The organism is Rhodococcus sp. IEGM 1306, assembly GCF_036541985.1.
Classification (GTDB): Bacteria; Actinomycetota; Actinomycetes; order Mycobacteriales; family Mycobacteriaceae; genus Rhodococcus_F; species Rhodococcus_F qingshengii.
The window spans coordinates 1-461,373 of the sequence record NZ_JAZHFF010000003.1; the positions used below are offsets into that span (position 1 = coordinate 1).

407 protein-coding genes, 1 tRNA gene, 4 pseudogenes and 2 riboswitches (1 of these 414 only partly in view) are annotated in these 461,373 nt (G+C 62.6%); of the genes and pseudogenes, 211 read left to right on the forward strand and 201 right to left on the reverse strand.

Annotated features, from left to right (window positions below):
- A partial coding sequence (locus V3587_RS09635; RefSeq protein WP_317829744.1) for an HNH endonuclease family protein occupies window positions 1-504 on the forward strand: 504 nt, incomplete at its 5' end.
- Window positions 505-531: 27 nt separating this feature from the next.
- Here V3587_RS09635 and V3587_RS09640 read toward each other — a convergent pair.
- The 4 genes from V3587_RS09640 to V3587_RS09655 all read right to left on the reverse strand — a co-directional run bounded on the left by V3587_RS09640 (window position 532) and on the right by V3587_RS09655 (window position 4,091).
- Entirely contained in the window at window positions 532-702 is a 171-nt protein-coding gene (locus tag V3587_RS09640; protein ID WP_166811684.1) for a hypothetical protein, read from the reverse strand.
- A 343-nt stretch (window positions 703-1,045) separates the two neighbouring features.
- Window positions 1,046-1,414: a hypothetical protein gene (locus V3587_RS09645; RefSeq protein ID WP_234036660.1), complete on the reverse strand. Its 369-nt coding sequence runs from the start codon at window positions 1,412-1,414 to the stop codon at window positions 1,046-1,048.
- A gap of 288 nt (window positions 1,415-1,702) precedes the next feature.
- Window positions 1,703-2,821, reverse strand: coding sequence for an Ig-like domain-containing protein (locus V3587_RS09650; protein ID WP_283376669.1), 1,119 nt, complete (start codon window positions 2,819-2,821; stop codon window positions 1,703-1,705).
- Between the two features lie 55 nt (window positions 2,822-2,876).
- The gene (locus V3587_RS09655; protein ID WP_283376668.1) at window positions 2,877-4,091 is read right to left on the reverse strand and encodes an Ig-like domain-containing protein; all 1,215 of its coding nucleotides are present in this window, start codon (window positions 4,089-4,091) and stop codon (window positions 2,877-2,879) included.
- A 297-nt stretch (window positions 4,092-4,388) separates the two neighbouring features.
- Between V3587_RS09655 and V3587_RS09660 the strand changes: the two genes are divergently transcribed.
- From V3587_RS09660 to V3587_RS09670, 3 genes are read left to right on the forward strand one after another with little or no spacing between them, the layout of a single operon-like run.
- Window positions 4,389-5,888 (forward strand): SulP family inorganic anion transporter, encoded by a 1,500-nt coding sequence (locus V3587_RS09660; protein ID WP_283376681.1) that lies wholly within the window; start codon window positions 4,389-4,391, stop codon window positions 5,886-5,888.
- A gap of 35 nt (window positions 5,889-5,923) precedes the next feature.
- Entirely contained in the window at window positions 5,924-6,349 is a 426-nt protein-coding gene (locus tag V3587_RS09665; protein WP_283376667.1) for a MerR family transcriptional regulator, read from the forward strand.
- A 26-nt stretch (window positions 6,350-6,375) separates the two neighbouring features.
- On the forward strand, window positions 6,376-6,996 hold the full coding sequence (locus V3587_RS09670) for an L-threonylcarbamoyladenylate synthase (protein WP_003945756.1): 621 nt from the start codon (window positions 6,376-6,378) through the stop codon (window positions 6,994-6,996).
- 8 nt (window positions 6,997-7,004) lie between these two features.
- Here V3587_RS09670 and V3587_RS09675 read toward each other — a convergent pair whose 3' ends face one another.
- On the reverse strand, window positions 7,005-7,964 hold the full coding sequence (locus V3587_RS09675) for a helix-turn-helix domain-containing protein (protein WP_235171422.1): 960 nt from the start codon (window positions 7,962-7,964) through the stop codon (window positions 7,005-7,007).
- A gap of 163 nt (window positions 7,965-8,127) precedes the next feature.
- On the opposite strand from V3587_RS09675, the gene V3587_RS09680 reads away from it, so the two are divergent.
- The gene (locus V3587_RS09680; RefSeq protein WP_095971470.1) at window positions 8,128-9,240 is read left to right on the forward strand and encodes an NDMA-dependent alcohol dehydrogenase; all 1,113 of its coding nucleotides are present in this window, start codon (window positions 8,128-8,130) and stop codon (window positions 9,238-9,240) included.
- 43 nt (window positions 9,241-9,283) lie between these two features.
- On the opposite strand, the gene V3587_RS09685 is transcribed toward V3587_RS09680, so the two are convergent.
- The 3 genes from V3587_RS09685 to V3587_RS09695 all read right to left on the reverse strand — a co-directional run bounded on the left by V3587_RS09685 (window position 9,284) and on the right by V3587_RS09695 (window position 13,092).
- Window positions 9,284-11,197, reverse strand: a complete 1,914-nt coding sequence (locus V3587_RS09685) for an alkyl/aryl-sulfatase (RefSeq protein WP_124568717.1) — start codon at window positions 11,195-11,197, stop codon at window positions 9,284-9,286.
- A 99-nt stretch (window positions 11,198-11,296) separates the two neighbouring features.
- On the reverse strand, window positions 11,297-11,860 hold the full coding sequence (locus V3587_RS09690; protein ID WP_283376666.1) for a TetR/AcrR family transcriptional regulator: 564 nt from the start codon (window positions 11,858-11,860) through the stop codon (window positions 11,297-11,299).
- A complete protein-coding gene (locus tag V3587_RS09695) occupies window positions 11,857-13,092 on the reverse strand; it encodes a cytochrome P450 (RefSeq protein ID WP_095971471.1) in 1,236 nt (411 codons plus the stop codon). Before V3587_RS09695 ends, V3587_RS09690 begins: the two co-directional genes overlap by 4 nt.
- A gap of 113 nt (window positions 13,093-13,205) precedes the next feature.
- On the opposite strand from V3587_RS09695, the gene V3587_RS09700 reads away from it, so the two are divergent.
- Window positions 13,206-14,045 carry a glycosyltransferase family 92 protein gene (locus V3587_RS09700; protein ID WP_283376680.1) on the forward strand — a complete coding sequence of 280 codons (840 nt, stop codon included), beginning with the start codon at window positions 13,206-13,208 and terminating at the stop codon, window positions 14,043-14,045.
- A 109-nt stretch (window positions 14,046-14,154) separates the two neighbouring features.
- On the opposite strand, the gene V3587_RS09705 is transcribed toward V3587_RS09700, so the two are convergent.
- The gene (locus V3587_RS09705) at window positions 14,155-14,283 is read right to left on the reverse strand and encodes a hypothetical protein (RefSeq protein WP_003945944.1); all 129 of its coding nucleotides are present in this window, start codon (window positions 14,281-14,283) and stop codon (window positions 14,155-14,157) included.
- Between the two features lie 205 nt (window positions 14,284-14,488).
- Here V3587_RS09705 and V3587_RS09710 point away from each other — a divergent pair, with 205 nt between their 5' ends.
- Window positions 14,489-15,250: an SDR family NAD(P)-dependent oxidoreductase gene (locus V3587_RS09710; RefSeq protein ID WP_283376665.1), complete on the forward strand. Its 762-nt coding sequence runs from the start codon at window positions 14,489-14,491 to the stop codon at window positions 15,248-15,250.
- Here V3587_RS09710 and V3587_RS09715 read toward each other — a convergent pair.
- Window positions 15,232-15,369, reverse strand: a complete 138-nt coding sequence (locus V3587_RS09715) for a hypothetical protein (protein WP_185564881.1) — start codon at window positions 15,367-15,369, stop codon at window positions 15,232-15,234. The two genes, V3587_RS09710 and V3587_RS09715, sit on opposite strands and share 19 nt — an antisense overlap.
- Window positions 15,370-15,590: 221 nt before the next feature.
- On the opposite strand from V3587_RS09715, the gene V3587_RS09720 reads away from it, so the two are divergent.
- Window positions 15,591-16,535, forward strand: a complete 945-nt coding sequence (locus tag V3587_RS09720; RefSeq protein WP_095971357.1) for an alpha/beta fold hydrolase — start codon at window positions 15,591-15,593, stop codon at window positions 16,533-16,535.
- Here the strand turns inward: V3587_RS09720 and V3587_RS09725 are convergent.
- A complete protein-coding gene (locus V3587_RS09725; protein ID WP_283376664.1) occupies window positions 16,525-17,529 on the reverse strand; it encodes an AsnC family transcriptional regulator in 1,005 nt (334 codons plus the stop codon). The two genes, V3587_RS09720 and V3587_RS09725, sit on opposite strands and share 11 nt — an antisense overlap.
- Before the next feature lie 70 nt (window positions 17,530-17,599).
- Between V3587_RS09725 and V3587_RS09730 the strand changes: the two genes are divergently transcribed.
- From V3587_RS09730 to V3587_RS09740, 3 genes are all read left to right on the forward strand, one after another.
- Window positions 17,600-18,757 carry an amidohydrolase gene (locus tag V3587_RS09730; RefSeq protein ID WP_283376663.1) on the forward strand — a complete coding sequence of 386 codons (1,158 nt, stop codon included), beginning with the start codon at window positions 17,600-17,602 and terminating at the stop codon, window positions 18,755-18,757.
- Window positions 18,758-18,900: 143 nt separating this feature from the next.
- Window positions 18,901-19,674 (forward strand): VOC family protein, encoded by a 774-nt coding sequence (locus V3587_RS09735; protein ID WP_283376662.1) that lies wholly within the window; start codon window positions 18,901-18,903, stop codon window positions 19,672-19,674.
- A 135-nt stretch (window positions 19,675-19,809) separates the two neighbouring features.
- Window positions 19,810-20,964 (forward strand): alkaline phosphatase family protein, encoded by a 1,155-nt coding sequence (locus V3587_RS09740; RefSeq protein WP_283376661.1) that lies wholly within the window; start codon window positions 19,810-19,812, stop codon window positions 20,962-20,964.
- Here the strand turns inward: V3587_RS09740 and murJ are convergent.
- The 4 genes from murJ to V3587_RS09760 all read right to left on the reverse strand — a co-directional run bounded on the left by murJ (window position 20,950) and on the right by V3587_RS09760 (window position 25,738).
- Window positions 20,950-22,566, reverse strand: a complete 1,617-nt coding sequence (gene murJ / locus V3587_RS09745) for a murein biosynthesis integral membrane protein MurJ (RefSeq protein ID WP_283376660.1) — start codon at window positions 22,564-22,566, stop codon at window positions 20,950-20,952. The two genes, V3587_RS09740 and murJ, sit on opposite strands and share 15 nt — an antisense overlap.
- Before the next feature lie 114 nt (window positions 22,567-22,680).
- Window positions 22,681-23,709 (reverse strand): beta-ketoacyl-ACP synthase III, encoded by a 1,029-nt coding sequence (locus V3587_RS09750; protein WP_003945837.1) that lies wholly within the window; start codon window positions 23,707-23,709, stop codon window positions 22,681-22,683.
- Window positions 23,710-23,870: 161 nt separating this feature from the next.
- Complete coding sequence (locus V3587_RS09755) at window positions 23,871-24,512, reverse strand: response regulator transcription factor (RefSeq protein WP_050655523.1); 642 nt, start codon at window positions 24,510-24,512, stop codon at window positions 23,871-23,873.
- Window positions 24,500-25,738, reverse strand: coding sequence for a sensor histidine kinase (locus tag V3587_RS09760; protein ID WP_283376659.1), 1,239 nt, complete (start codon window positions 25,736-25,738; stop codon window positions 24,500-24,502). The genes V3587_RS09755 and V3587_RS09760 overlap by 13 nt, the downstream gene beginning before the upstream one ends.
- Before the next feature lie 109 nt (window positions 25,739-25,847).
- Here V3587_RS09760 and V3587_RS09765 point away from each other — a divergent pair, with 109 nt between their 5' ends.
- From V3587_RS09765 to V3587_RS09780, 4 genes are all read left to right on the forward strand, one after another.
- The gene (locus tag V3587_RS09765; protein WP_050794083.1) at window positions 25,848-26,630 is read left to right on the forward strand and encodes an ABC transporter ATP-binding protein; all 783 of its coding nucleotides are present in this window, start codon (window positions 25,848-25,850) and stop codon (window positions 26,628-26,630) included.
- A complete protein-coding gene (locus tag V3587_RS09770) occupies window positions 26,630-29,113 on the forward strand; it encodes an FtsX-like permease family protein (RefSeq protein ID WP_283376658.1) in 2,484 nt (827 codons plus the stop codon). The genes V3587_RS09765 and V3587_RS09770 overlap by 1 nt, the downstream gene beginning before the upstream one ends.
- A gap of 21 nt (window positions 29,114-29,134) precedes the next feature.
- Window positions 29,135-29,767, forward strand: a complete 633-nt coding sequence (locus V3587_RS09775; RefSeq protein ID WP_283376657.1) for a class I SAM-dependent methyltransferase — start codon at window positions 29,135-29,137, stop codon at window positions 29,765-29,767.
- Between the two features lie 89 nt (window positions 29,768-29,856).
- On the forward strand, window positions 29,857-31,692 hold the full coding sequence (locus V3587_RS09780) for an acyl-CoA dehydrogenase (protein ID WP_007734578.1): 1,836 nt from the start codon (window positions 29,857-29,859) through the stop codon (window positions 31,690-31,692).
- Between the two features lie 86 nt (window positions 31,693-31,778).
- On the opposite strand, the gene V3587_RS09785 is transcribed toward V3587_RS09780, so the two are convergent.
- A complete protein-coding gene (locus V3587_RS09785; RefSeq protein WP_223304492.1) occupies window positions 31,779-32,411 on the reverse strand; it encodes a hypothetical protein in 633 nt (210 codons plus the stop codon).
- 179 nt (window positions 32,412-32,590) lie between these two features.
- Here V3587_RS09785 and V3587_RS09790 point away from each other — a divergent pair, with 179 nt between their 5' ends.
- On the forward strand, window positions 32,591-33,313 hold the full coding sequence (locus V3587_RS09790) for an ATP-binding cassette domain-containing protein (protein WP_054826521.1): 723 nt from the start codon (window positions 32,591-32,593) through the stop codon (window positions 33,311-33,313).
- Between the two features lie 5 nt (window positions 33,314-33,318).
- The gene (locus V3587_RS09795; protein WP_058039138.1) at window positions 33,319-35,331 is read left to right on the forward strand and encodes a YhgE/Pip domain-containing protein; all 2,013 of its coding nucleotides are present in this window, start codon (window positions 33,319-33,321) and stop codon (window positions 35,329-35,331) included.
- A gap of 2 nt (window positions 35,332-35,333) precedes the next feature.
- Here V3587_RS09795 and V3587_RS09800 read toward each other — a convergent pair whose 3' ends face one another.
- Complete coding sequence (locus tag V3587_RS09800; protein ID WP_283376656.1) at window positions 35,334-35,912, reverse strand: nucleotidyltransferase family protein; 579 nt, start codon at window positions 35,910-35,912, stop codon at window positions 35,334-35,336.
- A 65-nt stretch (window positions 35,913-35,977) separates the two neighbouring features.
- On the opposite strand from V3587_RS09800, the gene V3587_RS09805 reads away from it, so the two are divergent.
- From V3587_RS09805 to V3587_RS09815, 3 genes are all read left to right on the forward strand, one after another.
- Entirely contained in the window at window positions 35,978-36,223 is a 246-nt protein-coding gene (locus V3587_RS09805) for a helix-turn-helix transcriptional regulator (RefSeq protein ID WP_007734566.1), read from the forward strand.
- Window positions 36,220-36,708, forward strand: a complete 489-nt coding sequence (locus tag V3587_RS09810; protein WP_283376655.1) for a hypothetical protein — start codon at window positions 36,220-36,222, stop codon at window positions 36,706-36,708. Before V3587_RS09805 ends, V3587_RS09810 begins: the two co-directional genes overlap by 4 nt.
- An 85-nt stretch (window positions 36,709-36,793) precedes the next feature.
- Window positions 36,794-37,777, forward strand: coding sequence for an LLM class F420-dependent oxidoreductase (locus V3587_RS09815; RefSeq protein WP_235171409.1), 984 nt, complete (start codon window positions 36,794-36,796; stop codon window positions 37,775-37,777).
- 4 nt (window positions 37,778-37,781) lie between these two features.
- On the opposite strand, the gene V3587_RS09820 is transcribed toward V3587_RS09815, so the two are convergent.
- A complete protein-coding gene (locus V3587_RS09820; protein WP_283376654.1) occupies window positions 37,782-40,025 on the reverse strand; it encodes a VanW family protein in 2,244 nt (747 codons plus the stop codon).
- A 294-nt stretch (window positions 40,026-40,319) separates the two neighbouring features.
- A complete protein-coding gene (locus V3587_RS09825) occupies window positions 40,320-41,675 on the reverse strand; it encodes an acetyl-CoA C-acetyltransferase (RefSeq protein ID WP_095971367.1) in 1,356 nt (451 codons plus the stop codon).
- Window positions 41,676-41,805: 130 nt separating this feature from the next.
- Between V3587_RS09825 and V3587_RS09830 the strand changes: the two genes are divergently transcribed.
- Together V3587_RS09830 and V3587_RS09835 are read left to right on the forward strand one after the other, a co-directional pair.
- Complete coding sequence (locus V3587_RS09830; protein ID WP_003945596.1) at window positions 41,806-43,152, forward strand: 3-oxoacyl-ACP reductase; 1,347 nt, start codon at window positions 41,806-41,808, stop codon at window positions 43,150-43,152.
- Window positions 43,152-44,015: a MaoC/PaaZ C-terminal domain-containing protein gene (locus tag V3587_RS09835; RefSeq protein WP_007734551.1), complete on the forward strand. Its 864-nt coding sequence runs from the start codon at window positions 43,152-43,154 to the stop codon at window positions 44,013-44,015. The genes V3587_RS09830 and V3587_RS09835 overlap by 1 nt, the downstream gene beginning before the upstream one ends.
- Window positions 44,016-44,116: 101 nt before the next feature.
- On the opposite strand, the gene V3587_RS09840 is transcribed toward V3587_RS09835, so the two are convergent.
- Together V3587_RS09840 and V3587_RS09845 are read right to left on the reverse strand one after the other, a co-directional pair.
- Window positions 44,117-44,716, reverse strand: coding sequence for a TetR/AcrR family transcriptional regulator (locus tag V3587_RS09840; RefSeq protein WP_003945885.1), 600 nt, complete (start codon window positions 44,714-44,716; stop codon window positions 44,117-44,119).
- A gap of 72 nt (window positions 44,717-44,788) precedes the next feature.
- Window positions 44,789-45,964: a glycoside hydrolase family 3 N-terminal domain-containing protein gene (locus tag V3587_RS09845; protein ID WP_283376653.1), complete on the reverse strand. Its 1,176-nt coding sequence runs from the start codon at window positions 45,962-45,964 to the stop codon at window positions 44,789-44,791.
- A gap of 101 nt (window positions 45,965-46,065) precedes the next feature.
- Here V3587_RS09845 and V3587_RS09850 point away from each other — a divergent pair, with 101 nt between their 5' ends.
- The 4 genes from V3587_RS09850 to V3587_RS09865 all read left to right on the forward strand — a co-directional run bounded on the left by V3587_RS09850 (window position 46,066) and on the right by V3587_RS09865 (window position 52,348).
- Window positions 46,066-46,533 carry a universal stress protein gene (locus V3587_RS09850; RefSeq protein WP_003945900.1) on the forward strand — a complete coding sequence of 156 codons (468 nt, stop codon included), beginning with the start codon at window positions 46,066-46,068 and terminating at the stop codon, window positions 46,531-46,533.
- A 45-nt stretch (window positions 46,534-46,578) separates the two neighbouring features.
- The gene (locus V3587_RS09855) at window positions 46,579-47,667 is read left to right on the forward strand and encodes an isochorismate synthase (RefSeq protein WP_283376652.1); all 1,089 of its coding nucleotides are present in this window, start codon (window positions 46,579-46,581) and stop codon (window positions 47,665-47,667) included.
- A gap of 129 nt (window positions 47,668-47,796) precedes the next feature.
- Window positions 47,797-47,970, forward strand: a complete 174-nt coding sequence (locus V3587_RS09860; protein ID WP_003945488.1) for a DUF2613 domain-containing protein — start codon at window positions 47,797-47,799, stop codon at window positions 47,968-47,970.
- A gap of 43 nt (window positions 47,971-48,013) precedes the next feature.
- A complete protein-coding gene (locus V3587_RS09865) occupies window positions 48,014-52,348 on the forward strand; it encodes an alpha-(1->3)-arabinofuranosyltransferase (RefSeq protein ID WP_317829745.1) in 4,335 nt (1,444 codons plus the stop codon).
- Window positions 52,349-52,371: 23 nt separating this feature from the next.
- On the opposite strand, the pseudogene V3587_RS09870 reads toward V3587_RS09865, so the two are convergent.
- Window positions 52,372-53,421 (reverse strand): annotated as a pseudogene (locus tag V3587_RS09870) (acyltransferase family protein); the annotation flags it as partial.
- A 216-nt stretch (window positions 53,422-53,637) separates the two neighbouring features.
- Here V3587_RS09870 and V3587_RS09875 point away from each other — a divergent pair.
- Together V3587_RS09875 and V3587_RS09880 are read left to right on the forward strand one after the other, a co-directional pair.
- Window positions 53,638-54,771: a DUF3068 domain-containing protein gene (locus tag V3587_RS09875; protein ID WP_283376650.1), complete on the forward strand. Its 1,134-nt coding sequence runs from the start codon at window positions 53,638-53,640 to the stop codon at window positions 54,769-54,771.
- A 170-nt stretch (window positions 54,772-54,941) separates the two neighbouring features.
- On the forward strand, window positions 54,942-55,898 hold the full coding sequence (locus V3587_RS09880) for an ABC transporter substrate-binding protein (protein ID WP_054827952.1): 957 nt from the start codon (window positions 54,942-54,944) through the stop codon (window positions 55,896-55,898).
- Here the strand turns inward: V3587_RS09880 and V3587_RS09885 are convergent.
- Window positions 55,879-57,105, reverse strand: coding sequence for a lipopolysaccharide biosynthesis protein (locus tag V3587_RS09885; RefSeq protein ID WP_283376649.1), 1,227 nt, complete (start codon window positions 57,103-57,105; stop codon window positions 55,879-55,881). The two genes, V3587_RS09880 and V3587_RS09885, sit on opposite strands and share 20 nt — an antisense overlap.
- A 33-nt stretch (window positions 57,106-57,138) precedes the next feature.
- Between V3587_RS09885 and V3587_RS09890 the strand changes: the two genes are divergently transcribed.
- On the forward strand, window positions 57,139-58,878 hold the full coding sequence (locus tag V3587_RS09890; RefSeq protein WP_283376648.1) for a hypothetical protein: 1,740 nt from the start codon (window positions 57,139-57,141) through the stop codon (window positions 58,876-58,878).
- Here V3587_RS09890 and V3587_RS09895 read toward each other — a convergent pair.
- Window positions 58,825-60,039, reverse strand: coding sequence for a glycosyltransferase family 4 protein (locus tag V3587_RS09895; protein ID WP_200313598.1), 1,215 nt, complete (start codon window positions 60,037-60,039; stop codon window positions 58,825-58,827). The genes V3587_RS09890 and V3587_RS09895 overlap by 54 nt on opposite strands.
- Before the next feature lie 173 nt (window positions 60,040-60,212).
- Here V3587_RS09895 and V3587_RS09900 point away from each other — a divergent pair, with 173 nt between their 5' ends.
- The 5 genes and pseudogenes from V3587_RS09900 (at window position 60,213) to V3587_RS09920 (ending at window position 65,828) form a co-directional block, all read left to right on the forward strand.
- The gene (locus tag V3587_RS09900; RefSeq protein ID WP_003945692.1) at window positions 60,213-60,983 is read left to right on the forward strand and encodes a class I SAM-dependent methyltransferase; all 771 of its coding nucleotides are present in this window, start codon (window positions 60,213-60,215) and stop codon (window positions 60,981-60,983) included.
- Window positions 60,984-60,987: 4 nt separating this feature from the next.
- Window positions 60,988-61,875 carry an ROK family protein gene (locus V3587_RS09905; RefSeq protein ID WP_283376647.1) on the forward strand — a complete coding sequence of 296 codons (888 nt, stop codon included), beginning with the start codon at window positions 60,988-60,990 and terminating at the stop codon, window positions 61,873-61,875.
- A gap of 139 nt (window positions 61,876-62,014) precedes the next feature.
- Window positions 62,015-63,202: a phosphotransferase family protein gene (locus V3587_RS09910; RefSeq protein WP_235171401.1), complete on the forward strand. Its 1,188-nt coding sequence runs from the start codon at window positions 62,015-62,017 to the stop codon at window positions 63,200-63,202.
- A gap of 1 nt (window position 63,203) precedes the next feature.
- Window positions 63,204-64,378 (forward strand): annotated as a pseudogene (locus tag V3587_RS09915) (hypothetical protein).
- 4 nt (window positions 64,379-64,382) lie between these two features.
- Window positions 64,383-65,828 carry an aldehyde dehydrogenase gene (locus V3587_RS09920; protein WP_003945530.1) on the forward strand — a complete coding sequence of 482 codons (1,446 nt, stop codon included), beginning with the start codon at window positions 64,383-64,385 and terminating at the stop codon, window positions 65,826-65,828.
- A 1,141-nt stretch (window positions 65,829-66,969) separates the two neighbouring features.
- Here the strand turns inward: V3587_RS09920 and V3587_RS09925 are convergent.
- The 5 genes from V3587_RS09925 to V3587_RS09945 form a co-directional block, all read right to left on the reverse strand.
- A complete protein-coding gene (locus V3587_RS09925) occupies window positions 66,970-67,671 on the reverse strand; it encodes a (2Fe-2S) ferredoxin domain-containing protein (RefSeq protein WP_283376646.1) in 702 nt (233 codons plus the stop codon).
- A complete protein-coding gene (locus tag V3587_RS09930; RefSeq protein WP_283376645.1) occupies window positions 67,668-68,729 on the reverse strand; it encodes an ABC transporter substrate-binding protein in 1,062 nt (353 codons plus the stop codon). The genes V3587_RS09925 and V3587_RS09930 overlap by 4 nt, the downstream gene beginning before the upstream one ends.
- Entirely contained in the window at window positions 68,726-69,544 is an 819-nt protein-coding gene (locus V3587_RS09935; protein ID WP_166811630.1) for an ABC transporter ATP-binding protein, read from the reverse strand. Before V3587_RS09935 ends, V3587_RS09930 begins: the two co-directional genes overlap by 4 nt.
- Window positions 69,541-70,548 carry a FecCD family ABC transporter permease gene (locus tag V3587_RS09940; protein ID WP_235172258.1) on the reverse strand — a complete coding sequence of 336 codons (1,008 nt, stop codon included), beginning with the start codon at window positions 70,546-70,548 and terminating at the stop codon, window positions 69,541-69,543. Before V3587_RS09940 ends, V3587_RS09935 begins: the two co-directional genes overlap by 4 nt.
- A 117-nt stretch (window positions 70,549-70,665) precedes the next feature.
- A riboswitch (cobalamin riboswitch) is annotated at window positions 70,666-70,801 on the reverse strand.
- Window positions 70,802-70,817: 16 nt separating this feature from the next.
- Window positions 70,818-71,426, reverse strand: a complete 609-nt coding sequence (locus tag V3587_RS09945) for a TetR/AcrR family transcriptional regulator (protein WP_283376644.1) — start codon at window positions 71,424-71,426, stop codon at window positions 70,818-70,820.
- 52 nt (window positions 71,427-71,478) lie between these two features.
- Between V3587_RS09945 and V3587_RS09950 the strand changes: the two genes are divergently transcribed.
- The 3 genes from V3587_RS09950 to V3587_RS09960 are packed head-to-tail and all read left to right on the forward strand — an operon-like array spanning window position 71,479 to window position 73,718.
- Entirely contained in the window at window positions 71,479-72,417 is a 939-nt protein-coding gene (locus V3587_RS09950; RefSeq protein WP_283376643.1) for an alpha/beta hydrolase, read from the forward strand.
- A 10-nt stretch (window positions 72,418-72,427) separates the two neighbouring features.
- Window positions 72,428-73,387, forward strand: coding sequence for a cation diffusion facilitator family transporter (locus tag V3587_RS09955; RefSeq protein ID WP_283376642.1), 960 nt, complete (start codon window positions 72,428-72,430; stop codon window positions 73,385-73,387).
- A gap of 28 nt (window positions 73,388-73,415) precedes the next feature.
- Window positions 73,416-73,718, forward strand: coding sequence for a hypothetical protein (locus V3587_RS09960; protein WP_095971387.1), 303 nt, complete (start codon window positions 73,416-73,418; stop codon window positions 73,716-73,718).
- A gap of 59 nt (window positions 73,719-73,777) precedes the next feature.
- Here the strand turns inward: V3587_RS09960 and epsC are convergent, their stop codons facing one another.
- From epsC to V3587_RS09990, 6 genes are all read right to left on the reverse strand, one after another.
- Window positions 73,778-74,356, reverse strand: coding sequence for a serine O-acetyltransferase EpsC (epsC, locus tag V3587_RS09965; RefSeq protein WP_003945907.1), 579 nt, complete (start codon window positions 74,354-74,356; stop codon window positions 73,778-73,780).
- Window positions 74,357-74,361: 5 nt separating this feature from the next.
- Window positions 74,362-75,297, reverse strand: coding sequence for a cysteine synthase A (gene cysK, locus V3587_RS09970; RefSeq protein ID WP_003945916.1), 936 nt, complete (start codon window positions 75,295-75,297; stop codon window positions 74,362-74,364).
- Between the two features lie 181 nt (window positions 75,298-75,478).
- Window positions 75,479-77,308 carry a phosphoenolpyruvate carboxykinase (GTP) gene (locus V3587_RS09975; protein ID WP_003945806.1) on the reverse strand — a complete coding sequence of 610 codons (1,830 nt, stop codon included), beginning with the start codon at window positions 77,306-77,308 and terminating at the stop codon, window positions 75,479-75,481.
- Between the two features lie 277 nt (window positions 77,309-77,585).
- Entirely contained in the window at window positions 77,586-77,924 is a 339-nt protein-coding gene (locus tag V3587_RS09980; RefSeq protein WP_283376641.1) for a DUF6802 family protein, read from the reverse strand.
- Window positions 77,925-78,057: 133 nt separating this feature from the next.
- Window positions 78,058-79,398, reverse strand: coding sequence for a hypothetical protein (locus V3587_RS09985; RefSeq protein ID WP_283376640.1), 1,341 nt, complete (start codon window positions 79,396-79,398; stop codon window positions 78,058-78,060).
- Window positions 79,391-80,287 carry a GTPase domain-containing protein gene (locus V3587_RS09990; RefSeq protein ID WP_200317997.1) on the reverse strand — a complete coding sequence of 299 codons (897 nt, stop codon included), beginning with the start codon at window positions 80,285-80,287 and terminating at the stop codon, window positions 79,391-79,393. Before V3587_RS09990 ends, V3587_RS09985 begins: the two co-directional genes overlap by 8 nt.
- A gap of 199 nt (window positions 80,288-80,486) precedes the next feature.
- Here V3587_RS09990 and trmB point away from each other — a divergent pair, with 199 nt between their 5' ends.
- From trmB to V3587_RS10005, 3 genes are read left to right on the forward strand one after another with little or no spacing between them, the layout of a single operon-like run.
- Window positions 80,487-81,245, forward strand: a complete 759-nt coding sequence (gene trmB / locus V3587_RS09995; RefSeq protein WP_037132323.1) for a tRNA (guanosine(46)-N7)-methyltransferase TrmB — start codon at window positions 80,487-80,489, stop codon at window positions 81,243-81,245.
- Window positions 81,242-81,949 carry an NYN domain-containing protein gene (locus V3587_RS10000; protein ID WP_003945733.1) on the forward strand — a complete coding sequence of 236 codons (708 nt, stop codon included), beginning with the start codon at window positions 81,242-81,244 and terminating at the stop codon, window positions 81,947-81,949. Before trmB ends, V3587_RS10000 begins: the two co-directional genes overlap by 4 nt.
- A 10-nt stretch (window positions 81,950-81,959) precedes the next feature.
- Entirely contained in the window at window positions 81,960-84,899 is a 2,940-nt protein-coding gene (locus tag V3587_RS10005) for an MMPL family transporter (RefSeq protein WP_283376639.1), read from the forward strand.
- Here V3587_RS10005 and V3587_RS10010 read toward each other — a convergent pair.
- Together V3587_RS10010 and V3587_RS10015 are read right to left on the reverse strand one after the other, a co-directional pair.
- Complete coding sequence (locus V3587_RS10010; RefSeq protein ID WP_283376638.1) at window positions 84,874-86,730, reverse strand: DUF2339 domain-containing protein; 1,857 nt, start codon at window positions 86,728-86,730, stop codon at window positions 84,874-84,876. The two genes, V3587_RS10005 and V3587_RS10010, sit on opposite strands and share 26 nt — an antisense overlap.
- 82 nt (window positions 86,731-86,812) lie before the next feature.
- Entirely contained in the window at window positions 86,813-87,385 is a 573-nt protein-coding gene (locus V3587_RS10015) for a TetR/AcrR family transcriptional regulator (protein WP_283376637.1), read from the reverse strand.
- Between the two features lie 152 nt (window positions 87,386-87,537).
- Between V3587_RS10015 and V3587_RS10020 the strand changes: the two genes are divergently transcribed.
- Complete coding sequence (locus V3587_RS10020; protein WP_095971392.1) at window positions 87,538-88,065, forward strand: cupin domain-containing protein; 528 nt, start codon at window positions 87,538-87,540, stop codon at window positions 88,063-88,065.
- A gap of 34 nt (window positions 88,066-88,099) precedes the next feature.
- Window positions 88,100-88,552: a MaoC family dehydratase gene (locus V3587_RS10025; protein WP_050655484.1), complete on the forward strand. Its 453-nt coding sequence runs from the start codon at window positions 88,100-88,102 to the stop codon at window positions 88,550-88,552.
- Between the two features lie 4 nt (window positions 88,553-88,556).
- Here V3587_RS10025 and V3587_RS10030 read toward each other — a convergent pair whose 3' ends face one another.
- From V3587_RS10030 to V3587_RS10045, 4 genes are read right to left on the reverse strand one after another with little or no spacing between them, the layout of a single operon-like run.
- Entirely contained in the window at window positions 88,557-89,276 is a 720-nt protein-coding gene (locus V3587_RS10030; RefSeq protein ID WP_007734485.1) for a DUF1707 SHOCT-like domain-containing protein, read from the reverse strand.
- A gap of 17 nt (window positions 89,277-89,293) precedes the next feature.
- Entirely contained in the window at window positions 89,294-89,926 is a 633-nt protein-coding gene (locus V3587_RS10035) for a response regulator (RefSeq protein ID WP_152965808.1), read from the reverse strand.
- Between the two features lie 28 nt (window positions 89,927-89,954).
- Complete coding sequence (gene macS / locus V3587_RS10040; RefSeq protein ID WP_166811608.1) at window positions 89,955-91,178, reverse strand: MacS family sensor histidine kinase; 1,224 nt, start codon at window positions 91,176-91,178, stop codon at window positions 89,955-89,957.
- The gene (locus V3587_RS10045) at window positions 91,171-92,349 is read right to left on the reverse strand and encodes an AI-2E family transporter (RefSeq protein WP_124569042.1); all 1,179 of its coding nucleotides are present in this window, start codon (window positions 92,347-92,349) and stop codon (window positions 91,171-91,173) included. Before V3587_RS10045 ends, macS begins: the two co-directional genes overlap by 8 nt.
- Window positions 92,350-92,541: 192 nt before the next feature.
- Here V3587_RS10045 and V3587_RS10050 point away from each other — a divergent pair, with 192 nt between their 5' ends.
- Window positions 92,542-94,020, forward strand: a complete 1,479-nt coding sequence (locus V3587_RS10050; protein WP_003945952.1) for an adenylate/guanylate cyclase domain-containing protein — start codon at window positions 92,542-92,544, stop codon at window positions 94,018-94,020.
- 9 nt (window positions 94,021-94,029) lie between these two features.
- The gene (locus V3587_RS10055) at window positions 94,030-95,136 is read left to right on the forward strand and encodes a lysylphosphatidylglycerol synthase transmembrane domain-containing protein (RefSeq protein WP_124568756.1); all 1,107 of its coding nucleotides are present in this window, start codon (window positions 94,030-94,032) and stop codon (window positions 95,134-95,136) included.
- Here the strand turns inward: V3587_RS10055 and V3587_RS10060 are convergent.
- Entirely contained in the window at window positions 95,133-95,813 is a 681-nt protein-coding gene (locus tag V3587_RS10060; protein WP_007734477.1) for a FadR/GntR family transcriptional regulator, read from the reverse strand. The two genes, V3587_RS10055 and V3587_RS10060, sit on opposite strands and share 4 nt — an antisense overlap.
- Window positions 95,814-95,976: 163 nt before the next feature.
- Here V3587_RS10060 and V3587_RS10065 point away from each other — a divergent pair, with 163 nt between their 5' ends.
- The 4 genes from V3587_RS10065 to V3587_RS10080 all read left to right on the forward strand — a co-directional run bounded on the left by V3587_RS10065 (window position 95,977) and on the right by V3587_RS10080 (window position 100,312).
- Window positions 95,977-97,713, forward strand: a complete 1,737-nt coding sequence (locus tag V3587_RS10065) for a 2-isopropylmalate synthase (RefSeq protein ID WP_283376636.1) — start codon at window positions 95,977-95,979, stop codon at window positions 97,711-97,713.
- 78 nt (window positions 97,714-97,791) lie between these two features.
- Window positions 97,792-98,340 (forward strand): YceI family protein, encoded by a 549-nt coding sequence (locus V3587_RS10070; protein WP_050655476.1) that lies wholly within the window; start codon window positions 97,792-97,794, stop codon window positions 98,338-98,340.
- Between the two features lie 64 nt (window positions 98,341-98,404).
- Window positions 98,405-98,782, forward strand: coding sequence for a DUF3054 domain-containing protein (locus V3587_RS10075; RefSeq protein WP_095971478.1), 378 nt, complete (start codon window positions 98,405-98,407; stop codon window positions 98,780-98,782).
- A gap of 57 nt (window positions 98,783-98,839) precedes the next feature.
- Complete coding sequence (locus V3587_RS10080; protein ID WP_047889122.1) at window positions 98,840-100,312, forward strand: peptide MFS transporter; 1,473 nt, start codon at window positions 98,840-98,842, stop codon at window positions 100,310-100,312.
- Between the two features lie 6 nt (window positions 100,313-100,318).
- Here the strand turns inward: V3587_RS10080 and V3587_RS10085 are convergent, their stop codons facing one another.
- From V3587_RS10085 to V3587_RS10095, 3 genes are all read right to left on the reverse strand, one after another.
- Window positions 100,319-101,056, reverse strand: a complete 738-nt coding sequence (locus V3587_RS10085) for a sulfite exporter TauE/SafE family protein (RefSeq protein ID WP_047889121.1) — start codon at window positions 101,054-101,056, stop codon at window positions 100,319-100,321.
- 30 nt (window positions 101,057-101,086) lie between these two features.
- A complete protein-coding gene (locus tag V3587_RS10090) occupies window positions 101,087-102,766 on the reverse strand; it encodes an NTF2-like N-terminal transpeptidase domain-containing protein (RefSeq protein ID WP_283376635.1) in 1,680 nt (559 codons plus the stop codon).
- A gap of 107 nt (window positions 102,767-102,873) precedes the next feature.
- Entirely contained in the window at window positions 102,874-104,631 is a 1,758-nt protein-coding gene (locus V3587_RS10095; RefSeq protein ID WP_166811694.1) for a penicillin-binding transpeptidase domain-containing protein, read from the reverse strand.
- 157 nt (window positions 104,632-104,788) lie between these two features.
- On the opposite strand from V3587_RS10095, the gene V3587_RS10100 reads away from it, so the two are divergent.
- The 4 genes from V3587_RS10100 to V3587_RS10115 all read left to right on the forward strand — a co-directional run bounded on the left by V3587_RS10100 (window position 104,789) and on the right by V3587_RS10115 (window position 108,669).
- Entirely contained in the window at window positions 104,789-105,343 is a 555-nt protein-coding gene (locus V3587_RS10100; RefSeq protein ID WP_095971400.1) for a hypothetical protein, read from the forward strand.
- A gap of 219 nt (window positions 105,344-105,562) precedes the next feature.
- Entirely contained in the window at window positions 105,563-107,164 is a 1,602-nt protein-coding gene (locus V3587_RS10105; protein ID WP_283376634.1) for an ABC-F family ATP-binding cassette domain-containing protein, read from the forward strand.
- Between the two features lie 51 nt (window positions 107,165-107,215).
- On the forward strand, window positions 107,216-107,755 hold the full coding sequence (locus V3587_RS10110; protein ID WP_095971402.1) for a hypothetical protein: 540 nt from the start codon (window positions 107,216-107,218) through the stop codon (window positions 107,753-107,755).
- Between the two features lie 143 nt (window positions 107,756-107,898).
- The gene (locus V3587_RS10115) at window positions 107,899-108,669 is read left to right on the forward strand and encodes an alpha/beta fold hydrolase (RefSeq protein WP_283376679.1); all 771 of its coding nucleotides are present in this window, start codon (window positions 107,899-107,901) and stop codon (window positions 108,667-108,669) included.
- 18 nt (window positions 108,670-108,687) lie between these two features.
- Here V3587_RS10115 and V3587_RS10120 read toward each other — a convergent pair whose 3' ends face one another.
- Complete coding sequence (locus tag V3587_RS10120) at window positions 108,688-110,736, reverse strand: heavy metal translocating P-type ATPase (protein ID WP_283376633.1); 2,049 nt, start codon at window positions 110,734-110,736, stop codon at window positions 108,688-108,690.
- A 142-nt stretch (window positions 110,737-110,878) separates the two neighbouring features.
- Window positions 110,879-111,529 carry a DUF305 domain-containing protein gene (locus tag V3587_RS10125; RefSeq protein ID WP_124568767.1) on the reverse strand — a complete coding sequence of 217 codons (651 nt, stop codon included), beginning with the start codon at window positions 111,527-111,529 and terminating at the stop codon, window positions 110,879-110,881.
- A 216-nt stretch (window positions 111,530-111,745) separates the two neighbouring features.
- Here V3587_RS10125 and V3587_RS10130 point away from each other — a divergent pair, with 216 nt between their 5' ends.
- Window positions 111,746-112,459 carry a response regulator transcription factor gene (locus V3587_RS10130; protein WP_283376632.1) on the forward strand — a complete coding sequence of 238 codons (714 nt, stop codon included), beginning with the start codon at window positions 111,746-111,748 and terminating at the stop codon, window positions 112,457-112,459.
- Entirely contained in the window at window positions 112,456-113,562 is a 1,107-nt protein-coding gene (locus V3587_RS10135) for a HAMP domain-containing sensor histidine kinase (protein WP_283376631.1), read from the forward strand. Before V3587_RS10130 ends, V3587_RS10135 begins: the two co-directional genes overlap by 4 nt.
- Here the strand turns inward: V3587_RS10135 and V3587_RS10140 are convergent.
- Window positions 113,546-113,836 (reverse strand): YiaA/YiaB family inner membrane protein, encoded by a 291-nt coding sequence (locus V3587_RS10140; RefSeq protein ID WP_003945505.1) that lies wholly within the window; start codon window positions 113,834-113,836, stop codon window positions 113,546-113,548. The two genes, V3587_RS10135 and V3587_RS10140, sit on opposite strands and share 17 nt — an antisense overlap.
- Before the next feature lie 181 nt (window positions 113,837-114,017).
- Between V3587_RS10140 and V3587_RS10145 the strand changes: the two genes are divergently transcribed.
- Window positions 114,018-115,226, forward strand: coding sequence for a macrolide family glycosyltransferase (locus tag V3587_RS10145; RefSeq protein WP_283376630.1), 1,209 nt, complete (start codon window positions 114,018-114,020; stop codon window positions 115,224-115,226).
- Window positions 115,227-115,232: 6 nt separating this feature from the next.
- Here V3587_RS10145 and V3587_RS10150 read toward each other — a convergent pair whose 3' ends face one another.
- Window positions 115,233-115,679 (reverse strand): MarR family winged helix-turn-helix transcriptional regulator, encoded by a 447-nt coding sequence (locus tag V3587_RS10150; protein WP_283376629.1) that lies wholly within the window; start codon window positions 115,677-115,679, stop codon window positions 115,233-115,235.
- 57 nt (window positions 115,680-115,736) lie between these two features.
- A complete protein-coding gene (locus V3587_RS10155) occupies window positions 115,737-117,143 on the reverse strand; it encodes an aminotransferase-like domain-containing protein (RefSeq protein ID WP_283376628.1) in 1,407 nt (468 codons plus the stop codon).
- 140 nt (window positions 117,144-117,283) lie between these two features.
- On the opposite strand from V3587_RS10155, the gene V3587_RS10160 reads away from it, so the two are divergent.
- Window positions 117,284-118,504, forward strand: a complete 1,221-nt coding sequence (locus V3587_RS10160; RefSeq protein ID WP_283376627.1) for a pyridoxal phosphate-dependent aminotransferase — start codon at window positions 117,284-117,286, stop codon at window positions 118,502-118,504.
- Between the two features lie 79 nt (window positions 118,505-118,583).
- Here the strand turns inward: V3587_RS10160 and purQ are convergent, their stop codons facing one another.
- Window positions 118,584-119,261 carry a phosphoribosylformylglycinamidine synthase subunit PurQ gene (gene purQ / locus V3587_RS10165; protein ID WP_050655460.1) on the reverse strand — a complete coding sequence of 226 codons (678 nt, stop codon included), beginning with the start codon at window positions 119,259-119,261 and terminating at the stop codon, window positions 118,584-118,586.
- Window positions 119,258-119,497, reverse strand: a complete 240-nt coding sequence (gene purS, locus V3587_RS10170) for a phosphoribosylformylglycinamidine synthase subunit PurS (RefSeq protein ID WP_003945817.1) — start codon at window positions 119,495-119,497, stop codon at window positions 119,258-119,260. The genes purQ and purS overlap by 4 nt, the downstream gene beginning before the upstream one ends.
- 165 nt (window positions 119,498-119,662) lie before the next feature.
- Here purS and V3587_RS10175 point away from each other — a divergent pair, with 165 nt between their 5' ends.
- Complete coding sequence (locus V3587_RS10175) at window positions 119,663-120,310, forward strand: MBL fold metallo-hydrolase (RefSeq protein WP_095971412.1); 648 nt, start codon at window positions 119,663-119,665, stop codon at window positions 120,308-120,310.
- An 8-nt stretch (window positions 120,311-120,318) separates the two neighbouring features.
- Here the strand turns inward: V3587_RS10175 and V3587_RS10180 are convergent, their stop codons facing one another.
- The 4 genes from V3587_RS10180 to V3587_RS10195 form a co-directional block, all read right to left on the reverse strand.
- Window positions 120,319-121,689, reverse strand: a complete 1,371-nt coding sequence (locus V3587_RS10180) for an Ig-like domain-containing protein (RefSeq protein WP_283376626.1) — start codon at window positions 121,687-121,689, stop codon at window positions 120,319-120,321.
- Window positions 121,690-121,915: 226 nt separating this feature from the next.
- Complete coding sequence (locus V3587_RS10185) at window positions 121,916-122,620, reverse strand: DUF2334 domain-containing protein (protein ID WP_019747074.1); 705 nt, start codon at window positions 122,618-122,620, stop codon at window positions 121,916-121,918.
- A 123-nt stretch (window positions 122,621-122,743) separates the two neighbouring features.
- Complete coding sequence (locus V3587_RS10190; protein ID WP_095971414.1) at window positions 122,744-123,241, reverse strand: glutathione peroxidase; 498 nt, start codon at window positions 123,239-123,241, stop codon at window positions 122,744-122,746.
- Window positions 123,242-123,271: 30 nt separating this feature from the next.
- Complete coding sequence (locus V3587_RS10195; RefSeq protein ID WP_124568775.1) at window positions 123,272-124,210, reverse strand: ABC transporter substrate-binding protein; 939 nt, start codon at window positions 124,208-124,210, stop codon at window positions 123,272-123,274.
- A gap of 260 nt (window positions 124,211-124,470) precedes the next feature.
- Here V3587_RS10195 and V3587_RS10200 point away from each other — a divergent pair, with 260 nt between their 5' ends.
- The 3 genes from V3587_RS10200 (at window position 124,471) to V3587_RS10210 (ending at window position 127,936) form a co-directional block, all read left to right on the forward strand.
- Entirely contained in the window at window positions 124,471-125,313 is an 843-nt protein-coding gene (locus V3587_RS10200) for a sucrase ferredoxin (RefSeq protein WP_283376625.1), read from the forward strand.
- 125 nt (window positions 125,314-125,438) lie between these two features.
- Complete coding sequence (locus V3587_RS10205; RefSeq protein WP_283376624.1) at window positions 125,439-126,716, forward strand: acyl-CoA dehydrogenase family protein; 1,278 nt, start codon at window positions 125,439-125,441, stop codon at window positions 126,714-126,716.
- Window positions 126,713-127,936 carry an acyl-CoA dehydrogenase family protein gene (locus tag V3587_RS10210; RefSeq protein WP_283376623.1) on the forward strand — a complete coding sequence of 408 codons (1,224 nt, stop codon included), beginning with the start codon at window positions 126,713-126,715 and terminating at the stop codon, window positions 127,934-127,936. The genes V3587_RS10205 and V3587_RS10210 overlap by 4 nt, the downstream gene beginning before the upstream one ends.
- Window positions 127,937-128,067: 131 nt before the next feature.
- Here V3587_RS10210 and V3587_RS10215 read toward each other — a convergent pair whose 3' ends face one another.
- A complete protein-coding gene (locus V3587_RS10215) occupies window positions 128,068-129,480 on the reverse strand; it encodes a C4-dicarboxylate transporter DctA (protein WP_007734438.1) in 1,413 nt (470 codons plus the stop codon).
- 119 nt (window positions 129,481-129,599) lie between these two features.
- Here V3587_RS10215 and V3587_RS10220 point away from each other — a divergent pair, with 119 nt between their 5' ends.
- Together V3587_RS10220 and V3587_RS10225 are read left to right on the forward strand one after the other, a co-directional pair.
- On the forward strand, window positions 129,600-131,186 hold the full coding sequence (locus tag V3587_RS10220) for a sensor histidine kinase (protein WP_166811578.1): 1,587 nt from the start codon (window positions 129,600-129,602) through the stop codon (window positions 131,184-131,186).
- Window positions 131,183-131,872 (forward strand): response regulator, encoded by a 690-nt coding sequence (locus tag V3587_RS10225; protein WP_003945570.1) that lies wholly within the window; start codon window positions 131,183-131,185, stop codon window positions 131,870-131,872. The genes V3587_RS10220 and V3587_RS10225 overlap by 4 nt, the downstream gene beginning before the upstream one ends.
- Before the next feature lie 45 nt (window positions 131,873-131,917).
- Here V3587_RS10225 and V3587_RS10230 read toward each other — a convergent pair whose 3' ends face one another.
- The 3 genes from V3587_RS10230 to V3587_RS10240 form a co-directional block, all read right to left on the reverse strand.
- A complete protein-coding gene (locus tag V3587_RS10230; protein ID WP_095971420.1) occupies window positions 131,918-134,032 on the reverse strand; it encodes a S9 family peptidase in 2,115 nt (704 codons plus the stop codon).
- Window positions 134,029-134,922: a phosphoribosylaminoimidazolesuccinocarboxamide synthase gene (locus V3587_RS10235; protein WP_019747067.1), complete on the reverse strand. Its 894-nt coding sequence runs from the start codon at window positions 134,920-134,922 to the stop codon at window positions 134,029-134,031. The genes V3587_RS10230 and V3587_RS10235 overlap by 4 nt, the downstream gene beginning before the upstream one ends.
- A 155-nt stretch (window positions 134,923-135,077) precedes the next feature.
- The gene (locus tag V3587_RS10240; protein ID WP_124568777.1) at window positions 135,078-136,112 is read right to left on the reverse strand and encodes an ABC transporter substrate-binding protein; all 1,035 of its coding nucleotides are present in this window, start codon (window positions 136,110-136,112) and stop codon (window positions 135,078-135,080) included.
- 250 nt (window positions 136,113-136,362) lie between these two features.
- Here V3587_RS10240 and V3587_RS10245 point away from each other — a divergent pair, with 250 nt between their 5' ends.
- Window positions 136,363-137,295: a tyrosine-protein phosphatase gene (locus tag V3587_RS10245; RefSeq protein WP_095971422.1), complete on the forward strand. Its 933-nt coding sequence runs from the start codon at window positions 136,363-136,365 to the stop codon at window positions 137,293-137,295.
- A gap of 96 nt (window positions 137,296-137,391) precedes the next feature.
- Here the strand turns inward: V3587_RS10245 and V3587_RS10250 are convergent, their stop codons facing one another.
- The 3 genes from V3587_RS10250 to fepB all read right to left on the reverse strand — a co-directional run bounded on the left by V3587_RS10250 (window position 137,392) and on the right by fepB (window position 140,471).
- Window positions 137,392-138,054 carry a response regulator transcription factor gene (locus V3587_RS10250; RefSeq protein ID WP_050655447.1) on the reverse strand — a complete coding sequence of 221 codons (663 nt, stop codon included), beginning with the start codon at window positions 138,052-138,054 and terminating at the stop codon, window positions 137,392-137,394.
- The gene (locus V3587_RS10255; RefSeq protein WP_234036671.1) at window positions 138,051-139,364 is read right to left on the reverse strand and encodes a sensor histidine kinase; all 1,314 of its coding nucleotides are present in this window, start codon (window positions 139,362-139,364) and stop codon (window positions 138,051-138,053) included. Before V3587_RS10255 ends, V3587_RS10250 begins: the two co-directional genes overlap by 4 nt.
- A gap of 111 nt (window positions 139,365-139,475) precedes the next feature.
- Window positions 139,476-140,471, reverse strand: a complete 996-nt coding sequence (gene fepB, locus V3587_RS10260; protein WP_166811572.1) for a Fe2+-enterobactin ABC transporter substrate-binding protein — start codon at window positions 140,469-140,471, stop codon at window positions 139,476-139,478.
- 66 nt (window positions 140,472-140,537) lie between these two features.
- Here fepB and fes point away from each other — a divergent pair, with 66 nt between their 5' ends.
- Window positions 140,538-141,773, forward strand: coding sequence for an enterochelin esterase (gene fes / locus V3587_RS10265; RefSeq protein WP_235171372.1), 1,236 nt, complete (start codon window positions 140,538-140,540; stop codon window positions 141,771-141,773).
- 13 nt (window positions 141,774-141,786) lie between these two features.
- Here the strand turns inward: fes and V3587_RS10270 are convergent, their stop codons facing one another.
- The 5 genes from V3587_RS10270 to V3587_RS10290 all read right to left on the reverse strand — a co-directional run bounded on the left by V3587_RS10270 (window position 141,787) and on the right by V3587_RS10290 (window position 147,056).
- Window positions 141,787-143,175 (reverse strand): DUF1254 domain-containing protein, encoded by a 1,389-nt coding sequence (locus V3587_RS10270; protein WP_124568781.1) that lies wholly within the window; start codon window positions 143,173-143,175, stop codon window positions 141,787-141,789.
- Between the two features lie 55 nt (window positions 143,176-143,230).
- Window positions 143,231-143,644 (reverse strand): HIT family protein, encoded by a 414-nt coding sequence (locus V3587_RS10275; RefSeq protein WP_124568782.1) that lies wholly within the window; start codon window positions 143,642-143,644, stop codon window positions 143,231-143,233.
- A 65-nt stretch (window positions 143,645-143,709) separates the two neighbouring features.
- The gene (gene purB, locus V3587_RS10280) at window positions 143,710-145,131 is read right to left on the reverse strand and encodes an adenylosuccinate lyase (protein ID WP_095971426.1); all 1,422 of its coding nucleotides are present in this window, start codon (window positions 145,129-145,131) and stop codon (window positions 143,710-143,712) included.
- A 91-nt stretch (window positions 145,132-145,222) separates the two neighbouring features.
- The gene (locus V3587_RS10285; protein WP_166811564.1) at window positions 145,223-145,831 is read right to left on the reverse strand and encodes a TetR/AcrR family transcriptional regulator; all 609 of its coding nucleotides are present in this window, start codon (window positions 145,829-145,831) and stop codon (window positions 145,223-145,225) included.
- 64 nt (window positions 145,832-145,895) lie between these two features.
- A complete protein-coding gene (locus V3587_RS10290) occupies window positions 145,896-147,056 on the reverse strand; it encodes a pyridoxal phosphate-dependent aminotransferase (protein WP_283376622.1) in 1,161 nt (386 codons plus the stop codon).
- 162 nt (window positions 147,057-147,218) lie between these two features.
- Here V3587_RS10290 and V3587_RS10295 point away from each other — a divergent pair, with 162 nt between their 5' ends.
- From V3587_RS10295 to V3587_RS10310, 4 genes are all read left to right on the forward strand, one after another.
- Window positions 147,219-148,829, forward strand: coding sequence for an ABC transporter substrate-binding protein (locus V3587_RS10295; protein WP_283376621.1), 1,611 nt, complete (start codon window positions 147,219-147,221; stop codon window positions 148,827-148,829).
- A 54-nt stretch (window positions 148,830-148,883) separates the two neighbouring features.
- The gene (locus V3587_RS10300; protein ID WP_283376620.1) at window positions 148,884-152,252 is read left to right on the forward strand and encodes a serine hydrolase; all 3,369 of its coding nucleotides are present in this window, start codon (window positions 148,884-148,886) and stop codon (window positions 152,250-152,252) included.
- Between the two features lie 20 nt (window positions 152,253-152,272).
- On the forward strand, window positions 152,273-153,670 hold the full coding sequence (locus V3587_RS10305) for a serine hydrolase domain-containing protein (RefSeq protein ID WP_283376619.1): 1,398 nt from the start codon (window positions 152,273-152,275) through the stop codon (window positions 153,668-153,670).
- 121 nt (window positions 153,671-153,791) lie between these two features.
- Window positions 153,792-155,180: a sensor histidine kinase gene (locus V3587_RS10310; RefSeq protein WP_235171364.1), complete on the forward strand. Its 1,389-nt coding sequence runs from the start codon at window positions 153,792-153,794 to the stop codon at window positions 155,178-155,180.
- A 3-nt stretch (window positions 155,181-155,183) separates the two neighbouring features.
- Here V3587_RS10310 and V3587_RS10315 read toward each other — a convergent pair whose 3' ends face one another.
- Window positions 155,184-155,858, reverse strand: coding sequence for a response regulator transcription factor (locus V3587_RS10315; RefSeq protein WP_166811690.1), 675 nt, complete (start codon window positions 155,856-155,858; stop codon window positions 155,184-155,186).
- Between the two features lie 117 nt (window positions 155,859-155,975).
- On the opposite strand from V3587_RS10315, the gene V3587_RS10320 reads away from it, so the two are divergent.
- A complete protein-coding gene (locus V3587_RS10320) occupies window positions 155,976-156,809 on the forward strand; it encodes a phosphatase PAP2 family protein (protein WP_234036674.1) in 834 nt (277 codons plus the stop codon).
- Here V3587_RS10320 and V3587_RS10325 read toward each other — a convergent pair.
- Window positions 156,745-157,827, reverse strand: coding sequence for an ABC transporter substrate-binding protein (locus V3587_RS10325; RefSeq protein WP_283376618.1), 1,083 nt, complete (start codon window positions 157,825-157,827; stop codon window positions 156,745-156,747). The two genes, V3587_RS10320 and V3587_RS10325, sit on opposite strands and share 65 nt — an antisense overlap.
- A 99-nt stretch (window positions 157,828-157,926) precedes the next feature.
- On the opposite strand from V3587_RS10325, the gene V3587_RS10330 reads away from it, so the two are divergent.
- Window positions 157,927-158,382: a MarR family winged helix-turn-helix transcriptional regulator gene (locus V3587_RS10330; protein WP_283376617.1), complete on the forward strand. Its 456-nt coding sequence runs from the start codon at window positions 157,927-157,929 to the stop codon at window positions 158,380-158,382.
- A 6-nt stretch (window positions 158,383-158,388) separates the two neighbouring features.
- Here the strand turns inward: V3587_RS10330 and V3587_RS10335 are convergent, their stop codons facing one another.
- The 4 genes from V3587_RS10335 to purD form a co-directional block, all read right to left on the reverse strand.
- Window positions 158,389-159,351 carry an ABC transporter substrate-binding protein gene (locus V3587_RS10335; protein ID WP_283376616.1) on the reverse strand — a complete coding sequence of 321 codons (963 nt, stop codon included), beginning with the start codon at window positions 159,349-159,351 and terminating at the stop codon, window positions 158,389-158,391.
- A 191-nt stretch (window positions 159,352-159,542) separates the two neighbouring features.
- A complete protein-coding gene (locus V3587_RS10340; RefSeq protein WP_283376615.1) occupies window positions 159,543-160,376 on the reverse strand; it encodes a helix-turn-helix domain-containing protein in 834 nt (277 codons plus the stop codon).
- A gap of 110 nt (window positions 160,377-160,486) precedes the next feature.
- Window positions 160,487-162,055 (reverse strand): GMC oxidoreductase, encoded by a 1,569-nt coding sequence (locus V3587_RS10345; RefSeq protein ID WP_200318017.1) that lies wholly within the window; start codon window positions 162,053-162,055, stop codon window positions 160,487-160,489.
- A gap of 242 nt (window positions 162,056-162,297) precedes the next feature.
- Window positions 162,298-163,554 (reverse strand): phosphoribosylamine--glycine ligase, encoded by a 1,257-nt coding sequence (gene purD, locus V3587_RS10350; RefSeq protein WP_166811550.1) that lies wholly within the window; start codon window positions 163,552-163,554, stop codon window positions 162,298-162,300.
- A gap of 171 nt (window positions 163,555-163,725) precedes the next feature.
- Here purD and V3587_RS10355 point away from each other — a divergent pair, with 171 nt between their 5' ends.
- The 6 genes from V3587_RS10355 to V3587_RS30690 all read left to right on the forward strand — a co-directional run bounded on the left by V3587_RS10355 (window position 163,726) and on the right by V3587_RS30690 (window position 169,065).
- Window positions 163,726-165,348: an ABC transporter substrate-binding protein gene (locus V3587_RS10355; protein WP_283376614.1), complete on the forward strand. Its 1,623-nt coding sequence runs from the start codon at window positions 163,726-163,728 to the stop codon at window positions 165,346-165,348.
- Entirely contained in the window at window positions 165,345-166,379 is a 1,035-nt protein-coding gene (locus tag V3587_RS10360) for an ABC transporter permease (RefSeq protein ID WP_283376613.1), read from the forward strand. Before V3587_RS10355 ends, V3587_RS10360 begins: the two co-directional genes overlap by 4 nt.
- Window positions 166,372-167,193, forward strand: a complete 822-nt coding sequence (locus tag V3587_RS10365; protein WP_283376612.1) for an ABC transporter permease — start codon at window positions 166,372-166,374, stop codon at window positions 167,191-167,193. Before V3587_RS10360 ends, V3587_RS10365 begins: the two co-directional genes overlap by 8 nt.
- Complete coding sequence (locus tag V3587_RS10370; protein WP_283376611.1) at window positions 167,190-168,107, forward strand: oligopeptide/dipeptide ABC transporter ATP-binding protein; 918 nt, start codon at window positions 167,190-167,192, stop codon at window positions 168,105-168,107. Before V3587_RS10365 ends, V3587_RS10370 begins: the two co-directional genes overlap by 4 nt.
- A gap of 1 nt (window position 168,108) precedes the next feature.
- Window positions 168,109-168,756, forward strand: coding sequence for an ABC transporter ATP-binding protein (locus V3587_RS10375; RefSeq protein ID WP_283376610.1), 648 nt, complete (start codon window positions 168,109-168,111; stop codon window positions 168,754-168,756).
- A gap of 75 nt (window positions 168,757-168,831) precedes the next feature.
- Window positions 168,832-169,065 (forward strand): transposase, encoded by a 234-nt coding sequence (locus V3587_RS30690; RefSeq protein ID WP_411742235.1) that lies wholly within the window; start codon window positions 168,832-168,834, stop codon window positions 169,063-169,065.
- Here the strand turns inward: V3587_RS30690 and V3587_RS10380 are convergent.
- Complete coding sequence (locus V3587_RS10380; RefSeq protein WP_283376609.1) at window positions 169,043-169,285, reverse strand: hypothetical protein; 243 nt, start codon at window positions 169,283-169,285, stop codon at window positions 169,043-169,045. The two genes, V3587_RS30690 and V3587_RS10380, sit on opposite strands and share 23 nt — an antisense overlap.
- A gap of 174 nt (window positions 169,286-169,459) precedes the next feature.
- Here V3587_RS10380 and V3587_RS10385 point away from each other — a divergent pair, with 174 nt between their 5' ends.
- Complete coding sequence (locus V3587_RS10385; RefSeq protein WP_283376608.1) at window positions 169,460-170,782, forward strand: HNH endonuclease signature motif containing protein; 1,323 nt, start codon at window positions 169,460-169,462, stop codon at window positions 170,780-170,782.
- Between the two features lie 83 nt (window positions 170,783-170,865).
- Here V3587_RS10385 and V3587_RS10390 read toward each other — a convergent pair whose 3' ends face one another.
- Together V3587_RS10390 and V3587_RS10395 are read right to left on the reverse strand one after the other, a co-directional pair.
- Window positions 170,866-173,019: a glycosyltransferase family 39 protein gene (locus tag V3587_RS10390; protein WP_283376607.1), complete on the reverse strand. Its 2,154-nt coding sequence runs from the start codon at window positions 173,017-173,019 to the stop codon at window positions 170,866-170,868.
- The gene (locus V3587_RS10395) at window positions 173,016-174,257 is read right to left on the reverse strand and encodes a glycosyltransferase (RefSeq protein ID WP_124568799.1); all 1,242 of its coding nucleotides are present in this window, start codon (window positions 174,255-174,257) and stop codon (window positions 173,016-173,018) included. The genes V3587_RS10390 and V3587_RS10395 overlap by 4 nt, the downstream gene beginning before the upstream one ends.
- A gap of 87 nt (window positions 174,258-174,344) precedes the next feature.
- On the opposite strand from V3587_RS10395, the gene V3587_RS10400 reads away from it, so the two are divergent.
- The 3 genes from V3587_RS10400 (at window position 174,345) to V3587_RS10410 (ending at window position 176,695) form a co-directional block, all read left to right on the forward strand.
- A complete protein-coding gene (locus V3587_RS10400; protein WP_095971444.1) occupies window positions 174,345-174,773 on the forward strand; it encodes an HIT family protein in 429 nt (142 codons plus the stop codon).
- A 238-nt stretch (window positions 174,774-175,011) separates the two neighbouring features.
- Window positions 175,012-175,647: a ScbR family autoregulator-binding transcription factor gene (locus V3587_RS10405; RefSeq protein ID WP_166811533.1), complete on the forward strand. Its 636-nt coding sequence runs from the start codon at window positions 175,012-175,014 to the stop codon at window positions 175,645-175,647.
- 154 nt (window positions 175,648-175,801) lie between these two features.
- Window positions 175,802-176,695, forward strand: a complete 894-nt coding sequence (locus V3587_RS10410; RefSeq protein ID WP_124568800.1) for a serine hydrolase — start codon at window positions 175,802-175,804, stop codon at window positions 176,693-176,695.
- A gap of 70 nt (window positions 176,696-176,765) precedes the next feature.
- On the opposite strand, the gene V3587_RS10415 is transcribed toward V3587_RS10410, so the two are convergent.
- The 7 genes from V3587_RS10415 to V3587_RS10445 form a co-directional block, all read right to left on the reverse strand.
- Window positions 176,766-178,385, reverse strand: a complete 1,620-nt coding sequence (locus V3587_RS10415; RefSeq protein WP_095971487.1) for a PucR family transcriptional regulator — start codon at window positions 178,383-178,385, stop codon at window positions 176,766-176,768.
- Between the two features lie 47 nt (window positions 178,386-178,432).
- Window positions 178,433-179,548: an o-succinylbenzoate synthase gene (gene menC / locus V3587_RS10420; RefSeq protein WP_095971447.1), complete on the reverse strand. Its 1,116-nt coding sequence runs from the start codon at window positions 179,546-179,548 to the stop codon at window positions 178,433-178,435.
- The gene (locus tag V3587_RS10425) at window positions 179,545-180,483 is read right to left on the reverse strand and encodes a GNAT family N-acetyltransferase (RefSeq protein ID WP_206029604.1); all 939 of its coding nucleotides are present in this window, start codon (window positions 180,481-180,483) and stop codon (window positions 179,545-179,547) included. The genes menC and V3587_RS10425 overlap by 4 nt, the downstream gene beginning before the upstream one ends.
- A gap of 2 nt (window positions 180,484-180,485) precedes the next feature.
- Window positions 180,486-181,580 carry a M20 family metallopeptidase gene (locus tag V3587_RS10430; RefSeq protein ID WP_124568803.1) on the reverse strand — a complete coding sequence of 365 codons (1,095 nt, stop codon included), beginning with the start codon at window positions 181,578-181,580 and terminating at the stop codon, window positions 180,486-180,488.
- A gap of 142 nt (window positions 181,581-181,722) precedes the next feature.
- The gene (locus V3587_RS10435) at window positions 181,723-182,580 is read right to left on the reverse strand and encodes a tryptophan 2,3-dioxygenase (protein ID WP_283376606.1); all 858 of its coding nucleotides are present in this window, start codon (window positions 182,578-182,580) and stop codon (window positions 181,723-181,725) included.
- Window positions 182,581-182,594: 14 nt separating this feature from the next.
- Window positions 182,595-183,875 (reverse strand): MFS transporter, encoded by a 1,281-nt coding sequence (locus V3587_RS10440; protein ID WP_214886974.1) that lies wholly within the window; start codon window positions 183,873-183,875, stop codon window positions 182,595-182,597.
- 207 nt (window positions 183,876-184,082) lie between these two features.
- Window positions 184,083-184,928 carry a M55 family metallopeptidase gene (locus V3587_RS10445; protein WP_050655401.1) on the reverse strand — a complete coding sequence of 282 codons (846 nt, stop codon included), beginning with the start codon at window positions 184,926-184,928 and terminating at the stop codon, window positions 184,083-184,085.
- A 204-nt stretch (window positions 184,929-185,132) separates the two neighbouring features.
- On the opposite strand from V3587_RS10445, the gene V3587_RS10450 reads away from it, so the two are divergent.
- Window positions 185,133-186,608, forward strand: a complete 1,476-nt coding sequence (locus V3587_RS10450; protein ID WP_124568805.1) for an amidohydrolase family protein — start codon at window positions 185,133-185,135, stop codon at window positions 186,606-186,608.
- A 47-nt stretch (window positions 186,609-186,655) separates the two neighbouring features.
- Complete coding sequence (locus tag V3587_RS10455; RefSeq protein ID WP_283376605.1) at window positions 186,656-187,966, forward strand: alanine racemase; 1,311 nt, start codon at window positions 186,656-186,658, stop codon at window positions 187,964-187,966.
- A 23-nt stretch (window positions 187,967-187,989) separates the two neighbouring features.
- Here the strand turns inward: V3587_RS10455 and V3587_RS10460 are convergent, their stop codons facing one another.
- Together V3587_RS10460 and V3587_RS10465 are read right to left on the reverse strand one after the other, a co-directional pair.
- Window positions 187,990-189,441 (reverse strand): sensor histidine kinase, encoded by a 1,452-nt coding sequence (locus V3587_RS10460; RefSeq protein WP_283376604.1) that lies wholly within the window; start codon window positions 189,439-189,441, stop codon window positions 187,990-187,992.
- A complete protein-coding gene (locus V3587_RS10465) occupies window positions 189,438-190,154 on the reverse strand; it encodes a response regulator transcription factor (RefSeq protein ID WP_007734368.1) in 717 nt (238 codons plus the stop codon). Before V3587_RS10465 ends, V3587_RS10460 begins: the two co-directional genes overlap by 4 nt.
- Window positions 190,155-190,283: 129 nt before the next feature.
- On the opposite strand from V3587_RS10465, the gene V3587_RS10470 reads away from it, so the two are divergent.
- From V3587_RS10470 to V3587_RS10490, 5 genes are all read left to right on the forward strand, one after another.
- Window positions 190,284-190,820: a hypothetical protein gene (locus V3587_RS10470; protein ID WP_283376603.1), complete on the forward strand. Its 537-nt coding sequence runs from the start codon at window positions 190,284-190,286 to the stop codon at window positions 190,818-190,820.
- A gap of 31 nt (window positions 190,821-190,851) precedes the next feature.
- Complete coding sequence (locus V3587_RS10475) at window positions 190,852-192,081, forward strand: hypothetical protein (RefSeq protein ID WP_283376602.1); 1,230 nt, start codon at window positions 190,852-190,854, stop codon at window positions 192,079-192,081.
- Between the two features lie 46 nt (window positions 192,082-192,127).
- A riboswitch (guanidine-III (ykkC-III) riboswitch) is annotated at window positions 192,128-192,190 on the forward strand.
- Between the two features lie 14 nt (window positions 192,191-192,204).
- Entirely contained in the window at window positions 192,205-192,519 is a 315-nt protein-coding gene (locus tag V3587_RS10480; RefSeq protein ID WP_095971489.1) for a DMT family transporter, read from the forward strand.
- Window positions 192,520-192,566: 47 nt separating this feature from the next.
- Window positions 192,567-193,382 (forward strand): ABC transporter, encoded by an 816-nt coding sequence (locus V3587_RS10485; protein ID WP_095971455.1) that lies wholly within the window; start codon window positions 192,567-192,569, stop codon window positions 193,380-193,382.
- Window positions 193,383-193,860: 478 nt separating this feature from the next.
- A complete protein-coding gene (locus tag V3587_RS10490; RefSeq protein ID WP_095971456.1) occupies window positions 193,861-194,658 on the forward strand; it encodes a GAF and ANTAR domain-containing protein in 798 nt (265 codons plus the stop codon).
- A gap of 107 nt (window positions 194,659-194,765) precedes the next feature.
- On the opposite strand, the gene V3587_RS10495 is transcribed toward V3587_RS10490, so the two are convergent.
- Window positions 194,766-194,840: transfer RNA gene (locus V3587_RS10495), tRNA-Thr, on the reverse strand.
- Window positions 194,841-194,962: 122 nt separating this feature from the next.
- Between V3587_RS10495 and V3587_RS10500 the strand changes: the two genes are divergently transcribed.
- Window positions 194,963-196,390: a threonine/serine ThrE exporter family protein gene (locus V3587_RS10500; RefSeq protein ID WP_007734361.1), complete on the forward strand. Its 1,428-nt coding sequence runs from the start codon at window positions 194,963-194,965 to the stop codon at window positions 196,388-196,390.
- 80 nt (window positions 196,391-196,470) lie between these two features.
- On the opposite strand, the gene V3587_RS10505 is transcribed toward V3587_RS10500, so the two are convergent.
- From V3587_RS10505 to V3587_RS10520, 4 genes are all read right to left on the reverse strand, one after another.
- Window positions 196,471-196,719, reverse strand: coding sequence for an MbtH family protein (locus tag V3587_RS10505; protein ID WP_003945538.1), 249 nt, complete (start codon window positions 196,717-196,719; stop codon window positions 196,471-196,473).
- The gene (locus V3587_RS10510; RefSeq protein ID WP_095971457.1) at window positions 196,716-198,062 is read right to left on the reverse strand and encodes a lysine N(6)-hydroxylase/L-ornithine N(5)-oxygenase family protein; all 1,347 of its coding nucleotides are present in this window, start codon (window positions 198,060-198,062) and stop codon (window positions 196,716-196,718) included. Before V3587_RS10510 ends, V3587_RS10505 begins: the two co-directional genes overlap by 4 nt.
- Window positions 198,063-198,212: 150 nt before the next feature.
- On the reverse strand, window positions 198,213-214,904 hold the full coding sequence (locus tag V3587_RS10515; protein ID WP_442973146.1) for an amino acid adenylation domain-containing protein: 16,692 nt from the start codon (window positions 214,902-214,904) through the stop codon (window positions 198,213-198,215).
- A gap of 85 nt (window positions 214,905-214,989) precedes the next feature.
- Complete coding sequence (locus tag V3587_RS10520) at window positions 214,990-215,574, reverse strand: class I SAM-dependent methyltransferase (RefSeq protein WP_283376600.1); 585 nt, start codon at window positions 215,572-215,574, stop codon at window positions 214,990-214,992.
- Between the two features lie 147 nt (window positions 215,575-215,721).
- On the opposite strand from V3587_RS10520, the gene V3587_RS10525 reads away from it, so the two are divergent.
- The 3 genes from V3587_RS10525 to V3587_RS10535 all read left to right on the forward strand — a co-directional run bounded on the left by V3587_RS10525 (window position 215,722) and on the right by V3587_RS10535 (window position 218,755).
- Window positions 215,722-217,869, forward strand: a complete 2,148-nt coding sequence (locus tag V3587_RS10525) for an MMPL family transporter (protein WP_283376599.1) — start codon at window positions 215,722-215,724, stop codon at window positions 217,867-217,869.
- A gap of 116 nt (window positions 217,870-217,985) precedes the next feature.
- A complete protein-coding gene (locus V3587_RS10530; RefSeq protein ID WP_283376598.1) occupies window positions 217,986-218,396 on the forward strand; it encodes a DUF302 domain-containing protein in 411 nt (136 codons plus the stop codon).
- Between the two features lie 89 nt (window positions 218,397-218,485).
- A complete protein-coding gene (locus V3587_RS10535) occupies window positions 218,486-218,755 on the forward strand; it encodes a metal-sensitive transcriptional regulator (RefSeq protein ID WP_095971462.1) in 270 nt (89 codons plus the stop codon).
- A 59-nt stretch (window positions 218,756-218,814) separates the two neighbouring features.
- Here V3587_RS10535 and V3587_RS10540 read toward each other — a convergent pair whose 3' ends face one another.
- Window positions 218,815-219,618, reverse strand: a complete 804-nt coding sequence (locus V3587_RS10540; protein ID WP_095971463.1) for an alpha/beta fold hydrolase — start codon at window positions 219,616-219,618, stop codon at window positions 218,815-218,817.
- Between the two features lie 110 nt (window positions 219,619-219,728).
- Here V3587_RS10540 and V3587_RS10545 point away from each other — a divergent pair, with 110 nt between their 5' ends.
- Window positions 219,729-220,664 carry a methionyl-tRNA formyltransferase gene (locus V3587_RS10545; RefSeq protein WP_095971464.1) on the forward strand — a complete coding sequence of 312 codons (936 nt, stop codon included), beginning with the start codon at window positions 219,729-219,731 and terminating at the stop codon, window positions 220,662-220,664.
- Window positions 220,665-220,678: 14 nt separating this feature from the next.
- On the opposite strand, the gene V3587_RS10550 is transcribed toward V3587_RS10545, so the two are convergent.
- Window positions 220,679-222,466 carry an ABC transporter ATP-binding protein gene (locus tag V3587_RS10550; RefSeq protein ID WP_372581081.1) on the reverse strand — a complete coding sequence of 596 codons (1,788 nt, stop codon included), beginning with the start codon at window positions 222,464-222,466 and terminating at the stop codon, window positions 220,679-220,681.
- An 11-nt stretch (window positions 222,467-222,477) separates the two neighbouring features.
- The gene (locus tag V3587_RS10555; RefSeq protein WP_283376597.1) at window positions 222,478-224,232 is read right to left on the reverse strand and encodes an ABC transporter ATP-binding protein; all 1,755 of its coding nucleotides are present in this window, start codon (window positions 224,230-224,232) and stop codon (window positions 222,478-222,480) included.
- Between the two features lie 156 nt (window positions 224,233-224,388).
- Between V3587_RS10555 and V3587_RS10560 the strand changes: the two genes are divergently transcribed.
- Entirely contained in the window at window positions 224,389-224,562 is a 174-nt protein-coding gene (locus tag V3587_RS10560; protein WP_164490548.1) for a hypothetical protein, read from the forward strand.
- Window positions 224,563-224,665: 103 nt separating this feature from the next.
- Complete coding sequence (locus V3587_RS10565; RefSeq protein WP_124568816.1) at window positions 224,666-226,129, forward strand: alpha,alpha-trehalose-phosphate synthase (UDP-forming); 1,464 nt, start codon at window positions 224,666-224,668, stop codon at window positions 226,127-226,129.
- A 109-nt stretch (window positions 226,130-226,238) separates the two neighbouring features.
- Here V3587_RS10565 and V3587_RS10570 read toward each other — a convergent pair whose 3' ends face one another.
- The 12 genes from V3587_RS10570 to V3587_RS10625 all read right to left on the reverse strand — a co-directional run bounded on the left by V3587_RS10570 (window position 226,239) and on the right by V3587_RS10625 (window position 238,183).
- The gene (locus V3587_RS10570; RefSeq protein WP_095973520.1) at window positions 226,239-226,772 is read right to left on the reverse strand and encodes a twin-arginine translocation pathway signal; all 534 of its coding nucleotides are present in this window, start codon (window positions 226,770-226,772) and stop codon (window positions 226,239-226,241) included.
- Window positions 226,769-227,587: a hypothetical protein gene (locus tag V3587_RS10575; protein WP_283376596.1), complete on the reverse strand. Its 819-nt coding sequence runs from the start codon at window positions 227,585-227,587 to the stop codon at window positions 226,769-226,771. Before V3587_RS10575 ends, V3587_RS10570 begins: the two co-directional genes overlap by 4 nt.
- Complete coding sequence (locus V3587_RS10580; RefSeq protein ID WP_095973522.1) at window positions 227,587-228,981, reverse strand: MCE family protein; 1,395 nt, start codon at window positions 228,979-228,981, stop codon at window positions 227,587-227,589. Before V3587_RS10580 ends, V3587_RS10575 begins: the two co-directional genes overlap by 1 nt.
- Window positions 228,978-230,225, reverse strand: a complete 1,248-nt coding sequence (locus V3587_RS10585) for an MCE family protein (RefSeq protein WP_235171339.1) — start codon at window positions 230,223-230,225, stop codon at window positions 228,978-228,980. Before V3587_RS10585 ends, V3587_RS10580 begins: the two co-directional genes overlap by 4 nt.
- The gene (locus V3587_RS10590) at window positions 230,225-231,529 is read right to left on the reverse strand and encodes an MCE family protein (protein ID WP_166813751.1); all 1,305 of its coding nucleotides are present in this window, start codon (window positions 231,527-231,529) and stop codon (window positions 230,225-230,227) included. Before V3587_RS10590 ends, V3587_RS10585 begins: the two co-directional genes overlap by 1 nt.
- A complete protein-coding gene (locus V3587_RS10595) occupies window positions 231,526-232,584 on the reverse strand; it encodes an MCE family protein (protein ID WP_020906317.1) in 1,059 nt (352 codons plus the stop codon). The genes V3587_RS10590 and V3587_RS10595 overlap by 4 nt, the downstream gene beginning before the upstream one ends.
- A complete protein-coding gene (locus V3587_RS10600) occupies window positions 232,581-233,600 on the reverse strand; it encodes an MCE family protein (RefSeq protein ID WP_007734337.1) in 1,020 nt (339 codons plus the stop codon). Before V3587_RS10600 ends, V3587_RS10595 begins: the two co-directional genes overlap by 4 nt.
- Window positions 233,600-234,784, reverse strand: a complete 1,185-nt coding sequence (locus V3587_RS10605) for an MCE family protein (protein ID WP_003945815.1) — start codon at window positions 234,782-234,784, stop codon at window positions 233,600-233,602. The genes V3587_RS10600 and V3587_RS10605 overlap by 1 nt, the downstream gene beginning before the upstream one ends.
- 11 nt (window positions 234,785-234,795) lie before the next feature.
- Window positions 234,796-235,647 carry an MlaE family ABC transporter permease gene (locus V3587_RS10610; protein WP_003945759.1) on the reverse strand — a complete coding sequence of 284 codons (852 nt, stop codon included), beginning with the start codon at window positions 235,645-235,647 and terminating at the stop codon, window positions 234,796-234,798.
- 64 nt (window positions 235,648-235,711) lie between these two features.
- Window positions 235,712-236,476, reverse strand: coding sequence for an MlaE family ABC transporter permease (locus V3587_RS10615; RefSeq protein ID WP_003945687.1), 765 nt, complete (start codon window positions 236,474-236,476; stop codon window positions 235,712-235,714).
- Window positions 236,477-236,964: 488 nt separating this feature from the next.
- Window positions 236,965-237,882 (reverse strand): 3-oxoacyl-ACP reductase, encoded by a 918-nt coding sequence (locus V3587_RS10620; RefSeq protein ID WP_124568820.1) that lies wholly within the window; start codon window positions 237,880-237,882, stop codon window positions 236,965-236,967.
- A gap of 109 nt (window positions 237,883-237,991) precedes the next feature.
- Window positions 237,992-238,183 (reverse strand): ferredoxin, encoded by a 192-nt coding sequence (locus V3587_RS10625; RefSeq protein WP_033232296.1) that lies wholly within the window; start codon window positions 238,181-238,183, stop codon window positions 237,992-237,994.
- 265 nt (window positions 238,184-238,448) lie between these two features.
- Here V3587_RS10625 and V3587_RS10630 point away from each other — a divergent pair, with 265 nt between their 5' ends.
- The 3 genes from V3587_RS10630 to V3587_RS10640 all read left to right on the forward strand — a co-directional run bounded on the left by V3587_RS10630 (window position 238,449) and on the right by V3587_RS10640 (window position 242,457).
- A complete protein-coding gene (locus tag V3587_RS10630) occupies window positions 238,449-239,630 on the forward strand; it encodes an acyl-CoA dehydrogenase family protein (protein ID WP_003945878.1) in 1,182 nt (393 codons plus the stop codon).
- Window positions 239,631-239,642: 12 nt separating this feature from the next.
- The gene (locus V3587_RS10635; protein WP_283376594.1) at window positions 239,643-240,764 is read left to right on the forward strand and encodes an acyl-CoA dehydrogenase family protein; all 1,122 of its coding nucleotides are present in this window, start codon (window positions 239,643-239,645) and stop codon (window positions 240,762-240,764) included.
- A gap of 61 nt (window positions 240,765-240,825) precedes the next feature.
- Complete coding sequence (locus V3587_RS10640) at window positions 240,826-242,457, forward strand: long-chain-fatty-acid--CoA ligase (protein ID WP_283376593.1); 1,632 nt, start codon at window positions 240,826-240,828, stop codon at window positions 242,455-242,457.
- A gap of 9 nt (window positions 242,458-242,466) precedes the next feature.
- Here V3587_RS10640 and nagB read toward each other — a convergent pair whose 3' ends face one another.
- From nagB to V3587_RS10685, 9 genes are read right to left on the reverse strand one after another with little or no spacing between them, the layout of a single operon-like run.
- A complete protein-coding gene (nagB, locus tag V3587_RS10645) occupies window positions 242,467-243,246 on the reverse strand; it encodes a glucosamine-6-phosphate deaminase (protein WP_166813759.1) in 780 nt (259 codons plus the stop codon).
- A gap of 28 nt (window positions 243,247-243,274) precedes the next feature.
- Window positions 243,275-244,456 carry an N-acetylglucosamine-6-phosphate deacetylase gene (locus tag V3587_RS10650; RefSeq protein ID WP_283376592.1) on the reverse strand — a complete coding sequence of 394 codons (1,182 nt, stop codon included), beginning with the start codon at window positions 244,454-244,456 and terminating at the stop codon, window positions 243,275-243,277.
- Window positions 244,453-245,145 (reverse strand): SGNH/GDSL hydrolase family protein, encoded by a 693-nt coding sequence (locus tag V3587_RS10655; protein WP_283376591.1) that lies wholly within the window; start codon window positions 245,143-245,145, stop codon window positions 244,453-244,455. Before V3587_RS10655 ends, V3587_RS10650 begins: the two co-directional genes overlap by 4 nt.
- Window positions 245,142-245,849 (reverse strand): N-acetylmannosamine-6-phosphate 2-epimerase, encoded by a 708-nt coding sequence (locus V3587_RS10660; RefSeq protein WP_095973530.1) that lies wholly within the window; start codon window positions 245,847-245,849, stop codon window positions 245,142-245,144. Before V3587_RS10660 ends, V3587_RS10655 begins: the two co-directional genes overlap by 4 nt.
- Complete coding sequence (locus V3587_RS10665) at window positions 245,846-246,775, reverse strand: ROK family protein (protein WP_095973531.1); 930 nt, start codon at window positions 246,773-246,775, stop codon at window positions 245,846-245,848. The genes V3587_RS10660 and V3587_RS10665 overlap by 4 nt, the downstream gene beginning before the upstream one ends.
- Before the next feature lies 1 nt (window position 246,776).
- The gene (locus V3587_RS10670) at window positions 246,777-247,706 is read right to left on the reverse strand and encodes a dihydrodipicolinate synthase family protein (protein WP_095973532.1); all 930 of its coding nucleotides are present in this window, start codon (window positions 247,704-247,706) and stop codon (window positions 246,777-246,779) included.
- 59 nt (window positions 247,707-247,765) lie between these two features.
- The gene (locus V3587_RS10675; protein WP_235171335.1) at window positions 247,766-248,824 is read right to left on the reverse strand and encodes a Gfo/Idh/MocA family protein; all 1,059 of its coding nucleotides are present in this window, start codon (window positions 248,822-248,824) and stop codon (window positions 247,766-247,768) included.
- On the reverse strand, window positions 248,821-249,816 hold the full coding sequence (locus tag V3587_RS10680; RefSeq protein ID WP_283376590.1) for a Gfo/Idh/MocA family protein: 996 nt from the start codon (window positions 249,814-249,816) through the stop codon (window positions 248,821-248,823). The genes V3587_RS10675 and V3587_RS10680 overlap by 4 nt, the downstream gene beginning before the upstream one ends.
- Window positions 249,813-250,871, reverse strand: a complete 1,059-nt coding sequence (locus tag V3587_RS10685) for a Gfo/Idh/MocA family protein (protein WP_283376589.1) — start codon at window positions 250,869-250,871, stop codon at window positions 249,813-249,815. Before V3587_RS10685 ends, V3587_RS10680 begins: the two co-directional genes overlap by 4 nt.
- A gap of 274 nt (window positions 250,872-251,145) precedes the next feature.
- On the opposite strand from V3587_RS10685, the gene V3587_RS10690 reads away from it, so the two are divergent.
- The 6 genes from V3587_RS10690 to V3587_RS10715 all read left to right on the forward strand — a co-directional run bounded on the left by V3587_RS10690 (window position 251,146) and on the right by V3587_RS10715 (window position 257,685).
- Window positions 251,146-252,771: an ABC transporter substrate-binding protein gene (locus tag V3587_RS10690; RefSeq protein WP_235171332.1), complete on the forward strand. Its 1,626-nt coding sequence runs from the start codon at window positions 251,146-251,148 to the stop codon at window positions 252,769-252,771.
- A gap of 43 nt (window positions 252,772-252,814) precedes the next feature.
- The gene (locus V3587_RS10695; protein ID WP_029254514.1) at window positions 252,815-253,774 is read left to right on the forward strand and encodes an ABC transporter permease; all 960 of its coding nucleotides are present in this window, start codon (window positions 252,815-252,817) and stop codon (window positions 253,772-253,774) included.
- On the forward strand, window positions 253,774-255,849 hold the full coding sequence (locus tag V3587_RS10700) for a dipeptide/oligopeptide/nickel ABC transporter permease/ATP-binding protein (protein ID WP_283376678.1): 2,076 nt from the start codon (window positions 253,774-253,776) through the stop codon (window positions 255,847-255,849). The genes V3587_RS10695 and V3587_RS10700 overlap by 1 nt, the downstream gene beginning before the upstream one ends.
- Window positions 255,846-256,664, forward strand: coding sequence for an ABC transporter ATP-binding protein (locus V3587_RS10705; protein ID WP_124568831.1), 819 nt, complete (start codon window positions 255,846-255,848; stop codon window positions 256,662-256,664). The genes V3587_RS10700 and V3587_RS10705 overlap by 4 nt, the downstream gene beginning before the upstream one ends.
- 60 nt (window positions 256,665-256,724) lie before the next feature.
- Entirely contained in the window at window positions 256,725-257,462 is a 738-nt protein-coding gene (locus V3587_RS10710) for a FadR/GntR family transcriptional regulator (RefSeq protein WP_007734278.1), read from the forward strand.
- 67 nt (window positions 257,463-257,529) lie between these two features.
- Complete coding sequence (locus tag V3587_RS10715; RefSeq protein ID WP_019746984.1) at window positions 257,530-257,685, forward strand: hypothetical protein; 156 nt, start codon at window positions 257,530-257,532, stop codon at window positions 257,683-257,685.
- Window positions 257,686-257,740: 55 nt separating this feature from the next.
- Here V3587_RS10715 and V3587_RS10720 read toward each other — a convergent pair whose 3' ends face one another.
- Entirely contained in the window at window positions 257,741-258,856 is a 1,116-nt protein-coding gene (locus V3587_RS10720; protein ID WP_003945863.1) for an NAD(P)H-dependent flavin oxidoreductase, read from the reverse strand.
- A complete protein-coding gene (locus V3587_RS10725; RefSeq protein ID WP_283376588.1) occupies window positions 258,856-260,529 on the reverse strand; it encodes an acyl-CoA synthetase in 1,674 nt (557 codons plus the stop codon). Before V3587_RS10725 ends, V3587_RS10720 begins: the two co-directional genes overlap by 1 nt.
- Window positions 260,530-260,608: 79 nt before the next feature.
- Here V3587_RS10725 and V3587_RS10730 point away from each other — a divergent pair, with 79 nt between their 5' ends.
- A complete protein-coding gene (locus tag V3587_RS10730) occupies window positions 260,609-261,433 on the forward strand; it encodes a crotonase/enoyl-CoA hydratase family protein (protein WP_070796348.1) in 825 nt (274 codons plus the stop codon).
- A gap of 148 nt (window positions 261,434-261,581) precedes the next feature.
- Here V3587_RS10730 and V3587_RS10735 read toward each other — a convergent pair whose 3' ends face one another.
- Together V3587_RS10735 and V3587_RS10740 are read right to left on the reverse strand one after the other, a co-directional pair.
- Entirely contained in the window at window positions 261,582-262,556 is a 975-nt protein-coding gene (locus V3587_RS10735) for a hypothetical protein (protein WP_095971002.1), read from the reverse strand.
- Between the two features lie 175 nt (window positions 262,557-262,731).
- Window positions 262,732-263,769, reverse strand: coding sequence for an LLM class F420-dependent oxidoreductase (locus tag V3587_RS10740; protein WP_283376587.1), 1,038 nt, complete (start codon window positions 263,767-263,769; stop codon window positions 262,732-262,734).
- Window positions 263,770-263,842: 73 nt separating this feature from the next.
- On the opposite strand from V3587_RS10740, the gene V3587_RS10745 reads away from it, so the two are divergent.
- The 6 genes from V3587_RS10745 (at window position 263,843) to V3587_RS10770 (ending at window position 268,957) form a co-directional block, all read left to right on the forward strand.
- Window positions 263,843-264,820, forward strand: a complete 978-nt coding sequence (locus V3587_RS10745; RefSeq protein ID WP_172436585.1) for a Zn-ribbon domain-containing OB-fold protein — start codon at window positions 263,843-263,845, stop codon at window positions 264,818-264,820.
- A 10-nt stretch (window positions 264,821-264,830) separates the two neighbouring features.
- Window positions 264,831-265,901: a thiolase domain-containing protein gene (locus V3587_RS10750; protein WP_124568833.1), complete on the forward strand. Its 1,071-nt coding sequence runs from the start codon at window positions 264,831-264,833 to the stop codon at window positions 265,899-265,901.
- The gene (locus V3587_RS10755; protein WP_095970999.1) at window positions 265,901-267,082 is read left to right on the forward strand and encodes a thiolase domain-containing protein; all 1,182 of its coding nucleotides are present in this window, start codon (window positions 265,901-265,903) and stop codon (window positions 267,080-267,082) included. Before V3587_RS10750 ends, V3587_RS10755 begins: the two co-directional genes overlap by 1 nt.
- Before the next feature lie 36 nt (window positions 267,083-267,118).
- Window positions 267,119-267,982 (forward strand): TIGR03619 family F420-dependent LLM class oxidoreductase, encoded by an 864-nt coding sequence (locus V3587_RS10760; protein WP_095970998.1) that lies wholly within the window; start codon window positions 267,119-267,121, stop codon window positions 267,980-267,982.
- A gap of 9 nt (window positions 267,983-267,991) precedes the next feature.
- The gene (locus tag V3587_RS10765; RefSeq protein ID WP_007734269.1) at window positions 267,992-268,402 is read left to right on the forward strand and encodes a nuclear transport factor 2 family protein; all 411 of its coding nucleotides are present in this window, start codon (window positions 267,992-267,994) and stop codon (window positions 268,400-268,402) included.
- 174 nt (window positions 268,403-268,576) lie between these two features.
- Complete coding sequence (locus tag V3587_RS10770) at window positions 268,577-268,957, forward strand: VOC family protein (protein WP_020906296.1); 381 nt, start codon at window positions 268,577-268,579, stop codon at window positions 268,955-268,957.
- Between the two features lie 194 nt (window positions 268,958-269,151).
- On the opposite strand, the gene V3587_RS10775 is transcribed toward V3587_RS10770, so the two are convergent.
- A complete protein-coding gene (locus V3587_RS10775) occupies window positions 269,152-270,402 on the reverse strand; it encodes a cytochrome P450 (RefSeq protein ID WP_283376586.1) in 1,251 nt (416 codons plus the stop codon).
- A gap of 174 nt (window positions 270,403-270,576) precedes the next feature.
- Here V3587_RS10775 and V3587_RS10780 point away from each other — a divergent pair, with 174 nt between their 5' ends.
- The 4 genes from V3587_RS10780 (at window position 270,577) to V3587_RS10795 (ending at window position 273,467) form a co-directional block, all read left to right on the forward strand.
- Window positions 270,577-271,740: a steroid 3-ketoacyl-CoA thiolase gene (locus tag V3587_RS10780; protein ID WP_095970996.1), complete on the forward strand. Its 1,164-nt coding sequence runs from the start codon at window positions 270,577-270,579 to the stop codon at window positions 271,738-271,740.
- Between the two features lies 1 nt (window position 271,741).
- Window positions 271,742-272,230 (forward strand): nitroreductase family deazaflavin-dependent oxidoreductase, encoded by a 489-nt coding sequence (locus V3587_RS10785; RefSeq protein ID WP_283376585.1) that lies wholly within the window; start codon window positions 271,742-271,744, stop codon window positions 272,228-272,230.
- Between the two features lie 57 nt (window positions 272,231-272,287).
- The gene (locus tag V3587_RS10790) at window positions 272,288-272,701 is read left to right on the forward strand and encodes a hypothetical protein (protein WP_021342917.1); all 414 of its coding nucleotides are present in this window, start codon (window positions 272,288-272,290) and stop codon (window positions 272,699-272,701) included.
- Window positions 272,702-272,795: 94 nt separating this feature from the next.
- Window positions 272,796-273,467 carry a GNAT family N-acetyltransferase gene (locus V3587_RS10795; RefSeq protein WP_283376584.1) on the forward strand — a complete coding sequence of 224 codons (672 nt, stop codon included), beginning with the start codon at window positions 272,796-272,798 and terminating at the stop codon, window positions 273,465-273,467.
- A 64-nt stretch (window positions 273,468-273,531) separates the two neighbouring features.
- Here V3587_RS10795 and V3587_RS10800 read toward each other — a convergent pair whose 3' ends face one another.
- A complete protein-coding gene (locus V3587_RS10800) occupies window positions 273,532-274,446 on the reverse strand; it encodes an SDR family oxidoreductase (RefSeq protein ID WP_095970993.1) in 915 nt (304 codons plus the stop codon).
- 102 nt (window positions 274,447-274,548) lie between these two features.
- Between V3587_RS10800 and echA20 the strand changes: the two genes are divergently transcribed.
- From echA20 to V3587_RS10820, 4 genes are read left to right on the forward strand one after another with little or no spacing between them, the layout of a single operon-like run.
- Window positions 274,549-275,325 (forward strand): (7aS)-7a-methyl-1,5-dioxo-2,3,5,6,7,7a-hexahydro-1H-indene-carboxyl-CoA hydrolase, encoded by a 777-nt coding sequence (echA20, locus tag V3587_RS10805; RefSeq protein ID WP_003945611.1) that lies wholly within the window; start codon window positions 274,549-274,551, stop codon window positions 275,323-275,325.
- Window positions 275,326-275,332: 7 nt separating this feature from the next.
- Window positions 275,333-276,241 (forward strand): cholesterol ring-cleaving hydrolase subunit IpdA, encoded by a 909-nt coding sequence (gene ipdA, locus V3587_RS10810; RefSeq protein ID WP_003945662.1) that lies wholly within the window; start codon window positions 275,333-275,335, stop codon window positions 276,239-276,241.
- Window positions 276,238-276,993, forward strand: coding sequence for a CoA-transferase subunit beta (locus V3587_RS10815; protein WP_003945796.1), 756 nt, complete (start codon window positions 276,238-276,240; stop codon window positions 276,991-276,993). The genes ipdA and V3587_RS10815 overlap by 4 nt, the downstream gene beginning before the upstream one ends.
- Window positions 276,990-278,051, forward strand: coding sequence for an NAD(P)H-dependent flavin oxidoreductase (locus V3587_RS10820; protein WP_283376583.1), 1,062 nt, complete (start codon window positions 276,990-276,992; stop codon window positions 278,049-278,051). The genes V3587_RS10815 and V3587_RS10820 overlap by 4 nt, the downstream gene beginning before the upstream one ends.
- Window positions 278,052-278,130: 79 nt before the next feature.
- Here V3587_RS10820 and V3587_RS10825 read toward each other — a convergent pair whose 3' ends face one another.
- The gene (locus V3587_RS10825; protein WP_317829748.1) at window positions 278,131-278,676 is read right to left on the reverse strand and encodes an IclR family transcriptional regulator domain-containing protein; all 546 of its coding nucleotides are present in this window, start codon (window positions 278,674-278,676) and stop codon (window positions 278,131-278,133) included.
- Window positions 278,677-278,715: 39 nt separating this feature from the next.
- Window positions 278,716-278,787, reverse strand: a pseudogene (locus V3587_RS10830) (helix-turn-helix domain-containing protein); the annotation flags it as partial.
- Between V3587_RS10830 and V3587_RS10835 the strand changes: the two are divergent.
- Both V3587_RS10835 and V3587_RS10840 read left to right on the forward strand, forming a co-directional pair.
- Window positions 278,762-279,028, forward strand: a complete 267-nt coding sequence (locus V3587_RS10835) for a hypothetical protein (RefSeq protein ID WP_172436575.1) — start codon at window positions 278,762-278,764, stop codon at window positions 279,026-279,028. The pseudogene V3587_RS10830 and the gene V3587_RS10835 sit on opposite strands and share 26 nt — an antisense overlap.
- A gap of 59 nt (window positions 279,029-279,087) precedes the next feature.
- Window positions 279,088-280,242, forward strand: coding sequence for a Rieske 2Fe-2S domain-containing protein (locus tag V3587_RS10840; protein ID WP_166810686.1), 1,155 nt, complete (start codon window positions 279,088-279,090; stop codon window positions 280,240-280,242).
- A 246-nt stretch (window positions 280,243-280,488) separates the two neighbouring features.
- Here V3587_RS10840 and V3587_RS10845 read toward each other — a convergent pair whose 3' ends face one another.
- Window positions 280,489-281,694: a winged helix-turn-helix domain-containing protein gene (locus V3587_RS10845; RefSeq protein ID WP_283376581.1), complete on the reverse strand. Its 1,206-nt coding sequence runs from the start codon at window positions 281,692-281,694 to the stop codon at window positions 280,489-280,491.
- Window positions 281,695-281,728: 34 nt separating this feature from the next.
- On the reverse strand, window positions 281,729-283,018 hold the full coding sequence (locus V3587_RS10850; protein WP_283376580.1) for a TetR/AcrR family transcriptional regulator: 1,290 nt from the start codon (window positions 283,016-283,018) through the stop codon (window positions 281,729-281,731).
- Window positions 283,019-283,559: 541 nt separating this feature from the next.
- Here V3587_RS10850 and V3587_RS10855 point away from each other — a divergent pair.
- The 11 genes and pseudogenes from V3587_RS10855 to V3587_RS10905 form a co-directional block, all read left to right on the forward strand.
- Window positions 283,560-284,369 carry an MlaE family ABC transporter permease gene (locus tag V3587_RS10855; RefSeq protein WP_095970986.1) on the forward strand — a complete coding sequence of 270 codons (810 nt, stop codon included), beginning with the start codon at window positions 283,560-283,562 and terminating at the stop codon, window positions 284,367-284,369.
- Window positions 284,369-285,226 carry an ABC transporter permease gene (locus tag V3587_RS10860; protein WP_095970985.1) on the forward strand — a complete coding sequence of 286 codons (858 nt, stop codon included), beginning with the start codon at window positions 284,369-284,371 and terminating at the stop codon, window positions 285,224-285,226. The genes V3587_RS10855 and V3587_RS10860 overlap by 1 nt, the downstream gene beginning before the upstream one ends.
- Window positions 285,227-285,229: 3 nt before the next feature.
- Complete coding sequence (locus V3587_RS10865; RefSeq protein WP_283376579.1) at window positions 285,230-286,453, forward strand: MCE family protein; 1,224 nt, start codon at window positions 285,230-285,232, stop codon at window positions 286,451-286,453.
- Window positions 286,450-287,481 carry an MCE family protein gene (locus V3587_RS10870; protein ID WP_283376578.1) on the forward strand — a complete coding sequence of 344 codons (1,032 nt, stop codon included), beginning with the start codon at window positions 286,450-286,452 and terminating at the stop codon, window positions 287,479-287,481. The genes V3587_RS10865 and V3587_RS10870 overlap by 4 nt, the downstream gene beginning before the upstream one ends.
- Window positions 287,481-288,536, forward strand: coding sequence for an MCE family protein (locus V3587_RS10875; protein ID WP_124569050.1), 1,056 nt, complete (start codon window positions 287,481-287,483; stop codon window positions 288,534-288,536). Before V3587_RS10870 ends, V3587_RS10875 begins: the two co-directional genes overlap by 1 nt.
- Window positions 288,533-289,630: an MCE family protein gene (locus V3587_RS10880; RefSeq protein WP_124568839.1), complete on the forward strand. Its 1,098-nt coding sequence runs from the start codon at window positions 288,533-288,535 to the stop codon at window positions 289,628-289,630. The genes V3587_RS10875 and V3587_RS10880 overlap by 4 nt, the downstream gene beginning before the upstream one ends.
- On the forward strand, window positions 289,627-290,691 hold the full coding sequence (locus tag V3587_RS10885) for an MCE family protein (protein ID WP_283376577.1): 1,065 nt from the start codon (window positions 289,627-289,629) through the stop codon (window positions 290,689-290,691). The genes V3587_RS10880 and V3587_RS10885 overlap by 4 nt, the downstream gene beginning before the upstream one ends.
- Window positions 290,688-291,908: an MlaD family protein gene (locus tag V3587_RS10890; RefSeq protein WP_283376576.1), complete on the forward strand. Its 1,221-nt coding sequence runs from the start codon at window positions 290,688-290,690 to the stop codon at window positions 291,906-291,908. Before V3587_RS10885 ends, V3587_RS10890 begins: the two co-directional genes overlap by 4 nt.
- Window positions 291,895-292,452, forward strand: a complete 558-nt coding sequence (locus V3587_RS10895; RefSeq protein WP_235171323.1) for a mce associated protein mas1a — start codon at window positions 291,895-291,897, stop codon at window positions 292,450-292,452. Before V3587_RS10890 ends, V3587_RS10895 begins: the two co-directional genes overlap by 14 nt.
- A 24-nt stretch (window positions 292,453-292,476) precedes the next feature.
- Entirely contained in the window at window positions 292,477-293,382 is a 906-nt protein-coding gene (locus V3587_RS10900; RefSeq protein ID WP_283376575.1) for an oxygenase MpaB family protein, read from the forward strand.
- A gap of 489 nt (window positions 293,383-293,871) precedes the next feature.
- Window positions 293,872-294,198: pseudogene (locus V3587_RS10905) on the forward strand (transglycosylase family protein); the annotation flags it as partial.
- Window positions 294,199-294,567: 369 nt separating this feature from the next.
- Here V3587_RS10905 and V3587_RS10910 read toward each other — a convergent pair.
- Genes V3587_RS10910 through V3587_RS10920 form a run of 3 tightly spaced genes read right to left on the reverse strand, consistent with a single transcriptional unit; the run spans window position 294,568 to window position 296,782 of the window.
- Entirely contained in the window at window positions 294,568-295,059 is a 492-nt protein-coding gene (locus V3587_RS10910; RefSeq protein WP_200313768.1) for an NUDIX domain-containing protein, read from the reverse strand.
- 23 nt (window positions 295,060-295,082) lie between these two features.
- On the reverse strand, window positions 295,083-296,504 hold the full coding sequence (locus V3587_RS10915) for an alpha/beta hydrolase (protein WP_331700272.1): 1,422 nt from the start codon (window positions 296,502-296,504) through the stop codon (window positions 295,083-295,085).
- Window positions 296,505-296,509: 5 nt separating this feature from the next.
- Window positions 296,510-296,782 carry a DUF2277 domain-containing protein gene (locus tag V3587_RS10920; protein ID WP_003945457.1) on the reverse strand — a complete coding sequence of 91 codons (273 nt, stop codon included), beginning with the start codon at window positions 296,780-296,782 and terminating at the stop codon, window positions 296,510-296,512.
- 132 nt (window positions 296,783-296,914) lie between these two features.
- Here V3587_RS10920 and V3587_RS10925 point away from each other — a divergent pair, with 132 nt between their 5' ends.
- Together V3587_RS10925 and V3587_RS10930 are read left to right on the forward strand one after the other, a co-directional pair.
- Window positions 296,915-297,793: a bile acid:sodium symporter family protein gene (locus tag V3587_RS10925; RefSeq protein ID WP_283376573.1), complete on the forward strand. Its 879-nt coding sequence runs from the start codon at window positions 296,915-296,917 to the stop codon at window positions 297,791-297,793.
- 81 nt (window positions 297,794-297,874) lie between these two features.
- Window positions 297,875-298,885: an ABC transporter substrate-binding protein gene (locus tag V3587_RS10930; protein ID WP_283376572.1), complete on the forward strand. Its 1,011-nt coding sequence runs from the start codon at window positions 297,875-297,877 to the stop codon at window positions 298,883-298,885.
- Window positions 298,886-298,932: 47 nt separating this feature from the next.
- Here the strand turns inward: V3587_RS10930 and V3587_RS10935 are convergent, their stop codons facing one another.
- Window positions 298,933-299,520 (reverse strand): TetR/AcrR family transcriptional regulator, encoded by a 588-nt coding sequence (locus V3587_RS10935; RefSeq protein ID WP_124568848.1) that lies wholly within the window; start codon window positions 299,518-299,520, stop codon window positions 298,933-298,935.
- Between the two features lie 95 nt (window positions 299,521-299,615).
- Here V3587_RS10935 and V3587_RS10940 point away from each other — a divergent pair, with 95 nt between their 5' ends.
- Together V3587_RS10940 and V3587_RS10945 are read left to right on the forward strand one after the other, a co-directional pair.
- Window positions 299,616-301,016, forward strand: coding sequence for a cytochrome P450 (locus V3587_RS10940; RefSeq protein ID WP_283376571.1), 1,401 nt, complete (start codon window positions 299,616-299,618; stop codon window positions 301,014-301,016).
- A 95-nt stretch (window positions 301,017-301,111) separates the two neighbouring features.
- Complete coding sequence (locus V3587_RS10945) at window positions 301,112-301,429, forward strand: DUF4333 domain-containing protein (RefSeq protein ID WP_124568850.1); 318 nt, start codon at window positions 301,112-301,114, stop codon at window positions 301,427-301,429.
- A gap of 54 nt (window positions 301,430-301,483) precedes the next feature.
- On the opposite strand, the gene V3587_RS10950 is transcribed toward V3587_RS10945, so the two are convergent.
- The 4 genes from V3587_RS10950 to V3587_RS10965 form a co-directional block, all read right to left on the reverse strand.
- Window positions 301,484-302,632, reverse strand: coding sequence for an acetyl-CoA C-acetyltransferase (locus tag V3587_RS10950; RefSeq protein WP_283376570.1), 1,149 nt, complete (start codon window positions 302,630-302,632; stop codon window positions 301,484-301,486).
- An 11-nt stretch (window positions 302,633-302,643) separates the two neighbouring features.
- Window positions 302,644-303,315 (reverse strand): TetR/AcrR family transcriptional regulator, encoded by a 672-nt coding sequence (locus tag V3587_RS10955; protein ID WP_095970970.1) that lies wholly within the window; start codon window positions 303,313-303,315, stop codon window positions 302,644-302,646.
- 76 nt (window positions 303,316-303,391) lie between these two features.
- Window positions 303,392-304,204 (reverse strand): SDR family oxidoreductase, encoded by an 813-nt coding sequence (locus V3587_RS10960; protein ID WP_003945582.1) that lies wholly within the window; start codon window positions 304,202-304,204, stop codon window positions 303,392-303,394.
- Window positions 304,204-305,433, reverse strand: coding sequence for an acyl-CoA dehydrogenase family protein (locus V3587_RS10965; protein WP_200313777.1), 1,230 nt, complete (start codon window positions 305,431-305,433; stop codon window positions 304,204-304,206). The genes V3587_RS10960 and V3587_RS10965 overlap by 1 nt, the downstream gene beginning before the upstream one ends.
- Window positions 305,434-305,488: 55 nt before the next feature.
- Between V3587_RS10965 and V3587_RS10970 the strand changes: the two genes are divergently transcribed.
- The 8 genes from V3587_RS10970 to V3587_RS11005 all read left to right on the forward strand — a co-directional run bounded on the left by V3587_RS10970 (window position 305,489) and on the right by V3587_RS11005 (window position 313,882).
- Entirely contained in the window at window positions 305,489-307,030 is a 1,542-nt protein-coding gene (locus tag V3587_RS10970) for a FadD3 family acyl-CoA ligase (protein WP_095970969.1), read from the forward strand.
- On the forward strand, window positions 307,027-307,899 hold the full coding sequence (locus V3587_RS10975) for an enoyl-CoA hydratase (RefSeq protein ID WP_019746945.1): 873 nt from the start codon (window positions 307,027-307,029) through the stop codon (window positions 307,897-307,899). Before V3587_RS10970 ends, V3587_RS10975 begins: the two co-directional genes overlap by 4 nt.
- The gene (locus V3587_RS10980; protein WP_007734181.1) at window positions 307,899-309,059 is read left to right on the forward strand and encodes an acyl-CoA dehydrogenase family protein; all 1,161 of its coding nucleotides are present in this window, start codon (window positions 307,899-307,901) and stop codon (window positions 309,057-309,059) included. The genes V3587_RS10975 and V3587_RS10980 overlap by 1 nt, the downstream gene beginning before the upstream one ends.
- On the forward strand, window positions 309,056-310,021 hold the full coding sequence (locus V3587_RS10985; RefSeq protein WP_124568853.1) for an acyl-CoA dehydrogenase family protein: 966 nt from the start codon (window positions 309,056-309,058) through the stop codon (window positions 310,019-310,021). The genes V3587_RS10980 and V3587_RS10985 overlap by 4 nt, the downstream gene beginning before the upstream one ends.
- Window positions 310,018-311,070 (forward strand): acyl-CoA dehydrogenase family protein, encoded by a 1,053-nt coding sequence (locus tag V3587_RS10990; RefSeq protein WP_095970967.1) that lies wholly within the window; start codon window positions 310,018-310,020, stop codon window positions 311,068-311,070. The genes V3587_RS10985 and V3587_RS10990 overlap by 4 nt, the downstream gene beginning before the upstream one ends.
- Window positions 311,071-311,216: 146 nt before the next feature.
- Window positions 311,217-311,981: an SDR family NAD(P)-dependent oxidoreductase gene (locus V3587_RS10995; protein WP_283376569.1), complete on the forward strand. Its 765-nt coding sequence runs from the start codon at window positions 311,217-311,219 to the stop codon at window positions 311,979-311,981.
- 122 nt (window positions 311,982-312,103) lie between these two features.
- On the forward strand, window positions 312,104-312,769 hold the full coding sequence (locus V3587_RS11000) for a hypothetical protein (RefSeq protein ID WP_283376568.1): 666 nt from the start codon (window positions 312,104-312,106) through the stop codon (window positions 312,767-312,769).
- A gap of 225 nt (window positions 312,770-312,994) precedes the next feature.
- Window positions 312,995-313,882, forward strand: coding sequence for an alpha/beta fold hydrolase (locus V3587_RS11005; protein WP_003945464.1), 888 nt, complete (start codon window positions 312,995-312,997; stop codon window positions 313,880-313,882).
- 1 nt (window position 313,883) lies between these two features.
- Here the strand turns inward: V3587_RS11005 and V3587_RS11010 are convergent, their stop codons facing one another.
- A complete protein-coding gene (locus tag V3587_RS11010) occupies window positions 313,884-314,702 on the reverse strand; it encodes an HAD family hydrolase (RefSeq protein WP_283376567.1) in 819 nt (272 codons plus the stop codon).
- Window positions 314,703-314,764: 62 nt separating this feature from the next.
- Window positions 314,765-315,235, reverse strand: a complete 471-nt coding sequence (locus tag V3587_RS11015) for a MarR family winged helix-turn-helix transcriptional regulator (RefSeq protein ID WP_095970964.1) — start codon at window positions 315,233-315,235, stop codon at window positions 314,765-314,767.
- 111 nt (window positions 315,236-315,346) lie between these two features.
- Here V3587_RS11015 and V3587_RS11020 point away from each other — a divergent pair, with 111 nt between their 5' ends.
- From V3587_RS11020 to V3587_RS11030, 3 genes are read left to right on the forward strand one after another with little or no spacing between them, the layout of a single operon-like run.
- Entirely contained in the window at window positions 315,347-315,862 is a 516-nt protein-coding gene (locus V3587_RS11020) for a VOC family protein (RefSeq protein WP_283376566.1), read from the forward strand.
- A gap of 36 nt (window positions 315,863-315,898) precedes the next feature.
- Window positions 315,899-316,687, forward strand: coding sequence for a pirin family protein (locus tag V3587_RS11025; protein ID WP_283376565.1), 789 nt, complete (start codon window positions 315,899-315,901; stop codon window positions 316,685-316,687).
- Between the two features lies 1 nt (window position 316,688).
- Window positions 316,689-317,753 (forward strand): maleylacetate reductase, encoded by a 1,065-nt coding sequence (locus V3587_RS11030; RefSeq protein ID WP_283376564.1) that lies wholly within the window; start codon window positions 316,689-316,691, stop codon window positions 317,751-317,753.
- Between the two features lie 7 nt (window positions 317,754-317,760).
- Here the strand turns inward: V3587_RS11030 and V3587_RS11035 are convergent, their stop codons facing one another.
- Entirely contained in the window at window positions 317,761-318,282 is a 522-nt protein-coding gene (locus V3587_RS11035) for an Lrp/AsnC family transcriptional regulator (RefSeq protein WP_019746936.1), read from the reverse strand.
- Between the two features lie 109 nt (window positions 318,283-318,391).
- Between V3587_RS11035 and ald the strand changes: the two genes are divergently transcribed.
- Both ald and V3587_RS11045 read left to right on the forward strand, forming a co-directional pair.
- A complete protein-coding gene (gene ald / locus V3587_RS11040) occupies window positions 318,392-319,492 on the forward strand; it encodes an alanine dehydrogenase (protein ID WP_019746935.1) in 1,101 nt (366 codons plus the stop codon).
- Between the two features lie 53 nt (window positions 319,493-319,545).
- On the forward strand, window positions 319,546-320,421 hold the full coding sequence (locus tag V3587_RS11045) for an aldo/keto reductase (protein ID WP_095970959.1): 876 nt from the start codon (window positions 319,546-319,548) through the stop codon (window positions 320,419-320,421).
- On the opposite strand, the gene V3587_RS11050 is transcribed toward V3587_RS11045, so the two are convergent.
- From V3587_RS11050 to V3587_RS11060, 3 genes are all read right to left on the reverse strand, one after another.
- The gene (locus V3587_RS11050) at window positions 320,422-321,672 is read right to left on the reverse strand and encodes an NADH:flavin oxidoreductase/NADH oxidase family protein (RefSeq protein ID WP_166810708.1); all 1,251 of its coding nucleotides are present in this window, start codon (window positions 321,670-321,672) and stop codon (window positions 320,422-320,424) included. It abuts the gene before it with no gap.
- 32 nt (window positions 321,673-321,704) lie between these two features.
- Window positions 321,705-322,208, reverse strand: coding sequence for an SRPBCC family protein (locus tag V3587_RS11055; RefSeq protein WP_095970957.1), 504 nt, complete (start codon window positions 322,206-322,208; stop codon window positions 321,705-321,707).
- 72 nt (window positions 322,209-322,280) lie between these two features.
- Window positions 322,281-322,856, reverse strand: coding sequence for a TetR/AcrR family transcriptional regulator (locus V3587_RS11060; protein ID WP_095970956.1), 576 nt, complete (start codon window positions 322,854-322,856; stop codon window positions 322,281-322,283).
- Window positions 322,857-322,941: 85 nt separating this feature from the next.
- Between V3587_RS11060 and V3587_RS11065 the strand changes: the two genes are divergently transcribed.
- From V3587_RS11065 to V3587_RS11075, 3 genes are all read left to right on the forward strand, one after another.
- Window positions 322,942-323,400: a PaaI family thioesterase gene (locus tag V3587_RS11065; RefSeq protein ID WP_003945940.1), complete on the forward strand. Its 459-nt coding sequence runs from the start codon at window positions 322,942-322,944 to the stop codon at window positions 323,398-323,400.
- Between the two features lie 228 nt (window positions 323,401-323,628).
- Window positions 323,629-324,930 (forward strand): TrpB-like pyridoxal phosphate-dependent enzyme, encoded by a 1,302-nt coding sequence (locus V3587_RS11070; protein WP_003945451.1) that lies wholly within the window; start codon window positions 323,629-323,631, stop codon window positions 324,928-324,930.
- A 216-nt stretch (window positions 324,931-325,146) separates the two neighbouring features.
- Window positions 325,147-326,565, forward strand: a complete 1,419-nt coding sequence (locus tag V3587_RS11075; RefSeq protein WP_283376563.1) for an outer membrane protein assembly factor BamB family protein — start codon at window positions 325,147-325,149, stop codon at window positions 326,563-326,565.
- A gap of 642 nt (window positions 326,566-327,207) precedes the next feature.
- Here the strand turns inward: V3587_RS11075 and V3587_RS11080 are convergent.
- Window positions 327,208-328,740: a PucR family transcriptional regulator gene (locus tag V3587_RS11080; RefSeq protein WP_283376562.1), complete on the reverse strand. Its 1,533-nt coding sequence runs from the start codon at window positions 328,738-328,740 to the stop codon at window positions 327,208-327,210.
- Window positions 328,741-328,845: 105 nt separating this feature from the next.
- Here V3587_RS11080 and V3587_RS11085 point away from each other — a divergent pair, with 105 nt between their 5' ends.
- The gene (locus tag V3587_RS11085) at window positions 328,846-330,180 is read left to right on the forward strand and encodes an MFS transporter (protein ID WP_235171304.1); all 1,335 of its coding nucleotides are present in this window, start codon (window positions 328,846-328,848) and stop codon (window positions 330,178-330,180) included.
- Between the two features lie 258 nt (window positions 330,181-330,438).
- Window positions 330,439-331,749: an NAD(P)/FAD-dependent oxidoreductase gene (locus V3587_RS11090; protein WP_283376561.1), complete on the forward strand. Its 1,311-nt coding sequence runs from the start codon at window positions 330,439-330,441 to the stop codon at window positions 331,747-331,749.
- Window positions 331,750-331,914: 165 nt separating this feature from the next.
- On the opposite strand, the gene V3587_RS11095 is transcribed toward V3587_RS11090, so the two are convergent.
- Together V3587_RS11095 and V3587_RS11100 are read right to left on the reverse strand one after the other, a co-directional pair.
- Window positions 331,915-332,787, reverse strand: a complete 873-nt coding sequence (locus tag V3587_RS11095; protein WP_283376560.1) for an alpha/beta hydrolase — start codon at window positions 332,785-332,787, stop codon at window positions 331,915-331,917.
- On the reverse strand, window positions 332,784-334,010 hold the full coding sequence (locus tag V3587_RS11100; protein WP_283376559.1) for a metal-dependent hydrolase family protein: 1,227 nt from the start codon (window positions 334,008-334,010) through the stop codon (window positions 332,784-332,786). Before V3587_RS11100 ends, V3587_RS11095 begins: the two co-directional genes overlap by 4 nt.
- Window positions 334,011-334,109: 99 nt before the next feature.
- On the opposite strand from V3587_RS11100, the gene V3587_RS11105 reads away from it, so the two are divergent.
- On the forward strand, window positions 334,110-334,673 hold the full coding sequence (locus V3587_RS11105; RefSeq protein WP_166810715.1) for a TetR/AcrR family transcriptional regulator: 564 nt from the start codon (window positions 334,110-334,112) through the stop codon (window positions 334,671-334,673).
- A 245-nt stretch (window positions 334,674-334,918) separates the two neighbouring features.
- Window positions 334,919-335,287: a cupin domain-containing protein gene (locus tag V3587_RS11110; protein WP_166810716.1), complete on the forward strand. Its 369-nt coding sequence runs from the start codon at window positions 334,919-334,921 to the stop codon at window positions 335,285-335,287.
- Window positions 335,288-335,313: 26 nt separating this feature from the next.
- Here the strand turns inward: V3587_RS11110 and recD are convergent, their stop codons facing one another.
- Genes recD through recC form a run of 3 tightly spaced genes read right to left on the reverse strand, consistent with a single transcriptional unit; the run spans window position 335,314 to window position 343,781 of the window.
- Window positions 335,314-337,182, reverse strand: coding sequence for an exodeoxyribonuclease V subunit alpha (gene recD / locus V3587_RS11115; RefSeq protein ID WP_283376558.1), 1,869 nt, complete (start codon window positions 337,180-337,182; stop codon window positions 335,314-335,316).
- Window positions 337,179-340,496 (reverse strand): UvrD-helicase domain-containing protein, encoded by a 3,318-nt coding sequence (locus tag V3587_RS11120; RefSeq protein WP_283376557.1) that lies wholly within the window; start codon window positions 340,494-340,496, stop codon window positions 337,179-337,181. Before V3587_RS11120 ends, recD begins: the two co-directional genes overlap by 4 nt.
- Window positions 340,497-340,499: 3 nt before the next feature.
- The gene (gene recC, locus V3587_RS11125) at window positions 340,500-343,781 is read right to left on the reverse strand and encodes an exodeoxyribonuclease V subunit gamma (protein ID WP_283376556.1); all 3,282 of its coding nucleotides are present in this window, start codon (window positions 343,779-343,781) and stop codon (window positions 340,500-340,502) included.
- A gap of 97 nt (window positions 343,782-343,878) precedes the next feature.
- On the opposite strand from recC, the gene V3587_RS11130 reads away from it, so the two are divergent.
- From V3587_RS11130 to V3587_RS11145, 4 genes are all read left to right on the forward strand, one after another.
- The gene (locus tag V3587_RS11130; protein WP_283376555.1) at window positions 343,879-344,712 is read left to right on the forward strand and encodes an ABC transporter ATP-binding protein; all 834 of its coding nucleotides are present in this window, start codon (window positions 343,879-343,881) and stop codon (window positions 344,710-344,712) included.
- The gene (locus V3587_RS11135) at window positions 344,709-345,539 is read left to right on the forward strand and encodes an ABC transporter permease (RefSeq protein ID WP_283376554.1); all 831 of its coding nucleotides are present in this window, start codon (window positions 344,709-344,711) and stop codon (window positions 345,537-345,539) included. The genes V3587_RS11130 and V3587_RS11135 overlap by 4 nt, the downstream gene beginning before the upstream one ends.
- Window positions 345,536-346,333 carry an ABC transporter permease gene (locus V3587_RS11140; protein ID WP_283376553.1) on the forward strand — a complete coding sequence of 266 codons (798 nt, stop codon included), beginning with the start codon at window positions 345,536-345,538 and terminating at the stop codon, window positions 346,331-346,333. Before V3587_RS11135 ends, V3587_RS11140 begins: the two co-directional genes overlap by 4 nt.
- A gap of 78 nt (window positions 346,334-346,411) precedes the next feature.
- The gene (locus V3587_RS11145) at window positions 346,412-347,494 is read left to right on the forward strand and encodes an ABC transporter substrate-binding protein (RefSeq protein WP_283376552.1); all 1,083 of its coding nucleotides are present in this window, start codon (window positions 346,412-346,414) and stop codon (window positions 347,492-347,494) included.
- Window positions 347,495-347,593: 99 nt separating this feature from the next.
- On the opposite strand, the gene V3587_RS11150 is transcribed toward V3587_RS11145, so the two are convergent.
- The 3 genes from V3587_RS11150 to V3587_RS11160 all read right to left on the reverse strand — a co-directional run bounded on the left by V3587_RS11150 (window position 347,594) and on the right by V3587_RS11160 (window position 351,431).
- On the reverse strand, window positions 347,594-348,343 hold the full coding sequence (locus tag V3587_RS11150) for a YoaK family protein (RefSeq protein WP_283376551.1): 750 nt from the start codon (window positions 348,341-348,343) through the stop codon (window positions 347,594-347,596).
- Window positions 348,340-349,929 (reverse strand): gamma-glutamyltransferase family protein, encoded by a 1,590-nt coding sequence (locus V3587_RS11155; RefSeq protein ID WP_283376550.1) that lies wholly within the window; start codon window positions 349,927-349,929, stop codon window positions 348,340-348,342. The genes V3587_RS11150 and V3587_RS11155 overlap by 4 nt, the downstream gene beginning before the upstream one ends.
- 92 nt (window positions 349,930-350,021) lie before the next feature.
- Window positions 350,022-351,431, reverse strand: a complete 1,410-nt coding sequence (locus V3587_RS11160) for a peptide MFS transporter (RefSeq protein ID WP_283376549.1) — start codon at window positions 351,429-351,431, stop codon at window positions 350,022-350,024.
- 305 nt (window positions 351,432-351,736) lie between these two features.
- Here V3587_RS11160 and V3587_RS11165 point away from each other — a divergent pair, with 305 nt between their 5' ends.
- Window positions 351,737-352,456, forward strand: a complete 720-nt coding sequence (locus tag V3587_RS11165) for a FadR/GntR family transcriptional regulator (RefSeq protein ID WP_283376548.1) — start codon at window positions 351,737-351,739, stop codon at window positions 352,454-352,456.
- A gap of 507 nt (window positions 352,457-352,963) precedes the next feature.
- Window positions 352,964-353,398: a cupin gene (locus V3587_RS11170; RefSeq protein WP_283376547.1), complete on the forward strand. Its 435-nt coding sequence runs from the start codon at window positions 352,964-352,966 to the stop codon at window positions 353,396-353,398.
- On the opposite strand, the gene V3587_RS11175 is transcribed toward V3587_RS11170, so the two are convergent.
- Window positions 353,387-354,592 carry a cytochrome P450 gene (locus V3587_RS11175; protein ID WP_283376546.1) on the reverse strand — a complete coding sequence of 402 codons (1,206 nt, stop codon included), beginning with the start codon at window positions 354,590-354,592 and terminating at the stop codon, window positions 353,387-353,389. The two genes, V3587_RS11170 and V3587_RS11175, sit on opposite strands and share 12 nt — an antisense overlap.
- A gap of 139 nt (window positions 354,593-354,731) precedes the next feature.
- Between V3587_RS11175 and V3587_RS11180 the strand changes: the two genes are divergently transcribed.
- The 3 genes from V3587_RS11180 (at window position 354,732) to V3587_RS11190 (ending at window position 358,467) form a co-directional block, all read left to right on the forward strand.
- Window positions 354,732-355,592 (forward strand): SDR family oxidoreductase, encoded by an 861-nt coding sequence (locus V3587_RS11180; protein ID WP_283376545.1) that lies wholly within the window; start codon window positions 354,732-354,734, stop codon window positions 355,590-355,592.
- Entirely contained in the window at window positions 355,589-356,317 is a 729-nt protein-coding gene (locus tag V3587_RS11185) for an acetoacetate decarboxylase family protein (protein WP_283376544.1), read from the forward strand. Before V3587_RS11180 ends, V3587_RS11185 begins: the two co-directional genes overlap by 4 nt.
- Before the next feature lie 95 nt (window positions 356,318-356,412).
- Window positions 356,413-358,467 (forward strand): neutral/alkaline ceramidase, encoded by a 2,055-nt coding sequence (locus V3587_RS11190; protein ID WP_283376543.1) that lies wholly within the window; start codon window positions 356,413-356,415, stop codon window positions 358,465-358,467.
- 18 nt (window positions 358,468-358,485) lie between these two features.
- Here V3587_RS11190 and V3587_RS11195 read toward each other — a convergent pair whose 3' ends face one another.
- Window positions 358,486-359,682, reverse strand: a complete 1,197-nt coding sequence (locus V3587_RS11195; protein WP_095970939.1) for an MFS transporter — start codon at window positions 359,680-359,682, stop codon at window positions 358,486-358,488.
- A 143-nt stretch (window positions 359,683-359,825) separates the two neighbouring features.
- Here V3587_RS11195 and V3587_RS11200 point away from each other — a divergent pair, with 143 nt between their 5' ends.
- Window positions 359,826-360,272 (forward strand): MarR family winged helix-turn-helix transcriptional regulator, encoded by a 447-nt coding sequence (locus V3587_RS11200; protein ID WP_003945852.1) that lies wholly within the window; start codon window positions 359,826-359,828, stop codon window positions 360,270-360,272.
- Here V3587_RS11200 and thrS read toward each other — a convergent pair.
- Window positions 360,269-361,489, reverse strand: a complete 1,221-nt coding sequence (gene thrS / locus V3587_RS11205) for a threonine--tRNA ligase (protein ID WP_283376542.1) — start codon at window positions 361,487-361,489, stop codon at window positions 360,269-360,271. The two genes, V3587_RS11200 and thrS, sit on opposite strands and share 4 nt — an antisense overlap.
- Before the next feature lie 330 nt (window positions 361,490-361,819).
- On the opposite strand from thrS, the gene V3587_RS11210 reads away from it, so the two are divergent.
- Together V3587_RS11210 and V3587_RS11215 are read left to right on the forward strand one after the other, a co-directional pair.
- Window positions 361,820-363,094 carry a DUF445 domain-containing protein gene (locus tag V3587_RS11210; protein ID WP_019746908.1) on the forward strand — a complete coding sequence of 425 codons (1,275 nt, stop codon included), beginning with the start codon at window positions 361,820-361,822 and terminating at the stop codon, window positions 363,092-363,094.
- Between the two features lie 14 nt (window positions 363,095-363,108).
- Complete coding sequence (locus V3587_RS11215; protein WP_095970937.1) at window positions 363,109-363,933, forward strand: Abi-alpha family protein; 825 nt, start codon at window positions 363,109-363,111, stop codon at window positions 363,931-363,933.
- Window positions 363,934-363,998: 65 nt separating this feature from the next.
- Here the strand turns inward: V3587_RS11215 and hsaB are convergent, their stop codons facing one another.
- Genes hsaB through hsaA form a run of 4 tightly spaced genes read right to left on the reverse strand, consistent with a single transcriptional unit; the run spans window position 363,999 to window position 367,546 of the window.
- Entirely contained in the window at window positions 363,999-364,583 is a 585-nt protein-coding gene (gene hsaB / locus V3587_RS11220; RefSeq protein ID WP_003945677.1) for a 3-hydroxy-9,10-secoandrosta-1,3,5(10)-triene-9,17-dione monooxygenase reductase subunit, read from the reverse strand.
- Window positions 364,580-365,482, reverse strand: a complete 903-nt coding sequence (gene hsaC, locus V3587_RS11225; protein ID WP_003945585.1) for an iron-dependent extradiol dioxygenase HsaC — start codon at window positions 365,480-365,482, stop codon at window positions 364,580-364,582. Before hsaC ends, hsaB begins: the two co-directional genes overlap by 4 nt.
- Window positions 365,482-366,360, reverse strand: coding sequence for a 4,5:9,10-diseco-3-hydroxy-5,9,17-trioxoandrosta-1(10),2-diene-4-oate hydrolase (gene hsaD, locus V3587_RS11230; RefSeq protein WP_283376541.1), 879 nt, complete (start codon window positions 366,358-366,360; stop codon window positions 365,482-365,484). Before hsaD ends, hsaC begins: the two co-directional genes overlap by 1 nt.
- A gap of 10 nt (window positions 366,361-366,370) precedes the next feature.
- Entirely contained in the window at window positions 366,371-367,546 is a 1,176-nt protein-coding gene (hsaA, locus tag V3587_RS11235) for a 3-hydroxy-9,10-secoandrosta-1,3,5(10)-triene-9,17-dione monooxygenase oxygenase subunit (RefSeq protein WP_031332838.1), read from the reverse strand.
- 195 nt (window positions 367,547-367,741) lie between these two features.
- Here hsaA and V3587_RS11240 point away from each other — a divergent pair, with 195 nt between their 5' ends.
- The gene (locus tag V3587_RS11240) at window positions 367,742-368,902 is read left to right on the forward strand and encodes a Rieske 2Fe-2S domain-containing protein (RefSeq protein WP_003945847.1); all 1,161 of its coding nucleotides are present in this window, start codon (window positions 367,742-367,744) and stop codon (window positions 368,900-368,902) included.
- 2 nt (window positions 368,903-368,904) lie between these two features.
- Window positions 368,905-369,276, forward strand: coding sequence for a hypothetical protein (locus V3587_RS11245; RefSeq protein ID WP_007734099.1), 372 nt, complete (start codon window positions 368,905-368,907; stop codon window positions 369,274-369,276).
- A gap of 73 nt (window positions 369,277-369,349) precedes the next feature.
- Here the strand turns inward: V3587_RS11245 and V3587_RS11250 are convergent, their stop codons facing one another.
- From V3587_RS11250 to V3587_RS11280, 7 genes are all read right to left on the reverse strand, one after another.
- Window positions 369,350-370,183, reverse strand: coding sequence for a hypothetical protein (locus V3587_RS11250; RefSeq protein ID WP_283376540.1), 834 nt, complete (start codon window positions 370,181-370,183; stop codon window positions 369,350-369,352).
- A 196-nt stretch (window positions 370,184-370,379) separates the two neighbouring features.
- Window positions 370,380-371,006 (reverse strand): TetR/AcrR family transcriptional regulator, encoded by a 627-nt coding sequence (locus tag V3587_RS11255; RefSeq protein ID WP_095970934.1) that lies wholly within the window; start codon window positions 371,004-371,006, stop codon window positions 370,380-370,382.
- Between the two features lie 74 nt (window positions 371,007-371,080).
- On the reverse strand, window positions 371,081-372,337 hold the full coding sequence (locus V3587_RS11260; RefSeq protein ID WP_283376539.1) for an NAD(P)/FAD-dependent oxidoreductase: 1,257 nt from the start codon (window positions 372,335-372,337) through the stop codon (window positions 371,081-371,083).
- On the reverse strand, window positions 372,337-372,528 hold the full coding sequence (locus V3587_RS11265; protein ID WP_007734094.1) for a rubredoxin: 192 nt from the start codon (window positions 372,526-372,528) through the stop codon (window positions 372,337-372,339). Before V3587_RS11265 ends, V3587_RS11260 begins: the two co-directional genes overlap by 1 nt.
- A 30-nt stretch (window positions 372,529-372,558) precedes the next feature.
- A complete protein-coding gene (locus tag V3587_RS11270; protein WP_020906150.1) occupies window positions 372,559-372,729 on the reverse strand; it encodes a rubredoxin in 171 nt (56 codons plus the stop codon).
- Complete coding sequence (locus V3587_RS11275; RefSeq protein ID WP_283376538.1) at window positions 372,726-373,901, reverse strand: alkane 1-monooxygenase; 1,176 nt, start codon at window positions 373,899-373,901, stop codon at window positions 372,726-372,728. The genes V3587_RS11270 and V3587_RS11275 overlap by 4 nt, the downstream gene beginning before the upstream one ends.
- Before the next feature lie 171 nt (window positions 373,902-374,072).
- Complete coding sequence (locus tag V3587_RS11280; protein WP_235171284.1) at window positions 374,073-374,549, reverse strand: HIT family protein; 477 nt, start codon at window positions 374,547-374,549, stop codon at window positions 374,073-374,075.
- A gap of 140 nt (window positions 374,550-374,689) precedes the next feature.
- Here V3587_RS11280 and V3587_RS11285 point away from each other — a divergent pair, with 140 nt between their 5' ends.
- On the forward strand, window positions 374,690-376,297 hold the full coding sequence (locus tag V3587_RS11285; RefSeq protein WP_283376677.1) for an FAD-dependent monooxygenase: 1,608 nt from the start codon (window positions 374,690-374,692) through the stop codon (window positions 376,295-376,297).
- Here V3587_RS11285 and V3587_RS11290 read toward each other — a convergent pair.
- Genes V3587_RS11290 through V3587_RS11315 form a run of 6 tightly spaced genes read right to left on the reverse strand, consistent with a single transcriptional unit; the run spans window position 376,284 to window position 381,863 of the window.
- Window positions 376,284-376,772, reverse strand: coding sequence for a VOC family protein (locus V3587_RS11290; RefSeq protein ID WP_283376537.1), 489 nt, complete (start codon window positions 376,770-376,772; stop codon window positions 376,284-376,286). The genes V3587_RS11285 and V3587_RS11290 overlap by 14 nt on opposite strands.
- Window positions 376,769-377,521 (reverse strand): SDR family NAD(P)-dependent oxidoreductase, encoded by a 753-nt coding sequence (locus V3587_RS11295; protein ID WP_283376536.1) that lies wholly within the window; start codon window positions 377,519-377,521, stop codon window positions 376,769-376,771. The genes V3587_RS11290 and V3587_RS11295 overlap by 4 nt, the downstream gene beginning before the upstream one ends.
- 3 nt (window positions 377,522-377,524) lie before the next feature.
- Window positions 377,525-378,568 (reverse strand): 4-hydroxy-2-oxovalerate aldolase, encoded by a 1,044-nt coding sequence (gene dmpG, locus V3587_RS11300; protein ID WP_020906144.1) that lies wholly within the window; start codon window positions 378,566-378,568, stop codon window positions 377,525-377,527.
- On the reverse strand, window positions 378,565-379,467 hold the full coding sequence (locus tag V3587_RS11305; protein WP_124568885.1) for an acetaldehyde dehydrogenase (acetylating): 903 nt from the start codon (window positions 379,465-379,467) through the stop codon (window positions 378,565-378,567). The genes dmpG and V3587_RS11305 overlap by 4 nt, the downstream gene beginning before the upstream one ends.
- A gap of 8 nt (window positions 379,468-379,475) precedes the next feature.
- Window positions 379,476-380,261 carry a 2-keto-4-pentenoate hydratase gene (locus V3587_RS11310; protein WP_124568886.1) on the reverse strand — a complete coding sequence of 262 codons (786 nt, stop codon included), beginning with the start codon at window positions 380,259-380,261 and terminating at the stop codon, window positions 379,476-379,478.
- 3 nt (window positions 380,262-380,264) lie between these two features.
- Window positions 380,265-381,863, reverse strand: coding sequence for an FAD-binding protein (locus tag V3587_RS11315; protein ID WP_283376535.1), 1,599 nt, complete (start codon window positions 381,861-381,863; stop codon window positions 380,265-380,267).
- Between the two features lie 115 nt (window positions 381,864-381,978).
- On the opposite strand from V3587_RS11315, the gene kstD reads away from it, so the two are divergent.
- The 7 genes from kstD to V3587_RS11350 all read left to right on the forward strand — a co-directional run bounded on the left by kstD (window position 381,979) and on the right by V3587_RS11350 (window position 390,792).
- Window positions 381,979-383,712, forward strand: coding sequence for a 3-oxosteroid 1-dehydrogenase (gene kstD / locus V3587_RS11320; RefSeq protein WP_185564823.1), 1,734 nt, complete (start codon window positions 381,979-381,981; stop codon window positions 383,710-383,712).
- Entirely contained in the window at window positions 383,702-384,559 is an 858-nt protein-coding gene (locus V3587_RS11325; RefSeq protein WP_124568889.1) for a MaoC/PaaZ C-terminal domain-containing protein, read from the forward strand. Before kstD ends, V3587_RS11325 begins: the two co-directional genes overlap by 11 nt.
- Window positions 384,560-384,628: 69 nt before the next feature.
- Complete coding sequence (locus V3587_RS11330) at window positions 384,629-386,392, forward strand: cholesterol oxidase substrate-binding domain-containing protein (protein WP_095970925.1); 1,764 nt, start codon at window positions 384,629-384,631, stop codon at window positions 386,390-386,392.
- Window positions 386,393-387,246: 854 nt separating this feature from the next.
- Window positions 387,247-387,534, forward strand: coding sequence for a MerR family transcriptional regulator (locus tag V3587_RS11335; RefSeq protein ID WP_020906139.1), 288 nt, complete (start codon window positions 387,247-387,249; stop codon window positions 387,532-387,534).
- A 142-nt stretch (window positions 387,535-387,676) separates the two neighbouring features.
- The gene (locus V3587_RS11340; RefSeq protein WP_283376534.1) at window positions 387,677-388,864 is read left to right on the forward strand and encodes a serine hydrolase domain-containing protein; all 1,188 of its coding nucleotides are present in this window, start codon (window positions 387,677-387,679) and stop codon (window positions 388,862-388,864) included.
- A gap of 188 nt (window positions 388,865-389,052) precedes the next feature.
- On the forward strand, window positions 389,053-389,862 hold the full coding sequence (locus V3587_RS11345) for a PE-PPE domain-containing protein (RefSeq protein WP_095970923.1): 810 nt from the start codon (window positions 389,053-389,055) through the stop codon (window positions 389,860-389,862).
- 81 nt (window positions 389,863-389,943) lie between these two features.
- On the forward strand, window positions 389,944-390,792 hold the full coding sequence (locus tag V3587_RS11350) for a sterol desaturase family protein (RefSeq protein WP_283376533.1): 849 nt from the start codon (window positions 389,944-389,946) through the stop codon (window positions 390,790-390,792).
- 18 nt (window positions 390,793-390,810) lie between these two features.
- Here V3587_RS11350 and V3587_RS11355 read toward each other — a convergent pair whose 3' ends face one another.
- Together V3587_RS11355 and V3587_RS11360 are read right to left on the reverse strand one after the other, a co-directional pair.
- A complete protein-coding gene (locus tag V3587_RS11355; RefSeq protein ID WP_283376532.1) occupies window positions 390,811-392,118 on the reverse strand; it encodes an FtsX-like permease family protein in 1,308 nt (435 codons plus the stop codon).
- Complete coding sequence (locus V3587_RS11360) at window positions 392,115-392,960, reverse strand: ABC transporter ATP-binding protein (RefSeq protein WP_235171274.1); 846 nt, start codon at window positions 392,958-392,960, stop codon at window positions 392,115-392,117. Before V3587_RS11360 ends, V3587_RS11355 begins: the two co-directional genes overlap by 4 nt.
- On the opposite strand from V3587_RS11360, the gene V3587_RS11365 reads away from it, so the two are divergent.
- Window positions 392,935-393,684 carry a helix-turn-helix domain-containing protein gene (locus V3587_RS11365; RefSeq protein ID WP_283376531.1) on the forward strand — a complete coding sequence of 250 codons (750 nt, stop codon included), beginning with the start codon at window positions 392,935-392,937 and terminating at the stop codon, window positions 393,682-393,684. The two genes, V3587_RS11360 and V3587_RS11365, sit on opposite strands and share 26 nt — an antisense overlap.
- Here the strand turns inward: V3587_RS11365 and zapE are convergent.
- Window positions 393,671-394,642 (reverse strand): cell division protein ZapE, encoded by a 972-nt coding sequence (gene zapE / locus V3587_RS11370; RefSeq protein ID WP_124568896.1) that lies wholly within the window; start codon window positions 394,640-394,642, stop codon window positions 393,671-393,673. The two genes, V3587_RS11365 and zapE, sit on opposite strands and share 14 nt — an antisense overlap.
- A gap of 95 nt (window positions 394,643-394,737) precedes the next feature.
- Here zapE and V3587_RS11375 point away from each other — a divergent pair, with 95 nt between their 5' ends.
- Window positions 394,738-395,304: a TetR/AcrR family transcriptional regulator gene (locus tag V3587_RS11375; protein WP_095970919.1), complete on the forward strand. Its 567-nt coding sequence runs from the start codon at window positions 394,738-394,740 to the stop codon at window positions 395,302-395,304.
- Between the two features lie 10 nt (window positions 395,305-395,314).
- Here V3587_RS11375 and V3587_RS11380 read toward each other — a convergent pair whose 3' ends face one another.
- A complete protein-coding gene (locus V3587_RS11380; protein WP_283376530.1) occupies window positions 395,315-396,475 on the reverse strand; it encodes a lipase family protein in 1,161 nt (386 codons plus the stop codon).
- A 215-nt stretch (window positions 396,476-396,690) separates the two neighbouring features.
- Between V3587_RS11380 and V3587_RS11385 the strand changes: the two genes are divergently transcribed.
- Window positions 396,691-397,485 carry a putative protein N(5)-glutamine methyltransferase gene (locus V3587_RS11385; protein WP_283376529.1) on the forward strand — a complete coding sequence of 265 codons (795 nt, stop codon included), beginning with the start codon at window positions 396,691-396,693 and terminating at the stop codon, window positions 397,483-397,485.
- Between the two features lie 11 nt (window positions 397,486-397,496).
- On the opposite strand, the gene V3587_RS11390 is transcribed toward V3587_RS11385, so the two are convergent.
- Genes V3587_RS11390 through V3587_RS11400 form a run of 3 tightly spaced genes read right to left on the reverse strand, consistent with a single transcriptional unit; the run spans window position 397,497 to window position 399,892 of the window.
- Entirely contained in the window at window positions 397,497-398,108 is a 612-nt protein-coding gene (locus tag V3587_RS11390; protein WP_283376528.1) for a TetR/AcrR family transcriptional regulator, read from the reverse strand.
- A gap of 30 nt (window positions 398,109-398,138) precedes the next feature.
- The gene (locus tag V3587_RS11395; protein ID WP_003945537.1) at window positions 398,139-398,939 is read right to left on the reverse strand and encodes an ABC transporter permease; all 801 of its coding nucleotides are present in this window, start codon (window positions 398,937-398,939) and stop codon (window positions 398,139-398,141) included.
- A complete protein-coding gene (locus V3587_RS11400) occupies window positions 398,936-399,892 on the reverse strand; it encodes an ATP-binding cassette domain-containing protein (RefSeq protein ID WP_095970915.1) in 957 nt (318 codons plus the stop codon). Before V3587_RS11400 ends, V3587_RS11395 begins: the two co-directional genes overlap by 4 nt.
- Before the next feature lie 440 nt (window positions 399,893-400,332).
- Between V3587_RS11400 and V3587_RS11405 the strand changes: the two genes are divergently transcribed.
- Window positions 400,333-401,895, forward strand: coding sequence for a glycoside hydrolase family 71 protein (locus V3587_RS11405; protein WP_095970914.1), 1,563 nt, complete (start codon window positions 400,333-400,335; stop codon window positions 401,893-401,895).
- A gap of 30 nt (window positions 401,896-401,925) precedes the next feature.
- Here V3587_RS11405 and V3587_RS11410 read toward each other — a convergent pair whose 3' ends face one another.
- The 6 genes from V3587_RS11410 to V3587_RS11435 form a co-directional block, all read right to left on the reverse strand.
- Window positions 401,926-403,386, reverse strand: a complete 1,461-nt coding sequence (locus V3587_RS11410) for an MFS transporter (RefSeq protein ID WP_283376527.1) — start codon at window positions 403,384-403,386, stop codon at window positions 401,926-401,928.
- Window positions 403,383-404,231, reverse strand: coding sequence for a mycofactocin-coupled SDR family oxidoreductase (locus V3587_RS11415; RefSeq protein WP_166810754.1), 849 nt, complete (start codon window positions 404,229-404,231; stop codon window positions 403,383-403,385). The genes V3587_RS11410 and V3587_RS11415 overlap by 4 nt, the downstream gene beginning before the upstream one ends.
- Window positions 404,232-404,334: 103 nt before the next feature.
- The gene (locus tag V3587_RS11420) at window positions 404,335-405,474 is read right to left on the reverse strand and encodes a serine hydrolase domain-containing protein (RefSeq protein WP_235172251.1); all 1,140 of its coding nucleotides are present in this window, start codon (window positions 405,472-405,474) and stop codon (window positions 404,335-404,337) included.
- A gap of 180 nt (window positions 405,475-405,654) precedes the next feature.
- A complete protein-coding gene (locus V3587_RS11425) occupies window positions 405,655-406,065 on the reverse strand; it encodes a VOC family protein (RefSeq protein ID WP_021332374.1) in 411 nt (136 codons plus the stop codon).
- A gap of 110 nt (window positions 406,066-406,175) precedes the next feature.
- Window positions 406,176-407,201: an AraC family transcriptional regulator gene (locus V3587_RS11430; protein ID WP_283376526.1), complete on the reverse strand. Its 1,026-nt coding sequence runs from the start codon at window positions 407,199-407,201 to the stop codon at window positions 406,176-406,178.
- Between the two features lie 31 nt (window positions 407,202-407,232).
- Complete coding sequence (locus V3587_RS11435) at window positions 407,233-407,784, reverse strand: GNAT family N-acetyltransferase (protein ID WP_124568904.1); 552 nt, start codon at window positions 407,782-407,784, stop codon at window positions 407,233-407,235.
- Between the two features lie 84 nt (window positions 407,785-407,868).
- Here V3587_RS11435 and V3587_RS11440 point away from each other — a divergent pair, with 84 nt between their 5' ends.
- Window positions 407,869-409,167 (forward strand): HNH endonuclease signature motif containing protein, encoded by a 1,299-nt coding sequence (locus V3587_RS11440; RefSeq protein WP_283376525.1) that lies wholly within the window; start codon window positions 407,869-407,871, stop codon window positions 409,165-409,167.
- Between the two features lie 105 nt (window positions 409,168-409,272).
- Here the strand turns inward: V3587_RS11440 and V3587_RS11445 are convergent, their stop codons facing one another.
- From V3587_RS11445 to V3587_RS11470, 6 genes are all read right to left on the reverse strand, one after another.
- On the reverse strand, window positions 409,273-410,442 hold the full coding sequence (locus V3587_RS11445; protein ID WP_283376524.1) for a lipid-transfer protein: 1,170 nt from the start codon (window positions 410,440-410,442) through the stop codon (window positions 409,273-409,275).
- The gene (locus V3587_RS11450; RefSeq protein ID WP_095970907.1) at window positions 410,439-410,879 is read right to left on the reverse strand and encodes a MaoC family dehydratase; all 441 of its coding nucleotides are present in this window, start codon (window positions 410,877-410,879) and stop codon (window positions 410,439-410,441) included. The genes V3587_RS11445 and V3587_RS11450 overlap by 4 nt, the downstream gene beginning before the upstream one ends.
- Before the next feature lie 2 nt (window positions 410,880-410,881).
- Window positions 410,882-411,910: a bifunctional MaoC family dehydratase N-terminal/OB-fold nucleic acid binding domain-containing protein gene (locus V3587_RS11455; protein WP_283376676.1), complete on the reverse strand. Its 1,029-nt coding sequence runs from the start codon at window positions 411,908-411,910 to the stop codon at window positions 410,882-410,884.
- 7 nt (window positions 411,911-411,917) lie between these two features.
- On the reverse strand, window positions 411,918-413,069 hold the full coding sequence (locus V3587_RS11460) for an acyl-CoA dehydrogenase family protein (protein ID WP_166810759.1): 1,152 nt from the start codon (window positions 413,067-413,069) through the stop codon (window positions 411,918-411,920).
- Complete coding sequence (locus tag V3587_RS11465) at window positions 413,054-414,094, reverse strand: acyl-CoA dehydrogenase family protein (RefSeq protein WP_283376523.1); 1,041 nt, start codon at window positions 414,092-414,094, stop codon at window positions 413,054-413,056. The genes V3587_RS11460 and V3587_RS11465 overlap by 16 nt, the downstream gene beginning before the upstream one ends.
- 83 nt (window positions 414,095-414,177) lie before the next feature.
- On the reverse strand, window positions 414,178-416,340 hold the full coding sequence (locus V3587_RS11470; protein WP_283376522.1) for an acyl-CoA dehydrogenase: 2,163 nt from the start codon (window positions 416,338-416,340) through the stop codon (window positions 414,178-414,180).
- 94 nt (window positions 416,341-416,434) lie between these two features.
- Between V3587_RS11470 and kstR the strand changes: the two genes are divergently transcribed.
- Window positions 416,435-417,073, forward strand: coding sequence for a cholesterol catabolism transcriptional regulator KstR (gene kstR / locus V3587_RS11475; protein WP_003945752.1), 639 nt, complete (start codon window positions 416,435-416,437; stop codon window positions 417,071-417,073).
- A gap of 87 nt (window positions 417,074-417,160) precedes the next feature.
- Window positions 417,161-419,701, forward strand: a complete 2,541-nt coding sequence (otsB, locus tag V3587_RS11480) for a trehalose-phosphatase (RefSeq protein ID WP_095970902.1) — start codon at window positions 417,161-417,163, stop codon at window positions 419,699-419,701.
- Window positions 419,702-419,718: 17 nt separating this feature from the next.
- Here otsB and V3587_RS11485 read toward each other — a convergent pair whose 3' ends face one another.
- Window positions 419,719-420,807 carry a LacI family DNA-binding transcriptional regulator gene (locus tag V3587_RS11485; protein ID WP_095970901.1) on the reverse strand — a complete coding sequence of 363 codons (1,089 nt, stop codon included), beginning with the start codon at window positions 420,805-420,807 and terminating at the stop codon, window positions 419,719-419,721.
- A 139-nt stretch (window positions 420,808-420,946) separates the two neighbouring features.
- On the opposite strand from V3587_RS11485, the gene V3587_RS11490 reads away from it, so the two are divergent.
- The 7 genes from V3587_RS11490 (at window position 420,947) to V3587_RS11520 (ending at window position 426,842) form a co-directional block, all read left to right on the forward strand.
- On the forward strand, window positions 420,947-421,897 hold the full coding sequence (locus tag V3587_RS11490) for a metal ABC transporter solute-binding protein, Zn/Mn family (protein WP_042920537.1): 951 nt from the start codon (window positions 420,947-420,949) through the stop codon (window positions 421,895-421,897).
- Between the two features lie 102 nt (window positions 421,898-421,999).
- Complete coding sequence (locus tag V3587_RS11495; RefSeq protein ID WP_214879760.1) at window positions 422,000-422,842, forward strand: metal ABC transporter ATP-binding protein; 843 nt, start codon at window positions 422,000-422,002, stop codon at window positions 422,840-422,842.
- Window positions 422,839-423,720 (forward strand): metal ABC transporter permease, encoded by an 882-nt coding sequence (locus V3587_RS11500; RefSeq protein ID WP_003945811.1) that lies wholly within the window; start codon window positions 422,839-422,841, stop codon window positions 423,718-423,720. Before V3587_RS11495 ends, V3587_RS11500 begins: the two co-directional genes overlap by 4 nt.
- 49 nt (window positions 423,721-423,769) lie before the next feature.
- Window positions 423,770-424,531, forward strand: coding sequence for a LamB/YcsF family protein (locus tag V3587_RS11505; protein ID WP_283376521.1), 762 nt, complete (start codon window positions 423,770-423,772; stop codon window positions 424,529-424,531).
- Window positions 424,528-425,142 (forward strand): 5-oxoprolinase subunit PxpB, encoded by a 615-nt coding sequence (gene pxpB, locus V3587_RS11510; protein ID WP_124568912.1) that lies wholly within the window; start codon window positions 424,528-424,530, stop codon window positions 425,140-425,142. The genes V3587_RS11505 and pxpB overlap by 4 nt, the downstream gene beginning before the upstream one ends.
- A 57-nt stretch (window positions 425,143-425,199) precedes the next feature.
- Window positions 425,200-426,072 (forward strand): biotin-dependent carboxyltransferase family protein, encoded by an 873-nt coding sequence (locus V3587_RS11515; protein ID WP_095970897.1) that lies wholly within the window; start codon window positions 425,200-425,202, stop codon window positions 426,070-426,072.
- A gap of 77 nt (window positions 426,073-426,149) precedes the next feature.
- Window positions 426,150-426,842, forward strand: a complete 693-nt coding sequence (locus V3587_RS11520) for an LpqN/LpqT family lipoprotein (protein WP_058039314.1) — start codon at window positions 426,150-426,152, stop codon at window positions 426,840-426,842.
- 88 nt (window positions 426,843-426,930) lie between these two features.
- On the opposite strand, the gene V3587_RS11525 is transcribed toward V3587_RS11520, so the two are convergent.
- On the reverse strand, window positions 426,931-427,647 hold the full coding sequence (locus V3587_RS11525) for a hypothetical protein (protein WP_283376520.1): 717 nt from the start codon (window positions 427,645-427,647) through the stop codon (window positions 426,931-426,933).
- A 308-nt stretch (window positions 427,648-427,955) separates the two neighbouring features.
- Between V3587_RS11525 and V3587_RS11530 the strand changes: the two genes are divergently transcribed.
- Both V3587_RS11530 and V3587_RS11535 read left to right on the forward strand, forming a co-directional pair.
- Window positions 427,956-428,675 (forward strand): hypothetical protein, encoded by a 720-nt coding sequence (locus V3587_RS11530; protein ID WP_003945935.1) that lies wholly within the window; start codon window positions 427,956-427,958, stop codon window positions 428,673-428,675.
- A gap of 180 nt (window positions 428,676-428,855) precedes the next feature.
- On the forward strand, window positions 428,856-429,653 hold the full coding sequence (locus V3587_RS11535; RefSeq protein ID WP_020968391.1) for a helix-turn-helix domain-containing protein: 798 nt from the start codon (window positions 428,856-428,858) through the stop codon (window positions 429,651-429,653).
- A gap of 72 nt (window positions 429,654-429,725) precedes the next feature.
- Here the strand turns inward: V3587_RS11535 and V3587_RS11540 are convergent, their stop codons facing one another.
- Entirely contained in the window at window positions 429,726-430,715 is a 990-nt protein-coding gene (locus V3587_RS11540) for an iron-siderophore ABC transporter substrate-binding protein (protein ID WP_283376519.1), read from the reverse strand.
- Window positions 430,716-430,915: 200 nt separating this feature from the next.
- On the opposite strand from V3587_RS11540, the gene V3587_RS11545 reads away from it, so the two are divergent.
- Together V3587_RS11545 and V3587_RS11550 are read left to right on the forward strand one after the other, a co-directional pair.
- On the forward strand, window positions 430,916-432,544 hold the full coding sequence (locus V3587_RS11545) for an ABC transporter transmembrane domain-containing protein (RefSeq protein ID WP_283376518.1): 1,629 nt from the start codon (window positions 430,916-430,918) through the stop codon (window positions 432,542-432,544).
- On the forward strand, window positions 432,541-434,322 hold the full coding sequence (locus V3587_RS11550) for an ABC transporter ATP-binding protein (protein ID WP_283376517.1): 1,782 nt from the start codon (window positions 432,541-432,543) through the stop codon (window positions 434,320-434,322). Before V3587_RS11545 ends, V3587_RS11550 begins: the two co-directional genes overlap by 4 nt.
- Window positions 434,323-434,356: 34 nt before the next feature.
- Here the strand turns inward: V3587_RS11550 and rlmB are convergent, their stop codons facing one another.
- Genes rlmB through carD form a run of 5 tightly spaced genes read right to left on the reverse strand, consistent with a single transcriptional unit; the run spans window position 434,357 to window position 438,423 of the window.
- A complete protein-coding gene (gene rlmB, locus V3587_RS11555; protein ID WP_003945749.1) occupies window positions 434,357-435,328 on the reverse strand; it encodes a 23S rRNA (guanosine(2251)-2'-O)-methyltransferase RlmB in 972 nt (323 codons plus the stop codon).
- Window positions 435,329-435,330: 2 nt separating this feature from the next.
- The gene (gene cysS, locus V3587_RS11560; RefSeq protein ID WP_283376516.1) at window positions 435,331-436,725 is read right to left on the reverse strand and encodes a cysteine--tRNA ligase; all 1,395 of its coding nucleotides are present in this window, start codon (window positions 436,723-436,725) and stop codon (window positions 435,331-435,333) included.
- A gap of 11 nt (window positions 436,726-436,736) precedes the next feature.
- Complete coding sequence (ispF, locus tag V3587_RS11565) at window positions 436,737-437,213, reverse strand: 2-C-methyl-D-erythritol 2,4-cyclodiphosphate synthase (RefSeq protein WP_095970889.1); 477 nt, start codon at window positions 437,211-437,213, stop codon at window positions 436,737-436,739.
- Window positions 437,214-437,912, reverse strand: coding sequence for a 2-C-methyl-D-erythritol 4-phosphate cytidylyltransferase (gene ispD, locus V3587_RS11570; RefSeq protein WP_166810764.1), 699 nt, complete (start codon window positions 437,910-437,912; stop codon window positions 437,214-437,216).
- Between the two features lie 22 nt (window positions 437,913-437,934).
- On the reverse strand, window positions 437,935-438,423 hold the full coding sequence (gene carD, locus V3587_RS11575) for an RNA polymerase-binding transcription factor CarD (protein ID WP_003945666.1): 489 nt from the start codon (window positions 438,421-438,423) through the stop codon (window positions 437,935-437,937).
- A gap of 265 nt (window positions 438,424-438,688) precedes the next feature.
- Between carD and V3587_RS11580 the strand changes: the two genes are divergently transcribed.
- A complete protein-coding gene (locus V3587_RS11580) occupies window positions 438,689-439,324 on the forward strand; it encodes a copper chaperone PCu(A)C (protein WP_095970887.1) in 636 nt (211 codons plus the stop codon).
- A 98-nt stretch (window positions 439,325-439,422) separates the two neighbouring features.
- Window positions 439,423-440,856 (forward strand): DNA repair protein RadA, encoded by a 1,434-nt coding sequence (radA, locus tag V3587_RS11585; protein ID WP_003945739.1) that lies wholly within the window; start codon window positions 439,423-439,425, stop codon window positions 440,854-440,856.
- 23 nt (window positions 440,857-440,879) lie between these two features.
- Here radA and V3587_RS11590 read toward each other — a convergent pair whose 3' ends face one another.
- Entirely contained in the window at window positions 440,880-441,440 is a 561-nt protein-coding gene (locus V3587_RS11590; RefSeq protein WP_095970886.1) for a PaaI family thioesterase, read from the reverse strand.
- Window positions 441,441-441,536: 96 nt separating this feature from the next.
- On the opposite strand from V3587_RS11590, the gene disA reads away from it, so the two are divergent.
- Window positions 441,537-442,622 carry a DNA integrity scanning diadenylate cyclase DisA gene (disA, locus tag V3587_RS11595; RefSeq protein ID WP_024487741.1) on the forward strand — a complete coding sequence of 362 codons (1,086 nt, stop codon included), beginning with the start codon at window positions 441,537-441,539 and terminating at the stop codon, window positions 442,620-442,622.
- 21 nt (window positions 442,623-442,643) lie between these two features.
- Here the strand turns inward: disA and V3587_RS11600 are convergent, their stop codons facing one another.
- Both V3587_RS11600 and V3587_RS11605 read right to left on the reverse strand, forming a co-directional pair.
- Window positions 442,644-443,390, reverse strand: coding sequence for a DUF4232 domain-containing protein (locus tag V3587_RS11600; protein ID WP_095970885.1), 747 nt, complete (start codon window positions 443,388-443,390; stop codon window positions 442,644-442,646).
- Window positions 443,391-443,487: 97 nt separating this feature from the next.
- Window positions 443,488-444,117 (reverse strand): carbonic anhydrase, encoded by a 630-nt coding sequence (locus V3587_RS11605; RefSeq protein ID WP_095970884.1) that lies wholly within the window; start codon window positions 444,115-444,117, stop codon window positions 443,488-443,490.
- Window positions 444,118-444,345: 228 nt separating this feature from the next.
- On the opposite strand from V3587_RS11605, the gene V3587_RS11610 reads away from it, so the two are divergent.
- The 10 genes from V3587_RS11610 to V3587_RS11655 are packed head-to-tail and all read left to right on the forward strand — an operon-like array spanning window position 444,346 to window position 453,841.
- Window positions 444,346-445,185, forward strand: coding sequence for an MlaE family ABC transporter permease (locus V3587_RS11610; protein WP_283376515.1), 840 nt, complete (start codon window positions 444,346-444,348; stop codon window positions 445,183-445,185).
- On the forward strand, window positions 445,185-446,030 hold the full coding sequence (locus tag V3587_RS11615; protein ID WP_095970882.1) for an MlaE family ABC transporter permease: 846 nt from the start codon (window positions 445,185-445,187) through the stop codon (window positions 446,028-446,030). The genes V3587_RS11610 and V3587_RS11615 overlap by 1 nt, the downstream gene beginning before the upstream one ends.
- Window positions 446,027-447,211 (forward strand): MCE family protein, encoded by a 1,185-nt coding sequence (locus V3587_RS11620; RefSeq protein ID WP_283376514.1) that lies wholly within the window; start codon window positions 446,027-446,029, stop codon window positions 447,209-447,211. Before V3587_RS11615 ends, V3587_RS11620 begins: the two co-directional genes overlap by 4 nt.
- A complete protein-coding gene (locus V3587_RS11625; protein ID WP_283376513.1) occupies window positions 447,208-448,218 on the forward strand; it encodes an MCE family protein in 1,011 nt (336 codons plus the stop codon). The genes V3587_RS11620 and V3587_RS11625 overlap by 4 nt, the downstream gene beginning before the upstream one ends.
- The gene (locus V3587_RS11630) at window positions 448,215-449,207 is read left to right on the forward strand and encodes an MCE family protein (protein ID WP_283376512.1); all 993 of its coding nucleotides are present in this window, start codon (window positions 448,215-448,217) and stop codon (window positions 449,205-449,207) included. The genes V3587_RS11625 and V3587_RS11630 overlap by 4 nt, the downstream gene beginning before the upstream one ends.
- Complete coding sequence (locus V3587_RS11635; protein ID WP_283376511.1) at window positions 449,204-450,283, forward strand: MCE family protein; 1,080 nt, start codon at window positions 449,204-449,206, stop codon at window positions 450,281-450,283. The genes V3587_RS11630 and V3587_RS11635 overlap by 4 nt, the downstream gene beginning before the upstream one ends.
- Complete coding sequence (locus tag V3587_RS11640) at window positions 450,283-451,356, forward strand: MCE family protein (RefSeq protein WP_124568925.1); 1,074 nt, start codon at window positions 450,283-450,285, stop codon at window positions 451,354-451,356. The genes V3587_RS11635 and V3587_RS11640 overlap by 1 nt, the downstream gene beginning before the upstream one ends.
- On the forward strand, window positions 451,353-452,591 hold the full coding sequence (locus tag V3587_RS11645) for an MlaD family protein (protein WP_283376510.1): 1,239 nt from the start codon (window positions 451,353-451,355) through the stop codon (window positions 452,589-452,591). The genes V3587_RS11640 and V3587_RS11645 overlap by 4 nt, the downstream gene beginning before the upstream one ends.
- Window positions 452,588-453,142 (forward strand): hypothetical protein, encoded by a 555-nt coding sequence (locus V3587_RS11650; protein ID WP_283376509.1) that lies wholly within the window; start codon window positions 452,588-452,590, stop codon window positions 453,140-453,142. The genes V3587_RS11645 and V3587_RS11650 overlap by 4 nt, the downstream gene beginning before the upstream one ends.
- A 57-nt stretch (window positions 453,143-453,199) precedes the next feature.
- Window positions 453,200-453,841 (forward strand): TetR/AcrR family transcriptional regulator, encoded by a 642-nt coding sequence (locus V3587_RS11655; protein ID WP_200314592.1) that lies wholly within the window; start codon window positions 453,200-453,202, stop codon window positions 453,839-453,841.
- 3 nt (window positions 453,842-453,844) lie between these two features.
- Here V3587_RS11655 and V3587_RS11660 read toward each other — a convergent pair whose 3' ends face one another.
- From V3587_RS11660 to V3587_RS11670, 3 genes are all read right to left on the reverse strand, one after another.
- A complete protein-coding gene (locus V3587_RS11660) occupies window positions 453,845-455,383 on the reverse strand; it encodes a long-chain-fatty-acid--CoA ligase (RefSeq protein WP_124568929.1) in 1,539 nt (512 codons plus the stop codon).
- A 91-nt stretch (window positions 455,384-455,474) separates the two neighbouring features.
- Entirely contained in the window at window positions 455,475-456,254 is a 780-nt protein-coding gene (locus V3587_RS11665; RefSeq protein WP_234036729.1) for an SDR family NAD(P)-dependent oxidoreductase, read from the reverse strand.
- On the reverse strand, window positions 456,254-457,966 hold the full coding sequence (locus V3587_RS11670) for a thiamine pyrophosphate-binding protein (RefSeq protein ID WP_283376508.1): 1,713 nt from the start codon (window positions 457,964-457,966) through the stop codon (window positions 456,254-456,256). The genes V3587_RS11665 and V3587_RS11670 overlap by 1 nt, the downstream gene beginning before the upstream one ends.
- Before the next feature lie 99 nt (window positions 457,967-458,065).
- Here V3587_RS11670 and V3587_RS11675 point away from each other — a divergent pair, with 99 nt between their 5' ends.
- The 3 genes from V3587_RS11675 to V3587_RS11685 form a co-directional block, all read left to right on the forward strand.
- A complete protein-coding gene (locus V3587_RS11675; protein WP_200314586.1) occupies window positions 458,066-459,001 on the forward strand; it encodes a helix-turn-helix domain-containing protein in 936 nt (311 codons plus the stop codon).
- A 112-nt stretch (window positions 459,002-459,113) separates the two neighbouring features.
- A complete protein-coding gene (locus V3587_RS11680; protein ID WP_283376507.1) occupies window positions 459,114-460,553 on the forward strand; it encodes an aldehyde dehydrogenase in 1,440 nt (479 codons plus the stop codon).
- A 121-nt stretch (window positions 460,554-460,674) separates the two neighbouring features.
- Window positions 460,675-461,373 carry the 5' end (the start) of a 4-hydroxyphenylacetate 3-hydroxylase N-terminal domain-containing protein gene (locus tag V3587_RS11685; RefSeq protein ID WP_124568933.1) on the forward strand. The gene runs 708 nt beyond the window's last position, so the window shows 699 of its 1,407 coding nt (coding positions 1-699); the start codon lies at window positions 460,675-460,677; its stop codon lies beyond the right edge, outside the window.

Consider the following 461,373-nt stretch of genomic DNA (forward strand, 5'->3'; position numbering starts at 1 on the left):
ACCATGAGGGACAGGGCGACCGACACGCCGTGCCTACCGTGCCTTCATCCTGATGCGGCGCTAGAGATAACACGCAATGACATTCTTCGCCGCGACCTCACCGACCTGACATTCAAGGACGGCTCCAAAAGCTGCTCGGTCCAAACCGGTACGCTCCGTGACCCGTACACGAACAAGACCATCGCCTTCACCCGCGGCCAGGACACGTCTTCGGCAGTGCAGATCGACCATGTAGTCGCACTCTCGGATGCCTGGCAGAAGGGCGCGCAGCAGCTGGACACCCAGACGCGAACAAATCTCGCGAACGACCCGCGAAACCTACGCGCTGTCGACGGACCCACCAACCAGAAGAAGTCGGATTCCGACGCAGCGTCGTGGCTGCCACCCAACAAGGCCTACCGCTGCCAGTACGTGACTGCTCAAGTGGAAGTGAAAGCCGCATACGGTTTGTGGGTCACCCAAGCCGAACACGACACCATCGCAGACATTCTCGCGACCTGCTGAACTCTTGCTTTGATCAGCGAACTCTGATCAGCGACCTTTGATCAGATACCGCACAATCGCCATTCCGAGCGCGAGGCCCACCACGGTGGCCAGCGCTGCAACCAGACCGTGACCGGTCAGTGCGACGAACGCGCCGGTGGTGACTGCGACGACCGCAATGATCCCCGCGTCCACTCTGCTTTGACCACGTTCAGGCATGGCACTCTCTCTTGCCGTCAGGTCCGTCCGCTCCCCTCGTAGCGGACGGACCCAGCGGCAATCTGTCGAAATATGCGAACTCCGGTGGCCTCACCGGGCTGACTTTGCGGGCGGTCCTGCGAGGCCGGCACGTCCCCCGGAGCCAACTCACATCGGTTCACGAAGTCCGTACCTTCGCAGAATATACCGATTGGTAGGTAATTACCGAGGGCTGAAGTCCCTGGTCATGGACTCATGCGACGAGTGGTCGGAAACTCGAGACGAACGAGCGTATCCACGAGCCGAGCGTTTATCGAGATAGCGAGAACAGCCATAAGGCCGCCCGGACATGGAGCGGAGACGTCTAGGACCCGAAAAGTGATCCGAGATCCAATGATCCGATTGACGACACTCTTTTCCAATCAGCGCAATATGCGGTGGTGAAGCGAGAATCCGTCAAGAGAATCGTGACCGTCGCCGGTCCGAGGGTGCTTTCGAACTCGAGGACATTCACTTCACCGTCGCCGTCAACTTTTGCTCGGCCATAAATGCATGGCATGTCAGCCGATTCAGGTCCGGAGGTCGTGTAGGTCCCGGGCAACACCTCCCACGGCACGTCGAACAGCCCGTGACCGGGAATGTTTCCCGGCGCTGCTGAGGCCGTAGATGTCCCGATCATTGCCACACTGACAGCTACTACCGCAGCGGACGCGAGCAAACCAACCTTGCGCATTTTCCCTACCTTGTTCATACCTGAACCGCAGCGGCGAGTTCGAAGGCTTGTTGATGTAAGAACCCGCGGTTCGCGCAGTTCTTCAACTAACGGTAGTAAAAGGACACAAGTTTTGGTGAGCTACCTTTTGTGGTTCTGGCCCGGTTTCCGTGGCGGAGACTCCCCTCGAGAAAAACAGGGAACGCCGGCGTTGCGGCTCTCGGCATGATTCGAACCTGTCATTCCAGCATTCGATCACACACCCGTATTCGAGCCGAAACGTCGACGCTCCCCTGCTGTTTGAGTGACTCAGCCCCCGAGTGAACCTGTCGGAAGCTTCGAGAAGATGTCCCCGAGGCTTCCGGTTCCGCCCGGTGTTTCCGGATCCGTCGGATCCACCGGCTCCACGACGACGACACCAGGCACGGTGACGGTCACGGTCTTGTCCACGGACTCCGAGGCGCTGAACTTCTTGGTACCCAGAAACTTTGCGGTGATGCGATGTTCACCCTGGTCGCGGAACGGCCAGACCAGTTCTGCGTGACCATTCGAATCGACTGCGGCGCTGCCGATCTTCGTTTCACCGTCGAAGAACTCGACTGTTCCCTCACCCGGATTCGGGTCGATACTCGCCGCGATCTTGACGTCTTCGCCGGTCAGTGCCTCGAGTGCAACGTCGACCGTCGTTTCGGTCTGGTTGGTCGAGAAGACCTCGGTAGTGGAAAGGGCGCCACGTCCGTCACCGGAAGCAACACAATACCCAGCTGCATTGGTCCACCGAGACTCACCGAAACTCATGCTCGTGTCTTTGATCTTGATAACCGGGCTCGCCGCCCCGGCGCGCAGGTGCGTCGTCGCGTTGCCCTCATCCAACCGAGCCGTGAGTGTCAATTCGACTGCCGGCAGGCGGAAGTCGGTGTTGGCCTTGACCTGCAGCCCTTCCTTGGGCTTGTTGTCGCTCGCGCTCGGCCCGTCGTTGACGGTCTTGTTGCCGGTGCCGGTAATTCGCAAATACTCACCGGCGGGGTTCACATTTCCATCTGCGCCGACACGGAGCAGCACCGCCGTTTCGCCGGTCAAGTTGGACGACGAATCACCGACGAGTGAGTACGAAATCAGTTCTGCGCCTTGAGGAAGCGCGATGTCGTACTTGATACGACCGGTGTCCGAATCCGAACTACGCATGACGCCCGGATGGAGTTTCACGGTGAACTTTTCGCCGGGACGCACGGACCGGGGCGCCGTGACCTCCAGGTTGTCGGAGAACGACCAGTCCCAATCGGTGAAGCCGTCGACCCGGCACTTGTGTTCGACGGAAACTGTTCGCGTCACGGCATCTGAGGCCGCTGCCACCGGCGCGAACACAGCGAGGAGTCCGGCGGCGAGAGCTGGTACGACTGCGCAGGCAGCCAGGGTACGGGGGTTCATGTGTTGCCTTTCAGAAGAACTCGGGCATCGAGGGTGCGGTGAAGTAGGACCGTGATCACTTGCCGCCGAGCGAACCTGTCGGCAACTGAGGCAGAACGGACTCGAGGCTGCCGAAACCACCCGGGGTGCCCGGATCGGTCGGGTTGGGATCGACCGGACCTGTTGTATCGCCGGTCACCGTGAGAATGTGCGCCGCCGAGGTGTACGTCGCCTCGGCGCCGGCGGCGGTGAACACCGCAGTGACGGACTTGGTTCCAGCCTTACTGAAGGTCAGATCCAGGCGGGCAATTCCGCGAACCACCGGTCGCGGCTCACCGACGGGCTTGCCGTCGACGATGAACTGCACTGTTCCCGTTGCGTTTTCCGGCGCGACGTGAGCGGCAAAGGACACCTTGGTGCCGGTAGCGGCGGTAGTCGGTCCTTCGAGCGTGGTCACGATGTCGGCTCCGGGTCCTGGATCAACAGGTCCCAGATCCCCGTCGATTCTCGTAGACGCCAATGCACCGGCGCCGGTGTTGAGGGGGCCGGTCTCACTGTCACGAGGTGAGCAGGACGTGGGCGCCCAGATGGTTCCTGCGAGCCAGTGACTGACCTGAGGGAGGAAGGTCAAGAACGACTCCGGTCCACCGAACGTACCTGCAGCACCAGAAGTCCGGACGTTGGTTTCGACAACGCCGGAAGGCCCGGCCTTCACGGTGATTCTGATCTTCGGGAAAGCGATGTTGGTCTCGGCCCCGGACTGAGCATTGATCGCAAGCCCGCCGTGCGCACCCGACGACGATGACGGGCTGTTGCCGATCGCTTCGTTTGCGCCGGACAACCGGAGTATCGGACCGTCGAGGGCGGGAGTGCCGTCTTCGTTGACACGAATCACCGAAGCGGGTTTCCCGGCAACGACATTGCCCGGATCGGTGACTGTCGCGGAGACGAACTCCGCGTTGGTCGGAATCGGCAGATCGATCTTCAGACGCGAGATCTTCTTGACACTTGCGCCGCTCACATCGTTCGGGATCTGGACGCTACCCGGGTCCACGTCGATGTCGAAGACTTGACCTGGCGCCACGACCGAAGGGGCCGAAACCCGTACCGTGGCAGGCTTTCCGTCTGACGACGGCCCGGAGAACGCACTCGGAACTGCGCGGCACGTTACCTGAAAGGTTGTCGACGTGGTTTCTGCAACGGGCGCCGCGGTCGCCGGAATCACGGCCACCGCAGTTCCGCAGGCAAGGAGACCGGCGAGCAGCGCAGCGTTCAGTAAGCGTTTTGACATGATGTCCTCTCGGAACAACCTGGTTGACGTTTGCCGCCGAACTGTAACGGAGTCACCGGCCGAATTAGTCAGTTTTCGATCAACAAAACCCACACAGTAGGTAAACAATTGGTAAGAGTTACCGGCCGTCACAGCTGACCGCCAACATGAGCGTTTCCCATTCCGGGCATATATACGGCTCGAAAGGCCTTGTAGCGTAGTCGAATTCAATGACGTGTCGCATCGCGGCCGCACCTTCGTTCATACTCTACCCTTACAGGAGGGTAGAGTATGAGCACCTCGTCAGGACGGAATCTCATGGCAGTAACCATCACTTCATCCACCAACGACAATTCGGTACGTGCCGCTCTCCGGTCACCTCGCCGTCTCAAAACCGAAGTCTTGGCCGGACTTGTCGTTGCACTGGCGCTGATTCCCGAGGCGATATCATTCTCGATCATCGCCGGTGTCGACCCCCGTGTGGGCTTGTTCGCGTCATTCACGATGGCAGTGACCATCGCCCTCGTCGGCGGACGACCCGCCATGATCTCGGCGGCCACGGGCGCAGTCGCACTGGTCGTCGCTCCACTCACTCGCGAATACGGAATCGACTATCTGATTGCGACCGTCCTCCTGGCCGGCCTTCTACAGATCGTGTTGAGCCTCCTCGGAGTCGCGAAGTTGATGCGCTTCATTCCGCGCAGCGTCATGGTGGGATTCGTCAACGCACTGGCAATCTTGATCTTCATCGCTCAACTCCCCCACCTGATCGATGTTCCGTGGCTCGTCTACCCACTTCTGGCCGTCGCCCTCCTGATCCTCGTATTCCTGCCGAAACTCACGAACGCCGTCCCGGCTCCACTGGTGGCGATCGTGCTACTGACCACCGCCACAGTCGTTTTCGCTTTCGACGTTCCCGACGTCGGCGACGAGGGCGAACTTCCGTCGAGCCTGCCGACGCTACTGTTTCCCGATGTCCCTCTGAATACACACACACTGTCGATCATTGCTCCGTACGCATTGGCCATGGCGCTCGTCGGCCTTCTCGAATCGTTGATGACGGCCAAACTCGTCGACGACGTCACCGATACCCACTCGAACAAGACCCGCGAAGGGTGGGGTCAAGGCGTCGCCAACATCGTCACCGGTTTCTTCGGAGGCATGGGAGGGTGCGCGATGATCGGCCAGACCATGATCAACGTCAAGGTCTCCGGCGCTCGCACTCGGATCTCGACCTTCCTGGCGGGTGTGTTCCTGCTGATACTCGTGGTCGGCCTGGGTGACGTCGTGGCATTGATTCCCATGGCCGCATTGGTAGCCGTCATGATCATGGTCTCGGTCGGCACTTTCGATTGGCACAGCATCAATCCGAAGACCCTGCGCCGCATGCCGATCGGTGAGACAGTGGTCATGCTGGTCACCGTGGCCGTCACCGTCGCGACCCACAATCTCGCCTACGGCGTGATCGTCGGAGTGATCACCGCGATGGTGATCTTCGCGCGCCGCGTCGCGCACCTCACCGAAGTAATCGACGTCGCGCACCCGGACGCGGACACCCGCGTCTATGCGGTTCGAGGCGAGCTTTTCTTCGCGTCGAGCAACGATCTGATCTACCAGTTCGACTATGCCGGCGACCCGAAGAACGTTGTCATCGATTTGTCCGAGTCTCATATCTGGGACGCGTCGACTGTGGCAACTCTGGACGCCATCACCACCAAGTACGCGACCAGAGGCAAGAATGTCGAGATCGTGGGCCTCGACGGCGCCTCGGCCGAGCGCCATCTGCGCCTGTCCGGCTGCTTGGGTGACGGTCACTGAGAGGATGGAAGCCCAGCGCGACGAAAGTGGGAGTGATGTCTGAGGCGGAACCCGCGGGCCAGGAGCAGAACATGCAGATCGGCCAGGTTGCCGAACGCACCGAACTGTCGATCAAGACGATCCGTCATTACGACGACGTCGGTCTGGTCACTCCGTCGGAGCGGAGCGCCGGAGGATTCCGCCTCTACACCGAGGCCGATGTCCAACGGCTACTGGTAATCCGACGAATGAAGCCGCTCGGATTCAGTCTCGAAGAAATGAGACAACTTCTCGATTCTCTGGCCGTGCTCGGCGACGCAGCTTCGGACGCGCCAACACGAACCGCCGCAACCGAATTCGTCACCGCCTGCCATAGTCGAGCGGAAGAAAGCTGCATACATTTACGCAAGCAACTCGCCTACGCCGAAGAGCTGACGGGATTGCTCGCCGACCACAGCCTGAACGGTGAACGGCGTTCGTGAACTGCGGTCTGAACTAAGCTGGGTTGATGGCCCGATACTTCGACGTTCACCCCGAAAACCCGCAGCCGCGCGCGATCAGCCAGATCGTCGAAATGCTGCGCAACGACGCGGTCATCGCCTATCCCACTGATTCCTGCTACGCCCTCGGCGCCCGAATGGACAATCACTCGGGCACCGATCGGATCCGCGAGATCCGTCACCTGCGGTCGGATCACCACTTCACGCTGGTCTGTGCCGACTTCGCGCAGCTGGGGCACTTCGTCCACGTCACCAACTCGGCGTTCCGCGCGGTGAAAGCGGCTACCCCGGGGCAATACACGTTCATCCTTCCCGCCACGAAGGAAGTTCCGCGACGGCTGGCACATGCCAAGAAGAAGACCGTCGGGGTGCGCATTCCCAGCCACCCGGTGGTGCGTGCACTTCTGCAGGAGTTGGGTGAACCGATACTCTCCAGCACTCTTCTGCTACCCGGAGCCGAGGAACCGATGACGGACGGCTGGCAGATCAAGGAAGAACTCGACCACCAACTCGACGCCGTCATCGACTCGGGTGACTGCGGTACCGAACCGACCACGGTTGTCGACTATTCGTCCGGTGTTCCCGAGATCGTGCGCGTCGGCGCGGGAGATCCTTCCCGTTTCGAGTAGCCGCGACGTCAGCTCTGCATTTTCCGAGAGCGGAAGGCTGCCGGAGAAGTCCCGAACCGTTCTTTGAACAGTCGCGAGAAGTGGCTCGCGTCGGAGAAACACCATCGGGTTGCGATCGAGGTGATCGAGCCGTTCGTTCGGCGCAATTCCTCACGCGCCCTGGCCAAGCGCCGCGCCCGTACCGTCCCGTTGAACGTCTCGCCAGTTCGGCCGAAGACTCGCTGGACCGTCCGGGCCGAGACCGCGTGGGCGGCAGCAACAGCGGTCAACGACAACGACGGATCACTCAGGTGCCCGTCGATCCAGGCATCGATCGACAAGCGCAGCGCGACGGAACCGACAGCGTCGCCGGTTCCGATGGTTTGGCTCACCGCCCCGTCGAACAGTTCGAGGGTGGCATTTCTTGCCGCTGATATCGCAGATTCAGGAAGTTCGGCCAACGAATCGTCCAGCATCGACAGATAGGAAACCAACAACCGTACCGACGGTGAGTCCCGATTCAGTGCGCCGCCGAAAGCCGGCCACGCTCGACCGGAGACCTCTGCCAGAGCTGGGCGAGGAATCAGCAAATTGATCGAACGAATCGCCTCCAGCACCTCGAACTCGGCCTCATTGCGCGTATCCCACAGAACTACGTCACCAGCGCCCACGAGAATCGTTTCGCCTGCCCGTGTCAGCGCTTCGCGTCCTGAACGGATTGCGATCAGCACCACCCAGTCTTCCCTGGCGTCGGATACCTGAGTTGCTGTTCGCTTTCCTGAGCACGGATCACAACTGAGGTCGACGAGACCGAAGTCGTCCAGCGAGCGTCGCCCCACCGATGCGGTAAATCCCCCGCATAGATCCGACCGGGATACCTGCACGTCGAGGGGAATGAATTCCTCCCGCAGACGGGACTCCCACCAGTGGCCACCCCCACCGAAAGGAATGCCGTCGGCAGCCTGCTGTTCCGACTCGACGGTGACCATACCTCAGGTTATCGCATATTCACTTCAAGGGTCGGTGACACGGCGCGAAAACACCAGACCATGGCGCGCAGATGCATGACCGAGGCCCTCGACGGGAGACAGCATGTGTCCAGGAGCAGACGAGAAGACCCTGCGCCGCGAAGCACGCTCGAAGGGAATGTCGATGAAGGCGAAGGCCGCAGTGCTGTGGGATCACAACACACCGTGGAGTGTCGAGGAGATCGAGCTCGCAGATCCGAAAGAACGAGAAGTCCTGATCAAAGTGGTTGCCAGCGGCATGTGCCACTCCGACGATCATGCTGTGACCGGTGATCTGGCAGTGCCACTCCCCGTGATCGGTGGCCACGAAGGCGCGGGCATAGTCGAGAAAGTCGGCCCCGGCGTGCGAGACGTCGAGGTAGGCGATCACGTCGTCCTCTCGTTCATTCCCTCGTGTGGACGCTGCCGTTGGTGTGCAGTCGGGCAGAGCAACCTCTGCGACCTCGGCGCCATTCTGATGGCCGGCGCGCAGGTCGACGGAACATATCGCGCGGCAGCACGCGGGCACGATGTCGGAACCTTCTCGCTTCTGGGCACTTTCGGCAACTACACGGTTGTACCGGAAGCGTCGGTGGTGAAGATCAACAAATGGATTCCCCTGGAGAAGGCCTGCCTCGTCGGCTGCGGAGTCACCACCGGTTGGGGATCTGCCGTCAATACCGGAGAGGTCTCGCCCGGCGACTCCGTGGTCGTCGTCGGAATCGGCGGGATCGGCGGAAGTGCCATCCAGGGGGCGAAGATCGCGGGCGCGAGGCACATCGTGGCAGTCGACATCTCGCCGGACAAGAAGGCCATGGCCGAAACTCTCGGAGCGACACACTTTGCTTCGTCGATCGACGAAGCCATGACGCTGGTCAACGAATTGACCTGGGGCGTCATGGCTGACGTCGCGATCCTGACCGTCGGGGTGGCGAGCGGCGACATGATCCAGCCGATGGTCGGGCTGATCCGCAAGGGTGGCCGCGTAGTTCTGACAGCGGTCTCACCGATGGGTGCCACTGACACACAGTTGCACCTCGCCGAAATGACCCTGTTCCAAAAACAGCTCCGCGGAAGCCTGTTCGGCGAATGTAATCCTCGCGCCGACATCCCCCGCCTACTCAACCTCTACGAAGCCGGCCTCTTGAAGCTCGACGAGATGGTCACCACCGAGTACCGCCTCGAAGACATCAACCAGGGCTACGACGACATGAAGTCGGGAAAGATCATGCGCGGAGTCATCATTCACGAACACTGATCATCGATCGGCGCACCTGTCACGGCGTGACTCTGCACACCTGTCACGGCGTGACGATATCGAACCACAGATCGAAGTCCTCCAGCAGCGAGATGAACGTCTCCAGTTCAGACTGATCTCCCACAGCTTTTGCCGTTCCGGCCTTGATGGATTCGGTGAGCGAGGTCGTTCCGAGATACACCTCGTTGAACACGGCACGGGTCAAGGTCAGAGTCAGGGCGGCCGAAGCATCTGCCTTGTCCGTGTCGTAGTTCAGCACGCCGTTGCGCACTGTGACCAGGACGTTGTCCGCAGTGTCCGACAACACGAATCGCAACGACAGGTCGACGTCGGCAGCTTTGGGACCGTCGAGGCGAACTGCCCAGAAGTCCAGCATCTGCTCGAGTGGCATCACCGCGACAACGGCCGGGCCGGTGGGGTTGTTGGACGGCATCGGCGCCAGCGGATGCCGCAGTTCCATCGCTCCGACCAGGTAGAAGTTGCGCCACGTACCGTTCTCGGCTTGGTAGCCGAGTTGTTCGTACGTGTCCGCCAACAACTCTCGCGCGTTCTGGTTACTCGGATCGGCGAACACCAGATGGTTCACCAGCTCCGCTGCCCAGCGGTAGTCGCCGTCGTCGAACGCCTGCTTACCCTTGGTCAGAAGTGCATCCGGCCCGCCGACTGCTTCGACGTAGCGTTTGCCGTTCTCCACCGGCGGATGAGGATTCAGGTGAGCGGGAACGCCGTCGAACCAACCGAGATAGAAGGTGTAGATCGCTTTGACGTTGTGACTGAGCGAGCCGTAGTACCCGCGGTTGTACCACTGCTTTCCGATGGCGTCGGGAACCTCGATCTGGTCGGCAATCTCTACCGGTGTCAGCCCCTTGTTGGCAAGGCGCAACGTCTGGTCGTGGAGATACTTGTACAGGTCTGCCTGATCCGACATGAGCTTCAATATCTTGTCGTTGCCCCACGTAGGCCAATGATGCTGCGCGAAAATGATTTCGACGTCGGGGAACAGCTCCATCGCCAGGCGGACGTAGTGCGACCAGGCCTTGGCATCGCGAGTCTTGGCGCCTCGCAACGTGTACAGATTGTGCATCGTGTGCGTGACGTCCTCAGCCGAACCGAGCGCTTTGAAATCAGGCAGGTAGAACAGCATTTCGGACGGAGCTTCGGTTCCCGGAGCAAGCATGAAGGTCACTCGCACGCCGTCGATCACTTCTTCGTGTACCGGTTCGGTAATGATGTCGGTCGGCACGGCGAACGTCGACGTGCCGTGCGAGGTGGACAATCCCAGACCACCGGATACCTGCCCCTGTGGACCCGGGCGCAGGAACGATCCGTACATGTACATTCCGCGACGGGTCATCGCCGTGCCGGCAAGTACGTTCTCGGAAATCGCTTCCTCGGTGAAACTGTCCGGTGCATAAACTTTTACGGCACCGGACTCGATCTCTTCGTCGGTGACAAATCCTTTGACTCCGCCGAAGTGATCGCCGTGGGAGTGCGTGAAGATGATTGCCTTGACCGGGACCTTGGGGCGGTGCTGGTAGTACAACTCCAACGCAAGAGCGGCTGTTTCCGCGGACATCAGGGTGTCACCGATGATCAACCCGGTATCACCCTCGATGATCGTGGTGTTCGACAAGTCCTGTCCGATCACCTGGTACAGACGATCGGCGAGCTTGAAGAGACCGCCGCCCTTTCCCATCAAGGTGGCTTGGCGCCACAGACTCGGGTTGACGGTGTCCGGAGCGTCGCCGTCGGCGAATCCGTAAGCGTCGTACGAGAAGATGAACTGCCCTTTGTCGCCCTTGACCAACCCACCGTCGATGAGCGGCGCCACCAGACCCCGTGAAATCAACTCGAAGTCGAAAGTGTCGTCGAATGGGAGGTCACGGAGAACCTGGGCATTTGCCAGGCGAGTCGCTTCGGTTGCGGGCTTGGGGTCGAGTTCGGACGGTGTAGTCATCTTCTCTTACGCTCCTCGGGAACTCGCGGTGACCTGTGTCGGGATACCGGTTCATCCTCGATCCCCACGCAGGTCTCGCGCATCACCCGGAAGGGATGATCAGGTGGTCCGCCCAGCGATCAACAACGCAGCGACGAACTCACGGACCAACGTCCGCTCGTCGTTCGCGTCCGCCCCCGGCACCATGAGCAGCGAGAGGATTACTCGCACGATCCAGCGTGCCCGCGACGCTGTGTCTGCGCCGATTTCACCGAGCATCGCGACGCCCAGTCCGTTGATGACGTCGGATGAATTGGCAAGTTCACCGGCAAGACTCGCATCGCCCGGGGTGAACCATGCAGCCAGCGTCGGAGTGTTGCGCACCGCGGATACTGCAGTGAGCATCGCCGTTTCGAGACGTTCGCTCGGATCATCGATGGTCGCCACCGATTCCGCGATCGCAGTTCCCAACCTGCGCGCTTCGCGGTGAACGAACGCGATGTGAAGAGCCTGGCGATTCTCGAAATACCGATACAGGGTGGCCCGGGAACATCCTGCAGCAGAGGCTATCTCCGCCATACCGACAGCGTTGACGCCTTTCTCGACGAACAATTGTGCCGCGCTGTCGAGGATCTTCTCGGCGGCCGCCAAGGCGCGACCCTCACCGAGCCAGTCGTTGCTCACGGCCGAGTCACCGACATCGGAGCCGTGAGGGGACGGCGCACGTAGTTGCCCGGCGCGTACTGCATCGCGTCGATGTCGACATGGAAGTCGGGGATCCGGGAAAGCAACTCTTCCAACGCAACTCGTGCCTGCATTCGAGCTGCCGATGCTCCCAGACAATGGTGGGCGCCATGACTGAACGTGAGAATTTTCTGCGGTCGACGCACGACGTTCAACTCCGCCGCGTCAGGTCCGTACTTGTCAGGATCACGATTGGCCGCACCGTACATGAGCAGAACTTTACGTCCCGCCGGAATCACTTTGCCACCCAAGGCCACATCTCGCGTCGTCGTTCGCGCCAAACCTTGGACAGGCGAGGTGAGTCGAAGCAGTTCTTCGACCGCGTCGGTAATCAATGCAGGATCATCCAGCAGGATCTGACGCTGGTCGAGCCGCTCGGTCAACATAGCCACCGATCCGCCCAACATTCCTGTTGTCGTGTCGTTTCCCCCGGCCACCATGGTGAAGGCGAAGCCGAGAATCGACAACAGGCCGGACATGTCGCCGTCTTCACCGAGCCCAGCGGCGAGTAGATGGGAAATCGTGTCGTCGCCCGGTTCAACCTTGCGGCGTTCGATCAGCGAAGCGAAGTACATCATCAACTCGCCGGTGGCGGCCTGCGCCGTCGTCGCTGCTGCGGCCACACCACCGGCCGAGTTGGCAGCAACAATGGCCTCGGTCCAGCCGTCGAACTGATCCCGGTCCGCTTCCGGCACGCCCAGATAGTGCGCGACAACCATCGACGGCAACGGCTTGAAGAGCTCGACGACGATATCGCCGCTGCCTCGCGCTTTCAACGCCTCGATACGTTCGACGACAAAGTCGCGGACCATCGGCTCGACCGCCGAGACCTGACGCGGCGTGAAGCCCTTCGACACCATGCGCCGGAACTCCGACTGCACGGGCGGATCCTGCATCACGAACGGCGGATTGTCCTGCATCCCGATCTGCTCGAGCTCACCGTAGACAGTGGTCAATCCCTTTGCCGACGAGTACGTCTCGTAATCACGAGCGGCGTTGTAGACGTCTTCGTGACGGGTGAGCACCCAGTAGTCGTCCTGCGGCGAGGCTTCCGGCACCACGTTGTGCACCGGGTCGTTCTCGCGCAATGCGTCGTACATGGCCCACGGTGAACGCCAGGACTCCCCGGTGGAAGGAACGAACCGTGGCGAATGTGACACAGAGGTTGTCATGACTCGACTATGAGACATATTGATAGATGTGTCAACGTTCGACGATGAATATTTCTGCGATCAATATCGAGTAACCCACTTCCACGCAGAGCACTATCGTGTGTCGAGTGATCATGGATCCGAAGAACCACCCGAACAGTTCTGACACCGGACGCCGCGCCGTGGTTGCGGTCCTACTCCCCCGCGAGCACCTCCCTTTCATCAGGGACTGGTGCCTGCACCACATCGAGCAGGGCTGGGAGGTCGTTCTCTACGACAACACCGGTTCCGTCGGGTCCACCCGCAAGACAAGCGCATTCAGTCTCAATCGCTGGCACGGCCGCAGCGAGGACAAAAGAGGCAACTCCTACGGCGCCTTCACACGATCGATGTCGGACACCGAAGTTCAGGTCGCATTCCGCAAAGAACTGCACGACCTTCCGGTGACGATCGTCGACTGGCAACCGCGCGACGCGGACGGCCGGATCGTGCACGGGCAGGTAGAGGCCTACGTCGACTACGTAGGTCGATACCGCGACACTGTCGAGTGGGCAGCATTCATCGACGCCGACGAATACCTCGAGCACGCACCAGGATTGAACTGGGAGGTTCTACTTGGCGGCGTTACTCGGGCGGGTTCGCACCGCGTCGTTCTCGATGCCCTGGTCTACGAATCCAGGTGGACGCGCGACGGGCAACTGCGAGACGTCGAGACATTGAAATGCCTTGGCCTGCAAAGCCACGGCTGCAAGAACATCGTGAGATTGTCGGAGATTCTGCGAGCGGACGTCCACTGGGCCTGGAAGACAACCGAACCCGACACCTTCGTGCGGCCGGACAGATCGCTCTACTACTTCCGCCACTATCGCGGCTCGGAAGCGACACTCGACTTCACGCTGGCGCCGAACTTCGGGCCTCAGGTCCACGAAGAAGGCGTGGATGTTCCGGCAACAATCGACGTATCACAAAAATGAATGTGCCTGCAAGGCACAGGTATTCGTGTTCGGATAAACCTCCGGCCCGCGTCCACGAAGGCTATGCCTTCGGGTCGCGGGCCGGAGTGCTACCTATCCGAAAAACGGATCAGGAAAGCGACTGTGCAGCGGTGACTGCAGAAATGATTGCGATAACACCAGCGAAGAGACCGGCAACTCCGCCGATGCCCTTGCCGATTGCTTCCCAAGCCTTGAGGTCGTCTGCTGTGGAACCCATGTCTATCTCCTCATCATGGAATGTGTGCGCGTGCCTCGCGCCAGGTGTGTAACGGCGCTCACATTATCTGTAAGACACCCGATTTTAAAAGTCGTACCACTAAGTGGGATGTAGATCACATCTCGCCCAGCAGGACGCCGAGACAAATATTGCACGGAGCGGACAACTATTCGACAACCGCTAAATGACGAGCAGGAGAACAGCAGTGGGCAAGTTGGATGGAAAAGTGGCCCTGATCACCGGCGCAGGGCAAGGCGTCGGTCAGGGAGTCGCGTTGGCACTCGCCAAGGAAGGCGCTCACATCGCGGTCGCGGGTCGCACCGAGTCGAAACTCGTCGTCACATGTAACGAGATCACCGAACGCGGCGGTCGTGCTGAGTCGGTGCTCATGGACATCGCCGACGCAGATTCCATCACTGCTGCCGTGGCGCGGACGGTGGAACTGTTCGGCGGCGTCGACATCCTGATCAACAACGCCAGCCTCAACCCACTCGGCAACATCCTCGACATCACTCCGGAGCTCCTTGCCGACGGATTGACTTCCGGTCCAGTCGCGACGCTGCGAACAATGCAAGCCTGCTACCCGTTCATGAAGGAGCGCGGCGGCGGGGCGATCATCAACATGGTCAGTTCCGTGGCCGTCCGCTGGGATGCTGCCGGCTACGGCGGATACGCGGCGGTGAAGGAGTCCGTCCGAGCCCTCAGTCGCGCGGCAGCGTGCGAATGGGGCGTCGACGGGATCCGCGTCAACGCGGTCGCTCCACACGCATCGTCACCGGGGTTACAGCGTTGGGCAGATGCACGTCCGGAAGAGGCTGCCGCTTTTGTTGCCGGGATTCCGCTCCGCAGGATCGGGGACTGCGAGACGGACATCGGCACCGCGGTGGCTTTCCTGGTCGGCCCGGATGCCGCGTATCTGACGGGAGCAACAATTCCGCTCGACGGCGGTCAGTCGCGCTGGGGCTGAGATGTGTCGTCGTCGAAGGCAAGCACCGCCGACTTGTCTTCGGCGATCGGGCGGCCGAAAACGAAACCGACCAGAACGGATGCCAAAACCAACGCGGTCAGCACTATGAGCCCGACCATCCACCACATGGTTTTCAGTATGCCCGAACGGTCGTCGGCCGGGCATGCCACGGGTCCCTTGAAAAATCGCAAACCTTCCGCGAAAAGTGTTTGACATCAGTCGAATTCCGTTTCGACCGTTTTGCGAACTTCGCGAAATTCCGTGATCGAGCGCACAGTTTCGAATCTCGAACTGCGACGAGAGCGTGACTGGAACCGCGCCTCGGTGCATCCTGACAGGTATGGAATCCGCTGTTTCGACCCAACTCGCCACCGGTAGCACCCTCACGCACCCGTGGGGCGGGACGAGCAACATCACCGATCTCGGTGGAGATGTTCACTGGATCGACTTCGGTGGCCCCAGCGGAGCGCCGCCCATCGTGCTCGTCCACGGGCTTGGCGGCTCGCACCTGAACTGGGTGCGGGTGGCACCGGCGCTGGCGGCGCGCACGCGCGTGTACGCACTGGACCTCGCCGGATTCGGACTCACCTCTGCCCGGGGGCGGCACACCGGCGTCGACGCCAACGCTGCACTCCTGAATCGATTTCTCGACACAGTGGTCGGTGAACCCGCCGTCCTGTTCGGCAATTCCATGGGCGGAATGGTCTCGGCAATGTCGACTCATGCCAGTCCCGAATCGGTCGCCGGTCTGGTCCTGGTAGATCCGGCACTCCCCCTGCCCGTCCAACTTCCCGACCTGACCGTCGCCGCACAATTCGCGCTCTACTCGATGCCGTACGTCGGAGAGCAGGTTCTCGGCTTCGGACGTCGGAAGATGTCAGACCGGCAGTTGGCCGCTCAGATGACCAGATTGTGTTTTGCCGATCCGACGCGAGCCGATCCCGCAGTCCTCGACGCGGGCGCCGCCTTGACGGCGATTCGCCGCAACGAACCCACCCAGGATGCGGAATTCCTCCAGGCAGCACGGTCATTGTTGATGACTCTCGCCCGTCCGGCTTCGTATCGAAAGACCCTGCGAGAGATCACGACTCCGACGCTCCTGATGCACGGCGATCGCGATCGGTTGGTCCCGGTCGAGGCTGCACGGGCAGCTGCTACCGCACATCCGCACTGGACCACCATCATTCTCGGCGACACCGGCCACACCCCACAGTTGGAGATTCCGGACGAGTTCACCCGTCATGCGCTTGCGTGGCTCGATCGCACGGGGCTGATCACGAGCTGACCCGTACCGGCACCACGCCCGTTGAACGGCCTTGCCGATCGAGCAAGTGCCCCATCAACTTCGGCGTATCGAGGACGATTCGGCGATCGACTATCTCCAATGACGGCGTACGTGCTGCGATGTCTGCTTCCACCGCGGCGGCACTCGACAGCGTCGGGAACCATCCGGCGAAGATGACGTTGGCCGGCCCGGCCACGGTCGCCACCAATCTGATGTCCGAGAGATTTCGAAGTATGCGGGCGGAGTTCTCCGCGACGGAACTACGCGCGAAGTAGAGGGCATGAACCGGCCGACCACTCGCGAATCGTGCGACCTCGCAACGCAGAAGAGTGTGATGCGACAGCGCGGTATTCAGGCGTCGACGAGCGGATGTCGCGCTGATTCCCAAGGCAGCGGCCAACTCGGTGATGGAAATACGAGGCTGCGCACTCAAGACGTCGACGACTTCGGCGGTGCTCGCTTCGAGTGTGTACCGGCGTCCCAATTGCGGTGGCGTGATCCCGGATTCACGCAAACGTCGTACTCCGTCGGGTTCGAGAGCGCCGAGACGCCACCGACTCCCCTCGGTGAAAACGCGTGTCACAGGCAGGACGATGACGTCTGTGATGCCGGCCAGAGAGTGGAGGTCGTCGAGCACGTAGTGGGCCAGCGAATCGTGACCGACGAAGAGAGCTTCCAGCATCACGTTGCATCTGCCCGAATGCACGTTGACGCTCAGGACGTGTGCGTGGGTGATCACCTCCGAGACGATCGCGGATAGCCGCCCCGGTTCACACCGAAGTTCGACGAACGCAAGTACCGAGCTGGGATCGGCCGCCGGATAAGCCGCTATCCACGCTGTGCCCGATTCGGTCAGTGCAGTCCATCGCCTCGCTGCCGTCACAGGGTCTATGCCGACCACCGACCCGATCAACGCCCACGGTGCCCGAGGTTGAACCTGCATGGCATGAATGATTCGCAGATCAATTTCGTCCAAGAGCGTCAAATCGTGCATGAGATAGCACGATAGTTGACTGATCCTGCAAACGAGGCTGCAATTCCCAGTGCCGCCGCAGTCTCGAAAAATGACGACGAGCACACCTCTCAAAGAGCGTGCAGCCAAGCACCTCGACACCATCACAGACGCGGCGCTGGGCCTCAGCCACGTGATTCACGACGATCCCGAGCTTGCCTTCGCCGAGTACAACGCGTCGGCGGCCGTGGCAACGATCCTCGAGGATGCCGGTTTCACCGTCGAACGCGGTCCGGCCGGACTGCCGACGGCAGTGTCCTCCACCTACGGAAGCGGTGAGCTGGTGATCGGACTCTTCGCCGAGTACGACGCCTTGCCGGGCATCGGGCATGCCTGTGGGCACAACATCATCGCATCGTCCGCGGTGGCCGCGGGATTGTTGCTCGCGCCTCTGGCTGATGAACTGGGCATCACCGTGGCAGTATTCGGAACCCCGGCCGAAGAGGGCGGCGGCGGAAAAGTAGTGATGCTCGAGCATGGAACTTTCGATTTCCTGCACTGCGCGATGATGGTTCACCCCGGTGCCGCAGATCTGCGAGCACCGAACATGCTTGCCATCTCCCACCTGGACGTCACCTACACCGGGATCTCCGCTCACGCGTCGTTCGCAGTGGGCGCCGTCAACGCCGCCGACGCGTTCACGGTCGCCCAGGTCGGGATCGGCCTACTGCGGCAACATCTTCCGAAGGACGTGCAGGTACACGGATATGTCAGCGACGCGGGCGTAGCACCCAACGTCATCCCGGGCAGTTCACACGGGGCCTACGCGGTTCGAGCCGACACACTCGACGGCGTAGTCGCCGTCAAGCCCAAGGTGGAACGCTGCTTCACCGCCGGAGCGACCGCAACCGGCTGCGAAGTGACCATCACGGAACCTTCACCGGCGTACGGCGAATCCCGGTGGGACGCGGACATGAGCGCGCTCTACCAGAGGAACAGCGAAGCACTCGGACGCGTTTTCTTCGAGTACGACGGTCCCGCAGCGGGATCCACCGACATGGGCAACGTCTCGCATCGTATTCCGACGATCCACCCGATCATCGGGATCGAATGCAACGGCGCAAGCAACCATCAGGCAGAGTTCACCCCCTACTGCCGCGCGGAAACCGGAGACAAGGCAGTGCTGGACGGCGCCCTCGCGCTCGCGTGGACTGCAATCGACTGCGCGAGCGATCCCGCGCTCCGCGCACGGTTGCTGAACCACAGGTGAACGCGAAACGGTCACATACTCCAAAGCTCTCGAGCCCTGGGAATGTGTCGGGGTACACGCGTAGCGTGAGATTCGTGCCTTCCTCGGCCAAGCATTTCCGCGTCCCTTGCTTGTGTATCCGTTTCGGTTAAGGAGAGTTTCAGATGCCCGCACGCACAGCGCTCGACGGAACACCCTGTTGGATCGACCTCACCAGTTCCGACACCGAGATTGCCAAATCCTTCTACACCAACGTGTTCGGTTGGCAGGCCGACTCCAACGACGACCCGCAGTACGGCGGTTACGCGATCTTCAGCAAAGACGGGCAGCCCATCGCCGGGCTCGGACCCCAGCAGGAGGGAAACCCGTACGGCAACGTCTGGACCACCTACATCTCCTCTACTGATGCGGCGGCGTCGGCGTCCAAAGCCGAAGCTGCCGGCGGAAGGATCATGATGCCGTCGATGCAGGTCGGCCCCCAGGGCAGCATGGCGATCGTGGGCGATCCGGCCGGTGCCGTCGTCGGTATCTGGCAGGCAGATCAGCACAATGGCTTCGGTCTGGTGGGCGAGGCCGGAGCGCCGGTCTGGCACGAGACCTTGTCCAAGAACTACGCCGCGGTCCTGCCGTTCTACACCGACGTGTTCGGCTGGACTTACGAGTCCATCGGCGACAGCGACGAGTTCCGGTATTCACAAGCCAAGCAGGGCGACACCGTCGTCGCCGGTCTGATGGATGCCAGCTCATTCCTCCCGGCAGAAGTCCCGTCGTTCTGGCAGGTGTACTTCGGGGCGGACGACACCGATGCTGCCGTCGCCAAGGTCGTCGAATTCGGCGGCAGCGTATTGCGTGATCCCGAGGACACGCCCTTCGGCCGTCTCGCGTCGGTTGCCGATCCACTCGGTGCCAAGTTCCAGATCTCCACGATCATGGAATGAATCTCCGCGCAGAGGCCGCCCCGGTCCGCGGTCTCTGCGCGCCGATCATCTGGAATGTCCGGATCTGACCGCACAGATTTGAACACTCGCCCAGAAGGTATGCAGTTTTCTCTGTCCAACGCCTAATCTCATGGGATGCCCGCCCACGCACCTCTCCTCGATGTGTACTCCCAGCCGACTCTGTCGACGCTTGCGCCGTCGGTACTCGCTTCTCTCGGAGTAAGCGGCGAAGCAAACCGTCTCGATCTGCATCCCAGCAAGAAGACCGTAATTCTGCTGGTAGACGGGATGGGCGCGAACTTGCTCGCCCGCAACGCCGAACACGCACCATTCCTGAACTCACTCGTCGGAACGCCGATACGGGCAGGTTTCCCCACGACGACGGCCACCAGCATCGTCTCGCTGGGGACCGGGCTGCCCTCGGGAGCGCACGGAATCACCGGCTACCAGTCCTACGTCGAAGAAGCCGATTCGGTGTTCAACTGGCTGGGTTGGCACAGCGCCGGCAAGAAGGAATCTCAGACCGACTCCATCGTTCCGGAGACCCTGCAGCCGCAGGCCACGACCTTCGATCGCGCCGCGGCCGCCGGAATCACCGTCACCACCGTCGTTCCGTCCAAGTTCGACGGCAGCGGCCTCACTCGGGCGGGGATGCGCGGTGCCCAGTTTGCCGGAATCCAGGCATACGGAGACCTCCTCGCTCGCACCGTGGCGGCGTCGAAATCTGCCGAACGAACGTTCACGTACTGCTACATCAGCGAGATCGACGCACTCGGCCACGTCTACGGACCCGAGTCCGAGCCGTGGATCTTCCAACTGATGCTTGTCGATCGACTGGTCGAACAACTCGCCGCCGCTCTCGGTCCGGACGTGAGATTGCTGGTGACGGCAGACCACGGAATGGTCGACGTGCTGGACGAGAACAAGATCGACTTCGACAACACCCCGATGCTGTCCAAAGACGTACTCGCCCTTGCCGGCGAGCCCCGGTGCCGGCACATCCACACCCGAGAAGGCGCTGCACAAGATGTTGCGGACCGCTGGCGCGCCGAACTGGGTGACCGCATGTGGATCGGGACCAGATCCGAGGGCATCGTCGCGGGATTGTTCGGGCCCGCAGTACATTCCGAGTATCACGGCCGGATCGGCGATGTCATCGCCATTGCTTCCGGAGACGTGGCGGTCGTTCGTCGATCGGTCGAATCGGGACTGTCCGGTCTCCGTGGACAGCACGGCGCCCTGACTCCGGACGAACTGCTGGTACCGCTCCTGTCCTCAGGACAGCAGTAGGGCTCGCGCCCGGCGAATCTCGGGAACGCCGACGACCTTGCATGCGCCCAACAAGACGACGACACCTACGACCGCACCCGCCGACAATGAAATAGCAGCAGCAAGCCTGGGCTCGGGGATTCGGTTCTGAACCGCCACCACCAAAGCGAGCGCACAACCTCCTGCCAGAACTGCCGCTGTCGAAATTCTCCCGACGGTCGCCTGCACCCGACGGAATCCCAACAGCCCGTATCGCTTTCGAAGCAGGACGTGACCGAGCACCGCTCCGCACACGTAGGAGAACGAGCCGGCCGCACAGACGGCCAGGATCAGCGTTTCGTCACTCGCCGACAATGACGCAAGAAGAACGAGCGCCGTCTTTCCAACTACCATCACCACGGCTATCACCGCGGGAGTGCGGGTATTGTTGTCGGCGTAGAACACTCGTAGCTGAAGCATGACCATCGCAAAGGGCACCAACCCGAATGCACTGACTGCCACGGCCGTCCCGATCAACCGGGCGCTACTGCCGTCGACCCGGCCGAAGAAGATCAGGGTGGTCAACGAGGGGCCGAACACCATGAGAGCCACCGTGACCGGAATCAACGCCACCACCGAATACCTGGCTCCCCGGCCGAGATCGGATACGACACCGACGTCGTCACCCGCAGCGACCGACCTGGCGATTCGCGGCATCAGCACCGTCAACAGCGACACTCCGAGGATGCCGTACGCCACTTGAAACAGCAGATCCGCATGCGTGTACATCGAGTACACGTGACGGGAGAGAGTGACCTTCATCGTCACCCACACACCGACCTGACCGGCTACGACGTACACCAGTACCCAACCGAGCAACGGCGCCCCGACGCGCACCGGGCGCCACGTGTGCGGCACGACCCGCACGCGAAGGCGCCACCGAAAACCGTTGCGGTGCAGCGCTCGAGCAACGACAGCGGTTTGCGCCACTATCCCGAGCAAAGTGCCGATACCGATCACCAGAACCTGCGCGGTGGTCATCGACTCGGGAGTCAGAGCCACCGGCCCCGGAATGCACAGGAAGACCGCGACCGTCACCAGAAGGACGACGTTGTTGATCACCGGCGCCCAGGCCGGCGCGCCGAACACCGATCGAACACTGAGCACAGCCGTCATCATCGCCGTGACGCCGTAGAAGAAGATCTCCGGCAGAAGCAAGTACGCGAAGAGCGTCGTCAACTCTCGTTGAGCCGGATCATCGATCACGATCGAGACCAGGGGCGGCGCGCACAGCACCGCCACTACCGTCACCAGCGCGAGAGCAAGCGCTCCCACAGTGAGAACGCGCTGCGTCTGCTCTCGTTCGAGCGTCCGCCCACGGCTTCGCTGCCGTGTCAGATACGGAAGCAGGACACTGGCGAGAATCCCGCCGAGAAGGAGTTGATAGACCATGTTCGGAAAGCTGTTGGCCGCGTTGTACGCATCACTGACCAGGGCGATCCCGAGGACTGCGGCAAGCGCAAGGGTGCGGACGAAACCGGTGATCCGGCTGACCGTGCTGGCGAGCGCCACGTGCCCGCCCATCTTCGCCAAGCTGCCGCCCGTCTCACCCGTACGTTCGGACTCCCCCACACTCTCGACCATCTCGCCAGAGTGCCACATCGCAGAGGTTCGACGAGCCGGACCGGAAACGACTGCCTCCTGGAAACGACCGAGCGCCCCGAACCGTGGGTTCGAGGCGCTCGGCGCAAGAGAAGATCAGGCTGATTCCGCTCCAGCCAACGGCGGCATGACGACAACCTGACCGGCGAAGGACAGACCTGCACCGAAGGCGAGAAGCAGTGCCTTGTCGCCCGGCTTGCACTGGCCGTCGCGCAGCATCTGCTCCATGGCGAGCGGGATCGAGGCCGCGGACGTGTTGCCCGTCTCGGCGATGTCGTTGGAGACGGGGAAGCCCTCGGGCAGCTTCATGCTGCGAGCGATTACCTCGTTGATGCGCTGGTTTGCCTGGTGCGGCACAAAAGCGTCGATGTCCTCGATACCGAGCCCCGACTTCTCCAGGGTGCGAGTGGCGACCTTGCCCATCTCGAAGGCAGCCCAGCGGAACACCGCGGTACCGGCCATCTTGATCCACGGCCGAGGTCCGGTCGGGTTCTTGGTGTAGTCGAGCCAGCTGGGCTCCTGAACGATGGCGTCGGACTGGCTGCCGTCCGAACCCCACTCGACCGGGCCGATTCCGACGGTATCGCTCGGGCCGACGACAACTGCGCCTGCGCCGTCACCGAAGATGAAGCGAACGCTGCGATCGGTGGGCTCGGTGGCCTCGCTCATCAACTCGACGCCGACGACGAGTACGTGATCAACCGTTCCGCCGCGAACGAGGTCGCTGGCCACCGCAAGGGCGGTACAGAAACCGGCGCAGCCTGCCGCGACGTCGAACGCCGCCGGGCCCTTGATACCGAGTTCGTGGGCGACGATGGATGCGGCTTGGGGAGTCTGCAGGTCCCACGTCGACGTCGCGATGATCACGGCGCCGATCTGCTCGGGTGCAATGCCGCTGACGTCCAGTGCTTTACGGGCCGCGCTGATCGACATCGCGAGGATGCCTTCACCCTCGCCGGAGAACCGGCGCGACTTGATACCCGATCGCGTCTGGATCCACTCGTCGGTGGAATCGATCAGCTCGCAGATCTCGTCGTTGGTCACGACTCGCTCCGGGCGGTGAACGCCGAGCCCGAGAAGGACGGACTGCCGACCTCCGGCCACACTGGCAATCGGCTTACCCATTGATCGATCTCCTCGTTGGTTTCTGGTGATGACGCGCGTTCGACATCACACGTTACGTACAGGACATAAGCCCCTGCCTCTCAGGTCACCGTTCGATCACGGCAACAACATGAGGCTGGCTCACATTACGCTTCGGTCAGGTATGTAGTCCAGATCCACGATCAGGCGCGCAAATGAGCTAGAACTGCCAAAACACGACGATGCCCGCTTTCGGAAGCCGACAGGCCGAGTTTTGCGAAGATATTTCCTATGTGCTTGCTCACAGCAGTGTCGCTGACGACCAGTTTCCTGGCGATTTCCTGATTTCCCAGCCCCTCCGCCATCAATCCGAGAACCTCGGACTCGCGTGGGGTCAGTGATCTGATCGGATCGTCGGCACGTCGACGGCTCATCAGTTGGGATACGACCTCGGGATCCATCACGGTTCCGCCGTCGACGACCCGGTTCAAGGCGTCGACGAACTCGGCCACCTTGCCGACCCGTTCCTTGAGCAGGTAACCGACCCCGCCGGCGCCGCCTGCCAACAATTCACCGGCGTAGCGATCCTCGACATACGCGGAAAGGACCAGGACGGGAAAGCCCGGGCGAAGCTTGCGCACCTCGATCGCCGCTCGAAGTCCCTCGTTGGTGAAAGTAGGAGGCATCCGGACGTCGAGCACCGCGGCGTCAGGAGCGGTCTCCTCGAACACCGTGAGGAACTGTTCGGCGTCGGAGACGGCAGACACCTCGAAGCCCTCTCCGCGGAGCAGCAGTGCCAGCCCCTCTCGCAGGAGAGCGTCGTCCTCGGCAATCAGAATCCGCACGGTAGTTCCACCCTCATCGTTGTCGGTCCACCCTCCGGGCTCTCCAATACTGCGGTTCCTTCGAAAGCCTCGACCCGGCGTCGAATACCCGCCACGCCGCCGCCCGGCCGTTCGTTCGCGCCGCCCTGACCGTCGTCGATCACGTCGATGAGCATCGTCTCACCCAACGAGTCGGTGGACGCCTCCGTCCTTGCCGTGACGGTGACGCTGCGCGCTCCACTGTGCTTTGCGACGTTGGTCAAAGCCTCGGCGACGACGAAGTACGCAGCAGCCTCGACGGCGGCCGGGGCACGGCGGAGCTCCTCGATCTCGAGTACGCAGGGCACGGTGGAGCGCCCAGCAAGCGCCGAGATCGCACCCTCGAGGCCGAGTTCGTCGAGGATCGGCGGATAGATGTCGTGCACCAACGTCCGCAGTTCGCTCAACGCCTCGGTGGCCGCATCTTGGGCCCGATGCAGTTGTGGCAGAGCCTGGTCCGGGTTGATCTGCAACGAGCGCTCGGCCATACCCAGCATCATCACCACGGCGACCAGTCGGTTCTGCGCGCCGTCGTGCAGATCGCGCTCGATCCGCTTGAGTTCGGCCGAATGCGCGTCGAGGGCCGCAGCGCGGCTGGCAGTCAGGGCGGTGACGCGCTTCGAGAGGTCCGAACGTGTGTCCGGTGCAAGCAAAGTCGTGGTCGACCAGCTGATCCACTTCGCCATCGCGGGGATCAACCACCACGCGATCAGGAAGTACAGGATGCCGATCAACGGCATTCCGGCAGCGCCCAGCCACGACGTCACGGGGTACGGATTGTTGACGGGTTCGCCCGCGGGCATCTGCTGCCAGTACAGCGGGACGGCAATCGCATTGAGTGCACCGAGTGGCAGAGCAATGGTCAGCATCGCCGCGACGAAAGCCCCGAGACCGTGAATCGACAACCAGGCCGCGTCGCGCCTCGTCGACTGATCGGTGAGGAATCGGCGCCAGTCCCCGAATGTCGGATTGCTTGGCATCGGTGGGTATCGCTGCAGAACAGGGCGTCCGGTGTACGCAGCCGTTCTCTTGCGGGCCAGACCCGCCCACCACCGGAGTACCCGCACGTACGACGGCAACAGCAACCAGCCGACGATCAGAATCGAGAGCGACAGCAGAATGAGACCGACCATCAGCAAGAACAGGGAGACCACGGCTGCCACACCCTCGACGAGCACGTACACCGCAGCCCTGGTTCTCTTCTTCACTGCCCCAGCATGCCGCACCTGATGCCGCGATCCACTACAGCTGGCTACACCATTGATTCGGGACCCTGCTGGATGTCGACGAATGCCGAATCTCCATAGCGTTCTTCCCATGAAGAATCGACACTCGGTCCTCGCCCCGCCGGCCCCTGGTGCCCCGGCCGCCCGAACATCCGCCGTGCGACTCGAAGGCGTCAGCAAGGTCTACGGCAACGGCCGCGGCGCCGTGACCGCCCTCGACAACATCAGCCTCACCTTGCCGCGCAGCACCTTCACCGCCGTGATGGGCCCGTCCGGATCGGGCAAGAGCACTTTCCTGCACTGCGCGGCGGGCCTGGACCGGCCGAGCAGCGGATCGGTGTGGCTGGGTGACACCGAGATCTCACAGCTGAAGCCGAAGGCCCGCAGCATCTTCCGTCGCGATCACATAGGTTTCGTCTTCCAGGCATACAACCTGCTCGGCGCTCTCGACGTCGAGCAGAACGTCACGCTCCCGCTACTGCTCGCCGGACGACGAGCCGACAAGCAGTACCTGACCTTCGTCCTCGAATCCGTCGGACTCGGATCGCACCGCAAGCGCAAACCCTCCGAACTGTCCGGTGGTCAGCAGCAACGCGTCGCCATCGCGCGCGCCCTCGTCACCCACCCCGACGCACTCTTTGCCGACGAGCCGACGGGCGCCCTCGACTCCCGCAGCGCCAAGCAGGTTCTGGAGTTGTTGCGCCGGACAGCCGCCGAGTTCGATCAGACCATCGTCATGGTCACGCACGACCCGGTGGCCGCGTCGTACGCCGATCGTGTGCTGTTCCTCGCCGACGGGAAACTGGTCGGGCACATCGACCGCCCGACGCCGCAGCAGATTGCCGAGCGCATGACACACCTCGGGGACTGGTGATGATGAAGGCGCACACTTTTGCGCATCTCAAAGCGCATCGCTCCGGATTCATCGCCGTGTTCGTCTCCGTATTCTGCGCGGCTCTCCTCACGTGCGGTTTGGGTGTCCTGCTGGAATCAGGAGTGCGAGGCGGAGTCTCACCACATCTCTACGCCGGTGCCGACGCCGTGGTCAGCGCGCCTCAGGCACTCGAGGTCAAGGAGGACGCCGATCAGCCTTTTGCCGAGCGAGTTCTCCTCGACGGCGATACGGTCCGCAAACTCGATGCCCTCGATGTCACGGTGGTTCCCGACATCTCTGTCCCCGTCAGCACCGCCGAGGGCGTCGTACTCGACGCACATCCTTGGAACACAGCACAATTGGCGCCGTATTCGCTGACCGATGGTCGCGCTCCGCAAAGCCGAGACGAGGTGGTCTCGACCTCGGGCGCCGCGCTCGGCGAGCGAATCACGCTGGCTCACGGCGCGATAGCGGACGAGTACACCGTCGTCGGCACAGCTGATTCGGCTTCGGTGCCGTCACCCGACCGTCCGGCGCTCGTCTTCCTCGACGACGCAGAGGCCGAACGGTTGTGGCCGCACCAGAACTCTGTCACCGCAGTCGGATTGATCACTCCCGAAGGCGTGGATGCTGCCGCTCTCGCCCACGACGCACTCGCCGGAACCGGTGCGGAGGTCTCGACCGGCACCGCACGCGGAGGCATCGAGTTCCTCGACGCCGGAGCTGCGCGGACTCAGTTGATCGTGCTCTGTGCCACGTTTGCAGGTCTTGCATTGATGGTCAGCATGTTCGTCGTTTCCAGCACGCTGTCGCTCTCGATCAACGCCAGGCGCCGAGAGTTCGCTCTGTTGCGGGCAATCGGGGCCACCACGCGACAAGTCCACGTCATGATCGGGCGTGAAGTGTTGCTCGTCGCGGCGGCTGCGGCTGCGATCGGCGCGGTGCCCGGATTCCTACTCGCCCGATTCCTGGGTGCACAGTTTGCCGATGCAGGGGTCATGCCCACCGATTTCGCGCTGGCGTACAGCCCGCTTCCGGCGATCGCGGCTTTCCTGATCTGCGTACTCACTGCCCGCGCGGCAGCGGCGATCGCGGCACGACGACCGGCAAAGCTCGACCCCGTCGAAGCGCTTCGCGAATCCGAAAGCGGCCCGGCGAAACTGAGCCGCGGACGCATCGTCACCGGGCTGGTCTTCGGTGCCGCCGGTCTCGGCGCGTGCATCCTCCCCGCTTTCCTGCCCGGCAGCGTGGCAGCCGCTGGAGCCGGTTCGAGCGCACTGTTGTTGATCTTCTCGGTCGCGCTGCTCGGCCCGTTGTTGGTGCGCGGCATCATCAAGGTGATCGGCAGTCCACTGCGCCGTAGTGGGTCGGCGTCCAAAGTTCTCGCTGCCGCCAACGCCGAATCCAATTCGAGGCGGCTCTCGTCGGCGGTTGTTCCGTTGGCTCTCGCCATCGCCCTGGGCTCGGTGCAGTTCTTCAGCCAGAGCACCGTCGCCGCCGAGGCGACCAACCAGTCGATCAAGGGCGTCACCGCCGACCTGATCGTCGGCGCGCCGGCCGGTATCGCTCCATCGCTCCTCGACTCGATCGCATCGGTGCCCGGAGTGAGTGCGGCAAACCCGGTAGTCCGCAGTCAAGTCCTGCCGGTACCCAGCGGTGAGAAAGGCGGCTCAGCCGACAGCGCGATCGCGGCCCAGGGCATCGACGCCGCCGGCGCCGACGCAACCCTCGATCTCGCGGTGACCGAGGGCGACCTCAGCGCTCTGACCGGCGATACCGTTGCCGTCAGCGAAGACGGGGCCTTCACACTCGGAGCCGAGGTCGGCCAGCGCGTCGACCTCTATCTGGGAGACGGAACACTGGTACATCCGATGGTCGTAGCGAAATATGGTCGCGGCCTCGGATTCGGGGACGTGACCATGCCGATCGAGACTTTGCGTCAGCACTCCACCGACGCTCTGATCGACACCGTTCTGGTTGCTGCCGAACCCGGACGGTCGGCCGAAGTCCAGCAGTCGTTGCTTTCGTTCCCCTCGATCGCCGCGCTGAACCAGGACCAGTTCGGGGCCGCAGGCGAAGATCAGCGTCGCATGCAGTCGTGGGTCAGCATCCTCGCCGTCCTGGTCCTGCTCGGTTATCTGGCAGTCGCCGTCGTGAATACCTTGGTCGCCGCCACTGCGGAGCGTTCCCGCGAGTTCGCGCTCCTTCAACTGGTGGGCTCGCGGACGAGGCAGGTCCGAGCGATGATGCGTATCGAGTCGTTGATGGTGGTGGGAATCGCCGTCGTGGTCGGATCACTGATCGCCCTGCCGCCTCTGATGGGTATCGCCGTAGCGGTGTCCGGGCAGCCGATCCCGGCGATTTCACCGGCGATCTACGGTGCCATCGTCGCCGTGACCGCTGTTCTGGGATTCGTCTCCATCGCGATCCCGACGCGCGCCGCCCTGCGCAAGAACCCGATGGACGGCGTCCGTAACAACTGAGTGGCACTACCGTCGTCATCTATGGATGCGGCCGCCTGGGACAAGAAGTACGAAGAAACCGAGCTCGTCTGGGGCGCTCCACCCAACGAGCTGCTGGTGGAATACGCGACGGCCCTCCCCCACGGCCAGGCACTGGACCTGGCGTGCGGGGAGGGCCGTAACGCGTTGTGGCTCGCGACCCGCGGTTGGGAGGTCACCGGGATCGACTACTCGGCCGTCGCGATCGAGAAAGCCCGCACGATCGCGGCCCGCTCGCCCCGATCGGTTCTCGACCGGCTCGACTACCGGTGCGGCGACGTCACCGTCGCGGAGTACGCCTCCAGGAACGGGCAGGGATACGACTTGGCCCTGCTTCTTTACCTTCATCTGCCCGCACCACAACGCACCCTGGTTGTGAACCGTGCCATAAATTCTCTGAAACCTGACGGAATCCTCATGATTTTGGGTCACGACCGAAGCAACATCGACTACGGCGTCGGCGGACCGAAAGATCCCGAAATCCTTTACACACCAGAAGAATTGATGCGGGAGTTCCAAGGAAGGCTCGAGTTCGAGATCGCCGGAAATCCGCACAGACACACCGAAACGGGAATCGCGGTCGACGCGCTTGTCATCGGACGCAAATCCGGTGTTGGCAATGCAAAGAACGGCTAGTAACATGTATTAAGTTACCGACGAGTAATAAACTTCGGGCGGTACTAGGAGTGCTGGACCGCACCACCTCACTGGGAGAAGCAGAAGACATGGGCCATTACAAGAGCAACGTTCGGGACCTGGAGTTCAACCTCTTCGAGGTTCTCGGACTGGAGAAGCCACTGAGCGAAGGCGCTTGGGGCGACCTGGATGCCGACACTGTCCGCAACATGCTGGCAGAGGTCGCACGCCTGGCCGAGGGACCGCTTGGCGAATCTTTCGCCGATGCGGACCGCAACCCCCCTGTCTTCGATCCCGAGACGCACACCGTTGCACTTCCGGAATCCTTCAAGAAGTCGTTCAAGGCTCTGTGGGATGCCGAGTGGTACCGCATGGGACTGAGCGAAGAGGTCGGCGGCGTGCCGGTCCCCCGCTCCGTCGTGTGGGCCATCGGTGAGCTGATCCTGGGCGCACAGCCTGCAGCACACATGTACCAGGCCGGACCCGCCTTCGCGGACGTGCTGTTCAACAACGGCACCGAAGAGCAGAAGAAGTGGGCAGCCACCATCGTCGAACGCGGATGGGGCGCCACCATGGTCCTCACCGAGCCCGACGCCGGCTCCGACGTCGGTGCCGGACGCACCAAGGCAATCAAGCAGGACGACGGCTCCTGGCACATCGAGGGCGTCAAGCGCTTCATCACCTCGGCAGACTCGGACGACCTATTCGAGAACATCTTCCACCTCGTTCTCGCTCGCCCCGAAGGCGCCGGACCCGGCACCAAGGGCCTGAGCCTGTTCTTCGTCCCGAAGACGCACTTCAACTTCGAGACCGAAGAGTTCGGCGAGCGTAACGGCGTCTTCGTCACCAACGTCGAACACAAGATGGGCCTGAAGGTCTCCGCCACGTGTGAGGTCACCTTCGGCGGCCACGGCATCCCCGCACAGGGCTGGCTGGTCGGCGAGGTCCACAACGGCATCGCCCAGATGTTCGACGTCATCGAGCACGCTCGAATGATGGTCGGCACCAAGGCAATCGCCACCCTCTCGACCGGTTACCTCAACGCTCTCGATTACGCCAAGCAGCGTGTTCAGGGCGCAGACCTGACCCAGATGACCAACAAGGCAGCACCGCGCGTGACCATCACGCACCACCCCGACGTGCGTCGTAGCCTGGCAATGCAGAAGGCGTACGCCGAGGGCCTGCGCGCGGTGTACCTCTACACCGCAGCACACCAGGACGAGGTTGTCGCCCAGCTCGTCTCGGGCGCAGACAAGGACACCGCGTTCCGCGTCAACGACCTGCTGCTCCCGATCGTCAAGGGCGTCGGCTCCGAGCGTGCGTACCAGTACCTGACGGACAGCCTGCAGACCCTCGGTGGCTCCGGCTTCCTCCAGGACTACCCGATCGAGCAGTACATCCGCGACTCCAAGATCGACTCGCTGTACGAAGGCACGACGGCCATCCAGGCTCAGGACTTCTTCTTCCGCAAGATCGCTCGTGACCGCGGCGTCGCGCTCGCTCACGTTGCGGGACAGATCAAGACCTTCATCGACAGCGAAGCCGGCAACGGTCGTCTGAAGGCGGAGCGCGCACTGCTCGCCACCGCACTCGAAGATGTCCAGGCCATGGCTGCCACGCTCACCGGCTTCCTCATGGGAGCTCAGGAGCAGCCCACCGAGCTGTACAAGGTCGGCCTCGGCTCCGTCCGCTTCCTGATGTCCGTCGGCGACCTGCTCATCGGCTGGCAGCTGCTCCGCCAGTCCGAGATTGCTCTCGCAGCACTCGACAACGGCGCTTCCGACAAGGACAAGGGCTTCTACGAGGGCAAGGTCGCCATCGCGTCCTTCTTCGCCAAGAACGTCCTGCCCGAGCTCACCGCTTCACGCGAGATCATCGCGAACACCGAGAACGACATCATGGAGATCGACGAAGCAGCATTCTGATTCGTTCCTGATTCATGAAAAGTGCCGGTCCCGAGAACGTTTCGGGGCCGGCATTTTCGGTTGTCGGCACTCGGTGGTGACCGGTGTCATCTGCGCTCGATGGTCGGGCAACTGATCTGCGCGGACAGTACCGACGTCGTCGGTTGCTCGCCCGGTCGTGCCGCCGTACCCGCCAGGGAAAGCGCCACGCGCCTGCGGTCCGGAGAACTGACTATTTCGACGGACTTGTCGTCGCCACCGCCGAAGGACACGAACTGTCCGCTCTGATCCGAGAACTTCATGATCGCGGACCCGTGCTGACCTGGTTCGGGTTTCTCGTTCACGTAGACCTGCAACTGGAAATCACGTCCCGGATATTCGCCGCCGCCGTCGTACTCGTAGAAGGAACTCGTGTGCACCTCGTAGGCCCACTGACGGTGACCGGCGGGAAGCGAATCCGCCCAGTTGTGCTCGAAACACGTGACGGATCCAGGCAGCGAGACATTGGCTGCGCCGCTCCACCCACCGGACAGGGTGATGGCTCCGTATGGCGCTGCTTCGGACTCGTGCCGATCGGAGGGCAAGGGCGGCACCGTCAAGGGTCCGACATTGCGACCGGTGAACTCGAAAAGCCTTTCGCTCGACACGAACGGGGGCGACTCGCGCTCACCGGCACAGGAGACAACCGACAGGGTGGCCATGACCAGCACCGCGCACATCCCGCGTCTACGAACCGGCACCTCGACTCCCCCGTTCCGTTTCCAACAGAATACATACCGTTCGGTCTCCAAGTTGCCGGACGTGTCCGACACATCCCATTCATGGGACGGCTCGCCCGCTACCGATGTGATTGGGTGAGCACGAACGTCCACTGAACCAGCACTCGGTTCCTTCGAAGGCCGAGTAGATCAACAGACAGGTGATCATCGTGGTCGCACCAGAGCACGCACAACCCGATTACGCCCCTGACCTGGCATTGACCGCCACGGACTTGGCGCTCGACGGCCCATGGGGGCCGGTGTTCGGACCCGTCAATCTCGAGATTCGTGCGGGCGGTGTGACCATCCTCGAAGGCTCGGCCGGTTCAGGACGTACGTCCTTACTTCTGACACTCAGCGGGCGAATGAAAGCCAGTTCCGGATCACTGTCCGTCTTCGGTCGAACGCGTCCCCGAGAGATCTTCGAGATCGCCGGGATCGCCGGGTTCGAGGACATCGACGAGCTTGCCGAGTCCGTCACCGTCCGCGATCTGATCACCGAACAAATTCGCTGGGATGCTCCCTGGTACAAACTCGTCGGACGCGCCGGAGACCGCGAACTCGAAGCGGTGTGCGCTCCCGTCTTCGGCGATCATCCGTTGCCTGCGCTCGGCCGATACGTCAGCGATCTCGGGGAACTCGAGGCGACCCTGCTGCGTATCGCCGTCGCGAACACGAAGAAGCCGGCCTTGCTGGTCGTCGACGATCTCGAACAGGTGCGGCGTGACTCCGAGCGCGCTTATCTCGTCGAGCGACTGGTCGAGATGGGGAGCTACCAGACCATCATCGCGTCGACCGTCAACCCGCTGCCCGACGGATCACCCATCGATGCCGTCACCCTGCTCCAAGAAGTCACCAATCCCGACCAAGAAGGGGCGAGGTAACCGCGATGCTCGCTGGAATGTCTCTCGGAACCGAACTCAAGCGGTTCTCCCGCGGCGCGATGCCCAGGATCGCACTCGTCACCATCATCTTGATGCCACTGCTGTACGGCGCGATGTACCTGTGGGCCTTCTGGAATCCGTTCGGTGAGGTCAACAAGGTCCCCGTCGCGCTGGTCAACACAGACCGCGGTGCGATGGTGCAGGGTCAGGAACTCAACGCGGGCGACGAGGTAAGTCAAGCGCTGCTCGATTCCGGTGAGCTCGATCTCCACCTGGTCTCACAGCAGGAAGCCGCTCAGGGAGTCTCGGACGGCACGTACTACTTCTCTCTCACCTTGCCTGAGAATTTCAGCGAGGCCGTGGCCTCCCCGACGACCAAGGACCCCCACAAAGCTCAGTTGCAGTTCACCTTCAACGACGTCAACAACTACCTCGGCACCATCATCGGCCAAAACGCCGCCCAGCAGGTCCTCAGTCAAGTCAGCGACAAGATCGGCGCGCAGTCCGTCGAGACGGTCCTGGTCGGATTGACCGACGCGGGTGCAGGTTTGAAGCAGGCCGCCGACGGAGCACTCCAGCTCTCGGCCGGAGTGAACACTGCCAACGCCGGAGCCGGCGAATTGGCGTCGGGCTCGAAAACGCTGGCCGACAACATGGTTACCGCACGTGACGGCGCAGCCACTCTTGCCGGCGGTACAGCGCAACTCTCGACCGGTATCAATACCGCCACGGACGGTGTCCTCGCACTGACCGACGGTTTGGGGCAGCTCGATCTCGGGGCCGTCCAACTGGGCGACGGCGCAAGCCAACTCAGTGGTGGCGTCACCCAGGTCGTCGACCAGCTGAGCGTCCTCGGGAACACACAAGCAGACGTCGCACAGCTGGTCGGTCAGGCAGTGGCCAGCCTTCGACTGAACCCGGATCCCGTCAGCCAACAGATCGCCAACGCCCTCGCGCCTGCCCAGGACATGCTGCGCACTCAGGGCTTCGGCGAAGCGACCATGGGTCAACTGGGCGAACTCAAGAGCGGCGCACAACAACTCGCTTACCAACTCGACGATCCCTCGAGCACCTTCCGCGCCGGGCTCAGCGCCGCGGCCAACGGCGGCGGTGAACTCCGCAACGGCCTGGTACAGCTGCGTGACGGCGGTCAGCAAGTCAACGACGGCGCTCAAACCCTCAGCAGTGGACTGGTTCAACTCACCGACGGCAGCGTCCAACTCTCCGACGGTGCAGCCAAACTCGCCGACGGAACCGAGCAACTCCGTGCCGGGTCTGCCGAACTCGCAACCAAACTCACCGAGGGCGCCGGCCAGGTTCCCAGTTGGACCGATCAGCAGCGAACAGCAACCGCTCAAACCCTCTCCAGTCCGGTCGAGCTGCAGGAGACCTACGAGAACCGGGCAAGCACCTTCGGTACCGGTTTTGCTCCGTTCTTCCTGCCCCTCGCACTGTTCGTGGGCGGCATCATCACCTGGATGCTGCTCAAGCCGCTCCAGAACCGGCCTATCGCAAACGGACTCGGCGCGCTGCGAGTGGTCCTCGCCTCGTACTGGCCGGCCTTGCTCATCGGCATCTGCCAGGTGATCGTGATGTACCTGGTCGTGCACTTCGCCGTTGGCCTGCACCCCACGCACGCCCTCGGCACCGTCGGATTCCTGATGCTCATCACTGCCACGTATATGGCGTTGATCCAGGCGTTCAACGCCATCTTCGGAGTCTCCGTCGGACGCGTGATCACCCTGGCGTTCCTGATGCTGCAACTGGTTTCGGCCGGCGGCATCTATCCCGTGGAAACCACCGCGAAACCGTTCCAGATCATCCACCCGTTCGACCCCATGACCTACGCGGTGAACGGGCTTCGACAACTCACCGTCGGCGGCATCGACTCGAGGCTGTGGGTCTCGATCGCCGTCCTCGGCGGCCTTCTCGTCGCCTCACTCGGGGCCAGTTCACTTGCTGCACGCCGAAATCGGCAGTGGACCATGGACAGATTGCATCCGCCGATCGAGGTCTAGGTCTAGGTCGAGCTCTCCGGCCAAGGCTCCACGGTCAGCGCAGGCCATTCCCTGCGCCACCGTGCTGCCTTGGCCTCGTAAACCCCTCTCGGTGCCAGCACTGGGTTGGGGCGGACGATCATGTCGAAAAGATCGTCGTAGCCATGCGGGGCATACACGTCCACAGTGCCGTCCGCAGACTTGGTGATCCCGAAACAGCAAGTTGTGGAAGCGAAGTGGTCGATAGCGTCACGGCAACTGGTGAACGGAACGCCGGGAATCCCGAAATGCTGCTCGTACCACAGGTGCACGCGGGCTTCGTTGCGTACTTCGACCTCGGGATCCACATCGGCGAACAGTTCTGCCGCCGAACGAATCACACGGTCCTCCGCGTCGTAGCTCAGATCGCCGGCGTCGAAATAGAAGAGGTCGTAGTCCTTGATTCCGGCGCCGAGGTCACGGCCGTCGATGTGATTCCAGACGGTTTGGAAGAGCCCACCCGCCGTCAGGTACCACTCCGGCAATCCCAGCTTCGGTGCCCGATCCACGATCGTTGCGACCACCGGATTGGCCAGGGCGATCTCGAGAAATCGTTCACGCATGCTCTTCAGCCTCTCATATGACAAGCAAACTTGACATCTAGTGACAAGTATTCTTTACTTTTTGCATGACTGGAAAGGCCGGCGACAACAACGTGCGGGAGCACCGACGCCTCGCCGGCCTCACCCAGGCGCAACTGGCCACGGCAGGTCAGGTGAGCAGACAGAGCATCGTCTCCGTCGAACGCGGCGACTATGCACCGAGTGTCTACCTGGCACTACGCCTGGCACTGGCACTGGGGACCACCGTCGAAGCGCTCTTTCCCCTACCCGAATCGGAACTCACCACAGAAATTCCAGAGGAGACGGCATGAGCACCATGATGAAGGCAATGCGGTTCGTCGGCGATCTGGACGACGACTTCTACAAGGACGAGCGTCAGCGCGACGTCTGGAACGAAGCCTCGGCGGTGGGGTTCCAATTCGCCTACTGGATCACGTTGATCGCAGCGGCACTTCTGCCGTGGGTTGCCGGACGCACCGGCGCATGGATTTCATTGGGTCTGGTCATCGGATGGTTTGTCTGTTCGATGGTGGTGCTCCGCTACGCGCAGGCCCATGACGTCGACGTCTACGCAAGCATGAAGGGTCTCCAACCCCGATCTCTCGTGGCTGGGTCCGTCTATCTGATCGCATTGATCGGCGTCGTCGCCCAACTCGTAACTCAACCGGGCGACGGAATCGCGACTTGGGCCGGCGCTGGGGTCGGTGCACTCCTCGGCGCCACGGCAGCCGCCCTAGGCGTAAAGCTTCACCAGCAGCGCGCCAAGCGACGCGAAGCGGCCGAAGAACTTCTCTGAATTCCGGAAGTCTGCCCAGCACAACGGAATCCATAGAGTTGGTAAAATCGTGCCAGGTCAACCGATCGCGAGTAACGTCGAAACGGTGAGCACTCGCCTCGGATACCAGATGCCCAACTTCAGCTACGGCGGTCCGGTCAAGGACCTCTTCCCCACCGTCATAGCGCAGGCCCGCGAAGCCGAAGCCGCAGGCTTCGACACTGCATTCGTGATGGATCACTTCTACCAACTCCCCGGAATCGGAGCGCCGGACGCCCCGATGCTCGAGGCCTACTCCGCGCTCTCCGCGCTGGCGACGGCCACCGAGACCATCCAGCTGTCTGCACTGGTCACGGGAAACACCTACCGCAATCCGCCCATGCTCGCCAAGACCGTCACCACCCTCGACGTGGTGAGCGGCGGTCGGGCCATCCTGGGTATCGGCGCCGGTTGGTTCGAACTCGAACACAATTCGTTCGGGTACGAGTTCGGAACGTTCACCGAGCGCTTCCAGAAACTCGACGAAGCACTGCAGATCATCGCCCCGATGCTCCGCGGTGAGCGCCCCACTTTCGACGGCAAGTGGTATCACGTCAAGGACGCCATCAACGAGCCTCGCGTCCGCGACGACCTGCCGATCCTACTCGGCGGTGGCGGTGAGAAGAAGACGTTCGGCCTCGCCGCTCGCTTCGCGGATCACCTCAACATCATCTGCGACCCGTCGGAACTGCCCCGCAAGATGGAAGCACTTGCGGCGCGATGCGACGAAGCCGATCGTGATCCCGCAACCCTCGAAACCAGCTTCCTGACGTTCATGATGATCGACGAGGACGGCGACAAGGCTCGCGCGCATCAGCGAACGTTTCTCGCGGAGCGTGGTCTCGACATCACCACGGCGCCGGAAGACGTGGTCGCCAAGGCCACCGAACGTCACTTCGTCGGCAGCCCGGACGACGTAGCCGAGCAGGTCCAGACGCGCATCCTCGACCACGGCATCGACGGCGTCGTGATCAACCTGATCACCAACGGCGAAGAGCCGGGCATCGTCGACCTCGCGGGCCGCACCCTCGGTCCACTCGTCGGGAAGTAGTCCCCTACTCGCACTTCACGATCGGCACCGGGTCGTACTTGACGGTCCGGGTGTTCGAGGAAATCTCGGCGCCACTCGCGTGGTCGGTGATCACGCGAGTGTCGCTGACCGTGAACCCGGGCGCACCGCTCGAAGCAACACAGCCAGGCCCCTCCGGCAACGTCACGGTGTTCGGCGACGTCGGCGACGTACGCGGGCCTGTCGTCGACGTGACATCGACGGTTTTGGTTCCCCAGATCCGAACGGTGATGTTCGACGAGGTCGCAATCGTCTCGATCATCACGCCGGTCTTCGCCGGATTACGGAACTGCAGGTCGATCGCACCGTCGAAGATGGTCGCCTCACGCGCCTCGGGGTACCGCGAGATGTAGTAGCTGTGCTCGGTGTGCGCGACGTCGTCCATGCCGGCGAAGTACGTCGCGTTGTAGAGCGTCGTCGCGAGCTGGCTGATTCCACCGCCGACAGCTTTGTCCGGGCGACCGTTGTTGATGATTCCGGACTCGACGTATCCCTGAGCCGCACCGCGCGGGCCCGTGTACTCGTTGAGCGAGAACGTGTCCCCGGGCTTGATCACGGCCCCGTCGATCTCCGACGCGGCCAGGCCGATATTCACACCAGACGCGTATTCGAAACCACCGGTGGTGAATTCGCCGATCACCTCGTTGATGCCGAGGGCCTCCGCGGCTTCGGTGGTCAACGCCGGCGGGACCGGACCGTACACGGCGGGTGTTGCCCGAGAAGCCGTGCTGCCCAACAGAACCGGAAGTTCCTTGACCGTGTCCGGCCAGTTGATCAGATCACCGACAACACCCGGCACAACCGACGGCTTGCCACCGGCGAAGGTGAACGACGCGTCCTTGGGTTGCACTTCCGTCGACACCAACTGCGGAGTCAGAATCTTGATCGCCGCATCCGTGTTGTACTGCGGAGTCAGCCCACCCGAGCCGTCCGGTGTGAAGGTCAGAACCTCACCGATCTGATCGACGCCGAGTGTCGCGACCTTGCCGTCACGGCCGTTGACCACGACGTCACCCGAGACAGCCGGAATGGCGACCTCTTGCAGTGCGCGATCGACACCAGCCTGAGTGACCGTCACCGGCACCTCGTCGACCGGAAGATCGACGACGCCACCATCGGACCATTCGGCGGCGAAGGTCGAACCCGCCTTCTGCGTTTCGAGGGCCTGGCCGGCGGCAGGTGAAACACCCGTCGCCTTCCCGTTCTCGAATACAACTGCGCCTTCGACGGGCGCACGATCACTGTTCGCCGCAAGCTGCGCCATGGAGGTGTCCAACGCTTGCTGGTCGACAGTCGACACCACGGGCACCTCGCGGGAGCCGAAGAACGACGTGATGCGGGTGATCGGGTTGATGGGCTGAGCGTTCACTCCGGAAAGCGTCGCCGACCAGTCGACGTCCACACCCGCAGATGCGGGAACGATCTCGGAGTCGACGCCGCCGGCATGTACCGCTACCGGTTCGACGAGCCTCGGGCCGAGTTGGGCGCGCAGCGTGGCCTCCGCGTCGGCGGGCGTGAGATCACCGATGTCCACCCCGGCGACCTGGGTGCCGCGTGGTGTCTTCCCGGACGAGGTGAAGATGTCCACTCCGTAGGCAATCGCTGCGACGGCAAAGATGGCGCCGACTGCTATCGCCGGTTTGACCCACTTGCGGGAAGACGTCGAAGCAGGCGCTTCCGGTTGTTGTTGTGGCACTGGTGGTGCAACTACCGCTGGTTCGCGGACAACGGGCTCGTACTGCTGCTGGATGGGTTCGAACTTCTGGGTGTCGTACTGCTGCACGAACTCGGGGCGCGGCGGCTTCGGGGGAACCACCACCGCCGGAGGCTCGAACTGCTCTGTCTGCTCATCGATGGCTTCTGTCGCCGGAACCTCGTCGACTACTTCCGTCGGCGGGGCGTCGTCCGCTGGGACGACCGGGATGACGGTGGTGACCTCGTTTGCCGATTCGTCGTCTGTCAGCTCGTCTACCGCTTCGTCTTCGTCTTCGTCCGCTACTGCTGCGTCTGCCGCCTCTGCGGAATCGACTACGTCTGCGTCGACAGGCCGGGGAGATTCGAGTGATTCGGCCTCGACAACCGCTTCGGTGTCCTCAGGGGTCTGGGGTTCCTCGACCGACTCGGTCTCTTCGACCGCCTGAGGTTCCTCGACCGACTCGAGTTCCTGTTCCGGGAGGGACGAGTCCTCGCTGTTCGTCTTCTCGACGGACGGACCCTCTTCGTCACTCACCTGTTGGCTCCTCGCTGCATCAACCGTCGCTGCGGCGCTCACCGACAACTCAATACAGGATATCCGGACATACGAGAGCCCCGCGCTGCTGCCAGGTCGGGGGTCAGGCAGCAACACGGGGCTGTCATGAATATCGGTAGCTATTCTGCAGCGTTACACGCCTGCGCGAAAAAGTTTGCAAAGAGTTCGGGGATCCGGCCACCCCTCGTGGCCGGATCCCCGATTACGCATCCCCTCGCGACGATCACTGCAGGTGAGCGCAGTTTTCACTCGCGTGGGGAGATTGTGGAGCGGTTACCGCTCGATGATCGCCGTGACACCCTGGCCACCGGCCGCACAGATCGAGATCAGGCCGCGGCCCGAACCCTTTTCGGCGAGCATCTTTGCGAGGGAAGCGACGATACGTCCGCCGGTCGCCGCGAACGGGTGACCTGCAGCCAAGGACGATCCGTTGACATTGAGCTTGCTTCGGTCGATCGATCCCAATGCGCCGTCGAGGCCGAGGCGTTCCTTGCAGTACTCGTCGGACTCGAAGGCCTGCAGGGTTGCCAGAACCACCGAAGCGAAGGCTTCGTGGATTTCGTAGTAATCGAAGTCCTGCAAGGTCAGACCGTTGCGGGCCAGCAAACGCGGGATCGCGTACGTGGGAGCCATGAGCAGCCCGTCCTTGCCGTGGACGTAGTCGACGGCAGCGGTTTCGGAATCGACGAGGTGCGCCAGAACCGGAAGATTGCGCTCGGCTGCCCACTCGTCGGTGGAGAGGAGCACTGCAGAAGCACCGTCGGTGAGCGGCGTCGAGTTGCCTGCCGTCATAGTCGCGTCGCCGAGCTTGGTACCGAAGACCGGCTTGAGCGTCGACAGCTTCTCGACGGTCGAACCGGGACGGAGGTTGTCGTCGCGGGTCAGGCCGAGGAACGGGGTGACGAGGTCGTCGAAGAAACCGCGGTCGTAGGCAGCCGCCATGTTCTTGTGGCTGGCAGCGGCAAGTTCGTCCTGGTCCTCGCGCTTGACGCCGAATTCCTTGGCGGTGATCGCAGCGTGGTCACCCATCGACTTGCCGGTGCGAGGCTCGCCGTTGCGCGGAATCTCGAGGCCGAGCATGCCCGCACGCACATTGCCGAGCAGCTTGATGCGGTCGCCCGTGGACTTCGCGCGGTTGAGGGAAAGCAGGAACTCGCGTGCCTGATCGTTGACGCCGATCGGAGCGTCGGACGTGGTGTCCGTACCGCCGCCGATGCCGGAATCGATGCGGCCGGCCGAAATGGCGTCGCCGACGGCGATGATCGACTGCAGTCCCGTGCCACACGCCTGCTGAAGGTCGTAGGCCGACGTGTAAGGGCTCAGCGCGCTGCCGAGAACGGACTCGCGAATGAGATTGAAATCACGGCTGTGCTTGAGCACCGCACCGCCGACGACCATGCCGAGCTTCTCGCCCTGCAGATTGAATCGGCTCACCAGACCGTCGAGCGTCGCAGTGAACATGTCCTGGTTGGACGCCTGTGCGTACGCCTTGTCCGAGCGTGCGAACGGAATGCGATTTCCGCCGACGATCGCAACCGGACGGCGCTGACCTGCAGAATTTGCAGCGGCTGCGGCCGGTGCAGTGCGAGGTGCGGCGGGCTTTGCATTTGAACGGGCTTTGCTTGTCACTTGCGTCTCCAAGGATGGTGCGATTACCTGTTGAAGACTATTCTTACTCAGTAGTAAGTTACTTGTCTATCGCCGCATTCTTCCGATTGCCCGGTGAGAGACAACCCGAAACACAACAGAAGGTAGGACCGTGGCAGCCAGCAAGGGAGCTCCCGACCTCTATTCACAGTTCCTCTCGTCCGCCCCCGGCGCATTCATCGCGTCGAAGGCCGGCCTGCCCAGGCCCGAGAACCTGCGTCGCTACAAAGCAGGGGAACCCGCACTCGCCGGACCTGTCCTCATCGGCGGCAAGGGTCGGCTCGCAGAACCGCTTCGCGTGCTGCTCTCCGACTACCCAGCAGCTCAGGCACACGACAGCAGCTTCGGCGGGCTCGTGTTCGACGCAACCGGAATCACTCAGGTCAGTGAGCTCGAGCAGCTGTTCGAGTTCTTCCAGCCCGTGATCCGCAACCTCGCACCGTCGGCTCGCGTCGTGGTTCTCGGCACGACGCCGGAAGAAACGTCGAGCGTCGACGAGCATGTCGCGCAGCGCGCGCTCGAAGGCTTCACCCGCAGCGTCGGCAAGGAGATCAAGCGCGGCTCCACCGCTCAGCTGGTCTACGTCTCCCCCAAGGCGTCCACCGGACTCTCCGGCGTGGAATCGACTCTGCGCTTCCTTCTTTCGGCCAAGTCCGCCTTCGTCGACGGCCAGGTCATCGTCGTCGGTGCTGAAGATTCCGTCGCTCCCGCAAGCTGGGACAAGCCGCTCGAAGGCAAGGTTGCCGTCGTCACCGGCGCAGCCCGCGGAATCGGCGCCACCATCGCCGAGGTGCTGGCCCGCGACGGCGCTCACGTCGTCTGCGCTGACATCCCGGCCGCCGGCGAAGCACTGTCCGAGACCGCGAACAAGGTCGGCGGCACGTCCCTCGCCCTCGACGTCACGGCAGCCGACGCAGCCGAGGTCCTCGCAGCTCATCTCCTCGAGCGTCACGGCGGAGCGGACATCATCGTCCACAACGCCGGCATCACCCGCGACAAGACCCTCGCCAACATGGACGAGGGCCGCTGGAACATGGTCATGAACGTCAATCTTCTTGCACCGCAGAAGATCACCGAGCACCTCGTCGAGAAGGGCGCCCTCAAGGAAGGCGGCCGCGTCGTCGACGTCTCCTCCATCGCCGGCATCGCGGGCAACCGCGGCCAGACCAACTACGGCACCTCCAAGGCCGGCGTCATCGGCCTCGTACACGCCGAAGCTCCCGTCCTGGCGAAGAAGAACATCACCATCAACGCCGTCGCACCGGGCTTCATCGAGACCGCCATGACCGCAGCCATCCCCTTCGCCACCCGCGAAGCCGGCCGCCGCATGAGCTCGCTCCTGCAGGGCGGCGAGACCGTCGACGTCGCCGAGACCGTCGCATACTTCGCCAGCCCGGCCTCCAATGCCGTTACGGGACAGGTCGTTCGCGTCTGCGGCCAGAGCCTCCTGGGCGCATGATGGCAACAAAGACCGTCGCGCTCACCGAGCAGCCGAAGACCCTCGACATCTACTCCCGCGCGGTACTGGGATTGTTGCCGTGGAACAAGTCCAACTCGCGCTCGGTGCCACAGCAGACCTTCACCCTCACCGGATTGAAGGTCGACACCGACAATCTGGCGGCGTACTGCCGCGTGACCGGACTGCGGTTCGGCGACACTCTGCCGATCACGTACCCCTTCACCTTGGCCTTCCCGACCGTGATGAAGCTGATGGTGTCGAAGGACTTCCCCTTCGCCGCCGTCGGCTCCGTTCACGCCGAGAACGTCATCGAATCGCTGCGGCCCATCTCCGTCAGCGAACCGCTGGACCTCTCGGTGCATGCCGAGAACCTGCGTGAGCACCGCAAGGGCCTGCTGATCGACGTGATCACCGAAATTCGGGTGGGACGGGAACTGGTCTGGCGACAGACCTCGAGCTTCCTGAACCAGCAGAAGACCTCCCTGTCCGGCCAGCCCGGTCCGGAGCCCAAGGCCGACGAGGTCCCCCCGATGCCGATGAGCACCATCCGCGTCGACCAGACCACGATCAGCAAGTACGCCGCTGTCTCCGGCGACCGTAATCCGATTCACGTCTCGTCTCTGGGCGCGAAGGCTTTCGGTTTCCCGAAGACCATTGCTCACGGAATGTGGAGTGCCGCGGCAGTTCTGCGGACCGTCGAGGGGTCCGTCGCGGACAAGGTCACCTACAGCGTGCGTTTCGGTAAGCCGATTCTGCTGCCGGCGACGCTGAATGCCTACGCCGACCGCACCGACGACGGCTGGGATCTGTCGCTGCGTCACCCGAAGAAGGGTTACCCGCACGTCACGGCGACGCTGCGCTGACCTTAGTTTTGTCGGGTTTCCCACCCACCCCAATTGAGCGAACGTACCTTTCGGCGCCTTGGATGCGCTGAAAGGTACGTTCGCTCAGATTGGTTTGGGGGCTATTCGGACTTCTTCTTGCCCGAGAGACCGCGCCACGCGAGGGATTCGAGTAGGTCCGCGGCGGCGTCCACTTCGATTTCCCCGCCCGCGACCCGGTCGGCTACCGCCTCACCGGCGCCGACGAGCGCGATGGCGATGATCCCGTAATCGTGCGCGGCATCAGGATCCTTGGTGCTGGACTCGAGCAGATGCGCGGTCAACTCGATCAACCGATCGCGACTGGACTGCACGGTTCCCGCAAAAGCCTGCTGCCCGACGGCCTGACGGTAGAGCACCATCCACGACTTGCGGTTTGCGCCCACGAACCCGAGGAAGCCCTCGAGAGCGGCGCGCAATTGTTCACGCGGAGTCAGGTTCGGCGCGCCCGCGGGGGCGAGAGCTTCGAGGAAGCGGAGCCCTTCACGATGAATGCACGCCGCGAACAGTTCTTCCTTCGAGCCGTAGTACAGGTACAGCATCGGCTTCGAGATCTCGGCTTTGGCCGCGATGGTATCCATCGAAGTTTCGTGAAACCCCCTGTCGGAGAACACGTCCACAGCCGCGTCGAGCATCTGCTGCTCACGCACTGCGCGTGGCAGTCGCTTGGTACCGCCGGCCATGCTTCCTCCAACCACAGGGTAAATGTCGATCTTACTCTACGGTAAGATTGTGCGTCGAATCCTGACTTCGACTCAGCAGGTCACGGCACCTTTGGCGGTGGCAACTGTGACGACGGCCTGATCGACCCGTGCCTGCGGAAGCTCACCCGACGCGACGGCCTGCTCGAGATGGTCGAGCACCCGCGGAACGTCATCAGTGGTCAGCCACAGTGCCTGATCGACTCCTGCCACCAGCGCAGCCTGAACCGCGTCGGCAATATCGTATCGGTCGGTGATCGCCTGCATACCGCTGAGGTCGTCGGTGAATACCGGGCCGGTGAACGGCGCTGCGCCGTAACCCACTCCGTCGCGAAGCAACGCAACGGCGGCGGGGCTGATGCTGGCAGGAGTACCGGGCTCGGTCAGACCGGGAACCTCAAGGTGACCCATCATGACGCCGACTCCGGTTCCCGACAGCTCGCGAAAGGGAATCAAGTCCGACGCGATCAGATCCTGCAAGGGCGGCGTTGTCACTTCACCCCGGTGCGAGTCACCCGACGCGCTGCCATGCCCGGGAAAGTGCTTGATCACCGGGAAGATTCCGGCGTCGCGCATACCCTGCGCGTACGCACCGGCGTACGCAACCACGGTCTGGGGGTCGTCGGAGTACGAGCGGTCACCGATCACGGAGTCGTCGGGTTGGCTGCTGACGTCGACGTCGGGGGCGTAGTTGACGGTGATTCCGAGATCCTTCAACCCGCGTCCACGCTCGAGAGCCATCTGGTACGTCTGTTCCACTGTCATGGTCTGCGCTGTTTCCCTGGCCGACGGATCGGGCCCGAGGATGTCCGCGACGCGGGAAACTCGTCCACCTTCTTCGTCGATCGTCACCATCAACGGCAACTTCGACGCCGAAGCAACCTGCGGCACTTCGCGATTGGTGAGCATCGACTGATCGGTCCAACTTCCGACGAAGATGCCGCCGATCTCCTCGTTCTGCACTATCGACAACGCGTCGTCGGTCCCGGTGACGCCCACGTTGAGCAGCTGGGCAAGTTTCTGACGCAGGGACAGTGAAGCCAGAAGGTCACTACCGCACGACGCGGCGACGGGTGCGGAGCTGGATGCCGCAGGCGTCGACGTGATCTCGGAGGTGCTGGTCGGGGCGCTCGAAACCGGATCGGCGGTCCCGTTTTCGCCCGAGCATCCCGCAACCAACCCTCCGCACAATGCAATGGTCGTCGCAGCCTTCAGAAACTTGATCCGCATACCTCGACCGTAACGGACCCGGTACCCATACACTCCCTCACGGGCACATCGGGACGGTAGCCTGGAAGAGAACCGATTCCCCCGCTGACGAGGAGGTCGTGATGCCACAAGGTCTGATGCTCATCGCGTACGACGGTTCCGACAACGCCAAGCGTGCAGTCGACTACGCGGGGCGTTTCCTCTCCGCCAATCGCGCTGTTCTCGTCACTGCCTGGGAGCCGATGGTTCGCCAGGCCGCTCGCATGTCCGGCCTGTCCGGGGTGATGCAACCGGAGTGGGTTCCCGACGACGACGTCGAGGACATCGCGTACACCGACGCCAAAGTCACCCTCGCCGAGGGTGTCGCACTGGCCGAGGCCGCGGGCCTGACCGTCGAAGGTAGAAGCGCCGAGTGCCGCTCCGCGATCTGGTCTGCAATCTGCGAAACCGCAGACGAATTGGACGTCGACATCATCGTGACCGGCACCCGAGGCACTACGGGTTTGCGGTCGCTACTGCAGAGCAGTGTCGCGGATCATGTTCTGCGTCACAGTCATCGGCCGGTGTTGATCGTCCCTCCGGGGAAGTGACCTTCGCGCATTCCTGATCCGGGGCCGACTAGTGTCGAAAGCACCATGGACGGTTTTGTTCTCTCTCGCCCCGATCACAGCGTGGTCACCCGCGGCGTACGACGCAGCTTCGGTAGCTCCGACGCGGCCACCCACGCTTTGTCGGCAGGTACGACAAAGCTGATCGTCGGAGCGCTGCCCTTCGACCCCGCTGCCCCAACGGCGTTGTACGAACCTGCCGAGGCGACGATCGCGTCGCGGCCGTGGCAACCGGTCGATCCCCCGGCGCTGCCCACGACCAAGGTGGGCCGGGAGATCCCGTCGGCGTCGGAGCATCTTCGTCGAGTGGAAAAGTTGATCGGACGCCTCCGCAGCGGAGAAATCGACAAGGTTGTCGCGGCTCGCACTGTGGAACTTCGGACGCAGACTCCGATCTCCCCGACCGCGCTCGCCGCTCGCATGACGGCGCTCAATCCCGTCGCCAACACCTTTGCCGTCGACCTATCTGCTGCGGGAGCCGAATTCGAGGGCCACAGCCTGGTCGGCGCAACGCCCGAGGTATTGGTCAGTCGACGCGGGCGCGTCGTGACGTGTCGCCCGTTGGCCGGGACCACAAAGCGATCCGCCGACTCCGAACAAGACCGCGAGGCCGGCGAGAGCCTTCTGCGTTCGACGAAGAATCTGGCCGAGCACGCCTTCGTGACGGCGTGGATCCGCGAGGTCCTGCAACCGATGTGCAGTGATCTGTCGGTGCCGGCAACTCCCGAACTGACCAATACTCACGAGGTCTGGCACTTGGCCAGCCCGATCCGCGGCACGCTGCGAAACGACACCACTGCGCTCGACCTCGCCATGGCTCTGCATCCGACGCCCGCGCTGTGCGGAACACCCACCGATGCAGCACTGAAGGTCATCCGCGAGACCGAGGAACCGCGGCGTTTCTACGGCGGCGCCGTGGGATGGTGCGACGACGCCGGCGACGGTGATTGGGTGGTTGCCATCCGCTGCGCCGAGATCAGTGCAGACGGCCTCAGTGCCTGGGCCAGCGCGGGTGGCGGAATTGTCGCCGAATCGGATCCGCAGGACGAACTCGACGAGACGTCTACGAAACTGCGCACTCTGTTGACCGCGCTCGGTGCCGAAACCCTCGACTGACCAGCACGTCACGAGGGTAATCGTCCGGATTCTCGAGTGCGGGTGATACCTTGACCCGAGCAGTTCGTACGGGCCGGTAAGTCCGTCCGACCGCGAACGACCGACTAACGACCAATTGGGAGATCCGCGATGACGAAGTTCCTTGTCCCCGGTGTGGCCAGCGCTGTCATCGGTGCCGTTCTGGGTGCCGGCGTCATCTTCGGTGTCACGGCCGCCGCGTCGGACAACACTCGTCCCGAGATCGACCGCAGCGGAAACGCAGATTCTTCCGTGCTGAACCAGGTTGAGTACGGCAGCCGCTGAGAGCGCAGGCCTCGCGAGTTCCCGTTCTTCCGCCGACGCAGCGGTGTCTTCGGTAGACACCGCCCCGTCGGCAGAGCCCCTGTCGAAGCGGTGGCTGTTCGGCGCCTCCGTCGTAGCGTTTCTTCTCACTTTTCTGCAATCGCCGGGTCTGATCACCGCTGACACCAAGTACGACCTGACGCAGAATCCGTTCGGTTTTCTCGAACGCGCGTCGCATCAGTGGAGTAGTCAGGCCCCGCTCGGCCAGGTTCAGAACCAGGCCTATGGATATTTCTTTCCGCACGGGCCGTTCTTCGCGCTCGGCGAGTTGGCGAACGTTCCGCCGTGGATCACTCAGCGCGTCTGGTGGGCGCTGCTTCTGATCGCAGGTTTCTGGGGCATCATCCGAGTTGCAGAGGCTCTCGGTATCGGCAGCCGTAGTTCGCGCGTCATCGCAGCGGTTGCCTTTGTTCTTTCTCCCCGCGTGCTGACCACTCTCGGTTCGATTTCCTCGGAAACCCTGCCGATGATGTTGGCGCCGTGGGTGTTGTTGCCGGTGGTTCTGGCCTTCGGCCCTGTGCGTGGAAAAGGAGTCCCTGGACTCCCTAACCGCTCACGGGGGTTGAGGCGGTTGGCCGCGCAATCCGCGCTTGCCGTCGCCCTCATGGGTTCGATCAATGCCGTCGCCACCGCCGCAGCCTGCCTGGTCGCGATCAGCTGGTGGCTCTCGCACAAACCCAACCGAACGTGGCTGACGTTCACCGCATGGTGGGCGCTGTTCGTCGCACTCGGCACTCTCTGGTGGATCGTGCCGCTACTGCTGCTCGGCAAGATCAGCCCACCGTTCCTGGACTACATCGAGTCCGCCGGTGTCACCACTCAATGGGCGTCGCTCGCCGAGATACTGCGCGGCACGGACAGTTGGACCCCGTTCGTCTCCCCCGAACGCATTGCCGGCGCCGTTCTGGTCACCCAGCCCGCAGCAGTTGTCGCCACCGGTCTGGTTGCCGCTGCCGGCCTCGCCGGACTCTGCATGCGGTCCATGCCCGCTCGCGGCCGGCTGACGCTCATCCTGTTCGTCGGTATCACCGGTCTGGCCGCGGGGTACGTAGGTGAACTCAGCTCGCCGGTATCGGAGTCAGTGCGTCTGTTCCTCGACTCGGCGGGCGCGCCGCTGCGCAACGTCCACAAGCTCGAGCCGTTGGTCCGTCTACCGCTGGTGCTGGGACTCGCACACCTGCTGGCCAAAGTGCCGCTGCCGGGATCGGTTCCACTCGCCCGATGGCGGCGTGCGTTCGCCCATCCCGAGCGCGAACCGATGGTCGCACTGACCAGCCTGATCCTCGTCGCCCTCACCCTCTCGACGGCCTTGGCCTGGACGGGAAAGCTCGCTCCCCGCGGAGCGTATCCGGACGTCCCCTCGTACTGGAACGAAGCAGCACAGTGGCTCGAGGACAACACCTCCCCCGGATCGGAAGCCGAACGTGCCCTGGTCGTCCCGGGAGCGCCCTTCGGCAGCCAGGTCTGGGGCCTGACGCGTGACGAACCGCTTCAGGCGTTGGCGAGTACGCCGTGGGCGGTGCGTGACTCGGTCCCGCTGACCCCTCCCGGCGCCATCCGAGCGCTCGATTCGGTGCAACGTCTGATCGCCGACGGACGTCCGTCGGACGGCCTCGCGCAGACCTTGCTGGGGCAGGGCATCCACTATCTGGTGATGCGCAACGACCTCGACGGCGAAACGTCGCGCTCGGCCAGGCCGATACTCGTGCACCAGGCGGTCGAAGGCTCGCCGGGGATCGAGCGCGTCGCGCATTTCGGTGAAGACGACAGCCCCGAACCGATCGAAGGGCTGGTCGCGGACAGCGACCTGCGTCCCGGTTACCCGGCCATCGAGATCTTCGAGGTCACCGCGCCTGACGGCACCCCGGCGGTCAGTGGACCGTACTCCGTCGATCTGAACCAGGTTCCGCGCGTTCAAGGCGGTCCGGAATCTGCTGTGCGCCTTCACGAAAGCGGGCTGATCCCGGGGACCGGCCCGATGATTCTCGCCGCCGACGCCGAAGCTGCCGGACTGCCGGTCGATTCGGTCACCGTCACCGACACCCCACGCGATCGGGAAACCGATTTCGGTCAGGTCGACAACCACAGTTCCGCCCTGCGCACGCCCGACGACGCTCGTCGTACTTACAATCTGGTGCCCGACTACCCGGTTGCGAACACGCCTCTCGTGGAAGGCCGCTGGAGTGGCGCTTCGATCACCGTTTCCAGCGCAGCCTCCGACGCCACCCAGCTGGGCGGCACTTCACCGTCGAGCAGTCCGGCATCGACGGTCGACGGCGATCCGGCCACCGGCTGGTTCAGCAACGGAATCGAGCGTGCACTGGGCCAGTGGTTGCAGATCGACTTCGACACACCGATTTCCAGTGGCCTGCTCCATCTGACCACCAGCGCCGCGGCGATCGGCGCTCCGGTCAAATGGCTCGAGGTCTCGACACCGAACGGCAGCACGGCGGTGAAGGTGGAGCGTCCCGGTGAGCCCATCACCGTCTCGATCCCGGGCGGCAACACTCCGTGGGTACGCGTCACGGCGACTCACACCGAAAATGGATCGCCTGGAACACAGTTCGGCATCAGCGAACTCTCCGTCGAAGACTTCTCCGATCGCAGCGCGCCGAAGTCCGTCCCGATCCGTTTCGACACAGTCCTGCCGAGTACGCCGACGGGCGCATCCGTGAACGCCTGGGATTTGAGCCAGGAGTTCCCCGGCCGCAACGCGTGCGCCGACTCGACGGACCGCGTGCGGTGCAGCAATGCATTCATGGCGATACCCGAAGAGCCGAGCCGTTTCCAGCGCACGCTCACGGTGCCCGAAAACACAGTCGTTGCACCGACACTGACTGTCCGAGCGCGTCAGGGCAACGCCCTCGAAGACCTGCTTTCCGCCCCAGGCCGAATCACGGCTTCGGGTTCCAGCGACATCGGCGACACACGCGGATCTGCCTTCGCTGCCACCGACGGCGACGCACGCACCACGTGGTCGGCGCCGCAGAGCACCACCGAACCGGGCGGCCCGAAACCGACTCTGACTCTCAACCTTCCCGAACCCACCCTGGTCACCGGCCTGGACATCACACGGGGACTTGGCACCCTGCCCTCGCTGCCGACCAGCGTCGCGGTGAACCTCGGCAACGGACCGCAGGTTCGAGCGCTGCCCGACCTAGAAGACGAAACGCCTCGAACCAGTCGAGTTACCCTCTCCCCCTACGTCACCGACAAGATCGTCCTCAGCGTCACCGATTGGGAACCGGTCCTCGATCAGACGGCACTCGGCTTCGCCCAGGCGCAGCCCACCGGCCTCGCCGAGGTCGGCGTCGTCGGCGCAGACGGGACACCGATCGCCGGTTCCGGCGTGCAGGGCACAGACTCATTCGACAACCGCACCGTCACCGTCCCCTGTGGTGACGGTGCGACCATTTCGGTTGCCGGACAGCAGTTCCCTACCTCGATCACAGCGACGGCGGCCCAACTTCGCACCGGCGCACCGGTCGAGGCACGTGTGTGCGACCTGGACGCGTCGGCAACTTTGCCGGCGGGACAGCCTGAAGTAGTCGTCGAACCGGGCCCCGCATTCTCGGTCGACAATCTGAACTTGACGGCTGTCGGTCCTTCAGCCGCGCAACGGAATACACCGCTCGAATCGACCGCGTGGACGGCGAATCACCGGGAACTCACCGTCACGAACTCGTCCACCGATCAGTTGATCGTCAATCCCGAGAGCACCAGCATCGGCTGGATCGCCACGGCGCCGGACGGTTCCGAGCTGACGCCGGTGGTCGTGAACGGTTGGCAGCAGGGCTGGATCGCGCCGGCAGGCACCGCGGGAACCGTCACCATCGACTTCCCCAGCGACCGTTGGTACCGCCTCGGCATCTTCGGCGGGCTCGTGTTGCTGATCCCGCTGCTGTTCGCAGCTCTTGTCCCCACCCGCCGAGAACCCAAGCCGCTCATACCGCCCCGCCCGTGGCGCAGCGTCGCGGCAGGATGGGTGGGCGTGCTCGCGGCGGCCACCGTCATCGGCGGCGGAGTGGGAGCGGCGATCGCGGTCGTGTGCTCGATCCTCGGACTTGCCGCGCTGCGAATCTTCGGCCCGGCTCGGACCGCACGCATTCTGGTCGGCACTGCCGGCGTGGCCGCGATGATCGGCATCACGCTGCTCTCGACCGGACCGTGGCGGGCACCGGGCGGATACGTGGGCGACTCGTTCGCGATTCAGTTCTCGATGTTGGTGGCCTTGGTCGTGACCGGGTTGGCCGCGTTGCCCTTTGCCGGTTCACCGATGTGGCGACGCTTCTCCCACCGCGTCACCGCGACGCGCGCCGGTTCCTCCACCAAGGCGTAACTGGCCGAGGCCACAGCGACGCTCAGGACGACCGTGAGGGCCAGGACGTAGAAGAAGCTGCCCGAGAACGGAACTATGCCGAATACGGGGAACACAGCGTTCAATACGGCCAGGTGCCAGATGAACAGGCCGTAGGACCAGCGTCCGATTGCCAGCGCCAAAGGACTGGCCAGGAACCGATGCTGCGATTGATCGCGCAGAACCAGTGGCGCGATCAACGAGAAGCTGATGATCGCACCGAGTGCAATCTTGATCGCGTACTGCCACGGCTCCGGCCGCACCAGACCTTCGGGCCCGGCCAGATCGGTGCACGAGAGAACGAAGGCGACAAAGGCAATGAGGGTCAGGAGTACCCGACGGTGCGCGAGGCGATGCACCCATGTCGACGGGCCCACTGCCAGCTCGGCCAGCACCATGCCGGCGCCGAACCACGGCAGGTAGCCCGGCAACCAGTTGTCGTGGTGGATGGCGTCCGGCGTCGGAATCGGAATGAATGCCCACGCCAGGGCCAGCACCGACACTCCGAGCAGAAGCGGTAGCCGGTACCGGGCAGTGCCGCCGCGCAACCGCACCATCAGATACGCGAACAGTGGCAACAGAACGTAGAACGCCACCTCGACCGACAGGCTCCACATCTGCGTGAGCCCCTCGGTGAGCGTCAACGGCACGAAGACCTGTGCCAACCCGAGATTCGCGAGCCACACCTGGTAGCCCCCACCGGCGCCGGGCAGGAACAGCAGGATCAGGACCACCGCCACCCAGTACGCCGGCAGGATGCGCGTCGCGCGGGAGATCCAGTACCGGACCGTCGGCTGCGGCTGCCCGATTCCACGGGCCTTTGCCGCGTGCGGACGCCACAGCAGAAATCCGGACAAAGCAAAGAACACCGCTACGGCGAGGTCGAGTCGGCCGAACGCTCGCCCGATCGCGCCGGACTGCGCTTCTCCGGTCTGGAACGCGACATGGGTGACGAGGACGCCGAGCGCGGCCAATCCACGCATACCGTCCAAAGCCGGAACAAAGCCCCGAGCCTGTGGCGGGACCGTCTGAGAGGAATTCGTGGAACTGATCATCACGGATAAGTGTGCACCCCAGGCCGATTGAGGGAAACCACCAGGGACTCACAACAAAATGCCTGGCCAATTCATGCCCTCATGCGACAAACCGGGCCGGTGGACTGTTAGTGTTCTGCCACACATGGTGTCCATCGGGGGCCCCATGCGATCTGCGCAGCTCATATTGTGCCGGTTGGGGAACCTCGAAAGACTTAACGGGTTAGGAGTCACAGCATGGCGGAACGCTCAGGGCCGAGCCGGATACTTCCTTGCATTCTGGTGGGCCTCGGTGCCTTCCTTTTGGCCATCGCCATCCTCATTCCTACCTACACGGTAGGCAAGCTGGAGAAGACGCCACTCGACCTCGAGGTGACCACCGTCGCCACAGGCACCGGTAGCGTCCTCAACTCGGCGGCCCTCCTCGCCGGTAAGGCACAGGTCGACAACAACGTGCCGATCGTCGCTCAGCGCTACGTCACCACGCAGGACCCGTCCGACGCCGACATCATCACCGTCGAAGCCGGCCAGACGGTCCGTCGTACCGACAAGCAGGGCGATACCGGGCTGCTGACCGCAACCCTGGACCGCGTCACGCTCGATCGCGTCAGCTCGATGCCGACCAACGATCCGGTCGGAACCGTCCAGACCTCCAGCGACCAGCCCGCCGAAGAAGTTTCCCGCGACGGTCTGCAGTACAAGTTCCCGTTCAACACGGAACAGAAGAGCTACCCCTACTTCGACCTGAACGCTCGCGCCACGAAGGACATCGACTTCGTCGAAGAGACCGAGATCAACGGTCTGAAGGTGTACCACTTCCAGCAGACGATCGATCCCGTCGACCTGTCGAAGGTCGTCAACTCCCCCACCAACAAGCTGAGCCTGCCCGCCGACACCTGGGGCGTTCCCGGTGGCGCTACTCCGATCACGATGACGCGTTGGTACACCAACGTCCGTGACCTGTGGGTCGAGCCCAAGACCGGCGTTGTCGTCAAGGGCCAGGAGCAGTTGCACCAGTACTACGGACGCAACAAGGATGCCGTCGACGTCGAGGTTCTCAAGGTCACGCTGCCCTTCGACGAAGCCACCATCGAGTACCAGGTCCAGCAGGCCCGTGACGGCATGGACAAGCTCTCGCTGTTCGGCCGCACCGTCCCGATCGTGGCAGGTGTCCTCGGTGTCATCGCACTGATCGCCGGTATCTTCCTCGGGATTCGCAGCGGCAAGGGCGGAACCCCGGCCCGCGCTGCACACGGCGGAACGAACCAGAATCCCAGCGGCCAGGGCTCGCTCGAGCCGGCTCCGGGTGAGCACGACTGGACCTCGGACGACACCCAGGTGATCCCGCGTCCGGATCTGCGCAAGGACTGATTCAGGCAGTAAGCAGAGCGCCCCTTCCACACGGAAGGGGCGCTCTGCTTCGTTTCGGGACTTTGTTGCCGGATCGGCGTACGGATTGGCGCAACGGGTCGTTCCCTCCGCGTGGTCGCGGGCCTACCGTTTTCTGGAAGTCCAGACCACCCCCGAACACGAGGAGCCACATGCCCGCATCAACAGTTCTGGGTTCGCACATCTGTGTCAGCGATCTGACGCGACGGAGATTTGTTGTCGGCAGTGCTGCATTCTCCGGGCTGTTCGCCGCCGGTTGCGCACGATCTGCCGGTACCGAGGGCGATGCAGCCGGGATGCGCACGGTCACGACCTCGCTCGGAACCTACGACATTCCGGTGACCCCGAAGCGCGTCGTCGCCATCGACTCCCGACTCGACCTCGAACCGGCCGTCGCGATGGGCCTGCCGGTCATCGCGTACAGCTTCGACGCCGCCGAACCGTGGGTTCCGGCCGATCCCACGGCGCAGGTGTTCGAGGCACCGGTCAACGTCGAGGCAATTCTCGCGCTGGAACCGGACCTGATCATCTGCACCGACATCGGTGAGGCCTCCGACATGTGGCCGCTGCAGCAGTTGAGCCAGACGGCTCCTGTGCTTCCGATGGACTTCACCCGTCCGTGGCGCGAGAATATCGACCAGTTGGCGAGTTGGCTGAATCGCACCGAGAACCCCGAGGTCCGTCAGGTCATCGGAGCGTACGAGGACAAGGCAGCCGGACTGAAGGAACGCCACGCCCAGAGTTTGGCGAGCAAGCAGATCGTGCTGCTGAACTACGTGAATCAGAAGGTCAACGGCGTCAACCGTAAGGGCATCTCCACGCAGGTGGCCGAGGACCTCGGCGTGCGACTCCAGTGGCCGGTCGAGGGACAGAAGGAGATCTCCACCGAAAACCTCGTGACTGCCCTCGACTCTGCCGACGGAATGATCGTCACCACCGCGCCCGGTGTGGATCCCGTCAGTGACGACCGTGCGATGTGGAACCGTATCCGCGCAGTACAAGGCGACAACGTCGTCTACACGGGTGGAAACATCAACTACGGATCCGTCTACACCGCGATGCGTACGCTCGACTACTTCGACGATTTGTTCACGCGTCTGGAGAACTGACGCCGCTGTGAGGTGCCGGCCCGGCGCGGTCGGCACTTCGCACCGCGGCGACGGACACCGCCAACGCCGTCGTCGACGCAACCACGACGGCGACGCCGATCAACTCTCCCGGCGTCTTCGCCCACACGAGCATGACCGTCGCCTCCACGGCCAGTCCTGCCCACGCCAGAAGGGCCACTCGCGTGCGTTCTGACGCGATTGCGGACAGCAAGGCACCCTGGAGTACCGCCAGCGCTGCACCGTGCAGGGCGAAGGCCCACAGCATCGGAGCCACGGCGGCGTATGCCTCGCCCACGAGCATCGGCACCAGCGGGCCGGCAACCGCCGCTCCCAGAACCAACACGGCGCCGATACCGACGAGCACTGCCAACGCCGAGCGAACCGCCTGCGCCGAGTGCGCCGGATTCGCCATCTTCGGGTACAGCACGACGCCCACCGCCTGTGGTAGCCAGAACGCCACCTTCGTCGCGACGGCGCCGAGTGCGTATACACCGGCGTCGTATTCGCTGAGGACGACGCGGACGATCAGCAGGTCCAGCGAAGACAACGCGATCAGCGCGAGCTGAACCTGCGACGCCGCGAGCACGGAGACAACCCCGATCCGCACCGGACGGTCCTCGCTCGCCGAGACGGTTCGGTCGACCACTCGAACTATCGCCACCAGCAACGCAGTTCCGGCCGCGCCCGCGACCAAGGCGGCGCCTGCTCCGCCGCCGAATGCCAGAACGATCACTGCCGGAAGGACTTTCATCACCCCGGCCCCGGCCAGTACGGCGCTGAGAGTGCCGAATCGACCGTGCCCCTGCAACAAACCCTGCTCCGTGGCCAGCAGAACCAACATGGGCGCGGTCACCAAGGCCGAGAACGCCGCCACGATTCCGGTGTCGAGTAGCCATGCCATCGCCGGAGCGAGCGCCACCGCGAGAACGGCGACGATCGCGGTGCATCGATACCCCAACGACCGCAACGCATCTGTGCTCTTGCCACGCACCGCCTCGCGGGCGACCACCGTCTGCAACGCCAAAGCCGGAACCGCAAGTACCAACTGGGCGGCAAGCAGACTCGCGAACTCTCCGTAGCCGACCGGACCCAACCATCGGCTGGCCAACCATGCCAACAGGTACGACGCGACGTTAGCGGTCATCGATCCCACCAAAACCATGCCGACCCCGGCCGCGGCGGCGCGATCGAGTGGTTGGCGAGGCATGGCAGTAATGATGCACCACGTATCGTGCGCGTCATGACAGTGCAAGCCGGATACCGCCGACGCCTGCCTGCGGCGTACAGCCTGGCGCTGGCACTGTTGATCCTCGGACCGCTGCTCGGCCCCGGCTACCTCCTGCTGCGCGACGCCGTCAGCACGCCGCGCTCGTACCTGACCGACTCCGCCCTCGGACTCACCGACGCCGCAGCCCGCGCTGTTCCCCAGGACGCGCTGATCGCAGCGTTGAGCACCGTGATCGACGGCGGACTGGTGGTCAAGTTCATCCTGCTCGTGGCGCTCTGGCTCGCCGGCTGGGGTGCGGCGCGCATGGTCGCCGTCCTGCTGCCGACGGCCGGTGTCGGTCCACAACTGGTCGCGTCGACGGTAATGCTCTGGAACCCCTACGTGGCCGAGCGCCTGTTGCAAGGACATTGGAGCCTGCTGACCGGATATGCCGCACTGCCGTGGATCGTGTGTGCCGGGATCGGAGTTCGCCGAGCCACGCCCGGGTCCTGGTGGGCGTTGGCCGCGTCACTTGCATTCGCGGGCCTGACACCTACCGGCGCTCTGCTCGCTCTGACGGCCGCGCTGGTGGTGGTTGCCACCCCAGGAGGCCGAACCTCGGCCATGCGGCGTGTCGGCGGCGCTATCGGGCTGTTCCTCGTCGCCGCCTCGCCGTGGTTGGTCGCCACCTTCGTATCCGGAGCAGCCGGCGACGGTTCCGATCCGGCGGGAGTCGCCGCCTTTGCCGCCCGAGCGGAACCGGGCCTCGCGACACTCGGCAGCCTCGCCGGTCTCGGCGGTATCTGGAATTCGGCAGCGATACCGTCCACGCGCACAACACTCTTCGCGTTGGCCGGAACAGTTCTTCTACTTGTCGTGGTGTTTACCGGTGTGCCCGCTCTATGGCGCCGACGCCGGAACCCCGTTGTCAGTGGACTCGGCGCGCTGGCCCTGTGTGCGGTGCTCGCTCCGACCCTGGGCGCCACTCCGTGGGGGCTCGACGTCGGCCGATGGTCGGTCGAGGTTTTCACCGGGGCCGGGCTGCTGCGTGACGCGCAGAAGTGGGTCGCGCTGGCCGTACCGTTCTACGCACTCGCTGCCGCCGCCGCGGTGATGTGGGCGGGCAATCGGTTCTCCCTTCCCCGCCCGACATTCTCGATCGCCGCCGTCGTGGTGACGATCGTGGCGCTACCGGATCTGGTGTGGGGCGTCGGCGGCGCGTTGAAGCCCGTGCACTATCCCGGGTCCTGGACCGTGGTGGCCGAGCAACTACGAGACGAAACCGGTGACGTTGCAGTGCTTCCCGCCGGGATGTTCCGTGCCTTCCCCTACAGCGGTGATGCGCCGGTACTCGACCCAGCACCACGCTTCCTGCCCCTCGACGTGCTGCAGACCGGCCAACTGGTGGTTGCCGGTGGTGCTGTCGGCGGTGAAGGAACCCGGGCCACCCAGGTCGAGGATCTGCTGCTTGCCGGCGGGAGTCCTACGCAGTTGGCCGATCTCGGAGTCGGATGGGTACTGATCGAGCGTGAGACACCAGGCCAACTCGGCAAGGCGGCAGCGACACTCGACGGCTTGGAACAGGTCTTCGCCGACAACGATCTCGAGCTCTACCGGGTACCGGGAGATGTTGCCGCGCAGGAAGCGTCGACCGATGCCCGAACGGCCGTCATAGTTGCGCATCTCGCCTGGATACTGATGGGCGTGATCGCGCTGATCTCAGTCGGACTGAACCAGAACCGAATTCGACTCGCGCGGCGCGGCCAATCCTGAGACCCACCGACCGTCCTTGTGTGCGGTCAGCACCTCGAGCACTCCGGTGCCGGTCTGCTCCCAGGAGAACTCGCCGGACCACACGCGAGCTTTCTCACCGAGCACCGTGCGGAGTTCGTGGTCGCGGAGCAGGGTGCCTGCAGCCTGCGTCAGATCGGCGATGTCACCGTCGCCGGCGTGCTCACCGCCGACCAACAGCCCGGTCACTCCGTCGACGATAGAGTCGGTCAGACCTTTGGAACTGCGGTAGCCGATCGTCGGAACACCGTGCTGCGCAGCCTCGATGACCGCCAGGCCCCATCCTTCCTTCCGTGAAGGCATGAGGTGAATCCACGACTGCGCAAGGAGTTCATGTTTACGGGCCTCGTCGACGTGACCGTAGAACGAGACGGCGTCACCGATTCCCAACTCTGCGGCGCGATCTCGCAGGTTCTGCTCCCACCAACCGCCACCGATGACGTCGAGATGGATGTCCGGAAGCGTCGGACGCAGAGCTGCGACTGCCTCGAGTGCGTCCTCGATCTGCTTGTGCGGCACCAGTCGTGAGAGAACCGAGATGGTGGGACGCTCGGCCCTGGTGATCGATCCGCCCGCGTCGACGCCGACGGGGAGTCGATCGGCACCGTTGCGCACCACGGCAATTCGTTCGCGCTCGACACCGAGGTCCACCAATTCTTCGGCCGAAGGAAGCGACACCGTCAGATACTGGCTACGTCGATGGGTGCGCGGTGACAATCGCGATTCGACCCACCAGCCGATCCGACCGACGAGCTTGCCTGCCACCGGCCATTGTTCACGATGGCAGTGATGGACCAGAAGCGTGACCGGCGCACCCGCCACGGTCTTCGAGAAGAAGGGGATGCCGTTCTGGGTGTCGATCACCGCGTCGGGGTGAATGCCCTTGAGCGATCCGAAACCCAGACGTCCGGCAGCAATGGCAGCCAGAGCGCGGGGGTACACGCTGAAGCGACCACCGGCCCGGCTGATGGTGATGCCGTCGCGAACCTCCGACGCCGGCGCCCCGGGATACGACGCCGTCCGCAGCGTCACCTTGATGCCGCGCTCGGCCAACTGGGATCCGACCTGCTCGAGGTAACGCTCGCTTCCACCGCCCTGGGGATGCCCGGTATCGCGCCAGCAGAGCAACAGAACCTCGCGCACGTGCGTTACTCCCTGAGTTGGTCGGTGGCCACCCCGGTTCGGGCGATCCTGCGGGATGCCCCGCCTGACCGGCCGGTAACCCTGCCGAACACCCTAACTGTTCGAGCGTCCGTATTGCCGCGCTCCTGACGGTGTTCGTGGACCGGGCGGCCCAGTGGCTAAAGTTGCTACCCGTGACCAAGCCCGCAGTGACCCGCATTTTCGGCCGACGGGCAACCCTGAAACGCTCGTTCGGCCTGCTCAGCGACTTCCGCCACGAGCAGTCCGCGCCCGATATCTTCTACGGCGCGCTCGCGCGCGACTCCGTCGAATTAATCTCGGACCTGCACGAAGGTCACACCGGACGATCCCTCGACGGTCTCACCGTCCTCGACGTGGGCGGCGGTCCGGGCTATTTCGCGGAGGTCTTTCAAGCCGCAGGTGCCCGCTACATTCCCGTCGAACCCGATCCTTCGGAGATGCACGCCGCGGGTCTGACGGTGGGCGGCGCGGTGCGTGGATCGGGTTTGGCACTGCCGTTCCTGGACTCGTCCGTGGACATCTGCTTCTCCTCCAACGTGGCCGAACACGTCAGTGAACCCTGGCTGATGGCCGAGGAAATGCTGCGGGTGACCAAGCCCGGCGGCTTGATGGTTCTCTCGTACACCCTGTGGTGGGGTCCGTTCGGCGGCCACGAAACCGGACCGTGGCATGCCCTGGGCGGCGAGTACGCGGCCAAGCGGTACCTCCGCAAGACCGGACGCGAACCGAAGAACAGATTCGGGGTGTCGTTGTTCAAAGTCGGCGCCACCGACGGCTTACGCTGGGCCCGTGGAACCAGCCAGGGCACATTGCTCGCCGCGATCCCCCGCTACCACCCGTCGTGGGCGTGGTGGATGGTCCGAGTCCCCGGCCTGCGGGAGTTCCTGGTGAGCAACCTCGTCGTGGTTCTCGAAAAGCGATAGCGACATGCGCCTCGCACTCGACATCGGTGGCACCAAGATGGCTGCCGGCGTCGTGTCCGAGGACGGCCGTGTTCCCGTAGTCGACAGCGTTCCGACGCCGCAGACCGACCCGTGGGGAGCGTGTGCGGCGCTGCTCGAGCGAGTCGCCGACGGCCGAGACGTCGACGGTGTGGGCATCGCGTGCGCCGGGCCGGTGGACACCGTCGCCGGCGTCGTCGCTCCCATCAACATCTCCGAGTGGGCACAGGGATTCGAGCTGGTCGCGGGCGTCCGCAGCGTCTTTCCCGACGCCGGAACCGCCCTCGCCATGGACGGAGCCGCAGCGGCTTTGGCGGAGTTCCACCACGGCGCCGGACGCGGGACCCCGAACCTCCTGAGCCTGGTCGTCTCGACGGGAATCGGCGGCGGAATCGTTCTCGGCGGCGAGATTGCTCGGGGTCGCACGGGGAACGCCGGTCACATCGGCCACCTCGTCGTTCGAGGCTCTGCCGAACCGTGCAGCTGCGGGGGCGTCGGTTGCCTCGAGACGGTGGCCAGTGGGCCCGCCGCGGTGCGATGGGCTCGTAGCCAGGGATGGACGGGCACCACCGGCCGTCAGCTCGCCGAGAGCGCACACAGCGGGGACACGATCGCCGTGGACGCACTTCGCCGCGCCGGCACGGCACTCGGTGGTGCCATCGCCTCGGCGGCCGCCCTCCTGGATGTGGACCTCGCGGTGATCGGCGGCGGTTTCGCCCAGTCGGGTACATCGCTGTGGGAACCGATGCTCGACGCGGCTGCCCGACATGCCCGTTTGTCGTTCATCGAAGGGCTCCGGATCGTTCTCGCCGAGCTGGGTGGCACCGGAACTCTGACCGGCGCGGGCTTGCTCTCGCTCACCGCCGTTATCTGACACGCGTTCTTCCCCGATAAATCCGCAGGGAGTCCCACTAAACGGGTGCCACCTGTTCCCAATTTCTGTAACGTGTTTTAGTGTTCTGACTCACACCGTTACGGGCATTGCACGTGACGCCTACGGGAAGGAGGTGACCGTGAGCCCAGACGCTTCCTCATCTGACGTTGCCTCGACCGCTTCTTCGACAGATGAAGCCGAGCATCACGCCCAGGTCGCCCGACCGAGCGATTCCCTCCGCGACACCGAAGACCTCCGTGAGCGACTGGAACGGTGGATGGCCGGGAAGGTGCCGAGCGGATCTTCCGTGACCGTCGCCGACGTCACCTTGCCCGCAGCCAACGGCATGTCCAGTGAAACCATTCTTTTCGACGCCACCTGGGACGGCGATCATCATCCCTTGGTCGCCCGGGTGGCGCCGACGGAATCGACCATGCCGGTGTTTCCGACGTACGACCTCGAATCCCAGTTCCGCACCATGGCTCAGGTGCGAGAGCATTCGGCGGTGCCCGTGCCTGCGGTGTACTGGTCAGAGTCCGATCCGGACGCGTTGGGTGCCCCGTTCTTCGTGATGGAACGAATCTCCGGCGACGTGCCGCCCGACGTCATGCCGTACAACTTCGGATCTTGGGTCACCGAAGCGTCCCCCGAGCAGCGAAATAGCCTCCAGCGCAGCTCGGTCGGCGTCCTGGCTCAATTGCACGCCATCGACAAGCCTTGTGAGCGTTTCGACTTCCTCCGACTCCCGAATTCGGGAACGACTGCACGAGAAGCATTCACGGCGCACATCGCCGAGCAGCGCGCGTACTACGAGTGGGTGGTTTCCGACGGCGTCAGATCACCGCTCATCGAACGTGCCCTCGACTGGATCGAGGAGAACAATCCCGCGGACGATTCTCCGGCGGTGCTCTGTTGGGGCGACTCGCGCATCGGCAACGTCATGTACCAGGACTTCGCGCCGGTAGCCGTACTCGACTGGGAAATGGCAACTCTCGGCCCACGAGAGATGGATCTGGGCTGGATGGCATTTCTGCACAGGTTTTTCGAGGACATCGCCGGACTGGCCAACCTACCCGGCCTTCCCGACTTCCTTCGACTGCCGGATCTCGCGCAGACCTACGCCGAGATCACCGGCCACACCCCACACGATCTGGAGTTCTACGTTACCTACGCCGCACTGCGCCAGGCGGTGATCATGTGGCGAATCCAGGCCCGCGCCATAGCTTTCGGGCAGTCGCAGCGCCCCGAAGACCCTGACGACATGATCATGCACCGCGCTTCGCTCGCCGCGATGCTCGACGGTACCTACTGGGAGAGGTTGGCCTGAGATGCTGTCACCGATGGACGACTATCCCGTTCACCAGATCGCCGAACCGATCCGTCACGTAGCCACCTCGGATCGAAACTTCTACGACCGCTACTACTTCAACTGCTACCCCACCGAATCCCCCGACGTGTTCCTCATCGTCGGACTCGGCCAGTACCCCAACCTCGGCGTCATGGACGCATTCGCAGTGCTTCGCCGCGGCGACGACCACATCGTTGCTCGCATGTCGAAGGCTCTGGGCGCCGACCGTACCGACACCACCGTCGGACCTTTGCGCATCGAAGTGCTCGAAGGACTGCAGAAGCTCCGCGTCGTCCTCGAGCCGGGCAGCGACTACGATCTCTCCTTCGACATCACCTTCGATGCCACCATCCCGGCAGCGCTCGAGCCCAAGCACTTTCGCCGCCAACTCGAACGAGTCACGTTCGACACCTCACGCTTCCTGCAGACCGGAACCTGGACCGGATCGCTCACCGTCGACGGGGAGGACCTCGCGATCGATCCCACGACATGGCGGGGAAACCGCGACCGCTCGTGGGGCGTGCGCCCGGTCGGAGAAGCCGAACCGCAAGGCAGACGCGCCGTCGACGGAATCCAGAACTTCTTCTGGATCTATGCGGTCATGCAGTTCGACGAGTTCACGATTTCGGTGATCATGCAGGAAGACGAACAGGGCAGGCGCATCGTCGAAGAAGCCATGCGGGTGTGGCCGGACGAAGCCAGGGACAACGAATGGCTCGGCCGGCCCGAACACGAGTTGACGTTCTGCCCCGACACCCGCGACGTCACCGGAGCGATCGTCACCTTCCACCGGCCGGGCGGTGCGGTGAAGTCCTCACCGTCACCTGCGAACTGTTGCTGGCCAACTACATCGGAATCGGCACCGGCTACGGACTCGAACAGGACTGGCGTCACGGAATGTGGCAGGGCGAACTCGTCGTACAGGGACTGCGCCACAAGGTCCACGAGATCGAACCGTTCCAACGCATGTTCTCCCCCGTCGACAATCTCGCGTCCTTCACGCTCACCGAAGGCGCGAACACCCATACCGGCACCGGTCTCTTCGAGGTAGCCGCCATCGGACCGCACGAGAAATACGGATTCACCAGTTTCACCGACACCGCACAGGCAGACGACGCGTATGCCCTCGCGGCGACCGACAACACCGAGGAATGAATTGATGACTGACTACGACAAGCTCTACATCGGTGGAGCATGGGTGGCCCCGGCCACCGACCAGGTACTCGAAGTGTTCTCTCCCGCAACGGAGGAGCGCGTCGGCAGCTGTCCCATCGCAGCACCGGCAGACATCGACGCGGCCGTGTCCGCAGCCCGCGCGGCGTTCGAGGGACCGTGGTCACGCACCACCCCCGCTGAGCGCGGCGCAATCCTCGCCAAGGCCGCCAAGCTGATCGAAGAGCGCAGCGCGGAAATCAACCAGCTCATCTCCAACGAGATGGGTCAGCCGCCCGCCATGGTCGGCATGATGCAGCAGACCCCGTCGATGGCGACGCTGGGCTACTACGCCGAACTGGCCGACAAGTTCGCGTGGGAAGAGAAGCGCACCGGGGCATTCGGGCAGACCAAGGTGACCCGTGAGCCCGTCGGCGTCGTCGCCGCCGTGCTGGCCTGGAACGTCCCGCTGTTCCTGGCGATCAACAAGCTGGCACCCGCACTGCTCGCCGGCTGCACCGTACTGCTCAAGCCCGCACCCGAATCCCCTCTCTCCGTCCACGTGATCGCCGAGATCTTCACCGAGGCAGGTGTTCCCGAAGGCGTCATCTCGGTACTCCCCGGCGGAGCCGAGACCGGCGAATACCTGGTCTCTCATGCGGGCATCGACAAGATCACCTTCACCGGATCCAGTGCCGTCGGCCGCAAGATCGGTGCCATCGCCGCGCAGAACCTCAAGCGCTGCTCCCTCGAACTGGGTGGCAAGTCCGCCGCGATCATCCTCGAGGACGCCGACATCGCCGCCGGAATGCCGATGCTCGTCATGTCCGGCCTGATGAACACCGGTCAGGCCTGTGTCGCTCAGACCCGAATCCTCGCTCCCCGTTCGCGTTACGACGAGGTCATCGAGGGAATGAAGACCGCGGCAGGCTTCATGACCGTCGGCGATCCGTCCGATCCCGCAGCACAACTCGGCCCGCTGATCTCCGAGAAGCAGCGCGAGCGCGTCGAGGGATACATCGCCAAGGGCAAGGAAGAAGGCGCACGCGTCGTACTCGGTGGTGGACGTCCCGCCGGCCTGGACAAGGGCTGGTACGTCGAGCCGACGATTTTCGCCGACGTGGACAACTCGATGACCATCGCACGTGAGGAGATCTTCGGACCCGTTCTCTCGGTGATTCCGTACGACTCCGAGGACGAGGCCATCAAGATCGCCAACGATTCCGATTACGGCCTCGCCGGATCGGTGTGGACCACCGACATCGATCACGGACTCGAAGTTGCCGCGCAGATCCGCACGGGTACCTACGCGATCAACTGGTACGCCTTCGATCCCGGCTCACCGTTCGGTGGTTACAAGAACTCCGGTATCGGTCGCGAGAACGGACCTGAGGGCCTCGAAGCCTTCTGCGAGACCAAGTCCGTACTCATGCCGCCCGGCTACGTGGGCTGACCCACCCGAGGCCAGCACCCTTTGCTGACAGTTGGCACCCGTTCCGACCTGCCGGAACGGGTGCCAGCCCCGTGAAATGGGTGCCAACTCCCAGCGAATCCACAGATCCACCCGGTACCGTCGAAAACGAATCAGTCATCTCACAAAGGACATTCATATGCTCACCAACGCCATCAACGCTTTCCTCGCACTCTGGGGCAGCGCCTCCGTCGGCAGCAGTGGATACCAGATCCCGCCGGGAACCCTTCCCTTCGGTTCCTGAGACATGAATGTTTGAAGCCCGCCGATTGGTCAATCGGCGGGCTTCAAACGTAATCGAGGCACTATTCAGGCCAGTCCACGCTCCCGACGAAGCGCATCCTCCATCTGCTCATACTCGCGACGCGCAGAATCCCGTTCCAGGATATGACTGCCGTGCGTGCAAAGCTCGGGCGCTCGAACTGCAGGGATGAATATGGAAACGGGCCACGTGAGACCAACTGCTAGAAATCCGAACATTCCTGTAAATATCGCCTCTGTCGAGAAAAAGGAGCGATACACTCCGTGTTTCCTTCTCCAGTAAGACGTCCCTATTGCCCGACCGATTACAGCATAGGAGATGAATGCAATGAATCCGACTACTACCATGTCCATTGAATATCCTCTCGACCGATTGATAACGAATATTTTTCGCCGGATTCAGGCACTCGGCAGCCAACTCTCATAGCGTTGACATCGACGTTCACCGAACCTACTGCGCTAGCCTGAGCAGCATTGACTCATCGGTGCTGCGCGCATGGGCTACCGCCTTGCCCGTGGCACCTCGTGCAATTTCCAAAGGTTCCCCACACCTTCCCCTCCCCGTTGCAGACCGAACATTTGCCGTGCTGGCAATCCCGGCACCTATTGTCGTATCCCATGGTTCACTCCTCGAATTCGCATTGGTCTGAATATTTCTACCCAATCTAGATACTCATGGCAGTCGTCTGATTGACGGACAATCGCCACAGGGTCCTGGTTGCATTCAAGAGAAATCAATTCAGGCTGACCGGGTCCGCAAGAAATATTCGACCACTTGAATCGAATTGACCGTCTCACTGATGGACAGAACCCGCTGAGCGCACTTCGCGCCCAACGGGTTCTCTGTTTCGCCGACCTATATCTATCGGTCCAGAACGTGATCCACCAAGTGATCCTCGTGACCGGACACCAACGCGTCGGCATCTCCGGCGTTCACATGACCGAACCACGTACCACCAGGGTTCGCGATCACCAACGGCCCAAGGTTGCACGGGCTCAGACAACCCGTTCCCGTCACCTTTGCCGACGTTCCTTTGGCCGCGGCGCTCATGGCCCGGTGCAACGGTCCCGCTCCGTACGCCATACAGCGCGGGCCCTTGCACACCAACAGATGAGTCTCATGCGGTTCGATCACGGACCAGGCCGGACTGCGATACGACGCCGGACTGGCAGAGATCGGCTTTCCCGCCGAGTCGAGTTCGTCGATCACCTGCGCGGCCACTGCACCTTCCAAAGATTCCGATTCGTGTAGCGACACTTCCAGTTCGGCGTCGATCCGGGTTTCACGCCAGTTCGCGACCGCCTTGCTGGTCCACGTGAGCAGGTACCGATCCCTCGGAACCGCAACGGGAATCAACACGACCTTGTCCACGTCATCGGTACGCGCTCGATCGAGTTCCTCGTGAAGGCTCGGCGACGCGACATCGAGGTACGCAACGCAAACGTCGACGTCTGTGCCCGCCTGAACAGCGTCGAGCATCCGCCGTGCAGCCGACTCGTCCAGGCCACTGACAGTCGGCCGTAATACGACGATCACCCGACGCGAGGACCGATTGTCGCTCATGCCGACGGCGCGGTTGTCCAGTCGATGCTGCTCGACGGAGCCAGCCCGAACTCTTCGATCTTCGCGCGCAACTGTTCCGCGCCGTAGATGTTGGGGAATCCGCTGGTGAACATGGCGAGCGGAAGTACGACGAAGCGGTTCTGCTTGACGGCGTCGAGGTCGCGTAGGCCTTCTCGGCTCTTGATCGCGTCGATCTTCCCCTGTACTTCGTCAGCGCTCTTCTTGTAGTCCATGATCACGATGACGTCGGGTTCGGACTTCGCTACGGTCTCCCAGCTCGCTTTGAACCAGGTGTTGTCGACATCGGCGAACACGTTGGTTCCTCCGGCCGCGTCGATGATTCCGTTGGGGGCTCCGTTGCCTCCACTGGTGTACAGATCTTCTTCACCGCTGTCGTAGATCAGTACCTTCGGCTTGTCGGCGGCATCCGGGGCCGACTCCAGACGCGCCAAACGCGAATCCAATTCGGTCTGAGCCTGGGCGGCGGTGTCCTCGGTTCCGAACAGCTTTCCGTAATTGGTCACGTCCGCACGGAGAGCATCCCACGGCCCCATCGTTCCGAGCGCGGAATCCGCGGCGGCGCTCTGCCGACAACTGTCGGAGATGACATATGCATCGATATTGTTGCTCTGCAGTGATTCCGGCGTCACGCCGGAGGCGCCCTTGAACAAGCCGCTGTAGGACCCGACCACCAGGTCCGCCTGCTTACCCAGAATCGTCTCCATCGTGATCGTTCCGTCCAGGTGTGGAACGTCGGCGATACCGGGACCGAACATCGAGTCCATGACCGCGTCGTTGTTCGTGTTCAACACGACGGCAGCGAGGCGATCCAGACCGCCGACTCGGAGAATGGTGCCGATATTGGCCGCATTGCTTGTCGCAACAACTTTTTCGATCGGACGTTGGAAAGTGCTTTCCGTTCCACAGTTCTCCAGCGTGACCGAAGTCTTGTCCGCGGATTCGTCGACGGGCGCGGTTGCCGAGCATCCGGACACGGCCAACAACGCTGTTGCGGCTGCGACCGCACCGAACGACGCTCGGGTCTTGACGTGTATCAAAGTGCACTCTCCGAAAATGTGTGTTGTGGTTGAGGATTTCGTGATTCGAATACGAGGTGTGAACGGCCGGTAACCGGGTTCACGAGCGCGAATGTCTCGACGCCGAAAACAGTTGCCACGACCGAGGTCGTGAGAACGTCGGAGGGATGGCCGAACGCATGGCCCACGCCATCCGCGAGAACGAGCACCCGATCACACACTGCTGCAGCCAAATCGAGGTCGTGCAGTGCCATGATCACCGTCCGGTCCAGCGACCGGACCAGATCGAGCAGTTCGAGTTGGTGCCGGATGTCGAGATGATTGGTCGGCTCGTCGAGGATGAGCACGCCGGCGTCCTGCGCGAGTCCCCGGGCGAGAAACACCCGCCGACGCTCCCCACCGGACAGCGTGTCCATGGAAGAGAACCGGTGCTCGATCATTCCGACCTCGCCCAGAGCACGATCAACGACGGCCTTCTCGTCCTTGCCGCCGACACTCCAGGGCTTTGCATGTGGTGTGCGGCCCAGAGTCACGTACTCGTGCACCAACAAATCGGCGGGACTCTGCTCTTCCTGCGCCACAAAGGAAATGGCTTTGGCCCGCGAACGCGCGGACATCGTGTGGACCGACTCGTCGCCGACGCGAACGTCACCGTCGGCGATCGGCCCGAGACCGGCAAGAGCCCGCAAGAACGTCGACTTGCCCGAACCGTTCGGACCAACCACGCCGACCACTGCGCCGGCGTCAGCCGCGATGTCGACGCCTTTGACGATGGTTCGACGGTCGATGCGGACAACGACTCCGGACGCTGTCAGCGGCAGCGCTCGGGCGCTCACGAACTACCCCCGAATCGGTAGCGCCGACGGCCGAGAAGCAGAAGAAACAGCGGGGCGCCGATCACCCCGGTCACCACGCTCAGCGGGATCTCCGTCGGTCGCAACGAGGTCCGCGCCACGACGTCGACCCATACCAGGAACGACGCGCCGATCAGTGCTGCCGCCGGCAATACCACTCGATGTCTGGCTCCGACGATCATGCGTGTGACGTGCGGAATAACCAAGCCTACGAAGGCAATCGCGCCGGACACTGCAACCATCGTGCCGACCAACGCTGCCAGCACTCCGAACAACACGTTTCGCAGGGTTCGGATGGGAATACCGAGCGAAGCGGCGACGTCCGGCCCGGCCGCCAGTGCGTCGAGCCAACCGTGCAGGGCGAACACCGCTGCCGTCAGCAGGACCACAACGATGACCGGCACCCACAACTTGTCCCAGGAGGCCCCGGCCAAACTTCCCAGGAGCCAGAACAATACGGACTGTGCGGCCTGTGAGTCGTTGGTGCGCAGCACCAGAAAACTCGCGATCGCCGACAGGGCGGATGCGGTGACTGTCCCGGTCAGAACCAATCGCAGCGGGGTGATGCCGCCTTGCAGTGTCGCGATGGTGAAGACGAGAATCGCAGCACCCAATGCCCCGATCATCGCACCGAAGCTGAGCGCCCATACTCCGGCGCCGGCGAACAGTCCGGTGGTGATGACGGCGGTGGCACCGACACTCGCGCCGGATGACACTCCGAGCAGGTGGGGATCGGCGAGAGCGTTACGGACGAGGGTTTGCACCACCGCACCGGCGACGGCAAGACCAGCGCCGACAGCCAGACCGAGCAGTACCCGCGGTGCTCTGATTCCCCACACGATCGCAAGTTCGGAACGCGTGACGGGTGGGCCTCCGAAGCGCGAGTGCACCACGTCCACCACAGTGGACACGGGGAGCATCTCGGATCCGAATGCCAACGCGCACACAGCAGAGAGCACGGTGACGACCAGCAGAGCGGGCAGCACGATACCCGGACTGAGCCGTCCTCGAGGCGCACCGGCCTTCGGCGAAGACAGGTGGGTAGGTGGAGACAGAGCTCCGCCAACAGCATTCATGGTGTGACCGATCCATCCTCGTGGCATGACACAACGTCAACGAGGGTGGTATCTGGCTACGGTCGACGCGTGGACGACCTCACAGTGGCGGGACCGCGCCGGAATTGCACCGACTTCCCATTACCTCGATGATGACGTCAGAACCATAACGGACCGCAGTCACCATTCGATACACCGGATCAGGATTCCGACGCGATCATCGATCTCGCCTGCCGCACGACGGCTTCGGTGCGCACGCAAAGTTCTTCGGGTGAATCCGATTCCAGCACAACCCGATGCACCTGGCCGTCCACGGCAGTCACAGTCAACCGCGACGTCAACAACGCATCGTCCGCACTGAAACCGCGGCTCTGCAAGTACTCCGAAAAACCTAGTACCAGTTGCCGATTCATTCCTTCGACCTGTTCGATGAGCTCAGGGGTCCGAGGAACCTGATCGTAGAGCAGGTGAAAGAACTGTCGCGGATTACTGTTCACTTCGATCGCGCACTCCACCAACAACCTGACAGCCTCGTCCGGAGTGAGTTCACGCTCGGCGATGTCGGCAAGGCAGACCGCAAAACGTTCCCGCGCGGCACTCACGTGACGGCTCGCCAACTCCGAGAGGATCTCGTACTTGTCGCCGAAATACTGGTAGAGCGAGCCCACCGAGACGCCTGCCTCGTCAGCGATCCGGTTGGTGGTCGCCGCCATGCCCTCCGACGCGAAAACGCGAGTAGCTGCCTCCAGGATCGCGTCGTAGGTAGTCCTCGAGCGCTGCTGGGAGGGCCTTTTCCGCCGAGTCGACACGGTCCTCCGATGCGAGTTGTCAGCCGCGACGCCGGTACCGAGAATTGTGTAGGTGACCAGCGCCGATTACTCGAAGTTTATGCCCGACCGGTACACCGCCCACATGCCGGCGCCGACCACGACGTGGTGGGAGTGGAACGGCAACACCGTCCACGTCGCACGGGCAGTGGCTCCAGACGCGCCGGTTCGGGTTCTCGGCATCCACGGCGCCGGCGGGTACTCGGGCGCTTTGTGGCCCTTTGCCGGGATCGGCGTGAAGCTCGGCGCCGAAGTCCTCTTCCCTGACCTTCCGCTGTACGGCGACACCGTCGTAGGCGATCCCGCCGGCGTCCGGTACGAGCAGTGGGTCGAACTCCTCTGTGACCTCGTCCGGGCCGAGAAAGCAGCCGACGATAGGCCGCTGGTGCTTCTGGGAGCCAGCATCGGCGGTCTGCTGGCCTACGAGGTAGCCGCGCGAACCGGTCTGGCCGACGCCGTCGTCGCCACCTGTCTGCTCGATCCCTCGAATCCGTCGGCCAGAGCTGCCGCGGCGCGGTTCGGCCCGATGGGTGTCTATGGCGCTCCCCTGATGCGCCGCACCGAAAGTCTGGTGGGCCGTATCCGCGTGCCCATCCGTTGGGTCGCCGACGTCGCGAACATGAGCAGCAACCGTGAACTCGCGACGCTGTGCGCAACCGATCCGCGCGGTGGCGGTGTTCGGGTGCCACTCGGATTCCTCAGCAGCTACTTCTCGTTCGAGCACACCGCACCCGAAGCATTTCGGACGACGCCCGTCCTGCTCACGCACCCGGCCGACGACCGATGGACGCCACCCGAACTGAGCCTGCAGTTCCTCCGCCGCATCAACGCACCCACCGAATTCGTGATGCTGGACGGGTGCGGGCACTTTCCCGTCGAAGAGCCGGGCCTGACGCAGTTCCACGACGCCGTCGACACACTGCTGCGCTCCGTCGCCGAACGTCACCGCACGAAACCGTCGCCACCCGCCTAGCCTGAAGTTCGTGAGCATCGAACCCAAGGCCGAGCCGACGGGAAACGGCAACGAGAGCACCACGACAGTCGTACTGGCGTTTGCGGCTAACGCGCTGATCGCCGGGGCCAAGACGGCGGCCGCCATCGTCACCGGATCTGCGTCGATGGTCGCCGAGGCCACCCACTCCTGGGCCGATACCGGCAACGAAGTGCTGCTGCTGATCGCGAACCGCCGCTCGAAAAGGGTTCCCGACCGAGACCAGCCACTCGGGTACGGCCGGGAGGCCTACATCTGGTCGATGTTCGCCGCCCTCGGACTCTTCGCGCTCGGCGCAGGTGTGTCGATCACCCACGGCATCCAGGAACTGTTCCATTCCGAACCGGCCACCGACTTCGGTGTCGCCTACGCAGTCCTCGGCGTCTCGTTCATCCTCGAAGGCATCTCGTTCCGGCAGGCGTACAAGCAACTCCGAACCGAAGCGTCCGCCGTGAACCGCGACGTCATGGCCCAGGCGCTCAACACATCCGACCCGACGACCCGGGCCGTGTTCGCCGAAGATGCTGCAGCACTGATCGGTTTGGTCATCGCATTCGTCAGCGTCCTACTGCACCAGATCACCGGTTCACCGATCCCCGACGCCCTCGGCTCCATCTTCGTCGGCATACTTCTCGGAGTCATCGCGATCATCCTGATCGACCGCAACCGCCGATTCCTGGTCGGCGAAGAGGCCTCACCGACGCTGCGGGCAGCAGCCGTCGAAGCTCTCACCCAACTACCCGAGATCAACCGAATCACGTTCCTACGCATGGAATACCTCGGGCCGCGGCAGGTCTACCTGGTGGCCAGCGTCGATCTGGTCGGTGACTACGCGGAATCCCGAGTGGCCCACACGTTGCGCGAACTCGAACGCTCACTCGAGCAGAGTCCACGCGTCGTGCGAGCGATCCTGACCCTCTCGACGCCCGAAGAACCGTCGATCGCAGTCTGAACTTCCGGCCGGGCGATAGGCTCGTTCGATGCGCGCACTGATCGTGATTCTGGCGGTTCTGGGATTTGTCGTCGGGGGAATTCCCCTGGTGGGCAGTCTGATCGACGTGATGACCAGTCCCGACGAGACAATCGTCTATCAGGGTTCCTACGTACCATTTCGGGACATGCAGATGGCTCGGGACAACGAATCGACGATAGCCACCGCCTACGAACCCTTAGACGGACCGCGCTGGCTCGTCCTTGCCTGCTATCCCCTGATCGGAGCAGCGCTGGGCGTTTTGACGGCCTCCGTACTGGGACGTCTCGGGTGGCGCCTGACGCGACCCTGAGCAGACGCCGATGGCCACCCGTCGTCTGCACGAGGGGTGGCCATCGAAGAAGGACAGCTTCAGATGTACATCGCAGGATCGATGTAACTGTTCGGGTCCACCAGTTTCTCCTTGGTAGTCCGTGGCCGCGCCACCGCCGGGATACCCGTCGCGATGGATTCGGCCGGAACATCTCTGGTGACAACGGCATTGGCGCCGATAGCGCTACCTTCACCGATAACGACAGGTCCGAGGATCTTGGCACCAGCGCCGACGGTGACCCGGTCACCCAGCGTCGGGTGACGCTTGACCTGTTCGAGCGAGCGACCACCGAGAGTGACACCGTGATAGAGCATCACGTCGTTACCGACTTCGGCCGTCTCCCCGATCACGACGCCCATGCCGTGGTCGATGAAGAACCGTCGACCGATGGTGGCACCCGGATGGATCTCGATGCCGGTGACGAAGCGCGTCAGCTGCGAGAGCACTCGCGCCGGGCCACGTAAGGCGGGGACGGCCCACATGCGATGCGCAACCCGATGCGCCCAAATGGCATGCAGCCCTGAATAAACGAGCGCGTTCTCCACATTGCTGCGCGCGGCAGGATCCTGACCGCGCGCAGCCTGCAGGTCCTCGCGAATTGTCCCGAGGATACTCACAAGTCTCAGTCCCGGATGTGTTCGAACAGCGGGGTGGAGATGTAACGCTCGCCGAAGTCGCACACGACAGCCACGATCAGCTTGCCGGCATTTTCCGGACGCTTCGCCAACTCGAGTGCGGCCCAGACGATGGCACCGGACGAGATGCCGCCCAGGATGCCTTCCTTGGTGCCGAGTGCGCGAGCGACCTCGATGGAATCGGGGAACGAAACGTCGATGATCTCGTCGTAGATCTCACGATCGAGGACGTCGGGCACGAAGTTCGCGCCGATTCCCTGGATCTTGTGAGGGCCGGGCTGGCCACCGTTGAGGATCGGCGAGTCGATGGGCTCGACACCGACGATCTTGACCTCGGGCTTGTACTTGCGAAGGGTGCGTCCGACGCCGGTGATGGTGCCGCCGGTGCCGATGCCGGACACGAAGATGTCGACGGCGCCGTCGGTGTCGGCCCAGACCTCTTCGCCCGTCGTGGCCTCGTGGATGGCCGGGTTGGCCGGGTTCGCGAACTGGCTGGCCGAGACTGCGTTCTCGGTCTGCTCGACGATTTCCTTGGCCTTGGCGACTGCACCGGCCATGCCCTCGGAGCCCGGAGTCAGGACGATCTCGGCGCCGTAAGCACGCAGCATCACGCGACGCTCGGTGGACATGGTCTCGGGCATGGTCAGGATGACCTTGTAGCCGCGAGCAGCACCGACCATGGCGAGTGCGATACCGGTGTTACCACTGGTGCCCTCGACGATCGTGCCACCGGGCTTGAGTGCACCGGACTTCTCGGCGGCGTCGATGATCGCCACGCCGATCCGGTCCTTGACGCTGTTGGCCGGGTTGTAGAACTCGAGCTTGACGGCGACCTGTGCGTCCAGGCCCTCGGTCAGACGGTTGAGCCGCACGATCGGGGTGCGCCCGACCAATTCGGTCACGTTGTTGTAGATCCCGCTCATATCTGGTCCTCCTGAGGATCGAGTGTGTCGACCCGCTCGCTGATCACTGCTTTACGGCTGAACTGCATAACGGCTGAACTGCTTAACGGCTACAGGCAAGGGCATACAGACGACCGATGCCGCATCGGTTCATCAAATTGAACCAATGCGGCATCAGGCCACTACATACGGGGGCGGTTTATCAGGCCAACCGCTGCTTCAGAGCTTCGAACTCGTCACGAATGCCGGTCGGCAGCTTCTCGCCGACGAAGTCGAACCACTCTTCGATGAGCGGGATCTCGGCCTTCCACTCGTCGATGTTGACCGCGAGGGCCTCGGTGATGTCGGCGTCCGACACGTCCAGTCCTTCGATGTCGAGTGCCGATCCGGTGGGAACGACGCCGATCGGGGTGTCGATGCCGGCAGCCTTGTGCTCGATGCGCTCGACGATCCACTTCAGGACGCGAGAGTTCTCGCCGAAGCCTGGCCACAGGAAGCGTCCGTCGTCGCCGCGGCGGAACCAGTTGACGTAGAAGACCTTGGGGAGCTTGGACGCGTCCGCGGACTTGCCGAGGTCGATCCAGTGCTGGAAGTAGTCACCGACGTTGTAGCCGAGGAACGGCAGCATCGCCATCGGATCGCGGCGAACCGTACCGACCTGGCCTTCGGCTGCTGCGGTCTGCTCGGAGCCGACCGTTGCACCCATGAAGACGCCGTGCTGCCAGTCGCGAGCCTCGGTGACCAGCGGAACCGTCGTCTTGCGGCGTCCACCGAACAGGATTGCCGAGATCGGCACGCCCTTCGGGTCGTCCCACTCGGGAGCCATGATCGGGCACTGCGACATCGGGGTGCAGTAACGCGAGTTGGGATGAGCCGCATGGGTGCCCGACTCGGGCGTCCACTCGTTGCCCTTCCAGTCGATCAGGTGCTGCGGGTCGCCTTCGAGGCCTTCCCACCAGACGTCACCGTCGTCGGTCAGAGCGACGTTGGTGAAGACCGTGTTGCCCTGGTCGATGGTGCGCATGGCGTTGGGGTTCGACGACCAGTTGGTGCCGGGAGCCACGCCGAAGAAACCGAATTCCGGGTTGACGGCGTAGAGCTGTCCGTCCTCACCGAAACGCATCCAGGCAATGTCGTCACCGAGGGTCTCGGCGCGCCATCCGGGGATGGTCGGCTGGATCATCGCGAGGTTGGTCTTGCCACAAGCGGAGGGGAATGCCGCCGCGATGTAGTAGGCCTTGTCCTCGGGCGAGATGAGCTTGAGGATGAGCATGTGCTCGGCCAGCCAGCCCTCGTCGTGCGCCATTGCCGAAGCGATACGCAGCGAGTAGCACTTCTTGCCCAGGAGAGCGTTTCCGCCGTAGCCGGAACCGAAGCTCCAGATCTCACGATCCTCGGGGAAGTGGGTGATGTACTTGGTGTCGTTGCACGGCCACGCGACGTCTTCCTGGCCTTCGGCCAGCGGAGCGCCCAGCGAGTGCAGCGCCTTGACGAAGAATCCGTCGGTGCCGAGCTTGTCGAGAACCTTGCTGCCCATGCGGGTCATGACGCGCATGGAGACGACGACGTACTCGGAATCGGTCAGTTCGACGCCCAGCTTCGGGTCCTCGGCGTCGAGGGGGCCCATGCAGAACGGCACGACGTACATGGTGCGTCCACGCATGCAACCGCGGTACAGGTCACCCATGAGGGTGCGCATCTCCGCGGGGTCCATCCAGTTGTTGGTGGGGCCTGCGTCGATTTCTTCCTTCGAGCAGATGTACGTACGCGATTCGACTCGCGCGACATCGGACGGATCGGAGTTGCCGAGGAAAGAGTTCGGCTTCTTCTCGTCGTTGAGGCGGGTGAAGGTTCCTGCCTCGACCAACTTCGTTGTCAGTCGGTCCCATTCTTCGTCCGAGCCGTCTGCGAAGACGACGCGATCAGGCTGGGTGAGTTCGGCAACCTCTTGCACCCATGCAAGCAGTTCCTTGTGCTGCGTGGGGGGCGTGCCGTCAGTTCCATTGAGACCGGGAATGGTCGCTGAGGTCATCAAACTCTCCTGGGGTGAGCCGGAACCGGGTTCTCGTGACACCGGATGCGAACTGCAGCGCCCCGATACCAGTCGATCCCGGTGTCCCCCTCTCGACGGGGTCCAGCCGCGTCATCCACTCACGTGGATTTCACGGACGCCGGGTGTCCTATGTATTGAGGTTAACGCTGGCTGTTCACCTGCAGGTAATCGGGTGCGGTCAGAAATGTCACAGAAACGATTCAGTTGGTGTGTTCAGGTGCCTACCCGGCGCTCAGAGCACATAAACGGAAGCTTTTCAGAGCGCTCCGGCATCGATTTTCTGCCACACGAGGGCGCCTTCGTCGTCTCGACTGCATTCCCAGGCCGAGTAATCCCCGTCCGACTCGATCATCGTGAGGCGATCGGCGCTACCGTCACGATCGAAATCGGACACGATCACGACGTCGTCGTCGGAGTGGACGACACGGCTGTCGACCGTTCCGTCACCGTCCAAGTCGAAGGCGTCGAAGTTCAGGTCGCCGGCGTCGACCGGTCCCGACGAGGGCCCGAACGTCTCGGGCTCGATACGCCCCGCATCGAGCGCTTCGGCTTCGTGCCCGTCGATGTGTCCGGGCGTGATCAGAAATGCGTCCATTACTCCCCCTACTGGATGGTGACCTACTGCTTCGGCAACCCCTACCGAAACCGTCCGCTCAGTATTACCAGACCCCGTCGATCAGTCGTGGCCGAAATTGCGGCGCTGTGGAGAACTCCGCACTCGCGAAACGTCAGTAGGCGGCGTTCAAAACGGCGAGGTCGCGCTCGCACGACGCCAGTTGACCCGATCTGGCCGCGGCAAGCTCACGAAGTTCACCGTCGATCTCCGCGATTCGGGCCTGCGCCGACGCCAACTGCTCGCGGCTCTCCGCCATGATCGCCGCTCCCAGATCTGCCTCGGCCTCGAGCAGCACGCTCTGCACTCGCTGCTCCCACTGTGCGCGAACGGTCGACATCGATTCGACGATCCACGACCTGGAGTGGGCACGATCAGCCATCAGCCCGCGAGTTCGCGCCAACCACCAGGCCGCGGCGCCACCCAGAACCAACGTCACGGGGATGCTCACGAACTCCAGGGCCGGAATCATCTCCAGCGGAGTCACCGCGATCCGGCCGAGGCCGAGGCCCGCGGACGCGCCGACAAGAATTGTCACGCGTTCCTCGTTTCCGCGCTGACGGCCCGGCGGGTTCTCCGGAATCCGTGGGGAAGGCATGAACCCGGTCGTGCCCGCCACTTCCACCGCTGCCGTCATCGCGGCATCGAAGACCCGGGTGTGATGGTCGACCTCGTGCTGCAACCGCACCGGCATACTGCCCAATTCGGCTCGCGGGGCCGCGTCGACCCAGCCACGTGCCCCCGCGACCGTCGCCCGGGTTGCGTCGGCGATCTGTTGCAACAGATCCCCGCGCGCTCGCTGCAGTCTGCTTCGGACCTGCACCAGGCGTTCGCCTCGCCGGCCGTCACGGTCTGCGAGCAGCTGTGATCGCTCGGCACGCAGTTCGGCACCAGGAACACTGTCACGCAGATTCCGGATCTCCATCTCGATCATCCGGCGCGTCTGTGCGATGACACCGGAATCCGAACCGCCTGCTTCCCTCTCCCGTGCCGCCCGGCTCACGACCTCGACGAGCGACTGCTCTTGACCAGGCGCAATCGGGACCACCGGGGCCTGAGCAAAAGCAGTGCAGTGCGAAGTGAGAATCTCGGCATCACGCCGGCGCACAGCCTGCCAGTCTCGGTAGACGTCGACGCGGGTCAGCGCCACCACCACCGGGGTTCCGCTCTCGGCGGCATCGTCGAGGAGATGAAGATCCTCGCGCCCGATCACACTGGCGGCGTCGACGACCAGAAGTACGACGTCGGCGTCCACCTCGCGTGTCACTGTCGAACAATTATCCGAAGCACTGAACATCTGCGCGACGTCTTCCCGTCCACCCCTCGACGGGCCGACGACGTAAATGCGAGTGCCACTGGATGTTTCGGCGGCGACCTGGCGACCCGGATCGGATGCCGGATTCCATCGCTGCACCACGCGCAGCACCGAATCCGGAAGTACCGAAACGCTATTCATCGGTCGCTACCGGAGCGGAGCGATCGCCCCCGAGCTGCGCCCACCGACGCACATACCCGCGGCGAATCAGTGAGACCCTTTGTTGCGGAGCCTGTTCCGACTCGTCCACGAGCCGGCCCCACCATCGACAGCACGTGCCCGCGTCGTCAGCGGTACGAGGATCGGGAGGCTCGCCTTGACGAAGGGCTCGAATTTCGGGGCTCGTCATCGCCGCCGCGGCACCGAACAACACCGCGGAGTCCGACCTCAGATACATCTCGATCTCGTCTCTACCGGCGGTGTTGCGCGAGGCAGATTGCGTCAGCTCCGGGCCGATCCGCTCGACCCGGCGCCACCACTGCGTCTCCAGGACCGGGCCGAGGGCCGCGAACAACTCTTCGACGCCGCGCCCGGTCAACGTCTCCACCGGAACCGTGTGCACGCCGACGGTCTCCGAGATTTCCGCCGCCCGTCCCAGTGCCTCGTCCCAGCGCGGCCCGAACAGGTCGGCCTTGTTCGCAGCGACGACCACACGATCGGAAACTCGGGCAATGGCTCGGCGGTCGACGTCGCGGACCGCGTCTACCACTACGTAGACAACGCAACGACGACCCAGATCGGGGTTCGACGTTCCGGGGACGTCGAATGCCCGCGACTCGGTCACCACAACCGGTGCGCCGACGACTCTGCGCGAGAACCGGTCGTCGCGCCCCAGGATCCGCGCCAACGACGACCGCCCCACCCCTGCCCGTCCGGCGACCACCAGCTCGAGCGGCGCAGTCAGCGATCCGAGCACGGAGTGAACCGTCTCCGCGGCTCCCGAATCGATCGACGTCAGCCGATATGCCAGAGCGCGCAACTGGTCGATCGGCTCCGCGCAGGCGTCGTCGATCGATTCTGCGGGCAACATTCGTGACCAATCACGGCATGCAAATCCTGTGTTCATCCCCACCCCACGTCCCCATCGTGTCGGTGAGATTCTGTCAGGTTCTCGGCAAGGACGGCAGGTGACACCACCCTTTCGTCGACTGTCCGAAGTCGGCGGATTCAGGACTTTCCGCGGAAAGTCTCAACTCAAACTTCAGACCCGTCTGCGCTAAACGGGGGTCATGCGTGACAATGGGTTCGTGAACGAAGCCGATCAGCATGCACCGCAGACCCCTGACACGGGGCAGACGGACCACACCAAGGGGTCCCGTCTCCATCCGAGAGTGACCAGCTTTCGCTCTCGCCGGGGTGCTCTGACCGACGCACAGCAGCAGGCTTGGGACCGTCAGTGGCCGCTCATCGGCGCCGACGTCTCGGACACACCGCTCGACGCGAACGCCTGGTTCGGACGCGAAGCACCCCTGATCATCGAGATCGGTTCGGGTACCGGCACCGCGACGGCCGCAATGGCCAAGGCGGAGCCGCACGTGAACCTGATCGCGATCGAGGTGTACCGCCCGGGGCTCGCGCAGCTTCTGCAGCAGGTCGAACGTGAAGAGATTCCCAACGTCCGCGTACTGCGCGGTGACGCGATGGACGTACTGGAGAACATGGTCGCCCCCGAGTCGCTGACGGGTGTCCGGGTGTTCTTCCCGGATCCGTGGCCCAAGGCCCGCCATCACAAGCGTCGCCTGCTGCAGGGGCCGACGTTCGCGCTGATCGCGAACCGCCTCAAGCCTGGCGGAGTGCTGCACGTGGCAACCGATCACGCCGAGTACGCCGAATGGATCGAAGAAGCCGGCAATGCCGAGCCGCTGCTGACCGCGCTCGACTGGGAGTCTCCGATGACCCACGAGCGTCCGGTCACCAAGTTCGAGGACAAAGCCCATAAGGTCGGAAGTGCAATCACCGAGCTTATATGGGGGAAGATCAGAGCATGAGCGTCAGCGAACAGCTATCCGACGACGTGACGTCGTCGGAATCTCCTCTCGACTTCGGTCGTGACTCCCGCCACCCCAAGCGGGTGCTTCTGGTCTGGGACGCCCCTAACCTCGACATGGGCCTCGGCGCCATCCTCGGTGGCCGGCCTACCGCCGCCTACCGGCCACGATTCGACGCGTTGGGTCGCTGGCTGCTCTCTCGCACCGCCGAACTGTCCGCACAGAACAGCGGCACGCTCGAGCCCGAAGCGACCGTCTTCACCAACATCGCCTCCGGCAGCGCCGACGTCGTTCGTCCTTGGGTCGAAGCCTTGCGTAACGTGGGTTTCGCGGTGTTCGCCAAGCCGAAGGTCGATGAAGACAGTGATGTCGATTCGGACATGCTCGAGCACATCGCGCTCAGGTACGGCGAGGGCCTCGCCGGAATCATGGTCGCGTCCGCCGACGGCCAAGCGTTCCGCGAACCTCTCGAGGACATCGCAGCAACCGGTATCCCGGTCCAGGTTCTCGGGTTCCGTGAACACGCCAGCTGGGCTGTGTCGTCCGATATCTTGGACTTCGTCGATCTCGAGGACATCCCAGGTGTCTTCCGTGAGCCTCTGCCACGGGTAAGCCTGGACACCCTGCCCGACGAGGGCGCCTGGTTGCAGCCGTTCCGACCGCTTTCTGCCCTGCTCATCGGGCGAAAAAGTGTTGCCGAGTAGGAGTTGATCAGTGTTCGCCAGCTGGGGAAGCATCGTCTATCGAGCCCGCTTCACCGTCATCGCTGTCATGGTGGCGGGGCTCCTCGGGCTCGCTGCGTACGGCCTGAGCCTGCAGGATCATCTCAGCCAGAGCGGCTGGGACGATCCGGGGTCGGAATCGGTAGAGGCTGCAAAACTCGCTGACGGCACGTTCGGACGCAGCACGACGGGTGACGTTCTGGCGCTGTACACGGCGCCGGAGGGCAAAACCGTCGACGACCCCGAGTTCCAAGCGAAGGTCATCGACAATCTGCAGCGGCTCGTCGCCGACAACCCCGACCAGATCATGAAGATCAACGGCTCGTACTTCAAGGTCGACAACGGTCTCTCGGTGGCTGCCCTGGCGGACAAGACCAAGCAACACGCGGTCACCAGCATCGCGATCGCCGGCGACAACGACACCGCGGTGTCCAACAACTTCCGCGACGTCGAGTCGCAGTTCTACATCGACGGCGTCGACGTGCAACTCGCCGGCCTGCAACCTGTCGCGAATTCACTCAACGACACGATGGCCAACGACATCAAGCGCATGGAAATGCTCGCGATTCCCGCTGTCGGTGTCCTGCTGTTCTTCGTCTTCGGTGGCGTCGTCGCCGCTGCCCTCCCTCTGATCGTCGGCGGTCTCACTGTCATCGGCGCCAACGGCATCATTCGACTGATCACCAACTTCACCGAGGTCAACGCGTTTGTTGCGCCAGTGGTTTCTCTGGTCGGCCTGGGTCTGGCGATCGACTACGGACTGTTCATCGTCAGCCGTTTCCGAGAAGAGATAGCCGAGGGGTACGACACCCCGACCGCAGTACGCCGAACGGTCATGACGGCGGGCAGAACGGTCATGTTCTCGGCGACCATGGTTGCCGTCAGCCTCGGCGGTCTGCTGTTGTTCCCGCAGGGCTTCCTCAAATCGGTGGCTTACGGCGCCATTGCTGCCGTCATGCTTGCCGCGATCTCGTCCATCACGATTCTTCCCGCGATTCTCGGCATTCTCGGTAAGCGGATCGACGCGCTGACCTTCAAGAAGCTGCGCCAGACCAAGACCAACGAGGAAATCGAGAACGGTTTCTGGGGCAAGCTCACCCGCTGGGTCATGCAGCATCCGCTCAAGGTCGCGGTCCCGATCGTCGCGGCTCTCCTGCTGATGATCATTCCGCTGACGGGCATCAAGTTCGGCGGGATCAACGAGACGTACCTGCCCCCGGACAGCCCCACGCGTGTCGCGCAGGCGCAGTTCGACGAACTCTTCCCGGGCAATCGCACCGAGCCCGTTCGACTCGTCATCGAGGGAGCCGACAACACCACTCTCGGGCAGATTTCCAAGACCGCAAACGCTGCGCCGGGTCTGGTCGAGAAGTTCACCCCGGAGGTTGCGACCAAGGACGGTGTCAACGTCCTCAAAGCCGGTCTGACGGAGCGCAACGAGGCGCGTCCCACCATCGACTATCTGCGATCCGCGGATTGGCCCGAGGGCACAACTGTTCTCGTCGGCGGTACTCCGGCCATCGAGCAGGACAGCGTCGACGCGTTGCTCGACCGTCTGCCGCTGATGGTCGTGTCGGTCATCCTGCTGACGACGCTGCTGATGTTCTTGACGTTCGGTTCGCTCGTCCTACCCATCAAGGCCGCGTTGATGAGCGCGCTCGGACTGGGTTCGACACTCGGAATCTTGACCTGGATCTTCATCGACGGGCACGGTTCGGGTCTGCTGAACTTCACGCCGGGACCGATCATGTCTCCCGTCCTGGTGTTGATCATCGCTATCGTCTACGGCCTGTCGACCGACTACGAAGTGTTCCTGCTCTCTCGCATGGTCGAAGCGCGAGCGCAGGGCGCAAGTACTACCGAATCCATCCGAATCGGCACGGCACATACCGGCCGGATCATCACCGCTGCCGCACTGATCCTGATCGTGGTCACCGGTGCATTCGGCCTGTCCGATCTGGTGATGATGAAGTACATCTCCTACGGCATGATCTCCGCGCTGATCATCGATGCCACGCTGATCCGAATGTTCCTGGTCCCGGCGACCATGAAACTGCTCGGGGACGACTGCTGGTGGGCTCCGGCCTGGATGAAGCGGATCCAGCAGAAGATCGGGCTCGGTGAGCCGATTCTCGACAACGAGCTGGTACTCGCGAACGTCCCACAGATCGCGCCCGTCGGTGCGATCGCCGGACCGGGTCAGCCGCGCAAGATCGAAGCGGCCTCGCGCGTCATGCCGCCGCCTGCCCCGGCCGCACAGCCGGAAAGTGGACCTCGCGTTCCCGATCCCCTCACCGAGCCCATTCCGCTCAGCGAAATGGCGGTGAAGGCACCCACCACGGAGGCTCCCGCCGCAGAGAAGCCCGCACCGCGGCGCCGTCTCGATATCGGGAGTGCAGCCAGCGCCCCCCAGAACCTGATCGAGGCACCGGTGCCCAATCCCTCGTACCGGCCGCAACCGAACGCCAGCGACAAGCGCAGAAACCCCACGCCTGCGGCGCCGGCCGAGCGTCCCATCGAGAGCTGGTTGTCGGACCTGCGGGCTCGGGAACAGACTCCCCCGGCCTCACGGCCGCTACCGGTGGTCCGGACGCCCTCGCGTACAAACGGTTCGGCGGCAAATGGAACTGTGACCAACGGTTCAAGTACCAACGGTTCGAGCGCTAACGGTGCGAGCGCTAACGGTGCGAGCGCTAACGGTGCGGGCCGGAACGGTGCCTCCAACGGCTCGGCTACCAACGGCTCTACCCCGACCTCGGTGGAGGCGACCCCCCAGTCGCCGCCTCCACCGATCGCTCCGGAGCGTCGTCCCACCGAGCCCCGAGTCTCGGATGCCTCTGACGGCGACGACAACGCCACCGGCAGGCACCGACCTGACGACGCGGGCGCCATCAGTGTCAGCGAGCTCATCGCTCGCCAGAAGCGGAGCTGACCTGCTCCTGCTTGGCGAAGGCTCGTGCATAACGAGTCCCGACCAGCAGGAGCAGCAAGCCGACCACCAGGAAGGCAGCGCTGCGCACCAGCCCACTGAGCGTGGCCAGGTCGAAGAGGAACAGCTTGGCCACTGCCGCGCTGGTGAGAGCAAGACCAGCTCCGAGCAAAACGCGAGCGTGCTGACGGTTGTTCAGGCCGAGCACCAGCGCTGACGTGGCGGCAAGCATCCAAACGATGGTGGCAACGCTGTGTCCGACAACGAATCCGGTTGCGCTGTCGAAAATTTCGACGCCTGATGAGACGAGCGCACACGTCACCGCGTAGAGGACACCGAACCCTGCGGCCGCCCATAGAACCGCCGCATTGGTATCGGCGACCAACTTCAGTCGGTGAATCGCCCACACCAGCATCACCAGTGCGCCTATCGCCGTCAGGCTCGAGAGTGCCGTGATCGCACCGAGTTGCATGGATGCGGCACGGGCGGTCGTCAACGCTTCCGGCGGAACCGTCGTGAGGTATCCGATCGATCCGATGGCCGCAAAGGCGGTTCCGAGAGCGAAGACGAAGCGCGAACCCGCGTGGAGCGAGACTCCGAGGAAGATCATGCCGACGGTGAGGACCAGCGGTACGACCAGAGATTCCGACGCCCCGGACAAGCAGCACAGCAACAATGCAAGAGCGCCGGTTGCGCCCAGTCCGAATCGCAGTTGCGTCGGCAAAGGCTTGGCCGCCGCTGCAGCGGAAAGAAGTAGTGCCGCAGCAATTCCGTACAGCACTGCGGATTCGGTGTTTCCGAGCACGGCCCCGACGCTCATCAGCGGAAGGGTCGAGACAACAAAGGTCGCGGTGGACCACGCCCCTGCAACACCGTCACGCGAAGGCGAACCCGTCCACTGCAGGGCCATCGCGCAGCCGACTCCCACACCCGCAACCACGACGGCACTGATCACCAATTGCAGTGAGCTGTTACCGGATTCGTTGAATATGGACTCCGACGCTGTCGCTACGAGCAGTGCGAGAACCACCGGTACGGTGCGCGCCATTCCCAGGTACTTCCAGTCACGACCGAGCTGGGCGGAGAACGTCGCCGACTGGATCGCGAACAGGAAACCGATGAGGGTCAACGATATTCCCGAAGTCAGTACTGGAGCCAGCACCGCTGCGCCCAGAACGATCATGAGCGCCAGTGACTCGGAATCCCATTTCACCGCCAGAGCAACGCCGGCCGCAGCAATTCCGAAGGCGATCACCACCGCGAGCGGCGTCGCCACCCAACCGTAGAGAACAGACGCCGCGACGATGTCGAGGTACATTCCCGCAAAACCGGTGGCAGCCAGAGCAATCGCCCCCACTTTGCCGCCTGGGCGTCCGTGGACCCGCACACCGGCAAACACCAAGGCGCCGGAAAGGAGTGCGCCACCGAGTACCCGCAGCGGCGGTCCGAAGAATCCGGCCTGCGCGGCAAGTACCAGCAGCATCACGACGCCGATCAGGGTGACGGCAACACCGGCCGCGGCCAGGAGCCGACTGATGACGCCGTCGCGTTGCCACCAGGGCTGCCGAGGCGCAGCCACCGGATACGCCGGTGGCTGCCAGGCGGGCACGCTCTGCTGAGGACGGACCGGCTGCATCGGGTGCACCGGAACGACGGGAGCTGGAGCTACCGGTGCCGGAGCTACCGGCGCGGGCACGGCGGTCGAGGCCAGCTGAGCCTGCAGTATCGACAGGTTCTGGCCCATGTGACGCAACTGTCGGCCGATGCTGTCGCACTCGGCCGACAGAGCTGTCACCAGTCGCGGATCGACAGCGGAAGAGCTCGGTGTGGTCATGGATACGAGCTTGCTGCCTGGCCGAACCGATCAGATGAGTAGTACTACTCGATCAGCGTGGGGGCTTCTCGTATCCGACGCGCTATCGCCGAGGCGCTGCGTTCCGCAATCGTTCGGAGAGCAGCCGACCCGAGGTGTGAAGCGGAGCGGGATTCTGACGCGCGCGAGCGAGCACAAGCGCGCCCTCGAGTGCGGACAGAGCGAGAATTGCCTCCGACTCTGCGTCTTCGGGGGACCAGCCGTCTGCTTCGAGCCGCTGGGCCAGCAGTGCGAGCCACGAGTTGTATCCGTCCGCGCAAGCCCCACGGATGACCTCGGATTCGGTTGCGGCGTCGAGTGTTGCCGTGGCCAATGCGCATCCGCGCTCGTAGTCCGAATCCGACAACCGAGCAGCCAATGCTGCGGCGAAGGCCGAGATCGCGGTGGCTGCATCGGGTGAGCTCTCCAGCAGATGTCGGATGAAATCGGCCATTGCCTCGCCGCGTCGCCTCAGAGCCTCGCCTGCGAGTTCTTCCTTGCCGCCGGGAAAGTGAAAGTACAAGGAACCCTTGGTAGTCGCGCTCGCCGAGAGTACTTCCGACACACCCGTTCCCGCGTAGCCCTTCCGCTGCAACAAGTCAGCGGCGGCATCGACCAACAAATCCCTTGTAGACATAAGCCCAATATACCGATCAGTACACATATGGACAACACATGAAGTGCGGAAATAAACAAAACCTTGCATCACTAGACCGATTGGTACATGATTCGAGAATCGACAAACCGGAGCGCGGCCAACGACGCTCACGACGACGAAGGACCGAATCGATGTCCCCGAATTCCACAAACCACACCACGACGACCGTCCTCGGACCGGACGAAGACCTCGCCGGGACCCTCGCGGCCACCGGCGTCCGGATGATGGTCCGAAGCAAACAAACCGAGGGAGGATTCTCGCTTGTGCAGCACCGCATCGCCGCGCATTCGATGACGTCACCGGTCCATCGCCACAGCCGGGAAGACGAGTACACGGTGGTTCAAAGTGGCCGCGTCGCAGCGATGGTCGGAGACGAGATCGTCTACGCGGAGGCCGGCGCCATGATCTTCAAACCGCGTGGCCAGTGGCATGCCGTGTGGAATCCCGACGACGTTCCAGCCCGGATTCTCGAAATCATCACGCCTGGAGGGATGGAAGGCCTGTTCGAACTGATGCCGAAGTTACTGGCCGAAGCAGGTTCCGCCGCGGAAACGGTTGCAGCGCGGGTAGAAGCCGACTTCGGGATCGAATTCGATCTCGTTGCCACCGCCGAGATCGCACAGACACACGGTGTGGGATTCGGCATCGAAAGTCACTGACCGCTGTCAGCACCTACCGATCAAAGGAAGATTCATGCTTGTACTCACCGGAGCAGAAGACCTCAGCGCCAACCTGAACCAAGAGTTGGGCGTCAGCGACTGGCACGAGGTCACGCAGGAGTCCATCGACGAGTTCGCCCGCGTCACCGGCGACGATCAGTGGATTCACGTCGACGTGGATCGCGCGAAGGAGTCACCGTTCGGCGGAACGATCGCGCACGGCAACTACACGCTGTCGCTGGGACCCAAGTTCTCCTATGCGATGTTCTCGCTCGAAGGTTTTGCGTTTGCCCTCAACTGCGGATTCGACAAAGTCAGGTTGCCTGCCCCGCTACCGGTGGGCTCTCGTGTCCGCATGCGTGCGACGTTGAGCAAAGTCGAACCGATCAATGGCGGTGTCCAGATCACGGTGACGCAGACATTCGAACGAGAACACGGCGACAAACCTGTGTGCGTCGCCGAGATGTTGACCCGCGCCTATCACTGAAAGGTCAGGAGCCGAACATCTTTCGGATCGTGGTACCGAAGGGATGCTTTGCTGTGACACTGCCGAATCGCACCTTGCCGTGCACCACCAGGTGCAGCGGGCCCATCTGCGGGCCGGAACGAACCTTGTTCGACGCGCTTCCTCCGACTGCCTCGACACCGTTCATATCCACTGTCGCCTCTTCGGGAACGATCAGTGAAATCGAACTGGCGTAGTCGTCGATCGAGATGTTCACGACCTGCGTCTGCATCACCGCGCGCGTGAAATCGATGGTCACACTGGACATTCTGGTGTCGACCACGACGGCTGGCGGAACGATCCATGCTCCGTTCCGTGTCACCGTCGCCATTCGTCCACGGATCACGGCAGCGTTGGCGGCTCCGTAAGTACCGACAACCGGAGCCCCGACGGGAGCGCGGTAAGGCGGGCTCGGGTGAACCGGCGGCGGCTGGGGTTGGTACGTCGGCGCCGGATACGGCTGGCCTTGGTACATCGGCTGACCCGCATTCGGATACGCGGGTGGGTCGTAGTCGGAGATCAGCGTGATGCCCGGCAGATCGGCGAGAACCGAGTTGAGCTCACCTCGCGTCTTTGCGGCCAAGGCAGTGTCCATGCGCTCGGTGAACTCACCGAGCGAGAGCATTCCTTGACCGACGGCTTTCTGCAGCAGCTCGCCGACGTGCTCTCGTTCGGCATCGGATACGCGTAGATTCCTGGCCTCCATGATTTCCAGGATAAACGTTATTCGAGACCTTGTTCTATTGCGTATCGCGTGAGCTCGACGCGATTGGCCAACTGAAGCTTCCGAAGCGTTGCCTGTACGTGGTTCTCGACGGTCCGGTGGCTGAGCGAGAGCCTAGTGGCGATCTGTTTCGCGCTCAGCCCCTTGGCGACAAGGCGGAGCACTTCGGTCTCACGGTCGGTGAGCCGAGGCAGCTCTGGTGCGCGATCGTCGGCCGGTGCCGTCGACATCCGGCGGTACTCGCCGAGCACCAATCCGGCGAGGCCGGGTGTGAAGACGGCTTGTCCGTCGAAAGTCGCACGCACGGCCTCGAGCAGTTCCGCCACCGAAGCACTCTTGACCAGGTAACCCGACGCTCCGGCTTTGACCGCGTCGAGGACGTCGTCACGCTCGGCGGACGCCGAAAGCACCAGGACCTTGCTTTTCGGCGAAACCTCGAGCACTGCGATGGTGGCGTCGGCACCGTTTCCGTCCGGCAGGTTCATGTCCATCAGAACCACGGCCGGTTGCACGGCGGCGGCTCGTCGGCGTGCGCTCTCGACACCCTCCGCCGTGGCGCTCACGGTGAAGCCTGCGGCCTCGAGGTCCCGGGAGACGCCGTCGCGCCACATCGGGTGATCGTCGACGACCATCACCGTCACCGGATTCTCGCCCTGTTCGTCAGTCACGCTCACTCTTCCCCTTCGGAACGTTGATCTCCCATTCGGTGCCCTCCCCCGGCCCGGTTTGCAGGACCGCCGTTCCGCCGAGCGCCTGCACTCGACCGAGAATGGACTTCGATACTCCCATGCGGCCTTCGGCCTCGGCCTGCGCCAAGCGACCTTCGGGGATTCCGACGCCGTCGTCGCGGACACTGACGATCACCTCGTCCGGCAGATCTTCGAGCAATACGTACGCCTTCGCCGCAGGACCGGCGTGCAGCCCGACATTGGACAGGGCATTGTCGACGATGGCTGCCAGTTCGATGGCTCGATCGCGCTCGATCACGACCGGGTGCGCGGGCGTCGACACCGACACCGACGTGCTGGCCTGCGTAGTCAGCAGCGGACACAGATCCACTGTCTGTCCGCCGACATCTGCCGCGGCACCCGAAACCTGCTCGGAAATCAGCATTCTCAACGCGACCTCCTGCTCGCCTGCCAGAGCGGCCAGCTCAGCTGCCTCGCCGCCGAGTGCGGCTCCGCGCCGGCGCACCATCGCCAGCACCTGCAGAACGCCGTCGTGTACTTCGCGTGCCAAGCGTTCACGCTCTTCCGTTGCCGCGGCCAGACGTACGGCTTGTTCGAGTTGCCGATGCGAGCGCCGAGCAGTGGTGGTGGCCAAGCCCAACGCCAGACCAACCGATACGAGAACGGGAGCCGTCGCATCGCGCCAGAGATCCAGGTTGACCTGATCGCGGATGATCGCGCTGGCCGCCGAAATGACAACTCCGGACGCCATACCGAGCCACGGCCCGCCGAGAATTGCCGCGGAGATGACCGCGTTGGTAGCCCACAGCGTGGTGGGGAGCGTCTGGTGATTCTGATACCACTCGTGGTCGGAGACCAGCCTCGTCGACGCCATCAGCAAGATGACGACCACCTGATCGGCGATCACCACCTGGTACCGCGGCAGCGTCTTCCCGAACACGGCACCGGAGGTCCCGAGCAGCAGTGCCGACACCCCGGACCACACGGCCATCAGAGCTACGAAGAACCAGCTGAGCCGAGAGTTGGTGTAGTCGGAGGCCGAAGCGAACTGGTAACTGATCGCGTACACGAGCGTGACGAGGCGAAACGCCTGCGCCGCCCGCCACAGCGGCGCATCCGGGTCGGTGTCGACGCCCGACGCCTCGCGAACGGTCGGCTGGTAGTGCAGCCGGCGACGGCGCGTGGGCTCAGTCATCGGGAGGCGTGGGGTTCACGACGCGAGGCTCGGCGCGCGGCTCGTCGGGTTCGGCGGGGAACAGCGGAGTCTCCGGGTCCTCGACGTGTAGCTCCGCGTATGCGACATCCGGGTCGTCGGCGAGGAGGGAACGAATCGCCGTGTTGAGGACGGCGACGATCGGAACAGCCAAGAGCCCGCCGACGATTCCGGCGAGGACGATGCCCGTGGTAATGGCGAGAACGACTGCCAGCGGATGCAGGCGAACTGCGCGACCCAACAACAGCGGTTGCATCACGTGCGCTTCGAGCTGCATGACGCCGATGATGATCCCGAGAACGATCAAGGCGGTCAGAAAACCCTTCGTGACCAGAGCGACAAGCACTGCGAGAAAACCGGTCAGAAATGCACCGACGATAGGGATGAACGCGCCGATGAACACCAACGACGCCAGCGGCAGGGCGAGCGGCACCCCGAGGATCGCCAGGCCGGCACCGATTCCGATCGCGTCGGCGGCGGCAACCGCGACCGTGGCGCGCACGTAGCCGATCAGCGACCCGAAACCTGCAGAACCGGCGATCCGCACGCGACGTCGAGCGTCGGTGGGAACGATCCGGGTGACGAACTGCCAGATCTGGTCGCCGCCGTAGAGAAAGAAGATAAGGGTGAACAGCGTCAGCAACGCCCCGGTGAAGATCTCGCCGATGACTGTCGCCGTGGTCAAGGCGCCGCTGGTCAGGGACTCACGATTGGATTGGACCGACTTGACGACCGAATCACCCGCCTGGCGGATCTGATCCTCGCTGAAGTGAAGCGGACCGCTGGTGAGCCAGTTCTGAATCTGTGTGACGCTGGCCGTGAACTGGTCGGTGAGCTGCGGCAACCCGTCGATGAACTGCTCGACGACAAACGTCATGATTCCCGCGACCAGTCCGATCGAGGCAAGCAGAACGACGATCACCGCTGCCGAGCGAGGAACACCCCACACTTGTAGCCGATCGACCACCGGAATCAGCAGAGCCGATGCCAGCAGAGCCAGCCCCACCGGGATGAGCACGGTTTCGAGACGTAGAACCACGTATCCGAGAACCAACAGTCCGGCGAAGATCACAATGAGGCGCCACGACCATTCCGCCGCGATGCGCACGCCGGGATGCACCGCCCGAGCGTCGGCGGAGATGGGTTTGTTCATCCTCGAAGCTCGCTCCGCACGCCCCCTGTTTGCGTTCACCTCGCGAGCCTAACCGGACCGGCCGACACAGGTGAGCGGACGAATAATCGGACGCGCGTACCAACACTTCGACCTCTGCCAGCTAAATTGAACCCTGTGCGGGCCTCATACAGAGCAATAGCGGTGACCATCCGCAGCCGGTGGCCCCTCTATATGCTCTCCATGCTCGCAGCCAACCTGATCGGCGCGGTACTGGTTTTTGCCTTCGTCCGGTACGGCGTGCCGATCCAGGAGTCCGACGCGATAGTCGCCGACCGGGTCCGTAACTTCGCGATCTTCGGCGTGTACCTGGCCTTCGCCGGTGCGGTCAGCCTCACCGCGGCGGCCATGATGTTGAAGTCGGTCATTCGCTGGCGGCTGCGCGGTGGTCCACCGACGAGGTCCGAGCAGATGGCGGCACTTCACGCGCCGCTTCGCCAGGCCATCGTTCACCTGGTGCTGTGGATTCTGGGCGGCATCATCTTCGTGTTCCTGACCATCACCGAGATGCCCGGACTCGCGATCGCCGTGATCGTGACGGTCTGCATGGCCGCGACCACGACCTTCGGGTTCACCTACATGCTCGGGGAGCGCATCTTGCGTCCGGTCGCCGCCCAGGCGTTGAGCGAGGGCGAATTCGATCGGACCATGGCGCCGGGCGTCGGAACCCGGCTGGCGATGACCTGGGGACTCGGCACGCTGATGCCCGTCGCAGGCATCATCTTGCTGTGCTCGACGCAGCTCACGACCGATCTCGAGTTCTCCCCCGACTCGCTCGCGTGGGCGATCCTGCTCATCTCGATCATGGCGATCGTGCAGGCGTTTGCACTGTCGATGCTGACGGCTACCCAGATCTCCGATCCGATCCGCCAACTGCGACGCGCCATCGAGCGAGTGCAGCGCGGCGCCACCGACGTACGCGTCGAGGTGTTCGACGGCAGTGAGATCGGCCGGCTCCAGGTCGGCTTCAACCGCATGATGAAAGAGTCCGACGAGCGTCGTCTGCTGCGTGAGCTGTTCGGTCAGCACGTCGGCGAGGACGTGGCCCGGCGCGCGCTGAAGTTCGGTACCGAACTGGGCGGCGAAACTCGATTCGTGGCAGTTCTCTTCGTCGACATGGTCGGATCCACCGGCGCCGCTGCCGAGCGCCCGCCGGGTGAAGTGGTCGAGCTGCTCAACGAGTTCTTCCGTGTGGTCGTCGACGTCATCGATCGCCACCACGGTTTTGTCAACAAGTTCATGGGTGATGCGGCGCTCGCAATTTTCGGTGCACCACTCGATCGACCCGACGCTCCGACGGCAGCCCTCGCGGCGGCCCGCGAGCTGCGGTTCAAGCTCAACGACATCACCGGCCTCGACGTCGGAATCGGCGTGAGCGCGGGGCTCGCGGTCGCCGGCAACATCGGTGCTGCCGAACGTTTCGAGTACACCGTGATCGGCGATCCGGTCAACGAAGCGTCGCGACTCACCGAGCTCGCGAAGCTTCGGCCCAGCCGGGTCCTGGCGTCGACGAGCGCGCTGTATTTCGCCGACGAAGAGGAACAGGCCGAGTGGGAACTCGGCGAGCAAGTCCAACTGCGTGGACGCCGACGACTGACGCATCTGGCGTGGCCCGAAAAGTATCCAGAGGTCGATCCGGATCAAATTGGTTAGGGTGAGTCGATGGCTCAGCCTGGAAACACCCCACGGCGACTGAGACGACCACGCCCGCCCGTGGCCGAGACCAGTCGGGCCAGAGGGCGCTTCTGGTGGCTGAAGTGGCTGCTCGGGGTGGCGCTGATCGCTCTTCTGATCGTCGAGGGAATCATCCTGTGGCCTCGTCTCAACGAGTACTGGCAAGCTCTCACCGAAATCCATTGGGGTTGGGTGGCTGCCTGTGTAGCCGCCCAGGCGGTGTCCCTCAGTGGTTACGCGTCGGTTCAGCAGCGCCTTCTCAACGCGGCCGGTGTTGTCGCCGGTCACCTCAAGAACCTCTCGGTCATCTACGCCAGCACGGCGATGGCGTTGACGTTGCCTGCCGGCCAGGTCTTCTCGACAGCGTTCACGTACAAGCAGACTCGAAAGTGGGGGGCGACGCCGGTAGTCGCGTCCTGGCAGTTGGCAATGTGCGGTGTCATCGCCGCCGCGACTCTGGCACTACTCGGTGCCACTGGCGCAGTGGCGTTCGGCACCAAGGTCAGCCCGGTGACGCTGACGATTTCGCTCGTCGGCATGGCAGCACTGTTTCTGGCGTTGCGATACGTAGCCCAGAATCCCGGCAGCATCGAACGCATCGGGCACCGAGTTCTGGCGCTGTACAACCGTTCCCGCAAAAACCCGACCGGGCGCGGTATGCACCGTTGGTCCGAAATCCTCAAGCAACTGGACTCGGTTGAACTCAGTCGGACCGACACTGCGGTTGCCTTCGGATGGTCGGCAGTTCACCGAGTTGCCGACGTCCTCTGTCTCGGTTTCGCTTGTTGGGCAGTAGGAGCCGATCCGTCATTCGCCGGCCTGCTGATCGCGTTCACAGCGGCGAAAGCGGTGGGCAGTATTCCCCTCATGCCGGGAGGTCTCGGCTATGTCGAGCCCGTGCTCATCACAGCACTGACCATGGCGGGCTCTACCTGGGCGCAAGCCGCAGCAGCGGTATTCGTTTATCGGATAATCAGTTTCGTACTTGTCGCTCTGGTGGGATGGCTCGTCTTCCTCGTGTCATTCCGTGCAACCCACCACGAGGACCTCGAGATGGACCTCGAATTCGAACGCCGAGAACAACCCGGCGTCTAGCGTCGCAACGCTGCCGCCATATCGTCGAGGTGTGCCCGGCTGATCCGTACCGCTGCCTCCGCGTCACCGGCTTCGATGGCGTCCACCAACATTCGATGCTCGTCCGCGTCGGGCTGACTGTGGGGATGCAGGTCGAGAACCGCGATCAACTCGATCAACGCGGCCCGCAGACGCGGCACAAATGTCTCGAAGAGTTCCGACAGCACGGGATTGTGGGCCGCATCCACCACTGCCCGGTGGACGGCGATGTCGGCGTCGACGAAGGCCGCGTCACCAGAGTGCGCAGCGGCAGTTCTACCGTCCAACGCTTGCCGCAGAGCCGCGACGTCCACGGCGTCGCGGCGCTGTGCCGCCAGCCGAGCCGCTTCGATCTCGACCGCGTTCCGCACCTCGACGACGTGAAGGATCGCCTCGGCTTCGAGCACGCGCGGCCACTGATCCGGAGGCGTCGTACTCCGCAGGAAGACACCGGCGCCCTGTCTCGATTCGAGCATGCCGAGGCCCGCGAGAGTCCGCACCGCTTCCCTGATGGTGGACCGCCCGATTCCCAGCTGCGCCGCCAGCGTGGTTTCACCTGGAAGTTTGGCGCCGACTTCCCATTCACCGCTCACGATCCGCGCTCGCAGCAACTCCGCGGCCTGGTCGGTGAGCAGCCGACGCTCGACGATCGGTGACACGTGAACTCCTCAGGTTGTCTGATAAGTGATTTCGTTCTAGTGTAGCCCGCATGGCTACAGGAGCACTCCTTCTCGACTGCCGCGGCGGGGCCTGACAGACCGGCACCCCTCCGCGGGGTTTCGCCATGCCGGTCTCTCTACTCGACCGCAGGAGAAACCGAAGATGAGCACTACCCGCGCCAACCACTGGAACAACCAGAAGCCGTCACCCATGCCGTCCGAGCGCTATCGCGCCGCGTGGGATCGCGTCGACATTCCGGCATTCGAACGGACCTGGCCGTCCAATCGCACCACCGCGGCACCGCTGTGGGTACCCGTCGATCTGCGTGACGGCAACCAAGCCCTCGCGGAACCGATGGACCCCGAACGCAAGCGTCGGATGTTCGAACTGATGGTGGCGATCGGCTACAAGGAAATCGAGGTCGGCTACCCCTCCGCAAGCCAGACCGACTTCGATTTCGTGCGAGATCTGGTGCGATTCGATCTCGTTCCCGAAGACGTCACTATCGTCGTATTCACCGCCGCGCGTACGGATTTGATCGAGCGGACATACCAGTCGATCGAAGGACTGCCGAACGCGGTCGTCCACATGTACACGGCGACGGCGCCGACGTGGCGAAACGTCGTTCTCGGCAAGGAGCGAGAAGAGCTGCACGACATGATTTTCCGCGCCGCGCAAGACGTGGCCCGAGGAGGCGAAGGCCACGACGGATGGCGATTCGAGTTCTCGCCCGAGGTCTTCAACCTCACTGAACCCGATTACATCCTGCAGGTGTGCAACAGTCTCACCGAACTCTGGGACGCCAGTCCCGATCGCCCGGTCATCCACAACCTGCCTGCCACAGTCGAAATCGCGACCCCCAACATCTATGCCGATCAAATCGAATACATGCACCAGAATCTGGCTCGACGTGATTCGGTGATCCTCTCGGTCCACCCGCACAACGACCGCGGCACCGGGGTTGCGTGCGCCGAACTGGCAGTCTTGGCCGGTGCCCAACGCGTCGAGGGGTGCTTGTTCGGTAACGGCGAGCGCACGGGCAACGTCGACCTGGTCACACTGGGGCTGAATCTGCATGCACAGGGCGTCGATCCGGAAATCGACTTCTCCGACATCGACAAGATCCGTCGAACAGTGGAGTACTGCAACCGAATCCCCGTCCACGAGCGCCACCCGTACGGCGGCGATCTCGTGTACACGGCATTTTCCGGAACCCACCAGGATGCAATCAAGAAAGGTCTCGCGCATCACTACGAGAGTGCGGCGGCCGCCGGCGTCGATCCGGGGTCGACGTCGTGGGCAGTCCCCTACCTGCCGATCGACCCCGCCGACGTCGGCCGCGACTACCAGGCGGTCATTCGCGTGAACAGCCAGTCGGGCAAGGGCGGAATCGCATATCTGCTGCAGACCGAATACGGGGTCGAACTCCCCCGCCGCCTGCAGATCGACTTCGCCTCACGGGTGCAGCTCGAGACCGACGACTCGGGCACCGAAATGACCGCCGACCAGCTGTGGAAACTGCTGCTGCGCGAGTACGGGTACAACGGAGGAGTGCGTCGGTACTCACTGGAACACACCGCCGACGGTGATCAGTTGTTCGTCGCCATCGATCGCGACGGGCGCGAGGTCACCGCTGCAGCCAGCGCGTCCGGACCTGTCGAGGCATTGGGCAAAATCCTGACCGAGCAGGGCTCGGCGGTCGAGGTCGTCTCGCTCACCCAGCATTCACTGCCCCGCAACCCGGAATCTTCCGGCAGTGCAAATTCGGCAGTCACCATCGCAGAGTGTGTGGTGAACGGCGAAGGACGCTGGGGCATTGCGGTGCATCAGTCGGTGACAGCGTCGGCGCTTCACGCGGTCTATGCCGCAAGCACGCCGAATGTGATGCAGCTCACATGATCTTGCGGAAGGATTTCTCGGGGTCCATAGTTGAAGCTACAAGAACTTGAACATTCAACTACTTATTCAGGAGCTTCCATGACCACCGCAACCTTGCCCGCATTGACCGCCGGAACCTGGGTCATCGACACCGTCCACTCCACCGTCGGATTCTCGGTTCGCCACCTCATGGTCTCCAAGGTCCGTGGAACGTTCGACGAGTTCTCCGGAACGATCACCGTTGCCGAGGACGGCACCCCGGCCGTCGAGGCCGAGATCTCCGTGGACTCCATCAACACCAAGAACGAGCAGCGCGACGGCCATATCAAGTCCGCTGACTTCTTCGACGTGGAGAAGTTCCCGAAGGCCACCTTCAAGTCCACCGCAGTGCGCGCCAAGGGCAGCGACTTCGTCCTCGCCGGCGACTTCACGCTCCACGGCGTCACCCGCGAGGTCGAGCTGAACCTCGAGTTCAACGGCGTCAACCCGGGCATGGGCCAGGGCCCCGTCGCCGGATTCGAAGCCACCACCGTCATCAACCGCAAGGACTTCGACATCTCCATCGAGATGCCCCTCGAAGGCGGCGGAGCAGTTGTCGGCGACAAGATCACGATCACCCTCGAGATCGAAGCCGGCCTGCAGGCCTAACAGCACTGTGCGCCTTTATTAACCGCCCGCGGTTAATAAAGGCGCACAGTCGTATGGTGTGAGCGTGAAGAAGTACGCACCATTCCTGCTGATCGACGCCATTCTTGTCATAATCTTCTGCGCGATAGGGCGCCGTACCCACGAAGAAGCCAACGCGCTCGCCGGTCTGGCGAAGACATCCTGGCCCTTCCTGACCGGCCTGGTGATCGGATGGGCTGCCACGTTCGCGCTGTACCGCGACAAGTTCAACGCCGTTCTCCTTCTTCCCACCGGCATTGTCGTTTGGCTCTCCACCGTCGTCATCGGCATGATCCTGCGAGTGTTGAGTGGCCAGGGCACCCAGTTCAGCTTCATCGTGGTCGCGACGCTGGTCCTCGGCGCGTTCCTTCTCGGTTGGCGCGCACTCGCTCCGCTGGTATCGAAAATCCGCACCAAGTCGTAACCAAACTCCACGGCTCGGAACTACCCGAAATGCTCGAGCACGTAGGACACTTTTCGGATGAGCAACACTACGGAGCCCGTCGAACGTAGCGAGAAAGAAGACCGGGGGTTCTTCGGCCAACCCTTTGCGCTGGCGAACCTGTTCGGCGTCGAGATGTGGGAGAGATTCTCCTTCTACGGGATGCAAGGCATCCTCATCTACTACCTGTACTACAGCGTCAGCGACGGCGGCCTCGGCATCAGTCAGGCGGCAGCGACCAGCATCGTCGGCGCGTACGGCGGCACCGTCTATCTGTCGACGATTCTCGGCGCGTGGGTGGCCGACCGACTTCTCGGCTCCGAGCGCACGCTCTTCTACAGTGCTTCGCTGGTGATGGCCGGCCACATCGCCTTGTCGGTTCTTCCCGGCATGTGGGGTGTCGGCGTCGGCCTGGTCATGGTCGCCTTCGGCAGTGGCGGCCTGAAGGCCAATGCGACCTCTCTGGTCGGAGATCTCTATTCCGAACAGGATGTTCGCCGCGACGCCGGATTCTCCATCTTCTACATGGGAATCAACATCGGCGGTCTTGTCGGCCCACTGCTCACCGGAGCCGTCCAGGACGCCTGGGGATTCCACGCCGGTTTTGCTCTCGCCGCGGTCGGCATGGCTCTCGGCCTGATCCAGTACACGCTGGGCCGCAAGCATCTTCACGGAATCGGTGCCGAGCCCGGCAACCCGTTGCCCGCAGACAAGCGCGCGCTCTACATCGGGATCGGCATTGCCGCGATCGTCGTCGTCGCGGTCGCCTCGATCACCGGTTTGATCACGGCCGACAACATGTCCGACGTCGTTGTCGGACTCACGATCGTCGCGTCCGTCGGTTACTTCCTCCTCATGCTCACCAGCAAGAAGGTGACCAAGGTCGAACGCAGTCGAGTCTTTGCGTTCATCCCGATGTTCATCGCGAGCGCGGCCTTCTGGTCGCTGTTTCAGCAGCAGTTCACTACCGTGCCGGTGATCTCCGACAAACTCCTGGACCGCAATCTCTTCGGTTGGGACTTCCCGCCGACGTGGGTGCAGTCGATCAACCCGGTGTTCATCATCATCTTTGCCGGCGTGTTTGCAGCGATGTGGACAAAACTCGGTGACCGTCAGCCGTCGTCGCCGATCAAGTTCGCGCTCGGTACCGGCACCATGGGTCTGGCGTTCCTGGCGTTCATCCCGATCACCGGTGGCGGACCGAACAGTGCACCGCTCCTCGGCCTGGCCGGCGTGCTTCTGCTCTTCACCTTCGCGGAACTCTTCCTGTCCCCCGTCGGCCTTTCCCTTGCAACCAAACTCGCGCCCGAGCATTTCCACACTCAGATGGTGGCGTTGTTCTTCTTGTCCGTTGCGTTGGGTTCTTCGATGGCGGGAACCTTGGCCGGTTACTTCGACATCGACGACAGTCGCCCGTTCTTCCTGATCATCGGTTTCTCGTCGATCGGAATCGGAGTGATTCTTGCTCTTGCCTCGCCGTGGATCAAGAAGCTGATGCAGGGCGTGAAGTAGACGGTCTCACTTCACCCACAACCACAGAGCCAACACGAATCCCGCTGTCGCCACTGCCACACGCAGTACCGATGGCGGGATTTTCTTGACGACGGGCGGGCCACACCACCCTCCGGCCAAAGCGCCGAGTGCCATCGCCAACGCGGCCACCCAATGCACCTGTCCGGAGAAGGCGAAGATGAGTGCAGCCACAAGATTGGCAATGCCGAGAAAGAAGCTCTTCAGGATCGTTGCACGCCACACCGTTTCGGAAGTGAGGATGAGCGTCGCGGCCAGGAAGATGACGCCGGCACCGGCACCGAAATAGCCGCCGTAGACCGCGACGGCAAACAGTGCTGCCGAGTAGATTCCGGGACGGTCACCGCCGCCGGACAACTCACGAATCTTCGGTTGCAGTAACAGCGCGAGCGAGGCGAACACGACCATCGCCGGCACAACGGATTCGAACGAACCTTCCGGTGCCAACCACAGAATCAGGGCACCGACGATGCCACCGGCAGCCGAATAGAGAGACCAGCGAACAAGTTTCGGACCGGTATCGGCAACTTCACGGGACGAGTTCGCCAATGCGCCGACGCCGACGGCCACCAACGCGACGGTATTGGTCATGTTCGCGCTGACCGGCGAGAGCCCGACGCTCAGCAGCGCCGGGTACGAGACGATCGATGCAAGACCGGTGACAAAACCGACTAGACCGCTGAAGAATCCCGCTACGACGAGGAAAAGGAAATCGAGCAGGTTCACGAACCAGGAATCTACTCGCGGTGCTTGGTACTACTTGTCGGCAGGCTTGCCGAGTTCCTGGAAGAGCTTGTCCGTCATCTGCATTGCTCGATCACCGCCGTCAGCGTCTGCGACGAACACTGCAAACGCGAAGTCTCCGCGTGATCCGTAGAACCAGCGATCGTCACCGCTCGCTGCGCCGGCCGCCATCATGTCCGGGTAACCAGCCAGTCCGCCGGCGCCTCGCATGGCGTCACGCAGACGATTGTTCACGTCGCCGGGCAATGCCGTCGGCGCGACGTCGGCGGTTGCCGGTTGTCCGAAGACCATCATCGGCAGCGGGGCACTGCCGCGGGCGATCGATGCCGCGAGCATCGCCATTCCGAACGGAGTCACTGTCGGCGCGCTCGCGTCGTTGGACGTCTTGTTGGCCATGACGTTGTTCATCGCCTGGTCCACGCCGGGACGGTTCGCGGCAAGCACTGCTGTCTGCTGTTCGAGTCCCTGAATGTGGAAGCCGTTGCCGAGTCCGAGTTGCTGCCCGGTGTCGGCCAACTGCTCGGCTGACACGCTGCCGGGGTCGACGCCGTTCTGCACCGACGATGCGAGACGGACCAGATCGAGTGCGCCGCCGGCCGGGCGCAACCCGGTGAAGGCGATCGGGCCCTGTTCGATGGCCTGATTGTTCTGTGCTGCAGCCAGAATGGCACCGTCCGACGGGCGGATAGCCACGATGGCCGCGGGAGTACCTGCACTGACGACAGCTTCGATCGCGGCGAGTTGAGCGTGCGAGTCGAGAGTCGCGGCGACATCGGGGCCGGGAGGTCCCTGGAAGCCGGCTTGCTTGATCGGGAATCCGTTGGGCTCGACCAGGTTGACCGCCCAGCCGGCGGTGGCGTCGCGATTGGCCTGCCACACGGTCCGCAGCGGGTCCAGCAACGGCGAGTTGATGCGACGGTCGGAGGCGATCAGCTTGGGTGTCTTGACCACGACGACGCCGGGGATCGCAAAATCGCTTTCCAGGTAGGCGTAGTCGGGATCGCGGAGCAGTACGGCGGTGACGGGCTTGCCGGGGTTGGCGGCGAGGTCGGCCAACATCGACTCCGAAGTGACCAACGGTGCGACAGGTTCGAGCACCGTGGCGAGGCGACGAGTGGTGTCCACGGGGTCCGGCATGGTGGCCGGGTCGAGAGTGATCGCGTTGATGGTCTGCTCGTTCATGAGCAGGGTGCCGGTGCTGTCGACGACCTTCGGCGGCGCTGCGTCCGTGCGGGTGTACGAGACGGTGCGACCGTTGCCGAGGTCGGGAACGAGGACCGACGGGTCCCAGGACACACGCCAGCCGACCGACAGATCGCGAACCTCACCCTGCGACTGGTAGCTCCAGTCCTTGCCCTCACCGAAGTTCCAGGACGCGTCGAGAGTGAAGAGTCCGGAGTCGCTACCCAGGTCCATGACCTGAGCGACGTCGAAGTCGGTGGACTTGGCGGCAAGTCCGTCGAACATCTGCTGGATCGACGGCCGCGCGGCGTTGGGGTACGACGTGAGCGCCGCGGCAGCTTCGGCGTCGTGGTTGTTGAGGGCGGTGACGAAGTCCTCCACCACCGAGGCGGCGTCGGATTTCTTCTCGCCACCGATGACACACGACGCGAGCGCCACTGTCAGAACGACAGCAGTTATCGACGCAACGACATATTTTCCACGACGGTTGTGCTGTCCTCCGGGCCCCATGCATGTAACTCTTTACTTCTGTCACACGAGTAACAAGCACGGGATACCTACGAACGTGTCACGGTTGAGCTACGACGGTGTGATCCAACTGCAACGGAAAACAGGTTTCAGCGCAGAAAAGTACCCGCTACCTGCACTGCAGGCGAAGAGCTGTCCGCACCCGCGATGAATACCGCAAATGCGAGATCTCCCTTGATTCCGACAAACCACCCGTGTGCTGGACCACCTTCGGTTTCGGCCGTACCGGTCTTGCCCAGAAGCCCCGGAATGTCCTGCAACGACGTTGCAGTACCGCCTGTGACGGTCTCGCGCATCATCACCCGCAACTGTTCGGTCACCTCCGCGGGAGCAGGGGCCACCGTCTGATCCGCGACACCGGCCTGTCCCTTGACCAACATCGGCGCGGGTGTCGTTCCGTTGGCGATCGAGGCCGCCACCAGAGCCATCCCGAAAGGCGTGGCGGTCACGGTGCCCTGTCCGATCGCACTCTCGACACGTTCGGCGGGCGTGTTCGCGTCAGGGACGTTGCCCGTCACCGTCGTGAGGCCGGGGGTGACGTAGTCGACGCCGAGCCCGAACTGCAGCGCCGCTTTGTGCAGAGCATCGGCAGGCAGACCGACGGCCATCCTGGCCATGGTGGTGTTGCACGACTTCGCGAACGCGGTATGCAGCGGAACCGATCCGAGGTCGAACTCGTCGTCATTGGGGATCTGACGGCCCTCGATGTTCTCGGTACCCGGGCACGCCAGAACGGTGTCCGGTGTAGCGACGCCGGCTTGCAGGGCCGCGGACGTCGTCACCGTCTTGAACGTCGAACCCGGCGGGTACAGGCCGGTCAACGCGATCGGGCCCTGTGCGTCGGCGGGGGCGTTCTGGGCCACCGCCAACACCGCTCCGGTCGACGGCTGCAGCGCAACGATCGCCGCCTGTTGCGTAACCCCGGCGAGCGCGTTCTCGGCCGCGAGTTGCAGCGGTCGGTCGATGGTTGTCGCGATGTTCGGAGCAACCGGCCCGTCTTGGCCGGCGACGGTGGTGACGGTTCCGTTCTGCTTCACCTGCTGCACCGCCCAGCCTGCGGACTTGTCCTGCCCCTCCTGCCACAGATCGGACAACCCACTGAATGTCGGCGACGCCAAAGTCTTGTCCACCGAGAGCAACCGAGCCTGCGGCGCCAAGCTCACTCCAGGAATTGCCGCCAACCGCTCCTCGATCGGTGCAAGATCCTCGGCACGCAAAGTGATTGCGGTGACCGGCTTCCCGCTTGCCGACGCAAGATCGCCGCTCAGTGATGCCGCCGTGATCGTCGGAGCGACAGGCGAGAGCAGGGCCGCCACCGCTGCCGTGTCCACCGGTGGAACCGCAGCGGAATCGAGATTGACCAGCGTCACCACCTGCTGCTCCATGATCGGCTGGCCCGCCGCGTCCAGCACCGACGGCGGAGCACCTGTCGTGGGCGTGTAGCGCAGCGTCGTCGAGGAGGTCAGGTCCGGGGCGAGCAGCGCCGGATCCCACTGGATCAGCCAGTTGTCGCCGCTTTTCGACGCGTTTCCCTGCGTCGAGTAGTTCCAGTCCTGCCCCTCACCGAACTTCCACGCCGCGTCGAGCGTGAACGTCCCCGCAGAATCGCCGGACTCGGCGGCGTCGGAAACGGTGAATGTTCCCTCGTCCTTGCCCAGCCCCTCGATCAGAGCCGAAATCGCAGTCGACGCCGCCGCCGGATCGGTGGTCAGGGCTGCCGCCGCTTGCACGTCATCCGACGTGAGCGCGGAGGCGAACTCCTCTGCCACTGATTTCGGCTGGTCAGGGCCAGAACTGCAGGAAACCACCGATCCTGCGGCCAATGCCCCCAGTGCCACGGCAGCCATGGGACGACGGAAAGTTCGGAAGCTCTGACGAGCGTGTGGAAGGCGCACGACTCCGATCATGCCCGAATTTGTGGCGCCGGTTCGACTATCGGTGTAATCATGTAATCAGTGCAATAAACGCACATCAGGGCTCCACCAGCTTTCCGAGGAGAACGCCATGAAGAACTCACAAGGCTCCGGCGACCGCAGGTTCGGCCGACCCGGAGGTTGGCAACAGGCATCGGTTCCCGACGCGAGTGATGCGTCCGACTGGTTTGCCGGTCGACTTCCAGATGACTGGTTCACCGGCAGCGCCGACGTCCAGGTCGACCGCGAAGAAATCGTCGTGATCGGTGAACTCCCCGCAGTCGACGGTGGCGAGGCCGCCGCGGACGGAAGGATCTCACGCTTTCGCGAAACCACGCGCGCCGATCGGATGCGCATAGCTGACGAGGCCGAGGCTCGCTACGGACGCAAGGTCGCCTGGGGTGTACGCCTGGACGAAAAGACCGTCCTGTTCACACATCTCGCAGTTCCGGTGATGACACGACTACGTCAGCCCGAACGCAAGGTTCTCGACACCTTGGTGGACGCGGGAGTTGCTCGCTCGCGAGCGGATGCACTCATGTGGACAGTCCGGTTGGCGGGCAAGCACAGCGAACAGTGGCTCACCGAGCTACGAGAAGCGATGTCGAAGGTCGACGATCTGAGATCCGAGGGTCCGAAAATCTGAAGGCCCGAAGAATCTGAGCACCGAACACCGACGAGACCGACAGCACAGAATAATTCGATTGCGCGGGATCGTTCGAGTGCTCTAACCTGAAACACGAATCATTCCCGACAGAACAGGAAACGGGCCGTTGCTCCTCTAGAGGTTCATTACGCGAAGGCACTCGCACCCATCAGCAGTTGCTGAGCCGGGCGCACAGTCCAAGCACCCTCTGGAGTACTCATGACCCAATCCCATTCTTCTCTGTCGCTCTCGGATCTCACTTTCACCTGGCCGGACGGCGAATCAGTCTTTTCCCGCACCAACTTTGTATTCCCCAGTGGCCGTGTCGGTCTCGTGGGACTCAATGGATCGGGAAAATCGACTCTGCTGCGATTGATCGCAGGAGAGCTCTCACCGGAATCCGGATCCGTGACCGCTTCCGGCGAGGTCGGCTACCTCCGTCAGGACATCACACTCGATCCGAGTGTTCGGGTGGATGACATCCTCGATATCCACGAACTACGAAACGCATTGCACCGCATCGAAACCGGTGACGGATCCGAGTCCGATTTTGCACTCGTGGACAACAACTGGGATATCGAGGAGAGCGCTCTCTCCACCTTGCATCGACTCGGCCTCGCGAAGGTAGTTCCGGATACGGCGGCACTGAGCCGAACCGTCGGCACCCTCTCCGGCGGAGAGACCGTCCTACTCGGCCTGACCGCAACGCTGCTGAAGAATCCGCAGGTGCTGCTCCTCGACGAGCCGACCAACAACCTGGACCGCGACGCTCGATCACGAGTTCATGCTGCAGTCCAACAGTTTCCGGGAACCGTACTGATCGTCAGTCACGACCGGGAACTGCTCGACACCGCGGAGTACACGGTCGAACTACGTCGGGGGGATCTACGCGTGTTCGGCGGCAACTACTCGCACTACCAGGAGGTCGTGACCGCTGAGCAGGAAAACGCACTCGCCACCGTTCGCGACGCCAAGGCCGATCTGGCGAAGCAGAGCCGCGAGCTGATCGACGCTCGAACAAAACTGGACCGACGTAAGCGCTATGGGCAGAAGATGTTCGAGAACAAGCGGGTGCCACTGATTATCGCGCAGGAACGAAAACGCCAAGCCCAAGTTTCGGCCGGAAAGCTGGCCCTCAACCATATCGGGAAGGTGGACGAGGCCAAGTCTGCCCTGTCGGAGGCAGAGGAACTCCTTCGAGACGATCGCGAGATCCGCCTGGACCTTCCTGCTACAGAGGTTCATCCGGGGCAGCAGGTTGCGCGGCTCGACGAGGTGACGTTGCGGAGCGGCCAAGTGGTATCGCTCCAGATCACCGGGCCGGAGCGGATTGCAATAATGGGACGCAACGGAATCGGCAAGACGACGTTGCTCGATGCACTCGCTGCGTCGACTCCGTTCGTAGCCTCTCGTGCGCTCCCCCAACGTCTCGACGTGTTCGACGAGGATCTCTCGGTGGCGGACAACGTCGCATTGGCTGCGCCACACGCAACGGCCGAGGAAATTCGTGGGCAGTTGGCACGGTTCCTTTTCCGGGGAACGGATTCCGACGTCTTGGCATCGGCGCTCTCCGGCGGTGAACGATTGCGCGCCGCGTTGGCGACGATCCTTCTGGCCGAACCCGCGCCTCAGCTGCTTCTTCTCGACGAGCCGACCAACAATCTGGACCTACCGAGTCTCGCCCATCTCACGCAGGCACTTTCCGATTTCCACGGTGCCATGGTGGTGGTGAGTCACGATCTGCCGTTCCTGCGCGACATCGGCATAACGCGGTGGATCAGCATGGACGAGAATGGTATTCAGGACGTCGATCCCGAGTAGGCCGACGGTTGACGCTAGCGGCGCAAGACGGTCCGGCCTTACTGTGGGGCGATGTGCCTTCACCTCGACGCAACCGCCGCCCTGTCGATTGCAGGTTGGGTTCGCGAAGAACCTACTCGATCGGCCTCTGCCCCAGTTCCGCAACCTCTGGTCGGCGTTTGTGATCAACTCGTCGTGTGGGCGAGCTCGTTCTCCGTACTTGCCAGTTCAGACGACCAGGTGTGGTTTCTCTCGGCGGAGAACTATGCCGGTGGAGTTGGTATCAGCGATGAGGCGTTTCCCTGGAATGCGTTCCGGCACGAGAGCCTGGCGGTCGCTTCCGGGCCGGCTGAGCGCGCGGCGATCAACGCCTTCTGGTCCGCTCACCTCCCGGTTCTGCTGTCTGTACGCAATGGGTACGAGTACTTGGCGCTCGCTCCGGACGGTCAGGTCGTCCGTGGGGGAGAGCCGGAGTTCGAGGAGGTCACCGTCGTTGCCGCTGATTTCGAGGCTCTGCTTCGGGGCATAGCCGCAGGCGTCAGCACGGCAGACCCCGTCACCGATGCACTGCTTGGCACAGTGGGTGCTGACCGGCCGGGCGGTGACCGGTAGCTCTGAGGGAAGCCGAGTTGATTGCTCGACTGTTCGTGAAAGTTCCCGGCATCCGTCGAAATGGCTCCGGTCGGCTACTCGAGTTCACGTGCGTAGTAACTGGCACCCATACTGGACGGGTGTTGCACGATGTGAGAAATCCGGTGGACGGTGCGCGGATCACCTATCAGATCGTGGGCGACGGCCCACCCCTGTTGATGGTGCACGGCACTGCGTTGTCTCGCTCCATCTGGCGTGGCTTCGGGTACGTCAAGGCGCTCCAGGAACAGTATCGTCTGATTCTCGTCGACATGCGGGGTCACGGACGCAGCGACAAACCACACGACTTCGATTCGTATGCAATGGATCTGGTGGTCGGCGATCTCCTGGAGATCCTCGACACGGAGTCTCCGTTCGAACCGGCTCACGTCCTCGGATACTCGTTCGGCGGGCGCTCGGTGATGTCGCTGACTGTCGAGCACTCCGAACGGGTGCGATCGCTGACCGTCGGGGGCGGTAGTAGCCGAGCGATGACGGGCGCGTTCGACGCATTGTTCTTCCCAGGCTGCATCGACGCACTCGAAAGCGGCGGTATCGAAGGATTTCTGACCGGTTGGGGCGCGAGACGCGGCAAACCGGTGGATCCTCAGACCGCGACTGCCTTTCGAATCAACGATCCCCTCGCACTCGCGGCTTACATGCGGCGTGCGGAGAAGGAGCAGGGCATCGACGACGCCGTGCTTCGCCGGATCGCCACGCCGACTTTGTTGTTCGTCGGATCGAGAGATCGCGAGCGCCTGCCGGATACCGAGCATCTGGAGTCCATGATTCCGGACAGTGCTTTGGCCGTGATCGAGGGGGCTGATCACGCGAGCGCGGTCGCGGACTCCGAAGCTGTGCTGCGTGCGCTCATTCCGTTCCTGAGCCGACAGTAGTCCGCCTTCATCCGCTCACTACTGCGGTGTGAGCACTCTCGACTCGAGCGCGGTCACCGGTGGTTGCCGCAAGTCCAAGCGGCGCAGCAACTGAGCATTCGCGGCAACGACCACAGTGGACACCGACATCAGGATTGCTCCGACCTCCATCGGCAGCACGAACCCGACGGGCGCCAGTACTCCCGCAGCGAGGGGAACCGAGATCGCGTTGTATCCCGCTGCCCACCAGAGGTTCTGAACCATCTTCCGGTAGGTGGCGCGGGACAGCTCGATGACCGAGCTCACCGAACGCGGATCATCGCTGGCCAGAACAACTCCCGCCGACGCTATCGCCACGTCGGTTCCGGCACCGATCGCGATACCCACATCCGCCTGGGCAAGTGCCGGCGCATCGTTGACCCCGTCACCGACCATCGCCACGCGGTGGCCCGCAGCCTGAAGGCGAGATACCTGTGCTCCCTTGTCCTGCGGAAGCACCTCGGCGAAAACTTCGTCGATCCCGAGCCTGCGAGCCACCGAATGGGCCACGGCCTCCGCGTCTCCGGTGACCATGGCCACGCGCACACCGCGAGCGTGGAGGGCGTCGACGGCCAATGCAGATTCCGGGCGAATCTCGTCGGCCAATGCCAATGCACCGATCACCTTCTCGTCACGCACTACATGCAGGACGGTCGACCCGTCACTCAGCCACTCTTCGGTCCCCGGGATCGCTGTGGCCCCGACCGATCTCAACATCCCCGGTCCGCCGACACCGACGCGTGCACCGGCGACGTTCGCAGCAACCCCGATCCCGTTGTGCGCCTGAAAGTCGGAACCCGAAGTGAAGTCGAGCGACAACTCCCGCGCCGCTGCGACGACGGCGCGGCCGAGTGGATGTTCGCTGTCGAACTCGACGGCAGCTGCCGCGCTGAGCACGTCATCATCGGAATACCCGTCGACACCGCGTACGCCGACCACTGCGGGCTCCCCCTTGGTGAGAGTGCCGGTCTTGTCGAAGAGAACGGTGTCTACGTTGCGCATCGCCTCGAGGGCCATGCGGTCGGTGATCAGAATCCCAGCCCGAGCTGCCCGTTCCGTCGCGATGGAGACGACCAGCGGAATCGCCAACCCGAGCGCGTGCGGGCAGGCGATCACCAGAACGGTGATCGTCCGGGTGACTGCGCTCTCGGGTGTGCCCCAGATACTCCAGGCGATCGCGGTCAGCACTGCCGCGCCCAGTGCGTACCAGAACAGCAGAGCAGCGGCCTTGTCCGCCAACACCTGAGCACGACTCGACGAGTTCTGGGCCTGTTCGACCAGGCGCCGGATACCGGCGAGCGCGGTGTCTTCTCCCACAGCGGTGACTCGAAGCCGAAGTGCCGAGTCGGTGGCTACGGTGCCGGCCACCACCTGATCTCCGACAGTCCGGCGGACGGTCTTCGACTCGCCCGTGATCATGGATTCGTCCATGTCGGCGCTTCCCTCGACGACCGTTCCGTCCGAGGGAACTCGGGCGCCGGGACGAACTATCACCAGGTCGCCGGTAGCCAGAGCTGCGGTGGGCACGGTTTCCACCGACTCCCCCACCACCCGTTCGGCCTCGTCGGGAAGCAAAGCGGCAAGAGAGTCCAAGGCGCTCGAAGTCTGACTGAGCGAACGCATCTCGATCCAGTGACCCAACAACATGATCACGATCAGGAGCGCGAGCTCCCACCAGAAATCAAGAGTGTGATCCACCCAGTGCAGACTTGCAGCCCAAGACGCGAAGAAGGCAACGGTGATGGCAAGTGCGATCAGAAGCATCATTCCGGGTTGCCGAGAACGTATTTCGGCGACAGCGCCGGTGAGGAACGGCTTGCCGCCCCAGAAGTACATCACCGTGCCGAGTACCGGCGAGATCCATTCCACCAGAGAGTTTTCCGGAAGGGTGTACCCGACCAGATCAGCGAACATCGCATCTGCCGCAACAACCGGAACTGCGATTACCAGCATGACTGCGAACAACGTCCGGAACTGTGCGACGTGATCCCCGTGACCACCGTGGGCCCCATGCTCCATCTGACTGTGGTTCATCTGGCTGTGGTCCATCTCGCTATGGTCCATCTGACTGTGATCCATGTGGCGGTCATCCCCTCGCGTGTGATTCCGGCACTGCAGCGGTCAAGCCATCAGCCTCGAACGTATGCCCGGCTCAGCCACCGAGCAAGGTCACGCGGCCAACGTCAATCGCTCAACTCCCCTTCAACATCGCTTCCATCTGAGTGATTTCCGCCTGCTGACCGGCGATGATAGCTTCTGCCATCTTCTCCGCCGATGGATCGAGCCCGTTGTCGAGCTCGGTCTGGGACATGGTGATGGCACCCTTGTGGTGCTCGATCATCATCGTCAACCACAACTTGTCGAACTCCGCGCCACTGGCGTCGGTGAGGGCGGCCATGTCGTCGGCCGACATCATGCCCGGCATCTCGGCCATCCCGACGCCGTGTCCCGCATGCGCCGAATCATCCATGCCCTCCATCGAACTCGACGAAGGATCGGGGCGTCCCCACTTCGTCAGGAATTCGGTCATCTGAGCCATTTCCGGGCCTTGCGCTGCCTCTATCTGCGCTGCAAGCGAGAGAAGTTCCGGATTGTCGGTTCGACCGTCGACCATTCTGGCCATGTCCAATGCCTGCGCGTGATGCGGGTACATCCCTTCGAGAAACTCGATGTCGGCGGCATTGACACCCGCGGGAATCTCCGACTGTGCTGCGACGCTGGTTGTTTCGGAAGAATGGTTGACACTCTCCCCGGAGTTGTCCGAGCATCCGGCAATCAACAGTGCTGCCGCTGCCACAACCGGAACGAACCGCGTGGCGCTCTTCCTGACCGTCAAAGACATGTTTTCACTCCCGAGAGTTGATTCTGTTCGATATGCACTGCACCACAATTGATTTGACGACAGTGCTGCAAATGCACAGTTGCCACGTTACCGGCGGAAATCCGCCTCGAAGCCCGATAACCGGCCCAAACAGGCTTCCTTCATCGAATCTTCACAGTCGAACGGAAATCACCTCGCGACAGAAATGCAGACACGCAGTCGACTAACCTCGGTTCGATGAGCGCCGAACTACGACCTGGTGAGGAACCGGGGCGTGTTCTTGTCGTCGACGACGAGACTGCCCTTGCGAAGGTTGTCGCCAATTATCTGACACGCGAGGGATTCACCGTGCGCCTCGCCCACGACGGGCCGAGCGCAGTACGTTCGGTGCGCGACTTCGAGCCCGCACTGATCGTGCTCGACCTGATGCTTCCGGGCTTCGACGGTCTGGAAGTCTGCCGGCGGATCCGCACGTTTTCCGACGTGTATGTCCTGATGCTCTCCGCCCGCGGTGACGAGTCGGACAAGGTAACCGGGCTGGCAGCCGGCGCAGACGACTACGTGGTCAAACCCTTCGGCCCCCGCGAGTTGGTTGCGCGAGTGAAAGCACTGCTCAGACGGCCACGCGCGTCGAGCTTGCTGCCGAAAGTACTGCCAACGCCTCCCGGACTCGACATCGACGTCCTGTCCCGCACGGTTCGTGTGGACGACGCCCTGGTCGATCTCACTCCCACCGAGTTCACTCTGTTGTCCGCACTCGCATCCCGACCCGACGCTGTCTGGAGTCGGGCCGAGATCATCACCTCGGTGTGGGGGTCGTCCTGGTTCGGGGACCAGCACATCGTCGACGTCCATGTCCGTGCGTTACGCCGCAAACTCGGCGACGACGCGACCGATCCTCGGTTCATCAGGACCGTCAGGGGCGTCGGATACTCCCTGAGGTCGTCATGAACGCGGTCGTCATGAACAAACTCGGGTTACGCGGAAAACTGCTGCTCGCGCAGCTTGTCGTTCTGTTCGTCTCCTGCCTCGCCATCGCCGCAGTCGCCATTGCCGTCGCTGCCCCGCTCTTTCACAACCACCTCATGATGGCCGGCATCGAAGACTCGAACGTCCGTACCCACACCGAAGAAGCTTTCGCTCAGACGATGACCATCGCTCTGTTGTGCGGGATTGCAGTCGCACTGGTGGGCGCCGGCATCGCCGCGGTCTACATCGTCCGACGCATCACCGCCCCGATCTCAACGCTGGCGGAGGCGGCGCAAAGCGTCGCCGACGGGAACTTCGACGTGACTATCGGCCGGTCCGGCGTAGATGCCGATTTCACGCGTCTCGAAACTGCCTTTGCCGACATGGCGGCACGCCTTGATCATTCGGATCGGGTCCGCAAACGCCTGCTTGCCGATCTTGCCCACGAATTACGCACTCCGGTATCGACTTTGGCTGCGTACGTGGACGGCATCGAGGATGGCGTCCTACCCGCGGACTCCTCTTCGTGGTCGGTCATGCGCGATCAACTCGAAAGACTGCGTCGGCTCTCTTGTGATCTGGCGGACGTCTCCGCTGCCGACGAACACGCTCTCGAACTCGATCGCCGGGATGAGAATATCGACGACATCGTTTGCAGCGCAACGGCAGCAGCGGCGCCGCGTTACGCCGATCGTGGAGTCGAATTGACGACCGCGCTACCTCCGCAACCGATCACGGCCGAGGTCGATCGCCAACGAATCGACCAGATCCTCGCCAACCTGCTCGAAAACGCGTTGCGGCACACTCCCAGCGGAGGTTCGGTGACGGTGACACTCGCGCGGGAAGGCGAGCACCTCTCGGTGTCCGTCACCGACACCGGTGACGGAATTCCCACAGACGAACTCGAATCAGTCTTCGACCGTTTCCATCGCGGTGATCGATCCGACGGTTCCGGTTTGGGGCTCACGATTGCGCGTAGCCTCGCGCTCGCACACGGTGGCGATCTGGTGGCGCTCCGAAACGAACAACCTCCCGGCAGCACGCTGATCCTCACCTTGCCGACAGGTTTCAGGCTGCCGCTTTGAACGGATCGTGCTCGGCGATCAACTTCTCGAGTCGAGCTTCGTCCACTCGAACCCTGACTGTCGACGCTTCCTGCTGATCACGAATCACCTTGGCCAACGTGAACGTACTGGTGACCAGGAACAGCAAGGACATTCCGAGAAATCCGCGTTGCCACGCATCGATCGGAAGATACGCAATTCCGAGGAGGGTGCCGACAAAACTGACGGCAAAGGCTATTCCGGCCTGAAGATAGAAGGCTGCAGTGGTCTTCGAAGGTGTTGTCGGTGTGCTCATGCTTCGAAGTCTGCTCGCCCATCCCGGCACTCGGATGCGTAGTCCTACTCGAGAGTGCACGGTACTTCCCCGACAATAAATCAGATGCCGTTACCTATCCTGGTGGATAGTCTCGGTCCGGTATCCGGAGTTGTTCCAGAACAGTTGTCGTTCGACAACAGTCAGACGGCAGGAGTGATCGATGACCCGCAGACATATCGCCATGGTGAGCATTCCGGCACCTGGCCACGTCAATCCGAGCCTGGCGATCATCGCGCGTCTCGTCGCCGCCGGTCACCGCGTCACCTACGCCAACGACGAGTCGATGCGTGAGGTCATCGAGGCGACCGGGGCCGTATTCGCACCGTACGTCTCCACATTGCCCAGCCTCGTTCCTTCTCCTGACGGCGCCGAACCGGAGAAGAGTTGGGACGGGGATCTGATCGATCAGTTGACGATTTTCCAGGACGACTACGAGTCGATGCTGCCGCAGCTGCGCCGAATCTACGACGACGACCGTCCCGACCTCTTCCTCTACGACATCGCGGGAGTTCCAGCGCGAATACTGGCTCAGCAGTGGAACGTTCCCATCATCCAGCTGTCGCCGACGTACGTTGCCTGGGACGGTTACGAAGCCGACGCCGCACCGATGTACGACGAGATTCGCTCCGACCCGAGAGGCGTCGACCTGCTCGATCGGGAGGCCCGGTTCTTCCGCAGCGAAGGCGTCGAGGTCGACCCGCGCGAGTTCACCGGACGCCCACCGCGTGCGATCGTTCTGATCGCAGAATCGATGCAGCCCAACGCCGATCGCGTGAACCGTGACGTGTACACGTTTGTCGGCCCAGCACTCGAACCGAGCAGTCAACCCTGGGTGAACCCGGATCCGGACCGCAAACTTCTGTTGATTTCGTTGGGTTCAGCCTTCACCGATCATCCGGATTTCTACCGCACCTGCGTCGAGGCTTTCGGCGAGCTGGACGGCTGGCACGTCGTCCTCCAGATCGGAAAGCAGGTGCAGATCTCAGATCTCGGACCAGTGCCCGACAACGTCGAAATACACCGATGGGTACCGCAGTTCGCGATTCTGCAGCAGGCCGACGCGTTCGTGACCCACGCGGGTATGGGCGGATCCAGCGAGGGGCTCGTGACCGGCACACCCATGATCGCGGTGCCGCAAGCCGTCGATCAGTTCGGCAACGCCGACTCGCTGGTCGACGCCGGTGTCGCAGTACGCGTCGACAGCGCTACCGTCACGGCAGCAGAGCTTCGTGAGGCGTTGGCTCGGGTGAGCTCGGACGAGTTCCGACGACGCAGTACAGAGTTGGCAAAAGAGCTCGCAGCGGCGGGCGGTGTGTCCCGTGCCGTCGAGTTGATCGAAGCCGTCCTACCCGGCAGCGGGCGGCGGTAGTGGCGGCTACCAGTGCCAGGCGTCGCCGCCCACGTTCTTGATGGTTCGCTGCAGAACCGTGATGGTGGTGACGAACTCTTCTTCGCTGATTCCCTGCATCCGCTCTTCCTGCAGCATCTGCTGTACCCGCGAGGCGCGTTCGAACTGCTGGGAGCCCGCATCAGTGGGGAGAAGGACAGCCCCGTCTTCACGCGCCCACCCCAGATCGAGGGCAGAGTCGACGGCCGCGTCGACCACGTCAGTTGATTCGTTGGGACCGATCGTGCGGAGGAGGGCAGCTCGCTTCATCCCTTCAGGGTGCAGCGAAAGTTGGTGCAGGACCCACCATTGCGGCTGGGTGACGCCGACCGCTTCCAGCGCTCCCCTCGTGCGCGCACGAATCGCCTCACCGGCACGCGCGGTCCAGAATCCGATCGGCTGATTGGCCGGTGGCTGCATCGCTTGTTCGTTCATGGATACGACGATAAAACCTCAACGGAAGTTCAGGTCAACCACCAGCGAGGTGAAGTTCTACATATGTTGTGTGATTGCTCGGCCGATGATGCGGGCAGCGTCGGGGAACTCACCCGGGTTCGGTCCGGCGTAGTTGAGCCGCAAGAACTTTCCGGTCGGTTCCGCCGGGAACCAATCGTCGCCGGCCCCGACGATGACGCCGGCCGACCGGCAGTCCTGCACCACGCGTTCGAGATTCGTGGTGTCCGGGAGCCGCAGCCAGAGGTTGAGTCCGCCTTGCGGTACGGCGTCGAGGTGAGCGTCCGGCGCATGTTCGCGCAAACTCGACACGAGGAGATCGCGTCTGGCCTCGAGTTGGTGACGAAGCCTGCGCAAGTGCGTGCGCCAGGCCGGCTGGGTCACGACGTCGAGTGCTACCGCTTGCAGCATCCCACTGACATACATCGAATCTGCCTGTGTATCAGCAAGAATTCGCTCGTAGGCCGGGCCTCGGGCGATCAATCCGGCAACTCGCACCGACGGCGAGACGCTCTTGGTCAGTGCACGAAGGTAGACGACGTGTCCACTGTCGTCGCGAGCAGCGATGGGGCTGGGATCTGCGGTGATTCCGAAGTCGAGCGCCGAACTGTCCTCGATGAGGAACGCGCCGTGCCGACGGACGGTATCGAGAACCTTGTCAGCCAACGACGGCGACCACAGCGCTCCCGTCGGACTCGCGAAGCTCGGTTGTGCATAGAACGCACGGGCACCGGTCTGTTCGAATGCACGCGAAAGCTCTTCAGGATCAGGACCGTTGGCGCCGCTGGAGATCGGAATGACCGTGACTCCAGCCTGCGCGGCAGCCAGGATCGCACCCCAGTAGGTCGGCGATTCCATGAGCAACGGCCGCCCCTCCCCCACCAACGCACGGAAGGACGTCGCAAGCCCACCCTGACTGCCGGGAAGTACAACCACGTCGTTCGGCCCCGGCGGAGTGATCCCGGCAGGAGTGGCGGAACCCAATTCGGAGGCAAACCAGGACTGCAGTTCTGGAAGCCCGGCAGCGAGGGGTCGATTGAACACGGCGTCGGTTCGCGTCGCCCTGGTGAAGGCTGCACGAACCAGACCTTCCGGCAACAGCTCTCGGGCCGGATAGCCGGAATGCAGCGCGATCACGTCGTTGGAGGTGGACTGCAGCGCAATAGGCAGTTGCAGCCGATGATTCGGCGATCCGAGCGCCGCTGTCTGCCACCCGTAATCGTTGGGTCGCACGACGCGCGCAGCGCGTACGAAGGTTCCCACTCCGGGTCGAGCCTCTACGACTCCCTGAGATACCAGCGTTCGCAGCGCCTTCTGCACGGTGACGGGACTGGCCCCGTGCAGGCTCACGAGCGACCGAGTGGACGGAAGCTTCGCGCCGGGAGGAGCCGTCGCGATCCATTCACGCAAGGCTGCGACGATCCTCGAACTGCTATCATTGGACATGTCGAAACATAGTAGCGCTACTCTCCCGCCGACGCTAGCGCTATCGCGAATCAATGTCCATTTCCAGAGCTGAACACTGAGGCGCCCTTCTCATCTGAAACACAACTCGCCCAACCGAACCGGAAGAGGTACGTAACCGCGTGAACACACCCATCGATCAGGCCCGCAAGCTCGAGAATGTCAGGTACGACATCAGAGGGCGAATTCTCGACAAGACCGAAGAACTCGAGGATCAAGGACACACGATCCTGCGACTCAACGTCGGCAATCCGGCCCCCTTCGGATTCGAAGCTCCGGACGAAATCATGATGGCCATGATCCGCAATCTCCCTACCGCGCAGGGATATTGCGATTCTCGCGGACTGTATTCGGCGCGCACCGCGGTGGTGCAGTACTACCAGACGCGGGGTATCACCGATGTCACCGTCGACGAGATCTATCTCGGAAACGGCGTCTCCGAACTGATCACGCTGACGATGCAGGCGCTCTGCAATCCCGAGGACGAGATCCTGATTCCCGCTCCCGATTACCCCTTGTGGACGGCTTCGGTTTCACTTGCCGGCGGCACGCCGGTCCACTACCTCACCGATGAAAGCCAGGGCTGGGCACCGGACTTCGACGATCTGGAGGCTCGGATCTCTCCCCGTACCCGAGGGATTGTCGTCATCAATCCCAACAATCCGACGGGCGCCGTCTACTCGACGGAGGTGCTGCAACGCTTCGTGGACATCGCGCGCAGACACGATCTGATGCTCTTCGCCGACGAAATCTACGAAAAGATCGTCTACGACGGCCGATCCATGACAAACCTTGCGTCGATGACAGGGCGAGACGTCCTGTGTCTGACGTACTCGGGGCTGTCCAAGGCCTACCGCGTCTGCGGGTTCCGAGCAGGATGGCTGGCAATCACCGGACCACTGGAGCGGGCGTCGAGTTTCATCGAAGGCATCAAACTGCTGGCCAACATGCGAATGTGTGCCAACGTTCCGGCGCAGCACGCGATCCAGACCGCACTCGGCGGGCGCCAGTCCATCGAGGACCTGTTGCTTCCACAAGGCCGGCTGACAGCGCAGCGCGATCTCGCGCACAGCACGCTCAACAGCATCGACGGAATCAGTTGCCAACAGGCCGACGGGGCGCTGTACCTGTTCCCCAAGCTCGACGTCGACAAGTTCGGCATCGTCGACGACGAGAGGTTCGTTCTCGATCTACTGGAGTCGGAGAAGATCCTGGTCAGCCACGGTCGCGCATTCAATTGGATCGAACCCGATCACTTCCGGTTGGTGACTCTACCCAACACCGACGATCTCTCGACCGCTCTCGAGCGACTCGGCAACTTCCTCAGTTCCTACAGCCAGTAGCCCTGGTTACCGGGCCCACGTACGACTGAACGCCGACCGGATTTCCGGTCGGCGTTCAGTGGTGAAAATCAGCAGGCGATCAGGCAGTGACGATCGCGTCGAGTGCCGAGTAGAACAAGCCCAATCCGTCGTCACTGGGACCGGTGAGAGCCTCGGTGGCGTGCTCGGGGTGCGGCATCAAACCGACGACGCGGCCGTTGGCCGAAGAGATGCCGGCGATGCGACGCTGCGAACCGTTGGGGTTCTCCTCCGAGTAACGGAAGACGACGCGGCCTTCGCCCTCGAGTTCGTCGAGAACCTTCTCGGACGCCTGGAAGCGACCTTCACCCGACTTGAGGGGGATGAGGATCTGGGCGCCGGCCTCGTAGCGTGAGGACCACGCCGTGTTGTTGGCTTCGACCGTCAACCACTCGTCGCGGCAGATGAAGTGCAGACCCTGGTTACGGGTCAGGGCACCGGGGAGCAAACCTGCCTCGCAGAGGATCTGGAAACCGTTGCAGATGCCCAGGACCGGCATGCCGCCCTTGGCTGCTTCGACAACCTTGCCCATCGCGGGAGCAAAACGTGCGATTGCGCCGCAGCGAAGGTAGTCGCCGTAGGAGAATCCACCGGGAACGACAACCGCGTCGACACCCTTGAGGTCTGCGTCGCCGTGCCAGAGTTCGACAGCTTCACCGCCGGCCAGGTTCACAGCCCGGGCTGCGTCGATGTCGTCGAGCGTGCCCGGGAACGTGATTACCCCGATACGTGCGCTCATGCCTCGACTCGCCTGACGGTCCAATCCTCGATCACCGTGTTGGCCAGCAGGCCTTCGGCGATCTTCTCGAGTTCGGCGTCTTCGACACTGCCGTCGATCTCCAACTCGAACCGCTTGCCCTGACGGACATCGGATACTCCTGCAAAGCCCAGGCGAGACAGTGCCCCGACAATTGCCTGTCCCTGGGGGTCGAGAATCTCGGCCTTGGGCATGACTTCGACGACGACACGGGCCACGTGCTGCTCCTCGGTACTAGTGCGCGAACCCGGAGTGAAACGCTCGGGTGATGGCCAGTTTACCGGGCGTACCCGAGATGGTTCGCATCGAGTGATCGGGGCGTGACGGCCAACACCCGCGAGAGCCGCCTGCGAGTCCCTTCAGGGCGGCGCATACTCGAAATCATGCGACTGACACATTTTGGCCATTCCTGTGTTCTCGTGGAGTTGAACGGATCGAAGATCCTCTTCGATCCCGGCAACTTCTCGCACGGGTTCGAAGGCATCACCGGCCTCGACGCCATCCTCGTGACACATCAACACCCCGATCATGCCGACCCCGCGCGCCTGCCCGAACTGGCCGAAGCCAACCCCGACGCCGTGCTCTACAGCGATCCGCAGACGGCGGAAAAGCTCGGTGGACGCTGGACCGGAGTCCGCCCGGGCGACCGGTTCAGCATCGGTGACGTCGAGGTGACCGGAGCGGGCGGAGAGCACGCGATCATCCATCCGGACCTACCGATGATCGACAACACCGCGTTCCTCCTCGGCGACGCGAGCAACCCGGCGCAGTTCATGCACCCCGGCGATTCCCTCTTCGTCCCCGAACAGACGGTCGACGTTCTTGCCCTCCCCGCCGCCGCACCGTGGCTCAAGATCTCGGAGGCCATCGACTACCTCCGTGCGGTAGCGCCGCGCGTCGCGGTTCCCATCCATCAAGCGATCATCCGCGACGAAGCCACAGGTATTTTCTACGGTCGCTATTCGGAAATGGCTGCCGACGGCACCGAGTTCCGAGTTCTCGGCGAGGAGTCGAGCGTCGAAGTCGCCTGATTCAGTTCTCACGCACTCACGTCGACGATGATCCAGCCGGTGCTCGTCCCGCCGGCTGCGTCGGTGAGTGTGTAGAGAATCCTGTCGGTGCCTGTCTTCGCTCCGGCCTCGAACACAACTTCACCGTTTTCGAGCTTTACCGTGCCACCGAGAAGTGATGTCGCCTCGACGCCGGTCACCTTGATCGAATCTCCGTTGCTGTCATGATCATTCGCGACGGCGTCGACGGTGACCGCGCCACCTGAGCGGACCCGCGCGGTGTCGAGTGCGGCGTACGGCGGGATCGGACTTGCCGTGTACCGACCGACATCGTCGAGTCGAGCCGAGGCAACATCCGCAGCATCGACGATGGCAGCAAATTCGGTGCCGTCGAAGCGCGAGAGGTCGTTGCCGTTCATGATGGTCGATCCCTCGGCGCCACCGCCGTGATAGTCGTCGGCATAGAAGTTGTGGCCCAACTCGTGGCGGAGGACGCGACTGAAGGTGCCATCGGGCTCGGCACCGACGTGCGCGTAGCTGTGATCGAGTTCGAACTTCGAGTAATAGGCATTTCCGCCACCGGATTTGCACACGACAGTCGCCTGATCGACGCTGGTCCCGACTTGATCGGACCACAGTTCTTCCAACTGCTCGAGGTTTTCACAACTGCTCGAATACGGATCGTCGGCGGCATCTGCCCGAAGGACGACCCGACCGAGGATCGGCCGGATTCCGACGTCTCTGATCCAGATCGCAGCGGTTCTGGCCATGGATTCCTCGGCCCGGTCCAGGGCGACGGCGGGACTGCCTTCACCGTGCGCGGAGTACCATTCGCCGCTCAGGTCCAACCCCACCACGAACTGCTTCACCGTCTTGCCGACGTTTGCTGCCGAGGCCGTCGCGATGGAGGCGGTCGGCCACTGCGGCTTCGCATCGATCGGCGCTGTGCTGCGACCGACCACGTCCGATCCGACGAACTCGATCGAAGCGCCCCGATCGAAAATCACCTGTCCGCGCAGTGTTCCAGCGGAGTCGACGATGGCCGAGACGATTGCGTCCGGATGCCCTTCCACGCTGCCGATGTACGAACGGGGCGCCGGGATCACCACGTGGGAAAGCTGGCCGCCGCTTTCTTGCACAGCCATCGAGAAGTCGGGTCCCCGCAGATTCATCTTGTGGAGTCGCAACGTGAGTTGCTCGCCTTCGTCGTCGACGGTCGCGGTGCGGACGCCGTCACTCGATCCACTCGATCCGCCGTCGATACTTCCCGTCGGCAGAGTGTGGACCACGCCGGTCGGAGCGGCAGACGCGAGCGTCGGGACGACCGCACCGCAGACGACCACGCCCACAGTCACAGCGACAAGACCTTTGGCCGACTTGGTGAGCACTCGTGCGTGCATGGTGAAACCCCAACCCATCTACTAGCGGCAGATTAACTGCACGCACTCTAGCAGCGAAGAAGTTGGGTGACCCCACACTTGAATTCAACGTCCATTTTGTGCAAATTTGACCCACTCTGCACTACTGCCAGCAAGAAACGTGAGAAACGCGAAGAGTTATCCCGCTCGGACAACCCGGACAGACGACACCATTTCGTAGCTATCGAATAGTTGCCAACTACCGAATTCAGGCAGCGCCGAGCTCCTGAGACGGGGAGTTCCACCGATACACCTGCGAGGTGGCTTCGTGAAAGAGTGCAAGGTCGACGGCGTCGAGAACTGCCTGCCTCGGGCCCTCGTTTCCCAACTGCTTGGCCGTGATCGACAATCTGACCAGTCCCCCACGCTTGGCGGCGCGCCCGGCTCCGAGAACCAATGCGCGACACCACCACGGCTCGGCCTTGAAGCCCTCGCCGATACCGAAAACCCGTCCCCGCTGCAAGGTGCCTCGGGTCAGATCGTGCACTGCCCCGAGGCCTGCCATCGTGCGAAAACCCGTCTCCGGCAACACCGACATGGCACCGGGCGACGCCACCCAGCGCGGCGGCGCGAACACCCGGGTCCGAAGGCCGGCATGCTCGAGAACTCGATCCGCAGCGAGTAGTCGCAGCTTTGCTTCGTGCTTCGACAGAGTGGCGAACTCGGCCCGACGACGCTTGGTCGCGGCCTGGTCGTAGCCGTGCAGAACGATGGCGTCGCCGTGCTCACGACGCTCGCGCAGCCAAGCCGTCGTCACCGCGTCGTCGGCCAGTCGATATTTGTCCTTCAGTCGCGGCGCCACCAGGAGCGACAGGCGGACACCTCGAGCGTCCATCTCGTCAGCGAATCCGGCAGCGAGATAACATGTCTCGTCTCTGATTCCGGATACCGACACGATCAGTTCTGCGGACATACTCCGATAGTGGCAGCTGTGGGTGAACAGCACACTGCCGCCGGATGATCATCCGGCGGCAGTTTTCAGCGCAGCTACCAGTTCTCGGGAAGCGCAGCTACCAATTCTTCGGAAGCGCAGCTACTAATTCTTCGGAAGCGCAGCTTCGATCGCGGCGACGACCTCGGGTGCGTCAGGCTCGGTCCGCGGACGGAAGCGGTTGACGACGGTGCCGTCCGGTCCGATCAGGAACTTCTCGAAGTTCCACTGAACGTCTCCCGCAGTGCCTTCGGCGTCGGCCGCCTTGGTGAGCTCGGCATACAGCGGATGCTGGTTTTCGCCGTTCACCTCGATCTTCTCGAGAAGCGGGAACGTGACGCCGTAAGTGGTGGAGCAGAACGTCTCGATCTCTTCGGCGGTACCCGGTTCCTGCCCCATGAACTGGTTGCACGGGATGCCGATCACGGTCAGACCGCGATCCGCGTACTCGCCGGCCAGCTTCTCGAGCGCCGAGTACTGCGGGGTCAGCCCACACTTGGATGCCACGTTGACGACGAGGACGGCGCGGCCGTCGTATTCACCCAACGAGGTGGGCACGCCACCGAGGGTGTTGATCGCGATGTTCTGTACTGGAGTTGTCATAGGCTCCAACTTAGCGACTCTTGTCCGCTGCTACGTCGACGCTCCGAGAATGCGATCGAGGTCGTCGAGGACGGTGAGGCCGCCGAGCGGTCCGACGCCGGTGATCCAGTAGGACATGTCGACCAGATGCGGGTTCGGGAAGAGTCCGGCGTTGTCCGCCACGGCCTTCGGCATCGTGCTTGCATCGGCCGGTTTCGCGGAGGTCACCAGGATGAGGTCGGCGTTGGCTCCGGAGACGAATTCCGGGGAGAGGTCGACGGAGATCGAGTTCTCCCAGTCGCGTGCCGGAATCGTGAGTCCCGCGCATTCGAGAGTGCTTCCGGCAAACGAGGTGGGCCCGTACAGCGTCAGAACGTCGTCGCGTGGGCGGATGAGCTGAGCGGTCTTGCCCTCGGTGCTGTGCTTGCCGGCCACTTCCTCGCAGCGTGCCGTGTAGTCGCCGAGCAGTTCGCCTGCCTGATCGGTCTTGTTCAACGCCTCTGCGACGAACTGGACGTTGTCCTGCCACGGATCGGTCTGGGTTGCCATGTAGACGGTCGGCGCGATGGCAGCGAGCTGCTCGTACAGATCACCGTGCCGTGTTTCCGTTCCGATGATCAGGTCCGGGCTCAGGGCGACGATCTTCTCGAGGTTCGGTGCCGCGACGGTGCCGACCATCTCGATCTCCGCGGCCTCCTCACCGAGGTACGCGGGAACACCGGTCGTCTCGCTCAGTACCGCGGTGCCCACGGGGATCACGCCCAGCGCTACCGACGTGTCGAGCTGAACCGGCTCGAGCACGACAACTCGCTGCGGATCCATCGGGACGTCGGTGGTTCCGCGGGCGTGGGTGACCGCGTGCACGGTGTCGGCAGACTGACTGCCGGTATCCGTCGTGTCGTCACTTCCACACGCCGTTGTCGTTGCCACGACGGCGGCGAGAACAAAACCACCCAGCACGTACTTCGTCCGCGAGTTACTGCGTTTCATTCCCAACACTCCTGTTACCGACTGCTTCCGACCGTCACAGCCACGGGCATTCACCACGGCTGAGCAAAGGATTCACCATCCAATAGTCTGGTGAGCCTAACCTACGAGACTGGAGCCTCATCATGTCTTCCCTTCCCTGCCACGGCGACGGTGTCCTGGGGAAGGCATCAATGCAGTGCCTTTCGGAATTTGTCGCCAATCCACAAACCAGTCGACGCCCTCACGCCTGTACACGGCAGTCGTCAACTGCAGGCGAACCGATGATCGGTCGCGCCGGAACGACACATCTGTGGGTGTTGATCGAGCACCCCGGCCCCTGGCCGGCGTCCGCCCCCGACGACGTTCTCCCCGTCGCGCTCACCGAAAAGATCTACGCAGCGCAGGGCCGTATCCGCCTCGTGGTGATCCGGCGGACCCGCAACCGCCGGGTTCTCACGCCGACGTGTGTACTCGCGTGGACGGACGGCACCCGCCAGTGGATGCGCGAAGGGTCGGTGGACCGATACGAGGATCTGTCGGTACTGCCGTTCGAATCGATGGCCGCGGGAGTGGAACCCGACTTCGGCCGCTCCCGCACGGAACCACTCTTCGCAGTGTGCACACATGGAAAAAAGGATGCGTGCTGCGCGGAACTCGGCCGTCCGGTGGTGTCGGCACTGGACGTTGCCGGGATCGCGGACGTGTGGGAATGCAGTCACATCGGCGGAGACCGTTTCGCGGCCAACATGATTGCGTGGCCCGCCGCAGTCTATTTCAGTCGGCTGGACGGCGACTCCGCCACGGACGCAGTCGAGAAGTACTTGAACGGAGAACTGGCGGTGACTCACCTGCGCGGCCGGGCGGCACTGTCGCAGGCCGCTCAGGCCGCCGAGCACGCCGTCCGACGCGCCACCGACATCGTCGCAACGGATGCACTCGAGAGCATCACCGAGAGCGTCGACGGAGAACGCACGACCGTCGATCTTCGGTTGGAGGAGAGAGACTTTCGCGTGGTCGTCCGGCCCGGTCCTCCCGGGCAGCCGTTCCGACATGATTGTGGTTCCGGGGGAACGGTCGAATGGAGTGGATGGACCGTCGAGCACCTTCTCGAGCAACCGCACTGACCACTCGATTCCGCTGCGACTGCCCGGCAGGCCATCGAACCGAGATTTGCGCGGACTGACAACACTTCGAATCAGGTCGCGATGAAGGATCGACGCCCCTGGTGATTACAGCTTGCATTCTTCCCATGACCACCGCACTGACGCCGAATGCCGTTTCCCGGTCTGCAGATCCGATCAAGAGTGAGGTCGACTACGAAACGTTGGCAGAGAAATTCCGTCCGATCTTCGCGGACATCGCACAAAGCGTCGTGGAACGCGAACGCGATCATGTCCTTCCCTTTCAACAGATCGATGCACTCAAGAAAGCAGGCTTCGGCGCCGTTCGGGTGCCGACGACACACGGTGGGTCCGGCGCGAGCATCCCTCAGCTGATCCGCTTGTTGGTCGAACTGTCGAGTGCCGATTCCAACATCACGCAGGCACTACGCGGACACTTCGCATTTGTCGAAGACCGACTGGTCGCCGATCCCGGACCGGAACGTGACACCTGGCTCCGACGCTTTGCAGAGGGACAGTTGGTCGGAAACGCGTGGACCGAGATCGGCGACGTTGCACTGGGTGAAGCCAACACCAAGGTCTCACCGGCGCCCGACGCCGATCACTTCCTGGCGAACGGGGCAAAGTTCTACAGCACGGGTTCCATTTTCGCCGATTGGATCGACCTGTACTCACAACGCACCGACACCGGCGCATTCGTGATCGCCGCAGTGGAAGCGAGACAACCCGGAGTCACGCACAGCGACGACTGGAACGGGTTCGGCCAGCAGACGACGGGCTCCGGTTCGTCGATCTACGAGAATGCGATTGTCCAGCCGGAGAACATCTTCGACTTCTCGACGCGTTTCAAATATCAGACCGCGTTCTACCAACTGTTCCATCTCGCCACCCTCGCCGGCATTGCCAAGGCCGCGACGACCGAGATCTCTCGCCGAGTTGCCGCTCGTACTCGAACCTTCAGTCACGGCAACGCACCGAGATACGCGCAGGATTCGCAGATTCAGCAAGTGGTCGGCGAGGTCTCCTCAGCTGCCTATGCCGCCGAGGCCGTTGCAGTGCACGCAGCGCAGACGTCCCAATGGGCTTACGAAGCCGCATTCTCGGGGTCGCCCGAGGAAGAGAAGGCGGCCAACATTGCGGCCGAAATCGATTCGGGGCGAGGACAAGTCGCCTCGATCGGACTCGTCGTGCCGGCCACCGCCAAGATCTTCGACGCGCTCGGCGCTTCCGGAGTGAGCCGCGACCTCGATCTCGATCGATTCTGGCGCAATGCCCGCACCGTCGCCAGCCACAACCCGGTCGTCTTCAAATCCAAAGTTGTCGGCGACTACGAAATCAACGGAACCGAACCGATTTACGTGTGGGCCATCGGGACTGCACCGACCGAAAAGGATGAACAGGCATGACCGTGACCAGTGAAACCGAAGTCTTCGTCGGCGTCCCCGACACATCCGAGGGTTGGATCGAGCGCGCACGCGAGGTGAGCAACATCCTTGCCGCCGACGCACTCGCCCGCGACCGAGCCGGCGAACCACCGTTCCGAGAAGTCCAGCTGCTCAAGGACAGTGGTCTGGTGACGCTCCTGGGCCCGGTCGAGTTCGGCGGCGGTGGGCAGCGATGGGAGACCGCCTACAAGGTGATTCGGGAGATCGCGCGCGCCGACGGCTCCATCGGACAACTGCTCGGGTATCACTACCTGTGGGCGTGGGCAGCCAGATTGGTCGGTACCGATCCGCAGATCTCCGCTGTCGAGGAGCTGTACACGAGCAACCGATTCTTCTTCGGTGGCGCGGTGAATCCTCGAGACACCGACCTCACCGTCGTGGACCGCGGAGACAACCTGGTGTTCAACGGTGTGAAGTCGTTTTCCACCGGAGGACGAGTCACCGACCTCACGGTGCTCGAGGGAATCATCGACGGAACTGCGACGCATGTGTTCGCGATCGTGCCGACCGCTCAGGACGGCATAGTCTTCCGCGGAGACTGGGACAACCTCGGGCAGCGCCTCACCGATTCCGGCAGTGTCGAGATCAACGACGTCGAGGTCGACTGGGCAAGCGCGGCAGGCTTTGTCGACAAGGAATTCCAACCGCTGGTCTACAACACCCTGAACTTCCCGGCCATCGAGATCGTGTTCGCGAACTTCTACCTCGGGATCGCCCGTGGCGCACTGGACACTGCGGCCGAGTACACCCGAACCCGTACGCGTCCATGGCCGTACGGCGGTGACAACCGCGAAATCGCAACGGACGAGTGGTACCTCCGTGAGGGCTACGGTGACTTGCAATCCAAGCTGTGGGCAGCGGAGGCCTTCGTGGATCAGGTCAGCCGTGAGGCCGACACCGTGCTCCACGACGCTCGCGAAAACCTCACCGAGCAGGCTCGCGGCGATCTTGCCGTACGGATCGCGGCCGCAAAACTTCGCGCCGCCGACGTGTCCTTGGAGATCAGCAACAAGATCTTCGAACTGACGGGTGCCAGAGCCACGTCCAACGACGTGGGCTTGGACATCTACTGGCGCAACATCCGGACGCATACCCTTCACGATCCGCTCGCGTACAAGCGCCGTGAAGTCGGTAGCCGCTATCTGACCGGCGAGATTCCCGAACCGACCTGGTACACATAGCACCCACGAACAGAAAGAGACCGTCGCACGGTTGGTGCGGCGGTCTCTTTCATCGTTACGACCAGGATCACTGATCGTAGATCGGGTTCCGCGCCTGCTGTGCGGTCAAACGTTCAGCAGAGCGGACGGATCTAGTGATGGCTCACAAACGACTGCTTGGTGCCGGTCGGAGCCGTTTCGAGTTTGTGCTGCTCTTCTTCGTCCTCGTCGTCGAGCATCGTGGCCTCGTTGAACGGGATCTTGCCGTCGAGCACCTCGACGACGCGTTCCTTGTCGATCGTCTTGGTCCACGCGCCGACCAGGAGAGTCGCGACAGCGTTGCCCGAGAAGTTGGTGATTGCTCGCGCTTCCGACATGAAGCGGTCGATTCCGACGATGAGCCCGACGCCGTCGAGAAGCTCGGGGCGGTGGCTCTGCAGACCACCGGCCAGCGTGGCCAGGCCGGCGCCGCTGACTCCGGCAGCGCCCTTGGAGGCGATGATCATGAACACCAGCAGCGAGAGCTGCTCACCGAAACCGAGCGGCTGTCCCATGGCGTCGGCAATGAAGATCGACGCCATCGTCAGGTAGATCGCGGTGCCGTCGAGGTTGAACGAGTAGCCGGTGGGAACGACGATGCCTACCGTGGTGCGCTCGACGCCCACGTGCTCCATCTTAGCGATCAGACGCGGCAGTGCCGATTCGGAGGACGAGGTGGCGAAGATGAGCAGGTACTCACGGGCCAAGTACTTGACCAGCTTGAAGATGTTGAATCCGGTGACGGCGCGCAGCAGGGTTCCGAGAACACCGAAGACGAAGATCAGGCAGGTCAGGTAGAAGCCGATCATCAGGGTTCCGAGCTGAACGACGGCGTTCAAACCGGTCTGGCCGACGACGCTGGCGATGGCACCGAAAGCACCGATCGGGGCAAGCCAGAGGATCATCGTCAGGATCTTGAACACGAGCTTCTGAATGTATCCGACGGCCTTGAGAATCGGTTCACCCGACTTGCCGAGCGACTGGATCGCGAAGCCGACCAGAAGGGCGACGAACAGAGTCTGCAGCACGCTGCCGGCTGTGAGGGAGGACAGCATCGACGTCGGAATGATGGACGCGATGAAGTCCCAGGTACCGCCCGCGCTGTGGGCCTGATCTGCAAGCTTGGCCACGGAGGCCGCGTTGGGCGTGATGTTCAGGCCACTGCCCGGGTTGAGCAGGTTGCCGACGCCCAGGCCGATCGCGAGTGCGATGGTGGACATCCCGATGAAGTAGGCGAGTGCGAGGCCGCCGACCTTGCCGACCTTGGCCGCAGCTCGAACCGAGCCGATGCCGAGCACGATGGTGCAGAAGATGACCGGGCTGATCATCATCTTGATCAGGCTGACGAACAACGTGCCGAGTACACCGACGGACTTACCGAACTCGGGTGCGAGCCAACCGACGAGGATGCCGCCGATGACCGCGACGATGACGCTCATGTAGAGCCAATGCGTCTTGTCGCGCTTTGCCTTGGTGCCCTCGGGCTGTGGGGAACCGTCTACTGTCCCTGTTGCCGTGCTGCTCATGGGGTGTCCTTTGGATCGGATATCTGTGAAGTGATCGGGATCACTTCGAGTCGTGGAGAATTCTTGTTGCAAACAGGTGGGCCCGGAAGTTTGTGTTCATTACGTTCAGGAGGCGCTCGATGGTCGAACGAAAGACCGGCCGACGTATGAGCGTCGCCAGGCAGATCCTGATCCTGCAATTGGCGTTGTTGGCGCTGGTCATCGGCGTGGGGGCTGCGCTCGCGGTTGTCGACGAACGCCGCGACAGCGATGACGCGATCCGCAGGCAGGTGAGCTCGATAGCGCAGACTCTCGCCCTGTCGGATTCGACAGCGGCGGCCCTGAAGAGTCCGGACCCGACTGCGATTCTGCAACCACAGACCGAGAAAATCCGACAGGCAACCGGCGTCGATTTCATCGTGGTGATGGCGCCGGATCGCACTCGGTTCACACACACGAGCCCGGAACTGATCGGCCAACTGTTCACCGGGAACATCGACCGCGCACTCGCCGGCGCGACCTTCACGGAGACGTACGCCGGGTCGCTGGGGCCGTCGATCCGCGCAGTCACTCCGGTTTACGATTCCGGTGGAACCCTGGTCGGTCTGGTTTCCGCCGGTGTCACGCGCGAGCAGATCAGCAAGCAGTTCGCCCAAAGTGTTCCGGTCATCCTGTTCGTTGCCGGCGGCGGTCTACTTGCCGCCCTCCTGAGTTCACTTCTGGTGAGTCGGCGTATCAGGCGACAGACCCTGGGGATGGCGCCGGACGAACTCCGCACCATGTACGAACACCACGACGCCGTCCTGCACAGCATCGGTGAGGGCTTGGTGGTGATCGGGCGAGGCCGAAGCAACGATGCGCGAGTGGATATCGTCAACGACGAAGCACGTCGCCTCCTCGATCTACCGGAAGGGCCCGTGCCACTTTCATCCATCCCCGAGACCATGCGGGTCGACGATGCCTCTCCCGCAAAAGATCAAGTGCACCTCACCGACAAGCGTGTGCTGGTGGTCAACCAACACCCGGTTGAGTGGGAGGGCAACAGAATTGGCACTGTGCTGACAATTCGCGATCACACCGAACTGCAGAACGTACTCGGGGAATTGGATTCGGTACGTAGTTTTGCCGAGTCGCTTCGATCGCAAGCCCACGAGAGTGCAAATCGTCTGCACACGATCATCACGATGGTCGAGTTGGGGCGAAACGACGACGCAGTGGCCTTCGCCACCAATGAATTGCGGGTGTCTCAACAGCTGATAGATCGTCTGATGAATGCGGTCCACGAGCCGGCACTGGCCGCACTACTGCTCGGCAAGATGAGCGAAGCGACCGAACGCGGTGTCGACCTGACCATCACGGAAGACACTGCGCTCGGTCCGGTTCCTTCGCTCAATGCACGCGAGTTGGTCACGCTGGTCGGCAATCTCGTGGACAATGCTATTGACGCATCGCGCGCGAGCGAGTCTCCGTGGGTGGAAGTGACGGTAATGGAAGAGGATTCGATGATGGTTGTTGCCGTCGCCGACAGCGGCCCGGGAATGACACCCGAAGCACTCGAAAAGGCCAAGGGCCGTGGCTACTCCACAAAATCCGGCTCTCGCGGACTCGGTCTCGCGCTCGTCTCGCAAGTGGTGAAACGGCACGGCGGCACGCTCACCAGTGAACCGGCGATGGGCTCGATGCTGGTAGTCCGCATACCTCTGCGCGAGGCGGAAACACCGCGATGATTCGTGTACTGATAGTCGACGACGAACCGTTGATCGCGCAGGCGCACCGTTCGTACGTCGAGCGTGTGCCGGAGTTCGTGGTCCACGGCGTGGTTCATTCCGGGAACGCCGCCGTGCGTGCAGTTACGGCGGCCAACGCCACCGACCAGCCCATCGACCTGGTCCTGCTCGACATCGGTTTGCCCGACGCCAGCGGTCTCGACGTGGCTTCCGCCCTCGGCGGGTTGCGCCCGAGTCCGGACATCATCGCGGTCACCTCGGCGCGCGATCTCGAGGTGGTTCGAAGCGCCGTGGCTCGCGGGATCGTCCTCTATCTCCTCAAGCCGTTCACCTTCGCAGCGTTCCGCGACAAGCTCGAGCGCTACCTCGAATATCGTGCTGCCCTGCCCGCTGGAGAGTCTGCGGTCAGCCAACACGACATCGACCGAGCGATGTCCGCACTACGAACGTCCGACGATCGAGCAGCGGCGCCGAAAGGCTTTGCATCTCAAACGCTCGGACTTGTCGCTGCATCTGTTCGGGATTCGGAAGGTCCCGTGACTGCGGCCGAGGTGGCAGCGTCGGTCGGAGTGTCCCGGGTGACAGCCTGGCGCTACCTGGAAAAGCTGGCAGACGACGGCATGCTCACCCGGGAGACCGAGTACGGGCGGGCTGGACGCCCTCAGGTTCGTTACCGCAGAACCTGACTTGTCACCGAACCTGAGGGTCACCGAACCTGATTGGTGCAGAAGCTAGTTCGCGCCCACGGTATCCAGAACCCAGGCGAACTCGAACGCGACCTCTTTCCACTTCTCGTAGCGACCGCTGACACCGCCGTGTCCGGCGCTCATCTCGGTCTTGAGAAGTAGCGGAGCGTCACCGGTCTTCGTGGCGCGCAGTTTTGCAACCCACTTGGCCGGCTCCACGTACAGAACGCGGGTGTCGTTGATGCTCGTGATCGCAAGAATGGCGGGATAGTCCTTGGCTTCCACGTTCTCGTACGGGCTGTACGAGCGCATGTAGTCGTAGACATCCTTGTTGTGCAGCGGATCTCCCCATTCGTCCCACTCGATGACCGTCAACGGCAGCGACGGGTCGAGAATCGACGTCAGCGGGTCGACAAACGGAACGTTGGCGAGGATGCCGGCGAACAGTTCCGGAGCGAGGTTGGCGACGGCGCCCATCAGCAGTCCACCCGCACTACCACCGTCGGCGACCATTCGATCGGCCGACGTGACACCGGTGTCGATCAAATGCTGTGCGCAGGAAACGAAATCGGTGAAGGTGTTCTTCTTGGTGAGCGTCTTGCCGTTTTCGTACCAGTGACGGCCCATCTCGCCGCCGCCGCGCACGTGTGCGACGACGAAGACGACACCGCGATCGAGCAAGGACAAGCGGGCAACCGAGAACGACGGGTCGATGCTCGCCTCGTAGGAACCGTAGCCGTACAACAACAGCGGCGCGGGACCTTCGGGCGCACCGACGCGCCTGACGATCGAGAGCGGAATGCGGGTGCCGTCGTCGGCCACTGCCCAGTCGCGACGCTGCTCGTAGTTGCTCGCGTCGAAGTCACCGAGAACGGGCTGCGACTTACGCAGTGCCAGTTCACCACTGGCGACGTAGTAGTCGTACACCTGCCCGGGAGTGATGAACGACGTGAATCCGAGCCGGATGGTGGGCTGCGCCCATTCCGGGTTGGACCCCATACCGATGCTGAAGAGTTCTTCGTCGAAGTCGATCTCGTGACGCTCACCGTAGCCGTCGGCGGTCAACGGCCACACGGCAACCCGAGTGAGCGCCTCGCGACGGTAGCTCAGCACGAGGTGTCCGGCAAAGGCTTCGGCTTCTTCCAGACGAACGTCCGCGCTGTGCTCGATCAGCGTCGTCATGTTCGTCGGATCCGACACGGGAGCTTCCACCAACACGAAGTTCTCGGCCTTGACGCCGTCGACGACGTCGTTGTGGAGAATGAGAAAGCGATCCTCTCCCCCGATCACCGCGTGTTCGGCCCCGTACTCGACGCCCTCGCGGCGCGGGATGATGACGCGGAAGTCGCCTTCCGGGTTCGCCGATTCCAGCATCCAGCCTTCGCTGGTCACCTTGGAACCGACCCAGATCATCAGGTACTTCTCGCTGCGGGTCGACCCCACCGAAACCCAGTACCGTTCGTCGGGCTCGTGGAACACCGAAACATCTTGGCTCTGCGGCGTTCCCAGCTTGTGACGCCACACGGTGTCCGGGCGCCAGGAGTCGTCGACGGTCATGTAGAAGACGTGACTGTGATCGATCGCCCAGGTGGCACCAGGTGCGGTGTCGGGAATCTCGTCGGCGAGCATCTCTCCGGTCTCGAGGTTCTTGAACCGCAAGGTGTACCGCTCGTCTCCGACGATGTCCACCGAGTACGCGAGCAACGTGCCGTCCTCGCTGATGGAGAACGCCCCGAGCGAAAAGAACTCGTGCCCTTCGGCTTCGACGTTGCCGTCCATGAGGATCTGCTCACCGGCCAACTCGACGCCAGGCGTCAGGTTGGGCGGAGTCCAGTCGTCTTCACCGGCAATGGGACACCGGCACTGGACGGTGTACGACTTACCTTCCACACTGCGCGAGTAGTACCACCACTTACCCATGCGAGTGGGCACCGACATGTCGGTTTCCTGCGTCCGCGACTTGATCTCCTGGAAGATCTTCTCGCGCAACGGCTCGAGAGCGGCCGTCTGCTCGTCGGTGTACGCGTTCTCGGCTTCGAGGTACGCGACTACCTCGGCGTTGTCCTTGTCCCGCAGCCACTCGTAGTCATCGACGAACGTGTGTCCGTGATGGGTACGTTCGACGGGGACCTTCTTTGCGACCGGCGGGATCAGACTCATGCGCTGGGACCGACCCAATCGTCGAAGGACAACCCGGAAATGCGTTCGTACGCCTCGATGTAGCGGGCACGAGTCGCGTCGACGATCTCCTGCGGCAACGGCGGAGGTGTCGTGTCCGAGCTTCGATCCCAACCCGATTCGGGGCTCGTGAGCCAGTCGCGAACGAACTGCTTGTCGAAACTGGGCTGCACCTTGCCCGCTTCGTAGCCTTCGAGAGGCCAGTAGCGCGAGGAGTCCGGGGTGAGCACCTCGTCGGCGAGTACCAGGTTTCCACCGGAGTCGAGGCCGAATTCGAGCTTGGTGTCCGCCAGGATGATTCCGCGATCGGCCGCGAAGTTGGAGGCGCGGGCGTAGACGTCGAGGGTGTCCTCACGAAGCTGGACTGCCAGCTTCTGACCCACCTTCTCCACTACCTGATCGAAGCTGATGTTCTCGTCGTGATCGCCGAGGGCAGCCTTGGACGCCGGGGTGAAGATGGGATCGGGCAGCCGCGACGCCTCGACGAGGCCCTCGGGCAACGCGACGCCGCACACTGCTCCGGTGTTGTTGTAGTCGACCAGGCCGGAGCCGGTGAGGAAGCCACGGACGACGCATTCGACGGGAACCATGTCGAGGGAGCGCACGACGAGGGCGCGGCCGAGAACCTCTTCCGGGATGCGATCGTCGTCGGGCTCGCCGGCCAGGTGGTTGGTGCCACCGAGGACGTTGAAGAAGAACACGCTCATCGCTGTGAGAACGCGGCCTTTGTCCGGGATCGGTGTGCTGAGCACGTGGTCGTAGGCCGAGATCCGATCACTCGCGACAAGCAGCAGATGCTCGTCGTCGATCGTGTAAAGGTCACGGACCTTGCCACCGGCCAGATGAGTGTAGGAATCAAGTGTAGGACGCACCCGGTCACCCTATCGGGCGTTCGCAGTTCGTACAGAACCCCGGTAGCCGGGACGGGTAAGCGTCCTCGCCGTTCGGAGAGCTGTCCGCCCTGCTCATCCGGATATGCAGGTGGCCCCTCGCCGGCAGGCGAGAGGCCACCGTCACAGTCGATGAACTACTGGTTTGCGGGCAACTTCGACAGGCCCTCGTCGATCGAATCCAGCGTCAGAAGGGCCGTCTGATAGGTCGCGGCCAACGAATGCCGGACCTGGACGACGTTGCCCGCCTTCACTGCGGGCAATTCCTTCCACAGCTCGGAATTGACCAGCTCCTGCAACTGGGGCGACATCGAGCCGTCGGCGTTGAGGCCGTAGACGATCACGTCGACATTTCCGAGATTCTCGCCGATCTTCTCGATGGATACCTGTTCGACGTGGATGTCGGCCGGGTCTGCGGGGGTGCCGGGGAACTGCAGCCCCAGTCCGTCGAAGAGATTCGTCGTGTACGAAGACGCGTACTCGCGTGAGAAGGTGCCTGCCTCCGGCTTGCAGACGTTGCACACGCCGCCGAAGCTCAGCGCGCCGAGCTTGTCCTTGTACTTCGCGGCCAGCTCGGCAGTTTTGGCGTCGTAGTCGTCCTTGAACTCTCCGTAGGTGTCGGAGACGTTCGCGGCGTCGGCGAACTGCTCGCCCAGCACTCGCCAGTCCGCTGGAACCGTCGGTCCCAGGAAGACGACGGGAGCGGCAGCCTTGAGCTGAGCCATGTCCAGCTGACTTTCGACACGAGCGGGAACGCCCATGATGATCAGATCGGGCTCGGCAGCGACGATCCCCTCGTAATTGAGCTGGGAGACGTTGCCGTCGGGCGCGACCTTCGGCAAAGCTTCGTAAGCGGCCTTGGTCTTGTCGTCCATGTTGCCGAGTTCACGGGTCCACTCACATACCGCAGCCAGGTTCGCTCCCGCCTGAATCAGCGGCAGGACCGCATATCCGCAGGCCACGATCCGCTGCGGGTCGCTCGGGATCTCGATGGATCCGTTCTGCGCCTCGAAGACACGGGTCTGCGAGCTCGCGGCTGTCGTCGACGATTCGGACGATGCCTCCTCGGAGTTGCTGCATCCGGCGACGCCGACCGCCAGCGCAGCTGCTGCACCGATCACCACTGCGCGGCGAAACCGCGACAGACCTTGAACCCGCATGTTGAACTCCATCTGAACGCACCGGACTGCTCCGGAATTGATTTGGTGAGGCTAACCAATATCAGGGCGGCGGGAGTTTGCACAAACACAGGTCTCGAGGAATGAACTGCGCCTCCCGAGCCGCTCACGCTCACAGCAGCACGCCTCCCACTGAGAGGGAGCAAAGCAAGATTCCTCTCGAATCGGACACGCGAACTCGCTACCTTGCCTTCGCGATACCTCATCGACTCGCCACTCTCTCCGCTCGACGAAGGGCTCACACATGTCCCGATCCACGCGTACCTGCTCACTACGGTCTGCCGCGGCCATTGCGTTGACCAGTAGCTTCCTCATCACCGGCTTCGGCGCCTCGATCGCACAGGCCGAACCTGCCCCCTCGGCTCCACAGTTCGGCTCGCTGGATTTCGGATCCAGCGACTTCGGCAGTGCCGAGCAGACCCCAGATGCCCCGCGGCTGACCGGGATCGACAATTTCCGCGATGTCGCAGGCACCGGCGCCGGATACTCGGGAACTTTCGGTCTGCCCGTCAACAAGGGGGTCTTCTACCGCGCGAACGCGATCACGCCCAAGGGCGATGACATGAGCATTCTCGAAAAGCTTGGGCTGACAAAGGTTTACGATCTGCGCACCGAACCCGAGATCGCCAGTAAGCCGGATGTCCTGCCCGACGGGGTTGCGTACGAGAACATTCCGATCCTGTCCGGGAACATTGCCGAGATGGTCGCGAAGATCAAGTCCCCCGAGGACTCTCGATCGATGATGCAGGACATGAACCGCGCCTTCGTCACCGGAGCGACGGAACGAGCCGGATTCGCGCAGTTGCTCACAGGCCTCGCCGAAACCGAAGGCGCACAGGTCTTCCACTGCACCGCAGGCAAAGACCGCACCGGCTGGACATCGTTTCTCCTACTGAGCATCGCCGGCGTCGACCGCTCGGTGATCATGAACGACTACCTCCTGACCAACGAGTACACGGCCGAAGGCATGAAGGCCACGCGCGCGGGCATTGCGGCGAGCTTGGGCGAGCAGATGGCCGTCAACATGGAGCCCCTATTGGGTGTCGAGGCAAGCTATCTCGATGCCGGCCTCGCACAGTTGGACCAGACCTACGGGTCGGTCGATCGCTACCTGACCGAGGGCTTGGGCCTGAGTGCGGCAACTGTCATGGCACTCAAAGCCAAACTGCTGGGCTGAGCCGAACAGATGCCCCGGGTTCGACGTGGGGTCGAACCCGGGGCACGTGCACTTCTCTGCCCGTGCCGTGCCGGATGCGCCGCAGCGCCCCGTGCGTCAGCGCGATACGGCGATCACGTTGTTTCGGTACGCCCAGATGACGATCTGCACACGGGTACGCACCTGCAGCTTCTTGCAGATGTTGCTGATGTGCGACTTCACCGTGCTCTGCTCGAGGCTGAGGGAATCGGCGATGTCGTTGTTTCCCAAGCCTTGTGACAGCAACTGCACCACATCCATTTCACGTGCACTGAGACCGTGATCCGATCCGGAGCGCGCTGTGGACATGGGTGCAGGCTTGCGCCTCGCGAACTCCACGATCAGTCTCGAGGTCAATCTCGGCGAGAGCACCGAGCCACCCTCGGCCACGGTCAACACTGCGGACGAGAGTTCCTCGGGATCGGCGTCTTTGAGCAAGAACCCGGCGGCGCCGCTGTCGAGTGCCTCGAATACGTACTCGTCGAGATCGAACGTGGTGATCACGATGACGCGGGTTGCCGGAAACTCGGCAAGAACTTCCCGGGTCGCAGTCAATCCGTCGCCGTGCGGCATGCGGATGTCCATCAGCACGACATCCGGACGCAGTGCACGCACCTGCTCGTACGCCTCGACTCCCGTCTTGGCGTGCCCGACGACGCGAATTTCGGGGTGACCGGAGAGAAACAGTTCGAAACCCTGCCGTACCACCTGCTGGTCGTCCGCAATAAGGACATCGATCATGCGTTGATCCTCCCGTTCACCGGCACCAGTGCCTGCACAGCCCACTCACCTTCCGAATTCGGTCCGGCGTCCAGTTGACCACCCATGAGCGTCGCGCGTTCGCGCATTCCCACAATTCCGAGGTTTTGCCCGTCGGAGGCCGGGCGAGAATTACCGAGAGTATTGATCACCCGTACCCTCACCGCGCCCGCTTCTCGGCTCAGGCACACCTTGGACTCACTGCCCGGCGCATGACGAAGGACGTTCGACAACGCTTCCTGCACGATGCGGTAGCAGGTCAACTGAACTCCGCTGTCCAGGTCGTCGAAGCGGCCGACCTTCTCCAGCGAGATCGACGAGATGGTGCGCCTGCAGTCGTCCACCAACTCGTCGATGTCGGAGACCATGGGCGTCGGGAAATCGGGGTCTTCCTCACCCAGGCGAAGTATCCCCACGATCTGCCGCAAGCTGTTGAGGGCTCGCTGCCCCTGCTCGATGACGCCGCCCAGGAGGGCTTGCGCTTGTTCGGGATTGCTCGAGAAGAACTTGTCGGCGGCACGGGCCTGGATGATCATGCCGGTCATGTGGTGAGCCGCGACGTCGTGCAACTCACGTGCCATGTCCTGACGTTCGGCGACAACGGCATTCGCGATCTTGCGTTCGCGGTCCCGGTGCAGATCCGCTACTGCCTGACTGTTCTCCACAGCTTGCTTTCGCAGGCGCGCGACGATCTTTCCCATGGCGGCGACAACCAGAAAACTGGTGACGGTGTTTGCCGCCGGTTCGAGGAACAGGTGGGGCAACTCCCCCACCTGAACCTCGGCGACCGTCAGCCCGTCCCGTTCGGTGAGATACATCGCCAAGATCACGTCCATCGCCATTCCGAGGACCAACAGTCCGGCCAAGCGCATGCCTGTCACCCGGATGGACACTGCCATGATCGCGAACCAGAAAAGCGGCGTTGCCCCGAGCGATCGACTGCCGAGGAAGAGCATCAACCCGCCGGATCCTGCCAGCGTCAGTAGGTAGTACGCGATCGGGTATCGACGGCGCGCACACGCCACCACGGTCAGCGCCGTCAGGAAACCCATGATGCCGACGACGGTCGCCGGATCGCTCAGCACTCGATTGCTCGTCTCGGGTTCAGTCTTGAGACTGGCGAGGCCGAATACCCAGGGCACGCTCAGCAGTCCGACGATCACGGCCGCCGTAGCCGGGTTGCTCAGGTTGAAACGTCCCCACCCTCGCGATGTCAGGGCTTGCCCCGGGGCATTCTGACCAGCCGAGTCGAACATCCACTCCCCATTCCGCATCCAGTGATTGACGTTCATGGTGGCATGCGCGCACCACTTGGTCCCACATTCGACGAACGTGAAGGGAATGTTCGATTCTCGGTTACGACCAAAGGACTAGTTCGGGGTGAAAGTACTAGTACTTATGGATCAGCTGAACTGTTCGACCAACCGGTTCACCATATTGGTGGCGCTGTAGTAGTCGAGACGGAAGGTGTCCAGCCCCACGGCGTAGACGTGGTGATCACGAATTGCCGGATGCTGGGCCAACAGGGGAAGTGCCTCGACCGCCTTCACCGCACCGTCGTCGGCGCTGACCAAGATCAGGGTGTTGCCCGCGATACCGTCGTAGAGGTTCTCGGCCGAGACCTGAATGATGTCCTTACGCTTGCCCATGGACTCACTGCTCTTCGCGGACTCGGGAATGTCGGCGACAGTGAAACCCATCGCCGTGAGCAACTTCGCCTGCCCGGACTCGTGCGTCCAGATATTGGCACCGCTGCCGTCCTCGTAGTAGACCAGCGCGGTGGTCGGCTGCGGTGGAAGCGTGATCTCGGCTTTGGCAGCCTCTACTGCGTTGTCGAATTTCGCGACCGTAGCCGCGGCATTGTCTTCGAGACCTGTCGCCTTACCCAGCACAGAGGCAACTTCCTGCCAACTGCTTCCGCCGTAGTCCACCACGATCGTCGGAGCGATGGCCGTGAACTGCTCGTACAGGTCGACGACGGAGTCACCGCCTGTCGCCGAGACGACGATCAGATCCGGGTTCTGAGCCAGAACGGATTCTGCGTTCGCGCCGCCCATCGGCAACACGGCAAGTCCGCGTTCTCGCGCGATGTCGCCCCACTGTGTGAACAATCCCTGCGCATCGGACACATCGGTGTTCGGTCCTGTCGATGCGGTAGCCACCACCGGAGCGTCGATCGACAACAGTGTGCCCGTCAGCGTCACACTGGTCGAGACGATTCTCTCCGGCTTCGACGTGATCTCCACCGGCCCTTTCGGCGTTTCCACGGTGCGCGGCCAATTACCCTGCGATACAGCTGAGTCAGCATCGGAATCGGCATCCGCAGAACTACATCCGGCGAGGGCGAACCCTGCGACCAAGACTGCGGAGAGCACCTTCAGGGTGCGTGATTTTTTCATTGTGACGCCCACTGGCGGACCACTCCTCGAATTCAAAAGCCCATCAAATTAGGTTAGGCTGTGCTCATGCTAACCCAGCCGGCGACTGATCTGTCCGCTTCCCTCGCGGCCTCGCCCGACATCGACACGTTCTGGAACCGGATAGTGCAACAGGGCACGCCGATCATCGAAAGTGTTGATCCACAGACAGTTCGGGTCACATTCCTCTGGCGGCAGCCCGAAGAGATGGAGGTCGAGCGCGTCTACCTGGATGCAAACTCGCTGACCGACCACCACGCGGAACAGCTCAGCGTGATGCACAGGATCGGCGATAGTCCGGTGTGGTTCTACGCCACCGAAGTCTCGAACACCTGGCGTAGTAGTTACAGCTTCATCCCGGTACCGAAGTCCGTAGTCGACGAACTCGACTATCCCGGAGCAGGCAAGGAAGACACGACTCGCCGCACCCGATGGCTGGGGTTGCTCGAACACCGAATCGCCGACCCGCTCAATCCGCTCTCCGCGGGCGTGGACACAAGACGCTCCGTCGCCGAGATGCCCTCGGCGCCGGTCCAGTTCGGCTGGGATGCTCCGGTTTTCAGAAAGTCGGTGCAGCTCGCCTGGGACAGTTCGGCTCTAGGCGTCGAACGACCGGTGTGGATCTACGAGACCGTGGACGACGGGCTGACACCGCTCGAAGAACGCCCACTCGTGATTCTTCTCGACGGGCGCCACTGGGCCGAGGTCATGCCCGCGGGTGCCGCTTTCGATCGTGCAGTCCAGACCGGCAAACTGAAATCCTGCGTTCTGCTGGCGATCGACTCCGTTGACAATCAACGTCGTTCGAAGGAATTGCCGTGCAACCGCGAATACTGGAGTGCAGTCGTCAACGAACTGCTTCCGCAGGTACGCGCCGTCGCACCCTTTTCATCTGATCGAACGCGAACCGTCGTCTCGGGGCAGAGCTTCGGCGGTCTGTCCTCGATGTTCGCAGCACTCGAATTTCCCGAACACTTCGCTCTGGTCGCCAGTGGGTCCGGATCATTCTGGTGGCCAACGGGTTTGAAGCGCGGCGAGGACGGCCCGGCGGGTGGAGACATAGCCGCACGCATCGAGCGCGACGGCGTGCCGGACGGTTTACGCGTTGTCCTCGAAGTAGGTAAGCACGAGTCCGACATGGTCGGGCACAGCGCAGCGGTCGCCCAGGCGTTGGAGGCCGCCGGAGCCCAAGTGTCGTATCGGATCTTCGACGGCGGCCACGACTGGTTGTGCTGGCGCAGTGCCCTTCTGGACTCCGTTGTCGAACTGATCGGCAGTCCGTGAGACGGACAACGCTCTAGGCCGGCTCGATGTCACCAAGCTTCCATGTCCGGTCGAAATAGGGCTCGAGAGGTCCGTAGAAGCGGAAGTACGAGAACCAGTGCCGGCCCGGAATGGTCTGAACCCAATTGGATTCCTTCCCTTCCGGGGCAGTAGGACCGTAGTAGAGATCCACTGAACCATCTTCGTTGACAACAAGATCGGGATCTCGCGAACCACGGTCGCCTCTGCCCTGCTCGTTGTCGATCAGGCACCGGGTGTCGATCGAGTACACCGTCGCGGACCAGAAGAGCTTTGCCGGGACATCGGCGGGCACGTGGAGTGTGTAACTCTTTCCTCCGTCCAACCAGTGGCCGTCGGTATCGGAGTAACTACCCAAATACGCCTGGCCGAGCCCCGGCGTCGTACTCTTCATCGCCTCCGAGAAACTGACTGCCTCGTAGAACCACGACGCGCGTTCGTAGAACTCGTCGTAGTTGTCCGCCCGCTGAGCAGAGTTGTCCAGAACAATCGCCAAGTCCCACTGACGATCGGGCCAGTAGCGCGAACCGGGGAACCGCTTGACGAATGCATTCGCTTGCGCGAACACCTCCCCCACCTCGACGGCCCGCTGCAAGATCTTCCGCAAGCGATCGTCCGGGGCAAACGGTTTGCCCTTCTCTATCCCCAACTGCCGAAGCCACGCCATCGGGAAGCGGTCGCGCTCTTCGACGGGTTCGTCCTGCACGATGTCGTGTAGGAGCTCCCAGTAGCGAAGACCTCGCGGCTGAATTCCGCTCCAGGGCTTGCCGTCCGGTGAGACGAGCCGAGTGGGAGTCGGATTCGCGCGATCGGCGTAGGGGTAGACGCGCACTGCCTCGACCAACGCACTCGAACGCGCCGGGTCGGGATCGAGCGTGCGGAAGCCGAACATGATGTGCATCATCGGGGAGTGGACGACGGTGTATTCACCTGTGTCTTCAGCACTCTGGCCTGGGCCGACCACCACTGTCTTGCCACCCTTGCCGGCGTCGGGGCCCATCTCACCGAGCACTGCGACTTCCCGTTGCCAGAAATCCGCGATACCCCCGGCTGTCGGACCCGGCGGCAGTTCGATCACCAACGGCCCCGATACACCGAGATCGAAGAAGTTCAAGATGTACGGCGTCGTCGCGTTGGCGGTGATCAGCCCCAGCCGGTCGCGATACGATCGATAGACGACGATATCCGACGCGGTTGCTCCGAAGATGTTGGTATGCACGTCCATCCACTGCGCCCAGGAGACGATGGGGATGGCCCACAGGTACGCCTGGACCGCAGTCTGGAAGTCGAACTCGTCGAACACCGTTGCGATGTTCTCGCGAGCGGGAAGCTCTGCGTCCCTGGGGACCACTCCGGAGGAATACGTCAGTTCGATGTCGGCCATACCCAGATGGTGCTGAAAGAAACCTCGGCGCGAATCACCCGCACCGGGTGAACCTCTAGTTCAGCGCGCCGCGAATGACAGCAGCCGTGCTGTCGAGTATTGCCCGATTGGGTGTGCGAGGAAGCGCGCGCAGACCGAACCCGTCGCCGCGATTGCGCGGAATGACGTGCAGATGAACGTGGAAGACTTCCTGCCCCGCAACAGCTCCGTCGGAGAGATGCAGGTTGACCCCGTCGATGGGGAGGGGGCCGGTACGCATCGCTGCGGCAATCTTCTGCGCGACGGCAAAGATCCTGGCGCCGTCGTCGGGGTCGAGCGTGGACAATCCACTGGCGTGGCGCTTCGGCACGACCAGGAGATGGCCGGAGGTGAACGGCCGAATATCCATGAAGGCAAGAACATTCGCGTCGTCGTAGACGACACTGGCCTCGGCCTCACCGGCAATGATGGAACAGAAGATGCAGTTCATGCTTTTCGACCCGGTGCGCCTTTTCGGTGGTGACGGCCACCGAAAAGGCGCACGGGGCGTAGCCCTTACAGAATCGGCGACGGCGCGTACGCCGCAGCTTCGGGATTGGCGTCGACAAGTTTCTGCACCTCGGCGACAACGGCATCGACCTGAGCCGAAGCGGCGCCGACAAAAGCGGCCTTGTCGGCCAGAGCCTCGTCGAGTGCAGCGCGGTCGAGCGGCAAACGGTCGTCGGCGGCGAGGCGATCGAGCAGATCGGGCTCCTTGCCCTCTTCACGCATCGCCAGTGCAACTGCGACTGCGTTCTCCTTGATCGCCTCGTGTGCGGTCTCTCGTCCGACGCCCGCGCGGACGGCAGCCATGAGGACTCGCGTCGTCGCGAGGAACGGCAGGTACCGCGTCAGTTCCTTCTCGATCACGGCCGGGTACGCACCCATCTCGATCAGCACGGTCAGGAAGGTCTCGAACATGCCGTCGATCGCGAAGAACGCGTCCGGCAGCGCGACACGGCGCACGACGGAGCAGAAGACGTCGCCCTCGTTCCACTGTGCACCCGCAAGCTCGGCTGCCATGGAGCCGTAGCCGCGCAGGATCACCTGAAGGCCGTTGACGCGCTCGCACGAGCGGGTGTTCATCTTGTGCGGCATCGCCGAGCTGCCGACCTGACCGGGCTGGAAGCCTTCGGTGACCAGCTCGTGGCCGGCCATCAAGCGGATCGTGTGTGCGAACGACGACGGGCCGGCGCCGACCTGGACGAGCGCCGAGATGACGTCGTGATCGAGGGAACGCGGGTACACCTGGCCGACGCTGGTCAGTACGTGAGCGAATCCGAGGTGCTCCGCGACCTTCGCTTCGAGCTGCTCGAGCTTGGCCGCATCGCCGTCGAGAAGGTCGAGCATGTCCTGAGCGGTACCCATCGGACCCTTGATCCCGCGCAGCGGGTAGCGGTCGATGAGCTGGCGCAGACGCGTCAGTGCAACGAGAAGCTCGTCGGCCGCGGAAGCGAAACGCTTACCCAAGGTGGTGGCCTGAGCTGCGACGTTGTGCGAGCGGCCGGCCATCACGATGGACGAGTACTCGGCAGCGCGCTCACCCAGGCGGGCTGCAACGGCGATGCCGTGGTTGTAGACGTGCTCGAGCGAACGCACGATCTGCAACTGCTCGACGTTCTCGGTGAGGTCGCGGCTGGTCATGCCCTTGTGGACCTGTTCGTGTCCGGCGAGTGCGTTGAATTCCTCGATGCGTGCCTTCACGTCATGACGGGTGACCCGCTCGCGGTCCGCGATGGACTCCAAGTCGACGTTGTCGATGACTCGCTCGTAGTCGGCGATCGCGTCGGCCGGAATGTCGATGCCCAGCTCTGCCTGCGCACGCAACACCGCCACCCACAATTGACGCTCGAGCACGATCTTGTACTCGGGAGACCACAGAGCAACAAGCTCCGGGCTGGCGTAACGGTTGGCAAGGACATTCGGGATGCGGCTCACGAGGCCTCAGTCTAACGGTGGCCGAGCAGTGCTGTTACCCCCGAGCTGGAGCAGCTGTCTACCCCCGAGCTGGAGCAGCTGTCACCCCCAGCTAGACGACCGGCGGCGCCATCACGTCGATCGATTCCAACAGCATTCCACGGGCCAACCCCCGCGGGTCCGGGTCGTACTCCCCCAGCGCCGTGATCATCGCGCCGTCGACCATCGCGACGAGACGACGCAGTTGCCCCTCGGGAGCCGACCGGCCCGAGCGCCGGAGCGCATCGGTCAACAGTTCGTCGAGCTGGGCGCGAAGGCGCAGCTGCACGTCACGAAGTGCGGGATGCCGGGCACACGCCACAAATCGTTCGTAGCGCGAGATCAATCGTTCGCGACTCTCCGGCCGCTTCTCTTCGTCGCCGAGCAGCAACTCGACCAATAGTTCGACCGTCGATTCCGCGCCCCGCCGACGTTGGGTCACCGCAGCCACTCTGGCGCGCATCGCTTCCATGTCGGCGTTGCCGTTGAGCTCGACAGCACACGCGATCAGATCGTCGAGTGAATCGAAGTAATAGGTCGTCGACGCCAGCGGAAGATCGGCTCTGGTGGCTACGGCGCGGTGACGAACTGCGTCGAACCCACCCTCCAGCAAAAGTTCAGCAGCGGACGCCACCAGAGCCTGGCGACGTCGTTCACCCTTGGGCGTAGCTGCGGAAGACACCACGACATCGTGCCAGCATGGGGCACCTCCGCATGGCGAAACAGCTCGAAGACCCTGCTGTTTGTTACCCGAGCCACTTCTGGAGGCGGATCAGTGCCTCCTGGATGTCGGCAGTTGCGCCTGCAAACGAGAGTCTGACCATCCGGTTTCCGTGGACGGTGTCGAAATCGATTCCCGGCGCCAGCGCGACCCCGGTATCTGTCAGCAACCGGGCACACCACGCGGTGGCGCCCTCGTCGCCGCACAGATGGCCGATGTCCGCGTAGACGTAGAACGCACCGTCGGCCGGGGCCAACTCGGTGATGCCAAGTTTCGGCAGGCCGGTCAACAGCAGTTCACGATTGACGGCGTACCGCTGAACGTGCCCGTCCAACTCGATCTTCGCCTCGTCCGAGAACGCCTCGATCGCGGCGTACTGCGAGATCGCGGGCGGGCACACCGTCATGTTCGACGCGAGTCTCTGAAGCGGGCGTCGCAGATACGTCGGCACCAACATCCACCCGAGCCGCCAACCGGTCATCGAGAAGTACTTGGACACCGAGCCGATCACAACAGATTCGCGTGAGGTCTCCCAGGCACTCGACGTGTGCTGATCGCCGTATCCGATGCCGTGGTAGATCTCGTCCGAGATCAGAAGAGTTCCGTGCTCGTCGCACCACGTCGCCAAGGCGGCCAACTCGTCGGGCGAGATCACCGTGCCCGTCGGATTTGCGGGGCTGGCGACGATCAGACCGGCAGGCGGCGACGGCAAAGCCTCCAGCATGTCCACGGTCGGCTGGTACCGGGTTGTCGGCCCGCAGTCGAGTTCGACGACGTTGCAGCCGAGAGCGGCAAGGGTATTGCGGTACGCGGGATAGCCGGGCCGAGCAACCACAACGGTGTCCCCCTCGTCGAACGCGGCGAGGAAGAGCAAGGTGAACGCCCCGGACGAACCCGTCGTCACCACCACGTCTTCGGCGTCGACCACAATTCCCGATCGCTCGCTGTGGTAGCGCGCAATAGCTTCGCGTAGCGGCAGGATCCCGAAAGTTTCGGTGTATCCGAGTAGTTCGGTGCCCAGGATCTCTCGCGTCGCACGTAGCACCGGTGCCGGCGCGGGAGTCGACGGTTGACCGGCAGCCAACGTCAGAACGTCGCCGTGTGTCCGCTGACGTTCGGTCGCGGCCTTCCATACATCCATGACATGGAAGGTCTGAATATCTGATCGACGAGATTCTGAGCGCACACCCCGACGGTAGCCGAACTGTGGTTCCGCATAAAACGACGACTGCCGATAGTGACGATCCGACAGATTCAGGCGCTCAGTGTGAGTCGATCGAACGAGACCTGGGCCACGTCTCTCGCGCAACATTGATCAACGACTTCCTTCGATCAAAAGGTGCATCAGATGAAAGTTCGCTCAGTGCCCACCGCGGCTCTGGTCACGATCGGCGTGCTCACCGTTGCCTCGTGCGGAAGTTCGTCTGATCCTGGAGGGGAGTCCTCCGGAAATTACGCCAAGGACGGCAGTTTCACGACGATCGTGAACACCGACCCCGGCAACCTTCATCCTCTGATCACCAACTTGACTGCCACGCAGGCAATCAACAGCTATACCAACGACTCGCTGTTGGCCATCGACCCCAAAACCCGTGCAGCGGGCTCGTATCTGGCCGAAAAATGGAGCGAGAACGGAACTTCGCTGAACTTCACCCTCAAAAAGGGGATCACGTGTGAAGACGGCACGACGTTCACTGCCCAAACAGCGGCGAACAACATCAACTGGGTCGTCGACAAGACGAACGGCTCGCCGTGGCTGGGAGCGTCGGTACCCGAAACTGCGGTAGCAACCGCTGACGGCGACGAGCTCACGATCAAGACAGCGGAACCTGCGCCCTTCCTGCTCGAGCGCATCGGTGCTCTCAAACTGGCATGCCAGGCAGCACTCGACGACCCCGCCAGTGTTCGCAGCAGCAGCAACGGAACCGGCCTGTTCAAGGTCACCGAGGTAGTGGCCAACGATCACGTCACGCTCGAGCGCCGCGACGGATACAACTGGGGACCGAACGGCGAAACCACGTCGGACACCCTCGGAGTGCCCAAGACCGTCACGATCAAGATCGTGACCGACGCGGCGACGACGGCGAACCTGGTCCTCACCGGAACGGTGAACGCAGCACCGGTGGCCGGTGCGGATATCGAACGTGTGGAAGCGTCCGGCCTGGAATCGATGACGTCGAACACCTTGAGCGGGCAGTTCATCTTCAACCACAATGCTGCTCTTCCCACCAAGGACGAAGCGGTGCGCAGCGCGCTCGTGCAGGCAATCGATCTCGACGACTACACGGACATCAACACCGGTGGCAAGGGTTCGCGCGCTACGGCATTGGCCGTTGTCGATCCGCGAGCATGTGATTACGACAGTGTGACCGGCGTAGTTCCGAAGTTCGACATGACCGCGGCGAAGAAGACCCTCGCCGACGCCGGCTGGAAGCCCGGATCGGACGGCGTTCTGACCAAGGACGGTCAACCGCTGCAGTTGACCGTCATCTTTGCCAACTACCGCGATACCACCTCTGCAGCAGCAGAATACGCGCTGAAGCAGTGGCAGGAACTCGGCGCGAAAGTAGAACTTCGTGGTGGTGACAACAACTTCATCATCTCCAACACGTTCGCGGCAAAGGACCTCACGTCCTGGTCGATCTCGATCGGTCTCACCGTCCAGAGTGACACTCCCAGCATCTTCGTTCCGTACTTCTCCGGCCCTGTCCCGCCTGCGGGAGTCAACTTCGCATCGATCGACAATCCCGAGTACACCGAACTGGCTGCGAAGGCCTCGGTTCTGCCCGGCCAGGAATCCTGCTCGGTATGGAAGGAAGCGGAACAGGCGCTGTTCACCTCTTCTGACGTCGTTCCGGTGTCCACGTCGCCGAACTTCATGTTCTTCAACGGTGCGACGTCCCTGTACGCGCCGATTGGTGGCACCCTGGCGGGCCCAGGCATCCGAGTTCTGAAATAAGCCGGAAGACAAAGCTTTACGTCTGCATCTATTTCTCCGATTCGAAGGATCTACATGACTGACCGTCCATTTGTTCTCGACGACCTCCACCGTGTGGTCACGCCCACCGAAACCGCACTCTCTCCCGACGGCACCGTGGTCGTCTTCGTTCGCTCGGAAATCGTTGCCGGAAAGGCAACTACATCGCTCTGGGCGGTCTCCCGCGATTCCCAGGCTCGCCGTCTCACTACGGGGCCCGCCGATTCTGCCCCTCGGTTCTCTCCGGACGGAACCTCGATCGCTTTCCTCCGTAAGGTCGGCGACTCCGCGCAGCTGCACCTGATCCCACTCACCGGCGGCGAGGCCGAAACCCTCACCACAGCAGCATCACTCCCCCTCGGCGCCGGAGCAGCGGCCTGGAGCCCGGACGGCAAAGCCATTGCATTCGCCGCCGTGGTCTCACGTTCGGACTCCACCGATCCGAATGCACCCATCGTGACCGACCGGCTCGGATACAAGGTGGACGGCGCCGGTTGGCTCGGCACCTTCCGGCGCCACCTGCACACTGTCGATCTGGAGACGAAGGCGGTTCGGCGGCTCACCGACGGTGATTGGAATGCAGACGTACCGTCCTGGTCACCCGACGGCACGGCGCTTGCCTTCACCGCCAATCTCGAACCGGACAGCGATCTGAACCTCACCTTCAGCGCTTACCGCGTCCTCGTCGACGATCTGTCGGTTCCGCCGCAGCGACTCGGTCACGCCACCGGAGTGCAGGGTTCAACACTGTGGCACCCGAACGGAGATTCTGTTGTCGCCATCGGCACCCCCGAGGTCCGTGTCGGAACTGCAGACCTGATCCGTCTGTCCGTCCCCGGCCCTACCGAAACACCGGTCGACGTCACCCTCACCGCTCATCTCGATCGAAACGTGATGCCCGGTGCGCCTGGTTACCCCGGTGGCACACCGGCACTGTCGAATACTCGCGACGAGATCGTGTTCTGCCTCCGCGATCGCGGATGGACGCATCTGTATGCAGCGGACATCGAAACCGGTACCTCCCGCTCCCTCGTCGCCAATCCCAACGAGGTCGTCTCGGCGCTCTCCGTTGCCCGTGACGCCCGCGTCGCCTCCGTCATCATCACCACACAGCAGTCCTTCGGCGAGGTCGCGCTCGTCGACCTCGACAGCGGCGATGTCACCACGCTGACAGAATTCACCGCAGAAGCGCTCCCCGAGGTGACCCTGTTTGCCGCCGAGGAACGCGAATTCACCATCTCCGACGGCCGTACCGTGCATGGTTGGTTGCTGTCCGCTCCCGAAACCAGTGGCGCCGCACCCCTTCTGCTCGACATTCACGGCGGACCGCACAACGCGTGGACCGGCGTTGCCGATACCTATCACCCCGCCCACCAGGTTCTCGCCGCGCAGGGTTGGCGCATCCTCACCCTCAATCCACGTGGATCGGACGGGTACGGTGCAGACTTCATGTACGCCGTCAACGGCGCCTGGGGTACCTCGGACCAAGCCGACTTCCTCGAGCCGATCGACGCGCTCGTCGCCGAGGGACTTGTCGACGGGGACCGACTGGCGATCACCGGGTACAGCTACGGCGGATACAGCACGTGTCACCTGACGTCGGCAACAGATCGTTTTGCCGCCGCGGTTGCCGGCGGCCTGATCTGCGATTTCAACGCCATGGCCGGGGTCTGCGATTTCGGTCCGCACCTCGCATCGCTCGCGACCGGCACCACTGTTCCCGAGAACTCCGCGGGGCTCCTGGCCGCCTCACCGCTTGCCGCCGTGAAGAACGTGGTGACCCCGACGCTGATCCTGCACGGAAAGTCGGACGAGCGGTGCCCGCTGGGCCAGGCCGAGGCCTGGTTCGCCGCACTGCGCCAGCAGCATGTACCCACCCGACTGGTGGCGTATCCCGGTGCAAGCCACGGGTTCCTCGTCAACGGCTCGATCTCGCACCGAATCGACTACAGCACACGGCTCATCGAGTGGGTCAAGCGATACACCTCCGCGAAGCTGCCCAAGACCGGCCTGGCCAACGCCTCTGCCGGAGCCGATGCCTGGAAGCGTTCACTGGACGTACTGTGTGAGCGTTACGGCGTCACCGGTGCTCAATTCGGTATTCTCACACTCGATTCCAGCGGCAAGGAAATCACCCGTACGACGGTGGCTTCCGGCGTGATCAATGCAGACACCGGGGTCGAGGTCTCCACCGACTCCCTGTTCCAGATCGGATCCATCACCAAGGTGTGGACCGCAATGCTGGTCATGCAACTGGTCGACGAAGGTTTGCTCGACCTCGACGCAACCGTCCGGTCGATCCTGCCCGACTTCGCACTGCAGGACGAGGAAACAGCTGCCCGCATCACGGTTCGGGCACTTCTGAACCATCGCAACGGAATCGACGGTGACCTGTTCATCGACAAGGGGCGCGGAGACGACGTCGTCGAACGCTACGTCGAGGGCCTGCGCGACTTCCGCCAGGTTCATCCACTCGAGGACGGCTTCGCGTACTCGAACTCCGCGTACGTCCTGGCAGCTCGTATCGTCGAGGTTCTTCGCGGCGGCATCTGGGACGACATCCTCAAGGAGCGGATCATCGACCCGCTCGGTCTCGAACACACACTCACGTTGACCGGAGATGCTCCGAGATACTCTGTGGCCGCTGGTCATACGGGGAACTCCGTCGTGATGCCCGTCTGGCCGATCACGCGCTCGATGGGGCCGGCCGGCTGCATCACCGCCAGCATCGGAGACCTGCTCACGTTCGCCGAACTCGGTCTTCTCGAAGGTCGGAGCGTCGACGGCGTACGAATCGTGTCGGAGAAATCAGCCGCCGCGATGCGTACACCCGAAATCGACATCAGCGATCTGTTCCCGGACAAGTCGGGTTGGGGCTTGGGCTGGTTCCATGAAACCTGGTCGGGCGAAGAGATTTTCGGCCACGACGGCAGCACCATAGGACAGCATGCGTATCTGCGCATCTTCCCCCGCCACAATGTCGCGATCGCGTTGCTGACCAGCGGCGGGAAGGCCGACGGCCTCTATCGTGATCTCTTCACCGAAGCCGCAGCCGCATTGGTCGGACTCGAACCTCCGCAAGCCCTCGCCCCGAACCCCGCGAGTGTGGAGTCGATTCCGGATTCGGTTCTGGGCAAGTACAGCTCGGGCGGAATAGCAATCGAGTTCCGCCGTGGAGAGTCCGCTGACGAAGCCGTGATCACCGTCATCGGTGACGTCATCCCGAATCCCGAGGAAGACGAAACAGCTCCGAAGAAGCCTGCAACGGTAGCCACTCTCGTGCCGTCCCAGATTCCGGGGACCTGGACCACCCGTCAACCCGGGGCCGCCGGTTGGACGACGGTACGGCCGCACCGCGACGGCGTGTACGTCGGATTCCGCTTCCTACCACGGGTCAACGCGTGACGACGACCGATACACATACGATGACGGAAACACAGAACGCCGAAACACAGAACGCCAGCGAACTCGAGGAATCAAAGATGCAAGAACAGCTTCAAGAACTCGTCGATCAGTGGAGGGTCGAGGCAAACATCCCCGGCGTCTCGGTCGGCATCGTTCACGGCGACAAGGACATCGTCGTCACCAGTGGCATCGAGAGCGTCGAAACCCAACTCCCGGTCACCGACAAGACGATGTTCATGATCGGCTCCACCACAAAGGTTTTTGCTGCAACTGCCGCGATGGCACTGGTCGAGGACGGCCTACTCGATCTCGACACCCCGCTGATCGAGTACGTCCCCGAACTGACCTTCGCCGACGAAACAGCCACGCGCACAGTCACGATGCGTCACCTCCTCACCCACACCGGCGGATTCACCGGCGACGCGGGCCTCTCGGCAGGCTGGGGCGAAGACGCCCTGGGACGCTCGGTTTCACGGCTGAACGAACTGCGACAAGAATTTCCCGTCGGAGAAGTCTTCTCCTACAGCAACTCCGGATTCGTTCTCGCCGGACATGTCGTGGCCAAGATCAGCGGATTGACCTTCGAAGAGCTGGTCAAGCAGCGCGTGCTCGACCCCCTCGAAATGAAGAACTCGGCCTTCCTGCCCTGGGACGTGATGACCCACCGGTTCGCACTCGGTCACTACATCCGCGACGGTGTGCCGTTCGTGTCCAACGAAACCGGGCTGGACCGCGGCATGATCCCTTGCGGCGGAATGTGGTCCTCGGTGCGAGACCAACTCGTCTGGGCACGTTACGCACTGTCTGGCGAACACCCCGGCGAAGGACAGCCGCTCGACGAGTCCACCCGGTTGTTGATGCAGAAGCCGCAGCGTCCCGCCGCGATGATGTTCGAAGAAGTCGGCCTGGGATGGCTGTTGACTCGATACGGAACCACACAGGTAGTGCGGCACGGCGGAAACGTGAGCAACCTCCAGGTCTCCGAGTTCATGACAGTGCCCGAGAAGAACTTCGCCGTCACCGTGCTGACCAACGCCCTCGGCGGCGGAATCGGAAAGAAGATCGTCGACTGGTGCATGGCCAACCTCACTGAACTACCCACGCCGGCATCCCTCGACGTGGTCGAGCCCGAACCCGCTGCCGTCGACGCAGTCCTGGGCAAGTATCAGGCCGGCTCACTGACGATGACCGTCGCCCCCGGTGACGAGGGAATCGGCATCCGGATGGGCAGCGCGCAGGATCTCGGTGAATACGAGGACATCGTCTGGCCGCCGGCAATCCCGATCGCCTTCCTCAACGACCGTGACTTCGCTGCGCGCGCCGACACCACCCGGGCGTTGGGGCGCTTCGTCACCGACGACACGGGACGCGCCGTGATGCTCGAATTCGGCGGCCGAACCGCCAAGCGAGTGGCTTGATCCTCTAGACGGGTGACGCGGTCCGATCACGAGGCCGCGTCACCCGTCCTTGTATATGCACAGCCTTTGCATATGCACAGCCTTTGCATTTACACAGCCGCGAAGGTACAGACTGGACGCCATGAACGTCATCGGCGAGTCGATTCTGCACCCGTCCCGGTGGAGCGTGCGTGCCCGGACAACCGTGGCATCGACGCTCGTGATCGCCTTCTGCTTGGTGATCGCCGGGCTTGCACTGGTTTTCGTTCTGGCGAACTCCCTCCATCTGTCCGCACTGAACAGCTCCGAAGCTCGCGCCACGCAGTTGGTCCAGCAACTCAGCGGAAAGAGCCCAGCCGATCTCGACCCGTCACTCCTGTCCACCGACAGTCAGGTCGGAATCGTTCAGATCGTCGACGCCGATCATCGAATAGCGGCCCAGTCTCCCGGAACCGAGAGCGGCCTGCTGTCGGAACAGCTTCTCGGCCCCGACGAGTCGGACGCCTACGGGAGGGTCAAGAAGTCCGACGACGAAGACTACTGGCTGATCGGACGCGGCGCGCAGACGCCGACCGGACCGGTCACCGTGTTCGTCGGCGCCGACCGCGAACCCGTTGAAACCGTGGTGACCACTGTTGCCGTTCTGCTGGCCATAGCCGGGCCCCTGGTTCTGGGACTTGCCGCGTTCGCCACGTACCGCCTGGTGGGTTCGGCTCTCGCTCCCGTCGAACGCATCCGCGCTCGGGTTGCCTCGATTTCGAGTGGGCGCCAGGGTGAACGAGTTCCCGTTCCGTCCGGGAACGACGAGATAGCCCGGCTGGCAACAACAATGAACGACATGCTCGCGCGCCTCGACGAGGGTGCACTTGCTCAACAACGATTTGTCAGCGACGCCTCACACGAGTTGCGCAGTCCGCTGTCCACGATCACGACGGCTCTGGAACTGGCACACCGACGCCCGGATCTCCTCGACGACGCGTTGATCGAAGACGCACTACTCCCCGAGGCGCGCCGGATGCGGCAATTAATCGAGGATCTTTTGATTCTCGCGCGCTCGGACGAAAGCGAACTCGAATCCGTTGGTACCGTCGTGGACGTCGACCTCGACGACATTCTGTTCGCCGAGCAGAAGCGGATCGACGGTATCTCGGAGATCGCGGTCACCGCCCGTGTTGCTCCGGTTCGCGTCTCCGGGGACCCGAGAGCGTTGGCGCGTATGGTGCGCAACCTGGTCGACAATGCAGTGCGGCACGCCGAGACCATGGTGCATCTCGAATGCTCCGAAGACGGCCACGACGCCCAGATCGTGATCGAGGACGACGGGCCCGGAATCCCTGCAGCAGAACGCGAACGAATCTTCGGACGCTTCGTCCGCCTCGACCAGCCGCGGTCGAGGCAGGGAGGTGGCTCCGGACTCGGACTCGCCATCGCGTCGGAAATCGTTGTGGCGCATCACGGAACCATCACCGTCGGCGAGAGCGCGGGCGGTGGCAGTCGATTCGAGGTGACGATTCCGCTACCGACCGACTGACGATCAGGCAGTGCCGACAAAGCGGTACCCGACGCCTCGAATGGTTTCGATGCTGCGGGTTCCGAATGGGAGGTCGACCTTCTTCCGTAGATATCCGATGTAGACCTCGACGATGTTCTCGTCACCTTCGTAGTTGGTGTCCCAGACGGAGCGAACGATCTCGCTCTTGGTGACCACCACTCCGTTGTTGCGCATGAGGAACTCGAGAACGCTGTACTCGCGTGGCGTCAGCGTCAACTCGATTCCCGCTCTGATCACTTGATGTTTCGCGGGGTCGAGGGACAGGTCTCCCACAGTGAGTATCGATGGACGCTGGGGAGCGCCGCGCCGGACCAGTGCGCGGAGCCTCGCCAGGAGTACGACAAACGAGAAGGGTTTGACCAGGTAATCGTCGGCACCGAGGTCGAAAGCATCAGCGAGGTCGTATTCGCCGTCCTTCGCCGAGAGCATGAGGATCGGCGTCCAGACCTCCCGGGCGCGTAGGTCCCGCACGATGTCGTATCCGTGTTTGCCCGGCAACATGATGTCGAGAACGATCACGTCGAATTCGTCGCTGCAGGCAGTCGCGAAGCCGTCGTCCCCGTTGAGTTCCACTGCGGTCACGAATCCCTCGGCTACCAATCCCCGCCGGATCGTCTCGGCCAGGCGCACTTCGTCTTCGACTACCAGTACTCGCACCACCGGCCCCGTTTCGTCGACACGCAGTTGTTCGGATGCACCCAGTAGAGCAGACGGTAGGCCCATGACCGAGTTCCGTTCAGCATTTCTTCAGCTTCGGATCGTCACACTGCATTCATGCCAGCAACTGTGTCGACCGTGCGAAACGTGGTCACCGAAGTCTTGACCGAGAGCACCACTGCAGAAATTGCGGTTGCCGCAATCGTGGTTGCCGCCGCGCTGTTCGCCTTCGGTTCGATCTACCGGGCGTCCAGCGTTCGGTCAACAGCGCTCCGCGCCTGCGGACTCGTGCTCGCACTCGTGACGCTCTCGATCCAGGTGTATCGAAACGGATGGTTGACGAGCTTCGACGAACCGCTGACCAACTGGATGGTCGATCATCGGAGCGGCACCCTGGACCAGATCGCAGTCGCAGTCACAGATCTCGGCAGCCCGGTAGCCACCGCGCTGCTCGGGATCACGTGCGGAGTGCTCATCTCGTGGCGAGCGCGTTCGGTAGTTCCAGGCTTGATCGTGATCGGAACCGTCGGCGGTGCAGCAGTCGCCTGCACAGTCGTCAAAGCACTGGTCGGCCGCGAACGTCCGCCGACCAGTATCCAAGTACTTCTCGAGACCGGCCACTCGTTCCCGTCCGGTCACGTGACCGGCACAGCAGCGCTTTTCGGCATTGCGGTTCTCGTTGTGAGCGTCGACCGAACGCCGGCCGTCAAACGCCTTCTGATGCTTCTCGCCGTGACGGTCACCGTTGTCGTCGCGCTCACTCGCCTCTACTTGGGAGCTCACTGGCTCACCGACGTCGTTGCCGGAGCCGTTCTCGCTACGCTTGCGGTCACTGTGGGAGGAGCAGTCTTCCGGTTCGTCGGCACGCACAAACAAGCCGAATCAACTACTGCTGCAGCGTGCTCTGAAGAACCTTCAGTACTTCACGAGCCGCAGTCGGCCCGGTATTGAGGTAGAAGACGTCGTCGTCGACAGCAACGGCATGATTGGCAGCCAACCCACGTAACTGCGCCCACAACGGCGCGTTGGTCAATGTCGCCGGGTCCCCGCCCTGCACCCCGTAGAAGATCCAATCAGCGTCCGCCACGTTCAGCTCTTCCTCACTGATGTCTCTCGAAGTGTCGTCGAATTGCTGCGACTCCGGACGTGCCAGACCGGCATCCTGGGCGATACTTCCGGTGAATGAAGGAATACCGAAGATGCGCAGGCGATTTCCGTTCTGTCGGGTGAACGACACCGTGGGCGGCGATGACAGGGAAGCACCGAGCGCCGCCGCGTCGGCGTTGAACGTATCCAGTAGCGCCGTCGCCTGTTGCGTCTTTCCGACTCCGTCGGCTACCAGCAGGAAGTCCTGCTTCCAGTAGACACCGGTCCCCTGCGTTGCCACCGTGGGTGCGATAGCCGAAAGCTGGTCGTAGAGCGAATCAGCGTCCTTTCCTGCAACATTCATCAAGATCAGGTCAGGATCGAGCGTGACGATCGCTTCGAAATTCGGGGTGAAGCGACCACCAGCGTCAACGACATCACCTAGCTGAGTACGGAATTCCGGGTAGGCAGCCGACAAGTACGGCGGAACCAGGTCCGCACCGTCACCACGCGTCGAACCTGCGGGCACGACACCGAGCGACAGCAGTGCGTCGGCCTGTCCGGTCGAGATCACCACCACCTTCTGCGGCTGCGATTCGATCGTGGTGTCTCCTTTGAAGTGAGAGACGGTGCGAGGAAACTCGCCGTCCGACTTTCCGCTCCCCATTCCGGCCGGGACTGCTCGCGGAGCGACGAACGCAGAGTCCGTCGGCGCCGACGCACTGGTCCCTGAATCTGTGGTCGAGGCGTCCTCGCTCGAGCAGCCACTGAGAGTTGCCGCCAATGCCAGCGCGCCGATCAGCATTGCACTGCGTGACTTCTTTCGAAAATTCATGATCATGTCCCGTACGTCGTGAAGCATGACAGCTTTTACTTCCGCCATGGTTAGGTGACCCTATCCTTCGAAGAACTGTAAACTATATCTGTGTCAGATACAGTTTCAGGGCGTGGATCACACGAGATCGATCACTACTCTGATCGCGTGCCCACTGCAGAAGAAACGTCGAGATCACTCATCGCTGCAGCATTCGAATTACGTCGAGCGCTGCGCGAATACATGGATGCGTCGGGCACCGACGCGACTTTGCCGGAGGCACAATCCGAAGTACTTCACGATGTAGCACGTCATCCGGGCACTCGGATCGGGGCTGTGGCCGATCGACTCTCCCGGCGCCCGAACACCATCAGCACACTGGTGCGCACCCTCTCCGACAAGGACCTGATAGAGCGGCGACCCGACACCACGGACGGCCGAGTGAGCACACTTTTCGTGAAGGACGAGCGAAGCGCGCGTCGGGACCGTCGGTCCGAACTTCGCATCGGCGTCCTGGCCCAAGAACTGGCAGGTCTCGACGAGGGTGACCTCGACACACTGACCGCTGCTATCGGCATCCTCGACCGAGTCAATCGATCATTGAGAGTTCATGCGCCGCGGTAATGCGCCTCAGGTGACGTTCCCGCTCTTCTCGTAGACGTCGGCAAAACGCTTCATCTGCTCCGTGATGCCCGTCAGGCTGTACCCCGTACGCAGTTCCACCGACGCGATCTGGCCCGAAACCACGGCCGGAAGCCTCGTGAACGTCGGCGAATCGAGTTCTGACGCATCCGACCACGTCGGCGGAATCAGAACGAGATCGGCCGGAAAGATGCCTGGCTCTTCCCAACTCGCCGATGCCCAGAAACCGTCCTCGCTGTCGAGCTTGGCGAATTCGACGCCCATCGTTTCGAGAATACTTCCGAGTGGAGTCCATCCCGGCACGGCGTAGTCCAGGCTCGATTCCAACGGAATCACGTATGCAACAGAGATATTCGTCCGCGCTGCAGCCAATTCGCGCACCCGAGCGCCGAGCGCACTCAGCTCTTCCCGTTTCGCCGCGTAGACCGGCGAGGTGTCGGTGCCGCCGATGCCCTGGACCAACGAACTGAAGCTGTCCAGCGCCGCTTGCGCCCCATCGGTGATCTTGACGCCTGCAATGGGAGCAACCTCTTCGACGCGAGCGATGTCGTCACCCCAGATGCTGCCGAAGTTGCCACCGTTGTACGAACTCCAGATGTCGATGACAAGATCCGGGTCCACGGCCAGAAGTACCTCGGCGCTGATGTCCGTGTCAGTCTCGCTGACATGGGCAATTCCGCTGAAGTCGAATGCATTCAACGTTGATTCGTCCAGCCTGGAGAAGCCGATGATGCCGACCGGAACGACGCCGTATTCGAGCAGCACCGGCGCGGTGTCCGCCGTCGCCACGATGCGTTCGGGGATCTTGTCGAGCGAAATCTGCTCACCACGCACATCGACGTACGTCCACGCTTCACTGTCGTACGTCCACGCTTCACCGTCGGACGTCGTGTCGGTCGTCGAGGTGCCACACGCAGCCAGCACCGTCGAAAGCGCCACTGCCACAGCCATGAAGATGGTCCTGCTACCGCGTTTCGAACGCGGCGCAACAAAATCGATCACTTCTGCCCCATGCTGTCGAGCGGGTTTCGGGAGAACTCCGAACCCGGAAAGTAAAGTAAGCCTCGCCTACATGGGTAACGGTAGAGTGGATGAGCAGTTGACGCAATCGCGGAGTTTTGTCAAAGAATGTCGAAATCGGATCAATGATCCGCGTTCTTTCGAAAAACCATCGGCGTGACACCGGTGGACTGTTTGAAGGCGGCGACGAAACTGCTGGGCGTCGAGTATCCGATGCGTTCTGCCACGTCGGCGACCGCCGCACCTTGGCCGAGCAGGGACATCGCCACGTTCATCCGAAGCAGCACTCGCCACTGGCCGAAACTGACGCCGGTGTCCACCTTGAATCGACGAGCCAAAGTGCTGGTGCTGACACCGATCTCGTTCGCCCAGTCTTCGAAACTGCGCGGGTCCTCCGGTCGAGCCAACAGGTCGCGCGCAATCCGGCCGACCGGGCCCGCATCGGGGATCTTGATCGCCCCGCGCGCGTCGCTGGGAACAACGAGGTCGAAGAACACTCGCTCGGCGCGGCCCCTCGCATCGTCCGACATCTCGCGAGCACTCAGATGCAGAAACAGTTCGTACAGAAGTGGCGTGCCATGTACCGCAACCGGATGATCGCCGAGCGAAGGCCCTTGTCCGACAGCACAATACACGGTCAAGAATTGCGCACCCGCGGCAACGCGAACCGAGTGTCGAAGCAGTGCCGGTATCCACAGACCGCGCCCCGGGAGCAACGTCCACATCTGAGCGCCTGAGCGCACAACCACAATGCCGGAACGAGGGAACAAGATCTCGTTCGATCGGTGTGAGTGGGTTTCCCACGTCACCGGTTGATCAGCACTCGATGCACCACCCCACAGAACCAAATCTTCAGGCTCGTCGTCCAGTTCGTGTTCGGATACCACCAACTCGTCGTTCGACGGCACGCCCCACCGGAGCCAATCACCGTCGATCTCGGACTTTGTCCGCCTCACGTCTACATCCCTGGGTCGAGCGTCGCCTGTCCACGTGACTCTAACGCCTGGGCATACCGAACAGGTGCGGCAGAAACCGATCCCACCGCACCTGTCAGCGAGTTACCCCGCTAGTTCATGTCGTTCGCGATGATGTTCTCGATATTCCGTTCGGCAAGCGCGGTGATGGTGACAAACGGATTGACGCCGACATTGCCCGGAACGAGGGATCCGTCCATGACGTACAGACCCGGGTACTCCGGCAGACGACCATAGCCGTCGGTCGCCTTGCCCAGCACACAACCGCCGAGGGGGTGGTACGTCAACTGGTCGCCCCACGTCTGCGTCGGCCCGAAGAGGTCGGTCCGGTAGATCGTGCCTTCCTTCTTGTTGATCTTGTCGAAGAGTTTCTTCGCCATGTCGATCGACGGCTGGTTTTGCGAGCGTTGCCAATTCAATCCGACTTTGCCGGTTGCCGAGTTGAATTGGAATTGAGCGCGTTGCGGATTCTTTGCAATCGCCAAGTACAGACTCACCCACAGTTCGGTACCCGCCGGGAAGGGCGCGATTTCCGCGAAGACGGGAGCGGATGTGTCGGCCCAGTTGTCGATGCCCATCACGGGGATCGCCGACTGCTTCGCGCCGGTCGCGTCCCACATGTGATTGGCGCGGCCCACCATCACGTTACCGTTGTGACCCCACTCCTGCCCCACAGCACCCGGCAAATTCGCCAGTTGCCCTTGCGCTTTCATCGAGACCAGGAGCTTGCTGGTACCGATACTGCCGGCCGCGAAGAAGACCTTGTCGGCTGTCACCGTCTTGGTGCCGACGGTGTTGCCCTGCTCGTTGATCTGATTCATCACCACTTGATAGCCACCGCCGGTCGCGGCCGGCGCAACCGAGGTCACGACGTGCAGTGCCGAGATCGTGAGCTTGCCGGTGGCGGATGCCGCAGCGAGGTACGTCTTGTCCAGCGACTTCTTTCCCGCGTTGTTGCCGTAGATGACCTCACTCACCAGGGCAGACTTGGTGACCTGACCAGCAGCTTCTTGCTTCATGTAGTTGAAGTCGTAGACATTCGGCACGAACGTTGTCGTGTAACCGGATCTCTCAGCGGTCTTTCGCCCGGTCCGTGCGAACTTGTAGTACTCGGTCGACTCGAACCAAGCCGGGTCGATGTTGTTGACTCCGAGCGCAGCGTTGGCCCGCGGGAAGTACGTCGAGTACATCTCATTGGAATCGACTCCGGGCAGGATCTCTTCGAAATAGTTGCGCTTGGGTGTGACGGCCATGCCGCCGTTCACCAACGATCCGCCGCCGACCCCTCGACCTTGGTAGACCTTGATCCCGCCGAAGTCCTCGGCGTCGAGAACACCGACGTAGCGACTGATGTTCTTGTCCACCGAGCCGCCGGAGAAGTGTGAAACCGGTTGAACTGTACGGTCTCTGAGCCAGAAGGAACGGCCGTCAGGTGAGAGCATCGGGCAGAAGACCTTGCCGTCGGACCCTGGCGTGGTCCACGACTTCCCCATTTCGACCATGTGTGTGTCGATTCCGGCCTGCGTCAACCGAAGAGCCGCAACGGCCCCGCCGTATCCGCTGCCGATCACGAGCGCGGGGACACGGTCTCCGTCGTTCAATGCTCGCCTGGGCGCCGCGGCCGCCGTGGTCCACGAGGACGAGAGCGCGGCGGCCCCCACAGCTAATCCTGTTGCTGCCAAGAAGTTTCTACGCGAGAGCGTGGAATTGGTACGTGCGTGCCGTTCGTTGGATCCAGCGCGAATGCTCAAGTGTGCCCTTCTCTTTCCGTGACCCCCGCGCTGAGATATACCGGGAGAAACCGAACGAGAAGTCCATACTCGTGGGTAACTTGAAGGAACCGTTGATTTTCCGTGAAAAGGGCCGATGAACAGAAAGTTCACCGGCCCTCCGAAAGAACGAGTCAGGGAAGAGAGATGCGACCTTCGACGGCGCCGAGTCCGATGTCCTTGCGGAAATGACCGCCGGGAAGCTTCACGTCGGCGATCTTTGCGTAGGCGTCGTCGCGAGCCTCGGTCAGATCCTTACCCACTCCGACAACACTCAGCACACGTCCACCGGCAGAGACGACGGCTCCGTCTTCACGCTTCTTGGTACCGGCGTGCAGGACTCCGTCGGCGTCGGCTCCGGTGATCACGTCGCCGGTGCGCGGAGTCGCCGGGTAGTTCTCGGCAGCAATCACGACCGTGACAGCGGAACCGTCGCGCCACTGCAACGGACCGACCGAATCGAGTGTTCCGGTCGAGGCCGCATTGAGTAGGCCACCCAGCGGTGTTTCGAGGAGAGCGAGCACGGCCTGCGTTTCGGGGTCACCGAACCGGCAGTTGAATTCCACCACGGCCGGGCCGTCGACTCCGATCGCCAGACCCGCATAGAGAAGACCGGAGAAGCTGCTACCGCGTGCCACCAACTCGGCAGCGACAGGCTTGACGACGTCGTCGACAATCTGCGTGACCATCTCGTCGGGCAGCCACGGCAAGGGGGTGTACGCGCCCATGCCGCCGGTGTTGGGTCCGGAGTCTCCGTCACCGACGCGCTTGTGGTCCTGAGCCGGAAGCAACGGGATCACGGTTTCGCCGTCGACGAGGCAGAAGAGCGAAACTTCCGGGCCGTCGAGGAAGGATTCAAGGAGAACCGGATGTCCGGTCTCGAGCAGTTCCGCGGCATGGTCGCGTGCGGCGAGACGATCCGTCGTGACGACAACGCCCTTGCCTGCGGCAAGTCCGTCGTCCTTGACCACCCAGTTCGGCCCGAAGCGGTCGAGCGCTTCGTCGAGCTTGGCCGGATTGTCGACGATCTCGCTGTGTGCGGTCTTGACGCCGGCAACAGCCATCACATCCTTGGCGAAAGCCTTGGAGCCCTCGATGCGGGCGGCGTCGGCCGACGGCCCGAAGCAGGCGATACCTGCTGCGCGCACCGCGTCGGCGACACCGAGGACCAGCGGAACCTCGGGCCCGATGACGACGAGGTCGGCGTCGACCTTCTGGGCCAGCGCGGTAACCGCGTCACCCGAGGCGACGTCGACGGGGTGCTGCTCGGCGATTTTTGCGATCCCGGCATTGCCAGGCGCGCAGATCAGGGCCGTGACACCTGGATCGCGAGCAAGAGAGAGAAGGAGGGCATGTTCACGGGCTCCGGAGCCGATTACTAGTACGCGCACGGGGAACAGACTACGGCCTGCGATAACAGCGCTCTCGGAGTGCCACTGACGGGGCCAAGGTCCCAGCGTTCGACCTTTGTGCGAAATATCCGTTTCGAGATGAGATCATATGAATACCTGAATAGGTGAACAGATGTTTTCGGACACCTGTCCACCAAGGAAAGGACACCCGTGAAACTCCACAAACCAGGCGTTCTGACGCTCACCGCAACCGCCGCAATCGGCGCACTTCTGATCACGTCGTGCAGTAGCCCGACTGGCACCGACTCCTCGGGCAACGACAACGGCCTGGTCCTGGCCGACGGCTACGAGCTGGGCGGCTACAACCCGGTAGCGGGCTTCGGCGCCGCCGGTGAAGCCAAGATGTACGACGGTCTCGTCCGGCTCACCGGAGGCACCGGCATGCCCGGATTCGAGCCGTCTCTGGCGGCGGAGATGCCCACCGCCAACACCGACGCAACAGTCTGGACGGTCAAACTCCGCGACGGGGTCACCTTCTCCGACGGATCGACCTTCGACGCCGCCGACGTGGTTGCCACGTACAAGGCGATCCTCGATCCCGCTTCCGCCTCCGAAGCGCGGTCGTCGTACGACATGATCAGCGACGTCGTGGCCGTCGACGACAGCACAGTCGAGTTCCGCCTCGCCTACTCGTATGCGCCACTGCTGACGAAAATGCTGATCGGCATGGTTCCGTCGGAATCCCTCGCGACACCCGGGCTTGCCGCCGAGTCGCCGTTGAACACCGCGCCCGTCGGTACCGGTCCCTACACACTCGTCGACCTCTCACCGGATCGAGCGGTCTTCGAGGCGAACGAGAACTACTGGGACGGTGCACCGGAGATCAAGAAACTCACTCTCCTCTACGTTCCTGACGACAACACCCGAGCCCAGCGCATGGTGTCCGGCGAGATCGACGGCACCAATCTCCCTCCACTGCTTGCCAATACGTTTTCTGGCAAAGACAATATGTCCGTGACGGCCCACCAGTCAGCAGACTGGCGCGGCCTCTCACTCCCGACGAACAATCCAGTGGCAGGCGACAAAGCCGTGCGGATGGCACTCAATCTCGCCGCCAACCGCCAGTCGATGATCGACAACGTCCTGGGCGGACACGGCCGCGTTGCCGCCACTCCGATCCCCGAGGTGTACGGCGACTCGTACAACCCGAACGCAACCTTCGCCTACGACCCGACCGAGGCCGAGCGAATTCTGACCGAAGCGGGCTGGATCGAAGGCGCCGACGGAATCCGTTCGAAAAACGGTCAGCGGGCGCAGTTCACGATCATGTACAACTCCGTCGACACCGTTCGACGTGATCTTGCTCAGGCATTTGCCTCCGACGCCCTTGCGGTCGGCATCGAGGTGGATCTCGAGGCGCTCTCCTGGGACCGCATAGACCCTCGAATCAACCAGGATTCGACACTTCTCGGTGGCGGAGACGAACCTTTCGACCCCGACACGCAGGCGTACGACGCGCTGAACTCGAAGTACATCGCCCCCGGGGTCGGCAGCATCTACGACAACGCCAGCGACTACTCCAATCCAGCAGTCGACGCAGGCTTGGAAGTAGGACGCCGCAGCCTCGACCAGGCAACGCGTGACGCCGCGTATCGCGACGTTCAGCAGGCGTACGTCGAGGATCCCGGATTTGTCATCCTCGTGTTTCTCGACCATACGTACGTTTCGAAGGATTCCGACTGGCAGATGTCCGGGCCGGTACTCGAACCACACTCACACGGTGTGACCTGGGGTCCGTGGTGGTCACTGCAGACGTGGGCCAGAGGGCAATGACAGCGGTCGACGTTCGGGCAGACACGCGGCCGACGCAGGGCCACCGTGACAACTCCCGCCGAAAGGCCATCCTCACGATGGTCGGTCGGCGGGTGTTGTTCATCGTGCCGGTGATCGTCGTGGTGTCCGCGGGACTCTTTGCTGCCGCTGCGATTTCACCGTTCGATCCGTTGGTCGGCTATCTCGGCACGCGATACATGACGACCAGCGACGCGGACAAAGCGCTGATCGCCGACCAGATGGGTTTCGACAACCCCTGGTACAGCACGTATTGGAATTGGCTCCAGGGAGTATTCACCGGCGATCTCGGGAATTCCAGATCGTTCAATCAACCTGTTTCCCAAGTCATCTCCGAACGTCTGCCATGGACCCTGCTGCTGGTAGGCATCTCACTTCTCATTGCGATTCTCGCCTCGCTTGCCCTGGGTGTTCTCGCCGGAATCCGCAGTGGAGGAATCCTGGACAAGACCGTGTCAGGGCTGAGCGTCGTAATCCAAGGACTTCCGCCGTTCGTCTTGTCTCTGGGGGCAATCGCCCTCTTCGCGTTGAGTCTCGGCTGGCTCCCCGTCGCCGGACTGACCGACGGGGGCACCGATCCCACACCGGGACAGGTGATCCGGCACTTGGTGCTGCCGGTGACGGTCCTCGCCATCTCGCAGATGCCGTGGCTCCTACTCGCGGTCCGAGAATCCGTCGTGGGTTCGAAAAGCGAGGGGTTTGTCGCGGGCGCGGTAGCGCGCGGAATCCCGACGCCGACCATCACGAAACGCCACATACTGCCCACATCGCTGGCACCGTTCGTCAACATCGTCGGCGTGCGGTTGCCCGAACTGATAGTCGGAGCAATTCTGGTGGAAGAAGTCTTCAGTTGGCCAGGGATTGCCGGGGCCATCGTGTCGTCTGCGCGTGACCTCGACATGGCCCTTCTCGCGTTCCTCACCGTCGGTACGACATTGACGGTCATGCTCGGCTCATTACTTGCCGACGTCCTGGTTGCAGTACTCGACCCGAGAGTGAGTACCGATGGCTGAGCGACGCTTCAAGATCGCCCTCGGCGTGCTGATCTTCGTTGCGCTGTACGCGGCGCTGGTCCCATGGTTAGCCGACGTCGACGACCGAGTCACAGACTTCTCGGCGGCTCGCCTGGCCCCGTCCTTCGATCACCCGTTCGGAACGGACTCGGCAGGACGAGACCTTTTCGTGCGCATAGCTGCAGGGATTCGAACCTCACTTCTCATCGCGCTCGCATGCGCGCTGCTCGCCACGGTGATCGGCGTCGCCGTCGGTACCACGGCCGGACTGGTCGGAGGCTGGGTCGACAGGTTCGTCATGCGCGGCACCGACGCCGTCAACGCTCTCCCCCACCTACTGCTCGGCATCGTCATCGTCGCGATGTTCCGTGGAAGCATTGCCGCCATCGTGCTTTCGATCGCACTGACCCACTGGACCCAAGTGGCCAGGATCATCCGCTCCGAGATCTTGAGTCTGCGCGAGCGTCCCTACATCGACGCCGCCATTCTCGCGGGAGCAAGTCGACGTCACGTGATCATGCGCCACCTCGTGCCGGCGACGGCGCCGCAGGCTTTGATCGCAGTCGTTCTCCTGCTGCCCCACGCCGTCTGGCACGAATCGACGTTGTCCTTCCTGGGATTCGGCCTACCCCCGCACAAGCCCAGTCTCGGAACGCTTCTCGAAGAGGCACGCAGTTCTCTGCTCCTCGGCGGTTGGTGGACGCTGGTATTCCCCGCCGCAGTCCTCGTGATCGCCACCGTCGCAGTTGCAGTCGCCGGTTCGGCCCTGCGGTCGATGCTCACGCCCCCTCGACCTTCGGAGCTACGACTGTGAACCCCGGCCTACGCATCGAATCCCTCACCGTCAGGATCCCGCTGCCCGGCGGATCCGTAGTCCACGCTGCGAGCGACATCGACCTCGACGTTCCAGCCGGCACGGTGACCGCGCTGGTCGGCGAATCCGGGTGCGGCAAGTCGATCATCGCCACCGCAGTCATGAACATGTTGCCGCCGAACGCTTCTCGAACCGGAACGGTCACCGTCGGTACCCCGGACGTCGAGATCGACGTCTTCTCCGGCACCCCCTTCCGCGGACGGTACGTGGCTCTCGTTCCACAATCCGCCGCAACACATCTCACCCCCGTCCGGACTGCGAGATCGCAGCTACAGGAGACGATCGACGCACTCGGCGGCGATCACACTTGCGACGCCTTGGCACTTCGCGTCGGACTCGACCCCTCGGCCCTGAACTGCTACCCGCACGAACTGTCGGGCGGCATGGCACAACGCGTTGCCATTGCCGGTGCGCTGGCCGGGAATCCGTCGGTAATCTTGGCAGACGAACCCACCGCCAACCTCGACCGGGAACTCACCGACCACGTCATGCGACTACTTCGAGAATGCGCGGACGCCGGGGCGGCGGTCCTGCTCATCACCCATGACCTTGCATCACTTACCCGCAGCGGAGTCGCGGATCGACTTGCCGTCATGTACGCATCACGCATCATGGAAACCGGACCGGCTGCCCTGGTGTTTCAGGATCCACTCCACGACTACACCCGAGACCTTCTCGGCGCCTTACCTTCCCGCGGCTTGCATCCGATACCGGGCTCGCCGCCGCAACTCACCGACCTCCCCGACGACTGCGTCTATCACCTACGACGCCCGGAGTCGAAACAGTCCGGCGGCCCGACCGAGTTGGTAACCCTCGGCGAACGCACATACCGAACATTGCGGAGAGTGGGCTGACATGAGTCTGCAAGCTCTGGGAATCACCAGCGGTTACCATCGCAACCGGCCAGTTCTCGAGAACGTCTCGCTCGAGATTCCGCCTGGGAAACTGATCGGCCTGACCGGTCCTTCGGGCACCGGAAAATCAACACTTGCAAGGATTCTCGCCTCACTGGACGCGCCGTGGTCAGGCGAAGTGCGGATCGACGGATCGCCCGTTGTGGGTACCAAATTCTCGGTACCCACAGCACTGCGCGGCACGGTGTCCATGCTGTTTCAGTCACCTCGCGCATCAACCGACCCTCGGCAGACGCTCGCCTCGATCATCGGCCAACCCGGTGATATTGCCGGTAGGACAATCGATGTGGCCGAACTGGCAGCAGAAGTGGGCCTCACTCCCGATCTCTTGTCGCGCAGACCGCACCAGGTCAGCGACGGCCAACTGCAGCGAGCCTGCCTGGCGAGATCGCTGGCGCAACAACCGAAATACCTCATCTGCGACGAGGCGACGGCGATGCTCGACGCTGCCACGACGGCCGCGCTCGTTCGGCTGATCGAGAGTCGCGCCACCGAAATCGGCGTCGGCGTACTACTTATCAGCCATGATCGAGAATTACTCGACGCCTGCTGCGACCTGGTCCACGACCTCGACAGTATTAGCGCTTAGAGTGTGTTGCCAATCCTGATCGGGTAGTTCGCGGGCGAGTGTCAATGCACGTCGCGTTATGCGATTTCGGATGAGGTGTGGGTTGCGATCGGTCCGTTGTTCACGAAGGCGAAGGCGACCGGTGAACCGCCGGGAGATCGGCGCACGGTGGTCGAGGCGACTGCGTGGCTGTTGCGGACGGGAGGCCCGTGGCGCGACGTGCCGGAGCGGTTCGGAACTGGACCACGCTCTACAAGAATTTCAACTCGGACTGAGATCGTCATTGCCGCCTGCACCAAAGAGGCGCTTACTGATCACACGGCGCCGTGAACGACACCGGTTTGCCGGTGGCGCGCGCATACGCGATCTCGCGGCGTGTGGACTCGCCGATGTATCCGCGTGGGTTGACGACCAGCACCCGATCAGCCAGGTCGATTTTGCGCAGGTGGAGCGCGTCAAGCAGGGCCTTCTGCTCAACAGAGATCGCCTCGTCTGCTTCACCCGGCGCGACGACGATCACGCCCGCGAACGTCAGGTCGCGGTTCGCCACCCGCATCTCTTCAGCGAACCGCGCAGAGCCGCAAATACAGACAACCTCAGGTCGATCAGGCACGGTTCAGTCTCTCATCTGCCACCTCGAGCAACAGACCCCAGCCCGAACGAAATTGACCCTTGACTCGAACGAATGTTCGAGTATTCTTCATGTAGGGGATCGGGGGATTCAATGAGTGTCTATCTGTCGGACGTGGTTTCGGGTTCTGCGGTGGGGTTGCGCAAACGCCTGTGGCAGTTGACGGCTGCGGAATTGCGTGCTGCTGCTATCGAGGCGAGTGCGGAGATTCTGCGTCTGGAAGCTGTTCGGGTGGCGGTGGTCGACGAGTTGTCGTTGCGCCCGGATGATCAGGTGATCGCCAGCCGCGGGGTCGGTGCGTGGTTGGCGGCGAACACGATGCTGCAGGTGCGGGACGGGAAGAAGATCGCCGCCCTCGGTGCTGCGCTGCGGCCGTTTCCGGCAGTGGCGGCTCGGTTCGATTGCGGGGATTGTTCGTTCGAGCACGCCGTGTTGATCGTGGCGTTCTGCGAGTCACCGCCGAAGGGGATGCCGGAGGAAGCGCTACCGAAGTGCATCGACTTGTTGTTGGCTGCCGCCTCCGGTGTGGAGGCCACGACGACGAAGGTGCGGAACGTGATCGCGACGTTGGAGCGAATCTTCGAATCCGATGAGATTCCACCAGCCGAAGACGTCGACCGCAACGAACTCCGCATCGCCTCGACCTTGAATGGTCGAGTGGTAGTGCGTGGCGATTTCGACGCCCTCACCGGCGAAATGCTGCTGTCGGCCCTGTCGAACCTGACAATGCCCACCCCGGCACCCGATGGAACCCCGGACGCAAGGTCGGCGGCGAAGCGGACCGCGGACGGGTTCACCGAACTGATCCGCCGCTACCTGGACTGCGCCAAGACCGGCATGGATGGTGGTCAGCGGCCGCACGTGAACGTGCACATCGACGCCCGGGATCTCGCCGAGCACCGCGACTGCGCAGCATCTTCCGCTGCCACTGATGCCGACGAGGAAGACTCACTTGATCTAGATCTGTCGGATCTCGATGTCGGGCACATGCCCTGGCTCGGACCACTCTCGATCTCGCAAACCAGGCTTCTCGGGTGCGACTGCTTCCTGTCCACTGTCCTACTCGATGATCACGGCGCACCGCTCGATGCGAAACCAGGGAAACGATTGGTCACCGCCGAACAACGCGTCGCCCTGATCGCCCGCGACAAAGGCTGCGCGTTCCCCGGCTGCACGTGTGTGCCCGCCTGGACCGATGCGCACCATATTCGGCACTGGGCCAATGGCGGCCCGACCGTGATGAACAACCTGGTCCTGCTGTGCCGTTCACATCACCGGCTGATGCACCGCAAATCCGGGTTCGTCGGCAAGTGGGAGATCCGGATCGGGGTCGACAACAAACCCTGGTTCATCCCACCACCCTCGATCGACCCGCAGCGGCACCCGCGGCCGGCGAACACCACCTTCAAAACCTGAGAATAACTCGGGCATACAACTTCACGCCAGGTCCGCATCGGAGGGAGCACCTCCGATGCGGACCTGGCGTGCGTTCATGTTGGTCAGCCTGCAACCGTCAAGTCGTAGAGGGTCACTCCGTCCACCGTTGTGGCGGTGAAGTTTTCGGTCACCCACGTCGAGATGGCGGTAGCGGTGCCTTCGGCGTTCATACCGCCACCCATCCCCCCGCCGGCGATGAAGAAGTGAATCTTGCCCTCTGCCACGTACTGCTGGAACTGCGCGAGCGTCGGGGACGGATCGCTCCCGTTGAAGCCTCCGATAGCCATGACCGGTGACTGCGTCGCAAGCTGATAGCCCGAGGCGCTGTTGGATCCTATTGCCGCGGCGACCCACGTGAACTGGTCGGAGTTCTCTTCGAGTGTGGACACGACCGCAGCTCCCGGTGTGCTGCCCTGAAGCAAACCACCGGCCGCCCCGCCGCCCATTGCGCCGCGTGTTCCGTCAGTGGTCGATGTGGTGCCGCCCGGAACCGTTGCACCCCCTGGTATCTGACCCATTCCCGCAGGCGGCACCCCCAGTGTCCCTGTCCCTGCCCCGGTACCGTCCGTCCGGCGGTTGCCGCCATCAGCCATGCCACCGAATCCGCCGAATCCTCCACGACCACCGCCGGGCCCGCCCATTCCACCTTCGACGCTCGGTCCGGCCGAAACTATGGAACCTGTGTGCGGGGTGTTGATCGTGTCGATCGCGTACGCAGTCGGACCCGCCAGACCGGTGAAGATCGCCGTGAGAATCACTGCCACAGCCAATCGACCTCGCGTCACTGCCGGGATCAGCACTGCTACAGCAGCGACGATGCCGACGACCAGAATCGCCCAGCGAAGCCACGGTACGAACGAAGGCGAGCGTCCGAGCAGAACCCACGCCATCGCAATGGTTGCGGCCAACGACACTGCCAGAACGAGGCGAACCCAGAGAACGTCACGATGACGCCAAGCGAATACGGATCCTGAACCGATCAGTGCGGCGATCGCCGGCGCCAACGCAACCGTGTAGTACGCGTGGAAGATTCCCGCCATGAAACTGAAGGTCAGTCCGGTCACCAACAGCCACAGTCCCCAGACGATGAATGAAGCGCGCTGTGTGTCGACGCGCGGCGCCTTGCCCCGCAGCACGATTCCAGCCACCAGAAGAATCAGTGCGGCAGGAATCAGCCAGGCAATCTGGCCGCCCTGGGCAGATTCGAACAATCGGGTGATGCCGGTACTCCCCCACATACCACCGCCTGCCCCGCCCCCTGGTGCCATACCTCCCGCTGCCATACCACCTGCGGCCTCGCCCATTCCGGGGAAACCACCGACAGCACCGGTCGCAGCGTCACCAGCACCGCGCATTCCGCCGCCGCCGACGCTTCCGGTCTCGTTGCCGCTCAGGCGTCCGAGTCCGTTGTAGCCGAGCGTCAGTTCGAGAATCGAGTTGTTCTGCGAACCACCGATCCACGGACGTGAGTCGGCCGGCCACAGTTCGACGATTGCCAACCACCATCCGGCGGAGACGATCAGCCCGCCCAGTGCAGCGAACAGTTGAAGTACCCGCTTACCCAGTTTCGGCGGACCGGCGATCAGGTAGGTGAGCGCCAGTGGCGGTACCACCAACATGACCTGTAATTGCTTTGTCAGGAAACCGAATCCACAAAAGACACCGACCAACACGAGCCAGCGGGTGCGACCATCCTGAACCGCGCGCATCATCGCCCACACCGCCGCGATCATCAGGAGCACCAGCAGGGCATCCGGGTTGTTGAACCGGAACATCAGCGCCGCGACGGGAGTGAGAGCAAGAACCAAACCGGCGAGGAGGCCGGCGGCCGCACCGAAGTACCGTCGCACCGTTCCCCACAACAACGCTACCGACCCGACACCGAGCAGCGCCTGCGGCACCAACATCGCCCAGGAATTGAGTCCGAAGATGCGAACCGACAGCGACATCAACCACAGGGACATCGGGGGTTTGTCGACGGTGATCGAGTTGGCGGCGTCCGAGGATCCGAAGAAGAAGGCCTTCCAGGACACCGAACCTGCCTGTACCGCAGCGGCATAGAACGAGTTGGCCCAACCGGATGCGCCGAGACCCCAGATGTAGGCGACTCCGGTGCCCACCAACAGCACTCCGAGCGCCCACGGTTCCCAGCGCGCCTGACGTGGCGGTTCCGGCGCCGGGACGGGTGCGGCCAATCTCTCTGCAGTGGCGGTCATCGATTAGCTCCTACGGGTTGTGCGGTGCGAAACACCCAGCGCAGTGCGATGAATCGACTCACTGTGGCAACAAGATTGGCAATGACGAGTACTGCAAGTTCGACGTGCTTCGACGCGTCAGGCGCCACAACGTCGAGGACGAACAACGATCCGCTGGTGAGCAGTAGACCGAACCCGAACACGAGCAGGCCCTGCATCTGGTGACGGGCGGATCCCTCCGACCCGCGAATCCCGAAGGTGAAGGCTCGATTGGCGGCGGTATTGAACACTGCCGTCACCAGCAATGCGACGGCGTTGGCCCACTGCGCACCCATCACCGAGTGCAGTGCGAGGTAAAGCAGCGCATACGCGAGCGTCGAAATGACGCCCACCACGGCAAAGCGTGAGAGCTGCCCGACCATTCCGCGAGGAACTCCGGGAACCAGTGGTTCACGTCCGAAACTCGCCCTGAGCTCGGCCAGTGGGAGCGAGCCGGTCGACAGTGCTCGCCCGACTCGGACCACACCTTTCAGGTCGGCGACTGCCGTGGCGACGATGTCTACCCGACTGTCCGGGTCGTCCACCCAGTCGACGGGCACCTCGTGAATCCGCATGCCCGCTCGCTCGGCCAACACGAGCAGTTCGGTGTCGAAGAACCACCCGGTGTCCTCCACCAGCGGAAGTAGTTGCCGCGCAACATCGACGCGCATGGCTTTGAATCCGCACTGGGCGTCGGAGAAGCGAGCGTGCAGTGCACTTCGGAGAATGAGGTTGTAGCTACGCGAGATGAACTCACGCTTGGGGCCGCGCACCACGCGCGACGATCGTGCCAGCCGGGAACCGATGGCGATGTCCGAGTGCCCGGAGAGCAACGGAGCAATCAACGGCATCAGGGCGTTGAGGTCGGTGGAGAGGTCGACGTCCATGTATGCGACCACATCCGCGTCGGAGTCGCTCCACACCTGCCGCAATGCTCGGCCGCGACCCTTCGCGTCCAGGTGGACGACCCGGACGTCGTCGAATTCTTCGGCGAGGGAACGTGCGAGCGCCAACGTGCCGTCGACACTGGCGTTGTCCGCGATGGTAATTCGTGCAGAAAATGGCACCTGTGTGCGTAAATGCCGGCGCAGGCGCCGCACGCACGTCTCGAGGCCTGCCTCTTCGTTGTATACCGGGACGACCACGTCCAGCACTACAGTCGTCGCGGAAAGCTCCCCTGCGTCCGTGCTGCCCGCGGTCTGCATGGCTTCTGTCGTCATGCGTCCTAGATTTGTCGGGCCGGCTCCGACGAACCTGCGTCCAGCCTGGGAGTTTCCTGGCAACCGGACGCGGGCTAATCTCGGGGTATGCCTTCAGTCTTCAGCGCCATCATCAACGGAGATCTACCAGGACGTTTCGTATGGGAGGACGACGACGTTGTCGCGTTCTTGACCATCGCACCGGTCACGCAAGGTCACGTGCTTGTCGTACCGCGCGCCGAGGTCGATCAGTGGCAGGACGTAGATCCTGACCTCTTTGCCAAGGTCACCGCGGTTGCACGCAACCTGGGTCAGGCCGTGAGGAAGGCGTTCGACGCACCTCGGGCCGGTCTCCTCATCGCAGGTCTGGAAGTTCCGCATCTTCACGTTCACGTCTTCCCCGCGTACGACATGGGCAACTTCGACATCAGCGGCGCCGACACTTCGCCGTCACCCGAATCTCTCGACGAGGCACAGACCAAACTCAAGTCGGCACTGCGCGACCTCGGCTTCGAGGCAACCGTCTCGACTCGATGATCGCGTACCTTCGACCGAATTTCGCTGGCCGATAACTGGACTCCCCGCCGCAGCCTCCCCCGGAGGTTGCGGCGGTCGCATTTGTCGCTCCTACCGACCGTGACCTGCGATTGCACACCGAACAGTCCGTTTCGCGCTGTCGCGCGAGCACGAGTTTCGCTGCTACCGTGGGGCGCCGGTCCGGGACCTAGGGCCCTAAAACTAGTTCACGTGTTAACAGTCGGAGGACAAGGGAGCAATGCAGGAACGTGCCAAGATCAGTCGCCGACAGATTCTTCAAGGCGCTGCTGATCGGTTCGAAGTCACGGGGTACGGCAGCACGAGCATGAACGACATCGTGTCCGCGGCACGGATGACCAAGGGTGCGGTCTATTTTCACTTCTCGTCCAAAGACGAATTGGCCCAAGCCGTCATGGAAGAGCAACACCAGATCTCGATCTCGGCTTTCTCCGCGGTAGCAGCCACGGGCGCACCGGCACTGGAACAGCTCGTGATGGTGTGCCACGAGATGGGCCGCCAACTCGTCGCGGACTCGATTGTTCGTGCGGGAGTCCGGCTTAACCTCGAATTGGCCTCCGTCGACGGTTCGCAAGGCCCGTACCTCGCGTGGATCCGCGACCTTCGAAAACTGGCCGAGACCGCGAAGCTCGAAGGCGATATCCGCGAAGACGTGGAGCCGGAATCGGTGGGTCGCGTGGTGATCTCGGCGTTCACCGGCGTTCAGCTGGTATCGAACGTACTCACCCGACGAAGCGATTTGAACGATCGTATCGACGAGTTGTTCTCGTTGCTCTTGGCCGGTGTGGTCTCGGACAAGCGCCGCACCGAGGTCGCCGACCTGGTCGGATGCCGCCTCGAAACCTATGCGTCCTGACCCCGGAACACCCTGACAATCGATTGATTCGGCGTATCGGCACCGAACCGTGCGCCAACCTTCGTCGATTCGTACAAGACCCCCCGTCGTCGACTCACTATCGTCAGATCCACGAATAACCCAGATAGACGGATACCGACGAAAGGCTTCTCGAATGACCGAAACCGCCACGTACGTTGAGAGCGCACAGCAGGAGATCGCTGCTGTACTGGCCGAAGCGAAGACCGATGCGTTCGTCCACGCACGCGACATCGATTCGGGCGAAGAGTTCGGCTACGGCGCTGACGAGGGTGTCATCCTCGCCTCCGTTTTCAAGATTCCTGTCGTGCTGCAGTACGCCCGCGAAGTTGCGGCCGGCACCCTTGATCCGACCGAGCACGCCACCGTGACCGCCGAGTTCCGCTCCGGCGGCATCGGTATCGGCGGTTGCGCCGACGACGTCACGGCCAGTTGGCGAGATCTCGCTCTGCTCATGATGAGCTTCAGCGACAACGCCGCCACCGATTTCCTGTACGAGCGTCTCGGACTCGACAACATCGTCGCGACGCTGCGTGGGCTCGGTTTGGAGAAGACCAACTTGGTTCGTGACTGCCGCGGTCTGTTCAAATCGGTCTACGACGACCTCGGCGTCGACAAGGGCACCTTGCTGGAAATGCCCCCGATCGAAATTCTCCGGACAATTTCCGTCATGGATCCGGCTCGCTCCAACTCCAGCACTCCTCGTGAGATCACAATGTTGCTGGCTGCAATCTGGAAGGACGAAGCAGGGCCCGCCTCAGCCTGTGAAGAAGTCCGAACGATCATGAGCAAGCAGGTCTGGCCACACCGACTTTCGTCCGGGTTCCCCGACGAGGTCACCGTCGCCGCCAAGACCGGAACGCTGGGATTGGTACGAAACGAAGCCGGTGTCGTGGCGTACCCCGACGGCAAGCGTTACGCCGTCGGCGTCTTCACCAAGTCCCACGAACTCACGCATCGCGCCCCGAAGATCGACGCCTCGATCGGAACCGTCGGCCGCATCGCCGTCGAAGCACTCCGCAACAGCTGAGCAGTACCCGCTGACAGAAGTGCGGGTCGCGCTGAGAAATCAGCACGACCCGCACTTTTCGGCTTTCGAGCTAGCGCGGACCGCGCAGACGAAGGTGCACCATCAAGCGGAACCGGACGTTGGGATCGTCGAGATCCAACGCGGCCATACCCTTGAGCTTACTTAGACGATACCGAAAGGTATTGGGGTGCACGTGCAATGACGCTGCAGCGTCACCGACATCGCCGAAGGCATTGAGCCACGCATCGAGAGTGTCGACGAACGAGGTCGCATGAGCAGCATCGTGGCTGGCGATCGCCTCGATGGGCCCCAGGTCCGAAAACCCTTCGGCTGCGGCTTCCGACGCAATCTCGAGCAGAATGGCGTCGACGTGGACGCTGCTGAAAGTGGCGACGCTGCCCGACGCTCGTCCCGCCAACAACACTTCGAGGGCATGTTCGGCGTCACGCTTCGATCGGCTCAACTGTGCCGGCCTGGTCACGACCCGACCGATTCCGATGATCGTGTCGCCGGACGCTCCGGTACGGTCCAGGAAATCCGAAGCCACACGGAACGCCTGCAGTTCGGCTTCGGCCGGGGAATGCCCGCGAACGGACAGCACTGCGTAGCCGGTCCCGTTGACCAAGGCAGCCGCCGACTGTGAGTGGACGGCGCCGAGGTGCATGGCCAGAGCGTCGGTCAGTCGCACCACGTGGGCAGCGTCATCGGGTTTCGACGAACCTTCGAAAGACCTTCGGCCCAAAGCCATTACGAGTGCCGGGCCGGTTCCGAGGCCGAGGCGGTTCATCGCGTCGACCGCACCGGTCCCACCGTCGAGAAGGGTTGCGATCAGGTCTGCGCGCAGTCGACGTTCGGCGTCCGCGCCGCCGCGCAAACGCAACATCTGCAGCGCGATCAACCCTGCCGAATCGCGCAAGGCTCGCATCCGGTCCTCGGACATCGGCTCACCGGTTGCCACCCACATGGAGCCGAGGAACTCGTCGCCGGCCCGGATGGACACGGCGATACGACCCATTTTCGTACCGAGGGTCTCGGCCGAGACCCACACCGGATCGTCGCTGCGATAGAGCCGGTCGAAAACCCCTGCTTCTTCGAGCACCCGAATGTACTGGTCAGGAACTTGCCGCTCCAGAACGGTCGCGATACGTGGACCGTCTCCTTCTTCCTGGCGGCCTGAGAAGGCGATGACCCGCGAGCTTCGGTCCTCGATCGTGATCGGCGCGTCCAGCAGCGCACTGACGGCGTTGGCGAAGGCGAACAGATCGCCCGCCGGACCACCCCCGCGTGAATGGATGTGCCCGACTTCGTTCCGGGCCGAGAGCACCGAATGAAGCAGGCTTGTCAGCTGAACCCACGAGACTCCGCGGGCCAACGTCAATACGACGACGCCCGAGGACATGATGGATTCGCGGTCTGCGTCGCTGACCTCGGTGGTCACTCGCGCAACCACCACTCGCACTCCGCGCTCGGCCAGTCCTGCGACGGACTCCGCGATGCGTTCGCCGCCGGTGATGCCGACCAGCAGCACCATGGAGTCGGGCGTCGAGGGTGAGTCGTCGTCGGGGTCGTGAATGACCACCGAAGCGATCTCCTCGACCGCCTCCGGGTCACCGACAACCGGATTCAGCACCGTAGTTCCCACGTCTTCGAGAAGCCGCACCAAACTGATGCGAGGTCGTACGGTGCCCACGTCTATCACTCCTTCGTCCTGTGAACGAAGTGTGTCATAGTGATTCGTCAAAACCGATCCATGCCGATCCATTCGACCGACGTGGTAATCGCTTCGAGCAGGTCAGGGATCGGTTCGACGCCGATACCCGGTCCTTCCGGGACCTTCACGTAACCGTTGTCGAGAACGAACGGCTCGGTGATGTCTTCGGCGAAGTACCGGTCGGAAGCCGACGTATCGCCTGGTAGGACAAATCCGGGGAGCGCGGCAAGAGCAACGTTGGCGGCTCGACCGATTCCGGTCTCGAGCATTCCGCCGCACCACACGGCAATTCCGTTGGCCTTGCAGACGTCGTGGATACGGCGCGATTCGAGATAGCCGCCGACACGTCCCGGTTTGATGTTCACCACGCTGCACGCACCGATGGCCAATGCGTCGGCGGTGACCTTGGCGGAGGTGATCGACTCGTCGAGGCAGACCGGCGTCCGCATCATCTCGGCCAGCCTGGCATGGCCGCGTAGTTCCTCTTCGGGAAGCGGCTGCTCGATCAGCAGGAGGTCGAAGTCGTCGAGCCGCTGGAGATGGCGCGCGTCAGCCAGGGTGTACGCGGTGTTCGCGTCGACTTGGAGGAGTACGTTTTCGCCGAACTGCTCGCGGACCGCGCGAACCGGCTCGATGTCCCAGCCCGGTTCGATCTTCAGTTTGATCCGAAGGTATCCGGCGTCGAGGAAGCCGCCTACCTCCTCGAGCAGTTCGTCGATCGAGTTCTTGATACCCACCGAGACACCGGCCGGTACGCGATCGACTACTGCGCCGAGGTACGAAGACATGCTCGTCCCGCAGGCGCGCAACTCGGCGTCGAGGAAAGCGGTTTCCAAGGCCGCTTTGGCCATCGGGTGTCCGGCGAACTGTTCCATCGCGGCGCTCAGTGCGTGCACGTCGGGATCGGTGAGTTCGCCCAGAGACGGGATCAGGAACTTGCGAAGTACTTCGGCGGCGCCGTCCGTGTATTCGGAGCAGTAGCGAGGCTCGGACATCGCTACGCACTCGCCCCAGCCCTCCGACTCGGAGGTGACGACCTTGACGAACAGCACGTCCTTGGTGGTCTCCGTGCCGAACGAGGTCCGGAACGGCGCCTTCAACGGCAGTGCTGCCCGGCGTAATTCAACTCCGTCGATCTTCACGAGGTAACCTCCGCTGTTGTCCTGCCTGCCTGCGTTCCCGGCGCACGGTCCAGGACATACTTTCCGGTCCTGGTGACAGCGAGAACCACCCCGTTCTCGGCGAGCACACCGCCGAGAGTCTCGCGGACTGCCAGACGCCAGTCGTTCGCTGCCGCCGGATCCGACTTACGTAGTGCGTACACGTCATTCGGTGTAGCCACCGTGACGAAACGATTCTTCGTCGACTTCAACACGGGCAGGCCGGCTTCGGAGATGGACAACAGTTCGCTGGCTCCCAACGACTCGGGAGTCGGGACCTCTCCCGAACCGGCGACGACGTCGGAAACCTTGCTGCTACCGATTTCCCAGTCGATCAGCAACCGGTCGCTGTCTGCGCCGCCGTTGAGACTGTCGTTCATCGGCGCGTAGAAACGCGGCAGATACTGGATCGGGAACGCACCGAGTTTCGAGACGTTGAAGTAGGCATTGCGCGCGACGAGCGGGTCGAAAGTCCACCGCACGTGGAGAATTCCCCGTTCCAGTGCCCACGCTCGCTGGAACAGTTTCAACGCGAGGCCGATGTGCCCGTTCTGCACGTTCGGGAGGATCCCCGTGATGTGTGAATGCAACGAACGATGTTGCGGTTCCTCGAAGAATGCGACCGAGCCGCCGATCAGATCTCCGCCACGAAAAGCGCCGGCGACGTAGTTACCGGAGTGCGCGAGCGCTTTCATCATGTCCCGATGGACGGGAGGGTTACCGCTCTCCGGCTGCCATACCTTCTCGAACAGACCGAATACCTGTTCCAACTCGGCATGTCCGGTGACGGTTTCGATAGTCACACATGCAAGCAGAGCGGCCTGCTCGGCCTGGCTGATAGCTTGCCGCATCCGTGAAGGCGATACACCTCCGAATGGTTGAACGGTCTTGCGTTGGACATTGTTCGGCGACGTCATCGTCACAGTCCTCCCTCCAGGATTCGAGTCACCAGACCGGCCAACAAGGTGGCGCGCGGGATCATCTGATCTATCTCTACGTGTTCTGTCGCTGCGTGGGCACCACCGCCGACGGCGCCGAGGCCGTCCAACGTGGGAGTTCCGACTGCGGCAGTGAAGTTTCCGTCCGAGGCGCCGCCCACAGCGCAGTCGCGAAGCATTCCCAGCCCGTTCTCGCTGCTGACCTGGTGAGCGAGAAAGTACAGCTTCTCCGACGACACGGACTCCAAGGGCCCACGGTTGGGTCCTCCGGACACCGAAATTCGACTCTCGGCCAGCACCGGCGTCAGTGCGCGGATCGAACGATCGATGCGTTCCTGTTCCTTCGCCGACCACATGCGAACGTCGCACCACAGTTTCGCCTGCGCTGCAACGGTATTGGTGGTGGTACCGCCACTGATCACGGACGGCACCACCGACGTTCCCGCCGACGGGTCCGCGAGCTCCACCACAGCCTGAATCTGATGTGCGAGTTCCACGACAGCGTTCACGCCTCGCTCCGGTTCCAGGCCGGCGTGTGCTGCGCGTCCTTCGATGTCGACGCAGTACAGCGACATTCCCTTGCGCGCTGTCTTCACCGCGCCGTCGGCCGCGGCTTCGAGGACCAGCACCGCGTCGACCTGACGTGCTTGGTCCTCGATCAGTGCGCGCGAGGTCGGGGAGCCGATTTCCTCGTCGGAATTGAGGAGCACGACCACCCCGTCCAGCGACGGAAGAGACGCCAACGCATGGAAGAGCTGGACGATGCCGGCCTTCATGTCGAAGACTCCGGGTCCGGTGGCGATGTTGTCGGTGACCGACCACGGCAACTCCGCGAGCGTTCCGAGCGGCCAGACGGTGTCGAAATGGCCCAGAAGCATCACCTTCGGCTCCGCGCCGAACGACCAGCGCAAGTGCTGGCGACCGTCGATGCGGATACGTTCGGGAGCGCTTCCAAGATGACGTTCGCCGATTTCGGCCACCACGTCCGCACATGCATCGACTGCGCCGAGATCGGAACTGGGCGACTCGGCGGTTACCAACGCCGCCAGGTCCGCCACCATTGATTTCTTGTCCACTCCGACGCTCTCCTGTCACCGACTTGCAACTTCGCAGTCAAGCTTGGTCGAAGCGGCCCTGTCGGATCTTGTCCAAGACTCCTGTCCTTCGGGCTCGGATTCGTCGTGTGTCACCAACAGCTGGGTGCAACAAGCAGGTGCGTCAGGTTCCGATCTCGGTTCGGGCGGCAAACAGTTCGGGGAAGAAGCTCAACTCCAGCGCACGTTGCAAGAACCCGGCACCACCACTCGAACCGCCGGTCCCCTTCTTCATGCCGATCACTCGCAGCACGGTCCGAAGGTGCCGGAACCGCCACAGCTGAAAGCTCTCCTCCAGGTCGACCAACTCCTCGAACGCCTCGTACGCGGTCCAGTGCTGCTCGACGTTCTCGTAGATTGCTTTGACCAGCGGAATCAGTTCGTAGTTTCGCACGTAGGGCGCGCTGACGTCTCGCTCGAGAGCCGACGCCGGAACGTCGTAACCCTGCCTGGACAAGTACCGCCAGAACTCGTCGTACAGTGTCGGCTCCCCGAGCAGGGTCTCCAACAATCGATGGGCGGACGGATCCGATTCGAACACCTTCAGCATGCCCGCGTTCTTGTTTCCGAGCACGAATTCCACGGCGCGGTACTGGTACGACTGGAACCCCGAGGAGTTACCGAGAACGCCCCTGAACTCCGCATACTCCGCCGGTGTCAGTGTCGCCAGCACGGACCACTGTTCGGTGAGAGTGGCCTGGATGTGTTTGACGCGTGCGATCCGCTTGAATGCGACGCGAATGTCGTCGGCAGCGATCGCTGCTCTGGCCGCCCGTATCTCGTGGAGAAACAGCTTGAGCCACAACTCGCTGGTCTGGTGCTGAATGATGAACAGAAGTTCGTCATGGTGTTCGGGCTCGCTCACCGGGTGCTGCGAATCCAGAAGGGTGTCGAGTCCGAGGTAGGCCCCGTAACTCATCTTCTCGGAAAAATCGGTGACGACGTCGTCTTCGATCTTTCGTGTGCCGTCCGTTGCCGACATCTTCGGTCTCCTTCTCAGAATTTCGCCGGGGTCTGCGGAACGATCATGGCCACCAATGCGGCAGCGCTCGTCGCTCCGACCAGGACTCCGAATGCAGCCATGTACGAGAACTGGTCCACCATCCATCCCATCACGAGCGGAGTGATGAAACCGGCGAACTGACCACACCCGTTGATCAAACCCATTCCGGAACCGAGGAATTCGGAGGGAAGTGCCCGCAACGGCATCGCGAAGATCGACATCGAGCACAGACCGCTGATGCCGAGAGCCAAGGTCTCGTAGAACGTGAACATCGCGACGGTGTCAGCAGTCGTCATCAGGAACAACAGGACGGCCGACGTGGCCATACACGGAACCAGAAGAATCCGAGCCCGGTCGTGGAAGTACTTGTCCACCAACCGCCCGCCCACAATCGTGGCCAGCGCCGTGACGATGAAGGGGATCGCGGCAAAGATTCCCGTATCGATCAGCGATAGTCCCTTGTCGTTGAGCAGATAACTCGGCACCCAGGTCATCAGCCCGTACGCGGACATGTTGGCCAGACAGAACAGAATCGCGAACTTCCACACCGACGCGGACTTGAACACCGCGGCGCGGGAGTGCTCGCTCGCGAGGGGTTGCAGCGCAGCCTCCGGATCTTCCGAGATTTCGGTGTCCAACGGCGCCGGCAGCACCAACCACACCACCGTGCCGATCACGGCGCCGACGATCGCCACCAGCCAGAACGCGTCACGCCACCCCACGGCCATGAGGACCGGCGCGATGATCAGCGGTGCGATGCCGGGGCCGAGGTTGTTGGCGCCGAGCATGAAACCCATCGCGGTCGCTCTGGTTTTCGGACGCGTCCGCTCAGCCAAAGCCTTGAACGACGCCGCCGGAAAGAGCCCCTGGCTGATGCCGAACATCGCACGCATGACCATCAACGAGATGAGCCCCCACGCGAACCCTGTCAATGCTGTGAACACCGACCACAGGATCAAAGCAACGATCAACAGCGGCCTGGGTCCGAAGCGGTCGGCCAACATTCCGCCGGGAACCTGCCCGAGCATGTAGAAGATCGCGAAGACCGAGACCACGCCACCCAACTGCGTACTGCTGAGCGAGAATTCGTCGCCGATCATCGGAAGCGCAAGCCCGATCATGACGCGATCCACCATGTCGATCAACCAGATAGTACTGAGCAGCCCCACTGTAACGGTGGTCGTGCGACGAATCGACTTGTTGTCCATCATGTTTCGAACCGAACCGTCGACCCTCCGCGATGATTCTTCCACTGTGACGCGTTCTGCCTTCATCAAGCCTCCCGAATTGTCTTGTGCCGCATGGACTGGAACATTGAAAGACTGATGAAGTGTGACAGCGAACACGTCTACCGCATTGGTCCGTTTCACCAATACCCGAAGCAACGTTTGGTTGTTCGGAACATGTTCTGCCCCAATAGATGACAAATGCCGCCGACGCACACGGCGTCGGCGGCATTTCGCGATAGAGTCGCTACTTCATTACGTGCGATTGGCGACTGCGATAATCGTCGAGACACCTGCGGCTGCAAGCCGAGCATTGACAGTGATCAGACCGAGAATGTCGTCGACGCTACCGAGCGTGTGCGAAATCGTGCGGTCCGAAATCCGTCGCGAGCCGGGAACGGCCTCGGCGAGTTCGGCTCCCGTCGTGGTGGGGTGAACGATCTCGAGGGTCCATTCGTCACGCAGCTCGACCGGCTTCAGTGTGTCGGCCTTGCGCACTGCACGCTCGGCGCCTGCTCGGATCTGCTCGCACGCCAGCGAAGGCGGCAGCGAATTGGTTGCCGACCATCCGTGCGCCTTCTTGACCTCGACGGTCTCGGTTGTCGGCGAGGCCGCATCCACCAGGCCACAGATGATGTCGTCACCCGTCACCAACCCGACGGGAACGCCCTGCGTGGCGGCATAGAGGGTGTTGACGTCGGTCTCGGAGACGGACTTACCGTCGAGGCGGACGTCGGCGAACAAACTCGAGAACGTGTGCGCCAGAACGCCGGGGCCGCCGGCAGGTGCGTGGTAGCCGACGAACAGTGCGACGTCGTGATCGGACGTCAGCCCCTCCGCCATGCACTGCATCTTCGGTGTTCCGAAGATCAGACGCGCCCGCGGATCCAGGTCTGCGTGAAGCAGGTTGTCCATCGTTCCGTGGCTGTCGTTGACCAGGACGCTCGTCGCACCGGCGTCGAACGCACCCGCGATCGCAGCGTTGGTCTCGGCGGTCATGAGCATCTGCGCACGGTGGTAGCCGCCACCGCCACGGATCGTCTGATCGAGCGTCGCGATACCCGCGATACCCTCCATGTCCACCGAAATATAGACGTGCATTTCCTGTCCTCCATCGATCTCAATCGGCCGAATTGATAACTTCGCTTTCACCTTCACACTCGGCTGCATTCGTTTCTTGTCCGGTCGAACGGTGAGTCGGCCTCCATTTGGGACGTTCACACCAGATTCCGCTACCCGAGCCGTGAAACCATCGGGACATTCGCCGGGCCAGGCGGTTCGACCAACGACAGGAGTGCAGCGCTGATGCAGGTCCACGACATCGTGTTCACCGGCGGCCGCGTCGTCGATCCCGCATCGGGGACCGACGAGGTTCGGGGTATCGCGATCACCGGCGGCAAGGTCTCCGCGTGGGGTCACGACGCGATCGAAGCCCGGCAGACGATCGACGTGACCGGTCAGGTGATCTGCCCCGGATTCATCGACCTGCACAGCCACGGGCAGGAAATCGCCGAGCAGCGACTTCAAGCGTTGGACGGAGTCACGACGGCCCTCGAACTGGAGGCCGGCGTCATTCCCGTCGCGAAAGCATATGCGCGAGCCGGTGCCGAGGGACGCCCGATCAACTACGGCTACGCGACGTCGTGGGCGCACGCCCGAATGATCGAGCTCTCGGGAGCCGATCCCGACGGCGACATCAGGACTCTCCTGCACCATCTCGGTTCCCCGAGCTGGCAGGGCGAGCCCACCGCCTCCCAGCGTGCACACATTCTCGAACTCCTCGAAAACGATCTGGCCGCAGGCGCTCTCGGCATCGGCGTCGTCGTCGGGTACGCCCCGAAATCCGATCCGGTGGAGTACTTGCAGGTGGCGGATCTCGCGGCCCGAGCCGGTGTCCCCACCTACACCCATGCGCGCCCGCTCATCTCGGCCGATCCGTCGAGCCCGGTGGACGGCGCCGTCGAAATCGCCCGTGCAGCAGCCGAAACCGGTGCACACATGCACTACTGCCACGTCAACAGCACCTCGGGGATGCACGTCGACCACGCGCTGTCGGTGGTGGCGCAGGTCCAAGCAGCCGGATCACGCGTCACGACGGAGGCGTATCCGTACGGTTCCGGGTCGACGGCCGTCGGAGCTGCGTTTCTCGATCCGGACAAGCTGCACCTGATGAATCTGACACCACGGTCGCTGACATTCGTGCCCACCGGTGAACGTATCGCGGACCGCAAACAGCTCGAACACCTTCGGGCCACCGACCCCGGTGGGCTGGTACTGGTGGAGTTCCTCGACGAAAACGACACCGTGCAGCGCGAATTCCTCGAACGGGCGATGACTTTCGACCGCGCCGCCATCGCGAGCGACGCGATGCCACTGACCTGGCCCGGCCGTACACCCGCCGATGCTTTGCAGTGGCCATTGCCCGAAAAAGCACTCGGTCATCCCCGCGGCGCCGGCACCTACGCACGCGCGATTCGTACGCTGTATCGCGAGCGTCAACTGCTGTCGTTGTCGGAGATCATCGCGCGCTGCTCGTTGATCCCCGCGCAGATCCTCGAGGAGTCGGTTCCCTCGATGGCGACGAAAGGTCGGATCAGCCCCGGTAGCGACGCCGACATCCTCGTTTTCGATCCCGAGCGGATCACCGACAACGCCACCTACATCGACGGCACCCGTCCCTCCAGCGGAATCAGCCGCGTGCTGGTCGGCGGAGTACCCGTCGTCGAAGGCGGTGTCGTGGTCGAGGACGCGCTGCCCGGTCGCCCGGTACGCCGCTCGTAGCCGAATCACGTTCTGACCTGCATAGTTCTGACAGAAAGTCACCACACATGAACACATCGTCTGCAATCAACGGCACAATCGATGCCATGACGGATTTCGCGAACCCCCCGATCGGTTGGCAGCACAAGGCCTTCGGCACCGACCTCGAAGGTCGCGACGGTTCAGACCTCGAGCCGCTGGGGATCTCGGCACTCGACGGCAACCTCCTGCTGCCGGTGATGACACTCAACCGTGCAGCGATCGCGCACAACATCGACCTCATGGCGCAGTTCTGCTCCGATCACGATGTGGACCTGGCGCCCCACGCGAAGACCACGATGAGCCCCGAACTGGTTCGTCGGCAACTCGACGCCGGGGCATGGGCTATGACGGCGGCAACCGTTGCGCAGGCACGCATCCTGCGTGAGTTCGGTGTGGACACCATCGTCATCGCCAGCCAGGTTCTCGATCCCGCCGGCATTCGGTGGATCTGCGACGCCCAGGCCACCGATCCCGATTTCTTCGTCACCACCCTCGTCGACTCCGTCGAGAGCGTCCGGTTGATGGAACAGTTGATCGCGAAAGTCTCACCGGCCAGCCGTATCCGGGTTCTCGTCGAGTTGGGCTACGACAGCGGGCGCGCCGGCGCTCGCACGGTCGAGCAGGCACTCGATGTTGCACGCGCAGCGTCGCAGGCTCCTTCGTTGATTCTCACCGGAGTCGAGGGGTTCGAGGGCATGATGCCAGGAGCCTCGGTAGCCGCCCGCCGTATCTCCGTCGATTCGTATCTCAAATCCGCGCGGGTGTTCACGGAAATCTGTGTGGCCGAGAACCTGTTCGAGAACAACTCCGCGAAGGCTCCCCGGCCGCTGGTCACTTTCGGCGGCAGTGCATTTCACGATCTAGTGGTGCGCGAACTGGCCGGGCGGTGGGCACTCGACAACGGCGTACGCGTCGTACTGCGCAGTGGTTGTTACATCACCCATGATCACGGTCTCTATGCCGAGACTTCGCCGTGGGCGGACGGTCCGCGAACTCTGCAGGGAGCCGCAGAAGTCTGGGGTGTCGTGCTGTCGATTCCGGAACCCGGCCGCGCGATCCTGGGTTTCGGGCGTCGCGATGTCGGTTCCGACGCAGGCTTTCCCATCGTCCTGTGGCACCGACGCGACGGATCCAACCGCTCGGCGCGAGAACTGACCATCACCGCGCTCAACGACCAGCACGCGTACGTCGACGTTCCGGCTGACTTCGACGTGACCGTCGGCGATCTGCTCGGTTGCGGAATCTCGCATCCGTGCACCACTTTCGACAAGTGGTCACTGATTCCCGAGGTCGACTCGGAATACCGCGTCGTCGGCACGGTGCACACCTACTTCTGAGAAACAGCTCCCTTAAGTCCTCGTCAGTCGTCCTTCGGGTCACGCGGCAATTCGACGCGGAACGTCGTTCCCAGCCCGAGGGCCGTCTCGACGCCGACGGTTCCGTCGTGCGCTGCAACCAAAGCCGAGACGATGGACAGGCCGAGACCGGCGCCCCCGGTCTCGCGGGTGCGAGAGGTGTCCGCGCGATAGAAACGCTCGAAGATACGCGCGGCATCCTCGTCACTCAAACCCTGACCGGTATCCGAAACTTCGACCACCGCGGAGTTCTCGGTCGTACCGACACGAACGGTGACCTGCGCATCGGGCGGCGTGTGTTTGATCGCGTTGCCCACCAGATTGGCGACGACCTGACGCAGTCTGGCCTCGTCACCGTGCACCTCGGGCAGCCCTGGGCCGCCGGTCATCTGAAGTTTGACAGTTCGATCCGGTGCAATCGCACGCGCCGCCTGCACCGAATCAGCCGCAACTGCAAGCAGATCCACCGGCTTGTTCTCGAGCGGTCGCTGTTCGTCGAGCCTGGCCAACATGAGCAGATCCTCGACCAGAAGTCCCATCCTCGACGCCTCGCCCTCGATCCGGTTCATCAGCGTTTCCGTATCGGTCATGGCCCCTTGGCGATACAACTCGGCGAATCCACGAATAGTCGTCAAGGGTGTGCGCAACTCGTGGCTCGCGTCGCCGACAAATCTACGCATCTTCTCCTCGGAACGCCGTGCTGATTCCTCCGAAGCCTCGGTCGCCGCAAATGCGTGTTGAATCTGCGCGAGCATTCCGTTGAGCGCCACGGACAGTCGGCCGACCTCGGTGCGGTCGTCACGCTCCGGAACGCGGCGATGAAGGTCGCCGGCGGCAATGGCAGCGGCAGTTTCCTCCACCTCGACCAGCGGACGAAGGCTCCGACGAACCACGAAATACGCTCCGCCGCCCAGGATCAGCAGGACAACCAGGCCGATGCCGAGTTGCAGACCGACCAAGTCGTCGACGGTCTGCTCGTTATCCGTCAGTCGCACACCGATAGTCGTGGTCGTGCCGTCGCGGACCGTCGTGAGAACTCGCCAGTTCACGTCCGAACCGTCACTCGATCCGACGGTGATCGGGCCGTTGGTGGAATCTTTCGACAGGTCGGGTTCCGTGGTCGTCGACCTGTCGTTCAGAATGATCACCCGTCCGTCCGGGGTCACTGTCCGGACGAAGAAGGGGCTGGGTGGGCGGGTGCCCGGGCCGACGTCACTGGGCGGCTGTAGATCTCTGGTGTGCGGCTTCGCCCAACCGTCGACCGCCTCGTACAGCGTTTTGTCGGTCCGCTGGGTCAGCGAATTCTCGAGAGCAGAAGTGACCGCCACGCCCGACGCCAACAAACCCAGCGCGGCCAACACCAGCAAAGCTGCAACCAGTGTGAAGCGCAGCGGCAGTGAATGGAGACGGAAACGACCCCGCTTCGGAAGCTGATCGTTTTCCGCGGCGGCGATCATTGCCGCGGTTCACGCATCACGTAGCCGACCCCACGCAATGTGTGAATCAGCGGTGTCTCCCCCGTATCCACCTTGCGACGCAGGTAGGACACGTAGGACTCGACAACTCCGACCTCCCCGCCGAAGTCGTAGTTCCAGACGTGGTCGAGAATCCGCGGCTTGCTGAGGACCGTCCCGGCGTTGACCATGAAGTAACGAAGCAGTGTGAACTCGGTGGGTGAGAGTGCGACCAGTTCGCCCTTCTTCCAGACCTCACGGGTGTCGTCGTCGAGTTCGATGTCGGCGAACTTCACGCGCGGCGACTGCTCCGGCGCGACACCGCGACCGGCACGGCGCAGGATGACCCGCAACCTCGTCACGACCTCTTCGAGGCTGAACGGCTTGGTGACGTAGTCGTCCGCGCCGAGGGTCAGACCACTGATCTTGTCGTCAAGCGAATCCTTCGCCGTCAGAAACAGGACCGGCGCGTCCACGCCGTCGGCGCGGAGGCGTCGAAGCAGACCGAAGCCGTCCATCCCGGGCATCATGACGTCGAGAACAATCGCGTCGGGACGGAAAGTACGTGCGACGTCCAGGCCTTGGGCGCCGCTCGAAGCAGTTGCCACCTCGAAACCCTGGAACCGGAGGCTCACGGAGAGCAACTCCACGATGGTGGGTTCGTCGTCTACGACGAGGATGCGGGCTTCAGGGGTCTTGTCGGTCACGAGAACCATCTTCTCCCTTGGCACTGGAATCCCGCTGTATGTTCCCTGGGAGCTTCCTGTGAACGGCCGAGTGCAGGTGAAAAGCTGAGTGCAGGTGAAAAGCTGGGGCGCAGGGCCCACGAACCGGAAGGACGCGGCATGTCACTGCCTCCACTGTGGAACAGAGACTGCTTGACCTGGCGCATTCCTCTGTTCACCAACAACACCGATCCCGGCGAGGATCCCGGCTTCGCGCCACCGGAGTCTTGGGCACAAGCCCTTGCTGCTGTTGCCCAAGATCTGCGTTGTCTGCGATTCGGGCCTGAAGTGGTTGTCGATCGTCTGATCTGGGAATTTTCGATCAACAGCGACTACAACGTCACGATCGGCTGGCAAGGCGCACGCGACATCGGCGGATTCAGCCACTTCGACGCAATGCCGATGGACGACGCAATGCCGATGGACGACGCAATATCGATGGACACTGCATTCGCGGACGCTGCGGTGTGGGTCGCCGATATCGTTCAGACCAAATTGGCCGGCTACGACTTCGTCCAGTGGCCGAGCCGAGGGCGCCATCTGCTTGTTCCTCGACGTCGAGACGGGGAACCGGTGTGGATGGATCCGCACGGTGACGTGACGGTCGGTCGCATCGGAGAGTTGTGCAAAAATGCGACCAACTATGCAGCAACCTAGCTCAGTTCAAATCGCTCAGCTCTATGGTCCGGTGGCGTCTGCGTTGGTCGGCGGCGTGGTGGCCGCATACGCAGTGGCCGAGTCGCGAGTGGACGACTTCTCGTTCTCCGACGACGGCGTTACCTCGGTGGTGATCACGCCGCAGTGGGCGGGAGCAACCGCCGCGGTAGTTGCCGCGGTCGGCGTTGCGCTACTGCATCGCTGGGGACGTGGCGGATTCGCGAGTGTCTTCGCTGCGGCCGGCGCCCTCGCCATCGCGCTACCGACCTTCGTTTCGATCTCCGCCCAAATGTCGGTGACTCTGAATGCAGTCGGGGCCGGCGCTTTCCTCGCGGCGGCGGCATTTCCGGCGAAGGGGCACCGCGGAGCACAAATCGCTCTCGCACTCGGGGTGATCACGACGACCCTGTACTTCGGCGCCGCGGACTTGTGGCGCGATCGCGTCGCGCGATGGTCACTCACACTTCCAGGTGATACCTATCCCGTGCCGTCCACGGTTCCCGTCTGGATTCTGCTCGCTGCAACTCTTCTCGTGGGCGGGGTCGCTTCAGTCGCACGCTCAGAGCAGGCACCGGACGACGTCGACACACGCCTGGTGACGCTGGGAGTTGTTCTGCCTCTGGCATTCACGGCTCTCTATGTGTGGTTGGGCTCGCCGTCGACATCACATGGGTTCTGGTTGACTGCAGTGGGGATCGCGGTTGCCGCAACCGTCGCACTGGCTTGGCAGTTGCCCCCACTCGACGGTCGTTTCATACTCGTCGGACTGGCAGTCAGCGCGGTTTCGGTCGGCACGATCCGCTTTTCGTCCGACTGGACTTGGGCGATACCCGCGAGCGCTGCTGCCCTGGCGCTGGGCGTCGTCGTCGGCTGGAAAAGGCCGATGCCCCAACTCGGGCTGGGACTACTTGCCGTGACCACACTCTCGGGACTGCTGGGTGCCGCCCCGACCATGGTTGCCCACATCCTCGTCCTCCCGCTTGCGCTGGGACTGGCCGTCGCGTCATGCGTGCCTGTTGCGGTCGGAGCAGTTTCGAGCGGGGCCGTACTGCCCTTCGCTCTTACGTTGTTCTCGGTTTCAGCGACCTTCTTGGACCCGGCCGCGCAGGAATTCGGGTGGTCGAACGGTCCGTTCGCCGAACACGGCCCTGCCACGGTGAACACGTCGATTCCACTGGCCGTTCTCGCCGCGACGGCGACGATCGTGGTGGCCATGACGACCATCCATCTGAAGAGAGTTCGAACGGCGGTGGTGACCTAAATCGCCAGCTGATCGGGTCGGAACGCAGAATTCTGTTGCTATGGTTGGTTGGTCAACGACGACATCCGGACGAGCGCACCGTACCCGGCCAGCGAAAAGACGGTGCCTTGGGAGTTGTTCACCATGGCATGGATCGTGCTCGTCATTTCCGGACTTTTCGAAGCTGTCTGGGCTACCGCACTCGGTAAGTCCGACGGATTCAGCAAGATGTCACCCACCGTCGTCTTCGTCCTCGGCCTGATCGTCAGTATGGCTGGTCTGGCCTACGCAATGCGCACCCTTCCTATCGGGACTGCGTACGCGGTCTGGGTGGGCATCGGCGCTGCCCTCACCGTCGGATATGCGATGGTCACCGGCGCGGAGTCCACGTCGGTCGTCAAGATACTGCTGATCCTTGGCATCGTCGGTTGTGTCGTCGGTCTGAAGGTCCTTCACTGACCGGCGATCCTGGTGAGTGTTTGTGTGTTACCGGTTACAGTTAATGCATGAAACTGCTGGAGATGCTCACGCTTCCCCTACGCGCGGGCATTGCAGCCGCAGAGATCAGTTTGGGAATCGCGGAGCTGACGGTCACGACAGTTCGTATCGCCGTCGGTAATACCGGCGCCGTGACGGCGGGTGCTGCCGGCCTGGCAAGCCCCCGCGGACCCATGCAGATGATTCAGCAGTTGTCATCGCTTACTGCAGACGATCGGCCCATCGGGCAGGCCTTGGCCCCCGGTGGGCCGCTCGATCGACTTCTCTCACCCGGCGGTCCGGTGGATAAACTGACTGCACCCGACGGCACTCTCGAACGACTACTCGCTCCCGGCGGACCACTCGAAAGACTTCTGGCCCCGGGCGGCCCGTTGGATCGAGTGCTCGCCGAGAACGGCGCTTTGGAGCGGCTACTCGCCCCGGACGGATTGCTCGATCGAATGATGGCCGAGGACGGTCCGCTGGAACGCCTGACGGCACAGGACGGTGCCGTCGAACGCCTGACGGCCAAGGACGGCGTCATCGATCGCGCACTGGCCGAGAACGGCATCCTCGAAACACTCCTGGCAGAGAACGGCGCCTTCGAGCGGCTCATCGCCGAAGGCGGCCCGCTTGACCAGATCGTTGCACTGTCCGACACCTTGACTTCCCTCGCCCCCAACCTCGAGCGAATGAGTGCAAGCATCGAGGTACTTCAAGAAACCGTCGGAATCCTCAGTGCTGCAGTCGGTCCACTCGGAGAACTGGCCGGCAAACTTCCCAATCGGTGGCTCAAGAGCAAGAGCGAGCGCCCAGGGCCGGACCTTCCGATCGAGTCGGCATAACGAAGGGTTACTCGCCGATTACGCGGTCAGTTGTTGATCACGATATTGAGATTGATGATGATTCCGCCGAAAGTCAGGATCGTGTTGGCCAAGCCAACTGTCATTCCGCTGTTCAGAGCCGCGATCAGTCCGTTCATCGTCGTATCCCCTTCACTGTCTACGGGTTACGCGTACAAGATTGTGCGCTGGCGCTGACAATAGGCCAAGTTCGCGACCTGCGCGCCATTGCGGAGAAAACTTGTACCCCGGTCGCAGTTTTCACGTTAACTGTTGCAGGACAACATAATTCCAAGATCGGCGCACTACCCGCTAACGGCCGAATCAAACATCACGATTGGGCATACGGAGCCCACTCCGCATAACCGTCCGTCTCATCAGACACTTGTCCACCCAAACAGAGTGCACAACAGTTAGTCCGGTGCAACAATAAGACGAATCGGACATGCCTGCGACGTGATGGGGAAGGGTGGTTGAAACAATGACGGCGCCGCGCATTGCCAGGGAACACCGCGGCCCCACCGGGGGCCGAAATTCCGCGTCGCAGGACAGCCTGGACGCCGCCTCGGACGCCTTGCAATCGCTCTATGCGCACCTCGATCCACACGCTCAGGCAGAGCAGTTCCTCGAACAGGTCTGCAAACACGCCGTCGACCTCATCGCCGACGCGGACATGGCCGGAATTACCATCGGCGGTTCGGATTCGACGTTCCGAACCGTAGCCGCCACCCACCAACTTGTTCGCACCGTCGACTCGATTCAATTCCGACTGGACTACGGACCGAGTGTGACGTCGTCACGCACAGGAACGGTTGTCCGCGCACATGCCAGCGAAGCTCACAGCCGGTGGCCTCAATTCGCAAGCGCGGCAAAGGCAGTCGGCGCCGTCAGTTTCTTGTCGATGCCGTTGCCCGGTAGAGATCGCCCGCTGGGGACCCTCAATCTCTACAGCCACGACCTCCGAGGTTTCACCGGAGCCGACGTCGCACTGCTTCAACTGTTCGCCGTGACCTCGGCCTACGCACTGCACAGCTCGCAGCGCCTCGACATCGCCAGAAAGCACGCGATGGACCTCGAGCGAGCACTCGAATCGAGAGGCGTCATCGAACAGGCCAAGGGCATCATCATGGGCACTCATCGCGTCGACGCCGACCGAGCCTTCCGCATCCTCATCCAGGACTCGCAGCGCAGCAACGTCAAACTGCGAGTGATCGCCCAGCAGTACATCGACGGCGCGATCGACCCGCGTCAGGCTACGAACAAGCCTGAGACCAACTGATCCGGGCCTGCTGAACCGGGCCGGCAAACACAGCAGCATCTCGGCAAACACCGCATCTTGGAAAACACAGAGGCACCCACCAAATTCTCGGTGGGTGCCCTCTTCGATGGAGCCTCCTGTCGGGATTGAACCGACGACCTTTCGCTTACAAGGCGAGTGCTCTACCACTGAGCTAAGGAGGCGAAGACCGACGCGTTCCCGCGACTGACTTTGCGGAGCCATCATATCCAAGCCGTCACGGTGGCCGCGCCCGGGTCACGTTAGATAGCGTGGGCCCCATGCGCAACTCCCACTCCGCCCCCTGATGGCGAAATTCACCGAAGTACTCACACGCCTGACGGGTAACCGCCAAGCCACCGTCGACACGGTCACGTCGGCTCCCGCACCGCTTCAACCGATCGACCTCACCGACGACGCCGTCGTCGCAGAAGTCCTGGACCTGGCGGTTCGGGTCGGCGAAGTCCTCCTCGCATCCGGGACCGCGGCTATGGACACGGCGGAGCAGGTGCAGTTCATCGCCGCTACCTACGGCCTTGCCCAGTGTGACGTCGACGTCACCTACAACTCGATTGTGCTCTCTGCCTATCGCGGCCCGACGCGACCGCCGGCGAGCACGATGCGCATCGTCCACTACCGCTCGATGGACTTCACACGATTGGCGGCTGTCGACCGACTGACGCGTCGTATCCGTCGTGAGGCGATCACCCCGGACCAAGCGCACGACGCGCTCACAGCCATCACGACAGCGCCCCACCCGTACAACCGATGGACCGCGACCATGGCCTGGGCTGCGATGGCGGCTTCGGTCTCCGTCCTGCTCGGCGGCGGGTTTCTCGTTGCCACAGTCGCGTTTCTGACGACGATGGTGATCGACCGCGTCAACCGCGTACTGAACCGTTTCGGGTTGCCGTTCTTCTTCCAGCAGGTTGTCGGTGGTCTCATCGCGGCTGCGCCCGCAGCGACGCTCTATACCTTTCAGGACCAGCTGGGGATCAGTATCCGGCCGTCGTTGGTGATCGCGGCCGGAGTGGTCGTCCTGCTGTCCGGGCTGTCGTTGGTGGGCTCGGTCCAGGACGCGATCATGGGTGCGCCGATCACGGCTGTCGCGCGATTCTTCGAAGTGGTGATGATGACGGGCGGCATCATCGCGGGCGTCGCGATCTCGTTGCGGATGACCGGAATGCTGGGTTCGACGCTTCCGCCGATCAACGTGGAAGTCTCCACCATCACCCAGTTGCCGATCCTCATGCTCTCCGGTGCATGTGCGTCAGTCTTCTACGCGCTTGCCTGCTATGCCGAGCGCCGTGCACTGACCGCGGCGTTCCTGGGCGGCGCGGCCGGCAGTGGTGTGTCGATCTTCGTGCAGACACTCGACGTCGGCCCTGTGATCGCCGCCGCGATCGCCGCAACCGTGGTCGGTCTTGCCGGTGGCCTGATGGCACGCCGCGCCCTGACGCCTCCGCTGGTTGTCGCGGTCGCCGGCATCACTCCCCTGCTCCCCGGTCTGTCGCTGTATCGAGGCCTGTACGCATTGCTCAACGACCAGGTACTGATCGGCCTGACTGCCTTGCTGTCGGCCTTCGGCATCGGCTGCGCCCTGGCCGCGGGCGTGACGCTCGGCGAATGGGGAGCGCGCACGCTGCGTCGTCCCCGAATCCTGATGCGCGTCGACTCGCTACGCCGGCCGATGGTCCGCAAGCGCAGACGCCGGGTTCCCGTCACCGAGAAGTAGAGAGATACGAGCAGAAAGAGCTGGGCACCTGACGGTGCCCAGCTCTTTCGGTTCACTCGGCGGTTTCCGAGCGGTGAGAATCAGCTCTCGACTGCATGCTTTCCGCCGGCAGCCTGATCGGCTTCCATGGCCTCGCGCAGGCTCTTCGGACGCATGTCGGTCCAGTTCGCCTCGACGTATTCGAGGCACGCCTTGCGGCTGTCTTCGCCGAACACCACGCGCCAGCCGGCGGGGACCTCGGAAAACGTGGGCCACAGCGAGTGCTGGTCCTCGTCGTTCACCAGCACGTAGAAGCGGCCGTCTTCGTCATCGAAAGGGTTAGTGCTCATCTCGCCTCACTCGTTACGTACGTGTCTTGTGCGCCCAGACTAGCAAGCGCACCAGTTCGGTTCTGGTGGCTCAGTACCGACGCCAGAATCTCCCCCGCCCGCACTGCCACGTTCGACAGCAGCGACGACGTCAATCCGTGAGTCTGTTCTGTCCCACCCTGCAGATAGATACCGCCTGTCACGTCCTCCGTTACAGCCAGTCGATAATCCCGACTGACGTTACGCGGAACGGACGAATCCGGCACGAGTTCACCCAACAAATTGTCCAGCGGTGCCGGGGTGAAACCCGTGGCCAGAATGAGTGCGTCGCACGACAGCGTGTCGGTCAAGCCGTCGAGGTTGCTACGGACGGCCAGTTCGATGCCGGATTCGGTCTCGACGGCGCTCGTGATCTCCGAGGCCCGACGCATGAACAGTCGCCGCGGCCCACGAACCATCTCCTGATACTCGGTGGCATACAGCTTGTTGATCAGTTCGATGTCGACGACCGAGTAATTGGTACTGCGGTGCAAATCGAGCAGTCGACGTCGTTCCGCGGCGTCGGCGCCGTGCAGCTGATCGACGGCTTCGGGATCGAAGATGCGGTTCGCGTACGGGCTGTCGTCTGCCGGGCTGTAGCCGTAGCGGGCGAAAACACTGTGCACTTCGGCGGTCGGGTAGTTCGTGTGCAGGTAGTCGACGATCTCCGCGGCACTCTGGCCGGCGCCGAGAACGACAAACCGGTTGTGTACGGGCTCCGGCATGGCTTCGAGGTGGAAGAGGAACTGGTGATTGTGGAAGCACCGGGACGACGGCGTTGCCCACTCCGGGATCCGCTCTTTCAGACCGGCTCCGACGACGATGTTGCGCGCGATCACCGTGTCACCGTCGGCTGTGCGAACCGCAAAGCGATCGACCACGCCGTCGGAGTTCTTGATGCCCTCGACCCCGTCGACGGTTGTCCCGAACTGCACGTCCGCGTCGACTCGCCGAGCTGCCCAGCACAGGTAGTCGTTGAATTCGTGGCGTGTGGGGAAGAAGGTCTGGTGGTTGACGAAGTCGACCAGTCGACCCTGCTCGAACAGATACGAGAAGAAGCTGTATCCGCTCTGCGGGTTGCGGAAGGTCACCAGGTCCTTCGGAAACGCGATCTGCATCGTGGCACCGTCGAGCAGCATCCCGGGATGCCACGCGAACTGAGACTGCTTTTCGAAGAACCGCGCGTTCACCCGATCAACGGCTGCACAATTTGCATTGTGTTCTTCGACAGCGATGGCCAACGCGAGGTTGGCCGGCCCGAACCCGACGCCGACGATGTCGACAATGGCAGGTTCGGCGCTGGAGTCTCTCGGTGATTCACTCATTACAGGTAGTCCATCCCCGACGGGACGACCTGATACGGTCGCCAATCGATGTCCCGAAGTAAGTAGCAAAGGCTACCCTTAATGAGGTGAGGGTATCAATACTGCGAGCCCTCGTATAGCGGTCGACCCCGCGGAGCGATGCGACGTATGTCATAGTTTCGCCGCCTCCCTCACGTCGTCCCCGTCGACGATGGCCGCGGCCTCGATCACGTCGACCAGCTGACCTGCCCATTCACGGACTGCGACCGCGTCGACGCGGTCGGCACGGAACCCGAGAGTTGCAAAAACAGGCCCTTCGCCAACCGGCTCGTAAAAACTCAACGTCACATCCGCATCGGGTACTCCCACCGGAATCGGTACGAGAGAACCGAAGTCGCCGAGCCCGTCCAAATCCGCCTGTTGGTGATGGATCACCATCACCTGAGGTCTCATGGACGCCGGATTACCCAGAGCCTGCTCGACATACACATATGAGACGTCCTGATTGCTCAGCGCTTCCAGATTTCCCTCCCTCACCCGAGCCAGCAATTCTGCGAACGTCGGACTACCGGACGTATCCGTGCGCAGGAGAACAACATTGAAGAAGGATCCGATCATCGGTTCGAGACGGGGATCCGACCTGCCCGCAACCAGCGAACCGATCGGAAGATCGGTACCGGCCCCAGCCTTCGTGAGAACGGCGGCCAGCGCGGCTTGCAGGACCATGAACATGCTCGTGCCGGTGCGCGCGGCCAGAGCATCGATCCTGGCGTGCAGATCCGCGTCGATGTCGACAGAGACCACGTCGCCCCGAGGTTCCGAGTCATCTTCCGGCAACGGAAGATTCACACTGGTCGGTATTCCGTCGAGCGCATCCTGCCAGTACGCGAGTTGCTTCGACGCGCGGCTGCCCACGTCCAGGGGGTCTCCCAAGAGCTCGTCCGACCACACGGTGTAGTCGGCGTACGTCAACGCAAGCTCGTCCCAGACCGGTTGATCTCCCTGCGACCTGGCTGCATAAGCAGAGACCAGATCTCCCAACAGCGGCACTACGGACCACTCGTCGACGGCGATGTAGTGCATGACGAGAAGCATTGTCCGAGAACCGTCTTCACCGAGCACGAGGTGCACTCGCAACGGCGGTTGCTCACGCAGATCCATCGGAAGTTGAGCCAGCTCGAACACCGCTCGGCCCAGGTCGCCGGCACCGACATCGACGACATCGACAGTCGGCCGAACCGATTCCCTCGCCACGACGATGCCGTCGACCTCGACGAATGTGGTCCGCAGGGGTTCGTGCCGCGATGTCACATCGTCCAATGCATGCCCGAGAATCTCCGGATCGATCTTCGATTTCAGGGTCAGTGCCAGAGCATGGCTCGCTTGCGGATGTGCGCCGGCAGAACGGAACAACTCCCACTGACGACGTTGCGGCGCAGACAGACCCATGGTCTCCGGACGCCTCACCGCCGGTGCCAGGACCGCGCGTCCACCTTCCGAACGCGCAACGACTGCCGCCAACTCGGCCACGCTCGGTGCGTCGAACACGTCTCGAATACTGATGTCCACTCCGAATGCTTCACGAATGCGACCGACCAGTTTCATCGACGCCATCGAGTGCCCACCGAGTTCGAAGAAACTGTCGTGGACTCCGACGCTCGGGAGTTGCAGTATGTCCGCGAAGGCAGCCGCAACGGTGGACTCCACGACAGTGCGAGGAGCAACATCACCTGCCAGCTCCGACCAGTCCGGAGCGGGCAACGCCTTGCGGTCGAGCTTTCCGTTCGGTGTCAACGGCAGCGGGCCGTCGAGGGCGACGACCATCGTCGGAACCATGTAGTCGGGCAACGACACTGCAGCGAAATTACGCACTGCCGTCGTGTCCACCACCACACCGGGTTCCGGCGACACGAATCCGACCAGGCGCGTGATCTCGCCCTGTCGATCCGCGACGACCGTCGCCTGCTTCACCGATGGATGGGCGCTGAGGGCTCCGATGATTTCGCCCAATTCGATTCGGAAACCACGGATCTTGACCTGATCGTCCACACGGCCGAGGAAGTCGATGTTCCCGTCAGCCCGCCACCGCGCTCGGTCGCCGGTGCGATACATGCGATCGCCCGCGGTGAAGGGGTCAGCAATGAATCTCTGGGCCGTCAGATCGAATCGGCCCAGGTAGCCTCTCGCCAGGCCGCGGCCCGCGATGTACAGCTCGCCGGATACTCCCGGCGGAACCGGACGCAGTTGATCGTCGAGCACGTACGCCTGTTCGTTGGGGTCGGGGATTCCGATGGGCACGGCGCCGTTCCAACCTGGCTCCGCCTGCCACAGTGTGTTGTTCACCGTGGCTTCGGTGAGTCCGTACGCGGCAAGCAAATTCAGCCGCTCTGCCCATCGCCCGATCAGCTCCGGCGGCACCGTCTCGGTTCCGACCAACACGGTGCAGCCTTGCGGTACTTCACATCCTGCCGGCAGGGCTGCCAGCAACGAGGGCGGGATGATCGCGTGGGTGACACGATTGTTCGTCATGAAATCGGTCAGCGCCGGGCCGGCAACCCGGGCGCTCTGCGGCACGATCACCAGGGTGCTGCTCGTGCACAGAGCCATCGCCAGTTCGAATACCGCGACGTCGAAGCCGACCGAAGCGAACTGCATCACCACCGAACCCGGTACCAGTCGCATCCGAACCTCGGCTGTGGCAACAAGACTCGGAATACCGTCGTGGGACAGCACGGCTCCCTTCGGCTTGCCGGTCGAACCCGAGGTGTAGATGACGTAGGCAGCGTGGCTGACGCCAACTGGTGGCCGGGGAGTTTCCACGATCGCTGCCTCGTCCAGTTCTGCACGGATCAGCGGATCGTCCAGGAGGATTCGCTCGACGCCGACCACATCCTCGATTCGAGAACTCTCCTCGGAGGTGGACAGCAGTACCGAGGCGCGAGAATCGGTGAGCATGTACGTGATGCGCTCGCTCGGGTGACTCAAGTCCAGGGGCAGATACGCTGCCCCCAGCTTGAGCACGGCGAGGACCGACGCGACCATCTCCACCGAGCGCGGGACGGCAAGTCCCACCACGTCTTCGACCGAGACCCCGCGCCGATACAGCACGCCGGCTATCCGATCACAGTGCTCGGAGAGTTCGCGGTACGTGGCCTGCCCCGCTTCGTCGCGCACCGCAATCGCCTCGGGCGTAGCAGCGACTCCACGCGCGAAAGCGTCGTAGAACGTCTCTTCCGGCACATCGATGGCGGTGTCGTTGAACGCGGTGACAACCTGTTCGAGTTCGCCTGGCAAGAAGATGTCGATGTCACCGATCTCGATGTCGGCCGATTCCACGACTGCAGAGATCACCGATTCCAATCGGTTCGAAATTCGCTGTGCGGTTTCGCGATCGAAGAGGTCACTGCCGTATTCGAGACGGACGTCAATGCAGCCTTCGTCGCCCAGGTACTCGGTGAAGTTGAACACCAGATCGAACTTGGCCGTGTACTCCTCGAGTTCGAACGGATCCCCGCCCGTCTCCTCGCGGCTGTGATAGCCGACCATGACCTGGAACAGCGGGTTGCGTGCCAGGGTGCGCGACGGATTGAGGCGTTCCACCACAGTTTCGAACGGAACGTCGGCGTTGGCGAAGGCCTCGAGATCTCCCTCCCGAACGCGATCCACCAACTCCCGGAACGTCGGGTTACCCGACGTATCCGTGCGCAGCACAATGGTATTGACGAAGAAGCCGACCAAGTCGTCGAGCCCCTGTTCGCTGCGTCCGGCTACCGGAGCGCCGAGGGGAAGGTCCTCACCCGCTCCGAGCGCAGTCAGCAACGCCGCCGACGCCGCGTGCAGGACCATGAACATCGAACTCTGGCTCTCGCGCGCCAGATTCCGCAATGCAGCAGTTGTCTCCATGCCCAACCGTGTCACCACTGCCCCACCGGAGAAACTCGGTCTGGCTGGTCGACTCCGATCGGCGGGAAGCAACAGTTCTTCGGGGGCTCCGTCCAAACTCTTCGCCCAGAAGTCCAACTGCGTGCTCAGGACGCTCGACGGATCGTCGGCGCTGCCGAGTAATTCCCTTTGCCACAGGGTGTAATCCGCGTACTGCACCGGAAGCGGTTCGAAAGCTGGCTCCTCGCCCTGAATCCGAGAGGAGTAGGCAGACATCAGATCCCGAAGGAACGGTCGATCGGACCATTCGTCCGTTGTGATGTGATGCAGAACGATCACGACGACTACTGCATCGTCCACCCGGATCAGACGTGCACGAATCGGAATCTCGTTCGCAAGGTCGAACGGACGGCCCACCGCCGCTGCAACCTCACCAGCGACGCCGGCTTCTCCTGAATGAATTGTCTCGACCGGAACCGTCGCCGATTCGAGAATTATCTGTTCCGGCGTTCCGTCGACCAACCGGAGCACCGTACGCAAGGATTCGTGTCGTTCGACCACATCGTCCAGCGCCGCGGCGAAGACATCCGCGTCCAGTGCACCGTCCAAGCGGAGCACGATCGGGAAGTTGTAGGCCGCGGAGTTCTCCTCCATCTGTCCGATCAGCCACAATCGCTGTTGAGCGGCGGAAAGAGGGAGGTGGTCCGGTCGCGGCTTCGCGACCAGCACCGGTCGCGTCGATCCCTGCTCGGCCGCAATACGTTCCGCGAGTTCCGCGACCGTCGGTGCTTCGAAGAGATCACGCATGGTCAGAGCGTTGGGAATGGCGATCCGAGTTCGGCTGATCAGTTTGGTGGCCAGAAGCGAGTGACCACCGAGGTCGAAGAAGTTGTCGTCGACACCGATACCGTCGACGTCCAGCACGTCGGAGAAGAGTTCGCAGAGGACCTCTTCCGTACGGTTTCGGGGAGCGATCGCTACCCCACTGCGCTCCCCCAGCACCGAATCGGCCGTGGGCAGCGCCTTGACGTCGAGCTTTCCGTTGACGGTCATCGGCAATGTCTCCACCTCGACGACCACGGCCGGAACCATGTAGTCGGGCAGGAGAACGCGCGCCCGCGCGCGGTAGTCGTGCGCGACGCCGAGGCGCACCGGTGTCACGTAGCCGACGAGTCTCTTGACTCCACCCGCCCCGACGTCGACCACCACCGCTGCTTGCCGCACGTGTTCGTCGGATTCGAGAACGGAGACGATTTCGCTCGGCTCGACCCGGTGACCTCTGATCTTCACCTGATCGTCGGTGCGGCCGAGGAAGTCAAGGTTGCCGTCACCGCGTCGCCGCACCAAGTCACCGGTGCGGTACATACGTTCTCCGGTCCCAGCCGGATCGGCGACGAAGCGCTCGGACGTGAGCGCGAAGCGTCCGAGGTAGCCGCGAGCCAAACCAGCTCCGGCAATGTACAGTTCGCCGGCAACTCCGTCGGGGACCGGTCGCAGCCAGCTGTCGAGAATGTGCGCCGTGGTGTTCCAGATCGGCTTACCGACGGTCGGGGTGTCACTGTCGGCAGTTCCGCCACCGAGGGTGTTGATCGTGTATTCCGTCGGACCGTAGAGGTTGTAGCCCACGGTTCCCTCGGTGTCGCGCAGCCGGTTCCACACCGAATCCGGAACGGCTTCACCACCGAGCAGGACCAGTGGCGGGCGGTGGTGCCCCACACCGTCGTCGAGAAGTCCGCTGTCGATCAGGTGCGTCGCGTAGGTCGGTGTCACGTTGACGACGTCGATGTCCTGTGCGTCGCAGTATGCGACGAGCGCCTCGGCATCACGACGCAGATCCTCGTCGCAGATGTGCACCTCGTGGCCTTCCACGAGCCACAGAAGTTCCTCCCACGACATGTCGAAGGCGAAGGACACGGTGTGCGCGATCCGCAGGCGCCGGCCCGCCGCGGCGATGACCGGTTCGAAGATCGCCTCGCGGTGGTTGAACTGCATGTTCGTCAAGCCGCGGTATCCGGTGACCACGCCCTTGGGCTTGCCGGTCGAGCCGGAGGTGTAGATGACGTACGCGGGGTGGTCGAGTCGATGCGGTGCCCCCGGGGCGAATGCTCCGAGTTCCGACGCGGAGAGCGCCCGTGCCGAGATCGTCAGTCTCCTTGCCGCAGTGTCCGGCTCGTCGATCACGATAGTGCGGACGTCCGCGCCGTCGAACTTCGGTGAGGCGGCAACGGTGGTCAGCAACACGACGGGCCGCGCGTCGTCGATCATCACGGCCAACCGTTCGGCTGGATGGTCGAGTTCGAGTGGTAGGTAGGCCGCGCCGGTACGCAATACGGCGAAGAGCGCGACAACCATGTCCACCGATCGTGGTAGACCAAGGGCCACAATTCTTTCCGGACCGGCCCCGTAGTTGATCAGCAACCGCGCCATCCGGTTGATCTCGCCGTCGAGATCGGCATAGGTCATCCGACGCTTCCCGAACACGAGTGCCGTGTCGTTCGGTTGCACCGACGCCACCTCTTCGAACAAGTCGGCAATGGTGCGCTCCGGCAACTCTCGGATCTGCGTCTGCTGCGCCACTACAGGCACCGGAGTCGCAACAACCGTACCTGTCATGTCCTGCGACCAACTCTGCAGCAGGTCGACGAAGTGACCGAGCAGATCCTCGGCTCGACGCGCGGTCACCAGATGCGGATGGAACTCGAACTTGACGTTGACGGTGGTACCCGGTGTGACCACGACGGTCAGCGGATAGTGCGTGTGATCGATACTGTCGCTGCCGCTCACGTCGTGAGCGGCATTGAGTGCGTCGACTTGTTTCTCGTCCACGAAGTTCTGCAGGACTATCAGCACGTCGAACAGTTGACGATGTTCGGACAGACGTTGAATCGAGGCCAAGCCGAGGTAGTCGAACGGCATCAGCGAGAGACGATCCGCCTGCGTGCGGCGAAGAAGTTCGTCGACGCTCTCGTTCGGATCCAGTTCCAGCCGAACGGGAACGGTGTTGAGGAACATTCCCACCACGGTGTCGATTCCCGGCACCTCGGGAGGCCTTCCGGCAACGGTGGAGCCGAAGACGACATCCTGTCGACCGGTGGCCGACGCCAGCACCAGGGCCAGCGCTGCGTTCAGTACCGTGTTGAACGTGACGCCGGACGCGGCGGCACGCTCACGCAGGGCGCGCGAAAGCGATTCCGGCAGAACCACATCTCGGCGATCCGGAAGCTGACGTTCGGCGTCCGGCGCCGGCACGGCGACAAGCGTCGGCTCCTCGAGGCCTGCCAGCGCTCCGCGCCACGCCTCGTCGGCGGCAGCACCGTCGCGATCGGCCAACCAGGCGAGGTACGTCTCGAACGACCCCTCGGGTTCACCGAAGGCGCTGTCGTCGCCACCGGTATCGTAGAGCGCCAGAAGCTGGCTGACGACAAGGCCGTTGGACCAGCCGTCCCACAGCAGGAACTGCCGGTTGATCACCAGACGATCGTGCCCGCCGGGCAGATGCAGCACGCTCATACGCCACAGCGGCGGTGCTGTCAGATCGAATGGAGTAACTCTGTCCAGGGCAGCGATCCCCTCGGCGCGCTCACGAGCCGCCGAGTCGTCGAGTTCACGGAGATCATGGACGGCAACGGGAACGTCGAGTCCCGCGCTGAAGAACTGCACGGGCTCGTTCAGTCCTTCGCTCACGAACCCCGCTCGCAAGGTGGGATTTCGTCGTTGAAGTGTCCGAGCAGCCTCAGCCAACCTGTCCACGTCGAGCGTGTGCCCGAAGTCCATCGAGAACTGTGCCGTGTAGATGTCCCCGCCAGTGCTTGCACTGCTGTCCGAATATCCGGCCTGGAAGTACAGGCCTTCCTGCAACGGTGACAGCGGCAGGATACGGCTCACACCTGCCGGGCTCGCATCGGCTATCGCGTCGATCTCGGCCTGACTCAGGTCGAGCAAGGTCACATCGGACGGAGTCAGGAAGGGCGGACCGTCGTGACGTGCGGCCGCAGCCGCCAGATCGCCGAGTGCCGAAACCCAGCCCTCGGAGAGTGCCAGCGCGTCAGTATCGGACAAATCTTCACTTGCCCAGGCGAAGTCGGCGCGAAGCTCCGAATCGACACTCACGACATTGACGATCAGCCGGTACGGGCCTCCCATGTCCGCGTCGGGATCGGTGGACATGGCGTCGGATTCCGCCGCCAGAGACCATGCTGTCGATCCAGGAGCCGTCGCACGTCCGAGATAATTGAACAGCACCTGAGATTCGGAACGCCCCGCCAATATCGTTGCCGTGCGGGCATTCACGTACCGCAGCATCCCGTATCCGATGCCGCCGTCCGGTGCACTTCGCAGGCTCTCCTTCACCTCACGCAAGGTATCCACCGGATCGGTTCCGCTGTGCAGTCGCATGGGCGCGATGGTGGTGAACCAGCCGACTGTTCGCGACAGATCGGTTCCCGGCGCCAACTCCTCCCGGCCGTGCCGTTCGAGATCGACCAGCAATTCGTACTCACTGCGGCCGGTGGAGCGACGCCAGCGATCGACGGACATCGTCAGCGCTGCCAACAGAACATCCGTTCCCTCGGCACCCACCATTGCTGCAACCGATCCAAGTGCTGCCTCGGAGATTGCTCCGTCCACCGTGACCGTGCGCCTCGAGCCTCCGGATACGACGGCATCGCCCGCGGCATCGGGGATCAACTGTGCGCCCGGAGCGGTCACGGTCAGCCAGTGATCGAGTTCGGCGAATCGATGTGCACTGTATGCGTGTTCGGCCACCGTGCGGGAGAAGGTACGCAGCGAAGTTCCGACGGCATCCAGTGCGGCGGGCTCTCCGGCTTCGACTGCCACCCAGGCCATCGCGAGATCCTCGAGCAGGGTTCCCCAGGAAACCCCGTCCACGACCAGGTGGTGCGCGACTATTGCGAGTCGGCCCAGATTCTCCGCGCCACAATCGAACCAGACCACCGAGACCATCCGCCCTGCAGACGGATCCAATCGACTGGTCGCTGCTTCGGAGTGCTCCGCAATGAGCGTTCGCAAATCGCCGTCGTTCAGTCCTTGCGCGTCGACTCGGGCGACCACGTCCGCTGCCCGGACACTGCCGGGTTCCTCGACCCGCGCCGACCACATGCCGCGGTCATGTCGGATCAAGGTTTGGCGAAGCCCGTCGTGGTGATCGAGCACCGCCTGCAACGCACCGGTGATCGAACCGAGAGATGTTGCCGGAGAGTGGATCAGAACTGCCTGGTTGAAGCGATCGGTACCACCCGTCCATTCGGACAAGCGGTGAACCACCGGCAGCGGTACCAGCTCACCCACACCGATGTCGGCCGTGGCGGTGGCAACCGAGGTGGCGACATCACCCACCGTTGCGGCGATCGCGGCGGGAGTGCGCAATTCGAAGATCTGACGCGGGGTCAGCACTACCGAATCACGACGAGCCAGGTTGACCAGTCGGATCGCCAGGATACTGTCGCCGCCGAGAGTGAAGAAATCGTCGCGCATCCCGACACGGGGCAGTCCGAGAACCGTCGCGAAATGCCCGGCGAGAAGGTCTGCAACGCCCGAGGAAACTACTCCCGTCGAGTCGCCCACCTGTGCCGCGAAATCCGGTGCAGGTAGTGCTTTTCGGTCGAGCTTGCCGCTCGGGCTCAGCGGCAGTGACTCGAGTCGCACAAAGGCGCTGGGCACCATGAATTCCGGTAGCACCGACAGCAACTGAGCGCGAACCGCAGCATCATCAACATCGCCGACCAGATAGGCAACCACCTGTGCGCGGTTGCCAGGACCGTCTGTTCGGACGATCACGGCACTGGCCGTGACTCCGGGGCACAGCGCCAACTGTGCTTCGATTTCACCGAGCTCGATGCGGAATCCACGAACCTTCACCTGCTCGTCCACGCGGCCGAGGTACTCGAGGACGCCGTCGGCATTCCACCGCACGATGTCACCGGTCCGGTACATCCGCGAACCGCCGTCGCTGTACGGATTCGCCACAAATCTTTCGGAGGTGAGTCCCCCACGTCCGTGGTAACCACGCGCCAGTTGTGGTCCCGCCAAATACAGCTCACCGGTGGCACCGGCCGGGACGTTCTGCAGGTAGGGATCGAGAACGAACAGGCCGGTGTCGGCTGCGGGTACGCCGATCGGGACACTGACGGCGTCTGCCGGAGTTTCCTGCACGGACGGCTGCCAACTGACGTCGACGGCGGCTTCGGTGGGGCCGTAGAGGTTGTCCACCAGAACGTTCGGCAGGATCTCGGCGACCTTGCGTGCAACGTGAACGGGCAGTGCCTCACCGCTGCAGTTGACGGTCTCGAGGGAAGAGCACAGTGCTGCTTTCGGCTCTGCAAGAAACACTTCGAGCATCGACGGAACAAAATGCACTCGGGTCACGGACTGTTCGACGATGACGTCGGCCAGGTAACCCGGGTCCTTGTGCCCGTCCGGCTCGGCCATCACCAGGGTTGCCCCCACCAGGAACGGCCAGAAGAATTCGGGAACGGAGACGTCGAAACTGGACGGGGTCTTCTGCAGCATCCGGTCGGAAACGTCCATCGGACGTATCTGCTGTGCCCAGAGCAATCGGTTGACCACACCCTCGTGGGTGACGACGACACCTTTGGGACGACCGGTCGAACCCGAGGTGTAGATCATGTACGCGGCATCCGCGGGTGATCCTGGGGCACTCAGCGGATCGGCTGGGAACTGCGCCGACTCCGATACGGTCACCCGCGGAACCGAACCCGAATCGAGTGAAGAGCCTTCTGACACCACGACGCACACCGGATCGGCGTCACCGAGCATGTACGTCAGCCGCTCCGCCGGGTAACCGGTGTCGAGGGGCACGTAGGCGCCCCCGGCCTTTCCGATGCCGAGTATCGCGACCATCAGTTCGATGGAGCGCGGCAGGGCAACGGCCACCAACGATTCGCGTCTGACGCCACGTTCGCGCAGCAAGTGCGCGAAACGATCAGCGCGAGAGTGAAGTTCGGCGTAGGTCAACGACTCTTCACGGAAGATCACTGCGGTGGCTTCGGGCGTACGCCCGGCTTGATCACGCAGCAGCTCGGTCAGCGTTGCGCGCGGCCGATCCAAGGCCGTGCCGACGCTCCCCGGCGGTGCGGGTGCCAGCGCGATCCGGCCGATGACCTGGTCGAGATCGCGAGAGAGCTCGGCGAGTACGACTGCGAGAGCTTCGGCGAGCGACGCAGCGGCATCGCCGTCCACCTGAGCGGCGTCGTACTTGAGCTCCAATGCCAACCGATCGCCGGGGACGACGATCAGCGTCAGCGGGTAGGCCGGACGCTCGTCGAATCGAATTCCCGTCAGTCGCACCGAGTTCGTCGGATCGGCGATAGCGGTGTCACCGAGTGGATAGTTCTCGAACACGACCAGTGATTCGAAGTTCTGCTCCAGTCCGCCGGTCCGCCGCAGTTCGGGTAGCCCCAGGTACTGATGGTCGAGTAGTTCCGATTGTTCCCTCTGCCAACGAGAAAGTGCTTGCGAGGCTGTCTCTGCCGGATCGAAACGCAATCGCGCCGGCACAGTGTTGATGAACAGGCCCACCATGGTCTCGATGCCCGGCAGGTCTCCACCGCGTCCCGATACTGTTGATCCGAACAGCACGTCGGTTCGGCCGGCCATTCGGCCGAGCACCAGTCCCCAGGCGCCGTGCACGAGCGTGCTCAGTGTCAGTCCGTGTGAGCGTCCGTTGGTCACCAGTGCGCGCGTGTCTAGGTCGGTCAGTTCGAATCGGGTAGCGTGGATCCCGCTGCTGCCCGCACTCGGCGCGGGAAGTTCGACCGCGGGCCCGGGAGAGTTCAGAGCTTTCCGCCACACCGCCGCCGAAGCGTCGTGATCGTGACCGGCCAACCATTCGAGATAGCTACGGTACGGCGCCGGGTTCGCGAGCACGACGCCGGAATCGGCAACGCTGTACGACGCCATCAGCTCCCGCAGCATCACCGGGACCGACCATCCGTCTGCGACCGCGTGGTGAATCGACTGCAGCAGAAGGAACTTCTCCGAGGAGGCACGGACCAGCGTGTAGCGGACGAGCGGCGGTTGCGCGAGGTCGAACCCGCGCGCGCGGTCGACTGAGAGCAGTTCGTCCACGTCGGCGCCGGCATCCGTGACTACTGTCATCTCCACGACGACGCTCGGGTGCACCACCTGCACCACTCGACCGTCACCCAGGACCGAGAATCCGGTGCGCAGCGCCTCGTGCAGATCCACGACGGACTGCAGCGCACGGCGCAGCGATGCGCTGTCCACGGCACCAGTCAGTTCCACAACCTGTTGCACGACATACTGATCCGATCCCGGATCGGCAAATGCCGAATGGAAGTAGATCCCTTCCTGCAACGGAGTGAGCGGGAGAATCTCGTCCGCCTTCGGCAACCCGTCCACGTCGGTCTGAGTGAGCGCCACCAGAGGGTAGTCGGACGGTGTGGCTCCGCCGAAAGCAGCGAGCCCGGCCACGGCCTTGAGCGAGTCCAGCCACAGCCGCGCAAACCTGTCGATGTCGCTACGCAGGAAGATGTTCGACGCCCAGGTCAAGGTGGCTCGCAGTCGTGGACCACCCGCAGCGTCCTCGGCTACGACGTCGACCGACAGTGCGTGGCCCAACGGCATGGACGGATCGGCAGCACCGTCCATCGACACCGGGAACCAGTCCCCCTCCGCAACTGCAGTGCGCCCCAGATAGTTGAGCACCACCTCGGGCGCTGCGACGCTACGCAACTGATCCGAGCCGCCGAGGTATCGCAATGCTCCATATCCGAAGCCGGCGTTCGGGACGCGTCGAAGTTGCTCCTTGACGTTCTTGAGAACCCCCGCCAACTCGCCGCTCGCTTCGAGATCCGGAGCGGCTGCACCGATCTCGAGTGCCACCGGGAACACTGTGGTGAACCATCCGACAGTTCGTGTCAGGTCGACGTGGGCAGCGCCGTCGCCGCGAACGACGTCCTCGTCGCGTCCGTGACCTTCCAAGTCGATCGTCACCGATCCGGCACCGCTCCACTTGGTCAGCGCAACGGCCAGCGCGGTGACCAGTACTTCGCTCACGTCGGCCCCGAATGCCTTTGGAACACTGCCTAACAACCGATCGGCGAATTCCGGAGACAGGGTGATCGATCGCGCCGCAGCGGTGCGCGCGGGGTCAATTGCCGGGTCGAGTGCCCGACGGCCGAGGGGTGACTGTGGTGCCGACGTGACCGAGTCCCAGAACTCGATTTCCGAGTCCAGTCGCCCGGCTCCGACCGCCTCCGAAACGAGTTCGGCATAGCGTCTCACGGAGGTACCGACCGGAGCGAGTGAGGGTTCGTCGCCATTCATCGCTGCGATACCGGCACGCGCGAGGTCTTCGAGGATGATGCGCCAGGAGACACCGTCGACCACCGCGTGGTGGATGGCAAGCAACAGTCGCCCGGGACCTGTCGCAGTAGTGAAAAGGACAGCACTGACCATCGTTCCGTCAACCGGATTCAGACGCCTGACGGCTCGCTCGGTCTCGGCGACTATCAGCGGCCCGCATTCTTCGAGCGGCACCGGTAGCGCCCGGGTCTCGAAAACCACAGCCGCTTCGTTGTTGGCCGGAACAAGCAGCGTTCCGTCGGAAGTCAACTTCGCACGAAGTGCATCGTGGCGTGCCACCAGGGTCTCGAGCGCCGACTTGACGTGTTCGGACGTCAAAGCCGACGGGGTCTGAATCAGCGCTCGCTGATGGAAGGTTCGTACTGCGTCCGGTGTCCCGAGGACCCTGGCAGCGATGGGCGTCGTGGCTACGTGACCGATCGGTTCGTCCGCATGATCGACGATCTCAGCCGTTCGGCCGGATTGGGCACGCGCCATGGCCTCGGCGGTGCGCAGTTGGAACACCTCGCGTGGACTGATCGACAAACCGGCTGCACGAGCCGCGGTCACGAGCGAGATCGCGACGATGCTGTCCCCGCCCAGTGCAAAGAAATCGTCGGTCACGCCAACCGAATCGAGACCGACTGCCGACGCGATCAACGTGCAGAACTGTTGTTCGACTTCGTTTCTCGCAGCGACATGCGCGCTCAGTTCGGCTAGATCGGGCTCGGGAAGCGCTCGACGGTCGAGTTTGCCGTTGGCCGTGAGCGGAAACTCGTCGAGGACGGTGACGGTGGTCGGGATCATGTAGTCGGGCAGCTTGCTCGCCGCCCACTCGCGAATGTCCCGCGAGTCGATCGCACGGTCAGTCCCCGACGCTGCGCTCACGTAAGCGGCGAGATACTTTGCACCTGTGGGCGCTTGACGCACCAGAACTGCCACATGCCGTACTCCGGGGTGCGAGATCACCGCGGCTTCGACATCTTCGAGTTCGAGGCGCATGCCACGAATCTTCACCTGATTGTCCGTGCGTCCGAGGAAGTCGAGGGTGCCGTCCGGGGCCCATCGGGCCAAGTCACCGGTGCGATACATCCGGGATCCGGCGAGATCACCCGTGACAAAGGGATCCGCGACAAAGCGAGATGCGGTCAGCGCCGACGCGCCGACGTATCCGCGTCCCAGCAGGAAGCCCGCGGCGTAGAGTTCGCCGCCGGTGCCGACCGGAACCGGCTGCAGGTCGCCGTCCAACACGTACAGGCGAGTGTTGGGGTTCGGCCGACCGATGGAGGTCGCGATTCGTTCCGCGTCCTCTCGGTAGATCACATGGGAGACACCGATGGTCGCTTCCGCCGGCCCGTAGCCGTGATACAGCGTCGTGGACAGTTGGGCACGGAACCGGTCGAAGAGTTCAGGCGTGAGAACCTCACCGCCGCACCACACGTGCTTCAACGAATCGAGCTGATCGGTCTCGTTCGCCAGGTCCAGCAGTATGTCGAGCATGGACGAAACCAGGTAGACGAAGGTGACCGATTCTCCGGCGATCAGGTCTAGAAGGTATTGCGGATCGCGTTCCCCCTCGGGCTTCGCGATCACCAGTCGACCGCCGGACACGAGCGGGAGCAGGATCTCGTTGATCGAGATGTCGAACGAGAGTGGGGCTTTGAACAGCGAGGCATCGCTCGATCCGAACCCGAGAACCCGCTTCCGCTGCCACAGCAACCGTGCGCAGATCGCCTCGTGGCGGATCATCGCGCCCTTCGGGCGTCCGGTCGAACCGGACGTGAAGATGACGTACGCCAATTGGGCACCGTGAATACGAACGTCGGGCGTCATGACATCGGACAGGACCGACGGCCCGTCCTCGTATGCCCACGCGGTCAGATCGACCGGAACGGAGTCGTCTACACCGTCCGAGGTGAGCACCAGTGTGGCGCCCGCGTCGGCGAGTACCGATTCGCGGCGTTCCGCAGGCCATGACGGATCCAGCGGAACGAAGGCACCACCGGCACACATGACGGCCAACAACCCCACCACCATCTCGGCGGATCTCGGAAGCCCGATCGCCACAACGGTTTCGGTCGCAACACCGCGAGAGATCAAGTGCGCGGCGAGCTGTGATACCCGACTTTCGAGTTCGCCGTAGGTCAGCCGGACGTCCCCGTCGACCACGGCGACAGCGCCCCGATCGGCAGAGAAGCTGCTGCGCAACAAATCCGGCACCGTCTCGACGGGCTGCGGTTCAGCGGTGTCGTTCCACCCGCGGAGCACGAGTTCTCTCTCCGCGAGCGACATGGGGTCGAGTGCCGAGATCGGAAGCTGCGGCTCGGCTACGAATCGATCGAGGAACTGTTCGATTCTCGCGGTGTGATCGGCCAACTCCCTGTCGAATCCGGCCGGGGCGCGGACGTCGATCTCGATCGGCTCCCCGTCCTGACCACCGCGCACACTCAGATCCAGGTCACTGACTCGACCGGTTACCGAATTACGCACGCGCACCGGGCATCCGCCGAAGGTGAGTGTGTGTTCGAACATCATCGAGTTGATGCCGGCACCGAAGACCTGACGGTCGGGATCGATCGCCCGAATGTCGCGAGCGAGATCCTCTCCCCGGTAGCGCCCGTGCTTGAGTATCGAGATCAGGGCGGTGTCGAGTCGAGTTGCCAACTGGCCGATGGTTTCCGAGCGTTCTACTCGAATACTCAGCGGAAGAATCGTCGACGCCATCGAGGGAATGCGACGCATGTTGCGCCCCACCCGAGCCGCCATCGGCACCGAGACGACAACGTCGTGCTGTCCCGTGGTTCGTGCGATGTACGCGATCAGCGCGGCCATGGGCAGGCGAGTTCGCCGAATCCCGGCGTCGGCCGCATAGCGATAGAGCTGTGCCGCACGATCGGCATCGAGCGTGAGCACTGCCGAGATCGGGGGCAGCGAATCATCGACCTGCCCATGCAGAATCCGCGTCGCTTCCGGTCCTGATTCGACTCGCTGCACCCAGTACTGACGGTCGAGCTCGAACCGCGGAGAGTTCCGGTAGTCCTGATCGGCTGCAACCACCGCATCGAGTGACCATCGCGGTGCGTCAGTCCCCAGATTCGGGTCGTCGTATCTTTCTGCGACGTCGGCGACGATGAGCGAGATGCCGTAGCCGTCGACCACACTGTGGTGATAGCGCTGATACCAGATGACTCGGTCGTCGGCCGTCAGCAGAAGTGTCTGACGGAAGAGCAGATCGTCCGCACCGAAGACCCGGGCCATGTCGGTGTCCATCCACGACTGCGCTGCCGAATCGGGATTCGCCTCGGCCCGAAGGTCGAGAATTTCCACGTCCCAGCGTGCATCCGGAATCGGCACCTGGATCAGCTGGTTGTCGGCATCGACCTCGAAGTTCACGAACAGTGCTTCGACGCGTCCGACGGCGGCCCTGATCGCCGCTGCGGCGCGCTCGACGTCGATGGTGCCGTCGACCTCGACGACAAGTCCGATGTTGTACACCGGGCTACTCGGATCGACGTTCTGAGCAACCCACACCTCACGCTGAGCGGCCGTCGCCGGGAGCGCTGCGTCCAGATGGCCACCGCCCGATACAGCCGGGTGAGCTACCTGAGAGTGGTCAGACATCGAGAATCCGATCATCGTCGTTCATGCTCATCGAACGACGAACACCCTCGCAAGTTTAGGGTAGGCTACCCAGGAACGTGAAGGTACGCTCCCACCCTGGTCAGACCTGTTCCCACGGACCGAATTCGAGCAAAACGTCGATCGCCGTCTTACCGTCCTGTGGCCGAACGACATGTTCGAGGGCATAGACCCTCGATCCCTCCGCTGCGCGAGCGAGATCGGAAATACCGGGCAGAATGGTCGGTTCGGGTGGACCGCCCACACCACGGTGGAAGTTCTCGATCGAATGCCCCAGATAGAGGACGCGCCCGCCTGGAGTCAGCCACTCACCGATGCGCTTCAGGGTTTCGGCCAGCTCGTCGACCTCGAGGTGAAGAAAGCTGACCAACACCAGGTCGACCGCCCCTTCCGGTTGCCACGTAGTCGCGTCTCCGACCCGCCAGTCGACAACGTTGTCCCGGTCACTCGCCCGTGCCAGATCGATCGCCACGAACGAGTAGTCGACCGCGGTCACCGACCAACCCTGTCCGGCCATCCACCGCGCATGACGGCCGTCGCCGCAGGCCAGATCGATCGCAGTGCCCGGCGTCAGGTCGGCAATGCGTGTTGCGACGGTTCCCGCCGGGTCGACTCCCCATGGCTCCGTCACCGCTCGGTATCGCTCGTCCCAGTCGTGTGCGTCCAAGATCTCTGCTCCTCGTAGTCCGAATCACCATCACTGATCAAGACGGTGCCCCGAGCAGCATAGAGAACCCGCGAACGTGACAGACACATACCCCTGGGGGTATACAAGTGGAGATCAGAAATACCCCCACCCGTATCAGGAGCGAAGATGTCAGCGACCAGAACAGTCACCGCGGGCCCACCCACCCGAACCGGCGGCATACTCGCGCGCCTCGGTCGATCGATGGCGGAGCACACCCGCCTCGTTCTCGGTGTCTGGTTGATCGCGCTGGTTGCCCTCGGCGCCGCAGCACCCAGCGTCTTCACCTCCCTGGCCGGCGCAGGTTGGCAGGCGAACGGATCCGAATCAGTGCAGGTACGCGAGTTGGCCGAGCAGCATTTCGGTGGAAACTCCTCCGCCGCAGTGCAGGTGGTCGTTCACTCGGACTCGCTGCGCATCACGGATCCGTCGATGCAGCAAACGCTGGCCGCGGCAACTGAAATCTTTTCCGCGGACCCACGTTTCGGTGAAGTCGTCACTCCGCAGCCCGGAATGACCATCAGCCCGGACGGACATACCGGCATCATGATCGCGGGCGCAAACGCAAGTGCCGACGAGATGGTCAGTGCGGTAGACGAACTCGGCAAGGAACTCACTGCATTGTCCACGGACACCATCGAGGTGTACCCCACCGGCGCGTCGGCTTTGTGGAGCGATTTCAACAAGGCCAATCACGAAGCGATGATCAAGGCCGAAATGATGTCATGGCCCGTCACTCTCGCGATCATGGTGTTGGCCTTCGGTTCCCTTGTTGCCGCGGGACTCCCACTGCTGCTGACGCTCGCGGGGCTGGTCGCATCCGCGGGTGGGCTCGTGATCCTCAACGAGATCACGCCGATTTCCGTGTGGGCCATGAACTTCGCGATGATGTTCGCTCTCGCACTCGGCATCGACTACGCGCTCTTTCTCGTCGCCAGGTTCCGGGACGCATTGCGAACCAATGCGGATCCGCGGACGGCCGTGGCTCAAACCATGGACACCGCCGGCAAAGCTGTGGTCCTCTCCGGCCTGACAGTTCTGGTCAGCTTGTCTGCGGTGCTCATCGTTCCAGCCCCGGCCGTACGCACGATGGCTGTCGGAATCATGCTCGCTGTGATCTTCGTCCTCGCCGCAACACTCACCCTGCTACCGGCCGTGCTCGGCAGGATCGGCGCCAAGGTCAACGGCGGTTCACTACCGTACGCAAAGCGCCAGCAGCACCGCTCCCCGATGTTCGCAGCTTGGGCATCACTGCTGCACAAGCACCCGTGGCCTTTCGGCATCGGCGCTTTCATCGTCCTGATCGCACTCGTTGTTCCGGTCTTCGGCCTGAAGGTGGCAATGCCCTCCATCGCCGTGGTTCCCGAGGACGCCCCAGTTCGACAGGGCTATGAACTGGTCCAGCAGCAATTCGGTGACGGAGCGCCCGGAATGCTGCAGATCGTCACGTCCGCCGACGATGCAGCCGACACCTCGCGTGTTGCCATGAGCATTGACGGCGTCGCCATGGTCACCCCGGCGCAAGAAGCGGCCGACGGATCCGATCTGGTTATGCTGCAAGCAGTTCCCACTGTCGATCCGTCGGATCCTGCGATGGACACCATCCTTGCCGACCTTCGGTCACAACTGCCGGAATCGGCGCTCGTCGGCGGCGCTCCGGCCGAAAATCTCGACCTCCAGCAGGCACTCGACGACTACCTTCCCATCGTCGTGGTCGTGATTCTGACGCTCGGATTCCTGTTGTTGCTGATCGCCCTCCAGGCCCCTCTGATCGCCTTGATCGGCACGCTGGTCAGCCTGCTGTCCACTGGGGCCGCATTCGGAATCGCGAAGCTGATCTTCCAGGATGGTCACGGCGCAGGCCTACTCGGCTTCGATCCCCAGGGTTTCCTCAACGGGTGGGGTCCGGTCTTCTTCTTCGCCATGATCTTTGCCATCGCGATGGACTACACGGTATTTCTGCTCTCGAGCGCCAAGGAGCACTACGAACGCACAGGTGACCCCGCGATCGCACACATCGACGGCCTGGCACATTCAGGTCGGGTCATTGCGGCGGCAGCGGCGGTGATGGTTGCGGTCTTCTTCACTTTTGCGCTCGCAGATCCCTTGCCACCCAAGGAAATGGGCATCATTCTCGGTGTAGCCGTCCTCCTGGACGCAGTGCTCGTCCGCTTGGTGCTGCTGCCCGTTCTCCTGCGTCTCACCGGCCGGGCAGCCTGGTGGGCGCCGGTATGGCTACGTAGCGTCCTGCCGAACATCAGCTTCTCGCATGGCTGATCGTGTACCCGACATCACTGTTTTCTTGATACCCCCAGGGGTATGGTGGAAGCAAGAGAAATCGAAGCCAACGGCATCGAAGACAACGACATCGAAACAACGGCAAGGAGCGGGCAATGACAACACCCACAGAACCGATCGCGATCGCAACCAAGGTCGCCGGAACTTTCGACGACGTCGTCACCCGAACGCGTGCTGCTCTCGCCGAGCAGGGCTTCGGCATCCTGACCGAGATCGACATGCAGGCAACGCTCAAGGCGAAGCTGGACGAGGACATGGAGAAATACCTGATCCTGGGCGCCTGTAATCCACCCCTTGCCCATCGGGCAGTCTCGGTGGATCGCCAGATCGGTCTCCTGTTGCCGTGCAACGTCGTCGTCCGAGAGGATACGACCACGGAGAATTCGTTCTTCGTCGAAGCAATGAATCCCGCTCTCCTGGTGCAGGTTTCCGGCGAACCCGGCCTGGAGTCCGTGGCAGCCGACGCAGCCGTCAAGTTGCGGGCGGCCGTCGACTCGCTGATCTGACACCGCACCCGGATCAAATACTGAATCAACACTGACATGCCCCCAGGGGTACCCTCGGTCGCAGCACGAACACTCGAGAAGGGGCCACCATGACCGGCGACGAAGAGAGCATTGCGCTCGTATTGAACAGGCTTCGGCGTGCCCACGGCCAACTTGCCGGGGTCATCTCGATGATCGAGAACGGCCGCGACTGCAAGGACGTCGTCACGCAGCTCGCAGCCGTGTCCAAGGCGCTGGACCGAGCAGGGTTCAAGATCGTCGCTTCCGGGCTGCGTGAATGCCTGAGCGGTGACAGCGCCGACGGTCGAGAACCGATGACCGAGGCCGAACTCGAGAAGCTGTTCCTGGCCCTGGCCTGAAATACGAGAAGGGCCTGACCCGCAGTGAGCAGGTCAGGCCCTTTTTCGCGTGCGAGGAACTACTTCGCCAGGAAGTCGATCAGCACCTTGTTCACGGCCTCCGGACGCTCGAGGTAGCCGTAGTGCCCGGCGTCGGGAATCTCTTCGTACGACGCCGTCGCGATGCAATCCGCCACCTCGCGGGAGAGGTAAGGCGGGATCATGCGGTCGTCGGCGAAAGCGACGGACAGGCACGGGCGCATGATCGACTTGTATGCTCCCCGTCGATCGAAGGCGCGGTCCATGCCGAGCTGTGCGCGAACACCGGGTGAGGTTGCGCCGCCGGTGAACTCGAAGATGTCCATCCAGTCGCGTGCGGAGTGATCGTCGGCGAGCGTGGCCGGCGAGAGGTTCATCACCGCGGTCACTGCGGCACGGTACTTGGCCGGCAGGGCGACGCCACTGTCGAACAACTGGCGCTCACCCTCGGTCAGGACCTGCTGGAAATGATCCATCCGGGCATGGCCGGCGAGGAACACGGCTTTGCGAACCAGATCGGGCCTGGCGAGCGTCAGTTCCTGCGCTACCCGGGCGCCCATCGAGGTGCCGATGACGTGGGCCGGGCCGCCGCCGAGGTGCTCGATCAACCCGGCGGTGTCCGCAACCATGTCGGGCATCGTGATGCCGCCGAGGCTCTCGCCGGACGGGGCGATTCCGCGGTTGTCGAAGGTGGCGACGCGATAGCCGGCGGCCACCAGAGCCGGCGTCTGGTGCAGATCCCAGACGCGACCGGGGCTACCGGTCCCCATGATCAGCACCACCAGATCTCCATCACCCTTGACCTGGTAATTGATGGGGATTCCGTTGATTGTGGCGACCGTCATGTCAGCCTTCCTCCTCGTACGTGTGATCAACAATTTTGGTTGGATAGCCTAAGCTGATGGGCGGTCGTGTGACCGCAACCCCAGCCCATGCTCGTCCAGGAGGACCCCCGTTGAGAGTCGCTACGCTCGGATACCAAACCTGGGGCCACCGTACCCTGCAGGCCTTGATCGACTCCGATCACGAGGTCGTGCTGGCGATCACACACCCGAAGAGTGAACACGTCTACGAACAGATGTGGGCGGACTCGGTTGCAGATCTGGCGGCCGAGAACGGTGTACCCGTTCACGTGGCGAACAAGCCTGACGACGCCTTCAAGGCCGCGCTGGCCGAAGCTGCTCCCGACATCATCGTCGCCAACAATTGGCGCACCTGGCTGCCGGCGGAGGTCTTCGACGCACCCAAGTACGGCACCCTCAACATCCACGATTCGCTGCTCCCCAAGTACACGGGATTCTCCCCGCTCATCTGGGCTCTGATCAACGGCGAAGAAGAAGTCGGGCTCACGGCGCACCTGATGGACGAGGAGCTCGACGCGGGCGACATCGTGCTGCAGCGTTCGACGCCGGTCGGCCCCACGGACACCGTCACCGATCTGTTCCACCGCACGATCGACATGATCGGCCCCATCACACTCGACGCCCTGGATCTGATCGCATCCGGGCGGACGGACTGGACGCCGCAGGACCGCTCGCAGGCCACGTTCTTCCACAAGCGCGCACCGCAGGACAGTCACGTCGACTGGTCCTGGCCGGCCGAGGTCATCGAGCGTTTCGTCCGAGCACAGTCCGATCCGTACCCCAACGCTTTTGCGGAGTTCAAGGGCCGGCGCGTCCGCATCCTGAAGGCGTCCGTCTCACGCGGGCACTACGGCGGAACCCCCGGCCGAGTATTCATTCAGGAAGACGACGGCATGGTGATCGTCGCGGGCCCCGACGCGTGGTCGGGCAAGAACAAGGGACTGCGGATCGAGCGCGTCCGACTCGACGACGGCAGCGAGTACACCGCCGCCGAGTTCTTCCCCCACGGCGGCGGGTACCTCACCTGATCGTCTGAACGCTCTCAGTCGCGACCCTCCCAGGCCGCCCACAGTTGCGCGTAACGCCCGCCCGCGGACACCAGTTCGCGGTGCGGGCCTTCTTCTACGATCTGTCCGTGTTCGAGCACGATCACTCGGTCGGCGCCCGCCGCTTGGGTAAGCCGGTGTGCGACAACCAGAGTGGTGCGGCCCTCCGTAGCAGCTTCGGCAGTCGCTTCCAGTTCCCGCGCTCCGGCGCTGCCCGCCTCCGCTGTTGCTTCGTCCAGTACCGCGACAGCGGGATCGGCCAGCACCAGTCTCGCCAAGGCCAACTGTTGCGCCTGTGCCGCCGTCATCTCGTGCCCGCCTTCGCCTACGACGGTCAGCATTCCCTCGTCGAGAGCCTCCACCCACTCGTACGCGCCGACTGTCCGCAGTGCCGCGGCTACGTCCTCGTCCGAGGATTCGGGAGCCGCCAATCTCAGATCCTCGATCAGGGGTCCGGCAAAAACGTGGACCTCCTGACTCACGATCGCGATGTGGCGTCGTAGGTCGTCGAGGTCGGCAAGCGGGACACCGCCGATCGACACCCGCCCCGACGTCGGAGTGATCGAACCGGCAGCGATCGCCGCAAGCGTCGTTTTTCCGGCTCCGGTCGAACCGACGAGCGCCACGCGCTCCCCCGCTCGCAGGTTGAGCGTCACTCCATGGAGAACCTCGTGACCACCGTCGTAGCTGTGCCGGATGTCATCCAGACGCAGCGAACCGTCAGCCGGAACGGAACCCGCATCCGTCGACGGCTCCGTTTCCTCGATCTCGACGACGCCGACCAGTCGCGCAAGGCTGGCGCCGGCCGACTGCACCTCGTCGAAGGTGTAGAGCAGCGAGCCGATCGGGTTGAACAGGCGATGGAACAGCAGGGCAGCAGTCGTCGTCTGACCGACCGTCACGACGTCCTCACGAACCAGCAGGAATCCGACGACCAGAATCATGGACAAGCCCACGAATTCGGCGCGGTTACCGCGGCCGGCGAATCTGGTGAACAGGCCGAAAACTCCGACGGCCAGATCACGCGCTTTTGCCGACGCCGCATCGATCTGACCGAGATGTTCCTTCTCGAGGCTGTACGCGCGCACGGTCTTGGCACCCTGGAGACTGCTGATCAGCGCTTGTGAACGAGCGCCCATCGCTACCCGCTCGGCAGCGTAAACGGGAGCCGATCGTGGCAGGTACCACTTGAGTGCCAGCGCGTACATCGGCAGCGCGACCATGCCGGCCAGACCGAGTCGCCAGTCGAGTCCGAGCATGGTCACCATGCTCAGAGCCACGAGCAGAACCGCCGCGATCATGCCGGGAACCACATCGGACACGGCCTTGGCGATCACCGACACGTCGTCGCCGACTCGTGAGAGCAGATCGCCCTTGCCGACCTTCTCGACGGTCTGGATCGGCAGGCGCAGTGCCCGGTCCACGGTCCGCTCGCGCAGATCCGCCAGGATCGTCTCGCCTAGCCGCTTGATCAGATAGGCGGCCACACCGGTGAACACGCCACCCACGATTGCGGCAGCGGCGATGATCACGACCACCCCGACGATCGTCGACGTGGGCGCGTTGTCCCGGACCCGGTCGACCAGGACACCGAAGACGTAGATCGGCACCAAGGCCATCGCCGACGCCGAAGCCGCGACGATCAGGACCAGCAGGCTCTGCATCCGGTGCTCGGCCAGCGCTGCCCGCAACCACTTCCAGGTCTGGCGACCACTCGCGATCGGCAACAACTCACGCTCGGTCACCTTCTCCGCGTTCTCCCCGGCCGGCATACCGGTTGTCATGTCCGTGGCCGTCACCGCAGCACCGCTCCTCGGTAGTTCGCGTCGCCGCGAGAGAGTTCGGAATGTGTGCCCGTCGAGGCGATCACTCCGTCGTTCAACACGATCACTCGATCCGTCACGGCCAACAAGGCCGGACTGCTGGTGATCAATACCGTCGTGTGGATGCCACCGGCACCCTCGTGCCGCAGTTCTGCGATTCCTTCGGCGATCGACGCCTCGGTCACCGCGTCCACCGCCGTCGTCGGATCGTGCAGGACCATCACCGGTGCCTGTGCCACCAAGGCCCGCGCCAGGGCAACACGTTGCCGCTGGCCTCCCGACAAACTCGCGCCCCGATCGGTCACTTCGAGATCGAGACCGTCCGGATGTGCGTCGACGACATCCGCCGCTGCCGACGCCACCAGAGCGCTCTGGATGTCGAGACCGGCAGCATCACCGGCGCCCGCGGTCACGTTCGACGCGAGCGATCCGGAGAACAGATCGGTGATGTGCGGCTCCACCAGCACTGTGCGGCGCGCCAATCGCAAGTCCATGTCGGACAGGCTGATTCCGCCAACCCTCACCACTCCGCGATACGCGTCCTGCGCCAGCTGACCGGACAGGACCGCGACAAGAGCGTCGGCGTCCTGCGGCTGATAAGCCACGACGCCCAGCAGTTCCCCAGCGGGCAGATGCAGATCGATGCCCTTGAGGGACTTGTACTCGACTCCGTCGAGAGTCAGGTCGGTGCCTTCGAGCTCGGTCTGCGAACCCGCTCCCCGCAGCGGCTCCGCGTCCAAGACCAGTGCCAGTCGATCAGACGACGCCCGCGCCACTGCGAAGTATCCGGGAATGGACGCAAGCAATCCGAGCGGTTCGATGATGAACTGCGCAAGCCCCACCACGGTGATCAGTTCACCGACCGTGATCCTGCCCTGCAACGCGAAATATCCCGCGAAACCGGCAACACCGACTGCGAGCAACGCACTGATGGTCGCGGCAACGCCGGTGTAGATACCGGTTGCCTTCGCCGTGCCGATCGTGGAAGCGAGCGCCTGACGGCTGACGGTGCGGTAGCGCGCCGACGCGGTCTTCTCGCCGCCGATCCCGCGCAGCGGACGCAATCCGCTGACCAGATCCGTAGCCATCGCCGACGCTCGCGCGATCGACGCCTGCTGACCGGTGGCCCTCGACGTGATGAGCGGCGCCGCCAGTTGCAGCAGACCGAGAATCACCGGCGTTCCGATCAGAACGGCCAGTCCCAGCCAGAGGTCGATCCACACCAACGCCACCGCCGACGCCACCGCAGCGGTCAGGGCGGCGGCGGCGCGCGGAACGATGTCCGCGATCCACGACGTCTGCTCGGCGTCCGATGTCGAAACGGTCAGCAGTTCACCTGATCGCAGATCGGTGCGCACCCCACGCGGATCGAGGACACGGTGCGCCACCTCGAGCCGGAGCCGATGAGCCTCCTGCTGCATCGCAGTGACGATGAACCGTGCACCGAAACGCCACGCGGCCGTCAGAACGAGAAACAGAGCCGCGAGACCCACGACGGAGACGATCAGGGCCGTGGTGTCCGAAGTCTCCACCGCACGGTCGATGATCACACCGATGGAGATCGGCACCGCCGTCTCGGTCAGTTGGTGCAGACAGACCAGAACCGTGCCGATAGCGAGCGGGCCACGGTTACGGACGAGGACGCGTCGCAAAATCGCAGCACCGCTGTGATTGCCACTATCCGGCTCGTCCGAGTCGACGGTCACACTCGAGGGGGTCGAACTCATGGAACTCCAAGCATCGATGGAAGCGATAAAGTTGAGTACAGAGATAAGTAAGTCGACCCTAATACATGAGCAACTAGCGTCGACACGCCCAGTTCTCATAGAGTCGCGAGTAAGAACCATTGCTTGCGCCGTGCAGGCAAGCACGAGAGGAACATGATGGCTGAGAACACGACCGTCGAAACCGAGATCGCGGACGAGGACCTCGAGCCCGTAGCGGACGAAACTGCTCGTCAGGCACAGCGCGTCGTCGCTGCCTACGCGGAAGATGCCGACGAGTGCAGGATGCTGCTCTCGATGCTCGGTATCTCCCCCGCCGCCAAGCTCGACTGAATCTTTCCCTCACCGACCGAGAAGGAACCACGTGCCTGTCAGTCCGGATTCGACCAGTTCAACCCTTTCTGACAGCGCACCTGCTTCTTCGACCGGTGACGCCGTGTCCGGGCAGGCTGAGTTCGTCGTCGTAGCGAACCGCCTGCCCGTCGACCTGGAACGGCTTCCCGACGGCACCACACGATGGAAGCGAAGCCCCGGCGGACTGGTCACCGCTCTCGAGCCGATCCTGCGCAGCAATCAGGGCGCCTGGGTGGGCTGGGCGGGCGTGGCGGACGCCGACCTCGACCCCATCGTCGAAGACGGACTCGAGCTCTACCCGGTGCCGCTGAGCGCCGAGGAAATCAACGAGTACTACGAGGGATTCTCCAACGCCACCCTCTGGCCGCTCTATCACGACGTCATCGTCAAACCCGAATACCACCGCGAATGGTGGAACGCCTACGTCGAGGTGAACCGGCGGTTCGCCGAAGCCACTTCCAAGGCAGCGGCACAGGGCGCAACCGTCTGGATCCAGGACTACCAGCTGCAGTTGGTACCGAAGATGCTGCGGATGCTGCGCCCCGACCTCACCATCGGCTTCTTCCTGCACATTCCGTTCCCCCCGGTCGAGTTGTTCATGCAGATGCCGTGGCGCACCGAAATCGTCGAAGGCCTCCTCGGCGCCGACCTCATCGGCTTCCACCTCCCAGGTGGCGCACAGAACTTCCTGTACCTGGCCAGACGCCTTGCCGGGCAGCAGACTTCACGCGGAACCGTCGGCGTCCGCTCCAAACTCGGTGTGGTGCAAGTAGGTTTCCGTAGCGTCCGCGTCGGCGCCTTCCCCATCTCCATCGACTCCGGCAAGCTCGACGAACTCTCGCGCACCAAGGCAATTCGGGACCGCGCCAAGCAGATTCGCAAAGAACTCGGAAACCCCAAGCACATCATGCTGGGCGTCGACCGCCTCGACTACACCAAGGGCATCGACGTCAGGCTCGCCGCGCTCCACGAACTTCTCATGGAGAAGCGCATCGATCCCGCCGACACGGTCATGGTGCAGCTGGCGACCCCGAGCCGCGAACGCGTCGAAAGCTACGTACAGATGCGCGGAGACATCGAACAGAAGGTCTCCCGCATCAACGGCGAGTTCAGCGAAGTCGGCCGCCCCGTCGTCCATTACATCCATCGGCCGATCCCTCGCGACGAATTGGTCGCGTTCTTCGTCGCCGCCGATCTCATGTTGGTCACGCCGCTGCGTGACGGCATGAACCTCGTCGCGAAGGAATACGTCGCCTGCCGCAGCGATCTGGGCGGTGCATTGCTGCTCAGCGAATTCACCGGTGCCGCAGCCGAACTCCGTCAGGCATTCCTGTGCAATCCCCATGACCTCGACGACGTCAAGGATTCGATGGAGAAGGCTCTCAATCAACCGCGAGAGGACGGCCGACGCCACATGCGCGCGTTGCGTCGTCAGGTCCTGACGCACGACGTCGACCGCTGGGCTCGCTCGTTCCTCGACGCGCTCGCACACGGCGGTGCTGCAGGCCCGGCGCTGATCGCTCCTGCCGAATCCCGAGAGCCCTGAGGCCAATCCAACAAGGCTGGGTGCAGCGCACAAAGGCTGGGGCCGCGGAGAGTAAATCTCCGCGGCCCCAGCCTGTTTCATGCCCGGATCCAGCCCTTGGTGTATTTGATCAGAAGGGTTGGACGTTGTTCACGAGCCAACGCCCGTCCTGCTTCTCCAGACTCATCTTGACGCGACTACCACTGGCGACGGCTTCAGGTGATTCCGAAGACGTGGTGATCTGATTGAGGAACAGCATGGTTGTCGCGCTGTCCGCCTCCGCGTCGAGAACCGCAGCGCCCTGGACGACTACCTGAACGGTCAGCGACTTCTCCTTGGCTCCCGGAATGATCACCGATTCGATCAGATTGGTGAACGTGCCCTGGAAATCGCCCGTCAAACCGTCTGTGGCCGCGTGCAACTGCTGGTCGACGTTGTTGTAGTCGTACTGGAACATCGCAACCGCCTGATCGGAAGAGGCCTGTGCCACTTCGTCTCTGGTCTGATCGATCGCTGCCGTGTCACGCGTTCCGCCCGGACCGAAGTAGAGATACGCCGACACTGCTGCCAACGCGATGGCCACTGCGCTGATGACGCACAGAACGATGGCGAGCGGTGAGACGCGCTTGGGCTTGGACGTCTCTGGGATTACTTCTGGGGTCATGGCACAAACTCCACATTCGAGGCAAGCAACTGCCCGTCGACGTCGCACATGGTGATTCGGAGTCGGTAGTTGCGTTCAGCGGGCGCTTCGTCGCCGTTCTTCTGCATCGCACGCACCGCGACCAATGAAGTCCCGCAATCACCGTCGGACTTCTCGAACCCGGCCTCGAGCACCTCGCCGTCGGTCTGAACTCCGGCCTGCCCGAGAACGTTGACAAACGAATCCTTGCGTCCGTCGAACTGCGACTTGAACTCGTCGGTAGTGCCGGCGAGAAACTTGTCGAGGTCGGCGGCCGCTGTATCCGCGTGCAGCGTCGTCAGATTCAGTGCGGTGGTCCGGGCACCGGCCACGTAGCGGGCTCGGTCCTCGTCGGCGTTGGACGCCTTGTTCCGGTCGACGAGGAGAAACACCGTCAGGGCCGCAAGAGCTACAGCGATCACCGAAGCAACGGCGATCCCGACTACCAGCCCAGCCTTGGGCTTCGAACGAACAGGAGTGTCCACAGCAGTTTCTGAGGGGGTTTCGGCGGTGCCGGCCGGCTCGGCCTTGGCCGCTACCGGATCACCGCTGACGACCTTCTCCGGTGGAGTATCGGGCTTGCCCAAATCAACTGGGGCCGCTGCCTTCTGCTCAGCCGACTTCTGCTCAGCCGACTTCTGCTCGGCTGCCTTCTGTTCGGCCGACTTCTGTTCGGCCGACTTCTTTTCGGTGGGCACTACTACCGCGGCAGCGTCTGCATCCGCACCCGTGGGTCCGGCGCTGCGAGACGCGCGACGGCGCACCCGCTGCCCGGCCTGTGGATCTTCGTCTGTCATCAACCCTGCTGACCCTTCATGAACTGTTCGAGACTGACGTCGCCGCCGCCGAGGTTCGGTTGCGAGTACGTCCTTCCGTCCGGCCCGATGTACGTGCCTGTAATCGGATCGTACCGACGAGCCGAGACCGAAGGCGTCGACGTGTACGAGCTCGGGGTCGCGGTAATCGGTTCCGGAGGCCCGGATTGCGGGTTCGTGCCCAACGGGACGTAGCCGGAACGGCACTGTTCGACCGTCGGCGCACGACGTCCCGGATACTCCTCGCAGGGAAGGTTTCTCGCGCCTCGCACCGCGATCGGCGAATCCTGGGCAACCTGGCAGAAAAGATCCGACGGTGTCTCGATCGGTGATTCGTCCTTCGGACTGCGCCACTGCTCTGCGGGCAGGAATCCGGTAGTGCACGGCGGCGGGTCGTTGACCTCCATGTGGAAGTCCACCAGAGCGCCGTCCGCAGCCGGGCCGGAGCCTGCCACCGTGACCAGCGCTGCGGCCAGCGGCGGGTAGATGACCAGAATCTGCTCGATCGCGTTGTTGTAGATCACGCCGACCTGTCCGACGGACACAAGGTTCGCCAGAAGAATCGGCAATGTCGGCTGCATGTCTTGCAGAAGAGCATTCGCCTCCGCCGCGGCAGCCGGCCCCTTCTGGATGACGGCACGCAGATCAGGATCGCTGGCTCGGAGCTGGTCGGTGAACGTCACCAGATTGCTTGTCCAGGAACGGATGGCGTCGCTGCTGACCACCTGAGTGTCCAGGAGTGGACCGGCCTGCTCGATCAGCGTCTTGGTCGCGTCGGAGTTGTTGTTCGCCTCCTCGACGAACAGCCGAGCCGAGTCGATCAGCTTCTGCAGATCCGGGCCGGCACCGTTGAACGCCTTGAAGGATTCGTCGATGACGGTCTTGAGCTTGGTGTCGGAAATGCTCTGCAGCAACAGATCTGCCTGATCGAGCATCGCGCCGACATCCTGCGGAATGCTGGTTCGGTCTTCGGGAATCACCGATCCGTTTTCCAGATGCCCGTCGACCACGATCGCTCCGGAGCTGTCGGTGTGCGGAATCAGATCGACGAACTGCTCGCCGATCGCCGACACACTCTTGACCGCGGCGTCGACGTCCGACGGAACCTTGACGCCACTCTCGAGAGACAGTCGCGCATTCACACCCGTCTCCGAGAGCTCCACCGCGTTCACGACACCGATGGTCTGACCGCGGTAGGTGACGTTCGAGTTCTTGTACAGCCCACCGGTCGCGGGCAATTCGACGGTGACGTCGTATCGGCCGATACCGACCATCGCCGGAACACGCACGTACTGAGTGGCCATCACGATCAAACCGACGACCGTCAAGACGGCGAAGATGATCAGCTGGATGCGGACGAACTTTGTGAGCATCATGGTGCCGGTGCCCCCTGGGGAAGTCCTGGAATGTTGATCGGCGGAAGTCCCGGAATCTGAATGGTATTCGGATCCGCTGACTTGTCCTCTCCTGCGGGAGCCTGTCCGGCAGGAGCCTGGGCGGGCGGTGCGGCAGGCTTGAGCGGATCACTCAACGGGTTGCCTGTCTGCCCGGCGAGCCCGGCCTGCTTGCCCAACACACCTTCCGGCCCCGAGAGCGTTCCGGCCAACGGAGTTCCGGTAAGGAAGTTCGCATCGAGTCGGGGCAGCGAGATGTCGATGGTCATCGCCAAGTTGGCGTAGTCGCCTCGGATGACGTTGTCGATTCCGTTCTGTGGGAACGGGAACGTCAGGAGAACGCCGAGAACCTGGGTGAGAGCGTTACCGGAATCAGCCAACGCCTTCAGGGTCGGTGACAGCGCGCGAACATTGGTCGCGAAATCGTCACCACTCTCCTCGATGACGCGGCTCGCCACCTCGCTGAGACCTCCGAGCGAGGTCAACGCGTTGGTGATGTCCTGACGCTGAGCGACAAGAACCTCGAGTGCCGGCGGAATACCTTCGAGCGCTTTGTTCAAGGTGTCGTGCTGTGCCTGGACCGTCGAGGACAGGCGATCGAGTCCTTCCATCGCCGAAACGATGTCGCCTCGTTGCTTGTCCAGACTGCCGACCAACTGATCGAGCTGAGGTAGGAGGTCGCGAACGGAGTCTTCACGCCCACCGAGAGCGGCGTTGAGTTCCTTCGTGATGTCTTGAACCTGCGCGAGACCGCCGCCGTTGAGAACAACCGACAGAGACGACAGCGTCTGTTCCGTCGTCGGGTAGGCGCCCGCCCGCTCGATCGGAATCAGGTCACCGGCTTCGAGTCGGCCCTCGGGCTCTTCTCCGACCGGCGGCGCCAACTCGATGTGCTGAGAGCCGAGCAAGCTGGTCTGGCCGATTTTTGCCGTCGCGTTGGCAGGTAGCTGAACGTCAGGATTCAGCGACACCGTCACCAGAGCGTGCCAGCCCTGTACCTCGATGTTCGAAACGCTTCCCACTGCCACGTCGTCCACCCGGACGGGCGAATTCTGCGACAGCGTAGTCACGTTCGGCATCTCGATCTGGACCTCGTACGCGCCTTCGCCCCGGCCCTGAGTGCCTGGCATCGGCACGGAGTTGAGCCCGTTCCATTCACAGCCGCTGGCGCCGAGAGCCACTGCCGTGGCCAACACGGCAACCGTGGTCTTGCGAGCTACCCGCATCAGTTCCCTCCGCCCATGTTGAAGAGTTCGGCGAGATCCTTGGGAACACTCGTCATGGGAGCACCTGACATCGGTCCTGCGACGGTTTGCGGCTGATTCTGACTTGCCGCTTCCAATCCCGGTTCGGTGTAGACGATCTGATCCGGGAAAGCCTGCACGCCCGCGACCGGGTTGAACAGGAATCCGGGGTAGTTGCCGATCATGGTGCTGAGCACCGGTCCGAGGTACTGCTTGCACAGATCGGCACTGTTCTGGGAGTTACCACTGTCGATGCCTTCGATGGAACCACAGATCCACTGGATCGGATTCTTGAAGTTACTCAGCGCAATTGCGCCGGTCATGCTGCCCTGAGCGGGCTTGTAGATCTGGTAGAAGTTGGCGAGCGACGTCGGTCCGGAGTGCAGAACCTGCTCGATCTCCGGGCGCTTGTCCGTCAGCACCTGGGTGGCATCGGCCAGACGCGCGACCGATTCGCTCAGTCCCTCGCTGTTGTCCTTGACGAACCGCTGTACGTCGCCGACAGCCAGATCGAGATCGCTGAGGGCGGTACCCAACTCGTCCGAACTGCTTGCGAGAACGCTTGTCACAGAGGCGAGGTGACCACTGAACTGCACGATCTGCTCGTTGCTCGAGGACAATGCGGTGACGAACGCCTGCAGGTTCCGAATGGTGGAGAACAAATCGGTCCGGCCTTCGGACAGCGTGTGCATCGTGGCCGAGAGTTCGCGCAGCGTCGACCGAATGGACTCACCGTTGCCGTCGAGGTTCGTTCCCACAGTGTCGATGAATCGGCCGAGGGAACCTTGATCGTCCAGACCTTCCGGTCCGAGGGCGTCAGACAGTTTGGTCAGTTCGGTCTTGATCTCGTCCCACTCCACCGGAACAGCCGTGCGCTCGATCGGGATCTCGCCGCCGTTGGGCATCTGTTCCCCGCCGGAATACACCGGAGTCAACTGCACGAAGCGTGCGGACACGAGGCTTTGAGCAACGATGAGCGCCTTGGCATCTGCCGGAACGTCGACGCTCGAGTCGATCTTCATCTCGACGTAGGTGTCTCGATCACGCGGTTCGATCTTGGTCACCTTGCCGACGTTGACACCGAGCACTCGCACGACGTCGCCCTCGTACAGACCGGTGGTCGAGACGAAGTGCGCGGAGATCTTGGTCTTGCCCAGGCCTGGGATGAAGAGGTATGCCGCGCCGGCGACGAGCAGCGCGACCAGCACACCCGCTCCGATCAGCACCCACTTCTTGCGTGGGTTGGTGGAGCCCTGTGGATCCTGTGAAGTCATGGTCTCGGTCATTCTCCCGGCCCCCTGATCGTCGGTGGAATGCCGGGGAAGAAGTCTTCCAGGTCGCCCGGAACCTGCTCGGGCGCGACGCTGGTGTCCACCAGGGTCTTCCACCAGTTGCTCGGCAGAATGTTGATGATGAAGGCATCGAAGAACGGGCCGCTGGCCACGGTCTCACCGAGCGCGGTGATGTACGGTCCGAGGCCGTCGAGCGCCCCGGCGATGTTGTCCTTGTTCTGCTGAAGAACCTCGGCGACGGAATTCAGTTTCTCGAGGGTCGGCCCCATCTGAGCCTCGTTCTCCTGTACCAGCGCTGACAGTTGGCGTGAGACTGCGCCGGTGTTGACGATCAGTTCGCTGATCGCGTCACGCCGCAAGCTCAGTTCGGCAAACAACTTGTTGCCGTCGACCAGCAACGAATCGATCTGACCGCTTCTGTCAGAGAGGATCTTGGTGACATCTTCGGCCCGCGAGAGCAATTGGAGCAGGCTCTCGTCGCGCGAGTTGATGCTCTGCGAGAGCCTCGTCATTCCGTCCAGCGCGGTGCGAAGTTCTGGCGGAGTATCGGCCAGCGTGTCCGAAATCGCGTTGAGCGAATCGTTGATCTGATCCGTGTCCAGCTCGGACACCGTGGTCCCGAGGTCGCCGAGTGCGTCGTTGAGCGAGTACGGCGAGTTGGTGCGTTCGACCGGAATCGGCGTGTCCGTCCGCAACAGTCCGGATCCTTCCGGCCGTACCGCCAACGACTTTCGGCCGAGAACCGTGTTGGTCTTGATGTCGGCCGCGGTCTGCTCGCCGAGGGCGACACCGTCCTGAACGGTGAAGGTGACCAGCACCTTCTGGTCGTCGAGTTCGACGTCACTGACCTTGCCGACCTTCACTCCGGCCATGGTCACGTCGTCGCCGGTGACCAGGCCGCCGGCATCTTGGAAGTACGCCGAGTAGCGAATGCCGCCGTTGATGAACTGGAGCTGATCGTATTGCAGTGCGGCACCCACGGTTGCCACCGCCAGGACGAGACCGATGACACCGATCTGTACCGGATTGCGTTCACGGGTAGGGGTCATGAGACTTTTGCGCACCTTCCCGTGTCCTGCACTGCCGTGGGCAAGATGATCGTCGTTCCGTCAGGTCCGGAGAACTTGAAAGTGTTGGCGCACAGATAGAACTGGAAGAACGCTCCGTACGTGCCCACTCGGATCAACTTCCGGTAGTCGGACGGCAGACGATCGAGAGCGGTGTTGATGTCGTCCTTGCCCAGGTCCAGCTGCGTCATCGTTCGGTTGGTCTCCCCGATCAGCGTCTGGATGTCCGGACGTGTCGCCTGCAGCAGCGAAGCGAGATCCCCCGTGGCACCGGCGATCTCGGTGATCGAGTTACCGATCGGGCCACTGTCCTTCGCCAATCCACTGACCAACTGCTGGAGCTGATCGATCGTGGTGGAGAACTGATCGCCCTTGTCGTTGATGGTGCCGAGTACGTCGTTGAGGTTGGTGATGACGTCCCCGATCAACTGGTCTCGGTCCGCCAACGTACTGGTGAACGAACTGGTGTTACCCAGCAACGAAACCAGCGTTCCGCCCTGGCCTTGCAGGACCTGCAGCAGCGCCCCGGAGAGGTCGTTGACCTGCTGAGGGTCTAGCGAGCGCAGGAGCGGCTTGAATCCGCCGAGCAGAAGATCCAGATCGAGCGCGGGTGACGTCTGGTCGACTGGAATCGATCCACCCGACGGCAGCGTCTCGGTGGACCCGGCGCCCTCGAGCAGTTCCATGTAGCGATCGCCCACCAGGTTCTCGTAGCGCACAGTCGCTTTGGTGCTCTTCATCAGCGAGTACTTGGTGTCGACGTCGAACTCGACCTCGGCCTGGTTGGAGTCACCGATGGACACTCCGGTCACCGACCCGACCGGAACACCGGCGATACGTACCTTGTCGCCGGACTTGAGTCCCGAGACGTCCGAGAAGGTCGCGTGAAATCCGTTGCTGCTGCTGAAGCGCACCTGACTGAAAACGATCGCCAGTCCGGCGAAGATGACCGCCATGACGACGGTGAAAATCAGCAGCTTGACCGTGGTCGGTCTCATCACTTCCCGTCTTCCTGCTCGTAGGAGTCACCGAAGAGGTACTGGAAAATGGTCGGCACGGTGACGCGCAGTTCGGTGTTGGGAACGAAAGGCACGTTGCCGGTGTTGGTGACTGCGAACGGTGCATGCCCGTCGACCTTCGGATCGAATTCGGGCAGACCATAACAATTGGGTCCGCCGGAGGCCGCGACCTTGGGGAGAGATTGTGGGTTCTGGTACGCCTCGGCGCCGTACATGAAGCTCGCACTCAGCATCAGCGCCGCTTTGTCCCCGGTGCCTGCCAGTGGCTCGAACTTGATCCGGCCGTCGTTCAACCCGACGATGAAGCACGTCAGACCAGACGAGTACTTGTCGAGCAGGGTCGTTGTCGCGGTCAGAGTGTCGAGGGCGGTGGTCAGGTTCTGCTCGTTGTCGGTCAACAACGCGTTGCCCGTGTCCGCGAGGCCGGTGACGTTGAGCAACAGCAAGTCGAGGTTTGCCTGCTCGGCCACGATCGATCCGCTTGTCGCGGTGGCATTGTCGAGGATGCGCATCAGATCCGGTGCCACGTCGGCGTAGAGATTGGTGACATCGGCGGCACCGACCAAGTCTTCCTGGAGCTGCGGCAGAACCGGATTCATCTTCTTCAGATAGGTGTCACCGAGCTCGAGAACCTCACCGAGCGACTCGCCGCGCCCGTTCAAAGCGGTGGAGATCGCGCCGAGTGTGGCGTTGAGCTTTTCCGGTTCGATCTTCGCGAGTACGTCCGAAAGATGTTCGAAGACACTGTTGAACTCGACGGTGACGCTGTCCGAGGCGATGACAGCACCCTCCTGGATCGGCTGGGTCGAGGGATCGTCGGGAATCACGATGTTGACGTACTTCGCACCGAACACCGTGGTGGTCTTGATTTCCACCCGGGCGTTCGACGGAATCTTCGACATCTGGCCGGGATCCATCGCCAACTTCAGGTTTGCCTGGTCTCCGACGAGGGAGATCGATTCGACACGGCCGACCTGCACTCCGCGCAGCTTCACCTTGGCATTCGGTTCCATGACCAGGCCGGCACGCGTGGACGTCACGGTGATGGGTGTGCTCTTGGTGAACCCACCCGAGAACATGGTCAGGGCAACGGCGACGATCGCCACGAGTCCGAGGACGAGGCCGGCTGCGGCCAACTTCTTGTGCCATCTGGGTACGGTCATCGCTTGCCCGCCTATCCCGACAGGTTGAAGTTGCCGGACCCGCCGTAGATGGCGAGTGAGATGAGCAGGGTGACCGTGACGACCGCGATCAGCGAGGCGCGCACTGCGTTACCCACCGCGACGCCGACACCCACCGGGCCACCGGTTGCGTTGAAGCCGTAGTAGGTGTGGATGAGCATGACGGCCAGCGCCATGACTATCGCCTGGGCGAACGACCACAGTATGTCCGTGGGTATCAGGAAGGTCGTGAAGTAGTGGTCGTAGACGCCGCCGGACTGGTTGTAGAGGAACACCGTCGCAAAGCGGCTGGCGACGAAGGATGCGATCACCGCCAGTGAGTACAGCGGGATGATCGCGATCATGCCGGCCATGACGCGGGTGCTGACCAGATACGGAATCGACGGGATCGCCATCGTCTCGAGGGCGTCGATCTCTTCCGAGACGCGCATCGCACCGAGCTGCGCGGTGGAGCCGGCGCCGATGGTCGCGGCGAGACCGATTCCGGCGATGACCGGCGCTGCGATGCGAACGTTGATGAAGGCGGCGAAGAAGCCCGTCAGCGCTTCGACACCGATGTTGCCCAGCGAGCTGTAGCCCTGAACGGCGATGGTGCCACCGGTGAACAGTGTCAGGAATCCGACGATCACGACTGTGCCACCGATGACGGCGAGCGCACCGGTGCCCATGCTGATCTCGGCGATCAGTCGCAGAGTTTCACGTGGATAGCGCATCAGCGCCTTGGGAGCGTGACCGAGAGCCTTCGCGAAGAACAGCGCTTGATCACCGATGCTGTCGATACTGCGAGAGATCGAGCCGATCTGTCGACGTGTGCGCGGGAAGCGTCCCGCTGCGGCCAACGCCATCAGATCTCCTCCCGTTCGTCGTTTGTCGTTCTGTCCACTTCGATCTCTCCGACTGCCGTGTGCCTCATCCGGCCGTCAACTTGATACCGATGGTCGTGATGAGCACGTTGACGACGAAGAGCGCCATGAACGCGAACACGACGGTCTGGTTGACCGCGTCGCCGACGCTCTTGGCGCCGCCTTTGACGTTGAGTCCGAGGTAGGCCGCAACCAGGCCGGCGATCATGCCGAACAGTCCTGCTTTGACCATGGAGAGCATGAGCTCACCGAATCCGGTGAGCAGTGTGATGCCGTTGACGAAGGCGCCGGGGTTCACGTCCTGGATGAACACGGAGAAGACGAAACCGCCGAGGATGCCGATGGTGCAGACCAGTCCGTTGAGGAGCAGCGCCACTCCCGTCGACGCGAGTACCCGGGGAACGACCAACCGGTGGATGGGATTGATACCGAGCACCTTCATGGCGTCGATCTCTTCGCGGATGGTTCGGGCCGAGAGGTCTGCGCAGATGGCGGTTGCGCCGGCGCCGGCGACGATCAGCACGGTGACGATGGGGCCGACCTGCGTGACGGTGCCGAGAGCAGCTCCGGCACCACTGAGGTCGGCTGCACCGATCTCGCGCAAGAGAATGTTGATGGTGAAGCTGACAAGCACCGTGAACGGGATCGCGACCAGCACCGTCGGAACCATCGACACTCGGGCCACGAACCAGGCCTGATCGATGAACTCTTGACGCTGGAAGGGGCGGGAGAAGACTGCCCGGAGGGTTTGGGCGGACATCTGAAAGAAGCCACCGACCGCTCGTAATGGCACCTCGACGAGGTCTACCATTCGCCCTCCTCGTCCTTGGTTGCCGCAGTACTGTCTGTTCTCATAGTCCAGCCCCCGACAGCTTGTGACTCAGGTCATATTAACTAGAACGTGTTCACCTGTCAAAAACAAGTGTCCAACTCTAAGAAGTAGCCTCACGGCGCCGATCCGAAACCGGAAGATTCGGAACATGGGAAGCATCCCTTTTCGGCGTGATTTTCGCCGAAATATCCTGGAAATTAATACTTTTGAATGATCGACGCTTCTCGGATCCAAGTTCGAGATTCAGCTATGCGAGAGCCTTGACCGGGCACGCCGATCGAATATCGCATCGTTCACAGGAATGCAAAATTGGAACACAGTCCAGTTTTTTCGAGACCGCTGGTCGCGTTTCAGAACGCAGGCAGATTACCGCGCCCACCGACTCGTGAACACGCTATTTCTACCAGGAAGTGGACACGTAGACCCGCCTATGTGTGAACGACGGTTCTACGTGTCGCGAGCACTGGTCAGCCCAGCGCCCTCAGGGCCGCCGATGCCGAGAACATCTTTGCCGGGTCACGGTCCGCGAAATAGTCACCCATCACTGCTGACAGCGCTTCCGGCGACCAGGAGTCACCGTCTGCGTCGAACCGTTGCTCGACGACGGGCGCCGCCATCAGCGCAACCATCGGGCCGTACACCACGAACACCTGACCGTTGACGGCGTCGGCTGCCGGTGATGCCAGATACGAGACGAGCGATGCCACGTGCTCGGGCGAGAGTGGATCGATGCCGTCGGCCGGCGCGTCTCCGAACACACCTTCGGTCATCGACGTCCGCGCCCGCGGGCAGATCGCGTTGGCCCGAACGCCGTAGCGCGAGAGCCCACGTGCGGCCGACAACGTCAGCGCCGTGATTCCGGCTTTTGCAGCGCCGTAGTTGGGCTGCCCTTCCGGTCCGAGGAGACCCGCCTCCGAAGAGGTATTGACGATGCGCCCGTACACCGGCGCCCCGGCTTCCTTGGATTTCGCCCGCCAGTAGGCAGCGGCGTTGCGGCACAAGAGGAAATGGCCGCGAAGATGAACTTCGAGTACCAGATCCCAGTCTTCGTCCGACATGTTGAACAGCATCCGGTCGCGCACGACACCGGCATTGTTGACGACGATGTCGACACTGCCGAACTGCCCCTGCGCTGCTTCCATCAGTGCGTCCGCAGTAGAACGCTCACCGACGTTGCCTGCCACGAATTCGACCTTGGCGCCCAGGCCGCGGATCTCTTCGAGCGTCGCTTCGACGGCCTCGTTCGGGGCCAGATCGTTGACGACCAACGACGCACCGGCCTTCGCCAGACCGATAGCCTCGAACTTTCCGAGCCCCGATCCGGCACCGGTCACGATGGCGACCTTGCCTTCGAGACTGGTTTCTGGGCTGTTCACAGCATTCATCGAAGCGCTCTCCCGGTTCTCTGCGGTCGTGTGTCGAGTTACCCGGCTCGATTGCCGTGACCCACGAGTTCGCAACTTTAGAACGTGTTCTTGTTTTGGGCAACCATCGTCACGGATGTTCGGTCAGCGCCGCACGCGGGCACTGAGCGATCGCGGAACGGACATCTTCCCAACGATCCTCCGGCGGACGCGCAGAACTGATCACGAGTTCCTCGTTGTCGTCGAGGTCGAAAATATCGGGTGCGATCCCGACGCACACACCGTTTGCCTCGCAACGGTCCAGATCAACCCTGACCTCCATGGCGATTCCTCTTCTCTTCTCACAACTACTGGCGCGAACACGGATACGAAACGAGTGCCGCAGGGCTGTGCCACACACCGTTCCTGGCGATAACACTAGAACCTGTTTCAGTCGTGTGCAATGATTCGAAAAAGTACCGAGAACGGACGTCGAACGATCCGCTGGACACAGCGAAGGCGCCCCTTGTCGCCGATGTACGCATCGATAGAACCTGTGTCAATCGATTGGTTGGCGCTTTGATTCGTATCTCTATGGAGAGGTAACCATGCACATCACCTACACCCCTGAGCAGCAACAGCTCCAGGAGGAGTTGCGTGCCTACTTCGCACAACTGATGACTCCCGAGCGGCGTGAAGCGCTAGCCGCCACGACGGGTGAGTACGGCGAAGGCAATGTGTACCGCGAAGTCGTCGCGCAGATGGGCCAGGACGGCTGGCTCACTCTGGGTTGGCCGAAAGAGTACGGCGGGCAGGAACGCTCCGCGATGGATCAGCTGATCTTCACCGACGAAGCCGCCATCGCCGGTGCGCCCGTGCCATTCCTGACGATCAATTCCGTAGCGCCGACAATCATGCATTTCGGTACGGACGAGCAGAAGGCCTTCTTCCTGCCCAAGATCTCTCGCGGTGAGCTCCACTTCGCGATCGGCTACTCCGAGCCCGAGGCAGGCACCGACCTGGCGTCTCTGCGCACCTCGGCTGTCCGTGACGGCGATGACTACGTCATCAACGGGCAGAAGATGTGGACGAGCCTGATCCAGTACGCCGACTACGTGTGGTTGGCCTGCCGTACCGATCCGGAAGCCAAGAAGCACAAGGGAATCAGCATGCTGATCGTCCCCACCACGGCAGAGGGCTTCTCCTACACCCCGGTTCACACCATGGCCGGCCCCGACACCAGCGCCACCTACTACCAGGACGTACGCGTCCCGGCGTCGTCGATAGTCGGTCAGGAACACGGTGGCTGGGCACTGATCACCAACCAGCTCAACCACGAGCGTGTTGCGCTCACCTCGGCCGGACCGATTCTGACCGCGCAGCGTGAGGTCCGCGAGTGGGCACAGAACACCAAGTTGCCCGACGGCCGACGCATGATCGACCAGGAATGGGTGCAGATCAATCTCGCTCGCGTGCATGCCAAGGCCGAGTACCTGAAGTTGATGAACTGGGAAATTGCCTCCGCAACCGATCATGCTCCCGGACCCGAAGCCGCGTCGGCCAACAAGGTGTTCGGTACCGAATTCGCCACCGAGGCTTACCGCTTGCTGATGGAGATCCTCGGATCCTCCGCCACGATCAGGCAGAACTCCCCCGGCGCTCTTCTGCGTGGCCGCATCGAACGTATGCATCGTTCTTCGCTGATCCTGACGTTCGGCGGCGGTACCAACGAAGTGCAACGCGACATCATCGGAATGACAGCTCTGCGGCTTCCCGCATCGAAGCGATAAGGACCAACGATCATGGAATTCACCCTTACCGAGGCCCAGCAGGACCTGTCCGGTCTGACACGATCCGTCGTCACCGAACTGGTCACCAATGACCGCCTCCGTGAACTCGACGCCGCCGAAGACCGCTTCGACGCCATCTTGTGGAACGCTCTGGCCTCGGCCGGCGTCCTCGGCGCAGCTCTTCCGGAATCGGTGGGCGGCGACGGATTCGGTGTCCTCGAGCAGTGCAGCATCCTGGCCGAACTCGGGCGCGGTGTTGCAGCCGTTCCGTTCCTGACGTCCATCGTCGGATCGGCCGCGGCGATAGCAGAATTCGGCTCGGACCAGCAGCGAGACGAATGGGCGAGCGCTGCCGCCGCCGGCGAGAAGATACTGACCGCGGCCCTCGCCGAGGAATACAACGACGACCCGGCCCACCCCGTCACGCGTGCCGAGAAGACCGCCGACGGCTGGCGCATCGACGGAGCGAAGATCACCGTCGACAGTGCGCCGCTCGCCGATCTGTTCCTCGTCCCCGCCATCACCGAGGACGGCGTCGCGGTCTTCCTCGTCGAACCCTCGGACGCGGGCGTGCGCATCACCAGGCAATCGACCACGGATTTCTCGAGTGCGGCCCTGGTCGAGTTCGATTCGGTGCAGATTCCGGCCGATCGTGTTCTCGGCTCGGTTGCCCAAGGATCCGACATCGCGGCGTGGATCGTCGAAAGAATTCAGCTCGGTTCCAGCGCCTACCAGTACGGGGTGCTCGATCAGGCACTGAAGCTGACCGCCGAATACGCCACCGAGCGTGTGCAGTTCGGCCGTCCGATCGGTAGTTTCCAGGCCGTGGCACAGCGCCTCGCCGACGGATACATCGACGTCAAGGGCGTCCGTCTGACTCTCTGGGCCGCAGCGTGGCGTCTGAGCGAAGGACTTCCGTCCGACGGGGCAGTGCAGACGTCCAAGTTCTGGGCTGCAGATGCGGGACACCGAGTCGGGCACACTGCTGTTCACGTTCACGGCGGCGTGGGTCTGGACGAGGACCATCCCGTTCACCGCTACTTCCTCGCGGCCAAGCATCACGAGTTCCTGCTCGGCAACGCAACGGATCAGCTTCGCGCACTGGGCAAGGAACTTGCCGCAGTTCCTGCCTGAGTGCGTCCCACCGAGTGGAAATCCATGACCTGGTCCGAGACGAATCGATGATGATGCAGCTATGAGTCAGAGCCCCACTGTTTCCGATCTACTCCTCGGAGTCAGCGAGATCGACGACCGCGGTATCCGTTTCGAGGACCAGGTCATCACCTGGCGCGAGCACATTCAAGGCTCGTTCGATCGAGCAGCGCTGCTGGACACGCTGCTCGATCCAACGCGCCCCCGGCATTTCGGTCTTCTGATGGAGAACGTCCCCGAATTCTCGCTATTGCTCGGCGCAGCATCGTTCTCGGGTTCGGTTGCCGCCGGACTGAACACGACCAGGCGCGGCCCGGCATTGGCGCGAGACATTGCGCTCTCCGACTGCCAGGTCATCTTCACCGAGAACAACCAGGCGCATCTACTCGACGACGTCGATCTCGGCGACGTCCGGGTGATCAACGTGGATTCTCCGGCCTGGACGGAATTGTTGGCGCCCTTCGCCGATACGCCCGCCTACGCGTCGACGGCGCAACCCGACGATCTGTTGATGCTCATCTTCACTTCCGGAACCAGCGGTGATCCCAAAGCGGTTCGGTGCACGCACCACAAGTTGGCCTCTCCCGGGGTCATGCTTGCCGATCGCTTCGGGCTCGGCGCCGACGACGTCGTCTACATGGCGATGCCCATGTTCCATTCCAACGCCATGATGGCGGCGTGGACGGTCGCGCTACACGCGCGTGCGGGAATTGCCATGCGACGCAAGTTCTCCGCTTCGGGTTTTCTGCCCGACGTTCACAAGTACGGAATCACGTACTCCAACTACGTCGGAAAGCCGTTGTCCTTCATCGCTTCCACCCCCGAGGTGCCGAACGAGCGGGACAACACCTTGAAGATCATGTACGGCAACGAGGGTTCGGCGCCCGCCGTCGCCACCTTCGTTCGGCGCTTCGATGCCCGCGTCATCGACGGGTTCGGGTCCACCGAGGGCGGTATTTCGATCTCCGCCGCACCGGTTCCCCGGGCCGGCGCCCTGGGACTGCTCCCGGACGGCGTCAAGATCCTCGATCCCGAGACCGGAGCACCCTGCCCGCCTGCCGTCTTCGACGCCGACGGCCGGATCACCAACGCCGACGAGGCCACCGGTGAACTGGTCAACGTCACCGGCCCAGGCACGTTCGCCGGGTACTACAAGAACCCGGAAGCCGACGCCGAGCGAATGCGCAACGGCCAGTACTGGAGTGGCGATCTGGCGTACACCGATGCCGACGGCTACGTCTACTTCGCGGGACGCAGTTCCGGTTGGCTACGCGTGGACGGCGAGAACATCGGCGCCGCACCCATCGAACGCTCCCTGGTCGGTTACCCGGGCTTCGCGCAGGTGTCCGTGTACGCGGTCCCCGACAGCGACGTCGGCGACCGCGTCATGGCGTCGGTGATTCCGGTCGGCGACGTAGACAATTTCGACCCGGTCGCCGTAGCCGAATACATCGACTCCCGGCCGGAACTCGGTCCGAAGCAGAAGCCGACCTTGATCCGAGTGTGCAGTGAGTTCCCGAGAACGGCGACGTTCAAGGTGGTCACTCGAACGCAGAGTGCCGAACGCTGGAACACCTCCGATCCGGTGTGGATCCGCCGGCGCGGAGAATCCGACTTCCAATTACTCACTCCCGAACTGGCACTCGGCCTCGAGAAGACGCGAGAGTCCGTCTAGTCCGGTGTCTCAGTAGCGCTGAGCAAGCGGTTTGTGCGCCGACACCGTTTTGTAGAACTCGGTGAGCCGAAGCTGTGATGCCGCTGCCTCGTCGATTACCACCGTCGCGTGTGGATGCAACTGGAGGACCGATGCCGGGCACACCGCGGCCAGGGGCCCCTCGACGGCAGCGGCAATCGCAGCGGCCTTGTGCTCGCCGGTCGCGATCATCACCAGATGCCGTGCTTCGCAGATAGTTCCGAGGCCCTGGGTGATCACGTGCCGTGGTACGTCGTCCGGACTCTCGAAGAACCGGGCATTGTCGGTTCGAGTCTGTTCCGTCAGCGTCTTGACCCGCGTCCTCGAATTCAGCGAGGACGTCGGTTCGTTGAAACCGATGTGCCCGTTGCCGCCGATGCCCAGGAGTTGTACGTCCACCGGACCATTCGACCCAATCGCCCGGTCGTAGGCTGCCGCGGCGGCAAATGGATCCGGCGCGGTTCCGTCGGGGCTGAATACCCTTGACGCGTCCAGGTCCAGGTGATTCACCAACTCGGTTCGAATCACCTGGGCATACGACTCCGGGTGACCTTCCGGCAGACCGACGTATTCGTCCAACAGGAACGCCTGCAGGCCGACAAAACTCAACCCGTCCTCGCGGTGACGGCGCGCGAGTTCGCGGTACACCGAGAGCGGTGAAGACCCCGTCGCCAGGCCCAAAGTCCGTGCACCTGAATGCACCGCGTGTTCGAAGATGTCGGCAACAACGGTGCCGGCCGCCTCCGCACTGTCGACAATGACAATTTCCATCGGTTGATTCCTCAGCTTTCGGTGTAGTTCATGAGCCAGGTGTCATGAGCCAGTTCCCAGCGGCCATGACGGCGCGGGTTTCGAGTTCGGGACCGGTGACGATCAGATCGGCGCGGCAACCCGGCACGAGATCGCCGACAATTCCGGCCAGCCCCACCAGCGAAGCAGGCGTTGCCGTCGCTGCGATGACAGCCGAAAGCAGATCGACGCCCGCGTGATTGACCGCCCGGCGGACTATGTCCATCAACCGACTCGTCCCGCCGGCGATGGCCGTATCGCCCTGGCCGGCCAAACGCGCCACGCCACCGACCACGTCGACGTCGAGAGGCCCGAGTGGGTAGCGGCCGTCGGGCATTCCGGCGGCAGCCATGGCGTCGGAGACCAACGCGATCTGATGCGGACCGACAAGATCGAACACCGTCGCTACCGTCTCGTCGGCCAGATGTACTCCGTCCCCGACCAACTCGACCACCATCTGTCCTCTGGCGGCCGCGGCAAGACACGCCGCCACTGCGCCGGGAGCGCGATGATGCATCGGAGCCATTCCGTTGAACAGGTGAGTGGCACTGAGCGGTGCATGCGCCGAGTGTGCGATCGAACGGGTCGCGACCGGGTTGGACGCATCTGTGTGTCCGATACTCACGACGGCACCGTGACGTTCCATCAGTGAGGCAAGTTCGTCGAAGTGCGCTGTCTCCGGAGCGATAGTCATCGAGCGAATGTGCCCGCGGCCGGCTTCGAGCAGCGACTCGAGCAGAGCCGGGTCGCCATCGAGAATGCTGTCGGGATCCTGGGCGCCACAACGGAGTACCGAAAGGAATGGACCTTCCAGGTGAATTCCGGCCAGCGTGCCCTCGTCGACCAGTCTTGCCAGGAGTTCGATGCGAGTGCGCAGGATCTCCGGCGGCGCGGAGACGAGCGAGCCGATCACCGAGGTCGTGCCGTTCGTCCGATGGTGATCGGCAGCCGCGGTTGATCCGAACTCGTCTGCCTCGGGGAAACCGAACCCGCCGGCGCCGTGGCAGTGAACATCCACCAACCCCGGAATGATCGTTGTCCCCGCAGCCGCCCGTTCGGGTAACGGGTCGGTTCGCTGCGACGCCGGCCCGGCCCACACCACACGATCACCGGCGATCTCGACAACCCCGTCCGAGAGCAGTCGACCACCGGTCACCAATTGTCCACGCAGAATTTGTCCACGAAGTATCACGACATCACCTGCGGTACAACGGGAACTTCGGTATCTGCGATCGACAACTCACGGAGCACGGCGTCCGCGAGCACGTAGTGCCCATGTTCGTTCGGATGGAACGCGTCAGCCAGGAGCGCCGGCGGTGGGCCCTCGGGAGAATGGGCCGTCCACTGCGCGTAGTGGTCGACGAACACCACGCGCGTCGAGGCGGCTACTTGCCGCACGACCTCGACGTACTGAACCAATCCTGCTCTGGTGGGCGCGTTCTCGACGTCGATCGGCGGCGGCGTCTGCAGGATCGGCACCGCGCCGATCGCTCGCGTCCGGAATATCGTGTCCGAGAGGTCGTCTCGAAACCGTTCCAGTCCTTCGTCGCCGTCCAATGCGTCATTCGTACCGAGCATGATCAACACCACCGAGGGGTCGAACACTTCGATGCGGTGCGCGAAACCTGCACGCACGTCGGAGGATCGATTGCCACTTATTCCGGTGTTGACAAGGACGTGATTGAACAGGGAAAGCTCACCACGGACGCGCTCGGCGCAGTGTTCGACGTAGCTTCGATGACCATCGGTGTGCGTCAATCCCTGAGTGATGCTGTCACCGGTGAAGACCCACCGGATCGGCGTCAACGAGTCTACGAGCAAAGTCTCCAGTCGGATCCGTTCAGCAGTCTTGGACTTCAGAGCCTTCGACGTCGGCGTCATCCCCTCTGCCTTTCGGCGCCCGATACTGCCGCCGCGAACTTCGACGTGATGAACGCCGGGTCCGTGATTGCGGTTCCGACAACCACCGAGTCTGCACCCAGGGCGATGGCGCGTGCCGCATCCTCCGGGCTGTGGTAGCGCCCTTCGGCGATGAGGACCGCATCTGGAAGTGCCTGCCGCAGTTCCGAGATCAGCTCGAGATCCGGACCTGCCAGCCGTCTGCTGTTCTCGGTATATCCCGCGAGTGTGCTGGAGATGACGTCGGCGCCCGCCGCAGCGGCAGCGATACCGTCTTCGAGAGTCCCACAGTCGGCCATGACGAGGCCGCCGCGATCATGGACCGCGTCGACGGTGTCGGCGAATGTCAATCCGTCCGGACGCGTTCGCAGAGTGGCATCGGCGGCCACGATCTGCGCACCGGTATCGACAACTTCGAGAGCTGATTCCCTTGTCGGCGTGATGAACACGCCCTCGGAACCGATCTTCGTCAAACCGATCACCGGTACCTTCACTGCCGACACGACTGCGGCGACATCCGGGGTTCCGCCCACACCGCCACAGCGGATCGCCACTGCTCCTCCGTCGACCGCGGCGCGGGCCATCCTCTCGATGGTCCCGGTGTCACGCAGGGCATGGCCGTGTCCGGCCTGACAGGACACGATCAGCTTTCCGCTGATGATCGTGAGCAACTCTTCGACAGTCACGGTGTTACCTCGATTCGTGTTGCGGCGGCCAGGAGCGCAGCTCCGACGAGCGGCGCATCGGTGCCCAGACGGGCTGGAAGAATGGCGGTTTCGGCAATGGGACCCATCGCTTCCACCCGGAAAGCGGACGTCAGCGGCGACAAGAGGTCGGCTCCGATCTGGGCTGCGCCGCCGCCGATGACGATCACCTCGGGATCGAATGCGGTGGCGACGCCAGCCAGGACTCGGCCGAGCAGAGTACCGGCGTCGGCGACCACGGCACGGGCGATCGGATCGCCCGAGTGCATGAGCGCCACCACTGCCTGCAACGGTTGAGTGGGCACACCCGCCCGCGCTGCGTACTCGGCTGCCATGGCCGGACCGGACGCGACTGCCTCGAGGTGATCGGTTCTGCCGCAACCGCAACCTATCGCCCCGGAGACCGGAACCAGCAGATGCGCGAGTTCGCCGGCTGTTCCGTGGGCACCGTGGTACAGCTGACCGCCCACGGTCAACGCGCCACCGATTCCGGTACCGATCGAGACGAACAGTGCAGAGGTTCGACCGCGACCGGCGCCGATCATGTTCTCGCCGTGGGCCATCGCGCGCACGTCGTTGTCCACCGTCACCGGTAGGCCTGAGTGCGCCTCGAGTTCTCCGCGAACCTCGGCGCCACTCCATCCGGACAGAATGTCGGAGGCGAAGACGACGCGGCCACGCACCCGATCGATGATTCCCGGTGCACCGACTCCGATTCCGGCTACCGTGTGATTCGCCCTCAGACGGTCGACCAACGCGGTAGCGGTCCCGAGAACGGCTTCCCTACCCGCGGTCGGTGTTGCGGCACGAACGGTGTCGATCACGTCTCCGTCGGACGTCACCACCGCGGCAGCCACTTTGGTGCCGCCGATGTCGATACCGATCCATCGCTTCTGCCCAGATGTCATGTCAGAGGAGCCCGGCCCGTTCGAGAACGACCTTGATCGTTGCGGTCTCGGACTCGTCGAGCGAGAGCATCGGGGCGCACATCGTGTTGCCGGTTATGACGCCGCGCAGGGCCAGAGCCGTCTTGAACGCGCCCAGACCCGCGGCACCGGCACTGACGCGACCCGGTGTCGGCGCCTCGACGATGGAGAACAGATCGGTGAGTCGATCCTGCTCGGCCTTCGCTGCGGCCCAGTCTCCTGCCTGCGCGGCGCGCCACAGTCGCACGTAGCCGTGCGGGTCCACGTTGGCCAGGCCGGGCACTGCGCCCGAAGCACCCATCAGCAGGCATCCGTCGACGACTACCTCGTGCCCGGTGAAGACGGCAAAGTTTTCGAGCTCGGCCGACTGACGGAGCAACATACGGAAACTGACGTCGTCGCCGCTCGAATCCTTCACTCCGGCGATGACTCCCTCGCGGCCGAGTTCGACCAGCATTGCCGGGTTGAGCTTGCTGTGGACACGAACCGGCACGTCGTAGGCGAACAACGGAAGATCCACTGCGGCGTGGATGGATCGGAAATGCGTTGCCGTCTCGGCCGCGTCGGTGATCGCATAGAACGGCGCCGTCGCGACGATGGCATCCGCACCCGCTTCGCGCGCCTGCTCGGCGACGGCGATGACCCGGTTGGTGGTCATGTCGTTCACTCCGACGAGGACCGGGACCTGCCCGCCGACGTGACCGATGGCCGTCTGCACCACCTGGGCGCGCTGAGCGTCGGTGAGGTAACCGACCTCACCCGAGGAACCGAGGACGAACAACCCGTCGACTCCGGCTTCGATCTGCAGTGAGAGCAGGCGTTCGAGCGACGTGGTGTCGACCTCGCCCTCGAGCGTCAGGGGCGTGACGATGGGCGGGACGATTCCGCTGAAGGTGGTGGTTTCCGTGCTCATGGGGTCTCCATATGTTGGTTGTCGGATTGAGTTGTGGGTGCGGCTGTCAGGGAGAACTGTCAGGGAGAAACGGAGACCGGCTGACCGCTCGAGGCGGACAGATAAGCAGCGTCGATCACGCGCATCGACGCGCGGGCGTCTGCCACGGTGTAGTCGGGTTCGGTCCGTGTGGGGAGTCGATCGAGCACGTGAGAGAGAAAGCTCGACACCGCGTTGTCCGACCCGAAGCCGCCGATGGGTGATGCGGTCACGTCTCCCGAGGCCGCGAAGTGTGTCACCGCGGGTTTGTCGTCGTCGGAACTTGCGTATCCGTGGGAGCCGAGGACCCGAACCGTCGCGGTATTCGCACCGAAACCCGGTGCTGCGGGGATTCTTCCGACGGTCACCGTCGCAGTGACGCCGTTTTCCAGAGCGAGCGAGATCAACGCTGTGTCTTCCACACCGAATTGCTGGTGGGCGCCGCCGTAGAGCGTGCTCGTCTCGGCGTACACCTCGGTGACGTCCAGACCGGTGAGGTATCTGAGGTAGTCGGCGGCGTATCCGGCGAAGTTCACCACTTCTCCCCCGCCGGACAGCGCCGGATCCACCACAAGTTCGGGACGCTCCACCGAGGTGGCGAAATGTGTTCCGCTTGCCAGGAACTCGATGTCCACGTGGCGCGGCAGTCCGAGACTTCCGGCATCGATCCAGCGGCGCAGTCGTCGCAGCGCAGGTGAATGAGTGCGGTTCACCACCGTACAGATTCGCCCGTTCGACCGTGCGGCTTCCTCCACCGCCGCGGCCTCCGCCTCGTCGACGCCCACCGGCTTGTCCACCAGGACGTCGAGTCCCGCGTCCAATGCGGCAATCGCAAGCCGTGCATGCCTGGTCGGCTCACTGCAGATGATCGCCAGGTCTATCCGTTCGGGGTCGAGGAGCTCGCCGAGTTCGTCGATCCACTCGATGTCTGCGGCCTTTGCCATCGCGATCCCGTCCTCACGAATCCAATCGGGGACCGAGGATTCGTCGGAGGCCCCGACCACGCTCACTCGAGGATCGGAACGCAACAGGTCCGCGTAGGAACCGGCATGCCTGACGCCGCTGACAAATCCGACGCGGATCGAACCGGTGCCGGTCATCGGTGTTCTCCGATCGAGATCGCACCGCCGGTGTCAAGTGATTGCTGGGCAGCGATGGCAGTCGCGAGAGCTGCACGCACCTGCCAGTTCTCGACTATCGGGCTCGCGGAACCGTCGAGTGTGGCGATCCAGTGACGCATCTGATGCGACATCGCGTCCTCGATCGACGACGGCGGCGCGTTGGTCGTGTCCGTCATCAGTCCCGGGTCGTCGCCGGTGTCGTGCGCGAGCGTGCCGGAAGTTCCGGACACCACGATCCGGCGCACCATCTTGCCCGATTGCGGTAGTGCGTAGGCCAATTCGATGAGTGCCAACGATCCGTCCTCGAAGCGAACGGTCAGATGGAAGCTGTCGTGCACGGGCATCCCCGCTGCGAAGGTGGGGAAACTACGAGCGAACACGCGGATCGGACGACGACCGATCAGCCACGTCACCAGATCGAGTGCGTGGGTTCCGTTGTGAACGGGGTGACCACCCGAGCGTTCCTTGTCGTGTTGCCAGCCTCGCCAGCCCCCTGGCCAGACGTGGCCGGTGTACCAACTGAGGTGGATCAACCGGGGGTCCCCGATGGCGCCTCGTGCAACCGAGTTTCCGATCGAGGTGATCGACGGCTGGAATCGTACGGTCTGTCCGACCATCAGAGACGTGCCGCCACCTTCGGTGGCCTCGACCATCGCGTCGAAGTCCGCGACTGTCAGCGCAGCCGGCTTCTCCACGTGCACATGCTTTCCCGCGCGGCCGGCGGCTATCGTCACAGGCGCATGGTCGGGAGTGGCTCCGACGACGTTGACCGCGTGCACCGTCGGGTCTGCGAGAATCTTCGCCAGATCGGTACTGGCCTTCGCGCCCGGCGCCAATGCCGCAACCGATGCGGCCCGGTCCATGTCACTGCCGAATACGTAGGCGACTTCGACCGATGGAATGCGCGCCAGAGCGCTGACGTGATCCCGGGCGATTCCGCCACTGCCGATGACGGCTACACGCACGGTCACTTCGCACTTCCCGACAGCGCTGCCGGTTCGCCGCCACCAAGTCGCACCTGTTCGGCGACGACGAGTGCGCGTTCGCGTGCGTATGTCAACGGCGAGTCGGCATCAGCCTTGCCGTCGAGAACTGCTGCCATCTCGTCGATTTCGTGGCGAATCGCAGCCTGCATCCACAGCGAGGATCCACCGTTGCCCGAGTTGTACTTCTGCGTCCTGCTGGCAGCGTCGATCAACGATTGGTTCTCGGCGTCGAGGTCGAAGATCGGCCACGACTCTTCGACCCGTCCCCCGCGCAGTCGGCTGACCCGGCCGGTGTGGAAGTCCGCGTGGACCGAGCCTTCGGCGGCATCGACCGTCAGCTCCCACGACGAAGTGTGTGAACGCGTCGAGATGGTGTGTCTGCCGATCGCGCCGCCGGCGAACGACACCACTGTGTTGCGGAAGCCGTCGTCCGCGGTGGCGATGCTCGACACGGCAGTCACCTCGCCGCCGAGCCAGCACATCAGGTCCAGTTCGTGAATCTCGTGAGTCAGTTCTCCACCCGTCCGGCTCTTGTCGAGCTTCCACCACTGTGGATCTGCGCCGCCGGTGTCGATCCATCGTGAGCGAGACGTTTCGATCGCAGCGACCTCGCCGAGCTCTCCCGAGGTCAGCAGGTCCGCCAGACGTCGTACACCCGGCATCATCCGCATGATGTGACCGACCATCAACGGCGAACCGCTCGCGTCGGCGCTCGCGATCATGTTCTGCGCATCGACCAATTCGACGGCGAGTGGCTTCTCGACAAAAACTGCCTTGCCGTGCTCGAGTGCCGCGATGGCAGGTTCGGCGTGCGCGTGATTGGGCGTCGCGACGACAACGAGGGCCAACTCCGGGTGAGCGGCCACCACGTCGTGGTCGTCTGTCGGGGTTGCCGAGAACTCTGCGGCGACGTCCTTAGCCCGCTCGAAGTCACGGTCGCACAGCATCGCCAGTTCGAAACGTGGATGGGCAGCCAGCTCGCTAGCGAGGGAACTACCGAAGAATCCGCAACCGACCACACCGACTTTGTATCGGGTCATGAAGTCTCCAAAGATTGGATGAGGGATGTCCTATGTTATACGGGCGGCGCCTTCACCCGTCAATTCGACTTCGGTAACACAGTCTTCATCTATGCAGGTAAACGCACTATTTTTGATTCCAAACCTCTCGGAACTCGAAGTTCCGCGGCGCGAGTTCCGAAGATTCTCTAGACGCTTTCTGATCCACAATGTAAGTTACGCAACATCGGACGTCGAACATAGGACATCCCCTATCCACTCCCCCGATGTCCCGCTCCCCGCCTTGGAGGCCGCCTTGAAGAACGAACGACCGCTGAGCTCCGCGTTCACCCGCCGAGACCTGTTCCGGTACACCGGGCTGTTGGGAGCTGCAGCAGGTATCACCGCGACTCTCGCGGCTTGTGGCGGCGGCCCGTCGTCGACCTCGGTAGTCGGCGGTTCCGCGAGCACCGGCGATCTGACCACCGCCATCGGATACGGCAACGACCAGAGCTTCGACCCGATGCAGACTGCATCCGGTTTCCTCATGGCGGCCGTCAACCACGTCTACGAGGGACTGCTCGAAAACGATCCCGGCACCGGTGAGACGTATGCGGCGCTCGCACAAGCCGTCCCGACCGACGCCACCGCCTCGAGCTGGACCATGAAGATCCGCGACGGTGCAACCTGGCACGACGGCACTCCGGTCACCTCGGACGACGTCGTCTTCACCTTCGACCGCATCCTCGATCCACAGCAGAACGTACTGATCCGCTCCTTCTTCTCCTCCTGGTTGCAGTCCGTCACCAAGGTCGACGACCAGACGGTGACCCTGAACTTCAACTACCCGTTCAGCGCTGCCGCACAGCGTCTCTCGATCGCCAAGATCATGCCCAAGCACGTCTTCGACGGTCATTGGGACGAGGCCAAGTCCGGCGCGCTGGTCGTCGGTTCCGGTCCGTACAAGCTCAAGAGCCACACCCCCAAGAGCAACACAGCTTTCGAGGCCTACGAGGCGTACAACGGGCCGCGTCCGGCCAACTTCGCGACGATGAACTGGCTGTCCATCGTCGACACTTCCTCACGCATCGCACGCGTCTCGGGCAACAATGCCGGTGCACAACTCGCCGACAACATCCCCGTCGCCAACGTCCCCACGCTGACCTCCGGCGGGCGCACCGTCGAGGGCAACCCGGGCATGAACCTCATGTACCTGCTCTTCGACACCACTCAGGCACCGTTCGACGACGTTCGTGTTCGCCAGGCGATGTTCTATGCGATCAACACCCCGAAGATGATCGAGATCGCCCTCGGCGGCAAGGCAGCACCGGCCACGAGTTACCTGTACGAGCGCAACCCCGACTACTCGCGGGCGTCCACCGTCTACTCGTACGATCCGGACAAGGCCCGCTCACTCCTCGCTTCCGCCGGTGTCAGTGGCCTCGACCTGACGCTGCTCTCCACCAACGTCAGCTGGTTGGCCGACTGCTTGCCGACCATCAAAGAGTCCTGGGACGCAGTCGGATTCAACACGACGCTCGAACCGCAGGACACCAGCGCCATGGTGAGCAAGCTCAACAGCGGCCAGAAGTTCCAGATCGCAGCGGGTACGTCCAACCCCCAGGCATTCGGCAGCGACGTCGACCTCCTCGTCCGCTACACGTACAGCAAGGGCGGCTTGTGGACGAAGACCTACGCCAAGTGGGACGACACCCCCGAGGCGCAGAAGATCTACGCCACCATGGACGAAGCCACCCGCGAGACCGACCCGGCAAAGCGCAGCACCCTCGTGCAGTCGTACCTGAACCAGATCGCCGAAAATGCTGTCTACTACCCGGTTCTCCATCAGGAACTCCTGACTGCGTGGGATCCGAAGAAGATCGCCGACGTCACTCCGCTGCCGTACCCCGGCGTCAACCTGCTTCAGGCGAAGCCGGCCTGATACCCGCGCGCTCGGCCGTTTCCCACAACTGAGAGATCCCCCGATGGCAAGAGTCCTCCCCATGCTGATCAGGCGATTACTGATACTGATCCCCCTGATCCTCGGCATCATCGCGTTCGTCTTCATCGTGATGCAGTTCGCGCCCACCGATCCCGCAACCGCGGCGTTCAACGGCGGCAACCCGACTGCGGAACAGTTGCAGCAGTTCAAGGAAGAGAACGGACTGCTCGATCCGCTTCCGCTGCAATACGTTCACTTCGTGACCGATCTCGTCAGCGGCAACATGGGTGACAGTCTGATTTCCGGTACCCCGGTGTTGGATTCGATCTCCACCGCTCTGCCACTGACCATTCAGCTCACGGTTCTCGGACTGGTGATCGCCATCGTGCTCTCGCTGATCTTCGGTGTCACCAGCGCACTGTTCCGCGATCGTTGGCCGGATCAGGTCATCCGAGTGATCTCCCTCGGTGGTGTGGCAGCACCGTCATTCTGGTTGGCACTGCTGATGATTCAGTACCTTGCTGTCCAACTCGGATGGTTCCCTACCGGTGGCTACGTCAATCCGAGCGACTCCGTCGGCGACTGGCTCTGGTACATGGCGCTCCCGGCACTGTCTCTGTCACTGCCCGTCGCGGCACAACTGACGCGAATCATCCGCACGTCCATGGTCGAGGAGTTGGACAAGGACTACGTCCGTACGGCGATCGGCAGCGGCCTGCCCTATCACGTGGTGATCGGACGGAATGTGTTGCGTAACGCGCTGATCAACCCGCTCACCGTTCTGGGCCTGCGTGTCGGTTACCTCCTCGGCGGCGCCGTGGTCATCGAGCAGATCTTCGGCCTTCCCGGAATGGGTCAGCTCATGATCAACGGCGTCACCAACGGTGATCCCGCAGTCGTTCAGGGTGTTGTCATCGTGATCGCGGTCGGCTTCGTCGTCGTCAACCTCGCCGTCGACATCCTCTACCTGCTCGTCAATCCACGACTTCGGAGCGCAGCATGATGAGAAGAAAACTCACCGAGAAGCTTTCGCGACCCGGTATCACCTTTTCTCGCTTCCCCCTCTCGGCCTGGCTGTCGATGGCGGTTCTCGCGATCATCGTGCTCGCCTGCCTCGTCGCGCCGCTGATCACGCAGTACACCCCACTCGAACAGGCGGTCGGTACCGCGGGCCCCAGCGCCGAGCACTGGTTCGGTCAGGACAGTCTCGGCCGAGATCTGTTCAGCCGCTTGCTCTACGGCGGACGCTGGTCGCTGACCATCGGTCTCGGTTCCACCTTCCTCGCACTGTGCGCCGGCGCTCTCATCGGATCGGTGGCCGCAACGAGCCGAAAAGGCGTCGACGAGACCATCATGCGTGTGCTCGACGTAGTCATGGCGTTCCCGGGCATCGCGCTCGCTGCCGTACTCGTCGCAGCCTTCGGTGGTTCGATCCCGGTTCTGATCGTCACGATCGCGTTCCTCTACACGCCGATGGTGGCCCGCGTCGTTCGCGCGAACGTTCTCGCTCAGTACGGCGAGGACTACGTCGCGGCCGAAAAGGTCATCGGCGCAAGAACTTCACACATCGTCGTCAAACACGTCGTAGCCAACTGTGCTGCGCCCGTTCTCGTCTTCTGCACTGTCATGGTCGCCGACGCCATCGTGCTGGAGGCCAGCCTGTCGTTCATCGGCGCCGGTGTCCGTCCCCCGGATCCGTCGTGGGGATCGGTGATCGCCGACGGCAAGAACATGGTCCTTCTCGGTGGTTGGTGGGCAACGGTATTCCCCGGACTGCTCATTCTTCTGACGGTGCTCTCCCTCAACGTGCTCGCCGAGGGCCTGACCGACGCGATGGCAGATCCGAGTCTGAAGAAAACCAAGAAGACGCCCTCCGCACTGGAAGCAGCGCAGACTGCCGCAGCGGAGGAGACCTCCAACGAGCTCATTCTGGAGGACGAAGCTGCAGTCACCGAGGCCCCGGAGTTGATCGACGACTTCGCCGACTCCAGCGTCGTGAAAGATGTTCTGAAGCCGGCCGCCGAGCCGACCCCTCTCGAAACTCACCTGAAGATCCTGGCGGAAACCGAGCGGTCTCGGTCCGATCGTCTTGTGTACGAGGGCGATGCAGCGCCCCTCCTCGAGGTCCGCAATCTCACGATCCGGTTCCCCGAACGCTACGGAGACACGGCGATCGTCGACAACGTGAGCTTCACCGTCCGCCCGAACGAGACGATGGCACTGGTCGGCGAGTCCGGTTGCGGAAAGTCGCTCACTTCGCTGGCGATCATGGGTCTACTGCCCAAGACAGCAGTGGTGACCGGCGAGATCCTGTTCGACGGCGTCAACGTCCTCGAACTGAACAACCGGGAGCGAAACAAGCTGCGCGGACACGACATGGCGATGATCTACCAGGATGCGCTGAGTTCTCTGAACCCGGCGATGCTGATCCGCGCGCAGTTCAAGCAGCTCACCAAGCGTGGCGGTACCCGCACAGCCGAGGAGTTGCTCGAACTCGTCGGACTCGATCCGGTGCGCACTCTCGCCAGCTACCCACACGAGCTTTCCGGTGGTCAGCGTCAGCGCGTCCTGATCGCGATGTCGCTCACCCGTAGTCCGCGGTTGATCGTCGCGGACGAGCCCACCACCGCCCTCGACGTCACCGTCCAGGCCCAGGTCGTGGAGTTGCTCAACGACCTTCGGGAAAAGCTGGGATTCGCGATGGTCTTCGTCAGCCACGACCTGGCCCTCGTTGCCTCCCTCGCCCACAAGATCACGGTGATGTATGCCGGTCAGGTCGTCGAGTCGGCGCCGACGAGTGACCTGCTCGTCGATCCCCGCCACGAATACACTCAGGGCCTTCTCGGCGCCGTTCTCTCCATCGAGGACGAAGCGCCGCGACTGCATCAGATCCAGGGAACCGTTCCGTCACCCGGAAGCTTCGCGCCGGGAGACCGTTTCGCCGAGCGTTCCACCCGTCCGGATTCCGATCCCCTCCGTAAGCCGGAGATGGTCCGTATCGACGGGACCGAGCATTTCTTCGCGAACCAGTCCGCGACTCCCGCACACGCAGAATCGGAATTGGAGAGCGTGCGATGACTACAGCTGAAGCACCCATCCTGGAACTGAAGAACATTCACGTCGTCCACAAGACCCGTTCGGGATCACTGTTCAAACCCGGCACGGTTCACGCGGTCGACGATGTCAGTATCGCCGTACGACGAGGGGCGACGATCGGCATCGTGGGCGAGTCGGGTTGCGGTAAGTCCACTCTGGCCAAAGTCATGGTCGGACTCCAGAAACCGACGTCGGGCGACGTGGTATTTCGCGGCCGAAGCGCTCTGACCCGATCGGCGGGCGTGCGCAAGGAGTTCGGGCGGGCGATCTCGATAGTGTTCCAGGATCCGGCTACCGCACTCAATCCGCGAATGACGGTGGCCGACATCCTCACCGATCCGCTCGACGTCCACGGCATCGGCAACCGCGCGAGCCGAACAGCCCGCGTTCGCGAGCTGGTTGGTTTGGTGGGGCTCCCTCAATCCGCACTCGAAGTCATCCCGAGTCAGATCTCCGGCGGTCAGCGTCAACGTGTCGCGATCGCGCGTGCGCTCGCGCTCGAACCCGACGTCATCGTCGCCGACGAGCCGACGTCGGCTCTCGACGTCTCGGTGCGAGCGCAGATCCTGAACCTGCTCAGCGACATCAAAGCTCGACTGGGGCTCGGCATGGTGTTCATCTCGCACGACATACAAACGGTGCGGTACGTCTCCGACACCATCGTCGTCATGAACGCCGGGCGGATCGTCGAGCAGGGAACGGCGCAGGAAGTATTCGACAACCCGTCGGACGCGTACACGGCCAAACTGCTGGGTGCGGCGCCCAGTCTCCTGCAACGCACCGTTGACGTGGGTTGACCAATGGAGCGGATGACCGGACATAGGATGAAGGACGTTCGTATCAGAAAAGGGGAATCGATGTCTGTCCGGAGTGGCACACAGGGCGCTCGTTTCAGCGCGCAAAACCGCATGCGCGCACTTCAGACGGACATCATGAACTTGATCCTCGAACGCAGACTCTCCCCTGGCGACCCGATGCCCACCGAGGCCGAACTGTCCGAGGAATTGGGTATCGGCCGGAACACGCTCCGCGAGGCACTCAAGGTTCTGCAGGCCTTGGGCGTCGTCGAGATCCGTCACGGCTTCGGAATGTTCGTCGCCCCGAGCAACTTCGACGCTCTCGCCGACGGCCTGACCTTCCGCGGCCGGTTGTCGTTGCAGGGCACCGGGCACGAGGCGATGGAACTGGTCGACATTCGTCAAGCACTCGAGACCGGATTGATCGGTGCGGCAATGGCCGAGATGACGTCGGCCGACCACGCCGACCTCGACGAACTCGTCACCGGTATGGAGGTTCGTGCCGCCGCCGGGAAGAACTTCTCCGACATCGACGCGACCTTTCACTCCCGCCTGTACTCCCCGCTCGACAACCAGGTCCTCGCTCAGTTGATGGACGTCTTCTGGCAGGTGTACAGCGAGATTCAGCAAGCCATCGGGCATTCGGACACGCCACTGATCGACATCGCGTCGAAGCACCGTGCGATTCTCGACGCGATTCGTACGGGTGATGCCGTCGAGGCGGCGCACACTCTCGATGTGCACTTCGGTGGCCTGCGCGAGCGGATCGCCAGTCTCCATGCGTCCGAGGCGCAGTAATCTCGAAACACTTGATTTTGCTCCGCTGCCTCACCATCGCGCCCGTTCTTCCGGCAAAATTACGGGTATGAAGAACCCGAACCTGACGCCTTCGCGCGTTCTCGCAGTTGTCCTCGCTGCCGCCCTCGTCATTTTCGTGATCGCACGTCGCCGCGACGACGGCGCCCTCAGCCGCGGAGAATGGTTGTCGGACAGCGTCGGACCGGACGACCTCGCCGGCTGAAACGACGTATGCCCTCGGCCGAAACTCGGCCGAGGGCATACGTACGTGTCATCTACTACTTCATCGAATCCAGTCGGGTTCGCGCGTCCTCGAACCCTGACACCAGCTCTGCCATGACCTCGGCGACGGGGCGGATCTCGTTCATCCGGCCCACGATCTGGCCGACGGGCATTGCCACAACTTCCGGGTTCTCCGATGCAGCGATTCTCTGATGAGCGTCGCTGACCAGCAGGTTCTGCAGCGGCATCGGCAAGGGCGCCGGTGCTCCCGGGTTCGACCAGGCTTCCGTCCACTTGGTCTTGAGCAACCGAGCGGGCTTACCCGAGTAGATGCGCGAACGTACGGTGTCGGCCGACGTCGCGCCCAACAGTGCGCGCTGAATAGCGGACGGGCCCTCGCCCGACGCACTGCCGAGTTTGTATTCGGAGGTGGTGAGCCAGTACGAGCCCATCCACACTCCGGATGCACCGAGTGCGAGTGCAGCAGCCACCTGACGGCCGCTGCCGATACCGCCGGCAGCCAGTACAGCAGCTGAATCACCCAGTGCATCAACAATTTCCGGGACCAGAACCATCGAAGCGATCTCGCCCGTGTGACCGCCGGCCTCGTAGCCCTGCGCGATCACGATGTCGACGCCGTTCTCGACGTGACGACGTGCGTGCTCGACGGCGCCGGCCAGTGCTGCTACCGGAACGCCCTTCTCGTGCGCCTGATCGATGACGTCCTTGGGCGGCGATCCCAGCGCATTCGCGATCAGCGCAATCCGATGCCCCAGAGCAACATCGACATGGGACCGCGCCACCGAGTGAAGCCATCCCAATACGCCGGTCGCATGCTCGACGTCGTCGGACAGCGGCGGCACCCCCAGTTCGTCCAGCGTGCGATTGACGAAGGCGCGGTGCTCCTCCGGGATCAGCTTGTCGAGATCGACGGCACCACCCTCGGTCGGCACCTTGGCCGGCATGACGATGTCGACGCCGTACGGCTTCCCGTCGGTGTTCTCGTCCATCCACGTCAGTGCAGCTTCGAGCTCTTCCGGGTCGTTGAACCGGACGCAACCGAGAACGCCCAGACCGCCTGCGCGACTGATCGCGGCGGCGACGTGCTCGGAAGGAGTGAATCCGAAGATCGGGTATTCGATGCCGAACTTGTCGGCCAGATCCGAACGCATCAGGCTTCCACGCTTTCGTTTGCGGACGCCACAGGAGCGCCGTTTCCGTTGTGATCGTCAGCCTCGCGCGATTCCGTTTCAGCCTTGGCCCAGCGGTAGTCTGGCTTGCCTGCCGGATTGCGCTTGATCTGGTCGACGAACCACACGCTGCGCGGAACCTTGTATCCGGCAATCTCTTTGCGCGCTGCGGTGGCGATGTCGTGCAAGGTCGGTGACGTGCCTTCACGTACCTGAACCACTGCGGCAACCCGCTGACCGAAGCGCTCGTCGGGGATACCGACCACCAGCACGTCGAAGATGTCCGGGTGCGCCTTCAAAGCGCCTTCGACCTCTTCCGGATACACCTTCTCGCCGCCGCTGTTGATGGACACCGAACCGCGGCCGAGCATCGTGACCGTGCCGTCGGCTTCGACCTGCGCGTAGTCGCCGGGGATCGAGTAACGAACGCCGTTGATGGTGCGGAAGGTTTCGGCCGTCTTGACCTCGTCCTTGTAGTAACCGAGCGGGATGTTGCCCTTGCGAGCGAGCATGCCGCGCTTGCCCGATCCGGGTTCGACCTCGTTGCCGTCGTCGTCGAGAACCGTTGTGGAGGCGTCGATCTTGACCGTCGGGCCGCCGGTGTGCTTCTGGCCCTTGCTCAGCACTGCCAGTCCACCGAAGCCGGTCTCGGACGCGCCGATGGAGTCGGTCAGCAAGCGGTTGGGCAGCAGTTCGAGAAACTGCTCCTGGATACTCGGAGAGAAGAGTGCAGCACTGCTGGCCATCACGTAGAGCGTCGAAAGATCGTACGGCTCACCGGTCTCCGGGTTTCCGGCGATCAGTGCGTCGAGCATCGGGCGGCCCATCGCGTCACCCGTGATGAAGATCAGGTTGACCTTGTGCTTGTCGATGTTCTGCCACACCTCGTGGGCGTCGAATTCCGGGTGCATCAAACAGGTTCCGCCGCCGAAGAGGCTGTGGAACACCGCAGACTGCGAACCGCCGTGAATCATCGGGGGGATCGGGTAGCGGATCATGCTCGGGTTGGCAGCGCCGACCTTCGCCATCTCGTACTCGTCCTCGACCGGAACGCCGGTCACGAAGTTGATGCCGCCGCCGAGCACACGCCACCAGTCCTCGTGACGCCACATGACGCCCTTGGGACTTCCGGTGGTGCCGCCGGTGTAGAGCATGAAGATGTCGTCGTTGCTGCGCTCTTCGAAATCACGCTCACCCGAGCTCTGCGCGAGTGCGTCCTCGTAGCCGATGCCGAAAGCACTGAAATCCAGATCGGTGCCGTCCTCGACCACGATGACGGACTTGACCTTGGGAGTGTTCGGCAGGACGTTCGCAACCTTGTCCGAGTAGCGGCGCTCGTGAATGAGTGCCACCATGTCGGAGTTGTCGAAGATGTACTGCAACTCGTTCTCGACGTACCGGTAGTTGATGTTGACCATCACGGCCCGGATCTTGAAAACGGCGACCATGGCCTCGATCGCCTCGATGACGTTCCGGCAGTAGATGCCGACCTTGTCACCCGGCCGAACGCCATGTTCACGCAGGTAGTGGCCGAGGCGGTTTGCTCGGTCCTCCAACTGCGCATAAGTCATCTCGCGGTTGTCCGAGACCAGCGCAACGCGGTCCGGAACGAGGTCGATTGCGTGCTCTACGAAGTCTGCGATGTTAAGGGCCACGAGTTCAAAGTAGAACGTGTTACCGTTTCTGGCAAGACCCAATTTGAGAGCCAGCTCACAGACCCGCCAGGAGCCATCAGTGTCCACTTCGACGACCGAAAAATCAGACATTTCGGAAACCGCGCCGCATTGCCTCGTGGAGAAGCGCGGCCACGTTCTCATCGTGACCATGAATCGCCCCGAGCGTAAGAACGCCATCACCGGCGAGATGATGGCGATCATGGTCGACGCCTGGGACCAGGTCGACAACGACCCCGAAATCCGTGTGGCGATCCTGACCGGAGCAGGTGGCGATTTCTGCGCCGGCGCCGACCTCAAGAACATGTCCGCCAAGCCGCCGGGAGATTCCTTCGCGGGCGGCGGCGTCGACATGTCCAAGATCGAAGGCCTCCTCAAGGGTCGCCGGTTGACCAAGCCGCTGATCGCCGCGGTCGAGGGTGCAGCCATCGCCGGCGGAACCGAAATCCTGCAGGGCACCGACATCCGCGTCGCAGGCGAGAGCGCAAAGTTCGGCGTCTCCGAAGCCAAGTGGGGGCTCTTCCCACTCGGCGGTTCCGCAGTGCGTCTGGTGCGCCAGATTCCGTACACGATCGCGGCGGACATCCTGCTCACCGGTCGTCACATCAAAGCGCCCGAAGCCAAGGAGATCGGGCTGATCGGCCACGTCGTCCCGGACGGCCAGGCCCTCGACAAGGCACTGGAGCTCGCCGACCTGATCAGCGCCAACGGCCCCCTCGCCGTGCAGGCGATCCTCAAGACCATCCGCGACACCGAGGGCATGCACGAGGAAGAGGCCTTCCAGATCGACGCGCAATTGGGCATGAAGGTGTTCATGAGCGCGGACGCCAAGGAGGGCCCGCGGGCTTTCGGTGAGAAGCGGGCGCCCCAGTTCAAGGGCATCTGAGTAAAGGTTGTCTGACCCATCCCCTCTGACCCACCCCCTCTGACCCACCCTGTCTGACCCACCCTGTCTGACCCACCCTGTCTGACCCACCCCCTTTTCGAGCGAACGTACCTTTCGGCGCCTTCAGTGCGCCGAAAGGCACGTTCGCTCAGCCGGTTTCGTCCATTTTCACCCACCTCGACCTCGCGAACACCTGAGGCCGGGGACGGGATTGCGCCAATCTGTAGTGCGCACGCAGGTCCTCGATCACCCGATCAGGGTCCGTTCGCAGTGCACTGGGCACCGTCGGCAACACGATGATCCCCGCATTCTGCATTCGCGTCCGACGTTCCACCGTGCGCTTGTAGTCCGTCGGCGCGGCATGCCATTCCAACGAGTCGATGTCCCACGCGAAGGCAACCGAATCGATCCATCCGTCCGGAATTGCGATGAAGTCTCCCTTCGCATCCCGGATCTCATGGTTGAACAACATCTCCGGCAGACCGCTCCGCTGCCACAGTTTTCGCGCGTGAACCTCCGGAACCGAGTGGACGTTCGCGTTCACTTCGCGCAACACGACCCGAGGTAGCGCGGACCCCCGACTGCTGCCCGCCTCGAGTTCCTTCGCAAGTTCGCGCACCGAGACGTCGCCACGCTGAACGACCTCGGCAATGAGTGCCCGTGTGGGATCGAGGGCCCTGCACCGCCTCGCAGCGTCGAGTAGCGCCCTAGGCAGCGGCGCACAGCGCAGACCGTTGCGAATCTCCGGCTCAGGCAGTCGAACAGTGCGCTCCACCGTGACGAACCCAACCGATTGAACACGACGGTCGATGGGGATGAGCACCTGCACATCCCCGGAATGCATACGATATCCGTACTCCGACATGGCAGATCGCCCGGTCAGCAGAGACTCGTCACCGCTCAACATGAGCGCAGCGATCGATCGTTGACGCGGCGTCGGTTGACCATTTCGGAGCAGGATGACTCCTGGCAAAATGCGCTGCCAGGGTCCACCCACTCGGCACCGGGTGTGCACGGCGGAGTTGGACACGCCCAATCGCGCCAACTCCGCCGTTCGGATCACTCCGCTTCTACTGACGCGGTAGATCGCGTCCAGATCATCGCCCCACGTTCCACGCCGCATGGTTGCAGCATGACTCGAGTAGCAGCGCGGGCTCCGGAGGCGACCTGGGGTTTTGGCGGCCCTGTGGATAACTTTCGGCGAGCGAACGGCACGTTCAGCGCCTCAGATGCGCTGAACGTGCCGTTCGCTCGAAAAAAGGGGGGGGGGTCCCGCTCGAAAAAAGGGGGCGCCCCGCTCAACCACTCACCGCGGCCGCGAGCTCTCGCACATGGTCGGCGTCGCGGCAGGTCACCAGCAGCATCGTGACTCCGGCTTCCTCCCAACGCTTCACGTCTGCGCGCACCTCGTCGACGTTGCCGATGATCATGGTCTCGGTGACCATCTCGTCGGGGACGACGGCAGCAGCTTCGTCCTTGCGGCCCGACATGAAGAGGCGACCGATCTCGTCGACCTCCTTCTCGTAGCCCATCCGCTTGTAGACCTGCGCGTGAAAGTTCAACTCCGGGGCGCCCATTCCGCCCACGTAGAGGGCGGTCATCGGCTTGAGAGCGGCGATGGCAGCGGCGCGATCGTCAGTCACGATGACCTGGCACGTGGCGGCCACCTCGAAGTCTTCGCGACTACGACGGGCCCCGGCGCGCGCGAACCCTTCGTCGAGCCACTTGTTGTACATCGGGGCCAGGCGCGGGGTGTAGTAGATCGCCAGCCACCCGTCGGCGATTTCGCCGGCAAGCGCGACGTTCTTCGGCCCTTCGGCGCCGAGCCAGATCGGGATGTCCGCACGCAGCGGGTGCGTAATGGGCTTGAGCGGCTTGCCAAGTCCCGAACTGCCCGGTCCCGCATACGGCAGAGGGTAGTGGGGACCGGGACTGGTGACGGGCGCTTCACGGGCAAGGACCTGGCGCACGATCGAGACGTATTCACGGGTGCGTGCGAGCGGTTTCTCGAAAGGCTGGCCGTACCAACCTTCGACGACCTGTGGTCCGGATACGCCGAGCCCGAGGATCGTTCGTCCGCCGTTCAGGTGGTCGAGGGTGAGCGCGTGCATGGCGCAGCTGGTCGGTGTTCGCGCCGAGATCTGTACGACGGACGTACCGAGCCGAACCTTCTCGGTGCGTGATCCCCACCAGGCGAGCGGAGTGAAAGCGTCCGAGCCCCACGACTCCGCCGCGAAGACCGCGTCGAATCCCGCACCTTCCGCAGCCTCGATCAGTTCCGGGGCGTTTGCCGGCGGCTGTGCGCCCCAGTATCCGAGTTGCAACCCAAGCTTCATCGCAGGCCTCCACATTGCCGGTGATCAGAAGTGACTCTTGCCACAATCTCTAGAACCTGTTCTACTCGATCTTGTGACCATCGGAAAGAGCGGGGTGGCCGACAAGCCCCTGAGCGCACCATTGAATCTCCATTTCGACTACACCAGATCGACGGGACCGACCATCGGCGCGTTCGTGACTGCCCTGCGTGATCGCAAGGTGATCGGCGCACGAGGGTCGAACGGTCGTGTCTTCGTGCCGCCACCGGAATTCGATCCGGACACGGCCGAACCACTGACCGACTTCGTCGGAGTCTCCGACGGCGGAACGGTCGTGAGTTGGACGTGGATGCCCGAACCCATCGAGGGTCAACCACTGACGAAGCCTTTCGCGTGGGCACTGATCAAGCTCGACGGCGCGGACACGTCCATGCTCCACGCGGTCGACGTCGACTCCCCCGACGACATCAGCACCGGCCTGCGGGTTCGCGCTCGCTGGGCGTCGGAGCGGATCGGGCAGATCAAGGACATCGAGTGCTTCGAACCAGGTGAGAGCGAAAACGGCATCGCGACAGTCGATCCCAGCGCTGATCCTGTCACCATGATCACGACGCCTGTCGACCTGCACTTCATGCATTCCGCTTCAGCCGAGGAGAGTTTCTACCTCCGCGGTCTCGCCGAGGGCAAGCTGATCGGTGGTCGTAGCGGACCCGAAGACAAGATCTACATCCCACCGCGTGGCGCCAATCCCACCAACGGGAAGCCGACGAGCGAGCAGATCGAACTGCCGGACAAGGGAATTGTCACCACCTTCTGCATCGTCAACGTCCCGTTCCTCGGGCAGCGGATCAAGCCGCCCTACGTGGCCGCCTACGTGCTTCTCGACGGGGCCGACATTCCGTTCCTGCACTTGATCCTCGAATGTGATGCCGCGGACGTACGGATGGGCATGCGCGTCGAAGCCAAGTGGAAGCCTCGCGAAGAGTGGGGTTACACCCTCGAGAACATCGAATACTTCCGGCCGACAGGTGAACCCGACGCCGAGTACTCCACCTTCCAACACCACCTGTGAGGCTCCTGAAATGACTTCTGCAGACATCGCAGTCGTGGGCTTTGCTCAGGCACCCCACGTCCGCGAAACCAACGGCACCACCAACGGCGTCGAGATGCTCGTCCCGTGCTTCCAGCAGCTTTACAGCGATCTGGGAATCACCAAGTCCGACATCGGCTTCTGGTGCTCCGGATCGTCCGACTACCTGGCCGGTCGCGCGTTCTCCTTCATCTCGGCCGTCGACTCCATCGGAGCGGTACCGCCCATCAACGAATCTCACGTCGAGATGGACGCTGCGTGGGCCTTCTACGAAGCGTGGATCAAGATCTTGACCGGCGAGGTCGAGACCGCGCTGGTGTACGGCTTCGGCAAATCCTCCGCAGGGCACCTGCGCAAGATCCTGTCGATGCAGCTCGATCCGTACCTCGTCACTCCGCTGTGGCCGGACTCCGTCTCGATCGCCGGACTTCAAGCCCGACTCGGACTCGACGCGGGTAAGTGGACGCAAGAGGACATGGCGGAGGTTGCCGCTCGCAGCCGTCGTCACGCGCTGAGCAATCCGAAGGCTCAGCTCGCGGGCGAGGTCGACGTCGAGGCACTTCTCGCCAGCCCCTTCCTCGCAGATCCGTTGCGCGCACACGATTGTGCGCCTATCACCGATGGTGCGGCAGCAATCGTCCTGGCCTCGGGTAACCGCGCCCGCGATCTCTGCGAGAGGCCGGCGTGGATCACCGGACTCGAGCATCGCATCGACTCCCCCAACCTGGGCGCACGTGACCTGACCACGTCGCCGTCCACTACGTCGGCGGCCAAGGCGGCAACGGGCGGCGAGGTCGGCAACATCGACGTCGCCGAACTGCACGCACCGTTCACTCACCAGGAATTGATCTTGAAGGAAGCGATCGGCCTGACCGACGCCACCACGATCAACCCGTCCGGCGGACCGCTGAGCGGCAACCCACTGTTCGCCGGTGGTCTGGAACGAATCGGCCACGCCGCCAAGGCGATCTTCGACGGCCAGGCGAATCGCGCTCTGGCCCATGCAACAAGCGGCCCTGTGCTGCAGCAGAACCTGGTAGCAGTCTTGGAGGGACGGAACTGATGGCCGGAACGCCTCAACTCGCGGCCGTGCTCGGCACCGGCCAAACTCACTACGTCGCAAAGCGCCACGACGTCTCGATGGCGGGCTTGGTCCGTGAAGCCATCGACGCAGCGATGCTCGATGCCAACGTCGGCTGGGACGACATCGACGCCGTCGTCATCGGAAAGGCCCCCGACCTGTTCGAGGGTTCGATGATGCCCGAACTCGCCATGTCGGATGCCCTGGGCGCCAACGGAAAGCCGTTGCTGCGTGTTCACACAGCCGGCTCGGTGGGCGGTTCGACGGCTATCGTCGCCTCCAGTCTGGTCAAATCCGGGGTCCACAAGCGCGTTCTGACGGTTTCCTGGGAGAAGCAGTCCGAGTCGAACGCCATGTGGGCGCTGTCCACACCGGTTCCGTTCAACATGCCCGTCGGCGCCGGTGCCGGTGGATACTTCGCCCCGCACGTCCGTTCGTACATTCGTCGATCGGGCGCACCGGAGCACATCGGCTACCTCGTCGCGGTGAAGGATCGGCTGAACGGCAGCCTCAATCCGTATGCGCACCTGCGGCAGCCGGACATCACCTTCGAATCGGTGAAGGCATCTCAGATGCTCTGGGATCCGATCCGCTACGACGAGACCTGCCCGTCCTCGGACGGTGCGTGTGCTCTGGTGATCGGCAACGAGGAAGCGGCCGCACAGGTCGAGGCCGAGGGTCGTTCCGTCGCCTGGATTCACGCGACGGCCATGCGCACCGAGCCGACCTTCTACGCCGGACGCGATCAGGTCAATCCGCAGGCCGGCCGCGACGCCGCGGCCGCGCTGTGGAAGTCAGCGGGAATCACCGATCCGCTCAACGAGATCGACTGCGCCGAAATCTATGTCCCGTTCTCGTGGTTCGAGCCGATGTGGCTCGAGAACCTCGGCTTCGCGGAGGAAGGTCAGGGCTGGAAGCTGACCGAGGCCGGAGAAACCGCGATCGGCGGCAAGCTCCCGGTCAACGCCTCGGGAGGTGTTCTCTCGTCCAACCCGATCGGCGCCTCGGGCATGATCCGGTTCGCCGAGTCCGCGATGCAGGTCATGCACCGCGCCGGCGATCACCAGGTGGCCGACGCCCGCAAGGCTCTCGGCCATGCCTACGGCGGTGGCTCGCAGTACTTCTCGATGTGGGTCGTCGGCTCCGAACGCCCCACCACGTAAGCAGCAGCACACACGCCGATCAGGAAGAGGCCGAAGATGAAGTACACCGTCGGGGTTGCCATGAACCCCTTGGACCAGTTAGCCGGTATCGCCAAAACGGCCGAGGAATGCGGCTTTTCGTCGATCGCTCTCCCCGATTCACTGTTCTTCATGGAAACGCAGGCGGCGGATTACCCGTACACCCCGGACGGGTCTCGGATGTGGAATGCCGAGACCCCCTGGGTCGATCCGCTGATCGCCGCGGCCGCAATGGGCGCCGTGACCGAGAAGATCGAGTTCTACACCCAGGTGCTCAAGCTGGGTAGCCGCAATCCGGTCCTGCTCGCGCGGCAGGTCGGATCGGTGGCGGCACTGACGAACAACCGCTTCGGCTTCGGCGTCGGAATCGGTTGGGCTCCGGAAGAGTTCGAGTGGTGCGGCGCTCCGTACAAGCGTCGGGGCGCACGTGTGGACGAGATGATCGACGTTCTCAAGCTGATTCTCGGCGGCGGCATGGTCGAGTACCACGGTGAGTTCTTCGACTTCGATCGCCTGCAGATGAGCCCGGCTCCCACCAAGCCGGTTCCGTTCTACGTCGGCGGCCACACCGAGGTCGCACTCAAGCGAGCTGCACGAGTCGGCGACGGATGGACGTCGGCGATGATCAAGTTCGACGACCTGGTGGGTGTGATCGCACGACTGCGAGAATTGCGCGCCGAGTACGGCCGCGAGAACGAGCCGTACGAAATCCAGACGGTGTGCATCGACCGTTTCGGCAAGGACGGTTACGCAGAACTCGAGGACGCCGGCGTCACGGACATCATCACCGTGCCTTGGGTTTTCGACGGAATCGGATTCGATGCCCCGCTCGAGGCAAAGCAGGATTCGATGCGCAAGTTCGCCGAACAGTACATCAACTGAGGAGCTGCTATGACCGACGAGCACCCCGCCCGCGTCGCGGGTAACGCATCGCGCGCCGCCGCGAGTGGCAAGAACAAGGAAGCCTGGCTGGACCTCTTCGCCGAGGACGGCTGGGTGGAGGATCCGGTCGGGCCGTCGGGTTTCGACCCCGAAGGCAAAGGCCATCACGGGCGTGAAGCGATCTCCAAGTTCTACGACATGACGATCGCCAACGCGGACAAGCTCGAGTTTCTGATCGACGATTCCCTGGTGTGCGGCAACGAGAACGTCAACATCGGCAAGATCCGTACGACCATCGGCGGCTCGATCATCGACGCCGAAGGCGTGTTCGTCTACCGGGTGAACGACGACGGCAAGATCGCGTCGCTTCGAGCATTCTGGGAAGTGGACCGTGCGATGAAGACGGCGCGCAAAGCCTGAGAACCCCCCAGTACGAGAGCGGCCCCGGTCATCGACCGGGGCCGCTCTCGTCGTAGTCGAATCAGCCTGTCGTACTTGCACCGAGAACCTCGAAATGGTTTCCTGGTTCCCAACGTCGCGTGTCGATGACGGACTGCGTCAGGCATGGAGGCGTCGTACTGCAAGGGGTCACTCATGACCATTTCGTTCAATCACACCATCATCGCCGCAAAAGACCGACAAGAGTCTGCGTGGTTCTTCACTCACATGTTCGGTCTGCCAGGCCCGGTCGAAGCCGGCTACTTTCTCGGCGTTGAACTCGAGCACGGCGTGACACTGGACTTCGCACAGGTGGAAGAGGGCGCCGAGGTGGCGTCTCAGCACTACGCTTTCCTCGTCTCCGAAGATGACTTCGACGGCATCTACCAGCGGATACAGGCGTTGAAACTTGATCACTGGGCCGATCCGCGCCAGTCGAGTACCGGCTTCAACACCAACGACGGTGGGCGTGGTGTCTACTTCCTCGACCCGTCGGGACATTTCCTGGAAGCGATCACCAAACCGTACGGCGGCTGAATGAGAGAGTGAACTACAAACGGCGGCGCCTACGGGAGATGAGGGATCCCGCAGACGCCGCCGCAGTTCCAGGTTGCCAACGAGTGGCTCCCCGGAACGTCTACTGTAGTTCTGCGTGTTCGAGAGTGCAGAGGCAACTCCCGAAAAGCTACACAGAACCTACTCGCCGGTTACCAGGTCAGTATATGTCCGGATCAGTGTTTGACCGGGCAGCCCGATGTCTTGTAATCAACCTGAAACTCTTTGATGCCGTTGAGCCAGCCCGAGCGCAGGCGGCGGGGATCGCCGAGCCTGGTGATGTCGGGTAGGTGATCGGCGATCGCATTGAAGATCAGATCGATTTCCAGCCGGGCCAAGTTGGCGCCGATGCAGTAGTGCGCACCGGTGCCGCCGAATCCGAGGTGCGGATTGGGGTCACGCATGATGTCGAACTTCGTGGGGTTCGCGAAGACGTCTTCGTCGAAGTTGGCCGACGCGTACATCATCACGACGCGATCGCCCTTCTTGATCTTCTGTCCGCCGAGTTCGGTGTCTTCGAGCGCGGTGCGCTGGAAGGACGTCACCGGGGTGGCCCAACGAACGATCTCGTCGGCCGCCGTCTTGGGACGTTCCTTCTTGTACAGCTCCCACTGGTCGGGATTGTCGAGGAAGGCAACCATGCCGTGTGTGATGGCATTGCGAGTGGTCTCGTTACCCGCGACCGCAAGCAGGATCACGAAGAAGCCGAATTCCTCTGGAGAGAGCTCATTTCCGTCGATGTCCGCTTCGATGAGCTTGGTGACGATGTCATCGGCGGGACACTTCTTGCGCTGATCCGCCATCTGGTACGCGTATCCCAGAATCTCCATCGACGCCGCCTGCGGGTCGATGTCGAACTCGGGGTCGTCGTACGACGTCATCTGGTTGGACCAGTCGAAGAGCTTCATTCGATCTTCCTGCGGCACACCGAGAAGTTCGGCGATGGCCTGCAGCGGAAGCTCGGACGCGACCTGCACCACGAAGTCTCCGGCACCGCCGGCAGCCGCGGTCGTGACGATCTTTTCGGCACGCTCGGTCAGTTCCTCGCGCAGGCTGTTGATGGCGCGCGGGGTGAATCCGCGGGAGACCAGCTTGCGCAGCTTGGTGTGCTCCGGAGCGTCCTTGTTGATGAGAATGAACCGCTGCATCTCGACGTTCTCACGCGGGATGTCGTCGGCGAAGCGAGGAATCGCAGTGTTCTCGTGGGTCGAGAAGATGTCGCTTCGCTGCGAAACCTCCTTGACCTCTTCATGACGGGTGACCACCCAGAAGCCCTCGTCCTGGAATCCACCGATTTCCGGGGGCTGCGGATTCCACCACACGGGGGCCGTCTTCCGGAGTTCGGCGAACTCCTCGAACGGCATGCGTTCCGCGTAGATGTCGGGGTCCGTGAAGTCGATTCCCTCGGGGAATGCGGGCTGTGCCACTGATGTCTCCTGCCCTAAGCCTTTTCATCACAGGGGTGATGGGGATCCGTGATGTGTAACACGTTCTACTCTCATTGAAACACAAGCCTGCTTACTAGGAAAGGAAACGTCGACAGGTCTTGCTTCCCGCAGAGAACCTGTTCTACTTTTTCATTACAAGGAAAGGAGCCCGCTGTGGGCACACCAGTAATCGTCGAGGCTGTCCGTACACCGATCGGCAAGCGTGGAGGTTGGCTCGCCGGTCTGCACGCCGCCGAGATCCTCGGAGCGGCCCAGAAGGGCGTTCTCGACCGGTCGGGAATCGACCCGCTGCTCATCGAGCAGGTGATCGGCGGCTGCGTCACCCAGGCCGGCGCTCAGTCCAACAACATCACGCGCACGGCGTGGTTGCATGCAGGTCTGCCGTGGCAGACCGGCGCAACGACAGTGGACTGCCAGTGCGGTTCCGCTCAGCAGGCGAACCATCTGATCGCCGGACTGATCGCCACGGGCGCCATCGACGCCGGCATCGCCTGCGGCATCGAAGCCATGAGCCAGGTCCCCCTCGGCGCAAACGTCGGCGATCAGGCCGGACCGCGTCGACCCGCGACGTGGGACATCGACATGCCCAACCAGTTCGAAGCTGCAGAACGCATCGCACGCCGACGCGGCCTGACCCGCGACGACGTCGAAGCTCTCGGCGTCCGCTCGCAGGCGCTGGCCAAGCAGGCTTGGGAGGAAGGGCGTTTCGACCGCGAGGTTCTCGAACTCTCGGCACCCCAGGTCGACAAGGAAGGAAACCTCACGGGCGAGACCAAGCTCGTCAATCGCGATCAGGGCCTGCGCGATACGACAGCGGAGTCCCTTGCCCGACTGAAGCCCGTCCTCGAAGGCGGGATTCACACGGCCGGAACGTCTTCCCAGATCTCCGACGGTGCTGCCGCAGTCCTGCTCATGGACGAGGACAAGGCTCGCGCGCTCGGATTGAAGCCGCGTGCCCGCATCATCGCCCAGGCGTTGGTCGGCTCGGAGCCGGAATTCCACCTCGACGGACCGGTGCAGGCAACCAGCCGCGTTCTGGAGAAGAGCGGAATGAAGATCGGCGACCTCGATCTGTTCGAGATCAACGAAGCATTCGCATCCGTCGCACTGTCCTGGGCTCAGGTTCACGAACCCGACTTCGACAACGTCAACGTCAACGGCGGCGCGCTCGCTCTCGGCCATCCGGTCGGCAGCACGGGATCTCGACTGATCACCACCGCACTGCACGAACTGGAGCGTCGCAACGGCTCGACGGCTCTGATCACGATGTGCGCCGGCGGCGCGCTGGCCACCGGAACCATCATCGAGCGTATCTGAGATGAACACTCCCCCAGCCAAACCCAAGGGACTCGACGCTCCGGCGACGGTCAAGATCATCAAGTGGATGTCGAAGGCAAACGTCGCCATGTATCGCGCCACCGACGGGAGGCTGGGTAGCAAGTGGCGGGTCGGCAGCGCGTTCCCACGCGGGCTGCCGATCTGCCTGCTCACCACCACCGGTCGCAAATCCGGCGAGGAGCGGATCAGTCCGCTGCTGTTCCTCGAGGACGGCGAAGACGTGATTCTGGTGGCGTCGCAAGGTGGTCTTCCGAAGAACCCGATGTGGTACCTCAACATCAAGGCGGATCCGGTGGTGACGGTGCAGATCAAGTCTCGGATCCGCTCGATGAAAGCCCGCGTCGCCACCGAGGACGAGCGCGCTCGGCTGTGGCCGAAGTTGACGGCGATGTATCCGGATTTCGACAACTATCAAGCCTGGACCGACCGGATCATTCCCGTCATCGTGTGCGAGCCACTGAAGAACTAAACGAACTGTTTACAACACAACGTTTACACCGACCCGGGTTCGTGCCACCCTGGGTTCATGACCGATGACCAGTTCAGACCGATCGATTCCGGCCGCGAACGCGCACATCGCGAGTACGCCGGGCTCTTTCGGATCAGCGAGCGCCATGGCGCGACCCAAAGCCAGCGCGCACGGCAATCCCATCCGGAGATGCTCGAGCCCTACGGCGCGGTGCGCGTCGTGGCTCGTCTTGCCGGCGGAACCGACACACCGCAGCCGAACGAACCCGAGGTCGACGACGCCGACGTCATGGCTGCATTGACTTTGATCCCCAAGGCCCGAGCCGAAATGGAACAGCTGGAAGCGCTGTTCCTCGGAATTGCTCGCGAACGTGGCATGACCTGGCAGGATATTGCCTTCGGACTCGGACTCGGCAGCACTCAAGCCGCCCGCCAGCGCTACGAACGGCTCGTTCGCCGCACCGGAGGCTGAACGCGTGCCATAACGGGCGAGTTGGAGCACTATTGACTCGTACGGTCCGCACGGCGTTTCGACAGAGCCTCGAACACAGCAAGGAGTCGCATATATGACGACGCATATTCAAGATCAGATCCTGGACCGACGCGAGATCACTTCCGCACTCGTGTGTGCGCTGGAGCGTCGCCACGAGGTGCTGGATGCAGTGGTCGACAGCAAGGACCACCAGGAGGCACTGACCACCGTCGCGGAACTCCTCGGCACGTCGGAAGCAAATGCCGAAGCAGTTCTGAGCCTCAAGTTCAGCGCACTGACCAAGGCTGCACGCGATCGCATCCAGGGCGAGCTGGAGAATCTCGACGCAACACTCGAATGGACGACGCTCGATCGCCCCGCGAGCAGCGGGCAGAACTTCAGCTTGCGTCCGTTCAGCGACAGCGCAGAAGACAAGTCGCTGTTCACGATTCGTTCGGGCGAGCAGCTCGGCGAAGACGGCAATCCGTGGAGCGAGGATCGAATCGAAGCCGAGCGCGTCGGCGGTCTCGGTCGTATCGACGACGAGAGCGCTGCCTGGTTCGTCGCCGAGGACGTCTCCGGCGACAGCCCGAAGAGCGTCGGTCTGGTGTTCGGCGAACTCGACGGCCAAGAGGTCAACGTCGCGATCTGGATTGCACCCGAGTCCCGCAAGAAGGGCTACGGCACCGCCTGCGTGAAGCATTCGCGGCGCGAGCTCGCAGCAGAGTTCCCCGGCACCGTGCTGGTTGTTCGGGCGCCTGCGTAGGCGGCACGCCTGTGAGTGGTTAAGGAGTCCCTGCACTCCTTAACCACTCACGGGGCCGGAGGCCCTACGCCCCGTACACCGGCGTCGGAATCTCAGCCTTCTCCAACAGCGCTGCCACGACGGGCCCGATCTCCTTCGGGTCCCAACGGTCACCCTTGTCCTCGCTCGGGCCGTGACGCCAGCCCTCCGCGACGGTGATCTTTCCGCCCTCGACCTCGAATACCCGGCCCGTGACGTCCTTGGCCTCGGCGCTGCCGAGCCAGACGACCAGCGGCGAGATGTTCTCGGGAGCCATGGCATCGAAGCCCTCTTCCGGAGCTGCCATCGCTTCTGCCATCGCCCCACCTGCACCGACTGTCATGCGCGTGCGCGCAGCAGGTGCGATCGCATTGACACTGACGCCGTAATTCTTGAGCTCGGCCGCGGCCTGGATGGTCATCTCGGCGATACCGGCCTTCGCCGCAGCGTAGTTGCCCTGGCCGATCGAACCCTGCAGTCCTGCACCCGAACTGGTGTTGATGATGCGTGCGTCGACGGTCTTGCCCGCCTTGGCTTCACCGCGCCAGTAGGCAGCAGCGTGACGCAGGGGCGCGAAATGCCCCTTGAGGTGCACACGGATTACCGCGTCCCACTCGCCTTCGCTCATGCCGACGAGCATGCGGTCACGCAGAAAGCCCGCGTTGTTCACGAGTACGTCCAGGCCACCGAAAGTGTCGATCGCGGTCTTGATCAGATTTTCGGCGCCCGCCCAGTCGGCGACGTCGTCTCCATTGACCACTGCTTGGCCACCCGCAGCGATGATCTCCGCGACAACCTGCTCGGCCGGACTTTCACCGGTCTCGGAACCGTCGGCACCCGCACCGATGTCGTTGACGACGACCTTGGCACCCTCGGCCGCGAACGCCAACGCATGCGCGCGTCCGATACCTCGACCTGCCCCGGTGATGATGACTACGCGTCCGTCGACCAATCCACTCATTTTTGTCTCCTAATGCACTCTGCTCGGGCTTGTCGGCTCCGCTTGTGTGCTAACTTACCAAGCAATCGCTTGGTTTGGTACACAGACGTAAGGAATCCCGATATGGGCATCAGCACCTCCTCCGACGGAACCGGCATCACCACGGTCACCATCGACTACGCGCCGGTCAACGCAATCCCGTCCAAGGGATGGTTCGAGCTTGCCGACGCCATCCTCGACGCGGGCAAGGATCTGAACACGCACGTGGTGATCCTGCGAGCCGAGGGACGCGGTTTCAACGCCGGCGTCGACATCAAGGAGATGCAGGCCACCGAGGGATTCGACGCACTGGTCGCCGCCAACCGCGGTTGTGCCGCAGCCTTCGCTGCCGTCTACGACTGCGCTGTGCCCGTCGTCGTGGCAGTCAACGGATTCTGCGTCGGTGGCGGCATCGGACTGGTCGGGAACGCGGACGTGATCGTCGCTTCCGACGACGCGATCTTCTCCCTCCCCGAGGTCGACCGCGGCGCACTCGGCGCTGCCACACACCTCTCGCGCCTGGTGCCGCAACACATGATGCGCACGCTCTACTACACGGCGCAGAGCGTCGACGCCCACACACTCAAGCAGTTCGGCAGCGTCTACGACGTGGTTCCGCGCGAGAAGCTCGACGAGTGTGCTCGCGAAATCGCCGCGAAGATCGCCGCCAAGGACACCCGCATCATCCGGTGCGCCAAGGAAGCCATCAACGGCATCGACCCGGTCGACGTCAAGGGCAGCTACCGCCTCGAGCAGGGCTACACCTTCGAACTCAACCTCCTCGGTGTGTCCGACGAGCACCGCGACGAGTTCGTCGCCACCGGCAAGCCGCGCGAGAACGCAACCCAGAAGGAAGGCTGAGAAAAACATGGCTAGCAAGCGTGACAAGACGAAGTCGCTCGACGAGGTAGTCGGCGAACTCCGCAGCGGAATGACGATCGGCTTGGGCGGCTGGGGATCTCGCCGCAAGCCGATGGCCTTCGTGCGTGCGATTCTGCGTTCGGACATCAAGGACCTGACCGTGGTCACTTACGGCGGACCGGATCTCGGACTGCTGTGCTCGGCCGGCAAGGTCAAGAAGGCGTACTACGGCTTCGTGTCCCTGGACTCCGCGCCGTTCTACGATCCGTGGTTTGCCAAGGCGCGCACCGCCGGTGAGATCGAAGTGCGCGAGATGGACGAAGGAATGGTCAAGTGCGGCCTCGAAGCCGCTGCCGCCCGTCTCCCCTTCCTCCCGATCCGCGCCGGCCTGGGTTCGGACGTCCGCAACTTCTGGGGCGACGAACTCAAGACCGTCACCTCCCCGTATCCCGAGGCCGACGGCCGTTCCGAGACCTTGATCGCGATGCCTGCGCTCAACCTCGATGCGTCGTTCGTCCATCTCAATCTCGGTGACAAGCACGGCAATGCCGCGTACAACGGCGTCGACCCGTACTTCGACGACCTGTACTGCATGGCAGCCGAGAAGCGTTACGTCTCCGTCGAACGCATCGTCGAGACGGAGGAACTGGTCAAATCCGTTCCACTGCAGAACCTTCTGCTCAACCGCATGATGGTCGACGCCGTCGTCGAGGCACCCAATGGTGCACACTTCACGTTGGCCGGCGAAAGCTACGGCCGCGACGAGAAGTTCCAGCGTCACTACGCCGAGTCCGCCAAGACCCCCGAGTCGTGGCAGGCGTTCGTCGACACGTTCCTCTCCGGCAGCGAAGAGGACTACCAAGCCGCAGTAAAGAAGTTTGCCGATTCATCAAAGGCAGGGGAGCAGGCAAAATGAGCGAATCCACCGTCACCCGCGCAGAGTACGTTGTTCTCGCGTGCGCTGAAATCTTCTCCGGTGCAGGCGAAATCATGGCCAGCCCCATGTCGACGTCGTCCACCATCGGCGCTCGCCTGGCTCGGCTCACCACCGAACCCGACCTGCTGATCACCGATGGTGAAGCCCTCATCCTCGAGGACACTCCGGCAGTCGGAACGAAGGGCCCCGTCGAAGGATGGATGCCCTTCCGCAAGGTGTTCGACGTCGTCGCTTCCGGCCGTCGCCACGTTGTCATGGGTGCCAATCAGCTCGATCGCCACGGCAACCAGAACCTCTCCGCTTTCGGCCCGCTTCAGCAGCCGACGCGTCAGATGTTCGGTGTGCGCGGCGCCCCGGGTAACACCATCAACCACGCGACGAGCTACTTCGTCCCCAAGCACTCCAAGCGAGTGTTCGTCGACAAGGTCGACGTGGTGTGCGGTGTCGGCTACGACCAGATCGACCCCGAGAACCCGGCATACAAGTACCTGAACATCCCCCGCGTCGTCACCAATCTCGGTGTCTTCGACTTCGGAGGTCCCGGAAACACGTTCCGCGCGTTGAGCCTTCACCCCGGCGTCACGGCGGAAGAGGTAGCCGAGAACACCTCGTTCGAGGTTGCCGGACTCGCCGAGGCCGGTATCACCCGCGACCCCACCGCCGAAGAACTCCACCTCATCCGTGAGACCCTCGATCCGCGCAACCTCCGGGACCGTGAGGTCTCGGCATGACCCCCACCCTGAAGACCGCGCTGACCGAACTGGTCGGTGTCGACTACCCGATCGTGCAGACGGGCATGGGCTGGGTTTCCGGGCCCGCACTGACGTCGGCGACGGCTAACGCCGGTGGTCTCGGCATCCTGGCTTCGGCCACGATGACGTACGACGAGCTCGAGCACGCGATCAAGAAGACGAAGCAGCTCACGGACAAGCCGTTCGGCGTCAACATGCGTGCCGACGCCACCGACGCCCCGCAACGCGCGGACCTGCTGATCCGTGAGGGCGTCAAGGTCGCGTCGTTTGCCTTGGCTCCCAAGAAGGAACTGATCGCCAAACTCAAGGACCACGGCATCGTCGTCGTACCTTCGATCGGTGCCGCGAAGCATGCGGTCAAGGTCGCGTCCTGGGGCGCGGACGCCGTCATCGTCCAGGGCGGCGAAGGTGGTGGTCACACCGGCGGTGTGGCAACGACATTGCTCCTCCCCTCGGTTCTCGACGCGGTCGATATTCCGGTCATCGCCGGTGGCGGATTCTTCGACGGCCGCGGGCTGGCTGCCGCGTTGGCGTACGGCGCTGCCGGTGTCGCGATGGGGACGCGTTTCTTGCTCACCAGTGACTCTTCGGTACCCGATTCCGTCAAGCAGGAGTATCTCAAGCGCGGACTGACGGATACAACAGTCTCTCGCAAGGTCGACGGCATGCCTCACCGCGTGCTCAACACCGACTTGGTCAACAGCCTCGAAGGTTCCAGTTATGCAACCGGTTTGATCGCTGCAGCCAAGAACGCCACCAAGTTCAAGGCCATGACAGGCATGAAGTGGTCGACGCTCGCCAAGGACGGTCTGGCGATGAAGCGCTCGGGTGACCGCACGCTGATGCAGATCATCATGGCCGCCAACACCCCGATGTTGCTCAAGGCCGGACTGGTCGAGGGCAACACCGAAGCCGGTGTTCTCGCGTCGGGTCAGGTTGTCGGCATGATCAACGATCTGCCCAGCTGTAAGGAACTGATCGAAAGCATCATGGAAGGTGCTGTGGGGCGTATCGACGCGCTTGCGGCTCTTCGCTGACCCAGATTTGTCCGAGTGCGTCTCCCCCACTGCGCTTTACGCGTAGTCGAGGGAGGCGCACTCTGTGCGTTGCGGGGCACTACCCGGTCTGCCGGTGACGACGGTCCGGCACCTCGAAATACTGGGAGATTGCCACGGCGGCCATCTGCACGGGTGCAACGTGCCGATCGTCGATCTTGCCTCGAACCAGCGGGCCACTGATCGACAGACCGACTTCGGTCCCTCCCAGTGCACCGACCCGCACTCCGATACAGCCGAGTCCCGAAGTACACGTGCCGAATACGACGCCGCGCTGACCGTGGGCAATTCCAGAAGGCTGCGCGAGCGGCGAACGGCGACCCGCGGCCAAGAGCGCTTTGCCTATGGCCGAGGACCGTGCAGGAATTCGAGTGCCGACGCCTGTCTGGAGTTCGGGTATCGCCCGGCTGCCGATCTTCTGGACGTAGCGCACGTTGCTTCCCTCGAGGACTCCCAGATGGACAGCCTGATCCGTGACGAGGTGCAGGTTGTACAACAACGGCACCACCACTCTCTCGAACTTGTTTCGATACAACGAGATTGCCCCGAGGTCACCGAGCTTGTCTCCTACTTCGTACTCGAGCCCTTCTCGTCGAAGCCAGTCCATTCTCACAAGCTTCAGAAGCATCCTGTGCACGGACGACCGCGGAATTCCGGTTCGACGAGCCACCTCCCCCAGCGTCAGTCGAGGTGTGTCACGAAAGCAATCCATCACCATCGCCAGTCTGTCGAGAGTTGACATGGGTATGGGCTCTTCGGTGATCGGTCCGACCAACATGGATGTCTCCGTTCCGGTGATCCGTCCGTCGAGCGGGCACCGCTGGGCGATGTGTTCGCTGCCGACTGCCAATCTCGGCTCAGTCGGCGCGCTCCGCCAGGGCATTTCCCACCGTGCGGGAGACGAACCCGCCTGGTCACTGCCACCTGCACCTATACCGATCACCGGTTGCACCCGTTGAACCTGAGCTCACTCCTCGCCACAGTGGCACGGACAGACCCCTGAACAGAGGACGGCGTTATGACCACAATGGACCTGGGCGAAGTCGACGAATTCCGCGTCATCGACGAAGGCGTTACCCCTGAGCGGTTTGCCCGCGGCTGGCACTGCCTCGGGCTCGCGAACGATTTTCACGACGGTAATCCACATCCGATCGAGGCCTTCGGCACCAAACTTGTCGTATTCGCCGACAGCCAAGGCGAGGTGAAGGTCCTCGACGCGTACTGCCGACACATGGGTGGAGACCTCAGTCAGGGCACGATCAAGGGAGATTCGATCGCGTGCCCATTTCACGACTGGCGCTGGGGAGGCAACGGAAAATGCACGGCGATTCCCTATGCCCGCCGGGTTCCTCCGCTTGCCAAAACCCGCGCCTGGACCACGCTCGAACAGGATGACCTGCTCTTCGTCTGGCACGACCCCGAAGGCAATCCGCCTCCTGCCGAGGTCGCCATTCCGATCATCAAGTCTGCGGAGCACGAGTGGACCGATTGGGTGTGGAAGTCGATAGTCATCGATACCAACTGCCGAGAAATCGTCGACAACGTCGTCGACATGGCGCATTTCTTCTACGTGCACTTCTCGTTCCCCACCTATTTCAAGAACGTCTTCGAAGGTCACGTCGCGATCCAGGAGCAAAGTGGCATCAACCGCGACGACATCGTGACCTGGACCGACCCCGACGTGCCGAAGTTGGTCTCGAACCTCTCGGTGGCCGCCTATCACGGGCCGTCTTTCATGGTCGACGATCTGGTGTACCAGTACGAAACGTTCAAGGTGGATTCGGTTTTGATCAACTGCCACTACCCGATCAGCCCGAACAAGTTCGTCCTGATGTACGGCATCACCGTCAAGAAGACCGACGAACTTCCCGCCGGAATAGCGGACCAAACCGTTGATGCGATGATCGGTTACATCGGCGTCGGGTTCGAGCAGGACATCGAGATCTGGAAGAACAAGACTCGCATCGACAACCCGCTGCTCTGCACCGAGGACGGTCCGGTCTATCAACTGCGACGCTGGTACGAACAGTTCTACGTCGACGTCGCCGACGTCACGCCCGAGATGGTCGATCGCTTCGAATTCGAAATGGACACAAGCAAACCCATCGAGGTGTGGAAGCAGGAGGTCGCGGACAACATCGCTCGCAAAGCCGCTGCAGGGGTGGACCGATGACCATGGAACCGCTGGACTGTGAGCGGTGCGGAGCATACGTCCTCGTCGAGAAGAACAGTTGGCACCACACGTCGACTCAGTGGCGATCAGATTCTCGCACCACATGTTTGGAGTACCGCGAACACGTCGCACCGACGAGCATTCGATCCGGAAGCTGCTCCGAGTTGAGAAAGTCCATCAACAGAGCCGCAGTCGACGGGCGCATAACCGTACCCGAATGACACTCGCCCTCGCGGCCACGACAGCTCACGCAAGGGCGGCGGACAGATCCCTAGACAGCGTGCCCTTGTTCTCCACCTCGATGGTCTCGCAGCCCTGCCAATGCGCAGTTCTGCGTAGGAGTTCCGCCAACCGGGGAGCAGTGTCGGCGTCCGCGGTGGGTTCGGCCCACGCCGCGCGCACCAGCAGCCGACGGTTCTGACGGTCGTTCTTCAGATCGACTCGGGCACAGATCTTGTCGTCGATCAGGACCGGGAGCACGTAGTACCCGTGAACTCGCTTGAGGGCTGGAGTGTAGATCTCGATCCGGTAGTGAAAGTCGAAGAGCCGCAACGCTCGATCGCGTGCCCACACTACCGGATCGAAGGGGGACAACAACGCTTCCGCACGGATGGACCTGGGACGCTTCGCTTGTGGATCGATCCACACTTCTCGTGCTTTACCTCGACGCTCCCAGCCGTCGACGGATACCCGGCGCACACTGCCGGCCTCTTCGAGTTCCTGCAACGCGGTTCGTGCTTCTGCGCTGGGCAGACGAAAATAGTCGGCGATGTCGTCGAGTGTGCCCAGACCATGTGCCCTCACTCCCCGCAGCACCAGCTCGCGTATCGCCTCCGACCGCTCGACCCGTGCGTCGAGTATCTCGGGTTCAAGCATCTGCTCGGCCAGGCCGTAACGACGCTCGAAACCGGCGCGCCCCGCCGAGACCACCTCGCCCCAACGGAACAGCGTCTCGAGCCCGACCTTCACATCGGACCACCCCCACCACGGACCGCGTCGCGTGTTCGCTTCGTGTTCGATCTCGCTCGCCGCCATCGGACCGTTGTCGCGCAACTCCTGCCGCAACCAATCGAGGAAGACACTCCGATCGGAAGCCCAGCCGTCCTTGTCACCGAGTGCTTTGGCGCGAAACTGATCCATCCGCCAGCGGAACAACGGCCACATGTCCACCGGCAAGAACGTTGCCTCGTGGCCCCAGTATTCGAGGTAACCCGAGCCGGGGGCGAAGGCGAGCTGATCGAGTCGGGATTTGTCGTACGCCCCCAACCGAGCGTAAACCGGCAGGTAGTGACTGCGCTCGAAGACATTGACCGAGTCGATCTGCAGCACCTGCAACCGGTCCATCACGCCGACCAGATTGCGACGCGTGACCGTCGTGGGATGCGATTTGCCGAATCCCTGAGCGGCAAGCGCTATGCGACGGGCAGCTGCCAGTGACACGACTTCGCTCATAGTGGGCCAGACTACGCACACCCACCGACACGTTTCAGGAGGCCGATGTTCCGCGGCGCGTGGACACGGTCGAGGCGGCCTGACGGCCGAACAGTACTGCCGACATGAACATCTGCAACCTGGCCGCGTTCTCCGCGGCAGCGTCGAATTTCATCATGCGGCCGACGTCCGGAACCAGGTTGAGCGCAGCATGAACCACGAACTTCGCCTCTACCGCCGACAGTTCAGGCCGGATTTCGCGGAGTACCCGCGCCCATTCGACCACGTAAAGCTTCTGGCGGTTCTTCAGATCGCTTCGATGACTCGGCAGAAGATTGTTCATCTCGGAGAAGTAGACCGACATCAATTCGTGCTGTGCGAACGACAATTCCACGTACATCGCCGACAACGACCGGAGCGCTTCTTCGTGTGAGTCAGCGGAATCGAACACCGCTGCAGTAGCCAAGTCCAAGCGATCTGCGGCTCGATAGAATACGGCGCCGAGAAGCTCGGCCTTGCTGGGAAAGTAGCGGTACATACCGGAGGCGTTCAAGCCGGCGGCCGCAGCGATCTCTTCGATGCTGACGTCGTGATACCCGCGAGAGTCGAAGAGTCGCACGGCTTCCTGCAGCAGACGTTCGCGTTTGTTCGTGGTCACCGTTCTGGGCAACGAGGACTGCTCCAGGCGGCTCGCGGTGGTTGCGCCCTCGCCGTGATCTATCGCCAGACACGCCTCGAGCAGAACCTGCTCCATCACCCGCTGGGGCAGTAAGAGATTATGGACGGTGATGCTGCCGATCACGCTGAACATCGCTGCCACGACGAGGGTCTTTTCACGCGCCGTCATTGCCGGATCGGAGCGCGAAAGATGCCGGGCTACCCGGCGATTGACCGCACTGGCTTGCGCTCGAACGGATTTCCGATCGTCGGCTTCGAGAAACCGGCTCTCCCACCGATAGATTCCGGCCGTACGCCGATTGCGAATTGTCGTTCTTATCACTGCAATCAGATCTTCGCGCAACCGCTGCGCGTCGGTCGCTGCAGGCGCAACCGAGACGACGTCCAGGGCACTGGCGAGCGCTTCGGTCAACTCCAACGCCGCGTGGCGGAACATCGCGTACTTGTTCGGAAAGTGCCGATAGAGCGCCGAACCCGAAATACCCACAGCCGACGCGATGTCATCGACACTGACAGCTGGATATCCGCGCTCACTGAACGCGATTGCCGCCGCTGCCGAGATCTGCGCCTTGCGATCCTTCGGGCGCCTCTTGACGGAATCGGACCTCGCCTGCCGAACAATCCCACTCGACGACTGCGCGTCGACGAACTGCTCGCTCGGGCTCACCGTCTACCCCACTCTCCAGCCTTCACGCTCGAAGTACCTCGATCCGCCTGTCCAGCAGACGAGAATCAGCATAAGCATGATTCCTAGGATTCACACACATTTTTCAGCACATTGCGTTTCTTCCGCCAGATAACAGCTGGTGAAACGCCGTTCGATCACGACATACAACTTCGCCCTGGCGCCAGCCGACGAGCCCCTCACCGAGAATTTCAGTTAACAAAACGTTGCCCGAAGCCGCCGACAATGGGTAGGGTCACCGCTCGAAGCTCAGTCCCTACGGCCGCGAAGCAATCCGCCTGACAGATTCGGAATATTCGTAAACATACACGGGGCGGTGGCATGAACGGCCCCGATACTTCCACGTCAAAAGCAGAAATTCGATCAACACTGCAGACAAGTCGACGAGAATTTCGGTTCACATAATGCTTGCTTGGACACATATATGTGTGAGATGCTTCACAGGCAGTTCGCTCGACCGCCAGCGCTCGAACAGTTCGAACTCCGTGCCGAACACTGTTGATCTGCAAAGGAATTCAATTAGATGACGTACGAGCTACCAGCCGCGAAGGGCCCGGTGCGAGACGTAGCGTTACAGGGGGGCTATCTGATCGGATTCTCGGTTCAGGCACTCTTCGGCCTGTTCACGGCAATCCTCCGCAGACGACTCTCGTTGCACGAGACGGTTACTCAGACCCTGTTCATCGGCCGCGTCAGCACCGGCCCATCGTTGCTTCTCATGATTCCGATCGGTGTCTTCATCGCCGTGTCGGTCGGCGAACTGGCAGGCAGGATCGGCGCTGGTGGCTATTCCGGGGCAGTCGTGGCTTTCATCATCGTCGGTCAAGCCGCGGCATTGGTGTGCGCATTGATGATGGCCGGTGTCGCAGGATCGGCGATCTGCACGGATCTGGGTTCACGAAAGATCCGTGAAGAGATCGACGCGATGGAAGTGATGGGCATAGACGTGATCGAGCGCCTGGTCGCACCGAGATTGGTTGCAGCAGTGATCGTCTCCCTTGCACTGTGTTCGATGGTGACCTTCGGCGGTGTGATCGCGTGCTACCTGTACCACATCTACGTCCAGCATCTTCCCGCCGGAACGTTCATGGCAACGTTCAGTCAGTACGGTCGATCTTCCGACTTCGTCATGGCTTTGGTGAAGGCGGCAATCTTCGGACTCGCTTCGACTTTGGTTGCCACCTTCAAAGGTCTGCATGCAAAGGGCGGCCCTCGCGGCGTTGCCGACGCAGTCAACGAAGCGGTCGTCATTGCGTTCGCGCTCGTCTTCATCGTCAACACGGTGTTGTCCGCGTTGTACACCGTGATCGTGCCGGCAGTCGGTGAATTCTGATGTCACTCGTCGATCTCCGGATCCGAGCGCGTCAGGCCGGCAGGCCGTTACGGACCGCAGGCGACGGCTTGGTATCGCTCGGTCAGCACGTCACCTTTTACATCCGCACCATCGCCTCGATACCTTTCGCTCTCACCAAGTACCGCAAACACGTGCTCGGACAGATCAGCGAAGTCAGCTTCGGAACGAACTCGCTGTTGTCCGGCGGCGGAACCATCGGCATCGTGTTCGCGATGTCTCTCGCCGCCGCGATGATGCTGGGTGTGGAGACACATCGCGGTCTCGAACTTGTCGGCATGACTTCGCTCTCGGGCATGCTGTCCGCGGTTGCCAACACACGCGAACTTGCACCTGTTGTCGTCGCTATCGCGTTGGCAGCCAAAGTCGGAACGGGTTTCACTGCCCAGATCGGGGCCATGCGTATCTCCGACGAGATCGACGCCCTGGACTCCATGGCGATCCGATCGATCCCGTTCCTCGCCGGTACGCGGGTGATCGCTGCCATGATCTGCGTCATCCCGATCTACATGATCGGACTCTTGGCCAGCTACCTCTCGACCCGACTGGTCGTCGTGTTCTTCAACGGCGCGTCGGCAGGTACTTACGACTACTTCTTCCATCTGGCGATCTCGCCGCAGGACCTCCTGTATTCGGGACTCAAGGCGGTGGTCTTCGCCGCCGTCGTCGCGCTCGTGCACTGCGCGTACGGCTACTACGCCTCGGGCGGACCGGCGGGTGTCGGTCAAGCTGCCGGCCGCGCGCTTCGGACCGCCATCCTTGCGATCGGAATCCTCGACGTGCTGATGACTTTCGGCCTGTGGGGCCTCGTCCCCCAGATCCCGGGAATGGGGATCTGAGCCGTGGACAGACTCACTACACGCACGAAGATCGTCTATGCACTGCGCGGCACCATCGCCATCGTGGTGGCCGTCGTGGCAGCAGTGACGATGGTGCTACGCGGATCCGGAAACCTCGAGCAGAGCACCGACGTGTTCGTCGCGGTTCCGGCCACGGCGGGCCTGATCAGCGGCGAGGCACCGGTCCGGTACCACGGGGTCAACATCGGCCGAATCGGTGAAATCGAATCAGGAACAACAGAATCCGTTGTGCAACTACAGATACAGACTGACGATGCATCAAAGATTCCCGCCGGCGTGATGGCTCGCGTCGTTCCACGTACGTTCTTCGGTGACATCTACATGCAACTCGTGGACGACCCGACGCGACAGGGCCGAACGACCCTCGCGGACGGTGACGAAATCCGCATGGACGACGGACCCGAGGCCGTCGCCCTCTACGACGTGTACACCAAGCTGGTCGGAGTCCTCACAGCGATGCAACCCGAGAAACTTCAAACGGCTCTGACCGCACTCGGCCAAGCTCTGGACGGAAACGGAGCCGAGATCGGTACCACGATAGACAATCTCAGCGCCGCTTCCGGTGCACTGGCTCCTGCCGCCCACCAATTCCTGCAATCCACTCCGGAATTCCGAACTGTCGTCGACGCACTGGACCGCGCGACCCCCGACATTCTCGATACCCTCGCCGCAGCCACATCCGTCTCGAACAACATGGTCGCCAACAGGGCGAACCTCGAGACCTCGATCGGCGCGGCGGCCGTATTCGCCGCGACCGTCGACGATTTCGTCGCGACGAACAACAGCAACATCATCACTGTGATCGATTCCGCCGGAAAGATACTCGCGACCACCGCCGCCAATCCCGACGGACTGCGTTCCACTCTCGCCAACGCCAGCACGTTCGGCGCCGCCGGAGCTCGGGTCTTCGCCACCGGAAAGTTCGACATCACAGCAGTCGCCACGTTCGCCGAACCGCTCCCTTACACGGGCGCCGATTGCCCGCAGTACGGGGACTCGCGCGGCGCGCAATGTTCCGGCGCCAACCTGACGCCAATGCAACCCGTCAGTGCCCCGGTCGTGGGCGGCGAAGCCGAGGCTGCCACGCTGCGATACCTCGAAGACCAACTGCAGAGCGGCTCGCCGGAGCAGTCGGACACCCCCAACCCGGCAACAACACTGATGTTGGGGCCGCTGGTCAGAGGTAACGAGGTGACCGTCCCGTGAAGGTCCGTCCTGGCCAGGTAATTCGGTTGTCACTCTTCTGCATCACCGGCGTCGCCTGCGCGTCGTTCGTGGCGAACACGTTGTCGGTTCCGGTTCGCGGAAGCACTGATTCGTACTCGTTCGAGTTCACCGACGTCGAAGGACTCAACCCGGGTAACCCTGTCACCATGTCGGGTGTGCGCGTCGGCCGCGTGGACTCGGTCGCGTTTGCCGACAACGGCGGCGGTACGAGCAAGGCGATCGTCGACGTCGAAATCGAATCACAGTATTCACTCGAGTCGGATGTCCGTGCCGCAGTTCGTTACGGCGACATGCTGGGTGCTCGATACCTGGCACTGACCCAGGATCACAGTGCGACAACGGTATCCGCACAACAGCTCGAACCAGGTGACACGATACCGCTGGCGCAGACAACTCCGCCGATCAACTTGACCGCACTGATGAACGGCTTCAAACCGTTGTTCGCCGCACTCGAGCCCGAGCAGGTGAACACTCTCACGCGGAGTTTTGTCGAAACCTTCAACGGTCAGGGCCAAGCAATGACCACACTTCTCGATCAGATCGCGGCCATGAGTTCCGGCCTGGTAGACCGTCAGGACGTCTTCGCGCAACTACTCACGAACATGAACACTCTTCTCACCTCCGTCGACGAGCGCCAACCCGAATTGGTCAGTCTGCTGGACGGTTTGAACAGCCTGAGCACCGCCGTCGTCGGGCAGAACGATCAACTGGTCTCGCTCTTGGACCAGGGAAACCGCACTGTCTCGTCGTTGGCTCAGATCATGGCCGGGTCGAACGGCGCATTCGGTCAGACCGTGCAACAACTCGAAAGTGTCACCGGCAGTTGGATTGCGAGCACCGACGAGTTCAACAGGCTGGTCACCAACCTTCCCCAGTTCGCCGACGCCGCCAACCGTATCGGCAGCTACGGAAGTTTCATCAGCCTGTATCTGTGCAATTTCACTCTGAAGGCAGGCGACATGGAGGCCAACATCTTCGGTCCGACACATTCACCGGTGTGCTCATGATGTTCCTGGTCAAACTGATCGACGTGTTCGTCGGCATCATGCTCTTCCTGTTCAAAGGGGATCGCCGACGCAGCGGTAGCGGAACAGCTCTCGCGCTGGGTAGTCTCGGAATCTTCGTTCTGGTGGTGGGACTCGCCGCCGCACTGGGCATTCCGAAACTCTGGTACAACGTCCGCACGTCGGCATACACAGCCGAGTTCGCCAATGCCAGCGGGCTCTCCGACACAGACCCCGTCTATGTTGCCGGGGTTCCCGCGGGCCGAGTGGATTCGATCGATCTTGCCGGCGACCACGTGGTCGTCAACTTCCGCTTGGACAAGGATCAACCCTTGGGAAACCAAAGCACGGCGACTGTGAGACTCAAGACGGTCCTGGGCAAGCGTTACCTGGAGATCGTGCCGGCCGGCGTGGTCGACGACTCCGACGGGCGGGTCATTCCGCTTTCCCGCACTACGGTGCCGTACAGCCTCGACGACGTCAGCAGTGACGCCACCAATGCTGCCACGGGTGTCGACCTAGCGGCGATGGAGTCCATGATGAACACCCTTTCGCAGGTGATTCCCACGGATTCCGATCAGGTGGGCCGGGCTCTGGCCGGAATCAGCGGCGCCTCGGCTGCTTTCGCGCAGAATGGTGAGCAGATCGACCAGATTCTCAGCATGTCCCGCGAGCTGTCGGACATGGCTGCGGCACAAACCGATTCGATAGTCGGTACTGCGGCCAATGCTCAGACGATCGTTCGCACTCTTGCGATGCGCAAGGACGCCTTGACTCAACTGGTCGACAACCTGACAATCATCATCTCGAAGCTCTCGACCACCTTCGTCGATCGTCAGGAAGAGTTCGGGGCCATGACCGACAACCTGGTCGCGGTCACCACCACGCTGAAGAACAACGCAGATCAGATCGACCTGCTGCTGACTCGTCTTCCTTCCGCTCTGCGTTCGGTCACCGACTCCACCGGCACCGGTAATTGGACCGACGTCAACGCGCCGGCGGCCGTGATCCCGGACAACCTGCTCTGCGCGCTCGGAATCATGGAGGGCTGCAAGTGAACACACGAAAAGCTGTCACTGCCATGCTGGTCGTGACCCTGGCTATTGCACTCCCCGGTTGGTACGTCTTCGGACGAACCGATCAGTCCAAGACCGTCTACGCCGATTTCAGCTACGTCGGCGGGATCTACGAGGGAAGCAAGGTCACCGTCCTCGGAGTCGGCGTCGGGACAGTCACGTCGGTGGAACCTCGCGGAACTTCTGTTCGAGTGGCGATGTCGATGCCCAACTCCGTCGATCTGCCCGCCGACGCTTCGGCCTATGTTCTCAATCCGTCGGTTATCAGCGATCGCCACATCGAACTCGGTCCGGCGTACACCGGCGGAGAGACGCTGAAAGACGGCGATCAGATTCCGATCGAACGGTCCCACTCCCCCATAGATTTCGACGGGTTGATGGGAAGCGTCAGCACTTTGGCCGACGCATTTGCCGGGGACGGAGGCAATCTCGGTGATCTCGTGAGCCGCGGCGCCGCCGGATGGCAGGGCCAAGGCGATCAATTCAATACCGCAATTCGCAACCTCAGCACGGCAACCGGAGTTGTCGGCGCACGGTCGGAAGACATAGGTGCCCTTGTCGACAATCTCAACACGTTGATGAATGCTCTCGACGCGCGGCAGGTCAGCCTGGACGAACTTGTCGGTGACCTCGGCGTATTGGGTGATCAGTGGGCGGGCCAGAACATGGACATCTCACAGCCTCTGCAGGATCTGCAGGTCGTCTTCGACCAGTTGAACAGTTTCATGACAACTCACGGCGACGATGTCGGCGCAATAGCCGACAACGTGCGAGTTCTCGGTGACACTCTGGCTTCCAAACAACCTGGCCTCGCCGAGTTCATGGACCTGGTGCCGTTGATGATGCAGAATCTCTCCCAAACTATCGGCCCTGATCAGCGCGGGCGCATCCGGCTCAACGTCTCGACTGCATTGACTCAGTTCGCGGTTGCAAAACCGCTGTGCGACACCTACAAGTTGCCGATCTGCACCGGGGCCGGGTTCACGAATCCGATTTCCTTCCCCCTCAGTACTTCTGATCCGCTCGGCATCGCCTCCGCGATTTCCGGCGGAGCCGTCCCCGGAGGTGGCAATTGACGCGACACTCGGTTCGAATAGTCGCCGGTGCCACGATCATCGGTGTGGGTTGTGCGGCCGTGTTCGCCTTCGGCGGCTGTAGCGCAGGCATTCAGGACCTTCCGCTGGGTCGTGCGGCCGACGGTGACGCGTACAACGTGGCGCTACAGTTGGCCGGCGCCGACGGTCTGGTGCTGGGAGCAGACGTCCGCAGCGGCCAGAAAGTCATCGGTAGAGTATCCGCACTGTCAGCCGACGTCGTCGGAGCCGACGTGACGCTGAGTCTGGACGCCGCGACGCAGTTGCCGGACAACGTCGAAGCATCCGTCGAACTCCCGTCCGCACTGGGAAACCCTTTCATCAGACTTCGGGTGCCGGAAGTTCCGTCCGGCTCCACGCTCAGCGACGGCGACACGATTCCGGAGTCTCGCACCGAGATCGGTCCGCAGGTCGAAAGTGCACTTGCCACCCTCGGCACGGTTCTGACCGGAAGCGGTATCGATCAACTCGACACCGTTGTACGCGAACTGAACACCGCGTTTTCCGGGCGCTCGGGTGAAGTTCGTTCTCTGACCGAGACCCTCACTTCGCTGATGGCAGAGGCAAGCAGTCACCGCAGCGAGTTCGACGAGGCCGTCGACCTCGCTGCCCGGGTCTCCTCCCAACTGGCTGGGCAACGGGTAGTTGTCGACAACTACCTCGATTCCGTTCCACAGGTGGTGTCGATTCTCGTCGGACAGAAGGATCAGATTGCGAGCCTGTTGAACTCGACCGTTCAGCTCGCCACCAACGCAAACACCATCCTCGATTCCTCACCCAACGGGCTCGACGCGATGCTGCACGATGCGTCGACCGTTGTGGGAACTCTGGATTCGTTCAATTCGGAGATCGGCCAGACACTGGCGAACATGAACGGGTTGCTCGAAAACTTCACCAGGGCAGTCCAAGGTGACTACCTCGTGTTCGACGGCGCTCTGGATATTCCGGGAACGATCGACAAACTGTGGAGCGGCGGTATGGCAGGTCAATCGATCGCGCCGGCGGGAACTCTCACCGATCTACTTCAGGGAGGTCCACGTTGAGTCGCCTTGCGCTTGTTCAACTCGTCCTGTTCGCTCTGATCGCCGCTGTAGTCATCCCTTTCGGAATCGTCTACGTGGTCGGCCCTCAGGGTTTCGGTGGCCAAATCCGGCTGCACGCCAACATGTCCGACGCCTTCGGACTTACCAAGGGCACGGTCGTCACGTATCGCGGAGTGCAGGTGGGGAAGGTGAGCGAAGTCGAACTCGACGCAGGCACCCGCTCGGCTCGGGTGGAACTCTCACTCAACGACAACACGGAGATACCCACCGACAGCGTCGCCAAGGTGACGATGGGTACAGCCGCCGGAATCCAGAACGTCGACATCTACCCCACCACGGATCACGGCCCCTATCTCCGAGATGGCGACGAGATCGCCATGCCCGCGGATCAGCAGCCGGTGCAGATGAGCCAGTTGATGCTTCAGGCGTCCGGTGTCCTGGAAGGGATTGATCCACAAGCGATCAGCGACATCGGGACCGAATTGGGGAAATCGTTCAACGGGCTCGGCCCGAGCTTGGCGACGATGATCGACAACGGTGGGACCATGTCGGCGCAGTTGAACGACCAGTCGGCGGAACTCGCCGCGCTGCTGTCGCGAACCTCCACGTTGGTGGACTCCATGGCGACACAATCGGATTCGTTTGTCCGAGGAATGGCGGCTGCCAAGAACTTCACCGAACAACTCGAATCCAACGCTCCGGTGCTGATCTACCTCACCGATCATTCGCCCGCCGCCCTGAACAGCGCTCAACAGTTGTTCGACAAGTACCACAACACTTTCGGAGCGGTCCTGGCCAATCTCGTCACCGTCGCACCGATCATCTCCGACCGCACGGACGCCCTGGAAACCGGACTGGTCACGATCCCCGAAGGACTTGCCAAACTGGCATCCATCGTCAAAGGCGATCGCGCCGATTTCGCGTTGGTTGCCACGCAAGGGCCGGTGTGCAACTACGACACTCCCAGGCGAGAGGTAGGCGATCTCTCCCCCACCAGTCCGAGTCTGGCGATGTACTGTCCCCCCGCCGACGACCTCGTCCAACGCGGAGCACAGAATGCTCCCCGCCCGAACGACCTCGGATTGCAGAACTCGACGGTCCCTGGCACGCCGATCGGACCGCCCGTCGTCCCAGATCCGATTCTGATTCCGACCGGAGTCGACGCCCTGAACTACTGGAGATTGATGTTGGAAGGACTGGGAAATGGCACACGGTGACAACGCACTACTCGACGAGGCAGAAGCCGAGGTGGCCGAACATCCGACTTCTCCGTCGCTACTTCGCCGCCTGAAGGAGCCACGCAACGCACTGATCTCACTAATGGCGGTAGCGCTGGTCGCAGCATTGGTGGTTCTCGGATTCCAGATGTACTCGGCGAATCAGGAAGACACGCTGCGGCAGGAAGCGCTGGACACCGCGAGGGAGTACTCGACCATCATGTCCTCCTTCGACTATCAGAACCTCGATGCCAACAAGGACACCATCGCGTCGATGTCGACCGACGAATTTGCCGGCACCTACCGAACCATGGTCGATTCACTGCGCGAGGTTGTCGCTGGAGGCCAAGGTCAGGCGAGCGCGACAGCGACAGACGTCGGCATCGACACGCTCGAAGATTCGTCGGCCGAAGTACTCGTGTTCGTCGACCAGCAGGCCAAGAACGTTGCTGCGCCAGAAGGCAATACACAGAAGTACCGGATGGTCATATCCCTGGTCCGCTCGGACGACCGGTGGCTCGTGAGCAACGTCGAGACCAAGTAACTCACCCCTCACGGAGGAAGATCGATGCCCACTCACTACCTGGATTCGGAAAAGTCCGAGTCGTCTCTTCGAACCGATCAGACACGCATCACCGTCACGGCCGAGCGTAGGCGGTGGGCACGTAAACCCGCACACATCACCGACGCACTCGATTTCTGGTCGTTCGCCGGAGCCGCTGCCAACGTCATCCTGCAACTCGGTTGGCCCGAGGTGGCATACGGCGTCATGGAGAGCAAGGTCGAATCGGGTGCTCTGACAGTGCATCCGTGGAAGCGCGCACGAACCACGACGCAGTACCTGACGGTCGCGATCCTGGGTAACGAGGAAGAGCGAAAGGCTTACCGCGAGGCCGTGAACTCGGTGCACCGATATGTGAAGTCGGATTCAAACAGCCCGGTCAAGTACAACGCCTTCAATCGCGAACTCCAATTATGGGTTGCTGCATGCCTGTTCATCGGTTTCGAAGACAGTCATCAGTTGCTGCACGGCAAGATGTCCGAAGAACAGGCGGAATCGTTCTATCAGTCCGCATCAACGTTGGGAACGACGCTGCAGGTCACCGAGGAGATGTGGCCGGCCACCCGCGCCGACTTCGAGCGCTACTGGAACCTCGGTTGTGAACGCGTCGTCATCGACGAACGCACCAAGCAGTATCTGGTCGACCTCGTCAACCTTCGAATGATCACGTGGCCGATACGCCTGGTGTTCCGAAACTTGCTGCGGTTCCTGACGGTCGGATTCCTACCACCGATCTACCGCGACCAACTCGACCTCGAATGGACCGAAGACGATCGCCGCCGATTCGAACACCTCTTCATTTTCGTGTCGTTCGTCAACAGGTTCATCCCACGCTCCATCCGTCAGGCCGGCAACACCATTCAGATGCGCGACATTCGCCGTCGGATCAAGGCGAGCAAGAATCTCGTTTGAGCCCAGGACCGGCAGCGCGATGATCGTTTCAATTCTGCTGCGCTGCAGGTAAATCGGGTCGGTCGGTCGACAACCGATCACGGCTGGACAGGGGTTCCAGAGCGACTGAAATCGGGTCGAAAAGCCGACAAACCGGGCCGATCGAGCGACACATTCGCCGCGCAGCGACGCCGTCGAGGCGCTTTTGAAGTGACTTGCATCACACTTTATCTCGTTTATGTAACGCCATGAGAGGTGGCATATCGCCACGCGACCTGGGAAAACACTCTTTGATGCATTTCTGTTGCACAAACATGTGTCGACACGCCGACCCGTGACCAATCCGTAATCATCTCTTATGGTTGGTGACAGCCCGATCAACCGGGCATTACCGAATCGCCACCGCCCGTCCCACCCCGCGGTTCGGACTCGACAACATTCCTAGTGGTGGGAGCGGAGCTGAGACGGTCACCGTCCTCCGTCGGCGGGACTCGAGAGGATTTACAAAAAATGACCAAGACCACCGTTACCCGTGCCCTTGCCTCTGTCGCCGCAGCCGGAGCTCTCGCAGCCGGAGCCGTCGGACTGACCGCCGGCACCGCATCTGCAGCCACCCACGACTGGTCGGGTGTCGCAGAATGCGAATCTTCGGGCAACTGGGCTGCGAACACCGGAAACGGCTACTACGGCGGACTCCAGTTCAGCCAGAGCACGTGGGAAGCCTACGGCGGAGCGGGCAGTGCCGCCAACGCCAGCCAGGCAGAACAGGTCCGCGTCGCGGAAAACGTCCTCGCCGGTCAGGGCGCCGGCGCGTGGCCGGTCTGCGGACAGTACCTCCGCTGATTCCAGCTCACATAATGCGTCACTGCCCGGTGTTCGTCGAATTCTCGACGAACACCGGGCAGTGTCTTTCAACCGACAGTTATCTTCCGCTGCCACTGCTGTTGAAAGAAGTTACGTCAGTGCGTGATCCATCAGGATGCCGCGGCGCGAGCGAGGTGTACCGGCTGGCCTTACTGTCACCCATCAACCTACGAAGCCGCATCCACCATCGTTGGAGCATCCGTCGGACCCGGCTACCCGAAGTGACCGGCGCCGCCGTAGACGCGTACGGGATGGGTTCCTTGCGCACATAGTGCTCCATAACCCCAGCTTAGCCCTCTTTCGATGCCCAAAGGCTCGATTGCAACCACTGCCTCGCAGCCCTTACAACGACCGAACAAACCGTTCCGGCGAACTCGGTGGCCCATCCTTGACCAGGCGGGCGAAGCGGTCGGGTAAATCTCGTGGCCCGAACACTTCTCGACCTTCGTGTGACAGAAGGCGGTCAACGCTCCACCACTCGAAGTGCTCGACAAACTCGGCGGCAAGCGCTTCGCGCCCCAACGACCCACAGGGCTCGAATGCAGCCTCCACCGGCACGAGGAAGTAGTCGTTGATCGCACCGTCCCAACCCGGCAATACTGTCGGATCACGGATCTCCTCATGCCACACGTGGGTGGCGGCGCCGTAGTCGCGCAAGCCGATCTCCTCGTCCAGTTCGCGCGCGAGCGCCTCGGACGGGATTTCGTCTCCTTCCAAGCCTCCGCCCGGAGGACACCAGACCGTCAGCCCGCCCCCGGGTGCGATGAATCGATAGAGCAGAAGACGGGACTGGTCGTCAACGACCAACCCTCTGGCCGAATGCCTCAGATGCATGAGTGCCACTGTAAGGCGGCAGGTCAGGCCATAACGACCAACTCCGGCAACCCTGCAACCACAACCGCAAGGTTGTAGCCGGACATCCGCAGTTCTCCGTTGTCCCCGGTCCTCGCGTACTCCGCATGCCCGAAAGCCCGCTCGTGTTTGACCCCGTCCGGGGTGACTCCTTCAGCCGTGGACAACCGATGAAACTCGGTGCGCGTCGGATCGCCGCCGAAACGGCCGAACCCCGCGATGCTGTCGCCTTCCGCTTTCATGACATAGACGTGGCGGTCGGCGATACCGAGGTCCGATTCCACCTTGGCCCGCACGCCGGGCGAACCGTAGAACACCACGTCGTCGACTGCTGCGCTGGCTCCGCGCTGCAGCGCAAGAGAAGTCGCGAGCGATCCGTAGGAATGGCCCAGCGCTGTGATGTGGACGCGGTCGTTGACCGACGCAGCACGAAGGCCGTGAAAGAAGCTGCCCAATGCGTCGGCGGCTATGCCTGCTTTGGACGATCGACTGACGTCGAAGCTGGCCCGACCGATGTCGAACTTTCCAGGCCCGATCACCTGTGGCGCGTCGTATCCGATCCAGGCGATGGTGGCCACGCTTTCCCTTCGGCCGGCCAGTTCGAGTTGGCGCATCGCCTCGGCTCGCAATCGTGTTGCCTCGCCGACCATTCCGCGCATCGAGTCCTTGACGTTGGTGTTCAATCCAGGAATCGTCACGGAGATGTGATCCGCGGTGTCCGGATCACCGATCGCAATTGCGGCGAAGCCTCGTTCACCCGAGCGCATGTCCATCAGCAGCAATCGTCGACAAGGTTCGGCATGGAACAACTCGTCGAGCGCGTCCAAATCCTCGAGTTTACGTTCGGCGTACCACTGGCCGGCCCCGGTGTTGCTCAGTCTGCCGCCGAAGAACTCTCGGTGAAGTTCTTGCGAGATTCGCACCGAATCATCTTGCAGCCGTGCTCGTTCCGATTGAATCCGATCGAGATTGGCAGGACTGCGAACCGCTGCAGGAATTCCGTCGAGGTTGGCGATCAGATCGGGTGCATGGCGCAACCTCTGACGCTGCCGATCAGGGCTGAACGCTCGCCACTCCTCCCCCACTCGCACAGCTTTGTCACGGAGGTCGGTGCCGACCTGGGACCGGAGCGACAACGCATGATGAAGATCCGCGCTGACGAGTAATGCCTCACCGATCAGTTCTCGCACTGCAACCTCGAGCAACTGGGCGTGCACGTGGAGCGGGTGACCGTCGGCGATGGGCGCAACGGCAGAGACGGTTCCGTCCTGACGAATATGCAAATCGTCGGCGACGGCTTCTTTGCGCAGAGTGGTCAGTCGTCGACGGATGTCGCGGACGCGGTGAGCGACCAGAACGCCTTCCAGCCCAGCGGACAGTTGATCCAAGGCTTCGACGTCCCATACGTCGATATCTGTGAGATCCACTCGGGTCAGGACGAACGAGCAGCGATCCGAGCCTGTACTTCCGGGCGACGCAACGGCGGGACGGTCTGCGGTGGCTGTCTACGAGGCGGCAGGGCGCTGAGCAGGCGTGTCGTCGTTTCGGTTACCTCACGCACCGCTTGCTCGAAGGCGTCTCGATTGGCGTCGGACACCTTGGCTATCCCACTCACCTTACGTACGTATTGGCGAGAGGCTGCCTCGATCTCCTCCGGCGTAGCTGCGGGCTCGAGTCCACGAAGTTCAGTGATGTTTCGGCACATAATTCGACGATAACCCTGCTCACCGACGCCGTCACGGTTCGATACATCAATGTATCCAAACTGCCACGCAGATTCGGGCATCACGGTAGTTTCAGTGAAATTCCCCCAGTGACTGGAAGTAGCCACTAACTCATGGACTCTGCACTCACCTCCGTCGGCCTACCCGCCGCACTCGCCATCATCATGTTCGGCCTCGGGCTTTCCTTGACGGTCGGAGATTTTGCCCGCGTGGCAAAAGCGCCGAAAGCCGTCTCGATTGCCCTGATCTGTCAGTTGTTGTTGCTCCCGGCTGCGGCCTTCGGCCTGGTCACGTTGTTCGACCTCGATCCACTGCTCGCCGTCGGCATGATGCTTCTCGCCGCATCACCGGGCGGCACGACCGCAAACCTGTTCAGCCATCTGTTCCGCGGCGATGTTGCTCTCAATGTGACACTGACTGCGGTCAATTCGGTGATTGCGGTGGTGACCCTTCCGCTGATCACCAACTTCGCGCTGGGGTACTTCGAACCCGAAGACGCGGACGGCACCCTCGGACTGCAGTTCACGAAGGTACTTCAGGTCTTTGCCGTCGTACTGATTCCTGTCGCCCTCGGAATGTGGGTTCGATTGCGCTCGAGCGCCTTTGCCGAGCGCATGGACAAACCCGTCCGCATCGGATCTGCGGTGGTTCTGGCACTGGTGATCGTCGGAACGGTTGTATCCGAACGCGAGAACATCGCGGACTATCTCGTCGACATCGGTGCCGTCGCTGCGTTGTTCTGTCTGCTGAGCCTTTCGATCGGTTACGTCGTTCCCTGGATATTCGGCATCGAGGACCGACAAGCCATCGCCAGTTCCATGGAAATCGGCATCCACAACAGCACGCTGGCGATCACCATCGCCGTCAGCCTTCTCGACAATGTGCAATTGGCAGTACCGGCGGCGGTGTACGGCGTTCTGATGTTCCCGCTCGCCGCGGCCTTCGGCGCCACTATTACCCGTAAGTCACGGACATTGGCCGAAATCGACTAAGATCAGGCGGTTTTCGATATAGGTGATCTGGTATCGCCGACCCTACGATCGATACGGACTCAGACCGAAGGGTATCGAAAAATGCTGACCACCACACCTACCGTGCCGGACGAGCGCGCCTGGCAAGAACTAGTCGACGCACTGACCCGTCGCCGATTCGGCATCGGAGCCGGGATGGCAGCGGTAGCAACAATTCTGTCGTCCTGCAGTTCCAGCGACGGTTCAAATGCCTCTGATAACGCTCAAATGCGCACCGTCACCACGCCGTTGGGAACCTACGACATACCGACCAATCCCAAGCGGGTCTTGGCCGTCGACGCCCGAACCGACCTCGAGCTCGCCATTGCCCTCGAACTACCGGTCTTCGGATACAACATCTCACCCGCCACCGAGTGGGTTCCGGTCGACGGCTCGGCCGAATACCTCAGCGACAAGCCCAATCTGGAGCAGATCCTCGGACTCGCACCCGATCTCATCATCTGCGTCAACGCCGACAACGAGTACTGGCCCGCTGCAAAGCTTCAAGCCATCGCTCCAGTCCTGACGACCGAATCGAAGCAAACGTGGCGGGAGAACCTAACCCGCCTCTCCGATTGGCTGGGTCGAACACCCACCATGGATCGCCTGATCACCGACTACGACGCACTGATCACCGACATTCGCTCTCGACACGCTTCGGCGATCGCGGGAAAGACCGTCGCAAGCTTGTCCTACAGTCCGGACAAGGCCACGATCTACATCGACAGCCTTCCCGTGTCGGAGGAAACTGGCAAGAAGAATCGCCAACCCACCGACATGACGCTCGCCGACATCGGCGGAAGAACTTTGAAAACAACCGGTTTCGACAATCAGGGACGGCTGAGCATCGAGGAGATGGATCGCCTTCGCGATTGCGACGCGTTCATGGTTTCCGTCACCGACAGCAGCGACACCACCTTCGATCAACTCTCGGACAACAAGTTGTGGCAACGACTTCCAGCCGTGCAGTCCGGGAACGTCACCGTTCTGCACGGCAGTACGTACTACGGATCCATCTACACCAACACGTACGTAGCCAAGGGCTGGGACGAACTCTATTCGACGCTCGACTAGTCGGACTTGTTCGTAGAGATTCCGGCTGCTCCCGAGCGGTCGACATTTCACGTTTCGAGGTCGATACCCAATGCTCCGGAGAGGGTCCGCAGACAGATCACTCTCAACTCTTCCTGCGGTATCGAAGGTTGATCGAGCCAGTCGAGGCAGACGGCCCGGACGAAAGCGATCCATCCCCGCACTGCGACGGCAGCGATCTGTCTTTTTTCGCCCTCGAATTCCAGTGCGTCGAGGATTCGAATCTGCTGCTGTTCGAGTTCCCGTTCGACGATCGCTCGGATGCCGGCCTCGGCTGAGAGCGTGCCCACGTTGATGGCGCGCACTCCCCTGCTGTGCGACTTCACGTACGCGAAGTACGCATCCAACCCGGCTGCCACTTGTTCGCGCACCGGCAGCGACGCGTCGGGTGCGGTCACCTCGAGCAGGTGCTGCGATTCGCGCTCGACGATTGCGGCGAAGAAGTCTCGCTTGGTCGGAAAATAGTGGTACATCAACCCTCGCGAGACGCCCGCAATCTCGGCAACCTCTTCGATCCACACGTCCTCGTACGAGCGGTCGGCAAAAAGTTGCGCGCCGATGTCGAGCAACTGCGTGCGCCGCTGCTCTCGGTCCAGGCGTTTTCGTGGTGCAACCATAGGCAAGTCAGATTACTACTTGACACCGATTCAGTAAGGCGTACTTTGCGTACTAGACACCAATTCAGTAAGCGATCTCACCCGGGGGACACATCATGAGCGTCGACACCACTCCAGAGGCGACGACCGATGCTCGGATCCCGCATCCGGCGTGGCGCCTGCCAGTTCTCGGCGACGTCCTCGGGATCAACATCCGGACGCCTCTGCAGAACTCCGTGAGCATCGGCCGAGAACTCGGGCCGATCTTCGAAAGAAACGTCCTGGGCAATCGCTTCGTCTTCGCCTCGGGCGCGGACATGGTGGCAGAACTGTCCGACGAGTCCCGGTTCGCGAAACACCTCGCACCCGGGGTCAAAGCTCTACGCGGAATCGGCGGCGACGGACTGTTCACGGCGTACAACCACGAGCCCAACTGGGGCAAGGCGCACAATCTCCTGGCACCGGCGTTCAGCCAGACTGCGATGCGCTCGTACCACCGCACCATGCTCGACGTGGCCGGCGAGTTGGTCGACCACTGGGACAGTCGTGAAAGTGACTCCCCCGTCGACGTCTCCGCTGACATGACCAAGCTGACACTGGAGACCATCGGACGCACTGGATTCAGCTACTCGTTCGACTCTTTCGAACGTGAAGAGCAGCATCCGTTCGTCAAGGCGATGGTCGGCGCACTCTCCCATTCACAACGCACGACGTTCCTGAAGTCGACCGCCCTCGGGCGAGTGCTCGCTCGTCGCGCTGATCAACGTGACGAGGTCCGCAAGGCGTACATGGCCGAGGTTGTGGACGAAGTGATCCGTGCCCGGCGGACAAGTACCGAACCGGGGCCTGAAGATCTCCTCGAACTGATGCTGCGGGCGGCACGCGAAAACGATCCCAACCGTATCGACGAACTGAACATCCGCCACCAGGTCGTTACCTTCCTTGTCGCCGGACACGAAACCACCTCCGGCGCATTGTCGTTCGCGCTCTACTACCTCTCGCAAAACCCTGAGGTGCTGGCCAAGGCTCGAGCCGAGGTCGACAAGGTGTGGGAGGGTGAGGAACCCGCCTTCGAGAAGATCGCGAAACTTCGATATGTGCGACGCGTCCTCGACGAATCGTTGCGTCTGTGGCCGACCGCTCCCGCCTACGGCCGCGCGGCACTCGAAGACACCACGCTCGTCGGCAAGTATCCGATGAAGAAGGGTGATTGGATGCTCGTCCTCATCCCCTCACTTCATCGCGATCCGGTGTGGGGCAACGATCCCGAGGCGTTCGATCCGGATCGATTCTTGCCCGCCAACATCAAAGCCAGGCCGGCGCACGTGTACAAACCCTTCGGGACCGGTGAACGTGCCTGCATCGGAAGACAATTCGCCATTCACGAAGCGGTCCTCGTATTGGGCACCATCTTGCAGAAATATACGATCGAAGCTGATCCGGCTTACGAGTTGAAGGTAGCCGAACGGCTCACCCTGATGCCCGAAGGCTTCAACTTGACGGTCCGCCGACGCTGACCTCGGAAAACTGCGTCGAGTAAGTCGGTTGAACAGTCCCGAATGCGGTAATCCCAGCTGGCAGCAGCAAGCACCGGCGCACTCTGGGAGTTCACATGGCAAAGAGGCCTGCAGTTGGAATCGTTCTACTCTCGGCGGCATTGGCCACGGGAGCGTGCTCGGCAAGCGTCGGGACGCCGCAAGTGGACAAGTCCGAAGTCGCAAGTCAGATCTCCACTCAACTCGCGGAGAAGATCGGCGAGCCACCCGACGACGTGACGTGTCCGGAGAACCTCGACGCCGAAGTCGGCGCATCGATCACGTGCATCCTGACCGAGCAGGGCACCGAATACGACGTCACAGCTACCGTGACCAGCGTTGACGGTGAAAGTGCGAACTTCGATATCAAGGTCGCGGATGTGCCGAACAACTAACTGCTGTGCGCCTTTATTAACCGCCCGCGGTTAATAAAGGCGCACAGCAAGGCGTCAGAGCCGCTCGATAATCGTCGCGTTCGCGGTGCCGCCGCCTTCACAGATGGTCAGCAGGCCGTAACGACCGCCGGTGCGCTCGAGTTCGTTGAGCAGCGTGGCCATCAGCTTGGTACCGGTCGCGCCGAGCGGGTGGCCGAGTGCGATCGCGCCGCCGTTGACGTTGACCTTGGCCGGATCTGCGCCGATTTCCTTGATCCAGGCCAGGACGACCGGGGCAAAAGCTTCGTTGATCTCGACGAGGTCGATGTCCTCAATGCTCAGACCGGCCTTCGCGAGAGCATGCTTCGTGGCCGGGATCGGCGCACTGAGCATGAAGATCGGGTCGTCGCCGCGAGCGCTGAGATGATGAATCCGGGCGCGGGGCTTGAGGTTGTACTTTTCCACCGCTTCCCCCGACGCCAGCAGCAGCGCACTCGCGCCGTCGGAGATCTGGCTGGCCACCGCTGCGGTCATGCGACCGTCTTCGACGAGAACCTTGAGCGTCGCCATCTTTTCGAGGCTGGTCTCGCGGGGTCCTTCGTCGACGGTCGCGTCACCCATGGCGACGATCTCGTTGTCGAAACGACCCGCGGCGATTGCAGCCTTGGCGCGCTCATGGCTCTGCAGTGCCCACTTCTCGAGCTCTTCGCGGCTGATGTCCCACTTCTCGGCGATCATTTCGGCGCCCTTGAACTGCGAGACTTCCTGGTCACCGTAACGCTCGGTCCAACCGACCGAACCCGAAGTCGGCGTGTCGAATCCGTACTGTTGACCGACGATCATCGCTGCCGAGATCGGAATCTGGCTCATGTTCTGAACGCCGCCGGCAACGATCAGATCCGCGGTGCCCGACAGGATGGCCTGAGCACCGAAGTGCACTGCCTGCTGGCTCGAACCACACTGACGGTCGACCGTCACACCGGGTACGTGCTCCGGGAATCCCGCTGCGAGCCAGGACATGCGGGCGATGTTGCCGGCCTGGCCGCCGATGGCGTCGACGCAACCGAAGATCACGTCGTCGACGTCACTGGGATCGATACCGGTGCGCTCGACCAGTGCCTTGACGACGTGCGCACCGAGATCGATGGGGTGCACGCCGGACAGCGCGCCGCCCCTCTTGCCGATCGGTGTTCGAATGGCGTCGACGATGTAAACCTCGGACATAGCGTTAGCTCCTAGTTTCGTTGTGCAGCAATAGTTCTTGAAGTTGATTCAGCAATAGCGTCTGAAGTTGTTGCCGGATCGGATAGCCCGTCGAGCACGATCGCGAGATATTGAGCCGCGACGGCGTGAGCCGAGAGGGATCCACCCGGGCGGTACCAGCGAACCGCGACCCACACGGTGTCGCGCATGAAGCGGAAGACCAATTCGACGTCGATGTCGGACCGGAAGGTCCCGTCCGCGACGCCGGCTTCGAGGACGCCGACCCACAGGTCCCGGAACTCGGTGTTGCGCTCGGCCAGGTAAGCGAAGCGCTCGTTCCCGACGAGGTGCTTGACCTCGTCCTGGTAGATCGCAACAGCCGAATGTGAGGCGTCGATGGCCTCGTACGAAGTCACGACCAGCGCTTCGAGCGTCGCGCGACTGTCCAACCCCGCCGCGACGATCTCGCGGTATTTTCCGAAGAGTTCGTCGAGGAACTGGTGCAGGATCTCGTCGACCATCGACTCCTTGGAATCGAAATGGTGATACAAACTGCCGGAGAGGATCCCGGCGGCGTCGGCGATATCGCGGACCGTCGTCGCGCGCACTCCGCGATCGGCGAACAGCCCGGCCGCGATCTCGAGCAGCTCGTCGCGGCGCCCTGACTTGCCGGTTGATTCGTCGGAATTTCGAGGTGGCGTCATGTATTCAATCCTATCCAGGGCCCTCCCCTGTGCGCGGTCAGCGAGTCCAGGGACTCCTTAACCGCGCACGGGGACGCTAGGCCCTCTGCGAAGAAACGGAGACGATCTCGCCGGTCATGTAGGTGGAGTAATCGCTGGCGAGCATCGCGATGACCGTTGCGATCTCCCAGACCTCCGCGGCGCGGCCGTAGGCCTCACCGGAAGCCAACTGGTCGAGCAGTTCCTCACTGGTGACCTTCGCCAGAAACGCATGACGCGCAATGGAGGGCGAGACCGCGTTGATCCGGACTCCGTACTCCGCTGCTTCGATGGCGCTGCACCGAGTCAGTGCCATGACGCCGGCCTTGGCTGCGGCGTAGTGCGCCTGTGAATGCTGCGCGCGCCAACCGAGAACGGACGCGTTGTTCACCAGAACACCGCCGTGCGGAACGCTCTTGAAGTACCGCAGCGCGGCGCGTGTCGAACGGAAGGTGCTGTTGAGGGTGATGTCGAGAACGCGATCCCACTGATCGTCCGTCATGTCGACGACGGGAGTCTCACCGCCCAGGCCTGCGTTGTTGACGACGATGTCGATACGCCCCAGCTTCTCGGCCGCGCCGACGAACAGCGCGTCGACCTGCTCGGTGCTGGACACGTCGCAGATGATCGACTCGACCTGCTGACCGGGGAATTCGGCCTTCAGCTTCTCCACCGTCTCCCCGAGCCGACGCTCGTGGAAGTCGGAGACGAGAACGTCGCCGCCCTCGAGAAGCACCCGGCGTGCAGTTGAGAAGCCGATGCCGGTTCCGGCTGCGGCGGTGATGATCGCCTTCTTGCCCGCGAGCAGTCCGTGGCCCGGGGTTTCCTCCGGCGCAACGGAAAGCGGGGACGCGGCTTTGGTGTCAGACATTAACGAGCCTCTCGGGGAAGACCGAGCACGCGCTCGGAAATGATGTTGCGCTGAATTTCGTTGGAGCCGCCGTAAATCGTGTCGGCGCGGGTGAAGAGGAAGAGGCGCTGCCACTCGTCGAGCTCGAGATGCTCGGGATCGGTGATGTCCGAGGCATTGCCTTCGGAATCGGCCCACGGTGCAACCAACGACGACGCACCTTGCACGTCCATCGCCAGCTGTCCCAGATCACGATGCCAGTTGGCCCACAACAGTTTTGCGACGGACGCTTCTCCGCCACCGGTTCCGGCGTCGACCGCGTCGAGAGTACGCATCGCGTGGGCGCGCATCACGCGCAGTCCGACCCACGCACGGGCGATCTTTTCGCGGATGTGCGGATCCTGGTCACTGCCATTGGCTTTCGCCAGGTCGACGACGCCTTGGAGCTCGCGGGCAAATCCGATCTGCTGTCCGAGCGTGGACACACCGCGCTCGAAGGTGAGCAGCCCCATCGCGATCTTCCAGCCCTCGCCGGGTTCCCCGACCACGAGATCGGCGTCGGTGACGGCGTCGTCGAAGAAGACCTCGTTGAACTCCGATGTGCCGGTGAGCTGCTGAATGGGCCGAACTGTCACACCGGGCTGATCCAACGGGACCAGCAGGAAGCTCAACCCCTGGTGACGCTTGGAGCCCACCTCGGTGCGGCAGACCACGAAGCACCACTGCGCGACGTGAGCGAGTGAGGTCCACACCTTCTGGCCGTTGATGATCCACTTGCCGTCTTCGAGGCGTGCGGTGGTGGAGACGTTCGCGAGGTCGGAACCGGCGCCGGGCTCGGAGTAGCCCTGCGACCACAGTTCGCTGACCGTGTTGATTCCAGGAAGGAATCGGTGCTTCTGCTCGTCGGTGCCGTACGCGATCAGCGTCGGGCCGAGCAGCTCTTCACCGATGTGGCTGACGCGAGCGGGCGCACCGGCCTTCGCGTACTCCTGATGGAAGATGACCTGCTGGGAGATGCTTGCTCCCCGCCCGCCGAACTCCTTCGGCCACCCGAGGCACGTCCACCCCGACGCTGCGAGGTGCTTGTCCCACTCGAGTCGTTGCTCGAAGAACTCGTGCTCACTGCCGGGGCCGCCCTTACCCTTGAGCTGGGCGAATTTGCCCGTCAAGTTCTCGGCCAACCACTGCGCGACCGTGGCCGCAAACTCGTCGTCCGTCATCTGCCCGTCCGGGCTCTCGCTCTGGTCCACATATGTAAGATAACCTACCAAGCACTTGCTAGGTAGCGTGTCAGGTAGGAGTCCAGTGACCGAACAACCGAGAACCATCCCATCAGCCCTCATCCGGGCCGCCGAGGAGTTCGGTGAGCGCGCGGCTATCGCCGATGGCGACACCCGACTGACCTTCGCACAGCTACATCAGCGCGTCCGCGATTTCGCCGGCGCACTGATCAACCGCGGGGTGAAGGCAGGCGACCGCGTCGTCATCTGGTCGCCCAACACGTACCACTGGGTGATCGCCCTGCTCGGCGCTCAGTACGCCGGAGCAGCCATCATCCCGATCAACACCCGATACACCGGCACGGAAGCGCTCGACATCATCGAGCGCGTCGACGCGGCTGCCCTGGTGGTCGTCGGCACGTTCCTCAAGGCCGATCGGTACCAGCAGTTGCTCGACGCCAACCCGGACCTGTCGATCCCCACCGTCATCCAGGTACCGATCGACGGGAACGACGACCGTGACGGCGTCATCGAGTTCGAGGACTTCCTCGCGCTCGCCACCGACGCCGCTCGCACCGAAGCCGACGCGCGTGCTGCGAAGGTACAGCCCGACGACGTCAGCGACATTCTCTTCACCTCCGGCACCACGGGACGTAGCAAGGGTGCGATCACCGCGCATCGTCAGTCCATCGCCGTCGCGAAGTCGTGGGGTGAATGCGCCGAGGTCACCGCCGACGACAACTTCCTCATCATCAGCCCGTTCTTCCACACCTTCGGCTACAAGGCCGGAATCCTGGTCTGCCTGTTGAACGGTGCGACGATCGTGCCGGTGTCCGTCTTCAACATCGACGACACCCTCGCGCTGGTCAACAGCGAGAAGATCAGCATCCTGCCGGGCGCCCCGACGATCTACCAGACCATCCTCGATCACCCCCGCCGCAGCGAATACGACCTGTCCTCGCTCCGCATCGCGATCACGGGCGCAGCACCCGTGCCGGTTGCTCTCGTCGAGCGCATGCAGGCAGAGCTTTTCGACGCCGTCCTCACGGCATACGGTCTGACCGAAGCCGTGGTTGCGACCATGTGCCGCACCGACGACGACCCGGTCACCGTCTCCACCAGTTCCGGCCGCGCGACAGCCGATTTCGAGGTCAAGATCGGCGATCAGGGTGAGATCCTGCTTCGTGGACCGAACGTCATGCTCGGGTATCTCGACGACCCCGAATCCACCGCCAAGGCAATCGACGCCGACGGCTGGTTGCACACCGGAGACGTCGGAACCCTCGACGAGCGTGGGTATCTCGACATCACCGACCGTCTGAAAGACATGTACGTCAGCGGCGGATTCAACGTCTACCCCGCCGAGATCGAGGGCATGTTGGCTCGCCTGCCCGGCGTCCACGAGTCTGCCGCCATCGGCATCCCCGATCACCGGATGGGCGAGGTGGGCCGCGTCTACATCGCCCAACTCGACGGTGCCGGCCTCACCGAAGAGTCGGTGATCGCCTTCCTCAAGGAGAAGATCGCCGGCTTCAAGGTGCCCCGCGAAGTACGCTTCGTCGATCACCTGCCCCGTAACCCTTCAGGCAAGGTCCTCAAAACGGTTCTGCGCGAGGAACAGTCATGACCGTTCCTTTCGAAGCCGACGTCGTGACCTACGAGGTTCGTGACTCGGTCGCCGTCGTGACGTTGAATCGCCCCGACTACCGCAACGCCCAGAACTCGGTCGTGACGTACGCACTCGACGCGGCTTTCCAGCGCGCCGTCGAGGACGACGACGTGAAAGTGATCGTCCTGGCAGGCAACGGACCTCACTTCAGCGCCGGACACGATCTGGGAACTCCGGGACGCGACCATCACGTCGAGTACGAGAACAAGGCCACCATGTGGTGGGATCACGTCGACAAGCCCGGCGGTGACCAGCGTTTCGCCCGCGAGATGGAGGTCTACCTGGGCATGTGCCGTCGCTGGCGGGAGATCCCCAAGCCCACCATCGCGATGGTGCAAGGCGCCTGCATTGCCGGTGGGCTCATGCTCGCCTGGGTCTGCGACATGATCGTCGCGGCCGACGACGCCTTCTTCTCCGATCCCGTTGTCCGCATGGGCATCCCCGGCGTCGAATACTTCGCGCACCCGTGGATGGTCGGGTCACGTTTCGCGAAGGAAATGCTCTTCACCGGCGATCGCTTCACCGCGCAACGCGCCTACGAAATCGGCATGGTCAATCGCGTCGTCGCCCGCAAGGATCTCGAGAAGGAGACGTTCGAGCTCGCCGGACGTATCGCCGAGATGCCGCGCTTCGGACTGGCTTTGACCAAGAAGGCCGTCAACCAGTGCGAGGACCAGATGGGGATGCGCAACGGCATCGACTCCGTCTTCGGTCTGCATCACTTCGCTCACGCTCACAACGCCGAGGTCGGCAAAGACTCGCTTGGTGGTCTCGACGCCAAAGCCATGGCTGCCAGTGCTCGCGCACCGCAGGAAGGAACAAACTAGTGGATCTCGTATTCGACGACGCCACAACCGCATTCCGTGACGAGGTTCGCTCGTTCCTGGAAGCGAATGTGCCCGCGACTCCCCTGAAGTCGATGGATACCGCCGAAGGCTTCGAAGAGCACCGTCAGTGGGAGCACACTCTCGCCGACGCCGGCTACGCCGTCGTCTCCTGGCCCAAGGAACTCGGCGGACGCGATGCGTCCCTGCTCGAATGGGTCATCTTCGAGGAGGAGTACTACCGCTCGGGCGCGCCCGGCCGCGTAAGCCAGAACGGCATCTTTTTGTTGGCTCCCACACTGTTCGAGCATGCAAATGCCGAGCAGTTGGCTCGCATCATGCCGCGCATGGCTCGTGCCGACGACATCTGGGCCCAGGCCTGGTCCGAGCCCGAATCGGGTTCCGACCTCGCCAGCCTGCGTTCGAGTGCGAAGAAGGTCGACGGGGGCTGGCTGCTCAACGGTCAGAAGACGTGGAGCTCACGCGCAAGCTACGCGGACTGGGGCTTCGGCTTGTTCCGCTCCGATCCGGATGCGCAGCGCCACAAGGGCATCACGTATTTCATGTTCGACCTCCGATCGAAGGGCGTCACCGTTCGCCCGATCGATCAGCTCGACGGCGAGCCCGGCTTCGCCGAGATCTTCCTCGAAGACGTCTTCGTTCCGGACGACCCGGCCAACCCCGGCGAGTCGGGTGTGATCGGCAACGTCAACGAAGGTTGGCGCGTCGCGATGAGCACCGCGAGCAACGAGCGCGGCCTCTCGCTGCGCAGCCCCGGCCGTTTCCTCGCCACCGTCGACCGCCTGCTCGAGCTGTACAAGTCCAGCGGACGAACCGATGACAGCGCTCTACGTAACCAGGTTGCCGACGCCTGGATCGGTGCTCGCGCCTACCAGCTCAACACTTTCGGTACCGTCACCCGGCTCGCCGACGGTGGACAACTCGGCGCCGAGTCCTCGATCAACAAGGTCTTCTGGTCCGAGTGGGATATCGCCACCCACGAGACCGCTCTCGAACTGCAGGGCCCGGAAGCCGAGCTGGCCGACAACTGGATGGACGGATACCTGTTCTCCCTGTCCGGCCCGATCTACGCAGGCACCAACGAGATTCAGAAAAACGTCATCGCCGAGCGTCTGCTCGGCCTACCGAAGGCGGACCGATGAGATTCGCGCTCGACTCCTCCCACCAGGACTTCGCTGCAAGCATCGATGCACTGCTGACCAAGTCCGACATGCCCTCCGTCATCCGCTCCTGGAACGACGGTGACACCGAGCCGGGCAAGAAGCTCTGGCAGCGCCTTGCCGAGACCGGTGTCAACGGCCTCGTCATCTCCGAAGAACACGACGGACTCGGCGCCGACGCCGTCGACCTGGTCGTTGCTCTCGAACAGCTCGGTCGGCACGCAGTACCCGGACCGGTTGTCGAGACGATCGCCGTGGCACCGACGCTCCTGGCTTCCGTTGCACCGGAACGTCTCTCTGCTCTCGCCGAGGGTTCGCTGGCAACCGTCGCTGCTCCCCCACACACACCGTTCGCACTCGATGCCGATGCGGTGGATCTGGTTCTGCTCGTGCAGGACGGCTCCGTATCACTCGGCGTCCCTGGCGAAGCCAAGGCATCGGTGGATCTCTCCCGCAAGCTCTACGAGGTTTCCGCCGGCGAATCGCTGGGCTCCGCCGACTTTTCGGCCGCCTTCGACATGGGTGCTCTTGCCACTGCCGCGCAGTTGCAGGGTCTCGGCCAGACACTGCTCGAGGTCACCACCGAATACGCGAAGCAGCGCAAGCAGTTCGGCAAGGTCATCGGACAGTTCCAGGCAATGAAGCACCACCTGGCGGAAGTTGCCGTTTCGCTGGAAATGGCTCGTCCCCTGCTCCACGGTGCCGCTCTGTCGGTTCGCGATCAGTCGGCCGACGCTTCCCGTGACATCTCGGCGGCCAAGGTCGCGTGCGGGGATGCTGCGTACAAGGCCGCTCGCGTCGGACTCCAGGTTCACGGCGCCATCGGCTACACGATGGAACACGATCTCTCCTTGTGGCTCACCAAGGTACGAGCACTGCTCACCGCGTGGGGCACACCGTCCGAGCACCGCGCACGCGTCGTCGAAGCTCTGGTTGCATCATGAGCATCGACACCGAAGACCAGGCAGCACTGCGCGCGTCGGTACGCGATCTCCTGAGCAAGCATTCCGACTCCGCTGCCGTCCGCGCTGCCATCACCACAGAGATCGGCTACGACGCCGCCCTGTGGAGCAAGCTGTGCGAGCAGATCGGCGTCGCCGCGCTGGCGATTCCCGAGGAGTTCGACGGCGTGGGAGCAGGTTTGGGTGAGGTACACGTGGTCCAGGAGGAACTGGGCCGCACGCTGACCCCGTCACCGATGCTGGGTTCGGCGATTCTTGCCGCACAGGCACTGCTGCTTTCCGGTGACAACGACGCATGCTCGCGACTGTTGCCCGGTGTCGCATCCGGCGAGAGCACGCTGGCTTTGTGCTGGGCAGGTGCCACAGGTTGGAGCACCTTCGGCGTCGAGGCAACCGAGGATGCGTTGACAGGCACGGCGTCGTACGTCCTCGACGGCCACGTCGCAGACACCCTGCTCGTTCTGACAGCCGACGGGTTCTACGAAGTGGATCCCGCGGCCGAGGGCGTCTCCCGCCGACGCGTCCCCACCATGGATCCCACGCGAACGCTGGCAGAGGTCACGTTCTCCGGTGTTCGCGGTCGTCCACTGCAGTGGTCCGAAGATCTGGTCGATCGCATCCGAACCGTCGTTCTGATCGCGTTGTCCGCGGAACAGGTCGGAGCGGCCGCGGCGATCGTCGAACAGACCGTCGAATACACCAAGTCGCGCAAGCAGTTCGGCCGCGCGATCGGTTCCTTCCAGGCCCTCAAGCACCGGATGGCCGACATGTACACGTTGGTCGAGACGGCGCGGTCGATGACGTACGCCGCCGTGGCGACGCAGTCGGCGGACGACGCGGCGGTAGCGAAGGTGTACTGCTCGGAAGCGTTGCAGCAGATCACCTCCGAAGCGGTTCAGTTGCACGGCGGAATCGCGATCACCTGGGAGCACGACGCTCAGCTGTACTTCAAGCGTGCACACGGCAGCGCTCAGCTCTTCGGACAGCCGAGCACCTACCTGCCGAGCCTCGCGCAGGCAGCGGGTCTGTAGGACGCCTCGGTGCTTGTTCGCTCGGGATTTCGAGTGAACAAGCACCGACGCCGCCCAGTCAGTGGAATGATCCGCAGATTTATGGGGCTCGATCACGCAGAATCGATCACCAGACAGCTGTCCATCTCACAGACCGGAGTTTTCTCGTGAATCGATTCGACGACAAGCGCGTCCTCATCAGCGGCGCAGGATCCGGAATCGGCCAGGCCACCGTTGCCCGCATCCTGGCAGAAGGTGGCACCGTCGTCGCCGCCGACATTTCCGAGACCGGCCTCGAACAGACATTGAACGCTGCGAAGGACGCAGGCCATGCCGATCGCCTGACCACGGTGAAGGTCGACATCTCCAGCGAAGAGTCTGTTCGCGAACAGGTCGGCGCTGCGATCAAGGCTCTGGGCGGTCTCGACGTGCTGGTCAACGCGGCGGGCATTCTGCGCTCCGCGCACACCCACGAGATGACACTCGATTTCTGGAACACCGTCATCGGGGTCAACCTCACCGGAACATTCCTCATGACGAGGGAGTCCCTGCCGGCACTGCTCGAAAGCGGAGCAGGCGTCGTGGTCAACTTCAGTTCCACGTCGGCCACGTTCGCCCACCCCTACATGACGGCGTACGCAGCGTCGAAGGGTGGAATCCAATCCTTCACGCACGCACTCGCTCTCGAGTACAGCAAGCAGGGCCTCCGCGCCGTGTCCGTCGCACCCGGCAGCATCGCTTCGGGCATGACGTCCGATCCCGGCTTCCCGGCCGACATCGACTTCACGCTGCTCGGCAAGCTGGCGCCGGCAATCGGCGAGGGTTTCGCTCCCCCGTCCGCGGTCGCCGGCGTGATCGCGATGCTCGCCTCCGAAGACGGCTCGTTTGTCACCGGAACGGAAATCCGCATCGACGGCGGCACGCATATGTGACCACTTGCTGTGCGCCTTTATCAACCCCCGGCGGTTAATAAAGGCGCACAGCAGTGAGGCGGCATACTTATCTGGTCGCGCGGAACCGGTCCGGCGGTACGGAGTGCGGTGGGGAGCCAGCGGTGAGCGAATCAACAGGCAGTACGAACCTCGAGCCTGTGCTGATCAGTCCTGTTGTCGGCGGAATGATTCGCACGTGGTCCGAGGACGAGACCCGCTTGTGGAGCGTCGACGATCCCGCCGCGCTCGGCGCACTGCTCGGACAGGGCCTCGTAGCTCGCACCGCCTTGCCGGACAACAAGTTCCGAGAAGTTGCGTTTCTGAATCCCCAGACCCAGACCCTCACCGTGCAGCCGCGCTTCGCCTCACAGGACAGCGCTGCCCTCGCCGCACCGTTCGAGCTCACCGCCGCGACTGCCCCGACCGGCGGCGCCTGGGAAGATCTCGAGGCGGTACTCGCCTCCATCGCGATCTCCGCAGCTGGACGCGGCGAATTCTGGCTCGCGGAACTCGGCGGGTGGGATTCTCCGCACGAGCCGAACTGCCTCTTCACGACCGTCGACGAATCGGGACTGGCCAACGCAGTCATGGAAGCCACCCCCGCACCCGTGGGCACAGGCGTCTGGCCGGAGGTTCCACACGGACAAGCCGGTGTTTCGGTTTCGGCACCAGCTTCACAGGACACCATCGAGGCTGCCGGAATCTTCGCGGTATCGGCCATCGAGACGTGGGGCGTCACTCCGTGGGACATCAACCTCACCTTCGGCAAACTGGTTGATTTCGCCTGATCAACGGCACCGACACGCGGCGGTGAGTTGTACGTCTCCCCTCAGCCGACGGCTCACGGTTCGTCACAACACGCCCGATGGCCACGACATCAGCCCCCTCGATGGGCATACTGAGGGAACTGGGGTTACTCCCGGTCACAAATACCCGTGGATCCGCGTCGGGGCGGGTGCGGTCCGACAACACGCGAGCAGCCACAGACACTGGCAGCTCCGAAAGGTTCAATCATGGCAACCGACCAATTACAGACGGTTGTATTGCACGGCGACCAGCTCAAATACGTCGACCAAGGCAGTGGCCCCGTTGTGGTGCTCATTCACGGCCTACTGGGCGCGCACTCCAACTGGGAGCCGCAGATCGAGACGCTCTCGCGCCACTACCGCGTCATCGCTCCTGATCTATTCGGACACGGCGCGTCGGACAAGCCTGCCGGCGACTACTCACTCAGTGCTCACGCCGCCACCGTTCGTGACCTCCTCGAAGCCCTCGATATTCCGTCGGCCACCCTCGTCGGTCACTCCCTCGGTGGTGGGATCGCGATGCAGACGCTGTACCTGTTCCCCGACCGGGTGGAGCGGCTGTGCCTGGTGGCCAGCGGCGGACTCGGCCCCGAGGTAAGCCCACTCCTGCGCGCGGCGACTCTGCCCGGCAGCGAACTGGTACTTCCCGTTCTCGCGTCCAGGACGCTGACCGACGTGACGGACAAAGCGCTCGGACTTTTCAACAAGATCGGCCTGTTCAAGCTCGGTGCCAGCGCGAGTGAGGCCCGTAAGAGCTTTGCTTCGGTATCGGACGCGTCGACACGTCAGGCATTTCTGGCGACCGCGCGATCGGTCATCAACTACAACGGCCAAACCGTCAATGCCACTCCGCATTTCGCCAACTTCAAGAACCTGCAGGCACTACTGGTGTGGGGCGAGGAAGACACCATCATCCCCAACGCCCACACCGAGAACGCTCGCGCCGAACTACCGCTGGGGCGGGTGGAAATCTTCAAGCGCGCCGGGCATTTCCCGCACCTTGACTATCCGGATCGCTTCGACCGCGTCTTCTCCGAATTCATGACGGACTGCGGAGTCGGTATCGGCACCGGACCCAAGGCCGTCAGCAGCTAAATTAGCTCCCCGCAACCAGCTCTTCGAGGTAGCTCGCCACCCCGTCCTCGTCGTTCGTGGGCAAAATTCGGTCGGCGAGCTCGATGACCTCGGCTCTGGCGTTGGCCGGCGCCAGAGCCGTTCCGGCCCAGGTCAGCATCGCAACGTCGTTGAAGGCGTCACCGGCCGCGGCCACTTCCGACGCGTCGATGCCGTCGATCGCGCACAACTGCGCGAGAGCGCTGGCCTTCGAAACGCCCGCTGCAGCCATTTCCATGTACGGAGCCCCGGAGTGGGTCAACTCCACACCCTCGATGCCCGCAGCGACCGCAGTTCGGTACAGGTCGGCGCTGGGAACCTCGGCATGCCGGGCCACGATCTTGACCATCGGCTCCACGTCCAGCGGCAGCGTATCGGCGAGCACCATCTCGTGCAGGTGCCGGTGATGGTCCGCGAACTCGCACAGAGCGGCATACTCCGGCTCGGCAAAGAACTGCGTGGGTCCGACGTTCGCGAACACGACGCCCGGAATCAGAGCGCGAACCTGCTCCATAGCCGTTGCAGCCAAGGATGTTTCGATCGAAATGGTGTCGACGATCTCCGGAGTCCCGTCCGCCAGGTCGAGAATGACAGCTCCGTTGGCACACACAGCTTTACCGCGAAATCCGCACGAGCTCGCCAACGTGTGTACCGAATGCCTGGCCCGGGCCGTCGCCCAGACAACTTCGATCCCCGCGAGCCGCGTGCTCTCCATGGCCTGCGCGGTTCGCGCCGAAATCGTTCGGTCGGAGCGCAGCAGGGTGCCGTCGAGGTCGGTTGCGAACATACGAATACGGGTCACCAGACAATGATGGCAGTCCGTTCGCAGCCCTCACCAACTACGTGGCATGGGCCGTTGCTCTGTCAATTACTTGCTTGGGCCTCCAGAAGGTGCCGACGCATCTCACCGAAGACCACACCCAGCCGCTCGACATCTCGCGGGCTCAGCAGGTCGAACATGCTCTCCCGTACAGCGGCCACGTGCGCCGGGCTTGCCGACGCCAGTTTCTCGGCACCCAAGTCGGTCAGCTCCGCATTAGCGCCCCTCTTGTCATCGACACACTCGACCCGGCGCACCCACCCGGCACCGACCAGGCGATTGACGGCCCTGGTCACACCACTTCGCGTAGCCATAACAGCGTCGGCGAGCTCACTCATGCGCAGTTGCCGCCCGGGCGCTTCGGCGAGAGCGACCAGCAGTTCGAAATCAGTGAAGGAAATGTCGGAGTCTCGCACCAACTGCTGATCGAGAACACGCTGGAGCAGTCGGGTCGAGTCCAGGTAAGCCCGCCAGGCCGTTTGCTCCGAGTCGCTCAACCACCGCGTCGATTCCATGGCGCCAGCATAGCTGAAGTAGTTGACAACAAAATCAAATGATCTATTCTCAATGTAGTTGATCAGTCAACTACCTGTTCGAAGAGAAGGTTCAACCGGGAGGCGGGCGCCATGAGCGACAACAACGCAGTGCAGTTCGACAACGCAGCGCAGTTCGAGGAACGCCGTGCCGAGATCAGAGATCGACATCTGATCCCCGCTGACAAACGACCATCATCGATGGCACGCGGGCTGCACCATACTGCCCTGATCAGCAGTGACGTCGAGCGAACCGTGACGTTCTATCAAGATCTCCTCGGCTTCCCGCTCACCGAATTGATCGAGAACCGTGACTACCCCGGGTCGTCGCACTTCTTCTTCGACATCGGTAACGGCAACCTCCTGGCCTTCTTCGACTTCCCGGGTCTCGACGTGGGCCCGTACCAAGAAGTACTCGGCGGCCTCCACCACATCGCGATCAGCGTCGAACCTGCCAAGTGGGCAAAGCTGCGCACCCAACTGACCGAGGCCGGCGTCGAACTGATCGAGCACAGCGAGGTTTCGTTGTACTTCCGCGATCCCGACGGCGCTCGACTCGAGCTGATCGCCGACCCACTCGGCGAGATGTACGGCAGTCACGTCCTCTGAAAACTTGCTCTCCCCACACCACTCGGAAGGCACACCATGACCTCCACTCTGTCGCAGCCGAACCTCGATATCCGTCGATCGGGCGATCGCTTCAAGTCCAATGCCGGCTGGCTGGACTCGAAGCACTCCTTCTCGTTCAGCAATCACTACGACCCGAAGAACACTCACCACGGCCTTCTCCTGGTCAACAACGACGACATCGTCACGCCGGGAATGGGATTCGACACCCACCCACACCAGGACATGGAGATCGTCACCTGGGTCCTGAGAGGCTCTCTCGTGCATCAGGATTCGATGGGTCATTCGGGTGTCATCTACCCCGGCCTCGCCCAACGGATGAGCGCCGGAACTGGCATCCTGCATTCCGAGAAGAACGACTCGTGGCGACTCGGTGACGTGGCCGGCACGCATTCCGCCAAGCACAGCGACCCGGTTCACTTCATCCAGATGTGGGTTGTCCCCGATGAAGCCGGAATCACCCCCGGCTACGAACAGTTGGAGATCGACGCCGAATTGCTCGCCGGTGGACTGGTTCCCGTCGCGTCTGGCATGGACGCGTACGCCGATCACTCGGCAATCCGGATCAAGAACAAGTACGCCGCTATGCACGTCGCCCGTCTGCAACCCGGACAACCTGTGACCCTGCCGGATGCACCGTTCCTGCATGTTTTTGTCGCCGACGGTCAGGCCGCCATGGAAGGCGTCGGCGTGCTCGAAGAAGGTGACGCGGTACGCGTATCCGGCGGCGGAGGTCAGCAGGTCAGCTCCGATACCGGGGCTGAGGTTATCGTCTGGGAAATGCACGCCACCGTTTCGCAAGGATGACATGAAGTCCTTCTCGTACGACGCTTCACCGGCTCGAATTGTCTTCGGTCAAGGGACGATCGACACGATCGCCGAAGAAGTGCGGCGGCTCGGCCGTAGTCGAGTGATGGTGCTGGCAAGTCGTCGGTTGAACGCGGTTGCCGCCGCCGTCACCGCATCCCTCGGCGACATGGTGGTGGCCCGCTTCGACGGCGCTGTGATGCATACCCCGATCGAAGTCACGACAGCTGCGCTGAAACTTGCCGAGAGCCATCACGTCGACGTCGTCGTCGCGATCGGCGGCGGGTCGGCAACCGGGTTGTCCAAGGCACTCGCACTACGAGCGGGGTTCGATCAGATCATCGTTCCGACGACGTATGCGGGATCAGAAGTCACTCCGGTGTTGGGTGAAACGGAGAACGGACGCAAGACAACTCGCTCGTCGCCCCACATCAGACCGGAAACCGTCGTCTACGACGTCGACCTCACCCTCGATCTGCCGCTCGGCACCACCGTCACCAGCGCCGTCAACGCGATGGCGCACGCCGTTGAAGCGTTGTATTCAGCCGAGTCCAATCCGATCACCGACTCGATGGCGATCGAAGCGATCTCCGGGATCGCCCGTGCGCTGCCGAGCATTGGCGATGATCCGAAAAATCTGGAAGAGAGGGCCGAACTGCTGCAGTCGGCCTGGTTGGCCGGAACCTGCTTGGGCACAGTCGGTATGGGGCTTCATCACAAGGTGTGCCACACGCTTGGCGGCAGCTTCGGTTTGCCGCACGCCCCTACCCACACCGTTGTCCTCCCCCACGCAATGGCGTTCAACGCGTCTGCCGTCCCGGAAGTCATGTCGCGAATAGCGACTGCCCTGGGTGTATCCGATGCCGCTACCGGCGTTTTCGACCTCGTCACCGCGTGCGGCGGACCGACGTCTCTGCGAGAACTGGGAATGCGTCACGATCAAATCGAAAAGGCAGTCGAACTCGCCACCTCCGCCGCCTATCCGAACCCGCGTGAGATCACCGCGGCAGGCCTGAACGAACTCCTCGATAACGCCTGGTCCGGGCGTCGACCCGCCATCGGGTGAGAACAAATCAGGCAGTACCGCCACGAGGCCTGACGTGTTCGAAGATCAGGATCGTCTCGGTCGCAGCAACCGCCGGGTGTGCCGAGAGATTGTTGACGACGAAGTCACGCAACTGCGCCGAATCCGTCGTCGCGACGTGCAGCATGTAGTCGTCGACACCGGCAACGAAGTACACGTTGAGGACGGAGTCCAGCTTGGCGAAGTCGTCACCGAGCCGGTTGAGGTGCGACCGTGCGTTGGCCTGCAATCGAACTGCGATCATCGCCTGCAGATCCATTCCGAGAGCGGCGGGGTCGATGTCCGCGTGAAATCCCCTGATCACACCGTTGTCCACCAAGGCGCGCACACGGCCGAGGCATGTCGACGGCGCAATTCCCGCGATCGCGGCCAGCGCATTGTTCGGAATCCTCGCGTCTTTCGCCAGCTCTTCGAGCAGAACCCGGTCGACCTCGTCCAACTTCACGGCGGCCCGAACATGCTTCGGCGAGGCGGCCGTCTGAATACCAATTTTTGAACTTTCGCGCACCATGGATACAGCCTAGAGAATTATCTTCACTTCTCTTCACTATCTGGCGACGAAACTTCATGCTTGGCACCTGCCATTCGAAGAAACAACAGACTCAGTTCGGAGCCGTGTCATGAAGGTCGGAATCCCCCGCGAGATCAAAAACCACGAGTACCGCGTGGCCATCAGCCCAGCAGGCGTCCACGAACTGGTCGGCCGAGGGCACGAGGTCGTCATCGAAACGGGCGCAGGCGTCGGCTCCTCGTTCAGTGACGAGGATTTCAAGGCCGCGGGCGCACAGATCCTCGGATCTGCCGATCAGGTCTGGACGGACGCAGATCTACTCCTGAAGGTCAAAGAACCTATTGCAGAAGAGTATTCGCGGCTCCGCAAGGATCAGGTGCTCTTCACCTACCTTCACCTGGCGGCGTCGAAGGAATGCACCGACGCACTTCTGGCGTCGAAAACCACCTCCATCGCCTACGAAACCGTTGTCGGTTCCGACGGTTCACTGCCCCTCCTCGCCCCGATGAGCGAAGTAGCCGGACGCCTGGCACCGCAGGCCGGCGCCTACCACTTGATGCGTCACGGCGGCGGACGCGGAGTTCTGATGGGCGGCGTTCCCGGAGTGCGCCCCGCCAAGGTCGTGGTGATCGGTGCGGGAGTCTCCGGTAAGAACGCCATCGCCGTGGCCTACGGCATGCAGGCCGACGTCACCGTTCTCGATCTGTCGATCGCGCGCCTGCGGGAAATCGACGAGCTGTACCACGGCCAGGTCAAGACCATCACCTCCAACAGCCTCGAACTGGAACAGGCAGTGCTCGACGCCGACCTTGTCATCGGCGCCGTGCTGGTCCCCGGGGCGAAGGCTCCCACTCTCGTGTCCAACAGCCTGGTGGCGCGCATGAAGCCGGGCTCTGTCCTGGTCGACATCGCCATCGATCAGGGCGGCTGCTTCGAGGATTCGCACGCGACCACGCACGCCGATCCGACGTACCAGGTACACGGTTCGGTCTTCTACTGCGTTGCGAACATGCCCGGAGCCGTACCCCGTACGTCCACCTACGCACTCACCAACGCGACGCTTCCGTACGTCGTCGCATTGGCGGACAAGGGATGGAAGGACGCGGTCGCCACAGTTCCCGGTCTGGGGTCAGGACTGAGCACACACGACGGTCTACTCCTGTCCGACAGTGTTGCAGCGGCGCACGGGTACTCGGCTACGACTCTCTGACCCTGGCGACTCTGACCCAGGCGAGGAAAGCTCGAGATCGCTAGCCTTGATCCATGAGCAATCCTGACATCACGCTGAATTCCGGAACCACGATCCCGCAACTCGGCCTCGGAGTCTGGCAGGCCACCAACGACGAAACCGAGCATGCAGTGCGGTTCGCACTCGACGAGGCCGGCTACCGGCACATCGACACTGCCGCCGCCTACGGAAACGAAGAGGGCGTCGGACGAGGTATCGCCAACTCGTCCGTCGCACGAGAGGACATCTTCCTCACCACGAAGCTGTGGAATGCAGATCAGGGCTACGAGCCGGCATTGAAGGCTTTCGACAGCAGTATCGACAAGCTCGGCGTCGACTACGTCGATCTCTACCTCATCCACTGGCCGCTGCAGGACAACGACCGACTCCTCCGCACGTGGGAAGCGCTCGAAAAGATCGCGGAATCGGGCCGTGCCAAGGCAATCGGGGTGTGCAACTTCGAGCCGCATCATCTGCAGCTCCTCGTCGATCGCGGCGGAATGTTGCCCGCCGTCGATCAGGTGGAACTGCATCCGCACCTCACGCAGCACGCTATTCGCGACAAGGCCGCCGAGCACGGGATCAAGGTCGAATCGTGGAGCCCACTCGGCGGTACCAGCAACGCAGGTTGGGGTAAGGCGTCCAAGCCCAACACCCTGCTCACCGACCCGATCATCACTCGAATCGGTGATCGCCACAGCAAAACTGCCGCGCAGGTCCTGATCCGCTGGCACCTTCAGAACGGCCTGATCGTCATCCCGAAATCCGTACACGATGCTCGGATCGCTCAGAACATCGACGTATTCGACTTCGAACTCACCGATCTCGATCTGAGCGAAATCGACACGCTCGACGACGGTACCCGCGTCGGAGCGCATCCCGATGAGCTCAACATCGGTGCGCCGAGCTGATCAAGCCGCTCGTTTGGTGGGGCGAAGCGCATCGAGTCCGTTTCGCCTCACCATCGTTCCGAGGGTCTTCCACCACGGCCGAGCCGGATCCGGCTCGCTTCCGTCGCCCATTCGGTGCAATTGATCGGTGTGCCACTGCAGGTCGAGTGCACCGTCGAGCATCGAGATGTCGGCAACCTTCCCCAACAACTTCCGCGCGCCGAACTCCACAGTCGGGACGTTCAATCGTTCCCGATCCGATTCCAGGAGAACGGTTGCCGCGTCCGGGATCGTGATCGTCGGCCGGCCGAGACCGATAACATCGCACGCGCCGGAAGCGAGTGCCTCGACCATCGCCGACCGCGAGCGGAAGCCGCCGGTGACCGCCAAGGGAATGTCGCCGGCAATCGCTCGGACTGTCTCGGCATACTCGAGGAAATATGCCTCTCGATCGCGAGTGCTCTGCTTCTGCGCTTTACCCATCATGGCCGGCGATTCATAACTGCCACCGCTGATCTCGATGAGATCGACGGATTCTTGGGTCAACGCGCGCACTACTTCTCGCGACTCGTCTTCCGAGAACCCGCCGCGCTGGAAATCAGCCGAGTTGAGTTTGACCGACACCGCGAATCCCGGCGCAACGGTAGAGCGTATGCGCCGAACGATCTCGATGAGAAAGCGTCGTCGACGCTCAGGATCTCCGCCCCACTCGTCCGTCCGCTGATTGGACAACGGCGAAAGGAACTGCGCAACAAGATAACCGTGCGCTGCGTGTATCTGCACGCCACCAAATCCGGACGACTCGGCGATGCGAGCAGTTTCCGCGAACTTGTCGATGATCTCGCCGATCTCGGCAGTCGAGAGTTCTCGCGGCGTCGCCATGCCCGGAATTTTCAGCGCGATCGCGCTGGGGGCGACCGGTCGACCTCTGCTGGCAATCGGGTTGGATTGTCGCCCTGGGTGGTTCAGCTGCATCCAGATCTCGGCGCCGCCGTTCTTGGCAGTCTTGGCCCAGGAAGTCAGCGCTTCGGCATCTCGATCGTCGTCGACGACGACGTTGCCCGGTTCGGCGATCTGCGTTCGATCGACCATGACATTGCCGGTGATCAGCAACCCGAACCCGCCACTGCCCCAACGCCCGTACAACGTTTCCAAGCGGGTGGACGGTCCGTGTGCCCGGTCACCCAGGGCCTCGCTGAGCGCCGCTTTCATGGTCCGATTCCGCAGGATCTGCCCGCAGGGCAAAGTCAACGATTCTCCGAGCGTGGTCATGGATGCCTCTCGCGACGAATAGGGAAAGAAGGTCAATGGCGGGGCGCAGAACCGAAGTGCCGCTTGGTATCGCGCACGAAGCTCGAGAAGATCAGTGAGTTGACCGGTAGGCCACCGCGTACCGCGAGCGACAGCTTCGGACGCGGCGAGAATGCAAAGGTCCACTGCAGTCTCGAGCCGACTGCCAGTTCGTCGACGCGATAGTCCTCGGCAAAGGATTGGAACAGCGGCACATTCGATTGTTCGACGTAAAACGAGTGCCGACGCGTTTCGTCGTCCCAGGTGATGAACTTTTCGCGCATCTGCATTGCACCGCCGCCCACCTCCGCGATTCGTCGCGTGCCGACACCGTACGGGCGAGGCGAGGTGTAGTGAACTTTGGTGAGCAGCCGGCACCACGACAACGGTTCGTCCGCGGTCAGACCAGCCCAGACGTCATCCGGTTGGGCGGTGAGGTCGATCGAATACGTGAAGATATGCGGTGCCGTGTCGAAAAAATCGGCACCGACCGGTTCGAGGTCGAACCAATGTGTCATCGCCTACTCCTGCCCAATTAGCCGTTACATGAAGTTACGGATACTTGACGACCGAAGTCAACCCCCGAAGGCTCAGTTGGACCGAGCTTCAGAGCGCGAGAGCCCCTGCAGCGAAGCGATGACCTGTTCGAGCGGCTCGATACTTCGAGTCGTCTGGCACACCGCCACTGCACCTTCGACCGACGTGATCGTCAGGTTTGCCATCGATTTTGCCTGCGCTGCAGGATAACCCGCAGTTTCGAGTTGCGATTCGATCAACTTCTGCCAACCCAGCATGACCTCAGCCGACACTTCCGCGACTTCGGGTTCACTGGCACGCGCCAACCCGCCGGCAATCACCGGGCAGCCGATCGCAAAGTCCGAGCGCGTGAGATTGAGCCGCCAGATGTCTCCGACCGCTTCGATCACGTCGGCTGTGGAACCGGTAGCCGCGGCCGAGCTGATTCGCCTGGTGATGATCGCACCGGCCGCGCGTACGGCTTCGACCATCAGCTCGGTCTTACCGCCTGGAAAGTGATGGTAGATCGACCCTCGAGGCGCGCCACTGTGCTTGATGACGTCACTGAAGGACGTCGCGTCGACGCCGTTGCGACTGATCAATTCGACCGCACTGCGAATCATGCGATCACGTGAGCTCAGCTCTGCCATGTCACTGATCCTTCGGCCGTCGGTACACCTGTCGACTCATACGCTACGTTATGTATGACGACCTACATAGTGATGGGATGAAACAATGAGTGACGAGACAACCGCGACCGTCGACCCGGCGCAGATGACAGGCCTCGAACTTCTCCGCTGGATGGGGACACAGGTCAACGACCGGCCCAGCATCGGACGCCTCCTCGGCATGGAGATGCGCGAGGTCAACGAAGGATCCGTGAGCTTCGCCCTGACCCCGCGCGCCGATTTCAGCAACCCCCTCGGCACTGTCCACGGCGGCATTTGCGCAACGCTGCTCGATTCGGTCATGGGCTGCGCGGTACACACGATGCTTCCGGCGGGCGTCGGATACACGACCCTCGAACTCAAGCTCAACTACATCCGCACGGTGCCTCTCGACGGTGACGAACTGACAGCCCACGGCAGTGTCATTCATGTGGGTGGGCGTACCGCGACCGCAGAGGGCAAGGTGCTGGACAAGAACGGCAAGTTGGTGGCGCACGGAACTACGACGTGCATGATTTTTCGCTAAGCCCAACGTGAGCAGGGTGCGAGTGTCGATGTACGATCGGGTCGTGACCCTGCTCACTGCGCACCTCTGGTGGCCCGACCGCTGACGGTCAGCCGCAACTGCGTGCTGCCCGGACCGATATCGGGTGGTCCAGCAGGCTCCTCTCCAGGATCCCCGATCCGGCAAATGCCGTACGCGTTGTCGCTACGACCGCCAAGATCAGGTACCGAATCCACGAAGGAGAGTTAGTTGACCACCACCCCACTCAACCGTTCGCTCGAGCCTTTGGGCGTCTCCATCCCGTCGAAAGTGCCGACGCACTGGTACAACCTGGCGGCTGACCTCCCCGAGCCTGTTCCCCCGCACCTACATCCGGGCACGCGTGAGCCGCTCGGCCCCGAGGACTTGGCGCCGCTGTTCCCGATGAACCTCATTGCGCAGGAAGTCGCAACCGAGCGCTACATCGAGATCCCGGAGACGGTTCGCGAGATCTACGGCATGTGGAGGCCCTCTCCCCTGTTCCGTGCGCATCGACTCGAGCGTGCTCTGGGCACACCTGCTCGCATCTATTACAAGTACGAAGGCGTCAGCCCGGTCGGTTCACACAAGCCGAATACTGCTGTCGCGCAGGCGTACTACAACGCAATCGAAGGAACCACCAAGCTGACCACCGAAACCGGTGCGGGCCAGTGGGGTGCGTCGCTGTCGTTCGCGGGTGCGCTGCTCGGACTCGACGTCGAGGTGTGGCAGGTTCGCTCCTCCTTCGATTCGAAGCCGTACCGACGCATCCAGATGGAGGCATACGGCGGAATCTGTCACCCGTCGCCTTCCGACCTGACGGAAGCCGGACGCGCACTGTTGAAGTCGCATCCCGACACCACCGGCTCGCTTGGTATGGCGATCAGTGAGGCCGTCGAGGTCGCTGCGCAGGATCCGAACACGCACTACTCACTCGGCAGCGTGTTGAACCACGTCATGCTGCACCAGACCGTGATCGGTCAGGAAGCAATGGTTCAGCTCGAAGAAGCCGGCGACGCCGTCCCTGACACCGTGTTCGGTTGCGCCGGCGGCGGTTCCAACCTCGCGGGACTCACCTTCCCCTTCCTGGGACGAAACCTTCGCGAAGGCACCAAGACTCGCCTGGTCGCCTGCGAGCCATCGGCATGCCCGTCCCTCACCCAGGGCGAGTACCGCTACGACTTCGGTGACGTCGCCGGTCTGACGCCGCTGCTCAAGATGCACACTCTTGGCAAGGACTTCGTTCCCCCGGCCATCCACGCCGGTGGCCTCCGCTACCACGGCATGTCGCCGATGGTCTCGCATGCGGTCAACCTCGGCCTCATGGACGCGATTGCCGTCGATCAGGACGACGCACTCCAGGCCGGTCTGATTTTCGCCCGCGCCGAAGGAATCATCCCGGCTCCGGAATCAACCCACGCGGTTGCCGGCGCCATCGCTCACGCCCGTGCCGTCACAGAACCCGAGGTGATCGTGATCGGACTGTCCGGCAACGGTCAGTTGGATCTGCCGGCGTACTCGCCTTACGTCTGACACGGTCGGTGTGGTGGTCTCGTGTATACGGGGCCACCACACTTCGTCACACCGATCACGATCCCTGGTCGGATCCCAATTCGTCGACCGAACCGTCAGAAATCGAAACTTGCCCGGCCCTGACGCGACAGGCAGTGGCTCGATCTCGAGGCACGGATCCAGCCAGCCACCTCCGAAACGAACCGTTCAGTTTGCTCGATCGGTTACGGTCTTTCGATGCAGCTTCGGTTGAAGGAACACTGGAAACTGGTCGCCCTCGGACTCGCGTTGACCGTGGCAATCGCTTTCATCGTCGTATCGGCACTCTCAGACTCGAACGAGGTTGCATCGCCGAAGACAGGCGGCCCGATCGTCGAACAGGGCGTTGTCGACGTGGACCTCTCCGATCCTCCGCAACAAGCCTGGGAACTCGATGTCCGAGCGCTCACGGACAACCCGGGTGACGTGCTGCTGTCGATGCCTTCCACGCTCGATAGCTACTACGGCTACGGCAACACGTACCAAGTCGGTGATGTGCTGGTGGCCGCGACTGCTTATCCGCTTCCCAAGACCGACGAGTCTTCGTCGAGTCAGGGAGTCGGTGCCGTCACACTCGTCGGGGTGAATCCCGACGACGGAAATCCGCTGTGGAAAACGCGAATCGGCGGAGTCATCGGCCAGTGCAGTCAGCAGAACGAATCCACGATCATCGCGTGCTGGGGCGATCGACGGATGATCTTTGTCGATACCGCGACCGGAACTCTGATGTCCGACCTCGGGACCGACTTCGATCTCAATGGCGCCACCATCACAGGAGACACCGTGTACACGTCCGGCGAAAGGACGGACGGAACCGTTCGAACACGAATTCTTGCCAGCGGCACCACAACCAATTTGACGGCCAACTTCGTGCGTACCTTCGAACCAAGTGAGAAGTTCGGAGCCGTCTACACGGTCCCTCACACCGACACTGTCATTTCCATGGAACAGGGCGACGGCGGGGACCCACAGTACCGCTATCGAATCTACGATCTGCAGTCCGGCGCCGAACGATTCCGATTCGAGGGCGATTCGCTTGCCCCGGCCGGGAACGGATTGTTCCTCACCAGTGTCGGCGGCAGGTCGGGATATGCAGGAACCCAAAACCTCTTGGCTTCCGACGGATCCACGATTCGTGCGATACCGATTCCCTCGTACTCATCGTCGTCCTACCCGAGCAAGCCCTCGACGGGCCTGCCGATGTTTCTCGGCGACGGCGCCTACGACCCGAACTCCGGTCACGAACTTTGGCGCAGTTCACAAATCGTCAACACCGCGATGGCCGGGACGGGAAGCGCCATCGCCGCAGTGGTAGGAAAAACAATCCTCGTCACGTCTCCCGAGACCCGCACAATCTCCGGTCTCGACATCGAGAGTGGTCGACAGTTGTGGCAGACACCCTGGCAAGACGCGTACTGGGTTCGCAGCGGGGCAACCGATGGCGACCACTTCGTCTTCAGCGACTACACCGGAATGCATTCGATCAGGGCCCGCGACGGAAAGATGATGTGGTCGGTTCCCCTTCCCCCAGAGGTCGATCCGCGCGGAGTCGTCGTCTCGAATGCCGGCAAAAACGTGTCGTTCTCCTGGCAAAACCATTTCACCATTTGGCGATAGGCCGGCAACATCGCCGATACCGTGTCGTACTGACGAGCCAGCTCAGCAACAAGTAAGCGGATCGACGAGCAGCCATCAATGGCCACAATCCAGTCTTCCGCATTTGTTCAATTTCGGAAGAACGATCTCGAACAACTACACATATCTCCACGCCTCCAATTTCGGAAAGATCAGACCAGACCTGCAGTGAAGAGGTGCGCAAAAATCGCACCGACTCACGTATCTGATCCAATCCAACCGTAAAGGGAGCCAACGGGAATGGACGCGAATTCCTCTGTTTGCAGTCAGCAACAAATAGTCCAGTTTGCGCGTAACCATCTACGTACCGGGGGACCGAGCTCAGACCAAATTCGTCGTCATTTCGGTTTGCACAAACGCGCGTTCTTCACGCAGCTCGATACCCATCTGGACGATTCTGCACTTTCAATGCCCGAAAAAGTTGCACTCCGCCGCATCTGCCGACAGGAAGACAGAAGATGCCCGATCACACGTATGAACGTCTCAGCAGGTCAAGTTGGCCCACCCCGGCCGATGTACGACGCGCTTCCTTTCCCACCCCAGAACCATCCCGCTTGACGATCGAAAGCCGCGAACTACGTTGAGCCGCTGAATTCTTCCGCAGCCCCCTCTTCTTGGTTGGGATCATCGGAGATCTAACAACCGCGCGACTTTCAGACTCAAATGCAATGCCAACCGGTCGTCGCCGTTTGCCAAGTCTGCGCGTGTAATCTCCTGAATTCGCCGCAAACGATAGTACAGGCTCCCTCGATGCACACAGAGCGCCTCGGACGTTCGCTTTACGTCACCGGCATTGTCCAAAAAGCTCTCCAGCGTCGCGAGAAGAGCCTCGCTTTTTGAGTCCTCATGGCAGAGCAAGGACTGCAAACCTGAGTGAATACTGTTCTCGAGTCGATCCTCCGACAGTTCGGCCAGAAGTCCGTAGACGCCGAGATCCCGATAACGCACAACATTTCCGAGCACCTTGACAACCTGGGCTACGTCTGCAGAACGTCTGGACTCTTCGTAGGATTCGCGCACGTCTGCAACCGAGGTTCGCGGTTCACCGATACCAACCCAACATTCGATGTTCTGGCGCCCACTTTCAGACAAGACTCGTTCCCGGGCTGCCACGATCAGCGAGTCCAGATGGGTTTGAGTCGAGCGTTCGGCCACCGATACGATCAACAGACTGTGGTCGGGGCGGTCGAGTTGGATTGCACTGTTCCGCGGGAGCCTCCGCCGAAGCTGATCGACGCCGACGGCAACACTCAGACGATCTCTTTCGGTCAATGTCGACCGGTCCACGGGGCGGAGCAACATCGTCACCGCGACTGCTGGACCCGCAACCATCAAGCCCTCATCAGCCAATCTGCTTGCCGCGTCCTCACGCAGCGACCGCTCGCCCGACAGCACGTCTCGAGTGAGTTCCCGCTCCCGACTTCGGGACAACTCGTCCAGCAACTGTTCGCGATGAAGGATCATCGCCGCCGCATCAGCCGTGTGCCTCAAGACCTCGGCCTGATCCTCGTCAACTTCGCCCTCTGAAATCAACAGCCAGACGAAGCCCAGCAGCGCATTGCGGTATCGGATCGGCATCCCGACCCGGCCAAGGGTCAGCCCTAGTTCTTCGTTGACGGGAACAGTGAAGAGATCGAGGGCCTTGCGGCCTCCACTCGCGTAGATGAAGTCCACAATCTCGCGTGAAACATTCCGCTGTAGAACCGAATTCATTCGGACTGAATCGACGGCGCTGTCGTGCGAGTTGTACGCGAGTAGACGGATCTGGGCGTCATCGATTGCAACGGAACGGTCCAGTCGACGCCCGGTAGCATCCACCAGATGCTGTAGTTCTCCAGCCATGGTCGAACTGTACGAGTCAAACTCTCCGCTTTGCAACATATGACCAAATTCGTCCGCGGCAATTTGAACAAATGACAGTGATGCAACTAACTTTCGCGCCATAAGCTCGCTACATGCCGAAGCACATGAGAACCGGAACGTGTTCGTTCGGCCAGCGACCAGGCATACCCAGCACCGACTGGTTGCACGACAGCGGCGAGATTCGTTGCAGCCGTGCGATTTGCATTGAGGACCGAAGCCAGCCGACGCGCTCTCGCGCGAGAAAACGTCGTCCCTGATCCGGAATCGATCGCAACCTCCGGTTCGCCAGATCAACGTGGGTCCGGTCGGCCTCTTCGATTTCGCATGCCCCCCGAACGACATCGACCACCTTGACGTCGCAAAACCGTTGCCATTCAGCATATCCCGAGAGGAATCATCATGACCGGCACAGCAAATGCTCCTGTAGAGCATCAAATCGAGACTTCACCTGGACGTCGATCGGCGCGCCGTAGAGCCCTGATTGCCGGCGCGACAGGCAACATCGTCGAATGGTTCGATTTCACAATCTACGGTTTCACTGCCGCAGTTCTCGCGACAGTGTTCTTCCCTCCGGAGTTCGGCAGTGGCGCACTGCTTGCCACCTTCGCTCTTTACGGAGTCGCATTCTTGGCCAGACCTGCCGGCGGCATATTCTTCGGAAGACTGGGTGACCGCCTCGGCCGACGGAGGTCACTGTCCCTGGCAATTACGCTCATGGGCTGCTCGACAGCGGCTATCGGCCTTCTACCGACATATGCTTCGATCGGTGTCGCCGCACCGCTGTTGCTGCTGCTCTGTCGCTTGGTTCAAGGATTCTCGGCCGGTGGCGAATACACCGGAGCGGCAACCTTCGTCGTCGAGCATGCGCCGTCCCACCGCCGAGGCTTGTACGCAGGGATAATCAGCTCTTCGTCATTCGTCGGCAGCATCTTGGCCACGGTCACAGTCTTGTCATTCAGCTTGGTCGGCGCTGAGCACTTCGCCGACGGAGGATGGCGCTGGCCGTTCATCATCGGAGGCGTTGTCGCCATGGTGGGTCTGTTCATGAGGCTTGCCGTCGAGGAGACTCCGGCGTTCAAGGAAATGCAAGAAAACGATTCCCTTCCCACTCGCCCACTCGCAGATCTGTTCCGCAATCACTGGCGGACTCTGCTCACGTCCTTCGTGTACTTCGCCTCGCTCGGTGTCGTTACTCATATGCTGCTCGGTTACATGCCGACATTCCTGGTTATTTCTGCCGATGTTCCGAGCACGGTAGCCCTGCTGATGACAACCGGCGCTTTGGTTCTCGCAGTCCCGCTGTTCATCTTCTTCGGCGCCACAGTCGACCGAATCGGCCGGAGACCTCTCGTCAGAATCGGCATGGTGATGTCAGTTTTCGTATCGGTACCCAGCTACCTGCTCATCGGCACCGGGAATGCTTTCGCGATTGCCGTTGCCCTGGCCGCTCTGGTCGTCGCGCTCTCCCTACTTGCTTCCGCTTTGCTGGTAATTCTCGAAATGATGCCGACGCACGCGAGATTCACCGGCACGGCAATCCCTTATAACGTCGCGTATGCACTCTTTGCAGGAACTGCGCCTCTGGTGTGCGCGTCGTTGGTCAATGCCACAGGAAGCAATCTGTCCCCGGCCTTCTACGCAACCGCCATCGCTTTGATCGCACTTCCCATTCTGTGGCGAGGGATTCCGGAAACGAAAGACTGGTCAGCCACGCAGGGCAGTGCGACGAAGTAATTCTGACAATGGGCGCGCCATGGGTGCGATTCTTTGCGCAGCTGTCGATAGCGTTCCGACGGCCGCCGAGCGAAAGTTGAGGATGACGATCTTCTGGGCCTCCAGGTGCGAAATCAAGCAAGGCAGAGCCCATTCCGAGAAGTTGGGGTACGGCTCTCCGGAGGAGGTCGAAGTCGTCAGGCTTACCAAGAACCCAAGCTCGCCAGTCGAAGAGATGCGCTTTCGATCTGGCGCAGTCACAAGAAGGAGGGGCCGAAAGTGCCTACCAACAAGACCGACGCAGTTGTGGTCGGAGCTGGAGTAATCGGCAGCTCCATCGCCTACGAATTGGCCGCTAGAGGCTACGAAGTCCTGGTCATCGACAAGTCTGGTGGTCCGGGCTACGGCTCGACCAGTGCATCCAGTGCGGTTATCCGGTTCAACTACTCCACATTCGACGGTATGGCTGCGGCTTGGGAGTCGCTGCATTGCTGGCAGAACTGGAACGCGCATCTCAACGCGAGAGTCGACGGTGCGCTTGCGAAGTTTCGGCAATGCGGGATGGCGCTGCTCGATGTCGACGTCGCACCTCACGCGCGCACGATTGGACTATTCGAAAAGATCGGAATCGACTACCAGCTCTGGGATGCAACGACACTCGTCGAAAAGATTCCCGGGATCGACTCCGGCAAATACTATCCGCCGAAGCCCGTCGACTCGGAGTCGTTCTTCGCAGATACGACAACCACGCTCGGTGCGTTGTACACACCTCAGGCGGGGTTTGTCGACGACCCGCAACTGGCCGCCGCGAATCTTGCTGCGGCAGCTCGTTCGCATGGTGCGGTTTTCACTTACAACACGCGTGTAGTGGCAGTCGAGCAGTTGGCTGACGACAGCTGGCAGCTAGGGCTCGACGACGGGGAAATTGTGAAATCCAAGATTGTCGTCAACGCTGCCGGCCCCTGGTCGGGAGCATTCAACAAGCTGTCGAATGTCGGGTCCGACTTCAAGGTTTCGGTTCGGCCCTTGCGTCAGGAAGTCCATCACGTCACCGCACCCACTGGGTACAACGACGGCGAGATCCTCGGCCCGATGATCGCCGATTTGGATCTCGGAACCTACATGCGAGCCGAACCCGGAAACGGCTTCCTTGTCGGCGGAACCGAACCGGAATGCGATCCGCTCGAGTGGATCGACGATCCTGATACCGCGAACCCGAATCGCACTGTTGCCCGGTTCGAAGCGCAAGTCTTCCGCGCCGCCAGACGTTTCCCCAGCTTGGAAGTCCCGTCACAGCCGAAAGGTATTGCCGGCGTGTACGACGCAGCATCTGACTGGACCCCGATCTACGACAAGACAGACAGACGAGGGTTCTACGTCGCCATGGGCACCAGCGGAAACCAATTCAAGAATGCACCCATCGCTGGACGTCTCATGTCGAGGATCATCGACCAGGTGGAAGCCGGACACGATCACGACGCTGATCCCGTGACCTACATCGGAATGCACACCGGGCTCGAAATCAACCTCGGCGCATTCTCCCGGCTTCGGGCACCCAATGCCGAGTCGACCGGGACAGTCATGGGTTAGAAGTGTTGTCCGGTTTGGAGAATCGATAGCCGCGACAACTGAATAGACACGGCTGTGGGTGTCCACCACGTGGTGGACACCCACAGTCGACTTCTTCTTCCACGGAATCGACGGAAAATCGACGATCGAACGTGTCAGCGTGGACATCGTCTCCGGGACGAGCAGCTACCGTGCATGGCATTTCTTCAAGTAGCTCAGGAACGATGCCTGCAGCCCGGTGACGTGCGTCTCGTGCAACAACGCGGTCGAAACATCCTGCGACCACCCCTTGCCGTGCAGCTCCTCCACGACAGCGAGAACGTTTCGTGCCAGTCCGCGGTAGATCGGAATGGGCCCCGTCAGTTCGGCTTCGTTCAGCGTGACGTGCAATTGCGGCACAACTGAGCCCACGCCACGCGTTGGCAGGGTCTCGACCATTGTGTGGATCTGGCTGTCGGCGTTCACAACTCCGGGGCTACCCGCACCGAAGGTCGCGAATGGAGTCGCGTCACGTAGCCATGAGTAGAGCGCGAAAAGACCTCCGTAGGAGTAACCGAAAAGGCCGTGCCCGGACTCGCTGACGCGCAGCTTCGACGAGCACAGGTGAGGGTGGAGTTCGTTGGTCAGGAAGGCGAGGAAGACGTCCGCATGGGTGTCTGCGAGCTCCTCGAGATAGGCGTCTACGTATTCCTGGGTCATTGCACCGGAGTCGCGAGCCGCGGCAAGAGTAGCCACCATCTCGGCGCCTACCGGTTCCCCCGGCGGCACGAGATCGCGGTTGCGTAGCCGTGCCCAGTTGGCGGCTTCCTCACCGGCATAACCGACGCTGACCTGAATGTACGGTGCGATTGTCAGATACGGGTCTTCCTGCGTGACGATGAGTGGGGCGGTCAGACCCACAGCCCAGTTGCCGTCCATCACGTAGATCAGCGGTAAGGGATCCGTGGAGTCCGCGTAGCCGGGTGGTGTGGTCACCCAGACGCCGTAGCGGTGCCCCGATTTCGCCGTTATTTCGAAATACTCCGTGTCTGCAAAACATCCGTGCAGCATTGCGCTCATCGAACCTCTCCCTTCACTACCTGGCCGGATTTCACGACGAGTACAGCCATGTCCGGATCGGCGAACACCTTGGCGTCGCAGAGCGGATCTCGTCGCCAGGCGACCATGTCCGCCTGCATTCCGACGCGGATAGTCCCGACGGTCTCGCCGATACCGAGGATGTCGGCGTTGACGCTGGTGGCCGACACGAGTGCGTGCATCGGCGACTCCAACTCGGCGCGCAAGCGCAACTCCTCGCCTCGGCGCTGCTGGTGCGGCCCGATGAGGTCCGAGCCCAGGCCGATCCTCAGGCCTGCTGCGCGAGAGACCTCGAGTGCCGAGGCCATGCGCTGACGTACTCCGGCGGCGCGGTCTCGTATTGCAGGGTCCAGGTCCATGCTCGCGGTGTCCGTCAACTGCTCCACCACGGCGAAGGTGGGGACCAGAGCCACGTCGTGCTCGCGCATCAGCTGGGCGGTCTCCGCGTCGATGTCGGTGCCGTGTTCCACGCACCGGACTCCCGCCCGCACTGCGTTGCGAATGCCCGCATTGTTGTGCGCGTGCACCGTGACGTAGGTGCCGCGCGACGCTGCCTCTTCCACTGCCACGGAGATTTCCTCGACGGTGAACTGTGTGTCGGTGAGGCGGTCGTGGCCTCCGACGACACCGCCGGTGACGCACAGTTTCAGGAATGTTGCGCCTCGGCGGAACGACTCGCGCACGTTGCGTCGTAGCTCGTCGGCGTTGCCGGACATCAAAGACAAGGCGCAGAGCCCGGGGAGGTGGTGCATGTTCCACAGCTCAGTCGGTTCCCACGAAGCCCCGTAGTAGCCGTGCCCACCGGTCTGGCACTGCACCGGACCACACGAGAGGACACGCGGACCACGAACCTTGCCGCCGGCGATGACGTCGACGACTCCGCCGTCGATGCCACCGACGTCTCGCACCGTGGTGAAGCCTGCGTCGAGGGCCTGGCCGGCAGCGCCGAAGATGTCCGCAGCGAGTTCGGCCGCCGAGAGCTCAAACCCGAATTGCCGTCGTATCGGGCTCGAAAGGCCCAGGTGGACATGGGCATCGATGAGCCCCGGAGTCAGAAGCATGCCGTCGAGGTCGACTGTCCTCGCACCCGACGGCGCCTGTCCGATCGCGGTGACAATGCCGTCGCTCACGCACACGTCGACTTCGACCGGGTCGGTGCCCGATCCATCCGCGACCTTGCCGCCGGCAAACCATAAGTCAGTCAAAGGGACCTCCCGAGCATGAGAAAACCTCTTTCCTAAACACTGGTGAATTCAATATGCGGTACCGTACTCAACAGTGGTGAACCCGTCAATGGAGGTAACGTGAGATCGCCGGTTGGGGAGGGTCGAGAGCGACTGTTACAGGCACTGTTCGACGAGTTCGGTGAAACCGGCCCAAGTCCGAAGCTGTCGATGCGCCAAGTAGCGGAGCGACTCGGAGTGCACCACACGCTGCTGACTTATCACTTCGGATCACGACCGGGTCTCCTCAGCGCCGTGCTGTCGGAAGCGCGCCGCCGTGACAACCTCGTCATCGCCGCGATGGGCAAAGATCTCGGATTCGCGGCCCTGTGCAGGGCGATCTGGAGCTTTTACTCGAACGCCGAGCACGAAGACCGAAGCCGCACCTTTTTTCACCTGGCCGGACTTGCGGTCTACGAGCACAACGCATTTCAAGATTTCGCCGCCGACCTCGACGAATTGGCCCACCTCCTCGAAGCAGCAGCCCTTCGCGACGGATTCACCGTGGTGGATGCACAGCAGCAGAGCGTCATTGCAACCGCATGTCTGCGAGGACTGTTGCTGCAGAGGTTGCTCACCCCTGATGCCGAGGTCGACGCTGCAGCCGAGCGCTTCATCACCTCGTTGACCACGACCATTACCTGAGGCCCCACAACCGATCACCCTCGTTCGAAATCACCGACGCGGGGCCGTTTGCCATGGGCTCGCTCATGTTTCGGCGCGAGCCGGGTCTCTGATCCCCGGTTGAGTGGTGGCCGATCGCCCTTTCGACATCTGTACGAGCGAACTGCCGAAAGATGCGACAAGTGAACCTATCTCGGCGCAGTAGACACACGACATCATCGACAAGTCCGATGATTCACGCGAGATACGAAAGTCAGGATCAGATTGTGACCATTACCTTCCGCGCCGCAGAGTTGGACAGCGCAAACGGGATCTTTCAACAAGCACTGCTTGGCCAACCCAGCGCCGAACCACTCAGCGGAGACATCATCACGCGCGCTGACGTCGAGTTCACCAGCGACGACGGGCGCATTCAATCCGGAGTCTGGGAGAGCGAACCAGGAAAGTCGCGGTGGGAGTTCCTCACCCGCGGCGAGATCATCACCATCGTCTCCGGCGCCATGACCGTGGAGGAGGACGACGGCGATCCCGTACATCTCGTTGCCGGTACGAGTGCAATCTTCCCAATCGGATGGAAGGGTATGTGGACGGTCACCGAGACCGTACGCAAGGTGTTCGTCGTATACAACGTATGACCAAGGGAAACCGCAACATCCGACGTTCACGGCCCGTCGTACGGTCGGATCTCACGACGCAGCCCACTTGCCCTGAGGACTTGACGCTGCACTCCCGCCCGCACGGAATCCTCGGTGCCGATTACTCTCACATGGTTTCTGGCGCGAGTGATCGCCGTGTACAACAACTCCCGAGTCAGCAGTGACGACGCCTCGGCCGGCAGCATCACCGATACCGTGTCGTACTGGCTGCCCTGGCTCCGGTGAATCGTCATCGCGTAGACGGTCTGCACCGACGAGAGTTGGCTCGGGTGGATCAGAAACGCATCACTCCCCCGCTGGAACGCGGCAATGGGAACGCCATCCTCACGCTGCACGATCACACCGGCGTCCCCGTTGTAGATCTTGGCCTCGTAGTCGTTGGCCGTCACCAACAGGGGTTGGCCCGGATACCACCTCGCCGGGTCCAGGAATTGCCCTGATGCCGTGCCGACCCACTCCATCGCCTGCTGCGCCCACCTCCCGACACCGTACGGTCCGTCACGGTGGGCGCACAGAAGGCGGTGCGATTCCAAGCCTTTCAGCGCGCCGAACGCATCACCCACTTCCGCCGACGCCGTCACCACCTCTGAACTCGCAACGATGTCGGCGCGCAATGCGTCGACGTCCTCGGGAGAATGGAAGGAGACGGCGGGATCACCGCTGCGCAGGATACGCAGAACCTCAGCGGAATCTCCCGCTCGAACTGCCCTGGCCAACGACGCGATGGTTCCGTCGAAGCGGCGCCCGCGTGAGAGTTGAATGATCCCGCCCCGCAGACGATCCTGCTCGTCCACACTCAGTGCCTCTTCGGCCCCGGTTGCCGCGAGATCGTCACCCACCAACTGTGACAGCGCCGGATTTCCACTGACTTCTACCGGGCGGGCGACAAGATCAGCAAGAACAGCGCCGGCGTCGACGGAGGTCAACTGATCGGGATCGCCGACGAGCAGTAGCCGGGCATCGGGGCGAACGGCTTCGAGCAGGCGCGCCATCAAGGTGAGGGAGACCATCGACGTCTCGTCGACGACGACCACGTCGTAGGGAAGTCTGTTGGTCGCATTGTATTTGAAACGACTCGAACTCCCCCGCTGCCAACCGAGTAGCCGGTGCAAGGTCATGGCCGCGAGTTCCTCGGGAAGGCCAAGGCTCGCGGTCTGCTCACGTACGGACTCTTGCAGACGTGCTGCGGCCTTGCCCGTCGGCGCTGCCAACCCGATGCGAGCATTCGAACCCAGTTCCTCCGACAGGAGAGCGAGAATACGTGCGACCGTATGGGTTTTGCCGGTTCCGGGCCCACCGGCGATGACCGTCGTCCACTGTGTCGCGGCGAGAGCAGCGGCTATTCGTTGACGATCAGGGGCGGAGGTCGGCCCGTGCTCGTCGACGAACAACGAATCCAGGCGCGTTCGGACCGCTTTCAGGTCGGCGGGCGGCCACGTGGACGCACGCTCGTCGAGCACTCGCCGAATCGTCTGCTCCTGCAGAAAGTACCGATCGAGGTAGAGAAGCTCACCGTCGTCGGTGTCGACCAGCCGGAGCGGTCTGAGAGGTCCGGCGTTGCCGCCGATCACCAGAGGGCTCAGCCGAAGGGCGGCAACGATCTCCGACGGTTCGGGCCACGGCAACGACGCAAGTTCGTCTTCCGTCGCGTTGTCGACGCTCACATCACGCATCCGTCGGAGATCGAGGCACACCGAACCTGATCGCACAGCCCGAACTGCCAACGCCGCGGCCAGCATCACTTTCTCGGAAGTTTCACCGCCCAGGCTGCACACCCGCGTCGCGACATGGATGTCCGCGGCAAGCAGAACCCCAGCTTCGTTGAAGATTCGCACGATCCCTTTGGCGCGCTGCGCCAATTGCGCCTCGGTCATCGGGCCTTCTCCCCTGCCGTGTTGGACGCATCGAGACCGGCCAGCAGATCCGATAGTTCAAGCGTCAGCTGAGCAGGCGGTTTCCATTCGAATACACCACATTCCGGCGGACTGTCCGGGCCGAGCATCCCACGCACGAATTGATACTGCGCTCCTCCGAGATGGCGATGCGGATCGTAGTCGGGCAGTCGCCACCGCAGATACCGATGCAGCGCAACCGAATACAGCAACGCCTGCAAGGGATAGTGCGAGCGCATCATCTCCGTCGCCATGAGTTCACGCGTGTAGTTGGCAGCCGTCAGATCGCCGCGGCCGAGCCGGTTGGTCTTGTAGTCGACGATCACGAACGACGGGCCCGGGATCCGGAGGACGGCGTCGATACTGCCCGTCAGGAACCCTCGCATCGGTGACGTCTCGACGCGGTCGAGATGGTCGGCGTAGGACGCAAGGATGTCGTCGGAGGGAAGGTGGCGCCTCAACAGTTCCGACACTCCGCGAAGTGTGACACTCATCGACACCGGATCGTCGCCACCGGCCAGTGGGAGTTCGAAATCGAGTTCGGGAAGGCGATCGTTCGGCGCGATCGTGGCCAAGGTTCCGAATCCTAGTGGAGTCTGCATCACCAGTAACAACGCATCCGCGAGTGCTTCGGAGTCGACCTCGGCCGCCCGAACCGAGACCGCCTCCGCGCAGCGCATACCGAGTTCCGCTCTCAGGTCTGAGGCAGCCGTGTCCACCACCTCGAGCACCTCGTGCACCAGCGTGCCGAATGCGGCGCCCGCCGGAAGGCCGTTCATCGGTGAAGCCAGCGCCTCCAGGGGCGAAGGGGTGACAGTCCCGATGTCTACGGAATCCTCCGGCTCGTCGTCCTTTTCGGGATCCTCTACCTCACTGTCGGTGCTCGTGACCGCGTGGTGCGCTCCGGCGGTCAGTGCCGAGTACGACGTACGACGCCACAGAGTGTCCAGGTCTCGATCGAAACGCGCCGCGGCCAGTTCGGTCGCTTCCGCGGCCGCACCGGACCACAGGACGAGCGACGGTGGATGTGGACCTACCGGTTCCACCGAGATCACGTCGGATGCTGCTGCCGGCCACGTCGCGAGTCGTGCTGCGGTCGTACCGTCGTCGAGCACCTTCACTACCCGAGCAGGTTCGGCGATGCCGGGCGTACGTCCGAGCATCAACCGGTGCAGTGGCGAGCGGGAGGTCCCGTAGCTGGGTGCCCACCAGAGCACGAGTTGGCACTGTGCTCGGGTCAGCGCCACGTACAGCAGTCGTAGTTCTTCGCCTGCTTCCTCGGCTTCCGCAACAGTCTTCCTGGCGTTGTACCCCGGACCTTCCTGCCCACCGACGTCGAGGATGCGGCGCCCCTCCGGATCGTGCAACAGCTGCGTCGGCGAGTTGAAGCCGCCCACGCTCTCCCAACTGAACGGGACGTAGACGATCGGGAACTCCAGCCCTTTGGTGGCGTGCACGGTTGCGATTTGCACTGCGGCAGCGTCACTGTCGAGGCGACGGCTTCTGTCGGTCGCACTCCCGGACGTCGGATCCTTGATCCGGTCGGAAAGCCAGCGAACCAGTGCGCTCAACCCGAACGCTTCCTCGGTGGCGACGCGACCGAGGAGTTGTGCGACGTGCCGCAGATCGGTGAAATCTCGTTCGCCGGACGGAGCCGCGAGTACACGCTTCTCCAGATTCGTTTCGGCGGAGATCCTTTCGAACACGGCCGCGAACCCGACGCGTGCGAACAACCCGGAGTACGAGCGCAATTGACCCGCCAGTTCCGCCACGACGTTGTCTCCGTCGGCGTCCAGTTCTTCGGAGGTGCGTCCGAAAATCGGCGAGAGCGCGGTCAACCGGACGCGATCCGACCGGTGCGGCTGTTCGATCGCCTGCAGCAGCCACAGCCACTGCGTCGCACTGGGTGTTGCGAAAACACTGGACCCGCCGGTCAATACGGAAGGTACACCTACGGCATCGAGGGCATCACGGATCATCGCCACCTGCTTGTGGGTGCGCACCAACACCGCGACGTCCCCCGGCTCGACCGGGCGAGGATCACCGTCGACGGCCAAGCGGGCATCGCTGCCCAGGAGCCCGACCACGTCTGCTGCGACGTCGTCCGCGACGCGACTGCGAAGTCTGCCTACAGCCGGAAATCCTGAACGATTGAGCGGTCCGGCTCCGGTTCGCGGCAGATGGCGTACACGCATCGGCACCGGGCCGAACAACCGAGACTTCTTGTGCGAAGCCTCCACTGGATGCGCGACGATGCCTTCGTTGCCGAGTGCGGCACCGCCGTAGAGGTGTTCGAGTGCCGCCAACAACCCTGGATCGCTACGCCAATTGGTGGTCAACTCCTGGTGCGCATCAGCCTGATCGACCGCATCGAGATAGCTCAGAACTTCTGCCCCGCGGAACGCATAGATAGCTTGCTTGGGATCACCGACCAGGACAAGTGTGGTGTGACCGTGGAAGGCCAACCTCAGGATGTCCCACTGCAGTGGATCGGTGTCCTGGAACTCGTCGATGAGCACGACTTCGAACTTTTCGCGCACCCGACGGCACGCGACGGGACCGTATTCCGGATCGGTCAATACGCCGTGCAACAGCGTCAGGAGATCGTTGAAGTCGCGAATTCCTTTGGTTCGCTTACGTCGCTCGACCTCGAGACGAGCAGCATCCGCGAAGAGGACTCGCTGACCGGGCGCGGTCTCCTCCTCGCCGTCGGGTTCGAGAATTGCCTGACCATCGCCGACTGCGCTTCGGGCAATAGCCAGCGCGTCCTTCGTGGAGAACGGTGGAGACGAGTCCGTTCGGCTGTAGCGGCTGAGGTACAAATCCGAAACGACTTCACTGATCAGGTCGTCGACCGATTCCACGAAAGTCGTGTCCGGCTCACGTTCCCCGGCGATACCGAGGCCGTCGAGCATCCGCTGGCAGAAACTGTGGGTGGTCGTGATGGTACCGGCGTCGAACTCCGCGAGAGCGCGCAGGAGTCGACGACGCCGCACACCGATCTCCTCGTCGTCCGCCGTTGCGAGGTACGCCACCAGATCATCGTCCGACCGCCTCGCAGTCTCCGGATCAACCAGTGCTGCAGACACTCCGGCGAACCGTTCTCTTGCACGCTCACGAAGTTCCTGAGTGGCGGCCCTACTGAATGTCACCAGCAGAACTTGCGATATGTCGGCGAGACCTTCGGCAACACAACGAGTCGCGAGTCCGACGATCGCGTAGGTCTTGCCGGTTCCGGCGCTCGCTTCCAACACCGTAGTGCCGGTAGGCAGTGGCCCCAAGAGATCGAAGTCCACGGGTTACTCCGCTCTTTCGTTGGTCAGCAACGGATCCCACAGCCGTCGGGCGAGAACTCCGAACCGAGTCGGTTCCTCGGCCCAGACGAACTCGTCGTCCGACGGCGGGTCCGCGGAAAGCTCCGCAAGTGTTCGAGCTTCTCCGAAAACATAAGCGTTGCTTGGATCGATCATCTCGCCGTACTGCCCGGTCCACTGGGTGTCCGCACCGTTTGTCGCATCGTCGACCGATTCACCGCCAAAGCGTCGGCGCGCGTATTCGGCTGAGGTAGCGGCCCACATCGGCAGCGGGCGATGCAGTCCCCGCTCCCGTAGGTCCACCAATTGCTGCAGGATCTCGATCGCATTGACTGGCGCATCGAGCACCGACCGTGCCGCTGCGATCTTTCCCCGACCCCGTCCGATGGAGACTGCATCGAGCGCTCCGGGTCGTCCGTGCGCTTTCAGAGCGAGCAGGTTGATCCAGGCCGTCATCCGATGTTTAGGCGCCAGTGAGGAATACGACGCCCGCACCACTGAATTGCCGTGCACCCCGGTTACCGTTCCGGTGAGACGATGCCCGTCACCGAGGTCGATGTCCACGTCGACGGCTTCGGAGTCGCCGTCGAAGTGCGGCAAGGCAAGTCCGGCAATCTGATCTACCACCCATTCGACGTTGCCCAGAACCGTGGCGCCCAGGTTGTAAGGCGGCAAAGTACCGCGGCGCCACTCCGCTGCACGGAAATCTGCAGAGTTCCGACCAGCCAAGCGCGAGAGAAGCATTCGATCACCCAGAGCCCAGGTGGACAGTGGATCGAGCTCGGTTGCCAGCGAATCCGCGATGTCGTCGTCGAGTTCCGGTACCCGGACGCCGAGGCGTTGGCGCAGAAAACCACGCGCGGGATGTACGAGGAAGCTCACCAGGTCGGCGAGGTTCACTTCCTTCGGATGCACCTCTGGTAGCTCGGCCGACAGAACTGTCGGCAATTCGACCGGTGTTCCGGAGGCAGCCCTCGCACCGGCCAGCGCTGCCGTGTCGAAGCTGAACGGCTGATCCGGCGAGAAGTTTCGATTGTCGAACGACTGCAACGGATGTCGTGTCAGCACTCCGTTGATCGCTTCCGGACCCACCGTCGCACTGAGTACGTCGAGGAGGCCACTGAGGGGGATCGCCGGCGGTCTGACGACACCGGTGACCGGATCGGCACCGGTATACAACAAGATCAGATGCTCACCCGCAGACATCACGGCGTCGAGAAGCAGTTGCCGGTCTTCACTGCGCAGATCACGCTCCCCCACAACGGGATCACGGGACAAGATGTCGTCGCCGTCGACTCCACCGGTTCGAGGGAACACCTCGTCGTCGAGCCCGATCAGCACGACCACGCGATGCGGCACCGAACGCATCGGAACCATCGTGCACACCGTCAGTTCGCCGGTTCGGAAGTTGGCGCGCGTAGGTCTGCCCGCGAGGCTTCGCGAGAGCATCGCGCGAACATCAGCCAGACGTAACACCGTCTCTCCGCCGAATTCGACAGCAGCTGCCAGTTCGCGGTGAGCCCCTGCGCTCTGCCACGAATCAGCGGGCGCTGTGTCGGTCAGCAGATCCAGGGCCCGCATCAGCACACGAAGCCATTCGGCGGGCGAATGTGGGCCGGCAAGATCGCGAAGCGAGACGGCCAGGCGATCGACGAACTCTGCGAAACGTCCACTCAGGTCGATGTCGGTGCCGTCCACGTCATCGAGTGGCAGCGCGAGATCCAACCAGGCATTTTCCGATTCGTCCGCGCTGACCCCCAACAAGATTCGGTCCATGGCGGTGTTGAAGGTGTTCTGCGGAAATGCGTCGAGACCGAATGTTGCACGCTGCCGACTACCGATTCCCCAGCGAGCACCCGCTTCCGTCGTCCATTCCCGCAGTCTTTCCAACTCGTCGTCGCCCCACGAAAAACGTGTGCGGACAGGCTCGGTCGCGGCAAGGTCGAGAACCTCACTGGCTGTGGCCCGGCCGTCGGCCAGGTCGAGAAGAGAGCCGAGAACAGCCAGGACAGGATTGGTCTGACGTAATCCGCGGTCTGCCAGCCTTACTCGAAGAAGATGCCCGGGGTGGCCATGGACTCCTTGCCCGAACGCTGCACGAACCAAGGGTGCATACGTTTCGACGTCCGGGCACATCACGAGTACGTCGCGCGGCTGCAATGTCGGGTCGTCCTCGAACAATCGGAGCAGACATTCGCGGAGCACCTCGACCTGCCGTGCCGGCCCGTGGCACGCGTGAACCTGTACTGTCCCATCGGGTTCCGCTGAAACGCTGGGAGCACGATCGGCGATGACATCGGCTTTGACCGTCGCCAGGAGGGATTTCGGGCCGGCTGGTTCGGGAAGATGCACCGTCTCGAACTCGACGGCACCGAGGCTGATCTGAAGTTCACGAACGTCGCGAGCGAGGCTCGACAGCAACGGATTGGCGGATATCAGCGCCGACCCGTCTTCCGAACGTCGGATGGTGCTCTCGCTTCGAGGTTGCATGCGCGAGCTCATCGTGGCCCACAGCGCGGGGCTGGGGTGCGGAAGCCAGATGTGCACGTCCCGATTCGCGCTGAGTGCGCTCAAGATCATTCGCTGATCGACCGGCAGCCGTGTCGGCCCGAAGACCGACAGACGTTCCGGCAGGTCGACCAAGGCCGGGTCCTCGACCAGCGCGCTGCTCACGTGCCCCAGTCGCTCTGCCGGCCCCGGAACGTCGATCTTGTCCGCGACGATGCACCACAGGCGTGCCTGCCATTCGAAATCCTCCGACAGTGCCGATCCGTGTCCGTCGGTCAACCGCCCGGCGGCCCAGTCGATCAGCATCTGTGGGCGTTGCGCGGCGTAACTGCGGAAGAGTTCGGTGACGTGCGTAGCGGAGGCAAACCGTCGACCTTCACGATGTCCTTCGAGATGCTTCGCCAGGACTCCGCACCAGGGCTCGCCGAGGGACTCGTCGATCACATCGAGAACCGTCCACACCAATCGCGTCGGCGACCATGGGTCGTCGTCAGCCGTGATTCCACTGACCGCGGCCACGGACTCCGCGACCAGGCGCGCGGGTGAAGGAAACGCGATGTTCGCAGAAATTCCGTCCACTGCTGACGGCCCGGACGTGCCTAGCTGGGAGGACAGCCGCTGATTGAGCCAACGCTCGACGCCCTTGGCCGGCACCGCAACAGTTTCTCGGGCGAAGGGATCCGACAGCGGTGTACGGAGGAGCTTGGCCAACGCCGAGACCAAGGTGTCCGAACGCTCGGCCCGGTACAACTTCAGCAATCTTCGCTCCCCTCACTCCGTCCAAACGTCCATCTCACCACGGCGCTGTGACAGGAGACGCCGAACCAGCCTCACGCAGCGGTGACGCGCAGGCAACATGACCGCAACCGGACGTTCGTACTGTGCGGGAATGACCAGTCCCGTCACCACACCTCGCCCCGCTGGAACCGGTCTCGACATCTCCGGCCTCGGCAAGACCTTCGAGATGGGTCGTCGGTCGGTGACCGCGCTGACCGACGTGTCCCTTCAAACCAGCGAAGGCTCCTTTCTGTCTCTGCTCGGGCCGTCCGGATGCGGGAAGTCCACCGTTCTCCGCATCCTTGCCGGCCTCGATACTCCGACGTCGGGAACAGCACTTGTCAACGGACAGTCGCCCGCCGAGTTACGCAAGCGCCGCGAACTCGGAATCGCCTTCCAGGATTCGGCTTTGCTGCCGTGGCGAACAGTGGCCTCCAACATCAAACTGCCGCTGCAGGTTGCCGGCATCGATCCCGACCCCGAGCTGATAGCCGATCTGATCGCGCTCGTCGGCCTCGAAGGATTCGAGAAAGCCAAGCCCGCCCAATTGTCCGGCGGTATGCGTCAGCGTGTGTCGATCGCACGATCGCTCGTGGTCAAGCCGAGTGTCCTGCTACTCGACGAGCCTTTCGGCGCACTGGACGATATGACCAGGCAACGGCTCAACATCGAATTGCTCAGAATCTGGACCGAGAAACCGGCGACCACATTGATGGTGACGCACGGTATCGCCGAGGCTGTGTTCCTCTCCGACGTCGTCGCCGTCATGACGCCGCGGCCCGGACGCGTCCTCGAAGTCGTGCCGATCGACCTGCCGCGCCCACGGACACCCGAGATGATGCGGACACCTGAGTTCCACGAGATCCACGGCTACCTCTCCGGCCTGCTCTTCGGAAAAGCAGGCGTCGCATGACCATTACCGATATCGAGAACGTCGCGACCGCGGCGGCGCAGCCATCAGCGCCGCGCCGGATCCGATTGAAGCGTCCGACGTGGTTCGGCGGTGCAGTCGGTATCTGCGGACTGATCGCACTCTGGTGGATTCTCGCGGCGGCCGGTGTTGCGGGAGGCACGATTCCGACGCCGTGGGTGGTTGTGTCGACGATGTTCGACGACGGCTGGTCACTGTACGGACCCAATTTCACCGTCACGGCTTCCGGTGCGCTGCAGGGCTTTATCTGGGGAAATCTGCTGGCGATCACGCTTGCCGTGCTGGTCGTTCTCATTCCGCCTATCGAGGGATTGGCCACACAATTGGCGATCCTGAGTTACTGCACACCGCTGTTGGCGCTCGGCCCGATCATCCTGGTCGTCTTCGGCGGCCGGACCCCCACAATCTTCCTCGCCGCGATGTACTGCTTCTTCACCACGATGGTCGGCACACTCGCAGGCCTGAGATCGGCAGACAAGACGAGCCTCGATCTCGTCGCCGCCTACAGCGGTGGGCGTTGGCAGAAGTTCACCAAAGTTCAACTGGTGAGCGCACTTCCGAGTACCTTTGCCGCTCTCAAGATTGCCGCACCTTCCGCTGTACTCGGCGCTATCCTCGGTGAGTATCTCGGCGGGGTGGACAGCGGGATCGGCGTCGCACTCACAGCCGCTCAGACGTCGTACAACGTCCCGCGAACGTGGGGAATGGCCATCGCCGCCGCCTTGCTCGCCGGCCTGGGATATGCCGTCGTCGCAGCGATCGCCCGGCTCGTCACCCCGTGGACAAGCGCTCCGGGAGCACGGAAATGACCGCGGTCCGAGGAACATTGAGATTCCTCGCTCCGATTGCCATCGCCTCGGCCCTGTTGCTTGTCATCTGGGCGGTCTTCCTCAATGCCTTCCCCCAGGTGGGTCCGCGTGTGGGAAAGACGCCGGCCGACGTCTGGGAGTATTTGTTCTCCGGCCCTAAATCTGCTGACGCTCGTTCGGGCATCATCGACAATCTGTTCATCACTCTGCGCGACGCCGGTGTCGGCTTTGCCGTCGGAATGACTGCCGCGCTCATGGTGGCATCGATCTTCGTCGTTTCCCGCACTGTCGAACAGACTTTCATGCCCGTTGCAATGCTTCTACGATCTGTTCCTCTCGTTGCGATGACCCCGATCATCGTCCTGATATTCGGCCGCGGAATCGTGGGTGTGACGGTCATGGTTGCGATAGTGGTGTTCTTCCCGGCGCTGGTCATGATCATGGTCGGTCTACGTGCCGCTCCAGTTCAGGCGCAAGATCTCATAGCTGCGTACGGCGGGAGTCGTTGGACCGCATTGCGAATGGTGTCCGTACCGTCCGCACTTCCGGCGGTGTTCGCCGCCGCTAGGGTGTCAGTGCCCGGCGCTTTGATCGGAGCACTGATCGGCGAATGGCTCGGTAGCGGTCAAGGCTTGGGTTCGAGCATGATCAAAGCCATTCCGCGCTATCAGTACAACGAACTGTGGGCATCTATCGTGGTGATCACCGTGGTGTCGATCATCCTCTACGCCGTGGTCGGAATCTTCGAAAACATCGCCCTGTCTCGTTTCGGGCCTTCTGCCGGCAAGTCGTGACATCTGTTAACACGACCTCAACAAACTCTGTCTCCCAAGCAAACTGAACGAAACCGACTGGCCCTAGTGTTCCGATTCATGACGCCATTCAAGCCCGTCCGCCAGCTGGACCGCAGGGCCTTCTTCCGATACTCCGCGCTGACCGGCATCGCAGTCGCCGGTAGCGCGTCATTGCTCGCGTGTAGCAGTGACTCCAGCAGTTCGAGTGGCAGAACCTCGGACGACGGTTCCGAATTCGGAACAGTTGCAGTGCAGTTGTCCTGGATCAAGAACATCGAGTTCGCCGGCGAGTACTTCGCTCTCGACAAGGGCTACTACAAGGAGGCCGGGTTCGGAAATGTCGACCTGGTGGCAGGTGGCGCAGCCGGTACCGGCGTCGAAGCCGGCTTGGACACCGGCAAGGTCTGGATCGGAATGTCCGCACCGCAGCTCACAGCCCCCGCTGTGCTCGACGGGCTGGACGCAAAGATCGTCGGTGCGACATTCCAGAAGAACCCGTTTGCAATTGTCAGTTCTGCTGCGGCACCGATCAACTCGCCGCAGGACATGATCGGCAAGAAGATCGGCGTCCAGGATTCCAATCAGCTCGTCTTCGGAGCTCTCCTGGCAGCAAACGGCCTGACCGAAAGCCAGATGACGATCGTGCCCGCGCAGTTCGATCCGAGCCCCTTGGCGAACGGCGAGGTGGACGGTTGGGTCTCCTACGTCACCAACGAGCCGATCACGCTGGCCGCTAAAGGTTTCCCCAACGCCCACTTCCTCTTCGCGGACTACAACCTGCCGTTGGTCGCCGAATCGTTCACGGTTCTCCAGTCCACCATCGACAACGAGAGGGACAAGCTCAAGGCATTCCTGAAGGCCGAGATCCAGGGCTGGAAGGATGCGGTCGCCGATCCGGCAGAGTCGGCACGGCTCGCCGTCGAGGTCTACGGCAAGGACCAGAACCTGGAACTCGACGAACAGATCAAGGAAGCCACCGCACAGAACGATCTTGTGGTGTCGGCAGATACCAAAGCGAACGGGTTGTTCACGATGACACCCCAACTGATCGAACAGAACATCGCAGCGCTGTCGAAAGCGGGACTGGAGATCACGGCGGATCAACTGTTCGACATGTCGATCCTCGAAGAGGTGTACGCCGAGAATCCAGATCTCATCTGACGGTGCCGGTCAGTTCAGATGCGTGTCCGAGGGAGTCGGCCTGCGGGTGCGCCCGCTCCCGTCGGCGTCGAGGTCGAACCGTGACGGAGACCTCGCGTTTCATCCGGAGGCATGCTGCCACCGGAGATGCCCGATGATGACGGTGGCGGCAGTGAGCATTGCCGCGAGGTAGACCGGGACGGCGATGTGTGTCTTCATCAACAGAGCCCCCGTGACAGCGCCGGCGAAGATCAAAAGGACTGCCCACAACCTGCGGTTGACCAGACGGGCAAATCCTTTGTGGAGGAATGATTCGCCCGCCAGCGCAGTGATCGTCGAGGTGACGACGACGGTGGTCATGTCCTTCACCGCCAGGAATCGCGCGGTGCAGGCTTGAGCCCCCATTTGCACGGCGATGATGCAAGCAATGGCGACTCCGAGTGTCGAGTTGCCCTCGACCGGGAAGACGAGCAGGGCGGTGCCGGCCGCCACCAACACCACAACGCCGACACTGAGCACCATGGTGACCGGCGAACTCCACCCCGGTGAGCATCGACGCAGAACAACGCCGCTGAGCGCAGCCCCCAGCATGAAAGCAGCCAACGCCAACAGTGGACCCACGACTGGCAGGCTGTCCTCGCCCGCGACGCCCATTCCGAGGATCACGATGTTGCCGGTCATATTGCCGGTGAAAATCCGGTCCAACCCGAGGTAGCCGACTGCGTCGAGCAGCCCGGTCACGAACGTCAGCACCATCATGAGCCACAGCTGCAAATACTGATGTGAGACCGTCCAAGCAGTCCGGCCGATCGGGAGCGACGCCGAGTCGTTCGGATCGGTGCTGGAGGTGGTCGTATCGGTAATACTCACTCGAACACCAGCGCTGCCCCGTCGCTGCGCGGATCGGCCCCGGCGTCCAGGGCGCCGTCGGCGGTCACGCGGGCAACCATGGAGTGCCCGGCATTGCTGTCGAGTTTGTGCCCCGTGGTGACGGTGAGTGTGGACCGGTTGATCTGTTCGACCGCAGTCTGTTCGAGAGTGGGCTCGATGAGCACCTTGTCGTTGGTTGTGCCTGCCTCTAGGCCGCCGACGATGAACCGAGGCGCCGACACCGTTGCCTGCGCGCTCAGTCCACTCAACGCACGCAGAATCAGTTGGGTGTGGATCTGCGATTGCGCTTTCCCTCCCATGGTTCCGTGTGCGGCGACGGTGCCGTCGTCAAAGGTCGCTATGACCGGTACGAGGGTGTGCGCGGGTCGTTTACCCACCTCGACGTGATTGGGTGAGTTGGTGTCGAGAGTGAAGAATGCGGCGCGATTGTGCAGCACCAGCCCGGTATCAGGTTCGAGCAGTTGCGAGCCGAAAGAATGGAATACCGACTGGATCAGCGACACGGCGGTGCCATCGCGCGAGACAGCCGCGATTCCCACAGTGTCGCCGCCGGGGCGCGGAGTTGCCGCTGAGACCAAGCGGGGTGCCCCTGCAAGCCGTGCAGCGGCCTGGGCGAACGCCGCCGTGTCACTGCTCACGGTGAGCAGTTCGTCGATATCGACGTGTGCGTGGCGCGGGTCGGCCAGGTAAGTGTCTCGGTGTTCGTCGGAGTCGTAGAAGATTTCGGCGAGCACTCCGGCATCGATCGAAGTCGGGCTCGGGCTGCCGACCAAGGCGGCACCGAGAGACCGCAGCAGGGTGTAGCCCTGCGAGTTCGGCGGCGCGGTGGACACGGAGAATCCCGCGAAGTCTCTAACCAAGGGTGGTTCGATGGTGGGGTGGTGCCGGTACAGGTCGTCGCGGGTAACGGGTACGCCCAGTTTCTGCAGCCCGGATGCCACGCGGGCGGCGGTGCGGCCGCGGTAAAACGAATCGAGCCCGTCCTGGGCCAGATCGCGCAGCGTGCGAGCCAGTTCGGGTTGCAACAGCAAGTGGCCTGCCGGGACAGGACGTCCATCGTCGAGGAAGAACTTCGCGCGCATTCCCGGATCGGCCCATAGACTTTCACGCTCGATCTCGATGGACTCCGCGAGACCGGGACTGACCGGGACGCCCTCTTCTGCCAGCTTGATCGCCGGTGCCAACACCGTGGATGCGGGCAGAGAGCCACCCGTATCGAGAAGCGCCGTCCATCCGGATACCGCGCCCGGCACCGACACCGTCAGTGGACCGCTGATCGGCATCGATGTCATCGACTCGAACAATTCGGTGACCGGGGATCCGGAGCCGTATGCACCTGAGGCGTTGATGCAGATCTGTGTACCGTCCGGGCGGCGCAGGACCGCGATCACGTCACCGCCGACGCTGCACATGTGTGGGTACACCACGGTCAGCGCGGCAGCGGCGGCCACCGCCGCGTCGACGGCGTTGCCACCCGCTTCGAGAACGGTGCGAGCAGCATCGATTGCGGCGCCGTGGGGTGCGGCGATTGCAACGTGGTGAGTACCACTTGGACGATCGGACATTTTGTCATCTCCTGGTTTAGATCCCCGGCTCGGGCCGGGGTGGAACAGCAATTTATGCGCGGTACTTGCCGACGGCAGGTGCGAGGGAAAGGTCAGTGCACCCGTGCAATCGCAATTCGATAACCGCCGTAGAGAGCAGCCGCGACGAGGACAGATACGAGCGCGGTCACACTGAAGAAGACGAATTCGGTTGCCGGGTCGTACGTTTGGGCGAGCAGGCCGGCGAGAGTCGATCCTCCGGCCATGGTGAGAAAGTACAGCGCCGTCATCTCCGCCTTGTGCGCCCGCGGAGCCAGCTGCGCGGTGGCCGACAGTACCGAGGGAACGACCGCGATCTCTCCCGCTGCGAACAGGAACATCGCAACGAGAACGACGATCACCGAGTTCGTCGCCCCGGTAGATCCGGCCAGCACGGCGAAAACTGCCATCGCGGCGGCAAGTAGGGCGATCCCCCCGAACACCTTTGCGCCGGGGTTGGGCTGCCGGTCACCGAGCTTGGTCCACGACAGCGCGTAGAGCGGCGCGAGTACGGTCGCGAACAAACCCTCGAGGGTGATGATCAACGCAGCGGGCATCGTTACCGATCCCACAGTCAGGTCAACTCGAGTATCCACATACACGGCCAGCGTGGTGAACAGCTGAAACAGCAAAGTCCAGAACAGCAGACTGCTCAGAAACATCGGAATGTAGGCGACGATTCGTCCACGTTCCACGTCTTCGGTCTTCCGGGACGAAGGCAGCTTCGCGAAATAGGCGAGACTGGCGATGACGATGACGACCGTCAAGACTGTGCTGATGTTGTCCAGGTTCAGGGCCCCGCTGAACACGGCCACCGCGATCGCGGCCGCAGGAGCAACTGCCAGTGCTACGGCCATCGCCCAGCGAGAGCGTGGCAGTGGGTTCGGAACCGTTCGCGTTGCGGCCGGCAATCTCCCGTAGCCGGCAAGGTACTGAGCCAGTCCGCACAACATTCCGACCGCCGCTGCACCGAAGGCGAGGTGGAAGCCTACGGAACTCTGCAACACCCCGGTCAGCACTGGCCCGAGGAACGCACCTAGCGAAATGCCCATGTAATAGAGCGAATACCCGGCGTCACGCCGTTGGTCGTCGTCCGCGTACAGCATGCCGACCATGGCGGTCACGTTTACTTTCAGCCCGCCGGTACCGGCCACGATGAGGATCAACCCCGCTGCCACCCCGGCGACCGCTGGAACCAGTGCCAGGACGAGGTGGCCGAGAAGGATCAAGACGGCCGAGTAGAGAACGACGGTCCGCGGGGCTACCAATCGGTCAGCGATCCAGGCACCCACCATCTGTGACACGTAGATCGCACCGCCGTAGGAACCGGCTACGCCGACAGCCACATTGACATCGAGACCAAGCCCGCCGTCAGTGAGCGAGTAGTAGAGGTAATAAGCAAGAATCACCTGCAACCCGTAAAAACTGAATCTTTCCCACAGCTCGGTTCCGGCCAGGGTGACCAAACTGCGGGGGTGGGACATAAGCGTCGATTTAGGAGCTGTCGAACTCTCCGGAGCGACTGGTATCTGGACTGCTTCGTCCATCGTCATCGTTGTCCCTTTCCATAACTATGTCCTGCCGCGCCGGCACTGCGATCGGGTGGCGGACTCAGCGGGGGCGATAGTTTGTAGGCAGCTCCGCCGCTCGCGAGTGATTCAGATCATAAGGACTGGTAGGACCAGATAGTCAAGGAGAATGAGGAGATTTATCGGCTCTATCATCAATAACCTGGAGAAACGCAGCACCACTGGTATTTTGGTGGGACCAGACGGAGAGGCGGGTCGAAGTGACAGCATGGTCCGAGATCGATATCACCGGCGCTTCGGTGCCCGAACGCCTGAGCGGGCGTATCGCCCAACTGATCGACAGTGGCCGAGTTGGACCGGGATCTAAACTTCCCAGCGAACGGGAGCTGATGACTATGCTCGGCGCCTCACGGAACTCGATACGCCACGCGCTACAAGACCTGGAGCTGCGTGGCTACGTAACGCGGAAGCCGCGGGCGGGGCGGATCGTCGCCCCCGTGGAAATGCGGGCGCTCGCCGAGGGCAGCATTTTCGGCGTGATGAGTAGCGATCAGAGAACGGTTCGCGAAGTAATGGATCTTCGGTCCGTCGTCGAGCCGCCGATCGCCGAACGCGCGGCGGTGCGCCATCGACCGTCCGAAATCGAAGTACTACGTGAGCCCCTGGAAACCTCCGAACGCGAACTCTCACGGACACCGCCCTCACTGCAGGTACTCCAGGTCTGCGACGTTCAGTTCCACCTCGCAATCGCCAGATTGGCCCACAACCCCATGCTCCGGAAGCTCGTGAACGAGACAAACGAATGGATGGCGCCGTCACGGCAAACCATGTTCCAAACCGAGCAACGCATGCAGCAATCAGTAAATGCGCATCGGAAAATTTTCCACGCCATCGTGGACCGAGATCCCGCACGCGCCAGGAAGGCCATGCAAGACCACCTTGTAGACGTCCTCCGGACGATCGAACCACTTGCAGGCTGAGTGACGCGCCCGTGAATCTCAGTTTCACTGCACTGGCCGTGCCTGTTCGGCATCTAGATCACACAGCGGACAGTGGGCGATGGCAGGGCGGTAGAAGCTGTTCCGTCGCTTGCGATTTGGCTGAATACGAACAGCCAACCGTCATCCACGTCTAATCCGACCCCATTGCTTTCGTCTCGAAACCGCTCCTGTTGGTCATACCGCCACAGCGCCTGGCGCTACTGGCCGAAAGTGAACCTGAGCGCCTCGATATCGAATCGGATGACGGCGTCGGGGCGATCCGGCCAGATCGACGACCAGATCACCAGCTCCGGTTCTTCAGCCCTGACGATCTGCGCGCAGGCGGCGGCTGGCTCCGGCGCCTCGTCGCGACTCGCTGCATGGCTCGAGCGTAACCGCCCCTAGGAGACACACCTCTACCTTCACCGTGCTGGATCCACGAAAACTGGGATAAACCGGGCATCGACGGAGGACACTCAGGAGCACATCCGTCTGGGAGGGCCGCTCATGCGTAAACGCCATCAGGTTCTGCTTGCAGTGTCCGCAGCGATCGGGCTGTCTCTGACGCCGATCAATGCGTCGGCAACACCGAGCACAGGGGTGCACGGTGAAATCCTCGGGCAGGCGACTTTCGACGGCAAGGATTACATCCTGCGCCAGATCACCATCGACCCCGGTGGTTCCACCGGTTGGCACTTCCACGACGGGACGCTCTACGCACTGATCGCGCAGGGCACGCTGAGCCACTACCGATCCGATTGCTCCGTCGACGGGATATACAGCGCTGGAAATACGTTGATCGAACCCAGCGGTTCTGATCATGTGCACATCGGAAACAACTCTCAGACAACACCATTGGTGCTCGAGGTCATTTACGTCAATCCGACGGGTAGCCCCCTCTCCGAGGATGCTGCGCCGCCCAACTGCCAACTACCCGGCTGACGGGGCAGAAGAGGTAAACCGCACCGGCATCGATTCGAGTCCGGACACGAAGTTGGCGGCACGCCGCGGCAACGGCGCGTCGGTGGCAAGTTCCAGGTCCGGCAGCCTGGCGAACAGTTGCTCGAACATGATTCTTCCCTCGAGCCTGGCCAGCTGATTGCCCAGACAGAAGTGAGTTCCGAAGCCGAAGGCCACGTGTGGGTTCGGTGTGCGGCCGATATCGAACTGTTCGGCGTTGACGAACACGGATTCGTCGAAATTTGCAGACTCGAAGAGCAGCAGCATTTTCTCGCCTGCCTTCAGCTGCGCACCGAAGAAATCGGTATCACGTGTCAGGGTTCGAGCCATGTTCTTGATCGGCGACGACCACCGCAGCATCTCTTCCATCGCCAGAGGAATGGCATCGGGATCGTCGACCAGTTCCCGATGCTGGTCCGCATGACGCAGCAGCTGTTCCATGCCACCGCTCAGGACGTGCCGCGTGGTCTCGTCACCGCCGATGAGAATCAGTAGGGACTCGTTGACGATTTCCTGATCGGAGAGAGCCTCACCGTCGACCTCACTGTGTATCAACGTGCTCACCAAATCGTCGGCCGGCTCGCTCCTCCGCTCGGCGATGGCTCGCATCATGTACGCGGTGAAGTCGACATACGCAGTCATCATGGCTTGCAGCTGCTCCGGGGAAGCGTTGCTTCCCAGTGCTTTCACCAGATCGTCCGACCACCGCAAAAACAACGCGCGTTCTTCCGGACGGACACCCAACATGTCGCCGATGACGGCCATAGGCAGCGGTGCCGCCAAGTCTGCGACGAAGTCGGCTTCTCCTTTCTCACAGACGGCGTCGATCAGTTGATCGCAGATCTCCCGGATACGGACGGCCTTGGCTTCGACCTTCTTACGTGTGAAACCCGCGTTGACCAAGCGTCGACGCGTGAGGTGCTGCGGGTCGTCCATGTCGATCATCTGCGGCAACGGACCCGTTTCGGGGCGGATGCCACCGGCGTTGGAGAACAGTTCGGGATCCCGCTCGGCTGCGACGACGGCGTCGTAGCTCGCGGCCGCGGTGATTCCGTTGGCGTCGTCTCGGTACACGGGCTCGTGATCACGCATCCAGGCGTACGCGTCGCGCACATTCCCGAGGTCTCCGCTGTAGAAGCGTCCGTCGATCAAATCGACGGTCGGTCTGGTAGCCATCACTCCACCTCTCGCACAACCCTTGCCTCAATAAGTAGAACCTGTTCCTATATAGCGTGGGGCGTTTTCACCGAAGCCGAACCGGAAAACCTCCAGAAGCAGCACGCGCGCCCGCCGGAGCAACGACCAGGAGACACGCATGGACGACGACACCGCCTCAGCGGGCATACCCACTTTCACCGGCAGATCGATACTGGTGACCGGCGGCGGTAGTGGCATCGGCCTGGGCATCGCTCGTTCGCTGGTTGCGGCCGGCGCTCACGTGACGATCTGCGGACGCAACAAAGTGAAACTGGATGCTGCTGCCGAATCGATCCGGCAGTCGAATCCGGCAGGATCGGTCGGCGTCTCCTCCGCCGACGTCACGATCGAGGCAGACGTCGTCGCCGCTGTCGCCGCGGCGGTCTCCGTCACCGGAAAGCTCGACGGAGTGGTGGCCTGCGCCGGTGGGAACGAAACCATCGCCCCGGTCACGCAACTCGACGTCGACGCGTGGCGCCGCACCGTCGACCTCAACGTCACAGGGACCATGCTGACGATCAAGCACGGCGCCCGGGCACTGGTGGCAGGAGGCGGCGGATCCATCGTCGCGATCTCGTCGATCGCCAGCAGCAACACACATCGCTGGTTCGGCGCATACGGCGTCTCGAAGTCCGGCGTGGACCACCTGGTGCGGTTGGCGGCAGACGAACTGGGCGCCAGCAACATTCGTGTCAACGCGATTCGGCCGGGGTTGACCCGAACGGATCTGGTCGCGCTCATCACCGACGGTGGCCCCATCCTCGACGACTACCTGGCCAACACTCCACTCGAACGCGTCGGTGAAGTCGAGGACGTCGCCGGTCTCGCTTCCTTCCTCCTCGGACCGCAATCCACCTGGATCACCGGGCAGATCATCAACGTCGACGGAGGCCAAATGCTGCGCCGCGGACCGGATTTCCGCTCGATGCTCGAACCCGTCTACGGCTCCGACGGACTCCGCGGGGTGGTCGCGCCATGAGCTACACGATTCTGGGCAAGAAGGTCGAGATGCCGGTCGAAGTTCGCACCGCGTCGGCCTTCATGGCGCTGTACTCGGTACCCAGCGCAACCGCGCAGTCGATCATCGACTACACCGGCTTGACGGTGCTCCAGTACCGGCCCGGTCGGGCGCTGTGCGGGTTGGTTTTCGTCGACTACATCGACGGAGATCTGGGCCCGTACAACGAATTCGGAGTGACGTACATGGTGCGCAGCCACACTGCGCCTCCCGAAACCTCGGTGCTGGGAGATCTACGTTCACTCGCTGCGGGAACTGCGGGGGCGCTCATTCACGAGTTGCCGGTGGACGGCGAATTCACCAAGGCCGCCGGCCGGGAAATCTGGGGATTCCCGAAGGTGCTTGCCGAATTCGACACCGAGCACGTCGGCTCGGTCAAGCGCGGATCCGTCTCGCGCGACGGCAAACTCATCACACAGTTGAGTGTGAAATCCGGCGTCAGCGTGCCGGGCGGCGGAGCCAACATGTCGTTGACCGCGTACTCACATCTCGACGGCGTCACCAGGTGCACGTCGTGGGACATGGCGCCGACCGGCGTCAAATCGCGACCTGGTGGAGCCGAGGTGCAGCTGGGCAGTCACCCGATGGCGGCGGAGCTTCGGAAACTCGGACTCCCCCGCCGGGCCTTGATGACCACGACCATCAAGAACCTGGCGATGACGTTCGGGGAGGCGACAGCGATCTGAGTGTCAGCCGACGGCACCCCTTTCGGTCACGTGTGACTCGGGCTACACTCCTGGACGGTTGACCAACTCGCGTCAGACCGCCCGAAAGGACACTCGTGCAGATCACCCGACGCACCGTACTGGCAGGCGCTGCCGCCGCACCTGCGCTCGCCGCTCTGTCGACGAACCAGGCCGTCGCAGCTTCGCCGGCACGCACCGTTTCACCCGCACGTACCGACAAGTCGTCGTCGTTGCAGGTGGGCGTCGGGATCTCCGATGTGACCGGACCGGTCGCCGAAGTCGGCATGATGGGCTACTCGAGCTTCGACCAACGCGCCGAAGGTCTGCACCAGCGAATGCGCGCACGCGCCTTCATCTTCGAGTCCGGCGGGTCGCGGGTCGTCTACGTCTGCGTCGACAACTGCATGATCTTCCAGTCCGTGCACGACGAGGTTCTGCGCCGGCTGGCCGGAAAATTCGGCGATATCTACACCGAACGCAACGTCATGTTGACGGCCATCCATTCACACGCGGCATGTGGTGGGGCCTCGCACAACTACGCCTACAACCTCGCAGTTCTCGGCTTCGAATTGCAAGTGTTCGAAGCCGAGGTCAACGGCATGGTCGAGGCGATCAGCGCTGCCCACGAGAACCTGGCGCCCGGCACGGTACGTTTCGGCCGGTCCGATCTCACCGACGCGAGCGTCAACCGATCACGAGTGGCGTTCGATCTCAATCCCGAAGAGGACAAGGCCTACTACCCCGGCGGCAACGATCACCACATGCGGGTCATGCGAATCAGCCGGGGCAGCAAAGACATCGGGGCGATCAACTGGTTCGCCACCCACTGCGCCTCGCTCACGAACGAGAACCATCTCATCTCCGGCGACAACAAGGGCGCCGCGGCGTACTTCTGGGAGCACGACGACCAGGGCGTGCGCTACCTCGACGGCGACACCAGCTTCATCGCCGCATTTCCGCAGACCAACAGCGGCGACATGTCACCCAACCTCTTCCTCGAACCCGGACGTGGACCGACCGACGACGAATTCGAGAACGCACGCATCATCGGACTGCGCCAGGTCGCGGCGGCTCAAACTGCCTTCCACGCGGCGTCCGAAACCGTCACCGGTGGCGTCGACAGTCGGATCATGTACCTGGACATGGCAAATCAGGTGGTGAGTGGGAGATTCACTCCGGATGGGCGCGAGCATCGCACCGCGCCGGCAGCGATCGGCGCGGCGATGAGCGCCGGAAGCGTCGAGGACGGACCGGCAATTCCGATCTTCCCCGAGGGCACCAGGAACCCCATGATCGACGCCTTGGGCGGCATGGATGCCCCTGTGCCTCAATGGCTTCAGGATGCACAGGCCCCCAAGCTCGTAGTCGTTCCGGTCGGCCTGTTGCCACCGGGCGGATGGGTACCGAACGTACTGAAGATCCAGATCCTGCGGATCGGCCAGTTCTACATCGTCGGGGGCCCTGCGGAATTCACCATCGTCTCCGGATTACGAGTGCGTCGAACCGTCGCCGACGAGCTTGGGGTTCCCCTCGAGAACGTCATCTTCCAGGGCTACGCGAACTCGTACTCGAGCTACTGCACCACCCCACAGGAATACGATTCGCAGCAGTACGAGGGCGGCTCGACGATGTTCGGCCGTTACACACTGCCTGCCTATCAGCAGGGGTACGCCGCTCTCGCAGCCGCGATGCGCGACGGCACCGAACCTCCTCGCGGCCCCGCGCCGGCCGACCTGTCCGGGTTCCAACCCAGCTTCGGACCTGGCGTCGACTTCGACGAACCTTTGCCGGGAACACAATTCGGCGATGCGACCGTCCAGCCAGGCGACAGCACACCAGGCGGACAGGTTGCCGTCGAGTTCGTCACCGGCCACCCCAAGAACGACACTCACCGAAACGGGACCTTCTACGAGATCCAACGCAATACCGGCGGATCCTGGACGCGCGTGGCCGACGACAACGACTGGTCCACCAAACTGCACTGGCGCCGGGTCGGGAGCAACGGTTCCGTCGTACGCATCACGTGGGATGTTCCGGCCGATACTCCGGCGGGTACGTATCGAGTCCAACACTTCGGTGCGTCGAAGGCTCGGGGTACCGGCGCGATCACGCCCTTCTCCGGGGTGACCGCCGAATTCCGACTCACCTGACCCGCGCGGTGGCTGGGTTCAGGCTGCGGTCGGATGCAGCGAGGTGCTCGGCGCCGACTGCTCTGACGCTGCCGGGCGGTCGATCTTCGCCGCGACGATCAGAACCAGCAGACCGGCGACGGTGACTGCCGCTCCCATCCAGATCGGGGAGGTGAAGCCGAGCCCCGCAGCGATGGTGATTCCGCCCAGCCATGCCCCGAGTGCGTTGCCGACGTTGAAGGCGGCGATGTTGGCACCCGACGCCATGGTCGGTGCGGCCGACGCGTAGTTCATGATCCGCATCTGCAGGCCGGGAACCGTCGCAAAACCGAAGGCGCCCATGAAGAACAGCGAGATCACAGTCATGACCTTGCTCTCCGCGGTGGCGGCGAACACGATCAGAACGACGGTCAGGATCGCGAGAATCCAGACCAGCGCCTTCGTGAGCGAACGGTCGGCCGCCTTGGCGCCGAGGAAGTTACCGACGAACAGGCCCGAGCCGAAGAGGATGAGCAGCCACGGAACGCTGGACGTCGCGAAGCCGGTCACCTCGGTGAGGGTGAAGGCGATGTAGGTGAACGCTCCGAACATTCCGCCGTAGCCGAGGATGGTGATGACGATCGAGAGCCATACCTGCTTGTTGCGGAACGCCCCCAACTCTCCGCGCAATCCGCCGCCGGTCGTGCTGGCGGGTGTCGTCGGGACGAGTGCTGCAATTCCGATCAGGGCGATGACGCCGATGACGGTGATGGCCCAGAACGTCGAGCGCCACCCGAGTTGCTGGCCCAGCAGCGTGCCGAACGGAACGCCGAGGACGTTGGCGATGGTCAGGCCCGCGAACATCATCGCGATGGCGCCGGCGCGCTTGTTAGGCGCGACCATGTCGGCGGCAACCACCGAACCGATTCCGAAGAATGCACCGTGGCACAGCGCCGCGACGATGCGGCCGCCCATCATGACCTCGTACGACGGCGCGAGCGCGGACATCAGATTGCCGATGATGAACAGCACCATGAGCGAGAGAAGGACTTTCTTGCGCTCGAAGCGAGTGACGGCAGCGGTCAGGAGGATCGCACCGATCGCCACCGACAGTGCGTAGCCCGAGATCAGGTAGCCCGCGACGGACTCGGTGACCTCGAAGTCGGCTGAGACCTCGGGCAGGAGGCCCATGATGACAAATTCGGTGAGGCCGATTCCGAACCCGCCCATAGCGAGGGCAATGAGACCCAATGGCATCTCGATGTTCCTTTCACAGATTTACGCGTAAGCCGTTAGCGGGCGTGTGCAGTAGTTGCAAGCGCGCTATAAATAGTTGCACGCGCGCGCTACATGCGCAAGCTGGTAACCTGGAGCCGCAGGAAACGGACAAGGAGAATCACATGGGGATCGCCGACGACGCCGTCGAAATCCGTTCGCAAGGGTGGCGCACGCTCGCAGCACTGCACGGCGCCCTCGACACCGAACTGGAACGCGCGCTCCAGCGTGAGCACAAACTGTCCGTCGTCGAATACACCGTGCTCGACGCGCTGAGCCGCCAGGACGGCTGGCACATGCGCATGGCCCAGCTGGCCCGCGCTGCCGCACTGAGCAGCAGCGCCACGACGCGCTTGGTGAACCGACTCGAAGATCGAGGACTACTGACGCGCATCCTGTGCGCCGACGACCGTCGAGGCATCTACACCGAGTTGACGCCGGCCGGCCGCGAGCTTCTCGAAAGCGCACGGCCGACGCACGACGCCACCCTCGAGGCCGCGCTCGACGAGGCATGCAAAACGCCTGAACTCGCGCCACTGGTGCGCGCCCTGCACGAGTTACCCGTCGGCTAGAAGTCTGCCGGAAGCAGGGCACGCTCCGCGATGCCCGAGACCACCTGAGCGACAAACACACCCGCGTCGACCTCCGCCCGCCCACCACGCGCGGGGACCAGAACGTCGACGGTGCCGCCGTGCACCTCGTTGTCCCCGATCACCGCGATGTACGGGTCACGGTGAGTGCGCGCCTCGCGGATGCGACGTCCCAACGATCCGTCAGCTGCGATCGCCACTCGAACATCGTGAGCCTCGAGATCAGCCCGCAAACGCTCGGCCGCATCCCGATGTCGGTCGCCGACGGGCAGGATCGAGACTTGGTTGGGTGCCAGCCACGGCGGCATCCGTCCTTCGAACCTTTCGATCAAGAGCGCAGTCATGCGTTCCATCGACCCGAGCAAGCCCCGATGGATCATGACGGGGCGAGCCTTGGATCCGTCCTCAGCGGTGTACTCGAGGTCGAACCGCTCCGGTTGATTGAAGTCGAGTTGGACGGTGGAGAGTGTTTCCTCGCGGCCGTGCGCGTCTCGCACTTGGACGTCGATCTTGGGACCGTAGAACGCTGCCTCTCCCTTCGCTTCCACGTACTCGATCGAGCGTGCATTCAGTGCTCCGCGAAGGTGATCCTCGGCGTCCGCCCACTGCTCGTCGGTGCCGAGGTACTGCCCCTCTCCCCCTCTGATCGAGAGTCGGTACCCCCGTTCGGCAATCCCCAGAGTCGAGTAGCAGCGCTCGATCGCGTCGAGCGCCACGATCACTTCCGCTTGCACTTGTTGACGACTACAGAAGACATGTGCGTCGTCGAGATTGATCTGTCGGACTCGACTCAATCCGCTGAGAACTCCGGAGAGTTCGCTACGAAACATCGATCCGAGTTCACGAACGCGGAAAGGTAGCTCGCGATAACTACGACCGCGAGCGGCGAATACCTGAGCGTGATGAGGACAGTTAGCCGGACGAAGGAGAAAGGACTCTCCGCCTATCTTCATTTCAGGGAACATGTCGTCCGAGAACTTGGACCAATGCCCAGATCTCTCGTACAACTCTTTCTTCGCCATAACGGGGGTATAGACACTCCGGCACCCGGATCGCGCTGCTTGCTCGGCGGCGAACTTTTCGAGTTCGCTCCTGATGATCGCGCCGTCCGGTAACCAGAGTGGGAGGCCTGCTCCGACAATGGGGGTGGTGGCGAAAAACTCCAGCTCGCGCCCGAGTTCACGGTGGTCAACGCTCATGAGAGCTCTCCAAATCGTTCAAGGGGAGACGCACACGGAGCGAAGAAACAAGAAAACCCCGGGGCGATAACTCCCGGGGCTGAAAGGGCTCGGTCAGCAGTTGCTAAACGATGCGCCGGAAGAGAACCGGCGTCGTCGTGCTGTGCGCAATACTGACCATGTACGTGAGGTTACATCAACTTCCGACCCACCTACAGCCCGAATTGTCGGGCCTCTATGCTGACGCAACTGGGAAGGCGCAGCAGTAGCCAACGAAACACCCACGAAGAGCGAAGTTTCGGCAATCATGTCCGAACGTGAGGTTCTCGGATATGAGGAGGATGTGCGACGGTGCCGGACCACTTGCTCGAACAGTTGATCACCATTCCTTTGTTCACGGGAATCATCGGGTACATCACCAATTGGTCGGGCGTCCTGATGCTTTTTGCGCCGATCAACTTCCACGGGATCAAAGTGCCCGGCCTCAAACTGCTCTTCCCGTTCCTTCCCCGGCGCGTCCAGGTGATCCCCGCGATCACGAGCGACGGCCGATTCGGTTGGCAAGGGATCGTCCCTTCGCGGGCGGAGAAGATGGCGTCGATCGCCGTCGACAAATCCCTCGCGAAGGTCGGCAGCATTGCCGACTTCTACCGCGTTCTGGATCCGGACAGCATCGCCGAGCACTTGGTGAACATCTCACGCAGTGAAGTGCGCGGCGTGGTCACCAGAATCATGACGGCCGAGAATCCTCAGCTCTGGCACAACCTTCCGACGTCGGTGAAGGAAGCCGTCTTCCGCAAAGTGGAGGACGACTTGCCGGCCAGCGTGCGCATGATCACCGACCGCATCGAAGAGGACATCGACGAGTTCATCGACGCGAAGCTGATGGTGATCCGCTACCTCTCCTCGCATCCCAAACTGCTCAACGACATCTTCCGCACGATGGGCAACAAAGAGCTCCGGTTCATGCAGAACTTCGGCTTCTACTTCGGTTTCCCGATGGGCTTCGTGCTCGTCGGAATCCTCCACCTGGTTCCGCAGTGGTGGGTGCTTCCCATCGGTGGCGTGATCATCGGATACATCGTGAACTACCTCGGCATCACGATGATCTTCGAGCCGATCACACCCAGCCGTTGGGTGCCGTGGCGACAGGGACTCTTCCTCAAACGACGCACCGAAATCATCGCCGGGTACGCAAAAACCCTGGCCGATCACGTCGTGACGCTCGAGAACATCGGCACCGAACTCCTCGAAGGTCCCCGCTCGGACCGAACCCGACGGATGCTCGACCAGGTACTGCGCGAATCCGTCGACGACGCCGCCGGCTGGGCAAAGTCGGTCGTCAAGATGACCGTCGGTTCGCAGAGCTACAAGCGTCTGCCCGGCCTGGCCACCACCGAAGTGCTCGACCTGTACCCAAGGGTCTTCGAAGACGCGGAGTTCGCCGAGAGCCAGTCGGAGAAGATTCGTGTCTTCGTCACCGAACGCATGAGCATCCTTTCACCGGAAGATTTCAGCGAACTACTACGCTCAGCCGTCAAGCAGGACGAGTGGCTGTTGTTCGTACACGGGGCCGTGCTGGGCTCGTTTGCCGGTTTCCTACACCTCGCAATATTCGGAGTATGAGTCGGAGTATGAGTATGAGTGAGCACGACCACCGCCTGATCGTCGAAGCGGAATCGTACGACTGGGCTGCGGACATCACGCCGGTCGAATCCGTCGAAAAGCGTCTGATCCGTAGCCTTGTCGGGCTCACTGCCACGACGACGCTCACGTCGATCAAGCTGACGGGTTGGGCTTTCGGAACGGCGAAGGAGGCGACGCGGCAGATCGTTCAGGCTGCCGCCGAAGCCGCGGCAGAAGCTGCTGAATCCGCCAACGTGCAATCCGAACGTCGGGCCGAGAACTCCAACGGAGACGGCTCGCGGACGGAGAACCTGCGGGCTGCAATGGCGCCTCGTACCAACCGCAAACAGAGCGTCGAGGCCACTCTCGCAGCGCTGCGGGCACGCGGCGACAGGTTGCTGGACCGTTCCGCGGACGTGACCGATCGCGACGACCTGCACCCGGCCTACGACCGGATCCTCGACGAGATCGCGCCGGACGAAGCTCGAATTCTCCGGCTGTTGGCCACTTCAGGTGCGCAACCGAGCGTGGACGTACGCACGGCGCGTCCGTTCGGCGTCGGCTCGGAGATGATCGACGAGGGTTTGTCGATGATCGGAGAACTGGCGGGATGCCGGCATCTGGATCGCATCAGCGCCTACCTGAACAACCTGCATCGGCTCGGTTTGGTGGCGTTCTCACGCGAGCCCGTCGAGGCCGACCGGTACCAGGTGGTCGAGGTGCAGCCGTCGGTGATCGAGGCGGTCAAGCGCGCGGGACGATCCAACAAGATCGTCCGTCGTAGCATCCTGCTGACGCCGTTCGGTGACGACTTCTGTCATACCTGTTTTTCGCTGTAGGGCCTCCGGCCCCGTGAGTGGTCAAGGAGCCCCTGGACTCCTTAACCACTCACGGGGGCTTGCCCCTACAGCCAGGTATCTTCTGTCGTGGTCGTCAGGAACGCTTCCAGATCGTCACGCCAGGTAGCCGGAACAGTCTTGTCCGGCTCGATGCCCGTGTACTGCCCGCGATAGAAGAGCAGCGGGCGTTCGGTCTTGATCTCACTCATCGACGACACCCGACCGAAGACGACGTAGTGATCGCCGCCGTCGTGGACGGTTTCCACCGTGCAGTCGATGTGTGCGAGAGATTTGTCGATGATCGGCGAGCCCAGAGGTGATGGCGTCCAATCGATACCGGCGAACTTGTCCGGCTCACGTGACCCGAAACGAGCACACACCGCCTGCTGTTCCTCCGCCAACACGTTGACGGCGAACTTCCCGGTCCGCTCGATCGCCGCCCACGACCGAGAACCCTTGGTGGGGCAGAACAGCACCAAAGGCGGGTCGAGTGACAGGGCGGCGAAAGACTGGCACGCGAACCCGACGGGCTCACCGTCGTCGACTGTCGTGATGATGGTGATACCCGTGCAGAACTGCCCGAGAACCGTGCGGAACTGGCGTGGATCGATCGCCTGCTCCGCACTCACCGACGCGTCGGGCGAACTCACGGCTTCATTCCCACCGTGAAGTCGTGACCCCACAGGCTCACGGCCGTGCTTTCCCTCGCGATCCAGTTTTCGTCCTCGACCTCTAGCCCCTCACAACCGAATTCGATGTCGAACCCGCCCGGAGTCTTCATGTAGAACGAGAGCATCTCGTCGTTGACGTGGCGACCGAGCGTCGCCGACATCTTGACCTTCTTGCGCAGTGCTCGGTCGAGGCACAGTCCGACGTCGTCGGAGTTCTCCACCTCGAGCATCAAGTGCACGATGCCCGTCGGGTTGGGCAACGGCAGGAACGCCAAGCTGTGGTGACGCGGGTTGCAGCCGAGGAACCTCAGCCACGCCGGGTCGCCGTCCGCGGGTCGGCCGACCATCTGCGGAGGCAGACGCATCGAATCGCGAAGTTTGAATCCGAGTACGTCGCGGTAGAACCGCAGCGACGCGTCGTCGTCATCGGTGGTGAGCACGACGTGACCGAGGCCCTGCTCCCCCGTCACGAACCTGTGTCCGTACGGGCTCACGATCCGGCGGTGTTCGAGAGCAGCGCCGTGGAACACCTCGAGGGAGTTACCCGAGGTGTCCTCGAACGCGATCATCTCGACGACACGGCGGTCCTTGAGCTGCTCCGCCGTGCCTTCCTTGAACGGAACACCGGCTGCCGACAATCTGTCACGGATATCCTGCAGCTCAGCCGCATTCGCGGTTTCCCAGCCCGAGACGAGCAGACGGTCCGTGTCGTTCGGAACGATGACAAGACGCGCCGGGAAGTCGTCCATACGCAGATACAGCGATTCCGCGTCGACGCCCTTGCCCTCGATCATTCCGAGGATCTTGAGTCCGTACTCGCGCCACGCAGCCATGTCGGTGGCCCCGATGCGCATGTACGCCAGAGATCGAATACCCATCATTTACCTCCGTCGAGCAGGAAGTCGGTTGCGAGCCGGTTGAATTCGTCGAACTTCTCGAGCTGCGCCCAGTGACCGCAACCGCCGAAGACGTGGAGCTGCGCGCGCGGGATCATCTTGAGCGCAACCAGTGCGCCGTCGAGAGGGTTGACCCGATCCTCACGGCCCCAGATCAGCAACACACGCTGACGCAGCTTGTACGCCTCGCGCCAGAGCATGCCGAGCTCGAAGTCGCCGCTGGAGAAGGACTTACCCATCGCTTTGGCCGCAGCGAGCGACTCGGGAGTGCTGGCCGCAGCAAAACGATCGTCGACGAGTTCCGGCGTGATCAGCTTCTGATCGAAGACCATGATCCGCAGGAACGCTTCGAGGTTCTCACGTGTGGGCTGGTAGCTGAACTTCCCGAGGTTCTTGACGCCCTCGGTGGGGTCCGGCGCAAACAGGTTGACACTCAGACCGCCGGGGCCCATCAGAACGAGGCGACCGGCGCGGTCCGGGTAGTCGAGCGCAAAGCGAACAGCAGCGCCACCACCGAGCGAATTGCCCAGCAGATCAACGCGACCGGTGATCTCGAGCGTATCCAGGAGATCGTTGAGCGCCGACGCACTGTGCACGAAGTACTGCGGATGCTCCGTCGGCTTGTCGGACTGCCCGTAACCGGGCTGATCGACCGCGATGACGTGAAAGTTCTTCGCCAACACCGGAATGTTGCGGGCGAAGTTCGACCACGACGACGCGCCTGGGCCACCGCCGTGCAGCAGCACGATGGTCTTGTCGTTGCCGACGCCTGCCTCGTGGAAATGCAGTTTCAGATCGGGGCGCACTTGCGCGAACCGCGAAGTGGACTCGTAGGTGAGAGCTTCTTCGGTGGTTGTCACTGAGCCTCCTCTAGACCATCGTGTCGGTGATCGGCAGACCGAATTCGCCGGTTCCGAACATGACGTATGCGCGTTCGGGATCGTTCGCGGCGTGGACACGACCAGCGTGTGCGTCACGCCAGAAACGCTGAATCGGCGTGCCGTTCTGCAGCGCCGTGGCGCCGGAGTTCTCGAAGAGCTTGTCGATCGAAGCGATCGCACGGCCAGTGGCGCGCACCTGGTCACGTCGAGCGCGCAGGCGTAGTTCCATCGGAACCTCTTCGCCCGCAAGGATCAACGCGTACTCGTCGGCGACGTTGCCGGAGAGCTGACGCCACGCGGCGTCGATGTCGCTGGACGCCTCGGCGATGCGCACCTTGGCGAACGGATCGTCCTTCGACTTCTCGCCGGCGAACGCAGCGCGAACGCGCTTGCCCTGGTGCTCGACGTGCGCTTCGTAAGCGCCGTACGCCATTCCGACGATCGGTGCCGAGATCGTGGTGGGGTGAATGGTTCCCCACGGCATCTTGTAGACCGGTGCAGTGTTCTTCTCGAGGCCCGGGGCGGTCAATTCGCTCATCGCCCGGAAGCTCAGAACGCGATGCTTGGGAACAAAAACATCCTTGACCACAACGGTATTGGAGCCGGTTCCACGCAGGCCGACCACATTCCACACGTCGTCGATCTGGTAGTCCTCGCGAGGAATCAGGTAGCTCACGAAATCGACTGCGCGGCCGTCCTTGAACACCGGACCACCGAGAACGGCCCAGCTGGCATGGTCACAACCCGAGGACCACGCCCACGCACCGTTGACCTTGTATCCGCCCTCGACTACTTCACCCATACCCATCGGAGCGTAAGAGGACGAGATGCGCACGTCAGTGTCGTTGCCCCACACGTCTTCCTGCGCCTGCTGAGAGAAGAGGGCGAGGTGCCAGTTGTGTACGCCGATGATCGAGGAGACCCACCCTGTGGAACCGCACGCGCTGGCGATCTTCTTGACCGCGGAGTAGAACAGCACCGGATCGGCTTCGTATCCGCCCCACTGCTTCGGCTGCAGCAAGCGGAAGAAGCCTGTTTCCTGGAGTCCCTTGATGGACTCGTCGGGGATACGACGCAGATCCTCGGTCTCCTGTGCGCGCTCGCGCAGTGCCGGCAGTAGTGCGTCGAGCCTCTGCATCACCTCGTGGCTGTCATGGTTACCCACTTCGACGCTCCCGTCTTCCTCGATCGGTTGGTTCACTTACACTTGAGACTAGAACACGTTCTCTTTTCTGTCGAGACGCTGACAAAGGTCCCGTTTGTGGCCGCAATGCTGTAACAAGTGCCCCCAAAATCTGGCGGAACCGGATCGAGTTCTATAACGTGTTCTACTAACAGCTAGAAGGGATGTGAGGTCACAATGGCGCAGATTCGCGAGATCGACGTCGGAACGGTGCAGACTCGTTTCGCCCGCGGTTGGCACTGCCTGGGTCTACTGAAGACCTTCAAGGACGGCAAACCGCACGCGATCGAGGCTTTCGGTACGAAGCTCGTGGTGTTCGCCGACAGCAAGGGCGACATCAAAGTTCTCGACGGATACTGCCGTCACATGGGCGGTGACCTCACACAAGGCGAGGTCAAGGGCGATTCCATCGCCTGCCCCTTCCACGACTGGCGCTGGGGCGGCAACGGCAAATGCACCGGCATTCCTTATGCCCGCCGCGTGCCTCCGCTCGCACGTACCCGCGCGTGGACGACCCTCGAGCAGAATGGTCAGCTCTTCGTCTGGAACGACCCCGAGGGCAATCCGCCGCCCGAGGAGATCGTGATTCCTCGTATCGAGGGCGCGTACAGCGACGAATGGACCGACTGGACCTGGAACTCCATGGTCATCGAGGGTTCCAACTGCCGCGAGATCATCGACAACGTGGTCGACATGGCGCACTTCTACTACATCCACTACGCCTTCCCGACGTACTTCAAGAACGTCTTCGAAGGTGAGATCGCCACTCAGTACCTCAACACCACAGGCCGTCCCGACATCGGAATGGCCTCCCAGTACGGCGGCGACACGCTGCTTCGCTCCGAAGCTGCGTATTACGGGCCGTCGTACATGGTCAATCCCCTGTGGAACAGCTACAGCGGATACGAGGTCGAGAGTGTTCTGATCAACTGCCACTACCCGATCAGCCCGGACTCGTTCGTGCTGCAGTGGGGCGTGACGGTCAAGAAGCCGACGGGTGTCTCCGACGAGATGGCCGACAAGTTGGCCGGCAAGTTCACCGAGGGCATCAGCGAGGGCTTCCTACAGGACGTCGCGATCTGGAAGAACAAGACCAAGATCGAGAATCCCCTTCTCTGCGAAGAAGACGGCCCCGTCTACCAGCTACGACGCTGGTACGAGCAGTTCTACGTGGACAAGGCCGACGTCACCGAGAAGATGACGCAGCGCTTCGAGTTCGAGGTGGACACCACCAAGGCAAACGAAGCCTGGCACGCCGAGGTCGAGGAAAACCTCGCACGCCAGAAGGCCGAGAAGGAAGCCGCAGCAGAAGCAGCAAAGAAGGAAGCAGAGGTCTAATCGTGAGCGCCTCGATCGGAACCGACGCACGGTGGGCTCGCTGGGCCAAGGCACCGGACTTTGCCGGGCAAACGGAACGGCTCGAGGCGATCGCGGCCCAGACGATCGAGGACAAGCACGAATACCTCGACTCGGGTCTACAGGAAGTCGACTGCAAGGCATGCGGTGCCTGCGTACTGGTTCGCAAGAACACGTACAAACACACCAGCGTGCAGTGGACTTCCGACCCGGCGCTGCGTTGCCACACCTTCAAAGAGGCAATTGCGTCCGGTCAGTCGACGGCATTAAAAGACGGATGCCCGAAGCTGCACGACAGCATCGCCGACGCAGTCAGGGACGGCACCATCACGGTGCGTGATCCCGAGGTCAGCTGACCTGATTGTGCAGAACGAGGGCCGACCCACCACGGGTCGGCCCTCGTTGTGCGTTCCGGCAACTGTGCGTCTGTCAGGCAGGCGGTCGCACTTTCCGTGCAGCCACCGCATAGACGTCGCTCGACGTGGTGAGCGAGTTCTTTCCGCTGACTGCCGGCACTCCCCCACGGAGATTCACCGCCCAGTTGAGCGCACCCAGTGGTCCGCATCCGCTAGCCCCCGGCGCCGCAAACGCAGCATCCGAATGTGGGACTGCCGGAAACACTGCACCCGGGAAATCACCGATGGGTTCCGATGGCGGGTTGCCTGTTGTCGTCAGATGAAGGTTGATCGGATTCGAGATCGAACCGATGTAGCAATCGTCGCCCAGCAACGGATTCGACAGTTTCAAGCGGACCGGCATCGTGAGTTCCTGCTCGAGGACCTTCAGATCCGGGACTCCCACCGATTCGACTGTCGCGCTGATCTGAGTCAATCCGAGCGGAGTATCGATCCCGAGCGCACCCCCTGGCACCGAAATCGGTTTGGAATAGACCCCGTTGGACCCGTCCTGCTTGGCGACAAAGGTCTCGACGAAACTGTTGTCGGGCTGGGTCGCGTATTTCACCCCGCCCGCAACCTTGAGACTGCCGTCCGGGATCGGCACCGAAAGTGCACCCAATTTCATGGTCCCTCCCCGCACCACGACGGTGGCGCACGTCGTCACCTCGAGATCCTCGATCGGGCACGTGCCCCAACCGTCGAAGGTCAACGGATCAATCTCCGGCGCACTGGAGGAACCGAGTGATCCTCCCCCGGAGGACCCTGACGAGGATTCGTCGGCGACTGCCACACCTGCCCCGGCCATGACAAACCATGCAACTACCACAACGGTCGACAACACTCGAGATTTATTGCGGCTCTTCATCTTCGAATTCCTCCATCGTTGACGGAACTTCACGAGAGCCACCCCTGCGGATCGCACCTCGATCTACGCCCGGCACGCTACCGAGAAGTGAGACGCGGATTCACACATAACGGCGATATTTCCCACCAAAGAACTACGGCGATCACGCTCGATCGAACTTCCGTCCTAGCTCGGAAACCGTATCGATCCCGTTGGCTCAGTTCGGTTCGACTGCTCCCGAACCGATGACCTGATCGAGGAACGGCCCGAACATCTCCCCCAGGTTCTCGGCGATCTGATCGGGAGTACCGAAGGACAACGTCACGTGACTGATCGCGAGACGCACTATCGTGCTGCCGAACATCTCGGCATGGACGCGGTCGACGTTCGCCCAACTGGTCATGAAGATCTCGGCCAACCTCGCGCTCGCATGTTCGAGCAGCGGAGTCCCGTCGGTGGTGACCAGGCTCAGCAGGTCATGTTGCGGACGAGGACCGACAATGCTGACCACCATCGGATCCCGGGCACCGGCGTCGAAAAAGGCACGGAAGGCTGCCGAGACCGCGCCCCGCGGATCCGAATGATGCAGCGTTACTTCACGTTCCACTTCTTCGAGAAACTCGTCGACAAACCGGATGAGGTATCCGGACGCCAACCCCTGCCGGGACGTGAACTCCTTGTACAACGTCTGCCGGCTCATACCCGCAGCTTCCGCTATATGCGCCATGGTGATGTCGTTCCACGATTTCTCGGTCAAGAGTTCGCGTGTGGCGTCGAGCGCTGACGCACGGAGAAGTTGACGGGCTGCCTCGTGGTACGGGACACGGGCACGAGCGGTGGACATATCGGGAAGATTTCCATCGCCCGTGCTCGGTGTCAAAACGGTGGACACGCAGGCTGCAGAAGTCACGAGTGCACTCAGCGCACCGGTGAGGCGACAAGACCCGCCGCAAGTTCGGTCAGATCCCTGTTTGTATCGGCGAGTACGTCGGCGCTGAGGTCCGGGGAGCGTTCGATCATGGTTCGGACGGCGCGAATGTCCTTCGGCCGGCCCACGCTCACAGCACCGACGATATTTCCGTCGCGCGTGCAGATCGCGGTGAAATCGTAGGAGTCCAGGTCTCCTCGGACGATCACGGTGTCGTCGGCACCTGGCCAACCGGCTACCTGGATGTTGCGGCCGAATTGGTTCGACCAACTCCATGGGACGGATTCGAAAGGTTCCGCCTTGCCCACGATGGTCTTGGCAACTGCGACGGCGTGGTCCTGCGCAGTGTTCCAGTGCTCGCCGCGGTGCATGCCGCCGTGAAAACCGTTGGGCACGTTGGCTACATCGCCGATCGCGTACACACCATCGACAGACGTTCTGAGGTATCGGTCTACCGTAATCCCGTTGTCCACCGCAATACCCGCCGCAGCAGCCACATCGGTATCGGGCAAGGATCCGATTGCGACGACGGCCAAGTCCGCTGTCCACTCGCGTCCGTCACGCGCACGTGCGGTGACGCCGTCGGCACCCGTCGTGAGCGTCTCGAGGTCAACTCCCGTCTGCAAGGCGACGCCCGCCGAGGCGTGCAGCGCGGCGATCTTCTCCGCTATCGACGGTGGAAGCAGCCTGGACAGGGGCAGCGGTTGCGCTTCGAGAACCTGCACACTGCAACCCAAGTCGCGTGCCGTTGACGCCACCTCCGATCCGATCAAGCCACCGCCGACCACCAATAGCGAGGATCCTTCGATCAGCTGGGATTGCAAGCGTCGCATGTCTGCGATATCTCGAAGATAGTGAACGCGCTCGGAATCTTCCGCGGCCAACCGTCGGGACCGTCCACCCGTGGCAAGAATCAGAACGTCGTAGTCGATGCTGTCACCGTCGGCTAAAAGTACTATGCGGGAATCGGTGTCGATACTCGTGACAGTTGCGCCGATCCGAAGATCGATACCCTGCTCGGTCCAGAAAGTCGACGGCCGCAACCGAACCCGATCGATCGACGCTTTCCCGGACAGTAGCTCCTTCGACAGCGCCGGGCGGCGGTACGGCTCCTCAGGTTCGCTGCCGATCAGGATGATGCTGCCGCCGAACCCTTCCTTGCGCAGGGCCTGCGCGGCACCGGAACCGGCGATGCCCGTGCCCACGATCACGACGGTGCGTGTGTCGGGCTCGCTGACCGCTGTCATCAGCGGTCCACCTCCACCATTTCGAAATCGACTTTGGCAGCACCACAATCAGGGCAGGACCAGTCTTCGGGAATCTCGTCCCAGCGAGTGCCCGGCTCGATACCGTCGTCGGGCCAGCCGATCGCTTCGTCGTATTCGAACCCGCACTGGAGGCAGCGGAACAACTTGTAAGCAGTGGCAGTCTCGGACATCGGTTTTCCTTTCGTCGGTGGGTAGTTCGATCAGGATTGCGCGACGAGCGTGAAGTCGACCTTCTCGCGGACGCCGCAGTCGGGGCAGCACCAGTCGTCCGGAATACTCGACCACGCGGTACCGGGCGGAAAACCTTCTCGCGCAGCACCTGTCGATTCGGTGTACGTGTAATCACAGATCGGGCAGATGTAGGCGTTCATGCGTTCACCCCGTAGGCCGCGAGGATCTTGGCCCGCTTCTTCGGCGCGATGTTGACCTGGGTGATGTCGCCTCGGTAGTGCGCGAGGACGCGGTGGTCCATCACCTTGCGCCACAAGGGCGGGACTGTTGCGAGCATGATCATGCTGGCGTACCCGCTCGGGAGCTGAGGGGCCTCTTCCATGCTGCGAAGCGCCTGGTAGCGACGCGTCGGGTTCGCATGATGATCGCTGTGCCGCTGCAGGTGATAGAGAAAGACGTTGGTGCAGATGCGATCACTGTTCCAACTGTGCGCCGGTGTGCACCTCTCGTACCGTCCGCTTGCGGTCTTCTGCCGCAGGAGTCCGTAGTGCTCGAGGTAGTTGATCGCTTCGAGCAGCGAGAATCCGATGAAGGCCTGGATCACGAGGTACGGCGCAATACCGATCCCGAACACTGCAAGCGCGACACCGAACAGAACAACCGACATGAGCCAGGCGTTGAGCACGTCGTTCTTGATGCTCCAGTGCGTGGTGCCCAAACGCTCGAAGCGGGTCTTCTCGAGATGCCACGCCGACTTCAATCCCCCGCCGACGCTGCGCGGCCAGAAACCGTAGAGGGTCTCACCGAAGCGCGAGGTCGCCGGATCTTCCGGAGTCGACACTCGCACATGGTGGCCACGGTTGTGCTCGAGGTAGAAGTGACCGTAAGCACTCTGTGCGAGAACGATTTTGGACAACCAGCGCTCGACGCTCTCCTTCTTGTGCCCGAGTTCATGGGCGGTGTTGATGCCGATTCCGGCCGTCACACCGATCGTCACTGCGAGTCCGATATTGGAGAGAACACTCAAATCCCAACGCGCCCAGATGTAGCAGGACAGGAAGAAGGCCGTGTACTGCAGCGGCAGATAGGCGTAGGTGCACCACCGGTAGAAGCGGTCGTTCTCGAGTTCGTCGATCACCTCGTCGGGCGGATTCTTCCCGTCCTCGCCCGCCAGAATGTCGATGACAGGAATGAGGGCAAACGCGATCAGTGGGCCGGTCCACCAGAAGACATTCCATCCGGTGGCGGTAACAAGCCCCACGGCGATGAAAGTTGCCGATGACGGAATCAGCGCCAACAGCCACAAGTAGCGTTTCCGGTCTCTCCATGTTGCGAGCCGACCATCTGGCTCGGTGTACACCAACGCCGCCATCGAATTCTCCAGTTCTCGTTCGAATCAGTGAGTGCGTCCTGCGCGGCAATCCGCGACACGAACAACATCTATGTATAAAGAGTGGACAAATTGTGGTCTTTTGTCAACGATTTTGAAGGTAAAAGTTTTACAAACACGCAAATTTGTACATTGTTAGGATGCGGCTGCAGATCAGCGTTCAGGAAATCGAGGGCGCAAAAGTGCAGCGAAAGGCGCGCGAGCCTCGGGCGGAACGTATGCCGCCTCGCCATGTCGGGCATACAGGCGATCGGATTCGTATCTCGGAAATACGTGGACGTGGTGGTGCCAGACGTCCTGGTTGCCCGCCGGTTCGTTGTGCTGCCGGGTCGAGACACCGTCGCAGCCGTAGGCTTCACGAATTGCAACAGCCACAGCCTGAACCAGGTCGAACACCGAGTGCCCGACGCTCGTGGGCAAAGTGTAGAGATTCTCGAAGTGCTCGATCGGCGACACAATTACGTGGCCGGGGTTGCCCGGCCACCACTTCGGGGAAATCCGAGCGATTGCGTGGTCGGTTCGAGCAACCAGGTCGGTCGACGCGTTGTGCTCGTCGAACTCGCCCAGCGCGAAGCGACAGAACGGGCACCGGTATCCCAGCGGCTCATGATGCAACTCGTCTGCCTTCACGTCGCGATCTTCCCACGACCTCAACGTCTGCAACCTGTGCGGAAAGCCCCAAGATGCCCGATCTGCGCGAATTTCCCCAAAACGAAAGTTCGCTTACCCATACTGAAATGACCGACTGTCCCCGACGTGAGTGGGTCCTCATGGATACCGACGTATTGGTAGCGAGCGCCGGCCCGATCGGATTGACCACCGCGATCGAGCTGCGCAGACGCGGTATCTCATGTCGGATAATCGACCCCCTCGACGAACCGCGGCAATACGCGAAAGCCGTCGGGATTCAGCCACGCACTCTCGAACTCTTCGAGAACATGGGGGTGCTCCGCCAGGCGCTTGATGCCTCGACATTGATGCGCGGTCAAATCATGTACACGAACGGCGTCGAGGTCGGCCGCGTCGACCTCACCCTCCCCGAGGACGTCCCTTACTGGTTCCTCTGCCTGCCCCAGTATTCGACGGAGCGCATACTCACCGAGCGCCTCGCCGAATTGGGGACAACCGTCGAACGCGGAGTCGGCCTTACCGCATTCGAACAATCCGACGACGGCGTCACCTGCACACTCAGCGACGGCAGCACCGTGACAGCCCGGTACCTGGTGGGTTCCGACGGCGCTCACAGCGTGGTCCGCAAAGGGCTTGGCCTGAGCTTCGAGGGCGGCGCGTTTGCGGAAAGCTACATGCTCGGTGACGTCGAAGTCGACTGGTCGATCCCCAGCGGCTACTCCGTCCGCGCCAACCACACCACCGACGACGGAACCACCGACGACCTACTCGTCTGCATCCCACTTCCCGGACACAAGCGGTACCGCATGTCGATGCTCGTTCCGGACGATTTGATGCCGGATGAATCGTCGAACAAAGCCTCTGTACAACACGGTTTTTCAACCGGCACGACACCTGAACTCCATCACATCCAGGCCGTACTCGACAGACTGTCCCCAGAACCGACAACCGCCTCGATGCTGCGATGGTCCTCGGTCTTCCGCATCAGCCACCGCATCGTCGACGCCTACGGTCGCGGGCGGGTCTTCGTCGCCGGTGACGCCGCACATATCCATCCCCCGACTGGAGCGCAGGGCATGAACACCGGGATACAAGATGCCCACAATCTCGCATGGAAGGTAGCGCTCGCCGTCAAGGATGTTGCGAAATCGGATCTTCTCGAGACCTACGACGCCGAAAGGCGGCCGGTCGGTGAAGAAGTCGTCGGGATGACGGTCCGAAATGCTCGAGAAGGAATCGGTTCGGGAGAGTCCTCCATCGACACGGCAATGCGGCGCCAGGCTCAATTGTTGATCGACTACTCGGAGAGTCCGCTGAACACCGGGCGTAACTCTTCGAGTCCACACGTCCAACCGGGCGAGCGTGCACCCGATGCACGCGGAATGCGCCGAGACGGTGTGCAGTATCCAATTCGGTTGTTCGACTTGCTGTCCGGAGTCGACCACACGTTACTGCTGACTTCGGACGGATCCGCAGAGAGCATCAACAGCCTCGAGAAGGTCGCCGACGCCGCCATTCGATCAGCGCACGGCATGTTGGACGTCTACGCGATAGTGCCACCGGGAACCGTGACCGTCGACTCGCTGGTGCCGATCATCGAGGACAACGCCTCGCAGCTGTGCGCCGCGTATGGGATCGAAGGTACGACGGCGCTGGTCATTCGCCCCGACGGCTACCTCGGATTCCGCGGTCACCCGGAGAACGTTTCCGACTACTTCGCGAAAGTGTTTGCCGTCAATCAGGAATGAGCGAAGCGAACATCAACCGAATCTCGGGCGAGAGCTTCATCAACTCGACGTATCCACCCAACGGCCCGGCATCGAGGTAGGAGAACTCCATGCCGGCGCCCTCTACCCGACCTTGTTGCACCACCGACATTCCGCGACGCTCGGCCTCGAGCAACGTCGCCTCGTAATCGTCTGGAACCCAAGCCATGTGATGAACTCCGACGCCGTGAGTCTCCAGGAACTCCGTGTACAGGTTGCGTCCGGACACTGGTTGGATCAACTCGAGCTGTTGGCTGCCCGCATATCCGATCGATACGTGCACGACATAGTCCGCGGGCTCACCTCGATACGTTGTGGTCTCGGGACCAAAGACGATGCCTGGCATACGCAGCCACCGCTCCACTCCCCACTGCCGAGTGAACTCCTGTTCGGCAGCCTCGATGTCCTCGACCACCCAGCAGATCTGGAAGATCGGTCCCGAGACCAAGGGGGTCATGCCATTTTTCCGTTGTCCACCGAGTAGACGGCCCCGTGTATCGCCGAGGCGTCGTCGGAGGCCACGAAAGCCACCATCTTCGCAACGTCCTCGGCTTCCATCAAGCCTCGCGGCGATGCAACCTTCATGACGAGATCGAAGTCGACTCCGTCGGGGAAGGTGAATCCGGTGACTTGAGGAGTCATCATGCCGCCGGGGCAGATTGCGTTGACCCGCAGAGACTTTCCGGTGAATTCCATCGCCATCGCCCGGGTCAGACCGATGAGTCCGTGCTTGGCAGCGCAGTATCCAGCCGAGTACGCCTGCCCTTCCAGCCCCGCGATCGAGGAGACGTTGACGATGTTGCCGCCCCGTTCCAGCAAGTGTGGCAATGCTGCGCGGGAAAGGAAGAACGGTCCGTTCAGATTGACCGCAAGGTCATGTGCCCATTCGGAATCCGCAATATCCGCCGTATGACGAAGCGAGTGGGATCCCGCCACGTTGACGAGGATGTCGATACCACCGAGCGCTTCGACGCACGCCTGTACTGCCGCATCACACTGAGCAGAATCCGAGACGTCCGTCGCCGCGTAACGACGCTCACCGTCCGCGCCGACCACCTCGACCATCGACTGCCGCAGCTTTTCCTTGTCACGGGCGATACCGAAAACCTGTGCGCCCCTGCGGTGGAGTATCTCGGCCACCGCGCGCCCCAACCCTGAGGACGCGCCGGTCACCAAGGCCACTTTTCCGGCCAGTACGTCTGCCATGGGCTAGGAAGCCGCTGCTTCGCGCTGGAGTTCCAGTGCGATGTCGATCAACTGATCTTCCTGGCCGCCGACCAACTTGCGCTTGCCTGCGCGTACCAACAGCTCCGCGGACGACACTCCGTACCGCTCGGCCTGACGCTCGGCATGCTTGAGGAAGCTCGAGTACACGCCGGCGTAGCCCATCATCAGTGCCTGACGATCGAGCAGGCATTCCTGCGGCATTGCCGGGCGCACAACGTCTTCGGCTGCATCGGCGATCGCGAAGAAGTCGATACCGGTCTTGACGCCGATCTTGTCGCAGACACCGACGAAGGCCTCGACCGGGGCGTTGCCGGCGCCGGCACCGAAACGGCGGGTGCTGCCGTCGATCTGCTTGGCTCCCGCACGAACTGCCGCGATGGAATTGGCGACGCCCAGGCCCAGGTTCTCGTGGCCGTGGAAGCCGACCTGAGCGTCGTTGCCGAGTTCCTGAACCAGCGCCTCGACGCGATCGGATACCTGCTCGAGTACCAGCGCGCCGGCCGAGTCGACCACGTACACACACTGGCAACCCGCGTCGGCCATGATGCGGGCCTGCTTGGCCAGCTTCTCCGGCGGAATCGAGTGAGCCATCATGAGGAACCCGACGGTTTCGAGTCCACGCTCACGCGCGAGACCGAAGTGCTGGATGGATACGTCCGCCTCGGTGCAGTGAGTTGCGATGCGGCAGATGGACGCACCGTTGTCCTGCGCAATGACGATGTCGTCCTTGATGCCCAGCCCGGGCAGCATCAGGAAGGCGATCTTCGCGTTGGTCGCCGTCTCGACTGCAGCTTTGATCAGTTCCTGCTCGGGAGTCTTCGAGAAGCCGTAGTTGAAGGAGGACCCGCCGAGGCCGTCGCCGTGAGTGACCTCGATGACCGGCACTCCGGCTCCGTCGAGGGCACCGACGATGGCCCGTACTTCTTCGACGGTGAACTGATGACGCTTGTGGTGGGAGCCGTCGCGCAGCGACGTGTCGGTGACGCGGATGTCCCAGCTCGAATCGAAATGAATCATGTCGCTCATGCCTTCACACTCAGAAGCTTCTGGGCGATTTCCTCGCCCACCTTGGTGGCTGCTGCCGTCATGATGTCGAGGTTGCCCGCGTACGGGGGCAGGAAGTCGCCTGCGCCTTCGACCTCGACGAACGTGGTGACCGTGGCATAGCCACCGGAAACGACGCTCGGTTCGTCGAACTGCGGTTCGTTGAGCAACCGGTAACCCGGCACGTACTGCTGGATGTCCTTGACGACGCGGTGAATGGAGTCGGTGATCGCGGCCCGATCGGCGTCCTCGGGGATAGCGCAGAAGATGGTGTCGCGCATGATCATCGGCGGGTCTGCGGGGTTGAGGATGATGATCGCCTTGCCGCGCTGTGCGCCGCCGATGGTCTCGATACCGCGGCTGGTGGTCTTGGTGAACTCGTCGATGTTCGCGCGAGTTCCCGGGCCGGCGGACAACGACGCCACGGAGGCGACGATCTCGGCGTATGCCACGTCGACGACACGCGATACCGCGTAGACGATCGGAATGGTTGCCTGCCCACCGCACGTGATCATGTTGACGTTGGGCGCGTCGAGGTGCTCGCGCAGGTTCGCGGGCGGAACCACAGCCGGGCCGACCGCGGCCGGAGTCAGGTCGACGGCACGGATACCGGCGGCCTCGTAGCGGGGTGCTGCCTCGCGGTGCACGTATGCCGACGTCGCCTCGAAGACCAGGTCCGGTTTCTCCGCCTGGCTGAGCAACCAGTCGACGCCCTCGGCGGAGGTCTCGAGTCCCATCTTGCGAGCGCGTGCCAATCCTTCACTCTCGGGATCGATTCCGATCATCCATCGCGGCTCGAGCCACTCGGAGCGCTGCAGTTTGTACAACAGATCGGTGCTGATGTTTCCCGATCCGACGATCGCCACACTTGCCTTGGTCATGACTACTCCTACGTGAACTGAAGAGAGACGGAGCCGAGGCCGCTGAACTCGGCTCGGAAGTTGTCGCCTGGATGAGCGTCGATCGCTCGCGTGCACGAACCCGGCAGAACGATGTCGCCGGCCTTGAGCCGAACCCCGAACGTGTCGACCTTCTGCGCCAACCACGCGACAGCGGTGACCGGGTTCCCGAGAACCGCATCGCTTCGCCCCTCCGCAATCCGCTCGCCGTTGCAGGTCAGCACCGCGTCGATCGCCTTGATGTCGATGTCCGACGGGCGAACTCGTTCCTTGCCGAGGATGAACCCCGCCGAGGAGGCATTGTCTGCGATGGTGTCCGAGAGGCCGATCTTCCAGTCCTTGATCCGGCTGTCGATCAATTCGATGGACGGCGCATAGGCGACAGTGGCGTCGATGACGTCCTGTTCGGTGCACCCGGCGCCCGGCAGATCTGCTCCCAGAATGAAGGCGACCTCCACCTCGACGCGTGGGAAGCAGAACCGCGACGTGTCGACCGGACGGTTCTCGAACTCTTCCATCTCGGCGAGCAGGTGACCGTAATCGGGCTCGTCGACGCCCATCATCTGCTGCATCGCCAGTGACGAGAGCCCGACCTTGTGTCCGACCACCTTTGCGCCACCGGCAACTCGACGCCGGATGTTGATGAGCTGGATCTCGTAGGCATCGACGACATCTATTTCCGGATAGTCGGCGATCAGCGGACTGATCGGAGCGCGGTCTCGTTCCGCCGAATCGAGATGGTCGGCAAGTTCGCCGCGGATCTGCGTCGAGAGCATCGATCAGGCCTTTCCGGCTGTTGCGAATGTGGCTGCATGCTGACCGGCTCGTCGTCCGGAGAACACGCAGTCGGCGAGCGACAATCCGCTCACATACGAGTTGGAACAGATACCGACGGCGGTACGGCCGGCGGCATACAGGCCGGGGATACCCTCCCCGGCCTCGTTTTTCACCATGCCGGACGATTCGTCGACCACCAATCCACCGAGCGTGAGCATCGGGCACGGATTCATCATGTTGGGCTTGATCGAGACGTCGTACATCGTGAACGGTGCAGACAGTATCGGCCTGACGAAGTCCGACGGTTTGCCCATCGGATCAGGTTGTCCGGCAGCGGCGGCGGAGTTGTGCGCGTCGACTGTGGCTTGAAGGCCGGCGACGTCTATCCCCGCTTTGCGGGCGACCTCGGCAATGGTGTTGCCACGGACGGCGGTACGCATCATGCCGGTGGTCTGTACTCGCTGGAACCACATCGATTGGTCACCGATCTGCGACTTCGCTTCACGAACGAGTTCGGAATCTGCCAGCAACCAACCGATTCCGCGGCTCTTCTCCGCCATCGCCTGACCAAGTGCGGCGCCGTAGCGGGACTCGTCGACGATCCGCGCACCGGATTCACCCACCAGAACCGAACCGAGAAAAGCGCTGGGCGGGACGATGAATCGCCAGGCGGAGACATTGCCGAGTTTGTCGGTCGCTCCCCCGGCCTCGATGCCGAGGTTGATGCCCTTGCCGTCGTCGCCGGAGGTGCCGAGCGGGATACCGCCCTTGTAGGCAGGGGCATGGGTGCGCATCATCTCGCGATTGGAGACGAAGCCGCCGGCGCTCAGGATCACGCCTCCGCGCGCCTGGATGCGAATCCGCTTGGCGTACTTCTTCTCGATCTTCGCGATGAGTGCGTCGAGAATCGTGCGCAACTGCGGCGCGTAGACGCCGGGTTTGGAGGACAGGGATCCGAGCGTCGCGTGCCGGCGCCGAACTCCGGCAGGAGCGTCACGAAGCGTCAGTGCTTCGACGCCGATCACCCGGCCGTCCTCGATGATCAGCCGGTCAGCTCGCGTCTGGCCGAGCAACTGGACGCCCTTGGCCTCCGCGGACTTCGCGAGCGGGCCGTACAGCATCTTCCCCGAGGTGCCACGCCCCTTGGCACGATGACCGCGCGGAGCAGGCTTTGCGATGTCACGGAACCCACCGGCAGATTCGCTGCCCGAGAAGTAGAGGTAGTGCTTGTTGCTCGGGTACGACGTCTTGTAAGGACACAGTGAGGCCTCGAACGGCACTCCGTGACTGCGCAGCCAGTCGATCGACGCCGGGCTCTCGTCGACGAACCGGCGCAGAGTCTGCGGCGTCACCGCGTCACCGACCTCGCGGTTCAGGTAGGCGAGCATGGCTTCGGGACTGTCCTCGATGCCGGCTTCCTTTTGAATCACGGTGCCGCCACCGGCGTAGTAGATTCCTCCGGAAATCGTGCTGGCACCACCACCGAGCGCTCGATCGATCGCCAGAACCGACGAACCGGCCGCTACCGCTTCGAGCGCCGCGCTGGCGCCCGCCACACCGAACCCGACGACAAGGACGTCAACCGAAGTATCCCAGGTCACACCGCACCATCCTCAATCTCACTGCAACGTGTTTCGTTATCAATGACAACGTCCGGAAATACTTCCTGGCAGAAAGCATGGACTGACACCCCCATCATTCTATAACGTGTTCTACATGAGCAAGCAGGAATACGACATCGTCGTCGTCGGCAGTGGTGCCGCAGGTATGACAGCGGCCTTGACCGCAGCCCACCAGGGCTTGAGTGTGGTCATCGTGGAGAAAGCCGCCCACTACGGCGGATCGACCGCCCGTTCCGGTGGTGGGGTCTGGATCCCCAACAACGAGGCACTTCAAGCGGACGGTGTCACCGATACGCCAGAGGCCGCACGTTCCTACCTGCACAGCATCATCGGCGACGTCGTCGCTCCCGAACGCATCGACACCTACCTCGAGCGCGGCCCCGAGATGCTCTCGTTCGTGTTGAAGAACAGCCCGCTCGAACTGCAGTGGGTTCCCGGCTACTCCGACTATTACCCGGAAGCACCCGGCGGACGCCTCGGTGGCCGCAGTGTCGAGCCCACCCCGTTCGACGGCAACAAGTTGGGCGCCGACCGCAAGAACCTCGAGCCCGACTACGTCAAGGCCCCCAAGAACTTCGTCATCACCCAGGCCGACTACAAGTGGCTCAACCTGCTGATGCGCAATCCCCGCGGACCCCTGCGCGCCATGAAGGTCGGCATGCGATTCCTCGCAGCCAAGGCCACCAAGAAGGATCTGCTGGTTCGCGGCCAGGCACTGGTCGCCGGTATTCGACTCGGACTTCAGTCCGCCGGAGTACCCATCCTGCTGAACACCCCGCTGACCTCCCTGTACACCGAAGACGGCGCAGTTCGCGGCGTCAACGTCCTCGTCGACGGCGAGGAGCAGGTCATTCGCGCCCGCCACGGAGTCGTGTTGGGATCCGGCGGATTCGAGCACAACAAGGAAATGCGTGAGAAGTACCAGCGCGCGCCCATCGGCACCGAATGGACCGTCGGCGCGAAGGCCAACACCGGCGACGGCATCCGCGCGGGCCAAGAAGTCGGCGCTGCAGTCGATTTCATGGACGACGCCTGGTGGGGCCCGTCCATTCCACTGACCGGCGGCCCGTGGTTCGCTCTTTCCGAGCGCACCCTCCCGGGCTGCATGATGGTCAACATGTCAGGCAAGCGCTTCGGTAACGAGGCCGCTCCGTACGTCGAGGCAACCCATGCGATGTACGGCGGTGAGTACGGTCAGGGCGAAGGCCCCGGCGAGAACATCCCGACGTGGATGATCCTCGATCAGCGCTACCGCAACCGCTACACGTTTGCCGGTATCACTCCCCGCTCTCCCTTCCCCGGCCGCTGGCTCAAGGCCGGCATCGTGGTCAAGGCAGGAACCATTGCCGAATTGGCCGAGAAGACAGGGCTTCCCGTCGCATCGCTGACCGAGACCGTCGATCGGTTCAACGGCTTCGCGCGCAACGGCAAGGACGAGGACTTCGGACGTGGCGACAGTGGATACGACGCGTACTACGGCGATCCCCGGCTGAAGAACCCCAGCCTCGCCGAAATCAGCAAGGCTCCGTTCTACGCCATCAAGATGGTTCCGGGTGACCTCGGTACCAAGGGCGGAATCTGCACCGACGTCAACGGCCGAGCACTACGCGAAGACGGAAGCGTCATCGACGGCCTCTACGCCGCCGGCAACGCGAGCGCTCCGGTCATGGGCCACACCTACGCCGGACCGGGCGCGACCATCGGTCCCGCAATGACTTTCGGTTACCTGGCCGTACTCGACATCGTCGAGCGCGCAAAGAAGGCCGAGACCACCGGAGCAACGGCATCAGCTGCGACTGAAAAGACGGCGGTCGACCATGCCAATTGATCCGAAGATCGCGCTCGGCGCCGAGCTTGCCCCACAAGAGTTCTCGTGGACGCCGTCGGACGTGCAGCACTACCACTTGGCACTGGGCGCTGGAGCACGTCCGCTCGATCCGAGCGAACTGCGCTACCTCGACGACGAAAAGCCTCAGGTACTACCCACCTTCGCCACCGTCGCCGCCAACTTCCACGCCACCGAAGCCCCGAAGGTCTCGTTCCCCGGCGTCGAAATCGATCTGGCGAAGGTAGTCCACGGAAGCCAGGAAGTCACTGTCCATCAGCCGATCCCGGCAAGTGGAAGTGGCCGCACCACAACTCGAATCGCCGAGGTCTGGGACAAGGGCAAGGCCGCCGTGATCGTGCAGGAATCCGTCACGGTCGACGCCGAAGGCAACCCTCTCTGGACCGCTCGATCGTCCATTTTCGCCCGCGGCGAGGGTGGTTTCGGGGGTGAACGTGGTCCGTCGGAGTCGATTTCGCTTCCGGATCGCGAACCAGATGAGACAGTGGTGACGCCTGTGCTTCCACAGCAGGCTTTGCTGTACCGGATGTGTGGTGATCGGAATCCGTTGCACTCGGATCCGCAATTCGCCTCCGCGGCAGGCTTTCCAGCGCCTATCCTGCATGGACTGTGTACTTACGGAATGGTCTGCAAGACCGCAGTGGATACCATGCTCGACGGCGACAGCAGTCGGGTAGCCGGATTTCGGGCCCGCTTTGCCGGGGTCGTATTTCCCGGCGAGAACTTGAGTATCCAGATCTGGAAAGACAATGGGCGACTCCTGATCTCAGCTTCTGTACTGGAGCGCGAAGCTCCTGCTCTGGCTGACGTAGTTCTCACTCTTGTCTGATACCAACCTGTCTGATACCCACCTGTTAGAACTCACCGCAGTTCTCGAACCCGATGGAGTAGCCCGAAGATGACGGCACAAGACGAAAAGTTCCGACTGTCCCGACGAGGTTTCATGGCGGCTGGAGCCGGCGCCGTGGCAGCGACTGCATTCGCCGGCTGGACGCCCGCCTATGCCGTCCCCGCCGGCTCCTCCGGCTCCGCGGGTGGTCCCGTCTCCACCCTCACGCCGCCGCCTGCCTTCCCCGAAGGCATCGCGCTGTACCAGCAGGCATATCAGAACTGGTCCAAAGAGATCATGCTCGACGCGATCTGGACCTGTTCGCCCAAGACGCCCGAAGACGTAGTCCGCCTCGCGAACTGGGGACACGCCAACGGCTACACCATTCGCCCCCGCGGCGCCATGCACGGTTGGACACCGCTGACCATCGTCAACGGCGCGCCGGTCGACAAGGTCATCCTCGCCGACACCACAGTCCACCTCACCGGCGTCTCCGTCAACGCCGGCGGCAGCCCGGCTACCGTCACCGCAGGACCCGGCGCGACCCTCGACGCCATCACCACCGCACTGCAGGCACAGGGCCTCGGATTCGCGAACCTGCCGGCGCCCGGTGTGTTGACCATCGCCGGCTGCCTCGCCGTCGACGCTCACGGCGCAGCTCTTCCCGCCGAAGGCGAAGCGCATGTTCCCGGACAGACTTTCGGCTCACTCTCCAACCTCGTCACCTCCCTGACCGCGGTGGTCTGGAACGGTAGTGAATACGCACTGAAGACGTATGCACGTAGCGACGCGGCGATCAAGCCGCTGCTGACTCACCTCGGACGCACCTTCCTCACCTCCGTCACCTTGCAAGCCGCTCCCAACTACCGCATGCGCTGCGTCAGCCACACCGACATCGGTTGGCAGGAACTCTTCGGCGCCCGCGGCGCGTCCGGACGAACCTTCGAGAAGTTCGTCCGCGAAAACGGTCGCGCAGAAGCAATCTGGTACCCCTTCACAGAACGCCCGTGGATGAAGGTGTGGTCACTTGCCCCCACCAAGCCGCCGTTCTCGCGTGAGGTGACCGGACCGTACAACTACATCTTCTCCGACAACCTCCCGGAGCCGGTCACCGACATGATCGGCCAGATCAACGCCGGAAACCCGGGCATCGCACCGGCATTCGGCCAGATCATGTACGCCACCACCGTTGCCGGACTCGCCGCCACCTTCTCCAACGACCTCTGGGGATGGTCCAAGGACGTACAGTTCTACATCCGGGCCACCACCCTGCGCCTGACCGAGGGCGGCGGCGCCGTCATCACCTCCCGCGCCAATATCGGCCAGGTCATCCACGACTTCACCCAGTGGTTCAACGGCCGCATGGAGTACTACCGCTCCATCGGACAGTTCCCCCTCAACGGCCCCGTCGAAATCCGCTGCTGCGGCCTCGATCAACCGTCCGAGGTCGAGGTCGACTCGGCAGGCGCCCCCACCATCTCGGCCATGCGCCCCCGCCCCGACCATCCGGAGTGGGACACCGCCATCTGGCTCAACGTCCTCGGCGTCCCCGGAACCCCCGGCATGTTCGCGTTCTACCGCGAAATGGAACAGTGGATGCGCAATCACTACAACAACAACGACGCCACCTTCCGCCCCGAGTGGTCCAAGGGCTGGGCGTTCGGCCCCGACAAGCCGTACACCGACACCCCGATCATCACCCAGGGCCTCCCCCAGACCTACCGCGACGGCGTCCCATCGAGCGACAACTGGGACACCGCCAACGCCGCATTCAACGCGTTGGATCCGCACAAGGTCTTCAGCAACACGTTCCTGGACCAGTTGTTGCCCTGAGGTTCACGAACCACCTACACGCTCTGACAACTCGACGGTCGTCGCCACTCCCAGCATTCGGGAGTGCGGCGGCCGTAGTGCGTTGGAGCGACGGACATGAGAAAGCCCTCCGCATGCCGACCAGGCGCCCGACTCAATCGCGATCAGGATGGATCGCCTCGTGCATACTTTCCACTGCCCTGGCATGAGTTGAGAGCTCGGATCTAGCCGACCGAATCGTGGCGCTGTCGCTGCGTGCCCCCGGCTCGGACGACGACGAGTCCTCTCCGGGGCTCGACGCGCCTCCTCCGGGCTGCTCGGAGGAGCCGGTGCGCTCTTCCCTCTCCGCGCGGGCACGCAACAACGACTCGGACTTCGGGGGTTTTCGCATCGGAGCATTGTCCCAGATCCATCTCCTACGACTCACACGGAGCGCTCTCACCCCCGGTGAGCGGGTCGTTCCTGAACATCGATACCTGGAAAGTTCGCAACAAAATATCTACAGCGGTCAGGGTAGACATTCTCGCGGGGCTGTTGTATCTTTTTTCTCGTAGCAAGGAACGAGTCAAGAGATGCGGGAGAGATGAACTACCCGCAAGCAGTACCGCAGGGCAGGGACGTGCCGGGGCCGAATTCGTGTGTGAGTGTGCAGTCGGACCCGGCACCCCCCTTCAAAGCGGCTACCGGATGTCTTGTGCGAGTCCGGAAGTTCGAAAGAATGCAGTTATGTAAGTAAGTTCAACCCCATCCGGCCCCCGGCGCACCTCGCGCCGGGGGCCCCGTCCGTTCAGCGAAAGAAGCGAGCCATTCCGGCAGATACACCACCGGGGGACCCCTCCGGCAGATTCGACGACGAGAACTATCCTGCGTACAGCATGGGACATGCGGCCGAGATCCTCGGCGTCAGACAAGCTTTCCTTCGTAGCCTCGATGCCGCGAAACTGCTTACCCCACAACGCTCTGAGGGCGGACATCGCCGCTACTCCCGCTACCAGCTGCGCATCGCGGCCCGCGCGCACGAACTTGTAGCCAATGGCACGGCGCTCGACGCGGCTTGCCGCATCATCATCCTCGAAGACCAACTCACCGAGGCTCGTCGCATCAACGCCGAGCTTCAGCAAGCGCAGGACCGACGAGCGGAATCGGACGCGACGCCAGACTGAGGACTGACGTGATCAGGCACTGGGAGTAGCAGTCGCCCCTGACCGTCAATCTGTTCACTCCCCCTTCGAACTGCTAAATTCAGACAATTGGGACATTGCTCGGCGTCGGTTGCTCGATTTCCACATCGAAGGGATCGCAGGCATGAATTCCTCCCACCACCGCCGCCGGGTGCGACTGGCTGCTCTGTCGATCACCTTGACCGTTGCCATTGCAACCGTTGCGTGCAGTTCCGACGAGGACGCGGCAATAAACACGAACAGCGCAACTCCCAGCACCGCGAGCAGTCAGGAATCCACCGAGATCGCGGACATCGTCCGCCGTCAGGTGGCCGACCTGGGCCTCAGTGCCGCGGTGTTCGGTGTATGGCGGGGCGACGACGAGGTTGCTCTCGGCGCCGTCGGAGAGTCCCCTATCGGAGTTCCGGCTACAACCGACATGCAGTTGCGCGTCGGCCAGCCGATGGAACCGATGCTCTCGACAGTCCTGCTGCAGCTCGACGAAGAGGGAACGCTTCCTCTCGATCAACCGATCGCGAAGTGGGAACCGAACTTTCCACGCGCAGAGACCATCACTCCGCGAATGCTGGCCAACAGCACGTCGGGCATCTCCGACTACGTGACCGATCCACAGTTCCTCAAACTCTTCACGGACAATCCGATGAAGGGCTGGACTTCTCAGGAGATCCTGAATCTTGCCAACTCTCGTCCACCTCTGTTCGAACCCGGCACCAGTTGGGCGTACGCGCACAGCGACCTGACGCTGCTCGGCGACGTCATGGAGAAAGCGACTGGAAAACCGCTGGGTGACCTACTTCAGCAGCGCGTCTTCGATCCACTCGGGATGGATAACAGCAGCGTTGTGCTCACGCCGCAGATGGACGAACCGATCCTGCACGGCTACACCAATGAACGCGGAGTGTTCGAAGACTCCACCTTCTGGAATCCGACTGCTTTCCTGCACAGCGGAAACATGAACGCGCCTGTCGCCGACGTCGGAAGGTGGGTTCGCGCACTCGGAACGGGAGAGTTGCTCTCCGACAAGGCTTTCGAGCAACAGATGGCGCCGACGACTGCGGGCTTGGGAAGTATGACGGCGGACAAGTTCTTTTCCTTCGGGACCGGGCACCTCGACGGCTGGCTGGTGATGAACCCGTCGTACGGCGGTTACAACGGTCTTGCGCTGTACTACCCCGACTCGAAGACGACGATCGTCGTCTACGCCACACTCGGGCCGACAACCAACGCGGACCTCAACAACGCCGTGTCGATGGGGAAGGAGATCGGAACCCTCCTCGAGCCGGATCACCCGCCGCAGGTACCGACACCGTGACGCCCCACACACGCTGGTAGTAAACAGCGCCGGTCGGCAACTTCCTGTTTACGCACGGATTACCTCCAGGACTTATCGCCCCATCACCATTCTCTTCAGTACCGAACGAAACGCGTCGGACCGCGGGTTGTCTCGCCAGTGAACGAGAACGTAGATAGATGGGGACCTGCCCGATGAGGAAATACGCGATGTCAGTGGCATGCACGGTTGCAGTCACAGCGGGGGTGACTCTTGTGATGTCGGTGCCTGCCGGAGCGGACCCGAATGACGGTGGGTCGTGCCCGGCCGGTGCGGTATTCGCGGTCGGCGGAACGTGGGATCCGACAGGACAAACGACACAACCAGTCACCGACCGCTACGTGGCCCAGGGCTATGCCGCCAAGCCGGTGACCTACCCCGCCAGTTTCTGGCCGCTCGGCGATCAGACGTACGACCAGAGCGTTGCCGCCGGCGCCCAGACACTTCGCACCGAAGTCAACGCATTCCACGCTCAGTGCCCGGGCAGCGAGATCGTTGTCACCGGATACTCGCAGGGAGCGCGGATTGCCGGCGACGTGCTCGGTGACATCGCACGCGACGGATCCATTCCGCAGTCGCAAGTCGAAGGCGTCCTCTACGCCGACCCTCGCAACTCGGCCGGGGGCATCGAAACCGTAGTGCCCAATGTCGTTCCGGGAGCGACGATGTCCGGAGCACGCGGCGGATTCGGCGACATCGCAGTACGGGAAGTCTGCATCGAGGGTGACGGCATCTGCAACATGCCCAAGCCGCGTGATGCTCCCGAGGTGTTCGTGGATTCGGTCTTCGGCTACTTCACGAAGCACAACACCTATACGCCGATGATGTCCGAGCCCGCTCCGCCTGCTGCCCCGGCATTGCCGGAGACACCGTCGGTACCTCTGCAACCCGCTGACATTGCCACTGCGATCGTGACGCGGGTCGTCGAGAACATCACTCCGTATCTGACCGCTGCACTCACCACCGTGCTGACGAAGTAACGCGACAGCGCTTGTTCGGCTGACTGAAAGTCGACCGATTCGTACAAGTCGAGAGCCACCGCATCGAGCACCATCGATCACATGCTCACCTTCATCGTCAGATACGGGTACGTCCCGTTCATGCTCTTGGGAATCAACGGAGCCGCAATCGCGCTGGCGGCATCCGGCGCGCCGAAATGGTCACTGGTGGCATTGATTCTCTTCGCTGTGGTCTGCTCATTCGCGGCCGAACGGGCGCTTCCCTACGAATCTTCGTGGAATGCCCCGGGACCGGACAGGTTTCGCGACGCTGTCCATGCGTTTGTCAACGAATCCCTCATCTTGGTCAGCGTCGCGGTGATTCCGTCGATGGCCGCGGTGATTCCGTTCGACGGTCTGTGGCCGAGCGGTCTTCCGTTTGTCGTTCAGGTTGTCTTCGCAGTGTTGGTTGCCGATTTCGGCATCACCGTAGTGCATTTGATCAGCCACAAGGTTGGATGGTTGTGGCGTTTCCACGCGGTTCATCACAGCCTCGAACGGTTCTACGGTATGAACGGACTCATGAAGCACCCCGTGCATCAGACTTTCGAAACCGCCGGCGGCGTCCTGCCACTGATCCTCCTCGGGATGCCCGTTCCAGTTGCCTCGGCGCTCGCGGTTTGCGTCGCTGTCCAACTCCTGCTTCAGCATTCGAACGCCGATTACCGCATCGGCCCTCTCCGTCCGATCCTCGCGCTCAACGCCGGCCACCGATTCCATCACCTGAAGTGGGCTGGAATCGGTGACGTCAACTTCGGTTTGTTCACTCTGATCTGGGATCACCTGTTCCGCACTTATTCTTTCGATCCGGAAAAGCGCTTCAGCAGTGACGATCTCGGAATGGCGGCCAAGCCCGACTACCCGGACGACTACCTCGGCCAGTTGGCGGAACCGTTCCGGAAACAGACCTGACGGACAAAGGGTCGAGATTCAGCCCGCGAGTACCCGTCGCATGACGGGCTTGGCTGCGAACGCACTGGCCAACACCAACGCAATCCCCACTGCCAGGGTGAGGCCCAACTGAACGAGTGCCATCGGAGTGGTCAGTACGACTGCCCCTGCCAGCGGGAAGAGGAACAGCAGTGCGGCGCCGGCGCCGGCCAGCGCCATTACGATCACGGGAGTGCGAACGTGACGCATGCGGGCACTGTCCATCACCTCGACAGGTGTGCCGGCCAGAGTCAGACTCCGATAGAGCTCGCGGTTGTCGAGGATCCCGGATACCTGGGTGAGTGCAGACGAGACAGCTGCCAACGTGAACGTTGCTCCGAGCGTGAACAACACACCGGTTCTCATGTCGGCGAACAAGAATTCCTGTCCCGGTTGCAGTTCCTGACCCTCTCCGTTGCCGATCGCTGCGAGCAAAGACGTGCCGGCGGCAACAAAACTTGCCATCGTCACACCGCTGACCGTGCGCCACACGGCCTTCGGGTTGTCCAGGACCCGACGTGCCGCGATCAACGAAGCACCGTCCCTCGCGAATCGGAGCATGATCCGTCCGAGCAACGAGATGACGAACGGACCGACCAGCGCAACAACGCCGAAGCAGAGACCAAGTCCCACCAGAATTGCCGCGATGCTCGCCGCGGCACCACCGAATGCACTCCATCCCAACAGAACCCCGACGCCCGCGACAGCGAAGATCATCTTCGGCGCGGCACTCGGATTGCCCGCCGTGACTCCCAACGGACTCACGAACACCTGACGCATACCGAGCATCGACGTCAAAGCCGCCAGTACGGTCATTCCGAATACGATGCCCACCAGAGGAACTGCGCCGACCCACAGCTCACCCCACTCGAAGGTGCGACCTTGAAATCGCAAGAGCGCCACGACCGGCAACGCGAGGAAGTACCCCAGCGCGCCGATCAACGCACCGGCCAAGCCCTGGACACCCGATTCCGCAGCGCACAGCGCAACAATCTGACGAGGTGTGGATCCGATGAGTCGCAGCGCGGCCAGACGTTCGTCTCGGCGACGGGCGCCCAAGCGGGCCGCCGCCAGACCGAGAGTGATCGCCGGGACGATCATCAGCACCGACGCAACCCCCGCGAGCGCAAGATAGGCCTCCGACTCGGGTTCACTCGTTCTGCCGGCAAAGGCACCGTAACCACCGAGAACCGTGAGCAGCAAGGTGGTCGACGCGGCAAAGGCCGATACGGGGAGCGCGAAGGTACTCAACGCCTTTCGTCCCTCGCCTCGCACCGTCATCAAGGCGACACGCGCTGTGGCCTTCATGCCGCCACCTGTGTCCCGACGAGCGAACCGGCCTGCATCGTCATCGTACGATCACACCAGCGAGCGACCTCGGCGTCGTGAGTGACGACGACCAATGCCGAACCGATCTGTTGCGCAGAGTCACGCAACACTCTCATCACTTCCCAGCTTGTCTGTGCGTCGAGGGCACCGGTCGGCTCGTCCGCGAACAGAACTGCAGGTTTGGTCACCAACGCTCGGGCGATCGCGACACGTTGGGATTGTCCTCCCGACATCTGACCTGGGCGCCGGTCCTGCAATCCCTCCAGACCCAAAGGTGCGAAGAAACCGTGCGCCGTCCTCTTCGCTTCCGCGATGGACAAACCGTTGAGCACCAAAGGCAAAGCGACGTTCTCGATCGCCGGAAGCTCCGGCAACAGCTGACCCGACTGGAAGACGAACCCGTAGGACTCACGCCGCAGTCGACTTCGATCGTTCTCACCGAGGTTTTCGATATGTCTACCGCCCAACATGATTGCGCCTGAGTCAGGTTTCACGATTCCTGACATGCAGTGCAGCAGCGTCGACTTACCCGATCCTGACGGTCCCATGATCGCCGTGGCAGTGCCCGCACGGACTTCCAGCGACACACCACGGAGCACCGGAACATTGCCGTACGACTTGCCCAGCGAGTGGACCGACAAGACTGCGGGTGATTGTGCGTTGTTCATGAGTACAGCCTCTCGCGGACCCCTCGCCGACACATCGGCCCAGCGCACGATCTTCGAACTGCCCACGGTCCTACCGGAGGATGACCGGACCCCGAGGCCTGTCAGGGTCGTCACTATGATTTCCGGCATGACCTGGTCCGGTGACGTCCACATGCGGCCCGGCATTCTCATGTTCGCCGGAGCCGTCGGGTCAGCACACACGCATGCGCATGCCGCTGTTCAGATCATGATCGTCGACGACGGGGTGGTCACGGTCACGGACGGGAACGGCCACAGGGAAGTCGTGCGATCCGTGGTCATTCCGTCAGGGGCGGTGCACTCGTTGTCCGCCTCGGAAGGCGCGCGAGGACGGGCGATCTATGTCGATTCCACTATCGGGATGGGCCGACGCATCCAGCTGCCTGAATCCGACCTCGGCGGTGTGGCCGAATGGTCGAATCGTGGACGGACAGCCGTGGCGATGACCGACCGTGGCGATGATTCTGATCTGGAATACGCAGCGAGGCTCGTCGATTCACTGTCCGGAGGCAAACAGCCGTCGAACCTACGTGATCTTCACCCTGCGCTCGAACATGCTCTGACGATACTGCCCGAGCGCCTTTCGGGGCCGATCACGCTGGCGGACACCGCCGCGCGGGTCTCCATCTCGTCCGGACGCTTGGGAAGAATCTTCAACGATCAACTGCAGATGAGCTTTTCGACGTACATCCGTTGGTTGCGGCTACGGCGCGCCATGGAAGTTATGAGCAGTGGCGCAAGTCTGACAACCAGTGCCCACGAGGCCGGTTTCACCGACAGCGCCCACCTCAACCGCATCTGCCACAGCATGTTCGGGCTCACGCCCAGCGCTGCGACCGGCGATCTCACCTGGAATTGATGCTGCTCCCTGAACCAACGCTGTCCGTCTCCGTCCTCGCCAGTAGCGACAGACGACTGTAGAGGCGCGCCAACCCGGGCACGTCCCGGAGGCTGCCTGCTACTTCTTCGACGCAAGCGTCGGCATACACCGTCAGCCGCGCATCGACGTCGTACAGAACATCGACGACGTTACCGAAGCGGCGGACTGCAAATTCCGATGCTTCTTCGAGAACTGGGACCCCGAAGATCACCCAGTCGTCGAAGCGAGAGGCAAGCTCGAGGTAGTCGGCGGCCGAGGTCGAACCGCCGCACAGCACCGCGAAATCGAACCACACGACACCATCTCGAATCGCCGAGCACGCCAATGTGCGTGTACCGATCGTCAATTCGACACCCTCACTCGACGGCCTCACAATTTCCGAGTCGACGAGGAATTCTCCTGTCGCAAAACGGTAGTCCCCGGCACTTGGTTGTCCTGCGGTCCGGTAGTCGATAGAGCCACCCAACTCGATCACCTCGAGAGTCAACTCGATCAACTCGATCGACGGAACGAACTGCTCGTGAAAAAGCGGATTCGGAAGAAGCTCGGTCGGCGGGACATTGGACGTGACAACAACAGTCACACCTTTCGCGACGATTGTGTCGAGAACCCTTGCCATGAACATTGCGTCGGCAACGTCGTCGATGTGGAACTCGTCGAAGCAGAGCACACGGATTCCGTCTACGACGTGGTCCAACGCCGAACCCATCGACCCGAGTTCGTGCGCCCGTGCGTGCAGGTCTGCAAAGAACCGATGAAAGTGAATGCGCCGCTTGCCGACTGGGATGCTGTCGTAGAACTCGTCCATGAGCATCGTCTTCCCGCGGCCGACGCTTCCCCAGAGATAGATCCCGCCCCCGGTCTCACCGCCGGATATCCGGACCCGCAGGGCATCGAGAGCTTCACGTGCCGCCAACTGCTCTTCGTCCAGTAGCATTAGACTCCTCTACGTCTGTAGAGTCGAGGCTAGTGATCGAAAGCAAATCGAGTCAATGTGACCCTCACGACGCACCATCAGCAGCAAGGAACGACATGAAGCCCGACCGCAGAGCTCTCATCGCGGCATCCGCCGTCACGATCATCGCCGAGCAGGGCCCGCGTGCACTCACCCATCGGGCGGTTGATCAGTCCCTGGAACTTCCCGCCGGTTCGACGTCCTACTATTTCCGCACTCGCGAGGCACTTCTCGAAGCGACCGCACTGCACATCGTGCAACGATCGCGTTCCACTTTCAGTGGACTACTCGAAAGCCACGGAGACCCTGCCACCCTGACGGCCGAGTATCTCGACGATCTTCTCTCGCAACGCCGAAACGAATTGATCGCGCGATATGCACTGCTCCTGGAGACTCCCCGAGATTCGACATTGCACCAACTCCTCGAAGGAAGTCTGTTTTCGCTGGAGAAGGCAATACCCATCTTCGAAACCATCGGCGTCGACGATCCCGACGTCGCTGCCGCCAATTTCCTGAGCCTTCTGGAGGGCTTGATCTTCGATTACTGCCTCGGATCACGCAGCCGAGATCCTCGCTCCACCGAAACCGTTCGGCAGCTCAGGATCCCGATCGACATCTACCTGCACGGAGTTCACGCCAACTGAAAGACGTTGTTCAGCAGAGGCTTCCGGTGCATGGTCGTTGACCGGATAACAGTGCCGCAACAAAGGGAGTGCTGTCTGGAACCGAAGCCGGAACGGTTCCCAGATGATCAGTGGGATAGGTATGGAATGCAAAGTCCACACCGTTTGCAGCGAGGTCAGCCGCGAACTTCAGTGTCAGCGGTGCCGGAACATCGATATCCGAGAGTCCCTGACCGATGAAGAACGGGCGGTCGTATCCCGAGGTCGGCACGGTGAGCAGTTCACGTGCAGCCTCCATGAATACCGGATTGTCCAGCGACTTCGTCAGCACCTGCCCGAGCGTGACGGTTCCGTACTTCGCGCGCGCCTCGGTGTAGCACATGTTGTTCTCGACGTCGTCGAGGATGGTCTTGCCGAGCGGGGTCAGATACGAGTCGATGTCGATGTCCGGCCACGAAGCACGCAGTCCGTCAAGAACGTTCGCGATGTAGACCGTCGTACCCTTGAGCGGAAGCGCCGGGAAGGCCGGACCGCCGAGCGGTAGGAGATTCTCGATGTTCGAGGGGACACCAGTGGCGACTGCGCCGCGGTAGTCCAACTCCGGCGCGTAATCAGTGGCAAGCGAAGCGGTGAACATAGTCGCCTGCCCGCCCTGCGACTGCCCCATCGCAACCCATTCGCTCGACAAGTCACCGTCGACCGCACGAGCAGCACGCACCATGTCCACAACGCTGTGCGCAGCGGAACGACCGTCGAGATACGGGTGAACACCGGGTGTTCCGAGTCCCACGTAGTCGGTGGCCACCACCGCGTATCCCTGCTCCAGCCAGTGACCGAGATGCGTCGCGTTCCGCTCGAGCGGAACGCTATTGCTCGGCGCACACTGATCCGCGACACCCACCGTTCCGTGCGCGTAGGAGATGACCGGCCAACCACCCTCGGGCGGAGCCCCCTCGGGGCGATACACCACACCGCTACTCGTCATCGGTGCATCCTTCGGACCCGTGGACCAGTACGTCACCTTCGTTGCGCTCACAGCACCCGGGATGACCCGATCCGCACCGAGCGACTCCTGGCCCACCACGGCGCCGGGGGCATTCTTCGATTCCGCCGCGGCCGGTGCGGTGACGGTCAACGCCACCAACGCGCTCGCACCCAATCCGACGAGCGTTCTACACAGCCGCTTGCTCACGTGCCTTCTCCTACCTATTGCGTTGACAGTGCCGTATGTGGCGATCAGCCCCACATCGGCCAGCCGATCGAGTTCAGACCTTAGAACAGCCTTACCAATTGGTCAATCTAAATTCCCGCTCCACATTTCCCGTTGTCACGCGACTGCTCCGGTATGGTGGCGGTGTTCTATACATGCAGGTCCCCCGCGAGTTCAGGAGGCCGAAGGGCTCTCTCATGTCAGCGCCTGATCTCCCGACGTTCCCCCCGTCGCAGCAGAATTCGGTGGCCGCGATCCTCCGAGCGGCAGGCTGTGTGTTCGCCGAAGACGAAGCTCGCCTACTTCTCCACACTGCACGCTCTCGCGACGAACTCGACGCGATGATCGATCGACGAGTTGCCGGCGAACCACTCGAGTCTGTCCTCGGATGGGCCGAGTTCTGCGGCTTGCGCATTCACATCGACTCCGGAGTCTTCGTCCCACGCCGGCGCACCGAGTTCCTCGCCTGGCAGGCCTGCTCACTTGTCACCCCAGGAAGCGTCGTCGTCGACATGTGTTGCGGCTCAGGAGCTGTCGGTGCTGTCCTGCAGTCGACGCTCGACGCCGTCGATTTGTACGCGGTAGACGTGGAACCGGCCGCAGTGCGGTGCGCTCGCCGAAACATCACACCCCCCGAGCGTGTACTCGAAGGCGATCTGTACGGCCCACTGCCGACGGAATTACGCAGTCGTGTCGACGTCGTCGTCGCCAATGCGCCCTACGTCCCCACAGACTCGATCCGGCTGATGCCGCCCGAAGCGCGACTTCACGAACCGCGCGTCTCGTTGGACGGCGGCGCCGACGGCCTGGACCTACAGCGTCGCATCATCGCCGATGCTGTGCCGTGGCTACGACCGGGCGGTCATCTGCTCGTCGAGTCAAGCACGGAGCAAGTCGAGATGACCGTCGAAACCTTTACTCGGGGAGGGTTTCTCACGCGGGTAGCAACCTACAGTGAGACCGCGTCAACTGTGGTGATCGGTCAGTGTTGAAGGCGATCGGATCATGCAGGCGTGGACCACTCCCGAGCGCGGGCGGCAAAGCCGTCGACAAAAAGCCCGAACGCACGATCGACGCGGGCCCGATCCCCCGTGGCCAGAAGATCCATCGACAGACCCCGCATTTGCGAGAGCAACAGAGTAGCGACAGAGGCAACATCGTCCTCGGGGCAGCCCGCTTGCCGTAGACCGGCTTCCAGTGCCTCGATCCAATCGCCCACGAATCGATCCAGGAACCGTCCGTAGCGTTCACGATCGCCGAGCGCGAGGGCGTAGATCTCGACCATCACTCGGAACCGCGGCAGGACCTCCGGCGTCGTACGTTCGGTCCACCACGCGGTCAGCACTGTCGCCGGATCGACCCCCGGTTTCATCGGGACCGCAATCGGAATGGACTCACCACGCATGTTCTCGATGACCTCGGAGAGCAGATTCTCCTTGCTCTCGAAATGGTTGAGCAACGACGCATGCGACACACCCACGGCCTTGGCGAGCTGCCTCACCGTCAGTTCCCCGACACCGTTGTCGATAACGTAGCGGGTCAGCGCGTCGAGCAACTCCTCACGTCGCCCGGCGTATCTCAGGCTGCGTTTGTCGATGCGTTCGGGCTCCGGCACATACTCACCCTACCGGCCGGAACCACCAGGTCAGCGGCTGACTGCCTTCTGATACCGACGAATAGCGAACGGCACGAAGACGATCAGCAAACCGAAAGTCCACAACAACGACGCGATGACCGGGTTCTGAAGTGGCCACGCATCCGGAACTGTCATCGCAGGATTGGTATTGCCGAACAATTCACGGACCGCCTGAGTCACCGCCGACACCGGATTCCATTCGGCGATCACTTTGAGCGGCCCGGGAAGGTTGGTGGTCTCCACAAAAGTGTTCGCGATGAACGACAGCGGAAAGATGACGATGAAGCTCGCGTTGTTGAAGACCTCCGGCGTCCGGATCCACAGCCCCACAACAGCCATGACCCATGACAACGCGTACGCGAAGAACAGCAGCAGCGCATAACCTGCGACCGCCTCGAGGAAGCTGGAATGAATGCGCCACCCCACCAGAAGACCGGTCAACGACATGACCACCAAGCTGATGACGTTGATCAACACGTCACTCGACGTTCGGCCGGTGAGCACGGCAGACGGAGCCATGGGCAGCGATCGAAATCTGTCGATGATTCCTTTCTGGATGTCTTCGACCATCCCCAGACCAGTCCAGGTGGCACCGAATATGACTGTCTGCGTGAAGATTCCGGCGATCAGGAATTCTCGATACGACGTGCCCGGGACGGAGATCGCGCTGCCGAATACGTAGGCGAACAACAGCACGAACATGATCGGCGACAACGTGGTGAACACCAGCAGATCCGGAACGCGCTTGATCTTGATCAAGTTTCGCCTGGCGATGGTCAAACCGTCTTCGAGCGCCATCTGCACGGTCATTTCTGATCCTCCAGTTCAGCCTGGTGCCCGGTCAGTGTGAGGAAGACATCGTCGAGGGTGGGTCTGCGAAGTCCGACGTCGAACACCCGAATGCCGCGTGCCGATAGAAGGTTGAGCGCCGCAACCAAGGCATCGGTGCCGTCGTCGACAGGAACAGTGACGCGACGGACATTCTCTTGAACCTGAATGTCCCCCACGGCAAGCGAGCGCAATTCCTCTCGCACGATGTCGAGATGTTCGACCTCGTGCACGCTCAATTCGATGCGCTCACCCCCGACCCGCGCCTTCAACTGATCTGCGGTACCGCGCGCGATGACCGAGCCGCGGTCGATGACCGCGATCTGGTCGGCCAGCCTCTCTGCTTCTTCCATGTATTGCGTCGTGAGCAACAGTGTTGTCCCCTGCGCCACCAACCCTTCGATGACATCCCAGAGACCGAGGCGCGCCCGAGGATCCAGGCCGGTGGTCGGCTCGTCCAGAAACAACACCTGCGGCCGAGCAACCAATGCGCCCGCGAGATCGAGACGTCGCCGCATTCCACCGGAATAGCCCTTGACCGGCCGATCTCCGGCCTCGACAAGATCGAACTGCTCGAGCAATTCACGCGCTCGGGCCTTACTGCTTCGGGCGCCGAGGTGATACAGCCTCCCAACCATGTCCAGATTCTCGTAGCCCGTCAGGTACTCGTCGACCGCGGCATATTGGCCAGAAGCACCTATCTTCGACCGCAACGCCCGCGCATCCTCGACCACGTCCAGCCCGGCAACCTCGGCGCGACCACCGTCCGGAATGAGCAGCGTCGTGAATATCCTTACCGCGGTGGTTTTTCCGGCACCGTTGGGACCCAACAGTGCCATCACCGAACCCTCGCGCACTTCCAGGTCGATACCGTCCAATGCCGTGACGTCGCCGTACTTCTTGACCAACCCCTCGGCCACTATCGCTTCGGCCATGAGCCCTCCCGCGTCGGTTGTCCGTCGGTAGTCCGTTCCCCAGTGTGACCCAGGAGGCCGACACATTCCAGGAAATTTCGTCAGATGCCGGGCTGCAATCACCTCCCTGGTTTCGCCGGTGCCTTTCGGTCACGAGGTACGGAACAGAGCACACGTCCCAGTCCTGTCCAATACAGCCGAAAAATTTCACCAACCTTTCGACGGATATACACCGGAAAGAAAAACCCGAAATTCTTGAACCAAGACCACTTTCGGGTATTCACGATGGGTGCGGCAGCGTTACACTCGTACAGCAAGTGACACTCGGGCCGATGACGGTTGACATATGGTGTCAAATCTCGAATTCAGAATCAGGCAGAGGCCGAAAAGAATTGAATCACCGATTCAGTGCATGCGGGGACGAATCACACTTCGGGGGATCAAGAAAGGCTGACTGTGGCATGAGTATCAGAACTCGATACATCCGAACTCCGTGGATCCGAAAAACGGCGGAATATTCCTTCGAAACCATCTGCTTCACATTGGCCGTGATTGTCGTGGCCGCACTGATCGCCGCATACAACACACAATCACGCTCCGCGCCGACGTACACGCCGACCTCGCTCTCCGCGAATCCTGAATCTGCAGCGCTGCCCTTCGACATTCCACCCAAGTCAGCACTCAACGGAAAGTTGGTCTTCGCTCACTACTTCCCGCCCTATCCGGTATCGATCGACAATGCGAATCCGTCCAGCGATTACTATGCGACGCAATATCTTACGGTCAACGGCGAGAACAACAAGCACGTTCGCTACGGAGGATTCCTCCGTGACCGGCCGACACCGCGGCAACCCATCGCCGATGCTCAGTGGCGCCAACGCGACCTCGAAAACGAAGTTCGTTCGGCAATCGCCGCGGGCATCGACGGATTCTCCGTCGACATCATCGCCAAGGCAACCGACACCAGTTGGTGGGGTTCCACCGTGCCCACCGCCCTGATCAAAGCGGCCGCGGCAGTCGATCCGAATTTCAAGATCATGCTCATGCCTGATATGAACGGCGCGTTCAAAAACATGACCGCAGCTCAAATGGCAGCAGAGATGAAACCTTATTCGACCATGGCATCATCGTTCAAATTGAACGACGGACGGCTCGTGATATCTCCATTCCTTGCCGAGAACAAGACTGCGGGCTGGTGGTCGGAGTTCATCACCATTATGAAGAATTCTTACGGAATAAATGTGGCATTTGTTCCGGTTTTCCTCGACGCCGCAGCCAACCGGAATTCTTTTGCATCGATCAGCTACGGGATGTCGAATTGGGGTAACCGAAATCCGGCAGGAAACCCGCTCTCGGGATCGAACCCGAACTCTCCGATGGGACTTGCCGCCGCCGCTCACTCCTTGGGAAAGATATGGATGCAACCAGTCGCCTTCCAAGATGTTCGTCCAAGTCAGTCGATCTACGACGAGGCACAGAATTCACAGAACCTGCAGAACATGTGGCAGATCGCGATTGCGTCCAACAGCGAATGGGTACAACTCGTCACCTGGAACGACTACAGCGAGGGAACGTCGTTCGCGCCCAGCGTCGGCCACGGACGCGCGTTGCTCGACATGAGTTCCTACGGGTTGTACACCTTCCGCACCGGCGCCTCACCTGCAATTGTCCGTGACACCGCGTATCTCGTCTATCGCAATCAGCTGGTCTCCGCGGTCCCCGTCAATCGCTCTGCTGCCCCTATGACACTGCGCCAATGGTCATCCCCCGCTCGCGATACCGTCGAAGTCCTTTCCTTCTTGACCGCGCCTGCGGTCGTCAAAGTGACGGTCGGAACCACGACAACCACCTGCAATGCCCCGGCCGGGATGAGCAGCTGCATAGCACCGTTGAAGGTTGGTGCTGTCAAAACCACAGTCGTTCGCGGTGCGACGGAAGTCGCGAAAGTCAGCTCTCACACATCGGTGACAGCCACACCGTACAACCAGAATCTCGAGTACCTGGTCGATTCCAGTCGGAGATAACGGTGACGAAGATCGGGTAAGTCCGTCGACTCACCCGATCTTCGTTGCGCCGTCGGTTTCAGCTGCAATTGGTAACTCGGGCAGCGATACCGCCCCCGTCCGCTCCACCCTCACCGCCAACGTCACCGCGGCGGCCAGCGCCGATACGCCCGCTCCGATCCAGTACAAGACCGCGAACGAATGGAGAGTCGGCACAGTGCTCGCACCGATCACCACCGTCGAACTGGCCAATACCGCTGCCGCAACGGCGCTTCCGGTGGAGGTACCGACCGAACGGAGCAGGCTGTTGAATCCGTTGGCCGAGGCAGTCTGATGGATCGGTGCAGATTCGGTGATCAGGGTCGGCATGGCGGCCAGGGAAAATGCCACACCGGCCGATACCACGGCAGCGCCGATCACGATATTGACCAACGTCGGCGCCAACAGCACACGCAAGACATAGCCGATTGCAATGACGATCGCACCCGACGCCAACGTAGCCTTCGCTCCCCATCGTCTCGTCACTTTCGACGACACCGGTGCCAACCCGATCATCAGGATTCCCCCCGGCATCATCGCAAGCCCGGCTTCGGCGGCCGAGAGTCCGAGACCGTCCGCCGACGCCAGGGGCAACTGAAGTTCCTGTGTTGCCGCCAACGCGCTGATGAACATGGCAAAACCGAGTAATACGGCGCAGACATTCGAGACCAGAATCGGAGCACGAAGGGAAGTCCGCAGGTCGACCAACGGTGCCGGCGTGTGCAGTTCCCACGGAATCCATCCACAGAGCAAGACCACACCGGACGCGATCAGAACCAGAACCTCGGGGCTTGCCCATCCCCATTCGGTTCCCTTCGAGACGGCCAGCAAAAATGCCGTCATGGCGAGTGTGAGGACTGTGGCTCCTAGAAAGTCGAAGCGTCCGCGACTCTTCACAGCCGATTCCGGCACCACCAGCGGCAAGACGACTATCAGTACAACCCCGAATCCACCAGTGACCCAGAAGAGCACGGGTAGTCCCCAGTGCGCCGAGATCACCCCGGCCATCGGCATGCCGAACATGCCGCCGATCCCCAGGGTCGCACTCATGAGCGCGACTGCACCACTGAGCTTTTCCGGAGGAAGGACATCGCGCATGATGCTGATTCCGACGGGCAGAAGCGCCGTCGCGAAGCCCTGCAACGAACGTCCGAGGATCAGGAGCCAGAAACTCTGACTGAGCGCCGCAACGATGCAGCCGACGATCATCACGGCAAGGCAGACGAGCATCATCGCCCGCTTGCCGAACATGTCGGCAAGCCGGCCGATGAGAGGGGTCGCGACGGCACCGGTCAGCAACGTCGAGGTCACCAGCCAGGAGGCGGTGGCCGACGAAACTCCCGATGCCGTCGCGAACGCAGGCAGGACCGGCACCACCAGGGTCTGTTGCAGCGCGACCACCACACCGCTCAGACTCAGGACGCCGACGACCCACCCGGTCCGCGCTTTCGCGCGAACAGTCTTGTCCGTCAAGCGTTCGAGCGAGCGGCTACTCCGGCGTCGACAGGAACCACGATGCCACTCATGTGGGCACTCGCGTCGGCGGCGAGGAACAGGACTACTCGCGTGATCTCGAAGGGATCCAGCCAACCGATCGGCTGCGCGTGCAGAGTCGCGTACACAGGTTCGACGTCGTCTGCCGTCGGCGATTCGAGGTCAGGCCGCATCATTGCGTACATCATGTCGTTGTGAATCATCGGCGTCGAGATATTTCCCGGTGCAATAGCATTCACGGTCACACCCGAGTTGGCCAGTTCGAGTGAGACGCTCTTCGTCAAACCGATGACGCCCCATTTGGAGGCGCCGTACGCCGCCATCTGGGTGCCACCGGATCGACCCATCATCGAGGAGATCGTGATGATGCGACCGTAGCCACGTTCCGCCATTCCACCTGACACGGCCGCAACGGTATTGAACACACCGGTCAGGTTCGACGAAATGACTTCGTTCCACTGTGCCGACGTCATCGACGTGATCGGAGCGGGCACGGAGACACCGGCATTCGCGACTGCAATGTCGACGCGGCCGAATTCCGATTCCGCGCGGGCAACGAGCGCGTCCATTGCTTGACGATCAGCCGTGTCGGCCTTGACTGCAATACACCGGCGGCCCGTGGCTTCCACCAAACGAACGGTTTCCTTCAGATCCTCCTCGGTTGCGAGGGGGTAGGCGACGACATCACTGTTCTCGCACCGATCGCAGATCACGATGTCCGCGCCACGCTCCGCGAATGCGATAGCGTGGGCGCGCCCCTGACCGCGTGCGGCGCCGGTGATCAGTGCAACTTTTCCTTCGAAGCTGCCTTCGAGGCTGTTCATGCCGTCTCCTAGTTCGTCGTATGCCAGCGTGCGCTGTACTGCATGCGTACTCCGAACCCGCCCGAAAGAAACAGTCGATCCCGGACAGCGGGAATCTAGCCGATCACTGGTAAACGGCGGTCTCGAACTCCAGGTATCCGTTGATGGATCCAGCGTCCGCGAACGGCAGAATCTGCGTTGCCCAGAACCCTCCGACGCCGGTCTGCCGGTCGATCCAGTAATAGAGGTTGGCCAGACCCGCCCAAGCCAGCGATCCGGCCGGCCTACCGGTGGGTGCCACCTCTTCATTGGTCATGAAGGAGTATGCCCATCCCTTGGGTACACCGGGGAAGAATTCCGCATCGTTGGACAGTGTCGGGAGAACTCCGGGCAACAACCCCACGTGCTGGCCTTCGAGCCCGTTCTGAACGGCTGCAGCTACCGTCTCCGACGACAACACGCGACCCGAAGTGCCCACGCCGTCGTTCAGCCACATACGAATGAACTTCATGTAGTCGCCGACAGTGCCGTGCAAACCGTGACCACCCATGTGCACCTCGGGTTCGGCCGGAAGCTCGAATCCAATGAGCGGAGTGAGGCTTCCGTCGCTCTCGCGCTGATGGATCGGTGCAAGTCGATCCTTCATCGACGGGCTCATCGTGAATGCCGTATCCGTCATCTCGAGCGGTTCGAAGATGCGCTCGCGCATGACATCGCCGAGTCGTTGACCTCGAATAGACTCGACGACCTGTCCGGCCCAGTCGATGTTGGTGCCGTACTCCCACTTCTCACCCGGGTCGAAGAGCAGCGGTGTCGTGAGCGCCGCTTTGCTGCACGTGATCACGCTGGGCTGCCCATGTTCCTGTGAGAGCCGATTGTACGACTCGTTGAAGAAGTCGTAGCCGAACCCAGCAGTGTGAAGGAGCAGCATGCGAGTGGTGATGTCGCGCTTGGGTTCCCGAAGAACAGGGTTTCCGCCGGCGTCGAAACCGTCCAGGACCTTCAGCTCACCGATGTCCGGAACATAGGTCGCTGCAGGTGCATCGAGATCGAGCAACCCCTCCTCCACACATTGCAGGACAGCAGTACCGGTGATCGCCTTGGTTGTGGAGAAGAGCGCAAAGGTTGTATCGAGGGTCATCGGAACGCCGTAACCTAGTGTCCGCTCACCCGCAGCACCCTCGTAGATGTTGCCTTCTCGATCCGTGATCATCGCAACCACACCCGGGACGCGATCGGCCCCCTGAGTTGCTCGCGCCAGCACGTCGTCGAGGCGCTGCTTCGAAAGGGGCTTCCGCGCAATATCTTCGATCGTCACTGCATTTCTCCATCCGACTTGCAACTTGTCTTGTCGAACAGAATGTAACGGCGATCACACACCCGGTTCTGCCTCGAAACGGCAGGAAAACTGTCTCGTTTCGGCAGAACCGGGCAGAGCCTGGAATCAGCTCTGGGGCGCTCCGATATTCACCAACCAGGAAATGCCGAATTTGTCTGTACAGGAGCCGAATTCGTCTCCCCACATCTGCTTCTCGAGCGGAACGCTGACCGTACCCGTTCCCGACAACTGCTCCCAGTACCCGCGCAGCACATCGCCGTCGTCGCCACTGAGGCTGACTGTGATGTTGTCGCCGGGGTTGTACGGCATGCCGGGCGGAGTGTCGGCACCCATCAGGGTGTATCCCTGATCGGTTTCGAGCATTCCGTGCATGATCTTGTCCCCGCCTTCGCCGGGATTGCCGAATTCACCGAACGTGCTCAGCGCCAGCGTGCCACCGAAAATGCCCTTGTAGAACTCCAACGCTTCTCGGGCATTGCCGTTGAAGCTGATGTACGGATTAAGTCGAGTTGCCATGACGTACTCCTAGCTCGTTGGATAGCTGTCACGTTCGATTTCAATCCTTGCAGACTGCTCCGACACGAAACAACGGATCGCGGCAGTTCATCCAGTGCGTAAACCGATCGTCATGACCGTTCAAACAACTGCCCTCGGAGTGGGTTACGAGTCTCGGAAGGCAACTCTCCGAACCGTTTCCGGTAGGCGGCCGCAAACATGCCCAGATTGACGTAGCCCCAGGCGTTGGCGATTTCCGAGACGGTTTTCCCATCGGAACGCAACAGTTCGCTGCGTACCCCCTCCAGCCGGCGCGCGCGCAATCGTTGCCCCGGCGTGGTGTCTCGGTACCGTCGAAATCCCGCAGTGAGCGCCCGGACACTGACACCCACCGCAGCCGCGATCTCCGATGCCGTCGGCACCGAGCGAGCGAAGGTATCGATGTACTCCTCTGCCGATCGCACGTAGGCCGGTTCGGCAGAAGCGACGTCGACGCCGAGCTGCAACCCGGCCTGCGTCGCCCATTCGTCGAGAAGCTGAGCCGTAATGAGTTCTTGAACCCTGGCACCGAGCCTTTCGCCCGACATCGCGTCGGGCGACTCTGCGATCGCGCGAACAACGTAGTCCATCAATGCGAGCCAACTCGAGCCACGCCCGCCGATGGTGCACTTGTGCCGCCAGAGACGGTCGTCGGGAACTGTCCCGTACCACTGCAGGGCATGGTCAGCGACAAGCTGATGCGGCACAGTGAGATTCAGCTGCAGATGGTCCTCGTCGAATTCGACGAAATAGTCGGTCCGACTGCAGTCTGCGACAAAGGTCTCCCCCACTCCGGTATTTGCCGCAGCGCCCCGGCCAAGAGCATGTCGACCGTTGCCTCTGATCGTCGTCAGGACCAGAATGTTTCCGGCTTCAGGCGAACATTCACCGACGGAGACCGGAATTCCGTAACAGAATCTGGTGACGTCGATCTTGCCGACCGCCGCGGAGTACATGTCCGAAGCCGGCTTCAACCGACTTCCGATCGGCGTCACCGTGTAGGGCATGTAGATGTTGTCGGACCACTCCTTGATACGGTCCCAGTCCCGAGAAAAGGCCTGGTGATGCTGCATGGTGGGCCGGCCGGCCGCGTCGATGAGCAAGGCATCCTCGAACATGATTCGAGTATCGCACCAGGGTCCGGGAAGGTCACGCAAAGTCAGCTGAGGCGATCTCTGGCTGAACAGCGGCGAAAAGCAACGAATCCACCACAGTCCCCCGGATAACCATGTGCGCCCTCATCCGCCCCTCCTCCACCATTCCGATTTTGGTGAGTACCGATGCCGACGCCGAGTTCTCCGGACGACACGTTGCCTGCACGCGTTGCGCTCCGAGTCGAGCAAACGCGAGTTCCAGAACCGCGCTCCCCGCTTCGGACGCATAACCCTGCCCCTGGAACTTCGGGTTCACGACAAAACCTAGTTCCGCCCGCCGGTGCGCGGCGGATACTTCCCACACAGCTACCGAACCGATGACCGTTCCGTCGACCTTCGACGTGATCGCCAGGGTGAATGATCGACGCTCGACGCCCGCGGCTTCCAATGTCGCGTCGGCCAGGAATTCCCTGGTCACTGCCAGGGTGTTCGGACCCCAATCCACATATCTACAGACGACGGGGTCGGAGGCGTACTGATGGACGGCATCTTCATCCCCGAGTGTGAAGTCTCGAAGGACGAGGCGTTCGGTAGTCAACGTGAACATCCAGCGATCGTAAATTAACGGCGAAAAGCATATTGACTCGAACTGGTGTTCGAGTATTGTTGGGGGTGGGGATCGGGGGATTCAATGAATGTTCTGTCATCGGATGTGGTGTCTGGTTCTGCGGTGGGTTTACGCGGACGTCTGTGGCAGTTGTCGGCTTCTGAGTTGCGTGCTGCTGCGGTGTCGGCGAGCGCGGAGATTCTGCGTCTCGAGGCTGTGCGGGTGGCGGTGGTGGACGAGCTGTCGTTGCGCCCGGATGATCAGGTGATCGCCAGCCGCGGGGTGGGTGCGTGGTTGGCGGCGAACACGATGCTGCAGGTCCGGGACGGGAAGAAGATCGCCGCCCTCGGTGCGGCGCTGCGGCCGTTTCCAGCAGTGGCGACTCGGTTCGATTGCGGGGATTGTTCGTTCGAGCACGCCGCGTCGATCGTGGCGTTCTGCGAGTCACCACCGAAGGGAATGCCGGACGAAGCGATGCCTCGCTGTATCGACCTGCTGCTCGCTGCCGCCTCGGGAGTGGAAGCAACGACCACGAAGGTGCGGAACGTCATCGCGACGTTGGAGCGAATCTTCGAATCCGATGAAATTCCACCCGCCGAAGACATCGACCGCAACGAACTCCGCATCGCCTCGACTTTGAATGGTCGGGTGGTGGTGCGAGGGGATTTCGATGCCCTCACCGGCGAAATGCTGCTCTCCGCCCTGTCGAACCTGACGATGCCCACCCCGGCACCCGATGGAACCCCGGATGCCCGGTCCGCGGCGAAGCGGACCGCGGACGGGTTCACCGAACTGATCCGCCGCTATCTGGACTGCGCGAAGACCGGTATGGATGGTGGGCAACGGCCGCACGTGAACTTACACATCAATGCCCGGGATCTCGCCGAGCACCGCGATTGCGCCGAGGCACCCTCCGATGACGGGGAATCTGTGTCGGATCTCGATGTGGGGCACATGCCCTGGCTGGGACCACTGTCGGTGTCACAGACCAGGCTTCTCGGGTGCGACTGTTTCCTGTCCACTGTCCTACTCGATGATCACGGCGCGCCGCTCGATGCGAAACCCGGAAAGCGGTTGGTCACCGCCGAACAGAGAGTGGCGTTGATCGCGAGAGATCAAGGCTGCGCGTTCCCCGGCTGTACGTGTGTTCCGGCGTGGACGGATGCGCACCATATTCGGCACTGGGCGAACGGTGGTCCGACGGTGATGAACAACCTGGTCTTGCTGTGCCGTTCGCATCACCGGTTGATGCACCGAAAATCCGGGTTCGTCGGGAAGTGGGAGATCCGGATCGGGGTCGACAACAAACCCTGGTTCATCCCACCGACCTCGATCGACCCGCAGCAGCACCCCAGGCCGGCGAACACCACCTTCAAAACCTGAGAATAACTCGGGCACAACAGAACATAGCCGAGCACCGCATCGAAGAGATCCTCCGATGCGGTGCCAACAGGCCGTGACGCGGGACGGAGCTGCGCCCTCGATCAATCAGCGAGTCAGCACAAGCCCCGATGTCGGAACTCCCGTGCCCGCAGTCACCAGTACATTCTCGACGGAGTCGACCTGGTTGACCGAAGTACCGCGGATCTGCCGAACTCCCTCGGCTATACCGTTCATCCCGTGGATGTATGCCTCGCCGAGCTGTCCACCGTGGGTGTTGATCGGAAGCTTGCCGCCGAGTTCGATTGCGCCACCGGCAATGAAGTCCTTGGCCTCTCCCCTACCGCAGAAACCGAGTTCCTCGAGCTGCATCAGAACATAGGGCGTGAAGTGGTCGTAGAAGATCGCCGTCTGCATGTCCGACGGGCGCAGCCCACTTTGTGACCAGAGTTGATCGCCGACAAGGCCCATCTCCGGTAGGCCGGTCAGACCGTCACGGTAATAGCTGGTCATGATGTATTGATCTGCCCCACTGCCCTGTGCGGCCGCAGCGATAACGGCAGGGGTGTTCTTCAGATCTTTGGCTCGTTCTGCCGAGGTGACGACGATGGCGATGCCTCCGTCGGATTCCTGGCAGCAATCGAGGAGATGCAAAGGTTCGGCGATGAATCGCGAGTTCTGATGGTCCTCGAGGGTGATCGGTTTTCCGTAGAAGAACGCCTTCGGATTGGTCGCTGCGTGCTTACGGTCCGCGACGGCGATTCGACCGAAGTCCTCGCTGGACGCTCCGTATACGTGCATGTACCGCTGCGCGACCATCGCGACAAACGATGCGGGAGTACCCAATCCGTGAGGATAGGAGAAGGCGTTGTCCGTCCCCGACGAATTGACCTGCGCCACGAGGCCGGAGTTCACCTGCCCGAAACGCGCACCCGATCGCTCGTTGAACGCGCGGTATGCGACGACGACGTCTGCGACGCCAGTGGCGACCGCCATGGCCGCTTGCTGAATCGTCGCCGCAGCGGCCCCGCCACCGTAGTGAATACGACTGAAGAACTTGAGGTTCGGGATACCCACCGAACGAGCTATTGCGACTTCGGTGTTGGTGTCCATGGTGAACGAGGTAAGACCGTCAACGTCTGCGGGTGTCAGACCGGCGTCGTCCAACGCGGCTTGAACAGCCTCGGCGGCCAGTCGCAGTTCACTGCGACCGGAGTCCTTCGAGAAATCCGTGGCTCCGATTCCGACGATCGCGGCCTTGCCGGACAGTGCGCTCATTCAATGTCTCCGTTTTCAATGTCTCCATTCGAACCCGACGCCGGAAATGCCAGTGTGACCTGCGCGGTGATGTGATCTCCCAGACTGTTCTTGCCGACCACCGCGAGCGAAACGAGATCCTCGTCGTAGGAGGTCACAGTTCCGGAGAGCGTCAAAGTGTCGTAGGCGTACCAGGGGACCCCGAGGCGGAGCTTGATCGACGTGAGTACTGCCCGCGGTCCGGCCCAGTCGGTCACGAATCGCTGCACCAGGCCGGTATCCGTGAGGATGTTGACGAAAATGTCTTTCGAGCCGCGTTTCTGTGCGAGATCACGGTCGTGGTGAACATCTTGAAAGTCGCGGGTAGCGAGCGCTGCCGAGACCACAAACGTCGGGTCGCCGTAGATCGAGAGCTGCGGAAGAATTTCTCCCACAGTGATATCCGTCGTCAAAGTCATCGTCACTCCTTCACCGCAGAAACCGCTGAAACCGCAGAAGCCCCAGACACAGCAGACACATCAGACACATCAACCGGCTGCCACGCGTACAAGGTCCAGGGAGTTCCCCCGGTCTCGTCGTCTCCGGGGAAGTCGAGGTAGATCGCCTCCACCTCCATTCCGATCGACACACTCGAGGGATCGACACCGCGCAATTCGCCGAGCATCCGCACACCCTCGGGCAGTTCGACCAGGGCCACGACGAACGGCAACGACCGACCAGGAACCTTGGGCGCGTGGTGAACGACAAAACTGAAGACCGTTCCCCGTCCGGACGCGACCAAGTAGTCGGTCTGCTCCGACTTGTCCTTCCAGATCGCGGGCACCGGCGGGTGCTGCACCGAACCATCCGCACGCAGTTGAATACGCAGCTCGTGTGCGGCAACACCGTCCCAGAAGAATTGTGTGTCGAGAGACGGCGTCGGGCGCAGCATCCGCGATGCGTCCAGGTCAGCAGGGACGTCAGTCGAAGGCAACTCGCTGACTGGCGGCGCGAACTTCAAGATCCGGAACATCATCTCCGAGACCAATTCTTCGCCGACCCGCCAGAAGCTGCGGGTAGTGAAGAACCATCCTTCGCCGAGACCTGTCTTCTTGGGTCCCACAACGTCTTCCAACACCGAGGAGATGGTGACTTCTTCACCTGGTTTCAAGTAGCGGTGGTAGATCTGATCGCAGTTGGTCGCGACGACGGAGGTGAATCCGGCCTCGTCGAGAATGTCCGTCATCCGGCCCAACGGATCGTCGGCTTCTCGAACCGCCCCCAGACCGCGCATCGTCCATACCTGCGCCATCGCCGGCGGTGCGACTATTCCGTCGTGCCCGGCAGCGCGGGCGGCCGATTCGTCGACGTAGATCGGGTTCTCGTCACCGATCGCCTCGACCCAGTTGCGGATCATCGGCAGGTTCACGGGGTCCCGGCCGGCGCGAGGAGCGCTCGGCCCGTCCTCTCGAACCCGCTCGGCAGCAGTGAGAATGGGATCTGACACGATTTGTTTCCTATCTCGGAACGCGGGGAAGCTTCAGGCCGGCGGTAGCGATCAATTCGCGCATCACCTCGTTGACTCCACCGCCGAAGGTGATCACCAGGTTGCGCTTGATCTGCATGTCCAGCCACTCCATGAGATCAGCCGTTTCGGGATCGATCGGATTTCCGTACCGTCCGACGATCTCTTCCGCCAGTCGACCGACTCGTTGGATGCGTTCGGTCGCAAACACTTTGGTCGCCGAAGCGTCGGCGATGTCCACCGAATCCGAATCACTCGACGCCACTTGCCAGTTGAGCAGTTCGTTGAGGCGATACGTCGCGTGAATCTCGCCGAGCGCGCGCCGTACGTCGACGTGATCGAGCAGGTTTTCACGCTTGGCCCAATCGAAGACGTGGTCGTAGATCCCTGCGACACGACCTGCCGGGCCGAGCATGACGCGCTCGTGGTTGAGCTGCGTCGTGATCAGGCGCCAACCCTGATTCTCCTCACCCACAAGCATGTTCACCGGAACGCGAACATCCTCGTAGTAGGTGGCGTTGACATGATGCGCGCCGTCGCAGGTGATGATCGGCGTCCAGGTGTAACCGGGATCTTTGGTGTCCATGATCAGGATCGAGATGCCGCGGTGCCGCGAATCAGCAGAACCTGTTCGCACGGCGAGCCACACGTAATCGGCGTCATGCCCGCCAGTGGTGAAGATCTTCTGACCGTTGACGATGTACTCGTCTCCACTTCGAACTGCCGAGGTACGCAGCGCTGCAAGGTCGGTGCCGGCCTCCGGTTCGGTGTAGCCGATCGCGAAATGCACTTCACCGGCGAGGATCGCGGGCAGGAATTTCTGCTTCTGCTCCTCGCTGCCGTACTTCTGCAGAGTCGGGCCGACGGTCTGCAGAGTGACCGAAGGCAGTGGGACATCCGCCCGCACAGCCTCGTTGACAAAAATCTGCTGCTCGACCTCGCCGAACCCACGTCCGCCGTACTCCACGGGCCAGCCGACGCCGAGCCAGCCGTCCTTGCCCATGCGACGGATGACCTCGCGGTAGGTAGGGCCATGCCGCTCCACACGCATGATCTTGGCCTCCTCGGGCGAGATCAGCGTCGAGAAGTAGCGTCGAAGTTCAGCTTGCAATGCGCGCTGACTGTCGGTCAGATCGATGAACACCGGGCCCCCACGAGGTCGAGTCGCTGCGAAGCGCCACCGAGAAGGCGCGCCAAATCTTTTGCAGTCGAGTAGTAACGATGAAGCGGATAGGTGACGTCGACGCCCAGACCGCCGTGCAGGTGGTGAAGCACCTGCATCGTGGCGGGTACTTCCTGGGCGATCCAGTACGCCATGACGTCGAGGTCCGACTGGGCATCCAGGCCCTCCGACACGCGCCAGGACGCCGACAACGCCGCGACGTGAAGAGTCCGCGAGGTGACATAGGCGTCGGCGATCTGCTGTGAGACCGCCTGGAACGTGGCGAGCGGCTTACCGAATTGCTCGCGCGAGCCGACATGTGCCGCAGTGAGATCGACGGCACCGGACACCAAACCGTCTGCAACGGCTCCGATACTCGCCGTGGCGATCCGGTACAGCGTCTGGACGGCTTCCTCTCCCGCACCGAGAAGTTCACCGACCGCCTCGTCCATGGTGACTGCGAACTCCGGACTGCCGGACGCACTGGGAGTCGGTGTCAGTGCGACGCCGGCGGCAGTTGGATCGACAAGAACGACTCCGGCGTCGGTGGGCACAAGAATTCTGTGTGCGCTCGCCGCGAAGGGCACCGCAAGCACGGTCCCGCTGACGCGATACCAGTCGCCCGACTGCTGCGCGGTAGTCGACGGCTGCTTCGGGAACTGCTGCCCCGGTTCACCGAGGGCCGCGGTGAACACCCGGCCCTCGCTGACTCCGGTGAGCAATTCGTCCTGCTGCGCGTCGGTCCCCAGAGCAACGATGGGGAGTACGCCGAAGCCCAGGGTCGCGAGAGCCGGAATGGGTGCAGCGGCCCGGCCGACCTCGACGAGGAGGGAACCGACGTCGGTCACCGAGAGGCCCTCACCGCCCAGACGCTCGGGCAATGCCAACGTGAGCAGATCGGCTTCGGCGAATGCCGCCCAGAGCGCGTCCGGCTCCAGTTCACGGGCAAGGAGCGCGGTAGCCACCTCGGCTACCGCTTCCTGGGTTTCATCGGGAGTGAAGTCCACGCTGACAATCCTGTCTCTGATGTAGAACGTGTTCTAGTTGTATCACCAACGTGGACATTTCTAAAGGCCTCTACTCACGCCGTCTAGTCACGGGGCAGGCCCAGAATTCTCTCCGCGGCGACGGTCAACAGAATCTGCGTGGTTCCGCCGGCAATCGACAGGCATCGCGTGTTGAGGAACTCACGCGAGAGCGGACCCTCCACCCATCCGGCTGGCCCACCCAATTCCATGGCGAACTCTGCGACATTCTGACGCTGACGCACGCCTACCAGCTTGCGGACGCTCGACGCCGGGCCCGGATCCTGACCGTCCAACTGCCGCAGTGTCGTACGCAATTCCAGCAACGAGCCCACCATGGCGGTTCCGATCAGCCCACCGAGCTTGTCTGCAACCACAGGATCGGGATCGCCGGCCAGCTCGAGCAATTCCTCCATCGCACCGCCGAGCGAAGACCCTCCGCTCATCGCGACTCGCTCGTTGGCGAGGGTCGTGCGGGCCAGTTTCCAGCCTCCGCCAAGTTGGCCGACGACACACTCGTCCGGCACGAAGACGTCGTCGAGGAAGACTTCGTTGAACAGGGCGTCGCCTGTTATCTCACGCAGCGGCGAGATCCGAATCCCAGCCGTCTTCATGTCGAGAAGGAAGTACGTGATGCCCTTGTGCTTGGGAACATCGCGATCGGTCCTGGCAAGGCAGATGGCCCAGTCCGCCTCACGCGCAAGCGAAGTCCACACTTTCTGGCCGTTCAGCTTCCAACCACCCTCGACCTTTTCCGCGGTCGTGCGCAGCGCCGCAAGATCCGAACCTGCACCGGGTTCACTGAAGAGCTGGCACCAGGTGATCTCACCCTTGAGCGTCGGAGTCGCAAATCTTTCGATCTGCTCCGCACTGCCGTGCTCGAGGATGGTGGGAACGGCCCACCAGCCGATCACGAGATCGGGTCGGCCGATACCGACGGCCGCCAACTCTTCTTCGATCAAAATCTGTTGTGCGGCCTTGGCGCCCCGGCCGTACGGCTTCGGCCAGTGCGGTGCAAGGTAGCCGGATTCGGCCAGCGCGTTGCGCTGTTCGGATTCGGGTAGCGCCACCAGTTGCGCTACCTCTTCGCGAATGTCGGACCGGTCGGATTCCAGTTCACTCAAGTCGATCTGAAGGTGACGCCGTGCGCCACCGATCGTCAATTCCGCGACGCGTGCGCGCCAGAAAGATGATCCGCCCAGAATCTGCCGGAGTGACAGTGCTCGACGAAGGTAGAAGTGCGCCTCGTGCTCCCACGTGAATCCGATGCCGCCGAGCACTTGAATGCAGTCTTTCGCCGTCTCGACAGCGGCGTCCAGAGACACCGCGGCCGCCACCGCCGCCGCGATCGGAAGTTCGTCGCCCGACTCTGCAGCGACCGCGGCGTCCCAGGCGACGGCTCCGGCATTCTCTACGCGACACAGCATTTCGGCACAGATGTGTTTGATCGCCTGGAACGAGCCGATGGGCTTTCCGAATTGTTCGCGAATCTTCGCGTACTCCACCGCAGTGCGCAGGCTCCACGCCGCGATTCCGGCCGCTTCGGCAGCCCCCAGCACCGCCGCGAGATCGGAAACCGATCCTGGGGCAATGTCATCGAGGATTCGGTCGGCGTCGACTGTCACGCGGTCGAACGAGACTCGTGCCAGTGGTCGCGACTTGTCGATGGTGTCGACCGCTGCGTAGGTCACGCCTTCGCTGTCGCCGTCGACGAGAGCCCAGACAACACGCGAGCCGTCGACTCCGGACACCACGCCAGCCGGAACGAGTACCGATACACCCGAATCTGCGCCCCAGGCGTAACCTCCTTCGCCATGAAGCTCGATGCCGCCGGACGCATTCGCCGTTGCCGTAACTGGACTTTCGTCCAATACGACGGCACACGGCAGCGCACCGTCGGCGAGCGTTTCGGACCACCGTTTGGCAGCGGGCGACGAACTACGCCCCACCACCAGAGCGGCCAGCGCAGTCGTGAGAACAGGACCCGGCACGAGTTCGATTGCCGCCTGCTCGAGCATTGCCGCGAGATCGACGATTTCGGCTCCGGCTCCGCCTACCGCTTCAGGAACGGCGACCGAAAAGATCCCGAGAGACGCGAACTCGGACCATTTCTCCCGCCACGAAACTGCTGGTCCACGGCGTACCATGTCCATCGGCGTGGCCGAGCGCGCCCAGGCCTCTATCGATTCCTGGACCGCCCGCTGTTCATCGGTCGTGGCGATTGTCACAACTGGTTCCCGCCTCTCGATAAGTGACACAATTGTTTAGAACGTGTTCTAATATGACACCTGGCCAAGAGTCAAGGCGCGAAGGAATTTGTCGATGACCACAACATCCCGATCCCGCTCCAACGCGGTTGCTTCTGCAACGCTCGGGGACGACGATCTCAGCTCCAACGCGCAACGTGAACGCCGCAAGCGGATTCTCGACGCAACACTCGCCTTGGCGTCCAAGGGCGGCTACGAGGCTGTCCAGATGCGCGCCGTGGCCGAGCGCGCCGACGTCGCAGTCGGAACGCTCTATCGCTACTTCCCGTCCAAGGTTCACCTTTTGGTGTCCGCTCTGGCACGCGAGTTCGAGAAGATCGACTCCAAGGGCAAGATCCCACCTGGAACCAGCCCGCTCGAGCGGATGCAGCTGATCCTCAGCCTCATCACCCGCGCGATGCAGCGCGATCCGCTCCTCACCGAAGCCATGACTCGCGCGTTCATGTTCGCCGACGCCTCCGCAGCGGCAGAGGTCGATCAGGTGGGCCAGCTGATGGACCGACTCTTCGCACGGGCGATGACCGAAGAGGAGCCGACCGAGGAGCAGTTGGCGATCGCGCGCGTGATCTCCGATGTGTGGCTGTCCAATTTGGTGGCATGGCTCACGCGACGTTCTTCGGCTACCGATGTCGCCAATCGCCTGGAATTGACGGTTGAACTGCTGCTCGGTGACGGAACGCGGAAACCCGAATAGACATCCTTTGTCGCATCTGTCATTTTTGCACTGATCTGGCAGAAACGTATCGAGCCAGGAGTCGCTGCATCACCTAGATTTGAAGAGGTGAGCGCACAAGATCTGTCCATCGAACTCCGCCGAGCGCTGTCGGGCGTGGCACGCACCCCGCGCCTGCTCGTAGCCTCCGACTACGACGGGACGATGGCCCCCATCGTCGCCAACCCGGACAAGGCCTATCCCCGCGCGGAAACGGTGCGTGCGCTCCGCTCCCTCGCCAGCCTGGCGTCGACGACGGCGGCCGTGATCTCGGGCCGCGCCCTCAAGGATCTGGCTGCACTGTCCCGGCTTCCTGCCGAAGTGCAGTTGGTCGGCAGCCACGGCTCCGAGTTCGACATCGGATTCGTGCACGCGATCGACGCGGACGCCAGGAAACTGCTCGACGAGATCGTCACCGAGTTGGGCCGAATCGCCGCCGACACCCCCGGCGCAACTGTGGAGAAGAAGCCCGCCAGCGTCGCCCTGCACGTACGCAACACCAGCGCCGACGACGCCGAGAAGGCACTCATCGCCGTTCGCACCGAATCGGCCCTCTGGCCGGGTGTTCAGGTCACCGAGGGTAAGTCGGTGGTCGAGTTGGCGGTCATCGCCACAGACAAGGGCCACGCACTCGACTTGATTCGCCATCAGGACGGCGCTACCGCTGCCGTCTTCATCGGGGACGACGTCACCGACGAAAAGGCGTTCAGCAGGCTTCAGGGGCCGGACATCGGAATCAAGGTCGGCAGCGGGGACACCGTCGCCGACTATCGCGTCGACAGCACCGAGGATGTCGCTGCCGCTCTGGCGTTCCTGCTCGACGAGCGCCGCACGTGGCTTTCCGGTGCCGACGCTCCGCCCATCGAGCGACTCTCGATGCTCGCGAGTCCGCGCACTGTCGCTCTGGTGACCCCGGATGCGACGCTGACCTGGTTGTGTCACCCGGAACCGGATTCGGCGGCGGTCTTCGCGCACCTTCTCGGCGGAACCGGGGCCGGCCACTTCTCGGTCGGGCCTCGCCGAACAGCCTTGCCGCTGAGCCAGAAATACATCGACAGCACGATGACAGTTCAGACCCGCTGGGCGAGCCTGTCCGTCACCGACTACCTCCCACACGACGTCCCGCAGGGGCGAACCGACCTGACCCGCATCATTTCCGGTCAGGCCGACGCGATCGTCTCGTTTGCACCCCGCCCCGAGTTCGGCCAGGGTCAGGTCACGCTCGAGGTCGTCGACGAGGGCATTCGTGTCCTCGGCACCAACGAGCCGTACGTGCTCCGCTCCCCCGGCGTGCTGTGGAACATCGCCACCGACGGAAATCAGCAGACCGCCCACGCCATCGTCGAACCGTCCAAGGGTGACGTCGTACTCGAATTGCGTTGCGGAACAGAAGAAATCGGACCCTCGGAAGTTCCAGAGATCGAACGTCGAGGGACTTCTGAAGCCTACTGGTCCGATTGGGCCAAGACGCTCGAACTCCCGAAGCTGAAGCCGGACTTGATGAAACGCTCTGCGCTGACCTTGCGCGGGTTGGTTCATGCCGATTCCGGTTCCATCATGGCCGCCGCGACGACATCCCTGCCGGAAGAGATCGGCGGAGTCCGTAACTGGGACTACCGCTATTGCTGGTTGCGCGACGCAGCCCTCACCGCAACAGCTCTCGTGAGTGTCGGGTCCACCGACGAAGCCGAGAATTACCTCGACTGGGTCCACCGCGTACTCGAAACGCTGCCGGGACCCGAGCGCCTGCACCCCCTCTACACGCTCTACGGAACTTCGCTACCGCCCGAGGCCGTCATCGATTCGCTTCCCGGATACGCCGGCTCGAGGCCGGTCCGCGTCGGAAACGCCGCGAATCAGCAGGTTCAGCTGGACGTGTTCGGCCCGATCGTCGAGTTGATCGTCGAACTGGCGAATGCACGCGAAAAGGCCGGTGCCCCCGATCCTTTGAGCGACCGCGATTGGGAACTGGTGTGCGCCATGGTCGAGGCGGTGCAGCGACGCTGGTTCGAACCTGATCACGGCATCTGGGAGATTCGCGACAACCCGCGTCACCACGTCTATTCCAAGGTGATGGGTTGGGTCACCGTCGACCGCGCTGTCGATCTTGCAACCCGCTTTTCTCGCGAGGCTCTGCCCGAGTGGGCGGAACTGCGTGACCAGATCGCCGACGAAGTGCGCCACAAGGGCTGGAAGGACGACGTCCAGTCGTACACCGCGGCCTACGACGGTACCGATCTCGACGCAGCCACTCTCCACATCGGACTGTCGGGGCTGATCGATCCGACGGATCCACGCTTCGCAGCGACCGTCGTAGCCACCGAGGCTGAACTACGCAGCGGCTCAACGGTATACCGGTACCATCACGACGACGGTCTGCCCGGCATCGAAGGTGGATTCCACCTCTGCGCCGCCTGGCTCGTCGAGGCCTACCTGCTGATCGGGCAGCGATTGCAGGCAGAGGCACTGTTCGATCAGTTGGTCGCGGCGGCAGGTCCCACCGGACTTCTCGCGGAGGAGTACGACCCCATCGCGGAACGCTCGCTGGGCAACCATCCCCAGGCGTACAGCCATCTGGGATTGTTGCGGTGCGCCCAACTCCTGGCGTGAGCGCTACACCCTGACGGCTACACCCGGATCCGACCTGATGTTCGTCCTGTCAATAGTTCGGTGTCGAGCATCTCGACGATCGGAACGCCGGATCCGGACGGCGACATCAGGAGCGCACCGGCGCGCCGGCCCTTCTCTTCCTGGGGCTGGCGCACCGTTGTCAGCGATTCGCGCAGCGCCTCGTCGACGCCGTCGAATCCGGTGATCGACAGTTGGCCAGGTACATCGATGCCCTGCCAGCGCGCCCAGTCCAAGGCGCCGAGAGCCAGCACGTCGGTCGTGCAGACCAGTGCGGTGATCTCAGGGTTGGTCGCGAGTGCTTCCGCCGCCGCCGAGTGCCCGGACTGCGATGTGTGGACGTACCGCTCGATCACCGTGAGTGAGAGTGGGTCCATGTCGGCCGCCACCATCGCGTCGCGCACGCCTTCGATCCGCTCACGCTGGACGTGGAAGTGCGGGGACTTGAGTCGTTCCTGGCTGACCACGCCGTCCATCCGGTCGCGCCCCAGCCTCATGCAGAGCACGCCGATGTCACGGTGCCCGAGACCGATGAGGTAATCGGCAACCTTGCGCATGGCAGCGCGGTCGTCGATGCCCACGAGGGATGCACCGGGAATCTCGCGGGGCTGGTCGCACACGACGATCGGAATGTGACGCTCGAGCACGGCAGCGAGATACGGATCGTCGTCGGCCACGGAGTAGACGACAAAGCCGTCGACACCCGCCTGCTGGACCACGGCTGCAGCATCCACCTCGTCGCGTCCAGGCCCGGCCGGGATGAGCAGCAAGCCCTGGCCGGCGTCCTCACACGATTCCGAGAGACCGGCCAGGAAGCTCATGGCAGCCGGGTCACGGAACGAATAACTGAGCGCTTCGGTGAGCAGGAGACCGACGGCGCCGGCTTTGCGAGTTCGCAAGGAGCGGGCGACCGGATCAGGTCCGGGGTATCCGCGTCGCTTGGCCGCTTGGAGCACTCGATCCCGCAGCTCGACGGAGAGCTGATCGGGTCGGTTGTACGCGTTCGAGACTGTAGTTCTCGACACATTGAGCTCGGCGGCAAGCGACGCCAAAGTGGCTTGACGGCGTGGCTGACGGGACCGGGGCATAAACGGACGTTAGCCGTAGTGCCCGCAGACGGCGCGTTGGGGCTGAACCGAAGGTGAACTACCAGCGACTATGCGCTAATGTGTAACGGTAACGGTTTCCAATAGCATTTAGCCCAGCCTTTGTTCAGGAGAAAAGCACGTGCGTTCTTCGTCGAAATTCCGCACCGCCACCGCCCTCGCGGCCGTCTCGGTCGCCGCAGCATTCGCGCTCACCGCGTGCAGCTCAACCTCCTCGAAGGACGACGGCATCACCGTCGTCGCATCGACGAACGTGTGGGGCGACGTCGCGCAGGCCGTCGCCGGCGACAAGCTGACCGTGACGTCGATCATCAACGAGCCGTCCGCGGACCCGCACTCGTTCGAGGCGACGCCCGCCGATGCCGCCAAGATCACCGACGCATCGCTCGTCGTCTACAACGGTGGCGGCTACGACCAGTTCATCACCGACGTCCTCGACGCAGGCAAGGGCGAGCAGAAGACGGTCAACGCCTACAACCTGCTCGACGGCGGCATCCACGCCGGCGAAACCGCGGGCGAATCGCATGACGGTCACACCCACGGCGCAGTCAACGAACACGTCTGGTTCGACATCCCGACCGTCGACGCCGTCGCACATTCGGTGGCCGATCAGCTGAGCGCTCTCGATCCGGACAACGCGGCGACCTACGAGGACAACGCGAAGGCATACAGCCAGAAGCTCGCCGGCGTCACAGCGATCACCGATTCCATCGCCGCTGCCCACGCGGGCGCACCGGTGGCTCAGACCGAGCCGATCGCGCACTACCTCCTGGTCGCAGCTGAACTGAAGGACGCAACTCCCGAGGAGTTCACCAGCGCCATCGAAGACGGCAACGATCCGTCACCGGCCGCAATCGCCGCAACCCGGCAACTCCTCTCGGAGAAGCAGGCCCGCGCACTGGTCTACAACATCCAGACGCAGGACAAAGTGACCCAGGACATGCGCACCACAGCCGAAACCGCCGGAGTGCCCGTCGTCGAGGTTACGGAGACTCTGCCCGAGGGCCTGGACTACATTCAGTGGCAGACGCAGACCGCGGAGTCGCTCGCAAACGCCCTCTCTGCCCAGTAATTATTTGCCCCACCATTTCCGAGAAGAACCGATCGGCTTGTGACAGAAACTTCCGCGAATACTCCTGTGCCTCCGGGTAACACCGTGCCTTCAGGAAACACCGTGCCCGCTGTGACGCTGAAGGGTGCTCGATTGTCTTTCGGCGCCCGCACCCTCTGGGACGGACTCGACCTCGAGGTACAGCCAGGTGAGTTCATCGCCGTACTCGGACCGAACGGGTCGGGCAAGACCTCGCTCCTGAAGATTCTGCTGGGCCAACTGCAACTCAGCGGCGGTAGCGCACAGATCGTCGGCACGCCGGCACGGGCCGGAAATTCACACGTCGGGTACATCCCGCAGCAGAAATCCATCGACGACGGCCTCCCGCTCCGCGGCCGCGACCTGGTCGGCCTCGGCGTCGACGGTCACCAGTGGGGTACGGGGTTACTGCGTCGGGGTCGTCGCCGCAAGATCGTCGACGACGCCATCGCACAGGTCAGTGCCCAGTCGTTTGCCGACGCTCCTATCGGTTCCATGTCCGGCGGCGAGCAGCAGCGACTGCGGATCGCGCAGGCTTTGGTCGGCGACCCGCGGATCCTGCTGTGCGACGAGCCGCTGCTCAGCCTCGATCTCGCCAACCAGCACCTGGTCTCGACGCTGATCGACAAGCGTCGGCGCAGCCATGACACCGCGGTGCTGTTCGTGACGCACGAGATCAATCCGATCCTGCCGTTGGTGGATCGAGTGCTCTATCTGGTGGACGGCAAATTCCGGATCGGGACGCCGGCCGAAGTGATGACGTCCGAGGTTCTCTCGGATCTGTACAACACCGACGTCGAAGTGCTGCAGGTTCGTGGCCGTCTCGTCGTAATCGGCACCGGAGACGCCATCGACGCACTCGGCAGCGCCGGCGGACTACGCCCGGGAGAAGGCGTTCACCATTCTGATGAGGATCACCACCAGTGAGTAACAAGTTCACCGACGCGATGTCGCGGATGTTCGACGTGTCCGCCACCGTCGATCTACTGCAGTACGACTTCGTCCAACAGGCGTTGATCGCCGGTGCCATCCTCGGATTGTTGGCAGGCATCATCGGTCCGCTCATCGTGAGCCGTCAGATGTCGTTCTCGGTGCACGGCACGAGCGAGTTGTCACTGACCGGCGCATCGGCCGCACTTCTCGTCGGTGTGGGCGTGGGCTTCGGTGCCATCGTCGGTTCGGTCGTCGCCGCGGTGCTGTTCGGACTGCTGGGAGCGAAAGCGCGGGACCGGGATTCGGTGATCGGCGTGATCATGGCTTTCGGCCTCGGCCTGTCGGTGTTGTTCCTCTGGGCATACGACGGTCGCACGGGAACCAGCTTCTCACTGCTGGTCGGACAGATCGTGGCGCCGGGAAACAGCGGTCTCGAACTTCTGCTGCTGTGCGCGGTCATCGTGATCGGCACACTCGGATTCATCTACCGCCCTTTGCTGTTCGCGAGCACCGACCCCGAAGTTGCTGCAGCTCGCGGTGTTCCGGTTCGGGCACTGTCGATCGTGTTCGCCGTGTTGGTCGGCATCACCGCAGCACTGGGCGTGCAGATCGTCGGCGCGCTGCTGGTGATGTCGCTGCTGATCACCCCCGCAGCGGCCGCCGCGTACGTCACGGCAAGCCCACTCAAGGCCACGATCCTCTCCGTCGTGTTCGCCGAACTGGCAGCCGTCGGCGGCATCCTTCTCTCGCTGGCACCCGGCGTTCCCGTCTCGAGTTTCGTCACCTCGGTCTCGTTCGTGATCTACCTGATATGCCGACTCTTCGGATCCGCACGTCGCAAGAATGCCGGACGGATTCCGGCGCACGCCTGAACACCGAGAGCCACGCATATCTCGAAGCTCATGTACCTAGAATCGAGGTATGGGCTACAGCGTTGATCTGAACAGCGACCTCGGCGAGGGCTTCGGAGCCTGGACCCTGGGCGACGACGACGCCATGCTCGAACTTGTCACCAGCGCGAACATCGCCTGCGGATTCCATGCCGGGGACCCGACAACGCTGTTGGCGACTTGCGAATCCGCAGCCACCCGCGGCGTGCGGATCGGCGCGCAGGTGGGTTACCGAGACCTCGCCGGTTTCGGGAGACGCTTCATCGACATGTCCCCGAAGGACCTCACCGCCGACGTCATTTATCAAATAGGGGCGCTCGACGGTTTGGCTCGTGTCTCCGGATCGCGGGTCACGTACGTCAAACCCCACGGCGCGCTTTACAACGCAATAGTCCATCACCGTCGGCAAGCACGGGCGGTCGTCGCCGCTGTCGTCGCCTACGACAGTTCGCTACCCGTTCTCGGACTACCGGGTTCGGTGTTTCTGGAAGAGGCGCGAGAGGCCGGCCTCGAGATCGTCGCCGAGGCTTTTGCCGATCGCGCGTACACGGCGGAAGGCGCCCTGGTTCCCCGCACCGAGTCCGGCGCCGTGCTGCACGACCCGACGCTGGTTGCAGAACGGGTTCGGCGAATGGTCGTCGACGGCGAGTTGGACGCAGTCGACGGAAGCACGGTGAAAGTTGCCGCAGCATCGGTGTGCGTCCACGGTGACAGCCCGGCAGCTGTCGACATGGCCGCAGCGATCCGCGCTCTCCTCGAATCCTCCGACGTCGAGATCACGCCCTTCACATGATCACGATCCTGCCAGCCGGTGAATCCGCAGTCCTCGTCGAATACGACGAACTGCCGAGCGTGCTGGGCAACTTCAGGGCTCTCGACGCCAGTCGGATCCCCGGAGTGATCGACCTGATTCCCGCGGCGCGAACCATCTTGATCGAGTACGACAACGCGATCACCGGACACAAACTCGTGGAGAAATGGGTCCGTGGGGCAGTACCGATCGAACTCACAGCAGATGAGAGTGGGCCTGCTGTCGAGATTCCGGTCCGCTACGACGGCGCCGATCTCGTAGAGGTGGGCAAGCTGACCGGACTCGGGGTCGACGGTGTGATCGATGCTCACACGGCTGCGTCGTGGACCGTCGCGTTCATCGGTTTCGCCCCTGGCTTCGCATATCTGACCAGCAACGAGAGAAAGCTCGAGGTTCCACGTCGATCGGACCCGCGCAGGCAGGTCCCGGCTGGTGCAGTCGGGTTGGCCGGACCGTTCTCGGGCGTCTACCCGCGCAGTTCCCCGGGCGGCTGGCAGTTGATCGGAACGACGGAACTGTCGGTGTGGGATGCCGAGCGTCGACCGCCGGCATTGCTTCTACCCGGCACCACAGTCACCTTTGTCCGTGCATGATTTTGGTGCAAGCATGATTTTGGTGTCTTCACCGCGCTGTTGCAGGAGAATGGATTCATGGCCTGGCTCGAGGTAGTGCGTACCGGCCCGCTCGCCACAGTGCAGGACCGCGGGCGGACGGGCTACGGCGCCCTCGGGGTCGGCAGATCCGGCGCCGTCGACATGGTCTCGCACGACAGCGCTAACAGACTCGTAGGCAACACTTTTCGAGCAGCAACCATCGAAGTCACCACTGGGGGTTTCGCTATGCGGGCCGTCGGTTCGATGACGGTGGCAGCAACAGGCGCGCGGGTGCCGCTGACCGTCGACGGACAGCCGGCACCTGACTACGCGAGCATCCACCTGGGCGGTGGCAGCATTCTCGAATTGGGTTACAGCACAACCGGGTTGAGAACGTACATCTCTGCACGCGGTGGCGTCGACGTCCCACAGGTACTCGGCAGCAGATCCACCGACACACTCTCCGGACTCGGGCCTCCGCCGCTCGCCGCCGGCGATCTACTCCTCCTCGGGGCCGAAGAAGGGACGTGGCCCACCGAAGAATTGATTCCACCGCCGGCACCTGCGCTCGGCCCAGTTCCGATCGAGATCACGCTCGGCCCCCGAAATTCCTGGTTCACCGCCGCATCCGTTCACGCGCTCCTTCACACCACATGGAAAGTCACCGAACACACCAACCGAGTCGGCGTCCGGTTGCAGGGGCAGGGGCCTTTGCATCGCTCTCGCACCGAGGAACTGCCGAGCGAAGGCGTCGTGATGGGATCCATCCAGGTGCCGCCGGGCGGACAGCCCGTCGTGTTTCTGGCCGACCATCCCGTGACCGGCGGATACCCGGTCATCGCCGTGGTGTCCGACGCGGGGATTGCGTCGTTGGCACAGTTGCGGCCCGGCAGCACCATTACCTTGAAGGCCACTACTCGGCCGTCCTAGCGCTGATAGTCTCAGCCGCGCCAGCTATGCGGCCGGCGGCGCTCGGCCGTCGCCAGAACCTGAAGGACTGTCACACTATGAGCCCTAAGAGCAGCACACTTGCTCTCGGAATAGCGTCACTGATCACTGCTGCACTCGTCCTGTCCGGATGCAGCAGTTCGGAAAGCGGAGACGCAGTCTCCAGTGATACCAACACCAGTGAGACCACTGCTTCCGAAAGTTCTGCATCCTCATCGTCTGCCGCTGCCGCGACGCCAACCTTGCGGGACGGGACACCGTTCATCGGTGAACGGACGACGATCGAAACCGGCGACGACCCCGAAGCGCCGAGCATCAGCGTCAGCCTCCCGCCGAGCTGGACTCACGGCGAGAACATCCCTGCCGGCGTTACGGATGCGTTGTCCAGCAACAGCCAGGAACCCAGCGGTTTCATGCCCAACACCACGGTGACGGTCGAAAACCAAGGCACCGCAACAAAAGACGAGGTTCTTGCCGCTGCGCGTGAAACCATCGCCACCCTCGACGGATGGACCGAGGTGAAGTACACCGAGATCGACGTCGACGGACAGCAGGGGTTCCGCCTCTCCGGAACCTGGACAGCGCCAAACCTGGACGTTCCGCTCTACGCCGTCATGACAGTCGTTGCTTACCAAGCCGACGACAACTCGCCGGTCTACCTGGTCAGCTTCGCAAACCAGTTCACCGACACGACGAACATGCAGACCTCCAACCAGGTGGAGGAAATCAATACCTCCATCGAATTCGGCTGAGCGCCTAGAGATTTGAACACCTGATCACCGAACGAGCGCGGCGGGCCGAGACTTCGACAGTCTCGGCCCGCCGTTTCACAATTCTCGGCTAACTCGAGCCGAACAGGCCGCTGAGGGAACCCAGGCCACCGCTCAGTGAGCCGAGCGATCCGGTTCCGCCACCGGTTCCGGGGTTCGTGCCGGGGTTGGTTCCGGGATCAGTACCAGGATCCGTACCTGGGCCGGTCGGATCCGTTGCCTGCACCACGATGGCGGGACCCATTTCCGGGAAGCTGGCACTGGTTCCGGCCCCGCCACCCATGAGTGTCGCGCCGACAGTCAACCCGCTGCCGTAGGTACCCGGATCACACTTCACGACATAGCTGGTCTTCATCGTTATCGGGTTCTTGCCGTTGTTGTACCACCCGCTACTTGTGAAGACCTTCGTGGTTGCGGTCGACTGCGAGGTATTCGGGGATTCCACCGTTTCCTTGATGGCACCTCCCAAACCTGGGAGGCCGCCCATCACCTTCGAAATCTTTGCCGAGCCCGGCATGAACTCGAGACAGCCGGCATGGATCTCGGTCAGCCGGTTGACGTACCCTTCGAGCCCGCTCTTGCTCGAAACGGTCGTGTAGGTGATCGTGTCGCCGACCTTCGGGGAAGCATTGTCCACGGTGCGAGTAAATGTGTAGGCACCAGAAGTTGCGGTCTCGGCGGTCGCGACTCCCGCGCCCAGCGCGCTTGCACCCACAGCAAGAGCGATCACCCCCAAGCCAGCTCCGACGGTGGACAGACCACGATTCCTGGATCCAAGCTTTGCCACGAATATTCTCCGCTCTTAGTGGTTCCAGGACAACCTAATTCGTTGATTACTGGAACTTGTTGCAACCCGACTCTCGAAGTACGATACAGTCGACCTGGACATTCGCCCAGCTTTTCGCCGAATTGATCGCCAATCAGTTAACAGCAGGCAATCAACATCGAAAAAGTCCTCTCAATTCGGACTTTTCCGCAAATTCTGCCGAACTGACACATAGGCAAGCGTCCGATAGGTTTAAATGGTTACCACGGCGCAACCTTTGAACAGGCATCCCATCGCCGTCAGCGTGAACCCCTCGAACGGAGAATTTCATGTCACGTTTTTCAATGCGCAAAACACTCACCGGAATCGCAATCGCTGCACTTGCAACCAGCGGACTCGTGATGACCGCAGGCACCGCGAGCGCCGATGCCACCCACCCGTCCGCGGCAACGGTCAACTCCTCCAACGTCCGGATCACCAAGAGCATCGTCGGCGACGGCGAAGTTGCGCCCGGCGGCAAAGTCACCGTGCGTACAGTCATCTCCACCACAGGCCACCCCGAGCGTTACGTCGACCAGTTCGTCGACCGCTACCCCGCCACGTTCAAGTACATCCAGGGCACGGCAACGGTCAACGCGTGGCACTTGATCGGCGGTCAGAAGACCGAATCCGTCACGCCTTCGGTTGACACTGCCGCCCGAACCGTGAATGTGCCCAGCACCGGCTGGCTGATCTCACCCACCGGAAGCAAGACCGTGACGATCGAGGCGCAGTACCTCGTCGCCGACGATGCACCGATCGGCTCGTACCAGGAAATGTCGAGCTCGATCGGTATCTCGACGTTCAATACCGAGCAGAACATCAGCGGCGTCTACGCCAAGATCCGCGCCAAGAACCCCGGCGAGGCGGCCGCATCGGGCTCGGCAGATCTGGGCTTCGGCTCTTCTGACGGCGAGGGCGGAACCGGTTCGGCCGGATCCTCCATCCTGGACAACCCGGCCGGCTTCATCTCCGACATCATCAGCGGTGTCCTGGCCAACGGCAGCTGATTCACTCGCTCCGCCTGCTCCACCTGTAAACACTCCGTCGGGGAATGTGTTCGAGGGTGGCATCGAGTCTTCGGACTCGGTGCCACCCTCGATCTTTTGTGGCGATCACACTCCGTCGCGCCTGCATCAAAGAACCAAATAGGAAAGCATTACCTAAGTCATTCGCGGTATGATCCACCGATGAGTTCCACAGGATTTCCGTACTGGGCTGTGCCGGCAGGCCGGTACGTACCGCTCCCCTTCGCCATGACCACGTCCACCATCGGGCGCGATCAGAAGCGGGTGTGGCGCGAGATCCGCCATCCCGAACATGAACTCCTGTGGGGCGCTTCCGGAGAGATGAGCGCGTATATCGACGACGTTCGTTGGCAGATCCCACCGACAGTCGGCATGTGGATTCCGGCTGGAACTCCACGTCGCATCACGCTCGGCGCATCCACCGAGGCACGCTTCACCTACTTCCGGCCCGAGTCGTTTCCCCACCCGTGGACCAAACCCGCGATCATCGGCATAGACGACGTGGTCAAGACGATGCTCATCCATCTGCACCAGCGAAACATGCCGACCGAAGCTCGCTTGCGGGCCGAATCAGTAGTCTTCGACACCCTCGCACCCATCGAGGCGGCCGATGTCGCGGTGCCGATGCCCGCCGATCCCCGGGCCCTCGCCGTTGCACGCCGCTTGATCGCCGACCCCGCCGATCAACGCGGGCTGGCCGATTGGGCCTATGTGGTCGGTGGAAGCCCCCGCACCCTGAGCCGCGTGTTCTCTCAGGGCACGGGGATGTCCTTCACCGAGTGGAGAATTCAAGTTCGCGTCCGCGCCGCGATGTCCTACCTCGCTGCGGGCGTTCCCGTTTCGACGGTGAGCCGTCGCGTCGGATACGAAACCCCCAGCGCCTTCACCAGCGTGTTCCGCAAGGTCACCGGACGGACACCGAAGAACTATTACTCGGACGCGTGCGAATTGTCGGCCTAGCTGTTCAGAAGCATCAGCTGTTCATAAGCATCAGCCGTTCATAAGCATCAGCCGTTCAGAGGCATCAGCTGGTCAGAACCCGTTCATCTTCGAGACCAGTTCGGCGAAGGCATATTTGACGCTCAGCGACGTGGGTGAAGCCAAGGCCATGACTCGTGCCAGACCGAGCTGCTGAATCAGCCTGCCGTCCTTGACTGCCGGCAGGTCGGCAAACAACTTGTCCCCCATCAACCCGGGGAGCCCCTGACCACTCGCGTCGTTGAGCACGATCACGTCCGCGTCCAGTTCGTTGTACTGTTCGCGCGACGCAGTCACCGATCCCTGGGTGTCGCCGCACAGCTCGGCGCTTCCGGCCGACTGCTTCAGTCCGAGCTGGGACATCAGGATGACTCTGCCGTCGTCAGCGCAGTAGTTGGTGAGGCCGTCGATGTTTCCCGACAGGAAGGTCAGGGTTTTCCCGTTCAGATTCGGGGAACCCGCAGCCAGGTCGGCGATGGAATCGTCGGTTTCCTCGATCAGCTCAGCCGCCCGCTTCGGTTGTCCGAGTACTGAACCGATGGTCGACAACTGCTCCTGCCACGTAGTCGCCCATGCGGTCTCCTTGAACGGAATCGTGGGTGCGATCTGAGAAAGACGTGCATAGTCGTCTTCGGTGATTCCCGAGACCACCGCGATGATCACGTCCGGCTCCAACGCCAGGATCTGCTCGAACGGCACACCGGAAGTGCTGTCGAGCAACGTGGGTTCGACATCGCCCAACAAATCTTCGTCCCAGGGCAGGATTCCGTTCTCCAAGCCTGCCCCACTGAACGACTCCATGGCGACGGGCGTCTTGCCCAGCGCGAGGACCGAATCCTGGCTGTTCCAGCCGATGGTCACGATCCGCTGAGGTTCGGCCTCGATGGTGGTCGAGCCGTACGCATGATCAACGGTAACGGGCAGCGCGCCGGCCTCGGCCAACTGCGTCGCGTCCTCTGACGCTGTTGACTCGGTGCTGCTCTGGCATCCTGCGAGCAGGGCAATTGCGGCCACCGCAGCCACTATTCGGATAGTGCTTTTCATCTTCTGTCAGCTCTCTTCGCAAACGTACTTTGTTTCGACCAAGCAGGTATATCGAGACCTGATCCCGGTAATGGGGTCTCGATGCTCCATCTGTCCGCTGCCGCGTAGCCCTTGGCATCTGCGAGCACTTTCCGCACTCACACCGGCTCTACCGTAGAACTGCACAACGAGTGTTCAGATCTGGGCGAGGAGTTTCACGAGTGTCAGCGCTGCCCGAAACTCGTACCGGTCCGATCGAGATGATCAAAATCGGATCGTTCTCCTCCGGACGCGGACCGCGGTTGGTCGCAGCCGTCGCAGGGCAGGCGTCGTATCAGGTAGCTCAAGCCCTCATTCCGGTGCTGATCGGCACCGTCGTCGACCGGGCAATCGGAAAGTCCGACAGCACAGCACTTCTCGTGTGGCTTGCGGTGCTGTGTTCTCTGTTCGTCGGACTTGCTCTGTCGTGGCGCATCGCGGTTCGCCTGAACACACAGGTCTTCGTCTACGGCGAACACGACCTACGACTGAATGCAGCCAGACGGGTACTCGACGCCAGGGGCATGCAAGCTCAGCGTTCGACGGGTGAAGTTCTCACCATCTCCACCTCGGATGCCTCACACGTCTCGGGCTTTTCCTGGGTTGTCGCCGAGCAGGGCTCGGCTTTCGCAGGGCTCGCCGCGGCAGTGATTTCGCTTGCCTTCGTCTCCTGGCCGCTCGCGCTGATCGTCGTTCTCATCACGGCTGCGCAACTCGCCTTCATCCACAAGATCAGCGGTCCGCTGGACGAGCGCGTGTATGCAGAGCAGAAGAAGGCAGCCGAGGCAGGAACGCTGGCAACGGATTTCACGCTGGGCCTGCGGGTACTGAAAGGTTTCGGGGCCGAACCCACCGCACTGTCGCGCTACGTGCACGCAAGCCGCGAATCCATGAAGGCAGCGATCCGGACGGTCCGAGCGATGTCCAGCCTGACCGCGCTGAATTCCGGGGTCTCCGCGTTGGTACTGGCGTCGGTCGCCTTGGGGGCGGCGTGGATGGCGCATCAAGGCACGATCACCGTGGGCAACTTCGTCACCGTGGTCGGACTGAGCAGGGTGATTGCCGGGCCGATGGAAACGCTGGGATTCTTCGGTGCCGAACTCGCCGCAAAGCGAGGCTCCGCGCGCAGACTGTCAGAACTGCTGGCCGAGCCACACCTGATCGAATCGCTGCCCTCCACGGCCGCGATCGACTCCGACAGAAGTGAAGACGCCCTGCTGATTTCGACCGACAACGGAACGGTCGTCTCGGCTCGCCGCGGAGAAGTGGTGGGCGTGCGCGCTGACGATTCCGCTCACCGACTGGCACTGCAACTCGCCTTTCAGACGCCGCTGGGCCGCAACCGATATTTCGTATTCGGCACCGATGCAACCGAACTCGGTCCGGACGCAGTTCGCGATCAGGTGTTCGTCTCCGCCCATGAAGGAACCGTGTTCACCGGTACCGTCTTCGACAATCTGGCAGCACCGAGCGTCGACTCGTCGGCAATGACGTCATCGGCGCTCGACGACGTGTTGACACATCTGCCCGACGGACACCACTCCGAGGTCGGTGAACAGGGAAAGAAGCTCTCCGGAGGACAGCGCCAACGACTACTTCTCGCCCGCGCTCTCCATCAACCGCAGCCGATCCTGGTCCTTCACGAACCCACCACTTCCGTGGATTCTGTCACCGAGCATCGAATTGCACACTCGCTGAGAAACTTTCCCGACAAGGCCATACTGGTGATCACCTCGAGTCCGACCTTGCTCCATTCGTGTGACCGTGTCGTCACGATCGACGACGACGCTCGGGAAGGAGACTCACTGTGACCGATACCCTTCCGGATGCATCTGTTGTTCCGCCTGCATCTGCCCTGCCGATCGCGTCGACCAAGCAGACCGTCCGCGCATTGATGGCACTGCTTCGGCCACGTAGGCGAGCGCTCGCACTCACGACCGTCGTACTTCTCTCCGCCACAGCCTGCGGATTGTCCACCCCGGCGTTGCTCGGACTCATGGTCGATGCGGTCACAGAGGGCAAACCATTTGCCGCGCTCCTGCGCATCACCGCGTTCATGCTCGGTGCAGCGGCGGCCGGAGTTGCGCTGACCTGGTGGAGCACACAGCTTCTCGCGAATGTCGCGCAGAACGTGCTGGCCGATCTTCGGGAAGACGTGTTCGCCGCTACGCTCGCGCAACCGTCATCGCTGGTCGAGGATGCCGGAACCGGTGATCTGATTTCTCGGGTCTCGGGTGATGTCGAAGCGGTCAACACTGTCATCGCCCGGGTGCTGCCCGCAACGGTGTCTGCCCTGTTCATGATTTCATTGACGCTTGTCGGTGTGGGAGTGATCGATTGGCGCTTCACCGTGGCAATCGTTGCCGTTGCGCCGATTCATTATTTCGCTCTCCGACATTTCCTCCGACGCTCCGGACCCGTCTACCGACACTCTCGCGCCGCGCAGGCCAGGCGAGGGCAGCAGCTCATCGAAACCCTCGGTGGCGCAGGCACTGTCACTGCCCTGCGGAGAACTGACGAGCACATCGGTCGAATCGCCGCGACGTCCGAGCATGCCATCAGCTTCGACATGCAGGCAGTTCGATTGCGTACCAACTTCTTCGCCCAACTCAACGGCGCCGAACTGCTCGGGCTCGCCGCGGTCCTGAGCGTCGGCTACTGGCTCGTGACCACGGGATCGGTGTCCATCGGGGCCGCTACCGCCGCTGCCCTCTACTTCCACAGTCTGTTCAGCCCCATCGCGGTATTTCTCTCGAACATCGACGAATTGCAGGATGCGGGTGCCAGCCTGGCTCGCCTGATCGGCGTCACCGCGATGCCGGGGCGTCCCGCGAGCATTCCTGTCTCGGCTCGATCCGAACCCATCGGCGTCGAGGTGGACCGGGTTTCGTACTCGTACGACCAGTCCACCCCGGTGATCGATTCGATCTCGATCTCGATTGCACCGGGGGAACGAATCGCCGTCGTCGGCAGCAGTGGTGCCGGAAAAACCACACTCGCCAAACTGATTGCCGGCATCATTCCCGTCGGGAACGGGCGAATCACCGTCGACGGCACACCGATTGACGACCTGAGTGACGCCGAACTTCGACACAAAGTCGTCCTGGTCAGCCAGGAAGTTCACGTATTCGTCGGGACGATCGCCGACGATCTCCGGTTGTGTGCACCAGATTCGGACGACGCGAAGATCGTCGAAGCCGTCGAAGGAATGAAAGCTCAATGGATTCACGAGCTTCCGGACGGGCTCGAGACCAGGGTCGGGGCCGGCGGGTACCAGTTGACGGCGGCGCAGGCACAGCACATAGCCCTCGTCCGACTGGCTCTGCTCGATCCGCCAGTCGTGATCCTCGACGAGGCGACCGCCGAAGCCGGAACCACCGCAGCAGGTCTTCTCGATCAGGCAGCCGAGCTTGCGGTCAGCGGCAGGACTGCCGTGGTGATAGCGCACCGCCTGAGCCAAGCAGTCCGCGCCGATCGGATACTCGTCATGAGCGGTGGCCGCGTAGTCGAGAGCGGGACACATGACGAACTGATCGGCGCGGACGGTTCCTACGCTGCGCTCTGGGAAGCCTGGTCGGTACGGAGCTAGATGCCCGCCAGGCTCACCTGAAAGCCGTTACAACTCAGCTGCTACGACGCCTGCGGGCGATGTCCGCCAGGACGACTCCGGCAGCAACCGAGGCGTTGAGCGACTCGACCGGACCGGCCATCGGAATGGACAGGATCGCGTCGCAGTTCTCGCGGACGAGGCGCGAAAGGCCCTTGCCCTCGGAACCGACAACGATCACCACGGGACCGCTGCCGTCGAAATCGTCGAGGGTCGTGTCACCTTCGGCGTCGAGACCGACGACCTGAACACCCTTCGACGCCCAGTCCTTGAGCGTACGAGTGAGGTTGGTGGCCCGAGCGATCGGCAGACGAGCGGCAGCACCGGCGCTGGTACGCCAAGCGACAGCACTCACGCTCGCGCTGCGACGCTCCGGAATCACGACGCCGTGTCCACCGAAAGCTGCGACCGAGCGCACAACGGCACCCAGGTTGCGGGGATCGGTGATGTTGTCCAGCGCGACGAGCAGCGGCGGCTCGGCGTGCTTGCGTGCCTCGGACAGAAGATCGTCCGGGTGCGCGTAGCGGTACGGCGGAACCTGCAGGGCGATGCCCTGGTGAAGACCGTTGGCGCTGAGGCGATCCAGATCGGTGCGGGGCACCTCGAGAATGGAGATGCCGGCGTCCGCAGCGAGCTGAACGGATTCCTTCAGTCGATCGTCGCTCTCGGTGCCGACGGCGACCCACAGTGCCGTCGCCGGAACGCCGGCGCGTAGGCACTCGACCACCGGGTTGCGTCCGAGCACTGTTTCGGGACCGTCGAGAACCTTGCGGCCCGGACCCGGACGGCCACCGCGGCCCTGCTTCTCGTCGGCACGTGCGGCGCGCGCTGCACGCTTTGCCGCGGGATGCTTGGTGCGTGCCTCGGCGGGCGGCGTAGCGCCACGCCCTTCGAGACCGCGACGGTGCTTACCGCCGGAACCGGCAACCTGGCCCTTCTTGGTGCCGCCCTTACGGACTGCGCCGCGCCTGCTCGAGTTTCCAGCCATTGTTACTGCCCTGCCTTAAGGGACCATTCGGGTCCGTCGGGAGTATCGGTTACTTCGATACCCGCCTTGATGAGGCGATCGCGGACCTCGTCCGCCACCGCCCAGTTCTTTTCCGTACGTGCCTGCTGCCGACGATCGAGATCGGCCCGCACCAACACGTCCAAAGCTTCCATTGCCGTCTCGGTGTCGCCACCGGACTGCGTCCAATGCGCGTCGAGTGGGTCGACGCCCAGGATCGCGAGCATGGCCCGCACCTGACCGGCAGCCACCCGAGCCGCGTCGAGATCACCGGCAGCGAGCGCGGAATTACCTTCGCTCGCCTTGCCGTGAATCTCGGCCAACGCGATCGGCACCGACAAGTCGTTGTCGAGAGCCGCCGCGAAACCTTCGGTCCACGTGCCGAGTTCGACGCCACCCGCACGCTTGTGTGTGCGCAGGACGAACGACTCCAGCCCCTGGTAGGACTTCGCGCTTTCGTCCAACGCCTCGTCCGAGTACTCGAGATTGGAACGGTAGTGCGCACTACCGAGGTAGTACCGAAGTTCTTGCGGACGAACCTTCTTGAGCACGTTCGGCACCGAGAGAACATTGCCCAACGACTTGGACATCTTCTCGCCACTCATCGTGACCCAGCCGTTGTGCAACCAGTACTGAGCGAAATCGTCGCCGGCACACTTGGCCTGCGCAATTTCGTTCTCGTGGTGCGGGAAGACGAGATCGCGCCCACCACAATGGATGTCGAATGCCGCCCCGAGGTAGAACTCCGCCATGGCCGAGCACTCGAGGTGCCAGCCCGGACGGCCGGGTCCCCACGGTGTCGGCCACGAGGGCTCACCGGGCTTCACTGCCTTCCAGAGTGTGAAGTCGCGAGGATCACGCTTTCCCTCGGCAGTACTCTCGCCCTGATGAACGTCGTCGAGTTTGTGGCCGGACAGTGCGCCGTACTCGGGATAGCTCTGCACGTCGAAGTAGACGTCGCCGCCCGCCGCGTACGCGTGACCGTTCTCGATCAGGCGTTCCATCATCTCGACCATCTGCGTCACGTGACCGGTGGCCCGTGGCTCGATGGACGGCGGCAGCACACCCAGTTGGTCGTAGGCCCACGTGAACGAACGCTCGAACGTCGTCGCCCACTCCCACCAAGGCCGACCGGCGTCGGCGGCCTTGTTGAGAATCTTGTCGTCGATGTCCGTCACGTTGCGCACGAAGGCAACGTCGTTGCCGTGCGCCAACAGCCAGCGTCGCAGCACGTCGAAAGCGACGCCGCTGCGAACGTGTCCGATGTGAGGGTCACCCTGAACTGTCGCCCCACACAGGTACACCGATGCATGTCCGGGGGCCAACGGAACAAAATCCCGAAGGGCCCGCGTACCGGTGTCGTATAGGCGCAGGGTCACGACCAGCGATCTTACCTGTCGTGTTCGGTTGTCATGACCAACGCGGTGGCCATGGCGGCGATCCCCTCGCCGCGACCGGTCAAGCCGAGGCCGTCGGTAGTGGTCGCGGACACCGAAACAGGTGCGCCGAGGATGTCCGAGAGCACCCTCTGTGCCTCGTCGCGTCGCGGCCCGATCTTCGGCCGGTTGCCGATGACCTGCACCGCTGCGTTGCCGACGGTGAACTGGTTCTCTTCGAGCAGTCTGCGAACCTCGGCAAGCATTCGAGCGCCGCTCACGCCGTCCCATTCGGGCCTGCCGGTGCCGAAAACCGAACCGAGGTCACCGAGGCCCGCCGCAGAGAGCAACGCGTCACACAGAGCGTGGACGGCTACGTCGCCGTCCGAATGGCCCGAGCACCCGTCAGCTTCCTCGAACAGCAACCCGGCCATCCAGCAAGGACGACCGACCTCGATGGGATGAACATCCGTGCCGAGACCGACGCGCATCTAATTTCCGTCCTGTGAATCCACGCTCAACTCTGTCTCCGAGCTCAGGAGCGCCCGTGCCAGGACCAGGTCGAACGGAGTGGTGATCTTGAAGGCGAGAGCGTCGCCGGGAATCGTCTGTACCGAGACACCGAGACGCTCGACCAGAGCGGCGTCGTCGGTCGCGGCGACGTCACCGGCTTCGTACGCACTGCGCAGGACGTCGGTGGAGAAGCCCTGAGGAGTTTGCACCGCACGCAGCTCCGAACGCAGAGGCGTACCGGTGACTGCGCCGAGCACGTCGACCGACTTGATCGTGTCGGTAACCGGGAGTACCGGGATGACCGCGGAGCTGCCCGCTCGGAGGGTGTCGACGACGCGCGCGATCAACTCCGGCGGTGTCAATGCCCGCGCAGCGTCGTGCACGAGAACGAAATCTGCATCGCCTGCCGCACTGAGGCCGGCACGAACCGAATCGGTTCTTTCGTCACCACCGCCGACGACGTCGACGTCCGCTGCACGACCGAGGTCGGCTACGACGGATTCGACCAGCTCAGGCGGCACAATGACAACAACGCGGTCGATCGCCCCGGATTTCCGGAGTCCATCGACCGCGCGTGCAAGCATGGTGCACCCACCGAGTTCGACAAATGCCTTGGGCACTTTCTCACCCAATCGCACTCCCCGACCTGCGGCAGGTACCAGGGCTACTACTGCCACTGTCAGCTTTGTTGAGTTGCAGTCAGGACGCGGCCGCGAGGACCTCGTCGAGAATGGTCTCTGCCTTCTCGGTGTCAGTGCCCTCGGCGAGCGCGAGCTCTCCGACGAGAATCTGACGAGCCTTGGCGAGCATGCGCTTCTCACCAGCGGAAAGTCCGCGGTCCTGCTCACGACGCCACAGGTCACGTACAACTTCTGCAACCTTGTTCACGTCACCTGAGGCAAGCTTCTCGAGATTTGCCTTGTATCGACGAGACCAGTTGGTGGGCTCTTCGGTGTGCGGTGCTCGCAGAACCTGGAAAACCTTGTCGAGGCCTTCTTGGCCGACCACGTCACGAACTCCGACGTACTCTGCGTTGTCTGCAGGAACCCGTACTGTGAGATCGCCTTGAGCGACCTTCAGAACCAGGTATTCCTTCTGCTCACCCTTGATGGTGCGGGTTTCGATAGCTTCGATCAGCGCCGCACCGTGATGGGGGTATACGACGGTGTCTCCGACCTTGAAAATCATGTGTCCCGTGCCCCTTTCGATTCCACTAGTTTAACACGTGAAAGAACCGACCACTCATCAACTGTGCAGGTCAGGGGCATCCTTGCTCGAGCGTAGGGGTTGACAGGGCTTGTTGTACGTGCATTCAACTGGTCTGGAGCACCCCTGCGTAACCGACTGAAAGCCCACGCAGACAACCGTTGTGGCGACCCGACGGCCAGCCCGCGGGACCTTATCTACTACTCTGCCTAGTGGAGTGCGAACCTGACGCCGTGGAGGACAAATCGTGACTGCTATCCGTAAGCCGACTCGTCGAGTCGCTACCGCCATTGCACTGGCTGCAGGCGCAGCCATCGCGCTGTCCGCTTGCGGTTCCGGACAGGTGAGCCAGACCGCCGTCCAGCAGGCCGCCGTGAACGGCAACAGCGCCGACCTCGGTGAGATCGCACTGCGCAACGTGCACATCGCGTACCCCTCGTCCGAGGAGTACAGCATCGAGCCGGGCGGCAACGCCGTGCTCGCCTTCAGCATCGTGAACGACAGCGCCGAGACCACGGACAAGCTCGTCAGCATCACCACCGACTACGCAGCACGCGTCGTCGCAGGTGAAGAGGTCGGCGGCCTGACGATCAAGCCGCAGACGTCGCTGCAGGCCGGCCAGTTGCCCGCAGGCGAAGGTGCCGCGACCGAGGCCGAGACCCAGATCAAGAACAACGAAGAGAACGACGACGCACCCGCTGCGCTCACTCTCGTCGTTCTCCAGGACATCAAGGCGGGCGTTCGCCCGGGCCTGACCGTCCCGATCACCTTCAAGTTCGAGAAGGCCGGTTCGGTCACCGTCGACGTGCCTGTCGACGCCGGCCCGCAGCTCGAGCGCAACGAGTCGGACAAGTCGCCTGACGTTGCAGAAGCCGGGCACTGAGCCCCGAATCACCAAGGCGCACATTGCGCTTCGCAGAACAACTTCAGTACTGAACTAGAGGCGGGGTCCGTGTCGGACCCCGCCTCTAGTCTGTCCCGGTGGCCAAAGTGAAATCGAACTACCGCTGCTCCGAATGCCAGTCGGTAGTGCCCAAATGGGTCGGTAGATGTCCGGACTGCGATTCGTGGGGCTCGATGACCGAGGTCGCTGTAGTGGCACCCGTCGCCAGCCGCGCCGGCGCCTCACTCGCGAAAGCGGGATCAAGCGCCGTGCTACCGACGACGCCGGCCACACCGTTGACACAGATCGACAGCACCTCGACGCAGGCCAAGCCCACCGGGATCGGCGAGTTGGACCGTGTGCTCGGCGGTGGCGTCGTACCTGGTTCGGTGGTTCTGCTCGCCGGAGAACCCGGTGTCGGAAAATCCACGCTACTTCTCGAGGTCGTCTACCGCTGGGCGATGCGCAGCGCGGATGATCGAGCCTTGTATGTCACGGGCGAGGAGTCTGCCGGTCAGGTTCGACTTCGGGCAGATCGCACCAACTCTGTCCACGAACGAATGTATCTGGCGGCAGAATCCGATCTCGCGACCATTCTCGGCCACATCGAGCAGGTCAAGCCGACCCTGGTCATCGTCGACTCGGTGCAGACGATGCTTGCTGCCGACGTCGACGGAGTCGTCGGCGGCGTGACTCAGGTCAAGGCCGTCACCAGCGCCCTGACCTCCCTGGCAAAGGCCAGCGGAATCCCGGTGCTTCTGATCGGCCACGTCACCAAGGACGGCGCCGTCGCCGGTCCGCGCTCGCTCGAGCATCTCGTGGACGTGGTTCTGCACTTCGAAGGTGACAAGCACTCCACCCTGCGCATGGTCCGCGGCGTCAAGAACAGATTCGGTGCGGCCGACGAAGTGGGATGCTTCGAACTCAGCGAGCAGGGCATCAACGAGATCAGCGATCCGTCCGGCCTGTTCCTGCATCACCGTGAAGAAGCCGTGGAAGGCACTGCAGTCACAGTGATGATGGACGGTAAGCGACCTCTACTCGGTGAAGTTCAGGCCCTCGTCGCCGCCACGCCTCTACCGACACCTCGCCGAGCCGTCAGCGGGCTCGACACCGCCCGTGTGGCCATGGTTCTGGCCGTGTTGGAGCGCCGCGTCGGAGTGTCGATCTCGAAGGCCGACGTCTACGCCGCGACCGTCGGCGGTATGCGAATGACCGAGCCGGGTGCCGATCTGGCTCTCGCCATAGCGGTCGCTTCCGCGGTGAAAGCCAAACCCGTCCCCAAAGGGCTCGTCATCCTCGGCGAGGTCGGACTCGCCGGAGAGGTTCGACGAGTTGCCGGCGTCAACCGGCGGCTGATCGAAGCTGCCCGATTGGGATTCACCAGCGCCATCGTGCCGGTCGATTCCGGCCCGAACATTCCCGGCATGCGCGTCAACGAAGTAGCGAACCTGGCCGAGGCACTCGCCTATGCCGGATTGATGGGCGGCAAACAAGCCCCGTCTCGCCCCAAGCTCACTCCGGTGAAATGACCGACTTGCGTCCGACTACCGCGTCAGACCGACGAGGTGCCGAACGGAGAAGTCGGTTCGCCGTCCACGAACTCCTTGGTCTTGGCGAAGTGTTCCGGGGTGATGGTCAGGAACAGTCCTCGGGAGGTTCCCACCACCGTGTCCGGATCCGCTGTCGGGCCTTCGACGATCACTGCTTCCGCGCTGGTGTAGACCTTGCGGCGCAAAACCCCGTCGATGCGAGCCCGGAATTCGAGCACCGATCCCAGCGGGATCGGTCGGGCGAAGTCGATCTCGAGGTGCCCGGTCACCACCGGCGAGCCGAGAGCCATGCATGCCATGCCCTGAGCCTCGTCGAATGCCGTCGACAGAATGCCGCCGTGAATGACACCCGGACCGCCCTGATACTTCTTGGCGACCTCCAGACGACCGGTCACTTCCAGCCCGTTGCCGGCCCTGAAACTCATCGCCATTCCCGCAGGCTGGTCGTCGCCGCAGCCGAAGCATTTCGACCAGTGCTGAGGCAGCTTCTCGCCGGCGGCCGGAAAGAATTCGGTCGGCTCCGGGAGGGTCAGGTCGTCAGGCAGGGTCCAGGTACTACTCATGGATAGGTAATCTAAACGGGGATCAGTCCGGCGCAGGCATCGGACCCGACCGAAGTGACATCGACCTCAGCAGGGAGTTTCTCAATGATCAGTGCGATGGCGGACACACAGTCGTCGTCGGCATTGCGAGAGACCATCGCCAGGTTGGCGCCGGGTACCGCGCTGCGAGACGGGCTCGAACGCATACTTCGCGGTCGTACCGGCGCGCTGATCGTCCTCGGATACGACGAGGAGATGGAAGCGCTGTGTGACGGCGGATTCAATCTGGACGTGGAGTTCGCCCCGACGCGCTTGCGTGAACTCTCGAAGATGGACGGCGCGGTCGTCCTCTCGACCGACGGCACACGCATCGTGCGTGCCAACGTCCAGCTCGTTCCCGATCACAAGATTCCCACCGTCGAATCCGGTACCAGGCACCGCGCCGCCGAGCGCACGGCAATTCAAACCGGCTATCCCGTGGTCTCGGTCAGCCAGTCGATGTCGATCGTCAGTGTGTACGTCGGCGGTATCCGGCATGTCATCGACGGATCGGCCACCATACTTTCGCGTGCCAACCAGGCCGTCGCCACGCTCGAACGATACAAAGCGCGACTCGACGAAGTGACACGGCAACTGTCGGTCGTCGAGATCGAGGATTTCGTGACCCTGCGCGACGCGTTGACAGTCGTGCAGCGGCTCGAAATGGTTCGCCGTGTGTCGATCGAGATCGAGCAGGACGTCCTCGAGCTCGGCACCGACGGTCGCCAGCTTGCATTGCAGCTCGAGGAACTGGTCGGCGACAACGACATTGCACGCCAACTGATCGTTCGGGACTACCTGGCCGGTCCCGAACCGATCGGCACCGCGGCGATGGACAACGTCCTCGTCGCACTCGATCGCGTCACCGACGCCGACCTCCTCGATCTCACGACACTTGCGCGGGTTCTCGGTTATCCGGGCACGATCGAAGCACTCGACACTCCGATGACCCCTCGCGGATACCGCGTGCTGATGAGGGTGCCTCGATTGCAGTTCCATCAGATTCACCGGTTGGTCGGATCCTTCGGCACTCTTCAGTCGCTGCTGGCCGCTACGGCCGCCGATCTGCAGTCGGTCGAGGGCATCGGCGGGCTGTGGGCCCGTCACATCCGTGAAGGACTTTCCCGGCTCGCGGAAACGTCGATCACCGGATCGTTCAACTAGCGGGCCCGGTCAGGCTCGCTCTCACGCGATGTTGAACGGCTCCGGAGAGCTTCGCAGTGCGCCGAGCTGACCGACAACCGTGTACGCGCCTGCGCCCACCGGATTGCGCTCGGGGTTCTGCGCGGTCGCGCACTCGGGGGTCGACGTCGTTGCCGACCAGGCGACCTTGAACGCGGCTTGCTCACCCGGAGCGAGATTGCGCACGTCGGCTGCGGGCTGCGGGTAGCAGTCGACGTTGGACCACAGACGGGTCTTGCCGTCGATGCTGTAGACGAGCACCTGCTGAAGGCCGCCCGCCAGATCTCGATCGCAGGGTGCCGAACCGATGTTGGTGATGACGATCGTGAACGACGGCTCTTCGCCGGGAGCAAAGGTCGCCTTGTCTGCGGTTGCCTTGACTGCCAGCGACGAGTCGGCACACTGACCGGCCGGGACCGGAGCCCCGGTGGTGGTCGACGAAGACGAAGACGACGAAGAAGATCCCGAAGCCTGCGTGCCCGAGCCGCCCGAACCACCGGCAGCACCGCCACCCGAGCCACCGCCACCGTCCGGTGCGTTGGATCCGGAAGGGTTGGGGGTGAAGGAGACGTCTGTTGTCAGCGAGGAACTCGCAGCGGCCGAATCGGCCTCCGGGGTATCACTTCCACCGCCGAAGAGGGCGGACGCCGCCCAGATGATCAACGCCAGCGCAATAACGGCGGCACCAATGGCCAGCGCCCGGCGACGCCAGTAGATCTCAGGGGGCAGTGGTCCATTCGGTTCCAACACGGACTCAACGGTAGTTGGCTCAGGGTCGACTAACCGTCAGCTGAGACGGCGTGTCGGTACCCATTGTCCGGTGCCAGGGATCACTGCCCCGGAAGATCTAACCCTCGACGCTCTCGCCGATGTCGCCGACAGCGCCCTGAACACGCATGTGACCGTCGGACAATGTGTACGTGACGCCGACGATCGCGCACGCACCCTTGTCCACCTTGTCGGCGATGATCCGCGACCTCTGCATGATCAACGAGCCGGTCTCCACGACGTGACGACCTTCGAGTTCGTCGACGGTGGACAAGCCTTCGTTGCGGCCCATCAGGATGGACGGAGCAACGCGCTCGACCACGCTGCGGATGAAGCCGTCGGGGACCGCGCCCTTGTCCAGGGCGTCGAGCGTTGCCTTCACGGCACCGCAACCGTCGTGCCCGAGGACGACGATGAGCGGCACGTTGAGCACGTGAACGGCGTACTCGATCGAACCGAGCACCGAATCGTCGAGCACATGACCTGCCGTGCGTACGACGAACATGTCGCCGAGGCCCTGGTCGAAGATGATCTCGGCGGCTACGCGCGAATCACCGCAACCGAACAACACCGCAGTGGGGTGCTGTGCGTTGACCAGCTTCGCGCGATCGGCGATTCCCTGGCTGGGGTGAATGGACGCGTCGTTGACAAATCGCTCGTTGCCTTCGCGAAGGGACTTCCAAGCGGAAATGGGGCTTGATCGTGGCATTCCCTCATTGTGCACCCGTCGCATTTCGGGCTCTCGCCGGGAAGGTTGCGTAGACGCAAACGGAAGCTCCGCGTCCACATTCACGCCTTGTGATGGCATGCCCGAATTGGAACTTACTTCAGAGTCAGTTTCCTGATACCGTCTCCGAACGTGACCTGGAGCACTTCGAGCTTCCGAATGTGACCGAAGAAACCCGACCAGAACGATGCGGCCGGAAAGGGGGATGGCGTGAGCACCGAACTTGGAACAACCGGGGACGCAACACCCGCCTCCCCCGCCAGGACGAACATGTTCTCGAACCTGCTGTCCGAAGTCGGACTGCTGTTCACCTTCACCGTTCGCGTGTGCGTTGCTGTGATCACGACCCTGCGACGCAAGCGTCTCGCCTGGCGTGAGGCGCTCGACCAGATGTGGTTTCTCGCCCACGTCACCTCGGTCGCCTCGGCGCTGGTGATGATTCCCCTCGGCGTGGGAGTGGCGCTGCAGATCGGTGCGCTCGCAGATCAAATCGGTGCAGGTGCGTACAGCGGTGCCGTGGTCGCGTTCCTCATCATCGGACAGGCCGGGCCTCTGGTGTGCGCCCTGATCATCGCCGGCGTCGGCGGTTCCGCAATCTGCGCAGACTTGGGCGCGCGAACGATCCGTGAGGAAATCGATGCGCTCGAAGTGCTGGGACTGCCGGTACTCGAACGCCTGGTCGTCCCGCGGATGATCGCCATCGCCGTCGTCTGCCTTCTCCTGAACTCGATAGTTCTCGTAATCGGTTTGGGCGCAAGCCTCTTCGTGCACGTCCTGATCCTCGACGGCAACGCCCAGAGCTTCCTGCGCAATCTCGTTCAATTCAGTCAGCCCAGCGATTTCGTCGTCTCCGGCATCAAAGCCGTTGCCTTTGCGCTCATCTCGGGAATCGTGGCCTGCTACAAAGGCCTGACCGTCAAGCGTGGAGCCCAAGGCGTCGGCGATGCCGTCAACGAGACCGTCGTGCTCTCGTTCGTTCTCGTGTTTGTCGCCAACCTCGCAATTACTCAGTTCTACCCGCTGTTCGTCTCGGTGAAAGGTGCCTATTGATGCACCTGCCCATCGCAATTCGTGCCAAACGTGTCAGTTCGCGCACCGTCGACGGCCTGAGTCGCCTCGGCGATCAGTTCACGTTCCACGCGCGTGTCATCACCTCGATTCCGGCAACCCTCAAGCGCTATTGGCGTGAAGTCGCCCGTCTCGTCGCCCAGGTGGCCTTCGGTTCTGGCACCCTGCTCGCCGGCGGCGGCAGCGTCGTCGTGATCTTCGCGATCTCGTTCTTCGCAGGTTCCCAGATCGGACTCGAGGGCTACCGCGGACTCAACCTCGTCGGCCTCGCACCGCTTTCCGGCGTGATGTCCGCCATCGCGAATACTCGCGAGGTCGCCCCACTCGTTGCCGCAATCACCCTGGCTGCCAAGGTCGGAACCGGATTCACCGCGCAGCTCGGAGCCATGCGGATCTCCGAGGAAATCGACGCACTCGAGGTCATGGCGATTCCCTCGCTGCGGTACCTGGTCACCACCCGAATGATCGCGGCGCTCATCGCGGTGGTCCCGCTGTACCTCGTCGGCCTGTTCGCTTCGTACATGGCAACTGCGCTTGCGGTGATCCGGGTCAAAGGCCAGTCGGAAGGAACATACGGCTACTACTTCAGTCTTTTCCTCTCTCCCAACGACATCTGGTTGTCCTTGATAAAAGTCATGGTGTTCGCGGTCGTCGTGACCCTCGTGCACTGCTACTACGGTTATACCGCGACGGGTGGACCTGAAGGCGTCGGCCGAGCAGCCGGACGAGCGCTGCGCACCAGCATCGTCTTCCTTGCCTTCACCGACGTCGCCATGACCATCGCGCTCTGGGGACTCAAACCTCAGGTTCCCGGGTTGACCGGATGATCGTCACGGACACCAGTCGAATTGCACTGGCACTGCGTGGTTTACTTGCGGTAGTCCTGCTGATCGTCGCCTACGTCTTCTTGTTCAGCAGGGGCACGGACACGTTCAGTTCCACACCGCAGGTCAGTGCTGTCGTCCCCGCCGGCGCCGGTGCGTTGAGAGTCGGATCATCGGTTCAGTACCGCGGGGTCGTCGTCGGTTCGGTCGCCGACATCGAGCCTGGCACCACCGCTTCCACCATCTCGCTCGCAATCGACGAGGGTGCGTTCGAGGACATACCGTCGACAAGTCAGGTGCGGCTGATGCCCCGCAACATCTTCGGCGACTTCTTCGTAGACCTCATTCAACCTGACGAACTCTCGCGTGGTCCTGCTCTCGCACCGGGCACCGAGTTGGTATCCGATCAGTCCGAAGTCGCGGTCCAGCTCTACCAATCGATCTCACGGATCTACTCGCTCGTTTCTTCCCTCGACCCCGCCGACATCAACGTGGCGCTCACGGCAGTCTCTGATGCGATGAGCGGCAAGGGAAACCAGATCGGCGAGTCTCTCGATTCAGTCCGTCAAGCGTTGGTCGGTGCGCAGCCCGTCATCGACGGACTCGGCGACGACCTCGACGACATAGCCACGCTCGCCGACAGTCTCTCGACGAGTGCGCCGGACATGCTCGCCGCATTCGAGAACTCCATCACCACATCCAAGACCGTCGTCGAGAAATCCGACGGATTGGCGGGGCTTCTGCGGGCGGGCACCAGCACGGGATCTGCCGCCACAAGTCTGATCGGTGACAATCGTGACCGCATGATCACCTTGATCGACGACGCCGATTCCCTCACCGGTGCAATCACTTCGCGGCCAGACCACATCACCACCTTCTACAACGGCCTGCGCAATCTCACGATCGAACTTCCGCCCGCGTTGGCCCACGGTCCGTGGCTCAGCACCGACCTACGGTTGTCTGTCACAGATCTGTATCCGTACGGAAAGACCGACTGCCCGCAATACGACGGGACCCGCGGCCCCAACTGTCCTGCCTCCGCGACCGCGTTCGGCGGAACCGTCGGCCCGGTCGGCAGCCCTGCCGAACAATCCCTGATCTCAGCTATCACCCAGGGCGGTACAGCCTTGGATACTCTCGTGGCGGGGCCGGTATTTCGCGGCACGACGATGGTGGGCAGATGAGCGTGAAGAAATCTCTGATCAGGTTCGGATTGTTTGCCGCACTGTCAATTCTCGCCACCGTCGTCGTGGTGAGCACCCTGATCAACCCCGTCTCCGGGTCGAGCTCGCAGTACCAGGCTGTCTTCGTCAATGCATCCGGTCTGGTCACCGGCAGTGATGTCCAGATCGCCGGAGTCCGAGTCGGGCGCGTCGACAGCGTCGAGTTGGTGAACAACCAAGCCGTCGTCGGCTTCGAACTCGAATCCACACAACGCATTCCGACCGGCGGTCGGGCGGTGGTGAGGTATGCGGATCTGTTGGGGGCACGGACGATCTCGATCGAACCAGGGCAAGACGGGGGCGCAACCGGCAATTACCTCTCCCCCGGGGCCACCATTCCCGTCGAACAGACTCAGCCCGCGATCGACCTCACCGACATCCTCGGCGGCTTCCGTCCCCTGTTCGACGCGCTCGACCCCACCGAAGTCAACGAGCTTGCCGCACACGTCGTCCAGGTATTCCAAGGACAAGGTTCCACCATCGAAAGCCTGCTGGAGCGCACTGTTGTCGTCACCGAGAACTTGACGTCCCGAGACGCGATCTTGGACCAACTACTGACCAACCTGGACCGGGTACTCACCGTCACCACGACGAATCGACCCAACTTCGTCGAGATGATCAACACGCTCGACACACTGGTCGGCGGTTTGGCACAGGACCGCCAACAGATCTCGGCCGCAGTTGATTCCGCGGGTTCCCTGACTTCTTCCCTTCAGGACCTCGTGACGCGCGTGGAACCCGAGTTGGCTGGCGCGCTGACTTCCGTCGATCAATCGGCTCGGGTCGTCGTCGACAATCGGGAGTCGCTGGCGACCGGTATCACCGCCTTCGATCAATTGTTCACCCAGTTGGGGATCGCGATGAGCTACGGAAGCTGGGCGAACATCTACATCTGCAACTTCCGACTCAGCGCGCTGGACCAGTCGGTGACTCTCGGCGGCCCCGAGCGTTCGGCGGTGTGCCGATGAACTGGCTCACCGTCAAGAACCCGGTCCGCAACGGAATCATCTGCATTCTCGTCGGAGTCTGTGTAGTTCTGGCCGCACTCGTTGTCCCTCAACTGATATTGAAGGTCAAGACCAACGAGTATCACGCCGTCTTTGCCAACGCCACCGGATTGACGCAGGACGATCCGGTCAACGTCGCAGGAGTCCCGAGCGGGGTGGTCACCTCGTTGGCGGTCAGCGGCAACTCCGTTGAAGTCACCTTCCGACTCGACGACGGCGTCACACTCGGCGAAGACTCCCGTGCGGACATCAAGATCTCGACTCTGCTCGGCCGACGCTCGCTCGACATCACTCCGAACGGATCGCGCTCGCTCCCCGGAGGTTCGACCATTCCCATCGAGAACACGAGTGTTCCGTTCACTCTCGACGATCTCGGACGAGGAGCACAAACCACTTCGGAAAACCTTGATCTGCAACAACTGCGAAATATGCTGACCGTGGTGTCCGACAACTCACCGGACGATCCCGAACTCATTCGCCGCTCACTCGAGGGAATCGACGCACTCTCCGGAGTAGTCGACGACAACGACGATGCATTCCGTTCCCTTCTCACCGGAGCGCAGCAGACGACCACAACGTTGATCGAGCAGAAGGACACGCTGGAAACCCTTCTGGGAAATGCGGATCTGGTGATGTCAACGATCGCCGACCGGCGAGATGTGCTGACTGCGCTCGTACAAGACCTGAATCAGTTGAGCACCACCATTGCCCAGTTCCTCGGTGACAATCAGGCATTGGTCGACTCGGTCTTGGGAGACATCCACGAGGTGACGGGAGTTCTGTCCGAGAACGAACAATCACTGACGACGCTGCTCGACAACTTCGCACCCAGCGTTCGGTACGTCACGAACGCGACCGGCAACGGCAACTGGCTCGATCTCAACTCACCCTCCACACTCATCCCGGACAACTGGTTGTGCGTCGTCGGGCTCGTTCAGGGGTGTCGATGACCACGACCGTCAAGAAACACGCCGTGCTGGCAGCGATAGTGATCTGCGCGATCGGTGCCGTCCTGTTCGTCACGCGTGACGAACACCGACTCACTCTCACCGCCGAATTCACCTCGACCGACGCAATCTTCACCGGTAACACGGTGACGATTCTGGGAGTTCCCAGCGGAAGGGTCGAGAGCGTCACGCCGGAAGGGTCCCGGGTTCGAGTGGCGCTGAGCCTGCCATCCGGAACACGTATACCGGCCGACGCGCAGGCCTGGGTCCTTTCTCCCTCGGTCATCAGTGACCGCACAATCGAACTCGGGCCCGGATACGAGGACGGTGAATTCCTCGCGGACGGCGCAGTGATCCCTCTCGAACGAACTCACTCCCCGCTGACATGGGACCAGCTCACCGCATCGGTGAACGAACTGACGGTCGCGCTCGGCCCTGGCGCCGACGGCGGTGGGATCGGTGACCTCATCGGAGAAGGCGCTCACGCGTTGGACGGCAACGGGCAAGCATTCAACGATGCCGTGCAGTCCATCTCACAGGCCAGTTCGGTACTGGCCGGCGCGAGTCCTGACATCTCCGAACTGGTGAAGAACCTGAACACCCTCGTGCAGTTGATCGCGGACAACCAGATCCAGGTCGACTCGCTGTCGAACTCGGTGACCGTCACGGCACGCGCGTTCGGTACCCAGCGAGAAGACATCAGCGGGGCGCTCGATTCCCTGACCACGTTGCTCGGACAGGTCTCAGCGCTACTCGCCGAACACGGCGAGGCGGTCACCGCCGATCTGGGTACGCTTGCACAGTTGGCCGGCGCAGTCGCGACCAAACAGGACCAATTGCGCGAGATCATTGAAACGGCACCAACGGGATTCGAGAACGTTTCCAACCTCGTCACCGAAGAAGGCCGAGCCAGAGCACGGTTGAACGTCGCCACCGATCTCTCACAGTTCGACACGACACGAGAACTGTGCGAGAAGATGCCGATTCCGCTGTGCACAGGGCCCGGAATCGTCAATCCCATCGAATTTCCCTCGGCAGGCAGCTCCGACCTGGCACGCATCCTCGGTGGGGGTAACTGATGGCGTCGAACAAGTCCGTAGTGAGCGTTGTCGTGGCACTCGCCATCGCGGCGCCTTTGACCGGCTGCAGTCTCAACTTCCAGCACCTCCCTCTCGGGCGCTCTCTGCCGGGAGAGTCGTACCCGCTGAACATGGAATTCGTCGATGCGTCATTGCTTCCCGTCGGCGGCGAGGTGCGTATCGGTCAGGCAGTGGTCGGCAGAGTCACGTCGATGAGCGCGGAAACCTTTGCAGCCGTAGTACATACCGAGATCGAATCCGATATCGAACTACCCACCGGCACCCGCGCTCGGATCGAGTTGTCCACCCCGATCGGCGATGCGTTCGTCAACCTCGAAGTTCCGGTCGATTCAACCGGCCCCATGCTCGTACCAGGTTCCACCATCGAGCGTTCGGAGACCGTCCGCGGACCCGACGTCGCACAACTACTCGGCGCCGTCGGAACTTTGTTGAACGGCAGTGGGTTGGCACAGGTCAAGACCATCGTGAGCGAGGCTGATCAGATTCTCGACGGCAGGGAAGAGACGATCCGCGATCTACTTGGGCGCCTGGACACTTTTCTCGGGACACTCGAAGACCGAAAGGAATCGATCAACTCGGCGCTGGACTCGCTGAATCGGCTGAGCGCTCTCATCGGCGACGAGAGCGCCACCATCGACGAAGGCTTGCGCACACTCACACCCGCATTGGGCGTGATCGCCGACCAACGACAACCGCTCCTCGATCTACTCGACGAAACCGACAGACTCAGTACCGCAACCAATTCCGTACTCGACCAGTCGGCCGACCAGATATCAGAGATAACCGGACGTCTGTCACCTATCCTCGACCAGTTCTCGGCAATGGGCCCGACACTGGGTGAGACGATGGCCAACCTGGACAATGCGAGAGTGCTCCTCGAGCGCGCCAGCCCGGGTGATTACGTGAACATCGACCTCGACGTCGATGTCGAGGGCACCGTGACCGGAGTGCTCAACGAGATAATTCCGGGCGCCGCACCGCCACTGCCACCTCTGCCCGCCTCCGATCGGGAACTGCCGATCACGACACCCCTGCAAGGAGGAACGCGATGAAGAACCGAACCGTCTATTTCGAGATCGTCGCCTTTCTCCTCATCGCGGTGGTCAGCACGACGTATGTGCTCCGACAAGTAGGTGCTGGCGATCCCTTCACCGGAACATTCTCGGTCACCGTCGAATTGGAGAACGCGGCTGGAATCGCTCCGGGTTCGGAAGTGGCCTATCGCGGAGTCACCGTCGGCGACGTCGAGTCGGTGGAGGTTGACTCTGCCCGGGACCTCGTCGTGATGACGCTGAGCATCGCCGCCGACCAACAGATCCCCGACGATTCGCATGCGGCCATCAGCCAGGACACCGCAGTCCCGGTACTGAAAGTTCAGTTGTCTTCGCAGACCGACGGCGGCCCGTATCTGCATGAAGGCTCAGTTGTTCCGACTGAGCGCACATCGATCCCGGTCGCGTTGGGAACCGTGATAGCGAACTTCAACGCTGCTGCCGACACTGTCGATCCGGCAGACCTACGGACACTCTCGCACGAACTCGGCGAGGGATTGAACGGATTGGGTCCGGATCTGCAGGCGCTCGTCGACAACTTCGACGTGCTTGCGCGCACCGTTCAAGCCGATCAGCCCCGTATCAACACGCTCGTCGAGAACTCGCGCTCATTGTTTGCTGCGAACGAGGAGAATGTCGACGCTCTTCCCGAAGTTGCACTCACACTTAGCCAATTGACAGATCAGGTACGAAACTCCGATCCGCAACTGCGCACTCTCCTCGATCGAAGCCCGAGCGTTCTCGACAATCAGATACTGCCTCTCATCGAACAGAGCCGCGAGCCGTTCAGTCTTCTGTTGGCCAATTCTCTCGTCTCCACTCAGATCGTCACCGCACGGATGCCCGCGGTCGATGCCTTGTTGGTGGTGGTACCCAAAGGTTTCGAGAAGTTCGGAAGTATCGTCGAAGACGGACGCGCTCAGCTTGATCTGATCACAGCACTGGGTCCGGTTTGTATCTACGACACGCCCCGGCGATCGGTACAGGACACCTCACCGACCACGCTCGACAAGAACCAACACTGCGCGGACCAGTCGGGCCGGATCCAGAATCGCGGCTCACAGAACGTCCCCACCGGAACTGGAACGATCGACGGGGTTGCCGAATACGATCCTGCCCTCGGAACGGTTGCGGCCGGTGACGGAACGTCGATTCGTCTGGGCCTCAACGGTGGTCAGAACACCGTTCTCGGTGACAACTCGTTTGCCGCACTACTAGTACAAGGAACGCAATGACCGAGACACCCCAGTCCGAGACACCCGAGCCCCAGATCTCCGAGAGTCCAACAACCACAGTCGTCGAGAAGCCCACGCGCCTTCGCAAGCCGACCCTGCTGATCGTTGCCGGCGCCTTGGTCGTCGTAGCGGCGCTCGGCTGGGGCGCCTTCGCGACCTGGCAGAGATCGATCGACGAAGACGCCCGCACCAGCGCACTGGACAGCGGACGGCAATTCGCCACTGATCTTGCGACGTACAACTTCCAGAACCTCGATCAGAACCTCTCCGTGGTGCGCGACAACTCCGTCGGCGAGTTTGCCGGCCAGTACGCCCAGGTGGCCGCCAATCTGCAGAACATGATCGTGCAGTATCAGGCGACCTCGTCCGCTCAGATCATTTCTGCCGGGCTGGCGAGCAGCGACCGGGACAATGCCGAGGTGCTCGTTTTCCTCGATCAGACGATTACGAACACCAACTCCCCGGATCCGAGGATCGACCGCAACCGCATGCAACTGTCGCTGGTCCGCGAGGACGGCGAGTGGAAACTGAGCAACGTGCAGTTGTTGTGACCTCGTCACGGCGTAGTATCTCCCCGAGCATTATCGAGCGATAGCTAGGGGACCCGTATGGCCACGAAAGATTCGGCGAAGGACGCCACAGCCAGTTGGCGACGGATCGAGCCGCTCGAGCTGACTCCTATCCTGGAAGCCGCCCTCGAAGGATTCTACGACAACGGATTCCACGGAACGTCGGTACGCGAGATCGCGCGTCGTGTCGGTGTCACTATTCCCGCTCTCTACTACCACCACCAGAGCAAGGAAGGGATTCTTCTTGCTCTCCTGGAAGTTTCGACCAGCGACGTGCTCGCACGAGCACACACCGCCTACGCCGACGGTGGAGACGACCCCCGGCAACAGCTCACCAATGTCGTCGAAGCGATCGTCCTTCGCATGACCACCCGGTCACGCCTTGCGGCTCTCGAGGGCGAGGTGCGGTACCTCAGCCCCGAAAACCGCCAGCGATACCGCGTCGTACGAAAGGGTGTCGAGGAACTGGTACTGGGCATCGTGACGGAAGGCGCGGAACGAGGCGTCTTCTCGGTGGCGGACATACCCGAGACCACGCGCGCGCTGCTCGCGATGTGCCAGTCGATTCCGCGTTGGTATCACGCGGAGGGAGAACTCACCCCGGCAGAGGTGGCTCAGAAGTACGCCGTGATCGCACTGAACACGGTTGGATGCAAACCCAGCCGCAAGCGTGCACGTTGATTCTCACACCGTCGTGTATCGCGCCCGAAGTTCACGCTTGAGGATCTTGCCCGTAGCGCCCAACGGGAGTTCGGTGACTATCTCGATGGACTTGGGGCACTTGTAACCGGCAAGTCGGCTTCGGACGAAACCCGAAATCACGTCGGTATCGAGTTGATGTCCTGCAGCAGCAACTACGACGGCTTTGACCGCCTCGCCCCACAGTGGATCCTCCACTCCGATGACGGCGACTTGGGATACTCCCGGATAATCGGCGATGACCGATTCGACTTCGATGGGATAGACGTTCTCTCCACCCGTGATGATCATGTCCTTCATCCGATCGGTGATGTAGACGTAGCCCTCGCTGTCGACCCGTCCCACGTCGCCGGTATGGAACCACCCGTCGGCATCTATCGCAGCGGCAGTCTCTTCCGGACGTCGGTAGTAGCCTTCGGTCGTTTGAGGAGACCTGACATAGATCTCGCCGGCCTCGCCGATCGCAACTTCCTCGCCTTCCGGTGACATCACCTTCAGTTCCACCCAGGGGTACGGTTTTCCCACCGAGCGCAGCAGTCCGACGTTCTCGCCGTCCACTGCATGGTCACAAGAATCGAGTTGCGTTACTGCTCCATGCGTTTCGGTCAGCCCGTAGACCTGGAACAGGGGCGTGCGGAACGTCTCGAGAGCTCGCTTCAAGACCGACGGTGTGATCGGGGAAGAACCGTAGGCGATGGATCGGAGAGTTGCGAAATTGCGCTCTCGCGCACCTGGCACGTCGACCAGCATCCCGATGACGGAAGGCACGAGGAAGGTATTGGTGATACTCATCCCTTCCATTACTTCCAACAGACCGTCAGGTGTGAATTCCGGGAGAACGACGTTGTGGGCTCCATTCGCGAGTCCCACGAGTACCCAACCCAATCCGCCGATGTGGAACAGTGGCATCGCACACAAGCTGACCGAGGATTCGTCGAATCCCCATGGCCCACCGGTTCGCGTGCATGCTTCCAGGTTCCTGTTGGACGTGAGAACGCCTTTGGGTTTTGCCGTGGTTCCGGATGTATACAGTTGCAGTACAACGTCGTCCAGGCTTCCGCGCCATCCCGGATCGACCGAACTTGCGCCTGCCGATCGAGCTTCGTAGTCGAACTCCTCGGAACCGTCGATCTTCACAACGCGCAGCTTCGTGACTCCCGATGCCTGCACCGCCGACACCACGCCCTCGAATTCACTGTGGAAGAACAACACCCGAGCGTCCGCGTCGGCGAGCACCTCGGCAACCTCGGCGCCGGACAACCGCCAATTGATCGGGATTGCCACTGCCCCGATCTTTGCTGCCGCAAGTACGATCTCGACGACTTGAGTCGAGCTTCTGTCCACCACGGCCACCCTGGTTCCCGAGCTACAACCCAGGTCGAGAAGAACGTTGGCCAGCCGACTGGTACGGAGGTCGAGCTCGGCAAACGTCATCGACCCGTCTCGACCTGTCAACGCGAGGGCGTCCGGTCGCGCAGCAGCGTGGCGTCGAGACTCATCGGCAAGGCGATATTGTGAGCACATCGTGAAAATCCCCTTCTGGATTGGACATAACTTCCGGCCCAGGCGTGTGCACGACGCCCGAGCGCTGTCTAACCGACGAACTCTCGACGAGCTATTGCATCGCCTCGATGTGTTTCATCACGTCCGGGTACCGACGCAAGTGAGCACCGCCGTTGACATCGAGAACCTCACCCGTGATCCACGAAGAAGCATCGGAGGCGAGGAAGAACACCGCTTCGGCAACGTCGCGAGGCAACCCGTTACGGCCGAGCGGAGTGTTCTCCGTGAAGTCCGCCTGAATAGCCGGAACACCGGTGAGACCCTCGACAAGAGGCGTTTCGACAAGACCTGGCGAAACCGCGTTGACGCGTATCCCCCGGTCTCCGAGTTCGAGTGCCGCCACCTCGGTGAGCATGGCGAGGCCCGCTTTCGCGGAGCAGTATCCCGCAAAACCTGCTGCTGCCTGTCGTGCGTTCAGCGAGGTGATCGACACGATCGATCCACCGGCAGTCATGGCACGCGCAGCATGCTTGATCACGAAGAAACCTCCGGTGAGACAGATGTCAACGGTTCGCTGCCAAGTTTGCGCCTCCAAATCCGTGATGAAGCCCGGCAGATTCACCCCTGCACAATTGACCGCGATATCCAACCGACCGTGCTGCGCCTTCGCCCCCTCGAATATCGCCTTGACCGATTCTTCGTCGACGACGTCGACCCGGACTGCTTCAGCTCGCCCACCGAGTTCTACGGCGCGTTTCCGCCCGCCTTCGACGTCGATGTCACCGATCACGACGATCACCCCTCCAGCGGCCAGCAATTGCGCTGTTGCCCAACCGATACCGGAGGCGCCGCCGATGACGACGGCTACCGCACCTTCCATTCGCCCGGGCATCAGCGAGGAATGTTCTCGTAGTACGGGACAACGATTTCGTCCGTACTCGTGACGTCGCCCAGCATCATCGTCGTGATGGGGTGGACCACGTGCGGGTCCACCTCGACGTTGATACATGCAGGAACCCCCGCGTCGAACGCACGTTTCATAGCGTCGGCAATGGAGGCGACGTCCTTCACACGCTCACCATATCCACCAAAGGCCTCGGCAACTTTCTCGTATGCACTGTCTGCGAGTTCGGACACGACAATTCCTTCGTCCCCGTACACCGCTTCCTGGCCGTGGATCGACATCCCCCACACTGCATTGTTGAATATCACTGTCACAACCGGTATTCCGTGACGGGCCATCGTGTCGAATTCCTGGATGTGGAATCCTGCGGCGCCGTCACCCGTAATGAGTACGACCGGTGATTCCGGTCGTGCTCGATGTGCGCCGATTGCGAAACCCGGCCCGACACCCAGACACCCGAGGTAGCCGAGCCTCAAGACACCACCAACTACTTCGGTGGTCGTGAAGAATTCACCCCACGACGGGGCCTCGGCACCGTCCATCACGAAAGTCGTACCAGGCGGGCAGGCTTCGACGATCGCGCGCGCTGCAAAGTACGGATGCGCCTTACCGCTTTCCGTCGCTTGGTCCTCGAAACCATGCCGGTGCGCGTGTTTCGCACTGGTGGCGGCATCGACCCAGGCGCTCCAATCGGGCCATTGACGTTGCTCAGCAGCAGTTTTCAACGCGATTAGTGCTTCTCGACAGTCGGCAAGTATCGGAACGTCCACATCCTGCATACGTCCGATTTCGGACGCGTCGACGTCGATCTGAACCAACCGCGCACCGGGGAACAAACTGGTGCGTCCGCCGGTGAACATTCCGGCGCGGGCCCCGACAACGAACACCACGTCGGGCGTCGGCTGCCCGAGGGCAGGCAATGAACCGATTGCCAGCAACCCGCCGCCGGCGAGTCGATGGCTTGCGGGTACTGCTCCATCGGACTTCCCGGGGTAGAACACCGGCACGTCCACCGTTTCCGCGAACGCCACAAGTGCCTCGCTCGCGTGGGAGAAAGTGACGCCGCCGCCGATCACAATAGCGGGGTTCGTCGCTTCACCGAGCAGATCGAGAGCGGCCTCGACCGCCGCGGCAGTCGGACCCGACCTCGCACTCAGGGTGTAGTTCACCGGAAACCTCACGGTGTCCTCGTCGGCTTCACCGAACATCACGTCGATCGGCGCTTCCAGCAACACGGGCCCCGGAATTCCGGTCGTCGCCTTACGAATTGCCAGAGCAACTATCTCGGGAACGCGCGCCGGATCGGTGATGCGATATGCCCACTTGGTCACTGGAACGGCCGCGGCAATCTGATCGAAACCACCCTGAAGCGGATTCGTCTCGGTCTCGCGCATCGGCGGAGCACCGACGACGAAGACAGTCGGAGTGCGATCGAGGAGTGCATTGGTCAGCGCGGTGTAGACATTGGTGAAGCCTGGGCCGGAGGTGACCACACAAACGCCGTAATTGCCCGTCACCCGCGCGTATGCATCCGCAGCGTGTCCCGCAGTGGCTTCGTGTCGAGTGTCGGTGAGCCGAATGCCGTGTCGCCGACAAGCTACGAGGAAAGCATCCAAATGCCCTCCATGGAGGGTGAAGACCTCGGTAGTGCCCGCTTCGGCTAGTGCCCTGGCCAGTAGTTCGCCACCGTTGACAATCATGTATTTCCTTCCGAATCTCGTTGCTTGATTAACGATCGCTAAGTCATTTCACTGTATCGTGGGTCACAGTGCGACGCCAGAGTGGCATTATGCGAACACATGGCACGAAATTCCCCCCAAACCGATCGAATCGTCATGTTGACCGAACTGCTGGCATCCGACCCCACGACGGGGCGGAGCCTCGCCGACATCGCACGACACCTCGGCGTCGCAAAGGCGACCTGCTACCCCATGGTCGTCGCTCTCACCGAGGCCGGCTGGCTCGTACGTCACCCGATCCGCAAGACCTACCAACTCGGCCCGGCACTAGTTCCCATCGGCCAAGCCGCCTCCCGCGCAATCGATGTCGTCGATCTTTCCCGTACCGTCATGCAAGAGCTGGCCGACACATCCGAACTGGCCTGTCTCGGATTCATCCGATCCGGCGCCGACCTCGTTGTCGCCGAGGCAATTCAACCGATCTCCAAACGCAGCGGAACTCTCGGCTTGCGCATCGGCGACAATGTACTGATGGCACCTCCACTGGGGGCAGGCCTTGCCGCATGGTTCGACGAGGACGACCTTCACGAATGGTTTCTCCTCGGCAAGGAAGCATTGGACACGGAGGCCACACTTCTACGGTCGGAGTACGAGCCGATCCTCATGGCCATTCGAGAGCGCGGTTTCGCCGTGGAATGCCTTCGCCAACAAGAACGTTCAATTTCCGACGCCGTCACCGAGATGCGCGGGCCGGGAGTCGGCGGCCAGAGGGCCGCACTCGCGCTGAGAGAAGCACGACGTCTTCTGTCTGCGGATGTCGCGGTCGGAACACTCGACCTCGACGCCAATTATCAACTGCTGTCCGTCAATGCCGTCGCCTTCGCCCAGGACTCGACACCGGCACTGATCCTCTGCCTGGTCGATGCCCCGTCACCACTGACCGGGGAGCGGATCGCCGAACTGGGCAAACTCGTGCGGGAAGCCGCCGATCGGGTCACCACTCTCATGCACGGCCGAACACCTCGACCATTGACATCCGCAGACGGAGCAACATAGCTTGTAAATCCTATCGCTTATATAACGATCGCTAAGTCTGTGAGCGTGGCGGTCCGCCTACGTCCCGTGACCACCCCGATCCCCGCACACCCTTCGGCCGCAAGGAGCCTCCATGACTCTGACTCACTCCGCCCTTTACATCGACGGAACCTGGCAATCACCGACGACGCCGGACGCCATCTCGGTGCACTCGGCCAGCACAGAGGAGAAGATCGGCAGTGTGCCGGACAGCGCACCCAACGACGTCGATACTGCCGTCGCGGCGGCGGGCCGAGCCTTCCGGACGTGGTCGCGACTCGCGCCTGCCGACCGAGCCGACGCCTTGGATCGATTTGCCGCGGCCCTGGGGCGTCGCGCGGATCTCACAGCTCGATTGGTCAGCCAGCAGAACGGAATGCCGATCTCGATCTCCACTGTTGCCGAAGGACAAGGACCTTCAGGGCTTTTGAGCTATTACGCCGCGCTTGCCCGCACGACCGAGCTCGAAGAACACCGTAACGCGCTGGCCGGAACGGGAACCACCATTGTTCGGAAAGAGCCGATCGGTGTTGTCGCCGCGATTGCACCGTGGAACTTCCCTTCGCTTCTCGCAATGATGAAAATCGCCCCCGCGCTCGCATCAGGATGCACCGTTGTACTGAAGCCGTCGCCCGAGACCGTGCTCGACGCGTTCGTCCTGGCCGAGGCCGCAATGGAGGCCGACCTTCCTGCCGGTGTTCTCAACATCGTCACCGGAGGACCCGACATCGGCAAGTACCTCGTCGCTCATCCGGGCGTGCACAAGGTCGCCTTCACCGGCTCCACATCTGCAGGGCGACACATCGGAGCAACCTGCGGCCAACTACTCCGACCGGTATCGCTCGAGCTCGGCGGCAAGTCCGCCGCAGTCATTCTCGACGATGCGGACCTCGACGCGACGATGGCAGGTTTGGCGACGGCATCGTTGATCAACACCGGCCAGACCTGCTACGCCTCGACAAGAATTCTCGCGCCCGAAGGACGCTACGAGGAGGTGCTCGATGCCGTCACCGCAATGGTCGAGTCGCTACCGGTGGGCGACTCGTTGGACCCCACCACCTTCATCGGCCCTCTCGTGAGCGCCGGGCAGCGCGAACGTGTCGAGTCCTTCATCGCCACGGGCACTGCGGAAGGCGCACGGATCACGACCGGCGGATCACGACCGCGCGCACTCGAGCGCGGATGGTTCCTGGAGCCAACCGTTTTCGGTAACGTCTCCGCGAACCACACGATTGCAACCGAAGAGATCTTCGGCCCCGTCCTCTCTGTCATTCCATACACCGACGAGGCACAGGCCATCGCAATCGCCAACGATTCCGAGTACGGCCTCGGTGGAACCGTGTGGACTGCCGACTTCGATCGCGGGTTGGAAATAGCCCGCTCAGTCGATACCGGTTCGTTCGGGATCAACGGCTACACACTCGATTTCGGAGCACCGTTCGGAGGCACCAAGGCGAGCGGGATCGGTCGCGAGCTCGGACCGGAAGGCCTGGCCGCATACTTCCAGACCAAATCGATCTTCACCACGGCCTGATTCGCCACCTGCGCCATGAGTGCCCGGAAATCGTCGAGCACACGACGATTGCACACTTACTTAACGATCGTTAAGCTAGGTTCAATGCAGTAACCGCGACAGAAGATCAAGGAAGTATCCAGTGGCCGTGCGATCCAGTGACCAGTACCGAAAAGGGCTCAGCGACGATCGTCGAGTCTTCTACCGAGGCAAGAAGATTTCCGATGTCTACGCCGAACCCGAACTGACTCTCGCAGTCGATCATTCGGCATTGTGCTACGACATCGCCGACGATCGACCCGACCTCGCGGTCACCGATGTCGACGGTGACCCAGTCAGCGCGTTCTACGTGGCACCGACATCTGCGGACGATCTGATTCGGCGCGGCGCCCTGATCGAGGAAGTATCGCGGCGCGGCGGCGGAACCATCGTCCTCAAAGAGGTGGGTAGCGATGCGTTGTTCGCCCTTCTGCGTGCAACCACGGGTGAAGGTCTCGAGAATGCGCGCGCTTTCTACAAGCGGGTCTGCGACGGCGATCTCGCACTCGCCGTCGCGCAAACCGACGTCAAGGGTGACCGGTCACTTGGACCGCGCCAACAGGCAGACCCAGACCTATACCTGCACATCGTCGACGAGGACGCCGACTCCATCACCGTGCGCGGCGCGAAGTGCCATACTTCGTTCTCCGCCAACGCCGACGAGTTGATCGTGCTGCCCACCCGCGCGATGGGCCCCGAAGACGCCGATTACGCAGTGTCCTTCGCCATCCCGATCGACACACCAGGTCTCGAACTGTACGTCTCTCCCTACGCTGCCGGAGAACGCAACTCCTTCGAATTT

Coding starts and splice junctions, on each gene's coding strand:
- V3587_RS09640 (WP_166811684.1), bottom strand. CDS start 702: ATGCCTGAACGTGGTCAAAGCAGAGTGGACGCGGGGATCATTGCGGTC.
- V3587_RS09645 (WP_234036660.1), bottom strand. CDS start 1,414: ATGCGCAAGGTTGGTTTGCTCGCGTCCGCTGCGGTAGTAGCTGTCAGT.
- V3587_RS09650 (WP_283376669.1), bottom strand. CDS start 2,821: ATGAACCCCCGTACCCTGGCTGCCTGCGCAGTCGTACCAGCTCTCGCC.
- V3587_RS09655 (WP_283376668.1), bottom strand. CDS start 4,091: ATGTCAAAACGCTTACTGAACGCTGCGCTGCTCGCCGGTCTCCTTGCC.
- V3587_RS09660 (WP_283376681.1), top strand. CDS start 4,389: ATGGCAGTAACCATCACTTCATCCACCAACGACAATTCGGTACGTGCC.
- V3587_RS09665 (WP_283376667.1), top strand. CDS start 5,924: ATGTCTGAGGCGGAACCCGCGGGCCAGGAGCAGAACATGCAGATCGGC.
- V3587_RS09670 (WP_003945756.1), top strand. CDS start 6,376: ATGGCCCGATACTTCGACGTTCACCCCGAAAACCCGCAGCCGCGCGCG.
- V3587_RS09675 (WP_235171422.1), bottom strand. CDS start 7,964: ATGGTCACCGTCGAGTCGGAACAGCAGGCTGCCGACGGCATTCCTTTC.
- V3587_RS09680 (WP_095971470.1), top strand. CDS start 8,128: ATGAAGGCGAAGGCCGCAGTGCTGTGGGATCACAACACACCGTGGAGT.
- V3587_RS09685 (WP_124568717.1), bottom strand. CDS start 11,197: ATGACTACACCGTCCGAACTCGACCCCAAGCCCGCAACCGAAGCGACT.
- V3587_RS09695 (WP_095971471.1), bottom strand. CDS start 13,092: ATGACAACCTCTGTGTCACATTCGCCACGGTTCGTTCCTTCCACCGGG.
- V3587_RS09700 (WP_283376680.1), top strand. CDS start 13,206: ATGGATCCGAAGAACCACCCGAACAGTTCTGACACCGGACGCCGCGCC.
- V3587_RS09705 (WP_003945944.1), bottom strand. CDS start 14,283: ATGGGTTCCACAGCAGACGACCTCAAGGCTTGGGAAGCAATCGGCAAG.
- V3587_RS09715 (WP_185564881.1), bottom strand. CDS start 15,369: ATGGTCGGGCTCATAGTGCTGACCGCGTTGGTTTTGGCATCCGTTCTG.
- V3587_RS09720 (WP_095971357.1), top strand. CDS start 15,591: ATGGAATCCGCTGTTTCGACCCAACTCGCCACCGGTAGCACCCTCACG.
- V3587_RS09725 (WP_283376664.1), bottom strand. CDS start 17,529: ATGCACGATTTGACGCTCTTGGACGAAATTGATCTGCGAATCATTCAT.
- V3587_RS09730 (WP_283376663.1), top strand. CDS start 17,600: ATGACGACGAGCACACCTCTCAAAGAGCGTGCAGCCAAGCACCTCGAC.
- V3587_RS09735 (WP_283376662.1), top strand. CDS start 18,901: ATGCCCGCACGCACAGCGCTCGACGGAACACCCTGTTGGATCGACCTC.
- V3587_RS09740 (WP_283376661.1), top strand. CDS start 19,810: ATGCCCGCCCACGCACCTCTCCTCGATGTGTACTCCCAGCCGACTCTG.
- murJ (WP_283376660.1), bottom strand. CDS start 22,566: ATGGTCGAGAGTGTGGGGGAGTCCGAACGTACGGGTGAGACGGGCGGC.
- V3587_RS09750 (WP_003945837.1), bottom strand. CDS start 23,709: ATGGGTAAGCCGATTGCCAGTGTGGCCGGAGGTCGGCAGTCCGTCCTT.
- V3587_RS09765 (WP_050794083.1), top strand. CDS start 25,848: ATGAAGAATCGACACTCGGTCCTCGCCCCGCCGGCCCCTGGTGCCCCG.
- V3587_RS09770 (WP_283376658.1), top strand. CDS start 26,630: ATGATGAAGGCGCACACTTTTGCGCATCTCAAAGCGCATCGCTCCGGA.
- V3587_RS09775 (WP_283376657.1), top strand. CDS start 29,135: ATGGATGCGGCCGCCTGGGACAAGAAGTACGAAGAAACCGAGCTCGTC.
- V3587_RS09780 (WP_007734578.1), top strand. CDS start 29,857: ATGGGCCATTACAAGAGCAACGTTCGGGACCTGGAGTTCAACCTCTTC.
- V3587_RS09795 (WP_058039138.1), top strand. CDS start 33,319: ATGCTCGCTGGAATGTCTCTCGGAACCGAACTCAAGCGGTTCTCCCGC.
- V3587_RS09800 (WP_283376656.1), bottom strand. CDS start 35,912: ATGCGTGAACGATTTCTCGAGATCGCCCTGGCCAATCCGGTGGTCGCA.
- V3587_RS09805 (WP_007734566.1), top strand. CDS start 35,978: ATGACTGGAAAGGCCGGCGACAACAACGTGCGGGAGCACCGACGCCTC.
- V3587_RS09810 (WP_283376655.1), top strand. CDS start 36,220: ATGAGCACCATGATGAAGGCAATGCGGTTCGTCGGCGATCTGGACGAC.
- V3587_RS09835 (WP_007734551.1), top strand. CDS start 43,152: ATGGCAACAAAGACCGTCGCGCTCACCGAGCAGCCGAAGACCCTCGAC.
- V3587_RS09840 (WP_003945885.1), bottom strand. CDS start 44,716: ATGGCCGGCGGTACCAAGCGACTGCCACGCGCAGTGCGTGAGCAGCAG.
- V3587_RS09845 (WP_283376653.1), bottom strand. CDS start 45,964: ATGCGGATCAAGTTTCTGAAGGCTGCGACGACCATTGCATTGTGCGGA.
- V3587_RS09850 (WP_003945900.1), top strand. CDS start 46,066: ATGCCACAAGGTCTGATGCTCATCGCGTACGACGGTTCCGACAACGCC.
- V3587_RS09855 (WP_283376652.1), top strand. CDS start 46,579: ATGGACGGTTTTGTTCTCTCTCGCCCCGATCACAGCGTGGTCACCCGC.
- V3587_RS09860 (WP_003945488.1), top strand. CDS start 47,797: ATGACGAAGTTCCTTGTCCCCGGTGTGGCCAGCGCTGTCATCGGTGCC.
- V3587_RS09875 (WP_283376650.1), top strand. CDS start 53,638: ATGGCGGAACGCTCAGGGCCGAGCCGGATACTTCCTTGCATTCTGGTG.
- V3587_RS09880 (WP_054827952.1), top strand. CDS start 54,942: ATGCCCGCATCAACAGTTCTGGGTTCGCACATCTGTGTCAGCGATCTG.
- V3587_RS09885 (WP_283376649.1), bottom strand. CDS start 57,105: ATGCCTCGCCAACCACTCGATCGCGCCGCCGCGGCCGGGGTCGGCATG.
- V3587_RS09890 (WP_283376648.1), top strand. CDS start 57,139: ATGACAGTGCAAGCCGGATACCGCCGACGCCTGCCTGCGGCGTACAGC.
- V3587_RS09905 (WP_283376647.1), top strand. CDS start 60,988: ATGCGCCTCGCACTCGACATCGGTGGCACCAAGATGGCTGCCGGCGTC.
- V3587_RS09920 (WP_003945530.1), top strand. CDS start 64,383: ATGACTGACTACGACAAGCTCTACATCGGTGGAGCATGGGTGGCCCCG.
- V3587_RS09925 (WP_283376646.1), bottom strand. CDS start 67,671: ATGAGCGACAATCGGTCCTCGCGTCGGGTGATCGTCGTATTACGGCCG.
- V3587_RS09960 (WP_095971387.1), top strand. CDS start 73,416: ATGCGCGCACTGATCGTGATTCTGGCGGTTCTGGGATTTGTCGTCGGG.
- cysK (WP_003945916.1), bottom strand. CDS start 75,297: ATGAGCGGGATCTACAACAACGTGACCGAATTGGTCGGGCGCACCCCG.
- V3587_RS09975 (WP_003945806.1), bottom strand. CDS start 77,308: ATGACCTCAGCGACCATTCCCGGTCTCAATGGAACTGACGGCACGCCC.
- V3587_RS09980 (WP_283376641.1), bottom strand. CDS start 77,924: ATGGACGCATTTCTGATCACGCCCGGACACATCGACGGGCACGAAGCC.
- V3587_RS09985 (WP_283376640.1), bottom strand. CDS start 79,398: ATGAATAGCGTTTCGGTACTTCCGGATTCGGTGCTGCGCGTGGTGCAG.
- V3587_RS09990 (WP_200317997.1), bottom strand. CDS start 80,287: ATGTTGCCCGCAGAATCGATCGACGACGCCTGCGCGGAGCCGATCGAC.
- trmB (WP_037132323.1), top strand. CDS start 80,487: ATGCGTGACAATGGGTTCGTGAACGAAGCCGATCAGCATGCACCGCAG.
- V3587_RS10000 (WP_003945733.1), top strand. CDS start 81,242: ATGAGCGTCAGCGAACAGCTATCCGACGACGTGACGTCGTCGGAATCT.
- V3587_RS10010 (WP_283376638.1), bottom strand. CDS start 86,730: ATGACCACACCGAGCTCTTCCGCTGTCGATCCGCGACTGGTGACAGCT.
- V3587_RS10015 (WP_283376637.1), bottom strand. CDS start 87,385: ATGTCTACAAGGGATTTGTTGGTCGATGCCGCCGCTGACTTGTTGCAG.
- V3587_RS10020 (WP_095971392.1), top strand. CDS start 87,538: ATGTCCCCGAATTCCACAAACCACACCACGACGACCGTCCTCGGACCG.
- V3587_RS10025 (WP_050655484.1), top strand. CDS start 88,100: ATGCTTGTACTCACCGGAGCAGAAGACCTCAGCGCCAACCTGAACCAA.
- V3587_RS10030 (WP_007734485.1), bottom strand. CDS start 89,276: ATGGAGGCCAGGAATCTACGCGTATCCGATGCCGAACGAGAGCACGTC.
- V3587_RS10035 (WP_152965808.1), bottom strand. CDS start 89,926: ATGGTCGTCGACGATCACCCGATGTGGCGCGACGGCGTCTCCCGGGAC.
- macS (WP_166811608.1), bottom strand. CDS start 91,178: ATGACTGAGCCCACGCGCCGTCGCCGGCTGCACTACCAGCCGACCGTT.
- V3587_RS10045 (WP_124569042.1), bottom strand. CDS start 92,349: ATGAACAAACCCATCTCCGCCGACGCTCGGGCGGTGCATCCCGGCGTG.
- V3587_RS10050 (WP_003945952.1), top strand. CDS start 92,542: ATGCTCTCCATGCTCGCAGCCAACCTGATCGGCGCGGTACTGGTTTTT.
- V3587_RS10055 (WP_124568756.1), top strand. CDS start 94,030: ATGGCTCAGCCTGGAAACACCCCACGGCGACTGAGACGACCACGCCCG.
- V3587_RS10065 (WP_283376636.1), top strand. CDS start 95,977: ATGAGCACTACCCGCGCCAACCACTGGAACAACCAGAAGCCGTCACCC.
- V3587_RS10070 (WP_050655476.1), top strand. CDS start 97,792: ATGACCACCGCAACCTTGCCCGCATTGACCGCCGGAACCTGGGTCATC.
- V3587_RS10080 (WP_047889122.1), top strand. CDS start 98,840: ATGAGCAACACTACGGAGCCCGTCGAACGTAGCGAGAAAGAAGACCGG.
- V3587_RS10090 (WP_283376635.1), bottom strand. CDS start 102,766: ATGGGGCCCGGAGGACAGCACAACCGTCGTGGAAAATATGTCGTTGCG.
- V3587_RS10095 (WP_166811694.1), bottom strand. CDS start 104,631: ATGGCTGCCGTGGCACTGGGGGCATTGGCCGCAGGATCGGTGGTTTCC.
- V3587_RS10100 (WP_095971400.1), top strand. CDS start 104,789: ATGAAGAACTCACAAGGCTCCGGCGACCGCAGGTTCGGCCGACCCGGA.
- V3587_RS10105 (WP_283376634.1), top strand. CDS start 105,563: ATGACCCAATCCCATTCTTCTCTGTCGCTCTCGGATCTCACTTTCACC.
- V3587_RS10110 (WP_095971402.1), top strand. CDS start 107,216: ATGTGCCTTCACCTCGACGCAACCGCCGCCCTGTCGATTGCAGGTTGG.
- V3587_RS10120 (WP_283376633.1), bottom strand. CDS start 110,736: ATGGACCACAGCCAGATGAACCACAGTCAGATGGAGCATGGGGCCCAC.
- V3587_RS10125 (WP_124568767.1), bottom strand. CDS start 111,529: ATGTCTTTGACGGTCAGGAAGAGCGCCACGCGGTTCGTTCCGGTTGTG.
- V3587_RS10130 (WP_283376632.1), top strand. CDS start 111,746: ATGAGCGCCGAACTACGACCTGGTGAGGAACCGGGGCGTGTTCTTGTC.
- V3587_RS10135 (WP_283376631.1), top strand. CDS start 112,456: ATGAACGCGGTCGTCATGAACAAACTCGGGTTACGCGGAAAACTGCTG.
- V3587_RS10140 (WP_003945505.1), bottom strand. CDS start 113,836: ATGAGCACACCGACAACACCTTCGAAGACCACTGCAGCCTTCTATCTT.
- V3587_RS10145 (WP_283376630.1), top strand. CDS start 114,018: ATGACCCGCAGACATATCGCCATGGTGAGCATTCCGGCACCTGGCCAC.
- V3587_RS10150 (WP_283376629.1), bottom strand. CDS start 115,679: ATGAACGAACAAGCGATGCAGCCACCGGCCAATCAGCCGATCGGATTC.
- V3587_RS10155 (WP_283376628.1), bottom strand. CDS start 117,143: ATGTCCAATGATAGCAGTTCGAGGATCGTCGCAGCCTTGCGTGAATGG.
- purQ (WP_050655460.1), bottom strand. CDS start 119,261: ATGAGCGCACGTATCGGGGTAATCACGTTCCCGGGCACGCTCGACGAC.
- V3587_RS10175 (WP_095971412.1), top strand. CDS start 119,663: ATGCGACTGACACATTTTGGCCATTCCTGTGTTCTCGTGGAGTTGAAC.
- V3587_RS10180 (WP_283376626.1), bottom strand. CDS start 121,689: ATGCACGCACGAGTGCTCACCAAGTCGGCCAAAGGTCTTGTCGCTGTG.
- V3587_RS10185 (WP_019747074.1), bottom strand. CDS start 122,620: ATGTCCGCAGAACTGATCGTGTCGGTATCCGGAATCAGAGACGAGACA.
- V3587_RS10190 (WP_095971414.1), bottom strand. CDS start 123,241: ATGACAACTCCAGTACAGAACATCGCGATCAACACCCTCGGTGGCGTG.
- V3587_RS10195 (WP_124568775.1), bottom strand. CDS start 124,210: ATGAAACGCAGTAACTCGCGGACGAAGTACGTGCTGGGTGGTTTTGTT.
- V3587_RS10200 (WP_283376625.1), top strand. CDS start 124,471: ATGATCGGTCGCGCCGGAACGACACATCTGTGGGTGTTGATCGAGCAC.
- V3587_RS10205 (WP_283376624.1), top strand. CDS start 125,439: ATGACCACCGCACTGACGCCGAATGCCGTTTCCCGGTCTGCAGATCCG.
- V3587_RS10210 (WP_283376623.1), top strand. CDS start 126,713: ATGACCGTGACCAGTGAAACCGAAGTCTTCGTCGGCGTCCCCGACACA.
- V3587_RS10215 (WP_007734438.1), bottom strand. CDS start 129,480: ATGAGCAGCACGGCAACAGGGACAGTAGACGGTTCCCCACAGCCCGAG.
- V3587_RS10220 (WP_166811578.1), top strand. CDS start 129,600: ATGGTCGAACGAAAGACCGGCCGACGTATGAGCGTCGCCAGGCAGATC.
- V3587_RS10225 (WP_003945570.1), top strand. CDS start 131,183: ATGATTCGTGTACTGATAGTCGACGACGAACCGTTGATCGCGCAGGCG.
- V3587_RS10230 (WP_095971420.1), bottom strand. CDS start 134,032: ATGAGTCTGATCCCGCCGGTCGCAAAGAAGGTCCCCGTCGAACGTACC.
- V3587_RS10240 (WP_124568777.1), bottom strand. CDS start 136,112: ATGGAGTTCAACATGCGGGTTCAAGGTCTGTCGCGGTTTCGCCGCGCA.
- V3587_RS10245 (WP_095971422.1), top strand. CDS start 136,363: ATGTCCCGATCCACGCGTACCTGCTCACTACGGTCTGCCGCGGCCATT.
- V3587_RS10250 (WP_050655447.1), bottom strand. CDS start 138,054: ATGATCGATGTCCTTATTGCGGACGACCAGCAGGTGGTACGGCAGGGT.
- V3587_RS10255 (WP_234036671.1), bottom strand. CDS start 139,364: ATGAACGTCAATCACTGGATGCGGAATGGGGAGTGGATGTTCGACTCG.
- fepB (WP_166811572.1), bottom strand. CDS start 140,471: ATGAAAAAATCACGCACCCTGAAGGTGCTCTCCGCAGTCTTGGTCGCA.
- fes (WP_235171372.1), top strand. CDS start 140,538: ATGCTAACCCAGCCGGCGACTGATCTGTCCGCTTCCCTCGCGGCCTCG.
- V3587_RS10270 (WP_124568781.1), bottom strand. CDS start 143,175: ATGGCCGACATCGAACTGACGTATTCCTCCGGAGTGGTCCCCAGGGAC.
- V3587_RS10275 (WP_124568782.1), bottom strand. CDS start 143,644: ATGAACTGCATCTTCTGTTCCATCATTGCCGGTGAGGCCGAGGCCAGT.
- V3587_RS10295 (WP_283376621.1), top strand. CDS start 147,219: ATGAAAGTTCGCTCAGTGCCCACCGCGGCTCTGGTCACGATCGGCGTG.
- V3587_RS10300 (WP_283376620.1), top strand. CDS start 148,884: ATGACTGACCGTCCATTTGTTCTCGACGACCTCCACCGTGTGGTCACG.
- V3587_RS10305 (WP_283376619.1), top strand. CDS start 152,273: ATGACGGAAACACAGAACGCCGAAACACAGAACGCCAGCGAACTCGAG.
- V3587_RS10310 (WP_235171364.1), top strand. CDS start 153,792: ATGAACGTCATCGGCGAGTCGATTCTGCACCCGTCCCGGTGGAGCGTG.
- V3587_RS10320 (WP_234036674.1), top strand. CDS start 155,976: ATGCCAGCAACTGTGTCGACCGTGCGAAACGTGGTCACCGAAGTCTTG.
- V3587_RS10325 (WP_283376618.1), bottom strand. CDS start 157,827: ATGGCGGAAGTAAAAGCTGTCATGCTTCACGACGTACGGGACATGATC.
- V3587_RS10335 (WP_283376616.1), bottom strand. CDS start 159,351: ATGGCTGTGGCAGTGGCGCTTTCGACGGTGCTGGCTGCGTGTGGCACC.
- V3587_RS10360 (WP_283376613.1), top strand. CDS start 165,345: ATGACAGCGGTCGACGTTCGGGCAGACACGCGGCCGACGCAGGGCCAC.
- V3587_RS10365 (WP_283376612.1), top strand. CDS start 166,372: ATGGCTGAGCGACGCTTCAAGATCGCCCTCGGCGTGCTGATCTTCGTT.
- V3587_RS10375 (WP_283376610.1), top strand. CDS start 168,109: ATGAGTCTGCAAGCTCTGGGAATCACCAGCGGTTACCATCGCAACCGG.
- V3587_RS10385 (WP_283376608.1), top strand. CDS start 169,460: ATGAGTGTCTATCTGTCGGACGTGGTTTCGGGTTCTGCGGTGGGGTTG.
- V3587_RS10390 (WP_283376607.1), bottom strand. CDS start 173,019: ATGACCGCCACTGCAGAGAGATTGGCCGCACCCGTCCCGGCGCCGGAA.
- V3587_RS10395 (WP_124568799.1), bottom strand. CDS start 174,257: ATGACGACAGAAGCCATGCAGACCGCGGGCAGCACGGACGCAGGGGAG.
- V3587_RS10400 (WP_095971444.1), top strand. CDS start 174,345: ATGCCTTCAGTCTTCAGCGCCATCATCAACGGAGATCTACCAGGACGT.
- V3587_RS10405 (WP_166811533.1), top strand. CDS start 175,012: ATGCAGGAACGTGCCAAGATCAGTCGCCGACAGATTCTTCAAGGCGCT.
- V3587_RS10410 (WP_124568800.1), top strand. CDS start 175,802: ATGACCGAAACCGCCACGTACGTTGAGAGCGCACAGCAGGAGATCGCT.
- V3587_RS10425 (WP_206029604.1), bottom strand. CDS start 180,483: ATGACGTCGCCGAACAATGTCCAACGCAAGACCGTTCAACCATTCGGA.
- V3587_RS10435 (WP_283376606.1), bottom strand. CDS start 182,580: ATGTCGGCAACGGACGGCACACGAAAGATCGAAGACGACGTCGTCACC.
- V3587_RS10440 (WP_214886974.1), bottom strand. CDS start 183,875: ATGAAGGCAGAACGCGTCACAGTGGAAGAATCATCGCGGAGGGTCGAC.
- V3587_RS10445 (WP_050655401.1), bottom strand. CDS start 184,928: ATGCACGTCTATATTTCGGTGGACATGGAGGGTATCGCGGGTATCGCG.
- V3587_RS10450 (WP_124568805.1), top strand. CDS start 185,133: ATGCAGGTCCACGACATCGTGTTCACCGGCGGCCGCGTCGTCGATCCC.
- V3587_RS10455 (WP_283376605.1), top strand. CDS start 186,656: ATGAACACATCGTCTGCAATCAACGGCACAATCGATGCCATGACGGAT.
- V3587_RS10460 (WP_283376604.1), bottom strand. CDS start 189,441: ATGATCGCCGCCGCGGAAAACGATCAGCTTCCGAAGCGGGGTCGTTTC.
- V3587_RS10465 (WP_007734368.1), bottom strand. CDS start 190,154: ATGGTTCTCGTGACCGACAAGACCCCTGAAGCCCGCATCCTCGTCGTA.
- V3587_RS10470 (WP_283376603.1), top strand. CDS start 190,284: ATGTCACTGCCTCCACTGTGGAACAGAGACTGCTTGACCTGGCGCATT.
- V3587_RS10480 (WP_095971489.1), top strand. CDS start 192,205: ATGGCATGGATCGTGCTCGTCATTTCCGGACTTTTCGAAGCTGTCTGG.
- V3587_RS10485 (WP_095971455.1), top strand. CDS start 192,567: ATGAAACTGCTGGAGATGCTCACGCTTCCCCTACGCGCGGGCATTGCA.
- V3587_RS10490 (WP_095971456.1), top strand. CDS start 193,861: ATGACGGCGCCGCGCATTGCCAGGGAACACCGCGGCCCCACCGGGGGC.
- V3587_RS10500 (WP_007734361.1), top strand. CDS start 194,963: ATGGCGAAATTCACCGAAGTACTCACACGCCTGACGGGTAACCGCCAA.
- V3587_RS10505 (WP_003945538.1), bottom strand. CDS start 196,719: ATGAGCACTAACCCTTTCGATGACGAAGACGGCCGCTTCTACGTGCTG.
- V3587_RS10510 (WP_095971457.1), bottom strand. CDS start 198,062: ATGAGTGAATCACCGAGAGACTCCAGCGCCGAACCTGCCATTGTCGAC.
- V3587_RS10515 (WP_442973146.1), bottom strand. CDS start 214,904: ATGATCGGATTCTCGATGTCTGACCACTCTCAGGTAGCTCACCCGGCT.
- V3587_RS10525 (WP_283376599.1), top strand. CDS start 215,722: ATGTCAGCGACCAGAACAGTCACCGCGGGCCCACCCACCCGAACCGGC.
- V3587_RS10530 (WP_283376598.1), top strand. CDS start 217,986: ATGACAACACCCACAGAACCGATCGCGATCGCAACCAAGGTCGCCGGA.
- V3587_RS10535 (WP_095971462.1), top strand. CDS start 218,486: ATGACCGGCGACGAAGAGAGCATTGCGCTCGTATTGAACAGGCTTCGG.
- V3587_RS10540 (WP_095971463.1), bottom strand. CDS start 219,618: ATGACGGTCGCCACAATCAACGGAATCCCCATCAATTACCAGGTCAAG.
- V3587_RS10550 (WP_372581081.1), bottom strand. CDS start 222,466: ATGACAACCGGTATGCCGGCCGGGGAGAACGCGGAGAAGGTGACCGAG.
- V3587_RS10555 (WP_283376597.1), bottom strand. CDS start 224,232: ATGAGTTCGACCCCCTCGAGTGTGACCGTCGACTCGGACGAGCCGGAT.
- V3587_RS10560 (WP_164490548.1), top strand. CDS start 224,389: ATGGCTGAGAACACGACCGTCGAAACCGAGATCGCGGACGAGGACCTC.
- V3587_RS10570 (WP_095973520.1), bottom strand. CDS start 226,772: ATGACCCCAGAAGTAATCCCAGAGACGTCCAAGCCCAAGCGCGTCTCA.
- V3587_RS10575 (WP_283376596.1), bottom strand. CDS start 227,587: ATGACAGACGAAGATCCACAGGCCGGGCAGCGGGTGCGCCGTCGCGCG.
- V3587_RS10580 (WP_095973522.1), bottom strand. CDS start 228,981: ATGATGCTCACAAAGTTCGTCCGCATCCAGCTGATCATCTTCGCCGTC.
- V3587_RS10585 (WP_235171339.1), bottom strand. CDS start 230,225: ATGCGGGTAGCTCGCAAGACCACGGTTGCCGTGTTGGCCACGGCAGTG.
- V3587_RS10590 (WP_166813751.1), bottom strand. CDS start 231,529: ATGACCGAGACCATGACTTCACAGGATCCACAGGGCTCCACCAACCCA.
- V3587_RS10595 (WP_020906317.1), bottom strand. CDS start 232,584: ATGACCCCTACCCGTGAACGCAATCCGGTACAGATCGGTGTCATCGGT.
- V3587_RS10600 (WP_007734337.1), bottom strand. CDS start 233,600: ATGAGACCGACCACGGTCAAGCTGCTGATTTTCACCGTCGTCATGGCG.
- V3587_RS10605 (WP_003945815.1), bottom strand. CDS start 234,784: ATGACCGTACCCAGATGGCACAAGAAGTTGGCCGCAGCCGGCCTCGTC.
- V3587_RS10610 (WP_003945759.1), bottom strand. CDS start 235,647: ATGGCGTTGGCCGCAGCGGGACGCTTCCCGCGCACACGTCGACAGATC.
- V3587_RS10615 (WP_003945687.1), bottom strand. CDS start 236,476: ATGGTAGACCTCGTCGAGGTGCCATTACGAGCGGTCGGTGGCTTCTTT.
- V3587_RS10620 (WP_124568820.1), bottom strand. CDS start 237,882: ATGAATGCTGTGAACAGCCCAGAAACCAGTCTCGAAGGCAAGGTCGCC.
- V3587_RS10625 (WP_033232296.1), bottom strand. CDS start 238,183: ATGGAGGTCAGGGTTGATCTGGACCGTTGCGAGGCAAACGGTGTGTGC.
- V3587_RS10630 (WP_003945878.1), top strand. CDS start 238,449: ATGCACATCACCTACACCCCTGAGCAGCAACAGCTCCAGGAGGAGTTG.
- V3587_RS10635 (WP_283376594.1), top strand. CDS start 239,643: ATGGAATTCACCCTTACCGAGGCCCAGCAGGACCTGTCCGGTCTGACA.
- V3587_RS10640 (WP_283376593.1), top strand. CDS start 240,826: ATGAGTCAGAGCCCCACTGTTTCCGATCTACTCCTCGGAGTCAGCGAG.
- nagB (WP_166813759.1), bottom strand. CDS start 243,246: ATGGAAATTGTCATTGTCGACAGTGCGGAGGCGGCCGGCACCGTTGTT.
- V3587_RS10655 (WP_283376591.1), bottom strand. CDS start 245,145: ATGACGCCGACGTCGAAGGCTCTGAAGTCCAAGACTGCTGAACGGATC.
- V3587_RS10665 (WP_095973531.1), bottom strand. CDS start 246,775: ATGACATCTGGGCAGAAGCGATGGATCGGTATCGACATCGGCGGCACC.
- V3587_RS10670 (WP_095973532.1), bottom strand. CDS start 247,706: ATGAGCACGGAAACCACCACCTTCAGCGGAATCGTCCCGCCCATCGTC.
- V3587_RS10675 (WP_235171335.1), bottom strand. CDS start 248,824: ATGACCGGCACCGGTTCGATCCGCGTCGGATTTGTCAGCGGCGTCAGG.
- V3587_RS10685 (WP_283376589.1), bottom strand. CDS start 250,871: ATGACCCGATACAAAGTCGGTGTGGTCGGTTGCGGATTCTTCGGTAGT.
- V3587_RS10695 (WP_029254514.1), top strand. CDS start 252,815: ATGGCAAGAGTCCTCCCCATGCTGATCAGGCGATTACTGATACTGATC.
- V3587_RS10700 (WP_283376678.1), top strand. CDS start 253,774: ATGAGAAGAAAACTCACCGAGAAGCTTTCGCGACCCGGTATCACCTTT.
- V3587_RS10705 (WP_124568831.1), top strand. CDS start 255,846: ATGACTACAGCTGAAGCACCCATCCTGGAACTGAAGAACATTCACGTC.
- V3587_RS10710 (WP_007734278.1), top strand. CDS start 256,725: ATGTCTGTCCGGAGTGGCACACAGGGCGCTCGTTTCAGCGCGCAAAAC.
- V3587_RS10715 (WP_019746984.1), top strand. CDS start 257,530: ATGAAGAACCCGAACCTGACGCCTTCGCGCGTTCTCGCAGTTGTCCTC.
- V3587_RS10720 (WP_003945863.1), bottom strand. CDS start 258,856: ATGCGTTCGGATCTGGCCGACAAGTTCGGCATCGAATACCCGATCTTC.
- V3587_RS10735 (WP_095971002.1), bottom strand. CDS start 262,556: ATGCGGCGTGGAACGTGGGGCGATGATCTGGACGCGATCTACCGCGTC.
- V3587_RS10740 (WP_283376587.1), bottom strand. CDS start 263,769: ATGAAGCTTGGGTTGCAACTCGGATACTGGGGCGCACAGCCGCCGGCA.
- V3587_RS10750 (WP_124568833.1), top strand. CDS start 264,831: ATGACTTCTGCAGACATCGCAGTCGTGGGCTTTGCTCAGGCACCCCAC.
- V3587_RS10755 (WP_095970999.1), top strand. CDS start 265,901: ATGGCCGGAACGCCTCAACTCGCGGCCGTGCTCGGCACCGGCCAAACT.
- V3587_RS10760 (WP_095970998.1), top strand. CDS start 267,119: ATGAAGTACACCGTCGGGGTTGCCATGAACCCCTTGGACCAGTTAGCC.
- V3587_RS10765 (WP_007734269.1), top strand. CDS start 267,992: ATGACCGACGAGCACCCCGCCCGCGTCGCGGGTAACGCATCGCGCGCC.
- V3587_RS10770 (WP_020906296.1), top strand. CDS start 268,577: ATGACCATTTCGTTCAATCACACCATCATCGCCGCAAAAGACCGACAA.
- V3587_RS10785 (WP_283376585.1), top strand. CDS start 271,742: ATGAACACTCCCCCAGCCAAACCCAAGGGACTCGACGCTCCGGCGACG.
- V3587_RS10790 (WP_021342917.1), top strand. CDS start 272,288: ATGACCGATGACCAGTTCAGACCGATCGATTCCGGCCGCGAACGCGCA.
- V3587_RS10795 (WP_283376584.1), top strand. CDS start 272,796: ATGACGACGCATATTCAAGATCAGATCCTGGACCGACGCGAGATCACT.
- V3587_RS10800 (WP_095970993.1), bottom strand. CDS start 274,446: ATGAGTGGATTGGTCGACGGACGCGTAGTCATCATCACCGGGGCAGGT.
- echA20 (WP_003945611.1), top strand. CDS start 274,549: ATGGGCATCAGCACCTCCTCCGACGGAACCGGCATCACCACGGTCACC.
- ipdA (WP_003945662.1), top strand. CDS start 275,333: ATGGCTAGCAAGCGTGACAAGACGAAGTCGCTCGACGAGGTAGTCGGC.
- V3587_RS10815 (WP_003945796.1), top strand. CDS start 276,238: ATGAGCGAATCCACCGTCACCCGCGCAGAGTACGTTGTTCTCGCGTGC.
- V3587_RS10820 (WP_283376583.1), top strand. CDS start 276,990: ATGACCCCCACCCTGAAGACCGCGCTGACCGAACTGGTCGGTGTCGAC.
- V3587_RS10825 (WP_317829748.1), bottom strand. CDS start 278,676: ATGGACTGGCTTCGACGAGAAGGGCTCGAGTACGAAGTAGGAGACAAG.
- V3587_RS10840 (WP_166810686.1), top strand. CDS start 279,088: ATGACCACAATGGACCTGGGCGAAGTCGACGAATTCCGCGTCATCGAC.
- V3587_RS10845 (WP_283376581.1), bottom strand. CDS start 281,694: ATGAGCGAAGTCGTGTCACTGGCAGCTGCCCGTCGCATAGCGCTTGCC.
- V3587_RS10855 (WP_095970986.1), top strand. CDS start 283,560: ATGACGTACGAGCTACCAGCCGCGAAGGGCCCGGTGCGAGACGTAGCG.
- V3587_RS10860 (WP_095970985.1), top strand. CDS start 284,369: ATGTCACTCGTCGATCTCCGGATCCGAGCGCGTCAGGCCGGCAGGCCG.
- V3587_RS10875 (WP_124569050.1), top strand. CDS start 287,481: ATGTTCCTGGTCAAACTGATCGACGTGTTCGTCGGCATCATGCTCTTC.
- V3587_RS10895 (WP_235171323.1), top strand. CDS start 291,895: ATGGCACACGGTGACAACGCACTACTCGACGAGGCAGAAGCCGAGGTG.
- V3587_RS10900 (WP_283376575.1), top strand. CDS start 292,477: ATGCCCACTCACTACCTGGATTCGGAAAAGTCCGAGTCGTCTCTTCGA.
- V3587_RS10910 (WP_200313768.1), bottom strand. CDS start 295,059: ATGCATCTGAGGCATTCGGCCAGAGGGTTGGTCGTTGACGACCAGTCC.
- V3587_RS10920 (WP_003945457.1), bottom strand. CDS start 296,782: ATGTGCCGAAACATCACTGAACTTCGTGGACTCGAGCCCGCAGCTACG.
- V3587_RS10925 (WP_283376573.1), top strand. CDS start 296,915: ATGGACTCTGCACTCACCTCCGTCGGCCTACCCGCCGCACTCGCCATC.
- V3587_RS10930 (WP_283376572.1), top strand. CDS start 297,875: ATGCTGACCACCACACCTACCGTGCCGGACGAGCGCGCCTGGCAAGAA.
- V3587_RS10935 (WP_124568848.1), bottom strand. CDS start 299,520: ATGGTTGCACCACGAAAACGCCTGGACCGAGAGCAGCGGCGCACGCAG.
- V3587_RS10940 (WP_283376571.1), top strand. CDS start 299,616: ATGAGCGTCGACACCACTCCAGAGGCGACGACCGATGCTCGGATCCCG.
- V3587_RS10945 (WP_124568850.1), top strand. CDS start 301,112: ATGGCAAAGAGGCCTGCAGTTGGAATCGTTCTACTCTCGGCGGCATTG.
- V3587_RS10950 (WP_283376570.1), bottom strand. CDS start 302,632: ATGTCCGAGGTTTACATCGTCGACGCCATTCGAACACCGATCGGCAAG.
- V3587_RS10955 (WP_095970970.1), bottom strand. CDS start 303,315: ATGACGCCACCTCGAAATTCCGACGAATCAACCGGCAAGTCAGGGCGC.
- V3587_RS10960 (WP_003945582.1), bottom strand. CDS start 304,204: ATGTCTGACACCAAAGCCGCGTCCCCGCTTTCCGTTGCGCCGGAGGAA.
- V3587_RS10975 (WP_019746945.1), top strand. CDS start 307,027: ATGACCGTTCCTTTCGAAGCCGACGTCGTGACCTACGAGGTTCGTGAC.
- V3587_RS10985 (WP_124568853.1), top strand. CDS start 309,056: ATGAGATTCGCGCTCGACTCCTCCCACCAGGACTTCGCTGCAAGCATC.
- V3587_RS10990 (WP_095970967.1), top strand. CDS start 310,018: ATGAGCATCGACACCGAAGACCAGGCAGCACTGCGCGCGTCGGTACGC.
- V3587_RS11005 (WP_003945464.1), top strand. CDS start 312,995: ATGGCAACCGACCAATTACAGACGGTTGTATTGCACGGCGACCAGCTC.
- V3587_RS11015 (WP_095970964.1), bottom strand. CDS start 315,235: ATGGAATCGACGCGGTGGTTGAGCGACTCGGAGCAAACGGCCTGGCGG.
- V3587_RS11020 (WP_283376566.1), top strand. CDS start 315,347: ATGAGCGACAACAACGCAGTGCAGTTCGACAACGCAGCGCAGTTCGAG.
- V3587_RS11025 (WP_283376565.1), top strand. CDS start 315,899: ATGACCTCCACTCTGTCGCAGCCGAACCTCGATATCCGTCGATCGGGC.
- V3587_RS11030 (WP_283376564.1), top strand. CDS start 316,689: ATGAAGTCCTTCTCGTACGACGCTTCACCGGCTCGAATTGTCTTCGGT.
- V3587_RS11035 (WP_019746936.1), bottom strand. CDS start 318,282: ATGGTGCGCGAAAGTTCAAAAATTGGTATTCAGACGGCCGCCTCGCCG.
- ald (WP_019746935.1), top strand. CDS start 318,392: ATGAAGGTCGGAATCCCCCGCGAGATCAAAAACCACGAGTACCGCGTG.
- V3587_RS11045 (WP_095970959.1), top strand. CDS start 319,546: ATGAGCAATCCTGACATCACGCTGAATTCCGGAACCACGATCCCGCAA.
- V3587_RS11050 (WP_166810708.1), bottom strand. CDS start 321,672: ATGACCACGCTCGGAGAATCGTTGACTTTGCCCTGCGGGCAGATCCTG.
- V3587_RS11055 (WP_095970957.1), bottom strand. CDS start 322,208: ATGACACATTGGTTCGACCTCGAACCGGTCGGTGCCGATTTTTTCGAC.
- V3587_RS11060 (WP_095970956.1), bottom strand. CDS start 322,856: ATGGCAGAGCTGAGCTCACGTGATCGCATGATTCGCAGTGCGGTCGAA.
- V3587_RS11065 (WP_003945940.1), top strand. CDS start 322,942: ATGAGTGACGAGACAACCGCGACCGTCGACCCGGCGCAGATGACAGGC.
- V3587_RS11075 (WP_283376563.1), top strand. CDS start 325,147: ATGCAGCTTCGGTTGAAGGAACACTGGAAACTGGTCGCCCTCGGACTC.
- V3587_RS11085 (WP_235171304.1), top strand. CDS start 328,846: ATGACCGGCACAGCAAATGCTCCTGTAGAGCATCAAATCGAGACTTCA.
- V3587_RS11095 (WP_283376560.1), bottom strand. CDS start 332,787: ATGAGCGCAATGCTGCACGGATGTTTTGCAGACACGGAGTATTTCGAA.
- recD (WP_283376558.1), bottom strand. CDS start 337,182: ATGACCGAGGCGCAATTGGCGCAGCGCGCCAAAGGGATCGTGCGAATC.
- V3587_RS11130 (WP_283376555.1), top strand. CDS start 343,879: ATGACCGCAACCGGACGTTCGTACTGTGCGGGAATGACCAGTCCCGTC.
- V3587_RS11135 (WP_283376554.1), top strand. CDS start 344,709: ATGACCATTACCGATATCGAGAACGTCGCGACCGCGGCGGCGCAGCCA.
- V3587_RS11140 (WP_283376553.1), top strand. CDS start 345,536: ATGACCGCGGTCCGAGGAACATTGAGATTCCTCGCTCCGATTGCCATC.
- V3587_RS11145 (WP_283376552.1), top strand. CDS start 346,412: ATGACGCCATTCAAGCCCGTCCGCCAGCTGGACCGCAGGGCCTTCTTC.
- V3587_RS11155 (WP_283376550.1), bottom strand. CDS start 349,929: ATGTCCGATCGTCCAAGTGGTACTCACCACGTTGCAATCGCCGCACCC.
- V3587_RS11160 (WP_283376549.1), bottom strand. CDS start 351,431: ATGTCCCACCCCCGCAGTTTGGTCACCCTGGCCGGAACCGAGCTGTGG.
- V3587_RS11170 (WP_283376547.1), top strand. CDS start 352,964: ATGCGTAAACGCCATCAGGTTCTGCTTGCAGTGTCCGCAGCGATCGGG.
- V3587_RS11175 (WP_283376546.1), bottom strand. CDS start 354,592: ATGGCTACCAGACCGACCGTCGATTTGATCGACGGACGCTTCTACAGC.
- V3587_RS11180 (WP_283376545.1), top strand. CDS start 354,732: ATGGACGACGACACCGCCTCAGCGGGCATACCCACTTTCACCGGCAGA.
- V3587_RS11185 (WP_283376544.1), top strand. CDS start 355,589: ATGAGCTACACGATTCTGGGCAAGAAGGTCGAGATGCCGGTCGAAGTT.
- V3587_RS11195 (WP_095970939.1), bottom strand. CDS start 359,682: ATGCCATTGGGTCTCATTGCCCTCGCTATGGGCGGGTTCGGAATCGGC.
- V3587_RS11200 (WP_003945852.1), top strand. CDS start 359,826: ATGGGGATCGCCGACGACGCCGTCGAAATCCGTTCGCAAGGGTGGCGC.
- thrS (WP_283376542.1), bottom strand. CDS start 361,489: ATGAGCGTTGACCACCGTGAACTCGGGCGCGAGCTGGAGTTTTTCGCC.
- V3587_RS11215 (WP_095970937.1), top strand. CDS start 363,109: ATGAGTGAGCACGACCACCGCCTGATCGTCGAAGCGGAATCGTACGAC.
- hsaC (WP_003945585.1), bottom strand. CDS start 365,482: ATGGGTATTCGATCTCTGGCGTACATGCGCATCGGGGCCACCGACATG.
- V3587_RS11240 (WP_003945847.1), top strand. CDS start 367,742: ATGGCGCAGATTCGCGAGATCGACGTCGGAACGGTGCAGACTCGTTTC.
- V3587_RS11250 (WP_283376540.1), bottom strand. CDS start 370,183: ATGAAGAGCCGCAATAAATCTCGAGTGTTGTCGACCGTTGTGGTAGTT.
- V3587_RS11255 (WP_095970934.1), bottom strand. CDS start 371,006: ATGTCCACCGCTCGTGCCCGTGTCCCGTACCACGAGGCAGCCCGTCAA.
- V3587_RS11260 (WP_283376539.1), bottom strand. CDS start 372,337: ATGACAGCGGTCAGCGAGCCCGACACACGCACCGTCGTGATCGTGGGC.
- V3587_RS11265 (WP_007734094.1), bottom strand. CDS start 372,528: ATGTCCGAGACTGCCACTGCTTACAAGTTGTTCCGCTGCCTCCAGTGC.
- V3587_RS11270 (WP_020906150.1), bottom strand. CDS start 372,729: ATGAACGCCTACATCTGCCCGATCTGTGATTACACGTACACCGAATCG.
- V3587_RS11275 (WP_283376538.1), bottom strand. CDS start 373,901: ATGGCGGCGTTGGTGTACACCGAGCCAGATGGTCGGCTCGCAACATGG.
- V3587_RS11285 (WP_283376677.1), top strand. CDS start 374,690: ATGGATACCGACGTATTGGTAGCGAGCGCCGGCCCGATCGGATTGACC.
- V3587_RS11290 (WP_283376537.1), bottom strand. CDS start 376,772: ATGACCCCCTTGGTCTCGGGACCGATCTTCCAGATCTGCTGGGTGGTC.
- V3587_RS11295 (WP_283376536.1), bottom strand. CDS start 377,521: ATGGCAGACGTACTGGCCGGAAAAGTGGCCTTGGTGACCGGCGCGTCC.
- dmpG (WP_020906144.1), bottom strand. CDS start 378,568: ATGAGCGACATGATTCATTTCGATTCGAGCTGGGACATCCGCGTCACC.
- V3587_RS11305 (WP_124568885.1), bottom strand. CDS start 379,467: ATGACCAAGGCAAGTGTGGCGATCGTCGGATCGGGAAACATCAGCACC.
- V3587_RS11310 (WP_124568886.1), bottom strand. CDS start 380,261: ATGCTCTCGACGCAGATCCGCGGCGAACTTGCCGACCATCTCGATTCG.
- kstD (WP_185564823.1), top strand. CDS start 381,979: ATGAGCAAGCAGGAATACGACATCGTCGTCGTCGGCAGTGGTGCCGCA.
- V3587_RS11325 (WP_124568889.1), top strand. CDS start 383,702: ATGCCAATTGATCCGAAGATCGCGCTCGGCGCCGAGCTTGCCCCACAA.
- V3587_RS11330 (WP_095970925.1), top strand. CDS start 384,629: ATGACGGCACAAGACGAAAAGTTCCGACTGTCCCGACGAGGTTTCATG.
- V3587_RS11335 (WP_020906139.1), top strand. CDS start 387,247: ATGGGACATGCGGCCGAGATCCTCGGCGTCAGACAAGCTTTCCTTCGT.
- V3587_RS11340 (WP_283376534.1), top strand. CDS start 387,677: ATGAATTCCTCCCACCACCGCCGCCGGGTGCGACTGGCTGCTCTGTCG.
- V3587_RS11345 (WP_095970923.1), top strand. CDS start 389,053: ATGTCAGTGGCATGCACGGTTGCAGTCACAGCGGGGGTGACTCTTGTG.
- V3587_RS11350 (WP_283376533.1), top strand. CDS start 389,944: ATGCTCACCTTCATCGTCAGATACGGGTACGTCCCGTTCATGCTCTTG.
- V3587_RS11355 (WP_283376532.1), bottom strand. CDS start 392,118: ATGAAGGCCACAGCGCGTGTCGCCTTGATGACGGTGCGAGGCGAGGGA.
- V3587_RS11365 (WP_283376531.1), top strand. CDS start 392,935: ATGACCTGGTCCGGTGACGTCCACATGCGGCCCGGCATTCTCATGTTC.
- V3587_RS11360 (WP_235171274.1), bottom strand. CDS start 392,960: ATGTGGACGTCACCGGACCAGGTCATGCCGGAAATCATAGTGACGACC.
- zapE (WP_124568896.1), bottom strand. CDS start 394,642: ATGCTACTGGACGAAGAGCAGTTGGCGGCACGTGAAGCTCTCGATGCC.
- V3587_RS11375 (WP_095970919.1), top strand. CDS start 394,738: ATGAAGCCCGACCGCAGAGCTCTCATCGCGGCATCCGCCGTCACGATC.
- V3587_RS11385 (WP_283376529.1), top strand. CDS start 396,691: ATGTCAGCGCCTGATCTCCCGACGTTCCCCCCGTCGCAGCAGAATTCG.
- V3587_RS11395 (WP_003945537.1), bottom strand. CDS start 398,939: ATGACCGTGCAGATGGCGCTCGAAGACGGTTTGACCATCGCCAGGCGA.
- V3587_RS11400 (WP_095970915.1), bottom strand. CDS start 399,892: ATGGCCGAAGCGATAGTGGCCGAGGGGTTGGTCAAGAAGTACGGCGAC.
- V3587_RS11405 (WP_095970914.1), top strand. CDS start 400,333: ATGAGTATCAGAACTCGATACATCCGAACTCCGTGGATCCGAAAAACG.
- V3587_RS11415 (WP_166810754.1), bottom strand. CDS start 404,231: ATGAACAGCCTCGAAGGCAGCTTCGAAGGAAAAGTTGCACTGATCACC.
- V3587_RS11425 (WP_021332374.1), bottom strand. CDS start 406,065: ATGGCAACTCGACTTAATCCGTACATCAGCTTCAACGGCAATGCCCGA.
- V3587_RS11430 (WP_283376526.1), bottom strand. CDS start 407,201: ATGTTCGAGGATGCCTTGCTCATCGACGCGGCCGGCCGGCCCACCATG.
- V3587_RS11435 (WP_124568904.1), bottom strand. CDS start 407,784: ATGTTCACGTTGACTACCGAACGCCTCGTCCTTCGAGACTTCACACTC.
- V3587_RS11440 (WP_283376525.1), top strand. CDS start 407,869: ATGAATGTTCTGTCATCGGATGTGGTGTCTGGTTCTGCGGTGGGTTTA.
- V3587_RS11445 (WP_283376524.1), bottom strand. CDS start 410,442: ATGAGCGCACTGTCCGGCAAGGCCGCGATCGTCGGAATCGGAGCCACG.
- V3587_RS11450 (WP_095970907.1), bottom strand. CDS start 410,879: ATGACTTTGACGACGGATATCACTGTGGGAGAAATTCTTCCGCAGCTC.
- kstR (WP_003945752.1), top strand. CDS start 416,435: ATGACCACAACATCCCGATCCCGCTCCAACGCGGTTGCTTCTGCAACG.
- V3587_RS11485 (WP_095970901.1), bottom strand. CDS start 420,807: ATGCCCCGGTCCCGTCAGCCACGCCGTCAAGCCACTTTGGCGTCGCTT.
- V3587_RS11505 (WP_283376521.1), top strand. CDS start 423,770: ATGGGCTACAGCGTTGATCTGAACAGCGACCTCGGCGAGGGCTTCGGA.
- pxpB (WP_124568912.1), top strand. CDS start 424,528: ATGATCACGATCCTGCCAGCCGGTGAATCCGCAGTCCTCGTCGAATAC.
- V3587_RS11515 (WP_095970897.1), top strand. CDS start 425,200: ATGGCCTGGCTCGAGGTAGTGCGTACCGGCCCGCTCGCCACAGTGCAG.
- V3587_RS11520 (WP_058039314.1), top strand. CDS start 426,150: ATGAGCCCTAAGAGCAGCACACTTGCTCTCGGAATAGCGTCACTGATC.
- V3587_RS11530 (WP_003945935.1), top strand. CDS start 427,956: ATGTCACGTTTTTCAATGCGCAAAACACTCACCGGAATCGCAATCGCT.
- V3587_RS11535 (WP_020968391.1), top strand. CDS start 428,856: ATGAGTTCCACAGGATTTCCGTACTGGGCTGTGCCGGCAGGCCGGTAC.
- V3587_RS11540 (WP_283376519.1), bottom strand. CDS start 430,715: ATGAAAAGCACTATCCGAATAGTGGCTGCGGTGGCCGCAATTGCCCTG.
- rlmB (WP_003945749.1), bottom strand. CDS start 435,328: ATGGCTGGAAACTCGAGCAGGCGCGGCGCAGTCCGTAAGGGCGGCACC.
- ispF (WP_095970889.1), bottom strand. CDS start 437,213: ATGCGCGTCGGTCTCGGCACGGATGTTCATCCCATCGAGGTCGGTCGT.
- carD (WP_003945666.1), bottom strand. CDS start 438,423: ATGATTTTCAAGGTCGGAGACACCGTCGTATACCCCCATCACGGTGCG.
- V3587_RS11590 (WP_095970886.1), bottom strand. CDS start 441,440: ATGAGTAGTACCTGGACCCTGCCTGACGACCTGACCCTCCCGGAGCCG.
- disA (WP_024487741.1), top strand. CDS start 441,537: ATGGCGGACACACAGTCGTCGTCGGCATTGCGAGAGACCATCGCCAGG.
- V3587_RS11605 (WP_095970884.1), bottom strand. CDS start 444,117: ATGCCACGATCAAGCCCCATTTCCGCTTGGAAGTCCCTTCGCGAAGGC.
- V3587_RS11615 (WP_095970882.1), top strand. CDS start 445,185: ATGCACCTGCCCATCGCAATTCGTGCCAAACGTGTCAGTTCGCGCACC.
- V3587_RS11620 (WP_283376514.1), top strand. CDS start 446,027: ATGATCGTCACGGACACCAGTCGAATTGCACTGGCACTGCGTGGTTTA.
- V3587_RS11625 (WP_283376513.1), top strand. CDS start 447,208: ATGAGCGTGAAGAAATCTCTGATCAGGTTCGGATTGTTTGCCGCACTG.
- V3587_RS11630 (WP_283376512.1), top strand. CDS start 448,215: ATGAACTGGCTCACCGTCAAGAACCCGGTCCGCAACGGAATCATCTGC.
- V3587_RS11635 (WP_283376511.1), top strand. CDS start 449,204: ATGACCACGACCGTCAAGAAACACGCCGTGCTGGCAGCGATAGTGATC.
- V3587_RS11640 (WP_124568925.1), top strand. CDS start 450,283: ATGGCGTCGAACAAGTCCGTAGTGAGCGTTGTCGTGGCACTCGCCATC.
- V3587_RS11645 (WP_283376510.1), top strand. CDS start 451,353: ATGAAGAACCGAACCGTCTATTTCGAGATCGTCGCCTTTCTCCTCATC.
- V3587_RS11650 (WP_283376509.1), top strand. CDS start 452,588: ATGACCGAGACACCCCAGTCCGAGACACCCGAGCCCCAGATCTCCGAG.
- V3587_RS11655 (WP_200314592.1), top strand. CDS start 453,200: ATGGCCACGAAAGATTCGGCGAAGGACGCCACAGCCAGTTGGCGACGG.
- V3587_RS11660 (WP_124568929.1), bottom strand. CDS start 455,383: ATGTGCTCACAATATCGCCTTGCCGATGAGTCTCGACGCCACGCTGCT.
- V3587_RS11665 (WP_234036729.1), bottom strand. CDS start 456,254: ATGCCCGGGCGAATGGAAGGTGCGGTAGCCGTCGTCATCGGCGGCGCC.
- V3587_RS11670 (WP_283376508.1), bottom strand. CDS start 457,966: ATGATTGTCAACGGTGGCGAACTACTGGCCAGGGCACTAGCCGAAGCG.
- V3587_RS11675 (WP_200314586.1), top strand. CDS start 458,066: ATGGCACGAAATTCCCCCCAAACCGATCGAATCGTCATGTTGACCGAA.
- V3587_RS11680 (WP_283376507.1), top strand. CDS start 459,114: ATGACTCTGACTCACTCCGCCCTTTACATCGACGGAACCTGGCAATCA.